We start from the raw sequence: 378,544 nt of genomic DNA, 5'->3' as shown, positions 1-378,544 counted from the left end.
AAAAAATAGTAGTGCGAACCAATGCCTTGGCCTGCACTACTAATCTTAGTATGTTTTCTTTTTTCAACTGTTCAATTGCTATAGGATAAGCTGGGTTCTTATCGACCGTTATCACACGTGGCTTTGAAACATGAAAAGACCGCAAAGCTTTCTTGAAAAAGCGCTTTGCAGCCTTATGATTTTTTGTTTTGCTTAGGCAAAAATCGATTGTGTTTCCGTTCGAATCAACAGCACGATACAGGTACATCCATTGACCTGTTACTTTGATATATGTTTCATCGACTCTCCAAGAGTCATTTATTTGTTTGAGGTAACGTCGGATCCGTTTGTCCAATTCAAGACCATACTGATGAACCCAACGCATAATCGTTGTATGAGAAATGGATAAACCCCGTTCCTCCATTATTTCCACCAAATCACGAAAACTTAGGTTGTACCGTAGGTACCATCTTACCGTTAATAAGATAATATCAGACTGATAGTGCTTACATTTGAACCGATTTTTCTTTTCCATACCGATCACACACCTTTTTAGAGTAATAGTATCAGTATGTCCGAATTTTAGAGATTACTTGTAATTACATTGAAGTTTTTGCACCAGAACCAGAAAATGAATATGATAAAGTAACGAATACGATTATCATTAAACATGAAAATATAGTACATTAAAAAGAGTAAAGTATTTTATTAAGTAGGTGAGAAAATGATAGATACGGCAGATGCTTCAATAAGTAATCATATGTATACAGAAGAAGAACAACAAAAAGTATATAAACGAACGTTAATCATCGTAAGTATTTCACAAATGTTTGGCGGGGCGGGGTTAGCTGCTGGAATTACAGTGGGGGCACTTCTTGCGCAGCAAATGCTTGGAACAGATGCATATGCAGGATTACCGGCCGCTATGTTTACATTGGGATCTGCGGTAGCGGCTTTCTTTGTTGGGAAGTTATCGCAAAAATATGGTCGCCGAATAGGGCTTGCAACAGGGTTTATAGTAGGGGGACTAGGGGCTATTGGAGTTGTATTGGCTGCGTTAACAAATAGTATTATTCTATTACTAGTCTCTTTACTCATATATGGTGCAGGTACAGCGACGAATCTACAAGCTCGTTATGCTGGTACAGATTTAGCGAATAAGAAGCAACGAGCAACTGCTATTAGTATTACGATGGTTATGACGACTTTTGGTGCGGTAGCTGGTCCAAATTTAGTAGGCGTAATGGGAGATTTTGCCCATTCAATTGGAATTCCTAACCTTGCTGGTCCGTTCATATTATCAGCAGCGGCATTTATACTTGCGGGTCTTGTACTTTTTGTTATGCTTCGTCCAGATCCATTAATTATTGCTAACATAATAGAAACATATAAACAAGAACATACATATAAAGGGCAACCAGTAACAGAAGAAATAATAGAAAATAAACGTGGTGTTACTGTTGGAGCAATCGTAATGATACTTACTCAAATAGTGATGGTTGCGATTATGACGATGACTCCAGTTCACATGGGACACCACGGTCATGGATTAAGTGCAGTAGGTCTCGTGATTGGTTTTCATGTAGGTGCAATGTACCTTCCATCACTTGTTACAGGAATGTTAATTGATAAAATTGGCCGTACTAAGATGAGTATAGCTGGTGGGGTGATTTTACTTGCAGCGGGTGTCATAGCTGCGATAGCACCGAGTGATTCTTTACTATTATTAATTGTTGCTCTTTCTTTACTTGGATTAGGATGGAATCTCGGATTGATTAGTGGTACAGCACAAATCGTTGACTCCACAACTCCTTCTACACGTGCTAAAACACAAGGGAAAATAGATGTTTTTATTGCGTTAGCCGGAGCTTCAGGTGGAGCGATGTCAGGAATGGTAGTAGCTAATTCAAGTTATGCGGCATTATCATTAGCGGGAGGCGCTGTAGCCTTATTACTTATTCCTGTTGTGATGTGGTCTCGGTTAGGTAAAAAAAATTCATGAAATTAAAAAGAGGTTCTAGTTATTTCCTAGAACCTCTTTTTAATTCGTTTAACTTAAATCCCACTCCACAATAAGCCCTAAATGCGTAAGTCCACCGCCAAATCCGTATAGCAAAAGTGTGTCTCCGTTATTTAATCTTCCTTCTTTTCTAGCTAAATCTAAAGCGAGTGGAATAGAGACGGAAGATGTATTCCCCATATCTTCCACACTCGTTAATGTTTTTTGAATAGATATTTTTGATTTTTCGCAAATAGATTCAATCATTCTTAAGTTAGCACTATGTGGTATGAACCAGTCTATATCATCTATTTGCAAATTTGCAGTATGTAATAGTTCTTTTATGCCATATGGTACTGTTCGTACAGCCCATTTATATACTTCTCTTCCATTTTGAACGATTTTTTCACTTGTTTGTAGTGGTGTGCCATTCATAGTAGTAGATAAATTTGTTCTGTATAGATGAATGCCACCGTCACCGTTTGTTCCCATGTGAGCAGCGATAAAGCTTGGTTTGTTTTCATCTCTTTCTAATAAAATAGCTCCAGCGCCATCACCGAACAAAATACAGGTCGTTCTATCGGTGTAATCAGTAACTTTAGATAATGTCTCTGTCGCTATGACGAGTACTTTTTGATGTAATCCAGAAGTGATTAAGCTATTACCGACATGCAGTCCGTATGTGAAACCAGCGCAAGTTGCATTTAAATCAAAAGCTAGTGTATGAGGTATGTTGAAGTATTGTTGTATTTGGCAAGCAACACTAGGGAAAACATAGTCAGCAGTAGTTGTAGCGACGATGATACAGTCAATATCTTCTAAGTTTTTCTTATATGTTGTACACAAATTTTCGATTGCTTTAATGGCTAAGTGTGAGGAGTATTCGTCTTCGTTAGCAATTCTTCTTTCTTTCATGCCTGTTCTTTGTACAATCCATTCATCATTCGTATGGACCATCTTTTCTAAATCGTTATTAGACAATACTTGATCTGGAACATAAGTACCAATTGCGGTAATACGAGATTTAGAATTCATAGGGACATCTCCTAATTTTTATTTTATAACCTGATACTAATATCAGGTTATAAAAATGTCAATAAAGACTTTTATCGTATGGAAACGATAATGTTTAATTTACTCTGGAGGAATTTGGCGAGTAGCGTAAAAATAATATACGAGAAGCTTTTGAAATTGATAATGAAGGGAGTGGGGCTCCTTGAAAAGAATTTTGCGCATGTTGCCTGTTGTCATTATTTGTAGCTTTATTCTTATTGTTTTTCCAGATAAATCTTATGCTTGTGACTGTATTAAAAAATCTCCAGAGGATGCATTTCAAAAAAATGATGTGGTGTTTGAGGGGAAAGTAATTGAGGTTGGAAGGAAAGAAGGGATTGGAACTGAAGTTCTATTTGAAGTGAAGAATATTTGGAAAGGGACAAGTTCTTCGCAAATTATTATGTATACAAGTGTTAGTAGCTGTGAATTTCCTTTTGCAGAGGGAGGAGAGTACCTAGTCTTTTCTTCTTACAGAGGAGAAGAAAAGTTAGAGACATCTATCTGCAGTGGAACGAAGAGATTAGATGAGGCAGAGATTCAGAAAAATGCTTTAAGTCATATTGCAAAAGAGTCTGTTCCGACGAAGAAAGTGTATTTAAAAGATGAAATGGTAAGCGGTTTAAGTTGGTGGCAAGTGACTATCATTTCTATAGGTGTGTTATTAATAATTGCTGTTGTTATTTTCATTGTGAGAAGAACTCGCAAAAAATGACGATTAAAGTAAAAATATAAAGATTTTCTTTCGGTTTCTATAGGTGGTTTAATCTTGTGAAAGCGAATTACTTATGCTACACTTTATTTAACTTAAAATGAACGGAGGGGCTTCCTTTGATCTTAATCAGATTACGTCTCAATACTTTGTGCCGATAATTGAATAGCGCTCAAAGGCTCTGTCTGTGTACAGAGTGAACGGGATTGGTCTGCCTATTTTAAAGGAACCCTTTATTAAGCTTATATGTGAAAAAGAGGGAGGGACGAATACGCCCTCTTTTTGTTTTGCCTTTATAAATAGAATGGGATAGTATAGGTGAACACTTGTTGGATACGTATACTATCTTGGGACTTTTTGACCATGTATAGGACGAAAGCACTGCTTTCTTCTATTTCTTTGGTGAACCCTTATCCGTTTACGAAAACACAGGCAGTGACCTGTGTTTTTTATTTTGCGTAATCGAAATGGAGGAATAAATATATGGAAGAATTATTACAAAGAGCAATATTAGTTGGAGTAAATTTAGGTAAGGAAGCTGATTTTGCATATTCGATGGAAGAGTTAGCAAATCTTACGGAAGCTTGTGATGTGGAAGTAATCGGTCAAGTGATGCAAAATTTACAACGAGTAAATCCGTCACATTATATTGGAAAAGGGAAGATTGAAGAAGTAGCAGCGTATGTGAAAGAAGCAGATGCAAATATGGTCATCTTTAATGACGAATTATCTCCTTCACAAATTCGAAATTTAGAAGAGGATTTAGATTGTAAAGTAATTGATCGTACCATTTTAATTTTAGATATCTTTGCGCAACGTGCGAAAACGAAAGAAGCGCAGTTGCAAGTAGAAGTGGCCCATCTTCAGTACATGATGCCTCGTTTAATCGGTCTTCGTGAATCATTAGGAAGACAAAGCGGGGGAGTTGGCACGAAAAATAAAGGTGTCGGTGAGAAGAAGTTGGAATTAGATCGTCGTAAAATTGAAGAACAAATTGCGGCTCTAAATAAAGAATTAGAAGCACTTGTTGCACAGCGTCAAACGCAGCGTAAACAACGTAAGAAAAATGAAGTTCCGGTTGTGTCATTAGTAGGATATACGAACGCAGGTAAATCAACGATAATGAATGCGATGCTTGAAATTTTTAATGGTACTGTAGAGAAACAAGTATTTGAAAAGGATATGTTATTTGCGACGTTAGAGACATCTGTACGAAATATTGATTTGCCGGATAATAAATCATTTTTATTAACGGATACTGTTGGATTTGTAAGTAAATTACCACATCATCTTGTGAAAGCATTCCGTTCAACGCTAGAGGAAGTGGCGGAAGCAGATTTACTTATTCACGTCGTAGATTACTCAAATCCTAATTATGAGCAATTAATTGATATTACAAATGAAACGTTAAAGAAAATTGGCGTGGAAAATATCCCGACGATTTATGCATACAACAAATCAGATTTGGTAGATGTTGAAATTCCGAAAGTGCAAGAAGATCGCGTTTATCTATCTGCGAAGAAACATGTTGGAATTGAAGAGCTTGTAGAAGTAGTTCGTTCACACATTTATAAAGAGTATACGAAGTGTGAAATGTTAATTCCGTATGATCAAGGACAGGTAGTTTCGTATTTCAACAATCATGCACACGTTTTATCTACGAGTTATGAAAACGAAGGTACGAAAATGGCACTAGAATGTAAGACGAGTGATTATGAGAAATATAAGCGTTTTTCTATTTAATAAAAAAAGGCAATCCTAATATGTTTTAGGATCGTCTTTTTCTTCATAGTTGCAAGCCTTCCTTTCATCCTGCCTTAGTATAAAAGAAAATACAAAGAGCTCATATAAATAAATCCGACAAAGCACATAGAAAAAATATATTTTTTTAGAAGTTGAATTTCTGGAAAAAGAAATGAAACCAGTATAGAATAGAAATGTTTCAAAACTCAGAATTTATTCTGATTAAAGTCTAAATTTATTACACTAACTGTAATAAATATATATTTTGTACAGGAAGGAGAAATACACATATGCAGGCAGTTTCACAAAAAAATACAGTAGAAACACCGACGATATATCGAATATTATTTGCGATTAGTTTCGGACATTTTTTAAATGATTCGATGCAAGCGGTTGTGCCCGCGTTGTTTCCTATTTTGGAAAAAACGATGAATTTATCCTACATGCAAGTAGGGTGGATAGCGTTCGCGTTAAATATGACGTCATCGATTATGCAGCCGGTTTTTGGGATGTATTCAGATAAGAAGCCGTCACCATTTTTATTACCGCTCGGTATGTTTTCAAGTATGCTTGGGATGATTGGACTCGCATTTGCACCGAACTTTATAGTTGTTATTATTTCTGTTTTATTTATTGGATTAGGTTCCGCGGTCTTTCATCCGGAGGGCGCTCGTGTTGCTTACATGGCAGCCGGTGCAAAAAGAGGTTTAGCACAAGCGATTTATCAAGTGGGAGGAAATACAGGGAATTCTCTAGCACCTATTTTTACAGCATTAATTTTCGTTCCGCTCGGTCAAATTGGTTCTTTAGGTTTTACAGCCTTTGCAGCAGTAGGAATTGTATTACTAATTTTCGTATCAAATTGGTATAAAAATGAATTAGCCACTGGTGCTGTAAGAAGGAAAAAGAGGGCTGCACTTGAGGCTGAAAATGCGATTGTAAGTACGCACATTAAATTTGTTATTATACTTCTTGTTTTTCTAACATTCGTACGTTCTTGGTACGGTGCTGGTATCGGGAATTTCTATCAATTTTATTTAATAGAGCATTACGGTTTATCTATAAAAAATGCACAGTATTTCGTCTTCGCTTTTATGATTGCTGGTGTATTAGGTACTTTCTTTGGTGGTCCGCTAGCGGATCGATTCGGTAAGAAAAAGATTATTGTCTTTTCGATGCTCGGTTCAGCGCCGCTTGCACTATTGTTACCTCACGTTTCTCTTATGTGGGTTGTACCGTTATTTTTATGCATTGGATTTATTAGCTCTAGTAGTTTTAGTGTAATCGTTGTATATGCACAAGAACTTGTTCCAGGGAAAGTTGGAATGGTGTCAGGATTAATTGTCGGTCTTGCGTTTGGCCTTGGAGCATTAGGTGCTGTAGTCCTTGGGAAATTAGCTGATATGTATAGTCTTCAATTTATTATGCTATTATGTAGTTGTTTACCATTAATTGGACTGACTTCATTGTTACTGCCAAATGATAAGAAAACGATAGAATAGGAGATGTGCTATGAAAGTATGTGAAAACGTTACAGAATTAATAGGAGATACACCTGTCGTTCGATTATCTAAATTTATTCCAGAAGGCGCGGCGGATGTGTATGTAAAACTGGAAATGTTTAATCCGTCACGCAGTGTGAAAGATCGTGCTGCTTATAATTTAATTCATATTGCCGAGGAACACGGCCTCATTAAGCCGGGTGATACAATTATTGAACCGACGAGTGGCAATACAGGAATTGGTTTAGCGATGAATGCAGCAGCTAAAGGATATAAAGCTATTTTAATTATGCCAGACAATATGTCCAAAGAGCGTATTAATTTATTGAAAGCATACGGAGCAGAAGTAGTTTTAACACCAGCGGAACAAAGAATGCCAGGAGCAATTGCGAAGGCGATAGAGTTACAAAAAGAAATCCCAAATAGTTTTATTCCGCAGCAATTTGAAAACCCAGCAAATCCGAATATTCATCGTTATACGACTGCACTTGAAATTTATGAACAAATGGATGGAGAGCTTGATGCATTTGTAGCAACTGCAGGAACAGGCGGAACAATTACAGGGACCGGTGAAACGTTAAAAGAGAAACTACCAAACTTATATATTGCAGTAGTAGAACCGAAAGGATCCCCAGTGTTATCTGGCGGTGTTCCAGGCCCTCATAAACTAGTCGGAACAAGCCCAGGGTTTATTCCCAAAAACTTAAATACAGAAGTGTATAACGAAATTATTCAAATTGCGGATGAAGAAGCATTAACTACAATGAGAAACTTAGCAAGACAAGAAGGCTTATTAGTAGGACCATCTTCAGGAGCTTCTGTGTACGCTGCAATTATGATTGCAAAACGCTTAGGCGCTGGTAAAAAAGTTTTATGTATTGCACCTGATACAGGGGAGCGTTATTTGAGTATGGGATTATTTGAATGAAAATGATAGAAACCCCTTAATGGTGAAATAGAGCTATTAAGGGGTTTGTTGTAGGTTATTAAGAGAGGGGAAGCACAATGAAACTATTAAAACCAATAAATGAATATAGTGAACAAATTATGGAATATCGGGAGGTATTTTTACATACTGATGAACAACCACACGGTAGTAGTTCTCTACAAAATTTTGCTTCTCTTGATAAATGGTTTGCAAAAGTGAGTATACAAGAAGTAGGAGAAAACTTACCATCTAATCGAGTGCCGTCTAGTCAGTTTTTAAGTATTGAAAAAGGAGAACTTATTGGTTTTGTGAATATTAGACATCGATTAAATCCAGAATTATTACTGGAAAGCGGTCATATCGGTTATAGTGTCCATCCGAATAAACGTCGCCTAGGTTACGCGACAAAACAATTGAAACTTGCATTAAGTGAAGCGCAAAAGTTAGGGCTGAAGAAGGTGTTAATAACTTGTGATAAAGCTAATATTGGTTCGGCTAAAACGATTCAAAAGGTTGGCGGTGTGCTAGAAAATGAAGTAGTTTCTTCTAATTCTGGCGAAATTGTTCAGCGTTATTGGGTAGAAATATGATTTAGTGGAAATTTGAAAAGGTAATATAATGTTTAATATCGAAATAGATAAATGAAAAGTAAGGGGAGTACTGCAGTTTTAGGGGGAAATGCAATGGTATTAAAAGAGAAAGCGATAGAGATGTCGGAGATTTATAGGCAAAACCAGAAAGTCGAAGCTATTATTTTAGCAGGCTCTGTAGCGAGAAAATTAGAAGATGAGCATTCGGATATCGAATTACATATTTTATGGTCAACACCACCAGAGGATGAAGATCGTCTAGGTCCGATTAACAATATTGGTGGAACAATTTTGTCATATCATCCATACGAGGAAGAAGAATGGTCGGAAACGTATTTGACGAAAGAAGGAATTAAACTAGAGATTAGTAATTTTTTAACAGTGACAGTAGAAAGGGTTATTTCAGAAGTTATGGAGCAGTATGATATAAATTATGAGAAACAATGTATTGTATCATCGGTTCATGATGGTGTGAGTTTGTATGGGGAAGTGAAAGTACATGCTCTAAAAGATAGAGTTGAAGCATTGCCAGAAGAACTGGCGAAAAGGATGATTTTAGAAAACCTTTGGTTAAGCAATCGTTGGCATAATCGAGAGGCGCTTTTAAAACGGAAAGATTGGCTTATGCTATATGATGTTATTTGTGAAGTGCAAAGGGATTTATTCGGTGTTTTATTCGGTTTGAATAGAATGTACGTGCACCATCCTGCATTTAAATGGATGGCTTATAATGTAGAGCGCATGACTATCAAACCTGAAAATCTATATGAGCGTATGGCGGATACGCTGATAGGGGAACCAGAGTATAGTGTACAGGAGTTAGAAGTGTTGATCGAAGAGGTATTACATTTAGTAGAACAATATGCTCCAGGACTAAATATTGCTGAACAACAAAAGCTCATTCAATATGCGAAGTAAAAAAACAAGAGATGTAACAACGAGTTACATCTCTTGTTTTTTTATTTAACTAACTTTCCTAATACAGGTAAACGTTGAATACGATTACCGAGAATATGCGAAGCAAGTCCACTCGTTAATACGAATAAAAGATAAACAAGTCCTCCTGCTGATGCGCATATAAATACAATAATCAGTGATTCTACATAAGATTGGCCAGGAATAATCCAGCTTATAAATGCTCTTAATACGATCACAACCGCAGACATTGCTGTGGAGTAAATCGTAATAAGAAATACTGTTTTTGCTGTTTCGCCAATTTTAAATTTCGCAAACTTAACGATGCAGTACAACATAATAATATTTGAAACGAGATATCCAAGAATTGTTCCAAGTACAGCACCATGTCCACCGAATAAATGTAAGAGCGGTGTGTTCACCACAATTTTAACGAGAATACCGGCTGAGAATGCAATCATTGTTTTTCTTTGATAATCAATTCCTTGTAATATAGCGGCTGAAACTGTGAAAATTGCACTTAATACAGCAGAAGGTGCAAATGAAATTAAATATTGTGATCCACCAAGTGCAATTTCAGGATTTACATAAACCATGCGGAATGCATCGTAAGCGATACTAGCAAGACCGAATGCGGCTGGGATAGTGAAGAATAACAACACTTGAAATATCTTTGAAATTTGTCCTTGTAATTCATCTAGCTTCCCGCTTGTAAATGATTTCGTTATAGCCGGAATAATTGTTAATGAGAATCCAGTTGCAAGTGAAGCCGGAATCATAATTAACTTTTGGGCATAGTTCGTTATATAAGCGAAAACTGCATTCGCGGTTTCTAAAGGTTCTCCCATCGCTCTAAGGACATCAGCTACGGTATATTGATCTACTAACGTATAGAGCGGGATTGCAATGCCTACAAATACAATTGGAATTGCATAACGTAGTAACTCCATATAAATACTTCTTAACGGAATGTTTGATGATCTCGTTTTCAGCTCACCTTCAGGAGGTTTTAATCCATTATATTTTTTCCAGTACATCATTAAAATAGAGACGCTTGCAAGTGCCCCGATAACAGCGCCAAACGTAGCAACTGCAACAGAAGAGGCGACTGAACCCCCTAATAGTTTTGAAACGATAAAACTACCAACTAAAATGAAAACGACACGTGCGATTTGTTCTACGACTTGAGAAACAGCACTTGGTTTCATATGTTGAAAACCTTGGAAATAACCACGTGTAACACTCATAGCTGGTACGATAATAAGTGCGAAACTTAATGCTCGCATCGTAAGTGTTACGTCAGCGATAAATTGTGGATCTGGCGTTTTTGAGCGAATAATAAATTGTGATATGTACGGTGCCCCAATAAATAAAGTTAAAAACCCTAAAAAGCCCATAAACAACATTAATTTTACGCTAGAGTTGTATAATTTTTTGCTTGTACTATAATCACCGAGCGCATTATGTTTTGCAACAAATTTTGAGACGGCAATAGGAATACCAGCTGTTGAAAAGCTTAATAAAATACCGTACCAAGAGTATGCGTATCCATATAAAGCGACCCCTTGCGTTCCAACTAATAATTGAAAGGGGAAAAAGTATATAAAACCTAAAATTCGTGAAATCATTGTTGCACCACTTAATAAAGCGGTACCTTTTAAAACTTTTGAAGTAGACAAAATTCTTTCCTCCTACTTGTGCTGTCTTGCATTTATCCCGCTATTTGCGGGCAGTAAAACTCCCACCTCAAAATGCGACTGGAGCAAAGAAGTTAGGTGGGAGATCAACTGCCGGTAAACGCCCGATTGGTGAGGGCTAATAATCAGTGAGGGATGAACAAAACCCCACTGATTAAAGTTTCACTTTATCGTATACTACTATAAACCTGCTAGAGAAGTTAATACAGTATAAACCATAAATGTTCTAATACTATTCATACAAAAGTCATATTTTGAATTTTTAAATAGAATGTAATGCATAAAATTTCAAAATATAAGTTGACACTATTTTTAATGTATGATAAAAATGATAGTAATCAATTCGGAAAATAATATTTGGGCAATGAAAGGGTATAGTAGTGAATATCTCCCTATTTCAGAGAGCTGATGGTTGGTGTGAATCAGTATATAGATTATTCATGAAGTTCGTCCTGGAGCATCTTTCATAAATCTCACATTATGAGGAAATGAAAGACGGTAGTTTATACCGTTATCAAATAAAGTGGTGAAGATTGTTTCACAACTAGGGTGGTACCGCGATATTTATCGTCCCTACGTATTTACGTAGGGACGTTTTTTATTTAGGTCTTAACTTTGGTGTGGCTTCATAACTAGGGTGGTACCGCGATATTTTATCGTCCCTACGTATTTACGTAGGGACGTTTTTTATTTAGGTCCTAACTTTGTTGTATCTTCATAACTAGGGTGGTACCGCGATATTTTTGTCGTCCCTACGTATTTACGTAGGGACGTTTTTTATTTGAGAGGAAGTGGTTGGATTAGAACGGGCTAGTAATAGAACAATATGAACATAGAGCGAATTATAATGAAAAGAAAAAGAAAAAGAAAAAGAAAAAGAAAAAGAGAGGAGATAAAAAGATGAATTCACAGCAATGGACATCGAAATTAGGTTTCGTATTAGCTGCAGCAGGTTCAGCAATTGGTCTTGGGGCGATTTGGAAATTCCCGTATATGGCCGGCATCGGAGGAGGCGGAGCATTCTTCCTTATTTTCATCGGTTTCACATTATTAATTGGTTTACCGTTATTATTAGCTGAATTCGTTATTGGAAGAAGTACACAAAAAGAGGCTGTTGATGCGTATAGAGAGATTGCTCCTAAAACGTTATGGCCGTGGTTAGGTAAATTAGGGATTGTAACTTGTTTCATATTACTTTCTTTCTACAGTGTTGTAGGGGGTTGGATTATATTATACTTATGGAATGCAATTACAGGTAGATTATGGGAAGGAAATGGAGCATACGAAGCTACGTTTGGTGAAATCATTTCCAATCCGTATTTAGCAGTTGGATCACAGCTATTATTCATCCTTATTACTATTTTTATCGTAAGTAAAGGTGTACAAAATGGTGTTGAAAAAGTAAATAAATATTTCATGCCAGCACTATTCGTTTTATTCTTTGTATTAATTGTTCGTGCACTTACGTTAGACGGTGCTGGAGAAGGAATTCGATTCTTCTTACAACCTGATTTCTCAAACGTAACATCAGAAATCATTTTATATGCAATGGGGCAATCGTTCTTCTCGCTATCCGTCGGTGTAGCCGTTATGGTAACGTATAGCTCATATTTACCGAAAGAAGAAAGTTTACCGCGTTCAGCATTTTCTATCGTAGCTTTAACGCTTGTTATTACATTACTTGCAGGGCTTGCAATTTTCCCAGTTGTGTTCGCATTTGGAATGGAACCATCTCAAGGACCGGGACTATTATTTATCGTATTGCCAGCTATTTTCAGTAAAATGGCGTTCGGAAAATTATTCTTCATCGTTTTCTTATTACTATTCTTCTTTGCTACTGTTACATCAGCAATTTCGATGTTAGAAATTAGTGTTGCGTCCTTAACAACAAAAGGTAAAAGTAAAGGGAAACGTGAAAAAATGGCTTTAATTGTTGGGTTGTTAATCTTTGTTGTTGGGGTTCCATCAGCATTATCATTCGGTTTGTTAAGCGATGTGAAGCCATTTGGAAAAACAATTTTTGATTTAGCAGACTATGCGGTTAGTAACATACTAATGCCGCTTGGTGTTTTATTAGTTTCCATCTTTGTTCCGTTGAAAATGAAGAAAGATGTATTAATGAAAGAGCTTGGTGTAAGTAAAAATAAAGGCTATAAACTATTCGTATTATGGTTATTCTTACTTCGCTATATTGCACCAATTGCGATTATTATCGTATTCCTAAATGTATTAGGAATCATTTAATTTAAAGCGTTAGTCTATCGTTTTAACGAAAAGACTAGCGCTTTTTTAAAAAAGATTATGAAGATGCAAGGCGAGAAAAATTAGCATATAATAAAATACAAAAGGTATATTAGGAGGTATTGATATGGCGATTACAATTCAATTGCCAGACACTGCAGCGTCTCATGCAAAGCCAAGTATGGAAATGGCGATCTTTGCGTGAGGTAGACAAGTAATATACAATCAATCGCCAAAATGAGCTCGTATCATTTTTTATATTTGGCTTTGCACCTTATTGAAATGAACCATAAAAAATAAGGGGCGAGCAGAAATGAAATACGTAAAGGCTAAGGCCGTTTTACCAGAAAGTTTAATTGCTGAAATTCAAAAGTATATACAAGGTGAAACAATTTACATTCCAAAACAAGAAACAAAACATTATAAATGGGGTACACGATCTGGCGGAAGAAAACAACTGGATGAAAGAAATAAAGCAATTAAAGACGCTTTTAAAAATGGAATTGCAATTCATCAACTTGCAGAAGAATATTTTCTGTCTGGAGAAACGATTAAGAAAATCGTGTATTCTAAATAAGGAAGCCGCCTCTAATTGGAAACTTAGAGGCGTTTTTGTTATGTAAAGTTCTTTTGTAAATCGTCTTTTACATACCGTGAAATATAATTATTGTGTACAATAAAACTAGATCAACAATTTGTATGGAGTGATAAAGATGGAAGCTTTTATTAGAAGTGATCAATATAATTTTATAAAGTCACAAGCTTATATTTTAGCAAATGGACATGCGACGGCAAATGATAGAGGAGTAATTCAAGCGTTAAAGTCACTTGCAATTGAAAAGATAATACATGTATTTGAGAATTTAACGGATGAACAGAATGAGTTAATTGATACAGTATTAACAGTTCAAAATAGAGAAGATGCAGAATCGTTTTTAATGAAAATAAATCCGTATGTCATTCCGTTTCAGGAAGTTACAGCACAAACGTTAAAAAAACTATTCCCTAAAGCAAAAAAATTAAAACTGCCTGATATGGAAGAACTGGACATGAAAGAATTATCTTATTTAAGTTGGATTGACAAAGGATCAAGTAGGAAATTTATTGTAGCGAAAAACGATAAAAATAAGTTTGTTGGTCTGCAAGGAACATTTCAAAGTTTAAATAAAAAAAGCATTTGTTCATTATGTCATGGGCATGAAGAAGTAGGAATGTTTTTAGTTGAAATTAAAGGTGATGTACCAGGAACTTTCGTTAGAAAGGGAAACTATATTTGCAAAGATGGTGTATCTTGTAATCATAATATGAAATCGCTTGATAAACTACAGGATTTTATCGAGAGATTAAAGAAATAAAATGGAAGACCTCTAGTACTTAAACTGGAGGTTTTTATTTTTTTAAGAAGTAATAATAGGCTTCTTTTGTAGCTGTAGATTTATAAAAAAAGTCAGGTCATTTATAATGAAATTTGATAAAAACATCTATTTGGATACAGTTACTTATATGCAAGGAGGTAAAACATGAATTACATTTCACCGAAAGATGAGTTGTTAAAGGTGCAACGATGGCCTAAAGATACGATAGCGGCGGGGCGTGGTCATACTGTTGGTCTTAAATCGGATGGCACAGCGGTAGCAGTGGGGAATGTTCATATGGCGACGAACACAGGTAATGCTCATACAATAGGTCTTACCGCTGACAGTACTGTGGTAGCAGTGGGGTGGAATAAGCATGACCAATGCGATGTAAACGATTGGCGCGATATTGTAGCGATAGCGGCGGGGTGGCGTCGTACCATTGGTCTTAAATCGGATGGCACGGTGGTAGCAGTGGGACGAAATAAAGAAGGTGAATGCAATATAAGCGGTTGGCATGATATTGTAGCGGTGGCAGCGGGTGATTGGCATACAATTGGTCTTAAATTGGATGGAACTGTGACGAATGTGGGTAATAATCGATATGGCCAATGCAATGTAAGTAGCTGGCGTGATATTGTGGCGATAGCGGCGGGATATCTTCATACAGTTGGTCTTAAATCTGACGGTATGGTGACGGCTGTGGGTAATAATAAACATGACCAATGTGATGTAAGCGATTGGCGCGATATTGTGGCGATAGCGGCAGGGAGTAATCATACAATTGGTCTTAAATCAGACGGCATGGTGACGGCTGTGGGTAATAATAAACATGGTCAATGTGATGTAAGTGATTGGCGCGATATTGTAGCGATAGCGGCGGGTTGTACCCATACAGTCGGTCTTAAATCAGACGGCACGGTGGTAGCGGTGGGTGATAACGAATATGGCCAATGCGATGTAGACAGCTGGCATGGTATCCGACTGCCCGATCCAAACATTTTGTCAATCTAAATATTTGTTGATGGGGAATAGGAATGTTTAATTTTTAATAAATCGCTGATAATATTATTTTACTCAAAGATAAAAACGCATCGCACTTTGAAAAGAAAGCACGATGCGTTTTTATTATTTTTTTTGCCAATTTTCTTTTATGAAATCTTCACGGCCAGATTCTTTTTGCTCGGTAGCATATTTCTCAGGATTCTTTTTATAGAAATGTTGGTGGTATTCCTCTGCTTCATAAAAAGGTGCAGCTGAGCGAATTTCAGTCACAATAGGACCTTTAAACATACCGCTTTCTGCTAGAGTTTGCTTCGATTTTTCTGCAAGCTCTTTTTGTGTTTCATTATGATAAAAAATTGCTGTGCGGTAAGAGGGACCACGGTCAAAAAATTGTCCGCCGTCATCAGTTGGATCAATTTGTGGCCAATATAAATCTAGTAATTTTTGATAAGGAAAAATAGAAGGATCGAATGTAATTTGTACAACTTCTAAATGTCCAGATGTTCCAGTCTTTACTTGTTCGTATGTTGGGTTTTCTACATGACCACCTGCATAGCCGGAAAGTATTTTATGAATACCAGGAAGTTCATCAAATGGTTTTACCATGCACCAAAAACAACCGCCTGCGAAGGTTGCGAGTTCGTATGTTTTTTCAGACATTGCTGTAACCCTCCTAAATATATATGTTTTATACAGTATTATATAAATTGTTTTATTGCGCAATAAAAAAGATTTGAAAATATATGTTTTTTATAAACAAGATCCTCCGCTCACATCAATCAATTGTCCAGTAACCCAGCGACTATCAGGAGAAGCGAGAAATGCAGCAGTGTCGGCAATGTCTTCTACTTCACCTAATCGATTGAAAGCTGAAATGTTAGTAGCGTACTGTTTCATCATTGGATCACTCAAGAGTTCCACATTCATATCTGTTTTAATGAAGCCTGGAAGTATAGCATTTACAGTAATACCTCGTGCGCCAAGTTGTTTTGCTAGAGTGAAAGTCATCGTGTTAATTGCACCTTTCGTCATACTATATGCAACGAAATCAGGCAAAGAAATGCGGGTGGCAGCTGATGAAATATTAATAATTCGGCTATTATCACGTAAACGTGGTAGTGCTTGTTGAATGATAAAGAATGGTGCTTTTGCATTTACTGAAACCATTCTATCAAAAAATTGTTCAGTCGTTTCTTCAATAAAAGCACCAGGACCGATTCCAGCGTTGTTTATTAAAATATCAAATTGTGTTCCACCAGTTCTTTTTTGTAATTCGTTATCTAAAGAAATATACAGGTTGTCTACACCGTGTAAAGATTCAAGATTTGCACCGATAGAAAAAGCTAATCCGCCATTTGATTGAATTTCATGAACAGTTTCTTCAGCATCTTCTTTTCGATTTCCATAATGAACAGCAACTAATGCACCGTCGTTTGCTAACCGTTTTGCGATAGCACGTCCAATTCCTCGGCTTGCTCCTGTAACTAATGCTATTTTTCCTTTTAACATAGTTTTCTCATCTCCTCATAAATTTTATATGTTTTTAAGTTGTTTTTCTTTATGTAGTAATGCGAACATACTTAAGTAATATATGAGTATGTGTAAGAGGTTCATTCCGATTTTGTTTTGAGAAAAAATAAATAGATTTCTAGTGAATAGAATGAATTTTAATTTTTTTCTAAAAACATGTTGACAATGAAAAGAACCGCGTCCTATAATACGTGTAACAAATAAAAGTTAATTAAGAATTTTCTAACTTTATATGTTGTATATGCAAAGAAGAGGAAAGTAGATGATTATGGTCGTTTCAGAGAGCTACTCCTAGGCTGCGAGAGTAGTAGCAATCGAATCATTGAAGATCACCTCGGAGCATCGCTTGCGAAAGGGAAACTGAGTAGAGGGCGGCGGCATCGTCTCCGGTAAAAGGACGGAGGTCTGATTGGACCTATGAAGCTTATATTTCGTGAGAAGTATAAGGAAGCTGAGTGGTAACGCGAAACTCTCGCCTCAGCAATCAAAGCTACTAATTTGTAGTAGTTGATTGCTGAGGCGAGAGTTTTTATTTTAAAAATAGAATAAAAGAATGCGAGGAAGAGGAGAGTAAATGATAAAGATTGTTTCAGAGAGCCGCCCAAAGGCTGTGAGGGTGGTAACAATTGAATCATTGAAAATCACCTCGGAGCACTGCTTTTGAAGTTAGTAAAAAGTAGCGGAGTTGTTTCCGATAGAAAAACAAAAGTCTAATTGGACTTGCAGAGCTTATATTTCGTGAGAAGTGTAAGGAAGCTGAGTGGTACCACGAGTCTCTCGTCTCAGCAATGGATTGCTACAAGTGTGTAAGTAATCGATTGTTGAGACGAGTATATTTTTAAGATCAGTATACTGAATATTCTGTTAAAAATACTCATCTCAGCAATCGATATAGAAATAGATTGCAAAAACAGAGATAAAACAGAGGAGCGATGTGAGATGGGAAACCAGTACATTTATATGAATGGGGAATTTGTAGAGAAAGAAAAGGCAGTTGTTTCAGTATATGATCACGGTTTTTTATACGGAGACGGTGTATTTGAAGGGATTCGTAGTTACGGAGGAAATGTATTTTGTTTAAAAGAACATGTGAAACGATTATATGAATCGGCGAAATCTATTTTACTTACAATTCCAATGACGGTAGATGAAATGGAAGAAGCAGTTGTACAAACATTGCAAAAAAATGAATACACGGATGCCTACATTCGATTAATTGTTTCAAGAGGAAAAGGTGACTTAGGGCTCGATCCGAGAAGCTGTGTGAAACCGAGCGTAATTATCATTGCAGAACAATTAAAGTTATTCCCTCAGGAATTTTATGATAATGGACTAAGCGTTGTGTCTGTTGCATCAAGACGTAATACGCCAGACGCATTAGACCCACGCATTAAGTCAATGAACTATTTAAATAACGTGCTTGTAAAAATTGAAGCGGCACAAGCGGGAGTGCTAGAGGCTCTTATGTTAAATCAACAAGGATATGTTTGTGAAGGGTCTGGAGATAATGTTTTCATTGTGAAAGATGGAAAAGTGTTAACACCTCCTTCGTACTTAGGGGCGCTAGAAGGTATTACGAGAAATAGTGTGATTGAGTTATGTGAGCGTCTAAGTATTCTGTGTGAGGAAAGGCCATTTACTCGCCATGACGTATATGTAGCAGATGAAGTGTTTTTAACAGGGACTGCAGCGGAACTAATTCCTGTAGTGAAAGTAGATTCAAGAGAAATTGGAGATGGAAAACCAGGAGATGTAACAAAAAGATTAACCGAAGAATTTAAAAAATTAACGAGAGAAAGAGGAGTACGTGTTCCAGGATTGGTGGAAAGTTTAGCGTAAATAGGGAGAGGAGTTAATTAAAATGGAGGAACAGTATACAGCATGTGATGAACTGCAGAGTGAAGAAGCTACAGGTGCTGGACACGTTATTCAATGTTTGAAGAAATTAGGTGTAACGACCGTTTTCGGTTATCCAGGCGGAGCGATTTTACCAATATACGATGCGTTATACGAAAGTGGTTTAAAGCACGTGTTAACTCGTCATGAACAAGCTGCAATTCATGCAGCGGAAGGATATGCGAGAGCTTCTGGAAAGGTTGGGGTAGTCTTTGCTACCTCTGGCCCAGGGGCGACGAATTTAGTTACGGGTTTAGCAGATGCTTATATGGATTCGATTCCTTTAGTTGTCATTACAGGGCAAGTTGCAACGCCTTTAATTGGTAAAGACGGATTTCAAGAAGCGGATGTTGTCGGAATTACAGTACCTGTTACGAAGCATAATTACCAAGTTCGTGATGTAAATCATTTATCACGAACTGTGCAAGAAGCTTTTTACATCGCCAAAAGCGGGCGACCGGGACCGGTATTAATCGATATTCCAAAAGATGTTCAAAATGCAAATGTAACATGTTTCTTTAATGAAGAAGTGGAGATTCCAGGATATAAACCAGAACCTTTGTCAGACAGTTTGAAACTGAGGGAGGTAGCAAAATCAATTTCAAAAGCAAAACGCCCACTCCTTTATATCGGGGGAGGCGTCATTCATTCAGGCGGATCTGAAGAACTCATCAAGTTTGCGAGGGAGAATCGTATTCCAGTCGTTTCAACTTTAATGGGACTGGGTGCATATCCGCCGGGAGATCCGTTGTTTTTAGGAATGCTCGGTATGCATGGAACGTACGCTGCAAATATGGCAGTAACAGAATGTGACTTAGTACTGGCGTTAGGTGTTCGTTTCGATGATCGTGTAACAGGAAAATTAGAACTTTTTTCTCCCCATTCGAAAAAAGTACATATTGATATTGATCCTTCTGAGTTCCATAAAAATGTAACTGTAGAGCATCCGATTGTTGGTGATGTGAAAAAGGCGCTATATATGCTATTACATATGTCTATTTATTCACAAACAGATGAATGGCTTCAGAAAGTGAAGAAATGGCAAGAAGAATATCCACTTTCATATAAGCAAAAAGAATTTGAGTTAAAACCACAGCATGTTATCAACTTAGTAAGTGAATTAACGAATGGTGAAGCGATTGTCACGACAGAGGTAGGACAGCATCAAATGTGGGCTGCTCACTTTTATAAAGCGAGAAAACCACGGACTTTCCTAACATCAGGGGGATTAGGGACGATGGGATTTGGTTTTCCAGCAGCAATTGGTGCTCAGCTTGCAAAAGAAGAAGAACTTGTCATCTGTATTGCTGGTGATGCTTCTTTCCAAATGAACATTCAAGAGCTGCAAACAATTGCTGAAAATAATATTCCTGTCAAAGTATTCATCATAAACAACAAATTTTTAGGAATGGTAAGGCAATGGCAAGAAATGTTTTATGAAAACCGTTTGTCGGAATCGAGAATTGGGTCACCAGATTTTGTGAAAGTAGCAGAAGCTTATGGTGTAAAAGGGCTAAGAGCAACAAATTCGTTTGAGGCGAAAAAGGTAATGTTAGAAGCATTTTCTCATGAAGGTCCTGTCGTAGTTGACTTTTGTGTAGAAGAAGGTGAGAACGTCTTTCCGATGGTTCCGCCAAACAAAGGGAATAACGAAATGATTATGAAGAGGTGGGAAGAATGAGTCATACTTTTTCATTAGTTATTCATAACGATCCGAGCGTCTTATTACGTATAAGTGGAATTTTTGCTCGGCGTGGTTATTATATTTCTTCTTTAAGCTTAAACGAAAGAGATACAAGTGGTGTTTCTGAAGTTAAACTAACAGCAGTTTGTACTGAAAATGAAGCAACGTTACTTGTCAGTCAGTTGAAAAAATTAATCAATGTACTGCAAGTAAATAAATTATAAGGAGTGTATGGAATATGAAAACTTATTATGAGAAAGATGCAAATTTAGAGCTATTAAAAGGGAAAACAGTTGCGGTAGTCGGATATGGATCTCAAGGTCATGCACAAGCACAAAATTTACGAGATTCTGGTGTGGAAGTTGTAGTTGGTGTTCGCCCTGGTAAGTCATATGAAGTAGCAAAAGCTGATGGATTTGAAGTAATGTCTGTTTCAGAATCGGTTCGAACCGCACAAGTTGTACAAATGTTATTGCCGGATGAACAACAAGCGTATGTATATAAAACAGAAGTAGAAGAGAATCTTCGTGAAGGACAAATGTTACTTTTCTCACATGGTTTTAATATTCACTTCGGACAAATTAATCCGCCAAGTTACGTAGATGTAGCGATGGTCGCGCCGAAAAGTCCAGGTCATCTCGTTCGCCGTGTATTCCAAGAAGGAAATGGTGTCCCAGCATTAGTCGCAGTGCATCAAGATGCAACGGGAACAGCATTAAGTGTAGCACTAGCGTATGCTAAAGGTGTAGGTTGTACACGTGCAGGTGTAATTGAAACGACATTCCAAGAAGAAACAGAGACAGACTTATTCGGTGAGCAAGCAGTACTTTGCGGAGGAGTAACAGCACTTGTGAAAGCTGGTTTTGAAACGTTAACGGAAGGTGGATATCGTCCTGAAATTGCATACTTTGAATGTTTGCATGAATTAAAGTTAATTGTTGATTTAATGTACGAAGGCGGATTAACGAATATGCGTCATTCTATTTCAGATACGGCAGAGTTTGGAGATTATGTAACAGGATCGAGAATTGTTACAGATGAAACGAAGAAGGAAATGAAACGTGTTCTTACAGAAATTCAGCAAGGTGAATTTGCGAAGAAATGGATTTTAGAAAATCAAGCAGGGCGTCCAACGTATAATGCGATGAAAAAAGCAGAACAAAATCATCAGCTAGAAAAAGTAGGAGCAGAGATTCGTGAAATGATGAGCTGGATTCATGCACCGAAAGAATTAGTAAAGAAATAGATTAATAGAGTATAAGTGAAAAATATGTAAGAAGGGATTTGACAAGATGAGAAGTGACATGATTAAAAAAGGTTTTGATAAAGCTCCGCATCGTAGTTTATTAAAAGCAACTGGTTTAAAAGATGAAGATTTTGATAAACCATTCATAGCAATTTGTAATTCTTTTATTGAAATTATTCCAGGTCATAAGCACTTAAATGAGTTTGGGAAACTTGTTAAAGAAGCAGTACGTGCAGCAGGCATGGTTCCATTTGAATTTAATACAATTGGAGTAGATGACGGTATTGCGATGGGTCATATCGGTATGCGTTATTCGCTTCCGAGTCGTGAAATCATTGCAGATTCAGTAGAAACGGTTGTAAATGCACACTGGTTTGACGGAATGATTTGTATTCCAAACTGTGACAAAATTACACCAGGTATGATGATGGCTGCACTTCGAATAAACATTCCAACTGTTTTTGTTTCAGGTGGTCCGATGGCAGCTGGGAAAACATCTAAAGGGGAAGTTGTCGATTTAAGTTCTGTTTTTGAAGGGGTAGGAGCCTACCAATCTGGGAAAATTTCAGAAGAAGAATTAAAGGATATTGAAGATCATGGCTGTCCATCTTGTGGTTCTTGTTCCGGTATGTTTACAGCGAACTCTATGAACTGTTTATGTGAAGTGTTAGGTTTAGCTCTTCCTGGTAACGGGAGTATTTTAGCGATTGATCCAAGACGTGAGGAGCTAATTAAACAAGCAGCAGAAAAATTAAAAATTTTAATTGAGAGAGATATTAAACCACGCGACATTGTAACAGAAGAAGCAATTGATGATGCGTTTGCACTTGATATGGCGATGGGTGGATCAACGAATACAGTATTACACACGTTAGCACTCGCACAAGAGGCGGGATTAGATTACGATATGAATCGCATTGATGCAGTTTCAAGGCGTGTACCTCATTTATGTAAAGTAAGTCCAGCTTCTAATTGGCATATGGAAGATATTGATCGCGCAGGCGGGATTAGTGCAATTTTGAAAGAGATGAGCCGAAAAGAAGGGGTACTTCACCTTGATCGTGTAACTGCTACTGGGCAAACATTAAGAGAAAACATTGCTCATGCAGAGATTCAAGATAAGGAAGTTATTCATTCTCTAGAAAATCCTCATAGTGAAGAAGGAGGATTACGTATATTAAAAGGAAACCTTGCGAAAGACGGAGCGGTTATTAAAAGCGGAGCAACAGAAGTAAAACGATTTGAAGGACCTTGCGTTATTTTTAATTCACAAGATGAGGCGCTTGCCGGTATTATGCTTGGAAAAGTTAAGAAAGGAGATGTAGTTGTTATTCGTTATGAAGGGCCAAGAGGCGGACCTGGTATGCCGGAAATGTTAGCACCAACATCAGCAATTGCTGGTATGGGATTAGGAGCAGATGTTGCACTATTAACTGATGGTCGCTTCTCTGGTGCTTCACGTGGTATTTCAGTAGGGCATATTTCACCAGAAGCAGCTGCTGGCGGAACGATTGCACTTCTTGAACAAGGAGATATTGTATGTATTGATGTTGAGGAACGCTTGTTAGAAGTGAGAGTTAGTGATGAGGCATTAGAGAAGCGTAAAAAAGGATGGAAACGACCAGAACCAAAAGTGAAAACTGGGTGGCTTGGACGTTATGCACAAATGGTAACATCGGCGAATACAGGTGCAGTTCTGAAAATCCCGAATTTTGATTGAGCCAATATAAAAAGAGATAAGGATGATATAAAATGGTGCAAAATGTAAAGGAGAGAGTGAAAATTGAAGATATCTTAATGGCTCATAATTGCATGAAAGATATCGTTATTAAAACACCGTTACAACGAGATTCAGTTTTATCTGAGAAATATGAATGTGACGTATATGTTAAGCGAGAAGATTTACAAGTTATTCGTTCTTTCAAAATTCGTGGTGCGTATAATTTAATTCAAAGTTTACCGAAAGAAAAGTTACAAAATGGTGTTGTTTGTGCAAGTGCTGGTAATCATGCACAAGGAGTTGCTTATACGTGTAATTTATTGAAGATTCCGTCAAAAATTTTCATGCCAACAACGACACCTAAGCAAAAAGTATCACAAGTTGAATTTTTCGGTGGTGATTTCGCAGACATTGTATTAGTTGGTGATACATTTGATAGTTCTTTCCAAGAGGCGCAGCGCTATTGTGTGGAAAATAGGATGACATTTGTACATCCGTTTGATGATCCGTATGTCGTTGCTGGTCAAGGAACAGTCGCTGTTGAAATTATGCATGATATGGAGAAACCAGTTGATTATATATTTACAGCAATTGGCGGTGGTGGATTAGCATCTGGTATTGGTACATATGTAAAGGGGGTTAGTCCTACTACAAAGGTAATCGGTGTAGAACCGATGGGAGCTGCATCTATGAAAGAGGCTTTTCTTCAAAATGAGAATGTTGCATTAGAAAAGATTGATAGTTTTGTTGATGGTGCAGCTGTTAAGAAGGTAGGAAAGTTAACTTTTGAAACATGTAAAGATGTAATTGATGACATAGTTTTAGTACCAGAGGGAAAGGTTTGTACGACGATTTTAGAACTGTATAAGAAAAATGCAATTGTAGCAGAGCCAGCTGGTGCGCTTTCTATTGCGGCACTTGATCTATACAGAGATGAAATAAAGGGGAAAACAGTTGTATGCACGTTAAGTGGTGGAAATAATGATATTGATAGAATGCAAGAAATGAAAGAACGATCCCTTATTCATGAAGGATTAAAGCACTATTTCATCATTGAATTTCCGCAACGTTCAGGAGCACTACGAGAGTTTCTTGATAAAGGATTAGGACCGGAAGATGATATTACTCGCTTTGAGTATATTAAGAAACATAATAAAGAAAATGGTCCAGCTTTAGTGGGGGTAGAATTAAAGCATAAGGAAGACTATGAAGCTTTAATTACTCGTTTTCAAGAAAATAACATTCAATTCGTGGAGCTTAATAAAAATCCTGTGCTGTTTGATTTACTTATTTAATAAATAAAAAGAGTTAACATACAATTCTACTTGAAATAAAAAAGATAGATACAAGCGGAGGGAAATCCTGCTTGTTCTATCTTTTTTATTCTTTGAAAGTTAAACGAAATACGCTCCATATTCAAGAAGGATAAAGCTAGTTAACCAAAAAAGTATTGCAATAAGAATGATTACATACATTGTAAATTCAAAGGGAGTAAGTTTTCTCTCTCGCTTTATTTTTCTTAGAAGTCTAACAGAAAAAAATGAACATAAAAGCAGGATCGCTATAGATATTTTATACACGTTTTCTAACAGACTTATATTTTCTAATAAGTTTTTCAGCATATACATCACCTATCCCATAATGTATGTTACAGAGAAATGAATCTCGTGCTGTTTAGTTGCGTTTATTTATTATTTTCCCAGTATCATCAATTTCTACATCAGTTGAAACCGTTTGTAAATATTGCAGTGCTTTTTTCTTTTCTTCTTCATTTACAGGAGAAACTTGGTTGTTGCGAATGATGTAAGGATTGAATGACATTTGGACATCCTTACCTTTAAAGGTTAAAGTTAATACGCCTGTTTCGGCACTCTTTCCATTTACATAATTCGGGAATAAAAAGTTTCCTAACGAGTATGCGATAGGAACTTTATTGTAATACTCAAATCCTTGTAACCAATGCGGGTGACTTCCAACGATTGCATCAGCACCCGCCTCTACCATTTTCGGAACATATTGTTTCTGGTATTCTATTGGACGATTAGATTTTTCGACGCCCCAATGCATATAGACGATTACATAATCAGCATCTTTCTTTTGCTCTTGAATCGTTTTTGTTACAAGATCTAGGTCATATCCGTTTGCAACGCCGGGTTTATTGTCGCCAGCTACCCAATTAAAGTTGGGCATAAAGCGTACAAAGGAAAGAAATTTAAACTTTTTTCCTTTTACAGTTAGTTCACGAGCAGTATAAGCATCTTCAGCATTTTTTCCGGCTCCAGTGTAAGGTAGTTTTAATTTTTCGACGTGAGAAATGGTGTCTAGTAGTCCATCTTGCCCATAATCAAGCGTATGGTTATTGCCAATGTTCACGATGTCATATCCGGTGTTTTTAATGGCTTGTAGTGTGGATGGATCACTTTTAATCCAAAATTGTTGCCCAGGTACTTTTTTTTCTCTCGTTGTAAATGCTGACTCTAAATTAACAAAAGAAATATCAGCTTTCGCTATTTCTTCTTTTACGTGTTGGAATGGATAATCAGCCCCATTTTTTTCGATTACGGGACGTAATTGCCAATCGAACATTGTATCACCAGAGAAGGTGAGTGTGATTTCAGGGTCTTCGGTTTTCTTTTCGCTTTTTGAAGCTGTTTTACTAGATTTGTTTTGCATATCAGGTTTGTCTTTCGCTTTTGAAATAAAAGAGTAGTTGATTAATAAAACAATTGGTGTAATGAAAAAGGCTATTAACAGAAATCGTTTTAGTAAAGTTTTCATAAATACCTTCCCTTTTGAGTTTATCCCGCAATTAGATTAATAATGAATCTACTAAAGGCGATCGGTCTTTGTATAGTTACAAAAAATAGCGGGTTATGTAGTGAAAAACGTTTGTTAATATTCACAATATTACGTTAACATATAGGTAACCTGTAAATCAATGTATAAACCAAAATATAGAAATAAAGAATTCGAAGGGTGAAGAATGAGAAATGGTTATATTAGGAGCAGTTGTAAATGGGATTTGTATTATATTTGGTACTTTACTTGGTAAATTATTTAGTGCGATTCCAGAAAGTATGAAGGGAACAATTATGCATGCAATTGGTTTAGCGGTTACTGTACTTGGACTTCAAATGGCATTAAAAAGTGAAAATTTTCTTGTTGTCATACTAAGTTTAGTTATTGGTACGGTAATCGGAGAATGGCTACAATTAGAAGAAAGGTTAAAACTGTTAGGGGATTGGCTAGAAAATAAAGTTGGATCGAAAGGGAAAGGGAGTATATCAGAAGGCTTTGTAACAGCCACGCTTATTTTTGCAATTGGTGCGATGGGCATACTTGGTGCACTCGACAGTGGGATTCGCGGAAATCATGATATTTTATTTACAAAGGCGATTATCGATGGGTTTATTTCTATTATATTAACGACAACTTTAGGAATTGGTGTAGTATTCTCGGCGATTCCAGTTATTTTATATGAAGGAGGGATTGCGGTTTTTGCAACACAAATTAATAGTGTGGTCCCGAAAGAATTAATGAATCAATTTATAGTGGAAATGACAGCTACAGGTGGTATTATGATAGCCGCTATTGGATTGAACTTACTGGGTGTTATTAAAATCAAGGTGGCAAATTTACTGCCAGGTATATTGGTAGTTGGAATAATCGTTTCACTTATTTATGGTTACGGTTTAATAGTAAAGTAGTAGGGGATGGATATATATATGGAGGAATTTCAATATACAAAACGTGTTCATAACATATTGAAGATTGCAGCAGAAGAGGCGGAAAATAATATTATTCAACCAACTCATCTGTTTATCGGAATGAGTAAAGAAGGCACTGGAGTTTGTAGCGAGTTGTATATGTATTTGTTTCGTAACTTAGGTACGGATTTTTTAGAAAAACTTTCAATACGAAAACAATACGATTCACCGTATCAAGAGTATAAAAAAATAGGACAATATAAGGTATCTTATAAGGTGCTAGAAATTTTACAAATAGCGAAGAAACGTATGGAACGTTTCCAGCAAGTAATAATAAATGAAGGGCATGTTATATATGCACTATTTCGTGTAGATACGTTTATTGGAAATGCACAAATAAAAAAAGATATATTACGTATTATAGCTGAGCCAAGAGATTTAGCGGTCGATCTAAAATGTTTTGTTCCTACTTATAATCATTTAATTTGTACTGTTAGAAAGGCTAACCCTTCTGATTTTGAAAAATTAGCAAGTTTTATTAATGAGGAATTTGGTGAACGTTGGTTACATTCAATAGAGTATGGATTTCGTACATATAAAGAAAATTTACCTATTTATATAGCAGAAAAAGAAGAAGTGATAGTAGGTTTCGCTTGTTATGATGTAGTGAGAGGAAAGAAGGGATTGTTTGGTCCAATGGGCACAGCGAAACAAAATCGCGTGAAAGGTGTAGGTAAGGAATTGTTACATCGTTGTTTACATAGTATGAAGCAAGAAGGATATGAATACGCAATTATTGGACAAGCAGGCCCGATTGAGTTTTATGAGCGAAATTGTGATGCGCGTTTAATACCATTAGAGAATAAGTAACCAACTCCATATATGGGAGTTGGTTTTTTTATGGAAATAATGTAGAGATGTAGTGATTTTCACTAGAAAATAGCGGGTTTTTTAGTAAATCTTACAAATAAAGCAAATTACTAAACTTTTTACAAGAAAGGGTGTAGAATGGGTATCTAATGAAAGAAGGTGTGAAAATGGCCAACTGGAAACGAAATTTAATGATTTGTTGGCTAGGTTGTTTTACCACTGCAGCCGGTATGAGTTTAGTAATTCCTTTTTTATCTTTTTATATTGAGGAATTAGGGGTGACCGGCACTGCTAGTATTGCACAGTGGTCGGGACTTGCATTTGGTGTGACATTTTTAATGGGTGCGATCGTATCACCAATATGGGGCAAGCTTGGTGATATACATGGACGGAAATTGATGCTTATACGTGCTAGCCTTGGTATGGCGATAATTATGACGCTTATGGGGTTTGTGACAGATGTGTATCAATTAGTCGCACTTCGGTTTTTAATGGGATCGGTATCAGGTTTCCTTTCTACAGCGATGACATTTATTGCAGCAGAAACTCCGAAAGAGCATTCAGGTTGGGCAATTTCCACAATTTCAACTGGGGGCGTGAGCGGTTCTTTACTTGGCCCGTTACTTGGAGGATATTTGTCTGAGTTAATTGGAATGCGCCATGTTTTTCTTGTTACAGGAGCTTTTTTATTCCTTTCTTTTCTCATCGTTTTTTTCTTTCTACATGAAGAGAATCACTCCGCTCAAGCAAAAAAAGTACAACCGAAAAAAGTATGGACGATGGTTCCAGCAAAGCATTTAATTATTAGTTTATTTGTAACAACATTTATTATTCAACTTGCGAACATGTCAATTCAACCTATTATTACATTGTATGTAAAGAATTTAGAAGGCCCAGGAACAGCTCATATTGAAATGATTGCAGGCGCAGTCATGTCTGCGACAGGTTTAGCTATTATTATGGCAGCTCCTAAGTTAGGTAGATTATCAGATCGTATTGGACCTCAAAAAACGTTAGTTGTGGCGTTGTTTGCGGCAGGAATTATTTTTATTCCGCAAGCATTTGTAACCTCAGCTTGGCAACTATTAATTCTTCGCTTTTTATTAGGTATTGCACAAGCAGGACTATTACCTTCCGTACAAACTCTACTAAAACAACATACACCAACCCATGTAACGGGAAGAATATTTGGGTATAATCAATCGTTTCAGTTTTTAGGAAATATGATTGGACCAGTACTTGGTGGACAAATTGCAGCACATGCGGGCTTCCAATATGTTTACTTTTCTACTTCATCACTATTATTTATTGCGTGCATTTGGGTTTATTTTCACAATAAGAACGAAGAGGTATCAGAGAAACGACATTTGGAAGTTAGTTAACTAAGTGAATGAAAAAGAAAAAGGATGAAGCAACGATTGCTTCATCCTTTTCTTTAAAATTGAAGACAAAGATAGCTTAATGTACCAAGCTCGTAACTGCGGTGAATGACTTCACCGTTATTATCGCCACTTCCCATAGCGACAAATAAAGGAACAAAATGCTCTGCTCTTGGTACTGCTAATTGTGCATGAGGGGCATTTTTCTCCCAATTAAATAATGCATCTTTATCAGTAGTCTGCATATGTTTAATAATCCAATCATCAAATTCAATTGCCCATTGTTCAGGTGTAGTTTGATTCCATTTCAAAGCTCGTAAGTTATGAACGGTAACACCGCTCCCGATTACTAAAATATCTTCTTGTCCAAGTCCTTTTAGTGCTTCTCCAATTTCAAATTGTTCTTTTGCAGGAAGGAATGGATTGACTGATATTTGTACGACAGGAATATTGGCTTCTGGGTACATACGATGCAGGAGTGTCCATGAACCATGATCTAAACCTCTCGTCATATTATGATGGACTAGAATGCCTTTGTTTTTAAATTTTGTTTCTAGCATAGACGCAATGCTAGAAGAGCCTTTCGCACGATATTTGATTTCGTATAACTCAGGAGGAAAACCTCCAAAATCATAAATTGTTTCATATTCGTTATCTGAAGAGGAGATCGTTAATACTTCACTTTCCCAGTGAGCGGTAAAAATAACAATAGCTTTCGGTTTATATGTTTCTCCAAGTGTCTTTAAAAAGCGTGTATAGTCTGTATCTTGAATAGCAAGCATAGGTGATCCATGTGCTAAAAATAGTGAGGGCATCATGATTAAAACCTCCTGAAAATATATTAATTACTTTATGTAAGTAACTATATAATTTTAATTTAAATTCGTCAAGAGAATAGTTTAATATGTAAGCGGAAAAATAGATCATTTGTCATAATGAAAGCAATTGCATATAATACATAATAAGAATAATGAATGTTTATTCATTATAAAAAAAGATATACATAATAGATTTGGAGGCTGTCGGAATGAGCATACAGGAAAATTTCGTTACGGCATTGGATAAATCAGAAATTTACTTGCGTAAATGGTTACCAGAAGCAAATCCGCGGGGAATTGTTCAAATTGCACATGGTATGACAGAACATGCAGGTGTTTATACAGAATTTATTGATGCTTTATTAGAAGCAGGATATGGTGTTTATGCTCATGATCATAAAGGGCATGGAAAAACAGTGAAAAGGGAAGAAGACTATGGTCATTTTGAACCAAATGTAGGTTGGAATCAGGCTGTGTCTGATGTTATTTTTGTATCAGAAACGATAAGAAAAGAGCAGACATGCCCGTTATTTTTACTTGGACATAGTATGGGTTCTTTTTTATCTAGGCGTGCTGTACAACTGAAAGGTGAATTATATGATGGATTCCTTATTTCAGGAACTGGTGGAGATCCAGGGCTATTAGGAAGTATCGGTCATAAAGTAGCGACAATTGAGATGAAACTTCGCGGAAAGAAAACGAAAAGTCCGATGCTGAACTTCTTATCTTTCGGAAACTTCAACTCGCACTTTAAGCCAAATCGTACGAAATTTGATTGGTTATCTTCAGATATTAATCAAGTTGATAAATATATTGCGGATCCGTTATGTGGATTCATTTGTACGACTAGTTTTTACCGAGAATTGTTTCATGGAGTTCTAGAAGTAAATAAAATAGAAGAATATAAGAAGACACCAAAAAATCTTCCAATACATATATTCTCTGGTGATCGTGATCCTGTTGGGGATATGGGGAAAGGTGTAAAAGAAGTATACGAAAACTATAAAAAATGTGGTGTGAAAGATGTAACACTTCGTTTATATGAAAATGGTAGACATGAAATGTTCCATGAAGTGAATAGAGAAGATGTATTTCAAGATTTGATTTCATGGTTAGATGAGCATATTGTATAAGAAGAAACCTCACTTCATGCTGAAGTGAGGTTTTTTGAAAAATTGGAGGATTGATTATGAGCGAATTTGTAAATAAAGAATATGTAGAAATAGATTTTCAAGATGTCTGGATAAAAGAAGAGGAATTGAAAAATTGTACCTTCATAAAATGCCGTTTTAGAGGGATAGATGCATCAGAAGTTTTTACTAAAAATTGTAATTTCATAGAATGCGATTTTACTGGTTCTCTTTTTAATGCTTCTATCCATCAAGGAACTACATTTGCTAATTGTAGGTTTTTTGGTGCGAATTTATTTGTATCTAAGTTTGAAGAATGTAAAATGACTGGTTCTGATTTCGAAGAGGCGAATTTAGACGGAATAACAATTATATCAGGTGATTGGTCATATACGAATTTAAGGTTTGCGAACTTAAGCAAACAAATTTTAAAGGGTATTCGCTTAATTGAAGCTGACCTATGTGAATGTAATTTAGAAAAAGCAGATTTACGTGAAGCGGATTTAACGGGCGCACAATTAGGCAAGGTAAAACTTAGCGGCGCAGATTTAAGAGGAGCTGTAGTTGATAGAGTTGATTTTAAAGCTTTTGATTTAAAAAACGTGAAATTAGATATAGCGCAGGCGGTTGCAGTTGCGAGATGTTATGGGGCTAAGGTGAACTGAATTGTTTGTAAAACCGTTCTAATTGTTGAACGGTTTTACAAATCATAATAGTAGTATAATAGTGAATGAGGTGTTAATAATATGGAAGATAAAACATTAGGTATACTACTAGATGTTGTTGGGGAATTATTTTCAGATGAAATATCAATCGCCGTTTCGAATACGAAAGAATATATTTACTATCGGCCAAGTAAACGAATTGATTTAAAGATTAGCGCCGGTGATCCTATAAAGGAAGGGACGATTGCTCATAAAGCAATGGTAACGAAGCAAAAAGCCTCTGAGTTTATTAACCGGGATGTTTTTGGTATTCCTTATCATGGAATGGCCGTACCATTTTCAAATAATGGCAAGATTGAAGGTTGCGTGACGGCAATTTATCCAGCTTTAACGGATGGTAAGTCAGTCGTTACTTTAAAAACAACAGACGGCTGGGTTCCGGTTCCTTTTTCAAAGGTCATGTATTTAGAGGCTAAAGATAAAAAGACGTATGTGAATTCAGAAGAGTTAACAGGAACACATAAGTACTCGCTACAAGAATTTGAATACTTGCTGCCGAAAGATTCATTTATTAGATGCCACCGTTCATTTATTGTAAATGTTAATCATATTAAAGCGATTTATCCTGATACTCATTCTACTTTTTTGCTTTCGATGGATAACGGGGAGAGGGTACCAGTTAGTCAATCGTATGCTAGCTATTTTCGTAAGCTTTTAGGATTCTAGATTTTTCTGCTTTGGAACCTAGATTCGCTGTTTTATCTGAATTTTCGGCATTGTATACTAAAATCCCTATTTTGATAGTGTTAATGTGTAAAATAATTATAAATATTCATTAAGAGAGGGATTACATATGGAGAATAATTTGGATAGAATCAGGGATCAACGTTTAAAAGATCGGGTAGTTACACCTGAAGAAGCAGCTTCATGGATTGAAAGTGGAATGACTTTAGGATTAAGTGGATTTACACGTGCTGGGGATGTAAAAGCAGTCCCATTTGCGCTAGTGAACCAAGTTAAGAATGATAAATCTTTTAAAGTAAATGTTTATACTGGAGCTTCCTTAGGTTCGGATGTAGATAAATTATTTGCTGAGGCAGGAATTTTAGGGAAAAGGCTGCCTTTCCAAGCCGATACGACTATGCGAAAAGGAATTAATAACGGAGACTTTTTATTTGTGGATCAGCACTTGTCTCATACAGCAGAGTTACTCCGTGCTGACGTTATGGATATAGATTTCGCTATTTTGGAAGCGGTTGCGATTACCGAGGACGGAATGATTATTCCAACCACTTCAATTGGAAATTCCTTAGCATTTTCCCTAAATGCTAAGTCCATTATTATTGAAATGAATATGGCCCAATCCGCGCAATTAGAGGGGCTACATGATTTATATGAACCAGGTAAACAAGGAGAGAGACTTCCAATTCCGCTCGTAAAAACGGATGATCGAATTGGAACGATCGGTATTCCGATTGATGCTGAAAAAGTGAAGGGGATTGTGTTTACGAATCAACTGGATTCTCCATCGACAATTGTTCCTCCGGATGAAGAAACTGTTATTATGGCACAACATTTAATAGAGTTCCTTCGAGAAGAAGTAAAAGTAGGTCGGTTAACAAATCGTTTAGCGCCGTTACAATCGGGAATTGGTTCAGTGGCCAATGCAGTTCTTCATGGAATGTTAGATTCGGAGTTTGAAGATTTAGAAGTGTATTCTGAAGTTTTACAGGATGCGGTCTTTGATCTAATGGATGCTGGGAAAGTCAATTTTGCTTCCTGTTGCTCGATCACGCTTTCTGAAGAGAAAATGCAACAAGTATTTTCCGACTTTGAAAAATATCGTGACAAATTAATGATGCGCCCGCAAGAGATTTCTAATCACCCTGAAATCATTCGCCGCCTTGGATTGATCTCGATTAATACTGCTTTAGAATTAGATATATACGGAAATGTTAACTCTACTCACGTTTTAGGTACAAAAATGATGAACGGTATTGGTGGTTCTGGTGATTTTGCGAGAAATGCACGTTTAGCGATCTTTGTTACGAAATCGATTGCAAAAGGTGGTAACATTTCAAGTATCGTTCCTTTCGTTTCTCATGTAGACCATACTGAACACGATGTAGATGTTATCGTCACTGAACAGGGCTTTGCTGACCTAAGAGGACTAGCGCCAAGAGAAAGAGTGGAACTAATTATTGAGAATTGCGCACATCCAATGTATCGTGACCAGCTAAGAGCCTATTTCGAAGAAGCACAAACAAGAGGTGGGCAAACCCCTCATGTTTTAGAAAAAGCTTTTTCTTGGCATACGAATTATGCTAAAAATGGAACAATGCTTGAAGCAGTAGTAGAAACTATATAGGTGTGTATTATAAGAAGTGGTAATACAAGTGATTGAGTTTGAAGTTGAATGTAGTATGTTACAAATAAGAGGGTTAAAGTTAAAGAAAAAGAACGCCAATTTTTAGAAATGGCGTTCTTTTTCTTTAACTAAATTGTTACAAACCGTTCCCCGTAAAAGCCGATTGGTGAGGGCACATAATCAGTGGAGGATGAACAAAACCCCACTGGTTAAAGTTTCAATTTATAAAAGTTATCTCTAATCTATGAAAATAAAAGGTTTTTTGGAGTACTTTCCGAATCAATTTAGTAGTTTACATATCGAAGGTGAGGAGAAATAATCATGAAGATGAGAGAAGCGTTATTAAGTGAAGCGAATGAATTAAGTAAACTCGCACTACATTCAAAAGCAACTTGGAATTATAGTGAAGAATTTATCCTTGCTTGTAAGGAAGATTTAACAATTACGGAAGAGTACATAAAAAGTAATTATGTATATGTTTTAGAAAACGATAATATGAAGATTGGATTTTTCTCATTTTTACGTAATGACAATGCCCTCGATTTCCTATACTTGCATCCTCGTTACAAAGGGAAAGGGTACGGGAATATACTTTGGGAGTTTGTAATAGAAAAAGCACATGAACTAGGATTAACAAGTTTTACAATTGATAGTGATCCGAATGCAAAAGGATATTATTTAAAAATGGGAGCGAAGTTAATCGGAGAGACGCCATCAACGGTTTTTAAGGATCGACTATTACCGCTTTTGCAATATGATGTGTAAAACTATTAATGTCAGGGGAAGATGAGAGTGGATAATGTGAAGAAAAAACAAATATATGATATGTTAACAAAATCGTGGTCGATTGAAACAAGTTCAAAATGGACGAGCGAAAATCTGGCAAAGGGACAATGTGGTGTAACGGCTCTAGTTGTTCAAGACTTATACGGGGGAGAGATTAAAAAAACGAAAGTAGGAGAAGTATGGCACTTTTATAACCTTATAGATGGAAGGGTGTTTGATTTTACAGAGACACAATTTAATGAAGAAGTGAATTATATGGGTGTGAAATCTAATCGAGAAGAAGCACTTGCAGATACAAATAAAAAACAATATAGCATTTTGAAGGAAAAGATAATGAAAGAATTCAAATTATCTTTTGACTCTTAATCTTTAATAAGTTACTATAATGGTGGTAACTTATTAAAGGGAACTTCATAGAGTTGAAAGGGGAAATACTTTTGAAAACAACTTATGTAAACGCTACAATTGCAACGATGAATGAACAAAATGAAGTGATAGAAAATGGATATATCATTGTAGAAAATGATCAAATTATAGATATAAATAGCGGAGAATTCGCTAACGATTTTGCAGTAGATGAAGTAATTGACATGAAAGGAAAGTGGGTATTACCAGGGCTTGTAAATACACATACACACGTTGTAATGAGTCTCTTAAGAGGTATTGGCGATGATATGTTATTACAACCATGGCTTGAGACGAGAATTTGGCCACTTGAAAGTCAGTTTACTCCAGAGCTTGCGGTCGCTAGTACGGAATTAGGATTACTTGAAATGGTGAAAAGTGGTACAACATCATTCTCTGATATGTTTAATCCAATTGGAGTAGATCAAGATGCAATTATGGAAACGGTATCAAGGAGTGGAATGCGTGCTGCTGTTTCAAGAACTTTATTTAGCTTCGGAACGAAAGATGATGAAAAGAAAGCAATTGAAGAAGCTGAGAAATATGTGAAGCGTTACTATAACGAAAGTGGTATGTTAACTACGATGGTTGCACCGCATAGTCCATATACATGTTCCACAGAACTGTTAGAAGAATGCGCACGTATTGCAGTAGAAAATCAAACGATGGTTCATATTCATCTTTCTGAAACAGAGCGTGAAGTACGTGATATTGAAGCACAGTATGGGAAGCGTCCAGTAGAATATGCAGCAAGTTGCGGATTGTTTAAACGCCCAACAGTTATTGCGCACGGTGTAGTATTAAATGAAAATGAGCGTGCATTTTTAGCAGAACATGATGTTCGAGTAGCTCATAACCCGAATAGTAATTTAAAATTAGGTTCTGGTATAGCAAATGTAAAAGCGATGCTAGAAGCAGGAATGAAAGTAGGAATTGCAACAGATAGTGTAGCGTCTAACAACAATTTAGATATGTTTGAAGAAATGCGCATAGCGACTTTATTACAAAAAGGTATTCATCAAGATGCAACAGCATTACCAGTTGAAACAGCTCTTACACTTGCGACTAAAGGAGCTGCTGAAGTAATCGGGATGAAACAAACGGGCTCACTTGAGGTTGGTAAGTGTGCTGATTTTATTACGATTGACCCATCTAATAAGCCGCATTTACAACCGGCAGATGAAGTGTTGTCACATCTTGTGTATGCAGCTAGTGGAAAAGATATTAGCGATGTAATTATTAATGGTAAACGTGTCGTTTGGAATGGTGAATGTAAAACATTAGATGAAGAGCGTATTATATTCGAAGCAAGTCGTTATAAACGAGGTTTACAAAGATAGGTATTTATATATCAGTTGAGAAAGCTATCCTTTTTTAAAAGGATAGCTTTTTTTCTTGAACGAATAAATATTCAAAAGAATGTCGCATCTTTCTGTTAGTATTTCTGCTATAATATATAACGTTTTACAATATTATATTTTTAAGGAGAACAACTCATGAAGCGAAAAAAGAGCCATTTAATGGTAATGGCACTTGTTACAACTTTATTATTAACAGCTTGTAATAATAAAGCGAATAAAAGTGACACAGAGGCAAAAAAACAAGTATTAAATGTAACGGTATCAGAAGAAATTCCTTCTCTTGATACTGCGAAAACGATGGATGGTACGTCAGCGCACGTTATGCAAAACATATTTGAAGGGTTGTATGTATTAGATGATCAAGATCAGCCTATTCCAGCAGTAGCAAAATCGTTTGAAAGAAGTGAAGATGGTAAAAAATATACATTTGATTTGCGTAAAGATGCAAAATGGTCAAATGGAGACAGTGTAACAGCCAATGATTTTATGTTTGCGTGGAGACGGGCGGTAAGTCATGAAACGGCATCTCAATATGCATACATGCTCTTTTATTTAAAAAATGCGAAAGAAATAAATAAGGGAACAATGCCTCTTGATGAACTTGGGGTTAAAGTCATAAATGATTATAAGTTAGAAGTTGAACTAGAACAGCCAATTCCGTATTTTTTACAGTTGTTAGCGTTACCTATATACTTACCACAGCACGAATCATTTTTAAAAGAACAAGGAAAGAATTATGGATTGGAACCTAGTAATCTCATATATAACGGCCCATTTGTATTAGAAAAATGGAAGCATGAACAAGAATTTCAATTAAAGAAAAATGATACATATTGGGATAAAAAGAAAGTGAAATTAGAAGAAATAAACTTTCAAATTGTGAAGGATACAATGACAGCAGTAAATTTATATGAAGCTGGCGATTTGGATCGAGTACCAATTAATTCTCAATTTGTAGACAAGTATAAAGGGAATAAGCAATTGCATATGTCGAGCGATCCTGGAATTGCAATGCTCCGTTTTAATGAAAAAAATAATGCGTTAGCAAATAAGAAAGTACGTCAATCTATTTCATTGGCGTTAAATAAGAAGGATTTTGTTACTCACTTTATTAATAACGGGGCAAAATCAGCAAGTGGACTTGTACCAGTTGGTCATATAAATGAAGAGACTGGCAAAGATTTTAGAAAAGAAAACGGAGATATTTCTCCATATGATTTACAAAAAGCGAAAAAGATTTGGGAAGAAGCGAAAAAAGAACTTGGAGTAGAACAAATAAAACTCGAGTTTTTAACGTTTGAACAAGATAACGCAAAACGTATGGCGGAATATATAAAAGGTGACTTAGAGAAGAATTTGCATGGACTCGCGATACAAATTAAACAACAGCCATTTAAGCAAAAGTTACAATTAGAACAAACAGGTGATTACGATATATCTATGGTAAATTGGGGACCAGATTATAAAGATCCAATTAGTTATTTAGAGCTATTTACGACAAGTAATCCAAATAATAAAATGAATTATTCTAATCCTCATTACGATGAGCTAATAAAAAAAGCTAAAAATGATCTTATACTAGATCAAAAGAAAAGATGGGAAGCGTTGCGAGAAGCTGAGCAGGTCATATTAGAGGACGCTGCGGTAGCGCCGCTTTATCATATTGGTTCCGCTTATGTACAAAGGGATTATGTAAAAGGAATTGAAAAGCATCAATTTGGTGGCGTTTATACTTATAAGAATGCTTATATCGATAATAAGTAAAACTATTAATCAAAAAAGAAACCTTACTTTTAAAAGTGAGGTTTCTTTTTTTGGAATTATATCTATTAAACCGATTTTAATAAAGAATAAAAATTCGTATCATAGGGGATATCATCTTGATACATATAGTTTTTTAGAACTCCTTCTTTTTCAAAACCTAATTTTAATAGCACTTTATTTGAAGCCTCATTTTCAAGAAAGACAATTGCTCCGATACGTTTTAAATGAAGTGTGTGGAAACCGTATGATATAACTTCAGAAACCGCTTCAGTCGCATATCCATTTCCCCAGTGTTCAGGGAAAAAGGCATAACTTATATTTGCTCGTTTATGTTCGGAAGACCAATCATGAAAACCAATTGTTCCAATGAGACCTTTCTTGTCTTTTAATTCGATTCCCCATTTAATGCCGCTTCTTGCATTGTAACCCAACTTAAAATTATTAAGGATTTGCTTTACTTGATCCAAATTTTGCAATGGTTTTTGGCCATAATGGCGCAGGACATCGGTATTAGAAAAGCACTGTAATATACTCGGTGCATCTTCTTCGGTAAGTTCTCGTAAAATGAGCCGGTTGGTTTTTAATATAGGAAACATGCCTTCACTCCATTTCTTCTGAAACTAGAATGTGTTGTTATTATATAATTTAATCTGAAAATAAAGATTATTCAAGGTGTAATGATGATTTTGATTTATGTTAAAATTAATTGTGGAATATATTTCAAAAAGAGGTTTAGATATGGAGAAAAACTCAATTTTAATTGTAGATGATGATCGAGATATTATTCGATTCGTTAATGAAAATTTAAAACAAGAAGGTTTTACTGTCTTTAGTGCTGACAACGGAGAAGAGGCGTTAGAGGTATTGAATAATAATGATGTTCAACTTGCTATCCTTGATGTTATGATGCCTCAAATGGATGGGATTGAATTGTGTAGAAGGATAAGAGAGAAATATAGTTTACCAATTATGTTTTTAAGCGCGAAATCATCGGACATAGATAAAGTCGTTGGATTTAGTACTGGGGCAGATGATTATATTGTGAAGCCGTTCAGTACAATTGAATTTATAGCAAGAGTGAAAGCTCAATTAAGAAGGTATACATATTTCAATCAAAATGCTGTTCAAGTAATAAAAAAGGAAATAAACATTAGAGGTTTAGAAATAGATGAAGTGTCGAGAACAGTAATGTTATATGGAGAAACAATCAATCTTACGAAAACTGAATATGATATTTTATACTTAATGGCCGCTGCAATGAATCGTGTGTTTACTATTGAAGAAATATATGAAAGCGTTTGGAAAGAAAGGGCCTATGAAAGTAATAATACAGTAATGGTTCATATTGCAAGATTAAGAAATAAAATTGAAGAGAATCCAAAAGAGCCGAAGTTTATTCAAAATGTTTGGGGAGTCGGATATAAAATTGAAGATTAAATCATTACAAGGCATGAGAGCTAAGTTTTTTATCGCATTCATATGTAGCATTTTGTTAGCAACTGTAAGTATAATAGCGTTTCAAATTGCAATTGGAAATATATATAGTCATGTTACTGCGTTAGAGGAAAAATATTCATTTTTATATTTAATAGTTTTTTTAATTTTTACTACAATATACTTTGCATTCATGACAAAAACAACGATGAAAAGATTATCTGAAATTAACAAGAGTCTGAAGGAAATAAGTAATGGTAATTTTGAAATACATATACCTATTTCAAAAAATGACGAGATTGGTGAATTAGCAGCGAATGTTAATAGAATGGCCAAAAGTTTAAAAGAGTCTATAGAGAATGAAAAAAAATCGCAAGAAATGAAAAATGAAATGATTAGTAATATTTCTCATGACTTACGAACACCTGTAACATCCCTAATAGGTTACGCGGACCTGTTAGGAAATCAGCTGCATTCAAATAGAGAAGAATGTGAACAGTATGTAAGTATATTAAAGCGAAAAAGTTATGAATTGAAAAATCAAGTAGATGATTTATTAGAATATTGTCAAATAAATTATAGAGAGATCGAATTACATAAAAGTGTAGTAAATATGAAAGCGTTCATTGAACAAATCATGATTGATTTTGTACCACAACTAGATGATGCCGATATGAGCTTTTGTATTAAAGGTGATAAGGTGTTACATGTGGAAATGGATGTAGCGGTTATGGTGAGGCTATTCGAAAATGTAATTAGTAATAGTATTATGTATGGGAAAGACGGAAAGGAGCTTTTAATTCAAGTTTCTAAAAGAGATATGAATGTTGAAATAGAAATTAAAAATTTTGGACAATGCATTCCGAATGAGAACCTTCCTTACGTTTTTGAAAAGTTTTATCGTGGTGAAAAATCACGTAGCTCTCATACGGGTGGAAAAGGAATGGGGCTTGCAATTGCGAGAAGTATAGCGGAACTTCATAAAGGAGATATCACTGTACGTAGTAACGATAAAGAAACGGTTTTCACTATCGTTTTACCGCGGTATAAAGAAATGTAAGAAAGTCGTAAGTATTTCTTTCATATGTCGTAATTTTTACTTCGTATCATGGGGAACAAAGATAGGAGAGTAGGGATACAGCATGTGGAAGAGATTTTTATTAGCGATTATAGTTGCTTTTTTAATTATAAGTTGGAGTTTAGTTTATTTAGGTAATGGCGTTACATCAGTCTTTGTGTGGTGGATTATACAGGCTTTTAGTGTAATTTCAGTTTGTCTCTTAATAGGCTCAGCAGTAATGTTTGTTTGGAAAGGCATTTTTAGAAAGCGGATAGATGGAACGCTACTATTAATAGTTCTGTTTTCTACCATTGGAGCTTGGCCCGTGGGGTGGTTCGCTAACATTGGGAGAATTGCATACCCAGTAGATGTACAGTCTATGAGTCCTAAAGTAGTCGTTCGTTTTCCTTTGAATGAACGAGCATTGATAGGTTGGGGCGGCGATAAATTAGAAACGAACTATCACGTTATAAAACCAAATGAACGATGGGCATACGATATTCTCATTCCACCTGCTGAAGTGAAAAGTAGTAAGTTAGAGGATTATGGAATATATGGAGCGAAAGTAATGGCACCAGCTTCTGGGACAGTTGTATCAATTAAAAATGATGAAATAGATTTAGTTCCGGGATCGGATGATTTTCAATCGATGGCGGGAAATCATATTTATTTACGACTGGATGAAACAGGTACATTTTTGTTTCTTGCCCATTTAAAGAAAGGATCAATTAAAGTGAGGGAAGGCGAACATGTAAATGAAGGAGAATTTCTTGCCCAAGTCGGTAACTCAGGAAGTTCAAGTGAGCCGCATTTACATATTCATCATCAAAGGCAGGATCCATCTAAGGTGAGCATATTTCTTTCGGAAGGATTACCACTTTATTTTCGAACTGAAAAAGGTGCGATAATGCCAGAAAGAGGGACATACATAAGTGGTAAGTAGAAGGAAATCATTTCATCCAAAAAGGGTATTCCAAATTAAATTTGGAATACCCTTTTTTATTAACCTACAAATGTTTGATACAGTAAGAAAATATTTAAAGCGATAATAAGTGCAGCGATTAACCACGCGATAAATGTTGTAATGCGATGGTTGACGAGTGCGCCCATAATCTTCTTATTACTTGTAAACATAATAAGTGGTACTAATGCAAAGGCAATACCGAACGATAAGACAACTTGACTCATAACGAGAGCGTAAGTTGGATTTACACCTAAAGCGATAATAACGAGAGGCGGAATCATTGTTATAAATCGGCGTAAGTATAACGGAATATGCATTCGAATGAATCCTTGCATAATAATATCACCAGACATCGTACCAACAGAAGAACTAGATAAACCTGCTGATAAAAGTCCAATTCCAAATAATGCAGCCGATACAGGACCGACTAAATTACTGAACTGGTTAAAAGCAACATCAAGGTCTTCAACGTGCAAGCCGTTTTTAAAGAATAGTGCAGCTGCTACAATTAACATACTTGCATTAATTGCTCCAGCGATAACCATTGCAATAATAATATCGATGAATTCGAAGCGGAAAATCTTTTTCTTTTGTTCATCATTTGTTCCGACTACACGGCGCTGCGTTAAGGCCGAATGTAAATATATCGCGTGCGGCATTACTGTCGCACCTAAAATTCCAGCTGCTAAAAGGATGCTATCTACACCTTGGAATTTTGGAGTGAAAAGTCCTGAGAGTAGAGGGCTTAATTCCGGTTTTGCGTAAAAGACTTGGATACCAAAAGCGATAACAACGATAAAAATCATACCTGTTATGATAGCTTCTAATGGACGAAAGCCTCTGCGTTGAAATTCAAGAATAATAAATGATCCAACTGCTGTAATTAAAGCAGCTGGTAACATCGGAATTCCAAATAATAAATACAATCCAAGTGCTGCCCCGATAAATTCTGCTAAATCTGTAGCCATAATAACGAGTTCACCTTGAATCCATAAACCGATGGAAACTGGTTTGGGGAAGTTTTCGCGAGCTACTTCAGGAAGATTTCTCCCAGTAGCGATTCCTAATTTAGCTGATAAAGTTTGAATTAATACAGCCATTAAATTAGAAGCGAGTATTACCCAAAGCAATAAATACCCATATTGTGATCCAGCTGCGATATTTGTAGCAAAGTTCCCAGGATCAATATAAGCAACTGATGCGATAAAAGCAGGTCCTAAGAATGGTAACAGTCTTTTAAAGCCTTTTGTTTGTCCACTTAACGCTAAATGGGCTGATTGAACTGTTGTACTTTGAGAAGGGACTTGTTTATCTTTTGTTATATCTTTATTCATAGTAGTATTCCCCTTTGAAATCTTAACTTGATTAAAGTTTCACTTTATTCTTACTCATTATTTCAATACATTTAGATATATGATGTGGCAATTTCATTTGAACATAAAAGTTTCCTTAATGCAAATTATATGACTGTGTGCAATGAATGGTGTGACGATGCAAAAATATTTTGGGAGTTTATGGTTGATGAATAAGGGAGAAGATAATAAATTATAGGGCTATTTTTGAAATTTATGTGAACATACAGCTTATATTACAGCATATTAATTGATGGAAATGAAATTGTATGATATATAATATATTGGGATTACAACCTAACCGTAGTGTTTTGTTCTGTAATCTTGTTTTTATTTTTGTTAACTTGTAGAAAAAATTGTAAATAGAAGAAAATAGGCTAAGTACAATTTAGTATGTATTTTCTTATTATATATGTTTTGATATGAACGTTAACTTATACATGATTTTAAAATTTAGATAGGTGGTAGAAATACATTGGCAACTACAAAACCATATAGAGTATTACTGTATTACATGTACACAACAATTGAAAATCCAGAAGAATTTGCTGAACAGCATTTAGAATTTTGTAAATCACTTGAGTTAAAAGGAAGAATTCTTGTAGCGACAGAAGGAATTAACGGAACTTGTTCTGGAACTGTTGAGCAAACAGAAAAATACGTGGAAGCGATGAATAATGATCCACGTTTTGCTGGAATCGTGTTTAAAATTGATGAGGCGGATGAACATGCATTCAAGAAAATGCACGTACGTCCTCGTTCAGAGTTAGTTACACTTCGTCTAGAAGACGACATTAACCCGAAAGAGATTACTGGGAAGTATTTAGAACCAAAAGATTTTTATGAGGCAATGAAACAAGAAGATACAGTTATTATTGATGCACGAAATGATTATGAATTTGATTTAGGACACTTTAAAGGTGCAATTAAACCAGATATTGAATCATTCCGTGAATTACCAGATTGGATTAGAGAAAATAAAGAAACACTTGAAGGTAAAAAGATTTTAACGTACTGTACAGGGGGAATTCGTTGTGAGAAATTCTCAGGTTGGTTAGTTCGCGAAGGTTATGAAGATGTAAGCCAGCTTCATGGCGGAATTGTAACGTACGGAAAAGATCCAGAAGTACAAGGTGAACTTTGGGATGGTCAATGTTACGTATTTGATGAGCGTATCGCTGTACCAGTAAACCAAAAAGAGCACGTTATCGTTGGTAAAGATCATTTTACAGGTGAACCTTGTGAGCGCTATGTAAACTGTGCAAACCCTGAATGTAACAAGAAAATTTTATGTTCTGAAGAAAGTGAAGCAAAACATTTACGTGCATGTTCTCATGAATGTCGTGTACACCCACGTAATCGTTATATCGTGCAACACGAATTAACTGAAGAGCAAGTAGCTGCTACATTAGAAAAAATCGAAGCAGGTAAGTAAGCGGAATTAGTTTAACAAAAACGAGAAGAAGTTACTCCAAAGTTTATCTTAGAGTAACTTCTTTTTTGTCAATTTTTGTCGGTAAGTCGATATATTTAAAAAATCGCTGATATATTTTGAGTTGCGCCGATATATTCGGAAAATCGCTGATAAAAATTTCATTTACTGAAGCGCGCCATGAATTTGTAATTTGAAAATAATCGTCTTTAATTCTTATCTTCTTTTTCTTTAACGGCAGAAAGTACAGTTTGTTTTACCCATGCTTTTCGGTTTTTATGTTGCATCGCCCATTGATATAAACTGTGAGCACCTAAAATTAGAGATATACATATCCCACTAATAGATAAAAATAGGGCGAAATATTCAAGAGGAGTATAAGAAACTACATGCCCCTCACTTTTTTTTCCTATAAGATCAATTAGTGTAAATCCAAACATTTGGCCCACTACAGAGTAGAGAGTTAAAATTAATAATAAAAGGCTATCTTTTTTAGATGCAACATTTTCTTGATATTTAAACAAGCCATCAAGATTTTGTTTCGCATTCGTGAACAGTATTTCAATATTGAAAAGTTTTCTTAAACGAAAGAAAATATCTTCACTTTGTGACTGAGATACTAACTCTAAAGAAAAATAATTAGCTGTAAACGAATTAATAGAGTAAATTAACTTTTCTATCTCATTTGTATCTTGTTCAATATTTAGTTCAGCATAAGCGTTTGCCATTTTTAACAATACAATTTTATGGAATAAGTTTAATAATAAAGCGTAATAAAACTCCCCATACATTTGGCTAGCAAGTTTAGCTATTTTATTATCATCTTCGTTCGTAATACATGTGAAAATATGTTCTTCCATTATGAAATAACGATTAGGAGCCCACCTTTGATAGGCGTGCTGTTTCAAGTAATCATTTATATAAGGGAGATTGTTCGCACTTACATACGGTTTACCATCACTTGTTAATCCAGAAAGACTGGAAGTACGATAAACATCAATAACGTTAAGTTCCATATGTTGTTTTAGCGATAACAAAGTTTGCACGTACATTCTTTGGTCTTCAAAAAAAGGAAAAGTTTGAAAGTAAGAACTTCTTAATCTTTTCTTTTCAAAAAAATCTGTTAAACCGTTAAATAAATAACCGAAAATGAACTTTTCAACTTGGGAATATTTTTTCCCCGCACATGTTATGCAAATGCTTTCGTCCATTTCATCTCTCGTTTCAAGTACGCGGAATCGTGCAGCGAATTCTATTGCTTCTGATAATGTCATATTTGGAGAGATGTTAACTTCTGTTCGGATTGTTAGAAACCCAAGTTCATAAGGACAAAGTGTTACATCAATTGAGTGCACTGTGAATGGGACAGAGATAAGATTTGTTGTTAAATGGCCGTTTAAATTGAGATCTTTAGAATAGCGCTGTAATCCTTTTTGATGCTCAGAATGAGGGAAGAGAATTTTATTCGTAAATGAAAGATAGTATGCTTCCATATTTTGATGTGAAACATGAAACTCCCCGTAATATGTATTTTCATCTTCAAGATGATCGAGTCGAAAGGGCCGGAAATCATTTTTTTGTAAGAAAGGGAACATATTTTGTTCATATCCACTTTTGAACGAAAATGGGAAAATAAATTGAAAAATAGCTGTTGATACATATTTTTCTTCGATCGTTTGTATTGCCTCCATTTATATTGTTTCCTTTCAATGTAAGCTATAGAAACAACATGCCCTAATCTGCTAAAAAATAACCACGGGATTTTTATATAATTAAGAATGAAAATTCAGCTTATTTATTAGGTGACATGTATAATGTTATGTATACTAAAAGGAGTAGAATTGTGTTTTGAAAAGGGGGATGTATTATGCGTATTTTAGTATTAGGAGCTGGAGGCGTTGGAGGTTTTTTTGGTGGACGACTTGCCGAAAAGGGAGAAGATGTAACTTTTCTCGTACGTAGTAAACGGAAAGAACAATTAGAGGAAAAAGGTCTTGTTATCCGAAGTATTAACGGCGATTTTTCATTTCAACCGAAGCTAATAACGAAAGAAGATATTACCACTCCATTTGATGTGATTTTATTCTCAACAAAAGCGTATCACCTAAACGAGGCAATAACAGATTTGAAACCATTTGTAGGAGAGAATACAGTAATAATTCCAGTGTTAAATGGTATCGCTCATTTAACACTATTACAAAAGGAATTCGGCGTGGAAAAAGTAATTGGCGGTTTATGCTTTATCGAGACGACGTTAAACGATCAAGGAGAAATCGTACAAACTAGTGTTGCCAACAGACTTGTATTTGGGGAAATTAAGCCTCAAGATTCAGAGAGAATAAAGCTTATTTCTAAAATATTTGCAGATACAAAAGCTAGTTTTGTTTTAAGTGAAAATATTGTGCAAGATATGTGGCATAAATATTTATTTATCACCGTAATGTCAGGTGTGACAACATTAATGCGTGCGCCGATAGGACCGATTCGTGAGAGTGATGGAGGCCGAGAATTTATTAGGAACTTATTTGAAGAATCAGTGCAAATCATGAAATCTATGGGGGCTCCAGTTAAGGACAATATCGCCCAGGAACATATGAAAACGATTGATAAAATTTCGTATGATATGAAGTCATCTATGCAACGGGATATGGAAAAAGGTTCGCTCATTGAAGGGAAGCATTTACAAGGATACTTATTGAAATTAGCAGAGGAAATGTCTATAGATGTGCCTTTATTAAGTGTTGTGTATCAAAATTTAAAGGTATATGAAAAAATGATTTTTACTAAAGAAATGGTATGAAAAAGAGTAAAGGATAGCAAAATATAAATGTTGCTATCCTTTTTTTTGTTTCTTTTTGACAATTTATTCGTTTCTTTTCGGTTTATCTGTCGTATTTCGTTCTCTTTCACGTTTACCATATAGCTGATTAATTTCATTTGCTACTGCATCTAAATAGGAATCGGAAAAAATAGGCTTCTTTTCTTTAGACATACGGGTCTCCTTTGTGGATTTTTAGTATTCATTATGTATATTTTTCGGTGGATTATGCGCAATCGTTTTAATTTTTTTCTTTTTTAAAATTTTTGTTTACTTTTTAAAAATAAAGGAGTATTATAATCCACAGTTTCAATTTTCTAAATCGCTGAAGCCGCATGGTGCGGGGGACCCGTTCTTATGGATTAGTACATAATCCAATGGGGTGAATCCTTGAAAAAGGTAGGGCTACTCATAGGCCCGAATCCGACAGCTAACCTCGTAAGCGTTATATTGAGAAGGAAGGTGGAGCTTGTGCGACAAAAAAAATAATGTCTACAAGTCTATTTCATTATGGCTTGTAGACATTTTTTGTTTTCTGAAGAAATAGTTTATCCGCTGTAATTAGCAGAAAAATTCGTGCAAAATTATTGGAGAGTGGACAGCGTTGGTTTCATCTATCAAAAGGTTTTTAATTGGAAGGCCGTTAAAATCAACTGAGTTAGGAGAGCAAAAGCTTAATAAAACGAAGGCGCTAGCAATTTTATCTTCTGACGCATTGTCATCGGTTGCATACGGACCAGAGCAAATTTTAATTGCTTTAGCAGGTCTTGGAGCAGTAGCTTATTGGTATTCCATTCCGATTGCTATTGGGGTATTAGTATTATTGACAGCTCTTATTTTATCTTATCGACAAATTATTTTTGCTTACCCTCATGGCGGCGGGGCATATGTTGTATCAAAAGAGAATTTAGGGATGAATCCAGGCTTAATAGCAGGAGGATCTTTATTAGTTGATTACATTTTAACGGTTGCAGTAAGTGTGTCCGCAGGTACAGATGCGCTCACATCAGCTTTTCCTAGTTTACATGCACATAATGTAATCATTGCGATTATATTTGTCATATTGATTACCATCTTAAATTTAAGAGGCGTAACGGAATCAGCTTCCGTTTTAGCATATCCGGTTTATTTATTCGTTGTAGCATTATTTATATTAATTGGTGTAGGAATATATAATATTTTGACTGGTCACGTTTCACCTACGCTACATTCGCCAATTGGAACACCAGTTGCAGGAATTAGTTTATTTCTACTGTTAAGAGCGTTTGCATCAGGTAGCTCTGCATTAACGGGTGTTGAGGCGATATCTAACGCAATTCCAAACTTTAAAGATCCTGCACCTAACAATGCAGCGAAAACATTGCTTGCAATGGGTGCATTACTTGCAGTTTTATTTTCTGGAATTGTCTTTTTGGCTTATTATTACGGAATTAATCCAAGTAAGGAAGTAACAGTCGTTTCACAAATTGCTGAACAAACTTTTGGACGTAATTTCATGTACTATTTCATACAAGGTACAACAGCTTTAATATTAATTCTTGCGGCTAACACAGGTTATTCTGCATTTCCGCTATTAGCAGTTAATCTTGCAAAAGATAAGTTCATACCGAGAATGTTTACGATTAGAGGAGACCGCCTAGGTTATTCAAACGGTATTATTATACTTGGGATTTCTTCGATTATTTTAATTGTAGCTTTTCAGGGGAAAACAGAACACTTGATTCCGCTATATGCAGTAGGGGTATTTATTCCGTTTACACTTTCTCAAACTGGAATGGTACTAAAATGGCTTCGTGAAAAGCCTGAAGGATGGGCTTTAAGATTAACGGTTAATTTAATTGGTGCAGTCATTAGTTTTATCGTTATGAGCATGTTCTTTTTAACTAAGTTCGCACAAGTTTGGTCAATCCTTATTTTCTTACCTTTCATTATCTTCTTGTTCCATCGAATTAAGAAGCATTATGATGCAGTGGGCGATCAATTAAGTTTAAAAACTTGCGAACCACTTGTTCCGATTGAAGGGAATGTAATTGTCGTTCCTGTAGCTGGTATGACTCATGTAGTAGAAAATTCATTGAACTATGCTAAGGCTCTTTCTGCAGATCAAGTTATCGCTGTATATGTTGCTTTTGACAGAGAAGAGGAAAAGAAATTTGAAGAGAAATGGGAGAAGTGGCAACCTGAAGTAAGGCTTGTTACATTACATTCTCATTATAGAAGCATTATTCAGCCGCTTACAAAATTTATTGACACAGTGCAATATAAAGCGAGTGAATCAAATTACCGAGTTACGGTCGTTATACCACAGTTTATTCCGAAAAAAGGTTGGCATAACATTCTTCATAATCAGTCTAGTTTACTCATTCGTGCGTATTTACTCTATAAAAGAAATGTTGTTATTACGACAGTACCGTATCATTTGAAAAAGTAAGGGAATTTTTTAAGGATAACTTCACGAAAGTGAAGTTATCCTTTTTGTGTATATGCTATGCATAATTGCATATGGATCCGAAAAGTATATTAGTATAATTTTAATGATTATGAATATGTAGTGTTTCCTGTTGTGGTATATAGATAGTTTAATCGAGAAAGTGAATTGAATTTTATTTTGGGATAAGGACATGAGATCTTGAAAATAAAGGGAATTAAAATACTTCTTTACGTTATATAAATAGCTGTGTTTAAATGACCTTACAGTACAAAACTTACATGAAAACAAAACGAAATTTCATACTTTCATACGTTAATTAGTTTAAAATGAATAATATTTTCATGTAATATATTCACTGTGTGAATGTGGAAATCGCAATAAAATAGAAAATTTATACAGTTTTATTCATACTAAGCACATATGAAAAGTTATGAATTGTTTTATAACAATAAGTAAGTACTGTAGAAATAAAGTTTGAGAGAGGTGGTTCGTACATGACTCACGGTGAGAACGTTCTCTATTTTTAACCATCTCAAATCATTTGTAAGAAAATAGAATAATAAAATGCGATAGTAATAGTTGCTAATACATAGGAGGAGTTAAAGTGAAAAAGACTTTAATTACAGGGTTATTGGTTACAGCAGTATCTACGAGTTGCTTCGTTCCTGTAAGCGCTTACGCTAAAGAGGGGCAAACAGAAGTGAAAACAGTATATGCGCAAAATGTAATTGCTCCAAACACATTATCCAATTCAATTAGAATGTTAGGGTCACAGTCACCACTTATACAAGCATACGGATTAGTTATTTTGCAACAGCCAGACATTAAGGTAAACGCTATGAGTAGTTTAACGAATCATCAAAAATTTGCAAAAACGAATGTACGAGAGTGGATTGATGAATATAATCCGAAGCTAATCGACTTAAATCAAGAAATGATGAGATACAGCACAAGATTTAATAGTTATTATAGTAAGCTCTATGAACTAGCAGGAAAAGTAAATGAAGATGAACAGGCAAAAGCAGATTTTACAAACGCATATGGAAAATTACAATTGCAAGTCCAAAGCATTCAAGAGAGTATGGAGCAAGATTTATTAGAGTTAAATCGATTTAAAACGGTATTAGACAAAGATAGTAACAACTTATCAATTAAAGCTGATGAGGCAATAAAAACACTTCAAGGATCAAGTGGAGATATTGTGAAATTAAGAGAAGATATTAAAAGAATTCAAGGGGAAATTCAAGCTGAATTAACTACTATTTTGAATAGACCGCAAGAAATTATTAAAGGTTCTATTAATATCGGTAAACAAGTATTTACAATCACAAATCAAACTGCACAAACGAAAACAATCGACTTTGTTTCTATCGGTACTTTAAGTAATGAAATTGTAAATGCTGCAGATAGTCAAACGAGGGAAGCAGCTCTTCGTATTCAGCAAAAACAAAAAGAGTTATTACCGCTTATTCAGAAGTTATCACAAACTGAATTAGAGGCGACTCAAATTACATTTGTTGAAGATCAAGTAAGTAGCTTTACAGAACTAATTGATCGCCAAATTACAACTTTAGAAACGTTATTAACGGATTGGAAAGTTTTAAATAATAATATGATCCAAATTCAAACAAATATTGAAGAAGGCACGTATACAGACAGTAGTTTACTTCAAAAACATTTCAATCAACTTAAAAAAGTAAGTGATGAAATGAATAAGCAAACAAATCAATTTGAAGATTACGTTACAAACGTTGAAATACATTAAACAGAAAAATAATTAGCGATATAGGGAGAGAAGAAAAATGACAAAAAAACCTTATAAAGTAATGGCTCTATCAGCACTTATGGCAGTATTTGCAGCAGGGAATATTATGCCGGCCCATACGTATGCAGCTGAAAGTACAGTGAAACAAGCTCCAGTTCATGCTGTAGCAAAAGCTTATAATGACTACGAAGAATATTCATTAGGACCAGAAGGCCTGAAAGATGCAATGGAAAGAACAGGTTCAAACGCTTTAGTAATGGATCTGTACGCTTTAACAATTATTAAACAAGGTAATGTTAACTTTGGTAATGTATCGTCAGTTGATGCAGCTTTAAAAGGTAAAGTGATTCAGCATCAAGATACAGCTAGAGGGAATGCACAACAATGGCTAGATGTATTGAAGCCACAGCTTATTTCAACGAATCAAAATATTATTAATTACAATACGAAATTCCAAAACTATTATGATACTTTAGTTGCTGCGGTTGATGCAAAGGATAAAGCAACTCTTACGAAAGGTCTAACTAGATTATCAAGTAGTATTACTGAAAATAAAGCGCAAGTAGATAAGTTAGTAGAAGACTTAAAGAAATTTCGAAATAAAATGACGTCGGATACTCAAAATTTCAAGGGAGATGCAAATCAAATTACATCTATCTTGGCTAGTCAAGATGCTGGAATCCCGCTTCTGCAAAATCAAATTACAACGTATAATGAAGCAATTAGTAAATATAATGCAATTATTATCGGTTCATCTGTTGCGACAGCTTTAGGCCCAATTGCAATTATCGGTGGTGCAGTAGTTATTGCTACTGGTGCAGGAACGCCGCTAGGAATCGCATTAATTGCAGGTGGTACAGCAGCTGTAGGTGGTGGAACAGCTGGAATCGTATTAGCGAAGAAAGAGCTTGATAATGCACAGGCAGAAATTCAAAAGATAACAGGACAAGTTACAACTGCCCAATTAGAAGTGGCAGGACTAACGAACATTAAAACACAAACTGAGTATTTAACAAACACAATTGATACAGCAATTACAGCGTTGCAAAATATTTCAAACCAATGGTATACAATGGGATCGAAATATAATTCATTACTTCAAAATGTAGACTCTATTAGTCCAAACGACCTTGTTTTCATTAAGGAAGACTTGAATATAGCTAAAGATAGCTGGAAAAACATTAAAGACTATGCAGAAAAGATTTATGCTGAAGATATTAAAGTAGTAGATACGAAAAAAGCATAATAGTAATTAAACTGTTACAACATTATGTATAGATAATTGATTATTGTAAAATAGAGAGCTCCTGTTCAGTAGTGAGCAGGAGTTCTTTTACCTCTAACGTTTCATATCCTCATAAAAAGAATAGGTGATAAGTATGCGTAATAATTTCTATAAAAAATGCCTTTTAACGATAATGATTGCTGGAGTGGCAACGAGTAATGTGCTTCCTTTACATCCTTTTGCAGCGGAACAAAACGTAAAAACATTGCAAGAAAATGCGAAAAATTATTCTCTCGGACCAGCAGGGTTCCAAGATGTAATGGCGCAAACGACATCAAGTATATTTGCGATGGATTCATATGCAAAATTAATTCAAAATCAACAAGAGACTGATTTGAGTAAAATAAGTTCAATTAATGGTAATTTAAGAGGGAATATGATTCAGCATCAAAAAGATGCAAAAATTAATGCGGCATATTGGTTAAATAATATGAAGCCTCAAATTATGAAAACGGATCAAAATATTATTGATTACAACAATACTTTTCAAGCGTACTATAGTGACATGCTATTAGCGATTGATCAAAAAGATAGCGTAAAGTTAAAAGCGGATTTAGAAAAGTTGTATGCGGACATTTTAAAGAATCAAAATGAGGTAGATGTATTATTAGGGAATTTGAAAGCTTTTCGCGATAGAATGGCGAAAGACACAAATAGTTTTAAAGAGGATACAAATCAATTAACAGCGATTTTGGCAAGTACGAATGCTGGTATTCCAGCTCTAGAGCAACAAATAAATACATATAACGATTCGATCAAAAAGAGTAACGATATGGTGATTGCTGGTGGTGTACTTTGCGTAGCGCTAATAACATGTCTTGCTGGCGGACCGATGATTGCGATTGCGAAAAAAGATATTGCAAATGCAGAACGAGAAATAGCCAGTTTAAAGAATAGAATTTCAGGAGCACAAGCAGAAGTGGCAATTTTGACAGATGTGAAAAATAAAACGACTAATATGACAGAAACAATTGATGCAGCAATTACAGCACTGCAAAACATATCAAATCAGTGGTATACGGTAGGTGCGAAATATAACAATTTACTACAAAACGTAAAAGGAATCAGCCCTGAAGAATTTACCTTTATAAAAGAAGATTTAAATACAGCGAAAGATAGCTGGAAGGATGTAAAAGATTATACAGAAAAATTACATGAAGGCGTGGCGAAATAAACAGCGGAGTAGTTCCACTGTTTATTTTTTTTATCCCGTTTTTTGTGAGAGCCGATCTTGTAATTTTACCCATAAGTTTGCCGTGCATTTTATCAATGTAACTTTAGGATAATGTTTGGTCAAATTGATACTAATAACCTCGATAAACTCCTGATCACGCTTTTTATATTTAATATTTTAAGTAAAAAAGCTATACTATAGGCAAAACTAAAAATTGGAAAGGAAATACTAGAACATGGAAAATTATTTGTTATTTATTCTTACAGCAATCCTAATCATAATAATGCCTGGTCCCGGTTTTGCCTTAGTTACAAAAAACACTATCTCGCATGGTAAAAATGGTGGGATAAAGACCGTCTTAGGAACGGTATCTGGAATGATGATTCATACAATAATGGCTACACTAGGACTTTCTGCCATCCTAATGAAATTTGCGATGTTATTTACATTTATAAAATATGCTGGGGCTTTTTATTTAATTTACTTAGCTGTAAAGTCAATTAAAAGTGCCTTACATAAAAAAGAAGATATGTCAGGTTCAGTAGAAATGGACTCTAAGGATATTGGAGCGCTTAAAAGCTTTAGACAAGGATTTACTACGGCGATTTTAAATCCAAAAACTACTGTGTTTTTCCTTAGTTTTCTACCCCAATTTATTGTGAGTAATCAAAATCATTTCCTCCAATTTCTTTTATTAGGAGTCACATTTACGACTTTGACAGCAATATGGTATTTACTTTATATCTCACTCATACGTCAATTAAGAACTTTTTTAAGAAAAGAAAAAGTGAACCGTACAATAGAGGGTATTACTGGCGCAGTATTGTTAGTATTTGGAGTTAGGTTGTTTTTCCAAAAATAAATATGTATATGAAAAGAGAAATAATCAATGGTGGTTATTTCTCTTATTTACTTATTCTAAAACTGCCATTTTACAATTGACTTCACACCTTCATACTAATTTTATGCCCATATCTAATTTGAACTTTAAAAATGAGTTCCTTAATAACCTGACCGGTTTGCTTTGTAAGGAAAAAAATTACATTACGGGGGCGGGCTGATAATAAGTAAGGGATGGATAAAAAACCATTGATTAAAGTTTCACTGTATATACTAAGGGGAGTAGAAGTTTAGGCAGAGAAATTTAGGGAGTCGAAATTTCTTGCATAAAGCTGTATAATGCTTGTAACGAAAGGGAAATACAGGAAAGGGTTTGTAATGAGTTACTATGGATAAGGATAAACAACAATTAAGCGTTGAAGTTGCAAGATTATATTATCAATCAGATTATAGTCAGCAAGAAATTGCTAACAAATTAAATATCTCAAGACCGACAATCTCAAGATTATTAAAGTACGCGAAAGAAAAAGGATTTGTTCAAATTAGTATAGCTGATCCGTTTGCTGATTTAGATAACGTCGGGAACTTACTTAAAGAAAAGTACAACTTGTTAGAGGCGCATGTTGTATTTTCTCCAGTGCCAGAATATGCAACGATTACTGAGTATATTAGTAAATATGCAGCTGAGTATATGGAAAAGACAGTGAAAACTGGTGATATCGTTGGTGTAAGCTGGGGAATGACGATGTATGAAATCGCTAGGAAAATCGTACCGCAACATGTGAAAGGTGTAGAGGTTGTCCAGTTAAAAGGTGGCATTAGTCACTCAAGTGTAAATACATATGCGAATGAAACGATCGCGTTATTTGCAGATGCTTTTCAAACGACGCCAAGAAATCTACCTCTTCCAGTTATATTTGATAATGCGGTGACAAAAGAATTAGTGGAGCAGGATCGACATATTCATCACATTATTGAAATGGGAAAACAAGCGAATATTGCAATTTTTACTGTCGGAACAGTGCGTGATGAAGCGTTATTATTCCGATTAGGATATTTAGATAAGGATGAAACTAGCTTACTGAAAAAACAAGCAGTCGGTGACATTTGTTCACGTTTCTTTGACGGAGATGGAAATATTAGTAGTGAAGAAATTAATAAGCGTACAATTGGAATTGAGTTAGAAGAGTTAAAGTTAAAGAAACGTTCTATTTTAGTTGCAGGTGGTAATAGAAAAATAAAAGCAATTGACGGTGCGTTACGTGGCGGGTATGCAAATGTACTAATTATAGATCAGCATACAGCGAAAGAATTGTTACATTATCAAAAAGGTTAGAAATAAAAGGCTTTCTCAAAATATTAATTTTGAGAAAGCCTTTTATTTTTAGTATGAATAAATCAATGTGTAGTACCTTGTAAAGTACTTGTAAGGAACGCTCTTTGATTGATCTCCTTTTTCAAAAATTAGTGAGTTAGCCATAATATCTCTATCTACAAAACTCCATCCATCTTGCTCCATCATATCGATAAAAGGTTCCATTTTTCCGCGCTTTACTAAGTAGGGGTATTGATTATCTATCGGTTCTACTTCCACCATTTCTTTATCTTGAATAACCATCTTAGACATAGCTAAAGCAAATGGAACTGGGTTTCCTTCTTGGAAAATAACATCCCTTTTATAAAAAATAAATATGGATAGTGAGGTGCATACTAGCAATGTGAATATAAAGAATTTTGACTTAAACAAGTGGTTCACATCCTTTATTTACAAGCTTATACTACTTTCAATGTATTACAAGAAATTCCCTTCTGAAAAAGAATGAACAAAAGTTCAAAAGTGTATTTACATTTGTTCAACTAAGGGTTAGAATGAAGTTGTTAAAAGATATGAGGAGTGAAGATAATGAACATTGCAAAGTTAATTGACCATACAATTTTAAAACCAAATTCTACAAAAGAAGATGTTATGAAAGTAATCGAAGAGGCAAAGCAATACAAATTTGCTTCAGTTTGTATTAATCCTACATGGGTAAAGCTAGCTGCTGAAGAATTAGCTGGACATGATGTAGACGTTTGTACTGTAATCGGTTTCCCATTAGGAGCAAGCACTACTGAAACAAAAGCATTCGAAACAAAAGATGCTATCGCAAAAGGTGCAACTGAAGTTGATATGGTAATCAACGTAGGTGCTTTAAAAGATGGCGACAATGAGTTCGTTGAAAAAGATATTTATGAAGTAGTACAAGCAGCAAAAGGAAAAGCTCTTGTAAAAGTAATCATTGAAACTTGCCTTCTAACAGATGAAGAAAAAGTTCGTGCTTGTGAATTATCAGTAAAAGCTGGCGCTGATTTCGTAAAAACTTCAACTGGATTCTCAACTGGCGGAGCAACTGCAGAAGATATCGCATTAATGCGTAAAACAGTTGGACCAAACGTTGGCGTGAAAGCATCTGGCGGCGTTCGTACACGTGAAGATGCAGACAAAATGGTAGAGGCTGGAGCTTCTCGCGTTGGAGCAAGTGCTAGTGTTGCAATCGTATTAAATGATGCAAAAGGTGCTACAGATAATTACTAATTAATAAAGTGTGAAAAGCAATAGATACACGTTTAAAGTAAAGTGTATCTATTGCTTTAACAATTGAAAAGAATGTAAGCGGATACGAATGGGAGGAGACGGCTTATGAAATACTTAATCGGTGTTTTAGGCCTCGTATTGATTTTAGGTATCGCTTGGCTTGCTAGTAATGATAGAAAGAAAGTCAAATATCGCCCAATCATAACGATGGTTATATTACAATTCATTTTGGGGTTTTTATTATTAAATACAAGCGTAGGGAATATATTAATTAGTGGAATAGCAGATGGTTTTGGAGAATTATTAAAATATGCGGCTGATGGTGTGAATTTCGTATTTGGTGGATTAGTAAATCAAAAAGAGTTTTCATTCTTTTTAAGTGTATTAATGCCAATCGTATTTATATCAGCTTTAATAGGTATTTTGCAACACATTAAAGTATTACCTATTATTGTGAAATCTATCGGTCTAGTATTAAGTAAAGTAAATGGGATGGGGAAACTCGAATCATATAACGCGGTAGCTTCTGCGATTTTAGGACAATCTGAAGTGTTTATTTCAGTTAAGAAACAACTAGGATTATTGCCAGAGAAAAGAATGTATACATTATGTGCATCTGCAATGTCTACAGTATCTATGTCTATCGTTGGATCATATATGGTGTTATTAAAACCGCAATATGTTGTAACCGCTTTAGTGCTTAACTTATTCGGTGGCTTCATTATTGCTTCTATCATTAACCCGTATGAAGTTACTGAAGAAGAAGATATGTTAGAAGTACAAGAAGAAGAGAAAAAGACATTCTTTGAAGTATTAGGGGAATACATTATAGATGGATTTAAAGTTGCGATTACAGTAGCAGCTATGTTAATCGGTTTCGTTGCCCTTATCGCATTCATTAATGCAGTATTTAAAGGTGTAATCGGTATCTCATTCCAAGAAATTCTTGGTTATGTATTTGCACCATTTGCATTTATTATGGGTGTTCCATGGCATGAAGCAGTTAACGCAGGGAATATTATGGCGACAAAACTTGTATCAAATGAATTTGTTGCGATGACAGATTTAGCAAAAGGAAACTTTAATTTCTCAGATAGAACGACAGCGATTATATCTGTATTCTTAGTTTCATTTGCAAACTTCTCTTCAATTGGAATTATTGCTGGGGCAGTTAAGAGCTTAAATGAAAAACAAGGGAATGTAGTCGCAAGATTTGGTTTGAAATTACTTTTCGGTGCAACATTAGTAAGTTTCTTATCAGCAACAATCGTTGGCTTATTATTTTAACAGATTCATATAATATAAAAAGGAATGGTGATTGTAATGAGAATGGTAGATATTATTGCGAAAAAACGTGATGGAAAAGAATTAACAACTGAAGAAATTAATTTCTTTATTAACGGTTATACAGATGGAAGTATTCCTGACTATCAAGCGAGTGCACTTGCAATGGCAATTTTCTTTAAAGATATGACGGATCGTGAACGTGCAGATTTAACGATGGCAATGGTTGAGTCTGGAGAAACAATCGACTTATCAGCAATTGAAGGCATTAAAGTAGATAAGCATTCAACTGGCGGTGTTGGTGATACAACAACATTAGTATTAGGACCATTAGTCGCTGCTTTAGATGTACCAGTAGCAAAAATGTCTGGTCGTGGTTTAGGACATACGGGCGGGACAATTGATAAATTAGAAGCGGTAGAAGGATTCCACGTTGAAATTACGAAAGAACAGTTCATTGATATTGTAAACCGTGACAAAGTGGCTGTTATCGGACAAACAGGAAACTTAACACCTGCTGATAAAAAGATTTATGCATTACGTGATGTAACAGGAACAGTAAATTCAATTCCTCTAATTGCAAGTTCAATTATGAGTAAAAAAATTGCAGCTGGTGCTGATGCAATCGTACTTGATGTAAAAACAGGTGCTGGTGCATTTATGAAAACCGAAGAAGATGCAAAAGAATTAGCTCATGCAATGGTACGTATCGGAAATAATGTTGGACGTCAAACGATGGCAGTAATTTCAGATATGTCACAACCTCTTGGTTTTGCGATTGGTAACGCTCTAGAAGTGAAGGAAGCAATTGATACTTTAAAAGGCGAAGGTCCAGAAGATTTAACAGAATTAGTACTTGTATTAGGTAGCCAAATGGTTGTACTTGCGAAAAAAGCAAATACATTGGAAGAAGCTCGTGAAATGCTAATTGAAGTGATGAAAAATGGAAAAGCAACTGAGAAATTTAAAGAGTTCTTAAGCAACCAAGGCGGAGACAGCTCGATTGTAGACAATCCAGAAAAAATGCCACAAGCGAAGTATGTAATTGATGTACCTGCAAAAACTTCAGGTGTGATTTCAAACATTGTTGCAGATGAAATCGGTATCGCAGCTATGTTATTAGGTGCTGGCCGTGCAACAAAAGAAGATGAAATCGATTTAGCGGTAGGATTAATGTTACGTAAAAAAGTTGGCGATGCAGTAAAAGAAGGCGAGCCGTTCGTAACGATTTATGCAAATCGCGAAAATGTAGAAGATGTAAAAGCTAAAATTTATGAAAACATTTCTATCGCTGAAACAGCAGTGGCTCCTAAATTAGTTCATACAGTTATTACTGACTAATCATAATTACATTTACTTTGAGGAGGAAATAATATGGATAAGAAAAAATATATCGAAGAAGCAAATAAGATGTTGTCAAAAGCATATATTCCGTATTCTAAATTTCCTGTTGGTGCAGCATTAGTTACGAAAGAAGGTAAAATCTATACTGGTTGTAATATAGAAAACGCTTCTTACGGTTTATGTAACTGTGCAGAAAGAACAGCAATATTTAAAGCAGTATCAGAAGGTGAGCGCGACTTTAGTTACTTAGTCATTACAGGAGAAACTGACGGACCTATTTCACCATGTGGTGCTTGTAGACAAGTTATTGCTGAATTTTGTGATCCGAAAATGCCTGTATTACTAACGAATGTAAAAGGTGATGAAAAAGAAGTGACTGTGGAACAGTTACTGCCAGGTGCTTTCTCAATTGAAGATTTAAAATAAGTTAAAAGGCCATTCCACAATGAATAGTTGCGGAATGGTCTTTTTTATTTTCAAAAAATAAAACGCAAGACTAACAATGTAATACTCTGTTCATATTCCGTTCATAAACTTTTCGTAAAATGATTGCAGTGAATAAAGAAAGTGACAATATGAATTGTCGTTCTACAGCAGGAGGAATATAATGAAGAAATTATATAATGCAGCATTCATTTACTTAATTATTGGTTTATTATCAGGTGTATTTGCAAGAGAGTATACGAAAGCGCAAGGAATTAAAGGATCCACTATGTTGCAATTAGTGCATACACACGTATTAGTGCTCGGCTTCGTATTCTTTTTGATCGCTTTAGCTCTATTTAAAGTATTTAATGTCCGTGAAACAAAAAGTTTTCGTGCGTGGTTTGTTGTTTATAATGTAGGATTAATTTTTACTATTGCTACAATGGTATTTAGAGGTCTTCTACAAGTAAATGGAACTGACTTTAATGGTTTAAGCCATATGGCTGGATTAGGTCATGTCATTATAAGTGTTGGGCTCGTTTGGTTTATGATTTTGCTCAAAAAATCTTTTAAATAGATAGGAGTGGAGAGTATGAGTTTAGCACTTTTATCAAGTATAGTAGCGGTTTGTATGGCCGTTGGAGTTAGGTTTCTTCGCTTTAAGTCAGCGAAAAAACCGGTAACGAAAAAGAAAATTATATTACCGCCAATTTTTATGAGCACTGGTGCAATGATGTACTTCTTACCAGAGTTTCGATTAACGTCTTTAGAAATAGTAGAGGCAATTAGCGTAGGACTTATTTTCTCTATATTTCTTATTAAAACATCTAAGTTCGAAATAAGAGGCGAAGACATATATATGAAACCATCAAAAGCGTTCATATTTATTTTAGTTGGTTTATTAGCTGTTCGGGTAGCATTGAAATCATATTTAAGTCAGTCGATTGATTTAACCCAATTAAGTGGAATGTTTTTCTTACTCGCTTTTGCGATGATTGTATCGTGGAGAATTGCGATGTATCGCTCGTTTACTAAATTAGAAAAGACAATAAAAAGAGCTGGAATTTCTATATAGGAATTTCAGCTCTTTTTATGTTTTATACGATTGTTTTTTTAGCTTTGATTTCATTTGCTTAATTTTAAACGTATTTGAGCATCTTGTAATGCAACTGGTGTAACGTTAAGACCATTTTGATCAACGATTTTTGTGTTTAATAAAATGGAATCTAAGCTCCCGCGAAATGTTTTTGTATAGTTTTGACGCAACATTTGTTGTTCTTGTTTTTCATCAACTGTTAATCCAGATGTTCTTTCTTTTTTTGATAATTCGTTAATACGGAATAAAATGTTTTTCATTTGTTTTCACCTCTAGTTAGATTTAATTACATTAGTTACTTACTAATGTATAGTTATTTTAACCTATCTTTTAATAAGTGTCAATGCCTATAAACATTCCTTGTTTTGTAAGTGTATGGGGTGATAAAGAATGAAAAAACTACAAATACTTGAAATAGAAAAGATGTTAATATACAATACCTAAGTAGGGTATATAGGGTGTTATTTTACTTTATGAGAGTAATAAGCAAAAAGGAGTACGTAATAATGAATTCAGTAATTTCAAGGAAAGAAACAATCATATCATATAGCATTGCAATTCTATTTATATTAGCGATGGTTACAGCTGGTGTACTATTAGATGATCCAGAAGTAATTTTGCCGGAAATAGCTGCGATGGCAATAGCTTTATGGGCATATCGTGAGCCGGGATGGCTAAGACAACCAGAAAAAATCTTTATTGCGCCGTCAATAACAGCTGTTATTGGTTTTGCAGTGAATCAAATGGATATTTCCTATATAGGAAAAGTTAGCTTAACACTTATATTAATGATGTTGTTTTTACGTGTTATTCAATCCAATTTAGCACCATCTATTGCGACAGGTTTATTACCATTAGTAACAAATGCGACGGAATGGTCATTTGTTATCTCAGTCTTCGTTTTGACATTTATTTTAATGATTGGTGTTCTTATTTTTAAATTGAATAACGGTATTGAGAGAAAAGTTAAAATCCAATATAAATATATGGTTGTATTTCTATTTTTAAATTTTGTATGGATCAGTTTATGTTGGATAACTGGTTATGAACAATTAGCGGTTATTCCGCCAATTCTAGTCGTTGTGTATGAATCACTTCAAAAACCGATGTACAATGAAAAAATGGCATTTAAACAAATAGTAGTATTAACTATATCGGCGACTGTTGGAACTTTATTGTATTTTGCAATTGATTCATGGATTGTAGTCACTTTATTAAGTATGATATTGATGCTTATTTTATTAAAAATCGTTGGAGTACGTATTCCAGCAGCGTATGCATTCCCATTACTTCCGCTCGTATTTCCTGATGAAATGATAAAGATGTTACCAGTAGGTTCATTTGTTGCAGGGGTATTTTTATTTGGTGCAGTACTACTGTATAAAAAATGGGAGATGAAGCAGAAGGGGATGCAGAAGAGTTAAAAATAATTTGTAAAAAAGGTAAGTTCAAGTCACTTGAACTTACCTTTTTTATTTATACCCAATATAAGGATATATCATAAAGTCCAATTAAAATGAGTAGTACCCCTCTATATATGAGATTTTAAGTATATGGAATAAATGTCAAGAAATTGTGGAGTGGTATGCATAATTGCGAGTGAAAGAGCGCCTAGTATGAAAGTTTTATTTTCTATATGAGCACTATTAATTGACGAAAAATTATAACAATAATAGAATGAATTGTATTGGATAATTAATTTTAAAAGCATACATAGAATGCAAGGGGGATTATTATGAAATCAACATTTTTTGCTCAAAATAGAGAACGATTAGTAAACACATTACCGGATGAATCTATTACTATTTTATTTGCTGGGCAAGCACCTCATATGTCAGCCGATGCACATTATAAATTTGTGCCGAATCGAAATTTTTACTATTTAACGGGAATCGATGAGCCAAATGTTATTTTCATGTTGAAAAAGTTTGGAAATAGTGTGGAAGAAACTCTTTTCATTGAAAAATCAGATCCAGTAACGGAAAAATGGGACGGTAAAACAGTTTCTAAAGAAGATGCAGAACAAATTTCAGGCATAAAAAAAGTTGTATATATAGAAAGCTTTGAGAAGACAATGGTAAATACACTTTTCACAGAAAATGCGAAGCATCTGTATTTAGATTTAGAGCGTCGTGAGTGGAAGGGTACTGAGACGAAAACGTTAGCGTTTGCTAAACATGTAAGAGAACAGTATCCACACGTTTTAATTGGTAATGTATATCCGCATATTTGTGAATTACGAGTGTTTAAAACGGAAGAAGAAATTGAAATCATTAAAGAAGCGATTGCTGTAACTAAAGAGGGTATTTATAACGTGCTGAAGCATGCAAAAGCAGATGTGATGGAATATGAATTAGAAGCTCATTTTGATTTTACGCTTAAATCATCTGGAATTAAACATCATGCATTCAATACAATTTTGGCGAGTGGTAAAAATGCTACAGTCCTTCATTATGAAGATAATGATGCACAAATTCAAAATGGTGATTTAGTGCTGCTCGATTTAGGTGCTCAAAAAGATTACTACAACGCTGATATTAGTTACACATTCCCAGCTAGTGGAACATTCTCTAGTCGCCAAAAACAAATATATAATATAGTGTTAAAAGCATTGAAAGAAACAACTGAGCTTATTAAGCCAGGATTAAAGTTTACTGCATTAAATGAGCATACAAAAAAGGTACTGGCAGAAGAGTGTAAAGCAATTGGTTTAATTCAAGAAGATGAAGAGTTATCAAAATACTATTATCATGGCGTCAGCCATTTCCTTGGTTTAGATACTCACGATGTAGGAACATACAAAGATAGAGTGTTAGAAGAAGGTATGGTTATAACAATCGAACCTGGTCTTTATATTGAAGAAGAATCAATTGGAATTCGTATTGAGGATGATATCCTTGTAACAAAAGATGGGTATGAAAACTTGTCAAAAGATATCATTAGAACAGTTGAAGAGATTGAAGAGTTTATGAGTGAAAATAATGTGAATGTAAAAGAAGATGAAGTTGTTACGAAATAATTATTAGAAGAGGCGCTCAATTTTGGGCGTCTTTTTATTTGGTCCATTTTAAACCTCCATATTTTCTTGAAAATTGTCTTCTATAATAATCTTGAAAAAGAAAAAGGAGGGATTTTCATTGAAGAGATTTGTATTAACAGCAGTTACAGTCTCCGTAATATCTTTAATTGCTGCATGTTCTGCGACCACGAATACAACAAATGATCATAAAAATATGGACGATAAAAAAACAACACAGACTGAAACGGCTACAAAACCATTGAAAGTTGTAAAAGGGCCAGAAGTTACTTTAGTAGCGAAAGAAGAAAAGCAAAAGCTAAGTAACGGTGTTATTGTTCCAGTCTGGACATTTAATGGCTCATCCCCAGGTCCAGAAATTAGAGTGAAAAAAGGTGAAAAGGTTAAAGTGACATTAAAAAATGAATTATCTGCACCAGTATCTATTCATTGGCATGGGTATCCTGTCCCAAATAACATGGATGGAATTCCAGGTGTGACGCAAGATGCGGTTGAAGCAGGAAAAAGTTTCACCTATGAATTTGAAGCGAACGTATCAGGAACGTATTGGTATCATTCACATCAAGATTCTGTAAATCAACTAGATAGAGGCTTGTATGGTGCTCTTATTGTAGAGGATACAAATGAAAAGTATGATAAAGATTACACATTAATGTTAGATGAATGGGTAACAGATGAAGAAGAAATTAATAAGCAGTTAAAAGAAATGACAAAAGGGAAAACAGAAAAAGCAGACGGTAATAAATCTAAGGGTAATGAAAATACGAAAAAGAATGATGATATGAAAGGCATGGATCATTCCGGTATGGACATGAAGAGTGATAAAAAAGACTCTGGCAATATGGCAGGAATGGACCATGGAAAGATGAAGATGGAAGGTCATGATATGAGTATGTATGATTTATTCACAATCAATGGTAAAAGTGGGGATTTAGTAGAACCATTAAAAGTGAATAAAGGAGATAAAGTTCGTCTTCGACTCGTTAATGCTGGTTATCTATCACATGATATACATGTTCACGGTCATGATATAAAAGTAATTGCGACAGATGGTCAACCAATAAACGATCCAAAAGTTATAAAGGATCAAGTAATTTCAATCGCACCGGGTGAACGTTATGATATTGAATTTACTGCTAATAATACTGGGAAATGGTATGTGGAAGACCACTCAGCAAATAAAGGTGCCAAAGGAATGAAAGCTGTTATTGAATATGATGGCAGCAAAGAGATGAAAGATAAAGCAGATGAAAAAGAAAAATTATCGAAATTAGATATGACGAAATATGGTGCTAAAAAATTAGGTAGTTTCACGTTAGATCAGCAGTATACTGCCACATATAATATGGACTTGAATACGCAAATGAATGGAAATGAAATGGTATATACAATTAATGGAAAGGTATTTCCGGATATTGACCCAATTCCAGTGAAAAAGGGTGATTTAGTAAAAGTAAAATTGGTAAATCGTTCTAAAATGGACGATCACCCGATGCATTTACACGGTCATTTCTTCCAAGTGTTAAGTAAAGATGGAAAACCGATAGAAGGTTCCCCAATTGTGAAAGATACATTGAACTTAAAACCAGGAGAAGAATATGAAGTAGCCTTTGTAGCAGACAATCCGGGTGAATGGATGTTCCACTGTCATGATTTACACCATGCTTCAGCCGGGATGGTAACAGAAGTGAAATATACAGATTACAAATCTGATTATGTTCCAAACCCTAACATTCCTAATAAGCCAGAATAATATGAAGCAGTTATCCGATGGATAGCTGCTTATTCATTTTCGTTGCAAGTGTTAATGCATATGTTGATCGTGCCCGGATGAAGATGGGGGAGTATGATCGGGGAATGTCACGAACACGGCAACGATAATTACCACACTAATTGAAAGTAATAATAAAAAACGCCGTTGGATAAAAGTAGAAAAGGTTTCTGATAAAAGTTGAATTATACATGACATAGTTATTGTTATAGTAAGTAAAAGACTAATGAACAGTATACTGTGGGCTTGTTGAGCGTTTAACATTTCTGTAATCATTGCTCCCATCATACTTGCCATTAATCCAGAGAACATTCCTTCTAAAGCAGTAAATAGGTGAAACCGTAGACCGACTAAAAAACCGATACAACTACTAATCAAAATCGCAAGCAAAGTAGAATATAGTAATTCTCCTTTAAAGAGAATACCTAAATAAAAACCTATACTTAAACCGATACTCATACTAAAAGACATAATAAATACCATATACTCCATTAGGGTACCCTTACGTTTAGAAATATATGATGTGATAATAATCGAGATACAACAAAGTGTTAAGGCAGTTAACGTATAAGCGAACATCATGATACCTCCCTGTCCTATCATTCACTTCATCATATGTTCAAATGGAGAGTACTTATGCATATTTATATCTGCAAATTATCTGCACAATTTTAAAAAGGTAAGTTCAATATAATTTTCAAATAATGATGGTTATCTTAGTGGACGATGCTTCATAAAGAATTGTTGTATTTTTATTTTGAGAGAATATATGTAAGCAAGTAGTAGTGAATGGAAAAGATGTTCGATTTTTGAGCGTCTTTTTTGTCTATAAGCATGAGAAAGAAAGTGTTATATAATGAGTTTCTATTGTGAAGCCATAAAGAATAGGCGTATAATATTATAGGTCTCCCATTTGTGAGGCAAACCGCGAATGATAAATAAGATGGTTGTTTTATCATCGCTTCTAAACAGATAGACAATGAAAGTAACACTGGAATACAGATAGGGAGTTAGAAGATGAAATTAATTATTGCCGAGAAACCAGATCAAGGTTTGGCTCTTGTTTCACAGTTTAAATATCGCCGGAAAGATGGGTATTTAGAAGTAGAAGCAAATGAGTTATTTCCAAATGGAGCGTACTGTACATGGGCAATTGGTCATTTGACGCAGTTATGTAATCCAGAACATTATCACGCTGAGTGGAAGAAATGGTCACTTAATACATTGCCGATGATTCCAGAGCGTTTTCAATTTGAGGTAACAAAGTCAAAGTATAAGCAATTTAACGTTGTGAAACAGCTGTTACATAATCCACAGGTAACAGAAATTATTCACGCGGGCGATGCTGGGCGTGAAGGGGAACTGATTGTAAGAAATATTATTAATCTTTGCAACGTGCAAAAGCCAATGAAGCGTCTTTGGATTTCATCTTTAACGAAGCAAGCTATTTATCAAGGATTTAAAAACTTACTAGATGAAGCAGATACGATTAATACGTATTACGAAGCATATACAAGATCTTGCGCTGACTGGGTCGTTGGTATGAATGCATCGCGTGTCTTTAGTATTTTGCTAAAGAAAAAAGGAATGAATGATGTGTTTTCCGCTGGTCGTGTACAAACACCAACATTAGCACTCATCGTAAAGCGTGAGAAAGAAATTGAGAACTTTAAGTCAGAGCCGTTTTGGGAAGTTTTCGCAACCTTTAATATAGAAGGAAAGAAGTATGAGGGGAAATGGGAGAAAGATAATGAGTCCCGCTTAAATGATCCTGATTTGGCAAATAAAATTGCAGCGTTTTGTCAAAACAAACCGGCTGTAGTAAAAGAAATGAAAACGGAGCGTAAAGAGTTTCAGCCGCCGTTTTTATTTAATTTATCAGCACTGCAAGCAACGGCGAATAAAGCCTTTAAATTTTCACCGAAAAAGACGCTAGATATCACGCAAGCACTATATCAAAAAGGGATTGTCTCTTACCCTCGTTCGGATTCTAACTATGTTACACAAGGAGAGGCAGCGACGTTCCCTGATATTTTACAGAAGTTAAGTCAGTTTGATGAATATAAAGGTTTATTGCCAGCGCCAATTGAATCGATTATGAATAATAAGCGTTATGTGAATGAAAAGAAAGTTACAGATCACTACGCAATTATACCGACAGAGCAAGTGACAAATCCAAGCAAACTATCAGGTGATGAAAAGAAAATTTACGATATGATCGTAAGAAGACTTATTGCGGCGCATTATGAAGTAGCAATCTTTGACTACACAACGATTACAACTCTTGTAGACGAACGTGCTGCGTTCATTTCGAAAGGAAAACAGCAAATTCAAGAAGGGTGGCGTAAAGTCATTTTCCAAGACGATAAAGATGACGAAACGATTCTTCCAATTGTAGCTGAAGGTGAACAAGGAAAAGTTGTAAAGGTGAAAGTGAAAGAAGGAAAAACACAGCCACCGAAACGTTATACAGAAGGACAACTCATTACGTTAATGAAAACGGCCGGTAAGTATTTAGAGAATGAAGAGCTTGAGAAAGTATTGAAGAAAACAGAAGGTTTAGGTACTGAGGCCACTCGTGCTGGTATTATTACAATGCTGAAAGACCGTAAATATATAGATGTACAGAAAAACCAAGTGTACGCAACCGATAAAGGGAAAGTATTAATTACAGCAATCGGTGATAAAATACTGGCTTCACCAGAAATGACAGCAAAATGGGAGCAACGCCTTGCAGAAATTGGAGAAGGTACAGCTTCACCAGCGACATTTATGGAGCAAACGAAAAAGCTATCAGCTAAAATTATTGAAGACGCGGTAGAAATGTCGGAGAAATGGGATTTCACCGGATTACATGTTGAATCGATTGAGCGAAAAGGATCGAAATTTACAACAGGTAAAAAGGTCGGTAGCTGCAAAAAGTGTGATGGCGATGTGATTGATAAGTCAACGTTTTACGGTTGTTCTAACTACAATACAACACAATGTGACTTTACCATCTCGAAGAAGATTTTAAGCAAAGCTATTTCGCAAAAAAACATGACGAAACTATTAAAAGGTGAGAAGACCGATTTAATTAAAGGCTTTAAAAAAGGCGAGAAAACGTTTGATGCGAAGTTAGAGTGGAAAGATAATAAGATTAATTTTGTGTTTGAGAATTAAGTGGTTTTAACAAATGAAAAAGCTCTTTCCCGAGTAAAATGTGCTGTATTAGGTTTGAAAATATAGATAGAAAAGAAAAAGCATGACAATTTTATGTCATGCTTTTTTATTTTATAATTACAGAGTTTTGTATACTAGCACTAAAATTTATTTGAAATAATTGTTTGAAAAGATGGTATGAAATAGTGTTAAGTAGCAATAAAGTCTTTTAAAATATAAAAAAGTTGTTTAAAGATCCTTCTTTAACTAAACGGCAGGTTAGCTTTAATACAATGTTTGTTTTATCATTTAACCAAAGTGATAGAAGGTCAAAGAAAAGGCAGTAATAAAGAAGTGCCATTCCTAATGTGGACTGGCACTTGGTAAGGTGTAAAATTCATTATTTGATTTCGGCTGAGGAATTTGATTCATCTATTTTTCCTGTACTTTATTATGATTTCTTAGACAGCCTTTTCTGTTTTAAATACCCATTGTTGGAGAGGTGGTTGATAATACGGTATCATCCACCCTAAAATTTTGCCGATAAAATAGGCGGCAATTAGTGTGCCGATTCCGATTGAGCCTAATGATTGAATGAAAACTATACAGATTGCACCAGCCACACAAATGTTTATTAAATCGCTCAAAATTTTTGCTTTACCGAATTTTAAATTAAATTTTTCACTAATTGCATAAGTTAACGCATCATACGGCATTAATGGCAGTTTCGCTGTTGTATAGCCCATTAAACCGACCGCTATAACAAATAAACTAACAATCAAATATACACTTCGAGCAAGGAGAGTTTCAGGTGCAGGGAAAAGTTGTACAAGGAAGAGCGTTGCATCCATGAAAAAACCAAATAAAAACGAAATAATGAATTGACTCACAAATTCACTTAACTCCATTCGTTTACTTAATATCACTTGAATAATAATGTATAAAACATTTGCAAGCGCCATTGTCACACCAACCGATAAACCAATCGTTAGCGTACTTGCATATGCTAATGATGACACAGGCGATACACCAAATCCTGCTTGAATCGACATGCTAATGCCAATCGACATAAAAAATAACCCGAGCACGTATAAGATGATGCGCTTCAAGGTTCTGCTCCAATGATTCATAGTATCTCTCACTTTCTAGTTAATATTATCAATATAAAGACTATAGCTATAGAATTAAATATAACGCTAAATTCGACATATGAAAAATATATATATGATAAACTAATTATATCAAAAAACATATGATGGAGAGATACAATGGATTTCAGGCAATTATATTACTTTAAAGAAATTGTGAAACAAGGAAGCATTTCTAAGGCAGCAGAAGTGCTCCATATCGCGCAGCCCCCACTTAGCCAATTATTAAAAAAGCTTGAAACTGATCTTGGCACAACTTTAATTCATCGATATCGTCAAAAATGGGAGCTTACAGCAACAGGTGAAATACTATACCAATATGCCAATCAAATGTTAATGCAAATTCAAGATGTAAAGCAGCAAATTCAAGAAATTGAACAAGGTATAGGCGGAACAGTAAGTATCGGTGTATCGTCTACATGTTCGAATATGCTCATTGACTATGTTAGTACGTTTAGAACACAATACCCTAATGTCAAAATAAAAATAGTAACTGGAAATTCAGAAGAATTATTAAAAAGACTAGAACAAAGAGAAATTGATGTTGCCTTACTTTTACGATTGGGAAATAGTGAACAATATGAGATGAAAATATTAAAAAAACAACCAACCGCTGTGATTATTCCATCAAGTTGGGCAGCATCGTTTTCATCACAGCATGTGACGATTGAACAGATTGCCCAGTTTCCATTCATTATGCTAGGAGCAATGGAAGGACTCTCCTTCAATGAAGACCTTTTCAAAGTATTTGATGAACATCAAGTCAAGCCAAATATCATTATCGAGTGTAAAGATATAAGGATGGTTGTAGCACTTGTTAGTAGAGGACTAGGATTATCCGTTATTCCAAGAATGGATTACACATCATCATTTTTAGAACATACAACGCTTTTTGAATTGAAACAATTTGATTTTCAGTTAGAGCCTGTAATAGTAAAATTAAAAGACCAAAGAATTTCCAAAGTAGCATCTCAATTTTGGGAAATGGCTGATTAGGAGATATGAACAAAGCAAAAATAGCCCCCAATCAAGTAATAAAGACATCTTACGAAAAATTGAGCCGGGATAAAAAGTTCTTTACTAATTTGAAAAACGCAGTAATTACATTACTTATTAGTAAAGAGCTTTTTATATAAGGACATAAGTGGTTTCAACAAATGAAAAAGCTCTTTCCCGAGTAAAATGTTCTGTATTAGGTTTAAAAATATAGATATAAAAGAAAAAGCATGACAATTTTATGTCATGCTTTTTTATTTTATAATTACAGAGTTTTGTATACTAGCACTAAAATTTATTTGAAATAATTGTTTGGAAAGGTGTTATTAAATTGGACGTTTATATCATTTCTTTTATATAAAGGAAAAATAAGAAATTAGAAAATAAAAACAAGCAATGAAGAGAACAGCTGAAAGTAGCTTACACCGATGTTTATAAAAAGTTATAGAGCATTTCTTTGAATGAGGGATGCTTTTTGTTTTTGCTTGGAATAAAATTATACAACAAAAATATTATATAAAATAATAAAAATTTATTGTAAAACAATAAAATATATAATAAAATCAAAATCAGAATAAATAAGTGAGGTGCTTTTTATGGAAAAGGTAACAGCGTTGTTTTTAAAATTAGAGGAGGTATAACTATGGACATTAACAATTTAATTATTGAAAATATGGATAATCCTCATGAGTTGGAGAGAATGTATAGAAAAGACCCAAAAGCTTTTAAAAAGTCATTCTCACAAGCATGGGTCCAAAACCCTGATTCTCAGGTGCTAGGTGCTTGGTATGAAAGGTTGCATTTCAAGGAAACGACAAATAAAGAAAAAGTATCGTTGTTTCAAAAAGGTTTCTTATTCATGGGCATGTTAGCTATTCTAGCTGGGCTAAGCACTAGAATCATTTTCCACTTTGTCGAGCAGGAAGCAATTGCTCCAATTAACCTGGCTTTTGGTATAATTCCCTTTATCGCTGCCTATTTTGTTTACAATAATACTCCGGAAAAAAGTATTATTTATTTCCTTGCATCGTTATTCCTGATTTCCGGGTTGTATCTTAATATGTTGCCATTAAATTATAAAGACAGCAGTATCCTTGCTTATTTACATCTTCCTATATTGTTATGGGTCTTATTGGGACTTGCGTTTACGGGAAATGAATATTCAAAAGGCAGTACAAGATTAGCTTATATTAAATTTAATTTAGAATATTGTCTTCTCTACGCGAGCATGGCAGTGAGCGGAATGATACTAGCAGTATTCACTATGCGATTATTTAGCTTTGTTGACTTGGATATAGGAGAATTCTATTTTAGTAATGTTGTTTTATTTGGAGCTGCCGCTCTCGCTGTAGTGGCTGCATACTTAGTATCATTGAATCTTAAACTTGCTAAAAATATTACACCATACATATCTAAAATTTTTAGTCCTCTCGTCCTGATCACATTGTTGATCTATCTTATAACGGTTATATGGGTCGGGAAAAATCCGTTCTTGGACCGCAATTTCCTAATGGCCTTCAACGGAATACTCCTTGGTGTACTGGCTGTTACTATATTTTCTATCGTTGAGAGTGATTCAGACGAGAGAAAGAACATTTCAGATTATATAAACTTTGCCTTAATTGTTCTTGCGCTTATTATTGACACTGTCGCACTGTCAGCCATCGTATTCAGACTTTCTTCTTACGGGATTACACCTAATAGACTTGCTGTTTTAGGAGTAAACATACTGATCTGGGCAAATCTAATTTGGATTATGTTTTCCTATATGCGTTTTCTACAAAACAAATCAGGACCGACAGCTATCCAAGATGCCGTTACGAAGTATTTGCCAATCTACGGACTTTGGGCAGCTTTCGTTATATTTACTTTTCCTATAATGTTTAATTAGAAAGGCTTTGTTAATGTAACGACAAGCTAATTTTCTATAACGTATAAAATCCTTAGAGCCGATAAGCAGCGTTAATTCTATAATTTCTCGACAAAAAAAACGTCCCAAAGTAGGACGTTTTTTTATGTGTATTGCTGCTTTTTCTTGATAAGCAATAACACTTGTGAAACACAAGTCAGAACGGGCAACTCAATTAACGGCCCAATCACTAATGCAAGTGCAATAAGAGGCTCGTCTGGAAAAGCTGTTACAGCAATAGCGAGTGCAACAGGGGAGTTTCTCGCTAATGTTGTTAAGCTGAGGCTGACAGTGTCTTCATAGGATAAATGCATCATACGTCCTACAAACTGTCCTAGTATAAAGTTAATTATGAAGAACAGTAATACTGGTATAAGTAACAATAAAACAACAGTCATATTTTGTAATAAGTACTTACCTTGTGAGGCAAACATCGCTACTATTGCTAAACTTAAAAATACAATTTGGGAAGAGCTGAAAAATGGAATGAGTTTATTCTCAAGTGTTTCAACTTTTTTCATTTTATGCATAATGAATTTTGTAGCGTGCGCAAGTAAAAATGGTAAGACGATTACGATAACAATACTTTCTACTAAAACAGAAACCGCTACAGTTTTCATTACACCAGCAAATAAAAACAAATAAATTGGTAGCAATAATACTTGTAAAATTAAATTTACCGGTAGAATTGATGTAGATAATGCGACGTTACCTTTTGCGATCTCTGTGAAAATTAAATACCAGTCTGTACACGGAGTAACCATTAACATAATAAAGCCAACCCAAAGTGCTGGGTGATCTGAAAGAAATAATGCGCCTAATCCCCAAGCGAGAAAAGGTGTCCATATAAAGTTAATACCTAGGCTTGTTCCAGCGAATTTTAAGTTGCGGAATCCATTTTTTATATCCTTTAATGGAATGCTAAGGAATAATCCATAAAGCATTAAAAATAAGAAGGGGACAATAAATTTTTCCGAATACATATGTACCATATTAAATTGTCCTAATATAACCCCGAATATAACAGCTGCAAGAATGATAAAGGTTTGAATCTTTTCTAAAGTACTCATTAATTAATCCTCTCTATAGATGAATTTCCCTCTCTAGTTATATTATACAAGGTATTTTACTTATGTGTTTTTGAATTAATCATTTTGACTGAGGAAATATCTTTATTAAATGTTTTTAATTCGAGATTTTTTTCTTTTTGAAAAGTTACTTGACTAAAGTAAGTAGGTATATTACAATCACTTACATAAGGTAATTAAATAACAAAAAGTTTTAATTTACTTAGGTTAAGGTATCAATTGGAACTTTTTATTAGAATAAGAATTTTTATGATGATGAATAATGAATATGATAAGAAAGTTTAGGTGAAGAAAATGGGATTATTTAGCTCATTGTTTGGTAAAAAAGAAGAAAATACAAAAGTAGAGGGGAATAAAACAATGTCAAAAGTATTATTTGTAAAAGCAAACGATCGTCCAGCGGAGCAAGCAATTAGTTCAAAAATGTATGAAACATTTGTAAGTGCTTATAAGGAAGCAAATCCGAATACAGAAATTACGGAGTTAGATTTATTCGCATTAGATCTTCCGTATTACGGAAATATCGCTATTTCAGGTGGATATAAACGTAGTCAAGGAATGGAGATAACAGCTGAAGAAGAGAAGGCAGTTGCTACAGTAGATAAATATTTAAATCAATTTTTAGAGGCAGATAAAGTAGTATTTGCATTCCCATTATGGAACTTTACAGTACCAGCACCATTAATTACTTACATTTCATATCTTTCTCAAGCTGGAAAAACGTTTAAATATACAGCGAACGGTCCAGAAGGTTTAGCTGGTGATAAGAAAGTAGTTGTATTAGGTGCTCGCGGTTCAGATTACTCTTCAGAACAAATGGCTCCTATGGAAATGGCTGTTAATTATGTGACAAACGTACTTGGGTTCTGGGGCATTACAAATCCAGAGACAGTTGTAATTGAAGGGCACAATCAATATCCAGATCGCTCACAACAAATTGTTGAAGAAGGTTTAGAAAACGTTAAAAAAGTAGCTGCGAAATTTTAATTAATGATAGTAAATGGAAAAACCAACATGGATGACCGTGTTGGTTTTTTAGTCTATTTTTTGTGTGAAAAAATGTATATTTATAAAATAAATGAAAAGTTTGAAAATAGTATTGCAAAATATTATATATCAAACTATAATGAGTTCAAGAATAGTTGATACTTAAATTAAATATTCAGAAAATTCAATTAGTTAAAATTGGAAATGAGACAAAGAATTTTGAATGGGGGTTATATTATGGCGAATAAAGTACCGTTTTCGTTCATAGTAGTTATCGGATTAATGTTATTTGCACTATTTTTTGGAGCAGGGAATTTAATATTCCCAGCGATGCTTGGTCAATCGGCAGGAGAGAATGTATGGATTGCTAACGCTGGATTTTTAGTAACAGGAGTAGGTTTACCATTACTAGGTGTATTAGCATTTGGGATTTCAGGTAAAGAAGATTTACAGTCATTAGCAAGCCGAGTGCATCCAGTATTCGGAATTGTATTTACGACAGTTTTATACTTAGCAATCGGTCCATTATTCGCTATTCCGAGAACAGGAAGCGTTTCTTATGAAATTGGTATTAAGCCTTTCGTGCCAGAAGGATTAAGTTCTACAGCGCTAATTCTTTTTACAATTGTATTCTTTAGCATCACTTGTTTTTTTTCGCTAAATCCTGCGAAAATTGTCGATATTGTAGGAAAAATCTTGACGCCAATTAAATTAACGTTTATTGGAATTTTGGTAGTCTTTGCTTTTATTCATCCAATGGGAGAAATGCAAGCACCTGCAGAGGCTTATACATCACATGCGTTCTTTAAAGGGTTCCAGGAAGGATACTTAACAATGGATACGTTAGCATCATTCGTATTTGGTATTATCATTATCAATGCTATTAAAGAAAAGGGCGCAAAAACAAAAAAAGAAATTATGATTGTTTGTGCAAAAGCAACATTGATCGCTGCATCTATTTTAGCAATAATTTATTCAGCACTTTCATTTATGGGGGCTTCAAGTGTTGCAAAACTTGGTCACTTAGATAACGGTGGTGCAGTATTAGCAAAAGTTTCAAGCTATTATTTTGGTTCATATGGCGGAGTTATATTAGGTATAATGGTTATAGCAGCGTGTTTAACAACTAGTGTTGGACTTGTCTCAGCGTGTTCTTCATTTTTCCATAAGCTATTCCCAAGTATTTCATATAAAACGATTGCAATTATGTTATCAGTTTTCAGTGCAGTTGTTGCAAATGTAGGTTTAACACAATTAATCTCAATTTCAGTTCCTGTATTAACAGCGATTTATCCATTAGCAATCGTATTAATTTTCCTAACGTTCCTTCACCCATTGTTCAATGGAAGAGCTGAAGTGTATCAGGGAAGTTTATTAGTAACATTTATTGTAAGTATGTTTGATGGATTAAGTGCTGCTGGTGTGAAATTAGCAGTAGTGAACGATATTCTTACTAAGTTACTTCCAATGCATGCAGTTGGATTAGGCTGGGTATTACCAGCAGTAATTGGTGGATTAATTGGATACGGCATTAGCGTTGTAAAAATGAAAAATGGAGTTCAGCCAGCAGCTGGTGCGAATAAGAAAATAAGTTAAACAAAAAAAGTTATAGAATTTGATTCTATAACTTTTTTTGTTACTATTGATAAGAATAGAAAAAATAAAGTAGTAGGGGAAATAAGATGAAAAAAACAATTGACCATATCGGGATCGCAGTTCGTGATATAGATAGTACGATACATTTTTATGAAAAGGTTTTATCAGGAAATTTAATAGATCGATACGTAAGTGAAGCACCTGGTGTTGAAAGCGAAGTAGCTATTCTTGAAGTTGATGGTGATAGAATCGAATTACTTGCGCCAACGAATAATACAACTTCTCCAATAGCACGATTTATAAAGCAAAAAGGGAAAGGTGTCCATCATGTTGCGTATCGTGTAGACGATTTAGATGTAGCTTTAGAAGAATTAAAGGAACAAGGGATTCGAACGTTAGAACATACGCTTCGCATCAATAAGCATGGTAGACGATTAATTTACCTTAACCCAGCTGATACGGAAGGGACGATTATTGAATATTGTGATTATCCGGAAGTGAAATAAAGGAAGTGTATTTTTGTGAAAGGTGTTACGTACTAATGTAACGCCTTTTTATTTGTATACTTTTCAATATTTCGACGAAAGTATTTCGGAATGTTGAATATATATTATGAGAAGCTATCCACTATCCTGTAGGAGTGGGCATGATTTTTTTTAGTATTTGCGAGCAAATGGAGCCGACTATAGGGTAAGCAATCCTCATTTTGCACAGTAATATATGAAAGAAAAAGGGTGCTTTATAACCAACTATATATTTTATGCAATACATATAATATAAATTGTGAATTTCATGTATTGGAGAGTGGTTATCTGTGGAGATTTCAAATAGTGCTGAAAATTTTAACGTATTATTTGTTACATCTAGTGTTCCTGTCTATTTTCCGGTGCTAGAGGAATCTATATATAATAGTTTGAAAAAGGCAATTCGTAATGTAACGATGGTAACATACGAAAACTTGGTGAAAACGGCTTTAAAGATAAAACCGGCACTCATTATTGTATTTCATGGTTTTGAAGAAGGGATAATTAAGGGAATTCAAGATTTAAAACAATACAACTTTAAAACTGCACTCTGGCTTACAGATGACCCTTACTTTACAGATGTGACGAAAAACTTAGTGCTTGATTATGATTATGTGTTTACGCAAGATACAGGATGTATTGATTTTTATAAAGATTTAGGTTGTGATAATGTATATTATTTGCCTTTAGCAGCAGAACCTCCTGCATATACGCCGATACTTAGGGAAGAGGAATACATATTTGATATTAGTTTCATAGGGACTGCTTTTGATAATCGGCTCGCATTTATTGATTCAATTGCAGAGTACTTAGTGACTAAAAACACTCTAATTATAGGTTGTAATTGGGATAGACTAAAAAGTTATGAGTTATTGAAGGATAAAATTTTACTTTTACCATTTTTGGTTTACGAAAACAGTATAGGAAATTACAAAAAAAGTAAAATCAACATGAATATACATCGCTCGATAGAGGATTTAACATTTAATAGAAATAGAGTAAAAGTAAATGCTTGTTCTATTAATAATCGTACATTCGAAATAGCTAGTACAGGTTCTTTTCAAATGACGGATATTCGTTCAGATTTAGAAAAGTGTTATATTCCAGGGGTACAAATTGAGACATTTACCTCAGCGGTTGATTTTATAGAGAAAGCTGAAAGATATTTATCGAACCCGGCACAAAGAAAGAAAATTGCGATGGAAGGGCTGAAGAGAACGCTAATCGAACATACATATGATAAAAGGGTACAACAGCTGTTAAAAATAATTGAAATGAACCCTAAAAAAGAAAATGAAATTTAAAAATAGGGAAAGAATGTGTTGAAACACAACATATTTAAAGAACAAGGTATTTGAATGGAAGAGCATACACCTCGAATGAATAAGCATGGTAGAAGATTAATTTATCTTAACCTAGCGGATACAGAGGGCACGATCATTAATTATTGTGATTATCCGGAAGAGAAGTAAAGGAAGTGTATTATGGAGAAAGGGTGTTGCGTAATAACGTAATACCTTTTTTATTTATCCCGCTATTTGTTGGCAATAAGATTCCCGCTTCAAAAGTCGGAGAATGCGAGGGAGTTAGGTGGGAGATCGAATGCCCGTAAAAGTCCCACTGATTAAAGTTTCACTTTATGTATTTCACATTTTCTTCACAAATGATTCACGATAACTTTTCTTCTTAGGGAACTTACATAAATATATTTTATGCTATAATGATAATCAACTTTAAAAATATTAGTAATATCTATGAAGGTAGCTACTATTATATTGGAAGTATAGAGGTGAGGAATAAATAGAGAGTGATACTAAATAAATCCTTATACTTAATCAGGTTAATATTTTATCAAGAAATAAAACTTGGGAAGTAAAAAGTAATGAAAGTGTAGTGACGAAAAAGAAAGAAGTGAAATGATTGTGAAAGTAATACGAAGGTTAGGGGCATGGCTATTAATTACGTGCGTGTTTATTATATTCATACCAAAAAGCACATCCGCTCATGCGTACGTTGTGAAATCAAATCCTACTGAAAATGAAACGTTGAAGAAAGCACCATCTATTGTGAAAATTGAATTCGATGAGGACATACAAGTTTCAAGTTTTAATACATTGTTCGTAAGAGATACCTCAGGTCAAAGAGTAGATTTAAAAGATGCTCATATTGATACGAAAAACAAAAAATCATTAGAAGCTGGGTTAAAAGAGAATCTCAAAAATGGTCTTTACTCTATTCAGTGGAAAGCTATTTCAGCTGATGGACATCCAATTCAAGGAGTTATTCCATTCCGTATTGGACTAGCAGAAGCGGGAACAGATGATATAAAAGTAGAAGAGATGGGCTATGTTCCCCAAATCGATATGATTATGGAACGCGGAATTTTATATACAAGTTTTTCTCTATTTATCGGTGTTCTATTATTTAACCTTATCCTTTATAAAGGAAGTGCAAGTCAAGTTCAGTCGAGGAGTAAGAAAATAATATGGATATCATTATTTGGGATATTTATTAGTTTACTATTCAATCTACCATTGCAGGCGAAAATAAATGCTGATGTTTCGTGGTTAGAAGCATTCAATCCTATATTATTAAAAGAAACATTACAACTATCTGTTTTTCGTTATGTATGGATCACTCAAATGGCTCTTATTAGTATGCTGATGATTGTTACATATTTTGCAGTGAAGCGTGAGAAGCTTTCGTCGTTTAAAGTATGGAGCATTCCAATACTATTGTTTATTGGTTTACTTGTTATGAAAGCCTTCAATAGTCATGCATATGGATTAAAGTTTAAAGAAATTGCTGTCGTTATGGACTTTCTGCATTTATTCGCAGCTTCGTTATGGATGGGGGGGCTATCATCGATTGTTCTTCTGTTACGTAAAGAGGATGACAAGTGGACTATGTATTGGGATGCGATTAAGCGTTTTTCGCCATGGGCAACAGGTGCTGTCATTGTGATTTTATTAACGGGTCTTTTTAACAGTACATTTTTTATTCCCACGATCCATTCCCTATTTGATACGAAGTATGGATTGGCCTTATTAGCAAAAATACTTTTATTCGTGTGTATGGGGATATTGGGAATTATTCATTATGTGAAAGGGAGAATGCGAGCGCAGCAAAGGTTAGGAGCTACGGTGAAAGTAGAGTTTATCATTGGAATTATCGTTTTTGTAATCGTAGCGTTTATGACAAATGTACAAACGCCGCCGATGCCTCCTACGGGACCTTTTACAGAGAGTAAACAATTAGATAATGGATATGAACTTACTTTACATGTAAGTCCTAATAAGGTAGGACAGAATACATTTCATATTACTTTGAAGGATGAGAATGGACAGCCTGTTACTGATATGGAACAAATTGTATTGACGACTCAATCTTTAGATATGAATATGGGCAAAGGTTCATTTAAAGTTTCGGCAGTGTCACCGGGAGAATATGAAGCGGAAGGTATGTATATTAATATGACAGGAAACTGGAATATACAAGTTCACGGATTAACAAAATCTCTTGATAGTTTCGATACGGATTATAAATTTATTGTAGGTGGCAGATAAAAAAGACGTTATAAATGAAAAGGAGTTTATAGAAAATGAAACGTATAAAAAAATTAGGAACAACAATGATCGCAACAATAATTGCAATGGGGATTTTTTCGTTACCTGTTAGTGCTCACGTAACTGTGAAACCAGCAACTTCTGACGTTAGCTCTTGGGAGACTTATACAATAAAGGTACCTGTTGAAAAGAATATGGCAACAACAAAAGTCACACTGAAAATACCGTCTGGAGTCGAGTTTCAACAGTACGAGCCAGTGCCAGGGTGGAAAGTGGAAGAACAAAAAGATGCAGCTGGAAAAGTTAAAACTGTAATATGGGAAGCAACAGGAGAAGGGATTTTACCTGGTCAGTTCCAACGATTTACTTTCGTTGCTAAAAATCCAGATAAAGAGCAACAAATAGCTTGGAATGCATATCAACAATATAAAGATGGAGAAATTGTTGAATGGACAGGCGATGAGAAAGCTGAAAAGCCCCATTCACTTACTACGATTGCAAAAGGTACATCATTAACAGGAGAACATGGTGAAGTATCTAGTGTGGAAAAAAATGAAGGTACAAGTAATATGCAAACAATAGCAATTGTCTTATCAGTTTTAGCGATTGTATCTTCCGTAGGTACGTGTGTTTTTGTAGTACGTCGTAAAAAGTAGGTCTCATTGAAAGGTCTCATTGAAAGTAATGAGACCTTTGTTAATAAAATTTTGAGATTAAGCAGCTTCGAGGGGATTAGAGCTATAAATACAACATGGTTTATTAAGATAAGGAACTCAATTGACTGTCATTACTTCTTCTGGTAGGTTATCATGCTTAAGCCAGTTTTCAATTAAAGTATTAAATAGTTTGGGATTTTCTAAAGGGATTCCATGACCGATTTTAGGAATGATAATACCTGTGCAAGTAGGATTGCTTTCAAGGATTGCAGTCATCGAGTCTTTCATGATTCTTTTTTCGTTTTCTCCAACAGTCACTAATATATTGCTACTAGCATTCTCGAAACTTTTTGGTATTGTAAACGACATATTTTCTTCTAATATCCTCACAAATGTATTTTTACTTATTTGACAACTTTCATGATAATAGTTATCAAATTGTGTTTCATCTATGTACATTGATTTTGCTTGTATTTTGGAAAACGTCTTACTCTTTATAAGTGGATAGGTTAAGCCAAGGGATCTTATTAATGTTTTAGCGAAAGGAATTGGTTTAACTAATGCGCTATTTATCATAGCGTATTGAATTAAGTTTGGTTTCATGCTGAGCATTGCAATTAATACTTGAGCACCTAACGAAAAGCCGATTACTATAACAGTTTCGCCTTGTCCTTTTTCTTCAACTAATTCAATGATTTTTTCAGCACTAAAGTGTATTGAAAAATGATCCTTACTACTATTTTCCCCTTGCTCGGGTAAATCAGGAACAAGGCAGTGAAAGTTAGTGAAATGTTTAATTTGTTTGTCCCACATCCATCCACTGACTCCGCCCCCATGAATAAAAACCATAAGTGGAGAGCTTGAATCTCCAAATTCTTTATACTGTAAAACCATATAATTCCCCCTTATGATTAGAATTGTTAGTCCATCCATATGTATTAGAGATAATATTTTCTACTTTATTACCATCATACAATAAAAAAGAAAAATTTTCCTTTTTCTAAGATGTTAAGTGACTGTACTCATAAAATGGTAAAAAAGAAAGAGCCTACAAGTGGTAAACTCTTTCTCATATCTATTTATTTCACTTCAACTTGCTGCCTTACAGCAAGTGTTTTCGGCTTTATATTTACAAAACAAATACTCACCACAATAAATAAAAGTCCGATGAATAAGCTAATTGTAATGGCCTCATGTAAGAAAATAGAGCTTACAATGATAGCGATCAGTGGGATAAGGAACGTATAAGCCCCAACTTTACTTGCCTCACCAGCTCCTACAAGTGTAAAGTAAGCGAGCCATCCCATTGCAATAACAAAGAATGAGATGAATAGTAGTACACTTACAAATGGTATACTCCAAGCGATGTTAGACCAGCTTTCAAATTCTGAACCAAATCCGATTAAGCAAAGGCCGCCAATAATAAGCTGAAGTGTTACCATCCAAATGGCATTAACGCGGTGTCCAGTTTTCTTAATAAATACTGTGCCGAGTGCCCAGCCGATGGCACAGCCTAAAGCAAGTAGAACACCGATAATAGAAATATGTCCAGTTAAACTACTAGAGCTAATAACCCCTACACCAATAAATCCAAGAATAAGTCCGAAAATTTTCAAGCCATACATTGCCTCTTCAAGCCAAATCCATGAGAAAATGCCGAGTAAGACAGGTTGGAGAAATACGATTGCGGAGAAGAGTCCGGCGGGCATATACTGAAGTCCGACAGTTTGTAGTCCGTAAAACAAAATAATATTGAGTAAAGATGAAATAAAGTATAAATGCCAAGTTTCCTTTAAATTTAATTGTTTGTATCTCGGTAATGCGAAAGTAAGTAAGATAAATCCTCCTATTAATGTTCTAATCCCTGCAAAGAGTACGGGTGGTGTGTAATGCAGAGCGAATTTTGATAACGGCCAATTAATTCCCCACATAATAACGAGAAATGTAAGGATTATGGCCGTCTTAGTTCGAGAAAGCTGTGTCACTGTAATCCCTCCTTGTTGTATTCCATTTCACTATGATATGATATCGACTATGATAAATAAAATGAATCTTTTTTATAAGGAGTATAAGTGATTAGTTATGACCATTACACAACTTCAAGTTTTAATTAAAACGGTTGAATTAGGGAGTTTTACGAAGGCTGCCGGGATGTTAAATATGACACAGCCAGCTGTAAGTCATGCGATTTCAAGCATTGAGTCAGAGTTAGGCGTTACCATTCTTATACGCGATAAACGAAAAGGGCTAATCGTTACGGATGTTGGAAATAGAATTCTTGTACATATTAGAGAAATCTTAAACGGCGTTGAGAAGATTGAACAAGAAGTAGCGATGGAGAAAGGGCACGAAGTTGGGACGATTCGAATTGGGAGTTTTCCGAGTGCTTCTGCACATTTCTTACCCAAAATGATAAATCTTTTTAAGGAGAAGTATCCGAACTTAGAAGTCGTTCTTTGTGAAGGCACGATTAAAGAAGTTGAAGATTGGTTAGTATCGAGGGTTGTTGATATAGGAATTGTTATCTTGCCTAATAAAGATATGGAGATCGTGCCCTTAACGAAGGGGAAAATGGTTGTTGTCTTAAGAGAGGATCATCCTCTTTGTAAGAACGATTCTATTAAAATAGGTGATTTAGAGAATGAACCGATCATATTATGTAAGGGTGGGTACGAACCACCTATTATCGATATGTTTAAACAAGCGAACGTACCACTTCGGGCTGAATATATAATTTCCACAGTTACAACAGCTTTAAATATGATTCAAGAAGGATTAGGAATCGCAATTTTGGCTGAGTTATCTTTAACGAGTTTACCAAAGAATATACAAACGAGAGAATTGGAACCACAAGTATGGAGAGAAATTGCTTTAGCTGTTCCTTCATTAAAGGATTCTTCAATCGCTGTGCAGCTATTTATTGAAGAATTTCAAGGCTTGTTTGCAGAATAAGAAGAGGTGTCTCATATATTGTAATGGGGCACTTTTTTATTTGCTTTAAAAAATTTGTAAAAAGGATTGACTTATACTCTAGTTGTAACTATAATGATTACATCGAGGTGGTAATCACAATGAAAATTAGTAGCCGCTTTTCTATAGCTGTTCATATTTTATCTATTTTGAAAAACAATCCATCTTCAGTTTGTACTTCGGACTATATGGCCGAAAGTGTAAATACAAATCCGGTAGTAATTCGAAAAATAACGTCTTACTTGAAACAAGCTGAGTTTGTATACGTCAAACGCGGTCCGGGTGGCGCGGGATTATTAAAGGATTTACATGAAATCACATTATTAGATGTGTATCATGCAGTGAATGTAGTGGAAGAAGACAAACTATTTCACATTCATGAAAAACCGAATCCAGACTGTCCAATTGGGGCGAATATTCAAGCTGTTTTAGAGGTTATTTTAGTTCAGGCGCAATCTGCGATGGAAGAAGTGTTGAGAAATATTACGATGGGGCAGTTATTTGAATCTTTACAACAAAAAATGAATGCATAATATGATAATTGCAAGTCTCTAAAAGGGAATGCATATTTTTTTCTCAAAATTGTAACCGTTTCGGTTACATCTAAAAATAAAAAGAAGGTAAGGTGCAAATAATATGACTGTGAAAATGAAAGTATACTCAGATTTTATATGCCCGTTTTGCTTTTTAGCAAAAGGTCCATTAGATGAAGTAGCGAAAGAGAAAGATGTAGAAATCGAATGGATGCCATTTGAATTGCGTCCAAGCCCATATTCTAAAATAGATCCTTGGAACGAGCCAGATAAGTTAGGCTCATGGGATTCTTTCATTCTTCCTACTGCAAAAAAATTAGGGGTTGAAATGCGTCTGCCACGTGTTTCTCCGCATCCATATACACATTTAGCTTTTGAAGGGTGCCAATTTGCGAAAGAGCGTGGACTTGGAAATGAGTATCATCACCGAGTATTTACTGCGTTTTTCCAAGAAGAGCAAAACATTGAAGATATTGATGTATTAACGAAATTAGCGGTAGAAGTAGGGCTTCCTGAAGCAGAATTTAAAGATGCTTTAGTAACTCGTAAATATAAAGAAAAACATCAAGAAGCGATTCAACATGCATATGATGAAGCGAATATTATGGCGGTACCAACTGTAATGATTGGAGATGAAGTCATTCAAGGACTTGCTAGTAAAGAAACGCTAGAAAGAGTAATTGATAAAGAAATCGAAAAGGATAAAACAAATTCATTTGAAGGTATGCAATGTAAGGCGGATGGATATTGCTAATTCGTCTTGCATGAAAGACTCAAATTGATTTGTTTAAATAAAAATAATAAAACATATATTTGGAGGAATTAAAATGTCAGCAACTACAACAAACTTAAAAGAAGCAATCGTGAACCGTCGTTCAATTCGTAAAGTAACAAAAAACGCTACAATTACAAAGGAAAGAATTGAAGAAGTATTAAAAACAGCTTTACATGCACCAACTTCTTTCAATATGCAAAGTGGCCGTATGGTTGTATTAATGGATGGAGAGCATGAAAAGTTTTGGGATATCGTAAAAGAAACGCTTAGATCACGCGTACCAGCAGAAAACTTTGAAGCGACTGTAGAAAGACTAAAAGGTTTCCATGCAGGTGTAGGTACCGTTTTATTCTTTGAAGATCAAGCAACTGTAGAAAAAATGCAAGAAAATGCACCGTTATATAAAGATCAATTCCCATTCTGGTCTCATCAAGGTAATGCAATGTTACAACATACTGTATGGATGTTATTATCAGCTGAAGGAATTGGCGCATCATTACAACATTACAATCCAATCGTAGATGCTGAAGTGAAAGAAACATGGAATATTCCAGCGGAGTGGAGTTTAGTAGGACAAATGCCATTTGGTGAGCCAAATGAACAACCAGGGGAAAGAACATTCTTACCTACTGAAGATGTAGTGAAATTTTATTAAGAAATTTAATATATACAGAGTTAAATAAATGAAAGGAGAGTACATATATAGCTATATATGTACTCTCCTTTCGTATGTAATGTTTAAATGCGATTGTGGAAAAAGTTACTGCAAGAATAATTTCTTTCATATGAATCGAAGTTTTCCCTACAATTAAAAATCTATCATGTTTTTGAAATGACAGTAAACATCCCCGTCATGTTTGGTGAGTAATTTTTAAAATCAAATTTTTCATAGAACGATTCTTTACCTTGTGATGCAAATAAACCGACAAACGCCTTATCAGGGGCATTCTCATTTAAGTATGCAACCAAAAGGTGCATTATTTCTTTCCCAATACCATGTTTCTGATAATCCGGATGAACCACTATATCTTGAATATAGAAATAGATAGATCCATCACCAACAATTCTCCCCATGCCCACAATTTTTTCATTATCTTTGACCGTGATGCAGTGAATAGAATGCTTCAGTGAAGTATCCGCTACTTCAAAATTCATATAATTAGTCCATCCAACAGAATCACACAAATATTTGTACTCTTCCAATGTTGGAATGTTATGTTTAAACTCATATGTTTTCAAAATGCATCCTCCATGTCCTTAAATTCAATAAGTATATAAATTCGAGATATTTTTATCTATTCCTCTTACGCAACAGAACTCCTTTTAGTTATTGAATACTATATCATCTGTCTCGTCTATTTAATTTAGTCCAGCTTCCCTATTCGTATTGGTGTTAATTTATGTGCATTTAGGGAAGAAATATAAGAAATAATCTGGTGAGAAAGGAAGTGGGAACATGAATGATGAGAAAAAATATACAGTTGTCGGTACTGATGTTGATGAAGTGAAACGTTTAAATAAAAATTCAGGGTTAACATATAATCAGGTGAAGGAATTGTTAGCAAAGCAAATGCAAAAAAAAAGTAATTAGATTGAAATCTTTCATTTTTTCATTTAGCATTTTGATTGGAGAGAGTTAAGTAAAAGGTAACTCTCTTTTTTATATAAATGAGCAACTTTTAGAGTGGAGGAAGCAACATGAAAAAATGGGTAAAGATAACGTTGTCTATCGCTGGAGGTATTGTTCTATTGGTGTGTGCCGGAGGATATTACGTGTATAAAAATTATTTTCCAAAGGAACCTGAGCGTATTGTATATGATAAAGACAGAGTGTTAAAACCGATACATAATCAGCTTAAAGGGATCGACATAGATAATATAAAGATAAAAGAAAAAGAAGTTGTAAATGCGACTGTGGATGAGCTTCAAAAAATGGTTGATGATGGGAAATTATCATATGAAGAATTAACGAGTATTTATCTTTTTAGAATACAAGAACATGATCAAAATGGAATATCATTAAATGCTGTTACAGAGATTAATCCTAATGCAATGGAGGAAGCACGACAGTTAGATAAAGAGAGATTTTTAAATAAGAAATCGAACTTATACGGCATTCCTGTCATCGTAAAAGATAATGTACAAACAGCGAATGTTATGCCGACAAGTGCTGGAACTTATGTATTAAAAGATTGGATTGCAGATGAAGATGCGATGATTGTGAAGAAGTTGAAAGAAGAAGGGGCGTTTGTTTTAGGAAAAGCAAATATGTCTGAGTGGGCGAATTATTTATCTTTTACAATGCCAAGTGGATATAGTGGGAAGAAAGGACAAAATTTAAATCCATATGGCCCGATTACATTTGATACATCAGGATCGAGTTCAGGATCTGCTACAGTGGTTGCAGCTGATTTTGCACCGCTTGCAATCGGGACGGAAACGACGGGATCCATAGTAGCACCGGCAACGCAACAATCAGTAGTTGGGTTACGTCCGTCTTTAGGTATGGTTAGCAGAACAGGAATTATCCCGTTAGCTGAAACACTTGATACAGCAGGGCCAATGGCAAGAACGGTCAAAGATGCAGCAACGCTATTTAATTCAATGGTAGGTTATGATGGAAAAGATGCTATGATAGAAAAAATGAAAGATAGAGATAGAATGGATTATACGAAGGAGTTATCGATAGATGGATTAAAAGGGAAAAAGATAGGGATTCTTTTTTCTATAGAACAACAAGATGAAATTAGAAAAGCAGTAGCGAAAAAGATTAGAAAGGACCTTGAAGATGCAGGTGCAATATTGACTGATGATGTTCAGTTAAACAGCGAGGGTGTAGATAATCTGCAAACATTAGAATATGAGTTCAAGCATAATGTTAACGATTATCTTTCACGGCAAAAAAATGTGCCAGTAAAATCGTTAGAAGAGATTATAGCGTTTAATAAAAAGGATAGTAAACGACGAATAAAGTATGGACAAACATTAATTGAGGGTTCTGAGAAATCTGCTATAACGAAAGATGAGTTTGAAAAAATAGTTCAAACGAGTCAAGAAAATGCAAGAAAAGAGCTAGATAGGTATTTAGTAGAAAAAGGTTTGGATGCTCTTGTGATGATTAATAACGATGAAGTTCTTCTATCAGCTGTGGCTGGTTATCCAGAATTAGCAGTGCCGGCAGGATATGATTCTGATGGTCAGCCGGTAGGTGTAGTGTTTGTTGGGAAACAGTTTGGTGAAAAAGAACTTTTTAATATTGGATATGCGTATGAACAGCAATCTAAAAATAGACGTTCTCCTAAAATATAGAGTTGAAAAATAGTTTTTAGAAAAGTATTAGATGAAAAATCAGACATTAAAAAAGAAAAAAAGGATTCTTCCTAATTAGTAAGAAAGATTGTCTATAGAAGTTCATAAAATGTAATATATCCAATTTCCATCCATTGAAGGGGGAGGTTAATTTTTAATGAATGAAGTGAAAAATTTCTTTCGAAGTAGAGGGTTTCAACGGTTTCTCGTTTTAATAATATTAGTGCTTGTATTGTATGGATTAAAAAGTATGATTAATTTAATATTAATTACGTTTATTCTCACGTTTTTGATGGATCGATTTCAAAAGTTTATTTCAAAAAAATTAAAAGTAAATAGGAAAGTGGTTATTGCTGGTTTATATATTGTATTAGTGACGTTTATTGTAACTACACTATATAAATATTTGCCTGTACTAACGATACAAATTTCACAATTGATTTATCAATTTAAATTGTTTTTTCAAAACCCACCTGATAACGAGATAATTAAATATGCACTTTCGACAATTAATGGAATGGAAGTATCGAAATATATCGAACAAGGTGTAGATGTCATTTATCAATCGATAGCAAACATAGGAAAAGTCAGTTTACAAATACTACTTTCTCTTATTTTAAGTTTATTTTTCTTATTAGAAAAAGAACGCATTATAGCATTTACTTCGAAATTTAAAGATAGTAAGCTGAAAATTTTTTATGAGGAGATTGCATATTTCGGTGAAAGGTTTGCAAGGTCGTTCGGAAAAGTGATTGAAGCACAGTTTTTAATTGCGGTTGTAAATTGTGTGCTCACTGTAATTGCGCTTGTCATTTTAGGATTTCCACAGCTTCTTGTATTGGCTGTCATGGTCTTTCTACTCGGTTTGATTCCAGTTGCTGGTGTTATCATTTCCTTGTTTCCACTTTGTATCATTGCCTATAACGTCGGCGGGGTTGTGTATGTTGTTTACATACTAGTGTTCATTACAGTAATCCACGCTCTTGAAAGTTATTTATTAAATCCAAAATTTATGTCTGCAAAAACGAATTTACCTGTTTTTTATACATTTATGATTCTTATCTTTTCAGAGCATTTCCTCGGAATATGGGGGCTTATTATTGGGATTCCAATCTTTATCTTTTTATTAGATGTACTTGATGTAAATAATGATGAACCGATTAAAGATAATAAGTGATAGAAAATGACCGATGTTTTCTCTTGATGAAAACATCGGTCATTTATTATTTTTTCTTTGGAGGAGGTAGTTTAATGAAGGTATTTGCAATTAAAGCTATAATAACAGCAGCAAAAATAAAGACGGCGATTACACTAACTTCCATACCTGCCCATCCTCCTACAAGGAAGATACTTATCGGTATTGCTAACAAGCTTAAAATAATTAGAATCAATCCGAGATTCTTATCATATTTTTTAGTTGGAAATAGCGTTCTGATGATTAAGAAGAGGAAAAGTATTAAGGATGCTACAGCTAGCAAGAGGATTGTAATCGTCCAAGAATCATTCATGAAATCACCCCTTTTTATAGATAATATTACCGTTTAAATTGAGGGGGAACTATAAAAATATAAAAAAGCAATCCAATATAAATCGGATTGCTTTTTTGATTGGAAAATATGATTAAAGAACAGGAGCCATTGTTTCTTTCAATACTTGAACAGAGTGATCGAATTTTAATTCTTCCTCTTCACTTAGTTCAACTTCTAAAATTTCACGAACACCGCCGCGGTTTAAAACAGCAGGTACGCCGATATAAACATCTTGTTGGCCGTATTGACCTTCAAGATATGCTGATACAGTTAATACGCTGTTTTCATTGCTTAAGATTGCTTTCGTAACACGTAAAAGTGACATGCCGATGCCGTAGTATGTAGCACCTTTTCGTTCAATAATGTGATAAGCTGCATCACGAACGTTTACGAAAATATCATCTAAATCTTTTTGGTTATATGTGTTGTCTTTTTCAAGAAGCGTTTGTAGTTTTTGAATACCAATTGATACGTGACTCCACACCGGAAGTTCTGTATCACCGTGCTCTCCGATAATATAAGCGTGAATGTTATGAGGTCCAATATCGAAGTACTCACCTAACATATAGCGGAAACGAGCAGAATCAAGAGTTGTACCAGAACCGATTACGCGTTCTTTCGGTAATCCAGATTCTTTCCAAGTTACGTAAGTTAAAATATCTACAGGGTTTGTTGCGATTAAGAAGATACCGTCAAAGCCGCTATCCATAATGCTACGAACAATTTGCTTGAAAATTTTAGCGTTTTTCTCAACTAAATCTAAACGTGTTTCACCTGGCTTTTGTGGCAATCCAGCTGTAATTACAACAAGATCTGCGTCTTTACAATCTTCATAACTACCTTTCCAAACTTTTGTTGGAGCTGGTGCGAAAGGAACGGCATGGCTTAAGTCCATTGCTTCTCCTTCAGCTTTTGCTTCATTTACATCCACTAAAACAAATTCTTCAGCTACAGCTTGGTTAATCATGCAGTAAGCATAACTACACCCAACTGCTCCTGTTCCTACTAATACAACACGGTTAATACCTTTTTTCATTTCAAAATTCCTCGCTATTTCATAAATTTTATTATGTAAGATAATACGTCTTACTTCTATAATTTCATATCTATTTTATTACATTTTATAAAATATATTCAAGTATTTGAAAATGTATCCGCTCAATTACTTGAATGAAACATAGGAATCCTGTTAAACGAATATAATTCAGTAAAATCCTTCGTAAAAGGGGAATTGGCATGGGGAATCCATTATCGATGGAACAAATGCTTCAAATTGTTCATGAAGGGCTTGCCAAAACGAATAACCCCAAACCCAAACGGATTACAGTTGCCGGTGCAGGGATGTCTGGATTAGTTGCAGCAACTTTATTAAAAGAGGCTGGGCATGAGGTAACGATTATAGAAGCAAATAACAGAATAGGTGGCAGAGTGTATACGATTCGTGAACCATTTAGCGCAGGATTATATTTTAACGCAGGTCCTATGCGTATTCCGGATACTCATGATTTAACTTTAGCTTACATTCGTAAATTTAAACTACCGTTAAACCTTTTTATTAATAAAACTTCTTCAGATATAATTTATACGAATAACAAAAGAACGAGATTGGATGTGTTTGAAAAGGATCCAAGTGTACTTGGATATCCAGTTTTAGATAAAGAAAGAGGGAAAACGGCAGAAGGGTTAATGTTAGAGGTATTGGAACCGATACTTAATTATATTAAGAAAGATCCTAATAAAAACTGGATTATTGTTGAAAAAAAGTATAAAACATATTCGCTCGGTTCATTTTTAACCGAGTATTATTCAGATGGGGCAATAGATATGATCGGAGTACTTCTTGATATGGAAGCATACATGGGAATGTCTTTAATTGAAGTATTACGCGAAATGATCTTTTTCACTTCAACGACGAAATATTATGAGATAACAGGCGGGATGGACGCATTACCAAATTCATTTTTACCAGAGCTAAAGGATAATATTTTTATGTCGTATACAGTAGAAAAAATTATACAGGAAGATAATAAAGTGATGATGCAAGTAACACATGAACAAACGTTAAATTCATTTATAGTAACTGGTGACATCGCTATTGTCACAATTCCATTTTCAGCTTTGCGATTTGTAGAAGTTCAGCCATATCATTTATTCTCTTATTATAAAAGGCGGGCAATTCGTGAATTAAATTATATTGCTTCAACTAAAATTGCGATAGAGTTTAAAAGTAGATTTTGGGAAAGAGCAGGACAATATGGTGGTAAGTCAATTACAGATTTACCTATCCGCTTTACATATTATCCGAGCTATGGCATTCATACACCAGGGGCGGCTATCGTTTTAGTGAGTTATACGTGGGCAGATGAGGCGTTAACGTGGGATAGTCTCTCGAATAGAGAACGTATTCGTTATGCGTTGAAAAATTTAGCGCAAATATATGGAAATGTGGTTTATAGTGAGTATGTTGCGGGAGAATCTTTTAGCTGGAGTCAAAATCCGTATTCTTGCGGAGCATTTACAGCTTTTGAACCAGGGCAAGAGCTTGAATTGTTTCCATATATTACGCCGCCAGCGGGTAGAGTGCACTTTGCAGGAGAACATACGACATTAACACATGGATGGATGCAAGGAGCAATCGAGTCTGGAATTAGAGTTGCTCATGAAATGAATGGAAAATGAAACGATAATCTAGCAGTTTTGTTTACAAATAGGTATTCTTTTAATAAAATGATAAATATAAATCGTAATAATTACGCTTTGAATAAATTTGAAGTAGAGAAATGGATGGTCGGTCGAATGAGTAAAGTAGAAATTCATATATTAGGTGGTTTTTTAGGTAGCGGAAAATCAACATTGCTGCAAAATTTATTATTAGCAGAAAAGAAGAAAAATCGAAAAGTTGCAGTTTTAATGAATGAAATCGGTGAATACTCGGTAGATACAGATATTATTGGAAAAGAGAATGTGTTAAGGGAACTTCTGAAAGGATGTATTTGTTGTACGTTAAAAGAAGAGCTTGAAATTCAATTACATTCTTTATATCAACAAGAAAGACCAGATGTAATTTATATAGAAACAACAGGTGTCGCACATCCAATTGAAGTGTTAGATGCATGTGTATCACCAATTTTAGCTCCTTTCCTTGAAGTGAAATCTATAGTAGTCGTATTAGATGCAGTAAGATGGTTAAACCGAAGTATATTAAGTGCAAATGTACAACAGCTATTACATGAGCAAATGAAATATGGAAGTCATATTCTTATTAATAAATCAGATTTATTAACAGATTCGGATAAGAACAAAGTACTTGAAGACGTAAAAGCAATAAATAATCATGCGAAATTGTTTGAAACAAAGTATTGTAATATATCTTTAAAAGATATAGAAGAAGCTGAATTTGTGAGAGATGGAGAACAAGAGACACTTCATGTTAAACAGCATTTACATATACAAACGATGACGTATCAATTTATGAAATCGATTGATCAAGACAAATTATACGAATGGCTTTCAAATTTACCAGATAGCGTTTATCGTGTAAAAGGATTTGTGAAATTCCATGGAGATAAATACCCTCACTTATTCCAATATTCATTTGGCGTACCAACTTTACTGGAGCAAGACTTCGGTTTCCCGACAAACTTGGTAGTAATAGGGGAAGGGTTAGATAAGAAACAATTGGTTGAGGGGTTAGAGAAAGTAGAACTTAATTCTAATTAAGATTAAAGGACTAACTTCAAAATAAGTTAGTCCTTTTTTGTATGTAGAAAAATGCTTGCGGATTTTGTCTAATAAAAATAATTGAAAAATTCAGAAATATATTTATAATCAAATCTAAGAGGTGATTCAGGTGTCAGAAAAAATAATAATGGATGTAAAAAACCTAACAACAAAAGGGTTAGAAACGAGAGAGAAATTATTGTGTGCTGCAGAAGAGGTATTTGGTAATAAAGGATATTACGAAGCTTCTATCGTGAATATTACACAAGAAGCAACGGTAGCGCACGGAACTTTCTATAATTACTTTCCATCTAAAAAAGATATATTTGATGAATTGATTCGCAGATTGAACCGTGAGTTACGCTTAATTATTAAAGAAGAAATGAAGGGGATATCAAGTTATGAAGAGGCACAAAGAAGAGGTTTTCAGGCCTTTTTTCGATGGGTGAAAGATCGTCCTAATCTATATAACATTGTACAACAGGCGGTAGTTGTTGATGATAATTTATATAGATGGTATTATGCAAAGCTCGCAAATGGATTTTTAAAAAGTTTATCGGCTGGCATGGAAGCGGGAGAATTTAAACAACTTGATAAAGAAACAATTGCGTATTGTCTTATGTCAATTGGTCAATTTTTAGGAATGCGATGGGGCTATTGGGAAGAGAAAGATGTTCCGGAAGATGTATTTGAAGCAGCGATGTCATTAATATTTGAAGGATTGAGAAAGAGATAAGGGAGTGGGGAAAATATGCAAGGCATTGCTTATTGGATTGAAAAACGGGCCTATTTACATCCAGATCGCATTGCCATTATTACAGAAGAGGAGGAAATGACATATAAACAGTTACATGAGTATGTAAGTAAAGTAGCAGCATATTTAATTTACGACTTAAATGTGCAAAAAGGAGAGAGGATAGCTATTTTATCACAAAATAGCTTGGAATATATTGTGCTTTTATTTGCTATAGCAAAGGTAGAATGTATTGCTGTTCCACTGAATATACGGTTAACAGAAAATGAACTTATATTTCAGTTAAAAGATAGTGGAGCTACAGTTTTATTTGTAGAGGAAACATTTCAAAATATGGCACTGTCAATGCAGAATGTAACATATGTACAAAGAGTTATTTCGATTAAAAGTTTAAAAGAAATAGAAGATAGAAAAATTGACAACTTTGAAGAGATAAATGAAAGCGCATCCTTTATTATATGTTATACCTCGGGGACAACAGGACAACCGAAAGGAGCTGTACTTACACAAGAGAATATGTTTTGGAATGCGCTTAATAATACATTTGCGATTGACCTAACTGTTCATGACCGCTCCATTGTGTTATTGCCTTTATTTCATATTGGTGGGATTGGTTTATTCGCATTTCCAACTTTATTTGCAGGTGGAATAATCATTGTTCCGAGAAAATTTGAGCCAACCATAGCTCTTTCTATGATAGAAAAATATAAAGTGACTGTTGTAATGGGAGTACCTACAATTCACCAAGCATTAATTAATTGCGCAAAGTTTGAAACTACAAATTTACAATCAGTTCGCTGGTTTTATAACGGTGGTGCACCATGTCCAGAAGAGTTGATGAGAGAATTTATAGATAGAGGATTTTTATTTGGTCAAGGCTTTGGTATGACTGAAACATCACCAACCGTATTTATGCTTTCAGAAGAAGATGCAAGACGTAAAGTAGGCTCAATTGGAAAACCTGTTCTGTTTTGTGATTATGTACTTATTGATGAAAACAAAAATAAAGTTGAGATTGGTGAAGTTGGAGAGTTAATAATAAGAGGAGCAAATGTAATGAAAGGGTATTGGAATCGGCCAGATGCAACAGAAGAAACGATTCAAGATGGTTGGTTATATACGGGAGATTTAGCTAGAGTTGATGAAGATGGTTTTGTATACATTGTCGGTAGAAAAAAAGAAATGATAATTTCCGGTGGTGAAAATATTTATCCCCTTGAAGTAGAGCAAGTTATTAATAAACTATCAGAAGTATGTGAGGTAGCAGTAATTGGTACACAACATGTAAAGTGGGGAGAGATTCCAATCGCCTTTATTGTGAAAAAGAGTTGCAGTGTATTAAATGAAAAGGAAGTCATTGATCATTGTCGTTTATTTCTAGCCAAATATAAAGTTCCAAAAGAAATTGTGTTTCTAGAGGAATTACCTAAAAATGCAACTGGTAAAATTCAAAAAGCACAGTTGGCAAATCAACTGAAAAGTAGGTGAAAAGATGACGATGTATAGTTCCGGTCAACAGGCATCATGTAGTAAAACAATAACGGAAACAGATTTTGTACTATTTGCAGGTTTAAGTGGGGATTTTAATCCAATTCATATTGATCATGAGTATGCGAAACAAACTAGATTTAATCAAAGAATCGCACATGGTTTATTAACTTCTAGTTTATTATCACAATTGTTAGGCGTTCATTTACCAGGAAAGGGTTCCGTTTATATGGAACAAACTATTAAATTTACAGCGCCAGTTTTTATAGGAGATACGATTACAGCTACGGCAACAGTACAAGAATTTATGATAGAAAAGAGAGTTTTGAAATTGTTAACTGAGTGTCATAACCAAAAAGGAGATTTAGTGTTAACAGGTGTAGCGACTATGATGGTGCCAAAAGAAGGAGGAATTGTCTAATGAGAATTGGGATTGAAGCAACTGGTGTTTTCTTCCCAAAAGACGTAGAGACGGCCGCAGATTTATCTAAAAAAACAGGTATTCCTGAGAATATTATTATAGAAAAGTTTGGGTTATATGAAAAACATGTCGCAGACGAAATGATGCATGCATCAGATTTAGCTATTGCTGCTGCAAAGCCAATATTATTACAAGTAGATCCTCAATCTATTGATGTAGTCATTTATTTTGGTAGTCCACATAAAGATTACCACGTATGGTCTAGTGCCCCAAAAATTCAGCATGAACTTGGATTGAAAAATGCTTATGCTTTTGAAATTATGAATGTTAGTTCTTGCTTTCCCATTGCTCTTAAAGTCGCAAAAGATATGCTCTACTCTGATAACTCAATTGAAAATATATTATTAGTAGGTGGATGTAAAGAATCTCAAATTGTAGATTATGATAATCCACGCTCACGTTTTATGTTTAATTTTGCTGATGGCGGAAGTGCAGCTTTAGTAAAAAAGGGAGCTAGCAACGGTGAAATATTAGGCAGTGCGATTATAACGGATGGTTCATTTCATGACGATGTTCGTATTCCAGCTGGTGGATCGAAGCAGGTTGCGAGCTATGATACAGTTGAGAATCGACAACATTATATTGATGTAATAGATCCTATTAGTATGAAAGAACGTTTAGATCCAATTTCAACCCCTAATTTTGATAAGGTTATTCGGGAGGCGTTAAGAAAAAGTGGATTTACTCCTAAAGATATTAAAGTATTGTTACCACTGCATACAAAACGCTCTATGCTAATAGAATTGTTACAGGGGCTGGGCTTAGTAGAAGAGCAAGTTGTATATTTAGATCATTATGGGCATATGTCAGCACTTGACCCATGTATAGGTCTTCATTTTGCAAATGAGCAAGGGAAATTACAGCCTGGAGATATTGCAGTGGCTGTTAGTGCAGGTACTGGGTATACTTGGGCAGCTACTGTGATTAGATGGTAGTAAGCATGGATTTTATCAAAAAAATTATATGTTGTTTTTTCATTGTTACTGTGAGTCTAGGGATGTTTGCTTCTGTAGGAAGTGCCTCTGCTGTAAAATATGTGAAATCATGGGGGAGTGAGCTAGATACTTCTAAGTTATTAAGGACACCAGTGGCGATGGCAAGGGATGCAAAAGGATTTTTGTATGTTGTTGATATGGGGAATAATAGGGTTTTGAAAATAGATAAGAATGGAGAAGTTGTTGATGCTATAGGAACTTTAGGTGAAGGTCCGGGACAGTTCAATATGCCATTTGGTATTGCTGTTGATAAAGAAGGTAATATTTTAGTTGCGGATACAGCGAATTATCGTATTCAAAAATTTAATGAGGAGTTTCAATTTATTAAAAGTTGGGGCACAAAAGGTAAAGGAAGTGAGCAGTTCTCGTTTCCTAGGGAAATTGCAGTAGATAGCGATAACAATTACTATATTACGGATGAATACAATCATCGTATTCAAAAATATAGCCCGGATGGGCAGTATATTCAAACAATAGGGAGTTATGGAAAGGCGAATGGAGAAATGGCTTTACCACAAGGAATCGCGATAAATAAACAAGACGAGGTCTATATTGCAGACACATATAACAATCGTATTCAAGTGTTTGATAAAAAAGGGGAGTTTCAGCGAGTAATCGGAACAGGAATTGCAGGTTTAGGCCCATATCAATTCTACCATCCAAGAGGAATAAATTTTGACTCAACATCTGGATCGTTATATGTAGCAGATACATATAACAATCGGATAATGAAATTTACAAATAAAGATCAATTTTTATATACAGTAGGTAACTTTTTTCAGTTTGTTTATCCTAATCAAGTTCTTCCGGATGGTAAAGGGAATATCTATATAACGGATACGGGAAATAATCGTGTACTTTTATATAATGAGGTAGGCCTAACAGCGGTAATGAAGAAAACCATAGGTAATGAAAGGAATGGAAATACACAATATGCAGGACCTTATGATGTCGAAAGAGACACGAATGGAAATGTTTTTGTATCTGATTCTTTTAATCATCGAATTTTGAAATATGATATATCTGGGAAGATTGTTGCTAAGTGGGGAAGTTTATTTGGTACTGGTGGGCCACTTGGGTTCGGAAGTCTTCCAGGACAGTTTTTTGTTCCAAGACAGATTGCAACGGATCGTTACAATAATGTGTATGTATCTGATTCTGTAAATCATCGTATCCAAAAATTCACCAATTCAGGGATAGCGCTTGCTTCATATGGTTCATTTGGAGTATTACCAGGTTTTTTTCAATTTCCATCTGGAATAGCTATTGATAGTAAAGGAAACATATTTATAGCTGATTCAGAAAATCATCGTATTCAAAAATTTAATCCATTCTTTGTATATATGAAAGAATGGGGGAGAAAAGGAAGTGGAGAGGGAGAGTTTTTTCAACCTATGCAATTAGCAATTGATTCAAAAGATAATGTTTATGTTGTTGATCGGATTAATAATAGGGTTCAAAAATTTGATAATGAGGGTAATTTTCTTACAAAATGGGGTGCAAATCATGGAGCTGGAAACTTAGATCCACTAGAAAATTGGAGAGAGGGTCCAGGAGATCTTTTTTTGCCAATAGGAATTGAAATCGATATAAATAATACGGTATATGTCACAGATACTTCTAATAATCGTGTGAATATTTACAATGAAAATGGGGATTTTTTAGAGTCTTTTGGAAGTTTTAATGGTATGTCAGGGCAGTTTTTCTCACCACAAGGAATAGATGTGGATAGTCAAGGGAATATCATTATTACAGATGGTTTACTCCAAAGAATTCAATTTTTTAAGAAAGCTAATTAATATTGGAGACTCAAAATGCTTGTTAGAAAGGATAGAAGTTTAATAGTTTGGGAATGCGGTATAGGTAGGAATAAAATATTTATATGAAATTGTAAAGGTGTTTAATGGAAATCGGAGAAGATACATGTATACTAACAATCTCGTTTATATTATTCAAAGGAAAAGTCATAATTACGGATGGGTAACTTTGGCTTGTTTGATTCTATCAGAAAGTAAAATATGGGGAGGATCACAATGTCGATGAAAAAACGTAAATGGCTAAGAATGGTGGCTACTGGTTGTGTGTTAGGTTCGTTATTAATAACGGCAGCTTGTTCAGGAAAGAAAACAAGTACAGAGGATGAAAAGACGATTAAGGTAGGGGTTCTTGCTTCATTAACAGGTCCATTAGAATCATATGGAAAACAAACAGTGAACGGATTTGAATTAGGGTTAGACTATGCAACGGGTGGAACTGGGAAAGTGGAAGGGAAGAAGATTAAGTTTGTTGTAGAAGATACGGAAACGAAAGCCGATGTAGCGGTTAAGAAAGCTACGAAATTATTAGAAGAAGAGAAAGTCGATTTTTTAGTCGGATCGTCTAGTTCAAGTGATACATTAGCGGTTTTACCACTTGCTGAAGAATATGAAAAAATAATGGTTGTAGAACCAGCAGTCGCTGATAGTATTACCGGGAAGAACTGGAATAAATATATTTTTAGAACAGGTAGAAATTCATCTCAAGATGCAGTCGCTGGTGCTGCGGCAATTGCTAAAAAAGATGTAAAAATAGCAACGTTAGCACAAGATAATGCTTACGGCCGTGAGGGAATTGCGGCATTTAAAGCTGGAGCAAAGAAATTAGGTGCGAATATTGTAAACGAGCAATACGCGGATACGAATTCGACTGACTTCACTGCAAATATTCAAAATATCATTAGCTCAAAGCCGGATTATTTATTTATCGTTTGGGCAGGGGCAAATTCACCTTGGAAACAGTTAAAAGATATGAATGTGGAAGCGCAGGGTATTAAAATTTCTACCGGTGCACCAGATATACCGGCATTAAAAACGATGGATGCGTTAGTAGGAATGCAAGGTTTTTCTGTTTATTATCACACACTTCCGAAAAATAAGGTGAATGATTGGTTAGTTGAAGAACATAAAAAACGATTTAATGGTGCGGTGCCAGATTTATTTACAGCAGGAGGAATGTCAGCGGCAATTTCAATTGTAGAAGCTTTAAAGAAAACAAAAGGTGATACAGATGTAGATACATTGATTAAGAAAATGGAAGGAATGGAATTTGATACACCGAAAGGAAAGATGAAGTTTAGAGAAAAAGATCACCAAGCGATGCAGACACTTTATTCTATCACATTGAAAAAGCAAGATGGTGTTGATTATCCGGTGCCAGTATTAGAGCGAGAATTAACGATGAAAGAGACAGAACCCCAAGTTCAAAATAAATAGACTGAATTTTCTGTTGTTTACGTATAAAGAGGGAGTACACCCTCTTTATACGTATTTCTTTCATACTTAAAGCTTTAAAGGGAGGGATTTCGTGACACATTTGCTAGAAACGAAAAATCTTTGCGTATCTTTTGGCGAGCATCATGTTATTAAGGATGTGAATTTAACAGTACAAAAAGGAAAGCTCATTTCAATTATTGGACCAAATGGTGCAGGAAAGACAACGCTATTCAATTTACTAAGTGGACAAATTTCTCCAACAAAGGGTGAAGTATATTTTAAAGGACAAGAGATTACAAATTTATCAATTTCGGATCGTACTCGATTAGGAATTGGTCGTTCTTTTCAACTTACAAATATATTCCCAGAGTTAACGGTACTTGAAAATGTTCGTTTAAGTGTTCAATCATTTGTGCAAGATTACTATAGTTTTTTTCCGAGTTCGGCAAAATTTAAGCAACAAGTTGGAGAGGCGAGACGTTTCTTAAAAACAGTATTACTTCACGAGAAAGAACATGTATTAGCGAAAGATCTAGCGCATGGGGAAAAACGAAAGTTAGAGCTTGCGATGTTATTAGCTTTAAAAACGGATGTGTTACTACTTGATGAGCCGACGGCAGGTATATCAGTTGAGGAGGTACCGGCTATTTTACAAGTGATTGAAAATATTAAGAAACATCCAGAGAGTACAATTGTACTTATTGAACACAAAATGGATATGGTACTAGGTTTGTCAGACCATCTTATCGTTTTATTCCATGGAGAGTTATTGGCTGAAGGTTTGCCCGAAGAAATGATGAAAGATGAGCGTGTACAAAGTGCTTATTTAGGGGGATTATATAGTGGCACTATTACAAGTGAATAATATAGAGACGTATTTAGATCAGTTTCATATTTTACAAGGGGTATCTCTTACTGTTGAGAAAGGAACGATTACTGTACTGTTTGGAAGAAATGGGGCAGGGAAGACTACGACATTACGTTCGGTTATGGGATTTCACCATATCGCACATGGTGAAATTTATTATGATAGTACACAAGTAAATGGATTATCTACACATTTAATTTCAAGGAAAGGAATAGGGTATGTACCAGAAAATCAAGGTATTTTTCACGACCTGACAGTAGAAGAAACATTCGCTCTTGCTAGGGGGAAGGGAGAAGAAGCGGAAGAAAAAATAGACTGGATGCTTGAATTATTTCCAGATTTAAAGCAATTTTGGCACAAAAAAAGCGGACTCTTAAGCGGAGGGCAAAAGCAAATGCTAGCAATTTCAAGAGCATTTATTAATAGTGATGGTTTATTACTTATTGATGAGCCGAGTAAAGGCTTGTCGCCCATTATGATAGAAAAATTAATGATAGCCATTTTGAAAATGAAAGAGAAAACAACAGTTTTACTCGTTGAACAAAACTTTATGATGGCTAGTCAAATTGGTGATTACTTTTATATTATGGATAACGGAAGAATTGTTCATAACGGTTTTATGCATGAATTAAAAGAGGATAAGGAAATGTGTCACAAATATTTAGGAATCTCTTAACATGAATCCGGGGTGAGAAGGATGGATGTGTTAATCAATTTATTTGTAAATGGGATTTCAACAGGGATGCTCATTTTTTTATTAGCGTCAGGTCTTTCACTTATTTTCGGTTTAATGAGCGTTCTAAACTTCGCACATGGTGGGTTATTTGCATGGGGAGCTTTTACAGGTGTATGGATATTTAATACAACTGGAAGCTATTTACTCGCTTTAATTGGAGCAATTTCTATGGGGATGTTTCTTGGATTCATTTTAGAAAGATTCCTTATTAGACCGGTATATGGAAATCATGTTCGCCAGCTTCTTGTGACGCTTGGAGGAATGCTTGTACTTAGTGAATGTATTAAAGTATTTTGGGGGCCAAATCCAATTGGTGCTAAATTACCGTTATGGTTACAAGGTAGTTATACATTTGAAGGCGTTATATTAATTAAATATCGTCTATTCGTTATTTTAGTTGGGATACTAATTTACATCGCTTTACTATTGCTGCTGAAAAAAACAAAGATAGGACTTATGATTCGCGCTGGTGTAATGGATAAAGAGATGGTTCAAGCTCTCGGAATTAACGTAAAAGCGATATTCTCGTTTGTTTTTTTATTAGGAGCAGGGATGGCGGCGTTAGGTGGTTTTCTACTAGCACCATATTCAGGAGTTATTTTCGCTGAGATGGGTATGCAGTATGCAATTTTAGCCTTTATAGTAGTTATCATTGGAGGGTTAGGTAGCGTACAAGGTTCAGCGCTCGCTTCTTTAATTGTTGGATTAGCTGGTGCTTTTACAGCATATTTTATACCGGATTTATCACTTGCAATCAATATGTTAATGTTACTATTTTTCTTAATAGTGAAGCCAACGGGACTTGTTGGTGAAAAGGGGTGAAAAGGGGTGAAATGGTGAACAGCACATTAAATCGAATTAAAGTATACTTCGGAGTATTTATGCTCATTTGTTTAAGTGTATTTCCATTCGTAAATGATTCACGGAGCTTGTTAATTTTGTTCACTCAAATCTTCATCTTTGCTATTTTCGCTATGAGTTTTGATGTTCTCCTTGGATATACGGGTATTGTTTCATTCGGTCATTGTATGTTCTTTGGAATAGGGGCGTACGGTGTGGCACTCTTATTTGATCGGCAAGGGGTGTCTATAATGAACTTTTTTATAGGAATAGCAGCCGCAATTATTGTATCAGCCATCGTTAGTTATATAATCGGTTTGCTTTCTTTACGGCTGAAAAGTCATTTTTATGCAATGTTAACGCTCGCTATTTCCCAGCTGTTTTTTGTACTTGCTGAAAAATGGCGTTCACTGACTCACGGAGGAGATGGATTTACATTTCGTGTACCAGATATATTCCGTGATCGTTTTACATTTTATTATATAACATTTATATGTCTAATCAGTATTTTCATCTTGTTACGTCTTTTCACAAAATCTTCAATTGGGAAAGTGTTAAAGGCGATTTCACAAAATGAACAACGAGTTGAAGCACTTGGCTATAAAGTGCTTCATTATAAAATTATTGCTAGTGTTGTTGCAGGAGTAGTTGCAGCGATTAGCGGTGGTTTATTTGTTATCACTTTACGCTTTGTTAATACAACTGTATTTTCAATTGAAATGACATTAAATGCATTATTGATGACAATGATTGGGGGAGTTGGAACGTTAATCGGAGCTATTGCTGGAGCGGGGATTATTGAATCATTGAAATATTATTTATCAGAACTAGCTACAGAGTATCCGATTTTTGAAAGGTGGACGATTATTCTTGGTTTATTATACATTATCGTGCTTCTAGTTTTTCCGAAAGGGTTAGTTGGAACAGTTAAGAAGTTGAAGAATTTTAAAAGGGATAAGAAGGAGAAGAGCACAGGGGTGGAGCAGAACGTGTAAAATAAGTCTTCAAGATGAAAAGGGATGTCCTAGTAGTTAAACATATTAACTAGGTAACATCCCTTTTTATTTTATTAGGCCGTACGATAGTATATGAAGTTATATTAGCGATTCGAAAAGGGATATCTATTTACCCGTAAAATACGACAAGTGTAGCCTCTTTATTAATTAAATAGTTCACCTGGAATCACTTTATCTAAGTCTCGAGTTGTAAAGAAGTTAATAGGTAGTTTTTCAACCGCGACATTTTCAACTGGAACTAATTTATCATTTCTAATCGGTAAAAAAGCTATCCCATTTCCCTCAATAATAAACTCTTCAATAAGCGAATAAGAATCTAACTGTTGAAGTTGATGCTGAGATAGATTGTTTTCTTTTAGAAATTGTATTGTCATATTTCTAAAAGGGCACTTTTTATCGTTACTAACAAAGAAAAGTTCTTTTGAAAAGTCAATGTTACACTGTTCTTTCGCTTTTAATAAGCCTACAGAAATTGAAGTGGTGAATACTTTTTTAAACGCTGCGTCGGGATAATCCTCATAAGTTATGACCATATCAACTTTTTGTTGCTGTAGTAGTTTTTGTAAATGGCTACTACTTTCTATATATATTTGATAATTCCTGAAATTTTCTTTAATACGCATACTTAAATAATTAGTCAAAATAGATTGTGACGTCGCTATTACATAAGAAGAAGCACTTGTTTTAATTTCATCTTTCGCTTCTTCTAAAAGAGCTAATATTTTATTCGTGTAGTCTAATAAAATGTCACCAGAAGGTAACAGGGAGACACCTTTGTTATCTCTATGTAGTAAAGGTGTTTCTAATTCTTGTTCTAATTTTTTGATTCGCTCAGTTACATTTGGTTGTACATAGCCTAGCTCTTTAGCAGCTTTACTAATAGATCCTTCGTTAGCTACAGTTTTAAATATAATAAGATCATTTATTTCCATTCATTTCAGCCCCTTATACGGTATCATTATAAATGATATCAAACATAATTTATACCTATTTTACGTCAGCCAATCATCGGTTTATCATTATGTATATAAGATCGAAAGTGAGTGATAAACATGATTGGTATGCAATATAAGGTCATTTTACCAAAGGATTATGACATGGAGATTATTAAAAAAAGGGTAAAGGATAATGGGTTTAAAACTGATGGTTTTCAAGAACTAAATTTTAAGGCTTATTTAATTACTGAGACAGGTAAGGATGGGAATTTCTATAACTGTTATGCACCTTTATATATGTGGAATGGTCATGAAGGGATGAACAAATTTATATTCGAAGGGTATTACGATAATATTTTGCAATCGTTTGGATGGCAACAAATAAATATAGGTGTTCCATTAGTTGTTAATTTAAGTAATGATTTTAGAAAAAGTAGATATGCTGTTGAATATGCAGGGAGTATTTCTCAAAGTAAATCGCTGATTGGGACGCAATTAAATAAAGTAAATGAAAATGTGCAAAACATAGAAAAATGTTTAGGAAATGTAATAGTTTATAATCCGGATAAGTGGGGATATAGTCAATTCAGTTTTTATAAGGAAAAGCCTGAAATAGATGTAATGGACGATATTACTATTTATGAGATTTTACATATTTCATGAGGATATGTTGTTGAATGCTAAATTAAGAAAAAGGAATGAAAATGTATGCCTTTTGTGAACGTTTATTATCATGAAGATATAGTAAATAAAGAAGAGTTGAAAAAGATAGGTGAATGTATCCATCTTTCATTAATTGAACATTTTAACATCCCTGAAAATGATTATTTTCAAATATTTTTACCTTATCAACGAAATCAATTTTTGTATAATCCATATTATTTGTTGGAAAGAGGAGAAATGAGAACTGAGAATATGATTCATGTTTCTATTACATGTGGACCTGGAAGAACAGTACAACAGAAAAAAGGTTTGTATCAATCTATATCCTTTGAAGTTTCGGAATGTTCCAACGTAAAAGTTACTGACATTTTTATTACATTACATGAGACAGCTGCTGAAAACTGGTCATTTGGTCAAGGGATGGCACAATTGGTAAAAATGAAGGGAGCAAAATGATGAATGAACCAATTGAATTTTATATTCCAAAGAAAATGAGAGAAATAGCACCTGTATTTTCTCATTATAGTGAAGAGATATTATTTGAGGAAGTGTGGCGGGATGCCGCTTTAACATTAAGAGAAAGAAGCTTATGTACATTGTCGGCGCTAATCAGTCTTGGTAATACAGAACAATTATCATTTCATCTGAAGCTAGCTAAACAAAATGGGATAATGGAGAATGAATTAGTTGCATTAATAACACATATGGCTTTTTACGTTGGTTGGCCAAAAGCTGTGGCAGCTTTAAATATAGCAATGAATGAAATGGAAAGTTAAGAATAATGATTTTGGGAGGTATTTTTAACATATTTCTACTTGCATTACTATCACTTGAGTGGTAAAGTGATAGTGAGATCAACGCTAGGAAGTGATGAAACATGCGTGAAAATACGATAGGATCGTTAATATGGCTACGTTTAATACGATTTACGAACCAAAGTAATCAAATGTCAAATGAGTTTTTAAAACGTTTTGATTTAACAACAGCCCAATTTGATGTGCTTTTGCAAATACGGACTTATCAGCCATTAACACAAATGGAGTTAGCAGAAAAGGTTACCGTTACACAAGGCGGTATTTCTCGAATGTTAACACGTCTTGAAAAAGAAGGATATATTATACGAAAACAAGATTGGAAAACGAAAACAATTAGTCTTACAGGGCAAGGGGAAGCGGCTTTAGAAAGAGCATTGCCAGAGCAACTTGCATTTCAATCATCATTTTTTGATGATGTATTAAATGAAGAAGAGCAGAAAATACTATACGAGTTGATGTCAAAAGTTCATAAGCATAGTGAAAAAAAAGAATTACCGAATGAGTAATTTTTTTTACTTAATCAATTGACTAATCAAGTGATAAAGAGGAGGAAGTTTTATGTATACAATTCCAGGACATCACCACATTTCTATGGTGACTAAAAATGCGAAAACGAATAATAATTTTTATCGAGATGTTTTAGGATTACGCCGGGTGAAAAAGACAGTCAATCAAGATAATCCATTTATGTATCATTTGTTTTATGGTGATTTAACAGGGAGTGCCGGAACTGAATTATCATTTTTTGAAATGCCGAATGTAGGTAGAACAATCCGTGGTACAAATGCAATAACACAAATAGGCTTGCTCGTACCTTCAATAGAAAGTCTTACATTTTGGAAGAGACGTTTTGAGTCACTCCAGGTGGCGCATGGGGAAATTACAACTTACGCCGGAAGAGACGCACTGCACTTTGAAGATCCAGATGGTCTACGGTTAGTGCTGTTAAATAATAAAGATGAAGAGGTGCCTGAATATTGGACTGCATGGGATGAATCTTCTGTAGAGCAGAATCATCGTATTTTAGGCATGGGAACAGTTGAAATGACAGTGCGCAGTTTAAATAAATTATCAAAAACATTAACAGGTTTGTTTAGTTATAAAGAAGTATCTCGTTCAGACGATGAGGGGATTTATCAATCTATTGATGGTCAATCTTTTGGAGAAATTTTGGTGAAACAGCAAGATGGAGAGAGTGAAAGACCAGGAAAAGGAAGTATTCATCATTTAGCTATTCGTGTGAAAAATGATGAAGAACTGAGTTATTGGAATGAAGCGGTGAAAGATAAAGGGTTCCAATCAACAGGGATTATCGATCGCTTTTATTTTAAAAGTTTATATTTCCGTGAGTCAAATGGCATTTTATTTGAGATTGCGACGGATGGCCCAGGATTTACAGTAGATTCAACAGTTGAAGAATTAGGAAAAGAGCTGGATTTACCACCATTTTTAGAAGAGAGAAGAAAAGAGATTGAAGAGAAATTAATACCGCTTTATTAAAAGGGAGAGAGCAACTATGGAAAAATACCGTATTGATACAAGTAAGGGAATTGAATTTGGATTATATTCAATTGGAGATCATATTTTAAATCCGCATGATGGTTGGAAAATAAGTGCAGAAAAAAGAATTCATGAACTAATTGAAACAGCTAAGTTAGCAGATGAAGCTGGAATTGATGTGTTTGCTGTCGGTGAAAGTCATCAAGCGCATTTTACAACGCAAGCTCATACAGTTATTTTAGGAGCTATTGCACAAGCTACGAAAAACATTAAAATCGCGAGTTCCGCAACAGTATTAAGCACGTCAGATCCGGTTCGTGTATATGAGGATTTTGCCACAATTGATTTAATTTCTAGTGGTCGTGCTGAAATCGTTGCTGGTCGTGGATCTCGTATTGGGGGATATAGTTTACTTGGTTACGATGTAAATTATTATGAAGAACTATTTGAAGAGAAGATGGATCTTTTATTAAAAATAAATAAAGAAGAAAGTGTAACATGGAAAGGGCAGTTTAGAACGCCACTTGAACATGCGGCAATTATACCGAGAGCTAAAAATAACAATATGCCAATTTGGCGTGCTGTTGGAGGGCCACCTGCTAGTGCAATTAAGGCAGGACGCGCAGGTGTACCAATGATGCTTACGACACTTGGTGGCCCAGCTGTTAATTTTAAAGTTTCGGTTGATGCATATCGTGAAGCAGCTGAGCAAAGTGGTTTTGATCCAGCAACCTTACCAATTGCGACAACAAGTTTATTTTATACAGCAGAAAATTCACAAGATGCACTTAGTGAATATTATCCTCATATTAATGCTGGTATGCTTGCGCTACGCGGTGGTGGGTATCCAAAACAACAATTTACTAACGCAGTAGATCACCGTGATGCGTTAATGATTGGTAGCCCGCAACAAATTATTGAAAAAATGCTTTATCAATATGAATTATTTGGACAGCAACGTTTTATGGCACAGATTGATTTTGGCGGTGTACCATTTGATAAGATTGAGAAAAACATTGAATTAATTGCTACTGAAATTATGCCGGCTGTTAGAAAATATACAACGAAATAAATAAAAAAGTACCGGGAATATAATCTATTCTCGGTACTTTTTTATTTAGTCAGTTTGAAAAATGACAAAAAAACGAATTTTATGTCTAGAGAAAGGGGAGTTTTTTTCTATTTGTGAATAACAATATTGTTGATTTGAATTTTGGAAATACATTTTTCTCTTGACAAAAATCTAACGTGTTTTCAGGTTTGATTCGAGGACATTTTTCAAGAGGAAAGTCAAGCGTATGAAGAGAAAAACATAATAATAATTGATATAAGAGTGTGTTGTATGTTTGAAAAGTACGTTTTTAAAATGTGAAAAATCTAATTCAAAAAAATTACAAAAGACATATTTCAGACAAAATCCTGTCAATAATACGTCAAAAATCACCTGAATTTATTATGTAAGTATATTATACAATTCGATTAACGAATAAAACACTACTGAAATAGTGAAAAGGTAAATCGTATGAAGAAAGTTCTTTTGTAATTATCTAAAAAACTGACAATCTATATTTTCAGAAAGTACATAAACGAATTTATCTTTTTGTATTTCCAAATGATTGAATTGTTCGTTATGAAGTGAATTCATACAATTCAATCGATATTACGATATAAAAAAATATGAAGGAAGTGACTTTAGCATGGAAACGCTCGAATTGGCACGAATACAATTTGCATCAACAACGATTTTTCATTACTTTTTCGTTCCGCTGTCTATAGGCTTAGCTTTTATCATTGCGTTAATGCAAACGTTGTATGTGGTAAAGGGACAAGAAATTTATAAGAAGATGACAAAGTTTTGGACACAAATATTCCTTGTTAACTTCGCAGTAGGTGTAGTAACAGGTATTTTACAAGAATTTCAGTTTGGTATGAACTGGTCAACGTATTCACGTTTTGTTGGTGATGTTTTCGGACCATCACTTGCAATTGAAGGTTTATTAGCATTTTTCATTGAGTCTACATTCCTAGGTTTATGGGTATTCGGTGAGGATAAACTTCCGAAGCGAGTTCACCTTTTATGTATTTGGCTCCTCTCAATAGGAACAATGTTATCAGCATTTTGGATTTTAACTGCAAGTGCATTTATGCATGCCCCAGTAGGATATGAAATGGCAGCAGATGGACGTGCGCAAATGAATGATTTTTGGGCGATTATTCAAAATCCACAATTATGGGTACAATTCCCGCATACAATTACAGCGGCAATTGCAACTGGTGCATTCTTTATTGCAGGTGTAAGTGCATGGAAAATATCAAAAGGTCAAGAAACTGCGGTGTTTAAAAAATCGTTCCGAGTTTCTATCGTTGTTGGAACAATTACAACTGCATTGGTATTATTTTTCGGTCATGCACAAGCACAAAATTTAATTAAGTCACATCCGATGAAAATGGCAGCAGCTGAAGCATTATGGAATACGAGTGAGGATCCAGCGCCATTTACAGTATTTGCAAAAATTGATACAGAGAAGAAAGAAAATTCGTTTGAAATTCAAATCCCTTATATGCTAAGTCTATTGTCATATGATAAATTTAGCGGTCAAGTTGAAGGGATGAATCAAATTCAAAAACAATATGAAGAAAAATATGGACCTGGAGATTATATTCCGCCAGTACATACTATGTTCTGGAGTTTTAGAGCGATGGTAATGAGTGGAACATTCATGCTTCTTTTAGGAATGTACGGCTGGTTCTTATCAAGAAAAGATCGCTTAACTGAAAACCCTTGGTATTTAAAAATAATGGTATATGCAATTGCACTACCGTTTATCGGTAATACAGTAGGATGGATCATGACTGAAATGGGACGTCAGCCTTGGGTTGTCTTCGGTGTTATGAAAACAGAAGATGCTGTATCTCCAAACGTTTCATTTGGAGAAGTATTATTCTCTCTTGTCTCATTCACATCACTATATTTAATTGTTGGAGGAATTACTGTTTACTTATTCGTTCGTATCATTAAAGGACATGCGAATAAGAAAACGAAAAAGGATTATCAAAGCCATGATCCATTTGATAAGGAGGAAGAGTATGTTATCTCTTAATGAGTTGTGGTTTCTAATTATCTCAACCTTATTCGTTGGCTTCTTTGTACTTGAAGGTTTCGATTTTGGTGTAGGAATCGTTTCAAGGTTTTTAGGGAAAAACGATTTGGAAAAACGTATATATTTAAATACAATTGGGCCGTTTTGGCACGCAAATGAAGTATGGCTTGTTTGTGCTGGTGGCGCTATGTTTGCGGCATTCCCGCACTGGTATGCAACTTTATTTAGTGGGTTTTATATTCCATTTGTGTTTATGCTTCTTGCATTAATTATAAGAGGTGTTTCCTTTAAATTCCGTGCGAAAATAGAAAATCATAAATGGAAGAGTTTCTGGGATTGGGGCATGTTTATTGGAAGTTTGCTACCTCCTATACTTTGGGGAGTTGCAATCGCAAACTTTATGACAGGTGTACCAATTGATGGAAGTAAAAATATGGTAGGCGGATTTATGAAATTACTTCACCCATTTGCGTTACTTGGGGGAGTTATGTTTCTTCTTCTATGTATTGTTCATGGTTTGCAATTCCTTACTATACGTACAACAGGAAAATTACGAGAACGCGCACGTATTGCCGCGACAAAGATTGCACCTTTTGCATTAATAACACTTCTTGTTTTTGCAGCTGTAGGGTTATGGAAAACAGATATTTTCACCGCACATGGTTCAGAGTGGCTAATGGTTCCAATTGGAGCTTTTGTAGCGCTATTTGTTTCTACTTTATTAAATAAAAGAAGAAGAGATGGTTGGGCTTTCTTTATGACGAGTTTAACAATCATTTTGTTAAGTGCAAGTGTGTTCATCGGTATGTTCCCGCGTGTCATGATTAGCTCATTAGGAGCGGTAAATGATTTGACAATTTATAATGCGGCATCAGGACCTTATGCATTAAAACTGATGAGCTATTTTTCTCTTGCGATTTTACCGTTTGTTATCGGTAGTCAAATATGGAGTTTCTATGTATTTAGACAACCTGTTAAGTCAGACAAAGATTTGGAGTACTAATGAAAAGAAAAAGAGGACTTCCGTCGTATCCTGGTAGCCGAGTTTTATATGTAACTTTAAGTCTTATTAGCATTCTAGAGGCGTGTAGTATCATTGCGCAGACAGTGTTTTTAGCACGAGCAATCACATTTTTATTTCATGGAGAAACAGTGCAAGCTGTGCTAAGTGAAACTGTTTATTTTGGGATCACGTTTGCAGCACGCCAAATGTTGGTGCGAACATCGCAAATATTGGTTGAGCGTTTCGCTGAAAAAACAGGATTTGCATTACGTAAACAGTTAATAGAAGCATATTTTACGTTAGGGCCGAGATTTGTCCAAACGAATGGGACTGGTCATCTGGTTACTTTATCGATAGAAGGTATTGAGAAATTTAAAACATATATTGAATTGACAATTCCTAAAATGATTAGAAGTAGTATCGTTCCAGGGCTAATTGTTCTATATGTTTTTACACTGGACATTGAGTCGGGAATCATTTTAGTTGTAACGATTCCAATTGTGATCATATTTATGATCCTTCTAGGATTAGCAGCGCAGAAAATGGCGGATAGCCAATATGAGACATATCGTGTACTTTCTAATCATTTTGTAGATACGTTAAAAGGATTAGAAACATTAAAGTATTTAGGGGAAAGTAAACAGCACGAAGGAAAGATTGAAAAAGTAAGTAAACGATATAGAAAAGCAACGATGCGTACTTTGCGAGTTGCTTTTCTTTCTTCTTTTGCATTAGATTTCTTTACGAGTTTATCAATTGCATTTGTAGCAGTTGGATTAGGGATACGGTTAATAGATGGGACAATTATACTGTTGCCAGCTCTTACGATTTTAATTTTAGCGCCGGAATATTTTCTGCCGATTAAGCAAGTTGGAGCGAATTATCATGCTACATTAGATGGACAACTTGCAATGGAGCAAATAGAAGAAATTCTACAGAAACAAAAAGAAATAGAAAAGAAAGATTCAAATGTAGATATAGTATGGAATTCTTCTAGTAGTTTGAAATTACAAGATGTAAAAGTAAATAATGATGAATCTGAAAAGGCTATATTAGAGGGAATTGATTTTACTTGGCAAGGTAACGGTGCTATAGGCATTATTGGTGAAAGTGGGGCAGGGAAATCAACGTTAATCGATGTGTTAGCAGGATTTCTACCTCCTTCGGGTGGGAAGATGTTAGTAAATGGTGTGGAAATTGGTGAATCTACTCGAGAAGATTGGCAAAAAAATATTGCTTATATTCCGCAGCAACCTTATATTTTTCCGCTTTCATTAAAAGATAATATTTGTTTCTATGAAACGAATACAATTGATGAAGAAGTTGAGAGAGTTATTAATGAAGTTGGTCTTCGTTCGCTCGTTGAATCATTACCACATGGGATGTACGAAAGAATTGGAGAAGGTGGACGTATGCTTAGTGGCGGACAAGAACAACGTGTCGCTATGGCACGTGCCCTTTTAAGTAAAAAGCCAATCATTTTATTAGATGAACCTACAGCACATCTTGATATTGAAACTGAATTTGAAATAAAGCAATCGATGTTACGTCTGTTTGAAGGTAAGTTAGTATTTCTTGCAACACATCGTCTACATTGGATGAAGCAAATGGATCATATTCTTATTTTTAATAAAGGGAAAATTATAGAAAGCGGAACATATGAAGAACTTTTAACGAATGAGACATTACATTTTCATAGCGAAGAGAGGGGAGCGCGATGAGTAACTGGATTAAGCCTTATATACAGCAAAATAAAGGTAGAATGACTTTGACTATTTTCCTTGGGCTTCTTGGAGTTAGTTCGGGTGCGATGTTACTTTTCATTTCAGGTTATTTAATTTCTAAATCTGCTCTCAGACCGGAAAATGTAATGGCTGTATATGTTCCTATTGTCGCAACGCGTGCATTTAGTATAGGACAAGCGGTCTTTCATTATTTAGAGCGTTTAGTTGGGCATGATGTTGTATTACGTATATTAGAAAAAATGAGAACGAAACTATATAGAATTGTAGAACCACAGGCGTTATTTTTCCGCTCACGCTTTCAAACTGGTGATGTACTAGGTGTATTGTCTGAGGATATTGAACATTTACAGAATCTATATTTACGTACAATATTCCCTAGTATATTAGCGTTAGTTGTATATAGCATTTTCGTAATTGTTATCGGTGCATTTGACTTAGTATTTGCACTTATCGCAGCTTGTATGTTAGCTGTTATTGTTTTTCTTCTCCCATTCGTATCACTACTTTTGATGAAACGACATCATGTTGCTTTGAAGCGAGGAAGAAATCGTTTGTATCAACAATTGACAGATGCTGTATTTGGGTTATCGGATTGGCAGGCGAGTGGTAGAAAAGATGAATTTATTAATGAGTATGTAGCGCAAAATGTCCAGTTGTTAAAGACAGAAAAGAGCGTGAAACGCTGGTACCATATTCGAGACAGTCTCATTCACTTAACAGTAGGTATTGTAGTCATTTCAATGATTATATGGACTGGAAATGCAGCGGCAAGTGAACAGATTGCACCTACAGTTATCGCAGCTTTCGTATTAATGACATTATCTGTGACAAATGCGCTTATCCCTATATCAGATGCTATCGATCGAATTCCATCTTATGTAGAATCTGCTCATCGGCTTAATGGCGTAGAAAGTGAGAGCGCTTTGGATGAGGGTAAGGAGTTACCTGTAAATAAAGAATACGTTGTATCAAAACATGTAGATATCGAACTGAGTAATGTGTCGTATAATTATCCGGATAGTAATGAACCTGTATTAAAAGATGTATCATTGCAAATAAAGGCAGGAAAGAAAATTGCTATTTTAGGTAGAAGTGGAACAGGGAAATCTACTTTACTAAAATTGTTAACTGGGGCACTACGTCCGGTGAATGGCCAAGTTATATTGAATGGTGAACAAGCTCGTACGAATTTTTTGTCAAAATATATTTCTGTATTAAACCAAAAACCACATTTATTCGATACGACAATTGGAAATAATGTGCGGATCGGTAAACCAGAGGCTAATGATGAAGAGATATGGAAAGCTTTAGAGAAAGCACAGCTAGCACCACACATTGCTTCTCTTCCTGATGGATTACAAACAAAAATGCATGAAATGGGAAAGAGGTTTTCTGGCGGAGAAAGGCAAAGGGTAGCATTTGCAAGAACTCTTATGCAAGAAACACCAATCATTGTACTTGATGAACCGACTATCGGTTTAGACCCTAAAACGGAATTAGCCTTAATAGAAACAATGTTTTCTGCAACAGAAGAAAAGACTGTTATTTGGATTACACATCATCTTGTAGGAATTGAACATGTAGATGAAGTTATTTTCCTTGATAGTGGCCAAATCGCTATGCAAGGTAGTCACGAACAGCTACTGAAAGAAAATGAGAAATATCGTAGGTTATATGAGCTTGATAAAGGCATATAGGAATGAAATGCAAAAAAACACAAATTCTTGGTAGTTCAAGGTTCGTGTTTTTTTGTATTTGTGGTGAAATCATATAAGCCGTATAAGCTATTTGATCATGAAATGGTTATATATTGTTAGAAAGGGTGTTTAAAATCTATCCTTTCAAGGCAATACTTGAGCCATAGTGAATGGATTGTTGGAAGGCGTGATTATATGTTTGAAGAGGATGGCATTGTTTTAATTTTGGAGCCTGCTGATGAGCGGAATCTGAGGAAATTTATTTTTACAGTACCGAAGTCAGTTTATGAAAAAAAAGAAATTTTATTACATTACGGAACACCTTTAGGCCAAGGATATACAGACATTATAGAAGATATTATTAGTGTACATATAGACATAGATATTATAACAGTAATAGGGCATGTGAGAGGATAAAGAGAAACTTTAATTAGTGAGAGAGTTATACGTACCTGGAAAACAGACGTACTGAAAAATAAGTATGTCTGTTTTTATATTTAAATGAAGATAGTTTCGAGGTACATGTTGAACAGGATAATAATGATTTTTCTAGAATGTATAAGAGGAAGATTAAAAAATAAGATATGATGTGATAAAGTGTATAAGAAGAAAATAAAGTGTTTATAAATGAATAAAAGTATGGAAATTATTTAGGAGGTAAAAATGAGGTTTACAAAAACAATGTTACTTTCAATTGTAGTTTCAATTGGTTTGATGGGATGTTCGCTAGTAGAGGAAGGGAAGAACTCCATAGATTACGCTCAAAAAGCGACAGACTATGTAAATGAAATAAGTGCATTTGCAAATGAAGCGCCAGCATTAGCTGAAAAGGCTGTTAAGGATGGGGAAGCCCGGAAAGAACTAGAAACGAAACTTACTGAAATCAAACAAGATATACCAGCTTTTAATGAATTAACACCACCAGATGTAGCGAAGGATCTTCACCAGCAAATCGTCGGTTATAATGAAAAGTTAAATACATTAATTGATACATCTATGACAAAGATAGAGGAAGGAAAAATGAATGTAGAGCAGTTTAAAAACTCTGAGCTTATGCAGACGATAGAACAAGTTGGTGATTTGAAAGATAAGGTTCAAAATTTAGGGCAATAACAAAAAGATCCGTTTATCATAAACGGATCTTTTTGTTATTGAATACAATAGATGATTACACCAATGACAATAATAATGTTGCCAATGATTTTTCGTTTCGTGATTTTCTCCCCTAGGAAGTACCAACTGAAAATTAAAATGATGATATAACTTAATGATTCTAATGCAGATGCTTGCTTTAATGCCAAGCCCTTTAAGGCGATCACATTTAATCCGGCATTAATTACAAATAAAAAGTAGCCGATGATAACATAAGGATTCACATATTCTTTTATTCTAGAATCGTATTGTTGTAAAGTAGCCTTTTTTAATAATATTTGTGAGTAATTGGCTAAAATTATCCCAAATATCAATAATAACATATAACTATTCATCTTTTGTCACCACCACAATTCCGACGATAATAATAGCTGCGCCAAGTATGTGATTCCACTGTATCGTATCTCCAAATAGGAATACTGACCAAAGCATTGACCACAGTATTATAATTCCACGGTGTGAATATGCTCTAGAAATTTCAAAGTTCTTAATGACTTGTTGCCATAGAATTGCATATCCGAATAAAAGTACAACAAGTCCGAAGTAAGCAATAAAAAATGAAATTGATGCAATAGGGAATTGAGATGCCCATTTCATGTAAACCATAATGATAGAATATATCAAGAAGGCCACATGTAAAAATACATAGTTTTTAATAGTTGGTTTCATATATTCACTCTCTTTTACATTTATATACACGCGTGTAAACTCGCTGTATATAATCAATAGATTCTTATTATATAGAAGGCATATTGAAATGATTTTTGTTTATTCCTTCACATTCCAAAATATATAGTATCATGTCTTCTAATGTAAAACAATAGGAGGCAATGCGTAGCTTTAGAGCTGAAAATAATAGAGCTAGTAGAGTTAGATTTTCCACTGTTCTATAATTTGTATCGTTTTATTTGTTGCATCCATCTCTATTTGAATACCTATTGGCAAAGTAATCATTGGATGAGTATGACAACAGTCAAAATCGGCTAGAAAAGGAAGTTTTTGATTTTGTAATACTTCTAATAATATTTCGTAAGGTTTTCTATTTGTACCACAATCATCAAATTGCTCATGTTTTCCAAGGATGATACCTGAAACTTTATCAAAAACGCCGTTAATTTTAAGTAATGAAAAACTTCTTTCGATAGTAGCTGCATCTTTTGAGCTATCTTCAATAAAGAGAATGTCACCATCTTGAATAAGTGGCATATAGGGGCTACCCCAAATACCTTGTATAGTATTTAAATTCCCACCAATAATACGTCCAGTAGCTTTCCCACCAATTACTGAAATCCAATTGTTCGGTCGAAGATCTTTTTCTTTCGTTTTTTCTTCCCAATTAATAAATTCATCTGACCAAAATAATGGCTGGTTTATGTTGTAAGGAAGGTGTTGATCAGTTAATAAAGTATCCGCAAAATATTTGTACGTGCAATCTACGAAAGGCTCAAATTCACCAAAAGAAGGAACAAGTGCTGGACCATAAAATGTAGGAATTCCTGTTTTTGCATAAATTCCTAGTAATAATGCTGTTGTGTCTGAATAGCCAATCATTAATTTAGGATTCTTTTGAAAAGTCTCATAATCAATATAAGGTAGTAATGAATTTGAATTCAGTCCCCCAATTGTCGACATGATACAAGAGACGTTAGGGTTTCTAATCAAGTCATTTAATTCATCAGCACGTTCTTTAATGCTCCCGGAGCGATAATAATCATATTGACCTGTTAGTGAACCTTCTAATATATGAAAACCTTTCTGTTCTAAGTATAATTTTGCTCGCTCAAATCTCTTTGGAGAAGTATAGGTTACTGGTGAAGAGGGAGAGTAGATGCCAATTGTATCGCCATATTTCAATGCTTTTGGAAGTATCATTTGTATAAATCCTTTCTATTATATAGTGTTTTTGTGGTTCGATGTTATTGAATATTCTTATATTTTGTTGTTTTTAGTGTAACACATATGAAAAAGAGAACGAGGTTGAAATTATAATTGCTGTAGATGAATAAATATACTTTTTACCTTGACGATATAAAGTAATTGTTGTTATGGTTAAACATGAGTGTATAAAAGGTTGCTAAAGGAGTTTTAGAATGAAGCGGTTAAAATGGGGAAGATTAACAATCCTATTAGTAGTAATTCTGGGTATATGTTGGTTCTTCTTCCAAGGAGTTCAAAAGAGTGAAATAAATGTAGATACTCAGCCTTTACAAGTGGCAGAGCTACCTAAAACAGGGCTATCTGAAAAAGTAGTTCCACCAAAATATATACCACCAGAAATTGATGCAAAAGCAGCTATTATTATCGATGCGAGTAATGGAGAAGTTATTTATCAAAATAATGAAAATGAAGCTGTTGCCCCTGCTAGTATGTCAAAAATGATGACAGCATATCTCGTTTTAGAGAGTATACATAATGGGAAAGTCCACTGGGAAGATCCAGTGAAAATAAGTGAAAAGTCGGCACAAACAGAGGGTGCAAAAATCCCGATGCAAGCAAATGATACATTAACTGTTAAGGACTTATATCATGCGTTAATGATTGAATCAGCTAATAATTCGGCTGTCGCTTTAGCGGAACATGTAGCTAAGACAGAAAAAAACTTCGTTCAACTTATGAATGAAAAAGCAAAGCAGTTAGAAATGTCAGATAAAGCTAAATTCGCAAATGCTTCCGGATTGCAGGAGCCCGACGGAAGTGAAACAAAAATGACAGCAGCTGACGTAGCGAAATTAGCGTATCATCTTATAAAAGACTATCCAGAGATATTAGAAGTGACTCACTTACGTCAAAGTCAGTTAGCATTTAATAATATTAATGTTACAAACACAAATGAGATGTTAAACAAAAATAATAAAGCTTTATATATAGAAGGAATAGACGGATTAAAAACAGGATTTACAGATAGCGCAGGGTATTGTTTTACAGGTACTGCAAAACAAGGCGATAATCGTATTATTACAGTTGTTATGGGGACAAAAAGTAAAACAAAACGTTTTACAGAAACAAATAAATTAATGTCCTATGCATTTCAATTACTTAATTAGGTGAAGAAAGAAGTAAATGAGATTGTTATAAAAATAAGACAGACAGTTTATTGAACCTTGATTTTGGTGACGATAAACTGTTTTTTTTCTTTGACGTATAGGAAGTAAAAACTTAAGTGATATCATTTGAGTTTGTTTTTGTTTGTTGATATTATTAAGTTAAGAACTTATTAATAATAAGTTCTTAACTTAATAATAAGTTCAAGGGGCATTATATGCTTCGTACATATGATACTGCCTCAAATGAAAAATTGGAGGGAATTGTAATGGCAAAAGATTTTTACTCAGCAATTGAAGACAGAAGATCTATTTACGCGATTAGTAAAGAGCAAGTAGTTTCTGATGAAAGAATTCAAGAAGTGATTTATCATGCTGTGAAACATACACCTTCGGCTTTTAATTCTCAAAGTGCAAGAGTTGTTGTATTACTAGGTGAACAACACGACAAATTATGGAATGTTACGAAAGAAACGTTACGAAAAATTGTGCCAGAAAATAATTTTGCACCTACTGAAGAGAAAATGAATGCATTTAAAAGTGGCTATGGGACAGTTTTGTATTTTGAAGATAGTAAAGTAGTAGAAAGTTTGCAAGAGAACTTTGCACTATATAAAGATAATTTTCCTACATGGTCTCAGCAATCTTCTGGAATGTTGCAATTTGCGATTTGGACAGCATTAGAGATTGAAGGTTTTGGTGCTACATTGCAGCATTATAATCCGTTGATTGATGAAGAAGTAAGGAAAGAATGGGATGTACCTGAAAACTGGAAGTTAACTGCGCAAATGCCATTTGGTAAACCGGTAGTTTCGGCAGGAGATAAAGAATATCAGCCATTAGAAACTCGTGTGAAAATTTACAAATAAAATAAAAAATAAAAGGTGAACAGAGATATAATCTGTTCACCTTTTATAAGTAGTAAGGATTTTTTTTGTAGGAATTTTTCATCTGATTTTTTAATTTGTTTTTACGTGTTTCAATAGTTGATACTTTTTGTAATGTTATAATTGAAACGAATTGAAAAAAAGCATAGTACAGTTCTATATTTTTATTTATAGGATCATCTATTATGTTTTTCATAAATATATCTCCTTTTTTCATCTCACTATTTGCGGGCAGTAAGGCTTCCATATCAAAATTCAATGATACGTATAGAATACCGACCTGTAAAAGTTCGATTGGTTTCAGTGTGGGGTGAATAAAATTTGTATGGATTAAAATCCTACTTTATATATGATAATATAAATATCCTGAAAATTCCATGGATAGTGAAAAATAGATAGTGGAATGTGTATTTTCGTCAAATTAGAACAGGATTTTTGGGGTTAAATCTTACAAATCGTCAAATCTTTTAAAAACGATGGATATATCAAAAAAAGTTTTTTGAAAATATTATACTATTGATAAAAAAGCATTTTTTGTCATGATAAGAGTATGCTTCATGGAAGGGACTTTACTAGAAAATACATTCTTTTCATTGTATTAGATTAATAGAATTTTTTAAAGTGGATAGCAAAAGAAAAATATATATTAAGATAATGAATGGAATGTCGAATTTTCAATGAAATACATAAGAAATTTGAAAAAAGCATTGCAAAAACACACTGTTTAATGATAAAGTTCACATGAAGTTCACACTAAATTCACTTCAATCGTTTAAAATAAATGATGTGTGAAAAATAAAACTCTTGCTAAAAAATGGAACTGGATGAATATTTTACTTTGATAATATTGTAAAGTACTAAGTTTATAGTTTTCTCAAGAGGATAGTAGGGAAAGGAAGTAAAGACAACTTATGAAAAAAGTAATCGCAGGTTTAGCAGCAGCATCTGTAGTAGGTGTAGCAGTTCCTGGAATGGATTCTGCTCATGCACAAGTTTCAAATGATGCGCTAAAAGAAATTAATGGACAAACTCAAACTCAAACGACTGTAACTGAAACAAAAACGGTAGAAACAACTTCTGAATTAAAATACACAGTAACAGCTGATGTATTAAATGTACGTTCAGGTGCTGGTACAGGACATGACGTTATTTCTAAAGTGAAATCAGGTCAAGTACTTCAAGTAATTGGACAAGAAAATGGTTGGTTCAAAGTTAGTGTAAACGGTCAAACAGGTTATGTAAGTGGGGACTTCGTAACAACTGGTGGCAACAAAGGAACTACTACTACTGTTCAGCAAGGAACAGGCACTTACACAGTAAACGTTTCTTCATTAAACGTACGTACAGGCCCAAGTGCATCTCATACTGTTTTAGGTTCTGTAAATAAAGGAAAAACAGTTCAAGTTGTAGGTGAAGTTCAAGATTGGTTTAAAATTAACTTCAATGGTGGAACTGGATACGTAAGCAAAGACTTCGTAACAAAAGGTGGTTCAGCTGTGTCTAACGAAACTCAGCAACCAACTACAAACAACAACAATACTACTACAGTTCAAACTGGTGGATCATATGTTGTTAACACAGGTGCTTTAAAAGTACGTACAGGTCCAGCTACATATAACCCTGTAATTGGTGGGGTAACAAATGGTACAGTATTAAACGTTACTGGCGCTGAAAATGGTTGGTATAAAATTAACCATAATGGCCGCACTGGTTACGTAAGTGCAGACTTTGTTAAGTTTGTAAAAGGCGGAGTGAACAATGTAGTTACTGGTGGTAACCAAGGTACGAACCAAGGTACGAACCAAGGTACGAACCAAGTACAAAAACCAACAGCACCAACAGGTGGAGATACATCTTCAATCGCTGGATTCGCTAGATCTTTAAATGGTTCACCATACAGAACTGCTGGTACAACACCTGCTGGTTTTGACTGCAGTGGATTCATTCACTACGTATTAAATCAAACTGGTCATAAAGGCGCTCGTCAAACAGTTGCTGGATACTGGAGCTCTAAAACAAAGACTAACAGTCCACAACCAGGTGATTTAGTATACTTCCAAAATACTTATAAATCAGGTCCTTCTCACATGGGCGTTTACTTAGGTAATGGACAGTTCATCAGTGCAGAAACTGACGCAACTGGCGTACGCATTAGCTCTGTAAGCAACTCTTACTGGAGTAAGCACCTATTAGGTTACACAAAAGCATACTAAGAAAAAGTATTTTATATACTTTTCGTATAGAGAAAAGGCTTTCCAGGGAAACTTGGGAAGCCTTTTTCATAGTTGGATAAACTAACAGTATAGTAGTATTTATCCTGCTATTTGCGGGATAATAATCAGCGGGGGATGGACAAATCCCCGCTGATTAAAGTTTCACTTTATGTCAATTTTCCATGCAAAAACTTAGCATATAAATCATGAAAATAGTTTGGACGGAATAAGTTTGCTGCATGACCTGCTAATGGAATTTCTTTATATAAAACGTTCGGAAGAATGGACTTCAAATCAAAGAGACAAGATTTATAGAGATGATCATGTTCTCCCATCACCCATAATATAGGATGGGGAAGTGCTTTTAATTTAGATTTTAAGTCGAATTCTAAGCGGTGTCGTAATGACTCAGCAATAATGGACGAGTGTAATTGTAATCCGAAACGGTAATAAATATTTCGTGAAATAACAGCGAATGGATTTGCCCTTAGTATTCCACTTGGAAAAATAGTACTAGCATACTGAGAAAGCCAAGATGAATATTCATCACCACGTTTTTCCCAAAAATTCTGAAAAACATTATATAAACGGGAAGGGTTATTATAATGTCCACCAATATGACAAATACTCAATACTTTTTCTGGATGCATTTGTGCAAATGTCGTAGAGATATAACAGCCATAGCTTAGAGCACAAATATGAGCCTTTTTAATTCCCTCTTTTTCATACAAGTTCAATAATTGATCTACGAGGCGCTGTATTGAAAAGTCGATAGCTTCTCCTTTATCGTCGCCGTGACCTAATAAATCATAAGTTATAATGTTGTAGGAGGCAGAAAATCGTTTATGCTCTTTTTTGAAGGCGCGGCGATTTCCAACTAATCCATGAATAAAAATGATTGTTTCCTTTTCGGAATGTTTATTTGTTTGCAAAAAGGATACTCCTTTCAATGCTGGAGATTTATATAGTGTTTTAAATTAGCTAATTGATAAAATTAGTTATATATTTTCTATGCGTAGTCTATAATTTACATAGAATAATAATAAGTACCAGGTAATAATATCAGATATTTATACTTGTTGTAAAGATGAGTTTATATGTATATTTTGTAAAATTAGAAAAAAGTGTGTTTACATTCAGTTTACATTTATAGCGTATTCTAGTTTTAGAAAGAATAGTTTTGTTTATAACGAGGAGATGAACGACAATGGAAGTTAGGAATACAGAAAAGAAAAAAGGGAATTGGAGGCAGTTTTTACGTCTCATTCAAGATACAAATCCACCGAAAGGCATTCTTATTTTTGCATTAATAATGAGCTTACTTTCTACTGGAGCGAGTTTGTTTATTCCAATGCTGACAAAAGGTTTAGTTGATAATTTTTCACTTTCTTCAATTAGTACGGGACAAATTGTTGGATTAATTGCATTCTTTATTATTCAAACAATTGCTGCAGGATTGTCAATTTATTTACTGAATTATATTGGACAAAAAATTGTAGCTGGACTTAGAGAACGATTGTGGAAAAAGGTACTTATTTTACCAGTGTCTTATTATGATCAAAACAGAACGGGAGATACAATTAGTCGTATGACAAATGATACAGGTGTTGTTAAAACATTAATTTCTGAGCATTTGTCAAACTTATTAACAGGCGGTATCTCAATTATTGGGTCATTAATTGTATTATTTGTTTTAGACTGGAAAATGACAATTTTACTTTTAACGGTTATTCCATTATCGGTATTAATTTTAGTTCCACTTGGACGGAAAATGTATAAGATTTCAAAAGCACTTCAAGATGAAACGGCTTCTTTTACTAGTGTATTAACACAAGTACTATCAGAAATTCGTTTAGTAAAATCTTCAAATACGGAAAAAAAAGAATATGAAACAGGTAATACAGGTATCCAAAAATTATTGCAATTTGGTTTGAAAGAAGGAAAAGTGCAAGCATTAATTTCACCTGTTATGTCGTTTGTTTTAATGGCATTGCTTGTTATTATCGTAGGGTATGGTGGAATGCGAGTTTCTAGTGGTGCATTAACAACAGGTGAACTTGTAGCATTTATTTTGTATTTAGTTCAAATTATTATGCCGATGAGTCAGTTATCTATGTTCTTTACTCAGTTTCAAAAAGCAATTGGTGCAACCGAAAGAATTAATACGATTTTAGAATATGAAGTAGAAGATCATGAAACAGGTATGAATGTTACAAATGCGAAGCAGTCGATCGTTATTGAAAATGTACATTTTGAGTATAACGAAGAAGAGAAAGTGTTGGAAAATATCGATTTCACGATTGAATCTGGAAAAGTAACGGCGATTGTAGGACCAAGTGGTAGCGGAAAAACAACTTTATTCTCGCTGTTAGAACGTTTTTATGAGCCAACTAGTGGTTTCATAAAATTAGGGAAAGAACCAATTACAGCATATTCATTACAATCATGGCGACGTCAAATTGGTTATGTTTCACAAGATAGTCCGTTAATTGATGGAACGATTCGTGATAATATTTGTTACGGTGTTGAGGGTGAAGTGACGGATGAAGAAATTGAAAAAGTAGCAGCGATGGCGTATGTTGATGCGTTTATTCATGATTTACCAAGTGGATACGCAACAGAAGTTGGAGAGCGTGGTGTGAAGCTTTCTGGAGGGCAAAGACAACGAATTGCGATTGCTCGAGCGTTACTACGAAATCCGCAAATCCTTATGTTAGATGAAGCGACTTCAAGTCTTGATAGTAAATCGGAATCGGTTGTTCAGAAGGCGTTAAATAACTTAATGAAAGGTAGAACAACTTTAGTTATTGCGCATAGACTTTCTACTGTTGTAGATGCAGATAAAATTATCTTTATTGAAAAAGGGAATCTTACAGGAAGTGGCTCACATGATGAGTTATTACGGACACATGACATGTACCGTGAATTTGCAATGCAACAATTGAAAATTAAAGAAGGAGCATTATAGAATGAAAACAATCAGTGAAGGGGCACTTCACTGATTGTTGATTTTAGAGTGCCAAAAAGTATGTTAAGCAGAAAGGATATGATTCCTTGATACCCAAAATTTTAATTGTAGATGATGATCCGCACATTAGAGAACTTGTCTCTGTATTTTTGGAACGAGAAGGTTTTCAAACATATGAGGCCGTTGATGGATTAGATGCTCTTCGAAAAATAGAAGAAGTGAAAGTCGATATGGCGATTCTTGATATTATGATGCCAAATATGGATGGGTTTGATTTATGTTATGAATTAAGAAAATACTATGATATCCCAATTCTTATGCTGACTGCTAAAGGTGAAACATCTCAAAAAGTAAAAGGATTTCACCTCGGAACAGATGATTATCTTGTAAAACCATTTGATCCTTTAGAATTAGTTGTGAGAGTGAAGGCATTATTGAAACGTTACCAAATTACAGTATCGCAATCTATTCAAGTTGGGAATGTACTGTTAAATCGTAAAACATTTGAAGTTAACGCCGGAGAACAAACGGTGACGCTGCCGCTAAAAGAATTTGAGTTGCTCTTTACATTAGGATCTAAAGCGGGAAGAACTTGTTCAAGAGAGCAATTAATAGAAGACGTATGGGGATATGATTTTGAAGGGAATGAACGCACGCTAGACGTTCATATTAATCGGTTGCGTGAAAAGTTTCAAGAAGAGCTATCGAAGTTTAGTATAAGGACGATAAGGGGCTTAGGGTATCGCTTAGAGGTAAGTAAATGAGAAAAAGAGAAAGAATGAGTAAGATGAAGATGTTAAAAGTAATAGGGGCGATAGTAGCGCTCTTTGCTTTTCTTACTATAATTTGGTCGATAGCCTTTTTTGTATCGTCTAGTCTAATGAAAGCTTTTGAAATAAACGTATCGCCTTTTATTAGTTTTCTAATTAGTGATATGGTCGGCTTTGTTTTTATCGTTCTTATTTGGACATTAATCGGGATTTTAATGAGACCGAAGCGAGAGGCGATGATTTGGACGATCATTGAACCGATACAAAAAATTGCAAAAGGGGACTTCTCTGTAAAAATACGGAATGAAGAAAAGTATGATGGCGAAATTGGTGTGCTTGTAAAAAGTATTAACGATATGACGGATGAACTTAATGCAATGGAGAAAATGAGACAAGAATTTGTATCGAATGTTTCTCATGAAATACAGTCGCCATTAACATCTATTAAGGGATTTGCTCGAGCGCTACAAGATGATAATCTACCAGTTGAAAAAAGAAAACATTATCTTACTATTATTGAAACTGAAACAACGCGATTATCTAAATTGAGTCAAAATTTATTGAAGCTAACACTTTTAGAGTCAGAGGAGTATTCACCAGAAAGAGCCACTTATCGATTAGATCAACAGTTGAAACAAATTGTGTTAAATAGTGAGCCTCTTTGGGATGAAAAAGGACTTGAGTTAGATCTCGATATGGATAAAGTGTGTGTTACTGCAGACAAAGAAAGTATGAGCCAAGTATGGATTAATTTAATTCATAACAGTATTAAATTCACACCAAATGGTGGCACGATTACAATTCATTTAAAAGAACATAAGGAATTCTTGGAAGTAAGTATTCATGATACGGGAATTGGTATATCCGAAGAACAGAAACAACATATTTTTGAACGTTTTTATAAAGCGGATTCTTCACGAAACCGTGCTTATGGAGGAAGTGGATTAGGTCTAGCAATTGTAAAAAAAGTACTCGACCTTCATCAAGGAAAAATAAAAGTTGAGAGTGTAGAAGGAAATGGTACAGAATTTATTGTGCGTATTCCAAATCATGAAGAAAAATAGTGTTAGAAGGAGGCCTTCTAACACTATTTTTCTTTAAAAATGCATTTACCATTACTATAGTTACCTATAAGTAACCTACGCACATAAAAGTGCATCATTGCCTTTTTACATAAACATAGATACACTTTTAATATAATAAACAACTGAGAAGATTAAGGAGTGTTACACTTGGCAGAATTATTACAAGGAAAAAATGCTTTAATTACAGGAGCAGGTAGAGGGATTGGTCGCGCTGTAGCGATCGCATTAGCGAAAGAAGGCGTAAATGTTGGTCTTTTAGCTCGTTCAGAAGAAAACTTAAAAGCAGTTGCGAAAGAAGTAGAAGCAGAAGGCGTAAAAGCTGTTATTGCGACTGCTGACGTATCTTCATATGAAGAGGTAACTACTGCAATTGAAACATTAAAAAACGGTTTAGGATCTATCGATATTTTAATTAATAACGCTGGTATTTCTAAATTCGGTAAGTTTTTAGAATTAGACGTTGCTGATTGGGAAAAAATCATTCAAGTAAACTTAATGGGTGTATACTATGCAACTCGTGCAGCTTTACCAAGTATGATTGAACAACAATCTGGTGATATTATTAATATTTCATCTACAGCAGGACAAAAAGGTGCACCTGTAACAAGTGCATATAGTGCTTCTAAATTTGGTGTTCTTGGCTTAACAGAATCATTAGCAATGGAAGTTCGTAAACATAATATCCGTGTAACAGCTTTAACTCCAAGTACAGTAGCAACTGACATGGCTGTAGACTTAGGATTAACTGATGGAAACCCTGATAAAGTAATGCAAGCGGAAGATATTGCAGAGTTTATCGTAGCGCAGCTGAAATTAAATAAACGTACATTTATTAAATCAGCAGGACTTTGGTCTACTAATCCGTAAGGGCTGAATTTATAAACAAAAGAAGGGATATCTATTCTGTAATGGAGTGGGTGTCCCTTCTTTCTTTTTGTTTATAGGACAGAATTTTTGGTATAATCAAATATAAATGGTAGAAAAGCATTGGAAAATTGAAGGAGATGGTATTTACATGAGTACGATTGAGAAATGGACGGCTGTTGATCAATATATGAGTGATGTATTAATACCAAAAGATTCTACATTAGAAGAAGTTCTTCAAGCAAATGCTTCAGCTAATTTGCCGGCACATGATGTATCGCCAACTCAAGGGAAGTTTTTACAACTATTAGTACAAATCCAAGGAGCTCGTAACATTTTAGAAATTGGCACTCTAGGCGGATATAGTACAATATGGCTTGCAAGAGCATTGCCATCTGGAGGGCGAATTGTTACATTAGAAGCAAGTGAAAAGCATGCTGAAATTGCACGGAGCAATATTGAGCGTGCCAATTTGAATGATAGAATTGAAATACGATTAGGATTAGCGTTAGATTCTTTAAAACAAATAGAAAATGAGAAGTATGAACCATTTGATTTTATTTTCATAGATGCGGATAAACAAAATAACCCTGCTTATTTTGAATGGGCACTGAAACTATCACGCCCTGGTACTGTAATTATTGGGGATAACGTAGTACGTGAAGGAGAAGTTATTGACAATACTAGCAGCGATCCTCGTGTACAAGGGATACGTCGTTTCTATGAGATAATAGCTGCTGAGCCACGTGTAAGTGCTACAGCGCTTCAAACTGTCGGAAGTAAAGGATACGATGGATTTGTAATGGCAGTCGTTAAAGAATGATGTAAGGAGATAAGTGGAATGAAAAAGATGTTTGAACAATTATAACGTGTATCGTGTACAACGCAGTTAGCTCGTGGCCCTCCGATATACATAACGCTATATGTTATATTAAAAAATTGGAGGTTGTGAGTAGATGAGAACGGAAAAAGAAATGCTAGACTTAATTATAAATACAGCAAAAGAGGATGAAAGAATTCGAGCTGTCATCATGAATGGGTCACGTGTGAATCCAAATGTGAAAAAAGATTGTTTTCAAGACTATGATATTATTTATGTTGTAAAAGATATACAATCTTTTACGTGTAATCATAGTTGGATTAATAGATTTGGAGAAATAATGATTGTGCAAATGCCGGAAGAAATGTCGTTAGTTCCAGCGGATGAAGACGGGAAATTTCCGTATTTAATGCAGTTTATGGATGGAAACCGGATTGATTTAATGCTAGTTCCAGTGGATTTAATAAATAAATTTATTGGACAGGATAGTTTAAGTAAATTGCTACTTGATAAAGATAATTGTATTGGCGAGTTTGCACCAGCAAACGATAATGATTACACGATAAAAAAGCCTACAGAAAAAGAGTTTTTGGATTGCTGTAATGAATTTTGGTGGTGCAGTACAAATGTAGGAAAAGGATTGTGGCGCGAGGAACTTTCTTATGCGAAAGGGATGCTTGAAGGCCCTGTACGAGATATGTTGGTTGTAATGCTAGAGTGGCATATCGGTATGAAAACAGAGTTTACAGTTAATGCTGGGAAGTTTGGAAAGTATTTCGAACAATATGTTGAAAAAGATGTCTGGGAGCAGTTTAAAAGGACATTTTCAAATGCAGAATATGAAAACATTTGGGATTCATTTTTCGTAATGGGTGATTTATTTAGGAAAGTTGCGAACGAAATTGCTAACACTTATGAATATCAATATCCGCAAGATGCCGATGACAAAGTGTCGAGTTATTTAAAGCATGTAAGAAAATTACCGAAAGATAGTAAAGTAATTTATTAAGTATATAAATCAATAAGACTGTCCTAATTACGGACAGTCTTATTTTTGTTCATGAATAAGAATTTCTCTAACAAAGTGCAGCTGAATCACATATGAAATTTTAGGGAGGTTTTTATCATGTATTATTTTTATTCACCAGAAATGTTCGTTCCATTTCCTTTGGGGCTAGAACGCAATATTTCGTATGCTTATATGCCATATCATTCATTTTATTATGGAGACTATGTAAATGCGATGCCATACGCATTACATGTTCCTCAAAATTATGAAGCCGAAATGAAAGAAGAGGATCGAGGGTCATGGACACCATTTTCGTGGGCCGAAAAATATGCGTATGCATTTTCAGGACCATACAATAAAGCAGAAGTGGCTCTTACATTTGATGATGGACCAGATTTAGTATTTACGCCAAAAATTTTAGATAAGTTAAAACAACATAATGTAAAAGCTACTTTTTTCCTGCTTGGTGAAAATGCAGAAAGGTATCCAAATGTAGTAAAGCGTATCGCTAATGAAGGGCATGTAATTGGTAATCATACGTATAGTCATCCGAATTTAGCGAAAGTAAATGAGGCTGAGTACCATAATCAAATTATAAAAACGGAAGAAATATTAAATCGTTTAGCTGGTTATGCACCGAAGTTTATACGTCCGCCGTACGGTGAAATACTTGAAAATCAATTGAAGTGGGCGACAGAACAAAATTTTATGATTGTACAGTGGAGTGTTGATACGGTTGATTGGAAAGGTGTAAGTGCTGATACAATTACAAATAATGTGTTAGGGAATTCATTTCCAGGTAGTGTTATACTTCAACATTCAACTCCAGGTGGACATTTACAAGGATCAGTAGAGGCGCTAGACAAAATCATTCCACAGTTAAAAACGAAAGGAGCACGTTTTGTAACACTTCCAAGTATGTTCCAGACATCGAAAGAAAGGAAATAAATGCGTTATCAATTGGGAAATACAGGGTTTTATCGTATAATGAAAGTGTAAGTTAGGAGGTGGATATGATTGATGTATGCACTAGTAAACATAGGAATAAGCATATTGATTGGTATTATATTTATACTTGCCGCACTTATTCTTCAAAAAAATCCACCAACGGATATTAACGCAGCATACGGTTACCGTACGAAACGATCAATGAAAAATAAGGAATTATGGGATGCGGGTAACAAGTATAGTGCAGAAGTGATGAATCAAAATGGATTTATTATGATGTTAATTGGAAGTGTTATTAGTATATTGTTTAGATATCCCCATACAACAGCAGTGATTATGGCTGTCATGCTATTGTTAATTATACGTTTAATCATACGAGTGGAGAAAAGCTTAAAGAAACTTGAGAAATAATGGAAAAAATATGACTCCCGAGTATTATTAGCTGGGAGTCATATTTTATTTACAAACTATTATTTTTTAGCAATTCTTTGCCTTGTTCTACAACAAATTCATAGTATTCAAGATCATACGGATAAATATCTTCAAATGCTATTGTTATCGGTTTACTGTTTAGAGCAGAAATAGTCGTTATAGATGAAATATCCCTTTTTAATAGTTGTAGAAAAGAAGTTGCATGTACTTTCATCACATCGTCTACTTCTTCACCTGGTGCAAATGGAAGTGGCTTTATTACATTGTGAAAATACATATGACAAAACTCACGATCAGTAAGGTTTGAAATTTCATAATTTATTTTATAGATTCCTTTGTATGTTAAATCAGCCGTTTGGAAGGAAAGACCCAATTCTTCCTCAATTTCACGTAGACCGCCAATTTGTACATCTTCATCATGCATAATATGTCCGGCGGATGTAATATCCCATATACCTGGAGCTTCTTTTTTATTTTTAGAGCGTAATTGGAAATATAAGAACATATCCTCAGCATCTTTTTCTACAAACCAGCAATGAAATGTTTCGTGCCAATCACCGTCACGATGCACGTCATCACGTAATTTCTTTCCAAGTGTATTTCTTTCAGGATCAAATATTGTTAACCACTCTGTCATTTTAATTCCCCTTTCTGCAAATTTTATTATACAATATTTGTATTGAATTTTGGGAAAATAAAGAAAAAGGAGTGATTATTAGTGAAGATAGAGAGTAAGAAAATAAAATCAATAATTTCAACTGAGGAAGAATTACGACAAATATTAGGGCAACCAAGTGAGCGAGCTTTGAAAAAAGTTATTTCATCACTAGATCACCATTGCGTAGATTTTCTGTCTAAATCTCCTTTTCTAGTATTATCTACTGCAAATAAATTAGGAGAGTGTGATGCTTCGCCGAGAGGAGACGCACCTGGATTTGTATATGTATTAAATAATAATAAAATTATCATTCCAGAAAGGCCGGGCAATCGTCGTATAGATTCAATTTTAAATATTATTTCAAATCCAAATGTAGGGTTAATCTTTTTTATTCCTGGTCTTGGGGAAACACTCCGAATAAACGGTACAGCATATATTACAAACGATGAAGAAATTTTGAAAGAAATGCAGGCGAATGGACGTAATCCGTTACTTGGAATTGTTGTTGAGATAGAGGAGTGCTATATCCATTGTGCAAAAGCTTTTATACGTTCAAAAATGTGGGATCCAGAATCGTGGTTAAATAAAAAAGAGCTACCTTCAGCAGCGAAGATGTTATTAGAGCATGCGAAAGTGAATGCTTCAGAAGAGGATGTTGCGCGTTCTTTAGAAGAAAGTTATACGAAAAGATTGTATTAAAAATATTTTATAAATATAGTTTTAGGAAGTAGGAGGCTTCTCGTTTTAGAATGAATTATTTATATATGAACTGCTGATTTACAAGTTAGAAATTTAAAATATAGGTAATAAGAGAAGTCTTTGTAAAATGTTATTGTGAAATATAATAAAAAAGTATCTTTAAAATAGTGAGTGAAAATAGGCTTGCTTTTTAAAATTTTCATAACTATAATAAATTAACAAATAGACATGAACGAAAAAGTAACGATAAGGACATGAGATGATTTTTACGGTTTACAGAGAGGGAAGCCAAGGCTGTGAGTTTCCTAACACGAAAAATGATCTTACCACCTTTGAACTTCAATAGTGAACGAGTAATCTAGTAATTATTGACGGTATCAGCCGTTATCTGAGCTTGAGCAATCTAGAAGAAAGTAAGTCTAGGTTGGAACAAGGGTGGAACCACGAAAACACATTCGTCCCTTTCCTAGGGATGAGTGTGTTTTTTTATAGTTTTTAAGATTGAAAATTTAAAATAATTTAAAAATAGTATTGATTTTGTTTTTTATGCGAGTATAATGAGTTAACAAATAAACATGAGCGAAAATGTAACGATAAGGACATGAGAACATTTTTACGGTTTACAGAGAGGGAAGCCAAAGGCTGTGAGCTTCCTAACACGAGAAATGATCTTACCACCTTTGAACTTCAATAGTGAACGAGTAATCTAGTAATTATTGACGGTATCAGCCGTTATCTGAACTTGAGCAATCTAGAAGAAAGTAAGTCTAGGTTGGAACAAGGGTGGAACCACGAAAACACATTCGTCCCTTTCCTAGGGATGAGTGTGTTTTTTTTATCCCGCATTAACGGTCAGTAAGACTCCCATCTCAAAATTTGGCGGATGCGAGGGAGTAAGACGGGAGATCAACTGTCCGTAAAAGCCCGATTGGTTCAGCTAATAATCAGTGAGGAATGGACAAAATCCCCACTGATTAAAGTTTCACTTTATTACTTTGAAAGGAGGTGCGGTAACATGAAACGATTAGTACGTACGGAAATAACCATCACCTGCATGAAAAAATGGCAGAGCAAGGTGATTGATAGAGATAAAAAATAAAATTTTAGGAGGAGATTAGAAGATGAATAACGTTATTAATGTTGGGGTATTAGGGTTAGGTACTGTCGGAAGTGGTGTTGTCCATATTTTGAAAGAACATTATAAAAAAATTGCACTTGATACAGGGTATGAAGTGAAGGTAAAGACAGTCGTTGTACGTGATTTGGAAAAGGAACGTGATGTTTGCATTGATGGAATCGTAGTAACAAGTAATGTCGATGAAGTTCTAAATGATTCAAATATTGATATTGTAGTAGAGGTAATGGGCGGAATTGAAGAAGCGAAAGAGCATATTGTTAAGGCTTTACAAAGTAAGAAACATGTCGTAACAGCAAATAAAGATTTAATGGCTGTATATGGTGCGGAGCTTCTGCAACTGGCAAATAAAAATGAATGTGACCTATGTTACGAAGCGAGTGTAGCCGGTGGGATTCCAATATTAAGAGGATTATCAGACGGGCTAGCTTCAGATCAAATTGAAAAAATAATGGGAATCGTAAATGGAACAACAAATTATATGTTAACAAAGATGAGTCAAAATGGATGGTCGTATGAAGAGGCTTTACAGGAAGCGCAAAAATTAGGGTTTGCAGAATCAGATCCGACAGCGGATGTAGATGGACTAGACGCTGCGAGAAAGGTAGCAATTCTTGCAAACTTAGGTTTTTCGATGAATGTTTCTTTAGATGATGTTCAAGTTAGAGGTATTCGAAAGGTTGAAAAAGAAGATTTAGAGATGGCCGAAAAATTAGGATTTACAATGAAATTAATTGGTAAAGCTGAAAAACAAGGATCATCCATTCACTTAAGTGTAGAACCGACTTTATTACCACGTCATCATCCGCTATCGAATGTGAATAATGAATTTAATGCGGTGTATGTTCACGGTCAAGCAGTAGGAGAAGTGATGTTTTACGGACCTGGAGCTGGGAAGTTACCAACTGGTTCTGCTGTAGTAAGTGATATTATTTCAATCGTTAAAAATATGAATCAAGTTCCGAAAAATAAAAGTGTGTTAAAAGAACCAGAACCGTACGAATTACAAGGAGATGAAGAAGTAGTTTCGAAATATTTCTTACGTATTTCATTACGAGATGAGCCTGGGATGTTGCAAAAAATAACAGAATGTTTCGTTAGTTATTCTGTAAGTTTAAAAGAGGTTATCCAATTACCTTTGAATCGTGAACTTGCAGAAGTCGTTGTTGTGACACATCACACTTCAAAATATCAATTCGAACGAGTTTTAGGAGCGATAGAAGCTGTCGCAAGTGAAATAAACAGCTACTACATTATTGAGGAGGAAAAACAATATGTATAAAGGACTATTAAAACAGTACGCTTCTTATTTACCGGTGAATGAAAACACACCTGATGTTAGCTTAATGGAAGGGAACACACCTCTTATTCCATTATTAAATATATCAAAACAATTAGGGATTCAGTTATACGGAAAATATGAAGGAGCGAATCCAACAGGTTCTTTTAAAGACCGTGGTATGGTAATGGCAGTTGCAAAGGCGAAAGAAGAAGGTTCAGAGGCTATCATTTGTGCATCTACAGGTAATACATCAGCATCAGCTGCCGCATACGCGGCACGCCTCGGAATGAAATGTATTATCGTAATCCCAGAAGGAAAGATTGCGCATGGGAAATTAGCGCAAGCGGTCGCCTATGGAGCTGAAATCATTTCAATAGAAGGGAATTTTGATGATGCACTTAAAGCTGTAAGACATATTGCTGCAGAAGAGCCGATTACATTAGTAAACTCAGTGAATCCGTACCGAATTGAAGGGCAAAAAACAGCAGCATTTGAAATTTGTGACCAGTTGCAAAGTGCACCAGATGTTCTAGCTATCCCTGTTGGGAATGCAGGGAATATTACAGCATATTGGAAGGGATTCTGTGAATACGAGAAAGAAAAAGGTTATAAGAAACCAAGAATTCACGGCTTTGAAGCGGAAGGAGCGGCGGCAATTGTAAAAGGACATGTAATTGAAGAACCTGAAACAATTGCAACAGCGATTCGCATCGGTAATCCAGCAAGTTGGTCGTATGCAGTAGAGGCAGCCGAACAGTCTCATGGTGAAATAGATATGGTGTCAGATGAGGAAATATTACATGCGTATAGATTATTAGCAAAAACGGAAGGGGTTTTCGCTGAGCCAGGATCAAATGCTTCATTAGCGGGCGTAATTAAACATGTTCAATCTGGAAAAATCAAAAAGGGAGAAACAGTTGTTGCAGTATTAACTGGAAACGGTTTGAAAGATCCTGATATTGCTATTTCTTCTAATAAATTAGACATTACAAGTGTTTCAAATGATATAGAGCAAATTAAAGATCATATTAAAGGGGTGATTATGTCGTGATACCATTGAGAGTACGTGTCCCTGCTAGTACAGCGAATGTCGGGCCTGGATTTGATTCTGTTGGAATAGCTTTGTCATTATATTTAGAAGTGAGTGTAAAGGGAGAAGCTGATAAGTGGCAAGTGATACATTCTTTTGACGATTCAATTCCAAAAGACGATAAAAATTTAATTGTTAGCACGGCATGTAAAGTATGTCCTTCTTTATCACCCCATATAATAGAAGTTACTAGTAATATTCCGCTGACAAGAGGGCTAGGAAGTAGCGCATCAGCGATTGTAGCAGGAATAGAGCTTGCGAATCAACTTGGAAATTTATATTTAACAACTGATCAAAAGGTTCAAATTGCTACAAATTTTGAGGGACATCCAGATAATGTTGCTGCTTCTATTTTAGGTGGAACTGTAATCGGAGCGCTGGATGGAAAGAATGTTTCGGTTGTAAGGATTGAAAGTAAGGAATTAGGCGTAATTTCTCTTATTCCAAATGAAGAGCTAAATACGGAGGAAAGTCGATCTGTATTACCAGAGATGTTTCCGTTTCATGAAGCGGTTAAGGCTAGTGCGATAAGTAACGTATTAGTAGCTGCATTATGTCAAAAGAAGTGGGAAGTTGTAGGTGAAATGATGGAACGAGATCATTTCCACGAGCCATATCGTTTAGAACTTGTACCGTTATTACCATCAATTCGTAAATGTGCAAAAGAATTCGGAGCATATGGCACAGCGCTTAGTGGTGCGGGACCATCCATTTTTATTTTAACTCCGTACGAGAAGCGTAAAGAAATAGCTGACCAATTAGCGAGAGTATTTGCAGCTATGAAAGTATGTGAGCTTGAAATTGATCATAAAGGGATTACTGTAAATAAGGAAGAACATATTGGATTATAAAGAAAGCTAGCATCGCTAGCTTTCTTTACGTTATGGAGAATCTATTTTAAAGGGGATTTTTCGGAATGAACATTAATTTTAGAGGTGATTATATGAGTTCAAAAGAGTCACCAGAAGAAAAAAGAGAACGCATGAGACAAGGTGAATTGAAAAATAATCCTACCGGTTCTTTGAATGATGGACTCAACAGGGCGGAATTAGGTAGCCCCGCTGATATGACAGGTGGTATGAATTGGAAAGGTACAGGGATATTAATTTTAGTGCTAGTTTTAGGATATATTATATATAGTTACTTTTTCAGTTAAGGAAAGCTTGATGGAATTTAGATTTGCTTGATCTAATTATTAGTGAGAATAAAAAAACAAGGATTAAAGTCCCACTGTATTACATATTTTCTTTAAACAGATTATAGTTATACGTAAATTTTTTTTGCTCATAATAGAGCTAGCATAATGCTAGCTCTATTATTTTTTTGCCATATTCCTGTAACAAACCTCCTGTATATTCATTGGTGGAGGTGCAGAAGATGAAAAAAATGATAGCGATATGTCTTCTTACAACATTGTCATTTTCGACTTTAGTCGGGTGTGATGTAAAAGGTAATGATGCTTTACAAGAGTCTAAAATAAAGAAAGCGACGTATAAAGATTTTACTTACGATGTAAATCCTGAGACTTTTACGTTAACTGTAGAACATGATGGTGTAAAAGAACAGGCATCACAACCGTTACCAAAAATGAAGGTATCGAATTTGAAAAAAGACAAGGATCATACATCATGGGAATATCCGGATCAAAAAGTAAAAGTAAATTTAGAAAAGAAAAAAGACCACTTAAATATTGAAGTGGAATCGACTGGTGCAGAAAGTTTTACATGGCCAAAAGTGCAAGCTGAAAATTATACACTTCCGTTATGGGAAGGTAAGCAAATTCCGAGTAATGATGAGAATTGGAAGAAGTTTTTAAAGGATGATGAATATTCATTTGCTGAATCATTTTCTATGAAGTTTTTTGCATTAAATGGTTCTAAATATTCGATCGTATATATTGCGAACAATATGTTTAATAATGAATTGAAATTTCATTCAGATCCGAAAATAGGGTTTGATTTTACACATGAATTCCCGAGTATAAATAAAAATAAAACATATGGATTTCAATTATATGTGACAAATAATGATGCAGTAAGTATTGCTAAACTGTATAAGGATAATATTGCTCGAAAAGGTGAATTTAAAACATTACAAGAAAAGGCAAGAAAAAATAAAGAAATCGAAAAACTTTACGGGGCAGCTCATTTTTACTTTTGGAATCAAAATGGTTTATCAGAAAGTAACGTGAATTGGCCGAAGCTAAGAGAGCAAATAAATAGCCCGGTGTTTAGCCATATAAAAGAGCTTATTCAAAAGAATAGTTCAGAGCCTGGGGAATTGAATGTATTTGAGCAGGTGAGTAAACAAGACTTTATCGATAAGTACCAAAAAAATGTTATTTTACGCTATACAAACGAAGTATTATCTATGAAGGAATTGTATAAAGAGGATGTTTTCCCGAAAGTTAATCAGGAAGCTAGTGTGTTATTAAAGAAAGGTGTAGATCACTTATCGAAGACAGAGCTGTATAGCTTAAATAAACATTTATTAAAGTCAGTACTCGGTGATGCAGTTGAAGAAGTAAGTAAATGGGGTAAAGCAGATGGAACGGATATAATAAAGGAAATGAAAAAAGTAGGGATAGACAAAGCGTGGATTGGTCTACCGAACTGGGAACAAGGATTTATGCAGCCTAATTTCGTTACAGAAGCTAAGGAAATGGGATATTTAGTTGGTCCGTATGATTCTTACCATTCTATTCACGAAAAAGGTGATAAAAATTGGAACACAGCTTCCTTTAATGACCCATCGTTATATGAAGAAGCCACTGTAACGAAGAAAAATGATGAGAAAGTGCAAGGGTTTTTAGGGAGAGGCCGAAAATTAAATCCGACATTATCACTTCCTAGTGTAAAAGAACGAATGAACGATATATTACAAAATGGCCCGAAATATAATTCATGGTTTATTGATTGTGACGCGACGGGCGAAATTTATGATGACTATTCGGCAAAACATTTAACGACACAAGAACAAGATTTACAAGCACGATTAAAACGAATGGATTATATTGCACAAGAAAAAGGTATGGTAGTTGGCTCTGAGGGCGGAAATGATTTTGCAAGTAGTACGATTGCATTTGCTCATGGAATTGAAACACCAGTTATTAAGTGGGACGATGAAGATATGAGAAAAAATAAAACAAGCCCGTATTATGTCGGTGGATATTGGTCACCAAATCAAAATGTTCCAGAAAAATATGCAAAACAAGTACCGTTAAAAGAAGAATATAAGCAAGTATATTTAAATCCAGTATATTCGGTGCCATTATATAAACTAGTATACAATGATTCGGTTATTACAACGCACCACTGGGAATGGGGAAGTTTGAAGGTAAAGGACGAGGTTGGAAATCGTATGTTATATGAGTTATTGTATAATGTTCCTCCGTTGTACCATTTAGATGAAGTAGAGTGGAATAAGCATAAAAAAGAAATTACAGAGCATCTGAAAGTTTGGAATGATGTTCATGAAAAGGCAGTAAAAGAAGAAATGACGAACTTTGCGTATTTGTCAGAAGATAAGTTAGTACAATCTGCTTCTTATGGAAAAGAGATTAAAATTATTGTGAATTTCTCTAATGATGATGTGGAAATAGAAAAAACGAAAATAAAAGCAAAATCAGCTTTAATTTATAATAATGGAAAGCAAATGATATACACACCAAATGAAAAATAATAAAGTGGAATTTTAATCAGTGGGGGATTTATCCCTCACTGATTATTAGTCATCACCAATCAAAATTTCACGGCACAAACTTGACTCTTTTATTCCTGCTAAATTATGAGGTGAAAGTCTTACTACCTGCAAATAACAGAATGATAAATCTGTAAATTCGAACGTTTTGAAGTGTTAAATTTTTGAAGTTGATAAATAGTGACTTGCCAAAAATAAGCACGAGAGTATAATGTGAAATGGAATACATATTGGATTCATGATGTAACCTTACAAAAATGTAAGGTGATTGAAAGGAAATTCAATATGAAGATTACTAGACATACATTATACTAGGAAAAGAGAAAGAGAGGAGAATGAACATGAGCTCTGAATTAGAACAAGATACGAGAAGCAGTAAAAAACGTTCTAAAAGAAAATCAATAAAATGGTTCATTTTAATTCCATTTTTCCTACTTATTTTTGGAGGAGTAGGATATGGATCGTTTATATATAACAAAGCAAAAGCTGTTGTAAGTGATGCATATGCAAAAATTGATAAGTCATCAAAAAGGGACAAAGAAGTGGAACCTTTAAAGGATAACATCTCGATTTTAATCATGGGTGTCGATGGAAGCGAAATGAGAAAAAGCCAATATGGTGAAGCGGTTCGAACAGATGCACTTTTATTAGCGACAATTAATAAAGATGATAAGTCAGTTAAATTAGTAAGTATTCCGCGTGATTCACGCGTTTATATTCCATCTAGAAAAAAATTAGATAAAATTACACACGCACACGTATTTGGTGGTGTTGAAAGTACACGAGATACAGTGGAAAGATTTTTAAATGTACCAGTTGATTATTATGTGAAGTTTAACTTTGAGTCATTTGTACAAATTGTAGATTCAATTGGTGGTATTGATATTGATGTACCTGTTACTTTCACTGAACAAGATAGTAAAGACCAAGCAGGTATGATTCATTTAGAAAAAGGTTACCAACATTTAAATGGTGAACAAGCACTTGCACTTGCGAGAACGCGTAAAATTGACAGTGATACAATGCGTGGTCAAAGACAACAACTTGTAATTGAAGCAATTGCGAAAAAAGCAATGTCTGTTCAATCTATTAGTAAAATGGGCTCTTTACTTGATGCAGTTGATAAAAATATGAAAACAAACTTAACGTTTGATGATATGCTTGCTATTACGAAAAATATGGCAGGCTCTGATTTGCAAATGGAAAAGATGCAAATAGAAGGAACAGATAAACGTATTGGTGGTATTTATTATTACATTCCAAATGAAAAGAATGTAAAAGATATTTCGAATAAGTTAAATGCGCATTTAGGTGTTACACCAAAACCAAATCGAAATGAATAAGTATAAAAAAAGGTTGGCCTCAGCCAATCTTTTTTTATGGAAATGGACTGCTTCATTTATTTTTAGTAGAAGGGCTACTAGTTTTTTCACGTCTACAGTTAAATCATTTTAATTTATATAAACAAAAGGTGCAATTGTACGATATACTAGAGGAAAGAATTTGGTAATTAACTCCTAAAATAGAGGAAATAAATTCATCTCATTGCAAGTTGAAAGCGAATTGATGGAAGATCAAACAGGTTAAAACAAATCTTCTTGAAAGTTGTACATAGTGCAATCAAGAATTGGTATGAAAAGAATAAAGAGCTTGTTGAGGCAGGAACAACAATTTTGATAAAACTCCCATTATAATTCATATTTTAGATTGTTTATATAGTGTAATAAAATAAATAGATGTATAATTATATTGGGTGATTTATATATAAGATTAATAGGGAGAGGAATTCGATAGAATGGAAAAGGCTTTTAAAATTAAACGAGTTGCAGTTGTTTCAGTAGCGATTGCAATAGTAGCTATTGGGTATTTCATGTTTCAATCTATTACTTCACCAGCAAAAGCTGTTGCGAAGCAAGAAAATATAGTGCAGCTTGCAAGTGAACAACAGAAAGTTGAAATGAATAAAACGGCGCCAAGTCGTTTTAACGGAATGGAAAGAAAAGTTGCTTATCTTACATTTGATGATGGGCCAGGAAAATATACGGCTGAATTATTAAATATGTTAAAACAGCATGATGCGAAGGCGACATTCTTTTTAATTGGTGCGAATGTAAAACAGTTTCCTGATTTAGTAAAACGTGAAAATGCAGAAGGACATTATGTTGGAATGCATAGTATGACACACAATTTTGCGAAGTTATATAAAAATGGCGAATATGTTAATGAAATGAAAGAAGATCAAAGCTTAATCGCAAATATTATTGGAAAATCACCTCAATTAACACGTCCACCATACGGGTCGAAGCCTGGTTTAAATGAAGACCTTCGAAATAAAGTAGTAGAGGGTGGTCTTAAAGTCTGGGACTGGACAATTGACTCTTTAGACTGGAAATACAATAAAGTACCAGTGGATGCAGCGGCAGCGCAAATCGCTCAAAATGTATTAGCTGGTGCAACAAAACCGCAAGAAGTCATTTTAATGCATGACATTCACCCGCAATCAGTTGCTGCTGTGCCAGCAATTTTAAAGGGTCTAAAAGAAAAAGGTTATGAGTTTGAAGCATATCATGAAGAGAATCACTTCCCCGTGAACCTCTGGCATGATAACCGTATGTAATGGAGGAATTGAAGTTGAAATATGGAAAAGTAGCAGTAGTTGGAGCATTATCAGTAGGATTATTATCAGGTTGTTTCGGTGAAAAGCCAGAAGAAAATTTATTTACGGCTTTTGAAGCAGCATCTACACAAGAAAAATCTTTAGCAGATGACACAAAAAAATTAGAGAAGTTAGAAAAGCAAGGACAAGAACTTTATTCTCAAATTTTACAAGAAGGTAAAGAGCATAATGAAGCAGTTTCAAAGAAAATAGAGCAAGCTACTGCAAATGTAGACGAGCGTGAAAAAGTATTGAAAAACGAGAAGGAACAGTTAGAAAAAGCGCAGAAAGAAACGACACCCGTTCAAAAAAATATTGAAAAACTCGAAGATAAAAAATTACAAAAACAAGCAAAAACAGTAGAAGAATCGTATAAAAATCGTTATGATGCCTTCCAAAAGATGAATGAGAATTACACGAAGGCGTTAGCGACTGAAAAAGAACTGTATGAAAAATTAAAAGTAAAAGAAACGAAGTTAAAAGAAATTGGTGAAAAAGTTAAAACTGTTAATGAGTTAAATGTGGAAGCGCAAAAGGCGAAAGAACAATTTAATAAACATACAAAAGAGTATAATGATAATAAGTTAGCATTTTATAAAGATGCACAAATTAAAATTAAAGAACAAAAATAAAGAAGTATCTTAATCACGATAAAAAATCTATAGAAAAAGCCGAAAAAACATTATAATAAAAAATGTTTTTTCGGCTTTTGTCGTTAAATGAATAGAAAAGACTGGAATTGATATCATAAAAGAGTTATAGTGAAATATTCGAAGGGAAACATTGTAAAGTAAGGAGAAGAATTTATGTCATATGAATTTTTATTCAAATTAGGTTTAGCACTCTTTTTAGGATTATTCATCGGAATAGATAGGCAGCTAAAGAATAAACCGCTTGGTGTGAAAACAAGTATGGTTATTTCCGTAGCGAGTTGTTTAATTACAATGGTTTCAATTGAATCAGTGAATGTTTATTCTGTACCGGGTCATACAAACATGGACCCAATGCGTCTCGCTGCTCAAATTGTTAGTGGGATCGGTTTTCTTGGAGCAGGGGTAATTTTACGAAGAAATAATGACGTTATTTCAGGATTAACGACAGCTTCTATGGTATGGGCCGCTTCAGCACTAGGTATTGCGATTGGTGCAGGGTTTTATATACAAGCGACGGTTGCTATGATTTTAATTATATTAGCGATTAACGTACTTCCGCAAATTGTGAAAATTGCAGGCCCTTATTCATTAAGACAAAAGGACTTATCTATAAAAATTACCGTAAACAAACATCGAGAGTTAGACGGGATTTTTAAGCAAATTAAAAATTTAAATATGCAAGTGAAACGAGTGAAAATTAAAGATATTGATAATGGGGCATCTCAGCAATTGGAAATGGTCATTTTAGCTCCAGAAGATTTATATACAACTGAATTATATAGTTCTTTAAAAGAAATCGATCATGTTGTTTCAGTAGAAGTTGAAAGTAGATAAAAAGAGTGATGAAAATTCACTCTTTTTTTAATGCATACAAAACATTTTGCTATAATTATTTTCTAAGGGGGATGAGTATGGTGGAGATACATATTAGAAAGGCAATGAAATCTGATATTGCGGCAATAGCGAAAGTGCATGTGGATAGTTGGAAAACAACGTATACTGGGATATTCGCTAACGAAATTTTAGAAAATTTAACATTTGAACAAAGAAAAAAGCAATGGGAAAACATTTTTCAAAAAGAAGACAATCTACAATATAGATTTGTAGCAGAGACGTTAACTGGGGAAATTATCGGATTTATCGATGGGGGAGTTGAAAGAACAGGTACATATAATTGTGATGGGGAATTATATGCAATATACATTTTACAAAAATATCAAGGAATGAAGATAGGACAAAGATTATTTCAAGCATTGCTATCGGAATGTAAAAAAGATAATATGCAATCTCTGTTAGTTTGGGTTGTTGCTAATAATCCTTCTAAAAAGTTTTATGAAAAATATAATCCGGAAAAAATTGACACGAAACTTTTAGAAAGACTAAATGTAGAAGAAATAGCATATGCTTGGCGAGATATGGATTGTTTATACAAATCACTATCAAATTAGAATACGATAATATTATTATGTAAACTTAATCTGCGAGAATGAAAAAATACATCAATTATTATATTGGTGTATTTTTTTGTTGCCGGATTAAATGTTTTGAAAAGGTGAAAAGTTTAGCTAGATAAAAAAATTCTGAAATATTTCTTGAAATGATTATCATTATTAATTAGAATCATAGTTGATAATAAAATTCAACTGTCAGAAGTTTTACAAAAAAATGATAGTGTTCGTCTAAAAGAGGAGGAGCAGTATGCAGCATGCGAAACAAATCGCGGAACATGCAACAATACAAAGCTTTTTAAACTGTTATTTAAGAGAAACAGGGAGTGGAGAATGGATTACAGAGGATGAAAGAATAGAAAGTATCTTCAGTAATACGTTGAATAGAAATATAGTCCCCACATATTTATGTTGTCGGCTATCGGCACAGAAGGTTACTTTGTATGGAGAAGTTATATATAAATCATCAACAGATCGCCATTTGTTTGGAGAACAGTTTTATTATCAAATCGGAGAAACTAAAACTGTTATAAAAGCAGATTACGTTACAGTTATTACATTTTTAATAAAAGAGATGTCTATCAACTATGGAGAAGGAACTAACCCTGCTGAACTTATGCTTCGAGTTATTCGTAGTTGTCAAAATATTGAGGAATTTACAAAAAAAAGAGCAGAAGATACATCTGCATTATATGGTTTCCATACAACTTTTATTGAGGCGGAGCAATCTTTATTATTTGGACATTTAACTCATCCTACACCAAAGAGTAGACAAGGTATATTGGATTGGAAAAGTTCCATGTATTCTCCTGAATTAAAAGGGGAGTGCCAACTTCACTATTTTCGGGCACATAAAAGTATAGTAAGTGAAAAGTCATTGTTACAAGATTCTACAACGGCGATGATAAAAAAGGAATTAAAGAACGATGAAAAGGTAGGTCAAGAATTTATTGAAGAGTACTGTCAAGAAGATGAATATTCATTAATTCCAATCCATCCGCTACAAGCAGAATGGCTATTACATCAACCTTATGTACAAGAGTGGATAAATCAAGGAGTACTTGAGTATATGGGTCCCGTAGGTAAGTATTATATGGCAACATCATCACTTAGGACGCTATATCATCCTCATTCGAAATATATGCTTAAGTTTTCATTTCCGGTGAAAGTAACAAATTCAATGCGCATTAATAAGTTGAAGGAACTTGAGAGTGGCCTTGAAGGGAAGGAAATGTTAAATACGTCGATTGGTGAAGTACTAGAAAAGTATCCAGGTTTTGATTTTATTTGTGATCCAGCCTTTATTACCTTAAATTATGGAGCAAAAGAGTCTGGATTTGAAGTGATTATTCGAGAGAATCCTTTTTATAGTAAACATGCAAATGACGTTACTTTAATTGCAGGACTAGTTCAAGATGCTATACCGGGAGAACGTACTCGTTTATCGAATATTATTCATCACTTAGCGGATTTAGAAGGTAGAAGCTGTGAAGAAGTAAGTTTAGAGTGGTTTAGACGATATATGAATATCTCTTTAAAGCCGATGGTATGGATGTATTTACGTTATGGCGTTGCATTAGAAGCGCATCAACAAAATAGTGTTGTTCAATTGAAAGATGGTTATCCAGTTAAGTTTTACTTCCGTGATAATCAAGGTTTTTATTTCTGCAATTCAATGAAGTCAGTGCTAGATAATGAACTAGCGGGTATTGGCGAACGTACTGGGAATTTATATGACGATTACATTGTAGATGAAAGATTTCGTTACTATTTAATTTTTAATCATATGTTTGGACTAATTAACGGTTTTGGTACAGCAGGATTAATAAAGGAGGAAATTCTTCTTTCGGAATTAAGGTCTGTACTTGAAGCGTTCCGTCCATATAACCGCGAACCTTCTACATTTTTAAGTGAATTGTTGGAAGAAAATAAATTGGCATGTAAAGCAAATTTGCTAACGAGATTTTTCGATGTTGATGAACTGACAAATCCTTTAGAGCAAGCAATTTATGTACAAGTAGATAATCCACTCGTTAGAGAAGTGGCTGTTCGTTCATAAGTAGTGCTAAAATTTCACGTAATACAAATAATGGAATTTGATATTCCGTATTATAGCGGAGGGATTTATGAAAGAAGAAGTTTATCACATGAAAATATTGAAGGCACTCCAATCAAAAGAGTACATTTCAGTAAGAAGAAGAGTATTCCGGCAATTAGTAGAATCGTTAATTTATGAAGAAATCATTACGCCGATTCGTATACAAAAGGGAGAGCAAATACTTTTTATTATACAAGGTCTTGATGAAAAGGATCAAAATGTAATGTACCAATGCTATGGGCAAGAACGTATGACATTTGGGCGTATTTGTTTACATGACTCATTAATAATGAGAGTTCAAGATGAGGAAGAAGAAATACAATCAGTTTCACAATTTTTACAGGAGATTTTTCGGATTGTTCAAGTGGATCGAACGAAATTGGATTCTTTTATTCAAGAATTAGAACAAACAATCTTTAAAGATACGATTGCACAATATGAGAGAAGTTGTGAAGAAGACTATCTTGCGAAATCTTATGATGAGCTTGAAAGTCATTTAATAGATGGACACCCGTATCATCCTAGTTATAAAGCACGCATCGGGTTTCAATATCGTGATAATTTTCAATATGGATTTGAATTTATGCAACCAATGAAAATTATATGGATTGCAGTTCATGAGAAATATACGACTGTAGGATATGAAAGTGAAGAGAGTTATAACTGTACCTTTAAAGAAGAAATTGGTGAAAAGAAAATCGAAGAGTATATGGATCGTATTCGAACAATGGACTGTGATTCGAAGAAGTACATGTTTATACCTGTTCATCCTTGGCAGTGGGAGAACTTTATTATTCCGAATTATACTGACCATATACAGGATAAATATATTATTTATTTAGGGAAATCAGAAGATGATTATTGCGCGCAGCAGTCGATGCGGACATTAAGAAATGTTACGAATCGAGAGAAACCATATGTAAAGTTATCAATGAATTTACTCAATACTTCAACTATCCGTACATTAAAACCACATTCGGTTGTGAGTGCACCTGCTATATCGAATTGGTTAAAAGATATAGTAAATCATGACCCTTATTTAAGGGATGAATCGCGTTTAATTTTGTTAAATGAATTTTCGAGTGTTACGTACGATGCGAATAAAAAAGCTACGTATGGCTCATTAGGATGTATTTGGCGCGAAAGCGTTCACAAATATTTAGATAAGAAAGAAGAGGCAATCCCATTTAACGGTTTATATGCCAAGGGAAAAAATGGGACACCAACTATTGATTTGTGGTTAAAGAGATATGGAGTAGAAAGCTGGTTACAATTGCTTATTCAAAAAGCAATTATCCCAGTTGTACACCTCGTTGTAGAGCATGGAGTCGCATTAGAATCACATGGACAAAACATGATTTTAGTTCATGAAGAGGGAATACCAGTCCGTATTGCACTAAAAGATTTTCATGAAGGACTGGAGTTTTATCGTCCATTTTTGAAAGAACTCGAAAAATGTCCTGACTTTACTAAAATGCATAAAACATATGCGAATGGTCAAATGAATGATTTCTTTGAAATGGACCGTATTGAATGTTTACAAGAAATGGTTTTAGATGCGCTTTTCCTATTCAATCTAGGTGAACTGGCTTTCGTGCTGGCAGATGAGTATCAGTTGAAAGAGGAACAATTTTGGATCATTCTTGTTGAAGAAATAGAAGATCATTTTGAAAGATTTTCGCATTTGAAAGAACGTTTTGAAGCATTACAATTATATGCACCTACATTTCATGCAGAGCAATTAACGAAGCGTCGTTTATATATGGATGTGGAATCGCTTGTTCATGAAGTTCCAAATCCATTGTATAGAGCAAAGCAACTTACAATACAAAAATCAGTTGTTACAGGGGGAAATCATGCTAATCGTTAATAAACAAGAATTTAACAAATATGATTTTGAATTGAGATTACAAGGTTACGAGGGAGTGGAACAATTTCAAGAAGCAGAAGGAAATAGATTTGCACTTTGTCTGAAAGATCCATTCGATATTATTACGCTTGTGTTTTTCCTAAAAGAAAAAAGAGCATCTGTACTACTTATTCATGAAGATACGCCAAAGGATACAGCTATTGAAATGGCAAAGCGCGCAAAGTGTACTGCACTTTTATACGGAGAAAGTAACGACTTTACAAAATTAGAAGTTCCAAATCTATTACAAGAAGAACCGTCTTTATTGCAGTATAGTTCAGGTACAACAGGAGAGCCAAAACTGATTCGTAGAGCATGGACGGAAATTGAAACAGAAATTGCCGCTTACAATGAAGCTTTAAAATGTGAAGAAGACGAAGTGCCAATTGTAATGGCTCCAGTTTCACATTCATACGGATTAATTTGTGGCACGTTATCAGCAATTACGAGAGGTAGTAAGCCTATAATCATTACAAATAAAAACCCTAAATTCGCATTAAATATAGTTCGTAATACCGAAAAACATATCATATACGCAGTACCACTTATGTTACATATTATGGGGAGTTTTCCACAAGGGACTTTTCAGTTTCATAAAATTATGACATCAGGATCACCTTTGCCAGAAACGCTATTTTATAAGTTAAAGGGCATGACGAAATACATGATGCAGCAGTACGGCTGTTCTGAAGCTGGTTGCATTAGTATATGTCATGCTATGGAAACACATTTGGATTTAGGAAAACCACTTCCTCATGTAAGTATTAACATAGGTTCAAATGAAGATGAACCTGAAGAAATCGTAGTGAAAATTGCTGAAAAGGAGATTTATACAAAAGATTTAGGTTATAGATCTGAGCAAGGCCTTCATTTCATGGGGCGAATAGATGATGTTATTAATGTGTCCGGTCTAAAGGTATTTCCTATAGAAGTGGAAGAAACGATGCTTCGATTAGAAGGTATTCAGGAGGCAATTGTATACCGGGGCAAGCATCCTGTGATGGGAGAAATAGTAAAAGCGAAAGTAGTCTCTCGTATTGAACCAGTACAAATAAGAGAATGGTGCATACAGCATTTACCGTCTTATAAAGTGCCACATGAAATTGAAAATGTAGCAGAGATTCCGAAAAATAAAACAGGGAAAGTAAGTCGGAAGTTATTAGAGATGGGAGAGATAACAACATGAGTCGTGAAATGTTAAAAGAAGCAGTTTTAAGTATTATGAGAGAAAAAATGGAACTGAAAAATGTAACACATTTAGAAGAAACGATGCGTTTAAATCAAGATTTATATATAGATTCGGTAATGATGTTACAGCTTATTGTATACATTGAAATGGAATTAAAGTTATGTGTTCCAGAAGATGAGATAGATCCAAAGGCGTTTCTTACAGTAGGATCTTTGCTTGACTTTATGGAAGAGTTAAAGCCGTTACAAGCAGTAAATATGAATAATTAAATTTAAGAAAGTGGATGAGAGTATGACTTCAATTAAAGTTCACTGTTTAGTGAGTTGTTTTTGTGAAATTATAAAAAGGCGTAGTGATATAGATTTCCGTCCATTTTATTTCGGATTATGGGATGGAGACTTTGATATAACAGAAGGCGGGATTATTTCTTATCATTCCGAAAACATTAACCATGACAATTACTTGCTTTGGTATGAAAAATTGTATGGGATAAAAGTGAACGAATGGTACGATCATTCAAAAGATAAAAGTAGCAATGTAGAAACATTTTTAGAATTAGTAGAAAATAAGCCGGAAAATCGTTACGTAATTGTAATGGTTGATATGTCTTTATTGCCTGAGAGAGAAAATAAGTTTCATCAAAAACCGTTTCCGCATTACTTAATGATATCGAAGACAGAGAAAGAAGACGAATGGTTCATGCTTGATCCTGATTTTCGCTGGGAAGGGAATATGGAAAGAGAAAAAGTGCTCCATTCTGTTAAAGACAACCCATTTGGTGGAGGCTATTTCATTGATATAGAAGGAATTCAGGAGCCAACACAAGAGATGGTAGAAAGTTATTTCATGGAAACATTCAAAAAAAATGATAATGAACTAACAATGGAATTAAAAAAATTAATAATAAAAATGGTAAATGAAGAGGGTGGGTATTCACTTTCCGGGCTCGTAACGGCAGTAAAGCAAATACCCGTATTGGCAATACGTAAATATAGCTATGAACATGCCTTTGCATACTTCCGTGAAACTTTACAATATTCGGAGCAAGAATTTGATTATTGGTGTGATCGAGTGGAAGACATTGTACAAGGATTTACAAATGTACAGTACCGTGCTATTAAAATGGCAATGACAAATAATAAAGATATGTTATTACCAATTGTTGAAAAACTTGATGAAATGAATACAATTGAACTGCAAATCAAGGATGAACTAGAGAAACAGTTTCTGTTATGGAAAGAAATTACAGCAAATCAGTCTTTCTTAACTAATACAAGTTCATTGAATTTAAGATAAGGGAGTTCAAACCAATGAAATATTCGCTATGTACAATTTCATTTCGCCATCAACTAATTTCATTTACTGATATTGTTCAATTTGCATATGAAAACGGTTTTGAAGGAATTGAGTTGTGGGGGACCCATGCACAAAATTTATATATACAAGAGCGTGAAACGACAGAACGAGAAATAGATTATTTAAAGGATAAAAATTTAGAAGTTACGATGATAAGTGATTACTTGGACATATCATTATTAGCGGATTTTCAAAAAACGATGGAAAAATGTGAACAGCTGGTAACACTAGCTAATTGGTTTAATACAAATAAAATTCGTACGTTTGCCGGGCAAAAAGGTAGTGAGGATTTCTCGGAACAAGAGAGAAAAGAGTATGTGAAGCGAATTCGCATGATTTGTGATCTATTTGCTCCGCATAATATGTATATACTATTAGAAACACATCCAAATACGTTAACGGATACTTTGCCGTCTACTTTGAAATTGTTAGAAGAAGTAAATCATCCATATTTAAAAATAAACCTTGATTTTCTTCATATATGGGAGTCTGGTGCAGACCCTGTAGATAGTTTTCATCGATTAAAGCCGTGGATACAACATTACCATTTTAAGAATATATCATCAGCGGAGTATTTACACGTGTTTGAACCAAATAATGTATATGCCGCTGCTGGAAGTCGTATAGGAATGGTTCCATTATTTGAAGGTATTGTAAACTATGATGAAATCATCCGGGAAGTGAGAGATACTGATCATTTTGCTTCGCTTGAATGGTTTGGGCATAATGCGAAAGATATATTGAAAGAAGAAATGAAAGCATTAACGAATAGAAAATTAGAAGTAGTAAGTTCATAAGGTGAAATGATGAAAGAGTCTCGTTTAGGAGACTTTTTTTTATTTTATCAATAACCAAAAATTACCATGTATTTAATTTCGGATTTGATACAGTTTAATATATATAAGGAGGTGATCGGTAATGGCTAGAAATCGTAACGCTAATCAATTAGCATCACATGGAGCACAAGCAGCTCTAGATCAAATGAAATATGAAATTGCACAAGAGTTTGGTGTACAGCTTGGAGCTGATACTTCTTCACGTGCAAACGGTTCTGTAGGCGGTGAAATTACAAAACGCCTTGTAGCGATGGCAGAACAACAGCTTGGTGGCGGATATACTCGCTAAATGTAGAAGGTTATAGGAGAAAGGAAGGATTCTTCCTTTCTTTTTTATTTTCAATTAATTGGTATGGATATATTGTGAACAGGATTCAAAGAATAGGAGTAATGCTATATTTTACCCAATTTCTTTTGTTGTAAATGGAAAGTAGTAAAGATGAAATAGCCCTGGTGGAATGTAAACATAATTTCCAGCAGGGCTATTATATGGTAAGAAATATATGATGAAAGGTTCCGAAATCAACATGTTAAAAAAAGAAAACTGTTGTTTAATTGCACTTGCATCAGTTCCACTTGTTATGACGCTAGGTAATTCAATGCTTATTCCAATCCTGCCAACCATTGAAAAGAAATTACATATTTCATCTTTCCAAGTATCCATGATAATTACAATTTATTCTATCATTGCAATTATACTTATACCGATTGCTGGTTATTTATCAGATAGATGGGGACGAAAGATGGTAATGGTTCCAAGTTTATTAATTGCAGCTATTGGAGGAGCGATAACGGGATGGGTATCATGGAAAGTTGATAACCCTTACGTTTGGATTCTTATCGGAAGAGCAATTCAAGGGATAGGTGCTGCTGGTGCTATGCCAGTTGTCATACCATGTGTCGGTGATTTATACAAAGATGAAAAACAGGTTAGTGCAGGTTTAGGAATCATTGAGACGTCAAATACATTTGGAAAAGTATTGAGTCCCATATTAGGATCAGCTCTTGCAGCTATTGTATGGTTCTTACCATTTTGGGCGATTCCAGTTTTATGTGTAATATCGATTGTTTTACTACTGGTACTAGTAAAGGCGAAGAAACAAGAAGAAGAAGTCCCACCACTTAAAGAATTTATTCAATCTATTATCTCTACGTTTCGAGAAAAGGGAAGATGGTTAATTGCCATTTTTATACTAGGTGCAATTATTATGCTTATTTTATTCGGAATACTTTTTTATCTGTCAACTATACTGGAGTCGAAGTACGATATTCATGGTATATGGAAAGGGTGTGTACTCGCTATTCCTTTACTTGTACTATCACTTAGCTCATATATGGCTGGTAAAAAAATTGGAGATAAACAAGATATTATGAAAAAGTGTATCTATATTGGATTTTTACTGGCTGCTGCATCTGTCTTCTTACCTTTATTTCTAAAAGGAATCTATTTGCTACTTCTTTGTCTCGTTATTATGGGTGGAGGAATTGGTATGGTGTTACCATGTCTAGATGCTCTTATTACACAAGGGATTGAAAAAGAGCAGAGGGGGACAGTTACGTCATTTTATAGTTCAATGCGATTTATCGGTGTAGCAGCTGGACCACCCCTGTATTCTTTTTTTATGAAAGGGGCAGACCATGAAGTGTTTTATTTAACGAGCATCTTCGCTGCTATTGGTGCTGTCATAGCAATTATTTGGATTAAACCAGCAAAAGATAAAATGATGTTAAAACAGAAACCGGAACCAACTTCATAATGCGAAAGAGAATTGCATGCCAATTACATAACATGCAATTCTCTTTAATTAGTTAGGAAAAACAACTTGTTTTAACATATAAAGTGCGACTCCCCATATGATTAGCCCTGAAATTTTATTTAATACTATAATCGTTTTTCCTGTCGAGTCAAATCCTTTTAGAAATTTTCCAGCAAAAGCTAAACTAATAAACCAGATCCAAGAAACTATAATTGTTGCAAAAGTGAAAGCCCATTTCTCACTTCCTATGTACTGTATAGAGTTTGTTCCGATTACACCAATTGTGTCTAAAATTGCGTGTGGATTTAGTAATGAAACTGATGCGGCGAAAATAATTTGATTTTTTAAAGGCATGCTTTTTTCTTGTTTTACATCATTTGAAGGATCGCTTCTCCAAATAACCCAGCCCATATACATAAGAAAGAAAAATCCAATCATATACAAGGTGGTTGTTAACCAAGAGAAAGTTAAGAGGACAAGAGAGACACCTTGTACAGCAATTAATATTAATAATGTATCACATATAGATGCAGTCAAGACTACAGGAGCAGCTCGCCAAATATTTGGTTGACTAGCGCCTTGGTTAAAGACGAAAACATTTTGGACACCTAATGGAATGATAAGACCAAATGCAAGGATGATACCGTGAATAATTGCTTCACTCATCAGATTACCTCCTACTTAATTTGATTAATTATGATAGTGTATATTGTATAGAAGAAATGAAAATTTGTATCCATCCATATGGTTGGATAGGTTACCAACCATAAAATATGTGAGGTGAGATAATGGAAAGGCTCGTTTGGAAACCTAATATGTCTTCGTCTATTCCTTTATATAAACAAATAGAATCTTATATAAAAGAAAGGATTGTTAATGGGGAATGGACAGTTGGAACGAAATTACCTTCACAAAGAGCTTTGGCGCATGCGTTTGAAGTGAACCGAAGTACAATTGTAATGGCTTTCGATGAGTTAATAGCAAAAGGGTACATTGAGGGGAATGGACGGAAGGGAACAATTGTTATAAAAAATAGTGAGAATACTTCAACATATGCCCCGCCTCCAAACTGGCAGTCTTACGTAGAAACAGGACTTCATTATCCGAATCTTCCTGCTGTACAAGAGATTAATCAAGCTGAATTTACTCCCAATGTAATTCGATTAGGAACAGGTGAACTTTCACCGAGTCTCTTGCCTGAGAAAAAGATGAAGGATATTATTAATAAAATTTTACAATCAAATGTTCCACTCGGGTATGAGGAACCGAAAGGAAATCTCCATTTAAGAGAAAAAATTGCGGAATATTTAAAAGGGCATGGGGTATATGTATCTCCTGACTCTATTTTAATTGTTTCAGGGGCAATTCAAGCATTGCAGCTTATTTCTATGGGGCTTCTTCCGAAAGGAGCGTCAATTTTATTAGAAAAACCATCATATTTATATTCGCTTAATGTATTTCAATCAGCAGGAATGCGCTTGATTGGAATACCAATGGATGAGAATGGTATAAATACTTCATACATTACAAAATATAAGAAACAATTTAACGCATCTATTTTATATACAATCCCATCTTTTCATAATCCGACCAATTTTAGTATGAACGCTAAGAAGAGGGAAGAAGTGATGGAGATATGTAATGAAATTGGATTACCTATTATTGAGGACGCGGTATATCAAGATTTATGGTTCGATGCACCAGTTTCAAAGCCTTTAAAGGCATATGATAAAAATGGTATCGTGCTACATATTGGAAGTATGTCCAAAGTCATTAGTCCTGGTTTAAGAATTGGGTGGGTTGTTGGATCAGAATCCGTTATTCAAAGATTAGCAGATATAAAAATGCAAACTGATTATGGTTCAAGTTCTATATCCCAGCAGATTGCAGCGGAGTGGTTTGAAAATGGATTGTATGATGAACATTTACAGTTTGTAAGAAGTGAATTGAAAAAACGTAGAGATTTTATGATAAGTATGTTAGAAAATTATTGTAGTGGCATTGCAACTTGGCATGAGCCAGTAGGAAGCTTTTACATTTGGCTACATATAAATCTACCAATTTCGAATCGTAGTTTATTTGAAAAAGCTTTACAAGAAAAGGTGTTGTTAAACCCAGGCACTTTGTATGATAGAAGTGCTAACCAATTTTTACGTCTTTCTTATTCCTATGCAACTGTAGAAGAAATTGAAGTTGGAATAAAAAAGGTTGCGCAATTAATTAAAGGGTAAAAGGAGAAAAACATGAAACAATATGTGATTTGCCAAATTATCGATGGGGATAAATATTTAGCTGCTTATGCAGAGACAAAACAGGATGCAGTTGAAAAAGCAGAACTGTTAGGATTAAGAACCGGAAACCGTTACATAGTAATTACCGCGGAAGAAGCTGAAGGGTTAACTTATCCTTAAGCAATGTGTGTGGTATGTAGGAGATAAATAAGCCTAGTAATATATGAAATTACTAGGCTTATTTACTATTAAAGCGTCAAGTCTTCTCGTATGAAAATAAAAGTATTATGAGTCAAGTTGACGGAAAAATCGATTTGTTTTTCGATCCTGATTTCCGTCTCTATATTCATCAACATATTGTCTGAAGTTCCAAGATTGTAAAAACTTATTTGCGGAGTTATAACCAGAATTGTACAGCCATTCTTTTTCTTCTTTCGTTAACTCAAAATTTGTACTTGTAATTGTCCCTGTAGGAATTGTAATTGTTCTTGCTTTTGATTCTTTATCTAAATGCCGTAAATCATGAGCTTGCATCATTGTTTTAAATAGTCCTTTGAACATGGAAATAGGTTCTTTATAATGGGCAGGATCAGCTTGAATTTCATCTTTTACAAAATGAAATCCAAAAGTCGGCCAGCGAGGAGAGGTAGGGGAGTCGAAAATCCAAATTGGGTAATTACTTAAAATCCCGCCATCAACCATATAACAAGGCTGCTTCCATTTTGGTGTTCTCCATTTTACTGGCTCAAAGAAGAAAGGGATTGTACTACTCATTCTTACAGCTTTAGCAATAGAGAAGCGATAATTTAAAAATCCATAGTTCGGTAAATCATCGGGGAAGACAACCATTTTACCGTTGCTTATATCAGAAGCTATAATTTTGAGTTTGTTTAAATCAGGTAGATCTGTAAATAAGTGAACGCCCTTTTTTCGCAGTAATTCTTCAAGCCATTCTTCTATAAATACATTGGAATAAATACCTAGAGTAGACCATGCACTTATTCCTTTACCGATAAACGGGATTCTATCAAGAAAAGTTTTCTTCATAAATTTATTATAATCAATATCGGTTATTATTGTTTTTAATTCGGAACAAGAATATCCAGCTGCTAAAAGCGCTGCGATAATTGAACCAGCTGATGTTCCAGCTACGCGCTCCCATTCATATCCTTTTTCGGCTAACGCGCAAATTGCCCCCACATGCGCAATTCCGCGTACACCGCCTCCCTCGAAAACACCATCAATCTTCATTAAACATACTTCCTTTCAGATGGGAAATTTGAAAATGGCAAAAAAGCACGTATTGTACGCGCTTTTTTACAATAGTTTTTAAGTTTACTAGCAGTCGAATCCGCCGCCCCAACAGCTAGCTCCAATGATGATTAGAAGGATAAATAAAACGATTAATAAAGCGAAACCTCCATAACCACAACCGCCACCACAACTACCGCCGTAACCGTAACCACCGCCGTAACCACCGCCGTAACCGCCGCAACTATATCCGTAACCCATGTGGAATTCCTCCTTAAATTAAAAATAAAAATGAACGAGGGGAAAATGTACTGGAAGAAATAAAGAACTATCGTGTTTGTAGGAACAATGTATACTATGCTTTTTTAAACTTGTTCGCGTACGAGGGATAAGCCCGTTTTTTGGAGGGCTTGTTGAATTTACAATGAATGAAGTATAATCTTTGTGCTATGATACAAATAAGTATGTAAATGTAAGGAGAATTTATGGAACAGAAAATTGAAATATTAATTGATAAATATGAACTAACACATTTGAAACAGGAACTTATTAATACTGTATTTCCTTGTGTAAAAGTTGTGCCAAAACAACAGGGAATAATTGCGATAGGCAGTTCGAAAATGGGCGGAGTTCCTGATTTGCCAAATACATTTGAATATCCAACATACAAAGAGAATCCGTTACGTTTTATCGCACAATTTAATTTAAGTGATTTACAAAACGTTGGTATGGATCACAATCTTCCTAAGACAGGGATGTTATATTTCTTTAGTATTGAAAATTACTTTGAAGAAGATGTGGATCCAACCGAAGCTGGACGTGTAATTTATTATGATATCCCTGTAGAGCAATTACGTAGAGCAGATGAAATACAAGCGAAATATAACCAGTGTGCAATTACTTTTGAACTGACGTATAAATTACCGGAGCTTTTCATTGAAGATGAGGCGGATTCAGATCGTTTCTTGCAATTACTTGAAGAGCTAATCCCAGACAACTATGATAATCATCAAATGTTTGGAGAACCATTCTCTGTACAAGATGAGGTATTGTACGAGACTGGACAATATATGGGGATAGATCCACAGCATATGACGCTCTTATTCCAAATTGATTCAGATACTAAAAATTGTAATATGATGTGGGGAGATTTAGGGATGCTTTATTTCTGTATTGGAAATGAAGACTTGAAAAATCGCCATTTTGAAAATACATGCTGTGTGTTGCAAACTTGCTAAAAAAAGGGTTGTTCTTTTTCTAAAAGAACAACCCTTTTAAAAATGTTAAATATGCATAATCTCATATGACCTATTTTGAAAAGTATTGTATACTCTGAAACTATACGATACTTTTTTGTATAGTTATAGAATGTAAGGAGTGACAAGATGGGAAAGACAAGTAAGTATGTGACAGCTGCCGCACTTTGTTCAACTATAGTAATGGGAGGCTTACAGGCGTCAGCTGTATCTTATGCGGCTACGAATCCGACTACAGTGACAACACAATCAGATGCAAAGTTGTTAAATGATTTCAGAAAAGAATTAAAAAAACAGATTGATAATAGAGAAGAAAATATTACAATCACATATAAAACAAAAGATAGAAATGCTAGAAATATTATGGACCAATTGTATGGCGAGTTTAATAAAATTGTAGATGCTGATGAGTATGTAAAATATAATGTAGCGTCTACTAAATATTCTATAAAAGGGATGCCAGGGAATTATACATTTACATTACAAGTGAAGTATCGTGAATCAAAAGAGCAAACACAGTATGTAAAGTCTCAGGTGAAAGCAATTGTAAATTCTATCATTAAACAAGGCATGGATGAACATGAAAAAGTGAAAGCTATTCATGATTATGTTGTGAAAGAAGTATCATATGATACTTCTTATCAAGCATATACAGCGTATGAAGCGTTAGCGAATCGTTCTGCCGTTTGCCAAGGATATACATTGTTAACATATCAATTACTAAAAGAAGCAGGTATTCAAAATCATATTGTAACAGGTACAGGGAATGGACAAGCTCACGCATGGAATTTAGTGAACATTGATAACAAGTGGTACCACCTTGATACTACATTCGATGATCCAGTCCCTGATAAAGCTGGGCGCGTAACATATTCATATTTTAATATGTCTGATGAACAATTAAGCAAAGACCACGAATGGGATCGTAGTAAATACCCAGCGGCAACTACAAGTTACTTTGGTGAATTAACAAACAAAATAAAATCCGGTAGTTCAAAAACTGCTGTATATGAACAAATGTTAAAAGAAACAAATTTAAAGTATTTATCTGCACAATACGGAGCGGAAAATTACAATGAGTTTAAGAAAAAATTACAGCAACAATTTGCTTCCAAGCCAGAAAAAGTAGAAGTACGATATAAGCAGTCCATGGATGGAACGATGCAAGATATAAAGAAAGTACTAGATGAAATAACTTGGCCAAAAGGTGCAAAGCGTGTATCTTATCAAGTTGCGCCATATAGTGCAATGGCAGGTTATTCATTAGCGACAATTACATTTACGTATTAATGAAAAAGAGCATCTTTAAAAGGTGCTCTTTTTACGTTTGAGTATAATTCTAGTGACTATTTAGAATTATGTGATAAAATAATTGAAAATAGAGGATGTGATAGCTGAATGAATTTGTTCGAAAATAATATATTTGCATTGATATATTTTTGTCTAGTAATCGGACTTATCGTTTTGTTTTTTGTATCATTTACTCTGTTCATTAAAAGATTATTGCAAAACAACACTATGAAAAAACAACATGTGATTAATATGAATCAGAAGTTAGATCGGATTATTGAATTGCTTGAAAAAGATAAAAAAGAATAATGGAAGATGGATAAAAAGGAGAAGCAGATGGCGAATTATATAAAGGAATTACGTGAAAAAATAGGGCATGATTATGTTATTTTGAATTTTGCAGGAGGTTGTGTATTTAATGAATTTGGTGAAGTGCTTCTGCAAAAAAGAGGAGACTTTAATGCTTGGGGATTTCCAGGCGGTGCAATGGAAATCGGGGAATCTGCGGCAGAAACTGCGATTCGAGAAATAAAAGAAGAAACAGGATATGATGTGAAAATTGATGAGCTCATTGGTGTGTATACGAAATATTTTCAAGCATATCCGAATGGAGATCAGGCACAGGCAATTGTAATATTCTTTAAGTTTTCAATCGTTGGAGGGAATACAAAAATAGACGGTGATGAAACGTTAGATTTGCAGTTTTTCCCTTTAGACAAAATGCCGCCATTGTTTAATAAACAACATGAAGATTGCTTGCAGGATTTATTAGAGAAAAGAGTAGGGGTATATCGTTAACGTATAAAAAAGAAGCTAAATGAGATTAGCTTCTTTTTTATGTTCTATTTCCACCAATCATCAAACATTGACGCTGGTACTTGTCTTTTATGTTCACTCACTTTGTAACGCTTCTCGATCTTTTCAGCAACGTCAGCTGGAACGGATTTACCTTCTAAATAGTCATCTAATTGATCGTAAGTAATGCCTAGCTCTGTTTCATCAGCTTGACCTGGTTTTTCATCTAATAAATCAGCTGTTGGCATTTTTAAGTAAAGTCGCTCGTCTGCACCTAATTCTTGTAATAAATCACGTCCTTGGCGTTTCGTTAATCCCGTTAATGGTAATAAATCTGCACCGCCATCTCCGAATTTTGTGAAGAAACCTGTTACAGCTTCAGCAGCATGATCAGTTCCGATAACGAGTAGCCCTTGTTGTCCGCCGATTGCGTATTGTGTAACCATACGGATACGCGCTTTAACGTTCCCTTTATTGAAATCTGTTAATGATTCGCCTAATAAGTTTTCGTATTGATTTGAGAAAGAATCAACTGTTGAAGCGATATCAAAAGCAACAGACTGATCAGCTTGAATAAATTGTAATGCTAATTGTGCATCATCTTCATCTTTTTGTACTTTGTATGGAAGACGTACGGAGATAAACGTTGCGTTACCACCTTCATTACGAACTTCTTCGACTGCAAGCTGTGCTAAACGTCCTGCCAGTGTAGAGTCTTGTCCGCCGCTAATTCCAAGTACAAATCCTTTTGCACCTGTAGTTTTTAAATAATCTTTTAAGAAATCAATTCGTTTACGAATTTCTACTTTCGGATCAATTACAGGCTGAACATGTAATGCTTTCATAATTTGTTCTTGTAATGTCATTATGTTTTCCTCCTATTCATATTAAAGCGGTAAATAAGTTTATATGTATATTGGTACATACTTCTATCCTTTATTATTTCGCAAAACTAACGAATATACAATAGGATGCGTGTATGAATGTAGTCATTATAATGAAACTGTTTTATATAAGCAATTGTTTAAAACCTTTCAATAATGTAAGGTTTTTGTCATTTGAATCGATGGAAGGTATTTCCGAACTTTACTAATATAAAAGTATAGTTAGTAGAAGGGCGGAGAAGTAGTATGAACATTAGAGAACTCGCATTTCGAAATGTAACGCGAAATAGACGAACATACTCAGCTTATTTTTTGAGTAGTGCATTTGCAATTATGGCCTTTTTTGTGTATTCATTTTTTGCGTTTCATCCGGCATTAAGTGCTGGAGAATTAGGACGGTACGTATTCGTAAGTATGTCTTTTGCGCAGTCTATTATTTACTTATTTACATTCTTCTTTATTTTATATTCAATGGGAATGTTTTTAAAAACGAGAAAGCGTGAACTAGGAATTTTAATGATGCTAGGTATGACGAAATATCAATTAAAGCGTCTTATCTTCTTTGAAAATATAATGATTGGAATAGGGGCAATAATTTTTGGGATTCTTTCAGGTATGTTGTTTTCAGGGATATTAATATTTGTAGCTCCGATGATATTAAAACTAGATATCTCTTTATCCTATTACATACCGATGAAAGCGATTGTTGTGACGAGTATTATGTTTTTCGTATTATTTATGATCATTTCATTGTTTAGTGCAGGAATGGTTCGTAAAAATAAAATTATGAAATTGTTTAGAGGATCAGCAGAGGCGAAGCCAGAACCGAAGGCATCTATAATTTCTTCTATATTAGCAGTAGTATTGCTTAGCGCTGGTTATGCAGGAGCTCTTATGTCACATGGTGCAATGGTATTTATAATGATGATTCCTGTTACAACGGTAGTCATTATTGGTACGTATTTGCTGTACAAGCAGTTGAGCGTCTTTATTATTCGATTATGTAAAAAAAGCAAACGTTTCTATTGGACACAGACAAATATTATTACTTTGTCAGATTTAGCATACCGTATGAGAGATAATGCAAGGATGTTCTTTATTGTAACAATTATTTCAACAGTAGCATTTTCAGCAATAGGTACATTGGTTGGATTTGCTTCGATGACGAAAGAAATTATGGACAGACCAATTGCGTTTCACTATCAGTCTAAGCAAGGTAATAGCAATGAGTCACAGCATCTGAAAATCATTGACGAAGGATTAAAGAAACATAATATAGCAGCTTCAAAAATAAATATTTCATCGAAGAAAACGGAGGAGCAGTCGTTAAGAAGCGCCATTTTTATAAAAGAATCAGATTATAAAGAATATGCAAAGTTAACAGGAGAACCATTTAATACTGTATCAAATAAAGAGGCTTTATTTTTGTCAGTCGAAATACCCGGACCACCGATGAAAGAAAGAAAAGAAATTACTTTACCAAATATGAATGAACCTTTAAATGTGAAAAAAGTCAATACTTCTTCATTAAGTAAAATACTAAGAGGTAATGTGTATGTAATCTCTAAAAATCAATATGATTCATTACAAGATGGATTTAAAGAAGAAAAAGATTATATGTATAAAACACAATCCACGAAAGATGAAATTGAGGTTGGTAAAGAGCTTACGAATCAGATTAAGCCTTATGAAGAACATTCAACGTTTAGTGCAGAAGAGTACGATCAAAATCAAAGTCTACAAATCGCAGGACCCATTTTATTTGTAGGTTTCTTTATTGGTATTGTATTTTTCGTTTGTGCAGGAAGCTTCCTTTACTTCCGTTTATTTTCAGATTTGGAGGACGATACTCGTTTATTTGAAATGATTCGAAAAGTTGGATTGACGAGAGGGGAATTATCGAAAGTAGTCACAATCCGCTTAGCGCTTTTATTCTTCGTTCCAGTTGGAGTTGCAACATTACATGGGGCAGTAGCATTAACTGCGTTAGGACAAATGTTTGAGTACTCACTGTTTAAAGAAAATACAATTGTATTAAGTATTTTCGTAGGTATTCAAGTTGTATACTTCTTAATTATACGATCGCGTTATTTAAAACAATTGAAAGAAAGATTGAATATTCGTTAAATGTGTTTTTTTAACTTTTGTACTATATTTTCTAAAAAGAGTAAGGCATTACCAAATATATAGTGATAAAATGAAAATAGCGAGGTGAAAAAAATAATAGAGAGTAAGGGGGGAGTAACATGAAAGCAACAGGAATTATTCGAAAAGTAGATGAATTGGGACGGATAGTTATTCCTAAAGAATTACGGGATGTATTAGGAATACAAATCAAATCACCACTTGAAATTTTTGTAGAAGAAGACAAAGTCATTTTACAAAAATATCAACCATACAATGCTTGTCAAATAACAGGTGATGTTTCAGATCAAAATATTTCATTAGCAAATGGAAACATTACTGTTAGTATAGAAGGCGCAAAACATGTAATAAAAGAAATTGAGCAGTTTTTGAACAAGAGTAAGATTTAGCCTTAATTTATCCCGCTATTTGTGGGCAGTAAAACTCCCACCTCAAAACTCGGCTGAAGCAAAGAAGTTAGGTGGGAGATCAATTGCCCGTAAACGCCCGATTGGTGAGGGCTAATAATCAGTGGGGGATGAACACCACCCACTGATTATAGTTTCACTTTATATTATTCTATTGAAAAACTGAAAAAGAAAAGGACCATTAATGGTCCTTTTCTTTTGTTTATTGAGAAACATTTGAGAGGAAGGGAAATGGAACGAATAAAACGAATGTTAAATCTAAACGCATTCAATAGTGGTCTGAAATGAAAATAATATATTTTCAGGAGGGATTACGATGAATAGTAGTACAGCGAATAAACAAAAAGGCATTAAATTAATTCCGTTTACTGTAAATAAAGTGGTTGAACAAGTAAATGAAATTCCACAAGGTGTACAATTGATTCATGCTCCGCAAGTATGGGAAAAGAGCGCGAAAGGAAAAGACATTGTCGTTGCTGTTTTAGATACAGGTTGTGATGTAAATCATGTAGATTTAAAAGATCGTATTATTGGTGGGAGAAATTTCACAAAAGATTATGAAGGAAATCCCAATATTTATCTTGATAATAATGGGCATGGTACTCATGTATCGGGGACAATTGCAGCGACTGAAAATGGTGTTGGTGTTTTAGGAGTCGCACCACTTGCTAAAATGTTAGTGTTAAAGGTTTTAGCGGGAGATGGTTCTGGGAGTTATGAGCAAATTATTGAGGCCATTCATTATGCAGTAAATTGGAGAGGGCCTAATAAAGAAAGAGTTAGAGTCATTTCAATGTCACTTGGTGGTCCGCAAGATGTACCAGAGTTACATGAAGCTATTCAAAATGCGGTAAAACAAGACGTACTTGTCGTGTGCGCTGCAGGAAATGATGGAGATTGTAACGATGATACGGAAGAATTAGATTTTCCAGGTGCTTATTCTGAAGTAATTGAAGTAGGTGCTGTTAATTTAGAGCGGAAAATTTCATGCTTTAGTAATTCAAATCAAGAAATTGATTTAGTAGCGCCGGGTGATGAAATACTGTCTACCTATCCAGAGGGGAAATATGCGGTATTAAGTGGTACTTCAATGGCGACGCCGCATGTCGCTGGGGCGCTAGCACTTCTCATAAAGCAGTGTGAGAGAGAGTATGGTAGAAAATTATCAGAGCCGGAAATATATGCGCAACTTATAAAAAGGACTGTACCTTTAGGGTATGAACGTACATCTGAAGGGAATGGATTAATAGATTTATTAAAAGAATAGTAATTACTAAAAAACATCTCATATTCATATGAGATGTTTTTTAGTACGGTTCTGTTGCATGTATTACGACGTCTAATAAACCGGGGAATCTAGCATTTAAGTCATCTTCACGAATTGAAATGAAACGTTGTGTTCCCTCAAGTCGTGTAAACATAACACCAGATTCACGTAAAACTTTGAAATGGTGAGATAAAGTTGATTTCGCAATTGGAATGTTTAACGCACCACAAGATTGTTCATTTTTCTCTAGTAGCATAGTTACAATTTGTAAACGAATTTGATCGCTAAGTGCATATAAGACAGAAGAGAATTGAATTTCTTCTCGATTTGGATGATAGAGAGTACGCATTTTTTCACCTGCTTGTATAAGTTAATATATTTGCACTATAACATATAAAGTGGTATATTTCTATTGTTCGAATATAATCGAACAATAGAAATATAGGGGATAAAAAATGAAGTATACAAAATTGCAAAAGGCAGGACTAAATATTTCGAAGTTGGGGTTAGGAACAAACGCTGTTGGGGGACATAATTTATATGCTGATGTGAATGAGGAAGAAGGAAAAAGATTAATAGAAGAAGCAATTCAGCAAGGGATTACATTTTTTGATACAGCAGATTCATACGGTTTCGGTAGATCAGAGGAATTGGTAGGAGAAGTATTAAAAGGAAAACGCCACGAGTTTGTACTTGCTACAAAAGGTGGAATTCAGCCGTTATTAAATGGAGAGGTTCATATTAATAATGAACGAAGCTATTTAAGAAATGCTGTGGAAAATAGCTTAAGAAGATTACAAACTGATTATATTGATTTATATTATTTACATTTTACAAATCCTGAAACAAGTTACATAGATTCAATTGGAGAGCTTACTCGCCTAAAAGAAGAAGGGAAAATTCGTTCAATTGGAATATCTAACGTAAATGTAGAGCAACTAAAAGAAGCGAATCAGCACGGACATATAGATGTTGTACAATCACCGTATAATATGTTGCATCGTGCTGCTGGGGAAGAACTTTTGCCATATTGTATAGAATCAGGTATTTCATTTATTCCGTACGGGCCTCTTGCCTTTGGGATACTAGGCGGAAAATATACAGAAGATTTCAAATTGAACGAAGGAGATTGGCGTCAAAGTGTAAATCTATTTGAAGAAAATACATATAAGAGTAACTTTAAGAAAGTTGAGAAGTTAAAAGGCTTAGCTAAAGAAAAGAATCTCGAAGTATCGCATTTAGCTTTAGCGTGGTTATTAAACAAAAAAGGAATTGATACTGTTATTCCTGGTGGGAAACGAGCAGAGCAAATAAGAGAAAGTGTAAGAACGGTGGAAGTTTCATTGAATGAGAAGGTTATGAAAGAGATTGAATCTATATTAGAAGATTAGTTGAAAAGAGGGATAGGGCCCTCTTTTTATATAAAAGGAGAAGGTTTAAATGAAAAGAGTGCTAGCTGTATTCTTTACGATAATGTTTATGATTGGTACAGATACTTTCTTAATTTCACCACTTTTGCCGACATTACAACAGGTGTATCATGTATCAACTGAATTATCAGGATGGATGGTGAGTTCATATGCTTTAGGATACGCTGGATTTGCGCTTATCGCTGGTCCTATATCAGATGGCTTAAACAGAAAAAAAGTGATGGTATTAGGAATGAGTTTTTTTGCATTAAGTACATTTTTGTGTGGAATGGCACCGAGTTTTTTATGGATGCTAACATTTAGATTTTTAGCAGGTGTAAGTGCAGCTTTTGTATCTCCACAAGTGTGGGCATCTATTCCGCTCCTTATAGAGAAGAAGCAAATTGTAAAAGCAATTGGAATTGCAACAGCAGGGTTATCAATCTCTCAAATTTTAGGGCTACCAGTAGGGTCGTATTTAGCAATGATACACTATACTACACCATTCTTCATCATTGGTATATTATCAGCACTACTTGTCATTCTTATTTATGTAGTATTACCAGAAATACAACCGGTTCATATAGGTGGAAGTAAAACAAACATCTTAAAGCGCTATAAACAATTACTTACAGATTCAAAGGTTTCACTTTCTTATTTTGCATATTTTGTTTTTCAAACTGGTAATTTTGCTGCATTTTCATTTTTTGGTGTATGGCTTTCCATTCAATTTGGCTTACAAGTCCATGAAATAGGAACAGCTATGCTCGTATTAGGATTGGGAAATTTAACCGGTAACATTTTTGGGCCGAGAATCGTAAATAAAATTGGTTATAACCTTTCTTTCTATGGTGGAATTCTATTTACAGCTGTGCTATATGTCATACTTCCTCATTTAAAGAACATTATGTTTGTAGAGTTATTTTTCTTTGTTTTATTTTTTGTGACAGGAATTTTGTTTGTATTGATGATGGGGTGCTTACAAAATATGTCTAGTATAGCAAGAGGAACAGGAGCCGCTCTTGCTAATGCTTCTATGTATATTGGCCAAATGATTGGAGCGGCAATAGCAGGAATGTTATTTGCAGCATCTCACAATTTTATACTTGTAGGTAGTTTTACTGCGTTACTATATATAGGAGCTTTATTTTTGTTTAGAAAAAGTGAAAAGCTTAATGAAGATAGTGAAACAGGAATTGCATCATAAAGCCTTTAAAAATAAATCGGAGAAATCCAAAAAAATAAAAAATCCCTAAAGAGATAGGGATTTATATATCGGCATATAGTTCCTTGGAAAAGGATATACTTAGTTTAACATATAGGAATACTTATATTTGTGAAATAGATGTGAAAGTAATGTGAAAAATGCCGTAATAAAAAGCACTGTTTTAGCTAAAACAGTGCTTTTCTCTTTGATTGAACAGTTGCTGCATTTTCATCATGTATGCCTGCATCATTAATAATTCGTTGTTTTGCTTTATTTAATAGATGGTTTACTGCTTCACCAAAATAGTTAGCTTCGCTTTTTGTGCGGGCTTCTCGTAAACATTTATAGTTTTCTAGCAGTTTCTCTTTTTCGGTGTTTGTTAAGAAATCTTCTATTTTCTTTTTTGTCATACGAAACACCCTTTCTTCTGACAAACGACGCAATAGAAAATATTTATTTTTTATTATAACAATAATTTTTAGAGAAAGTATAGACTAACGTCGTAATAGTTTGTCAATTTCTTGGATTTTCTCATCAGCTTTCCCAATTTGCGTATTTTTAGCCTGTTCACCACCAAGAGCTTGGTGAAGTAAAAACGTTTGACCGGAAATAGCGGTCACAATGGAGACTTTTATAATTTCTTTTATTAAGGTGACATCGAATAAAACGAGTCCAAGAAGTGCGGCGAGGCTACCTGTAAAAATATCAGTTAAAAATCCAAAATGAAAAAAAGTTTTTAAACGGCGTGGAAGCAATAACTTGCCTTGGTTATTGATCAGATGGGAAACGAAGCCAGTAATGCCACCAACGAGAACAGCGGTTAGCCATTGATACATTTCCATCGAATCCACTCCTTTTAGTGAATAAGATTCGATAATTTGATATTGATTCCTTTTAATATTTCATATAAGCATATTGAGAAAGTTTGTTTAGGTTTATTCCGTATTCAATTTAATTATAACAGAAAAATCTGATATATTTCAGTCTATTATATGAAGCGGTTATTCCTTAATATGAATGTAGAAAGGGGTGCGTGATATGAATATAGATTATCGAATAAGAAGTGTAGATGGTTATACAAAAAATATAGGGGAATTAGTAAGCATGCTGGAACATACGAGGGCTGTAACATTACAGGAAATAAACGATCTATCAGTTGAGCAATTAGATTTAATTATGCCGAGTGGAGGGAATTCCATCGGAGCGTTACTAAAGCATATAGCGGCTATAGAAAAAGCCCATCAGCTTATTTCATTTCAAAATCGTGACTTTACAAAAGAAGAATTAGAAATATGGGAAGATGCACTGTATTTAGGGGAAGCAGGGAAATCTATTCGTGGCTATGACATACTGTATTATGTACAACTTTTGCAAAAATTGAGAGAAGAAACACTAAAGTGTTTGAGTGAACAGGATGACGAATGGCTAATGTCAGAAAGAAAGTGGCCTAATGGCGTAGCGTATAATCAGCGCTACCTTTGGTTTCATGTGCTAGAAGATGAAATTAGTCATCGCGGACAAATTAAAATGCTAAAAAATAAGTTATTTGAAAATTACGTTAAATAAGGTAGCTTTTTAATGGGATATTCCATATAATGAGAGTAATTAAAATTAGAACGGGGTGATGTATTATGGCGAAATTAACTTATATGAATAATAAACCAAATACAAAGGTGGACGGAAAGGGCGATACTCTATAAGTGAGCGCACAATCCTTCCACTAAGTTCAAACTAGGGAGGATATCAATTTGGATCAAAATATTTTAGAATCTTTCGGATGGGATTCTTTTTTTGAAGAACAAGCTGTAGAGAACTATGAAGTAGGGCGTATTTTACTTGAGCATAAGCATATATATCGGATTATTTGTAATGATGGTGAATATGTAGCGGAACTGTCTGGGAAGTTTCGTCATGAAGCGCTAACGAAGGGAGATTATCCGGCAGTTGGGGATTGGGTGTATATAAAGAAAATAGAAAATGAGAAAAAGGCAATTATTCACCGTATTTTTCCGAGAAGAAGTTCTTTTTCAAGACAAGAAGCTGGTAACAGAACTGAAGAACAAATTATCGCAACAAATGTAGATTATCTATTTTTAGTGAATGCACTTAACCATGATTTCAACGTAAGAAGGATGGAACGTTATTTGCTGGTGGCTTATGAGAGCGGTGCAATGCCTGTTATTGTTTTAACGAAGAGTAGTTTATGTGAAGATGTGGAACAGAAAATTGCAGAAACTGAAGCGGTAGCAATCGGTGTTCCTATATTTGTTGTTGATAGCTTAGTGTACGTCGGAATAGAATCATTGCAACAATTTGTCTCACCAGGAAAAACAGTTGCTTTAGTTGGATCTTCAGGTGCAGGAAAATCTACTTTGTTAAATGCATTAATAGGAACAGATGTAGCAAAAACCGGAGATATACGTGAAGAAGATAGTAAAGGAAGACATACGACAACTCACCGTGAATTGTTCCAATTACCGAGTGGCGGTTTAGTAATTGATACTCCTGGTATGAGGGAACTTCAGCTTTGGGAAGGAAGCGCGGCAATTCAAACTACATTTTCTGATATTGAAGATCTTGCAAATACTTGCCGCTTTCGAGATTGTAAACATGAGAATGAACCAGGATGCGCAGTGCATAAAGCAATTGATAACGGGCTAATGACGATAAATCGTTTGCAAAGCTATAAAAAGTTGCAAAGAGAATTGGCGTATTTTATGAGAAAACAAGATGCTATTCTCGCAAGAGCTGAGCGTGATAAGTGGAAGAAGATTTCTAAACAGCATAAAAAAATGTAAAAAACCAAAGGACTATTCCTTTGGTTTTTTGTATTTGTAAATTTTATAATAATATTATTCATATATATAGACAAAGGGGGAATATTTGTTTAAACTTTACAAGGTGTTTATCAAAAACGAATTGTAAAAATAGAGGATAGGGAATGGGATATATTCATAATTGGTTATTTATCTTTAAAACTTAATATTTAAATGTAGGAGGTTTATAATGAGTAAACTGTTAAGGTGGTTTCGAGATATAAAAGTAGCAAAAAAGCTATTAATTTCATTTTTGATAATTTTAATTGCAGCTGTCTCTATTATTGGAGGAATGTCTTATCAAACGGCTAAAAAGAATTTTGAATCACAAATTACGAGTAGTGCTCACGATAATATAAAAATATTAGATAATTTAATCAATCAAATGATTGAGGCGAAATTTAACGAAGTAAATAACTTTGCACGAGTGATTCATAGTGATATGTATCAAGGAGATAATCAAGATGAATTAAGAAAGGTATTATCTCAATATATTAATTTAAATAAAGATATTGAACAAGTATATGTTGCCGGCAATGATAAGAAGTTTGTGCAAGAACCAAATATACAAATGGCAGCAGATTATGATCCAACAACTCGTTCTTGGTATAAAGATGCAGTGAGTAAACAAGGTGGAATCGTGGTCACTGAACCGTATAAGGCGAAAGGAAATGGACATATTGTCGTAACGATTGCGAAACAAACAGAAGATAAAAATGGTGTTGTTGCGGTAGATTTAAGTTTAGAGAATTTATTGAAAACAACAAAGTTAATCAATATTGGTAAAAAAGGATATACTTTCATTTTAGATGGAAAACAAAAAATAATTGCGCATCCTCAAGAAAAACCAGGAGATAAAGCAGCTGATTCTTGGGCAAAGAGAATTTACGAAGATAATCAAGGCACTTTTTCATACACGTATGATGGTAGTGAAAAGAAAATGGTATTTGCTACAAACTTAAAAACAGGTTGGAAAATCGGTGGAACGATGTACTCAAATGAAGTAATTGAAGCTGCTCAGCCTGTATTTTATAATATGTTAATTGTTATGCTTATTTCATTAGTTGTAGGAGGGGCACTTATTTATTTCGTAACTCTTTCTATTACAAAACCTTTAAAGAGATTAGTTGCCACTTCTAAAGAAATAAGTGAAGGAGATTTAACGCAAACAATTGAAATTAATTCAAACGATGAAATCGGTCAACTTGCAAAAGGTTTTAATGAAATGACAGATTCACTAAGAACGTTAATTGGAAGAATTAATACTTCAGCAGGGCATGTTGCAGCTGCATCTGAAGAGTTAACAGCAAGTGTGAGACAAGCGAGTGAAGCGACTGAACAAATTACATCAGCAATGGATGAAATATCAAGTGGTGCAACGACGCAAACAGCAAGCGTAGAAAATGGTGCTATGTTACTGTTTGATGTAACAGAAGGGATTCAGCATGTAGCAAATAGCTCATCATCTATTAATACTGCTTCTGCTCACACTCGCGAAAAAGCAGAAGATGGTGGAAAGCTAGTTGGAAAAACAGTAAATCAAATGCAATCTATTGCGGAATCTGTTTCACAGTCAGATGCTGTTATTCAGTTGTTGAATAACAAATCAAAGCAAATTGGTGATATTTTAGAAGTTATTCAAAATATTGCAGATCAGACAAATCTTCTAGCTTTAAATGCAGCAATTGAGGCTGCAAGAGCTGGTGAGCATGGAAGAGGCTTTGCAATTGTTGCTGATGAAGTACGAAAATTAGCAGAACAATCTAGTGTATCATCAAGTGAAATTAGTAAATTAATTTGTGAAATACAAGATGATATGAGTAAGACAGTAAAATCTATGAATAATGTAAATGAAGAAGTGCAATCTGGACTTGTTATTGCAAATGAAACGAAACAAAATTTCACTGAAATTTTACAATCTACAAATGAAATTGCTGACCAAATTAAAACGATGGTTGAAACGGCTAATGGGATGTCAAAAGGTGCAAATGAAGTATCTATTTCGGTTGGTCAAATTGCTATGACGGCACAAAATAATGCGACGAGTACACAAAGTGTTGCAGCGTCAGCTGAGGAGCAGCTAGCTTCCATGGAGGAAATTGGTTCTGCAGCTGGTACACTATCTCAAATGGCTGAAGAGTTACAAGTATTAATTGAAAGATTTAAAGTATAAAAAGGGGAGGCTGTCTCAAAATAGCATTAGTGCTATTAGAGACAGTCTTTTAGCTGATAAACGGATTAGAGGTTCAATGCATTTAATGTTTGTCGAAAAATAGAGGAATTTGTTAAGCGGGTGTATAATTAATATAATATATACTACGTTTAAAGGAGATCAGTATGGGAGTGTATTGGGGAACGAAAAGATATTCTTGGCTTAGCTATGTCTCGTTTTGGTTAAGCATTTTATTCTTTGTTGCTTTTTTAATTGAAGTGTTTGTATTTAAAACACTTTCAAATAGCTCATTACAAATCGTTAAATACTTTTATTTTATATTTGTTCCATTAAATATCATTCTTAGTTTAAGGTTATTATTTAAGAATAATGAAAAGAAAATATTACCGATTTTTAGTTTAATTGTATCACTATTATTTGCAAGTTTAATTATAGTGTTAGCATTAGCAGCTACAGGAAAAATCTTATGAGGAGAGTGATATAAATTACTCTTCTTTTTTGTGGTTTTTCAAGATTTATAAGTAGTGTGTAGGAAATAAGGAAAGTGATAAGTTATCAGTAAGGGAACATACTAGTGAATAGAGAGTGAACTGAAAATACTATATGTTTTGTATGTGTTTATAAAGCAAATGAATGCGGTAAGATTTGTGATATATGGTACAATAAACATGGATAGTGATAGAGATAAAGGGTATATAAAATACTCATCGTTTTTTAGTAAGAGAGGGGTTATCTTATGCTATACGAGGATTTGATGACAGTATTCCAAGCTGCTCCGATAGAATTAGATAGAGGCGGCTGGAAATATATAATCCAGGAACAAAATGATAATTATGAAATTGTTGATGAAATGTTAAAAAAGCAAATGAATGTTGAATTGTATTTTAATGAGTATGATGAGGTGAAAATCACTTTATATAAAGATGGAAGCCCTATTACTACTATGCAAAGAATTGCTATTTCAAAAGTTGAGTTGGATGAAGAGGAAGACGGCATTCAATTCGTATTGGAACGCATGCCAAGTCGAATGATTCGTTTGCAATTAAAGCCATATCTTGCAGTAGAAATGGGGCCGTACTGGGAAGTATGTGAAGACTGCGAATGAAGATGAAAAACATCCGTATACACGGATGTTTTTTTATGTTTTTTGAAGTTGTTTAAAGGCAATAATCGGTAGTAAAATGATGCTCACCCAACCGATAATAGGGTATAGAATATGAAGTAATTCGCTATATCCAATGAAACTAAAGCAATAACTAATTAGTAATATGAAGTAAATAATGTTATTACTTTTCCATCCGGTAATGGATTGCATTTGTTTTGTCATTCCGAATATATTCCCAACTAATGTTGTGAATACTTCACCAAAAATGATAAGAACAAAGAAAAAATGGAAAGTTGCATTAAACCTTCTTACAACTTCAGCCATTGGGATGTTATATTGATAAAATTGTTCAACTGATAATATTGCTAAATGGCTACATAATAAAATAAAGCAAAGCCCCGCGCCGCCTAAAATACCACCCCATAAAATAGCTTTTCGATCTTTTACTTCACTGGCCAATGGGACGAGAACACTTTGGGCGAGAGACAGATTTAATGCAACATATGTAATAGGGCTAGTAATCCATTTCATATTCCAACTTTCTGTAGGAACGGTGTCAATAATAGGAGTTGTACCATGAATAAAGGTTGTAATAGCAAGTCCGATAATGAAAATCATCATAATAGGTACGACAAGTGTATTCACTTCAAAAACACCTTGTAATCCTCGGCTCCCAATAATGAGGCAGGCGATGACTGTGATGAAAATACCAAGTTGTCTCGGGAGACGAAGTTGTTCTTCAAATACTGCCCCGGCTCCTGATAACATAACGCTAGTTACGCCAAATAATACGAGTAATAATAAAGTATTTACGACATTTCCAAATACATCCCCAAATAAATATTTATTAAATTCTTGCGCTGAAAATGCCCCGATTTGTGATGAAAGTAACATCATTTTTGTACCGAGCCAAATAAAAAAAAATCCACTTATACATATGCCAATGGTTCCGTACAATCCGTTAACTGTAAAAAATTCAACAATTTCTCGCCCCGTAGCAAATCCAGCTCCAACGACCGTTCCGATATAAGTAGCAGCGACTTTCTTTGCTACTTGCCATTGTTGATTGTCCATGTTATCCCTCTTTCTTCTATGATGAGCTTGACTTACTATTATGCATATGTGTGAGCTTGGACAATTAGACATATGAAGTAGTTGAAAGGATACATGAATTATATGATATTAGGGAAATATTAAGGTTGTTAAAACTTTGTTACATATAAGCTGTTCATTCAAAAGAATAGGGAATGTATGGTAAAATGAAGTTAGGTCATTAAAAGATAGTAACATGATAAGAGGAGTGGATTGTATGAGTACGAAAACGAATGTTGTTGAAGTATTAAACAAGCAGGTAGCAAACTGGAATGTATTATATGTCAAACTGCATAATTATCATTGGTATGTGACAGGACCGCACTTCTTTACATTACATGAGAAATTTGAAGAGTTTTATAATGAAGCGGGAACATACATTGATGAATTAGCAGAGCGTATTTTAGCGTTAGAAGGAAAACCGTTAGCGACAATGAAAGAGTATTTAGCAACTTCAACTGTAGTCGAAGGGACAAGCAAAGAGTCTGCAGAAGAAATGGTGCAAATTTTAGTAAACGATTTTTCTGCACTTATTCAAGAATTAAAAGAAGGTATGGAAGTAGCTGATGAAGCTGGTGATGAAACATCGGCTGATATGCTATTAGCAATTCATACGACATTAGAACAACATGTATGGATGTTAAGTGCATTCTTAAAATAAACATAAATGGATTAAAGAAAAACTCTATTGAAAAATTCTTTCAATAGAGTTTTTTATAATTTTTCAGTTTTCTTTTATGCTATAATATAGTAAAAAGGAGGAGATGCGATGTTTCGCTTTTTCAGAACTGGAAAAGAAGAGCGGGAAATTACGAAAGACGAATTAGAGCAAGCAATGGCTAAGTTTCTAGAAACAAATGCTAATATCGTTTATACAGTCTTAGTAAATGATGATTACACAGTAAATTATGATTTGTTAAAGCCCTATTTACCTGCATTTCCAACAAATTGTTTTCTGATAACGAAGGAAACGCTGGAGGTATTTGAGCATACAGAAGAAAATTTAAACCTAGTTAAAGAAATTGATATCGTACAAAAGGCCGTAGATCAATATGTAACAGAAAAAGAAATGTTCCCAATTGTTGAAGATAGCGAAGATCAGCTCATATGCGGAGTGAAACTAGGACCATATTTAAATCGTATATTAAAAAGAGACTTATATATTTCAGAAAAGCATTATTTAGTTTCAAGTAAACCAGATAAGAAAAAAAAGAATAGTGGATAGATGTTATGAGAACAACAATAATATATTGTTGTCTTTTTTTGTTGTTAAAACATTGATTTTTCAGTCTATTTAATTTTATACTACAACTAGTGGATAGGAAGGAGTGGTGTATTATGCGTATACATATATTAATTATTAAATATCATTCTGAGAATCAGGTATTGTTAAGTTGAATTGTAGAATTTACTTATACCGTGACCCTAGAATGCTAGGAGTGTTGGAGAAACAATTATTATAAAAGGTTACGGGGGAATTTCTATATGAAAAATAGTATGACTTATATTAAGTTATTAAATGAAACGTTACATTGTTATGCAAATAAAGGAAGTTTTGAAGCGTATTCTTATATAATGAATAATGCTAAAGATGTAATGGGTAATGAAGCGCAAATATATAATTTTAAATATGCATTAGCAAGTGCAGCAGGACTTGAAGAAGAAGCGTTGCATTTAATGAAGAAAGCAATTATAGAAAATGGATTTTGGTACGGAAGTGAGTATTTAATTTCCGATGATGATTTAAAACCACTACATAAATTTGAAGAGTTTCATAGAATGGTTCAATTATGTAAAGAAAGAGAAGAATTAGCAAAGAAATCGGAACAAGCAGACGTGAAATATAAATACAGCAAACAAACTGAAAATCTACTAATAACACTGCATGGGGATCAAGAAAATATACAAATAATAGAACCATATTGGAACTCTGTAATGGAACAAGGTTTTATGCTAGCATTGCCTCAATCTTCCCAAATTCAATTTTCAGATGGATATGTTTGGGATAATATCGAAAGAGGAAGAGAAGAGTTAAAAGGACATTACAATAAGATTAAAGTGAATAAAACATTTGGGAATATTATTATTGGTGGCTTTTCTGCTGGGGCAAGAGTAGCGTTACATTCCATGTTACAAGGTGAAATAGAAGTGAACGGTTTTATTTTTGTGGCACCGTGGCTCCCGGAAATGGAAGAATGGGAAGAAATGATTGGAATATTGCATGATAAAAGCATAAAAGGATATATAATATGTGGGGATCAAGATGAAGATTGTTTTGAAGGTACACAGCAATTTGTAAAGTTATTAAAGGATAAAAATATAGAACATAATTATAAAGTTGTGCCTAACTTAAATCATGATTATCCTCATAATTTTGATGAGTTATTAAAAGAAGCTATTGAATATATAGGAAGCAAAAACAATTGATTAGTAGTAAGAAAAGGAGATGCATCATATGTGATGCATCTCCTTTTCGTTATTATAAATTAAAAGCATCTGCCAATAGGCGATAAGAGTTTAATTTATGTTCAAATTGATGAGTAATCGTGACAATCATAAATTCGTCAGTATTATACGCTTTGCTTAAGTTTAATATTTTTTCTTTCACAGAAGACGGATCACCGACAATCATACGTTGACGATTTTCTTTTATGCGGAATAGATCATAAGCACTATACGAATAATTTTGAGCAGTTTCAATAGAAGGAGTACCAGTAGTCCGTTTTCCTTGTTCTAGTAATAAGATTGATAAATCTAAACTAGAAGCAATTTTTTCCGCCTCTTCATTCGTTTCTCCGCAAATAACAAAAATAGAGACGATTGATTTTGGTTTATCTCCTAAATAAGAAGGTTGGAACTGTTCCTGATAAGCCTTCATTACTTCAGGGCCACCGTATCCGTTAATGAACTGTGCAAATGCAAAAGAAGCGCCTTGCTTTGCGGCAATCATTGCACTTTCTCCGCTAGAACCGAGCATCCACATTTCAGGAGATGTTGGGATAACTGGAGTAGCCTTTAAGTTTGCATAATGATGGTTTTCTGGTACTTGATCATGTAAGTACATAGCAACATCTGCAATTTGTTCTGGATATTGATCAAGTGAGACCATTTTACCTTCTTGAAGTGCGCGAGTTGCTATCGGCATACCACCAGGCGCTCTCCCGACACCAAGGTCGATGCGGCCCCTATAAAGTGCTTCTAAAACGCGGAAATTCTCGGCAACTTTATATGGACTATAATGTGGCAGCATAACACCACCAGAACCAACTCTAATACGGTCAGTTTTCGCGGCAATATGTGAAATGAGTATTTCTGGACTTGAACCAGCTAAGCTAATTGAATTATGGTGCTCGGATACCCAAAAACGTGTGAATCCGAGTTTCTCAACTTCTTGTGCAAGCGTAACTGTATGCGAAATAGCCTGGGCTGCTGTGCTACCATCTGAAATAGGTGATTGGTCTAATACACTTAATTTGATCATAGAATATACCTCTCAATCTTAATGTACATCCTATTATATATTTACTTACGAAAAATGCGTAATGAAATGCTCAAAAGGAAAAGTGAATAATTTTTTATCCGCTTTTAATGAGAAAACCCTCGTTCATAATGATTCATTTCGACTAAGTTTAATATATATTCGTAGTTATCAATTTCTAAATGTATTTGCTTGCGTTCTTCTTCAGTTAGTTTAACGCTAGTGAGTTTTTTACATAAATGCTGTTTTTTTAATTCTAAATGTTTTTTTGTAGCCTGATAATCGTAAGTACGTTTCATGTGTATCCATCCTTTCCATACAGTTACTATCTGTATGTTTATCATATGAAGCATGTGGAAGGGGGAGAGCTGCACCTTATGTATTTTTAGTGAATTTTCAAATTGTGGTGGTGTTATGTTTAAGTGAATTTATGAATAAAATGCACTAAACCACTAATTTGTATTTCATGAAGTAAGGGGTGGGATTGTGCAGAAAGATATAATGTTTAACAATGAGATGGATGAAACGTTAAAAGTTATAAATAAGGGATTGAAGAAGACGACACGTCCGAAACAAATCATTGTAGTAGGAGCTGGTATGGCTGGATTAGTTTCGGCATCTTTATTAAAAGCAGCAGGGCATGAAGTGAAGGTTTTTGAAGCGAACAACCGTGTAGGTGGCCGCATAGAGACAGTTAGGATGGAAGATACCGGATTATATTTAGATGTTGGAGCAATGAGAATTCCGTATTCGCATACATTAACGATGGCATATATAAGAAAGTTTGGGCTACAGGTGAGCCCTTTTATTAATAGGAATGAGACAGATATTATCTACGTAAATGGTCGGAAAACGACATTAAAACAATACGAAAAAGATCCAAGTATTTTAAGATATCCTGTGGAAATGAATGAAGTTGGGAAAACGTCTGAGGAACTATTAATGTTAGCGGTACAGCCCATTATAAATTTTATAAAAAAGAACCCAGAGAAAAATTGGGATATTGTAGTAAAGGATTTTGGGAGATATTCTACAGGTCAATTTTTAAAATATCATCCTTATCAATATAATACGTATTTTTCGCCAGTAACGATTGAGATGATAGGTGTTCTATTAGATTTAGAAGGTTTTTTAGAAAGGTCATTCGTTGAGACGTTACGTTTTTTATATATTATGCAAGAGGAGAGCGGATTTTGCGAAATAATAGGTGGGAATGATAGATTACCAAAGTCTTTTTTACCACAATTAGAAGAAAATATTATATATAATCAAAAATTAATGAAGCTTCATCAACAAGCCAATAGTGTAACAGCCTATTACCGGAACGAGGAAACTTTTGAATATAGTAGTATTACAGGGGATTTAGTTATTGTTACAATTCCTTTTTCAACAATGCGATTTGTAGAAGTAGATCCATTTGATTCGATATCTCATGCGAAGTGGAAAACAATTCGCGAATTGCGTTATATGCCAGCTACAAAAATAGGAATTCAATTTAAAAGTCGTTTTTGGGAGGAACAAGGGCAATTAGGTGGGAGAATTATAACAGATCTTCCTATACGTTATGCGTATTATCCAAGCCATGGAATCGGAGAGAAAGGGCCTGCTATGATGTTAGGAAGCTATACATGGTCTTATGATGCGTTGTTATGGGATGGGTTATCAAAGGGGGATCGTATCTATTACACACTACAAAATTTAGCAACAATATTAGGTGGTCAAGTATATGATGAGTTCATGTCTGGAATATCAAAGAGTTGGACATTAGATCCATATGCGCTTGGAGGGTTTGCACTATTTCAAGCTGGCCAAGAATCAGAATTACAGCCAGTCATTGTAAAACCTGAGGGGAGAATATATTTTGCTGGTGATCATACAACGCTGTATCACGGATGGATTCAAGGTGCGATTGAATCTGGAGTTCGTGTAGCGATGGAAGTGAATGATTAAAAAGTTTAAAATTCAGAAATTTCTTTACTGTATAACTTGAGATGGATATTATTATATATAAAAGAATTATAGGGAGTGTTTACAGTGAATCCGTTATTATTCGATTTTCCTTCTGAATTTTATACTGACAGGCTGTTTATTCGAATGCCAAAACCAGGTGATGGTAAAGTTGTATATGACGCAATTCAAGCTTCAATACAAGAATTAAAACCTTGGATGGTCTTTGCACAAAAAGAGCAAACAGAGGAAGAAATAGAAGAGAGTATTAGAAAATCGCATATTCAATTTTTGCAGCGTGAAGATTTGAGATTACTAGTTTTTTCGAACGAAACAGGTGAATTTATTGCATCTGCCGGATTACATCGTATTAATTGGGATATACCTCAATTTGAAATCGGGTATTGGATTGATTCAAGGTTTAGTGGAAAGGGCTATATGGTAGAGGCTGCAAAAGGTATAACAGATTATGCTTTCACTGAATTGAAAGCAAACCGCGTAGAAATCCGTTGTGATTCTCTAAATAAGAAGAGTAGAGCGATACCAGAGAAATTAGGCTTTAAATTAGAGGGTACTTTAGAAAGCGCGAGTGTTGCGGTAGATGAAAATGGATTAAGAGATATGTGTGTATTTGCAATGACGAGAAATACATATGAAAAAGAAGAGCTGTAAAGAAACAGCTCTTCTTTTTGTTTATTATGGTACAGGATGACCGTTAGAGCTTTCGAAAATTGTAAACCATTGTTGGCGGTCTAAATTAACTTTTGTTGCCATTGCAGCCGTTTTTACTCGATCTAATTTGCCAGAGCCAACAATTGGCATCATTTTAGCTGGATGAGCAAGTAACCATGCATACATAACAGTATCGATGCTATCAACGCCTAGCTCAGTAGCAACTTTTTGTAAAGTTTCACGTACACGTATGGCACGTTCTGATTGACCAGTAAAGATTTCACCACCAGCAAGAGGTGACCAAATCATTGGATTAATTCGTTTTTCTTGGCATAAATCAATCGTACCTTTTTCAAAATGCTCCATTTGCATCGCAGATACTTCAATTTGATTTGTAATGAGCGGGAAATCTAAATACGAACTTAACATATTAAATTGTGAAGGTAAAAAGTTAGATACACCGAAGTGGCGAACTTTGCCTTCTTGCTTTAAGCGTGAGAACGCTTCTGCCACTTCAGTTGGATTCATAAATGGATCTGGGCGATGGATGAGCAATACATCAATATAATCTGTATGTAAGTTTTGTAATGAATCTTCCGCGCTTTTTATTATATGTTCAGCACTCGTATTGTAGTGAGCAACATATCGCTCTGGAAATTTAGGTGATGGGGGAGCGATTCCACATTTAGTGATGATTTGCATATTTTCGCGTACGGAAGGCTTTAATTGTAACGCTTCTCCAAACAATCCTTCACACGTATACCCACCATAAATATCAGCGTGATCGAAAGTAGTAATCCCCAAATCCATACAGTCTTCAATAAAAGAAAGTAACTCTTGCTTTGTCATATTCCATTCTGCTAAACGCCAGAACCCTTGAATAATACGAGAAAATTCTAGTGTTTCGGCCATTTGAACTCGTTCCATTATAAGTACCCCCTTGATGAATGATAATATTTTTGAAAAGGCTTTCTTGCTACATATTATTATATAGTTACCCGGTTGTACATACAATAAATATGTTTTGCTACAAAAACGTTTTTCTCTATATGCTATAATGTAGAAACATATAGCTATAAGGAGATGTAAGGAATGATTCCAGTAACAATACTAACTGGTTTTCTTGGATCAGGGAAAACGACATTATTAAATCGAATTTTATCAGAGGATCACGGCAAGAAATTAGCAGTGATTGTAAATGAAATAGGGCAAATTGGTATCGATAATCAATTAATTATGAACGTTGAAGAAGAAATTATGGAAATGACAAACGGTTGTTTATGCTGTACTGTGCGTGAAGATTTACTTGTTGCTTTAAAACAATTACTGGATGTGAAAGCAGAAGGGAAAATGGACTTTGATGGATTAGTAATTGAAACAACAGGTCTTGCAAATCCAGGTCCGATTATTCAAACTTTCTTTTTAGATCCAGTTATTCAATCTGCATACCAAATTAACGGTGTTGTAACAGTTGTAGATAGCTATCATATACATAAACATTTTGAAAAGGGACTAGAAGCAAAAGAACAAATTGCCTTTGCTGATGTTGTGTTAGTTAATAAATTAGATTTAATTGAAGAAAATGAGAAAGAAAATCTCTTGCATGAACTTCAAGGAATTAACCCGACTGCAAAGTTAATCGAGGCGACTAACTGTGAGGTAGATATTCCATCGTTATTACAAATTCAAACGTTTAAAACGAAAGATACGCTGCAAATTTACCCTCATACAGAACATAACCATCTAGAAGGTGTAAAATCGTTTGTACTACGTGAAGAACGTCCGTTAGATTTACAAAAATTGAATGAGTGGATGTCAGCTGTTGTTCAAGAACTAGGGGAGCATTTATATCGCTACAAAGGAATTTTATCTATTGATGGAGTAGATAAACGTATTGTTTTCCAAGGTGTGCATACGTTATTTGCTGCTTCGTACGATAGAGAGTGGCAAGAGGGCGAAGAGCGAGTAAGCGAAGTAGTTTTCATCGGAAGAGATATTAATAAAGAATGGTTCCAAGAACATTTTGAAGAATGTGTGAAATAAGTCTGCGTATATTGCAGGCTTTTTTTTGTTTACTAAAATTGGAATTTGCATTAAAATAATCTGAAAATACTAAATATTTAGTGTTTTGTTAGGGGTAGGGGGGAGAAAAGGTGCGTTTAATGATTCTTGGATTGCTTACTAAAAGGGAGTCGCTATCTGGTTATGAAATACAGCAGGCGCTAAATATGGTGCAAAGTAATAGATGGGCGGAAGTTTTCCCAGCTTCTATTTATCACGCATTAAAAAAAATGGAAAATGAAAATTTCATTCAAGTTAAAGCAATTGAAATGACCGGAAAACGGTCGAAAACGATATATTGTATTACAGACAAGGGAAGTCAAGAATTTAAAAGGTTATTAAAGGAGTCGTTTCAAAAAACTTCAGTTATGTTTCCAAAACATCTATATACAGCGTTAACATTTCTGTCAGAAGAAGAGAGTATGAGAGAGGAGGTTTTAGAAGCTTTAGAAGAGCAGAAAAGTGAAATACGATCTACTTATGAAGAGATGAGGGAAGGAGAAAGACTAAAAGATAACGCGCCAGCGTATGTGAAACTAATTTTCGAAAATATGTATGAACAATGTGAGATGCAACTTCGATTTATTCATAGGTTAGAGAAACTATTAAAAAAATAAAAATGTGGTGGGAAGAATATGAAAATCGATCATCTTGTTATAAATGTAAATAAAGAAATACAAGAAAATAAGGAAACGATTAAAAATGTACATTCTATCGGGCTTCCATATGTTCCGAAATGGGGAAAGGGAACGAAAGGGTTTAAAGTATCTAACATATGGATTGGAAAAGAATATTTAGAATTAGTAAGAATAAAAACAAAAGATGGGGGTGGTTGGGTACAAGAGTGGGTTCAGAAATATTGTGATGGCCATAGGGGACTTATCGGACTGGCAATTGATGTTGAAAATATAGATAAAGTGTATGGAAAAATGATAGAAGGTGGAATTGGAATTACAAAACCAGAACCATTACAATACAAGTGGTTTTTTAATTTATTTAAGAAAACTATGCCGTGGAAAAATGCATACATACAGCCGATGAAGGGGATGCCGTTTCAATTCTTTCTACAACAAATGGACGATCAAAAGAGCAGAGAATATATGGAGAAATATATGTATCCAAATAGTTTGGAGCAGGGAATTACAGGAATAAATACGGTGAAATTATATGGAGAAATAACAAATGAAGATAGAGACATTATTAGTTGTCTATTTTCAGATGTTACAAATGAAGAAGAAATAGTAATACGTTTAAACAATCAAATGATTTATCTAATTCAATCGGATGAGCATTTTACGGAGATAATACTAGATTGCAAAAGCGAAGCACATAGGGAGAAGAAATTAAATATAGAAAATGTGATATTAATAAATAAATAATAAAAAGCCTGTTTTCACAGGCTTGTATTTTCATCTATAAGTAATTCCATTACAACACCTACAACTGGACCTTCGTCATCAATATCCCCATTTAAACGGAAGCCAAATGACTCATATAGTCCCATTGCGTGTTTGTTGTCAGGATGTAAACTTAAATAAATTATTTTACATTCAAATTTTTGTTGCAAGAATTGAATTAGTAAGCGAAGGAAACGTTTTGCGTATCCTTTTTCTTGAAATTGTTGGTCAATCATAAAACGATCTAACCATACGCTTTCATGTTTTTGGGAATACCATCCATACATTGCGTATCCAACGAGTGTTTCTTTGTCATATAAGCCTACTGACGTTCCGTTTTCTTCATATAATGATTCTGCTAAGGAAAACGCATTACTTTCAATAAATTGCTGCTGGTCTTTTGTTACGCTTAAGGCAGCTACTGAACGCCAATTTGCTGCTGTTACTTCACAAATGTGAAGATTCATAGTTCCAACTCACCTTCTAAATTAGTATAGCTTACAAGCTAATATGGATAATTCTACTTGTTATTTCGATCAAGTCAAGGATAAATACATAAAAAGGCAGCTGAATGACATATTCAGCTGCCTAGAAAATATAGTTGATTAGCTTGTTGCTTCTTTTAAAGTATTTACGTTTTCTTCCATTAATGTGAAGTAATCTTTATTGTTCTTTGCATCATCCTCAGAAATAGTAGCAAGGTGATTTAAGCGTAAAATTTTTGTACCTGTTTCTTTTTGAATAACTGATGCTACTTTTGGAGTAGAGAATGTTTCAAATAAAATATATTGTAGACCGTGCTCTTTTACTGTTTTTGTAATGTCAGCAAGCTGTTTTTGAGATGGTTCATCAGATGCTGAAATTCCAGCGATTGGAATTTGTTTCAAACCGTATCGTTGTTCCCAGTAGCCGTAAGCTGCGTGTGAAACTAATATTTCTTTCGTTTTTGCATTTGCAACAACTGCTTTAAATTGATCATCTAAATCAGTAAATTTTGTTTGTAGTGCCGCGAAGTTTTTTTCGAACTCTTTTTTATGTTCAGGCTGTAATTCTACAAGTGCATTTTTAATTTTTTCTGCTTGTTTCATCGCAAGAGTAGGATCTATCCAAACGTGTGGGTCTTTATCGTGATGATGTTCATCTTCTTTATGAACGTCTCCATGATCGTGCTGCTCTTCTTCAGATGAAGCACGAAGTTCGATATCTTTAGATGCATTTACAATTTTTACGTTTTCTTTTTTTAATGATTTTTCCATTTTTTCGGCAAATGGTTCTAATTCTGCGCCGTTATAAACAAATAAATCGGCTTTCGCCACTTGTACAGTCTGTTTTTGACTTGGTTCAAATGTATGAGAATCCGCACCAGGTGGGTAAATTGTTTCTACATTTACATAATCACCACCGATTTTTTTTGTAAAGTCAGCGAGTGGGAAAATGGTTGTATAAACAGAAAGTTTCCCATCTTTTTTCGCCGCACCTTCTTTGTTGTTAGAACATCCAGCAAAGATGAGTGTGAAAATAAGTATAAATGAAAATAGAGCTAATTTTTTAGGCATATAATTCTCCTCTTTTCTTTTTTACAATTATATTTTCTCCAAATATAAGAAGAAAATATCGTTTTAACACAAAACGGAATAATTACGTTTTAGGTTGCGAACCTAGTATAATACATCTTTATGAAAGTTGCAATAAATAATAATCATTACGATTTGTTTTTGTTATAAATTTGTCAAAAAGAAAGGTATTAATTTTTATGATTGGTGCATATGTGACAATGTTACTTTCATATATTGGGAGGGAGCAGAAAAAAGGGGATGAGCGCTTGGGTTACTTCATGGAAGCTATCTTATTAATACTTGCGGTTGTTTTGCCATTATCTTTTGTTTTAATTTTTTTAAGAAGACTAATAAGTAATTTAGGGGATGCTACAACAATTACAAAATTGCCAGCGGAAGAAAAAGAAGAGAAAAAAGAGTAAGTAAAGCACTATGCGTACGCATAGTGCTTTACTTATGGTAAAATGGGAGAACGGAAACTCCTGTTAGCGACGATTAGCTATAGGAGAGAATAGTAAATAAAGAGGTATACACATATATGAATAAGCGAACAGCGTTAGTACTTGGCGCAAGTGGGCTAGTTGGACAAGAAATAACACGACTATTACTTGACTCAGATTACTACGATTCGGTTACTATTTTTGTAAGAGAACCATTACAATTACAGCATGAGAAATTGCAACAGAAACAGGTGGATTTTTCAGTATTAGAGGAATACAAAGAATTTTTTGCAGTAGATGATGTTTTTAGTTGCTTAGGAACAACGATAAAAAAAGCGAAGTCGAAGTCGAATTTTAAAAAAGTAGATTATGAATATACATTACGAGCTGCCTGCTTAGCTGAAAAACAAGGCGTGCAAAATTTTCTTGTTATTTCATCAATGGGAGCAAAACCTAAATCATTTTTCTTTTACTCGCAAGTGAAGGGGAAAATGGAAGAGGAGCTGAAAAAGCTAGTTATTGGTGGCATACATATTTTCAGGCCGTCATTATTAGTTGGAAATCGACAAGAATATCGTTTTGGGGAAAGAATGGCTGAGAAATTATCTCGTATTCTTCCGTTTATATTTAAAGGGGCTTTTAAAAAGTATAAACCAATTTCAGCTAAAGATGTGGCGAAAGGAATGTATATAACAGCGCTACGTGAAGAATCTGGTATTCATATTTATAGTTCAAACGATATTATAGAAATAAAATAAGTAAAACCGAGAAGAATAATTTCTCGGTTTTATTTATTAGTTTTAATTTTCCCGGGTGCTCGTCGGTACTGATATGGTTCTTTTAATTCAAAGCCAAGTTCATTGGCAGCTATTCTTGGGAAGTATGGATTACGAAGTAACTCGCGTCCGATAAAAATTAAATCTGCTTCGTTATTATTTAAAATTTGCTCTGCTTGTGATCCGGTTGTAATTAATCCTACCGCACCAGTCGCGATGTCAACATGCTCCTTAATATGTTTAGCATATTGTACTTGGTAACCAGGATACACATCAATATGTGCGGGTACAACAGCACCAGAACTACAATCGATTAAATCTACCCCTTGTTCTTTCATCCATCCTGTATACTGCACATAATCTTGAACCGTTAACCCGTCAGGATGATAATCATTTGCTGAAATACGAACAAATAACGGTCCGTTCCAAACTTCATTTACAGCATCGATGATTTCGCGTAAGAAACGATAGCGGTTTTCAGGTGAGCCCCCGTATTCATCAGTCCGCTTATTGGAAAGCGGAGAAAGAAATTCATTAATAAGATAACCGTGAGCACCATGTAATTCAATAACGTCAACCCCCGCTCGTTTAGAGCGTAAAGCTGCTTTTTGAAAAGCAGAAACAGTTTCTTTAATTTGCTTTTTATTCATTTCTACTGGTATTTTCATTCTATCGTTAAACGGAATTGCTGAGGGAGCGAAAGCATCTGTTTCTAATTCAGCCTTTCTTCCGGCGTGAGCGAGTTGAATGGCTGCTTTTGCACCGTTATTATGTATAAATGTTGTCGTTTTATGTAAGCCTTCAATTAGAGTATCATCCCAAATGCCTAAGTCTTTGTTAGAAATTCGTCCTTCAGGTAACACAGCTGTTGCTTCAATCATAACTAAATCTACTTGGCCAGCAGCCCTGGTTCCATAATGGACGAGATGAAAATTAGTTACTTGGCCATCCTCATTTTCTGATGAATACATGCACATAGGTGACATAATGATACGGTTTTTTAGCGTAACGTCCTTAATTGTATAAGGTGAAAAGAGTTGAAACTCCATCAAATATCCCCCTTGATTGAATTTTCTTACATTGTATCATCCTCTTTTTTGTTTCCCTAATAAAACGCTTATACGAAAAATTTCGTCTATTCGTGTTACAATAAATAATATGTAATGAATTGGAGGATGACATATGTACCAGGCTTATTATGATAGTGAATTAGGTTTGTTAGAAATTACAGCGAACGAAGAAGGAATTACGTCTGTTATATTTGTTGAAGATAGAAAAGAAGAACATAAAAATGAACTTGTTGAACAATGTATAAATGAATTAGATGAATACTTTGAAGGAAAAAGAAAAGAGTTTACAGTTCCATTGTCTGCTGAAGGAACACCATTCCAAAAGAATGTATGGGATGCACTTTACACTGTTCCGTATGGCGTAAGTGCTTCATATTTAGATATTGCGGAGAAGGTTGGGAATACGAAAGCTGTACGAGCGATAGGAGGGGCAAATAGCCGGAATCCAATTTCAATTATCGTTCCATGCCATCGTGTAATAGGAAAGAGTGGAAAACTTGTTGGGTATGCGGGTGGTTTATGGAGGAAAGAGTGGTTATTGAAACATGAAGGTATTTTAAATAAATCGTAAGAAACAACCTTTGGAACGAGGGAGTTAGCTCGGCTGTCCTAAGACAAATCCGTTAGCTATCAAAAGTAACGATGAACCGAGAAGCCCCCACTTCGGGGTAAGCTCGCAAGAGATACTAAGTGGTGGGTAGTTCACAATGAAGTATGGATGGAAAGAGGGATTGTTTTGAAATGTATAAATTGTGGGCGACCTTGTATTAATGATCAGCTGAATTGTGCAAATTGTCAACGAAACCTGCATAATGAACAAGGTGAAGAAAGCTCGCTAATAGACAAAGAATTAGAAGTATATGTAGGGAGACAATATCCATATTACAAAAGAAAATGGGAGCTTGAGAATAAGCGAATTGCTAGGTGGAGCTGGAATGGTCTGGCTGCTATTTTTAATGTAGGTTGGCTTGGATATCGTAAGTATTACGTACCTGCTGCTTTATTTATACTGTTATTAGTAGCATGTGATGCATTTTCTTATTATATGGGGTTCAACGTAGCGTTGCCAATCATTAATATGGTGCCTCTTACGTTTTTATTACTCATTTTCATTCTATTTGGGATGGGGATTTTTGCAAATGGATTATATTATCAATTTGCAGAAAGGCGTATATATCGAATAAAAGCACGGGGAATTAAAGATGAATCGGTTGAAAATTATCTCATCCGTGATAGTGGTGGAACGAGTAAAATGGGAGCAACAATCGTTACTATTTTAGCAGTTGCTAGTATTTTTTTCAGTCATTTCTTTTTTCCGACTGATCGAGATATTATACAAAAAGTACGTACAAGTTCGCTTTATGAATATCCGTTCTTTTCGATTGGTGAATCGTTTGAAAGCTATTTTCAAAATTCAGGGTGGATATATTATCGTGGTTCGGAAGGTATGGAATTAGTAGAATTTCAAGGATACAGCCCAGGGATGCCAAGACAAAAAGTTACAATTCAATTTATTGTTGATTATAAATTGAGTGAAATTGAGCCATATTCCCTTACGATTAATGGTGAATCTAAAAATGAAGAAGAGTTTTTGAAGATGATGGAAGAAATATTCAAGGTTCAAAATCCGTTTGAAATAGAGGATGGATTGCAAGTAAATGCTATTCAACAAAGCGGAGGGAAAGCAATTTCTGACCGCTTTTTTTCTTTTTATGAAAATAAACATTTAAAATAATCAGAATTTTTTGTATAATAAAATATATTATACAAGTTTTAACTTATACATATAGATTGGGGGAAGGAAGAATGAAGAGAAAGGTAACAACGATTGCTGCAGTTGCATTATCGGCTAGTGTATTGGTTGCAGGTTGCGGAAATGGGGAGAAGGCATCTACAACGAAGAAAGAAGCAGGTAAGGGAGTAGCGGATAAGCAAGTATTAAACTTACTAGAAACAGCTGAAATTCCTTCAATGGATACATCTAAATCAACAGATTCTGTATCTTTCCGTGTATTTGTAAATGCAATGGAAGGATTATATCGTCTAGATAAAGATAATAAACCAACTCCAGGTATGGCCAAAGACGTGAAGATTAGTGAAGATAAAAAGACATATACATTTGAATTACGTGATGCAAAATGGTCAAATGGTGATCCAGTTCGAGCACAAGATTTTGTATATGCATGGCAACGTACATTAGATAAAGCAATAGCAGCAGAATATGCATTTATTTTATTTGATGTGAAAAATGCACAGAAAGTAAATAAAGGAGAAGTACCGTCGGATCAATTAGGTGTTAAAGCGAAGGATGATAAAACGTTGGTAGTAGAATTAGAGCAACCAGCACCTTATTTCCTTGAGCTTACTTCGTTCCCTACATTCTTCCCATTAAATGAAAAGTATGTAAAAGGACAAGGGGATAAATACGGATTAGAAGCAGATAAATTATTGTACAATGGACCATTTACAATGAGTGAATGGAAACATGAACAAAGTTACCAGTTAAAGAAAAACCCAAATTATTGGGATAAAGATGCTGTAAAATTACAAGAAATTAATGTGGGTATAGTAAAAGAGACAAGTACTGGGGTAAATTTATATGATAGTGATCAAGCAGATCGTGTCATTTTAAGTTCTGAGTTTGTAGACAAATATAAAAAGAATAAACCAGATGAATTTAAAACGAAGCTAGACCCACGTATGTATTTCCTACGTTTTAATCAAAAAAATGCAACGTTTAAAAATCAAAAGGTTCGTGAGGCGATTGATTTAGCGTACGATAAAAAAGGAATTGCGGATGTAATTTTGAATGATGGATCATTGCCAGCGTATTTCTTAGTACCTGAAAAGTTTACGACAGGACCAGATGGAAAAGACTTCCGTACTGTAAATAAAAATTTCCGTGACAGTAAAGATAATGCTGCGAAAGCAAAAAAACTGTGGGAAGAAGCGAAGAAAGAACTTGGTCAAGATACAATTACAGTAGAATTACTAAATGATGATAACGGTAGTCGTAAAAAAGTGGGCGACTTTATTAAAGAAGAATTAGAGAAAAACTTACCTGGTATTAAAGTGAATTTGAAGCAACAACCATATAAGCAGAAGTTAGATTTAGAAAAGAAATTTGAATATGAATTCTCATTATCTGCATGGAGTCCAGATTATCCAGACCCAATGACATATATTGATATGTTCGTTACTGGAAGCTCATTTAATGAAATGGATTATTCAAATCCGAAGTACGATGATTTAGTAGCAAAATCAAAAGGAGAACTACTAAAAGATGACGCAGCACGCTGGAAAGCACTTGCAGAAGCTGAAAAAATCTTAATTGGTCAAGATGCTGCAATCTCACCTACGTATCAGCAAAGTACGGCTTATTTAGAGAAGACATATGTAAAAGGTATCGCTAACCATACGTTTGGTGGAGACTTCAGTTATAAATGGGCATATATTACAAAGAAATAGTATAATAAAAGATGAGTGAATTTTCGCTCATCTTTTATTTGTATAGGAGGAATTAGAGTTGTTAAAGGGAATCAATCATCTTTGTTTTTCAGTGTCCAATTTAGAAAACTCTATTACATTTTACGAGAAAGTATTGGAAGGAGAATTATTAGTCAAGGGGAGAAAACTTGCATATTTTAATATATGTGGAGTATGGATAGCGCTTAATGAAGAAACACATATTCCAAGAAAGGAGATTCATCAATCTTATACGCACCTCGCATTTTCTGTTGAACAAGAAGACTTTGAACGCTTACTGCAGCGATTAGAAGAAAATAAAGTTCATATTTTACAAGGAAGAGAGCGTGATGTGAGAGATTGTGAGTCTATATATTTTGTTGATCCTGATGGTCATAAATTTGAGTTTCATTCAGGGACGTTACAAGACCGTCTAAATTATTATAGAGATGAGAAACCTCATATGATATTTTACTAAGGGGGGAAGAAGTTGCATGCGCTTGTAATTGGTGGAACAGGAATGTTAAAGAAAGTTTCTATGTGGCTTTGTGATCAAGGATTTCGTGTGTCTGTTATTGGACGAGATGAAGTGAAATTAGAAAATGTTAAACAAGCTAGTTCCGCACCAAAAAATATTACATGTCTTCCTTTAGATTATCATAATAATGAAGATGTAAAGCTAGCTATTAAAAGTACAATTCAGAGAAATGGCCCAATTACATTAGTTGTTGCATGGATACACTCAAGTGCGAAGGATGCGTTATCACTCATTTGTAATGAGGTTGAATTGTCATCGGAAAAGTATAGTTTATTTCATATATTAGGTAGTAGTGCATCGCGTACGAAGTCACAAAAAATAGGTGGGACATTATGTAGTTATTATAGAATTATATTAGGGTTTATTTTAGAAGATACATATGCAAGATGGCTTACTCATGAAGAGATTGCTGACGGAGTTATAAAAGGAATTGAAAGTAAATGCACAGAATGGATTGTAGGGAGAGTAGAGCCGTGGGAATCGCGGCCGAAATGGTAAGGGGGCATGAAATGAAGACAACGGTATATGTAACAAGGCACGGTGAGACAGAATGGAATGTAGCAGGGCGGATGCAAGGACGGAAAAATTCAGCATTAACAGAGAATGGTATGATACAAGCGAAACAATTAGGGGAGCGTATGAAGGATTTACCACTCCATGCCATATATAGTAGTCCAAGCGAAAGAACGCTTCATACTGCCGAATTGATTAAAGGGGAACGCGATCTTCCAATTATAGAAGATGAACGTTTCTATGAAATAAACATGGGGATATGGGAAGGGCAAACAATTGCTGACTTGGAAATGCAATATCCAGAAGAAGTACATTTATTTTGGAATGAACCACATCTTTTTCAGTCAACATCAGGGGAAAACTTTGCGGCCGTTCATAAAAGAGTAATTGAAGGGATACACTTTCTTTTAGAAAAGCATAAAGGAGAAAATATTTTAATAGTTACTCATGCTGCAGCAGCGAAATTACTCGTAGGGCATTTTGCAGGTGTTGAAATTGAACATGTATGGGGAGAGCCATTTATGCATAGCGCGAGTCTTAGTGTGATTGAATTTGATGAAGATCTTGGTAAAGTAAAACAATTTGCAGATATAAGCCATTTTCAGTAAACGTAAAAAAGGCCGCAATGCGGCCTTTTTTGGTGGGTATAAAAAACTAGCAATTACGTTTTTTATACCAGAAGTGATCGAATTTCTTATTTTTGCAAGATGGGAACTTATGTCCGTCTCTGCAATCATTCCATTTGTGCCCGTCATCGTGACAGTCTTTACCATGATCACAATCATCATCGCAAGAGCTACCGTGTCCGTGAGGGAAGAATTCGCATTTTTTACAGAAACTTCGTTTTGTCCAGAAAAATTTCTTTTCAAAGCGTATGCATTTTGTAACGAAAGTACAATGCTTTCTGCGAGTACGTTTTGTAACTAAAACGCATTCTTTTCTACGCGTCACTTTTGTAACGAACGTCCATTTTTGAACGCGCACACGAGTGCATTTCGTAACAAACGTCCATTTTTTAACATGAGTACATTTTGTAACGAAAGTACAATGTTTTACGCGAGTACATCTTGTTCTTGGACATTTACGCCCTGTTGTACATTTACGCCCTGTTGTACATTTACACCCTGTTGTACATTTATGATGAGAGAATTTATCATCATCGCACTCAAAAGTACTTGGATCTTGGTGTAAGAAATCCTCCATACCAGCACTTTTGATTTCTTCAACAGCTTTTCTAATATCACGTTTCATAGAAATCCTCCTTATCGAGTGTTAAATTGAAAAGGTATTCTTTTTCCTTAACATGATATGAGATTCGACTTCTTTCTGAACAGGACAAGAGTGTAATTTTATATAAATAGATGATAGCGGATGTATGGACAAGACAAGGCGCATACATTGAATGAAGAGAACTGAGAAGGGATGAGAAAACATGCTGCCTTCATATGATTTTTTTGTTCATCCAATGTACTTAGTGGAATTGAAAAAGGACATTTGGTCAGATAGTCCAGTGCCAGCAAAATTAACTTATGGAAAAAAGAAGTATGACATTGATATCGTATACCGAGGGGCTCATATTCGCGAATTTGAGAAAAAGTCTTATCATGTTATGTTTTATAAACCGAAAAAATTTCAAGGCGCGAAAGAGTTTCATTTGAATTCTGAGTTTATGGATCCGTCTCTCATACGAAATAAATTATCTTTAGATTTTTTTCATGATATTGGTGTACTTTCGCCAAAATCACAACATGTATTTATAAAAATTAATGGTCAAATTCAAGGTGTGTATTTACAGTTAGAATCAGTTGATGAAAACTTTTTGAAAAATAGAGGGTTACCGAGTGGTTCTATTTATTATGCGATAGATGATGATGCGAATTTTTCGTTAATGAGTGAGCGAGATAAAGATGTTAAGACAGAGCTCTTTGCGGGTTATGAATTTAAATATTCGAATAAAAATAGTGAAGAACAACTGAGTGAATTTGTATTTCAAGCGAATACTTTGTCGAGGGAAGATTATGAAAAAGAAATCGGGAAGTTTCTACATGTAGATAAATATTTACGATGGTTAGCTGGAGTTATTTTTACGCAAAACTTTGATGGTTTCGTTCATAACTATGCACTATATCATAACGATGAGACAAATTTATTTGAAGTGATACCGTGGGATTATGATGCGACTTGGGGGCGAGATGTACAAGGGAGACCACTTAATCATGAATATATTCGTATTCAAGGTTATAATACGTTAAGTGCAAGATTGTTAGATATACCTGTATTTAGAAAACAATACCGAAGTATTTTGGAAGAAATATTAGAAGAACAATTTACCGTTTCGTTTATGATGCCGAAAGTAGAAGGTTTGTGTGAATCGATTCGTCCATATTTACTACAAGATCCATATATGAAAGAAAAATTAGAAACATTTGATCAAGAAGCTGATATGATTGATGAATATATAAATAAAAGAAGGAAGTATATACAAGACCACTTACATGAATTGGATTAATTTTGAAAGAGATTGGAACATTATCAATCTCTTTTTTTGTATAATAAAGATGTATCAATTTAATTGACGTAATATTTACTTAATAAAGAATGGAGATGTGGAAACATGACGGTCAAGTGGATTGATTGGGTAAAACAAATACAATCTATAGCTCAAGCGGGTTTAACGTATTCTAAGGATGTATATGATATAGAGCGTTTTCAACAATTACGGGACATTTCAGTTTCAATGATGTCACATTATACAAAGACAGATTGGGAAGTAGTAGAGAATTTATTTGCAAGTGAGACAGGCTATCAAACACCTAAAGTTGATATACGGGCAGTTATTTTTCAAAATGAAAAACTATTATTTGTGAAAGAAAAAAGTGATAGGAAATGGGCATTGCCAGGTGGATGGGCTGATGTTGGTTATACGCCAACAGAAGTAGCAGCAAAAGAAGTTTTAGAGGAGACGGGCTATGAAGTGGATGATTTTAAGCTACTCGCTATATTTGATAAAGAAAAACATCAACCATCGCCTTCAGCAACACATGTATATAAAATTTTTATTGGCTGTAAGATTATTGGTGGCGAAAAGAAAACTAGTATTGAAACAGAAGATGTGGAGTTTTTTGATGAGAATGAATTGCCTAATTTATCAATTGCTAGAAATACAGAAGAGCAAATTAAAGAAATGTTTGCCTACATGAAAGACCCGCAGAAAGAAAAAATAATAGATTAATACTGCTAGAATTGTACATATTGTTAAAATGAAGATATTGGCAGATGCCAATCTTTATGTGATAATGGGATGGTATGTGAAGAAAAAGGAGATAGAAAAGAAAATGTTAGCAAGCATAATAGATCAGTTATTGCAATTCTTTGCAAGTCTAGGATACTTTGGAGTAGCGCTAGCTTTAATGATTGAAATTATCCCGAGTGAAATTGTACTTTCGTATGCTGGATTTTTAGTAGCGGATGGTAAAATTAGTTTTGTCGGTGCAGTTATCGCCGGAACTATTGGTGGTACTTTAGCCCAAATCTTTTTATACTGGCTTGGATATTACGGAGGGCGTCCGGTTGTAGAGAAATATGGGAAATATCTACTTATTAATAAACACCATTTAGACATAGCGGAAGGTTGGTTTAAGCGTTACGGAGCAGGAGTAATCTTTTCTGCACGCTTTATCCCAGTAGTACGTCATGCAATCTCTATTCCAGCAGGATTAGCTAAAATGCCGTTAAAACTATTTACACTATATACAGTAGTTGCGATTATCCCATGGTCAATACTATTTATATACTTAGGTGAAAAGCTTGGTGGAAATTGGCGACACATTAAAGAGTATGCATCTGATTACACACATTACATAATTATAGGAGCTGTTCTCTTTGTTGCTCTATACTTCGGTTTAAAGTATTTAAAAAAGAAAAAAGCAGCGCGTTAAAGTCAATGATTTTTCATTGGCTTTTTTAATTGTTTGGGTTCTAAAAAAAAGGAGTTGTCCATAATGTGTAATAATAAGGCGTAGCGGGGGAATGTGATGAAAGGATCACCGTTTTTACGTGGAACGATATTTTTAACGATGGCAACGATGATATCTAAAATGTTAGGGTTTATATATGTTATACCATTTACAGCAATGGTGGGTACGAGTGGGTACGTATTATATACGTATGCATACCGTCCTTATACAATTATGCTTAGTATTGCAACGATGGGATTACCACTTGCCGTTTCAAAAATGGTTTCAAAATATGATCAACTCAATGATTATCACACTGTTAAGAGAGTGCTAAAGAGTGGTATCGTTTTTATGGTCATTATGGGCGTTATTTCTTGTTTAGCATTATATATGTTAGCACCACATTTAGCTAAACTTGTGATTGATGGAAATGATCAGTCGGGGAATAGTGTGGTAGCTGTCACGCACAATATTCAAATTGTAAGTTTTGCGTTAATACTCGTTCCTGTAATGAGCTTGTTACGTGGTTTCTTTCAAGGTTTTCAATCTATGGGACCTTCTGCGCTCAGTGTAGTTGTAGAGCAATTTTTTCGGGTCTTAACTATTTTGATAGGAAGCTTTGTCGTTTTATATGTTATAAAAGCTTCTGTTTCGTTGGCAGTTGGTATTTCAACGTTTGGAGCATTTATGGGAGCACTAGGTGGATTAAGTGTTTTAAGTGCGTATTATATGAGAAGGAGAAAACATTTAAAGAAAAAAGAGATTGCCAGTATACCACAAACGACGAAAACTTTTTTTTCGTTGTATAGAGAACTGTTTACATATTCTATTCCTTTCGTTGTAGTTGGATTAGCGATTCCGTTATATCAGACGATTGATACATTTACAATTAATAAACTACTTATACAAATAGGGTATATGCAAGGAGAAGCGGAGAAGATTAATGCGATAATTGGTCTTGTCCAGATGGTTGTACTTATCCCGGTTTCCGTTGCGACTGCTTTTAGTATGTCTCTCGTACCTGAGATGACAAAAGCCTATACAGCAGGGAATGTGAAGTTACTGTACAAACATTTTACGAGGACAAATTTATTAGTGGTAGGAATTACCGTACCGGCGGCGATTGGAATGATGATTTTAGCAAAACCAGTGTATACTCTTTTATTTGGTGCTGGAAATGATCCGGAGATGGGCAGTATTATTTTGCAGTACTATGCTCCTGCTTGTATACTATTCTCACTATTTACAGTAACCGCTGCCATGTTACAAGGAATTAATCAACAACAGAAAACAGTGCTAGGATTAGTAATCGGAATAACTGTGAAGATAGTTTTAAATATTGTATTGCTACCGTATTTTGATTATGTAAGTTTTATCATTTCAACATACGCTGGCTATACGATTTCGGTCGGCTTTAACTTGTGGATGCTTTCTAAATATGTTATAAAGGCAACATAAGCTTTTTTAAAGGCAGAGAACACTCTGTCTTTTTCTATGTTTACAAGATTTTTCTTAAAAAAACGTTTTCAAAATAATTTTTCTATTGAAATTTAATCGTTTGTTTCATATGCTGAAAATAGCGGTTCAAAAACTGTTGTTTAAGTGAGGTAGATTCCCACATGTAAAAAGAATCGGGGTGATAGTATGTTAAATATTTATTTAACAGACCGAAACGGAAAACTACAAGAGATTGAGGAAATGCAAAAGGGCTGCTGGATTAATGTACTTCATCCAACAGAAGAAGAAATTCAGTATCTAGTACAAACTTTAAATGTAGACTTAGATTTCATTAAAGATCCTTTGGATGATGAAGAACGTTCTCGTATTGAAAAGGAAGACAATAATACTTTAATTATCGTGGATATTCCGACAGTCAGACATGATGAAGAAGGAAATTCAATTTATGACACGATTCCAATAGGTATGATTGTAATGCCAGATTGTTTTGTTACTATTTGCTTAGAAGAAAATCCAATTTTTGAACGCTTTATTAATCAACGTATTAAAGAATTTTATACGTTTAAAAAGACGCGCTTCGCACTTCAGCTCTTATATACAATTTCTACTTATTATTTAAGATACTTAAAGCAAATTAATCGAAAAACAATCGATTTAGAGCACCAATTAAATAAGTCGATGAAAAATAAAGAAATTTTCACATTGCTCGGCCTTGAAAAAAGTTTAGTTTATTTTACAACATCATTAAAGGCAAATAAAATTGTAATTCAAAAATTAATGCGAAACAGTACATTTTTGAAAATGTATGAAGACGATCAAGATTTACTAGAAGATGTATTAATTGAAAATAAGCAGGCTATTGAAATGGCGGAAATATATAGTCACATTTTAAGTGGAATGATGAATACATTTAGTTCGGTTATTTCTAACAATTTAAATAGTGTTATGAAACTGTTGACTTCTATTACAATCATTTTATCATTACCAACGATGGTTTCTAGTTTCTTTGGAATGAACGTAAAGGTTCCGTTTGAAGGGGAAGCACATGGTTTTGTAATTGTACTTATAATATGTGTAACATTATCTTTCACTTTAGCATTTGTTTTTTGGAAGAAACGTTACTTTTAATGATAGGAAAGCTGCGCTAGCATAGTTATAAAACTGTGCTAGCGCAGCTTTTTTTGCTATGAAATCTCAATTTTGGAACAGAATATAACTTGTGAAATGTAATGTGTATGAAGGTTATGAATTCCATATAACTCTTGTTCAAATAATGAAATGGGGTTAAAATTACATATTGTTAATGAAAAGTTGGAGGAAATACATCATGGAATTTTTTCAATTACCGAAAGCATTCCTGCAAATGAATACAATCTTTATCTCAATATTAATCGAAGCACTTCCTTTTGTGCTAATTGGTGTATTTATTTCAGGATTCATTCAAATGTTTGTGACAGAAGATATGGTGGCAAAATGGATGCCTAAAAACCGATTTCTGTCTGTTTTATTAGCTACTTTTTTAGGTATGATGTTTCCTGGATGTGAATGTGGAATTGTTCCGATTGTAAGACGATTAATCGGAAAAGGGGTTCCACCGTATGCAGGAATTGCATTTATGTTAACTGGACCGATTATTAATCCAGTTGTATTATTTGCAACATATGTTGCTTTTGGAAGTAGTATGCACATGGTATGGTATCGTTCTATTGTAGCGATTATCGTAGCAATTATCGTTGGAATTATATTATCATTTATGTTTAAAGAACATCAATTAAGAGATGATCACTTCCCAGAAGTGAATCATAAGCGTCCGTTACGTACAAAAATGTGGGATGTATGTACACATGCTGTTGAGGAATTTTTCTCAATGGGAAAATACTTAGTGTTAGGAGCGTTAATTGCTGCTGCAGTTCAAACGTTTGTACAAACTTCAACATTGCTTGCTATTGGACAAGGTCCGTTTTCTTCATCAGCTGTAATGATGGGACTTGCTTTCATTTTATCACTTTGTTCAGAGGCGGATGCATTTATTGCTTCTTCGTTCCAAAGTACATTTTCAACAGCGTCACTTGTCGCGTTCCTCGTATATGGACCGATGGTGGATATTAAAAATATGTTTATGATGCTTGCGACATTTAAAACAAAATTTGTAATTGTTGTGACGGTTACAGTTACACTTGTTGTTTATGCAAGCTCACTACTCATTTATGCGATGGGGTGGTAGGTTATGTTTCGAGCATATATATTATTAGGTTTTACAATTTTAATTGGACAGCTTCATATTTCCGGTAATATTACGAAGTATATAAATATGAAGTACGCCTATTTATCAAAAACTGCAGCTATTATTTTAGGTTTCTTAACGATTGTACAAATTATTATCGTTTTCCAAAAAGAACATCAAAAAGAAAAAGAGAAACATGATTGTAGTTGTGATCATAGTCATTGCGGGCATGATCATTCGAAAGATGAGAATACATGGTGGAAAAAAGTGTTTTCTTACACGTTATTCTGTTTTCCAATCATTACAGGATTGTTTTTCCCAATTGCAACATTAGATTCCGATATTGTTAAGGCGAAGGGATTCCATTTTCCAGTAGCGCAAGCAGAAAGTAAAGATCCATTTATGACAAGGCAATTTCTAAGACCTGACACGAGCATTTATTACGGGAAAGAAGGATACCGTGGTGTAATGGAAAAAGGGAAGAAAGAGTTTGTTACGAAAGATAATATCACTTTAAAAGATGAAGATTTCTTAAAGGGTATGGAGACAATTTATAATTATCCTGGTGAATTTACTGGTAAAACCCTGTCTTATAAAGGATTTGTTTTTCGAGATGACTCTTCTAAAAAGGAACAATATTTCTTGTTCCGTTTCGGCATTATACATTGTGTTGCCGATTCGGGTGTATATGGTATGTTAGTTAAAAAACCAGAAGGTGTAGAGTGGAAAAATGATGATTGGATTCAGATAGAGGGAGAAATTTCAACTGAATTTTATCAGCCGTTTCATGCGAATATTCCAGTGTTAGAAGTAACGAAATGGAATAAAGTTGAACAGCCGAAAGAACAATATGTATTTAGAGGAGCCGATTGATAAAATCGGTTCTTTTTTGTGGACTAAAAGTTCTAAAAATTGTTAATATTAAACGTGTAGTTCATGAGGTGTAGTGTATATTGGGATATTAGAGATAAATAATTAAAGGGGTGATAACAATGACTGAAGTAAAGGGTAAAACAGCTAATGAATCAAGAGTGTTTAAAACGAGTCGAGTATTTCCAACGGATTTAAATGATCATAACACGCTATTTGGTGGAAAGATATTGGCGGAGATGGATATGGTTGCTTCAATTTCAGCAACGAGACACTCGAGAATGGAATGTGTCACAGCGTCTATGGATTGGGTAGATTTCTTACATCCAGTACGTTCTTCAGATTGTGTTAGTTATGAATCTTTCGTAATTTGGACGGGAAGAACTTCTATGGAGATATTTGTGAAAGTAGTAGCAGAAGATTTAATTTCAGGTAAAAAACGTGTAGCAGCAACTTCATTCGTTACTTTTGTTGCGCTTAGTAAGGAGAATAATCCAGTTCCTGTACCGCGTGTTATCCCTGAGACAGAAGAGGAGAAAGAATTGCATCGAATTGCTGTGTCACGTGCAGAACAGCGCCATATTCGTAAGGCAGAGAGTAAGAAGGTAGCTACACTGCTAACTTTTTGATGTGAAATACTTTCCTAGTGGTACTATTTTGTAATAGGTTAGGAGATTTTTGAAATGAAAAGCGGACACCTAAAAATAGGTGTCCGCTTTTATAGTTTTTTCATCCCCATATCGTACTACAATAACTGCTTAGCAGAAGCAAGCAGCACCGACGATAATTAAGAGGATAAATAATACGACTAGTAGCGCAAATCCATTACCATGTGCGAAGCCCATTGTTATTTCCTCCTTTTATTTTAAGATACAACATACAATATGCAGATGAGCTCCTGTTTGATATGGACGTATATCATGCAATGACATATTTTTTGTATGATAATGTTTTAAAAAAGGAAAGATATAGGAATAACAGTAGTTAGAGAAAGGAACGTATCCATGAAGCACTTTTTAATTGTAATAATTTGTTTTATAGGTGTATTCATATGGATGAACGTTGATGTGGAAATGGGGAAGAAAATGGCTAGTGGATATGAATTAGAAAAAATCCGATCAGGGGATTTTCAAGTATATACGAACGGTGATGAGTTATATAGAAGCTTATTTGAGGATATAAATCGTGCAGAAAAGAATGTATATATTCATTTTTATATTGTAGGTAAAGATGAGGTAAGTAAAGAATTCTTACAGTTATTAGAGAAAAAAGCATCTAGCGGAGTAGATGTGAAATTGTCAGTAGACCGCATTGGCGGATATAAGCTTAAGAAAAAGATAATTAATCAATTAAAAGAAAAAGGCGTGAAGTTTACATTTAGTAAAAAACCTAAATTAAAAAACTTATTTTATTCTTTGCATCAACGTAATCATAGACGCATTGTTACTATAGATGGGAAAGTTTCGTACATTGGTGGCTTCAATATCGGAAAGGAATATCTTGGACAGGATCCTAAATTTGGTCCGTGGCGTGATTATCATGTACGCATCGAAGGGAATGGAGCTACTGATATGGAACGGAAGTTTGCGGAAGATTGGCAAGAAGATACGGGAGAAAAGTTTCCTATACATCAAGAGTTACCTGTACAAGGAAATGTAAAATATCAATACGTATTTTCGAATGGAAAAGGTTTATGGAAGGAGTATGGAGCGTTTTTAAAGAAGGCAAAACATTCTTTAATTATCGCTACACCATATTTTGTACCGAGTAAAGAAATGGTGAAGGGGCTGAAAGATGCATTAAATCGTGGTGTCCATGTAAAAATCCTCGTCCCATTTAAAAGTGATGCAGTATTGCTAAAACAGGCTGCCTATCCTTATCTGAAAGACATGTTAGATGCTGGAGCGGAGATTTATCAATATCGAAATGGATTTTTTCATGGGAAGGTAACAATCATCGATGAGGAAATGGTTGATATTGGTACAGCAAATTTTGATAATAGAAGTTTTTACTTAAATAGCGAATCTAACTGTTTCATATATGATAAGACAGTCGTTGCTGACGTCTGGAGTCGATTAAAAGAAGACTTTCATAAATCAAAACGATTTTCTGAAGAAGATTTTGAGAAAATTAGTAGATGGGATTGGTTTCTAGCAAGAATATCAAATGTTATCGCATCATATTTATAGTATAGAGATGAAATAGGAAGGGAGGCGCTTTAATGGATTGTATGAAAGAATTGATGACATATAGTTACACACTTATATATAAAGTTGGAGAATACACGAGCAAGGTTCGAGATGAAGAATTAAAAGATATTTTGCAGCATCATTTGCCGTATATGTTACAAGCATATAATGAACAAGTGAATTTTCAAGAAGGAGAAAATATACAACATATAACTTGTAAACAAATGTGGCCGGAATTTACTGAAATGGATAGGGAAACAGATAATGAGTATACAGGGGATACTGGGATTGCTATTTGTTATATTACACATTTGAAACGATTAGCATTAAAGTTTGCTCAAGTGGCAGTAGAAGTTGCGAACCCGGAGTTTCGTTCTTTTCTGGAAAATTGTTTTGTGAAAATGAATCGTTATGCTTATAGTGTTTGGCAATATGTTGTGAAGAAGGAATATAAGATTAAACATGTATATGAAAGTGAAAAATTTGCGTGAAAAGCTAAGGTGGAATGAAAGGCGCCTTAGTTTTTTTATGTCTAATTAGAATGGGAGGATTAAGGATTGGCTGTGTTATCCGAAAATTTACAAAAGTTTACTGTATCTTTACTATTTTTAAATCTTCCCTTTAAAAAAAAAGAGTAATATGGGATTGTACATATTCTATCAAAGGGAGGAAACGCAAATGAACAAATGGGTTAAGTCATTAACTGCTATGGCACTTGCAAGTTCTTTATTAATGGTAGGTTGTAGTAAAGATGGGGATAAAAAGAAAGAGGATGACACAACTTCGCAGCAAGATGAAAAGAAAGATAAAGAAACAAGCGGAACAGACAAGTCTTCTGATTCGAAAGAAAAGAAATAAATAATAGAGCTTCCTCACATAAACGAGGAAGCTTTTTTGTTGTATATTTGTATGTATTAGGGAAAAATAGAGAGAAAGAATTGAAGAGGGGATAATATATGAAAGTATGCATATTAGGAGCGACAGGTAGAGTAGGATCACAAATTATGAAATTGGCATTACAAGATTCATATGAAGTAACGGTATTAGTTCGTGATTTGAGTAAAGTGGAAATAGAGCATGAAAGGTTGCAAGTTATTAAGGGAAATGTATTAAGCGGAGATGATATAAAGGAAGCGATTAAAGGATGTGATATTGTAATTAGTGCTCTTGGAACTGATCGGAATGGGACGTTAGAGAAGAGTGTACCGATTATTATAAAGCAAATGGAAGAAGAGGGCATAAAGAAAATTGTTACAATAGGAACTGCTGGTATTTTACAAGCACGAACAAACCCAAGTATATATCGTTTCCAATCAAAAGAATCGAAAAGAAAAATGACAACAGCTGCGGAAGATCATTTAGCTGCTTATGAAGCGCTGAATAATAGTAAACTATGTTGGACTGTTGTTTGTCCGACGCATTTAATAGATGGTGATGTAACCGGTGTATATCGAACTGAACAAGATATGTTGCCAACAGATGGATCGAAAATCACAGTTGGTGATACAGCTCATTTTACATGGAGTTTACGTAATAAAAGCTTATACGAGAAAAGTCGAGTAGGTATTTCATATTAAAAAACCATCCCAAAATAGGGATGGCTAAAAAATGATATAGCATACAAAGATGATAATCATAATGATTTGGAGAATTGCTTTCGCTACTGTACTACTTAAAAAACCGACTACAGTTGCAATTCCGACTAAAAGGGCGTCTTTTGGCGCCTTTTTATGCATTAGTTCCGTAATAAATACAGATAAGAACGGTATGATAATAAGCCCGAATGGTGGGAAGAAGAACGATCCAACAATGATAGAAACCATACCAACACGTTCGCCCGATTTTGTACTACCGTATTTTTTTAGGAAGTATCCATTTGCAATAAAGTCAGCAACGAAAATGAAGAGTGTAAAAATGACTTGAATAATCCAAAAAGATGTCGTTAACTCTCCGCCATTTATTCCAAAATGATAAATGAAATAGCCAGCCCATACGGCAAGGATGCCAGGGATAATGGGGTATATAAAGGCAAGAAATGAAACAATGAAACAAGCAATGATACAAATTGTTAGTAAAACAGTCACTTTATAACTCCTTTGTAGTATCTAATTTATGTACAGCAATCTTTTTAATTTGATGCCCATCAAGTTCTAATGCTTTAAATTGAAAACCATCATATTCAACTGAATAGCCAGCTTCAATATTTAAATCAATTGCTTGAGAGAGAAGCCAACCACCAATTGTATCTAAGTCACTTTCATCGATATGTAGGCCAAACATATCATTTACTTCAGAAATGAGTACTTTCCCATCTAAAACAGTAAGCTTAGGAGTACGCTTTTCAATCATCGGTGATTCGTCTGCGTCAAATTCATCTTGAATTTCGCCGATAATTTCTTCAAGAATATCCTCCATCGTTAAAAGGCCAGCAGTTCCACCGTATTCATCCATAACAATCGCCATTTGTACGCGGTTCTTTTGGAGGTGTATTAACGTTTTACGAATGGGAACTGTTTCAAATACAGTTAAAACAGGATGTATGTAGGCATCAAGTGGTTTGTAAATGCCTTTTGTTTGATTATGAAAAATCTCTTTCGTATTTATCATTCCGATAATATCATCTTTATCCTTTTCAATAATAGGATAACGTGTATACTTTTCAGTTGCAACGATTTTCATATTTTCTTCTAACGTATTTTCAGTAGATAAACAAACCATTTCAGTTCTAGGTACCATAATTTCTTTAGCAACACGATCATCAAATTCAAAAATATTATTTACATATTTATATTCGGTTTGATTAATTTCGCCGCTTTTATAGCTTTCACCTAAAATGAGTCGTAGTTCTTCTTCGGAATGGGCAAGTTCATTTTCTTTCGCAGGCTCTAAACCGAGTAATTTTGTGAAAAATATAGCTGCACTATTGAGAAGCCAAATGAACGGATACATAATTTTATCAAATAAAATAAGCGGTTTTGCAAATTTTAATGTGATTGCTTCAGCTTTTTGGATTGCGAAAGACTTAGGAACTAACTCGCCTAATACAACATGGAAAAAAGTAATCACACTAAAAGCAATAATAAAGGATAACGTGTTAGCCATTGTTCCAGTAATATTGATTTTTTCAAATAGTGGTCGCAGTAAATGTTCCACAGTTGGTTCACCAAGCCAACCAAGTCCTAAAGAGGTGATAGTAATGCCAAGCTGACAAGCGGATAAATAAACGTCTAAGTTAGATAAAACGCTTCTTGCAGCTAATGCTTGTTTATTACCTTCATTAGCAAGCTGGTCAATTCGACTTTTTCGTACTTTTACGACAGCGAATTCTGAAGCAACGAAAAAACCAGAAATAAGGATAAGTATAAAGATGAGAAAAATATTTAATATGTCCAAGTGTGTTCTTTATTCCTAATTTGGAATAAAGATGTCACCTCCTGTAATTATGTTATACTTTTATAATAAATCCAAATGAAAAGATTAGTCAAAGAAAATGGGTAAATAATGGTAGGTTTCTATAGTAGTTTTTTTAATTTGCTGTTATTTTGTCCTCTATATAATAGGAATAACCGTCTACTTTTAATTTAAGTAGACGGTTATTCTATGTTATGGTTTCGAAATACTTCTAGTTAAAGTATACGTGTTTTGTTTAGAGTGGTTTGTTGTCCATAAAGCTTGGAGAAACGATAAGATGCTATATGGAATATAAAGTAGTAATAAACCAATTGTGACAACTATAGGTGCATTTCTACCAAATTGGACGATAAATTGTAATAGTCCGTTTGTATGAAAAATACATTCCATAAAAACGAATGAAAGAATAATGGAACTCAAAATAGATTTATGATTGGAAGTAAGCGCAATAAATAACGTATCAACAAGGAAAGATGAATTTTTTATTTCGTATTCATTAGTAGTATTTAAGAACGGTAGCCATTTTTTAATTGCTTGCATAACGATTATCATAGAAGTGCTACATACGATGATAAAAGAAGAGAAGAAAGGAAACTTTATGAATTTAGATATGTAGAGAAGTGATAATAGGACTGAACATTGTAATATCACAGTGCCAAAAGAATACGGTATCCAGCGAAATAAAGAACTACACTTTTTTAATGAGTTGGGTGCTTTTAAAAATAGATGGCCAATTCCTAGACTTATAAAGAAACCGATTACAAGAGTGAATGTGAAACGAACGATTGATAAAAAATATATTTCCCATATGTAGGGGAACAGTGGTGACGAATGGTTAGAGGTATGTAGTATATTTTGTGTATGTACAAGCTGACTTGCTGAGAAAAGGATAGGCTCATGCATCCAATCAATTGTTGGAATTGAAATGGAAGAAGGCTGTGCTAAATTATGAAAAATGCTTACAAATCCAGTTAAGTAGGAGTAATTATGTGTAATGAATAATGCTGGAAGGGGACTTATGACAAAAATAATCAAAACACCGGCTATAAATTTACATATATGTGAGCGCAATAAGGACATACAATCACCTACTCTTAGAATATTCAGAAAATTCTTATTCTTATTTTAGCTTTTTTCAGAGGAAGTTACAATATATTTTTCTTTACGTATTGGTATATGGATAGTTTTAAATTATTTTTAGAAATTTATTTTATGTGTGGGATATAAAGCAGGAGAGGGTATATAACAGCATCCATACAAAAAACGTGAACAGTTTAGCATTTTCGCGTTTTTTGTATGGGATGAATGAAAAGAAATGTAGGTAAATGTCGAAAGGATTAAATTGATTTTTCAAATTGGAAAGTGATACCATAAAGTTAAACAGTGTTTAAATCATTGTTTAATCGATAAATTCTAGAGGGGGAGATAAGTTGGGGGGAAATGAAAACATATCAACGAAAGAAAAGATTTTAAATACAACCTTGGAGTTAATTAAAAACGAAGGTTTTGAAAGGGTAACGATAAGGAAAATTGCATCATTGTCAGATGTAAATATTGCGCTTGTAAATTACCATTTTGGTTCAAAAGAAAAGTTGATTAGTGAGGCGATTAAAGTTTTGTTAATTAGCTTCCAAGGCACTTTTTCTATTTTAGATGATATTACAGTACCAGCGAAAGAAAGATTAAAAATATTTTTATTTGATTATGTACTAGTAATCCGGCAATATCCTGAGTTAGTCAGGAAGATTATTGCAATGGGAACTACGGTATTTACATCTCAATACGAATATGGAGATTTTTTGAAGAGGCTAGGTTTTAGTAAAGTGAAGAATATTTTGAGCGAAATAACAAATGAAGCGGATCAGGAAATTTTAATGATGATGACAGTGCAAATATTTGGATCCATTTTTCTTCCAGCATTAATGATGCCAATTCTTGAATCAGGGGCAGATATAAGAGTACTGCCTATAGAAAAACAGATTGATTTCCTATTTGAACGCTATTTTTATAAAAATTGAGATAGTGGGTGATAGCGATGGTTAGTTTCTTTAGAAAGCATTGGTATGATATAGGGTTAGTTGTGGCTATTGTTGTCGTTGTTTGTTTAGTCGCGAATTTGGGAGAAATAAGTGAAATAAAAGTACTGTTAGCGTTAAGTTTTGTAGCCATTTTAGTGCATCAATTTGAAGAGTATCGTTGGCCAGGTTATTTCGCTGGTCTGTTCAATGTAGTTATATTTAAAAGTGATATACCAGATCGCTATCCATTAAATACGCAATCTGCTATGGTAATAAATATTTTGATTGCGTATGTTTTTTATTTACTTCCGGTTTTCTTTCAAAATATAATATGGCTTGGGATGGCACCTATTTTAATGGGGTTTTTTCAATTCATATGGCATGGTATTTTTGCGAATATAAAAGCTAAAACAATATACAATCCGGGATTAGGTGCGGTTGTATTACTACATGTTCCGATTGGTTATGCATATATGAGATATGTTCTTTTACACAATCTAGCTACAAATTTGGATTGGATATTAGGGCTGATCTATTTTCTAGTAGCAACCTATTTTTTAATTATAAAAGGAAATATGTTAATGAAAAGTAAGGAGACAAATCATTGTTTTTCTAAAAAGCAATTAGGTCCGTACAATGATGCAGTAAAGTAATCCAGAATTCAGAAGGGATTTTTGATGCTGAAGAGAGTACAAGTGAATGATTCATGAATAAATTATGACGGAAAAATGAATAATTTTCAGAAAAATAAAATAATATATTTATTTTTTTCTGAAAATATAATATAGTTATGGCACAGAAAGTATTTTAACATAAGGAGGCTGTTTATGAGGATTAAAGGAAATTATGTGCCGAAAAGGGAAGTGTTATTTTGCTCAAGTTCAATTACGATAGGGGAAGCACTGGAGCATTTAAATAAAACTGGGTATCGTTGTGTACCAGTTTTAGATGAAAAAAAAGAGAAATACTTAGGGAATATATATAAAGTAGATATTTTAGAATATAAAGGTTCACTTGAAGAGAGTGTAGTACAAATATTAAATGATAAAGAAGGATATGTGAGAGAAGATTCTTCGTTCTTTAAAGTATTTTTTACAATAAAAAAATTACCTTATTTATCAGTAGTTGATGAAAAAGGAGTTTTCCTGGGGATTTTAACGCATAAAAAAGTTTTTGAGTTATTAGAAGATGCATGGGGAGTCCATTCTAGTAAATATTCTGTCATGATTGGAACACAAGATTATAATGGGGCCATTCAAAAATTATCGACAGTGCTAAAGAAATACACTGGTATTCAAAGCTTAATGACTTTTGATAATGATGCTTTATTAGTACGTAGAATAATGTTTACATTGGGAGAAGAGTTTGAAGATAGTGAATTAGAAACATTGCTAAAGGATTTAGAAGATCATGGATTTAGAGTTGTGTATGTTGAAGAGATGAATAATCCACGTGAAGTTGAAACGATAGACTAACAAGTAAAAGCCATCTTATTTTTTGATGGCTTTTACTTTCTTTCGTATAAAAATATTCAAATATAATAAAATGTAAAAATCGTAAATTTCTAAAAAAATTTGTGTAATAAAATAAATAAAGGAGGTATGTGTGGATAATTTTGATTTTCAAAAAATTCTATTTGAAAATATGTTTTTATTTTTCAGCCAAATATGTTACTATATGTGTGATAAAAACAAAGAGGTCTGACAACTAAACTCCACGTTATAACACTCTAATGACTTGAATATTCAAAAAAATCAAAAATTAATAATTAGAGTAAGAATAAGGGGAATGGAGAAATTATGGAGAAAGACATTGCTTTGTAAGGGGCATATTTTATCATCTTGAGCAGAGAGGAGGATGCATAGCATATTGTGAAAAGAGAGATAAACAATGAAAAAGTGCTATGCAAATGAAAAGCATGAAGGGACGTTTAAGGCCAGGTGATACGGTAGCGATTGGTTTAATGTTATTTGCACTATTTTTAGGGGCAGGAAATTTAATTTTCCCGCCAGTTTTAGGTCAACAAGCAGGAGAAAATGTTTGGATTGCTACAATTGGATTCCTTGTAACGGGAGTCGGATTACCCCTATTAGCTGTAACAGCTGTCGCGTTTGTAGAGGGGGACTTGAAAGCGCTATCTTCTAGAGTTCACCCTATATTTGCGTTTATTTTCCCATTGATTAGTTATTTAGCGATTGGACCATTTTTCGCGATTCCGCGTACTGGAGCTGTTTCATTTGAAATGGGTATGAAGCCATTTCTATCAGAGACAATGGTTTCTGAGTGGTACATGCTATTTCTTTTCACTATAGTTTTCTTCGGAATAACGTGGTATTTATCATTAAATCCATCTAAATTAGTGGATTGGTTCGGGAAATTTCTTACACCATTGTTAGTATTGATTGTTGCTGTTATTGTCGGAAAGGCAATTATTGATCCGATTGGAGAACCAGCTGCGCCGCTAGCGGCATACAAAGAAAATGCTTTCTTTGGTGGATTTATTCAAGGATATTTAACGATGGATGCAATTAGCGCACTCGTATTTGGAATTGTCGTTGTACAAGTTATCCGCTCTAAAGGAATAAAAGAGAGTAGTCAAGTTGCAAAAATAACAATTGTATCAGGTATTATTGCTGTACTTGGTTTAACGTTAATCTATTTATCACTTGCTTATCTTGGTTCAACAAGTACATCACTTGGGATCTCAGAGAATGGTGGACTTATTTTAACGAATGTTGTAAATGAGTTATATGGAACAAGTGGTAAAATTTTATTAGGACTTATTATTATACTCGCTTGTTTAACAACTTCTGTTGGATTAACATCTGCTTGTGCGGGCTTCTTTACAAACGTATTCCCAAAACTTTCGCATAAAACGATTGTAACAATGGTATGTGTGTTTAGTTTAATTGTATCTAACTTAGGTTTAACACAATTAATCGCAGTCACTTTACCTGTGTTAATGATTATTTATCCAGTTGCAATTGTATTAATCGTACTTTCATATTTCCATAAATGGATTGGAAAGCGAAATACAATTTATATTGGTGCAATATTAGGTGCATTGTCAATTAGTTTATTTAATGGCTTAGAAAGTGCGAATATTAAAATTGACGCAATTTCTAATGTTCTACAAATGTTACCATTATATAAAGAAGGAATAGGATGGTTAATCCCATCATGTATTGGCGGGATTCTCGGGTTCTTCTTCTATAAATCAAATGAATTAAGTGAATTACAAAAGAAAGGTGCTTAGGCGCCTTTCTTTTTTTAAAAGGGGATTTTTGTATTTTGTCTAAGTAATAATTGGGAGGAATGATAAAATGGCTAGTTTTGAAGATTTTTTGACTTTGGATTTACGAATTGGAACTGTAACACATGCAGAGGAATTTAAAGAAGCGAGAGTGCCAGCGATTAAACTAGAAATTGATTTTGGGGAGCTTGGGGTCAAGCAGTCAAGTGCTCAAATTACGAAGAGATATAATCCAGAAGACTTAATCGGTCAGCAAATTGTTGCTGTTGTAAATTTTCCGCCAAAGCGTGTAGCTGGATTTAAATCGGAAGTGCTTGTATTAGGTGGAGTTCCTGAAGCTGGTGATGTTGTGTTGCTTCAGCCTAATATGGAATTGCCAAATGGAACGAAAATTAGTTAGTGTGAAGGTAGGGGTAAACATGGATATCGGACGAGAATATTTACAATGTGCTATTTCGAATTTCAAGGCAACACAAAAACAAGGAGAACGTGTACTTTCTCAATTATCTTATGAACAAATAATGTGGTCTTCTCATAAAGAGACGAATAGTATTGCGATTATCATTAAGCATTTACATGGTAATATGCGTTCAAGATGGACGGATTTTTTAACGTCTGATGGTGAAAAAGCAGATCGTAATCGAGATGTTGAATTTGAGGGAGGCTACAATTCAAAACAAGAAGCTCTTACTGTGTGGCAAGAAGGATGGGATTATGTTTTTGAAGCTTTGGATAATTTAACGCCAGAGAATGTTCTGCAGAAAGTATACATTCGCGGAGAAGAGCACACTGTCATGCAAGCAATCGAAAGGCAAATTTCTCATTATGCTTTACATATTGGACAAATCATTTACATTGGTAAAATGTTAAAAGAAAATGAATGGGAGTGTTTAAGCATTCCTAGAGGTAAATCTACTAGTTATTTACAGAAAAAACGTTCAACGTAATAATAGGAAAGAAACCGATATAAGATAGGAAGTAAAAAAATAAGCCAAACGATAGATGGCTCCGTGAACATTAAAATGCTGCCAGCAATAAGCCCATGTATAATAAGAAAGAAACCAAAGAGTGTATTTATAGGAATAAAACGTGAGACAAATAATTGCTGATTTTTGAAACAAGTGTTGTGAAATAAATAAAAGCGGAAATGCCATGTAGAGGTAATAAGATCTTTCCTTCTCGTTATTCTTTTTTTACATTTATGACAGATGAACGGTGGTTGCATTTCATTACGCTCCATTTTTTATATTTGTAATAATGTAAGACAAAAGTAAGTATAAAGTGTATGTTCCTATATACGCTCCTGCAATAAGGAAAAATGGATTCAGTAAAATTCCATGAATGCTTGTCATGAAAACTAAATTTTGTATTAAAACATCATATATATTAATAGAAATAATTGTCCCGAGTACATACAGTGCTAAGTATGCGGAAATATGTAGCACAATACGAATTTTAGGATGTAAAGCAAACAAATAAAAAATAAATGATAAGACGATTGGTAATGTTCCTATTAGTAGCTTCAATTCATTTCACCTCATTAACAATATAGCCGGAATTTAAGCGGTCTATTCTCTAGAGCTTGTACATAACTTGAAATAGAGAGGGTGATAGTATGAATCGAGGCTTTTTTTACGTGAAATTAACAAGTGTACGCAAGTTAATTATATTTATTATTACTACGGTATTAGCGACTTTCTTTCTTATTAGTGTAATGGTAACTTCCATGAAAGAGACAAAGTCAACGTATTTATATAATTGGTTAAATGAGTTATCAATGAATGGTTACATGTACGTTATTGGGAAGGAGAATCATTATTTTACACAGGAGTACCGGAATTTGAATCAAGACTTTTCTATTTCTTCATTCCTCTTTTCGATGGCTACGAATATTCGTTTTGATGATGTACGTAGTTTTGTCGGGAAAGAACTTCCGGGATTTGGGAAATATGATACAGAAATCGTTATAGCAGGTGAAGGAACAAATTACTCCAACTTACCGATAGAATCGAGTGTTCCTCTTGAAGAAGTAGTGAAGGAACGGACTGGAGAAGCTGGACAAGTTCCTAAGCCTGATCCGAATAAAGAGAAGAAACAACCATCTCAAACGACGGGAAAAAGACAAGTTGCATTCATTTATCATACACATAGTTGGGAATCTTATTTGCCGTTACTGAACTTAACGAATGACCCAGATCCGAATAAAGCAACGAGTTCTGTAACGAATATTTCAATAGTTGGAGATCGTTTTCGGGAACAACTGGAAAGTGAAGGTATAGGTGCTACTAACGATAAGACTGATGTCGGCCAAAAGTTAATAAGTAAAGGATTAAACAGTAATAGTTCTTATAAACTGTCACGAGAAATTGTACAAGAAGCGATGGCCGGTAATAAAGAACTCCAATATTTTTTCGATTTGCACCGTGATAGTGCACGGAAAAATGTCACGACAAAAACAATTGGAGATAAATCATATGCAAAGCTTGCTTTTGTAATTGGGAAAGGAAATAAAAATTATGAAAAGAACTTACAATTAGCAACAGCTCTTCATGAGGAAATTAATAAGAAATATCCAGGAGTGAGCCGTGGTGTTATTCAAAAAGGCTTCCAAACAGGAAATGGAGTCTATAATCAAGACTTATCAGGACAGGCGATTTTAATTGAAGTTGGTGGCGTAGATAATACAGATGAAGAATTGAATCGATCGATTGATGCTCTTGCTAAGGCATTTGGAGAATATTTTTGGCAAGCTGAAAAAGTGAATGGATAAAGTGGGAATTTAATTAGCCGGAGTGTTCATCCAACTGATTATTAGCCCTCATCAATCAGGATACTCGTTAATATGGGGAAAACGTAAGCAAGAAGCTTACGTTTTTGTTTGTTTGTTCATAATCTATAGGTAGAAATAAATGTCACATTATAGACAAAATTCCCTATTATTATATTGATATCGAAATTTGTCTATTTATAGTAAGAAATTTAAAAAGGAATTTTCGGAATAGTGGAGAAAATCTTTTTACAAGGAAAACTTTTAACTAACAGAATGGGTAGGGGATCAAGGTGATACGAGAGGTTAGAGTAGAAGATGCAGCATCATTTTTACAATTAAGTAAGCAGTTAGACGAAGAAACGAAATTTATGTTATACGAACCAGGGGAAAGAAAAACGACAGTAGAGCAACAAGAAAAGATGGTCCACCGTTTTATAGAAAATGAATATGCAACAATATTTGTAGCAGTTAAAGATGATAGAGTAGTTGGATTTATTTTAGCCAATGGTAATGATGTTCAAAGAAAGAGACATGTGGCAGGCATTGTAATTGGTATTTTGCAAGAGTATAGTGGCCGAGGTATTGGAACGAGTCTGTTTAAAGAAGTAGAGAAGTGGGCAAGATTACATGATGTATGGCGTTTAGAATTAACGGTAATGGCCCACAATACAAGAGCTCAGGCACTATATAGCAAAATTGGATTTGAACAAGAAGGTGTCAAAAAATCTGCTCTTATCATCGATGGAAAAGGTGTCGATGAGTATGAAATGGCCAAATTATTAAAATAAGAGGTCGTTATATGAAAAAAAGATGGGCACTACTTGGTATCGTAGCGATGATACTGATCATTGGAGTAGCAGGAATAAATTATAAGATGTACAAGGATCAAGAGGCGAAGGAAGTAAATGTAAATAATATATTTCCGAAAGCTAAAGAAACGATTGCTAATATGGATGGGGATATCGCAGTCATTAGTAATCCAAATTCGATGCTTGTACTTGTGAATAAAAATAGGCGTTTACCAGATGGGTATAGACCGCCAGATTTAGTTGTTCCGAAAGTACGTTACTCTAGTGAAGGTGATCAAGAGAAGAAAAAGATGAGGAAAGAGGCAGCGGCGGCACTTGAGGAAATGTTTCAGCAAGCCAATAAGGAGCGGATTTTCCTTTTTGCAGTCTCTGGATTTAGATCTTTTGATCGACAAAAAGCATTAAATACGATGTATAAAAGACAAGATGGAGAAGCAAAGACAGCGATGTCTAGTGCAGTCCCTGGTACGAGTGAACATCAAACAGGACTAGCTATGGATATTACATCTCAATCTGCTAAATTTCAGCTAGAAACTGTTTTTGGGGAGACGAAAGAAGGAAAGTGGCTTTCTGAAAATGCCCATAAATTTGGTTTTGTTATTAGATATACGAAAGAGAAAGAAGGGATTACCGGTTATCGTTATGAACCGTGGCATGTACGGTATGTTGGGAATCCGCAAGCTACATATTTATATGAAAACCAACTGACGATTGAAGAAGTAACGCAGTAATGAATTGAGGGGAGTGGGCTAAGATGACGATGTTATATAAGAAAAAGGTACATGCATATATTACGAGAGAAAAAGAAGGGGTTATGCAACTACTCGTTTTTAAACATCGTGATATACGAGAGGCTGGTATCCAAGTGCCAGGCGGGACAGTAGATGAAGGCGAAACGTTAGAGGCAGCAATTTTACGTGAAGTACAAGAAGAGTCAGGACTACGCCATTTTTGTATCGAGCGCTTCCTTTCTGATTACATTATTTATATGAAAGAAAAAAAGGAATATCAAAAACGTCATTTTTTCCATATTTCATTATTAACAGATGTGAAAGATACGTGGGAACATATAGTAAGTGCTGGTGAGGAAGACAAAGGTTTAGTATTTTGTTATGAGTGGGTTGATATTAACAAATGCCCTGAATTAGCAGGTAAACAAGGCGAGTTTTTACATTTGTTAGAAGAGGTATATGTAAAATAATAAAAAGGGTCTGAGGCGATATTGTATTCGTTTCAGACTCTTTTTATTTCTCTGGAAATTAAAGGTTTTTAAACTGGCGAGTTGAATTCCTGTATAGGGATAGTAGTTGTTAATACGAGGAGCGGAGAAAATGAAAAAGTAATAGACATACGTCATATATAAAAGGACTTATAAAAGGAGAATGAAAATGGAAATTCAGTTCAATACCCTACTGCAAAAAGAATTAACAATTCATGATATTCAAAAGGAAATGGAAGCTGGGAAGTTAACTTCAAAAGAACTAGTCATGTATTACCTTCATAGAATCGCAAAGTATGACCAAGATGGACCGAAAATCAATTCTATTTTAGAAATCAATCCAGATGCTATCTTTATTGCAGAAGCGTTAGATTATGAAAGAAAGACAAAAGGTGTAAGAGGTCCATTACATGGTATACCTGTTTTACTTAAGGATAATATTGAAACGAATGACTCGATGCATACAAGTGCTGGTACGATTGCCCTAGAACAAAATATAAGTAGTGAAGATGCATTTCTCGTTACAAAACTTCGAGAAGCAGGATCAATTATAATAGGTAAAACAAATATGACAGAACTAGCAAATGCAATGTCTTTTGAAATGTGGGCTGGATATAGCGCTAGAGGTGGTCAAACAATTAATCCTTACGGTACAGGAAAGGATGATATGTTCGTTGGTGGCTCAAGTACAGGGTCTGCTATAGCAGTTGCCGCTAACTTTACTGTATTATCCGTTGGAACAGAGACAGATGCTTCTATTTTGAGCCCAGCTGTTCAAAACTCGGTTGTAGGTATTAAGCCGACTGTTGGGTTAATTAGTCGTAGTGGAATTATTCCTTTCACTTATTCACAAGATACAGCTGGGCCATTTGCTAGAACAGTAACAGATGCTGCTATTTTACTAGGGAGTCTAACTGGGGTGGATGAGAAGGATGTAGCCACTCATAAAAGTGAAGGCATGGCATATCAAGATTATACATCTTATCTTGATGCTAACGGTTTAAAGGGGGCGAAGATTGGTGTATTTAGCAATGCGCCAAAAGATTATTATGAATCTGGAGAATACGATGAAAAATTGTTTAAGGAAACGATTCAAGTTTTACGTAGTAAGGGAGCGACAATAGTAGAAGATATTGATATTCCATCTTTTCATAGAGAATGGAGCTGGGGAGTTCCGCTTTATGAACTGAAGCATAGCTTAGATAACTATCTTTCTAAATTACCTTCTACTATTCCAGTACATTCTATTTCGGAGTTAATGGAGTTTAATAAAAACATAGCAGAAAGAGCTTTGAAATATGGACAAACTAAGTTAGAAAGAAAAAAAGATTTTCCTAATACGTTAAGAAATCCTGAATATTTAAAGGCAAGATTAGAAGATATATACTTTTCGCAGAAACAAGGTATTGATTTTGCATTGGAAAAATATAATCTTGATGCGATACTGTTCCCTTCTTATATAGGATCTACTATATGTGCGAAAGCAGGTTATCCGTCTATAGCAATGCCTGCGGGATATATGGATAATGGGAGGCCTTTTGGAATTACTCTTGCAAGTGCTGCTTTTAGTGAAGGGGCATTAATTAAACTAGCATATGCTTTTGAACAAGCGACAAAACATAGGAAGATTCCCAACTTGTCATGAATAGAATAAAACAAAAAGGACAGGAATTCCTGTCCTTTTTGTTTTATTGATTAAAGTGAAATATCTTTCTGCTCCGTCTTCTGATATTTTAATAAGTTAAAGGATAAACAAGCAGAACATAAAATAAGAAAAGCGGCGATAATATAAATAGTACGAACGCCGAACATATCAGTAATAATTCCAACGCTAAGCATAGAAAGACCAGAAGCTGTCGAGAGAAGTGCACCATGAGCTGTATACATCTTCGCTAATAAAGAAGGAGTGACGCTTGATTGTAAAACCGTCGTTTGAGAAATATCTCTAATTTGATAACATGGTCCCATTAGAACACAAAGAAATAGAGCAATAAATCCGCTACTTGTCATACCATATAAAAATGTAAGAATACTAAACATAAGAGAGCCTATCGCCATGGAGCGTATTAAATTTTTTTGAATATATGTACTCATTTTCCACGCTAATATCCCGCCAATTAATGTGCCGACGTAATAACTTGTGTTAATATATCCCCACCAATCTTCGCCTTTATGAAGAACAGTCGTTACATATGCCATCGTAATAGCACCGATCCATATCGTCCCTGCGAAAGTTTCAATTAAGTCCATAATTGTAACGATGCGCAGAGATGGGTGTTGAAATAACAGTTTCCATCCTTCTAATAATGCAGTAGTTTTCGAAGAAGTGGGTTCTGCTACTCGTTCAGCTTGTATAGATTGTAATGAAAGGTGTAATGTAATACATCCGAAAATCATCAATATGTTATTAATCATGAGTGTCGAAGTAACGCCAATGAGAAGAACAATTATGCTTGTAAATGAGTATGCAGCGGCTTGTATAATTTGTGTTGAAAAGGAAAAGACACTATTTACTTTTACTAATTTTTCTTGTGGTGTTAAGCGCGGGATAACTGCGTATAGTAGAGGAGCGCTCCAGCCACTACATAATGAAATGAAAATAACAAAAGTTAAAAGAGCAGAAATGTTTGTTGATAGTATAGGAAATAATATCATTAACAATATTAAAAGAGCTGTTTTAATCCATTGTAGAGTATATAGCAATGAATAAGATGGAAACCGATTCATTATAAGTGGTGCAGAGGTGTTCGCGATAAGATTTGTGATAACTTGTAATAATGGAAAAAGAGCAGTAATTGTAGCTGATCTAGTTGTAATATAGATGTGAGTTGTAATAATCATTATGTATACAATGTCAGCGAGAGTAATGCATATTTTGGAGCCCAAATAGTAAGTTAGTGAACGTTTAGGCAATAAGAATACCACCTTTCAAATCAATACTGCTTTTAATTTTAATTTTAATCATTATAATCTGTAAGTTATATTTTTGAAAGAATTAAATTTTTTGTCATTTTTTGAAAGGGATTTTCGTGTATAATGAAGAATATATTAATATAGCATTTTATTAATGCTTGTTGTAACAGCGAATACATATAATAGCTTGTAGCAAACACCCCCTCTATGAGAAAGGGCGGATAAACCATTCTTTTCTTCATATACATATAGAAAATGAGAAAGAAAGTGAGGGTTGCATATGGCTGGATGGGTGATTTGGTTTATAATAGCGGGTATTTTATTTATTGCAGAAATGTTGTCGATTACGTTTTACATGCTTTGGCTTGGAATTGGAGCTGTTGTCGGAGGTCTTATTGCTTTGTTTGCTCCTGATGCACTATTTTTACAAGTTGTTGTTGGGGCGATTGTAAGTTTAACATTGACTTTCTTTACGAAAAGAATTTCTAAAAACTTTCGAGAAGCAAAAGGTTTTACTGATACAGTAGATAAACTTGTTGGTAAAAAGGGAATTGTTATGCAAACGATTACAAGTGAAGTGAACGGTATTGTGAAAGTGGATGGAGATACTTGGACAGCTATTTCGGATACTCCTATTGATGCTGGAGAAAAAATCGTTGTTATACAGAGGCATAGTACTATTTTACAAGTGAAAAGGGAGAGTGAATAAATATGGCAGTAGCATTAACGTTAACGATTATTTTCGCATTGATTGTCGTTGTATTTATTGCATTGACAATTAAAATTATTTCTCAGCAAAAAGTTGGGGTCGTTGAAAGATTTGGTAAATTTCAACGGATTATGCACCCTGGATTAAATATTCTAATCCCAATTGTAGACCGCGTTCGTGTATATCACGATTTACGTATTCAACAAACGAATGTACCACCACAAAAGGTAATAACGAAAGATAATGTACAAGTAGAAATTGATACAATTATTTTCTATCAAATTGTTGAACCAGAGCTTGCGACATATGGTATTTCAAACTATGAATATGGTGTTCGTAATATTACATCTGCAACAATGCGTCAAATTATTGGTAAAATGGAGCTTGATGAAACATTATCAGGTCGTGAAAAAATTTCAACAGAAATTCGTTTAGCACTTGATGAAGCGACAGAAAAATGGGGCGTTCGTATTGAGCGTGTCGAAATAGTCGATATTAATCCACCAAAAGATGTGCAAGTATCAATGGAAAAACAAATGAAAGCAGAACGTAATAAACGTGCGATCATTTTAGAAGCTGAAGCAGCGAAACAAGATAAAGTCCTTCGTGCTGAAGGGGAAAAACAAAGTAAAATTTTAATGGCTGAAGGGGATAAAGAAGCGCGTATTCGTGAAGCGGAAGGTATACGAGAAGCGAAAGAATTAGAAGCGCAAGGGGAAGCGAGAGCGATTGAGGAAATTGCAAAAGCAGAACAAAACCGAATTGAATTACTTCGCGCAGCAGATTTAGATGAGCGCGTACTTGCTTATAAATCATTTGAATCATTGATTGAGGTTGCAAAAGGCCCAGCAAATAAAGTATTTATTCCATCTAATGCAATTGAAACACTTGGTACTCTTGGGGCAATTGGGGAAATCTTTAAAGAGAAACAAACGAAGAAATTACCTTCGTCAGATACAGAAAAAGAACAATAAGAGTGAGGAAGAGAAATGGGATGCCATTTCTCTTTTTTTTGCGTATATTACGAAAGGCTTGTACATATCCATGTATAAAGAAGGTGATACAGTGAAAAAGTATGCAACCCGTATACATGGGAAGAAACTAATCTCGTTACTCTTTCTATATGCACTAGTCATAATTATTATTGCGTCGATTTTGACGTCGCTTTTACATACAATGAAATCGAATTACGCGAATCAATGGTTTGGAAAAGTATCGATGCAAGGTTTTGTTCAAATGATAGAAAGTGAGAATCGCTATTACGGATTTGATTATTTTAAGCAGAATAAAAGGGAGTCATTTGGAAATTTAATGTTCTCGATGGCGACGGATTTGAAAATTAAAGATTTAAGAACGTTTGTCGGTAAAGAAGTGCCTGGTATGTCAAAGTATTACTCTAACATTATCGTAGCTGGGGAAGGGACAAACTTTACGAATATCCCAAATGAATCTAGTGTACCGATTGAAGAAGTAACGAAAGAGCGAGAAGTAGCAAAAGATAAAGTTACAGAAGCTGAAAAGAATAATCCGGTTCAGAAAAAGAACGGAGCGAAAAAAGGTGAAAGTGCAGTATATATTTATCATACACATAGCTGGGAATCTTTCTTTCCGTTATTACCAGGGGCTACCGATCCATCAAGTCCAGATGTAAATGTGTCCTTACTAGGGAAACGTATGAAAGAACAACTTGAAGGACAAGGAATTCCGGTAGTTCATGATAAAACGAATATGGGGGATTTATTAGCGAGTAAAAAATGGAAATGGCCGCAATCATATAAAGCGTCTCATGAATATGTAAAAGAAACATTAGCACAAAATAATAAAATTGCGTTTCCGATTGATATACACCGTGATGATCAGCGGAAGAAGGTAACAACAAAAGTAATTAACGGGAAATCGTATGCAAGATTATATTTTATAATTGGGATGGAAAATGAAGGGCGTGCTGAAAATGAAAAAATTGCAAGAGCAATCAATAGTTATTTAGATGAAAACTATTACGGATTAAGTAGAGGGATTTTTCCGAAGTATAAAAAAGATGGAAATGGTGTTTATAATCAAGATTTATCTAAAAACGCAATGTTAATTGAAGTTGGTGGTGTTGATAATACATTGGATGAATTATATAACACGATTGATGTATTAACAGAAGCATTGAGTAAGTATTATTGGAACGATGCAGAGAAAGTAAATGGGTGAGGAACGGGAGACCGTTCTTTTTTGTTATGGAAAGGTAAGAATGTGATATAATGGAATCTTGTGAATATTAAATGAGGGAGCAGGGGAAATATGCAAATAATATTAATACGCCACGGTGAATCAGAAGCTGATATTTTAAATGTACATGAAGGGCGAGCTGACTTTGAATTAACAGAAAAGGGAAGACAGCAAGTGCAAAGGCTTGTACAGAAAGTGAAAGCAGATTTCCCGCCAGATTTCATTTGGGCAAGCACATTAAAACGTGCTCGCGAAACTGGTGAAACATTAGCAGAAGGAATTGGGTGCCCAATTCAACTAGAAGAGGAATTAATGGAGTTCAATAATGGAGTGCAAGCAGGTTTATCATTTGAAGAGGCGAAAAAATATCCAGAGCCAAAGTTTCTTCATGATCGTTTTGAAAACGGGGAATCATTTATTGAATTTAGAATGAGAATAGAAGGAATCTTTTCTAAAATCGTGACAGAGAATACATATGACCGAATTGCAATTGTTGCACATGGTGGTGTAATGAATAGTATATTACGTGCATTTTTCAAAATGCCAATCTCAATGGACTATTACTTTAAAATAGGAGATACGGGAATAAGCTTAATTGAAATTGATGGTGAACAAAAAACGGTACATTTCATTAATGATACGAATCATTTGGACGGGATGTAAAGACCTATGTACAAAGTAGTGTTTTTTGATGTTGATGGTACTCTTTTAAGTGAGATTGACAGAAGTATGCACGAAAGTACAAAAGAAGCGATACAAAGATTAATAGATAAAGGAATACAAGTAGTTGTTACAACAGGGAGACCATATAGCTTATGCTCACAATTTGAGGGACTAGGCATAAATACGTTTATTTCTGCAAATGGTGCACATATAAAATGTGCTGATGAAGTTATACATAAATCGGTACTTTCAAGAGGAATTGTTCATGATATTTCAAATTTCGCTGAATTACATGGTCACAGTGTTTCTTATTTTACAGAGGAATTTGTAATGAATGGTATTGCCTCAAAAGACGAACGTGTAATACGAGCATTAAATGAAACGTTAAATTTAGAGCGGTATCCTGACAAAGTTAGAAACTTATCAGAAGAGATTTATTGTGTATGTCTGTATGCTGATGAAACAGAAGCTCAAAAATTCTTTGAAAGATATCCAGCACTTAAGTTTGAACGTTTTCATGGTTACGTTATGAATGTGTTGGAAGATAGTAAAGTATCGAAGCTAACTGCAATTCAAAAGGTATTGGAACATCTGAAAATTTGTAAATCAGAAGCAATTGCTTTTGGTGACGGTGGAAATGATATTGAGATGTTACAGTATGTAGGACTAGGAATTGCGATGGAGAATGGTGGAGAAGAGTTAAAAACAAGAGCTGATTTCGTTACAAAGAAGGCGAGTGAAGGTGGTATTTTATTTGCCTTAAAGAAGTTTAATGTCGTCTAACATACCTTTATTGAAATAAAGGTATGTTAGGATCTTTAATGTGCTCACATAATAAAATATGAATTTGCCCGCGATGATGATAAAAATGTGCAACGATTTCAAGTAACCATTCGAATCGAGAGTAAGAAATACCCCAATAAGCAGTCATAATTTCCGCTAATTCTTCATTGGAATAGGATAAAAAAGTTTTAGAAAGTAAATCGTACCCTTGTATCATCGTTTGCTGTATTTGAGTAATTGTTTCTGGTGTTTGTTCTATATAAAAGGTATGTAAGTCTTTTTTCGTAATACCCTTTAATATGAGTAAATCAGCATGGAAAATAAGGGAAAGATGTGTGCACATTTCAAATAATGACCGCTTTGATTCAATCGGCTTTATTTTCAGATCACTTTCAGTATACTGGCTCAGTATTTGAATGGAAGTATCGATAGCAATTTTAACTTGATTCAATGCAGATGGAACAAACATTGTAATTATTCTCACCTCCGTATATAATAGTTTCTTAAGGGTATTATATCATACTCAAAATTCCGAAAATTCTAGTAGTTTGACTAGCATAGTGAAAAGTATTATATTGTAAAAGGTCATATGAAACGTGAAATAGAATGGAATGTAATTATTGAGTTAGGAGTTAGACCAATGAGCTTGAAATATGGAAGAGATACAATTGTTGAAGTTGACTTAAATGCTGTAAAACATAATGTAAAAGAATTTAAAAAACGTGTGAATGATGAAAATATTGCGATGATGGCTGCTGTAAAAGCGAATGGGTATGGTCATGGGGCAGTTGAAGTTGCGAAATCGGCTATTGAAGCAGGAATAAACCAACTTGCAGTTGCATTTGTAGATGAAGCAATTGAATTAAGAGAAGCTGGAATTACTGTACCTATTTTAATTTTAGGATATACACCAGTAGCAGCTGTAGAAGATGTAATTCAATACGACGTTATGATGACTGTTTATAGAGTAGAAGATTTACAAGGTATAGATGAAGTTGCAAACCATCTTCAAAAGAAAGTGCGAATTCATGTGAAAATTGATACAGGAATGAGCCGTATTGGTTTACAGGAAGAAGAAGTTAAACCGTTTTTTGAAGAGTTAAAACGTATGCGATATGTAGAAGTAGTAGGGATGTTTACACATTACTCTACCGCTGATGAAATAGATAAAACTTATACAAATATGCAAACAAGTTTGTTTGAGAAAGCTGTAAATACAGCGGGAGAATTAGGAATTCATTTTCCATATATTCATAGTTCAAACAGTGCAGGATCAATGGAACTTAGTAACACATTTCAAAATATGGTTCGTGTCGGTATTGGAATTTACGGTATGTATCCTTCAAGAGAAGTGGATCATACAGTTGCTTCCTTACAGCCAGCGTTGTCTTTAAAATCAAAAGTAGCTCATGTTAAACATGCGAAGAAAAATCGTGGTGTTAGCTATGGGAATACTTATGTAACAACGGGCGAAGAATGGATTGCAACTGTACCGATTGGTTATGCTGATGGTTATAATCGTCAGCTATCTAATAAAGGGCATGCACTAATAAACGGAGTACGAGTACCTGTAATTGGCCGTGTTTGTATGGATCAGCTTATGCTAGATGTTACAAATGCAATGCCAGTACAAGTAGGAGACGAAGTTGTATTCTACGGCAAACAAGGTGAAGAAGAGATTGCGGTGGAAGAAATAGCAGATATGTTAGGTACAATTAATTATGAAGTTACATGCATGTTGGATAGAAGAATTCCACGTGTTTATAAAAAAAATGATGAAACGACTGCGGTTGTAAATATATTAAGAAAAAAATAAGAAAAAACTGAATCGATATGATTCAGTTTTTTTATTTTTGACAAATGAAAAATGTTCTATTTATACCGTGTAGTTGTATATTGTTACATCCTACAGATTTTAAAGAGGTAATAATTTCGTCTCTAAAATAACATGCTTCCTCGATAGAAAAGTCACTCCTATTCCAACAATCTATAATAATCATACTTTGTCATAATTTCAAAACCACATTGTGTATATAGTTTTAAAGCATTGTTATTTTTCGTTTCGACGTCTAGTTCAATTGTTGAAACTCCTTCTGTAATAAGTGTACGTACCATATAACTAAGAATATCTTTACCATATCCTTTACCTTGATAAGAAGGATGAACGGCGAATCCTGATAGTGTAGTAGATTGCTCTTGCTCAGTAACTGTAATCGTTCCTATCACTTTTTCATCGATAAGAGCACTGTAAACTTGATGGGAAGATGAATTCATCATCTTTTGTAACCATGTGGATGTATTTGCTGCCGAATCTCCAAAAGCTTCACTAGCGATTTCTATAAGATCAGGAAGTAATTCAGAAGATGCAACGGTAAGATTAATATTATTTTTCAATGTTTTTTGTGCTTCGTTTGTTTTGAACTTCATACCGTATTCACTGTATAAATAAGGAAAGTTCATTTGTTTTGCAAATGATTTCCCCGAAATAGAGTCACCATTAATTATAAGAAGGGCTTCATCTGCCTCTCTTTTTTGTATTTCTTTCATTGCGGTTTGTAAAAGAGTAGTGCCTATATGTTGTTTCCTATAGTTCGGATGAACAAACCCTATTAACTCCAGTTTTGTTGGTCTCTCAAAGTCATACATACTTAATGCACCGATTAATTGAGTATCATCATAAAATAGAAAATCATTTACCACTTCTATATTACGGGCAGTTAAAAAGTTTATATGTAAATCTGACGAGTAATCAATTTGATCGTGTTGTCCGCAAATATGAGATAAATCTTTCATTTGCTGAATTTCGTTTTCTGTTAAAGATTTCTTTTGTTCAATATTCATTTCATAATCCCTCTCATTCGTATTTAAAAATAGGATGGATGAACTTAGCCACTTGTCTAACTCCACACTGCCCTGAACAGATAATAACCGGTACAAATATCGATAGGGATGTCTACATTCTTCAAGACGAGGAATGGGCATAATGGTTTCGTAACCTTGTTTAAAAGCATGAGCCTCTTTTTCTGTAAATACATATTCTAATCCAATAAAATCAAACTCTCGAGGAGCAACCGCATAAGCTTCTGTATCTACTAAACCAGTAATAGATTGACCATCTGATAAAAACTGAGTAGGATCCATATCAATTAAAACAAGTGTAGATTCCTTCGGTGACGGCAAGGAAGAGAGCTGTGACTCAAAAGTATGGAATGCGTTTTGGATGCTCGCGTTATCGGAATAGAACTTATTTACAAGATCTTTACTGACTTTTAATATGTGAGACTTAAATTCTTCTAGTGGAATGTGGAAAGTATTTGATGGGTTTCCTATAAACTCTGCTTGAAACGAATGAATTTCTGCTAGTCCTTTTCCAAGGCTGAATAAAATAGAATCAGGTTGTTCGATAAATGATTGCAGCGTATTTCCGGTTAGTTTTCCGACGATTACATACTCTCGCTCATTTAAAACATGTTTTTGCAAAATAGTCGGGATGGGTAAGGTAGTATGCTTTTTCAATAATGCGTGTATTGTTTCTAAATGATGTACATGCCTTGGATCAATTCCAAAAAGATTTTTACATCCCCACCAAAAATCATTGTTGGGCTCTTCAGTCATTTTTGAGGAACGAACAATAACTTCTTCAGCTTCTGTTTTAACAAGAAACACGTCGCTTGCATGGTCTACATAGCCTGGGTGTAAAGTTTGAACAGATAAAATAGGTGAAGTGAATAGTTGTTGTAGCATGAAAGGTCCCGTTATTCTGTAAATTCTATAAATTCATTATATAACAAAATATGTACCAAGTGGATAATGATGGGGACAACATAGAACTTAAATAAATTTATGGTGAGAAATCAGTGTGAAAATTATATTTTTCTAGTTTTGTATGAATTATCAAAATAATGTTTCTGACGATAAATCTGTAAAAATTCCTGAATATAAATCCCGTATTTTTCAATAAATGAAAGGTTAAGCCTATTTTTATAAGAGTTATAATGTAGGTTATGAAAAATATTTCTCAATAATAAAATGAAGAGAAATATATGAAGAAGTAGAATAGATTACTTAATAGTTTTAAATTAATTAATATGATTAACTATTAATTATATTAGATAGGAGAGAATATTATGGCAAATGTACTCGTAATAAATTTCCCTGGAGAAGGTCATATAAATCCGACTTTAGCTATTGTAAGTGAGTTAATTCGGCGAGGGGAGACAGTTGTTTCGTATTGTATTGAAGATTATAGAAAGAAGATTGAAGAAACAGGTGCAGAATTCCGAGTGTTTGAGAATTTCCTCTCTCAAATTAATATTATGGAGCGAGTAAATGAAGGTGGGAGTCCTTTGACGATGCTGTCTCATATGATTGAAGCATCAGAGCGTATTGTTACTCAAATTGTAGAAGAAACAAAAGGGGAAAAGTATGATTACTTGATATACGATAATCATTTTCCAGTAGGACGTATTATAGCCAATTTTTTAAAATTACCTAGCGTTTCTTCTTGTACAACGTTTGCTTTTAATCAGTACATTACTTTTAACGATGAACATGAATCAAGAAAAGTAGATGAAACGAATCCATTGTATCAATCTTGTTTAGCAGGAATGGAAAAATGGAATAGACAGTATGGAATGAAATGTAATAGTATGTATGATATTATGAACCATCCTGGTGATATTACTATTGTATATACTTCAAAGGAATATCAGCCGCGTTCAGATGTATTCGATGAATCGTATAAGTTTGTCGGCCCATCAATTGCTACGCGTAAAGAAGTAGGGCGCTTTCCTATGGAAGATTTAAAAGATAAAAAATTGATTTTCATTTCTATGGGAACAGTTTTTAATGAACAACCTGAGCTATATGAAAAATGTTTTGAAGCGTTTAAAGATGTAGAAGCGACAGTCATATTAGTTGTTGGTAAGAAGATAAATATAAGTCAATTTAAAAACATTCCGAATAACTTTAAGTTGTTTAATTATGTGCCGCAATTAGAAGTATTACAGCTTGCTGATGTATTCGTGACACACGGTGGTATGAATAGTTCAAGTGAAGCACTATATTACGGTGTCCCATTAGTTGTAATTCCGGTAACAGGAGATCAGCCTTTAGTTGCGAAGCGAGTGAGTGAAGTAGGAGCTGGAATAAGGCTTAATCGTAAAGAATTAACTTCTGAATCGTTACGTGAAGCTGTAGAGAAAGTAACGTATGATGTAACGTTTAAGGAAAATAGTCGTAAAGTTGGAGAGTCACTTCGAAATGCTGGTGGGTATAATAGGGCAGTTGATGAAATATTAAAAATGAAAATGAATTCATACTTAAAACTTAAATAAATGTTTGGAGCACACTTACTGTAATATGTAAGTGTGTTTTTATAAATAAATTACATAAAAAATCACTGTAAAGGTGAAACTTTTGTGTATATAAACTCATATCTTTGAATTAGTAGTAAAATTACGTTAAAATAATACTAAGAAAATACATAAGTTTTGGGGGTAATGAATGAAAAAATTATTTGAATACGTATTATTAACAATTGGCTCCATTATTGTAGCGGGTTCACTAGAGCTTATTTTAGCACCTAATGGATTAGTAGATGGTGGGGTAACGGCCATTGCTATTATGGCAAATAAAGTTGCTGGATTACCGCTTTACGGAGTGTTTTTAGGACTTAACATCCCGATTTTACTATTTACTGCAAAGGTAATGGGAAAGAAGTTTTTCATCCGTACATCCTATGCAAATGTTGTTACAACACTCGGATTGATTTATTTAAAACCATTTCCAGCAATTACGACTTCGGAATTATTAATTGTACTTTACGGAGGAGTTCTATTTGGAGTTGGTGTTGGGATCGTTGTAAAAATGGGCGGAGCAATTGATGGATCAGAAATGTTAGCTGTTTGGATGAACAAGCATTTTAAAGTACCAATTAGTACATTTTTACTTGCTGTAAATGCGGTTATTTTTGTATTTGTTGCTATTTTATTTTCAATTGAGCAAGCGATGTTCTCATTAGCAATTTTCTATATTGTTACGAAAATGATTGATTTCATATTAGATGGTATTAATCAAGGAAAGAGCGTTATGATTATTTCTGGGAAAAATAAAGAAATAGGCGATTTGCTTATGAAAGAATTGCAATTATCCGTTACGTATCTACATGGAGAAGGTGGTTTTTTAGGAGAGCACAAGAAAATCATTTATTGTATTACAAACCGTTTCATTTATCCAAAAATGAAAGATCTCGTTCTCTCTGTAGATCCAACCGCTATAATTGAAGCTTCCTATTCAACAGAAACAACTGGTGTTAAGCGTCCAGGAAGGACTGCTCGATCAGGAGACGTATCAGAAAAATAGTGTGTAAAATAACTCCACATAAGTATAACTTATGTGGAGTTATTTTACTAAAGGAACCAGGCTTCCTTTAGTAATTTGACTACAATTTCGATACTATCTTCGGGAATGCTGCCGAAACCGAGTAGTACATATGACGCCTCCCTTAAATTATGTACAGAATCATATGTAGAGAGTGGGTATAATTTGATTTGTTGTTTTGCAGCAGTATGAATCAGTTCTTGTTCGTTCATACCATTATGAACATGAAGTACGATATGCAGTCCAGACTGTTCGCCAAGTATTTGAACACGAGATCCCATTTCATTTTTGATAGATTTAACTAGTAATGTGTGCTTTCTTTTATATAACGTACGACTACGGTTCAAATGGCGCTCCCAATCACCATTGTGAATAAAGGTTGCAAAAGCGAGTTGCTGTATTGTGGAAACAGTTTGTTTAAACTTACCTTCCAGCTCTGTATAGATTTTTAATAGGTGAGTTGGTAAAACGATATACCCCATTCGCAAAGAAGGTAAGAAGGATTTCGAGAAAGTTCCCATATAAATAACGCGTTCATTTGAATCTAGTCCTTGTAAAGAGGGAATAGGTTTTCCTACATAACGAAATTCTCCGTCATAATCATCTTCAATAATATATCCTCCGCAATCATTGGCCCATTTTAATAATTCGAGCCTTCTAGATAATGGCATAATCATTCCAAGAGGAAATTGGTGTGATGGAGTGACGTATGCTACATTGGAACGTGATTCAAGTAAAGTTGAAATACGAATCCCTTTATCGTCTAATGAAATAGGGTGAACAGGAAGACCAGAACTTTGAATCATGGCAGTTATACGGTGAAATCCAGGGTTTTCGATTCCGTATTCTTTTTTTGAACCAAGCAGTTGAAGTAGTAGCCAAAGAAGAGGCTGCGTACCGGCTCCGATAATAATTTGATCAGGTGAAGAATGTACCCCGCGTGCATGGTATAAATATTTTGAAATATGCTCTCGTAGAACGAACTCACCTTGAGGATCTTCTTTAGCAAATAATTCATTTTCATACTGGAATAAAGTTTCTTGTAATGCTCTTTTCCAGTTTGTAATTGGAAAAGCTTTTTGATCAATAAGACCTTGGCTACAATCATAGTCATATTGTTCATTTTTAATATTGTTAGCGCTGTTTGACGCAACGTGTTGTTTATTTTGAATGACATCAATATCAACTTCCACAACAAAAATCCCGCGTTTCGGTTTACTTTCTACATAACCTTCAGCTAGTAATTGTTGATAAGCAGATTCAACAGTAATACGACTAACATTAAGTTGTATCGCTAAATTTCTATGAGAAGGAAGGCGTGTACCGGCAGGTAGTAATCCCTGAGAAATTTCTCGTTTCATATATTCGTAAATTTGTAAGTAAATTGGTGTTTTACTTTCTAATTGTAATGGGATAGTAAGATCCATTTTAAGAATTCTCCTTTAAAAACTGGCCATATAAAAAATAATCGAACTGTCACTTAAGTTAAGGGCAGTTACTTTTTATAATGATGATATAACATTTAGAAAATTTAATAAATAGCAAGGGGAGAATTATAATGAATATTAGAGAAGTAGTAACAGAAGCTGATTTACATGATGTATTCCCTGTATTACAGCAATTACGAACAAAAATTTCAAGAGAAGAAGCAAGTTCTTTATTTCAAAAAATGAAAGAAGAAAATTATAAACTACTTTCGTTACAGAATGAAGATGATGAAGTTGTTTGTCTTGCTGGTGTAGCAATTTGTACGAACTTTTATAATGAGAAACATGTTTTCGTATATGACCTTGTAACTGCGGAAGCTCACAGATCGAAAGGATATGGTAAAGTTCTTCTGTCATATGTAGAAAAATGGGGGAGAGAAAAAGGGTGCAGTTCTATCGTTCTTACATCAGCGTTTCCAAGAGTTGATGCCCATCGTTTTTATGAAAGAGAAGGCTATGATAAGGTAAGTTATTCTTTTTATAAAGAGTTATAATATTAAGTAGGTTCCGTGTGTAAAAATATATGGAACCTATTTTCTTTTACAGATTTGAGCTAGGAACAGGTCTAGTAATATAATTTGTCGAATATTAGAAATTAACAAGGCGATATTGTATTTAGAGAATGTTAGGAGCGTTTATACTTGGAAAAAATAAAGAAATTATCTATACCAAATGATGTAAGAGTCATCATTATTTCTGATATTCATGGAGAATTAGATCTTTTTAAGGAACTACTACATAAAGTTAATTTTAAAGATGATGATTATTTAATTATAAATGGCGACCTTTGTGAGAAGGGGAACGATAGCATCGGCGTAGTAAACTACGTCATGGATTTAGTAGTTAGCAAGCCAAATGTTTATGTAGTTGAAGGGAATTGTGAAGTTGTAGTTGAAGCGCTTGTAAATGAAAATCCTGCGCTAATAAATTATTTATGTACGCGAAAAAATACAATTTTTAATGAATGGCTAGGGAAATTGAACATTACAGTTAATGAAGAAAGTGATATTCGTGAAGTGAAAAACATATTGATGAGCCATTTTTCAAAAGAAATAAAGTGGCTAACAGAATTGCCGACAGCGATTGAAACAGAAGATTATATCGTTGTACATGCTGGTCTTGAAGATAGAGAGAATTGGAGACAAACAGACAGGAAAAATGCAATTGCAATGCCAGAGTTTTTTAATAAGTCACATAGAGCGGATAAGTACGTAATTGTTGGACATTGGCCTGTTGTGAACTATTCCGAAGAGGCGCCGTCTAACAATCCAGTTATTGATAAGGAGAAAAAAATTATTGCGATTGATGGTGGTAATGCGATTAAAGAAGCAGGGCAATTAAACGCATTTATTATACAGAGGACAACTTTAGGTGATACGTTTTCTTATACATATGTAGATCATTTTCCACAGTATGAGGTATTGGCCGATTTTAATGCGAATCCAGTAATGCAGGGCGGGGTTACATATCCGCATTATTACATAAAGCCTGTGGAGAGAATGAAAGGTTTTACCGTATGTAAACAACTAGGAACAAATGAATTACTTCATGTGAAAAACGAGTATATAAAGCAACTTGAATCAGGTGAGTATACAGTGAAAACGGATATTTCTTGTGCGCAAATCAGTATTAGAAAAGGGGATACAGTTTCTTTAATTGATGATAGCTGCATGGGATATGATTTAATTAAAAAAGATGGTGTAGAAGGCTGGATTGAGAAAGGAATTCTACTTGAGGTAGAAAAGAAGGGGAATACAATATTTAGCTAAAATAGGAGGGGTATAACCTCCTATTTTTTATTAACTATGCTACGAGTTCGTACTTCATCTAATTTTTTCCGAAGTTCCGTTTCTAGATTAAACTCGAAAAAATTGGCTAATTTACATAAATAATTCGTATTTTATAACAAAATTATACAATATAGAGTAGAGTTTTGTTTTGATTTTTCTGAAAAAATATTATAATTGTATATGAAATAAAGAGGAATGTAGGAGGAAATTATGCAAAACGTTATATTAAAGGGGAACAAAGTTACAATTCGTACAATAGAAGAATCAGATATAAAAACATTCTGGAATCTCGTATTTAAAGAAGAGAATCCAGAATGGAAGAAATGGGATGCGCCATATTTCCCTTTCTCAATGCAAGAATACCCATCTTATAAAGAGAAGATGCAAGCTCGTTTAAAAGAAGAACCACTGTCAAATTTAATTATAGAAAATAACGGCCAAATTATAGGGACAGTCGGATTTTATTGGGAGCATAAACCGACGCGTTGGTTAGAAATGGGAATCGTAATTTATGACCCAGCATACTGGAATGGTGGATATGGTACAGAAGCATTAACATTATATAGGGACTTACTATTTGAAAATATGGAGATTGGTAGAGTAGGGCTTACAACTTGGTCTGGCAATGAAAGAATGATGAAAGTAGCAGAAAAAATAGGAATGAGCTTAGAAGGAAGAATGCGAAAATGCCGATATTATAACGGGACATACTATGATTCTATTCGAATGGGAATGATTCGTGAAGAATGGGAAGCGCTACGTGTAACAAAGGGGTGAGGAAGCATGTACGCTATCATTGCTACATTTGATTGTGTGTTTACTAATAAAGTTAGAGAATTGCAAAATGAATTAACGAATATAATTGAAACAAATGAACTAGCCGGAGTAGAACCACATATAACATTGGCTGATTATAAGGAGTTAGATGTTAATTTATATACGAAGAGATTAGAGGAGTTTGTAGCTTTTCAAGAGAACATCTCCACTGTAACTTTTCCTTCTGTTGGAACTTTTCCTACTAACGGAACTATCTTTCTAGCACCGACCATTACCGATGAATTATTAAGACTTCATCATTCTTATCATGATTATTTCAAAACTTTTCATGATAATTCGAATTCATATTACGTGCCAGGAAAATGGGTTCCGCATTGCACGATTTCTAATGGGTTAAATTCAAATCAATTTTTAAGTGTAATGGAATATATATATGGAAAATTTGATGTTACAATAGCTTCGATTGAGAAGTTAAAATTAATTAAGGTAAATTATGAAAATGGTTTTGCCATTTCTTCTAGTATATTAGCAGAATATAATTTAATGAGAATGGAGACATCGAGATGACATATGTAATTAGAGAAATGAAGCAAGAAGATATTCATGCTGTACAAAACGTAGCAAAAATAGCTTGGCATGATACTTACGAAGGAATTATTCCGAGAGAGATTCAAGATAGTTTTTTAGAGGAAGCATATTCTGATGAAAAAATGAAATATCGTCTTAAAAATACACATTTATTCGTTGCAGAAGAAGAGGGAGAAGTAATTGGATTTGCGAATTTTTCACCTGTTAGACTGCAAAATGAAGCAGAATTAGGTGCGATTTATTTGTTACCAGATCAGCAAGGAAAAGGGATAGGAAGTGCTTTATTACAAAAAGGAATTTCAGCATTAAACGGAATTCGAAAAATGTACATTCATGTAGAAGCAGCAAACGAAAAAGGAAAGCGCTTTTATGAAGCGAAGGGTTTTGCCGAATTAGAGCAATTTGAAGAAGATTTTGAAGGACATTTGATGCAGACAATAAGGATGGTTTTATACATATAGGGAGGAGCAGGAATAAAAATATTTGACTTTAGCGAAAAAATGGGAAAGCACATATCAGTATTTCAATCTAATTTCATAATGTCGAAAATATTAAACTATCAAGGGAATATACATATCGGCGCTATGCATTTACAAGAGAATGGAATTATCGGATATCATGAAGCAGTTGTGTCGCAGCTGCTTCTTATTGTGGATGGTGAAGGATATGTATGCGGGGCAGATAAAGAAAAAGTGAAGGTAGAAGCTGGACAAGCTGTGTTTTGGGAGAAGGGTGAGTTACATGAAACAAGTACGGAAAAAGGATTGATGGCAATTGTAATTGAGTCAGACGGTCTTGAAAATGGTATTTCAATGATGATTAGAGGGCAGGAGTGAGAAAGGAATGATTACAAAAGCGAATGAGAAAGAAACGGAAAAAATATTACATTATGCAGCTCAATCACTTTTCGAAGGAACGAGAGGGAATTGTCAACTAAGTACGGAAAAAGCGATTGAAATTACAAAACCTTTAGTAGAAAAAGGGGCATATTATATAGTTACAAAGGAAGAAAATAAAGTAGTGGGATGGATACTAATAGGAGAAAATGTGGACTATTTCTCTCGTAAAAAACTCGGCTTTATTTATGAATTGTATGTTTTTTCAGAGTATCGCGGGAGAGGATTATCACGAAAACTAATGAAAGCTGGGATTAAGGAACTACAAGAAAAGTATTCAGAAATTCGCTTGAATGTATTTAGAGGGAACTTTGCAAAAGAAATGTACGAAGATTTTGGCTTCGTTGAAAGACAAGTAATCATGACGTTGAAGTGAGAAAACGATTTTAAGTGGGCGAAGAAACAAGAAAAAGAAAATCAGTATGTAATTTGTAAAGGTTATATTCTGAATTTTGGGCAAAAAAAGTTTTCTTTTTATTATTAAATAGAGGTAGAAACGCTTAGCAGTCCTTTAAAAAAAACAGTAAATTTATATTATATAATATAATGTTATTATATTAAAAGAGAAATTTTGGAAAAATATCATATTTTTATTTAGAAATTTTTAAATTATTGATATAATCAATTTGTAGAATTGATTTTGGGTTAATTTTACTATTTTAAAATTTTAAGGGGGATTTAATAATGGCAGGACAAATTCGTATGTCACCAGAGGAGCTTAAATCAAAAGCGACTCGATATGGACAAGGTGCAAATCAAATTGAGGACATTTTACGTCAGTTACAAAACTTACAAAATGAATTAAGAGGAGAATGGGAAGGTCGTGCTTTCGAAGGTTTTGATCAACAGTTCAATCAATTAAAACCAAAAGTACAAAACTTCGCAGAGCTATTACAAGAAATTAATATGCAGCTTAATAAAACTGCAGAGGCTGTTGCTAGACACGACGAAGATCTTTCTCGTAATTTCGGTCTACAATAAAAACGGGCAAAAGAAATATATAATTTAGCCATGCAACTTTTGTTGTATGGCTAAATTGCTTTAAAACTAGAGTAAGATAAGGAGTCCTTAACTTAATAGACTCGCAGCCGCAGGAGTGATAAGTAGTGAAAAAGTTTAAGTGGAGCATCTTGTTGTTTATTATTTTAGCTCTTGTGCTATCAACAGGAGTCTCCTATTTAGCATTAAATCAAAATGTTAAGAAAGCTAATGAGAATAGCACGCCAAAAATGACAGTTGCATTAGTAAATGAAGATCAAGGAACTGTATTTGAAGGGAATAAAATAGCGTTTGGAGATCAATTTGTTAAAAATGTAAATAAAAATACGAAACAAGAATGGTACGTAGTTAGTCGCGGAGTAGCAGAAAATGGTTTGAAAAATAATAATTACAATATGATGATTGTAATACCTAATGATTTTTCTAGGAAAGCTGTTGCGATTGATTCAGAACTACCAGAGAAATTAACGTTAAACTACAAAGTAAATGCAACTGGGAATAAAGATTTGAAAGCTGAGGCTGAAAATACGGCGTCTACAATTTTAGAGGATTTCAATAAGCAAATCATCGACGTTTATTTTGCAAGTATTATCGGTAAGTTGCAAGGTGCACAAGATAATATAGGCAAAATAATTGAAAAAGGAAACGTTCAAACAACTATGTACAAAAAAGATGTACATAGTCCGTTGGCAAATTATACAAATCAATTTAAAACGGTACAAGACTATACAGGAATTTCTGTTAATAGTTTTAAAGGATTTCAGGATGTCTTAAAAGGGTTTGGTCAAACATTAGATGAAGGAAATAAATCTAATAATACTTATTTGGAAGGTTTTAATAACTTTCAAAAAATGCAATCTGATAATAATTTGTTAGCTAATAATTTTTCGAGTCAATTTAATCAATCTATGAGTGAGATGGGTGCAGGTGATGCTTTAAAGCAGTTAAGCTCACTGGAATCGGCAAATAAAATTATTGCAAATCAATTTATGCTTTCAGAGAAAGAACCAAATATTTTAGCTGATGCTTCAGCAATGCAAAAATATTTAACAGATGTAAAAAAACAAGTATCAGAATATGATACAGAACTTGCAGGAAAGTTAGAGAGTGACATTCAAGCAACGATAAATAAACGATTACAGAAGTCTCTTTCAAATGATGGACAACAAGAAGTATTTATAAATACGTTAATGAAACAACCAGATGTTCGAATCAAGCAACAAATCGAGAATGTAATTACAAAATTACCTAGTTTAAATATGGAAGAAATAGTTCAAAGTGATTTGCCAGATGAAACGAAATTACAACTGAAAAATGTAATTCAATTTACAAATAAATATAATAAAGAAAATAACTTTAATTATGATCCTGTAAATAAAATCTCTTTAGGAAATTCAATTAAAGAAGTAAAGAATAGTCTTTCTAAGGATGGAATTACATTTAGTGATACAGCGAACGTAATTAAAATGGAATCTTCACAAACCTTGAAGATAAATATTCCAGAAGAATTTGAACTATATGGAAATACAGGGGCTTTACATATTGATGATGTGGATCGTACAAGTGACTTTCTTCAAAGCGAAGCAGGAGAAATTACAATACCTCCTCGTAATGAAGGGGATATAAAGATTAATCTGCATGTGAAGTTAAAAAATCCAAACATCAATATAGATGTTTTCTCTCCTGTAATGTGGGACTGGAAATTGAGTGGGAATCATAAAAAAGAAACTAGTTCTGAAAAAGAAGAACCTAATAAAGAAGATAAAGGAACACAAACTGAAAACAGCAAGGTGGAAAATGTGGTTCATAAATCACAGTATGGCATTATACCGTTAGTACACAATGCTAAAAAACCTATTATCAAAAAAATGGAAAATACAACAGGGAATAACGGAGGAAGCCAAGAAGGTGGATCTGGAATAGGTAACGGAGGAAACCAAGAAGGTGGAACTGGGACAGGTAACGGAGGAAACCCAAACCCTGGAACAGGTAATGGAGGAAACCCAAACCCTGGAACAGGTAATGGAGGAAATCCAGATCCTGGAACAGGTAATGGAGGAAACCCAAACCCTGGAACAGGTAATGGAGGAAACCCAAACCCTGGAACAGGTAATGGAGGAAACCCAGACCCTGGAACAGGTAATGGAGGAAACCCAGACCCTGGAACAGGTAATGGAGGAAACCCAGACCCTGGAACAGGTAATGGAGGAAACCCAAACCCCGGAACAGGTAATGAAGGAAATCCAGACCCTGGAACAGGTAACGGAGGAAACCAAAATCAAGGTGGTAACTCAACGACTATTGAAAGTACGACGAATCAAGTTGTACATCAAAAATCAGAAGAATTAACAAAAAATATATCTAGTGTATTAATAAAAGAAGCAGTAGATACAGTTGAAAGTTATCAAGGTTTAATTAGTCTGTACGAAATGTATTATGGGATTGATTTAAGAACGAAAGATGTAGGTCCTAAGCTAGAAGAGGGAAGTTTAGATGCAATTGCAACTGAACAATCTTTGTACTACGTATTAAATAAACAAAGCTTAATTGATTTAATTTCAAATCTTGTTTCATCAAGTATTACGACAGAAGTAAAGCAAGATATGACAGGTTTAAAACAAAAAATAGATTCTTATCAACAATTCATTACTAGTGCGGATCAAAATTCAATGCTACTAGCGGAGAAATTAAATGTAACGACGCAGCAAGCAACTAGTATGAATGAAAATTTAGGAGAGTATTTAAAAGGTTTAGCGAAATGGCGTGAGAGTAGCTTAAAGCTAGTTGAAGAACAGCAAGTGCTAACAACAAATAATACTGGTGAGCAAACAGCTGTTTTATCGTTAGATTCTGGTATTAAATCATTAATGATGCAAAGTCAGTCATTGGTCGAGAGTTCGAAGCATAGTTTAACAACATCAGACGATGTATATAAAACATTTGATCAAATTAATGGACAAGCAAAAGAAATTCAAGACAGTGGAACGACAATTGTTTCAAAGGCTGATTCATTATTAAATGACTTTACAAAGAAAATGGACGATGATAAATCATTCTCCAAAAACTTTACTAAAATTTTGGCTAATAGCCGAATTGGTGATCGCCAAAATGAAATGTTATATCAATTTTTATCTAGTCCAGTTCAGAAACAAAATGATGGAGTCATTGTAGCTGGTAATGCTTTTACACCATATTTAATCGTATTAACTTGTTTTATTGTTGCGTTATTTACAGCATACGCAATTGCGAATCAAGAAAAGAAACGAACGCAATCAGATCATTTTGAAGAGAAGTTCTCATTAATTGATATGAATGTACCAACTACAGTAGTGGCATTCGGTATATCAATTGTGGAAGGAATTAGTATAGGTATCATTTCTGGACGTCTTTTACAGTTCGGTCAAGATCAAAGTTTATTATGGATTGCGTTTATCACAATCATTATGATGGCGTTTGTATTGGTCTCAACATACTTATTACGACAAATAAAAATGGTAGGGATGTTTATTCTATTAGTATTTTTAAGTATGTACCTATTTTTAACTGAAGCAGTTGGAAGTAAAGTAGATCAAATGTCGTCTGTTGGAAAGGTACGTCAGTTCTCACCACTTCAGTATATAGAAAGTTTTCTAAATGATTTTATTAGCGGTAAAGATACTGGAAAAGTTATTTTCATCGTGTTGTTTGTAATTGCCATTATCGGATTAGTTAGTAATCTATTTGTATGGCATAAGAAATGGGAGGAAAAAGAAGTAAATGATCAAACAATGGAGCATAGTGGCTAAGTTATCATTTCTCTCTATCCTTTTACTGTTTGTCGCGCTACCGATAAGGAGCGCGGCTGACAGTTATCTTGGTGATGATGGGAAGATTAAGTTTAAAGTGGATCGACTTGAAGAAAGCGACCAAGAAAAAAATAAAAAGGAACATAAGGAAACGGAATTAGATAAAGCATCGATTGAGTTATTTAATAAAGAAATAGAAGAAGAAATTCAGAAAAAGAAAAAGAAAGAACAAAAAGATATGGAAGCTTTACGAGATTCTCTTTTTATAAAACAAAAAGAAATAAATAGTGTTAAAGATACGAAAAATAGTTTGTTTAGCAGTGAATACGTTGTCAGAAAAAGTGCAGATGAAGTAGCGAGTAATGAAACAATGAATGAAAAGCCAATTAGTACAACAATAATAATATTATTTGGTGGTGGCATTGTACTTATTTGCATCGGTATTTATACAGTTCTTCGCAAAAGTTGGAGGTAAAGTAATGGCAATACAAACACATATTAATGTAACGGTAGATTTTAGTAAATGGAATGGAAATACATATGATTTACGTATTCCGAATCATCAATCTATTAAATATTTGTTGAAAAATTTATTAGATACGCTAAAGATTGATAATCATGAAGGTTCACATTTTGTAATTAAAGTAAAGAATAAGTCAATTGTTTTAACAGATAATGATCGTTTAATCGATCACCAAATAACAGATGGAGATATTTTACAAGTTTTATAAAGAATATTTTTACTTTTAGTTATTTGAAAATAAGTTATTACGGGTTATAAAGAAAAGGAGAAGAGGATAAAAATGACGGAAAAAACAATTCAAATTGATGCAATGAACTATCAATTTCAAATAGAAAAGGAAAATTGGAAATTGGAGATGACAAAATCTCAAACACGTATAAAAGACTTCCGTCAATTTGATGTAATTACGGGCGCATCATCTGAGTTTGTACCATTAATGATAGAAGAAATGGATGATATGTTTACTTTTATATTTCAAGTGGATAAAAAATTATATAAGTGGGACGATCTTAGCCGTTTTGGAAGAAATGAGAAATTAAGACTGCTTCGAAATGTTGCGCAGTTTCGTAAATATTTAAATAAACGAATCACGTTCTTTTTACATCCGGACAATATAGTTTTTAATGCTAATTTAATGCCAAGTATTATACATAGAGGAATTCGAGATATTGTTCCACCAACCCCGTTGTTAGAAGAGCAATTTTTAACACAATATAAGTGTCTAATTATCGCTTTATTCTCCCAAAAGCACAATTTTGATGATTTGTATGCTGGGTTACTAAAAGATGCAAAAGAAACAACATTTGAACAGACGGTTGCTCAAATGGAAAGCTTAGATGCATTACTGCAATTTCTTGATGACAGCTTTGAGAAGGAACAAACAAAAACAGAAAAAAATATGCAGTTAGTACCTAAAAAAAGCTATAAATCGTTTAAATACTTAGCTTTTTCCTTCATAGCGGCGACTGTGATTTTAGCTGCTCCTTTAATATATTTCACTTTTATAAAATTTCCTTATCAAAATAAATTATTAGAAGCAAATGCGAATTTCATAGCAACTGATTATGACAAAGTAATTACTCAATTAAATGAAGAGGAATTTGAATCATTACCGGTTGCGTCTAAATATGAGTTAGCATTTGCATACATTACAGCTGAAAAACTAGGTGAAAATCAAAAGAAAGCAATTATGAAAAATATTAGTTTGAAAAGTGATGAAAAGTATTTACTTTATTGGATGTATAACGGAAAAGGTGATTTTGATAAATCATTAGATTTAGCTAAGACACTTGATGATCCGCAGCTTATTATGTACGGCCTTGTTAAACAAATTGAATCGCTGAAAAATAATCCGGACTTGTCAGGAGAAGAGCGTGATCAAAAGTTAAAAACATATGAGCAACAATTAGATGAGTATAAAAAGAAATATGGTAATTCATCAAGCGATAAAGACTTGTCGGACACAGAGAAAAAAGAGTAAGCAAGCACTTGATGAGACAGTTGAAAAGGAGCAGTGAACACGGATGGAGCAACTATTAGTATTGACTTATGGAGACAAAATATATAAGTGCACATTACATCCAAATGAGCAATCAATAGTGTCGATTGGAAAAGAGTGGACAAATGATATTACGAATCCAAGTTTAGAACAAGAAGTAGAGTTAAAGTGGAATAATGAAGTGAACGCTTGGATGGTACAAAATCAATTAATAGAGTTCAATAAGGAATTTGAGATTGGAAAAACTAAAGATGTGAGCTTGAAAATCTTTATATCTATTATTGGTACAACTAAAGTGTTTGATATCGGTACGAAACATTCTCTTACAATTAGTCAAAATAGTTATGATGATATTTCTATTACCGGGACAAATGCGGATTTAATGCTATCTCGTGAAACGTTGTACGATTCTTTTAGAGTAAACGTATATGAAGGGGATGTATTTCATAATTATACGAAGCTAAAAGATAGCGCTATGTTAGAAGCAGGAGATCAATTATATTTTGATGGTGTTTTAGTAGAGATAGGCAGTGAAGATATTCAAGTATTGTCTTCAGAAGAGAACGTTAAATCTACGTTACCTATTTTAGTAGAATCCGAAACGAATTATCAAAGTGGTTATCCAGACTATCATCGTTCACCACGTATTATTTACCGTGAACCAGAAGAGAAAATGACAATTGCAAAACCTTCAAGTATGCCGTCAAAACCGACTGAGCATTTGGCGAGAATTATTGCACCATCTCTTGTCATGATTGTCGTAACAGTATTACTTGCTATCTTTATGAAATATGGAATGTTTATTATTGCATCGATTGCGATGACATTAGTAACGATTATTGTTTCTGTCACATCTTATATAAAAAATTTAAAGCAATATAAAATTGACATTGTTGAACGTGATAAAAGTTATAGAGCGTATATAAAACAAAAAACGAAAGATTTACATGCAGAAAGTGAAAAGCAGCGTCATGCATTACAATTTCATAATCCAAATGTTGAAGTAATACGTAATATGGCTGTGCAAGTAAATCCACGTATATATGAAAAAACAATGCTACATCATGATTTCTTAACATTTAGCGTTGGGACAGGACAAGCTAATACGAGTTTTGAAATCCAATTTAATGAAGAAGAATTTAGTCAAACGAAAGATGAATTAATTGATATAGCACGTGAACTAAGACAGCGTTATCTTTCTTTGGAAGATGTACCTGTTGTAACAGACTTGATAAATGGACCGGTTGGCTATATTGGACAACGCTCTTTAGTGTTAGAACAATTACAATTATTAGTTGTGCAAACCGCGTTATTCCATAGTTATTATGACTTGCAGTTTATTACTATTTTTCCTGAAGAAGAAAAAGAAAAATGGGATTGGATGCGCTGGCTACCTCATGGAAGTGTTCGAGATATAAATGTACGTGGATTTGTATACCATGATCGTAGTCGTGATCAAGTGTTAAATAGTTTGTATCAAATATTGAAAGAACGAAAATTAAAACTAGATGAAAAAAGTTCAACTAATGAAAAAATGTACTTTGCACCGCACTATGTCGTTCTCATTACAGATGAAAAACTAATACTAGACCATGTTGTTATGGAATTCTTTAATGATGATCCGAGTCAATTAGGTGTATCACTTGTATTTGTACAAGATGTTATGCAAAGTTTACCGGAGCACGTGAAAACGGTAATTGATATAAGAGATGCAAAACAAGGGAACATCATCTTAGAACAAGGAGAGCTTGTTAACCGTCAATTTAAATTGAATCATGTACCGAAAGGGTTCAATTTAGAAGATGTCTCACGTGCATTGGCACCGTTAAACCATTTGCAAAACTTAAAAAATAGTATCCCAGAAAGTGTCACATTTTTAGAAATGTACGGTGTTGAGAAAGTAAAAGAACTGAATATCACAAGTCGCTGGGAGAAAAATGCAGCACATAAATCTCTAGCTGTACCACTTGGATTACGTGGTAAAGAAGATATCGTAAACTTAAACTTACACGAAAAAGCACACGGACCACACGGGTTAATAGCGGGTACAACAGGTTCAGGTAAGTCGGAAATTATACAATCGTATATTTTATCTCTAGCAGTCAATTTCCATCCTTACGAAGTAGCCTTTCTACTCATTGACTATAAAGGCGGCGGTATGGCGAATTTATTCAAAAACTTACCGCATTTATTAGGAACAATTACGAACTTAGATGGAGCACAAAGTATGAGAGCGCTCGCATCAATTAAAGCTGAATTACAAAAAAGACAACGATTATTTGGCGAAAATGATGTAAACCATATTAATCAGTATCAAAAACTGTATAAAGAAGGCTTAGTAAGTGAACCGATGCCACATCTATTTTTAATTAGTGATGAATTTGCGGAACTGAAGTCAGAACAACCAGAATTTATGAAAGAGTTAGTTTCAACAGCGCGTATCGGTCGTTCACTTGGAATTCATTTAATATTAGCTACGCAAAAACCGAGTGGTGTTGTAGATGATCAAATTTGGAGTAACTCGAAATTCAAACTAGCATTAAAAGTTCAAAATACGTCAGATAGTAATGGAATTTTAAAAACACCAGATGCTGCTGAAATTACATTACCAGGACGTGCTTACTTACAAGTTGGGAATAATGAAATTTATGAACTATTCCAATCAGCTTGGAGCGGAGCAGACTATGTAGAAAACAAAGAGGATAAAGAACATTTAGACGCAACAATCTATGCAATAAATGATCTAGGACAATATGAAATATTAAGTGAAGACTTAAGTGGACTTGGTAGCAGTAAAGAAGTAATAAGCGTACCATCTGAACTGGATGCTGTTATTGACTACATTCACGATTACGCAGAAATAAATGAAATTGAAGCGTTAGCTAGACCTTGGTTACCGCCACTTCCAGAAAGCGTATATTTACAAGACTTACACGCTATTCAGTTCAAAGAAGCATGGACGAAAGAAAAGAAACCATTAAAAGCAACAGTTGGTCTACTAGATCAGCCTGAATTACAATCACAAACACCATTAACATTAGATATTAGTAAAGACGGACACGTAGCGGTCTTCTCAAGCCCAGGTTATGGAAAATCAACATTCTTACAATCAGTCATTATGGATGTAGCTCGTCAGCATAGTCCGGAGCATTTGCATGTGTATTTATTAGACTTCGGAACAAATGGTTTAATGCCATTAAAATCTTTACCGCATGTGGCAGACATCATTACATTAGACCAAGTTGAAAAATGCGAGAAGTTTCTTCGTCGCATAGAAGACCTATTAAAAGATAGAAAGCAATTGCTAAGTAAATATGGCGTCGCGAGTCTTGAAATGTATGAGAGAGCTAGTAAAGAAGTATTACCAACAATATTAATTACGTTAGATAGCTATGATTCTGTTAGAGAAGCTGGATTTGTAGAAGACTTTGAACGCATTATTGCACAAATTGTACGTGAAGGGGCAGCAGTAGGAATTCATTTAATGCTTACGGCTACACGTCAAAATGCATTGAGAGTACAAGTAAATACAAATATTAAACTACAAATTGCTCTATATATGATAGATGAGGCAGAATCTAGAGCTATTGTAGGAAGAACAGAGTTGAAAATTGAAGAATTAGCAGGACGTGGTTTAGTTAAAATTGACGAACCAACAATCTTCCAAACAGCTTTACCGACAAAGGGAGAAGATGTACTTACTCGAATTGAAAATATACAAGCTGAAGGAAAAGAGATGGATTCCTTCTGGGATGGAGAAAGACCGAAGGCAATCCCTATGGTACCTGAAGTTCTGGAATACAAAGAATTTATTGCATGGCCAGAAACAAGGAAAATTATTGAAGTAGGCAAACTAACATTTGGTGTAGAAACAGAAAGCGTTACACCTCTCGAATTAGATTTAACGGAAGCGTCTAATATTGTTGTAGGGGGAATTAAGAAAGATGAAGTTGAAAATGTAGTTCATCAATTCCTTCAACAGTTAGCAGACAGTGGTCACTTTGACCTAGGTTTAATTGATACAAGAACACGCAATTTCTCAAACTATAGAGAGAGCGCTGCTTTATATGTAGCTGAAAAAACAGGAATCGAGAAAACGATTAAACAAGTTACAAATGCTTATAAATCGAGAGAAGCGGCGTTTAAAGAGGAGCAAGAAGCATCAAGTGAAACAGTGAACCCGGCAGAATTTATTAAGAAATTTAAGCCGATTGTAATCGTAATTGCAGATGTAAATGATATTTTAAGTAATTTAGAAGATAGCGATATATACAGTTTGGCGGAATTAATAACAAATGGTGCATTTATGGGCATCCACTTCGTAATTGGCTGTGATGTTGATTCAATTGACAGTCGATACGACTTAGTTTCAAAAACAATAAAAACGCAATCTCATGTTATTTTACTTAGAAAATCATCAGGCCAAATGGTCTTCGATGTATCTAATAAAGATTTAAGTAGTACAAAATTAAATCCATTTGAAGGGTATTTTGTTGAAAATCGTTTTGCCACTAGAATTAAAGTGCCAACTATTTAAGGGGGGATTTGCATGGGGATAGAGGAATTAAATAGTCAAAAATCTGGTTTGTTAAGTAGTATAAGTCATCAACAAGGGCAATTGGCTGAATTACAAATGAAACTAAGAAGGCTAATAACTGCTAAAGGGAAATTTGTAAATAATCTTGAAGCAATTAAACAAAATCAAGAGCAGTTTAAGTCTTTAGAAATAAACGAGAGTAGTTGGAAGGGGCAAAGAGCAACTACTTTTAAAGAAATGTATGAACAACAAGTCATTTCTAATTTAGGGAGGTTTATCGGAGAACTAGGGAGAGTGCAAGAAGACATCGATCAAGCTATACGACGGCTTGAAAGAGAAATCGCTGCATGTGAGTCTAGTATTCTTTCTCTAAGTAGAAGTGTTTCAATAGTTGACGCTAGTATTCAAGTAGAAGTACAGAAGGCGGGGAAATGATAAATGGGGGAAATTAAATTAAATAAAGGGGTATTTGATGCGAAAGTAAGTGAATTGAAAAGTGGTGCTAGTGATTTAGGTAAGACTAAATTTAATGGTATGCAGTTACATCGTACGAATTTAAGTAAACTAAAAAAATATTGTGAAGCGATTGAAAAACTTTCACAGAAAGTTCAGCGATATGAGAAATTGTTAGAAAATGATATAAGTAGAGTGCAAGAAATTGGAGCAAAAATAGTAGAGAAAGATGCAAAACTTGGGCAAGAACTAAAAGTTGGTATACAGCAGCACTAGAAAAACATTCTACGTAAAAATGAAATAAGGGGAGAGAAACGTGGATAAAAATATTGAATTACAAGAAGTAAACGAATTACAAAAAAAATTTCAAACAAGTGCTGACGAACTAAATCAATATTTTGAAACTTTATTAGGGAAAATAGATGATTTGAACCAACTTAATTCTTTTCAAGGGAAAGCAGCAGATGGAATAAAGGGGTATTTTTCTAGAGTACATGGTACTACGATTGCTGGATTTCAAATTGCAGCGGAAGAGTTGAAAAATGAATTTCAAAAAGCAATAGAAACTTTTAATAGTACAGTTGATAGTGATAGTGATACAAAGATTTATGGGAACTATTTAGATAATGTAAAGAAAAAAATTAATGGTTACAGCAATGAATTTGATCGATCTAATGAAGAAGCAAAACAAACTATAGCAACTATAGCGGACATTGTCCCAACTCAGTATCCATCATCTTCAGGGATTTCTGAAGGGGTCCAAAAAAGTCAAAAGGAAGTTAGTGATACGCTAGAAAAATTAGAAACGTATAATAGTCAGCAAAATGAACTTCAACATTTTAATGAAACATTAAGTTCATTAGACAAGGGAATGAAAGAAATACAAGCAGCCAATGGAGATTTTTCTAGTAAGATAGTCGGAAAAATTATGGCTGGTGGATGGAATGGAAACTTAATAAATGGTATTTCGGATAGCATGACGACGTTTGATATTCGACAAAAGGGTGGTAAATTTGTGGTGGCCGCTTTTGCTCGTATGTATTATGCCAAAAAGAACTATGATTTAAGTGTTTTATTTGATTCTAATGGTCGAAAAGGAAAAGGGAAGTTTACACTATCAACACGTCAAAAAGAAGATTTAGTGGAAGTGTATAAACTACTTAAGATGGATAGTAGTGATGATAGTATATTTCGTTATATAAAAAATGGACTTAAATTGGATGGGGTAGAAAATTCGAGAATTACGAATGAACAAGTAAGAAAAGCAAGAAAAGGGATTTATAAATTGCCAGAATTTCAAGATTTTCAAAAGTTCCAACAGGATTGGAGTAAAAAAGGGCTACCTACTGCAATTAAAGAAAGGGGATGGAGTTCGTTTAAAACAGAGTATGTAAAAGGGTTAAAAGATTTACATCCTGGGCAATGGAAAGAAGCATTCAAAGAACTTGGAAAAACAGGTAAGGTTTTAAAAGGAACAGCTATATTTGGAGCGGTTGTGTCAGTTGGAAATAACATCGCAGAAGCTCAAAAAGATGGGTGGCAACTCCATGATATAGCAGATATAACGACAGACTCAGCAGTTGATGTTGGGGCAAACGCCGGAGCAGCTGCAACTGGGGCTGTAGCGGGGTCATTTTTCCTTCCGCCTATTGGAACAGTTGTAGGAGCTGGTGTTGCAGTGGGTGCTGTATATTTAATGAATAAAAAATTTAGCCAGCTCGGAGGGGATAGTATAATTGATGTTACTAAAAAAGGGGTCAAAAAATTAACAAAAAAACTTGGGGATCTATTTTGGTAATTAGGCTACAAGAAAGGTGCAGATAGATTATGTGGAATATAAAAGAGGAAGACTTAGATGGATTTCGAATGACATGTAGAAGGCGTTTAAGTCCTGAGGGTGCAACAGGGTTTATGCTAGGAACGATAATTTTTGATTCATTAGTGATGTTTTTTATTATTTTAGCATTAACTAAAACAGGGTGGGATTTCTATTCAAAACCTTTTGAGAAAGTAATTGTTAGTATGGAGCTTGTATTGTACAGCCTTCAACTAATTTTTTTAATACTATATTTATTTCCAAAAGCTCGTTTTAAATTTCAAAAACTACAGGCGCTTGTCGTATTATTATACGCATTTCAACTTGGTACTATAGGATGGACGGTTTTTATTCTTCCAGGGATGAGCGATTATTCAATTAATTCTAATACACTTATTTTTGTAAGTTTATTATTGTTAGGAGCAGTTGTTTTTCATATTGTCACAACAATTGATACATTTAAACAGGCAAGTAAAGGTGCGTTTAGTATGGATGAAAGAGCTACTTCATTTTTCAGTGAAACAAAATTGAATGTGCTCAAAGGAACTGTAATTTATGTGTTAAGTCTACTTATTTTAATTTATGTAAATAGTTCTTACTCATTAGATACAATGTTTGGCTATTTAATATTTACAGTGATTATGTATGCAGTAGCTATTGGTGCAGCTGAATTCCAATTGTTGGTGTACTGTAGATTTAAATTTAAATCATTTAATATGACATGGGAAGAGAATGAGAGAGAACGACAGAAATTTAGAAAATATAATAAAAAAAACAAATCGAAAAGTAGATAATAAAAGAAATGAATTTTTGCTATAGCATAAATTGTTAATTTATGTGTATTAAATGAGAAATTGCACATTTCTATTCGAAATAGAAAGAAATAAAGATAAGGGGAGTAGATGTTGTGAAAGTTCAATATAAAGCATTATCACTATTAAATTTAATTAGTATTACTCAAGTCGTCAAAAAAGAAGATTGGTTACTACCTGCTATTGCGCTGAGAAATCAAGTTATTCGTAATGGGATTTATGCAGTAGGACCGGTTCTCTTTAAATATAAACCACTTGAAAATGAACCAGCATATGGTGAATATACATATTGTGTTCCGGTAAATGAACGTGTGGAACTGGGGGAAGATTCTGCATATGAATACATTGATGGTTTAATAATTGAAGATGCTTTAAGTGTGCGTTTTACGGATGAAGATGGTGATATTGAAGATGTGTATAATTTAATACACGAGGTGGCAAATCAAAACCATATTAAATTAGATAGTAGTTTTTATCATGTATGCTTAGATGTATACGGTGATACATGGTTAGATATTTATGCTCCTATTATAGAAGTGGGTGAAACCGTAAAATGATTATAGAAGGGCAAAGTATTGCATATGCAAATGTTGTTTCAAAAGAATACTATATTCATTATACTTATATGAAAGATTCGATTGATGATTTTATGCTAGAAATAGAAAAAGCGAACTTAACAGCAAAAGGTCCACTATTTTATACATTGAAAAATGTTCCTTCAGATGAAAATATGTATATTGAATTATTTATGCCGATATATGAGGATAAAGTTCCACCATTAGAAACAATGAAATTTAGAAGCTATTACTATGTAGATGACATGCTTGTGAAACGATTGACAGGAGAGTATGAAACATTAACCGAGTATGCATATGCTGAGATGCTTCAGTATATGGAAGATAATGAACTTGATATGATTTCACCTATTTATCATATTTTTAGTGGTGATGAAGAACTACAGTATGTTGAAATAAAAATTGCAGTGGATACACAATAATAATTTAGTGTACTTTTAGTAATAGAGATATGAAAAGTAAAAGCTTGATTTTAGTTCCGTTTTATAGAAGAAGATAAAGGTATTCTTGAATTAAGAGTTCTAATTGTTGTTTTTAGTAGGAAGGGGTCTACATATGTGGTTATTTTCAAAAGAAAAAACTGTGTATTTTCAACAAGAGTGTGAGGATAAAACAGGGGAATTAATTAAGCAACAAATATTGGAGAAAGTATCAGTAGATGATTGCATAATAGCTGCTGAAATGATTGATGTATTGTTTATATACCCTGAAATTGCAGAAGAACTTGCAAGAATTTTATATATGAGTAATAAAGAATTATTCCGAACGGTTGCTATGTTTGTTGGTACATTTGAAATTTTTGTACAAGTCTCAAACACAACAAAAGTTATTATCCAATGTATTCCGGTAGATGAAGAAATGGAAGAAGAAGTGTTTTCGGATATGAAAGTGATTGGTTTTAAATATAAGAAAAAATCCACTGATGAAGAGATAGAAGAAATAGCAGAGTGGATGCTGGAATATAAAAAGATGTGTAAAAAAATAGCAGAGCACTATGAAACAGCTCAAAAAGAATCATTATTATAATGTAAGAATATCTGAGATTAATAAAACCTTCTCTTCTCGTTAGAATGAGGAGGTTTTTTATTCTAAGATCTATATGTAATTGATTAAATATTTCGACATGAGATTTTTCATTTGGAACAATCTGTATTGGTAGTAGTTACGTTCTGCAGTTCGCTTTGTTCTTATTTTGAAAGGGAAAATTTATTCAAAAGTCAATTTGTAAAAAGGAGAAGGTGTTATTTTGAATAAGGATCGGAATGTTTCGGAAACAGAGAAAAGTTTTTTTGAAAGGACAATAGTATCTATCTATAAAGCGTTAGAATTTATAATGAAATATACAATGATTCTAATAATAATAATGTCAATATTTGTGATAATTGCTGCTGTTTATTTTAAAATATATGAGGGTATAGGGGCGGGTGTATTCCTCTTAATCTCGTCATTATTTGCATATTTGGTATTTTTTAAGAAAAGTAAAAATGCCTAAATTAATAGCGAAAATAAAATTTCAAAGATTAACAACTATAATACGTTATTTGAAGAGGGAAAGTTTTGAATATGGCATGAATGTATAACAGCAAGAAAACCTTCTCTTTTCGTTAAAATGAGAAGGTTTTTATTTTTAATCTATATGGTTTAAGTGAATGTGGTTAAAGGTGGGGCACTTGAATGTGGAAAGTAAAAGAAGAAGATTTAGATCAATTTAGGGTGACATGTAAAAGTCGATTAAGCCCTGAGGGTGCTTTAGGTTTTATGATAGGAACAATAGTGTACGTTTCAGTTATGATGTTTTTTCTTATTGGTAATTTAGTAACGTTTGGTTGGGACTACTATACTACTTTATTCGAAAAAACAATTGTTAAAATTGAACTTGTGCTATATAGCTTGCAAATAATTTTTTTAATTCTATATTCATTTCCAAAAGATCGATTTAAATTTCAAAAGTTTCAAACGATTGTCGTATTATTATATGCATTTCAATTAGGTACGATATTATTCACGGCTTTAATTCTTCCTGGAATTTCGGATTATATAATCGACGGAATTACATTAGTATATGTAGGTTTCTTATTTATAGGAGCAGTGATTGTTCATATTGTGACAACGATTGATATGTTTAAACAGGCAAGTGAAGGTGCATATAGAATGAATGAAAGATCTGCTTCCTTTTTTAGTAAAACAAAAGAAACTATGATGAAAGTGGCTTCAATATACACATTAATCCTACTTATTTTGATTTATTTTCATAATGATTATGCGATTGCTACTTTGATTGGATATGTAATAGGTACTGTTTTACTGTACACAGTAGCCGTTGGTGCAGCAGAATTCCAGCTATTGGTGTACTGTAGATTCAAATTTAAATCATTTAATATGACTTGGGAAGAAAATGAGAGAATGCGTGGGAGAACTCGAAAACAAAATAAAAAATTCAAAACGAAAAGTAAATAAGGGTGAAATAGAATTTAAGTGTATGAGAATTATTTAAACTATATAGAAGGTGAAAAAGCTGGATGTGGAATATAAAAGAAGAAGATTTAAATGAATTTGAAAGTACTTGCAAGAATCGCTTAAGTCCCGATTGGGCTACAGGGTTTGTGTTTGGAACGCTGTTTTTTATTTCATTAATAATGTTTTTTCTTATTGGAGGGTTAATAAGGTTTGGTTGGAGTTATTACCAGACTCTCTTTGATAAAATAATTGTTAGCCTTGAGTTAGTGCTTTATAGTCTTCAAGTAATTTTTTTAATTATTTATCTGTTTCCTAAGATGCCATTTAAATTTCAGAAACTACAAACACTCGTGGTACTATTATATGCGTTTCAGCTAGGTACTATAACATTTACAATGTTGATAATCCCTGGAATATCAAATTATTCAATTGATCAAATTACATTAATGTATGTTGGGTTATTATTTTTAGGTGCAGTCATTTTACATATTTTAGCGACTATTGATACTTTTAGACAGGCAAGTAAAGGGGCATTTAATAAGGGAGAAGAATCCTCTTCATTTTTTAGTAAAACAAAGAGGATTGCAATAAAGTTTGCTGTAATTTATGTGTTAACTCTTCTCATTTTAATTTATGTGCATAATGATTATACACTAAATATTTTAGGATTGTATGCGGGAGGAACTCTAATAATGTACGCGGTAGCCATAGGTGCAGCTGAGTTCCAATTATTAGCCTATTGTAGATTTGAATTTCCATCATTTTATATTTCGTGGGAGGAACATGAAAGAGAACGTCAGAAAAGAGTAAAGCTTTATGAAGAGAGGGAAAAAAGCAAGCCAAAGAAATAAAATAAGTTTTGGTTTCTGGAAATTCGAATAGAATATATAAGCAATAAAGGATTGTATATAAATCGATGCTATTAAAAATTAAAGTATCTTCAATATAATCTGTATGAGTAAATAAATACCGGTAAGTAAAGGTGAACTATATTACTATCAAAATGGGAATGTAATGAACCTAAAAATGCCTAGAGAAATCAACGGGGTGTCAGTATGAAGTTAAAGAAGAAAGCTAAGATGATGATAGTTTTGTCGATAGTAGCAAGTTTATTAAGTGGATGTGGTTTTGGGGAGACGAAGATAGAGTATGAGAGATTAGTAAAGGCGTTGGATGAAGGGGATATGAAGACAGTTATGTCTGCGAGTGATGATGGGTATGCTTATGTGACCCAAAGAGGTATTTATAGTACGTTTGAGCAAAAAGAAGATGGAGAGCACAGTAAAACAATTCGTCAAACTACGGAAGGTGTATATAATACAAAAGATAAAAGTTTATATGGAGAGGCGATACAAACAGTTGCGACTGATATAGAAAAAGACAAGGGAAAAAGGACAAATGAAAATTATAAAAAAGAAACTATTTATAGTACTCATGTTAAGTATGAAAATGGACAGGTGAAAAGTCCGGATTCAAATCTAGATGTTTCATACGTGAACTTAATTGTAGATCGTTTAAATGGGATAGGGAAACTAAAGATGAAGCCCGAGGATGATATAAAAAAGTTTGATCAGCCTAATTCAGTGGGATATCGAATAACTGAATCTGAATTTAAAAATATTATTAATAATAAATTAAAGATACAATACGATGAATTTGATGGAGCAACAATTGTATTGCACCTGGATGCCCCAAAAAATCCAAAACAAATTTTGCAAATGAGGATAGATATAGACTTTAAAGAAAAGAATGAGGATGGAAAAGTAGTAGAAAATATGTTCCAAATAATAACGTATTTTAATAGAAAACAGGATAATAACCAAGATGCGAGACAGGAATATTTAAAATATAAGGTGCAGTACAACAAAAGAGATGGTTAAGAGTGGCGATGAAAATAAAAGATGTGAAATTAGTGACTAAGAAAATTGCATCTTTATTTTGGTAATATACTATAGTTCGGGGAAAGGTAGAGTTAACAAATGTGGAACATAAAAGAAGAAGATTTAGATGAATTTAAAATAACATGTAGACATCGTTTAAGCCCAGAAGGAGCTATGTTGTTTATGTTTGGTGGAATGCTTTATAGTTCGTTATTGATGCTTTTTATTTTTGGAGCATTAATTAGATTTGGCTGGGATTACTATCCGACTCTTTTTGACACAGTAATAGTCAGAATGGAATTGTTGTTATATAGCCTACAAGTAATCTTTTTTATTATATATCTGATCCCTAAGGTACGTTTTAAATTTCAAAAGCTCCAGACATTGGTGATATTATTATATGCGTTTCAGTTAGGTACTATAGGTCTTACGGCATTTGTTCTTCCAGGGATGAGTAATTATTCTATTAATTTTATTACGCTTATTTATGTAGGTTACTAGTATTAGGAGCAATACTTGTTCATGGTGTAACAACAGTTGATACTTTTAAACAAGCAAGTAAAGGTGCATTTAGTATGGGAGAAAGATCTACTTCATTTTTTAATAAGGCAAAGAAAAATGTAATGTTTGGTGTGGCAATTTATGTACTAATTCTTCTTGTTTTAATTTATATACAAAATAATTACTCATTGAGCATAATGTTTGGTTACTTTATATTTACGTTCATCATGTACGCGATAGCCATAGGCGCAGCTGAGTTCCAATTATTAGCCTATTGTAGATTTAAATTTCCATCATTTTATATTTCATGGGAAGAACATGAAAGAGAACGCCAGGAATTCTTAAAGCGTTATAAAGAGAGAGAGGAAAAGAAAGCGAAAGAAATAAAATAAGTTTTGGATTCTGAAAATTCGAATAGAAAATATAAGCAATTAGGGCTTGTATATAAATCGATGCTATTAAAAATTAAAGTATCTTCAATATAATCTGTATGAGTAAAAAAACACCAGTAAGTAAAGGTGAAGTGTACTACTATCAAAATGGGAATATAATGAACCAGTAACCAACGGGGTGTCAGTATGAAGTTAAAGAAAAAAGTTAAGATGATGATAGTCATGTCAATAGCAGCAAATTTATTAAGTGGATGTGATTTTGGGGAGACGAAGATAGAGCATGAGAGACTAGTAAAGGCGTTGGATGAAGGGGATATGAAGGCTGTTATGTCTGCGAGTGATGATGGGTATGCTTATGTGAAAGAGAGAAGCATATATGGGATTTTTGAGGGAAAAGAAGACGGTACTCATAGTAAAACAATCTATCAAACAACAGAGGGGATTTATAATACGATTGAGAAAAAATTATTTGGAGAAACAACGGAGGAAATAGCTACAAATATTAAAAATGAAAAAGAAAAGGCGGATATTAGTAATTACAAAGAAGAAGAAATTTATCATACTAATATTATGTATGAAGGTGGGGAAGTGAAGACGGTAAAAACAGCATTTGATGTGTCCGCTGTTAAATTAATTATGGATCGCTTACAGGGAATAAAAGATTTAAAACCGTCAGAAGATACAAAAGGATTCGATGAACCGAATATTGTTAGTTATAGTCTAACAGAATCTCAGTTTCAACAAGTACTAAACGATAAATTAAAGTTAGAATATGATGAATTTATTGGTAGCTCAATTGGATTGCACTTTAATGCTATAAAAGATTCAAAGAAAGGATCTATGGGACTATTAGAAATAAGAATAGCTGTAAGTGTAAAGAAAGAAAATGTTTTAAAACAACAGCAAATATTTGTAAGCTTTAATGATAAAAAAAGTAATAATAAAATAAAAGAAGACTATTTGAACTATCAAAGACATTTTAATTATGTAGGTGATTAATGTGACCAAAAGATTAATTAATAAAATAATTATTATGATAGTAATGATTCTATTAGGTGCGTGTAGTTTTGGTGAAAAAAAGATAGATTATGAGCCGTTTGTCAAAGCTTTGGATGAAGGGGATATGAGAAAGGTTATGTCTGCGAGTGATGATGGATATGCGTATGTGAAAGAACGAGTTGTTGATTTTACTATAGAAACAAATGGTGATGAAAACCATTATAATACGCTGTATCAAACTACTGAAGGTATATATAATTTGAAAGAAAAATTGTTATATGGAATAACGTCTCAAAGAATAACAAGTAAAACAAAAGATGAAAAGGATAGACATAAGAATAATAATTATAAAGAAGAAGAAAAATATAATATAAACTTGCTGTATCAAAACGGAAAAGGTCAAGGATCTGATTCAAATTTGGATGTTACTCCTGTGAAATTGATATTTAATAGATTACAAGGTGTAGGGGATTTAAAACTGAAAGCAGGAGGTAACAGAAAAAAAATTAATGAACCAAATTCAGTTGGATTTACTTTAACAGAAGCGCAATTTCAAGAAATAATTAATGATAAATTAAAATTGCAATATGATAAATTTGAAAATGCATCAATTGTACTTAACTTTAACGATTCAATAGACAATGAAAAACACCCAATGCAAATAACAGAATTAACAATTTCAATTGACTATAAGAGGCAAAATGATGAAGGTAAAATGTTAACACATAGTCAGCAAATATATGTGTATTTTAGTAGTGAAAAAGATAATAATCAAGAAGCTACGAAAGAGTATGTAAATTATAAAAAGAAATATGAAAATAATAAATGATTAAGTAAGTGAATGAAAGACCGAAAGTTGAGGAGGTTTTAGGTGATGCAATTACTTCTAATTGTATCATGATGGAATATTTAGAGAGATTAGTGTGGTGAATGTTTAATAATTATTTCTAGTTGTATTGGAGAGAATTAGAGCATAAAAATGCAGCCCCAATTGCTAGACTATATGTAACAATTGGGACGTTTATCTATCCAAATTTAGTTTGAATACATAACATTTTTTAGTTAGAGTCATGGCTCCGCAAGTAGTTTCTTCATCTTCATAATAACGGTGTGAAATTTTTTTGTAATTTGCTTTTATTGCTAAGTGACAACTATTTCTGTATATAGAGTAGCCCTTATTATCGGTACATCGTCCACATTCCAATATCTTTAAACCCTAGTCGTTTATAAATTCGTCCAGCAGCTGGATTGTTATAAAATAAACAAAGTGTTCGGCCTTCTTTCGTAAAGTCTTGAATCATTTTTTGTAATATGAGTGAAGCAAATCCATTTCCGCGGTAATCCGGGTGTGTACATACACCAACTACCATTGCGGATAATGAATTTTCAGCGGAAGTTGAGGAGGATGCGATGATTGCGCCGTCTTTTTCAATATAATATGTACGTCCTGTATTTGTTTCGATAGCTTGCCTTAACATTTTTTCTGATTCATTAGCAGCCGGGAATTCAGCGATGTCACTTCGTAATTTCATAATTCGTTCTATATCATCGAGTGAGGCAAGTTTAATTGTTTCATGAATTGGTGTGCTAGGTAAGTTGCTGTCATTTAGACATTCGCAAAAATACATTTCATTTTTGGCGCCTAGTTGTACACTTGGAGCAGTTTCAAATCTTTCTACAATAGTTGACTTGCCAGAGAGTTTAAGCGGCTTATATGCGGCAAGAAGTGCCTCATAGTCAGTAACCACAAACTCTTCTTTACTATACGGTATAAATGTATCGTGAAAGCGGAGTAAAATCGATTTTAATGTTCCGTTCTTTTCGAATGTTCCCCATAGTTCTTGAAAGTCTGTATCATAACCGAAAGCTTCAATATCACCAATAATAAATAAATTCATTGCTGCTTCTTCTTTTAGAAAAGAAAGTACTTGTTCATGATCATTTTGAGTTAATTTTTTGAGCACAGTAAATCGACCTCTTTTTTATTTTTTCTAAATATTACAACTTTTTATTTTTGAAATCAATATAAAATTTTATGTTTAGTTCACAAAGTTTCGGAAAAACTAGGAAAGATATGACAAAGGAGGTTATGAACGGTGGATCATCCAATTCAAGGATTAATGAGAGCAGCAATGGAAAATTTGAAGGAAATGGTCGATGTAAATACGATTGTTGGGGAGCCTGTTCAAACGGCTGACGGTGGTGTAGTGTTAACAGTTTCTAAAGTGGCGTTCGGTTTTGGAGCAGGAGGATCTGACTTCCAGACGAATGATGGACAAAGAGCGAACGGTAACCCTGCATTTGGTGGCGGTAGCGCGGGTGGTGTTTCTATTACACCAGTAGCATTTCTAGTCGTGAATAAAGACGGGATAAATATTCTTCATCTACAAAATGCGACACATTTAGCAGAAAAAATAATTGAATTAGCTCCGCAAACAATTGATAAAATTCAATCGATGTTCCAAAAAGAAGAAAAGAAAGAGGGAAATAATCACCCTCAAAACCCAGATGATATCCTTTAAAAACGCCTGCTCATAAGCAGGCGTTTTTTCTTGTAATCAGTATGTAATAAAACACATGAAATTGTAAATAGTTTTTGAAGTTTTTTCTATGTTTCTAAAATTTTTCATGTTAAAATATGCTATAGAATTGAAACATATAAAACGAAGGTGGCTAGGTGCTTTGTCTGGAGGATCTGACCAAGTAAACAATATGATATATATTAATGGTAATCGTCGGGGTCATTGTTTTATTACATCTGGAATTACGTTTAAAGAGTTTGCAAGTAACATCCCTTCACCGCTTCATCAAGTATTGCTTTTAAAGCATAATTTTGAGTGGACAGATTTTCATTATCATACTTTATTTGAATATGTTGAGGAAGAAAACATACATAAACTCATTCAAGCAGAGATTGATGAATTTGATGAATTTTGTTGGGTAGATTTCGATGATGCAAGCGATTTAGATGAGTTAGAGCCAAAAGAAATTGCAGAATTATTATATTTGGCTCACAAAAAAGAACCACTTGGAAGAACGTTCTTCCCATTGTTGAAGAATAGATTCGTTTATTTTTCACATGATGACGGTTGGTACAACAAAGTGTATTACCGTAGAATCGGTGATTTTGTAGGAATGCTGAGTAAAGTGATTCCATATAAACTCGGTTCGTTTGGAAAGAAACGTTTTACTTTCTTCCAAAAATCAAAAATTTTCCCAGCAATTTCAAAGGAAGTTATCCTTGGGCTTATGCCGTTAATGGAAGATGGGTTATACATTGATTTAGCGGGGAAAATTGAGTCGAGAAGAGGTCTTGAAATTCCGGTATATGTAGTAGGATCATTCGAAAGTACGGATGAGGTACTAGATAATATCGATGAATTGAAAGCGGAAGCAACAGAAACGGGTTGGCTCATTTTTGATAAGAAAGAACAAGAGTGGCAATGGGTTGTAGACTAAGAAAACTTGGCGCATGAAGTCAAGTTTTCTTGTCTTTTGAAAGGAGAACAAATGAAGAAATATTATACAATTGTGGGTATTGTAAGTATTATTCTCGTGGCAATATTACTTATAACTTGTCCGAAAGAATCAGATTTTAAATTGTATTTAGAGGATAAGTATGCATTAAAATGTGATGAGAGTAGCTTTGAATGCACGCAAAATGTAGATGAAAAAAAAGAGAAATTACAGTTTGAAAGTATTGATGCACGAAATGGTGTTTTCTTTATGACTGTAAAGCAAACGTATAAAACAGAAGCGGGTGTTATGAAAGAATATAGCGGAGTAGGTATATTCGGTACATTTCTTTTTGTTTCAGAGAAGACTTTCTAGTAATAGAAGGTCTTTTTTTTATGCTTATGTTCATATAGATGAAGTAAGACAAGCATAGGAGGGGTATTGATGAAGAAGGGATGTATCGTTTGTGGTGGTGAGGAGTTTTTTTCTTCAACATTATATGCACGTACGAAACAAGATTGGGCATATGCGCCAAACATGTACCGATTTGAAAAGGTGTTTATTGAGCATAGAGATGAAGAAAATTATCCGGTTTTTCAAGAAATTACAGCGAAGCATTGTTGTGGATGCGGTCATATCATGTTGTATCATGAATGAACACACCAAGTATAACTTGGTGTGTTTTTTTTAAAATGCTGATAAAGCAAGCGGATATAGTAAAGTGAATAAAACAGAAAAACTGCCAAAACCAATTGCGGTATATCCAAGTGTTCTTGCCCCAAAATTGACAGCTAACAAGCCAACTAAAATAGCAAGGGAGCCGAGTGTAACAGGATAAAAAGCAATGGAGAATAACGAAAGAAATAATGCGACATAGCCTATCATTGCACCGGTGTTTGTACCTTCTATTTCATTTGCAATTTCTTTGCGCTCATGTCTAATCGGAATACCAGCTGGAGATATTTCAGCTGCATACTCTTCGTTTTTTTCACCACTTTTAAAATGATGATTTCTCTTTCTTCGCATGTACATCCCTCTCTTTCAATTGGGTGTATCTATAGTATCTTTCATAAGAAGCAGAACATGAGTATGAGTTAAACCCAAGTAAAGCAAAAATTGGAGAAAATAGATTCCGTTGTATCCTGTTTATCCCGCTATTTGCCGTGCAGTAAGACCCCCACCTCAAAATTCGGCTGGAGCAAAGAAGTTAGATGGGAGTCGGGCTGCCCGTAAAAGCCCGATTGGTTCAAATAATAATCAGTGGCGGACGAACAAACACCCCCACTGATTAAAGTTTCACTTTATCTCCTTATGAAGATAAACAGGGATTTTGGAACATGATGTAGAATGAAATGAATGATAATACGTGAAGGTAGGGGAATGTATGGCGAAGTTTAATTGGCATGAATCGGCAGAGAAAAAATGGGATAACAATGCAGAGTTTTGGAATCAAAATAGTCAAGAAATGTGGGATAGCGGGAGCAGGAGTACAATCATTCCATTTTTTGAGCAGTACGTGGAAAAGGAAGTACAAGTGTTAGATGTTGGCTGTGGTGATGGGTATGGTACATATAAATTAAGTCTTACTGGGTACAAAGCGGTTGGGGTGGACTTATCGGAAGTTATGATTCAAAAGGGTAAGGAGCGCGGAGAAGGCCCAAACTTATCTTTTATAAAAGGTGATCTTTCTTCATTACCATTTGAAAATGAGAAATTTGAAGCAATTATGGCAATTAATTCTTTAGAATGGACCGAGGAGCCGTTGCGAGCATTAAATGAAATAAAGCGTGTTTTAAAGAAAGATGGATACGCATGTATTGCAATTTTAGGACCGACAGCAAAACCGAGAGAGAACAGTTATTCGCGCCTATATGGCAAAGACGTTGTTTGCAATACGATGATGCCTTGGGAATTTGAACAGTTAGCAAAAGAACAAGGATTTGAAGTTGTAGATGGTACCGGCGTATATAAGCGCGGAGTAAATGAGAAGATGTTAGGTCAGCTACCTACAGAGTTACAACAAGCGTTAACATTTTTATGGGTATTTATGTTAAAAAACGTATGACAAAATTGAAGGGTTTTAGGAGGTAAATAAGTGCAGAAAATACAAAAAACTGATACAATATCATCAGAATCAATTAAAGGGGGACTAGGGTACATGACAACTACTACAACAGTTAAATCTGATATTGAAATCGCACAAGAAGCAAGTATGAAGAAGATTCAAGAAATTGCAGCTGATTTAAATATTTTAGAAGAAGAACTAGAGCCATACGGACACTATAAAGGCAAGTTATCTCTTGATATTTTTAAGCGTTTACAAGATGAGAAAGACGGTAAAGTTGTTTTAGTAACAGCAATTAACCCAACTCCAGCAGGAGAAGGTAAATCAACAGTAACAGTTGGTTTAGGTCAAGCTTTTAATAAAATTGGTAAGAAAACAGTAATTGCACTTCGCGAACCATCTCTTGGACCAACAATGGGATTAAAAGGCGGAGCAGCAGGTGGCGGTTATTCTCAAGTAGTACCAATGGAAGATATTAACCTTCACTTTACTGGAGATATTCATGCGATTACAACTGCCAATAACGCATTAGCGGCGTTCATTGATAATCATATCCAACAAGGAAACACACTTGGAATTGATACGCGTAAAATCGTTTGGAAACGCTGTGTTGACTTAAATGATCGTGCCCTTCGTAATGTAGTAATTGGCCTTGGTGGACCGGTTCAAGGCGTACCGCGTGAAGACGGTTTTGATATTACAGTAGCATCTGAAATTATGGCCGTATTCTGCCTTGCAACAGATATTCAAGATTTAAAAGCTCGTCTATCTCGCATTGTTGTCGCTTATAATTTTTCAAATCAACCTGTAACAGTTAAAGATTTAGGCGTAGAAGGTGCGTTAACGCTTCTATTAAAAGATGCATTAAAACCGAACTTAGTACAAACATTAGAAAATACACCAGCTATCATTCATGGCGGACCATTTGCGAATATCGCTCACGGTTGTAACAGTGTTATCGCTACGACAATGGCAGCAAAATTAGGTGATTATGTTATTACAGAAGCTGGATTCGGTGCAGATTTAGGTGCCGAGAAGTTTTTAGATATTAAAGCACGTGCAGCTGGTATTAAACCAGAAGCGGTAGTTATTGTTGCGACTATTCGTGCGCTTAAAATGCACGGTGGTGTGGCGAGAGATCAATTAAAAGAAGAAAATGTAGATGCGTTAGCAAAAGGTATGGAGAACTTACAGAAGCATGTTGAAACAATTCAAAGCTTCGGTGTTCCTTTCGTAATTGCCATTAACAAATTCATTACTGATACAGATGCAGAAGTTGCATACTTACAAGAATGGTGCAATGAGCGTGGCTATGCAGTATCCTTAACAGAAGTTTGGGAGAAAGGTGGCCAAGGCGGAGTTGACCTTGCTGAGAAAGTGTTAAAAGAAATTGAAAAAGGTGAAAACAACTACGCACCACTTTATGAATTAGAATTACCATTAGAAGAAAAAATTCGTACAATTGCTCAAAAAGTGTACGGCGCAAAAGATATTGAATTTGCTCCGAAAGCACGTAAGCAATTAGCTCAATATGAAGGAGAAGGTTGGAGTAACCTACCGATTTGTATGGCGAAAACACAATACTCTCTTTCAGATGATGCAACAAAATTAGGTCGCCCATCTGACTTTATCGTTACAATTCGTGAATTAAAACCATCTATCGGTGCAGGGTTTATCGTTGCGTTAACAGGAACAATGTTAACAATGCCAGGCCTTCCTAAACAACCAGCAGCACTACAAATGGATGTAAATGAAGATGGAAAAGCAGTAGGTTTATTCTAAAAGGTTGTAATTCATCTCGTTTATCTGTAAACTATATATACATCAAGTGGCGCCTTTCCATCGAAAGGCGCCTGTTTTTTGGAGGAAATTATGTTTGATCCAACTGCTTTTGAAAATTTAAAGGTAATTGTGGAAGGAGCTGTCTATGATTTCGATTTACACGGTGATATTCTCGTAACGGATCGAAAAGATGTGATGGACCTTGCTTCATTAAGTCGTATGTATAGTATTTCATTTCAACTAACAGAAACATTTAAAACGATGGTAGAGGCGACATTTTCACTATCTGTTGATGCAAAGAATTTATCAGGTGAAATATTAGAAGTACCTCAGTTTATACCAGGTTGTGAAATGAAGCTGGAATTCTCGTTCGAAATGGAGCAACCAGAGATAGGATGCGAAGAAATTGAAACTTTATTGCATTCTATATGGGGAAAAGAGCGAATGATTACGCAAAAAATTTCATACGAATATAATAAGCAAGCGATTTCATATCATAATAAGGTAGAGGTTCTATTTCAAAAATCGATTACAGAAGACCATGTTGATGATTTAATAGCTGTTATTTCACACATGATAGAAACGGTGCGAACAATACAACATTTTCTTCAAAAATAGAGATAAAGGAGAAAAACAAATGATAAAAGATATGCAACCATTTTTACAACAAGCTTGGGAGAAGGCTGGTTTTAAAGAATTTACTGAAATTCAAAAACAAGCGATTCCAACTATTTTAGAAGGACAAGACGTTATTGCTGAATCTCCAACTGGAACAGGAAAAACATTAGCGTACTTATTACCACTTTTACATAAAATTAATCCTGAAGTTAAACAACCGCAAGTTGTAATTTTAGCGCCAACTCGTGAACTTGTTATGCAAATTCATGAAGAGGTTCAAAAGTTTACAGCGGGAACTGATATTTCAGGTGCGTCTTTAATTGGTGGTGCGGATATTAAGCGCCAAGTTGAAAAATTAAAGAAACATCCGAGAGTTATTGTCGGTTCACCAGGACGTATTTTAGAATTGATTCGTATGAAAAAATTAAAGATGCATGAAGTGAAAACGATTGTATTTGATGAGTTTGATCAAATTGTAAAACAAAAGATGATGGGTGCTGTACTTGATGTAATTAAATCAACGATGCGCGATCGTCAATTAGTATTCTGCTCGGCGACAATAACAAAAGCTGCAGAAGATGCGGCACGTGATTTGACAGTTGAACCACAATTAGTACGTGTAACACGTTCAGAGGCACAGAGCCTAGTTGAACATACGTATATCGTTTGTGAGCGTCGTGAAAAAAATGATTATATTAGAAGAGTTATGCATATGGGAAATGTAAAAGCAGTTGCCTTCTTAAATGATCCATTCCGTTTAGATGAAATTACTCAAAAACTGAAGTTCCGTAAAATGAAAGCAGCAGCACTTCATGCAGAGGCAAGCAAACAAGAGCGTGAAGTAACGATGCGCGCGTTCCGTAGCGGGAAATTAGAAATATTACTTGCTACTGATATTGCAGCACGTGGATTAGATATCGATGATTTAACACACGTAATCCACTTAGAGTTACCAGACACAGTAGACCAATATATTCATCGCTCAGGACGTACTGGACGTATGGGCAAAGAAGGAACAGTTGTTTCTCTTGTAACAGAACAAGAAGAGCGTAAATTACTTCAATTTGCGAAAAAATTAGGTATCGTGTTTACGAAACAAGAAATGTTCAAAGGAACATTTGTAGAATCGAAACCACCGGCACCAAAGAAAAAGAAACCAGCTTTTACTGGTAAGAAAAAGCCTAGATAAATAATGAGAAAGACGTAACTATGCCTACTGGTAAAGTGTTTAACTTTGCTGATAGTGAAGGGAATTACTTTGCAGTAATGGAAAAAAATAAATAATTATGTAGTTATGTGAAAATCCCCCTCGTAAATAATGAGGGGGATTAAATATTTGAAGTCAATTTTTTATTAACGAGTTGTTCTATAAAAAATGTTCCTTTTTCAATTGCAGTCTCAATATAACCAACGATTTGATCAAATGAAAATACTTGTAAGTTTTCGTGCAAGTGTTGCTCAGGATATAGCATATCTTCAAAAATATATTGCCGAAAAGCTAAAACATTCTCTCTAGAAACCTCCTCTATATTCACAATGTTAGCCTCTTGATTAAGTAGGGTGAAGAGCTGCTGTTCTTTATCGTAATGATGCAACAATTGTGCGTTCAATAATTTAAAATCGTTATAGTACATAGGTGCGATAGTTTCGTCGTTTTCTATTCTGTTTTTAAGCCAAGGTAGAAAAAAGCCGCTTAGCCAATTATCATCGGCAATGAGGTGGGTATAATAACCTAAAATATAAGGGGAATCCAGATGATCTTCGTATTTATGAATAAAGGAATCATAATCTATTCTTCTCGTATAGTTCTTCGTTGTACCAGCGTAAAAATGTGAAGTTCCTTTTTCTTTTTTTGAATGAACAGCATCAGGAGCTACACCACCAAGTAAGAAAGAAGTTTTATCTTGAATAGAAAGTTTCTCAGCAATACCGCTCGCGATAATGATATGCATAATTCGTGATCCCATGAATAACACCTCTATTTCATGTATTCATTTTAGGGAGCTGTCTGAACGTGTAGTATTACTTTCCCTGTACTTTGTCTACTTTCGACCCATTCATGTGCTTTCCCTGCATCTTGAAGGGGAAAAGATTTCGTAGCTTTAATTTGTAAACTTCCATCGCGTAAATAATGGAAAACTTGATTCGCAGTTTCTTGAAGCAATTCAGGACGTTTTTTCCGTGTAGTGCCAAAGCTGAAACCGAGTATAGAACGGCAACTTGCGTGTAAATCTTTCGTTTGAAAACTACCAACTTCTCCGCTAGCATTGCCGAAATGGACGAGGCGACCGTAATAAGCAAGGCAGTCTAAACTTCTTTCGGACACAGTACCAGAAATAGAATCTAAAACAATATTAACGCCTTCTCCGTTTGTAAGCTGATCTACCCTCTCTACAAAATCTTCATCTTGATGACAAATAACATAATCAGCGCCAGCATCTAAAGCAATTTTTCTTTTCGCTTCACTTCCAACAGTACCGATAACTTTTTTAGCCCCTAATAGTTTTGCAAGTTGAATCGCTGTAGTACCAATTCCTCCAGCAGCTGCATGAATTAGAACAGATTCACCTTGTTGAAGTCTTGCAACATTTGCAAGTAAATTGTAGCTTGTAAAAGATACGATAGGGCAGGCAGCTGCAGCTTGAAAATCGACTTCATCAGGTAAAACGAAAGTAAGATTTTCGTTTGCGACAACGTATTCTGCGTAAGATCCGTTTTGAGGGAAAGCGATGACACGTTGTCCAGAATGAATATTTTTCACTTGAGAACCTACGTGTTCTACAATACCAGCTACATCTATACCTGGAATAAAAGGTAATGCTTTGTTTCCTTTTTTGCCATAGCGTGATTTAATATCGGCGAAATTAACACTAGTAGCGACAACACGAATTAACACTTGATTGTCTGAAATAGCCGGCATATCCACATCTGTATATTTCATTACTTCAGGACCACCGAACGACGTTACAACGATAGCTTTCATATACATCCTCCTAAATTTGACTATATATATTATTTTAAATCTTCATTAGGAATTGGAAAATTATATAATTGTTATGCAAGGTTATAAGTGAAGCTTATGAAGTCATTGCATCATTATATTAACTTATTTGAAAAAACTTTGAAAGAAATCGAACGAAATATCGTTTTCTTGCCAATATATAGTGTAGGAAAAAGGAGGGATGGTACATGAAGGGTGAAACAGTGTATTCAGATTTAATCCAATTAACTTTATCAGGCAATAAAGAAGCATATAGCGAATTGTATGATAAAACGATTCAAGAAGTATATAAGACAGCACATTTTTTAATAGAAGACAAAACGGATGTAGATGATATCGTTCAGGAAATATACATACAGCTATATGAATCGCTTCGTAAATATGATAGTGAGAAGCCATTTAGACCTTGGCTAATTGGACTTGCGATTAAACAAATTCATTCTTATAGAAGAAAGAGGTGGATGCGACTGCGAATTGTAAAAAAAGCAGAAGAGCAAAGAAAACCAGTACAAATTGATTTTTCTAGCGATGTTGTAAGTAAAATATCAAATCAAAAATTAATAGAACTCATTCATAAGTTACCGTATAAATTGAAACAAGTTATTATCTTAAGATACTTACACGATTACTCTCAAGAAGAAGTAGCACAAATATTACATATTCCAATCGGTACAGTGAAGTCTAGAATTCATGCGGCATTAAAGAAACTACGCCAAAAAGAACAAGTAGAAGAAATCTTTTTAGGAGAGGTAGGGAATGTGAAATGAGCTTAGATTGTAAAGTTAGAGAATCTATACAAGAAGAAGCGAAGGGGATTGTTGCCCCGCCGGAGTTAAAAGAAAAAGTAATTGTTCAGATTAAAATGAAGCGAGGGGGGAACAAAAGGAAGAAGCGTCTTATTGCAGGAGTGCTTGCAGCCGCATTTTTAATCCCAACGACTGGTTTTGCTTACCAATCTATTATGGCGGATGGTATATACGGTTCGTTTGAGAACTTAAAAAAACATGCCGGAGCGATGACATTAGAAGCGTATATGCGTTTTAATGCAAAGTTATCAGAAGCGAAAGACGAAATGGGTGCGAAGGAATATGAAGAGTTTACAAAAGAACTAAAGAAATTAACGAATGCAAAGCTTGAGTACGGGGATTCGAACGGTAATATTGATTATGATCAATTATCACAAGCTAAAAAAGAGGAAATGAAAAAGGTAGAAATGGAACTTCAGCCGTATTTTGATAAATTAAATGGCCATAAATCTAGTAAAGAAGTATTAACTTCAGAAGAGTATGAACAATATATGGAAGCGTTAATGTCATATCAAACTGTATTAGTAAAAGCGAAATCGAGTGGTGGGATAACAGTAGAAGAAGTACCTGAAGCTTATAAAGAAAGATTTATTAAAGCAGAACAGTTTATGGAGTATGTAGATGAAAAGGTGAGCTTTTCTTATTGAAACGTAAATATATTAACCACCTATTCCTTTTGCTAGCAATAAGAAATATACAAATATTAGTATGACTCCATTTAATGTCGTACCAACTATTTTAAATAGCCAATTCTTTGATGCGATCGCAAAAATAATACCGAGTAATGAAAGAATACTTAGAAGCACAATAATTAATGTTAAATTTGAATTAGGTCCTCTTAAAATAAAGAAAGAACATATACTTGTGATAAACGTTAAAAACGAGAAAGTCCCTAATTTCATAATAAGTCTCCCTTGTTTGAAATGTATTTTGATTTAGTGCGCGACTTTCTTTAGTTTAACATAAATTTCCTATTACCAATTAAATATATGAACAATAAAAAACGAGTATAAAATCTATGCGATTTCATACTCGTTTTGTTATTACTTAAATTTCCTTACCACATGTATAGCAACTCTTACAAGGAGTATTGCACTTATAAATAACCCAGCATAACCAACGGCACTTAAAAATTGAACATTAGGTTCTTTTGCATACAAGTCAGGGGCAGAATTACCTTGACTTGCTTAATAAATTGAAAGTGAGAAATCACTTAGTTATATTCCTTACTATTCTCCTTGTCTTTTTGTATAAAACAATCTAAAAGCGAGTAACCAGCTATTAAACTAATAATGGTAATGAAAGTTGTATTCACAAGAATAATATTAGTTAAATAAGGTAGGTATTTACCAACTGGTGAAAAGAGTAGAGCTGGAGAAAAGGCAATGAATAGTGTTGGCAACGTAATAGCGATAAACTTATCCGGCTGAAAGTTCCAGTTTTGTTTACTCGTTTCGCGATTAATTGATTGTAGGAATCGTAATAAAATGCCGACCAAAAGAGGGAAGAGTGTAAAGTAGAATAATCTTGGATAGACGTTAAAGTTCACTTGCGCGTCTGTATCTAAATAAAATTGAATTTTAACACCTACAACTAATAATAAGATGATAAATAATGTAAAGCAGAGGTATAGTATCACTTTTTGCATTCCATTCCACCATCCTTTATTAAAAAATATATTCAAGGAGCGAAGATATATACGATAATGGCGTTGTATATATCTTCGTTTTCTATTAGTTAATTGTGGATTTTGTTTGCTTCGTTAAGTAATCAATAATTCCCATCGCGCTAATTTCTAAATCAAGATGTAAAATGTTATAAACAGAATGATTGGATGGAACATTTAGCTTTGTAAGATGAGTGGAGACTTTCTCTAGTAGTAAAGATTGTAATGCCTTAGTAGCCTCATCAAAATCAGTATGTTTTTGAAAAATTTCATTTCCAGTATTAACGAAAATAGGTAACCAATGTTCAAGTTGGTTATATACTTCTGTAACATTGGATGATGCGCCGTAATGACCGAAATAAATAGTATCTACATTCATACTTTGAATATGATTTTTAGAAGCAATCATCGCATCTGGCTGGAATTGTGAAGGAGACGTTGATGGTAGATATAGTTCTACACCAAGGTCTGCGAGTTCTCTATAATAAATTCCTATTGTATCACCAGTAAAAATGCCGTTTGTTAATGAATCGTGAATGCTAATATGGTGCTTCGCATGTCCCGGTGTATCATAAAATGTGAGTGTACGGTCTTCTGCAATTTTTAATGTATCACCATTTTGTACAATATGAACACGTTCTTCTTCAATTGGAAGAATTGGATCAAAAAGTTTATCAAAATCTTCTTTGTACACAGCTTTTGCGCCAAGAATTAGTTTTGTTGGATCAATCAGATGACGAGCCCCGCGCGGATGCACAAATAGAGTAGCATTTGGGCACTTTTCCATCATTAACCCTGCTGCGCCTGCGTGATCTAAATGAACATGTGTAACGATAATGTTTTTTACATCATTTAAATTAATATGTAATTGCTGTAAGCCGTCTAAAATATAGGGAAGAGAAGGGGCCGCACAAGTTTCAATTAAAGTAATATCGTCACCTAATAAAACGTATGTACCTGTGCGTTCATCATGTTGTAAGTCATAATCATCAATAAGATATAGATGAGAAGATAGTTGTTCTACTTTTTTCATACTTACCACTCCTTATATACGGTATGTATCTATTATACGCTAAAAACAGAAAAAGACAGAAAACGAAAGCTCGTCTTCTGCCCTTTTGTAATGTAGTTATTTCGTTTGTTCTTTATTGATAGACATAACGAACAGTCCAACAATGCCACCAACGATCGGAAGTATAATTTCTCCTGCTAAATTAAAGTAGGAGCTTAAAAATAAACCATTTACATCGATTACCCAGCCAATAACATACAATAACATCATATATAGTACGAAATAAAACTCGCGATTTGAAATCGTTTCATGTTGTGCAGTTTTCATAATGAACACCATCCTTTTCTATTATAATGGAAATATAAACTGTCACATTTTGTTCACAAATTAATTGTAAAACTTTCCATCATAAAAGTCTAGTATATTGTGTCGAACTTTCGAACGAAAATAAAGCGCTATCATTACGGTATGTGAATACGTAATAAGAGCTGTATATTTACGAATGTAGTATAGTATAAACATAGAATGATAGTGAAGAGAGGGGTATGAACAATGACAGTTTATGATTTTTCAGCTAAAACAATAACAGGAGAAGAAAAATCGTTAAAAGATTACGAAGGAAAAGCACTTCTTATTGTAAATGTAGCTAGTAAATGTGGATTTACACCACAATATAAAGGGTTACAGGAAGTATATGATAAATATAAAGACCAAGGACTAGAAATACTCGGTTTCCCTTGTAATCAATTTGGGGGACAAGAACCAGGCACAGAAGCTGATATTACTAGTTTTTGTGAATTGAACTACGGTGTGAACTTCCCAATGTTTGCAAAGATTGATGTAAAAGGTGACAAGGCTCATCCACTTTATACATACATGACAGAACAAGCACCAGGTTTACTCGGTATGAAAGCAGTGAAATGGAACTTTACTAAGTTTCTAATTGGAAAAGACGGGAAAATAGTAGGGCGTTTTGCGCCGCAGACGAAGCCGGTGGATTTAGAGGTTGAGATTGAGAAGGTGCTTGGGGAATAATTAGGAGTTAGCTATCTATTATGTTTACTAAAAAACACCTCAAAGAACAAAGTAGCTCTTTGAGGTGTTTTCTTTAAACTCACATTATCAAGATTAAATCACTCTATCGTAGTCGTTTGATTTAGGCAGAGAAGCTGCTTTTTTCATAAGCACTTCCCATAAGTGTACGGATGTCTTCCATTCGGCTGCGGCCTGTTCCTTTTGATACATAGCGTTCTCATAACTGAAAGTAAGTTGTTGCATATCGGCCGAATTGTAAAGTGTATCGATGTGGAGAGCGTATTCTCGGAATGTTTGACTTTCACCCCGTGGTATGCCGATTCTCGCAAATTGTTTTAAAAGTGCACCGTAAGCTTTTTGATAAACAGCATCATCTTTTCGGTATTTATAGAAAAGAATAATAAAAAATGTAATCCATTTCATTCTAGTGGTGAAGAGAATGTATCCGATGATACTAATCGGTATCGTAGAGAGGAATACGTACCACCAAGAAAAATCATTTTTGGAATTTGTGATCTTTTTAGTAGAGGCTTCTTCTGTATTTTCTATTAAACTTTTGAGCTTTGCTTCATTGTTCCGTTGGTGTATTGGCTCGTTATTAGAATTATTTACTTCGTTATTTTGTGAAGTAGAAGCAGGAGTATTATTTGTAAAATTATAGGGATTGGTAAATCCTTTTGTTGGTTCGAATGGAATCCATCCGTATCCTGGGAAATATACTTCGACCCAAGAGTGTGCGTTATTGTTCGCGATTGTATAAACATTCTCACCTTCTGCAGAGGCAAGTGTATTCTCAAGAGTTCCTTCTGTAAATCCTTTTACCCAGCGAGCAGGAATCCCGGCAGAACGAAGTAACACGATCATAGATGTCGAAAAATTATTACAGTAACCGCTTTTTGTATCGAAAAGGAATTGATCTACATAGTCTTGGCTTTTGGCAGGGTATAAGACATTCATTGTTTCGTATACAAAAGAATTGTCTGTGAAGTAATTTTCAATAGCTAATACTTTATCATATCGGTTGTCTTTATCATTTGTAAGATTGACAGCCAAGTCTTTTACTCGCTGCGGTAATGATTCGGGAAGTTGTGTGTACTTTGTCATGAAATAAGGACTTGTTTCATGACCTTCATTCGTTTTTACAGATTTCAAATTTTCTATGGAAAACTCCGGAATCTCATATGTTACTTTATACGAATTTAAAGTAGTAGAAGAGTCTCCGTGCATCGTATAGATTTTTTCTGAAAATGGGTCAACGCTGTATGATACATCAGTAGAAGCATCAACAGATACTAATCCTGCTGGATAGGTAAGGTGAGGATAACTTTTTTGCATGGTGATTGTTGCTTCGGTTGTCTCCGTTTTTGTATTTTGTTCGTACCAACTCACGACGTCGTTTTTATTTTTAAAAGAAACCTTTTTCGGGTTTTCAGAAACCTCCCAGCCTTTTCCTGTATAAAAATCTTTTGTTTCTACTCTCCAATATTGTTTGTTTTGCGTTTGTGCTGTAAAAACAATTGTATTATCCGCCTTAAAAGGACCACCTAATTGCGAGTCATCTAGACCATATCCAATTTTAGAAACTTCTTGTTCTTTACTTGCTTCAGATGTGTTGAATTTTAAAAAATCCATTGGGTTTGGCCATTGAGGGCCAAATTTTGGAGCAAAGTATGCGATGGTTGCTGACAATACAATAAATATTGTAAGAGGTCTAAGTAATTTTGAGATTACTCTAGCATAATTTTGTAAGTGTTCAATCTCTTTTATTCGTTCTATTTGAAGAAGACTAAGCATAAAAAAGCCTATGACAACAGTACGAATAATAGCGTAGTTTGCATTGTATAAATGTAAGTTATGAAAAGTTGTGATATAAATAATAGTCAATACAAGAAATAACAACCCACGTTTTTTATGAATAACCCAAAAAGAGCTGAAAGAACTCAAAAACCAAAATGATAGAAAAAATAATAATGTTGGAAAAACTGGAGAAATATCTAGCAAATTCCCTTGAAATAACAGGGAGGAATTTCGAGAAATATCAGAAAAAAATTTCGTTAGCCAAGATGGATTTATAAAAGCATTTTTATAATACAGGAAATGAATGATGAATAAAATCGTGACGATCTTTATTGGAATCTGCCACCTTGTTTGAAAAAAAGAGAGAGTGAAGCAAATTCCTATAAATATTACAAAAATATCTAATCTACCTACGTTTGTAATACCTATAAGGGGCCTTAGCCATTCTAGTAAAAGTAGAAATGCGCATGCATGCATGAAAAATCTAGTCATATCCAATTGTTTTTTTGCCTGTAATGTTATCATTTGTTCACCTCAAAAAACACGTTTGTATACTGGTTTCCATAAACCACATTTACAAATATTTGTCGTTTTTGTAGAGTTTCTAGAATACTGAGTTCTCGATGTGAGAGCTGGTTTGCTTTTTCTTTCACGACAAACACCATTAATTTTCTGTTTTTTATAGCAGCAAAGTTAGCCGCCTTTTGAATATCGGGAGAAAGATCGCTTGTCACGAGTATAATCGTTACGGGCTCATAAATTTTTCTTAATTCCATTTCTACACTCCCGGAGAGCGGGAATACACTGTCTGCTTGTACTTTTGCTAAATGAAAAAAGATTTGTTGCAACTGACTATCCCCATTGTTTAAAGGGAAAATAGTTTGTTCTTTTCCGACAGACACGAATGATGCTGGTGAATTTTGCTTCAAGACAGCCCTCACAATAGAGGCAGTAAACGTTACGACTGATTCGAATAGAGGGGACTCAGTTCTGTCCATAAATATCATAATATTATGGCTGCGCTGTTGTTCAAATTCTTTCGTCATAATGTTGTTTGTTCGTGCAGTTGCTTTCCAATCAATCCATGAAAAGCGATCACCAGGCTTATATTCTCTGACACCGACAGAGATTGTAGAGTCCTTTACTAAATTTATATTTGCTGAAAGCGCTCCTTGTTCGAAATGATTTTCCAATTGTCGATACGTTATATCTACATACTGGGGATAGACTAAAAATGTATCTGGAACTGAAAAAGTTACTTCTTTCTCCATCATACCGAATAGATCACCAGTTTTGACACGTACGCTTGAAAAAGTGTGCTCTCCTCTAGGGATTGTGTCAATAACATATTGAAACGAAATATTCCGTTTGAATCCTGGAAAGAGTATTACCTTATTCACCTTCGTTTGTATACAACTTGTAAATTGTGATGGTAGTTCATCTTCTATAACTAAATAAAGTAAGGGAAAAGGAAATTTTCTTTTTATTGTAATAGCGCTTAAAAGTTGTTCTCCGGCTACATATTCGTTTTTGTTTGTTATTCGTTTTACTTCAGCGTCTCGTAAAGCGTAGAAGGGAAATAGTAGTGAATAAAGACCAATAGGAATCGTACTGTAAAACAAAAACCAACTTACAAATCCTCCTTGAAGCATAGCGTACACAAATGTTAAGACTAGGCATAAAGGTATTAGCAATAACTTCGTAACGTGATATAGCGCCCGTAGTAGTCGTTTCATCAAAGGTTTTTCGTCCTTTGAGTCGGCACGGTAGTTCGTGCAACGATTTTGGCGATAACTTGTTCGCCTGTTATTCCTTCAAATCTTGCTTCCATTTTTAGAATGAGTCTGTGAGCTAAAACGTAAGGAGCTAAAAATTTAACATCGTCTGGAATAACATAATTTCTGCCATGGATGAATGCATAAGCTTGTGAAGCTTTCATTAAAGCGATTGAGCCGCGTGGACTTGCACCTAGCTGTATAGAACTATAAGAACGCGTCTGAGTAACAAGTTTTACAATGTAATGCTTGATTGCTTTGTCCATGCTTACTTCCCGTACGCTTTGTTGTAAATAAAGTAATTCTTTTATTGTAGTAATAGCTTGTAAATGAGAGAGTGGATTTGTTTTTTCCATCCGGTTTAAAATTTCAAATTCTTCTTCTGGTGTAGGATATCCCATTCTTAGCTTCAACAAGAAACGATCGAGCTGAGCTTCTGGTAAAGGATATGTTCCCTCATACTCGACCGGATTTTGTGTAGCCATTACAAAGAAAGGTTTTGGTAACGATCTTGTAATGCCATCTATTGTGATAGTGCCTTCTTCCATACTTTCAAGTAAGGCAGATTGTGTCTTTGGAGATGTACGATTAATTTCATCAGCAAGTACAAAATTCCCCATAATCGGTCCAGGCTTGAACTCAAATTGGAGTTCTTTTGGATTATAAATAGAAACACCTGTTACATCTGACGGCAGTAAATCAGGTGTGAATTGAATACGCTTGTAATCAGCATCAATTGATTTAGAAAGAGCACGTACTAGCATTGTTTTCCCAACGCCAGGAACATCTTCTAATAGTACATGACCTTCAGCTAAGAGAGCTGTCAAAGCTAAGAGCGTTTCTTGTCGTTTTCCGACCATTAATTTTTCAATATTGGTGATTATTTTTTCTACTATGGGATGTAATGAATCAAGCTGGGGCATCGTAATCCTCCTAATTTTATTATCTTTTCTAATTCATTTTTATGTTAAAGAAAAGGAGTTCCTTCATTTTAATGCAGTATAATAGTAATCTAAGAGGTAAGTAGGAATGGTTTATATAAGTTCATATTGAGAACTTATATAAATAGGAAAAACTTAAATGTTAAAAAATCATGGTGATATACTTTATAATTTCTATGTCCCCAAAGGGAATCCTACTCGTAATTTTATGAATATTCAGATTATATATGCGGATAACATCTAGTATAATTGTTTCCGTAATTAAGGGCAATACAGTAAATAATGATTTGTAGTTTTATCCCTCTATTTGCGGGCTCATTAAAGTTTCACTTTATATAAAATATGTCTTGATAATAGTATCGTTGCAGAAAAGTAAATTCCTTATAGCATTATTGAAGTAGTATCAAAACTCTTTCTAATATATTTATATAAAAACGTAGGAATTTCTCTTGCGTTTTTTCTTATGCAAAAAAAGGTGAATCCTCCAAATACTATTCTCCTAATAAGCCCACCGCTGACCGAAATCTTCACAACAAAACAAAGTAATCTTTACTTATAAATGTTTCCCCTTAAACCGATTTCCAAATGAATTTATGACAATCTCTTGAACTGTGCGAAATGTCACATCTGTATTTTACAACCTCTTTTATAGTAAGGGTATGTAAGAGAGACGTACTAAGGGAGTGAACAGTATGAAGAAGAAACCTTCAGCACTAATGAGACGTTTAAAATATTTTTCACCAATAGATCGTTATAACGATAATCATACACAAGAAACATATGAAGATCGTGAATGGGAAAATGTGTACAGAAAGCGTTGGCAGCATGATAAAGTAATCCGTTCTACACATGGCGTGAACTGTACTGGTTCTTGTAGCTGGAACATTTATGTGAAAGATGGAATTGTAACATGGGAAGGGCAGGAGCTTAACTATCCGACTACAGGTCCTGATATGCCTGATTTTGAACCAAGAGGATGTCCGCGTGGAGCGAGCTTTTCTTGGTACATTTATAGTCCGCTTCGTGTGAAATATCCATATGTACGTGGTGTGCTTTGGGAAATGTGGCAAGAAGAACTACAAAATAACGAGTCACCATTAGATGCTTGGAAAAGCATTGTGGAAAACCCTGAAAAGGCACGTAAGTATAAGCAGGCGCGTGGTAAAGGGGGATTCATTCGTGCGAATTGGGATGAAGTATTACAACTTGTTTCAGCTTCTTTACTTTATACAGTAATTAAATACGGTCCAGACCGCAATGTTGGTTTTTCGCCAATTCCAGCTATGTCGATGTTAAGTCACGCTGCAGGTAGCCGTTTCATGCAACTTATGGGTGGACCGATGCTTAGCTTTTATGATTGGTATGCTGATTTGCCACCAGCTTCTCCGCAAATTTGGGGTGATCAAACTGATGTACCAGAAAGTAGTGACTGGTATAACTCTGGTTACATTATGACATGGGGCTCAAACGTACCGATGACGAGAACGCCAGATGCTCACTTTTTAGCAGAGGTTCGATATAAAGGAACGAAAGTCGTTTCTGTAAGTCCTGACTTTGCCGAGTCTACAAAGTTTGCAGATGATTGGATTAGTGTGAAACAAGGTACAGATGGTGCACTTGCGATGGCAATGGGGCATGTGATCTTACAAGAATTTTACGTAGATAATCAAGTGGAATACTTCACAAAGTATGCGAAGCAATATACTGATTTTCCTTTCTTTGTCACATTGAAACAAAAAGGAGATCAATTCGTCGCTGATCGTTTCTTAAATGCTACTGATATTGGACGTGAAACAAAGTTAGGAGAATGGAAGCCTGTTCTTTGGAACGATAACACGAAAGATTTTGCAACACCTCACGGCACAATGGGATCACGTTGGGATAACGAGAAGAAATGGAACTTGCGTTTAGAAGATGAACAGACAGGTGAAACAATTGATCCACGTCTTTCTTTACTTGGAATGGAAGATAGTGTTGAAACAGTGCAAATTCCGTACTTCTCTGATGATGGAAATACAATATTAGAACGTACAATTCCAGTGAAAAAAGTTATGACAGAAGAAGGCGAAGTGTTCGTTACAACTGTATATGACTTAACGTTAGCAAATTACGGTGTGAACCGAGGTCTTGGTGGGCAAGAACCGAAAGATTTCAATGATGATGTACCGTTTACACCTGCATGGCAAGAGAAAATGACTGGAGTAAAACGAGAGCTTATTATTCAAATTGCTCGTGAGTTCGCGCAAAATGCAGTTGATACGAATGGCCGCTCGATGATTATTATGGGAGCTGGTATTAACCATTGGTTTAACTCTGATACGATTTATCGCGCAGTTTTAAATCTTGTTCTTCTCGTTGGGGCACAAGGTGTAAACGGCGGCGGTTGGGCACATTATGTTGGTCAAGAAAAATTACGACCAGCAGAAGGATGGCAAACAATCGCGATGGCGAAAGATTGGCAGGGGCCACCGAAATTACAAAACGGTACATCTTTCTTCTATTTCGTAACAGATCAATGGCGCTATGAAGATACACCTGTTGGACATTTAGCATCACCAGTTGAGGGCAACTCTCGTTATCAACATCACGGTGATTACAATGTATTAGCAGCACGACTTGGCTGGTTACCTTCTTATCCAACATTCGAGAAGAATGGAATTGAATTATATAAAGAAGCTGTTGCTGCTGGTGCAACAACACAAGAAGAAATCGGAAAATACGTTGCACAAAAACTAAAAGAAAAAGAACTGAAATTTGCAATTGAAGATCCAGATAATAAAAACAACTTCCCGCGTAACTTATTCGTATGGCGTGCAAACTTAATTTCAAGTTCTGGTAAAGGGCACGAATATTTCTTAAAACATTTATTAGGTACAACAAACGGATTAATGAATGATGATAGTGATTCATTACGACCAGAAGAAATTAAATGGCATGAAGATGCACCTGAAGGGAAGTTAGATTTACTCATTAATTTAGATTTCCGTATGGCTGGAACGGCGCTTTATTCTGATATCGTCTTACCTGCTTCAACTTGGTATGAAAAACACGATTTGAGCAGTACAGATATGCATCCATTTGTACATCCATTTAATCCAGCAATCGGTTCACCGTGGGAAGCACGCTCTGACTGGGATATTTTCACCTCTCTTTCTAAAGCTGTGTCAGATTTAGCGAAGAAAATCGATCTTGAACCAATGAAAGAAGTCGTTGCAACACCACTTCTTCACGATACACCGCAAGAATTAGCGCAACCACTTGGCAAGATTAAAGACTGGAGCAAAGGTGAGTGTGAACCGATCCCAGGTAAAACAATGCCGCAAATTCATGTTGTCGAAAGGGATTATAAAACGATTTATGACAAGATGACAGCGCTTGGACCAAATACCGGAAAACAACCGATTGGTACGAAAGGGATTTCTTGGTCGGCAGAAAAAGAATATGAGCAATTAAAGAGTCGATTAGGAGTTGTTCGAACGGATTCTATTGCGAAGGGGTGCCCAGACATAAAAGAAGCAATTAATGCTGCTGAGGCGGTATTAACACTTTCTTCTACAACAAACGGTCATATGGCGGTAAAAGCATGGGAAGCGCTTGAAAAACAAACCGATTTAAAACTACGTGACTTAGCAGAAGAACGTGAAGAAGAATGCTTCACATTTGAACAAATTACAGCGCAGCCTAAAACAGTAATTACTTCTCCGGCCTTTACTGGTTCTGAAAAAGGTGGACGCCGTTACTCACCATTTACAACAAATGTTGAACGTCTCATCCCTTGGAGAACGATAACTGGTCGACAATCTTTCTACTTAGATCACGACATGATGAAAGAATTTGGCGAAACGATGGCAACATTTAAACCAATACTGCAACATAAACCATTCCGTAAATCACGCCCTGAAGTAGAAGGGAAAGAAATTACACTAAACTATTTAACACCGCATAATAAGTGGTCGATTCATAGTATGTACTTCGATTCATTGCCAATGTTAACGCTGTTTAGAGGTGGTCCAACTGTTTGGATGAATAAAGATGATGCGAATGAAGCTGGTGTTGCTGATAATGATTGGATTGAATGCTTTAACCGTAACGGCGTAGTCGTAGCACGTGCTGTTGTAACGCACCGTATACCGAGGGGGATGGCATTTATGCACCATGCGCAAGATCGTCACATTAACGTGCCTGGTACGAAATTAACAAGCACCCGCGGGGGAACACATAATAGTCCAACCCGTATTCACGTTAAACCAACACACATGATTGGTGGATATGGCCAATTAAGCTATGGATTTAACTATTATGGTCCGACTGGGAACCAGCGTGACTTAAACGTTGTAATCCGTAAACTGAAGGAGGTAGATTGGCTTGAAGATTAAAGCGCAAGTCGGAATGGTAATGAACTTAGATAAATGCATCGGCTGCCACACTTGTAGCGTAACATGCAAAAACACCTGGACGAATCGTCCAGGTGCTGAATATATGTACTTCAATAACGTAGAAACGAAACCTGGAATTGGTTATCCGAAACAATGGGAAAATCAGGAGAAATACAAAGGCGGCTGGGAATTGAAAAATGGTGAAATTCAGCTGAAATCCGGTTCGAAAATGAAGCGTCTTATGAATATTTTTCACAATCCAGATCAACCAACAATTGATGATTACTTTGAACCTTGGAATTATGATTATGAAACATTAACAAATAGCCCGCAGCGTAAGCATCAACCAGTTGCTCGTCCGAAATCAGCAATTACGGGTGAATTTATCGACAAAATTGAATGGGGTCCAAACTGGGAAGATGATTTAGCAGGCGGACATATAACAGGGTTACAAGATCCGAACGTCAAGAAAATGGAAGAAGGAATTAAAACGGATTTTGAAAATGTCTTTATGATGTATTTACCACGTATTTGCGAACATTGTATGAATCCATCTTGTGTTTCTTCTTGTCCATCGGGTGCGATGTATAAACGTGAAGAAGATGGGATTGTTCTTGTGGATCAAAATGCATGTCGTGCATGGAGATTTTGTGTATCGTCTTGTCCGTATAAAAAAGTATATTTTAACTGGCAAACAAATAAAGCTGAAAAATGTACAATGTGTTTCCCTCGTATTGAAGCTGGTATGCCAACAATTTGTTCTGAAACATGTGTAGGACGTATCCGATATATTGGGGTAATGCTATATGACGCTGACAAAGTAAAAGAAGCGGCTTCTGTTGAAAATGAAAAAGATTTATATGAATCTCAGCTTACTGTTTTCCTAGATCCAAATGATCCAGAAGTAGCAGCTGAAGCGAAAAAACAAGGCATTCCTGAAGAATGGATTAAAGCGGCACAACAGTCGCCAATCTATAAAATGATTATCGATTGGAAAATCGCTCTACCTCTTCATCCAGAGTATCGTACAATGCCAATGGTTTGGTATATCCCACCGCTTAGCCCAATTATGAACATGGTGGAGGGGAAAGGTAGTAACTGGCAAGCAGAAGAGATTTTCCCTGCTATTGATAATATGCGTATTCCAATTCAATATTTAGCGAATTTACTCACTGCAGGAGATGAATCACATATTCGTCTTACATTGAAAAAATTGGCTGTCATGCGAACGCATATGAGAGCGTTGCAAATTAATAAAGAACCAAATGAAGCTGTATTAAAAGAACTAGGTTTAACGAAACAGGATGTAGAAGATATGTATCGTCTTCTTGCTATTGCGAAATATAAAGATCGCTTTGTTATCCCGACGTCTCACCGCGAACAAGTTGCAGATTTATATAGCGAACAAGGAAGTTGTGGTTTATCTTTCGCAGGTGGGCCAGGCTCTTGTACGACAATTTCTTAAATAAAGGGGGCAGAAAATCATGAAACAGAGTTTACAAACTGCTTTTTCTTGTTCTTCTTTTCTTCTCTCCTATCCAGAACTTGGGTGGGGAGAAGCTTTAACTGAATTACAAGAAGAGATTGAAGCGATTGAACAGGAAGACGTTAAAGCAGCACTTACAGCATTTATAAAACAAGCGCTGGATAAAACGAATGATCAATTAATTGATTTTTACGTATATACATTCGATTTTGGTAAAAAGACAAATATGTATTTAACTTATATGAACACGGGTGAACAAAGAGAAAGAGGTATTGAATTACTAGAGTTAAAACAGCATTATAAAAAATCTGGTTTTGAAGTAACAGATAAAGAACTCCCTGATTATTTACCACTTTTACTTGAGTTTTTTGCAAATGCAAATGAGCAAGATAGTGAACCAATTATGAGTAAATACAAGGAGAACATACAAGCATTACACGTTCAGTTAAAAGAAGCAGGTAGTATGTATGAACCAATTCTCGCCGCTGTTCTACTCGCTATCAATACATGGGGTGTACAGACAAATTAGAAAGGAGAGTTGTCAAAATGATGGATCAATTTCTATGGGTATTGTTTCCCTATATCATTTTTGCAATCTTTATCGGTGGACATATTTTCAGATACAACTATGATCAATTTGGCTGGACATCAAAATCTAGCGAGCTATTAGAGAAGAAAATGCTCCGGATCGGAAGTCTATTATTCCACTTTGGGATAATGTTCGTAATTGGCGGTCATGTTATGGGGATTTTAATTCCAGAGTCCGTATACCGTTCAATAGGTATTTCTGAGCATATGTATCATGTAGTAGCAATTAGTTTCGGGCTTCCGGCAGGTGTTGCTTCTATCATCGGTTTAATTATATTAACGTACCGCCGTGTAACAGTAAAACGCATCATTGCAACGAGTACAAAGGGAGATTATATTGCGCTTATTTTATTATTAATCGTAATGCTAGCGGGACTTTCTTCAACCTTTTTAAATATCGACTCAAAGGGGTTTGATTATCGTACAACAATCGGTCCGTGGTTCCGAAGTCTCTTTATTTTCCAACCGAAAGTTGAATATATGATGGAAGTACCAGTATGGTTTAAAATTCATATAATTGCAGGTATGGGTCTATTCGCAGTATGGCCATTTACTAGACTTGTCCATGTATTTAGTGCCCCAATTAAATACTTAAGCCGTAGTTATGTGATTTACAGAAGACGTATTCCTAATGAATTGAAAAAATAATGCCCCTGTAAACGGATAAGAGCTAGCGGCTAAAATGAAGCGAGGCCTAATATGGAAGGTCTCGTCTTTGTTTATATAGAGGGGTGACCGTCCGTGTACGTGAAAATTAATAAGTAGCTTAATATGAAAAAAAGAGTAGCATCTAAATACGATGCTACTCTATGCTACAAACAGAGGCAGAACAATCTTCACAAGCAATTTCATATTTTAAAAATTGTAAATCATGGATTGTAATCTTTCCTTTATGAATAGAAATCGTACCTTTTTTTTTCAAATCATTTAACATTCGATTTACACTTTCACGCGAAGTTGCACAAAAGTTTGCAAGTTCTTGATTCGTTAATGGTAAATCGATGAGAATCCCATTTTCTTTTAACACACCATAACTATTTGTCATTCGAATGAGAGTAGAATACAAGGCACCTTTTTTGCCATGCAATACTAAATCTCGGAACTTCGTTTGCATTCTTCTTAAATGTTCACTAATCCATTTCATAAATTCAAATACAAGTGCGGGCTTTTGGAGTAATTCTCTTTCTAAGGCTTCACGCTTTATAACGCCTACTTCAACATCTTCAAGGCATTTTGAATTTAATAAATACTTCGCATCGTCCGTGAACAATGTTAATTCTCCAATAATGTCATATGCCGAACAAATACGGAGTGTCAACTCTTGCCCATCAGCACTTAGTTTACTAATTTGTACTTTTCCGGAGTGGATGATATAGAGTTCGGTTGCCTCCATACCTTCTTGAAAAATAAAACTTCCTTTTTTAATTTGCATTTTATATTCAACAGATGCAAGTAATTCCTTTAAATCTTGAGATAATTTCATACTGTTTGTCACAGCAATCACCTTTCTTCTTATAAGCAATACATTTCCTATTTTGAGTGTAAGTATGCTGAAAATGCAAGAGCTATTTCAAAATTGTTGTAAAATTTCAATGACCGTAAGGAGTAGGGACTGAAGATGTGAACAAAATGCGAACAGATTTGTGAAGAATTTTTGAATGGGGAAAGTAATGTGAGAAAAGTCACATTGAATATGTAGCTTCTTTTTTATAATGAAGGCAAATAAAAAATTTGAAAGCTTACTAATGATTGCAGTAGAAAAGAAGGGATATATATGCACGAGAAGATGAAAGATTCTTTAGAGCGGCCACTTCAAGATTTACGTATTTCAGTTATTGACCGTTGTAATTTTAGGTGCACGTACTGTATGCCAGCTGAAGTGTTCGGACCTGATTATGCTTTTTTACAGGAAGAGTTTTTATTAACGTTCGATGAAATAGAAAGGTTAGCGAGATTATTTATAAGTATGGGTGTTAATAAAATTAGACTTACTGGCGGTGAACCTTTATTGCGTAAAGATTTACCGAAGTTAATTGCAAGGCTTGCAAAGCTAGAAGGCTTAAAGGATATTGGACTCACAACAAACGGTATTCATTTAGCAAAACAGGCAAGGGCATTAAAAGAAGCGGGATTAAAACGTGTAAACATTAGTTTAGATGCGATAGAAGATCATGTCTTCCGAAAAATTAATGGACGAAATGTAAGTACAAAACCTGTATTGAAAGGAATTGAAGCAGCAAAGGCAGCTGGATTAGAAGTAAAAGTAAATATGGTCGTAAAAAAAGGGATGAATGATAGTCAAATTCTTCTTATGGCTCGTTATTTTAAAGAACAAGAAATTCAGCTTCGTTTTATCGAATTTATGGATGTGGGCAGTACGAACGGATGGAACTTTGAACAAGTTATTACGAAGGAACAATTAATAGAGAAAATTAATCGTGTATATCCGATTGAGCCTGTTAAACCTCGTTACTTTGGAGAAGTTGCGAAATTGTATCGATATGTAGGGAGCGATGCAGAAGTTGGATTTATTACTTCTGTTTCTGAATCTTTTTGTTCCTCTTGTACGAGAGCTCGTATATCGGCAGACGGTAAGTTTTTTACGTGCTTATTTGGAACGAAAGGAACTGATTTGCGAACGCTTCTTCGAGAAAATATTTCTGATGCATCACTATTAAAAATTCTCCAACATACATGGGAGTGCAGAACAGATCGGTATTCGGATGAAAGAACGGCTGAAAGTACAAATAAACGTCCAAAAGTTGAAATGTCTTATATTGGTGGATAGCGAAAGGAGGATTCCCTATGCAAGAGCGATATTCAAGGCAAGTATTGTTTTCTGGAATTGGTGAAATGGGACAAAGAAAAATAAGAAAAAAACATGTGCTCCTAATCGGTGCGGGTGCACTAGGAGCTGCAAATGCGGAAGCGCTCGTTAGGATGGGGATTGGGAAGTTGACAATTGCTGACCGTGACTACGTCGAATGGAGTAATTTACAGCGGCAACAGTTATATATAGAAGAAGATGCACAGCAGTGTAAACCAAAAGCAATTGCAGCGGCAGAACATTTAAGAAAGATTAATTCTGAAGTAGAAATTGTACCAATTGTAACGGATGTCACAATGCAAGAAATAGAAGAGTTAACAAAAGAAGTGGATCTTATATTGGATGCGACTGACAATTTCGATACGCGCCTACTTATAAATGACATGTCGCAAAAAGAAAATATACCTTGGATATACGGTGGATGCATTGGAAGTTACGGTGTAACGTATACAATTCTTCCGGGGGAAACACCATGCTTTCGCTGTCTAATGGATCATCCTATGGGCGGTGCAACATGTGATACAACAGGAATCATTCAGCCGGCTGTACAAATGGTCGTTGCTCACCAAGTGACAGAAGCGATGAAAATATTGGTGGACGATTATAAGGCGTTGCGAGGAACAATGTTATCATTTGATATTTGGAACAATCAATGTATCTCATTAAAAGTAAACAGGCAGAAAAAAAGTACATGTCCATCTTGTGGGAAATCACGAACGTATCCAAGCTTAACATTTGAAGCACAAATAAAAATAGAAGTGCTATGCGGAAGGAATACGGTTCAAATCCGTCCAGGGATAAAGCGAGTTCTTAATTTAGAAGAAATTCAAAAGCGCTTACAAAAAAGCAGGAGTGTCAAAGAAACTCCATATTTACTATCGTTTCTAGTAGATGAATATCGTGTTGTTTTATTTACAGACGGCAGAGCGTTTATTCATGGGACTAATGATATGAAAATGGCAAAACGATTATACGCAAAATATATAGGATGAACAGAAAGAGAGTTTATCCTTATCAAAACGAGGCGAAAAAAGAATGCTAGAAAAACGTAAACCAATTCCAGTAGCAGAAGCAGTTGCACGCATAATGGAGTATGCTCATCAAGGTGAAATAGAAAAGGTTTCTCTTATAGACAGCTACGGTAGAATGCTTGGAGAAGATGTTATTGCAGATCATGATGTCCCGCATTTCGATCGCTCTCCGTACGACGGATTTGCGATTCGAGCGGAAGATACAAAAAAAGCAAATAGCAGTAACCCGATTCAGTTTGAAGTGATTGGTGAGATCGGGGCAGGTTCTGTTTTTAGAGAAGAGGTGAAAGCATTTCAAGCTGTACGTATTATGACAGGAGCTGCAATTCCAGCAGGATGTAATGCGGTTGTTATGTTAGAGCTAACGGAAGGATTTGAAGAAAAAGAAAAGACTTATATGAAATTAAAACGCTCTTTCGCTGCTGGTGATAACATTTCTTTTAAAGGAGAAGATGTAAAACAAAATGCCATACTTGTGAAAAAAGGGACTTCTATTAAACCTGGAGTAGCAGCGCTTCTTGCTACGTTTGGTTATAGTTCCGTACATGTTGTAAAACAGCCGGTTATTGGAATTGTAGCGACAGGAAGTGAACTTTTAGAAGTACATGAACAGCTTAAACCGGGGAAGATTCGAAATAGTAATTCCTATATGATTGCTGCTCAAATTGAGCGAGCAGGTGGAATTGTACGCTATTATGGACAATTTGCTGACGATTTAGAGACGTGTTATGAGACCGTAAAAAGAGCAATAAAAGAAGTCGATATTTTAATTACAACTGGTGGCGTTTCGGTAGGAGACTATGACTATTTACCTGCTATTTATGAGAGATTACGAGCTAATGTACTTTTCAACAAAATAGCGATGCGACCAGGAAGTGTGACAACTGTAGCTGAGCTAGAAGGAAAACTATTATTTGGTCTATCTGGTAATCCTTCAGCTTGTTATGTCGGATGTGAATTATATGTTCGGCCAGTCATTGGAACATATTTGCATAGAAAAGATCCGCACGTATATCGAGCAGAAGCAATTTTACAGAAAGACTTTCCAAAAGTAAACCCATTTACTCGTTTTGTAAGAGGGAGAGTAGAAATTGTAGATGGCCAATTGCAAGCTACACCAGTTGGTTTAGATAAATCTAGTGCAATTTCTTCACTTGCAGAGGCGAATGCATTTATCGTTCTGCCGGGAGGAACGAGAGGATTTGAAGCAGGAATAATTGTTTCGGTATTATTATTGGAATCGAACATAGGAAGTGAGTGGCCGTGGAAAGAACCACTTCGATCATACAAGTAATAGAAAAATAGATTGCTAACTTATACAAAGGTAAGAGGTGCAAAATGACACATACGTATTATGAAGTAATTGATACACCTATTTCAATTGAAGAAGTTACAAACAAAGTAATTCGGTGTGAGTGTGGTGCGGTTACTACTTTCATTGGTACCGTCAGAGAATTTACGAAAGGACGTCGTACGCTATATTTAGAGTATGTAGCATATAAAACAATGGCGGAAAAACAGCTTGAGAAAATTGGTAATGAAGTAGAAGAGAAGTGGCCTGGGACATATGTAGCAATTACACATCGCATTGGTACATTGGAAATTTCTGATTTTGCTGTTGTTGTCGCCGTTTCAACACCACACCGGAAAGCAGCCTATGAGGCGAACGAATATATTATGGAGCGTATAAAACAAATTGTTCCGATTTGGAAGAAAGAGTTTTGGGAAGATGGTGAGTCATGGATAGGTGATCAGTTAGAGAAAATAGCATATGCAAATGGTGAGCCTGAAAGGGGGATGAGAACATGATTGAAGTACTATTATTTGCACATTTGCAAGAAGAAGCAAGTAAGCCGGCCTTGTACATAGATTGTGAAAATATTACGGTTGCTGAAGTAAAGGAAGTTCTCATTAAGAAATACAGCGTAGCGATTTCAAACGAGATAATGGTCGCCGTAAATGAAGAGTATGCAAATGAGGATGACATTATTCAAACTGGCGATGTAGTAGCAATGATTCCGCCAGTAAGTGGTGGTTGATTCTTTTCAGCCTAATCATGTTAGGACGTGATTAGGCTGGAGAGAATGAATATAACTATGCATACATAGGAGGGAACAGGATGAAAAGTCCTAATTTTCAATTAAGTTTACAAACTTCTAATCTAGTTATCGGTTTTATGGTATGGGTTATCTTATCATCATTAATGCCATATATTAAAGCGGATATTCCATTAACTGCGGGACAAATTTCTATGGTCACAGCAGTACCGGTTATTTTAGGTTCTATTCTTCGCATTCCAATTGGTTATTGGACAAATCGTTACGGAGCAAGGAAATTGTTCTTTATTAGTTTTATACTTTTATTATTCCCTGTCTTTTACATTAGTGTTGCCAATTCTATGATGGATTTAATTATTGGTGGATTATTTGTAGGGATTGGTGGTGCTGTATTCTCTGTAGGAGTAACTTCTCTACCGAAATACTTCCCGAAAGAGAGTCACGGTTTTGTAAATGGTATTTACGGTGTGGGTAACGCTGGAACAGCAATTACTTCATTTTTAGCACCTGTAATTGCGACATCAGTTGGCTGGAGAACAACAGTACAGTGTTATTTAGTTTTACTTGCAGCATTTGCACTTATGAACTTTTTATTAGGCGATCGTAAGGAAAAAAAGGTGAATACACCATTAATGGAACAAATAAAAGGTGTATATAAAAATGAAAAACTTTGGTTTCTATGTATCTTTTACTTTTTAACATTTGGATCATTTGTTGCATTTACAGTATATTTACCAAACTTTTTAGTATCTCACTTCGGATTAGAGAAAGTAGATGCAGGCATGCGGACAGCTGGATTCATCGTATTAGCAACAATGATGCGCCCGATTGGTGGTTGGCTCGGTGATAAATTTAATCCATTTAAAATATTAATCTTCGTATTTATCGGCTTAACACTATCTGGTATTGTTTTATCATTCATGCCTAGTATGAACGTGTATACATTTGGTTGCTTACTAGTCGCATTCTGTGCAGGTATTGGAAATGGTACAATCTTTAAGCTTGTTCCAATGTACTTCTCTGAGCAAGCAGGGATTGTAAATGGGGTTGTGTCAGCTTTAGGTGGATTAGGAGGGTTCTTCCCACCATTAATTTTAACGTTACTATTCCAACTAACAGGTCATTATGCAATTGGATTTATGGCGTTATCAGAAGTCGCTCTTGCTTGTTTAATCATTACAGTATGGATGTATAGCCAAGAGAAGCTGTTAGTGATGTTAAAGAATCATTAATAAAGAAAAAGAACCCTCCTAAAGTAATCTAGGAGGGTTCTTTTAGTAATAGGCTTCGATATGTTTTTTATTGCTAACTTAACAAACACTTGTATTCTAAAATAATGTGGTTTAAAAATGAAAAACAGAAGTTTTGTGGAATTTTATGTTAAAATATAGATATCAGATGTTATTCAATTAAAGGGTTAGTTAAAGAAAGTTTAAATCTCTTCCGAAGATAGAACTAATTTTTAGCATACAAATACTTAATTGGATCGGGGTGTTTAGATGAAAAAATTATATAAGTCCACTCAAGATAAACAAGTATCAGGTGTATTAGGTGGCTTAAGCGATAAATATGGAATTGATGTTAGTATCCTTCGAATAGTAACTGCATTATCAGCCTTTTTTACTAGTGGATTTACGGTGTTACTTTATATAATAGCTGCAATTGTTTTGCCTACAGATAAAGATATTAAGAGATAAATCTATGAACTTAAATCTAATTCCACAATCGAGAACTTTAAAGGAACGATTAGATAAAGGCACTCCGCCTCTTACATGTCTAGGGTACTTGAAAAGGACTTCCATTGACGTTAGTCATAGAGATAGGAGTGTCAATTATTTGTTTAATAATAAAAAGAACAAACGTCTCTAAAAAACGTTTGTCCGAAGTAAATTCATAGTTAGATAAGAGCTAGATTACGATTTATGTGTACAAGAAAGCCTTTTTATAAGTTTAGGAAGGACAGAAGTTAATTCTTGCTTCATCCGCTTCGTAAACGATGGATCCTTACCGGAAGTTGAAATCGTTACAATATATTCATCATTTCGGATGACACCAGGTGTGTGAAAGGATGATGCTGCGCCATCACTTACAACGTTAACCCATTGGAAATCATGTGCGGCTTGTTTGACCATCATATTGACATCATGTTGATTTGTAGCTGCATAAATAAGGTGAGCATCTTTAATATCATCATTACTAAAAGTTTTTTGCTTCCAAGTAATATAAGGAAGTTCCTTCATTTCCTCGCAAATCTCTGGGCTGATAACGGTGACAAAAGCGCCTGTATCTTTTAATCCAGACGCTTTCCGATATGCGATTTTACCACCACCAACTATAACAACTACTTTTTTATCTAAATTAAACATAAGAGGGCACATGTTATACATACACACATTCCTCCATTCGTTCTAATAATGTTAACTTCATATATGTATCAAACTGAAGACAGTTGCAAGTCGTAACGTGATCATATTTTTTTGTATGCAACTTAATTTTTTGAAGCAACAATCCAGTAAAGAGAAGATACGGCATGACATATACATGGGACGCAGTCGATGTTATAGTCTTGAGCTCAGCGGTAAAAGAGGGAGTTCCTTTCGTTAAAAAGGAACAACATACTGGCATACCGAGTTTTTGTTCGACAACTGCTCCGATGTGTTGTAACTCATGTATCGGCTGTGGATCACTACTACCTCGTCCTACGAGTAAAACGCTACTACCTTGCTTTGGCATAGTTTCACGTATTCTTTTCACTACAAGTTCCACCATATTTGGATGCGTACTAAAAGGTGGTGCAACTGAAAATGTTATATGTGGATATTTCTTTTGTAGTTGCTCTATTTCAAAAGGAATATCACGTTTATAGTGAGCTGCCGCAAATAATAAAACAGGTACAATCATTATTTCAGTTGCCCCCTGTATTATTGCTTCTGTAACCGCATCCTGAATGGTAGGAGTTGTTAGTTCAAGAAAAGCTATTTTTTGAATTCTTTCGTTACGTTCTTTCATAACAGATTGAATAAAGTGAATGAATTGTTCTTTACCTTCTTGTAGTCGGCTACCGTGTCCAACATATACAATTCCTTTCATCGTACCACCATGTCTTTCTTCATAATAATATTTTGTAATTGATGATCGATGTTATGAAACCCGACTTTATTTGCATAGTGTAAAGTTGGAACGTCGGTATACGAGAATGGAAGAGTAAGAATATCGATAAAGCCAAGTCGTTTTATTTCTGATAAAAATGTATCAATTGAGGCACGCCCTTCAAACACAATGCTATCCCATGAGAATTCAGAAAGCATACGAGAATGGACTTCATCGAAACGATGATCAATTGTATACTCATGAGTCATCATATAGGAGCCAGCACCAATTTTCTCTTGAATAAAAGCAATCCGATTAATATTTCTGCCTAAATAAACAGTAGTATCGGAAGAGAACTCTGCTTGTTTACTTAGTAGCCCATATTGCATCAGTTTTTCTTGAGTGGCAACGTTCATATACTGCAGTTTTGCTTGTAAGGAACGAATATCTTTCTGGTGTTTACTACATGATCGCATCAAGATTTCTACACTTTCATCTGAACAAAATACAAGGCGATCAACGTTAAAAATTTCATTGATTTGTTCAGATGTTAATGTGTATTCTTCCCTTTTGAAAGTTGGAATTTGATATGTTTCTGCACCGCATTCTTGTAACTTTTGCTTCATGAAACTGGTTTTATTTGTTGCGGATGCAAATAAAACTTTTTTACCATGCAATGGTTTACGTTCTTTCCAAGCGATTTGATCCCGTAAGGAAACGACATCACCAACAATTGTCATGGAAGGGTTAGAAATATTTTCGTTTTTGACGATAGGAACAATGGTTGAAAGTGTTCCTGTGACAACGCGTTGCTTTCCAGTTGTACCCCACTCAATGACTGCTACGGGTGTATTTTCTTGTTTTCCTGCTTGTAGTAAGTTTTCACAAATTGTAGGTAAGTTTTTTATACCCATGTAGTAGGCAATTGTGTCGCTATTGTGGGATGAGTTATATTTTCCATGATCGGTTAAAGGACCTTTCGAATGTCCAGTTAGTAAAGTTACACTATTACTATAGTCACGGTGGGTGAGGGGGATACCTGCATAACTACTAGCGGCGATGCTAGCTGTAATACCTGGCACAATCTCGTATGGAATGTCCGCTGCTGCTAAAGTTTCTGCTTCTTCACCAACACGGCCAAAAATAGATGGATCTCCGCCCTTTAAGCGGACAACGATTTTTCCTTCTTTCGCAAATTGAAGGAGGTGGGCGTTAATCATTTCTTGACGCATAGTATGATTCTTTGGCATTTTACCGCAATAAATAAGTTCACAAGTTGGCTTTGTATAGCTAAGAAAGTTAGGGTTCAATAAGCGGTCATATAAGACAATATCTGCACGTTTTAAGCAATTTATCGCTTTCTTTGTAATAAGCCCTTCATCACCTGGTCCTGCACCAACTAAATATACATATCCGTTCATAATCGCACCTCATCATTTTTTATTTAAAAGGAAGCCAGAGGAGGCTTCCTTTCGTAAATTACATGTTTATATAAATGTCACCATCAATAACTTCTACTTCGTACGTTTGGATACAGCCGTCATCAGGTTTTTGGACTTCACCTGTTAGTAATGAAATTTTCCAATCATGTAGTGGGCAAAAGACGAATTCCCCAGATACAATTCCTTCCGCTAACGGTCCATTTTTATGAGGGCACCGATTTTCTACAGCTCGAATATCACCATTTGAAAGGCGGAATAGGGCGATAGACATACCTTTCATTTGTACCTCTTTACCGATTTGAATAGGAAGGTCTTCCGCACGCATAACTTTTATTTTTTCTTTCGTTTGTATCATATAGATCACAGCTCCTTATTTCACAGTTTCTACTTCATACATCGCTTTTAAAGACTTCGTTTCTAGTGCTTGTCCCCAAGCTTCCGTATATGTGCTACGAGCTGTTTGGAAACGTTCATTTAGCGTAGTAACCATACTTGCATCTTGTAGTATTTCTTTTATGTGATCGAAGCCTAAACGTTCTGTCCAGTAGGCAGTACGCTCTCCGTAAATACCAGTTTCACGATAATACTGCATGTAAGCTGTAGCGATGCGAAGAACATCGTCTTCAGTAGGGACGATCATTACAAAATCAGCTTCACGTACTTCCGTACCACCATTTCCGCCGATATATAGTTGATATCCATTTTCGACACAAACAACGCCAAAATCTTTCGTCAGTACTTCCGCACAGTTACGTGGACAACCCGTTACACCCATCTTCATTTTATGAGGTGTATCTACCATTTCTAATGATTGTTCAAGTAGCATACCAAGTCCTAATGAATCTTTCGTACCGAATCGGCAGAAGCGAGAACCAACACATGATTTTACATTACGAAGTGATTTTGAGTACGCATATCCAGAAGTCATATTTAAGTCAGCCCATACGTTAGGTAAATCTTGTTTCTTAACACCATATAAGCCGATTCGGCTCGCACCTGTAATTTTTACGAGAGGAACGTCATATTTTTTTGCGACTTCAGCAATTTTCATTAAATCATCTGCGGTTGTAACGCCTCCGTACATACGTGGAATAACAGAAAATGTACCATCATGCTGGATGTTACCATTCATTCTTTCATTAACGTAACGGGATGATTTATCATCTGCATATTCTTCCGGAATCGCCATACGTAAATAGTAATTTAAAGCAGGACGACATTTTGAACAGCCGTCTTCATGGGCAAAACCAAGAACATTTCGTACTTCTTTTGGCGATTTTAAACCTTTCTCGTGAATGGCCGCTACGACTTCATCACGTGATAAAGTTGTACATCCACACATACCGGTAGATTGTGCTGAGGCATCAAAAGCATCTCCAAGTGTATGAGATAAAATTTGTTCAACAAGAGGACGACATTTACCACAAGATCCTGCGGCTTTCGTACATCCTTTTACTTCATCAAAAGTTGTTAAGTCTTGTTCTAAAATGGCATGAACAATTGCACCTTTTGTAACACCGTTACAACCGCACACAGTGTCATCGGCACTCATTGTAGCAACGTTAAGTTCACTTTCCTCACCAGCTTTGTGAAGAAGGGAAGCGGCTGTATATTCTTGTATATCTTCTTCTTTCTTTAACATGCTAAAGAGGCGTGTACCATCAGCAGTATCACCATATAAAACGATACCGACGACTTTATTGTCACGAATTAATACTTTTTTATAGGAACGTTTACATTCATCAAAGATTGAAATTGCTTTCGTTTGATCATCTTCATAAATTTGACCAGCAGAGAATAAATCACAACCTGCAACTTTTAATTGCGTACCGACGATGCTGCCCGCATATCCATTAGTTTGTAAATTCGTTATATGTTTTGCTAATATTACGCCTTGTTCATAAAGAGGGGCAACAAGTCCATATGCGATACCGCCATGTTCCGCACATTCTCCAACAGCATAAATGGATTCATCATTTGTTTGCATATAGTCGTTGACTACAATGCCGCGATTTACAAGTAAACTAGCATCTTTTGCTAAATGGGTATTCGGGCGTATTCCAACAGCCATCACGATTAAATCACAATTTACAATTTCACCATCTTCAAACTGAATACCCTCAACATGATTTGTACCAAGTATCTTTACAGTTTTCTTTTCCATTAGAAACTTCATGCCTTGCGCTTCTAAATCTTCACGCAATAGGGAAGCTGCTTTCGTATCTAGTTGTTGCTCCATTAAGCTAGGCATTAAATGAACAACATGTACGTCCATTCCTAAGTCAATAAGACCTCTTGCGGCTTCTAAACCGAGTAATCCACCACCAATGACAACGGCCTTTTTCTTTTCTTTAGCGGTATCCATCATAAATTGTGTATCTTCAATTGTTCGAAATCCTGTTACACCAGGAAGGGTGGAACCTTCAACTGGTAAAATAAAAGCACTAGAACCTGTTGCGATAATGAGTTTGTCGTATGTAAGAGTACGATTTTTTTCTGTGACAATGACCTTTTCCTCGCGGTTAATACTTTGAACTCTCTCGTTTGTATATAAAGTTATTTCGTTTTCTTCGTACCAACTATGTTCGTTCATAATGATATCTTGCATATTTGTTTTGCCTTGTAGAACATGAGAGAGCATAATGCGATTGTAGTTTGGATGTGGTTCATCTCCAAAAATAGTAATCTCATATGAATCACTATCATGTTTTAATATTTCTTCCATACAGCGTATGCCAGCCATACCATTTCCGATCATAACTAAACGTTTTTTCATTTTCGTTTCCCCTTTTTATGTGAAATATTGAACAAAGGATTATATTTCTATTATAGAAAATTAAAAAAGAGGGAGATGTGATATTTATCACATTTTTATAATGGTTCACAAATTGTTAAAATTCGGATTTATGTGAAGGGAGAAGCGAAAGGGAATATGGTTATAGGGTAGAGGGGAAGCATGAATATTTTTCACGCAATGAAAAAGCAGGACATGAGCATTTATACTCATGTCCTGCACTTTATTTATGCTCTTGAAATTGCACGTGGAAATAAAATATTATTTTCTAAATGAATGTGCTCAAATAAATCAGACTCTAGCGCTTCAAGACGTTGGTAAACAAGTCGATAAGTGCCGCAAGCGCCTTCTGGTGGAGTAAAATCATTTGTCACCTTACGAAGTTCTTTAATAATATTGCCAGCGTGGTTATGTTCATTCTCCAACTCGTCTACTACTTTACGTAACTTTGCATAGTTTTCATCAGTTGGATTTTGTTCGAATTCTAAAATTAACGGGAAATCTTCCGTTTCTTCTTTAATTAAATGTTGTTCTAATTCCATTTTAAGTTCATGAAATAGCTTATGAATTTGAGCTAAATGAGGCTGATTTGCCCCATGAACACGTAATACCTTCGTTACATATGGACTTAGCTGTGGCAACTCTTCATTTAAATAGCGATGATGCTTATTAATTACATAATCAATCAATTCGCGATAAGAAGCATTTTTCCAATCAATTTCAGATTCATTTAATAGTTTCGTATTATGATAAAGCGTATTTAACTCTGTAATTACTTCAGAAGCTGATAAATTTCTTTCATTAATTGCATCAATAAGTGGTCTATTACCACCACAGCAAAAATCTATTCTATATGACTTAAAAAGGTCGCTAGCTTTCGGGAATTGCGTAACAATCTCACCAACAATTGAAGTTTCAGTAAATGTATGTTCCATATGAATGCCTCCATAAAGTTTAAATGTAATATCTAAATTAAGAATAGCGATAAATGAAAAATAATGAGGTGATTGAAATCACTTTTTATGTGTCATTTTTGAGAATAAAAAAATGAGTTTTATAAAAGGAAGAGGAGGGGGATTTGTCGTAATAGTTTCTCATAATAAAAAAGAAGCTTACTAGAAGCTTCTTTTTTACTACTATTTTTCACATGCAATTCCATCGCCATCACGATCAAGTTTAGAGCTATAGCCAGGTTGATCCCTATATAAAGGAGCTTTCCCAGCAGCTCTAACTGCATCACAATTTTTGTAATATGCGTTACTTGTATTTCCTGAAGCAGGTTTTGTTTGAGTTTGCTGTGCTTTTTGTTGTTCCTGTTGTACGCGAGCCTGCTCATCAGCTTGACGTTGTTGCTCTTCTTGCTGTTTCCGAGCTTGCTCAGCAGCTTGGCGTTGTTGTTCTTCTTGTTGTTTACGAGCCTGCTCATCAGCTTGACGCTGTTGCTCTTCTTGTTGTTTACGGGCTTGTTCTTCAGCTTGGCGTTTCTCATCCTCTTGCTTACGAGCTAGTTCCTCAGCTTGGCGTTTCTCCTCTTCTTGCTTACGAGCTAGTTCCTCAGTTTGGCGTTTCTCATCCTCTTGCTTACGAGCTAGTTCTTCAGCTTGGCGTTTCTCATCTTCTTGCTTACGAGTTTTTTCGTCCGCCTCTTTCTTTTCTAATTCCTTTTTCTTTTCGTCATCTTTTTTCTCTTCACTATTAGAAGCGACTTGTTTATTCGTTGCTGTCGTTTTTGCAGAAGAAGGACTTGAAATACCTGATAGCGCAACAAAAATGACAAATAAAATAGCTGTGATAATAAATTGTTTTTTTGCTACACCTGTCTTTTTAATTACGGATAAGATTGCTAGAACAAGGAAAAAAATAAATAAAATCAAACTTAAAGTAGCAAAGAAATCGATGACTGGGTGTTCAGATTTTGTAGTGCCCATTCCTATTAAGAGAAATGAAATCATAAAAAGAATAACAGTAGGACGACCATACTGTTTTGCTTTTCCATTTTTCTTAAAGAATGAAATGATACATAAAATTAAAAGAATGATAGCAATAAAAAATAAAGCTGCACCAATATTACTCAAAACTGCCATTTTAATACCTCCATTTGTAAGATTTTCTCTATAGATTATATAGGAATTTATTGGATATTACACGTTTTATATTAATTTAGAAAATTAATATTTTAATAGACATATAAACATTTATTTTATATATAAGGAAAAATAGATGTATTTACTATTACTTTTTGAAAGAGATTTCATAAATTATAGTATATCGATTGAAAGGAGGAGATTTGTATGGAATTTCAATTATTAGTGAATTGCGTGTTACAAGAAGGGAATGCTTACTTTTTAGTAACAAAAGTAGATGATGTTATTACGTTGAAAGTGCCAATTACAGCAGGAGTAGCAGGTTTATTCTTAGCTTTAGGTGTACCAAGATGTTCTTAATTTAGCTTTTGATAGTAAAAGGATGAGGGACAAGCCTTACCCTTTTACTATTACATAATTTTTTTATGTAAACTAAATGAGTTTTTTAATATTATTTTTGCCATAGCACGTTTAAAACGGACATGCATATACTATAATGTTTCATTGGCCTTTGATGATGAACGATAGTTTTAAAAAGTGTATCGAAAGTAGAAGTGATATTCTTTTCAATAATGAAAATAAAAGAGGTGCTAGTATATATGAAAAGACGAACGTATGATATTCCAGTCGTATTACGAAGAGAATGGTTTTTAATAGAATTAGCGCATTTAACAAAAAAATATGGGATTGAAATAGCAACTAGTAAAATAGAAGATGCACCATTTCTAAGAGATCAAGTTACAGAATTCAAAATAGGAGCGGGTTTGCAATACGATAAATATGATGATGAGTATATCATCGAGTTTTAAACAAAGAAGCTGCGTATAAAAGGTTATTAAAGAGACCTTTTATACGCAGTTTTTTTGTAAAGAGAAAGCTTTATTGAGAAATATTCAAAACGCTTATTGTAAAAAGGAATGAAGAAATGTTGAGAGAATAACGTTTGATAAGAAAGGAATGCGGCTATTAATTTCTTATTATATTGTAACGTAAAAGTAATTGATTAAATGGAATTTAAAACAATTGGTGTTCAACGGAATGGTAGCGTTTTCTTTCAGGAGAAAAAGGGGGATGTTAATGGGAATTATGAAAAGGAGTATCGCATTATTTATTGTACTTTGTTTTATGAGTCCGCTGGTTTTTAGTGCAAATGTACACGCGGAGGTTGTAACAGAGCTTAAGACTGGCTTTCCAAATCAAGAAGTATTTACTCCTGGAGAATGGTTTTTAGGCCAGAAGCCTGCTAATTATGATGAGAATAAACCACCAATTCTCTTTGTACAAGGAAGAAATGGTAATGCGGATAGTTGGTATGGAAAGACAGTATATCATGAGATGAATGATATGTACGATTATGCTTTGAAAGCAGGCTATCAAACTGTATTTATTCAATTATATGATGCCGCGGGGAAAGGATCAGCTAGCCAATGGGACAATGGAAAATTGTTAGCACAAAAGCTTGAAGAGATTTATAATCATTTTGGCAAAAAAGTAAATATTGTAGCTCACAGTAAAGGTGGTATTGATACACAAGCTGCGTTAGTTGGATATGGAGCGAATCGATTTGTTGGAAATGTTATTACGCTTGCCACTCCGCATTACGGATCCAATTTAGCAGATTTATCATATAGTTGGTGGGCAGGATGGCTTGCCTCTATATTAGGACAAAAAGATGATGGGACATATTCATTACAAATAGGTGAAATGGCAAAGTTTCGTTCTACAATAGATAATAATCCTGCAGCTAAATTAAACCGTTACTATACGGCTACTGGGACAAGCTGGGGACCTGTTTTTTCAGCATTATCTATGGGCGGGTTGTATTTGTCATCATACGGTTCTAATGATGGGTTAGTGAATGAATGGAGTGCTAAGTTACCATATGGAACACATTTATTTACAGATTCACGGTTTGATCATGATAATATCCGAAAAGGTTCAGCTGTTTTCGCACGAATTGAACCATATTTACGGACAGTAAATGTACCAGTACCAGCTTTATTAGCCCCGAGTAATAGTTCAGAGGATAAGGTAGAACAATTAAACACAACTTCTAATCAATCTATTTTAGGAGGAGAGTTGTCACAAAATGAGTGGGTAGGGCAAACTATCGCAGTTGATAAAAAGGCAGAAGGGGTAATTTCTGTTTTAACAGCTTCTTCGGATGTAGAAATACAACTAATATCTCCAAAAGGAAAAGTTTATACAAATAAAGATAGTGCTGTATCTACTGGTGAAGGTGAATCTTTCTTTAAAGGAGCGACTATAAGAACATTTAAATTTGATAAAATGGAAGAAGGAGAATGGCAAGTTAAAATGATGGCGAAGCAGCAGAAAGATGCATATTTAATCGTGACCGATTACAAAAAAGATGCTCCGTTTGTCCTTCAAATGCCGGCAAAGGTTAAAGTAAATAAAGCAGAGTATAAACTCAAAAAATCACCTGTAGCTCCAGAAATGAAAGGCGATCTTTCAGTAACAGTACGAGTAATTAATAAAGATGGAAAATTAGTTTCTGAATCAAATGAATCGAAAAACATTAATACAACTACATTTACAGGTGCTTTGAAAAATATAGAACAGCCGGGTGTATATAACGTTACAATTGATATAAAAGGAATGAATAAGGAAGGACAACCTTATAATCGTACGATAGTTAAATCGGTTTATGTGGAGAAGTAGGAAAGAATGAATCGGTTTTAATAAAAAAAGTGCCGAATTCTTGTGGCAGAAGGATTTCGGCACTTTTTCATGTTTATTAGATGAATAGAAAAGTGAAATGGGAGTTTATGTTGTATAAGAGGACGATAGGAATCAAAAAAACGTTATGCAATAAAAAAAGATACTAAATTAGTATCTGAATGTGAGGGAATAGTATTAACTTAGTTTTGTAACTGTTAATTCAACTGAATTTATACCATTATCACAAGTTACAATACTTTGATGATTGAAACCACTATTATTTCTAAGTTGAAGAGTTGAATTAGCAGGCACCGTAACAATAGTTTCGCCAACTAGTTGAAGGCATTCGTTATTTGATGAAGTATTCATTTGAAAAGCGAAATCACCTTGACTATTAGCAAGTGGATTATTATTTAAAAATATAGTTATGACTGGAATATGGGGAAATACAGGATTTAACGTAGTGTTAATACTTGAAATGAAAGAAATTCTATAATCACCAGCTTTACTAAATTGTATAGTAGTCGGATTTAATAAGGAAACTCCTCCTGCTAAAGGGCCAACGTGATTAAACGGAAAAGAACCGCCAAAAGGAACAGTTATAAACTCAGTTTGCCAAAAAGTGCCGTAAGCAGGCTTAGATGATTTATGTGAATGGTCGCATGAACATTTTTTATACGAACTGGAAGATTGATGGCACGAACATTTTTTATATGAACTAGAAGAAGAGTGGCATGAAGATCTTTTATACGAACTTGAAGAATGATAGTATGAACCCAATATATTACCTCCTATTATTAATAAATGTATAACACATAGTAGTTTATGCAATCGAAAAGCAATTGGCGTGTATACTTGTCCATATATAAGGTAATAGATTTAGGATAAAAAACTGGCATAATATAAAGTACTCTAATGAGGGGATATAGTTTTCAAAAAAATGGAGTTAGAATATTCTATGTGATAAATTTTGGAAAAGAAAAAGGATGAATATTTAGCAGATAACTCTATCCAAGGTTTTAAAATGTTGAAGTATTTAAACTTTAAGATAGTATATCGCCAAAGTAAAGAAGAGAAGTATTTAAAGGACAGCATTTTAGTGAAACAGAGAAATGGATAAAGCGATGATTAAGTTTTTAACTTAGTCGTCGCTTTTTATTTATGTAGTTGTGCAGGAAGAAGGCAAAAAATATCGAATGAATGTAATTATACAGAATTGTTTGTATTTATTTTGAATAGTAGTTAAAGATACGTTAGTTATATTTCAAACAGTAAGAAAAGAGAGATTAAATAATAGAGGGAGCAACGTACATGGAAAATATATTAAAGGTATCCTCAAAATCAAGTCCGAATTCAGTGGCAGGTGCAATAGCCGGTGTACTAAGAGCAAGTGGCAAAGTAGAAATCCAAGTGATTGGAGCTGGTTCTTTAAATCAAGCGATTAAAGCAATTGCGATTGCAAGAGGTTTTGTAGCTCCAAGTGGCATTGACTTGGTGCTTGTTCCAGCGTTTCAAGAGGTTACTATCGATAATCAAGAAAGAACAGCAATCAAATTAATTGTAGGTCCTAGAAGGAGAAGGTCTTAATAGTGAGCATTAATATAAGGGGATTTGAAAAGGTCAATAGACTCCAAAAAGTTAGACACGTTATTTCATTTGACAGTTCCTTAGGCGTGGATACAGTATTGGACCGGATTTATGACTTTTAATTCCTCTTTATATTTAGCGGGTTTTTCTAGAAACTTAAAAATGCCAAATCCTTTGTGACATAAGGGATTTGGCATTTTTGAGGTTTTTATGTTTTTTAAAATCAACAATTCTAAAACTGCTCATTCTTCTCCCAAGATTCTACAATATAATGAGCAATCGTTGGGTTGAATCCTTTACCAACTAAGAACATAATCGCAGCAACTTCTGTTAAAGCATGTTTGTGTGATGTATGTTTCGCTTCATTCAAGCCGTAATCTACCCAAGGTTTTACGAAATCAAGTACAGGTTTCTTTAAAGGTAAAAACTGTGTACCGACAACTTGTTGGATTTGTTGTTGCGTTGGTTCTGTAATAGGTCCAGGTGGTAAAATTTGTGGTTGTGTAATATCTAAAGTCGGCCCAGGTGGTAAAATTTGTGGTTGCGTCGGATCAATTGTTGGTGGTTTAGGTGGTGAGACACGTGCGTCGTAGTTGGGTTGATACATTTGTTGTTGGTATTGTGGTTGTTGTGGCTGAGTTGGATATGGATTTTGTTGTTCTTGATTTTGCGGTGCTGTATATGGATTTTGAGGATATTGTTGTTCTTGATTTTGCGGTGCTGTATATGGATTTTGCTGATATTGTTGTTCTTGATTTTGTGGTGATGCATATGGATTTTGAGGATATTCATAATTTGGACGTGTGTCATAAGGGTTTTGAGGATATTCAGTTTCTTGATTTTGCGGTGTTGCGTATGGATTTTGTTCGTATTGTGGCTCTTGATGTTGTGTCTCTTGCTCCTCATATTGTTCAGCATATCTTTGTTCCTGATGTTGAGGATAAAGAGGTTGTTGTGGGTAAGGCGGTTGGTTATTATAGAACATTTTTATTCCTCCTTCATAATGATGCCTACCACCTAGTGTATGGGCGGACAAGAAAATATGTGATGAAAAAATGCGGGCGTGTTACAATAAGTAACTGGGTGAAGATAAAATGATAAAACAAGAAAAAATACAAAAAACAATAACTTTCGTAAAGCATATTTTAGAAAAAGATGCGAGTGGGCATGATTGGTATCATATTGAACGCGTACATAAATTGGCGATTTCTTTATCCGAGCAAGAAGGGGGAGATCGTTTTATAATTGAAATGGCAGCATTACTTCACGATGTAGCAGATGAGAAGTTAAATGAGAGTGAAGAAGCAGGAATGAAAAAAGTTTCTGATTGGTTAGAAGAGTTACGTGTTGAAGAAGAGGAAAGTAGGCATGTTCTTCGTATCATCGCCAATATGTCTTATAAGGGCGGTCATGGTGGCACAGTTGAGTCACTTGAAGGTAGAATTGTTCAAGATGCGGATCGTTTAGATGCTCTTGGTGCAATTGGAATAGCTCGAACGTTTGCATACGGAGGAGCGAAAGGGAGATTAATGTATGATCCAACTATCCCTCCTCGAGAAGTGATGACGAAAGATGAATATAGAAAAAATAATGATCCATCTTTAAATCATTTTTATGAAAAGCTTTTAAAACTAAAAGATTTAATGAACACGAACGCAGCAAAACAAGAGGCTGAAGTTCGTCATCGTTATATGGAACAGTTTATTGAACAATTTATGAAAGAGTGGAATGCACAAATATGAAAATGTTAACTGTGGAGAACTTATCGAAATCATACGGAGAAAAACCGTTATTTGATGGATTATCATGTAGTATTACAGAAGGACAACGTGTCGGAATTATCGGTGTAAACGGTACTGGTAAATCAACGTTATTAAAAATTATTGCAGGATTAGAAACTCCTGATACAGGTGATATGACGCATTCACGCGGATATACAATTAGTTATTTATCACAGCAACCAGAGTTTGATGAAAAACTAACAGTATTAGAGCAAGTGTTCCATGGTGATACACCTTTAATTCGTCTTCTTCGTGATTATGAACAATCGTTATTAAATATCGAAAAAGATCCAAGTAATGAAAAAGTACAGGAACAATTATTTGCAGTGCAGCAACGTATGGATGCGATGAGTGCATGGGAAGCAAATGCGAATGCAAAATCGTTATTAACGAAATTAGGAATTACTGATTTTACAGCAACTGTTGGAAACCTATCTGGTGGACAAAAAAAGCGTATTGCAATGGCGCAATGTTTTATTGAAACACCTGATTTATTAATTTTGGATGAGCCTACGAACCATCTTGACCATGAGACAGTTGAATGGTTAGAAGAATATTTAGCAAGATATACAGGTGCGGTATTACTTGTAACCCATGATCGTTATTTCTTAGATCGTGTGACAAACCGTATTTTTGAATTAGATAACGGTAAACTGTATAGCTACGAAGGAAACTACAGTACATTTTTAGAAGCGAAAGCACTTCGTGAAGAGCAAGAATCGGCACAAGAATCAAAACGCCAAAATTTATATCGTCGTGAACTTGCTTGGATTCGCCGTGGTGCAAAAGCCCGTTCTACGAAACAAAAGGCGCGCATTCAGCGTTTTGATGAGCTGAAGGGACAAGAAGGACCAGCAGCGAAGCAATCAGTTGATATTGCACTAAGTGGAAGTCGTTTAGGAAAGAAAGTACTTGAATTAAAAGATGTAACGAAAAAATTTGGTGATAAAACAGTATTACATAACTTTAATCATATTGTGAAGCCTGGTGATCGTATCGGAATCATCGGAGCAAATGGAAGCGGAAAATCATCACTATTAAATATGCTTGCAGGAAAATTCTCTCCTGATAGTGGTGAAATTGAAGTAGGACAAACTGTAAAAGTTGCCTATTATACGCAAGAAAATGAAGAGATGAATTTAAACCAGCGTATGATTGAATACATTAAAGAAATTGCGGAAGTTATTCATACGACAGACGGAAAAGTAATTGGCGCATCTCAAATGCTAGAACGTTTCTTATTCCTACCGCATTCACATGGAACAACGCTTGGTAAACTATCTGGTGGCGAAAGAAGACGGTTATATTTATTGCGTATTTTAATGGGAGAACCAAACGTACTATTACTTGATGAGCCTACGAATGATTTAGACACACAAACATTAACAGTGCTAGAAGATTATTTAGAAGATTTCCCAGGTGTCGTTTTAACTGTATCGCATGACCGTTACTTCTTAGATAAAGTAGTAGATGAATTGTTCATCTTTACTGGCGAAGGCGAAGTGCGTGAATTCCTAGGTAGTTATACAGAGTATTTAGAAATGGAAAAAACGAGAGAACTCATTGAGAAAGCAGAAGTTCAAAAGGAGAAAAAAGTAGTAGAAGAGGCTCCGAAACAACAACGTAAACGTAAACTTTCTTACAATGAGCAGCGTGAATGGGAAACAATTGAAGATACAATTGCACAACTAGAAGAGAAACTTGAATCAATTGGAGAAGAACTTACGAATGTTGGATCTGACTTCACAAAGGCCCAAGAATTATCTGAAGCAGGGCAGAAGATAGAAGAAGAGCTAGAAAAAACGATGGAACGATGGAGTGAACTATCCGACATCGTTGAAGGATTAAAATAAAAACAAGCTGCATATATTGAAAAGTAAAGAGAAAAACTTTACACTATTGGTAGAACCTATTTTAGGAGGGAAAAAATGAGAACATCTAATCCAATGTTGAAAAAAGAGGCATTCCGTAAAGAGGGAGCAAATACTTCTGCGATGACTATTGGCGGAACAGTAGGCAAAACGTTTATCATGCTTATCTTGCTGCTTGCAACGTCTGTCTATTCATACATACAGATGACGCAAGGTACGATGAAGATGCCAGTATTAATTGGCGCTTTAGTTATTGCGGCAATCGTCGCATTTGCGTCTATATTCTTCCCGCGCATTTCACCTATCGGTGCGCCAATCTATGCAACGGTAGAAGGGGTTGTATTAGGGAGTATTTCAGCGATTTATACAATGAAATTTGGCGATACTATCGTTTTAAACGCTGTCTTACTAACAGTTTCAATTCTATTTGCAATGCTAGTGTTGTATGCAACACGCGTAGTAAAAGTAACTGATAAATTCCGCACAGGTGTAATCGCAGCGACAATGGGAATTATGGTTATGTATTTAATTGTATTCTTACTAAACATGTTCGGTGTTACAGTTCCATATATTCACCAGGGCGGTACAATCGGTATTATCATTAGTGCAGTTATTATTGTAGTTGCTGCATTAAATCTATTACTAGATTTCGATTTAATCGAAAGTGGCGCACGTAGTCAAGCTCCAAAATATATGGAGTGGTACAGTGCAATGGGTCTAATGATGACGCTAGTATGGTTATACTTAGAAATTCTTCGTTTCGTTTCTTACTTTACGAAAAATGACTAATAAAAAAATCCTGCATGAAATGTGCAGGTTTTTTTGTTTTTAAAAATAAATTGAAAATATGGATGTTGGCGACTTAAATTGAAGGGGGATGGAATATGATGAAAGAGAAAAAAGGGATTATGAAAAAACTATTTTCTAAAAGTTTTTTCATAGAACTAGATAACGCTTTAACATATCCGTCAGCAGAAGTCATTCGTTCAGCTATTGAAGGACATGCGACAGAATGTAATGAACAATTGAAATTTGAGAGTAAAGTTAAACCGATTACTTTCTACTTAGAAAATGTAATGTACCGCGCTGAAATAAAGATGGCCCGCGGAGGATATTACATATCTTGCAGTGAAGTATAATATTTTTGGAAACCTTACATGTTTAAACTATGTAGGGTTTCTTTTTTTGATTTGTAAGATATAAAGTAATAATTTTTGCTTACAAACATATCATTTTGCGCTTTTTACCCTTCCAACATTTTTCTTTACAATGAAGAAAAATATGTGAGGTGGTATAACTTATGATGAATCGAGTTGTATTAATCGGTAGATTGACAAAGGAGCCAGAATTATACTACACAAAACAAGGTGTCGCTTATGCACGAATATGTGTTGCGGTGAATAGAGGTTTTCGAAATAGTTTAGGTGAGCAACAAGTAGATTTTATTAATTGTGTTGTATGGAGAAGGTCGGCTGAAAATGTAACAGAATATTGTACGAAAGGCTCACTTGTTGGGATTACAGGGCGTATTCATACGAGTAATTACGATGATGAACAAGGAAAGAGAGTATATAGAACTGAAGTTCTGATTGAGAGCATTACATTTCTGGAGAGAAGGAGGGAGGGGGCATCGCAATAAGATGTAAAGAGTATTAAAAGTTAAGAGGGCTTTGTAGCATAGCCCTCTATTATTTTTGATTGATACCTTCCCAAACAACATCTAACTGTTGATTGAGTATATTTTTCGGATTTGTTTCATTAGAATTTAATAGGGATTGGGACATGAGTGTATAAAAATAAGTACTCATAATAGTAGAAGTGATAATATTTATATCCCATTGACTGTTTAATTTTCCTGTTTCTTTCGCTGCTGTAATAATTGAAGACAAACTTTCTTGTAGCTGTTGTATACTTTTTAATTCATTTTCTACTAAGTAGTTAGATTTAATAATTTCAAAAACAGCATGCTTCATTAATTCTCCATGTCCAGTAAAGCGATCTAGTAAGTCTCCTAAAACAAGTTTGATTCGTTCTTTTGGATGTTCCACATTTTCATACGTTTTTAAACTTTCATTCCATAGTTCAATTTGAGAATCACCTAAAAATAATAATATGTTTTCTTTTTTCGGAAAGTAGTTGAAGAAAGTTCCTTTTGCAATCCCGCATGCAGTAGTAATATCTTGAACCGTTACATTTTCGTACCCACGTTCTTGAAAGAGCTGTACTGCTTTTTGGAATATAAGTTCTTTTAATTCTTTTTTTCTCGTTTCTCTAAGCATATAATCGACTCCTAATACAAACAATTATATCTGTTTATTAGAGTATCTCAAATGAAATCTTATTTCATGCCTCCTAATTTTACTGTTTAATACAATTGAAAGAAGGATAGAGAGAATTCCGTTCATACTTTTCGTTGGAGTTTGTCATAAATGAAAACTGTATAGTTCATGTGCTTGCCTATTAGAAATCCATTTCGGAATATGTTTCATTGCTTGGTTTCTTAGTATAGTTAAAGGTTTACTTTCTATTTGCGCCATTTTTCCAACTTTCCACGCAGTGTTTGAGATTTTTTCAATTCTTTCTCGTCTTTTTTGTTCGTATTCTATAAATGCTTGGCGATAGTGGGCATTATTTTTGATGCATTCAGCAAGAATAATAGCATCTTCAATTGCCTGACAAGCTCCTTGGCCTAAATTAGGTGTAAGTGCATGGGCAGCATCCCCAATAAAGACGATGCGTTTGTCAAAAAACTGTTTCATTGGAATAATGTCTACAATATCACGATGAATCATATCAACGTCAGAGGCGTTATTTAAAATAGATGGGATGGGGTTATGGTAAGTTTTGAAATGATTATACAAATCTGCTGTTGTGTAATCCTTGTATTTGGGATCTCTAGCTTTAGCGTTTATGAGCGCATACCAGTATACTTCGTTGTTTGGGAGAGGGACGATACCAAATCTACCGTTTGTTTCCCAAGTTTCAATAAAATCGTTTGTTAAAGATAGACTATGAGCTGGAGTTACGCCGCGCCAACACGTATAACCGGCATAACGATAACCGTCACTTTGTGTTACTTGTTTTCGAACGACAGAATGAATACCATCTGCAGCAATGAGTATATTGCCGAGTGCTTCACTACCATCTTGAAATAATATTTTTAAGGCGTTTTCTTCATTTTGTTCTATTTTTACGCACTCTTTTCCCCATTCAACAGTACCTTCTTGTAGTTCGGAAAGTAGCAATTGATGTAAATCTTTTCTATGAATGGAGTACATTTTTGGATAACAAGCTGGAATGGTCAATTTACTAAATATAGTTCCTTTTTCGGATACAAGGTTAAAACCGTCACTTTCGTTGCCAAATTTTTTTATTTGCTCAGAAATTCCATATGGTTCAAGTGCTTGCATCGCATTTGGGGCAATGATAATACCTGCACCAGCAACAGTAGTTTCAATATTTTTGTCATATACTTTTACATCTAAGCCTATTTTTTGTAAGGAAATTGCTGCGCAAAGACCAGCAATACCACCACCTATAATCATGACATTATTCATTTGTTATCCCTCCACAATTAAGTGACTCAACTCATAAAATGACCATGGTCATTTTATGAGTTGAGATTAATACCTTTTTTTGTTATTGTCAATTAGACTTTTAACTATAGTTCCGGAACGATTAGGTGAAAATAGAAATAATTGAAATTCTAAAAATGTAGAAGAGGAATTAGTAAAATTAAGCATCCGAGTAGGAGTATAGAGGGGTAACATGTTACAATACAGCTAAGAACACGCAATAAAGGAGAGTTTTTTACGTGAAGATTAAAGCAATTGAACCGACGCCAAGTCCAAATACAATGAAAGTTATTTTGAATGAAGTATTACCATCAGGAGCGCGTAATAATTATACAAATGAAAATAAAGAACAAGCACCAATGCAAGTGCAAGAAATTTTGAAAATTGAAGGCATTAAAGGTGTATATCATGTAGCCGACTTTTTAGCAGTGGAGCGAAATGCGAAGTATGACTGGAAAGTTTTATTACAACAAGTTCGTGCTGTTTTCGGCGAAGAGGTAGTAGAAGAAAGTGAAGAACAACAACTTTCTCATTTTGGAGAAGTGAAAGTGTTTGTTCAAATGTTCTTTACAATTCCGATGCAAGTGAAGTTAACAGATGGAACCTCAGAAGAGCGTGTTGGCTTACCAGATCGTTTTAAAGAATCAATTATGAAAGTGCAAATGTCTGCACCTAACGTTGTGAAAGAGCGCAAATGGGTAGAACAAAGTACACGTTACGGTAATTTTGAAGAAATTGGGAAAGAAGTAGTAGAAGAAATTGTTGCTGCTTATTCAGAAGAACGTGTAAATGAAACGGTTAAAGAATTATTAAATCAAGCAGGTGCTGTTGAAGTAACGATTCAAAAGCGTGAGCCATATAAAGTAACAGAAGAGATGATGAAAGATTCTGACTGGAAAAACCGTTTTGCAGCTTTAGAACAAATGGATCCAACGGAAGAAGATATGATGGTATTGAAAATGGCATTAGATGATGAGAAAGTATCTATCCGCCGTTTAGCAACAGCTTATTTAGGTATGGTAAAAGGTGATGGAGTATTGCCGTTATTATATAAAGCGTTATTAGATCGTTCAGTAAGTGTTCGTCGTACAGCAGGAGATTGTTTATCAGATGTAGGTGATCCAGCAGCGATGTTCGTTATGATTAAATCTCTGAAAGATTCAAGTAAATTAGTACGCTGGCGTGCAGCAATGTTCTTATTTGAACTTGGTGATGAAAGTGCAATTCCGGCACTAAAAGCAGCAGAAGATGATCCGGAGTTTGAAGTGGCGATGCAAGCACGTTTAGCTTTAGAACGTATTGAAGGCGGCGAAGAAGCAAAAGGATCAGTATGGAAGCAAATGACGGAGTCTCGTAAAGGGGAATAGTTTATGATTGTTTTCTATGATAGTTGGTGCCCGATGTGTACGGCGGTTGCAGAACGTACGAAAAGATTAGATAAAAAGGGTAAGATGAAATTTGTTTCATTTCGAGAGGAAGATGTAGTTGAGAAGTATGAACTTTCTCAAGAATTACAAAGTAAGATGGAGCAAAGATTGTATATTTTGAAAAATAATAAGTGGTATGACGGAATTCATAGCATTAACGTATTAGCAAAGGCCGTTCCATCTTATTGGTTTGCAGTACCTTTTATAAAACTATCTATCGTACTTGGATTTGGAAGTAAAGTATACGATTATATTGCCAACAATAGAAAACTTGTCCCAGTTGGACACTGTCGTGAAGGGGTTTGTGAAATCCCTACAAAAAAATGAGATCATCGTTATCTTTCTTTTGCACCTATTAATAGAGCGTGATATGATAAATTTGGAATGAAAGTTGAAGGAGAGATACAAGATGTCAAATGCATATGAAGAATACATGCGTCAAATGGTAATTCCAATGCGCCAAGAGTTAGTGCGTTCTGGATTTGAAGAGTTAACTACAGAAGAAGCTGTAACAGAATTTATGGAGAATGCATCAGGTACAACTTTAGTAGTTGTAAACTCTGTTTGTGGTTGTGCAGCTGGTTTAGCACGCCCATCAGCAGGTCAAGCGGTTGTACGTGCTGAAAAACAACCTGATCATCTTGTAACTGTATTTGCAGGTCAAGATAAAGATGCTACTGTGAAAATGCGTGAATACTTCGGAGAAATTCCTCCATCTTCACCATCTATGGCATTACTAAAAGGAAAAGAAGTTGTTCACTTCATTCACCGTCATGAAATTGAAGGCGCAACAATGGACGAAATTATTACAAACTTAGAACAAGCTTTTGAAAAGAATTGCTAAAGAAGGGGGAGAGTAAATCTCCCTCTTTTCTTTATATAGAGGTGAAAAAATGATAGTAACAACAGCAGGAAGAACGAACAAAGAAATGACAGATTATGCAAGCAAGGTAGCAGCAGAATTAAATCGTTCTTTCGTTAAACGTAATGACATACCAGTACATAAACTACATGAGCAATATGAACAAGATGTACTTGTTGTAGGAAAAAATCGATTAGCTATTTATCCGAGAGGAACGGAAGAGTCGTTTTTCTTTCATCCAAACTCAGCGATGTTTCGTGTGAAAAGATTAATGCGCGGAGAACACGATCCGTTTGTACAAGCCACGCAATTAGAGAGCGGAATGACAGTATTAGATTGTACGCTCGGTATGGCATCAGATAGTATTGTAGCTAGTTATATTGTTGGTGAAAGCGGAAAAGTAACGGGACTTGAAGGCAATGAGTATATGGCTTATATTATGGAAAATGGTTTGAAAACATGGTCTTCATCTGTTTCTGAAATTGATGAGGCAATGCAACGAATCGATGTGAAGCAAACGGAGCATTACGCATTTTTAACACAATGTGAAGATAATAGTTATGATGTCGTTTACCTTGATCCGATGTTTGAAGAAACGGTCATAGAATCAGATGGAATAAAAGGATTAAAACACTTCGCTTTGTATCATGATATTACTGATGAAACAATTGCGGAAGCGAAGCGTGTGGCGAGAAAGCGTGTCGTTCTGAAAGATCATTTTCGTAGTTCTAGATTTGAAAAACATAATTTTCACGTATACAAAAGAAAAAGTGCTAAGTTTCACTTTGGTGTAATTGACCCTTGCTAATTGTTTGAAAAGATGTATAATAAGCAATAATTAATTAAATATACTATCTGTGATGAAGAGAGTAGTCTTTTTCAGAAGGAAAGCGAGCTGGGGATGGTGTGAGCCTAGCGCGGAAGAAAAAGATGAAACGCACTTCGGAGATGCTTCTTGAATGAATAGTAGAGTAAGCCGAGGCCCCCTGTCCTCGTTATAAACGGGAAAGTGGTTCGAAATGAACAACAAGGGTGGTACCACGGGTTAAAACTCGTCTCTTTTTTAGAGACGAGTTTTTTGTGTTTTAAAAAATAAGGAGGTTATAGTATGAATTATAAAACGCAGTTTGCGAAAAGTTTATCGAATATTTTTACGAATGAATTAACGCAAAATCAAATTTTAGATTTAATCGAAACACCAAAACAAGATGAATTCGGAGATGCAGCGTTCCCATGCTTTTCACTAGCGAAGCAATATAAAAAATCACCAGCTATTATAGCGAAGGAATTGGCGGAGAAATTAAATGATCCGTTCTTTACGAAAGTAGAGGCTGTTGGTCCTTATGTAAATGTATTTTTTAATCGTGAAACAGTAAGTGATGAAGTATTAAAAATAATTTTAGCGGAGAAAGAAGAGTACGGTCAAAATCACTTTGGATGTGAAAAAACGGTAGTTATCGATTATTCCTCTCCTAATATCGCGAAACCTTTTTCAATGGGGCATTTACGTTCTACAATGATTGGTAATTCGCTGAAATATATCGCCGAAAAATGTGGCTATGAAGTTGTCGGAATCAATTATATTGGCGATTGGGGCACGCAGTTTGGGAAGTTAATTACTGCATATAAAAAATGGGGAAATGAAGCATTAGTTAAAGAGGATCCAATTCGTGAGTTATTTAAGTTATATGTTCAGTTTCATGAAGAAGCAAAAGAGAACAAAGAACTAGAAGAAGAAGGACGCTCATGGTTTAAAAAACTGGAAGAAGGAAATGAAGAAGCAGTCGAACTTTGGAATTGGTTCCGTCATGAGTCTTTAAAAGAATTTTCTCGTATTTATGAACTTCTCGGTGTGGAATTTACAAACTTTCAAGGAGAAGCTTTCTATAACGATAAAATGGAAGACTTTATTGGGATTTTAGAAGAGCACGATTTACTTGAAGAATCAGAAGGCGCATTAGTCGTTAATTTAGAAAAAGAAGGTATGCCGCCTTGCTTAATTAGAAAATCAGATGGTGCTACCATTTACGCAACGCGTGATTTAACAGCGGCATTGTATCGTCAAAACACATACGAATTTGATAAAGCGCTATATGTAGTTGGCCCAGAACAAAGCTTACATTTCAATCAATTTTTCACTGTATTAAAAAAGCTAGGCTATACTTGGGTTGATGGTATGGAACATGTACCGTTCGGGTTCATATTAAAAGATGGTAAGAAAATGTCGACACGTAAGGGCAGAATTATTTTATTAGAAGAAGTGTTAGAAGAAGCTGTTGCGCTTGCGGAACGAAATATTGAAGAGAAAAATCCGAATTTAAAACAAAAAGAAGAAGTGGCAAAACAAGTCGGTGTTGGAGCAGTTATCTTCCACGATTTAAAAAATGAGCGTATGCATAATATCGAATTCTCATTAGAAAATATGTTGAAATTTGAAGGGGAAACAGGACCATATGTACAGTACACACATGCGCGTGCTTGTTCAATTTTAAGAAAAGAAAGTGTAGAATTTGAAACTTGTACGTTTGCATTAAAAGATGATTATAGCTGGAGTGTCGTAAAATTACTTAATAAATTCCCGCAAGTAATTGAGGCGGCCTTCAACAAAAATGAGCCATCTATTATTTCAAAATACGTATTAGATGTAGCACAAGCGTTCAATAAATATTATGGAAATGTTCGTATATTAGAAGAGAACGAAGAGAAAGAGAGTAGACTCGCATTAGCTTACGCTGTGACGGTTGTATTAAAAGAGGGATTACGTTTACTTGGGGTGGAGGCACCTGAGGAGATGTAAAATGAAAATTTTGTGCTTATGCGCCGAGAGAAATATTCACATTACTTTACTAATAAACTACAAATCAAATTAAAGCGTAATATAGAGTAACAAAAAGACAAAACAGGCGATTGTTAGCCTGTCTTGTCTTTTTGTATTTTCTTAAATAAACTCTTATCTATAAAGAGTTATACGCTGCGAAGTGTAAGAACTCTATAATTATGTTGCGAAATCAATTAAAATATTTGTAGAGAGGATGGTCCGTATTGATTCGAGCTTTCATTTTACATATTCCTTGTCATAGACTACCGGAAAGAAGTTTTCTTAAACTACAAAAATACATACCTTTATGTGCGCGTTGTACAGGCATGTTTATCGGTATTTTAATGTTTCCAATTTATTTTTATATGACACCTTCGTTTCTGCCTGCAATAATACTATCATTTTCCGCTCAAATTCCGTTACTTATTGATGGATTCACCCAAAAATGGAAATGGAGAAGCAGCACAAATTTACTAAGAGTAACGACTGGTTTATTAAGCGGTAATGGTATGGGGCTATTTATTGCCTCTAGCATTATATGGATAACATCTAAAAGCATATATTAACGGAAGGAGAACTTTACATGTTTTGGATCTACTTAGTTTTAATTCTTATTTCAGGAGGAAGCGGGATTAGTTTTCTCATTTATGAAAGAAATATAGAAGCAATAATTGCTTTTGTTATTTGTACAATATTTATTGTGTTACTCTATTTTCACCTAAAAAGAAATGACGAACATAGAAACTGTGATTGCAGTACATTAGCTTGTACCGATTATACTGATTGTAATTGTTAAATTATGTGAGTGGAAAAGTTAGTGTATCATTTAAGGTATACTAGCTTTTTTTATTAGAAGTGTAGGAATGTGACTATTAAATGGAGAACTTTAGTTTTGTATATAAAAGGAGGTGCTGGACCTGAAAGAGTATGATTGGAATAATAAGCTAGCGTATTTAAGAAATACGAGAGATTTATATTACAATGACGATTATTTAAGTTTTTTAGTAAATACAGTTTGGAAGATTTCTGAACCGGTACATATTGTTGATTACGGTTGTGGGTATGGTTATTTAGGCTTAGTTTTGTTGCCATTGCTTCCAAAGGGATCAAAGTATACAGGCATTGATAGCGGGGAAGCATTAATAGCTGAAGCGAGAGAGTTGTTTCATTCGCTTCCATATGAATCAGAATTTATTGAAGGAGATGCTACAGAAATTGAATTGGAAAATAAATATGATATAGCTGTCAGTCATGCTTTCTTATTACATATGAGTTCCCCAAAAACGATGCTAGAGAAGATGATACATTCAATTAAACCAGGTGGTAAAATAATCTGTTTTGAACCACATTGGATGTCAAATATGTCTTCATACGTATTAGATGGAGAGAATCAATCGGAAATTATCCAGATAGGTATTTTGCAGAAATTATTTGAAAGGGACACACAGAGAAACGGTAAAGATGGAAATATCGGTATGAAAATACCTATGTATTTAAGTGAATTAGGTGTTAAAAATATTGAATGTAGAGTAAGTGATAAAGTGAATTTTTTAGACTCTAATTTAAATCAAAATGATAAGCAAGGATTATATAATTCTCTAAAAGAAGAGGGGATTGCAGGCAATCCGGGTGATAAACAGCAATTTATAGAACGTTTAATGAGTCGGGGATTAACATTTGCTGAAGCGCTTGCTCAATATGAAGCAGAACTACGATTTTTTGAAGTGTTTCATATACATGCATTTTTAGTATATGCTCCGAATATGAAAATTACATTTGGTGAAATAAAATGTTAAATTGTAGTGATGTAATTCGAATTGCTACTTTCAATATATGGAATCACGAGAGTTTTTGGTTTGAGAGATTAGAAGCCATTTGTGAGGAGGTTCGCAATATTTCCCCGCATATTCTTGCTCTACAGGAAGTTAGAAGTTGTGTTACTTATGGACACAAGAAAAATGTTGCGCAGTATATAGCAGATCAAACTGGATATCCGGTTTGTGTATTTAAAGAGTATCCAGATTCTCCAGATGAAGGGCTAGCTTTTTTAAGTAAAGTTCCTATCTTAGCTGAAGAAGCTATTTGGGAAACAGATATAGAGGAATCGAATTATTGTGCCATTCGAATCATGTTAAAATATAAAGAGTATAAGATCGGGATAACGAATGTTCATTTAAATTGGAAATCTAGTAAGGTAAGACAAGAGCAATTGGATACGGTGAATAATTGGATTAAAAACAGAGTTAGTGGCTACGAATTATTATGTGGTGATTTTAATGATGAACCACATTCAGGGGTGCATCAATACTTAATAAGTAATCAATGGATAGACGTGGCTCAGCTTAAAGAAAATCAAGATAACATTCTTGCTCAGCCAACTTTAGATTATGGAAAGAATACAAATTTAATAGGGGATGAAAAGCAAGAAGAACGATATGATTGGATTTTGATACAAGAGAAGGATTCGTTTGAATCTCTAAATATAGAAAATGTATCTGTATTTGGAGATTTAGCATTAACTTCATCACACGTATTTCCAAGTGATCATTACGGTGTTTTTATGGATTTAAAATTTGATAAGTGAAATAAAAGATAGGATGATTGTCATTTTTTTCGGTAAATCGATATATCTTATCAAATCGTTGATCTATTGTAAGTTACAATATATATTCAGGAAATCGTTAATATAATTTCATCCACTGAATGAAGCCTCAAAAAAGAAGATAAAACTCATCTTTGAATAATACATATTATTTCATCAAATTAAACAAAATAACGAGAAAAAGTATCGTTTTTAAGATATTTAGTTATAAACTTGAATAATATTAAATAATATCGTTCATTATATGAGGTTTTAGTTGAATGCATACTATATGATGTGTAAAATCTAAGCAAGTAGGTTAGAATACTGCTTGCAAATGGCAGTATAAATAATAATTTGAGGTGAATGCATGCTAGATTTTAAGCAATTAGAGATTTGTTTGAAAGAAAAGAGATTCGTAGATGGATTACATGAGATAAATAATGAAATTGCGCATATAAAAGAAACGAATAAGTTATCATACGTGAAGAAATGGCTTTCTAACGTCTCGTCAGCTAAGGAGTTTGATACATTAATTCGTCTCGCTGATGAGGGTTTGATGCATCAATATAGCTCCTTTTTAATTCGTTATACATATAAAAAGTTCCCAAATATGAGAACGCTCTCTTTATATTGTGATGAATTAATTGATGAACGTAAAATTCTTGATGCTGAACAATTATTAAAAGATTCTTTGGAAAAGGTAAATGAAGAGGAAACTGATGCGGATGTTTTAACGAAAGCATATTTTACGTTAGTTAGATGTTTGTTAGATATGAAGCGAAATGAAGAGGCCTATGCCTATATGCAAAAGGCGGAAAAGTATAGTACACGTGCAGTTTTTGATAAATGGGGTTACTTATATATACAGACTGGTGAGTGGGAGAAGGCAGAGGAACAACTTTTATCCGGTCAGCAGCATAAAGATTGTGAAGAGTTAGCTACGTACTTATTGGCGCAATTATATGCATATAAAGGTGAACAGCAGCGAGCGTTACAACTCATTAATGATGCGATTGCAAAGTTTCCTCAAGTACCATATTTCTATTTTGAAAAAGTAAAATATTTATTAGATTTAGAGCGCTATGAAGAAATGTTAGCGGTAATAGATAAAATTAATCATATGCTTCCGCATCATGCATATACAACTTATTTTATACATTTACGTGCAGAAGCATTTTATAAAATGAATAATATTCACGATTTGCAAGCGCTATTGAAAAGTGAAAAGAGTTTGAAAAATTCTCTATATCATCATATAGAAAAAAATCCTGATGGAAAAAAGGTTCGTTTACCGATAGTTCCGGTTGTACAAAAGGATAACTATTGCGTTCCGACAAGTTTGGAAATGATGTTAGGGGTATGGGGAGAAAAACGTACGCAAGATGAAATTGCACAACATATTTTTGATGTAACAGGTTCTAAGTTTTCAGATACAGTTACATATATAGAAGAGCAAGGTTACGAATATCGTTATTTTCAAGGGAATGAGGAAAATTATAAGAGATTACTCAATCAAGGTATTCCCGTTTTATTAAGTATAGATATTGAGCACGCTTCCCATGTACAAGTGCTTTCTGGTTATGACGATGTACTGCAAGCTTTTTATATTCAAGATCCGAATTTCTTGGAACCGATTCTTGTGGAATATGATAAGTTGCAAGAAAAATATCGTTATACAGATTGTTTAGCTATTACGTTTATACCGAAAGATAGAATAGAACAACTTTCATTTTTAAATGTGGAAGAACACACTTATTATAAAACAATCTTTTCTCTTACAGATCATTTAGGTGAGCAAGATAAAGAGGGAATTGAAAAGTTAGTACTATTTTTAAAAGAAACAAGTGAAAATCCAAACACTTGGTTATATACGATTAAACATTTAGATGCTGAAGTAGATAAAGATTTTATTCAGTTTTGTATAGAAAAATTAATGAAAAAGTTTCCGAGCTCTGACTTTGTGAAATTGCATAGTGCACAGTGTTTTATTCGTCTGCAGGATATGGAAAAAGCAGGACAGATGCTTCAAAGTGTGGAGAAGAAAAGCAATCAAGCGTTGTATCATTTTATAAATGGACGTTTCTTTTTTGAGCAAGATAATTATGCAGAATCGATTGCTAGTTTTCGTTCATCATTACAATTGGATGCAGATCAACCAGTTGCGTGGAGTTTCTTAGCATTATCATACATGTATATGGATCAATCCGAAAAGGGGCTAGAGTATTCTCTAACAGCTATAGAACGTAGTCCAGAAAGGTTTACACTTGTAAATCACGGTTTAATTTTAATAGATTTAGAACGATATGAAGAAGCATATGGATTCTTTAATGATTTATTAAAAGAATATAAATATGAAGCGCACATATGGTATGAACGTGCAAGATGTGCTCAGTATTTAGGGAAAGTCTATTTGGCGGTAAAAGGACTTAAAGTGGCGATTCAATTAGATAAAACAGCAGCCTATTTATATACGAAGCTTTCGGAAATCTATGAATCGGATTTGGATGATGAGAAAAATACGAAGGAAATTCTATTACAAGGAATTCAAAATTGTGAAGATCAGGCGTCTTTATATGTTCGTTTAGGAGATTTTTATTTTCAAAATGATGAACTTGAAGAAGCGGAAACTATATATAAGCGTTCTTTAGAAGAAAATAATGAAGATGTATATTCTCATTTCGGTTTAATTCAAGTTTATATGGCAAAGGAACAATATAAGGATGCAAAAAACTATATTGTCAGTATTAATAAGCAATTTGAAGACAATCAAGATTTCCTTATGAATGCTGGTATGGTGCTATGGGATGCTGAAATGGCATTAGGCGAGGATGAAAAAGAGTTAAAACTTGCACTTTCTAAATTAGAGAACGGTATACGAAGCGTATACGCTAATATAGCGAGCGTGTTGGATGAGTATGTAAATCGAATAAAAGACACAGCTTTTGTGCAACGAGGCATAGCGTTTTTAAGAACGTTAGAAAAAGAGAAAACGGAAGTAATTGAATACGGTTGTTACGCTGGTATTTTATATGAATCTATTGGACAGTATGATCAGGCGATAAAACGGTATAATGATGCACTTAAGAAAAAACAGGATTCATTGCCGTATTTTCGAATCGGTGAAACATTCATGGCGTTAGGGCAATTTCAAGAAGCGAAGCATGCGTATGAAACATGTTTAGAAATGGATAAGAATTTCACAGGTGTACATGTGCAACTAGCAGAAATATATGAAAAAGAAGAAAATAGTTCTAAAGAACAAAGTCATATGGTCCAGGCAATGAAAGAAGAGCCCTTGCATATTAATATGGGATATTTGGCACAGCTTTCAGTAGATTTGAATCTTCATGAAGAATTGCTAGTTGAACTAGAACAATTAGCAGAAGAGGTACCCGAAATATGGCGTTTAGATGCAATTGCATATGTATATGGTGCGATGAATGAGGTAAATAAAGAAAAAGAATATATCGAATGCGCAATGAAAATAGATGAAGCGCATGTGGAAGTACTATATCATTATGCGAAATTGCTAGTTAAAAAGCAGAGTGTAGAAGCAATCGAAGTTGCGCTGAAAGTAATGCATAAAGATTTGGAAAGTGAACGTATTTTTGGTGTGTACGTAAAAGCAATGGAGCAACATAAAAAATTATCCCAAATACGAGACGTACTTCATACGTTAAAGGTGAAAAAAGCAGAAAGAAGTACAGCGTTTATGTATGCAGCTACTGCGGTTGCCGAAAGATTAGTAGAAAGACAGCAAAATGAGCAACCGAAAAAATCTATATTTACAAGAGCATTTTATCGCATGAAAAATCGTGCGAAGGAAATTTCAATGATTACAGTTATTATCGATTTATTTGAAATCTCCTTAAATTTAAATCCGAAAAATAGTATGGCAGCGCAGCGTTTCGCAATATTTTATGAGAATGCGGCGATGAATAAAGAAGCTATAGAGGTTTTACAAACATCGTTAGAAAATAAGTGGGATTATGATGTAGCGAAGCAACTTGTAAATCTTTTCATTGAGTGTGAAGAAGAAGATATGTTACGAGATGCTTTTGAATTAACGAAACAAATGGTTCGCGAGCTACCGGATGATTATGATACACTTCTTCTACAAGCGAATGTATTATGTAAGCTAGGCGAAGAAAGAAAAGCCGAAAAAATTTACTTGCAATTAATTGAGAAAACACCATTTGTAAGTAGAGGATTCCTTTCTTTAGCAGAAATATATCAAAGTCAAGAGAGAATTGAGGACTCGATTCAGTTATTAGAAGACGCTTCTGTACATCATCCAAATGAAACAGCAATTCTTCTTGCTTTAGCATCTTCGTATCATAGAGCTGGGCAAACGACAAAGGCAGAAAAAATAACAAGTGAAATATTAGCAATTGATGCTACTGACTTGCTAGCAAGATACGATCATGCTTGTTATTTAACATTATTAAACAGAAATGAAGAGGCAAGAGATGAACTTGAAATTGTGCTTCGTGAAGATGAAACAGGATTTTTCGCTGAACTTGCAGAGGAAGATGAAGATTTAGCAGGATTGCGAGAATTTGAAAAGTAATTGTATAAGAATAGAGAAAAAGGGTATAAATAAAAATATATTTCGAATTAGTTGACAATTAATTGTTTAATGGCATAAAATAACTTTTAATAAAGTATACAAATCTGAAGACGAGAAAGAGTAAAATAGTGAGCTGTTCTCCAGAGAGCCGGTGTATTGCTGAAAGCCGGTGTGCAGACGTTATTTGAAAATCATCTCCGAGGAGCCGTGGCTGAATAAAGTAAGCTCGGACGGATGTCTACCGTTACAAAGAACGCGTATGTTAGTACGTTGCTAAGTGCTATTAGTGAAAAGCTAATAGAATTAGGGTGGTAACGCGGGTAAACCCGTCCCTACTTCATAGGGACGGGTTTTTTGTGTGCTTTTTAGAACATTCAAAGGAGTGATTGTACATGAAAAAAGTAGATGTAAAAGAGTCAGCTGTAGAGAGAGAAAAACGTATTCGTAAGCAGTGGAATGAACAAAGTATTTTCGAGCAATCAATTCAGAATCGAGAAGGTGCACAATCTTTTGTGTTTTATGAAGGGCCACCGACAGCGAACGGATTACCACACGTCGGCCATGCACTTGGGCGGGCGATTAAAGATTTAGTAGCAAGATATAAAACGATGGCTGGATATAAAGTGTTAAGAAAAGCTGGCTGGGATACACATGGATTACCTGTAGAATTAGGCGTCGAAAAACAACTTGGTATTTCAGGTAAGCATGAGATTGAAGAGTACGGCATTGAGCCATTTATTCAAAAGTGTAAAGAGAGTGTATTCACGTATGAGAAGCAGTGGCGTGAATTTACGGAGAGCATTGGATATTGGGTAGATATGGATGATCCGTATGTTACTCTAGAGAATCCATATATCGAAAGTGTATGGAATATTTTAGGGACGATTCATGAAAAAGGCTTGTTATATAAAGGGCATAGAGTTTCGCCGTACTGCCCAAGCTGTCAAACATCTCTTAGTTCACATGAAGTTGCACAAGGATATAAAACAGTGAAAGATTTAAGCGCGACAGTTAAGTTTAAAGTGAAAAATAGTGAAAATGAATATTTCCTTGGATGGACGACAACGCCGTGGACACTTCCAGCGAATGTTGCACTTGCTGTACATCCAAATATGGAATACGTTAAAGCGAAACAAGAAGGGTATGTATACATTGTTGCGAAAGAGCGTGTACAAGAAGTACTAAAAGAAAACTATGAAGTATTATCCGTTCATAAAGGCGAAGAATTAGTAAACACATCTTATACAGCACCGTTTCCGATGAAGGAAGTTACAAATGGGTACCACGTAATTGCAGCAGATTTTGTAACTGCAGATAGTGGTACAGGACTCGTTCATATCGCTCCAGCATATGGGGAGGACGATTATAGAGTCGTTCAAAGTGAAGGATTGTCGTTCTTACATGTTGTAGATGAGAAAGGTGAGTATACGGATGCAGTACCATTTCTTAAAGGTAAGTTTGTAAAAGAATGTGACGTTGATATCGTTCGTTATTTAGCTAAAGAAGGTTTGCTATATCATAAAGAAAAATATGAACATAGCTATCCGCATTGCTGGCGCTGTGATTCACCATTACTTTATTATGCAGGAGAAAGCTGGTTAATCCGAACAACTGAGATTAAAGAAATATTTTTACGAAATAATGATTCTGTTAAGTGGTATCCAGACCATATGAAGCATGGACGGTTTGGTAAGTTTTTAGAAAACATGGTGGACTGGAATATTAGCCGGAATAGATATTGGGGAACACCGTTAAACGTATGGGAATGTGAAAGCTGCGATCATCAATTCGCACCGAAAAGCATTGCCGAATTAAGAAAGCATAGTACGAAAGAAACACCTGAAGATTTAGAATTGCATAAGCCGTATGTAGATGAAGTGCAAGTTTGCTGCGAAAAATGCGGAAGTACAATGAATCGTACACCAGAAGTAATCGATGTTTGGTTTGATAGTGGTTCCATGCCGTTTGCACAATATCATTATCCATTTGAAAATAAAGAGTTATTTGAAGAACAGTTTCCAGCAGATGTTATTGCAGAAGGCATTGATCAAACACGCGGATGGTTTTATAGTTTATTAGCAGTATCAGCACTATATACAGGAAAAGTACCTTATAAACGAGTGTTATCACTAGGGCATGTTCTAGACGAGGAAGGACAGAAAATGTCTAAAAGTAAAGGAAATGCACTAGATCCAGTTGATTTAGTAAATCAGTTTGGTGCAGATGCTTTAAGATGGGCTCTACTTGTTGACAGTGCTCCGTGGAATGCGAAGCGTTTTTCTGAAAGAACAGTACTGGAAGCAAAATCTAAATTTGTAGATACGTTAGTCAACGTATATAGCTTCTACGTTTTATATGCAAATTTAGATGAGTATAATCCGAATGAAACCTATGATGTAAAGCGAACGAAATTGGATGAATGGGTATTATCAAGATTGCATAGCACAACGAAAAAGGTGAGAACAGCACTTGATGATTATCAATTTACGAATGCAGCTCGTGAAATCGCGGCGCTTGTAGATGAAGTGAGTAACTGGTACGTAAGACGATCACGTAATCGTTTCTGGGAGTCTGGTATGAATGCTGAAAAAGCAGCTGCGTATGAGACACTTCATGAAGTACTTGTGACAATTAGTAAATTAATTGCACCATTTACACCGTTTGTAGCTGAGGATATTCATCTGAATTTAGAAGGAAGAAGCGTTCATTTAGCAGATTATCCGGTTGTAAACGAATCACTTATCCAGCCTGAGTTAGAAGCAGAAATGGATGCTGTTTTACAAGTTGTTGAACTTGGAAGAAGTAATCGTAATCAACATTCATTAAAAGTAAAACAGCCGTTAGCAGAACTTGTATTACTAGCGCATAATGAAAATGATATGGATTGGGAATCTTATCGTGATATCATCATGGATGAGCTAAATGTAAAAGCGTTCCATGTTGAACTCGATGAAACGAAATACACGTCCTATCAATTAAAGCTGAATTTTAAAACAGCTGGGCCGAAGTTTGGTAAAAGTGTGAATGCAGTAAATGGTTGGTTAAAACAATTATCAAAAGAAGAAGTACAACACTTTGTATCTACAGAAAGAGCAGTTTACGAAGTAGCACCAGGAGAAGAAGTAGTTGTAACAGCTGAAGATGTATTAGTAGAGAAAGTTGCGAAATCAGGATTTTCAAATACGACTAACGGTCAATATACGGTAATGTTAGATACGAATGTAACGGAAGAATTGTTACAAGAAGGAGTAGCACGTGAATTTATTCGTGCAGTTCAAGAATATCGTAAGCAGTTGAATTTACCAGTTAATTTACGAGTGGATGTAATTCTTGATACAGAAGAAGAACTACAGCAAACGTTAACGAATCATAAAGATTTATTAGAAGAAAACTTACTCGTCAAGCAATTTGCGTTTGGTCACTTAACGAATGAGGACGATGAACTTTCTTTAGGTGAGACAAAAGTTCGCATCAAACTGAGCCCAGCAAATTAAATGAGAAGGAAGTTGGAATCGTTCATTCCAACTTCCTTTTTGTATGAAGAGAAATTATCCGGCTAATTTTCTCATAATCCATTCGATAGGAGCTCTAGAAAATTTCTTTCTCCAAAACACGCTAAATAAAACACTGAAAATGAATTATCACGATGAAAATAAAGAGTAATATATTTCTACAGTATTTTTCTCGTTTCACACATAAATATTGAGAAAATTTCACTTACCCAAAATGTAAAGGTAATAGAATTGTTTGTATAGAATTACTCGTAGATTCACTTTATTTCGTTACTTGTGGACAGGAATAGCCTTATAGGAATGGGGTAAAGTTTTCAATTTATTAGGGGGAGTGGTTCTATGTTAAACAAAAAAATGGTGGCAATGGCAATGACTGTGCCATTAGTAATGGGGACAATTTCTACTGTTTCAGCACTGGAAAAACAACAGCAAGTAAAGTTAGAAGCTTATTCACCACAGAAAAAAGCAATTGAATATTTAAAGGGACATGCTACGGAATATGGATTGAAGGCAGACCTTTCAGACTTGCAATATATTTCTACAACAGAAACATCAGTAGCTTCATATGTTAGATTCCAACAAGTGGTCAATGGTGCGCCTGTATTTTCAAAACAAATTACAGTTACTCTTAACGGAGAGGGAAAAGGATTACTTGCGATTTCAGATTATCAGCCTGTTACAGGTGTGAAGGAAGTTACGAAAAAAATTAGTGAAAAAGATGCAGAACAAAAATCGATGGCGTATGTTGGAGGAGAAAGTGAGCAAAACTTATGGGCTCCTACAGAAAAAGAATTCGGATATATTGTTGAAGAGGGAGTCGCTATTCCTGTATATAAAGTGGTAGTCCATTCTAATAATCCATTCGGTGCATGGGAAACATTCATTGATGCGGAAAATGGAAAGTTAATTAAAAAAGTTGATATAAACCGAAAAGCAGAAGGAACAGGAAAAGTATTTTTACCTAACCCTGTCGTATCTAGTGGAAGTTTAGCAGGGTTAAAAGATAATAATGATGCAGATTCAACAGCATTAACGAATCAATTGAAAACTGTTACGTTAAAAGGTTTAGATGGTACAGGATTTTTAATTGGTGAGTATGTTACGATTTCTTCAAAAGCGAAGACGAAATCTACAAACTTACAATTTAACTATACACGTGCAAATGATAGTTTTGAAGATGTTATGTCATATTATCATATTGATACATTACAGCGTTACATTCAAGGATTAGGTTTTCAAAATATTAATAAACGTTCGATTAAAGTGAATGTAAATGGTACAACTGACGATAATTCATTCTATTCTCCATCAACGAAAGCTTTAACTTTCGGTACTGGCGGAGTAGATGATGCAGAAGATGCTGGCATTATTGCGCATGAATATGGTCATTCTATTCAAGATAATCAAGTGCCAGGATTCGGAAGTTCACCAGAAGGTGGAGCGATGGGAGAAGGATTTGGAGACTTCTTAGGTGCTACTTATGAAGATGCAGTATCGACAACAGGATACGGGAAAGCATGTATTGGAGAATGGGATGCGACTGCTTATTCTAGTTCAGATCCGACGTGCTTACGCCGATTAGATACGAATAAAGTATACCCGAAAGATATAACGAATGAAGTGCATAATGATGGGGAAATTTGGGCTCAAGGTCAATACGAAATGGCGCAATCTTTTGGACGTGATGTAGCAACAAAAATTATTTTACAATCACATTGGTCATTAACGCCAAATGCGAAATTCCGTGATGGAGCGAAAGCGATTAAGCAAGCAGATGCTCTTTTATACGGCGGGCAACATGCTGCTGAAATCGATCGTATTTGGGCAGCGAGAGGAATTAGTACGAATTAATTAAAAACGTCGTGGCATTTATAAGCCACGACGTTTTTAATTTGCTTAAGAACTGGTACTAGAAAATTTATTGGTAGCGGTAATAATGTACATATACCGATAAGTTCACTTTACTGCTTCTTTAAAAACAAAATGCTCTTTAAATTTTCTAGATTCAACTTTTTGACCGTTTCTCATAGAGCGGAAAGGATGTTCTTGCCACGTAATGATCACGTCAACCTTATCCGATTTTGTAGAAACTGGAAAATTAGCGTGTTCAAATCCAGTTTTTCCGCCCGCTAGACGACTTTCTTTTAGGGAAAAGAGTTCATATTTTGTTTTCGTATTTGGTTCATTCCGAAAAACTTCAACTTGTACATTATACACTTCACTTTTTCCAAGATTTTTTACAGAGAAATGATATGTTTGAAATACACCTTTTTTGGGTTGTAACAATTTTTCACTCGTTCTTTTTACTTCATCAATATTTACTTGCCATTGATCAGAATTTTGAGAGATTGGTAAAGATTTTGGTGAATAGGCATATGCTTCATTAACTACAACTAAGCATAATAGTAGGAGAAAGAAACTAATTGTTTTTTTCATATGTACACCTCCGATAAAACTTTAATAATAATATGCGTGGGAAACTTGTGTTTTATGTAATAAAATGGAAAAAAGTTCAATTGAAAGAATTTGATAAGGATAAAATATTTCTAAGCTGTCAAATGATAATTGTATAGAGTTCAATGTTCATGTTACATATCTTTAGAAGGGGTCTGTTTAGTGAAAAATCGCAATATTTTTCTAAAAGGGCTTGCGTTTTATAAAATAAAGAGATAGAATACTCTGTAAATATAAAAAGTGATGATTAGGAAAAGTACATGATGCAAGGGTCTACAGAGAGCAATCGGTTGCTGGGAAGATTGCGATACCGCATGATGGAAAGACACCTGTGAGTGTTGCTTTGAACGTGATAATTAGTAAAAGCAAACGGTACCTACCGTTATCAGGGCTAAGATGGTCATTATGACAATTTGGGTGGTACCGCGGAAAAATCCGTCCCTATTTATAGGGGCGGATTTTTGTATTCTTTGAAAGGAGGTGAGTGACCGTGGATGATGACGATGACAACAATAACGTAAATAAAAATAAAATTAATGGAGGGAAATATAATGGATCAAATAATGAAGCGTTCACTCACACGAGAATGTACGGAACATGGCGGGAAGGTTGTATTACTACAAGGATGGGTAAAAAAGATTCGTCATCTAGGGAATGTTAGTTTTTTATTATTAAGGGACCGAACGGGAGTTATTCAATGTGTATTAGAAAACGAGTTAGCCGGATACAAAGTTGATGTTGAAAGTGTGGTCCAAATAATTGGAGAAATAGTAGAGACACCGAAAACAGAATTAGGTGTTGAAGTACTTGCACATGAAGTGGAAGTACTAAATGGAGCAGAATCACTCCCATTTGAAATAAATAAAAAAAAGTTACAAGTTGGCCTAGATCAATTATTGAATGAGCGAGTATTATCGTTAAGGCATGAGCGAATCGCGGCGATATTTAAAGTGAAATCTATACTCGTTCAGAGCTTTAGTGAATTCCTAATAGAGAACGATTTCACACGTATATTTACTCCGAAAATTGTCTCGCAAGGGGCAGAAGGAGGAGCGAATGTTTTTAAGCTTCCATATTTCCAAAAAGAAGCGTATTTAGCTCAATCACCACAGTTTTATAAACAAATGATGGTAGCGGGAGGACTCGAACGTGTTTTTGAAATTGCTCCTGTGTACCGGGCTGAACATCATAACTCTTCAAGACATTTAAATGAATATATATCGTTAGATGTAGAACTTGGATTTATTCATGATTTTCATGAAGTAATGCAATTAGAAACAGATATTTTACGATACATGTTTCAACAAGTAGGAGAAAAATGTGAAAAAGAACTACAACTATTACAAATAACAGTACCTGTCATTACAGAAATTCCTAAAATCACATTGGCAGAAGCGCAAGAAATTTTGAAAATGAAGTATCGGAAAGAATCTCCTGAAGGGGATTTAGATACAGAAGGTGAAAAGTTACTAGGGAAATATGTGAAGGAAACATATAAAAGTGAATTTGTCTTTATTACACATTATCCGAAAGAATCGCGACCGATGTATACAATACCGAATAAGGAGAATGAAGCCGTAACGGATTCATTTGACCTATTATATAAAGGATTAGAAATAACGTCAGGTGCACAGCGTATTCACAATCATGAAATGTTACTCGCATCTTTTAAAGAAAAAGGATTACATCCAGAGAAATTTCAATCGTATGTAGATACATTCCGCTACGGATGTCCACCGCATGGTGGCTTTGGAATTGGATTAGAACGAGTTGTGTATAAGCTTTTAGAATTATCAAATGTTAGAGAAGCGAGTGCTTTTCCGAGAGATTGTACACGTCTTATACCATAAAAAAGCATCTTCGCGATTATCGCGAAGATGCTTTTTTACTGTTCTTTCATTTTTACATTGAAAGTTTATAAAAATCATTTTCGACAAAAAATTAACATAGCCCTTGACAGTTATAAATATAACCGATATACTTCATATTAATTTCAAAAGAAAATATATTCTAAATATTAAAATGCATTGAATAGGAGTAGTAAGGTCATGTATTTGTACAGAGAGCTATGGGGTGGTGCGACATAGTCAAATGACATCCTGAACTCGCCTAGGAGCAGTAAGGTGGAACGGAATCACATTCTTAGTAAATCTTAACGGTTAACCTTCGATATTAGGTTTGTAATCAAACGATTACTACTAAGGTGGATTCATAATGGAATCAATAAGGGTGGTACCGCGTTAAGTAAATGGCTTAGCGTCTCTTTATATAGAGACGTTGGGCCATTTTTTTATTTTATAGAAAAAGAAATGGAGGTTTTATTCAGATTGATTAATAACATTTATTTATTAATATAAGTTGATTTTAACAGGAGGAAAATAGGATGAAACAGACGGAGCAATGGACTTCGAAATTAGGTTTTATAATGGCAGCAGCAGGATCAGCAATTGGACTTGGCGCAATATGGAAGTTTCCTTATATCGCTGGAAAGAGCGGGGGAGGGGCATTCTTTTTAATCTTTATATTATTTACTGTATTAATTGGACTACCGCTACTTATAGCTGAATTTATGATTGGACGCAGTACACAGAAACAAGCAGTTGGAGCATTTAAAAGTATCGCACCAAATACAGGATGGCACTGGATTGGCCGTCTTGGCGTTGGAACTTGTTTTATATTGCTATCATTTTATAGTGTTGTAGGTGGCTGGGTTTTAATATATTTTTTCAGGGGAGTAACAGGACAGCTTATTACTCCGGGACAAAATTATAGTGCATTATTCACAGAGACAATTGGAAATCCGACTTGGGCCATTATCGGTCATTTTGCATTTATGTTCATTACGATATGGGTTGTATCAAAAGGTGTACAAAATGGAATTGAAAAAGCAAGTAAATATATGCTACCAGCATTGTTCGTTTTATTTGTCGCTCTTATTATTCGTTCATTAACACTGGATAATGCGATGCAAGGCGTGAAGTTTTTCTTACAACCAGATTTCTCGAAGATTACTTCAGAAAGTATTTTATTCGCAATGGGCCAATCATTCTTTGCGATTAGTATAGGGATTTCGATTATGGTTACGTATAGCTCGTATTTGAATAAAAAAGAAAGTTTACCAAAATCAGCAATAACAATTGTTGGATTGAATTTATTCGTCTCTTTATTTGCAGGTCTTGCCATTTTTCCAGCAGTATTTTCGTTAGGCATGGAGCCGACAGAAGGGCCAGGCTTACTATTTATCGTATTGCCATCTGTATTTAGCCAAATTCCATTCGGAGGATTGTTCTTAACTGTATTTCTTGCTCTATTTACATTTGCCACATTAACCTCGGCATTTTCTCTACTAGAGACGGTTGTTTCAGCATTAGCAAATGGTGAACAAGAAAGAAGAGCTAAACTATCATGGATCATCGGGTTCTGCATTTTCCTAGCAGGTATACCATCTGCCTTATCATTTGGAGTATGGAGTGATATTACGATTTTTGGGAAGAATATTTTTGATGCAGTAGACTTCTTATCTAGTAATATATTAATGCCGCTGGGAGCATTATTTATTAGTATTTTCGTATCATTCAAGATGGAAAAGAAAGTGTTAGAAGCTGAATTTTTTGTAGGTGGAAATTATGGAAAGATAGTATTTACTATCTGGGCATTTTTACTTCGATTTGTAGCACCACTTGCAATAGTTATCGTATTTTTAAATGTAATAGGGATTATTTAAGTTTAAATGTTATAATATTCAGTAAAAAAAAGAAGGTGATGATAATAAAAACAAATTTGATTGAAGTTGGGAAATATATGAACATTAGAGGGAAAAAGCTATACGTTGAAACACATGGAAGTCCTAAAAATAAACCAGTATTATTTTTACACGGTGGCCCAGGTGAAAGCTGTTATGATTTTTCATTTTATCAAGCAGTACGATTAAAAGATTCCTTATATGTCATTATGATAGATCAAAGAGGAGTTTGTCGATCAGAAGGAATTACTGAGGAAGAACCTTTTGGATTAAATGATTTAGTTGAAGACTGTGAGGAAATAAGAAAACTATTACAAATTGAGAAATGGTCTGTAATCGGGCACTCTTTCGGTGGATATTTAGCGTTGTTATATGCGTCGATGTATCCAAATTCAATAGAGAAAATAATATTTGAAGGTCCGACTTTCGATTTTGCATTAACAAGTAGGGCTCTATTACAAAAGACAGGAACGTTATTAAAAAAGTATGGAAAAGAAGCGGCAGCAGAAGACTGCTTTGCTTATTCATCTAATAATGCTAGTTCAGAAGAGTTGTTAGAAGCTTATATAAGATTAAGTGCTGAATTAGAAGAAAAAAGAATGGAGATTTACAATTATAAAAAAGATGAGACAGACGATAGTTTATATAGTGATGAAGAGTGGGAAGTATTTTCAAATCGCTCCAAAATCCATTTTGATAGATTAAAATCAGAGGGAGCATGTCATACGTCATTATTATCTAAAATAAAAGATATACAAAATCCAATGTTATTAATTGTAGGAAAATACGATGTAGTAACGTGTGAAAAACAAATTGAAATATTTAATAATGATGCTTCAAATGGGAAGTATATTGTATTCGGAGAAAGTGGTCATTCACCGCATTATGAGGAAGCAGAGAGATTCGCAGAAACAATCATGCATTTTTTGAAATAAAAAAGAAGGGTGCTTCTAATAATGAGAAGCACTCTTTTTAAATTTCGGGATAAGTGATTGTAATGTTAGGCCATTTGCTTTGCCATTTCTTTTGATTAACTCTTTTGTTGTACATATGTATTCGTTCTTTCGTTTCCAGAAAATGAGGTGTAGGTTTCACTTGTAATGAAAGTACATCTTCAATTCCACATGGAGCTGTTAATATGAGATTGTTTTGCTCGTCAAGCGTAACTCCTAAAGCGGTTGCTGTTTCAGGAAATTTAGAAATAGCATCAACAGAAGAAGAGTATGGTGGCATTCCATTCACTACATGCATGCGAGTTTGATTTTTTACTGACCAAGGGATAGAGGCATCCATATTCGCCAGCTTCTGTTTTAATGATTGTTCGTACGCCTCATCTTTATGTAATGGATCATAATAAATGACATCGACATCTGGCGTAGCCGTTCTTACTTCGTAGTTATGTAAAGTATCCCAAATTTTAGAACGGACAAACCCAGCACAAATCCACCAATCAGGTAGCTCTAGTGATTTTGCCATTTTTAATACATACATCATCCATTCGTCGTTTTCTATAAAACGAATTATATCTTGCTCTGTTTTTATCTTCATTGATATATTCACCTTTCTAGTAAATTAATGCATCAGTTCAATAATCCATAAAATCCAGTAAGCACCTGGTACAAATAGTAGTTGTGCCAATAATGTGCCGAAAAGTCTAGATATCATTAGCCAACCATACATTTTACTCATTGCCTCAGCACCCTTTTCAGATTGTAAAGCACGTTCTGTTAAAAGGGCAATGCGTGGATCGAGTAGCACTGTTAATAAAATAGTGGCGAAACCATTCACAAGGCCAGAAGCTGTACTTGCATTTGTTGCATAAGTCGGATTTAAAAAAGAAGCATATAGTGCGGAAAGAACACCAGCTGTATAAATGGCAGTGGCAAACATATTAATAAGCATAATTCGCTTCGGAATTCCGCCAATACGCATTCGATGAATCATCTCAAGCTTTGGAAAGCGTACATATTTTTTTGTGTACTTTAATTTTTGAATGTTATTTGTTTTCATCATTCGAATGAATGAACCATCCGTTTCAAAGTTTTGAATAACGTATCCAAATAGCTTTGTCAAAGTTGGGTAGAGTATAATCGCGAGCAATGTACCGACAGAAGCCGATAATAGAACGAGCCGTATAATATGCTCTAAATCAATAGAAGAATCTAGTTTTGCTTCATCGACAATACCACCAATTAAAAAAGCTTGTAGTAAGTTAGATGTTCTTGAAATAAGTAGTACCATTCCTACGATGGATAAGGCAACGACAATCTTTTTTAAACGAACACCAGCTAATCGAATACTATAAGAGCTAGTTTCAACCGCGTGGATAACAATTGTGAAAGCCATTATAAAAATTAATGTAATTGACATTTGATTCACCAGTTTCTATTAAATTGAGTATAACTTTTTCACTTTATCATATCTTTTGTGATTTTGTAACTGAAAGTATAAGGATAAGAAAAAGTAATTTTCTGAAAAGTTAAATGGTGATAGTATAGTAAAGGGCTAAGTAGGAGCATGGCTTTAATGGGGTACATATAAAATCAGTGGGGGAATTAAATATGTATAAAACATTTCTATTTGATTTAGATGGAACATTAACGGATCCGAAAGAAGGGATTATAAATTCTGTTCTATACGCGTTAGAAAAAATCGGGATTGAAGAAGTAAATATAAGCGAGTTAGATTCATTTATCGGCCCACCAATACAACAATCTTTTGTAGATAGATATAATATGAACGAAATAGAAGTAGAACGAGCAGTGTTTTACTTTCGGGAGTATTTAAAGCAAAGTGGTTTATTAGAGAATAAAGTATACGATGGAATTACAACCCTATTGCAAGAATTAAAGGATGCTGATAATCGTTTGTTTGTAGCAACATCAAAACCTACTGTATTTGCGAAACAAGTAATAGAGCACTTTCAGTTAACATCTTTTTTTGAGGAGATTGTTGGGAGTAATTTAGATGGGACAAGAATAAAAAAGAAAGAAATAATTGCTCATATTTTACAAACAAATGAAGAACTCAAAAAAGAAGAAATGGTGATGATTGGTGATAGAAAGCATGACGTAATCGGTGCGAACAGTAACGGAATTGCTTCAATAGGTGTATTGTATGGATATGGTAATGAGAATGAATTGAGTGATGCTGGGGCGATTCATATAGTGAAAGATGTCGAAGAGTTACAAAGCTTTTGTATAGAGAATAGTACGATAAAACTATAGAAATAGAACCTAGAAATCCCTTTATAACATATGGCGATGAAATCGTTTTTGTTTAAAGGGATTTTACATATGTAATCGAATACTATAATTAGACAATTTTAGCATGAAAAATTTGTAATAAAGTAAAACTTTAATTAGTGGAAGTTTTGTCCATCCGGCACTGAGTAACAGCCCTGACCAATCGGGCTGTTACGAGCAGTTGATATCCCGCCTAGCTTCTGCACATTTGCTGAATTTTAAGGTGGGAGTCTTACTGCCCGCAAATAGCGGGATAAAAAGAGGAGGAATGTCATGAAATAAAAGGGTTCGAAATACGAGTAAAAGTTCGTCATAAAAAGATTGAATTTTCAGTTTAAAAGGAGGGTTATAATTGGAGCTAGTTATTATTTTATTAGCACTTAGTTTACTCATGTTTGTAGCATATAAAGGATTTTCTGTAATATTATTCGCACCGATTTTTGCATTATTTGCGGTATTTTTGACAGAGCCTAGTTTTGTATTACCTTTCTTTTCAAATATTTTTATGGAGAAAATGGTAGGATTTATCAAATTATATTTCCCAGTGTTTTTACTTGGAGCAATATTTGGGAAAGTAGTAGAAATGTCAGGAATCGCTGATTCCATCGCAAAGACGATTGTAGAGTTAGTTGGAGAAAAACGTACAATTTTAGCAATCGTTTTAATGGGAGCTATTTTAACGTATAGCGGTGTTAGTGTGTATGTAGTGGTGTTCGCTATATTTCCTTTTGCGGCTAAGTTGTTTCGACAAGCGGATATTCCAAAACGTTTAATCCCTGGCACAATCGTTCTTGGAGCAGCGACATTTACAATGGATGCGCTTCCTGGATCACCACAAATTCAAAATGTAATACCTACAACTTTTTTTAAAACTGATATTTATGCAGCACCGATACTTGGTATTTTAGGAGCAATTTTTGTTTTAACGTTAGGTTTACTTTATTTAGAGAGTAAGCGTAAGAAGGCAAAAGCAGCAGGAGAAGGGTATTTTGGTTTTAACGATGGGAATTCTGAAATGGCAGCATCTTTGCAATTAGAACAAAAAGATATGCCGATATTAAGCAGTATTGAAATTACAAGAGTACAGCAAGTAATTGCGTTTGTACCACTTATTTTAGTAGGTGTAATGAATAAAGTTTTCACAATCATGATACCAAAGTGGTATCCAGATGGCTTTGATTTCTCAGCTATTGGTATGAAAGCATTTGGAAAGGTTGAATTAAGTGCGGTAGTTGGGATTTGGTCTGTAGAATTGGCACTTATTATAGGGATTTTATCAACGCTTTTATTATATTGGAAACGAGTAGTAACTGGATTTCAAGCTGGATTGAATACAAGTATTGGTGGAGCGCTACTTGCAACAATGAATACAGGAGCTGAATTTGGATTTGGTGGTGTTATTGCCGCACTTCCTGGCTTTGCGATAATGAGAGATAGCATCTCTGCAACTTTCACGAATCCATTAGTAAATGGGGCAGTAACGACGAATATTTTAGCTGGAATTACAGGTTCAGCATCAGGCGGAATGGGAATTGTGTTAAGTGCGATGGGTGATAAATTTATTGCTGCAGCAACGCAATATAACATTCCATTAGAAGTTATGCACCGCATTGTATCAATGGCATCAGGCGGAATGGATACATTACCACATAATGGGGCAATTATTACTATTCTAACGGTAACAGGATTAACACATAAACAGTCATATAAGGATATATTTGCTATTACAATTTTGAAAACGATTGCTGTATTTGCAGTCATCGCATTCTATACTTTAACAGGGATCTATTAATACTAGTTAATATACGAAAAGAAAATATTTATTAGATTGATATTTTACATAATAAAATATTTATTGTAACTACTCAGTCACTCTATGAAAAACAGGCAGAAAAGTTTTTTAGTTGGCCAAGAGAGGACCTGGATATTTATAGGAGCGGTCAGGGCCTTTCCTGCCACGCGCAAAGTTTTAAAACAAAGAAAGGTAGTAAGGTGTAGGCCCATTTTTATCTTCATGGCAGCAATCTATATGCTGAAAAATGAAAACAACTTTCTATAGTTAATAAGGGGGCTTATTTTAACTGGAATAATAGACTTTATCAAACTTCTGAATGAAATGCATGGCTGAGTAGTTGCAAATATTTATTATAGATAGAAGGGGTGGAGTACTTGCAAGAAGTTGCTGAGTTTCGTATGCCGAAGTCTGTATTATATGGGAGAAATTCGTTTGAAAAACTAGGGGATCAATCAAGAAAGTTAGGGAAAAGGGCTTTTATTGTAAGTGATACAATTATGGAGAGTTTGGGTTATGTTGAAAGATGTGTGGATCACTTAAATGCGAAAGGGATTACTGTTATTACGTACAATGAAGTAAACACTGAGCCTACAAATTTACACATATTGGAAGCGTTATCTATTTGTAAAGAAGGAAAATGCGATTTTATCATAGGTATTGGAGGAGGAAGCTGTATTGATGCTGCGAAAGCAGTAGCAGTGTTATATACAAATGGTGGAGAAATTGAAGATTACGTCCAAAAGGATATAGAAATAGAATCCAATCCACTACCGCTAATCGCAATCCCTACGACTTCTGGTACTGGATCGGAAGTAACAAGTGTAGCAGTAATTACAAATAAAAAAACAGATGTGAAAATGATGATAAAACATCCAAGCTTTATCCCTCATGTTGCTATAATAGACCCGATTTTTACAAGTTCGGTACCACCTCATATTACTGCAGCAACGGGAGTAGATGCAGTATGCCATGCAATTGAAGCTTATATTTCTAAAGTTTCACAACCTCTTACAGATGTTCTTGCTCTTTCAGCTATTGAAAGCATTATGAAATATTTACGTATCGCATATGAAGATGGAGATAATATGGAAGCAAGGGAAGCAATGATGATTGCTTCATTACAAGCTGGGATTGCTTTTTCAAATGCATCTGTTACATTAGTGCATGGTATGTCCCGTCCAGTGGGAGCATTATTCCATGTACCACATGGAATATCGAATGCAATACTATTACCTACAGTTTTAGAGTTTACAAAAATGAGTGCAATAAAAAGGTTAGCAGAAGTAGGACGTAGCTTAAACAAAGATTTGTATTCTCATTCTGATGAAGAAGTAGCGAACTACACGATTGCTGAAATTAAGAAACTTTGTTTTGATCTTCGTATTCCTAATTTAAGAGAATACGGAATTGACGAAGTTGAATTTGAAAATGCTATTTCTAAAATGGCGAAAGATGCAATTGCAAGTGGTAGCCCAGGAAATAATCCACGAGTTCCTTCTTATGATGAAATCAAACAGTTGTATCGGGAGTGTTTTAATTATCAATATGAAGATTCTATAAAAACATCAGGGGTTTAATTTCAGAATATTATAATAAAATTTCCTTGGAAATAGTTAAAACAAGACTTTATATTATAAATTTAAAGTCTTGTTTTATTGTGTATAATATACATAATAAAATATTGTTATTAGTTTTATAAAAATAGTTTAGGTAGGTGTTTTACTATGAAAACGATAGGTCTTATAGGTGGTATGAGTTGGGAATCAACTTCAGAATATTATCGAATTTTAAATGAAGAAATAAAAAGTAGATTAGGTGGATTACATTCAGCAAAATGTCTGATTAATAGTGTGAATTTTGAAGAGATTGAACGATTCCAGTCTAGCGGAGATTGGGATGGAGCAGGAGAAGTATTAGGGAATACGGCGTATTCATTGCAGAAAGGAGGAGCAGACTTTATAATCATTTGCACAAATACAATGCATAAAGTAGTTGAGAAAATAAAGGAGAATATTAACATTCCAGTATTACATATCGCGGATGCAACTGCAAAAGAAATAAATAGAAAAGGTATTCAATCGGTTGGTCTGCTTGGAACAAAATATACGATGGAGCAAGATTTCTATAAATCACGTATAGAAGAGAATGATATAAAAGTAATAGTACCATTAGGAAAAGATAGAGAAAAAATAAATGAAGTAATATACAAAGAATTATGTTTAGGAAAGATAACATCTCAATCTAGAGAGTATTATAAAAGAGTTATAGAAGAGTTAGTGCAAAAAGGGGCGCAAGGAATAATATTAGGGTGTACAGAAATAGGGTTATTAATAAAACAGGAAGACATATCAGTTCCAATATTTGATACAACGCATATACACGCGATTGAAGCAGTCAATTTCGCTTTACATAATAGATTGTAATTATATTATGTAAACTTAACTCGTTTGTCTGGAAAACATTCAGAAAATATTTTATAATGTAAGTGGTTACATTTAAGGGGGAATGCGGATGTTTTCAGTTCAGCCAATCGCATTTGTACATAATGAAAGAAAGGAAATAAAAGATGATGAGTGGGGAGAAGTAAGATCCTATATTACTTTAACTGATATGTATACAGAGGAAAGTATACAAGGGATTGAAGATTTTTCTCATATTGAAGTTGTCTTTTATTTTCATAAAGTAACTGATGAACAAATTCAATATTTTGCTAGACATCCTAGAAATAATAATGATTATCCTAAAGTAGGCATTTTTGCACAGCGCGGGAAAAATCGTCCGAATCGCATAGGAGCTACAATTGTAAAGGTGATCAAAAGAGAAGGCAAATCAATTATTGTCGAGGGGTTAGATGCTATTGATGGCACCCCTATATTGGATATAAAGCCGATAATGAAAGAGTTTATGCCGAAAGAAGAAATTCTACAGCCTAAATGGGTAACGGATATTATGAAACAATATTGGAAGGGGAATAAAACAAAATGAGAATATATGAGGCAACAATTGCAGATTTAGATGGACTAGCATCTGTTTTTAATAACTATCGCGTATTTTATCGACAAGATTCCGATATTGAAGGAGCAAAAGTATTTTTACGAAATCGAATCGAGAGAAAAGAATCCATTATTTTCGTGGCAGTTGAAGATGGAGAATATATCGGGTTCACGCAACTATATCCATCATTTTCTTCTATTTCGATGAAAGAGTTATGGATTTTAAATGATCTGTTTGTACAAAAGGCGAAGCGCGGAGCCGGAACAGGTAAAAAATTGTTAGAAGCTGCAAAAGAATTTGCATTAGAAAATGGTGCAAAAGGTGTAAAATTACAAACAGAGATTGATAATTTATCAGCACAGCGATTATATGCTGAAAATGGATATTTAAGAGATAATCGTTATTTCCATTATGAATTAACTTTTTGAAATATATATAGTTAAATGAGACGTTTTCAAAGTGAAGACGTCTCATTTAATTTTTTTATCGATGATTTAAAATCCAATTTGTAGCATCTTCAAAGTTTTTTGCGATGTAATTTGGTTCAATATGTGCCCATTTATCTCGGAACGTATGTAAAGCATCATATCCAGCACCAGTTTGAACTAATATAGTCGTTGTATTTACTTTTGCCCCAGCAACAATATCTGTCCAGCGATCACCGATTACAGCGCATTTTGTTAAATCAAGCCCATGTTTTTCCGCTGCTTGCAAGAGCATACCTGTGCTCGGTTTGCGGCATTCACATCCGCCACCATGTTTATGAGGACATAGATAAATATCATCAAAACCAAACCTTTTTAATTCTTGCACAAAATCATTCGCAGTTGCTTTTCCATCCGCGATACCTGGTTGATTCGTAAAAGAGAATAGTTTAATATTTTGAGCTTTTAACTTTTGTAAAGATTCCTTTGTAAAAGGAAATAACGTGAAAGAACCTGGATAATGTATTGTAGTATCACCGCCAATTGTTCCGTCACGATCAATGAATATTGCTTCAATGTTTTTCATAGTTATAGTCCTTTCTTTGTACCAGTAGTTTAAAAATGTTTTACAAATCGATACCCATTCACTTCATAGCCCAATTTTTCATAGAAGGGGTGTGCTTCTTTTCGGTTCATTCCACTAACAAGCCAAGTACCAATACAGTTATGCTCTTTTGCTAATTGTTCTGCGTAGTCCATTAACACTTGTCCAATACCTTTACGACGTATTGTAGAATCAACACTAATAATTGAAATCTCTCCATAACGAGTTACATCTTCTAAATTTTCACGTATACGAAATCCTAGTAATCCAAAAATAGTATTCTCTTCCTCATAAACATATAAAAAATCAAAAGGGCTCATTTTTACGAATTGTAAACGATTATTCATATCTTCATTAGAGATAGAGGATCCTTTTAATTCTTTTGTAAGAGAACAAAGTGAATCTATATCATCTATAGTCGCTTCACGAATTTGAACTGACATATGATCAACCCCATTTACTTTAAAATCTTCAAACATTAAATATTCTGTTAAAGTATGTTTTTTCCTGCTACCGAAACAAATATTTTAGAAATGATATAATACTATATTAGGAGGGATATGTTATCATTTTCCTTGATTGTATTGTAAATGGAAAGAAGGGGAATGTATGCTAGAAGTGAATATCCGCTCAGCCGGATATGAAATTGGTGAAAAGACAGTTCATGATATTGCATTTGCAATTGAAAAAGGAGAGTTAGTGGCTCTTATTGGTGCAAATGGTGCAGGAAAGAGTACGACAATTAAATCGATACTCGGTTTGCTTGTCAATATGGATGGTGAAATTTCGTTTGGTGAAAAGAAAAATCCATATGCCTATGTACCGGAGCAGCCCACTTATTATGATTATTTAACTTTATGGGAGCATATTGAATTGTTAATGGCTGCTCGTGGAAATAAAGTAGGAAATTGGGAGGACAAAGCAAGGGAATTATTACATACGTTTCGAATGGAAAAACATATACACGAATACATATCAAAGTTTTCAAAAGGTATGAAACAAAAATCGATGCTTATATTAGCATTTTTAACAGAGCCAGATTTTTATATTATTGATGAGCCTTTTATTGGTTTAGATCCAGTAGCTACGAAAGAATTCTTGAACTACTTATATAAAGAAAAAGAGCGAGGAGCCGGAATTTTACTTTGTACGCACGTACTGGATACAGCTGAAAGAATTTGTGAAAGATTTTTACTCATTTCGCAAGGTACGTTAGTAGCAGATGGGCATTTAGAGGCGATCCAATCGTTAGCAGAAATGCCAGGAAGTACACTGTTAGATTGTTTCGATGCAATTGTAAGGCGGGAACAACATGATTAAACAACAGTTTAATAAAAGGTTACGTCATGAATTGCAAAGAAAATGGAAAGCGATTCGTTCTGTAACAGATTGGACAGTCGCATTATATATTATTATTCCAGCACTTATATTTGCGGGGATCTATTATCGTTCACTATGGATGAAAGAATTATCGATGGAAGAGACCATTTATTTTGGGTTAGGTTTACTCGCGTTTTATTTTGTCACATTTTCAAGAGGAGTTCGCTCATTTTTTGAACAAGCAGATAGTTTATTTTTAATTTCGTACCCAAATCATATGCGAAAATTAATGAAGCTTGGCATGATATATACGTTAATTCGGATTGCAATAACGAACGCAATTGTAGTATTCATTATGCTGCCTATACTGATGAAAAGTACGGGAGCGACAATTATACAAATCGTACTGTTCTGGATGTTCTTTACTGTTTTTCGATTTATGCTATCGTTGTTGACGAGATTCATAAATGTACGTGTGGGGAAACGATGGGTTTTATTGATTATAAAAGATGTTATATTTTCTTTAAGTTTAGTCTATTTTGGAATGAGTGTATTTTTCATTTTTAAAAATCCATTGTATTTCATATTATTTACCGGCCTAGTAGCTGTACTTACTGTAGTCTTAGTAAAAGAAAAGATGAATTATAAAAATTTCTTTTTTAAAGAAGTTGAGAAAGAAAAAGAAGAAAGTATGCGCTGGACTGTAGGGATTATGCAAGTTGGTGGTCATGCTGCGAAGCCGAGTAGTTCGAATAAAAAACCGTGGATGTTCCCTCGGTCTAAAAAGATATTAGGAAAAAATTCTGATTCGCGTATTGTAGAAGCTTTTTTAAAAGAATTTTTGCGTACAAGTAGTGCTTTAATGTTTTATGTTCAAATTGTATGTATAAGCACTGTAAGTATTATCGTGACTCCGCAGTGGATAACAGCTATTATTCTTGTATTTGCTATAGTTGCTATTTCTCGCTATGCGCGTGATTATTGGAATGAATTTACGAAGAAAATGTTTCTACATTTATATTGTGATGAAGGAGAATTACTATTATTAAGGTGGAAGGCGGATCGTTATTTGCTCCTTCCAGTCGTATTTATGTACGGAACAGTCATTCTCTCACAGTTTTATTTATTGCCAGCAATAATTATTGGGGTTATTTTTATAGTATTCATTGGTTGGATTGTATTTTTACCATAGAAAAAGAGCCGGAAATGGCTCTTTTTCTAGTCTGTAACACACTGGTAAATAAAATATACTAAAAGGAGTATGCTTGCGGCTGAGTACACGACATCTAAAGTCATCTGATTGCCCCCTCATTGTTGTTGTATTTATAGTGTATGAAATCTTACAATTTCATATTCAAGTGAAAAATATGTGAACGTTAACAAAATTGTAAAGTGCAAAAATTACAATCATTTTGTATAATAGAAGAAACAACCGTTATATAAAATATAATGAGTGAAAGGGGAGGGAACATAAATGCCAAATTGGTTTAGAAAAACCTTAGTCGCATTAATTACCGTATTTACGTTTGGTTTAGTGACGCCTCCTTCCATATTACTTGATAATGCCAAAGCTGCGGACAAGCCTACGAGCACAGCTGGGCAACAAAATTTGGAGAGTACGTCCTATACATATGAAGAAACAAATGATAGGTTAACCACCGATACTTTTGTTAACTATGCGATGCAAGAAGCAGAGAAGCAATCTATGCAAAAATTCGGCTCTAAAATTGGGCCTGTAATTGAAGATGAATTTAAAGATGTTGTATTACCTAAAATTGAAGAGGCAATTGCGGAACTTGCAAATGATGTGCCAGAAGAATCGTTACAATCATTAGCGATTTCTCAAAAACCAGCTGGTGGAAATAATGAAAAGATTTTTCATGTTTATGACACAAAATCAGGAAATGACTTACTGCGATTTCATGTGAGGAGAGATCATCCACCGCAAGATGGATATTATTTTAATTTCCACTATCATCGTTTTGATGATGGATATTCAGGACACCATGAGTTAGGAAATATTTATTGGAATACGAATGTACCGCCGAAATGGTTGTCTTAAAAAGAACGAGAGAAATCTTGTTCTTTTTTTCTTTATGAAAGGATACGACATTTATGTTGTTGAATAACATATGTTTAGGAAAAAAGAAAAAAGGGAGTATGGGGATGCAAAAATATATCGTTTTTGACTTTGATGGCACATTAGTAGATTCACAAAATATATTTGTACCAATTTATAATCAACTTGCTGAAAAGCATGGATATAAGACAGTTAGTGAGGAAGAAATTGAGCCTTTACGAAAATTGACTATTTTTGAAAGATGTAAAAAACTCGATGTACCACTTTATAAACTTCCTATATTGGCGTTAGAGTTTTATAAATTATATCAACCTGCCATAAAAGATCTCGTTTTATTCCATGGGATGAAGGATGTATTAGATGAATTACATAAAAAAGGCTACGGGATTGCGGTTATATCTTCGAACTCAGAAGAGCATATTAGGGCATTTTTACATAGTAATGGCATAGAAAATATTCAAGAAGTGTATTGTTCTAAAAATTTGTTTGGTAAAGATAAAATGATTAAAAGATTTTTAAAGTCGAAAAAGCTAACAGAACAAGATATGTTGTATGTCGGTGATGAACAACGTGATATTGCAGCTTGTAAAAAAGCTGGTGTGAATGTCATTTGGGTTTCGTGGGGGTATGACGTAATTGAGACAGTAAAAGGAGACGCGCCAGATTATATGGTTAATACGCCAGGGGAAATTGTGCAAGTAGTACAGGCGGCACATTCTTAATATAAATAAACTTTGAGCAGGTATTCATCATATTGAATTTTGGGTAGCAAAGTTTCTTACTGGCAATAAGGTGAAGGTTATACGTGGTCCAATTGAAATGAATCATTATTCGGATGTTACTATACAATAGACTTTTATAACCCGAAGGGCTTTATTGTAGAGGTTGCGTATACACCGAATACAGAAATGTAAGGAGAATAGACATGAAGATAATTACAACGTGGAAAAACAATATACAAATAGTAAAAGATGCTGCAAATATTGAAGAAATCTCTAAAGGTTTCTCACCTGATAAAAAATATATTATTACGACTAGTGATGATAAAAAATATTTATTACGGACAGGTGATATAAAAGAGTATGATAGGAAAAAAATAGAGTTTCAAATTTTAAATGAAATGGTAAAACGTAACGTGCAGGCTCAAAGACCAATTGAACTCGGTATATTGGAGGAAGAAGATTTATGTTATAGTATTTTTTCATATTTAGAAGGAGAAGATGCTAAGAAGCTATTGACTACATATATGCCAAGAGAACAATATGATATTGGTATAGCAGCAGGAAAAGACTTAGCAAAAATGCATACACATGAAGCTCCTAAGGATATACTCCCATGGTATGAAAGAGCAATGAAAAAACATCGAAAATATGTAGAGGCATATAAAACATGCGGAATACAAATTAAAAATGATGATAAAATCATAAAGTTTATAGATGAAAATGAAAAATATTTAAAGAACCGCCCAAATCGATTTCAACACGATGATTTTCATTTAGAAAATATAATTGTACGTGATGCGAAATATGTAGGTGTTGTTGATTTTAATGGCTACGACTGGGGCGACCCACTTCATGATTTCGTAAAAATAGCACTATTTGCAAGGGACATTAGTATTCCATATTCAATCGGACAAATAGAAGGATACTTTAATGGGAGAATACCAGAGGAGTTCTGGAAATTATATGCGGTGTACGTTGGCATGACAGTTTTCTCATCAGTTGTCTGGTCCTTACGAGCAGCACCGCATATGTTAGATGATACGTTAGAACGTCTTACTATAGTTTTAGAGGATCATAAAAACTTTGAATTATCAAAGCCAATCTGGTTTGATAGTGAAATGATGAATAAAAAATAAGGATAGCAGGTGGGAAATCTCACACCTGCTATTTGTAAATAACTCATGAGACGGTCTCTTTACATACTATATATGTAGTTTTTTATGAAGGAATGAAAACCTTGACGTCTACTTTATAATATAAAAAGGGGGTGGACTATTGAAAATCAGGCAAGGCAAATATGAAGAAATAAAATTACGCGATAGAATTCCAGGAATGGTTGAATATATAGAGGACACAATGTTACCTACTGGTTTTCACTATTATATTCCTCCTCACTGGCATAGAAGTATTGAAATTAGTCTAGTCGTATTTGGAGAAGTTTTCTTGTATGTGAATGGGCAAAAAAAGAAAGTATCCGCTGGCGAATTTATTTTTGTGAATAGTGGAGATGTTCATGAATTCGAAAAAGTTGAAAATACAAGTTGTGCAGTAATGATGTTAATTATTTCTTATGAGTTTCTTAAAGAGGTAAATGGAGATTTTGATAAATATAGATTTAATATAAAAGAATTAGTTGTTCAGAAAACTAACCTCCAGCAAATATTTTATGAATTAAAGGAGTTAGTCACAAATTCTGATGATTTAAGTTACATAAAAATTAATAGTTTAATTTATGAAATTGTTTATATTCTATTGCGATATTGCAAAGATGGAGAGAGTATAGACAATAATTATCAACTTGGAAATAAACAGAAAGAAATGATTACGTATATTTATAAACATTATGATGAAGAACTTAAACTGAAAGATGTAGCTAAACATTTTTTTGTAAGTGAAGAACATTTTTCCCGTATGTTCAAAAAATCGTTCGGATCAAATTTCACCACTTTTTTAACGAGATACAGGCTCTATAAAGCTTATGAAGATATTATTAATAGTACAAATTCTATACAAAATATAGCAGTAAAACACGGATTTCCAAATGTAAAATCATTTATTTCACAGTTTAAAGAAAAATACGGATATACACCATTACAGTATAGGAAAAATATCATATCAAAAAATGACAATAATCGAATCAAATATGAACAACAATAAAAATACGTTCCATGGTACATTTTGTACATGGAACGTATTTTTATTTAGTAAACGGGAAGTTATATAATCCTGAATAATGAAAGCGTTTGAATTTAGAGGGGAGAAATATTAGATGACTAGAAAATATGACTTAGACTTATTAGAAAAAATGCAAGAAAAACAAGAAACCATCAATGTACAGGGGGCGAAAGTTTTAGTAAAAAACATACCAGATTGTGATGAAAAAGGAGCGATGGATCCACGTCTTTACAAGGACACGAAGGTTCAAATGAATGTAATGAGGTTTATGCCTAAAAATATGATGAAAATGGACGCTTCTGAAAAATCAGTAAGGAATATGCGAAAACAATTTAATGGAATTAAGAGTGTTCCAATTGTCACTAAAGACGTTAATATTACGCATAAAACAGTGAAAGCGGAAGATGGATATGATATTCCGATAAGAATTTATAACAGTGTTTCTAAACAAGAGAATGCGCCAGTTTTATACTTTATTCATGGTGGTGGATTTATGGCAGGATCACCAGATGTAGTAGAAGAACTTGTGAAATTGATAGTAGAAAAAACAGATATACTAGCCGTTTCTGTGGATTATCGATTAGCTCCGGAAAATCCTTTTCCAACTGGGCATACAGATTGCTACACTACTTTAAAGTGGATTTATGAAAATGCTGATACATTAGGCGGGGATAAGAATAATATCTTTGTGGCAGGTGATAGTGCAGGAGGGAACTTAACACAGTATTGTACAACTAAAGATATGGAAGATGGTAGGAAGTACGTGAAGGGACAGTTGCTTTTGTATCCTACACTTAATATGTGTGACTATGAAGATGAATTTTATTCTTGGAGTATAGATAAATATGAAATTGCTCCTAAGTATAAAAAAGGATTAGAAAAAATGCTTAATATAATGCATTCAATGGTTGGAGGTATGTCAGAAGTACTTGGTACGAAAGAAATTCATTCTAAGTATTTAAGTCCATATGTTGATGTATCCCCGGACTATCCAAGTACATTTATTACGGTAGGAGAGCATGATTTTTTAATGATAGAATGTTTAGCGTATGCAGCTAAATTGACTAAAAAAGGAGTGGATACTGAAACAGTCCTTTATCGTGGTTTAGGGCACGCTTATGGAGATAATGTAGGTGTCTATCCTCAAAGTGAAGATTTAGCAATTGAGATGGGGAATTTTATATTAAAGCATAGTGGAAAGTAGGAGAAATGATGGGAAACAGAAAAGTGATATTAATTTCCAGCTTCGCTATTTTACTATGTATCTTTGCATTTACAGACTTACAAATATCCAATAGTTTATATGAACCAACTAATAAGATACTAGTACCAATGAGTCGTATTGTGGTAGGAGCCCATTTTGCTTCAGATGTTACAGTTGGAGTCGCTATTTCAGTTACTGTTTTTATGTGTTTGAAAAAATTTATATGGAAAGATAAGAAAAATAAACGCACAAATAATAATGATGTTCTTCCACATTCATTGAATCGGTAATAAGAAAGTCTTTTCCTTTGAGGGAATATAATAATTAATGCATGGCTTGTTCATTAAGCTGTTTTGTTGAACTACTCACCACTTAACATTCTCACGGACTGTTTGAAGTGGGAGTTTCCTAAGTACAGAAACCTAACGGTTTCTAATTCATTAGGCTATCCCCGTAGTTCCTACGGTTAAGAGACGAATTGCTTCATTTCTAAGATTGAGTGCTGCATTTCGATCTCTATCGTGATGTGCGCCACAAGAAGGGCAATCCCACTCACGAATGGTTAGATTTTTAACGTCTTTGTTTTTGTATTCACAATTGGAGCATAATTGACTAGAAGCAAATGTTTTAGATACTATAACAACTTGTTTGCCATACCATTTTGCTTTATATTCCAACATAGTCCGAAATTGTGACCAAGATACTTCACTAATCGCTTTGCAAGCTTTCTATTTTTGAGCATGTTACTGACTTGTAAGTCTTCCATACCGATAACATCGTGGTTTTTGATGATTTCAGTAGAAAGTTTATGTAAGTAATCAGCTCTTGCATTTGCAATATGTTCATGGATTCGTGCAACGTTCACACGTTGTTTATTCCAGTTCGAAGAACCTTTTGTTCTTCTAGAAAGGATACGTTGTGCTTTCGCTAACTTCTCTTCTAATGTACGGAAGAATTTAGGGTTCTTGTATGTTGTGCCATCAGAAAGAATGGCAAAATCTTTTAATCCAACATCAATTCCACAAGTGGAATCAGTTTTAGGCATTTCTTGTACGCTTGTTTGAACAAAGATAGATACAAAGTATTTACCACTTGGGTTACGACGAATCGTTGCATGCAAGATACGCCCTTCTACTTCACGACTTTTAGCAAAGCGAACAAGGCCAAGTTTCGGTAATTTTATTGTGTTGCCTACAATTCCAATATTTCCGTTTGTTTGCTTAGTTGTGTAGGATTGAACTGTATTCTTTTTAGACTTGAATCGAGGCATATCATTCTGTTTCTTGAAAAAACGTGAAAAAGCATCTGCGAGGTTTTTTAATGTGGATTGAAGAGCGATACTATCTACTTCTTTTAACCAAATCGTATCCTGTTGCTTCTTTAATTGAGTAAGCTTGGCAGAGCAAGAAAAGTAGGTTAACCCTTTTCTTGCTTCTTTATACGTATCATTCCAAAGAGCAAGGAAATAGTTAAATACAAAGCGACTGCAACCGATTGTTTTAGCAATTAATATTTCTTGTTTCTTATTCGGGTAGATACGAAATTTATATGCTTTATTTACTAACATAGGTTGCACCTCACTTTTTCATCGTATATCTACAGTATACAAAAAAACGTAGGCTTACGCCTACTGACATTCCTCTCCCACCTAAAATTGGTGTTTCACACCTTCACATTTTTGAGGAAGGAGTCTTCTGTCAGAAAACGATAAATAATTTAGCATTTGGGTTATCCTCATTTCATTTATTAAATTCAATAATAGGATTGGTTGCAAGGTGAATTTCTAATTCCGAAATAATAGAGGGAAGAGTAATCTTCCCTCTATTTAATTTGTTATTTAATTTTCGTAAATGTAAGAGGCTGAGTACTTAAAGTTGCAGGTACGTGTAATTGAAGAGTCGGGAATTCACCATTTACATTCATATCATAAGCGAATAAAAGCCCCATTTTCATTTGGAACAAACTAATTGATGCTGAGAAGATGTCGTAATGATGATGTTTAAGCTGAAATTCCATATCCATAAATTGTACATGTAGGAAATCATCTTGTTTGTATACTTTCAGTGTTCCATAAGCGGGATGCTCAAAAGTTCCAGTGTAGTCATCTAATGCATGAGAAGAGGTAGTCCCTTTTATTGGTTCGGGAAGTGATGTAGTTGCCTCTTTCATCATTTCTTTCATTTTTTCACTATCTTCTACAGCACGTTCATGCCAGTCGATATATTCTAGTCCGAGAAGTTCATCGTAAATATGCTTTGTAATATAAGTAGGAAGTAAAGTTTGTCCAGAATTTGTTAGTACGATAATACCGATATTTTCGTTTGGCATAAATGACGCAAGTGCAGAAAACCCATCAATATTACCGCCGTGATGAATCATTTTATAACCGCGGTAAGCACTAATAAACCAACCGAGTCCATAGCTATTTAATGGTGATTCACTCGTTGATAACATTGGCTGATCCGGGATTGGAGTGTGTGGTGTATACATGTCTTGGAGTAGTTCAGTAGAAATCAAATCATGATTTTCTATTTTTCCTTCGTTTAAATGAAGCAAAACCCATTTTACCATATCTTCAATGGTAGAATTAATACATCCAGCCGCTCCAACTGTATCGATATTTCGGAATGGAATTTCTTTTATTTCACCGTCATTTTCAATATAAGGTAAAGCATAATCATCTGTATTTTGTGAGTCTGTAACAGAGAAGTTTGTATGCCTCATATTTAAAGGCTCTAAAATATGTTCTGTAACGTATTGCTCCCATGTTTGATTCGTAATATTTTCCACAATATAACTAATTGTCGCATACATTAAGTTGTTATAAAGAAATGCTGTGCGGAACGGAGCATCAAGTGATAAATGTTTTATTTTTTCTACTATATCTTTTCGAGTTAAAGAAGAACTGTACCAAAGAGCATCGTGACGACTTACCCCAGTACGATGGGAAGCCAAATCTCGTCCTGTAACTTGTGAGCTAGCAAGTAGTTCAGATAAAGAGAAGTTAGGTATATAAGTCTGGACAGGAGTATCCCAAGTAAACTTTTTTTGCTGTGCTAATAAACTCAATGAAAGTGTGCCAAAAGCTTTCGTTGAGGAACCAATTGCGAACCGAGTACTCGGTGTAACAGCCTCTTTTGTCTCTATATTACGATAGCCGAAACCTTCCGAAATAATAACTTCACCGTCTTTTATAACAGCTACAGCAGCGCCAGGAACGTGTAAATCTTTCATCATCTCTTGAACCTTATGTTGTAACGTACTTAAAACAGGAGTTTTGATTTTAGACATGCTTCCAACCTCCAAATATAAATTTTATGTTCCGCACTATACTTTCTGTAATAGAAAAGTGAAAACCTTTTTTAATATTGAAAGTTAATAATTTTGTAAGAAATATTGAAAGAATTTTTATTAATTTGGATTATTAAATTCGCTGTTTTTCATGTTATGATAAATCTCATATACGATTGAAAGAAGGTTTTTCTACATATGAAACATGTTGAATATGAATACTTAAATTTATGCCGTCATGTAATGGAGCACGGTACGAAGAAAGAAGATCGTACAGGGACAGGTACTGTATCTGTATTTGGATATCAAATGCGTTTCGATTTAAGTAAAGGATTTCCTCTATTAACGACAAAGAGAGTGCCATTTCGCCTAGTAGCAAGTGAGCTGCTTTGGTTTATGAAAGGTGATACAAATATTCGCTATTTATTGCAACATAATAATAATATTTGGAATGAATGGGCGTTTAAGAGCTGGGTAGAAAGCGATGAGTATACTGGCCCTGATATGACAGATTTCGGTCTTCGCTCACAACAAGATGAGGAATTTAAGAAGCAATACGATGAGCAAATGGAATTGTTTAAAAAGAACGTTTTAGAAGACGATGAATTCTCAACGAAATTTGGATATTTAGGAGACGTATACGGAAAGCAATGGCGTGCTTGGAAAACGACAGCTGGTGAGACACTTGATCAATTAAAAGATGTAATTGAAATGATTAAGAAAACACCAGATTCACGCCGGCTAATTGTTTCTGCTTGGAATCCTGAAGATGTACCAAGTATGGCTTTACCGCCTTGTCATACGCTATTCCAGTTTTATGTAGCAGATGGAAAGCTTTCTTGTCAGTTATATCAGAGAAGCGGTGACATATTCCTTGGCATTCCATTTAACATTGCAAGCTATTCACTTTTAACACATTTAATTGCACATGAATGTGGTCTTGAAGTAGGAGAATTTGTTCATACAATTGGAGATGCACACATTTATACAAATCATTTTGAACAAGTAGAAAAGCAATTGGCACGTGAACCACGTCCATTCCCGAAACTTACATTAAATCCAGATGTAAAATCTGTGTTTGATTTTGAAATGGAAGATTTAACGATTGAAGGATATGATCCGCACCCAGCAATTAAAGCACCGGTTGCAGTGTAATTGTAGAGGAGATGACAAGATGATTGTTTCATTTATGGTCGCAATGGACGAGAATAGAGTAATTGGTAAAGATAATAACTTACCTTGGCGTTTACCGAGTGAATTACAGTATGTAAAGAAAACGACGATGGGTCACCCACTTATTATGGGGAGAAAGAACTATGAAGCAATTGGTAGACCATTGCCTGGAAGACGTAATATTATTGTAACTCGTAATGAAGGGTATCATGTAGAAGGCTGCGAAGTAGCTCATACTGTAGAGGAAGTGTTTGAACTATGTAAAAATGAAGAAGAGATTTTTATTTTTGGCGGAGCGCAAATTTATGATCTCTTTTTACCTTATGTAGACAAGTTATATATAACAAAAATCCACCACGCATTTGAAGGGGACACATTCTTCCCAGAAATGGATATGACAAATTGGAAAGAGATTTTTGTAGAAAAAGGTTTAACGGATGAAAAAAATCCGTATACGTATTATTACCATGTATACGAGAAACAACAATAATAATAAAAATTGATGTGAGTATTCGCATCAATTTTTTTATTTGTATTTATAAATGTAAGTTTATAGATGATATTCAATAGTGCTATAATGAAAGGTAGCATGTGAAAAATGCTAAAATTTTCAAAAGTATTCATATAGAAAGAGGAGGAGAATCGGTTGAGAAAAATATGGGGGATTCTTTTTCTTTGCTTTGCATTAATGCTAGTCGGATGCGGTAAAGAAGAAAAACCACAAGAAGCGTTTGATACATATGCAAAAGCATGGAATAAGAAAAAATTTGCTGATATGTATGATCAATTATCAGAAAATGCAAAAAAGAATATTTCTAAAAAAGATTTCACAGAGAAATATGAAAAAATTTATGCAGGTATAGAAGTGAAAAACTTAAAAGTAGAGACTGGCGAAGTAAAAGAGGATAAGAAAGAGAACGGCCCTGTTCCTTTTAAAGTAAGTATGGATACAGTTGGTGGTAATATCTCTTTTGGCCATGAAGCAAAAATGGTGAAAGAAAAAGATGGAGATAAAGAATCTTGGAAAATAGATTGGACTCCTGATTTTATTTTCCCTGGCATGACAAAAGATAGTAAAGTGCGTATGCAAACGACGCAACCAAAACGTGGTGAAGTTTACGATCGTAATGGAAAAGGTCTTGCGACGAATGGGAAAGCTTCTGAGATCGGAATCGTTCCAGAAAAATTAGACGCTACTGCTCCGCAAACGAAAGAAACAGTAGCGAAGTTGTTAAATATGTCTGTAGAAGAAATCGATCAAAAACTAGCTGCTAAATGGGTAAAACCAGGGTATCTCGTACCAATTGGAATTTTACCTGATGGGGCAACGCAAAATACGTACATCGATTTACCAGGTGTTTCAACAAAACCAGTAAATGTTCGTACATATCCGTTAGGAGAAGCGGCAGCGCATTTAACTGGTTATATCGGAAAAGTAAATGCTGAAGATTTAAAGACGCTTCAAAAGAAAGGCTATCAAGCAGATGATCCAGTTGGTAAAGCTGGATTAGAGCAAGTATTGGAAGAACAGCTACGCGGGAAAAAAGGTGGCCGTGTCTTCATGGAAGATGCACAAGGAAAAGAAATTAAAAATTTAGCGAAAACAGATGCTGTTGATGGAGAAAATGTAACTTTAACTATCGATAGTGTTGTTCAAGAAAAAACGTATAATGAAATGAAGGGAGAAGCTGGTTCAAGTGCGGCAATTAATCCGAAAAGTGGAGAAACAATTGCTCTTGTAAGTAGTCCAGCTTATAATCCTAATTTAATTGCACGAGGAACATCAAAAGCACAACGCGAGGCTTGGAATAATGACCCGAAAAAACCGATGACGAATCGATTTACACAATTATCGGTACCAGGTTCTGTATTTAAGCCAATTACAGGTGCAATTGGTCTTGAAACAAAAACAATCGATCCAAAAGAAGAATTGAAAATTGAAGGACTGAAATGGACGAAAGATTCTTCTTGGGGCAATTATTACGTAACACGTGTAAAAGATGCAAATCCGATTGATTTTGATAAGGCAATGAAATACTCGGATAATATTTATTTCGCACAAGAAGCTTTGAAAATTGGAAAAGATAAATTTATGGCTGAGGCGAAAAAATTCGGATTTGATGAGAAATTACCAATTGAATACGGATTCCCAGCTTCTAAAATCGCAAATGATGGCATAAAAAATGATATTCAAATGGCAGATACAGGATATGGACAAGGACAAGTCTTAATGACTCCTCTTCATTTAGCTTTAACGTATGCACCGATTGTAAATGATGGAAAGATTCCATCGCCATATCTTATTAAAACAGATAAACAACCAAAAGCTTGGAAAGAGAATGTGATTTCTAAAGAAAATCAAGATATATTGAAAACGGCTTTAACGAAAGTAATTAACGATCCAGATGGTACGGGGAAAATTGCGAAAATTGATGGTATGACCCTTGCTGGTAAAACAGGAACAGCAGAATTAAAAGTATCAAAAGAGGCAGAAGGAAAAGAACTAGGTTGGTTCGCTGCGTTTGATTTAAATTCACCTGATATGGTCATTACAATGATGATTGAAGATGTAAAAGGTAGAGGTGGAAGTAATATTCCGGCTGAAAAAGTGAAACATGTTTTTCAAAAGTAGTAATTGAAGAAGACTATCTCCATGAAATATGGAGATAGTTTTTTATTTGATTAAAACCTTAATATTTGTATACAAAAACTAACTGAAATAATATAACTTATTAACTTACGAAAAAAAAGTAGCTATTTTTATTGACAGTCATTAAAACTTTTTGTATTATACTTACATAAGGTAAGTTATTTACTATAAAATAATAAGTCTCGAGTTAAAGATAAATTAGAAAAAGGGAGATAATACAATGACAAAAGTACTATTTATTACAGCAAATCCAAATTCAGCAGAAGGTTCTTTCGGTATGGCAGTAGGGGAAGCTTTCATCGAAGCATATAAAAACGAACATCCACAAGACGAAGTTGTAACAATTGATTTATTCAATACAACTGTACCAGCAATCGATGCAGACGTATTCGCTGCTTGGGGTAAATTTGCAGCAGGCGAAGGATTCGAAGCTTTAAGTGAAAATCAGCAACAAAAAGTTGCAGCAATGAACAATAACTTAGAAACATTTATGCATGCAGATCGTTATGTATTCGTGACTCCAATGTGGAACTTCAGCTACCCAGCAGTAGTGAAAGCATACTTAGATAACTTATCAATCGCAGGTAAAACATTCAAATATACTGAAAATGGTCCAGTTGGCTTACTAGAAGGAAAAAAAGCACTTCATATTCAAGCTACAGGCGGCGTTTACTCTGAAGGAGCATACGCATCTATGGACTTCGGTCGCAATCATTTAAATGCAGTATTAGGATTCATGGGTGTATCAGACACTGAATATATTGCAGTTGAAGGAATGAATGCAAATCCTGAAAAAGCACAAGACATTAAAGAAGCAGCAATTGCAAGTGCACGCGAATTAGCAAAACGTTTCTAATATAGAAAACTTCAAAATGTCCAAACACTTGTTGTTTGGACATTTTTTCTTCTTTTTCCTTCGTTTGTCTAGTATAATGAAGGTCGGAATGATAATAGGTGGGGGTTCTGTATGATTCAAACGTTTTTTAAAATCTTTTATTTAATTTTAATCGTAATTGCGATTACACCAAGGTTGTGGCGTATAAAAAGAAAAGCAAATGCGATGTCACCGCAAGAAAAAGATAGTGTTGTGTATAAAACAACAAACTGGTTTGGTAAGAAAATGGTGCGTGTAACAGGATCGACTGTAGAAGTAAAGGGACTTGAAAATGTTCCGAAAGACAAGCCAGTGCTAGTTGTAAGTAATCATCAAAGTAATATGGATATTCCTGTGTTACTAGGTTACTTAAATAAGCCAATTGGATTCGTTTCAAAAGCGGAAATTAAAAAGTTTCCGGTTGTGCCAACATGGATGGAACTAATGAATTGTGTGTTTATGGACCGCAGCGATCGTCGTCAATCTCTTAAGGCAATTAAAGATGGAATTGAACTGTTAAAGAGCGGGCATTCTATCGTGATTTTTCCAGAGGGAACGAGAAGTAAGGGTGGCGAAATTGGTGAGTTTAAAGCAGGGAGTTTTCACCTTGCTGTAAAATCTGGCGTATCTATATTACCAGTAACTTTAGATGGTACATATAAGATGTTTGAGGCTAATGGAAATCGTATGAAACCAGCTCATGCAACATTAACAATTTCTAAGCCAATTACACCTGAAGAATATGCAAGTATGGATGCTAAAGAGTTAACCCAGCATACAAAAGATATTATTGCATCTCAATTACATAAGTAATAAAAAAAGTTTCAGCTTAAACAAGCTGAAACTTTTTTTATGCTGCGGGTAAGACATAAAACAGTACGCAGAAAAACATCATTGTACTACCGCCTAGTACGAAGAGATGCCAAATGGCATGATTGAACGGAAGCTTTTCCCAAAGGAAGAATATAGCTCCGACAGAATACAAAATGCCGCCTATTAATAGTAGTGAGAAGCCGTGACCGGTTAAATTTTCATAAAGGGGTTTAATGGCAACGATGATGAGCCAACCCATAATGATATAACATAATGTTGATGTTTTAATAAAGCGACGAACAAAGAAGATTTTGAAAATAATGCCACCAATCGCAAGGGTCCAAATAATTGCGAGTAAAGTCCAACCGAGCGGGCCACGCAGTGTAATGAGTAGAAATGGTGTATACGTGCCGGCAATTAATAAATATATGGCGGAGTGATCTAAAATGGTAAATAACTTTTCTACTTTTGGATGATGGATACTATGTAGCAGTGTAGAAAATAAGTATAGCAAGAACATGCTTACGCCATAAACGGTAAAGCCAACAACAGCAGATGCTGTGCCATGTTTGGAAGCATGAATAATTAATATGATTAAGGCAGGGATGCTTAAAATGGCACCGATACCATGGGTAATTGCATTCGCAATTTCTTCTTTTACAAATTGGGTCATTCTTTTAATTTTTTGCGTCATAATGTTAATCCCTTTCACTGTATTGAGATAAGTTATATTTTCCTTAACCATATCATATACAAAAGGAATAGAAAATGATATTCAATTGATTATATTTTCGAATTTTTTTGACAAAAGACAACGGATACATTGACGTTTACGAAATTTTTTGACAAAATGAACTTATGGAATAGTAGGACAAGGAATCTACTTATGAAGGGGATGGGGAAATGTTTTCAAATATTGGCTTTCCAGGGTTAATTTTAATTTTAGTAGCAGTGTTAATTTTATTTGGCCCAAAAAAGTTACCGGAAATTGGGAAAGCTTTAGGGGAAACGTTAAAAGAATTTAAAAAATCAACAAAAGAATTGACTGATGAGGCATTTCAAGAGAAAGAAAAAAATAAATAAATAAAAGAATATGCTGAAGTTTTTCTCGGAATGGATAAATAAAGTGTGGTGAACGAGATGGAAGATCGGGAAATGAGCGTAGTAGAACATATTGTTGAGCTTCGCAAACGAGTAATATATACAGTATTATCCTTTGTATTATTTTTAATTATTGGATTTGCTTTTACGAAGGATATTTATTTTTGGCTTGTAAAAGATTTACCAATGAAATTAACTGTTCTCGGTCCAAGTGATGTGTTGTGGATTTTTTTCTCGATTGCTACAGTATTTGCTATCGTTTGTACAATTCCTTTTGCTGCGATACAAATTTGGTTATTTGTAAAACCAGGTTTACATCCCAATGAACAAAAAATGACATTAATGTATATACCGGTATTGTCTATATTATTTATAGCAGGCCTATCTTTCGGTTATTTTATCGTCATGCCATTTTTATTTCATTTCCTAACTACAATTGGTAATGAGATGTTTAATACGATGTTTACAACGGAAAAATATTTTCATTTCGTATTAAATTTAACAGTTCCGTTTGCTGTTATATTTGAATTACCTGTAGTTGTTATGTTTTTAACGAGTATAGGTCTTCTAACGGCAGAATTTCTTCAGAAAATAAGAAGATATGCTTATGTCGTGTTGATTATAATTGCATCATGTATATCACCGCCAGATTTTTTATCACATAGTTTAGTAGCGGTACCGCTTATTTGTATTTATGAAATCAGTATCGCTTTATCAAAGATAGTTAGTAAACGAAAACAGAAAAGAGAAGAAGAAATACAGTCGAAAAGTGCCTCGTTATAAAGGCACTTTTTAATTTATTTGTTATACTCTAGCTATAATTGTATACAATATATAGAAGGGAAAAATTATAGAATCTCCAAAATTTAGACAAACTTTTCATTTTTATAAGTTTATACTGAAGTTATCAAGCTATATATGGATAATAAGACTCCCGTCTCAAAGGATATATAGGACAGGGTTCGAATTAGGTGGATATAAATGAAGTATTAACTTCTAAATGGGGCAGCTTAAGGATATTTTAGTATTCATAGGAAACCTACACTAAAAAACGTGTTAAAGAATAAAGTGGAGGAAGTTCAAAAATCCAACGAAAAAGAGGATTGATATTGTGATTACGAAAAGTTTTTATTTCACTCATGCAACAGGGAATTGTATTAAAATATTTGAAATCCCTGTCCTACAAACACAGCATCCATTAGCGTTTCTAATTCAGTCTCGTCTTCAATTGTTTATTGCGAAAATTCAAAAACATAAAAACCCAAGATTCTCGTACTCTTTCCGTGAATATTTACAAAGTTGTTTGAAGTGGAATGATTATTCAAATGTATATAAGACAAATACTCTTGAAAAGAATGCATAATACACAGCAGGGACAGAGTTAGATAAGCTCTGTCTTTTTTATTTTAGGTATAAAAATATAATTAATTTAGTGAAATTCATTCGAAATTGTTGAAAGCATCGGGAATGCTAGTATAATAACAGGGAGAGCGTATTGGAAAGGGAAGAATATAATATGCAAAAAATTAAAATTGTAACAGATTCAACGGCAGATTTATCAAAAGATATAATTGAGAAGTATGATATTCATGTTTTACCATTATCTATTTCTGTAAATGGACAAACATACTTAGATCGCGTTGATTTACAACCAGATGAATTTATTGAAGAAATGGCGAAATCAGAAGAATTACCAAAAACATCACAACCAGCTATGGGTACATTTGTAGAAATGTATGAAAAGTTAGGGGAAGATGGAAGTGAAGTACTTTCCATTCATATGACAGGTGGAATGAGTGGCACAGTTGCAACAGCAAATAGCGCTGCATCAATGGCAGATACGAAAGTAACAGTTGTTGACTCTCAATTCATTAGCCATGCGTTAGCATATCAAGTAATTGAGGCTGCTAAAATGGCAAGAGAAGGAAGCTCATTAGAAGCTATTTTAAAACGTATTGATGAAGTGAGAAAAAATACTCGTTTATACGTAATCGTAGATACATTAGAAAACTTAGTAAAAGGTGGACGCATCGGTAAAGGTAAGGCACTTATTGGTTCTTTACTTAATATTAAACCAATTGCAAGTTTAGAAGGCGGCGTATATAATCCGGTAACGAAAGTACGTAGCCAAGGGCAGATTGTAAAAACGTTGGCTAAACTATTCGAGGAAGATACTGCTGGAAAAGTGGTGAAAGCTGTTGCGATTCCACATGCTAAAGCAATTCCTTTAGCAGAAAGTGTAAAAGCTGCTGTTGAAAAAGTGAATGGATTCACTCAATCAGAGATTTTCTATACAACACCAGTTATCAGTACTCATACAGGACCAGGAGCAATTGGTTTTATGTATTTAGCAGAGTAATAAAAAAGCTACTTGAAATGAATTTTCAAGTAGCTTTTTTATTATTTCAGGACAGAAAATAAGAAATGAGAAGGGCAATACAGGCGCTACCGCTAATTATATAGCGAGTCTGTAAATAATCTTTCATGGAAAACACCCTTTTCAATTTTTTAAAGTATATGATAAATTACTCGCAAAAATTAGTACTATTATACATGAGAAGTTTCTGTGATTTTTACTGGTTCTTTAACTGGGACAATAGGGCTATACGTGAAAGTTTGACCTAAAAAGAGAACATGTAGTTGTTCCCACGGTAGCATTCGTAAATTCCAGTTATTTCGTAGTCGTGTTACTGCTTCCCTTGGTGTTTCATCTGCTAAAGCAAAAGTACCGTAGTGCATGGGAATGAAATGTGTAGCTTTTATATCTAGATACGCTTGCACAGCTTCTTCTGGTGAAACGTGAGACACTTTCATAAACCATTCTGGTTCATAGGCACCAATTGGCATAAGTGCAATATCGATTGAAAAACGTTTGCCGATCTCTTTAAATCCTTGGAAATAACCACTATCACCACAAAAATAAATGGTTTCTGAAGAAGTCATATTATCAATGATCCATCCTCCCCAGTGAGAGGTGTTCATATCAAATAATGTTCTTCTCGTCCAGTGCTGGGCAGGTACGAAGTGAAAAGAGACTTCATCAATTATTGTACTTTCCCACCAGTTGTATTCTTCTACATTGGTGAATTTTTTACGAGTAAATAATTTTTTTAGCCCAATAGGAACAAGGTATAAGGTATCATCATTTAGTTGACGAAGAGATGAAAAGTCTAAATGATCGTAATGACCGTGTGAAATAAGAACGATATCGATTTTAGGTAGTTCTTTTATAGTGAGCCCTGGCTCAGTAAGTCGTGGAACTAACTTTAATTTATTAGCCCATACTGGATCTGTTAAAATATTTAAGCCGTTCGTTTGAATGAGAAAAGTTGAATGACCAATCCATGTGACAGTCGTTTTTTCAAAGTTATTTAGTAGAAATTTACTTTGTTTAACAGGTGATTGTTCTACTAGAAAAGAAAAGTCTTTTTTGTTTTGCTTTCTCTCTTTACGCCAACGTAAGAAGGAGCGAATTGATTTTTTTGTACTTGCATTATCCATATTTTCATAGCGCTTTGCCATGAACATCACCTCATTTAAAATCGTTGTAGTTGTATTGTACCGAAATGTTGTTAAGGAATACAGTGTTTAACATGGATTAATGTTTAAGTAATTGTAAAAAAATAGGGGGATTTATTTACAAATTTAACAATGAACTTCGTTTCGCAAATAATGGTTAGAGAAATAATAGTAGTAAAATATATTTTGTCTAGTAATTCGCTTGAAATAAAGAAGTAACATACGTAAATTCGTACGATTTCGTGAACAAATGATGTAAACAATTTTCTCATAGTGTTTACTTTTGTTATGATATACATAACTTACATAAATTAAGGATAGAGAAAAGAGGTTTAATAATGAAGCGTTATCAAAAGTTAATTGGTCTTATGGTTGTATTTTGTCTCTTTGTACTTGCAGGTTGTAGCAGTTCAGGGGCAAAACTCCGTAAACCGTTAAACTGGGATTTAGAAACTTTCCAATTTACAAATCAAGAAGGAAAGCCGTTTGGTACAAAAGATTTAAAAGGGAAAGTTTGGGTAGCAGATTTCATGTTTACAAACTGTCAAACAGTTTGTCCGCCAATGACTGCTAATATGGCGAAATTACAGAAAATGGCTAAGGAAGAGAAATTAGACGTTCAGTTTGTTTCGTTTAGTGTAGACCCTGAACTTGATAAACCAGAAAATTTGAAAGCATTCATTCAAAAGTTTACAGAGGATACAAGTAATTGGAACTTGTTAACAGGTTATTCACTGGAGGATATTACAAAGTTTTCAAAAGATAACTTCCAATCGCTTGTAGATAAACCAGAGAATGGGCAAGTAATACACGGTACATCATTTTTCTTAGTCGATCAAAATGGAAAAGTAATGAAAAAATATAGCGGCATTAGCAATACGCCATACGAAGATATTATACGTGATATGAAGCGATTAGCTGATTAAAAAGAAGGGTGCTTAGCACCCTTCTTTTATTAGTATTCAGTCTATGGATAATATGTCATGCTGTTGTGGTAATTTCGGTGCGCGAATTTCTAATACACCGTTTTGATAAGAAGCTTTCGTTGCTTTTTTATTAATTAAATATGGTAACTTAATAATTCTTGACGCTTCTGAAATGGAACGTTCTCGGCGATAATAGTTATGAGATGTCTGTTCTTCTTCCGTCTCTTCAAGTATATCTTCTTTTACAGAGACTTTTAAGTATTCGCTTTGTATTTCAATTTGAATTTGTTCTTTTTGTATACCTGGTAGTTCGGCTGTAACGACGAGTTCGTCACCAACTTCGTATAAATCTACTGGGAATGTTAATAAACGGTTTCCCTTTTGGAAAAAATGATTTAAATCAGCAATTACGCCACGGAGAGGTGTTTGTTCGAAAAAATCATCAATTTGTTTTAAATAATTACGAACCGGTGGGCGAGAAGAATCTTTTTTTTCTTCACTCATGGTATTACCTCCTAGAAATCAATTTGCAATATCATATGACAAAAGCGGAGAAAGGTGAGTGCCTAGTTTTCATGTTTTCATAAAAAAATGTTAAAAATGTGAAATGGAGTGAGTTTTTTATAGTTTTTGGTCGCCATATTCAGTTGATTATGCTAGTATAAATAGGGTTGATATAGTAGTATTGAGACAGAATGAAAACTGAAAGAGGGTAAGAAGTATGTGTGGTTTTGTAGGATGTTTATGTGAAAACCCTAGAGAGTTTTCAGAAACAGAAAAACATCAATTTGAAAATATGAACACGATGATTTTCCACCGCGGTCCAGATGACGAAGGATATTTTCGTGATGAACATGTACAATTTGGCTTCCGCCGTTTAAGTATCATTGACTTAGAGGCAGGACATCAGCCGTTAACTTATGAAAATGATCGATATGTAATTATTTTTAATGGTGAAATTTACAATTATGTAGAACTACGTGAAATGTTACTTGAAAAAGGTGCAACTTTTGCTACACAATCTGATACAGAAGTTATCATTGCATTGTATGCACATATGAAAGAAAAATGTGTAGACTACCTTCGTGGTATGTTCGCATTTATGATTTGGGATCGTGAAGAAAAGACACTTTTCGGTGCACGTGACCACTTCGGTATTAAGCCTTTATACATCGCACAACAAGGTGATACTACATTCTTCGCATCTGAGAAGAAAAGTATTATGCATGTAATGGAAGACAAAGGGGTAAACCCAAAGTCACTACAACACTACTTTACGTACCAATATGGTCCAGAGCCAGAAACATTAACAATTGATGTTAACAAAATTGAGCCTGGTCATTACTTCGTAAAAGAAATCGGTAAAGAGATGGAAATCCATCGCTACTGGAATCCTTATTTCAACGCTTCAAGCGCAACGAAAGAGGAGCATATCCAAGCAATTCGTGATGTATTATACGATTCTGTAAAAGTACATATGCGTAGTGATGTACCAGTAGGTTCTTTCTTATCTGGTGGTATCGATTCATCTATTATTGCTTCTATCGCAAGAGAAATGAATCCAAATCTATTAACATTCTCTATTGGTTTCGAACAACGTGGTTTCAGTGAAGTTGATGTTGCGAAAGAAACTGCTGAGAAATTAGGAGTTAAAAACCATAACGTATTCATTACAGCGCAAGAATTTATGGATGAGTTCCCAAAAATCATTTGGCATATGGATGATCCTTTAGCGGATCCAGCAGCTGTACCATTGTATTTCGTTGCGAAAGAAGCGCGTAAACATGTAACGGTTGTTCTTTCTGGTGAAGGTGCAGACGAGCTATTTGGTGGATATAACATTTATCGTGAGCCAAACTCGTTAAAAATGTTCTCTTACATTCCTAGCCCAGGAAAGAGTGTTCTAAAGGCATTAAGTGGTGCTCTTAAAGAAGGGTTTAAAGGAAAAAGCTTCTTAGAGCGTGGATGTACGCCAATCGAAGAGCGTTACTATGGAAATGCGAAAATCTTCCGTGAAGAAGAGAAAGCTGAATTAATGAAGTATTACGATGAAAGTGTTAACTATATGGATATCACGAAACCATTGTATAACGAAATTAAAGATTATGATGATGTAAGTAAAATGCAGTACATTGATATGTTCACATGGTTACGCGGCGATATTTTATTAAAAGCTGATAAAATGACGATGGCAAATTCATTAGAACTTCGTGTACCGTTCTTAGATAAAGAAGTATTTGACGTTGCATCTAAAATTCCGACAGAATTTAAAATTGCAAACGGAACAACGAAAGCTATATTACGTGAAGCTGCTCGTGGAATTGTTCCGGATCACGTGTTAGATCGTAAAAAGCTTGGATTCCCAGTACCAATTCGTCACTGGTTAAAAGATGAAATGCACGATTGGGCTGTAAATATTATTAAAGAAAGCAAAACTGAGCATTTAATCGACAAACAGTATGTATTAAACTTACTGGAAGCACATTGTGCAGATAAAGGCGATTATAGCCGTAAAATTTGGACTGTACTTGCGTTTATGGTATGGCATCAAATTTATGTTGAGCATAAATACGATACGAATAAGTTCCACGAAGAAACAAAGCGTGCGTATAGCTTAGTTTAATAAAAAACCTTAAGGTCGCATTCGATCTTAAGGTTTTTTTCATAAATTGCATTTATTATTGATACAATAATAGTAAAAGGATGGACAACATATGATTACGTTTGAGAAAGTAAATACAGAAAATGAAAGCGCTGTAAAAGAAATGTTTCACTCACACAGCTTAGATGAGAAAAAGGTTCAGTATTGTGTAAAAGTTGATGATACATATATTGGCGTAATAGATTATAGCGTTCAAGAAGAGAGTGCTATTTTGTCACAGTTAATTATTCATTTTGATTATCAAGGTTATGGATACGGGACAAATACGTATTTTACATTTGAAGAAATGATGAAACAGAGAAATGTGAAAGAAATAAAAGTATTGCAAGAGATGTTTACTGAACAAGCTAAATCTTTCATAGAGGGATCTGGTTTTATTGAGGGAAATGGAATATATGTAAAGAAAATATAGTGAATATTGATTAGGTGATGATATGAATATAAGGTAGGTGGACGTATGACGATAACTTCTGGTCTTGTATTAGTTGGAGGTTGTTTTATAGTAGCAGAACTATGCCAGACTTTTATTCGGAAAAGAATGTATAAGAAGAGAAGACCATATGAATTACAATATATTCCCGTATTTTTAATTTTGTTTTGTATGCTATTTGTATTGCAAAACATAACGTATTTCCCACCTCTTTTGAACATTTTTTTGAAGTTTGGGTTGCTATATAGCGGCGGGGGGATATTTCTTTTATTTCTTTTATTTTGCATACGTTACATCCATTATCAATCGTATATATTCATTTTAAATTGGCTAAAGCAAAGCGATAGAAACCGCCTTACATAAGGGGGTTTTTTTATTTGTACTTGTAACGGAACTTGTACAATTAACATAAAATAGGACGAGTAGAAATGAAAGCTTATTACAATAAAGAAAGGAATGAAAAAGATATATGAAACTTGTTATAGACGCAGGGCATGGTGGATATGATTCTGGTGCTGTTGGTAATGGGTTAGTGGAAAAAGAGTTAACACTTCAAATTGCTAGACGTGTGCGAGATATTTTATCTGCAAATTATCCAATCAATATTAAAATGACACGTGATAGTGATGTGTTTATCTCTTTATCAGAACGTGCTAATATTGCTAATTCATTTGGTGCAGATTATTTTATCTCATTTCACATTAATAGTGGCGGTGGAACTGGATTTGAAAGTTATATTTACAACGCGCTATCTAATAATAGTTCTGCATATGAAAAGCAACAAAAGATGCATGCAGCAGTCAATCCTGTATTAACAAAATACGGTCTTCGTGACCGAGGAGCCAAAAAAGCAAATTATGCGGTACTAAGAGAGACTGCAATGGATGCAATTTTAACAGAGACTGCCTTTATTGATACAACGTTTGATGCTAATTTATTGAAAAATCCACAATTTATCGAAGATCTAAGCCAAGCGTATGCAAACGGAATAGCAGCTATTTTTGGAGTAGCTCCAAATCCGAATCCTCCAAATCCACAACCTCCAAATCCACAACCTCCAAACCCACAGCCAACACCACAAACGAAGGGGATTGCCTATATACTTGGGAAAAATGTGAATTTAAGAAGTGGCCCATCAACGTCTTCTTCAGTTATTCGTCAACTAAACGCCCCAGAATCGTATGTCGTATATCAGGAAAGTAACGGATGGTTAGACTTAGGAAATGGACAATGGGTGTATAATGACCCTTCGTACATTAATTTTGTAAAGACGAGCAATAGCGATGGAAGCGCAATTGGTGTTGCATATATACAAGGAACAAATGTGAATTTAAGAAGTGGTCCATCAACATCTTCTTCAGTTATTCGTAAATTAAATAATCCGGAATCTTATTTAGTATATATTAATCAAAACGGTTGGTTGAACCTTGGTGGAAATCAGTGGGTGTATAATGATCCATCATATATTAAATATAATCAATATTAGGAAATAAATTTATGATGTAATATGAATGCGTATTTATGTATAACGTAGATACGCATTTTAAGAACGTTTATTGTTTTCATACTTATATACTTTATTTTAAAAATAAACATTTGAATAGCGGATAGAATCTAAAATGTATGTAATATACATTAACCTTTGATTGTTAATGATAATCAATTTCATCTAGGAGGACATATGGTACATAGTAAAAAAATATTTATGTTATGCATTATGATACTTATGGTAATAATCGCAGGGTGTAGCAAAGAAGAGAAAAAAGGAAATGATCCATCAGCTAAAGCAAAAGATTCGTATACTGTAAAGCATGCAATGGGTGAAACAACAGTAAATGGTACACCTAAAAAAGTAGTTGTTTTAACAAATGAGGGTGCGGAGGCACTTTTAGCTGTTGGAGTAACGCCAGTTGGAACTACAAAACCACGTGCTGGTGATGAATGGTATCCTCATTTAGCGAAAGATTTAAAAGATACGAAAGTTGTAGGAACTGAGCGTGATATTAATTTAGAGGCAGTTATGAAGCTTAAGCCGGATTTAATTATCGGGAATAAAATGCGTCATGAAAAAATATATGAGCAATTGAACGAAATAGCGCCAACTGTATACGCTGAAACATTGCGCGGGGATTGGAAGGAAAACTTTACATTCTATACAAAAGCTGTAAATAAAGAAAAAGAAGGGCAAAAGGCTCTTGAAGATTATAAAAAACGTATTGAAGGAATGAAAGAGAAGTTAGGAGATAAATTGAATTCTAAAGTTTCTATTATTCGCTTCGTACCAGGTGACGTTCGTATTTATCAGAAAAACTCATTCTCAGGTGCTGTTTTAAATGATATTGGATTTAAGCGACCACCACTACAAGATAAAGATGAATTTGCGATAAAAGGAATTACAAAAGAGCAAATTCCGAATATGGATGGGGACTACATATTCTACTTCACATCTGATAAAGATGCAGATAAGAATAACGAAGGAACCACGTTAGCAAAAGAATGGACAGAAGACCCACTCTTTAAGCAGCTGCAGGCTTCTAAAGACAATAAAGTATTCCAAGTGGATGAAGTAATTTGGAATACAGCAGGCGGTATTAAAGCTGCAAACTTAATGTTAGATGATATTGAAAAATATTTTCTGAAATAAATGAATGGTTGAGTGCATCACTTTAAATAGGTGATGTACTTTTTTTGTTTAGTTAAATACAGAAAATTCCTTCTTTTAAGTGTGGATAAGTTGTACAATAAAATCAATTATGGAATAAAGGAGTGGGAAGGAATGAAAGCTACTCATAAAGATTGGATTTTATTTAACGGAAGAATTGTGAATACGAAGGAAGAACAGCCGATGGTCCCATTAGAGGAGAGGGGCTTTCAATTTGGTGATGGTATATATGAGGTGTTTAGGTTATACGATGGGAAGCCTCATTTATTAGACTTACATTTGGAACGCTTTTTTAAATCTATGAGGGAAATAAATATTGTTCCGCCGTTTACAAAGGAAGAGTTAGTTGAAGAACTTCATCAAATGATTGAAAGAAATCAATTTCAAGAGGATGGGAATGTGTATCTTCAAATATCACGTGGAGCTCAAGCTCGAAATCATGTGTATGAAAAAGATTTACAGCCAACATATTTTGCGAATATTGTTTTGTTTCCAAGACCTACCGCTACTATGGAACAAGGAATAAAGGTTACTGTAGAAGAGGATATACGCTGGAAGTTCTGTCATATAAAATCTTTAAACCTTCTACCTAATATCATGATTAAAAATAAAATAAACGAGCAAGGGTATCAAGAAGCGATATTAGTACGAGATGGAGTTGTAACAGAAGGATGTCATTCGAATTTCTTTATGGTGAAAAATAATAAATTAATTACACATCCGGCCGATAATTTCATTCTACACGGCATTACTCGTCACTACGTTATTACATTAGCGAAAGCTTTACATATTGAAGTGGAAGAGCGTGAATTCTCATTGCAAGAAGTATACGAGGCTGACGAATGTTTCTTTACAGCGACACCACTTGAAATATTCCCAGTTGTTCAAATTGGTGATGAGAAGTTTGGAAGCGGCGAAAGAGGACCAATTACGAAAAAACTACAAGCTGCATATGAAGAAAGTATTAATTTGTTTAAAGTGACAAATTAATAATGAGGGAAAAAGCTGGTATTCCCCCAGCTTTTTTTCATGATATAATTCAACCATAGGACAAGTTTTGAAAACGCTGTAAAAAGGGGATTTAATATATGAATTATGAAGATTTTAAAGAAGTAATTCACGGTAGACGAAGTGTTAGAAAGTTTACAGAACAAGAAGTATCCACTAGTGATATAAAAGAAATTATTGATTGTGCTCGTTATGCACCGAGTGATACGAACTCACAAACGTGGGAGTTCTTGGTCATTATGAACCGAGAGAAAATTAAAGAAATTGAACAAATGACATGGGATGCATTACATAAACTTGCGGCAAAAGCAGCAGAAAATGGAGAAGAGAAAGCAGGGAAATTACTTACACGTTCTTTCGGTCCATATGCGACAGCTTTCTCTGAGGCGCCAGTATTAATCGTATGTTTGGCAACACCATATGAATCAAAGTTTCGTGAAAAGATATTTGATCCAATTGCCTTCGTTCCTGATTCAGTATGGGAAGAGGAAGGAATTAAGAGTAGCTGTTTAGCAGCACAAAACTTAATGTTGGCTGCACATGCGAGAGGACTGGGTACTTGTCCAATGACAGGACCTGTATTATTAGCTCAAGATGAACTGCGACAATATTTACAAATTGAGCCTCAAAAACAAATTAATATGGTAATTTCACTCGGGTTTCCGAAAGATAAGCCGAAGAAACTTTCTCGAAAAGAAGTTGATGAGATTACAACATTTATTTTCTAAATGTTATGTAGAAAAGACATTGAAATGACAATGTCTTTTTATTTTGAATGGATATTTTTTTAGTAAATTGGGCTAAAATGATGAATAGATTGGAATTACTATTTATTTCTTTAAAAAAATTAATGTTCTTAAAATGAAAGTATGGTACAGTAATCGTGAGCAAGCTAATATTTGTTCATGAAAGTGTTAAAAACTAGTTTTAAAATCAAGAAGTTATTTTTGTATAATAAATTATAATGAAATAACAGGGGGAATGAATTTTGAAGAAATTCATAATCGCTGGATTGTCTGTATTGTTATTAGTAGGCTGTGGTACTCCAAAGGAAAAAGAGGATGCACAGTCAAACCAGGAAGAACAAGTTGTAAATGCAAGTGATGAGAATATGGTCGTATTTCCTGAAGGAGCAGTGCCAATCGGAGAAGGGAAAGTAAAAGTAACTACTCCAGATGGTACTTCTGAAAATGGCAATATACCAACTGTATTCATAAAAAAGGATACTTTAATTCAGCAAGTCGAATTAGAACTTTCCAATTTTCAAAACGATAAAGAAACATTTGTATTTGTAGATCAAATATTTGCAGATAAACATCAAGTAACTAGTACAACACAGACAACAGTACAATTAAAAGAAAAGACGCTTGAGACAGGTAGTCATACGATTACCGCAGCTCAGTTTGAAAACAATGACCCGAAAGGAAAAGTCATTAGCTTTAATCAAGCAACGTTTGAAACAAAGCCTGCGTCTTAATTATGGATAAAAAGTACATTACTTAAAGTGGTAGTGTACTTTTTAATTTGGATAGGATTAGGTTGTTGAGAATAATTTGTTTCACTTTCTAGTACGAATGAATAGGAAGAACTTATTCTTTACTATCATGTAAGAGGAAGGGATTGAAAGTTTGAAACGAGTTATTCGTATTTTCTTATTTATTATAATGTTTTCGGTCATTTGGTTTACTTTACAAGAGGCGGTTGAAGTTACGCTCAATTATCACATTCATGACTTGTTAATTGGAGCTGTATGCTTTGTCATTGTGTATCGGTTTTATCCCGCTATTTGCGGGCGGTAAGGCCCCTACCCACATGTGAGGAAGTTAGGTGGGAGATCAATTTGTCCGTAAAAGCCCGATTGGTGAAGGATAATACCCCCCTATGATTAAAGTTTCGCTTTATGATAAACTCGGATTAAGGTAAGTATTGAGTTGGAAATGTAGGGATTTCATTTGAAATGTCGAATAGTACATACGATGTCGTAATAACAAATTTTCTATTGTTTACTGTGAAACAGAAGAAGGAGAGATAGTAGTAATGAAACGAGCTCTTATTAATATCGACTATACATATGATTTTGTAGCTGAAAAAGGTGCTTTAACTTGCGGGAAGCCAGGTCAAGAAATTGAGCAAGAACTTGTGCATATAACGAAGCAGTATATTGAAGGTGGAGATTATGTAGTGTTTGCGATTGATAAACATGAAGACAATGATGTATATCATCCAGAAGCGAAATTGTTTCCACCTCATAATATAGCAGATACAAATGGAAGAGACTTATTCGGTGAATTACAAGAAGTATACGAAAAATATAAAAATGCTGAAAATGTATATTACATGGACAAAACACGTTACAGTGCTTTTGCAGGAACGGATTTAGAAATGAAGCTAAGAGAAAGAGGAATAGAGGAAGTGCATCTTGTAGGTGTATGTACAGATATTTGCGTCCTTCATACAGCAGTAGATGCTTATAACAAAGGGTTTCAAATTGTCGTTTATGAAAAAGCAGTAGCATCTTTTAATGCGCAAGGGCATGAATATGCACTTGGACATTTTAAATCTTGTTTAAATGCAGAAGTGAAGTGAAAAAAAGAGGCCTTCAAAAGGTCTCTTTTTCACATTTGAATAGAGACGACTTGCTGTTGAATTAACTTTTTAATGAACGGGCTAATCTTTTTTTGTAGCCCATTTAAATCAAAAAATTGTACATGTAATGATTCAGCTTCGTCTGCTTTTAACAAACCACCTGTAATGTCTTTGCAAAGGTATGCGATTGTAATAGGATAAAATTCATCTCCATTTGGTAATTGTACAAAAAACTCTTTACCTGAAAATACACTTACTAACTGAAGTGTACCAATTTCAATACCTGTTTCTTCAAGCACTTCTCGTCTCCCAGCTTCTTCTGTGGATTCACCAAGTTCCACAAAGCCTCCAGGAACTCCCCAAATGCCATTTCGTCTTTGTTGTAGTAATATTTGACCGTGTTCATTGAAAACAGCTACAGCAACTCCTGCTAGATTGAGTGGTCTTGATCCAACAACTTTTCTTAGTTCTTCAATATATCCCATTGTTAGTAACCTCCGCGAGTAAAAATATATTCAAATGAACTATTCGGTGTCATATGAATATTTTCCTTGTAATGAAGTGAGTATTGCGGATTTAAAAAAAAGGCGTTTATCCCGCTATTTGTGGGCAGTAAAACTTCTACCTCAAAATTCGGCTGGAGCAAAGAAGTTAGGTGGAAGCCCTGCTGCCCGTAAATGCCCGATTGGTGAGGGCTAATAATCAGTGGGAGATGAACAAAAACCCCACTGATTAAAGTTTCATTTTATAAAAAATTCTATTGTAATCTCCCTTTAGGGTATTAAAAAGGGTATATTTATAGTGAATAGAAAAGGACATCTGAAGTTGAAAGATTGATGAAATGGTTATATTGTTGAAGATGAACAATGAATACAAATACATAGTTAAGAAAGTACGATTTAAGATCAGGATAAAAGATGTTTCGAAAACAAGTGTTGAGATGATAAATGTGTATTTAAAATAGAGTAGCTCTGCATGAAATTTTCATTAGTAAGGAAGTGGATGGATGAGTTTATTAACGTATACTGAAGAGTTTTTTAATTATGTAAGGGAATTTTTACTTTTAAGATTTTTACTATTTGCTTTAGTTCTTATCATTATTTCTTTTGTCATAAACCGCATTATTGATTGGTTTTTTAAAAAATCAAGCTTTTTTGATGAAGAGGTAGAGCAGACGATTCAAAGTGTTATTCGATCTATTTTTAGATATATCATTATCATCAGTCTAATCATATATTTAATTAGTCAATTTGTAGATATAAAAAGTATTATTGCAGGTGCAGGGATAGCGGGAGTTGTCATCGGTTTTGCTGCACAACAGATGCTAAAAGATGTCATATTAGGCTTCGCAAGATTAGCGGACAAAGAGTTTCGTGTTGGCGATTTTGTAACTTTTAATGGAACAAATTCAGGAACTATTGAGGAAATTAGTATTCGTTTTATGCAAATTCGTGAATGGTCAGGGAAGCTCCTTACCATACCACATGGAGAGATTAGAACGATACAGAATTTTAATAAAGGGTGGATGCGAGTTATTGAACGCATCACGGTAAATTATCAGGAAGATCCTACAAGAGTTAAGGAATTGTTAGAAGAAGTATGTGTTATTTGTAATGAAAAATTGGACCAAAATCTTTATAGAGTAGATGATGAAGCTGTTGAACCATTTAAATATGTTGGAGTTACAGACTTAAATCCTAACCTTAAATATGTTGGATATGAATTTTGTATTACAGGTTTGATTAAACCTGAAGATTATTTTGAAACTTCCAGACAAGTAAGATTTGAATTAATGTCTATGTTCCATAAAAATCAAGTGCAAATGCCAGCAGCGAATATGTTCGTTAACACTGAAAGTTTACAGAATATCCATGTGGGACAATCTTTATCAGACAGTTAATGAAAACTAGCTAATTTCTGTTTTGGTTTAGAATTTAGATTTGCAAATCGGCAGATTTGAATGTACTGTATGGGATATCTCCGAAAAAAGAGCTGAAGGAATTCGGTTCTTTTTTGTTTGTAGTATTTTGAAATTTCTTAATGTTATAATGGTAGTTGGTGATGAGAATGAGCATAGATGAAAAAGAGATGCATCGTTTAGAGGCATTAAAAGAAATTGCTGAGTTACTAAATGAAGCAACAAACTTACAGGAAATGTTAGGAAAAGTGTTACATACATTATTACAAGTTATGAATTTACAAACAGGGTGGATATTCTTTATTGATGAAAGTGGAAAGCATCGTATGCTTGTAGACCAAAACTTACCCCCAGCCCTTACGTGGCAGGAAAAGAAGCCGATGTGTGAAGGAGATTGTTGGTGTGTAGAACGTTTTGTGAATGGAAGATTGGAAAAAGCGACAAATATTATTGAATGTAAACGAATAGAGGATGCGATTGAATGTAATTGGGGCGAGACAGAAGATGTTACACATCATGCGACAATCCCGCTAAGATCTGGATCAGAGAAATTTGGTCTATTAAATGTTGCCTCGCCCCATAAAACACATTTTTCTGAGGAAGAGTTAGCGTTATTAGAAGCGATTGCATTTCAAATTGGAACGACAATACAACGTATTGAATTAGTTGAGAAAGAACGGAAATATGTAGTTGTAGCTGAAAGAAATCGATTGGCTCGTGATTTACATGATTCCGTTAAACAATTGTTATTTTCAATTATGCTAACAGCGAAAGGGACTCTAAATATGACGAAGGATAGAGACTTGCAAGAGATGTTAAGTTATATTGGAGAATTATCACAGGAAGCATTACAAGAGATGACACTTTTGATTTGGCAATTAAGGCCTGAAGGATTAGAGAAAGGTTTAGCAGAAGCGATACAAAATTACGGAAAACTGTTAGGGATTCAAGTGGAAGTTCGAATTGATGGAATGGTTTTAATTGAAGATGAAATAGAAGAAGTTTTATGGCGTATAAGCCAAGAGGCATTACATAATTGTAAAAAGCATGCTTCGTGTGAAAAAGTATGTGTTCATTTAAGGATTGAAGATAATAAGCTGCACTTTTACATAGAAGATAACGGAATAGGATTTATACAGGATCAAGTAAGAGAGTCCGCACTTGGCTTGAAAAGTATGAAAGAACGAATTGAATTAATG

377 protein-coding genes, 9 pseudogenes, 1 riboswitch and 8 other annotated features (1 of these 395 running past the window's edge) are annotated in these 378,544 nt (G+C 34.5%); of the genes and pseudogenes, 295 read left to right on the top strand and 91 right to left on the bottom strand.

All coding sequences use genetic code 11. The features are described from left to right. Nucleotides 1-514 (bottom strand): IS6 family transposase (locus MR155_RS06705; RefSeq protein ID WP_242308903.1); only part of this gene is annotated, 514 nt, incomplete at its 3' end. A 189-nt stretch (nucleotides 515-703) separates the two neighbouring features. On the opposite strand from MR155_RS06705, the gene MR155_RS06700 reads away from it, so the two are divergent. Then, nucleotides 704-1,981: an MFS transporter gene (locus MR155_RS06700; RefSeq protein WP_242308900.1), complete on the top strand. Its 1,278-nt coding sequence runs from the start codon at nucleotides 704-706 to the stop codon at nucleotides 1,979-1,981. Between the two features lie 48 nt (nucleotides 1,982-2,029). Here the strand turns inward: MR155_RS06700 and MR155_RS06695 are convergent, their stop codons facing one another. Beyond that, entirely contained in the window at nucleotides 2,030-3,013 is a 984-nt protein-coding gene (locus tag MR155_RS06695) for a ketoacyl-ACP synthase III (RefSeq protein WP_242308890.1), read from the bottom strand. 181 nt (nucleotides 3,014-3,194) lie between these two features. Between MR155_RS06695 and MR155_RS06690 the strand changes: the two genes are divergently transcribed. From MR155_RS06690 to MR155_RS06665, 6 genes are all read left to right on the top strand, one after another. Continuing rightward, nucleotides 3,195-3,746, top strand: coding sequence for a cobalamin biosynthesis protein CbiN (locus MR155_RS06690; protein ID WP_242308887.1), 552 nt, complete (start codon nucleotides 3,195-3,197; stop codon nucleotides 3,744-3,746). Between the two features lie 480 nt (nucleotides 3,747-4,226). Further along, nucleotides 4,227-5,486, top strand: coding sequence for a GTPase HflX (gene hflX, locus MR155_RS06685; protein WP_219301981.1), 1,260 nt, complete (start codon nucleotides 4,227-4,229; stop codon nucleotides 5,484-5,486). 290 nt (nucleotides 5,487-5,776) lie between these two features. After that, complete coding sequence (locus MR155_RS06680; protein ID WP_002168666.1) at nucleotides 5,777-6,988, top strand: MFS transporter; 1,212 nt, start codon at nucleotides 5,777-5,779, stop codon at nucleotides 6,986-6,988. A gap of 10 nt (nucleotides 6,989-6,998) precedes the next feature. Continuing rightward, nucleotides 6,999-7,916, top strand: a complete 918-nt coding sequence (gene cysK / locus MR155_RS06675) for a cysteine synthase A (protein ID WP_242308885.1) — start codon at nucleotides 6,999-7,001, stop codon at nucleotides 7,914-7,916. Between the two features lie 77 nt (nucleotides 7,917-7,993). Continuing rightward, nucleotides 7,994-8,506, top strand: coding sequence for a GNAT family N-acetyltransferase (locus MR155_RS06670; protein WP_242308883.1), 513 nt, complete (start codon nucleotides 7,994-7,996; stop codon nucleotides 8,504-8,506). A gap of 93 nt (nucleotides 8,507-8,599) precedes the next feature. Further along, a complete protein-coding gene (locus MR155_RS06665; protein ID WP_242308881.1) occupies nucleotides 8,600-9,424 on the top strand; it encodes a DUF4037 domain-containing protein in 825 nt (274 codons plus the stop codon). Nucleotides 9,425-9,465: 41 nt separating this feature from the next. On the opposite strand, the gene MR155_RS06660 is transcribed toward MR155_RS06665, so the two are convergent. Then, entirely contained in the window at nucleotides 9,466-11,100 is a 1,635-nt protein-coding gene (locus MR155_RS06660) for a putative polysaccharide biosynthesis protein (RefSeq protein ID WP_242308879.1), read from the bottom strand. A 373-nt stretch (nucleotides 11,101-11,473) separates the two neighbouring features. Then, nucleotides 11,474-11,696: a binding site (T-box leader), on the top strand. A 322-nt stretch (nucleotides 11,697-12,018) separates the two neighbouring features. On the opposite strand from MR155_RS06660, the gene MR155_RS06655 reads away from it, so the two are divergent. The 4 genes from MR155_RS06655 to MR155_RS06640 all read left to right on the top strand — a co-directional run bounded on the left by MR155_RS06655 (nucleotide 12,019) and on the right by MR155_RS06640 (nucleotide 15,728). Next, nucleotides 12,019-13,362, top strand: a complete 1,344-nt coding sequence (locus MR155_RS06655; RefSeq protein ID WP_242308877.1) for a sodium-dependent transporter — start codon at nucleotides 12,019-12,021, stop codon at nucleotides 13,360-13,362. A 310-nt stretch (nucleotides 13,363-13,672) separates the two neighbouring features. Then, a complete protein-coding gene (locus tag MR155_RS06650) occupies nucleotides 13,673-13,936 on the top strand; it encodes a CD3324 family protein (protein WP_242308875.1) in 264 nt (87 codons plus the stop codon). 136 nt (nucleotides 13,937-14,072) lie between these two features. Further along, a complete protein-coding gene (locus MR155_RS06645; protein ID WP_242308873.1) occupies nucleotides 14,073-14,714 on the top strand; it encodes a FusB/FusC family EF-G-binding protein in 642 nt (213 codons plus the stop codon). A 165-nt stretch (nucleotides 14,715-14,879) separates the two neighbouring features. Then, complete coding sequence (locus MR155_RS06640; protein ID WP_242308871.1) at nucleotides 14,880-15,728, top strand: RCC1 domain-containing protein; 849 nt, start codon at nucleotides 14,880-14,882, stop codon at nucleotides 15,726-15,728. Nucleotides 15,729-15,842: 114 nt separating this feature from the next. Here the strand turns inward: MR155_RS06640 and msrA are convergent, their stop codons facing one another. Then, the gene (msrA, locus tag MR155_RS06635) at nucleotides 15,843-16,379 is read right to left on the bottom strand and encodes a peptide-methionine (S)-S-oxide reductase MsrA (protein WP_242308869.1); all 537 of its coding nucleotides are present in this window, start codon (nucleotides 16,377-16,379) and stop codon (nucleotides 15,843-15,845) included. Nucleotides 16,380-16,469: 90 nt separating this feature from the next. Further along, a complete protein-coding gene (locus MR155_RS06630; protein ID WP_242308857.1) occupies nucleotides 16,470-17,228 on the bottom strand; it encodes an SDR family oxidoreductase in 759 nt (252 codons plus the stop codon). 570 nt (nucleotides 17,229-17,798) lie between these two features. Continuing rightward, nucleotides 17,799-18,037 (top strand) — a binding site (T-box leader). 151 nt (nucleotides 18,038-18,188) lie between these two features. On the opposite strand from MR155_RS06630, the gene ilvE reads away from it, so the two are divergent. Genes ilvE through ilvA form a run of 6 tightly spaced genes read left to right on the top strand, consistent with a single transcriptional unit; the run spans nucleotide 18,189 to nucleotide 25,090 of the window. Next, nucleotides 18,189-19,088: a branched-chain-amino-acid transaminase gene (gene ilvE / locus MR155_RS06625; protein ID WP_242308846.1), complete on the top strand. Its 900-nt coding sequence runs from the start codon at nucleotides 18,189-18,191 to the stop codon at nucleotides 19,086-19,088. 22 nt (nucleotides 19,089-19,110) lie between these two features. Further along, nucleotides 19,111-20,826, top strand: coding sequence for an acetolactate synthase large subunit (ilvB, locus tag MR155_RS06620; protein ID WP_242308844.1), 1,716 nt, complete (start codon nucleotides 19,111-19,113; stop codon nucleotides 20,824-20,826). Then, the gene (locus MR155_RS06615) at nucleotides 20,823-21,053 is read left to right on the top strand and encodes an ACT domain-containing protein (protein ID WP_002126787.1); all 231 of its coding nucleotides are present in this window, start codon (nucleotides 20,823-20,825) and stop codon (nucleotides 21,051-21,053) included. Before ilvB ends, MR155_RS06615 begins: the two co-directional genes overlap by 4 nt. A 14-nt stretch (nucleotides 21,054-21,067) precedes the next feature. Continuing rightward, complete coding sequence (ilvC, locus tag MR155_RS06610; protein WP_242308842.1) at nucleotides 21,068-22,075, top strand: ketol-acid reductoisomerase; 1,008 nt, start codon at nucleotides 21,068-21,070, stop codon at nucleotides 22,073-22,075. A 46-nt stretch (nucleotides 22,076-22,121) separates the two neighbouring features. After that, nucleotides 22,122-23,795 (top strand): dihydroxy-acid dehydratase, encoded by a 1,674-nt coding sequence (ilvD, locus tag MR155_RS06605; RefSeq protein WP_242308840.1) that lies wholly within the window; start codon nucleotides 22,122-22,124, stop codon nucleotides 23,793-23,795. 32 nt (nucleotides 23,796-23,827) lie between these two features. Then, nucleotides 23,828-25,090: a threonine ammonia-lyase IlvA gene (gene ilvA / locus MR155_RS06600; protein WP_002012149.1), complete on the top strand. Its 1,263-nt coding sequence runs from the start codon at nucleotides 23,828-23,830 to the stop codon at nucleotides 25,088-25,090. Between the two features lie 99 nt (nucleotides 25,091-25,189). Here ilvA and MR155_RS06595 read toward each other — a convergent pair whose 3' ends face one another. Then, entirely contained in the window at nucleotides 25,190-25,417 is a 228-nt protein-coding gene (locus MR155_RS06595) for a hypothetical protein (RefSeq protein WP_242308838.1), read from the bottom strand. 52 nt (nucleotides 25,418-25,469) lie between these two features. Beyond that, complete coding sequence (locus MR155_RS06590; RefSeq protein ID WP_050000213.1) at nucleotides 25,470-26,573, bottom strand: CapA family protein; 1,104 nt, start codon at nucleotides 26,571-26,573, stop codon at nucleotides 25,470-25,472. A 212-nt stretch (nucleotides 26,574-26,785) separates the two neighbouring features. Here MR155_RS06590 and MR155_RS06585 point away from each other — a divergent pair, with 212 nt between their 5' ends. The 3 genes from MR155_RS06585 (at nucleotide 26,786) to MR155_RS06575 (ending at nucleotide 29,754) form a co-directional block, all read left to right on the top strand. Continuing rightward, a complete protein-coding gene (locus MR155_RS06585) occupies nucleotides 26,786-27,502 on the top strand; it encodes a DUF554 domain-containing protein (protein ID WP_242308836.1) in 717 nt (238 codons plus the stop codon). Between the two features lie 18 nt (nucleotides 27,503-27,520). Continuing rightward, complete coding sequence (locus tag MR155_RS06580; RefSeq protein WP_242308834.1) at nucleotides 27,521-28,372, top strand: GNAT family N-acetyltransferase; 852 nt, start codon at nucleotides 27,521-27,523, stop codon at nucleotides 28,370-28,372. 167 nt (nucleotides 28,373-28,539) lie between these two features. After that, nucleotides 28,540-29,754, top strand: coding sequence for a multidrug efflux MFS transporter (locus tag MR155_RS06575; protein ID WP_242308832.1), 1,215 nt, complete (start codon nucleotides 28,540-28,542; stop codon nucleotides 29,752-29,754). Nucleotides 29,755-29,807: 53 nt separating this feature from the next. On the opposite strand, the gene MR155_RS06570 is transcribed toward MR155_RS06575, so the two are convergent. After that, nucleotides 29,808-30,569: a DODA-type extradiol aromatic ring-opening family dioxygenase gene (locus MR155_RS06570; RefSeq protein WP_088039189.1), complete on the bottom strand. Its 762-nt coding sequence runs from the start codon at nucleotides 30,567-30,569 to the stop codon at nucleotides 29,808-29,810. Between the two features lie 209 nt (nucleotides 30,570-30,778). Between MR155_RS06570 and MR155_RS06565 the strand changes: the two genes are divergently transcribed. The 8 genes from MR155_RS06565 (at nucleotide 30,779) to MR155_RS06530 (ending at nucleotide 39,048) form a co-directional block, all read left to right on the top strand. After that, nucleotides 30,779-31,702, top strand: a complete 924-nt coding sequence (locus MR155_RS06565) for an alpha/beta fold hydrolase (protein WP_242308822.1) — start codon at nucleotides 30,779-30,781, stop codon at nucleotides 31,700-31,702. Between the two features lie 56 nt (nucleotides 31,703-31,758). Continuing rightward, entirely contained in the window at nucleotides 31,759-32,364 is a 606-nt protein-coding gene (locus MR155_RS06560; RefSeq protein ID WP_088039191.1) for a pentapeptide repeat-containing protein, read from the top strand. A gap of 81 nt (nucleotides 32,365-32,445) precedes the next feature. After that, complete coding sequence (locus tag MR155_RS06555; protein ID WP_000389700.1) at nucleotides 32,446-33,090, top strand: LytTR family DNA-binding domain-containing protein; 645 nt, start codon at nucleotides 32,446-32,448, stop codon at nucleotides 33,088-33,090. 127 nt (nucleotides 33,091-33,217) lie between these two features. Then, nucleotides 33,218-34,732, top strand: coding sequence for an acetyl-CoA hydrolase/transferase family protein (locus MR155_RS06550; protein ID WP_242308812.1), 1,515 nt, complete (start codon nucleotides 33,218-33,220; stop codon nucleotides 34,730-34,732). A 321-nt stretch (nucleotides 34,733-35,053) separates the two neighbouring features. Continuing rightward, complete coding sequence (locus MR155_RS06545; protein WP_242308810.1) at nucleotides 35,054-35,497, top strand: GNAT family N-acetyltransferase; 444 nt, start codon at nucleotides 35,054-35,056, stop codon at nucleotides 35,495-35,497. 27 nt (nucleotides 35,498-35,524) lie between these two features. Beyond that, nucleotides 35,525-35,884, top strand: coding sequence for a YunG family protein (locus tag MR155_RS06540; protein WP_242308808.1), 360 nt, complete (start codon nucleotides 35,525-35,527; stop codon nucleotides 35,882-35,884). Between the two features lie 53 nt (nucleotides 35,885-35,937). Beyond that, nucleotides 35,938-37,263 (top strand): bifunctional S-methyl-5'-thioadenosine deaminase/S-adenosylhomocysteine deaminase, encoded by a 1,326-nt coding sequence (locus MR155_RS06535; RefSeq protein WP_242308806.1) that lies wholly within the window; start codon nucleotides 35,938-35,940, stop codon nucleotides 37,261-37,263. Between the two features lie 156 nt (nucleotides 37,264-37,419). Continuing rightward, a complete protein-coding gene (locus MR155_RS06530) occupies nucleotides 37,420-39,048 on the top strand; it encodes a peptide ABC transporter substrate-binding protein (RefSeq protein ID WP_242308804.1) in 1,629 nt (542 codons plus the stop codon). Between the two features lie 65 nt (nucleotides 39,049-39,113). Here MR155_RS06530 and MR155_RS06525 read toward each other — a convergent pair whose 3' ends face one another. Then, nucleotides 39,114-39,644 (bottom strand): GNAT family N-acetyltransferase, encoded by a 531-nt coding sequence (locus tag MR155_RS06525; protein ID WP_088039196.1) that lies wholly within the window; start codon nucleotides 39,642-39,644, stop codon nucleotides 39,114-39,116. A 142-nt stretch (nucleotides 39,645-39,786) separates the two neighbouring features. On the opposite strand from MR155_RS06525, the gene MR155_RS06520 reads away from it, so the two are divergent. From MR155_RS06520 to MR155_RS06510, 3 genes are all read left to right on the top strand, one after another. Then, entirely contained in the window at nucleotides 39,787-40,485 is a 699-nt protein-coding gene (locus MR155_RS06520; protein ID WP_016104516.1) for a response regulator transcription factor, read from the top strand. After that, nucleotides 40,475-41,542 (top strand): sensor histidine kinase, encoded by a 1,068-nt coding sequence (locus MR155_RS06515; protein ID WP_242308802.1) that lies wholly within the window; start codon nucleotides 40,475-40,477, stop codon nucleotides 41,540-41,542. Before MR155_RS06520 ends, MR155_RS06515 begins: the two co-directional genes overlap by 11 nt. A gap of 82 nt (nucleotides 41,543-41,624) precedes the next feature. Further along, a complete protein-coding gene (locus tag MR155_RS06510) occupies nucleotides 41,625-42,485 on the top strand; it encodes a M23 family metallopeptidase (protein WP_113938124.1) in 861 nt (286 codons plus the stop codon). A gap of 59 nt (nucleotides 42,486-42,544) precedes the next feature. Here MR155_RS06510 and MR155_RS06505 read toward each other — a convergent pair whose 3' ends face one another. After that, nucleotides 42,545-43,840 (bottom strand): Nramp family divalent metal transporter, encoded by a 1,296-nt coding sequence (locus MR155_RS06505; RefSeq protein ID WP_113938125.1) that lies wholly within the window; start codon nucleotides 43,838-43,840, stop codon nucleotides 42,545-42,547. A gap of 493 nt (nucleotides 43,841-44,333) precedes the next feature. On the opposite strand from MR155_RS06505, the gene trhO reads away from it, so the two are divergent. Continuing rightward, nucleotides 44,334-45,293, top strand: a complete 960-nt coding sequence (gene trhO / locus MR155_RS06500; RefSeq protein ID WP_002086277.1) for an oxygen-dependent tRNA uridine(34) hydroxylase TrhO — start codon at nucleotides 44,334-44,336, stop codon at nucleotides 45,291-45,293. Nucleotides 45,294-45,499: 206 nt separating this feature from the next. Here the strand turns inward: trhO and MR155_RS06495 are convergent, their stop codons facing one another. Further along, nucleotides 45,500-46,981, bottom strand: coding sequence for a hypothetical protein (locus MR155_RS06495; protein WP_113938126.1), 1,482 nt, complete (start codon nucleotides 46,979-46,981; stop codon nucleotides 45,500-45,502). A 176-nt stretch (nucleotides 46,982-47,157) separates the two neighbouring features. Between MR155_RS06495 and panE the strand changes: the two genes are divergently transcribed. After that, nucleotides 47,158-48,090 carry a 2-dehydropantoate 2-reductase gene (gene panE, locus MR155_RS06490; protein WP_113938127.1) on the top strand — a complete coding sequence of 311 codons (933 nt, stop codon included), beginning with the start codon at nucleotides 47,158-47,160 and terminating at the stop codon, nucleotides 48,088-48,090. A gap of 63 nt (nucleotides 48,091-48,153) precedes the next feature. Here panE and MR155_RS31760 read toward each other — a convergent pair whose 3' ends face one another. Next, complete coding sequence (locus MR155_RS31760; RefSeq protein WP_257475393.1) at nucleotides 48,154-48,282, bottom strand: hypothetical protein; 129 nt, start codon at nucleotides 48,280-48,282, stop codon at nucleotides 48,154-48,156. Nucleotides 48,283-48,421: 139 nt separating this feature from the next. After that, nucleotides 48,422-48,568, top strand: a riboswitch (cyclic di-AMP (ydaO/yuaA leader). A gap of 144 nt (nucleotides 48,569-48,712) precedes the next feature. Here MR155_RS31760 and MR155_RS06485 point away from each other — a divergent pair. From MR155_RS06485 to MR155_RS06460, 6 genes are all read left to right on the top strand, one after another. Continuing rightward, complete coding sequence (locus MR155_RS06485; RefSeq protein WP_016103145.1) at nucleotides 48,713-50,539, top strand: APC family permease; 1,827 nt, start codon at nucleotides 48,713-48,715, stop codon at nucleotides 50,537-50,539. Between the two features lie 604 nt (nucleotides 50,540-51,143). Further along, entirely contained in the window at nucleotides 51,144-52,304 is a 1,161-nt protein-coding gene (nheA, locus tag MR155_RS06480) for a non-hemolytic enterotoxin NHE subunit A (RefSeq protein WP_242308793.1), read from the top strand. 37 nt (nucleotides 52,305-52,341) lie between these two features. Continuing rightward, the gene (gene nheB / locus MR155_RS06475) at nucleotides 52,342-53,550 is read left to right on the top strand and encodes a non-hemolytic enterotoxin NHE subunit B (RefSeq protein ID WP_016092835.1); all 1,209 of its coding nucleotides are present in this window, start codon (nucleotides 52,342-52,344) and stop codon (nucleotides 53,548-53,550) included. 133 nt (nucleotides 53,551-53,683) lie between these two features. After that, a complete protein-coding gene (gene nheC / locus MR155_RS06470) occupies nucleotides 53,684-54,763 on the top strand; it encodes a non-hemolytic enterotoxin subunit C (protein WP_219302001.1) in 1,080 nt (359 codons plus the stop codon). Between the two features lie 235 nt (nucleotides 54,764-54,998). Continuing rightward, complete coding sequence (locus MR155_RS06465) at nucleotides 54,999-55,625, top strand: LysE family translocator (RefSeq protein WP_242308781.1); 627 nt, start codon at nucleotides 54,999-55,001, stop codon at nucleotides 55,623-55,625. 366 nt (nucleotides 55,626-55,991) lie between these two features. Then, nucleotides 55,992-56,939 carry a sugar-binding transcriptional regulator gene (locus tag MR155_RS06460; RefSeq protein ID WP_002086262.1) on the top strand — a complete coding sequence of 316 codons (948 nt, stop codon included), beginning with the start codon at nucleotides 55,992-55,994 and terminating at the stop codon, nucleotides 56,937-56,939. Nucleotides 56,940-56,987: 48 nt separating this feature from the next. On the opposite strand, the gene MR155_RS06455 is transcribed toward MR155_RS06460, so the two are convergent. After that, entirely contained in the window at nucleotides 56,988-57,350 is a 363-nt protein-coding gene (locus MR155_RS06455) for a hypothetical protein (RefSeq protein ID WP_002086260.1), read from the bottom strand. 156 nt (nucleotides 57,351-57,506) lie between these two features. On the opposite strand from MR155_RS06455, the gene deoC reads away from it, so the two are divergent. From deoC to MR155_RS06425, 6 genes are all read left to right on the top strand, one after another. Continuing rightward, nucleotides 57,507-58,178, top strand: a complete 672-nt coding sequence (deoC, locus tag MR155_RS06450) for a deoxyribose-phosphate aldolase (RefSeq protein ID WP_002012110.1) — start codon at nucleotides 57,507-57,509, stop codon at nucleotides 58,176-58,178. Nucleotides 58,179-58,283: 105 nt separating this feature from the next. After that, complete coding sequence (locus MR155_RS06445; RefSeq protein WP_000876193.1) at nucleotides 58,284-59,465, top strand: NupC/NupG family nucleoside CNT transporter; 1,182 nt, start codon at nucleotides 58,284-58,286, stop codon at nucleotides 59,463-59,465. 36 nt (nucleotides 59,466-59,501) lie between these two features. Then, nucleotides 59,502-60,803, top strand: a complete 1,302-nt coding sequence (locus MR155_RS06440; RefSeq protein WP_002165965.1) for a pyrimidine-nucleoside phosphorylase — start codon at nucleotides 59,502-59,504, stop codon at nucleotides 60,801-60,803. A gap of 33 nt (nucleotides 60,804-60,836) precedes the next feature. Further along, nucleotides 60,837-61,232 (top strand): cytidine deaminase, encoded by a 396-nt coding sequence (locus MR155_RS06435; RefSeq protein ID WP_000358532.1) that lies wholly within the window; start codon nucleotides 60,837-60,839, stop codon nucleotides 61,230-61,232. Nucleotides 61,233-61,413: 181 nt separating this feature from the next. Further along, on the top strand, nucleotides 61,414-61,809 hold the full coding sequence (locus MR155_RS06430; RefSeq protein ID WP_002086252.1) for a DUF2871 domain-containing protein: 396 nt from the start codon (nucleotides 61,414-61,416) through the stop codon (nucleotides 61,807-61,809). A 15-nt stretch (nucleotides 61,810-61,824) separates the two neighbouring features. Next, nucleotides 61,825-62,307: a CcdC family protein gene (locus tag MR155_RS06425; RefSeq protein ID WP_242308779.1), complete on the top strand. Its 483-nt coding sequence runs from the start codon at nucleotides 61,825-61,827 to the stop codon at nucleotides 62,305-62,307. Nucleotides 62,308-62,357: 50 nt separating this feature from the next. On the opposite strand, the gene MR155_RS06420 is transcribed toward MR155_RS06425, so the two are convergent. Continuing rightward, nucleotides 62,358-62,588 carry a DUF896 domain-containing protein gene (locus tag MR155_RS06420; protein ID WP_002035023.1) on the bottom strand — a complete coding sequence of 77 codons (231 nt, stop codon included), beginning with the start codon at nucleotides 62,586-62,588 and terminating at the stop codon, nucleotides 62,358-62,360. A 246-nt stretch (nucleotides 62,589-62,834) separates the two neighbouring features. On the opposite strand from MR155_RS06420, the gene MR155_RS06415 reads away from it, so the two are divergent. The 3 genes from MR155_RS06415 to MR155_RS06405 all read left to right on the top strand — a co-directional run bounded on the left by MR155_RS06415 (nucleotide 62,835) and on the right by MR155_RS06405 (nucleotide 67,118). Beyond that, nucleotides 62,835-63,752 (top strand): hypothetical protein, encoded by a 918-nt coding sequence (locus MR155_RS06415; RefSeq protein ID WP_242308777.1) that lies wholly within the window; start codon nucleotides 62,835-62,837, stop codon nucleotides 63,750-63,752. Between the two features lie 311 nt (nucleotides 63,753-64,063). After that, a complete protein-coding gene (locus MR155_RS06410; protein WP_242308775.1) occupies nucleotides 64,064-65,347 on the top strand; it encodes an aminopeptidase P family protein in 1,284 nt (427 codons plus the stop codon). A gap of 118 nt (nucleotides 65,348-65,465) precedes the next feature. Then, nucleotides 65,466-67,118, top strand: a complete 1,653-nt coding sequence (locus MR155_RS06405; protein WP_242308773.1) for a multicopper oxidase family protein — start codon at nucleotides 65,466-65,468, stop codon at nucleotides 67,116-67,118. Nucleotides 67,119-67,169: 51 nt separating this feature from the next. Here the strand turns inward: MR155_RS06405 and MR155_RS06400 are convergent, their stop codons facing one another. Further along, the gene (locus tag MR155_RS06400; RefSeq protein WP_219302005.1) at nucleotides 67,170-67,715 is read right to left on the bottom strand and encodes a hypothetical protein; all 546 of its coding nucleotides are present in this window, start codon (nucleotides 67,713-67,715) and stop codon (nucleotides 67,170-67,172) included. A gap of 438 nt (nucleotides 67,716-68,153) precedes the next feature. Between MR155_RS06400 and topB the strand changes: the two genes are divergently transcribed. Next, entirely contained in the window at nucleotides 68,154-70,298 is a 2,145-nt protein-coding gene (gene topB, locus MR155_RS06395; RefSeq protein ID WP_113938145.1) for a DNA topoisomerase III, read from the top strand. 440 nt (nucleotides 70,299-70,738) lie between these two features. Here topB and MR155_RS06390 read toward each other — a convergent pair whose 3' ends face one another. After that, nucleotides 70,739-71,407 carry a YczE/YyaS/YitT family protein gene (locus MR155_RS06390; RefSeq protein WP_242308771.1) on the bottom strand — a complete coding sequence of 223 codons (669 nt, stop codon included), beginning with the start codon at nucleotides 71,405-71,407 and terminating at the stop codon, nucleotides 70,739-70,741. A gap of 138 nt (nucleotides 71,408-71,545) precedes the next feature. Here MR155_RS06390 and MR155_RS06385 point away from each other — a divergent pair, with 138 nt between their 5' ends. Both MR155_RS06385 and MR155_RS06380 read left to right on the top strand, forming a co-directional pair. Further along, nucleotides 71,546-72,421 (top strand): LysR family transcriptional regulator, encoded by an 876-nt coding sequence (locus MR155_RS06385; RefSeq protein WP_002086234.1) that lies wholly within the window; start codon nucleotides 71,546-71,548, stop codon nucleotides 72,419-72,421. 643 nt (nucleotides 72,422-73,064) lie between these two features. Next, nucleotides 73,065-74,312, top strand: coding sequence for a DUF4153 domain-containing protein (locus MR155_RS06380; RefSeq protein ID WP_242308769.1), 1,248 nt, complete (start codon nucleotides 73,065-73,067; stop codon nucleotides 74,310-74,312). Nucleotides 74,313-74,434: 122 nt separating this feature from the next. Here MR155_RS06380 and MR155_RS06375 read toward each other — a convergent pair whose 3' ends face one another. Continuing rightward, the gene (locus tag MR155_RS06375; RefSeq protein WP_242308768.1) at nucleotides 74,435-75,400 is read right to left on the bottom strand and encodes an arsenic resistance protein; all 966 of its coding nucleotides are present in this window, start codon (nucleotides 75,398-75,400) and stop codon (nucleotides 74,435-74,437) included. 312 nt (nucleotides 75,401-75,712) lie between these two features. On the opposite strand from MR155_RS06375, the gene MR155_RS06370 reads away from it, so the two are divergent. From MR155_RS06370 to MR155_RS06340, 7 genes and pseudogenes are all read left to right on the top strand, one after another. Then, nucleotides 75,713-76,405 (top strand): FMN-dependent NADH-azoreductase, encoded by a 693-nt coding sequence (locus MR155_RS06370; protein ID WP_000522520.1) that lies wholly within the window; start codon nucleotides 75,713-75,715, stop codon nucleotides 76,403-76,405. Between the two features lie 237 nt (nucleotides 76,406-76,642). Then, nucleotides 76,643-78,001, top strand: a complete 1,359-nt coding sequence (gene brnQ / locus MR155_RS06365) for a branched-chain amino acid transport system II carrier protein (RefSeq protein ID WP_242308767.1) — start codon at nucleotides 76,643-76,645, stop codon at nucleotides 77,999-78,001. Between the two features lie 86 nt (nucleotides 78,002-78,087). Next, nucleotides 78,088-78,507, top strand: coding sequence for a VOC family protein (locus tag MR155_RS06360; protein ID WP_242308765.1), 420 nt, complete (start codon nucleotides 78,088-78,090; stop codon nucleotides 78,505-78,507). Nucleotides 78,508-78,815: 308 nt separating this feature from the next. Continuing rightward, nucleotides 78,816-79,829 carry a CgeB family protein gene (locus MR155_RS06355; protein WP_088039213.1) on the top strand — a complete coding sequence of 338 codons (1,014 nt, stop codon included), beginning with the start codon at nucleotides 78,816-78,818 and terminating at the stop codon, nucleotides 79,827-79,829. A gap of 60 nt (nucleotides 79,830-79,889) precedes the next feature. After that, nucleotides 79,890-79,997 (top strand): annotated as a pseudogene (locus tag MR155_RS06350) (glyoxalase); the annotation flags it as partial. Between the two features lie 444 nt (nucleotides 79,998-80,441). Beyond that, nucleotides 80,442-82,091: a copper resistance CopC/CopD family protein gene (locus MR155_RS06345; RefSeq protein ID WP_242308748.1), complete on the top strand. Its 1,650-nt coding sequence runs from the start codon at nucleotides 80,442-80,444 to the stop codon at nucleotides 82,089-82,091. 35 nt (nucleotides 82,092-82,126) lie between these two features. Next, the gene (locus tag MR155_RS06340) at nucleotides 82,127-82,747 is read left to right on the top strand and encodes a YcnI family copper-binding membrane protein (RefSeq protein ID WP_002126863.1); all 621 of its coding nucleotides are present in this window, start codon (nucleotides 82,127-82,129) and stop codon (nucleotides 82,745-82,747) included. 117 nt (nucleotides 82,748-82,864) lie between these two features. Here MR155_RS06340 and MR155_RS06335 read toward each other — a convergent pair whose 3' ends face one another. Both MR155_RS06335 and MR155_RS06330 read right to left on the bottom strand, forming a co-directional pair. Further along, nucleotides 82,865-83,641 carry an alpha/beta fold hydrolase gene (locus MR155_RS06335; protein WP_242308747.1) on the bottom strand — a complete coding sequence of 259 codons (777 nt, stop codon included), beginning with the start codon at nucleotides 83,639-83,641 and terminating at the stop codon, nucleotides 82,865-82,867. A gap of 185 nt (nucleotides 83,642-83,826) precedes the next feature. Beyond that, entirely contained in the window at nucleotides 83,827-84,732 is a 906-nt protein-coding gene (locus MR155_RS06330; protein ID WP_242308738.1) for a DMT family transporter, read from the bottom strand. Between the two features lie 97 nt (nucleotides 84,733-84,829). Here MR155_RS06330 and MR155_RS06325 point away from each other — a divergent pair, with 97 nt between their 5' ends. From MR155_RS06325 to MR155_RS06310, 4 genes are all read left to right on the top strand, one after another. Further along, nucleotides 84,830-85,699, top strand: a complete 870-nt coding sequence (locus MR155_RS06325; protein ID WP_242308729.1) for a LysR family transcriptional regulator — start codon at nucleotides 84,830-84,832, stop codon at nucleotides 85,697-85,699. Between the two features lie 119 nt (nucleotides 85,700-85,818). Next, the gene (locus MR155_RS06320; RefSeq protein ID WP_002012300.1) at nucleotides 85,819-86,250 is read left to right on the top strand and encodes an Rrf2 family transcriptional regulator; all 432 of its coding nucleotides are present in this window, start codon (nucleotides 85,819-85,821) and stop codon (nucleotides 86,248-86,250) included. 103 nt (nucleotides 86,251-86,353) lie between these two features. Continuing rightward, the gene (locus tag MR155_RS06315) at nucleotides 86,354-87,004 is read left to right on the top strand and encodes a DsbA family oxidoreductase (RefSeq protein WP_002012302.1); all 651 of its coding nucleotides are present in this window, start codon (nucleotides 86,354-86,356) and stop codon (nucleotides 87,002-87,004) included. Between the two features lie 73 nt (nucleotides 87,005-87,077). Beyond that, the gene (locus MR155_RS06310) at nucleotides 87,078-87,680 is read left to right on the top strand and encodes a nitroreductase family protein (RefSeq protein WP_002012304.1); all 603 of its coding nucleotides are present in this window, start codon (nucleotides 87,078-87,080) and stop codon (nucleotides 87,678-87,680) included. Nucleotides 87,681-87,844: 164 nt separating this feature from the next. On the opposite strand, the gene MR155_RS06305 is transcribed toward MR155_RS06310, so the two are convergent. Further along, nucleotides 87,845-88,264: a GNAT family N-acetyltransferase gene (locus MR155_RS06305; RefSeq protein ID WP_002031303.1), complete on the bottom strand. Its 420-nt coding sequence runs from the start codon at nucleotides 88,262-88,264 to the stop codon at nucleotides 87,845-87,847. A gap of 217 nt (nucleotides 88,265-88,481) precedes the next feature. Here MR155_RS06305 and MR155_RS31755 point away from each other — a divergent pair, with 217 nt between their 5' ends. The 3 genes from MR155_RS31755 (at nucleotide 88,482) to MR155_RS06295 (ending at nucleotide 91,511) form a co-directional block, all read left to right on the top strand. Then, on the top strand, nucleotides 88,482-88,616 hold the full coding sequence (locus MR155_RS31755; protein ID WP_002012306.1) for a hypothetical protein: 135 nt from the start codon (nucleotides 88,482-88,484) through the stop codon (nucleotides 88,614-88,616). A gap of 107 nt (nucleotides 88,617-88,723) precedes the next feature. Beyond that, the gene (locus MR155_RS06300; protein WP_002141334.1) at nucleotides 88,724-90,334 is read left to right on the top strand and encodes an amidase family protein; all 1,611 of its coding nucleotides are present in this window, start codon (nucleotides 88,724-88,726) and stop codon (nucleotides 90,332-90,334) included. Nucleotides 90,335-90,491: 157 nt separating this feature from the next. Continuing rightward, nucleotides 90,492-91,511, top strand: coding sequence for an AI-2E family transporter (locus tag MR155_RS06295; protein ID WP_002031308.1), 1,020 nt, complete (start codon nucleotides 90,492-90,494; stop codon nucleotides 91,509-91,511). A 46-nt stretch (nucleotides 91,512-91,557) separates the two neighbouring features. Here the strand turns inward: MR155_RS06295 and MR155_RS06290 are convergent, their stop codons facing one another. Together MR155_RS06290 and MR155_RS06285 are read right to left on the bottom strand one after the other, a co-directional pair. After that, complete coding sequence (locus tag MR155_RS06290) at nucleotides 91,558-91,842, bottom strand: YesK-like family protein (RefSeq protein WP_242308719.1); 285 nt, start codon at nucleotides 91,840-91,842, stop codon at nucleotides 91,558-91,560. 112 nt (nucleotides 91,843-91,954) lie between these two features. After that, on the bottom strand, nucleotides 91,955-92,899 hold the full coding sequence (locus MR155_RS06285) for an L-lactate dehydrogenase (protein ID WP_002012312.1): 945 nt from the start codon (nucleotides 92,897-92,899) through the stop codon (nucleotides 91,955-91,957). Between the two features lie 200 nt (nucleotides 92,900-93,099). On the opposite strand from MR155_RS06285, the gene MR155_RS06280 reads away from it, so the two are divergent. The 12 genes from MR155_RS06280 (at nucleotide 93,100) to MR155_RS06225 (ending at nucleotide 105,991) form a co-directional block, all read left to right on the top strand. Further along, complete coding sequence (locus MR155_RS06280; protein WP_242308716.1) at nucleotides 93,100-94,542, top strand: flavin monoamine oxidase family protein; 1,443 nt, start codon at nucleotides 93,100-93,102, stop codon at nucleotides 94,540-94,542. Nucleotides 94,543-94,659: 117 nt separating this feature from the next. Continuing rightward, nucleotides 94,660-95,583: a CobW family GTP-binding protein gene (locus tag MR155_RS06275; RefSeq protein WP_242308939.1), complete on the top strand. Its 924-nt coding sequence runs from the start codon at nucleotides 94,660-94,662 to the stop codon at nucleotides 95,581-95,583. A 130-nt stretch (nucleotides 95,584-95,713) separates the two neighbouring features. Continuing rightward, nucleotides 95,714-96,319, top strand: coding sequence for a TetR/AcrR family transcriptional regulator (locus MR155_RS06270; protein WP_001290796.1), 606 nt, complete (start codon nucleotides 95,714-95,716; stop codon nucleotides 96,317-96,319). 15 nt (nucleotides 96,320-96,334) lie between these two features. Then, nucleotides 96,335-97,825: an o-succinylbenzoate--CoA ligase gene (locus tag MR155_RS06265; protein WP_242308714.1), complete on the top strand. Its 1,491-nt coding sequence runs from the start codon at nucleotides 96,335-96,337 to the stop codon at nucleotides 97,823-97,825. 4 nt (nucleotides 97,826-97,829) lie between these two features. Next, nucleotides 97,830-98,246, top strand: coding sequence for a MaoC family dehydratase (locus MR155_RS06260; RefSeq protein WP_002064880.1), 417 nt, complete (start codon nucleotides 97,830-97,832; stop codon nucleotides 98,244-98,246). Further along, a complete protein-coding gene (locus MR155_RS06255; protein ID WP_242308712.1) occupies nucleotides 98,246-99,241 on the top strand; it encodes a 3-oxoacyl-ACP synthase in 996 nt (331 codons plus the stop codon). The genes MR155_RS06260 and MR155_RS06255 overlap by 1 nt, the downstream gene beginning before the upstream one ends. Before the next feature lie 62 nt (nucleotides 99,242-99,303). Next, complete coding sequence (locus MR155_RS06250) at nucleotides 99,304-101,100, top strand: 6-bladed beta-propeller (protein ID WP_219303708.1); 1,797 nt, start codon at nucleotides 99,304-99,306, stop codon at nucleotides 101,098-101,100. Nucleotides 101,101-101,334: 234 nt separating this feature from the next. Then, nucleotides 101,335-102,552, top strand: coding sequence for a substrate-binding domain-containing protein (locus MR155_RS06245; RefSeq protein ID WP_078178798.1), 1,218 nt, complete (start codon nucleotides 101,335-101,337; stop codon nucleotides 102,550-102,552). A gap of 91 nt (nucleotides 102,553-102,643) precedes the next feature. Continuing rightward, complete coding sequence (locus MR155_RS06240) at nucleotides 102,644-103,417, top strand: ABC transporter ATP-binding protein (protein WP_000149306.1); 774 nt, start codon at nucleotides 102,644-102,646, stop codon at nucleotides 103,415-103,417. Next, nucleotides 103,395-104,096 carry a branched-chain amino acid ABC transporter ATP-binding protein gene (locus tag MR155_RS06235; RefSeq protein ID WP_001196706.1) on the top strand — a complete coding sequence of 234 codons (702 nt, stop codon included), beginning with the start codon at nucleotides 103,395-103,397 and terminating at the stop codon, nucleotides 104,094-104,096. Before MR155_RS06240 ends, MR155_RS06235 begins: the two co-directional genes overlap by 23 nt. 21 nt (nucleotides 104,097-104,117) lie before the next feature. Then, a complete protein-coding gene (locus tag MR155_RS06230) occupies nucleotides 104,118-104,978 on the top strand; it encodes a branched-chain amino acid ABC transporter permease (protein WP_219302024.1) in 861 nt (286 codons plus the stop codon). Between the two features lie 59 nt (nucleotides 104,979-105,037). Beyond that, nucleotides 105,038-105,991, top strand: coding sequence for a branched-chain amino acid ABC transporter permease (locus MR155_RS06225; RefSeq protein WP_219303709.1), 954 nt, complete (start codon nucleotides 105,038-105,040; stop codon nucleotides 105,989-105,991). A 164-nt stretch (nucleotides 105,992-106,155) separates the two neighbouring features. Here MR155_RS06225 and MR155_RS06220 read toward each other — a convergent pair whose 3' ends face one another. Then, entirely contained in the window at nucleotides 106,156-106,944 is a 789-nt protein-coding gene (locus MR155_RS06220; protein ID WP_242308711.1) for a LysR family transcriptional regulator, read from the bottom strand. Nucleotides 106,945-107,064: 120 nt separating this feature from the next. Between MR155_RS06220 and MR155_RS06215 the strand changes: the two genes are divergently transcribed. The 12 genes from MR155_RS06215 (at nucleotide 107,065) to MR155_RS06160 (ending at nucleotide 118,584) form a co-directional block, all read left to right on the top strand. After that, the gene (locus tag MR155_RS06215) at nucleotides 107,065-107,610 is read left to right on the top strand and encodes a DUF4865 family protein (protein WP_219302026.1); all 546 of its coding nucleotides are present in this window, start codon (nucleotides 107,065-107,067) and stop codon (nucleotides 107,608-107,610) included. Between the two features lie 45 nt (nucleotides 107,611-107,655). Continuing rightward, nucleotides 107,656-108,066 carry a tautomerase family protein gene (locus MR155_RS06210; protein ID WP_144512433.1) on the top strand — a complete coding sequence of 137 codons (411 nt, stop codon included), beginning with the start codon at nucleotides 107,656-107,658 and terminating at the stop codon, nucleotides 108,064-108,066. After that, nucleotides 108,063-108,386, top strand: a complete 324-nt coding sequence (locus MR155_RS06205) for a carboxymuconolactone decarboxylase family protein (protein WP_235661805.1) — start codon at nucleotides 108,063-108,065, stop codon at nucleotides 108,384-108,386. Before MR155_RS06210 ends, MR155_RS06205 begins: the two co-directional genes overlap by 4 nt. Nucleotides 108,387-108,487: 101 nt before the next feature. Next, nucleotides 108,488-108,931 (top strand): MarR family winged helix-turn-helix transcriptional regulator, encoded by a 444-nt coding sequence (locus MR155_RS06200; RefSeq protein ID WP_113938227.1) that lies wholly within the window; start codon nucleotides 108,488-108,490, stop codon nucleotides 108,929-108,931. Between the two features lie 52 nt (nucleotides 108,932-108,983). After that, entirely contained in the window at nucleotides 108,984-109,925 is a 942-nt protein-coding gene (locus MR155_RS06195) for a ring-cleaving dioxygenase (RefSeq protein ID WP_002126899.1), read from the top strand. A 16-nt stretch (nucleotides 109,926-109,941) separates the two neighbouring features. Then, complete coding sequence (locus MR155_RS06190) at nucleotides 109,942-110,997, top strand: LLM class flavin-dependent oxidoreductase (RefSeq protein WP_242308709.1); 1,056 nt, start codon at nucleotides 109,942-109,944, stop codon at nucleotides 110,995-110,997. Nucleotides 110,998-111,622: 625 nt separating this feature from the next. After that, nucleotides 111,623-113,026, top strand: coding sequence for a cytochrome ubiquinol oxidase subunit I (cydA, locus tag MR155_RS06185; protein WP_002031333.1), 1,404 nt, complete (start codon nucleotides 111,623-111,625; stop codon nucleotides 113,024-113,026). After that, on the top strand, nucleotides 113,013-114,029 hold the full coding sequence (gene cydB, locus MR155_RS06180; protein WP_002141342.1) for a cytochrome d ubiquinol oxidase subunit II: 1,017 nt from the start codon (nucleotides 113,013-113,015) through the stop codon (nucleotides 114,027-114,029). The genes cydA and cydB overlap by 14 nt, the downstream gene beginning before the upstream one ends. Beyond that, nucleotides 114,029-115,750, top strand: a complete 1,722-nt coding sequence (gene cydD / locus MR155_RS06175) for a thiol reductant ABC exporter subunit CydD (protein ID WP_242308694.1) — start codon at nucleotides 114,029-114,031, stop codon at nucleotides 115,748-115,750. The genes cydB and cydD overlap by 1 nt, the downstream gene beginning before the upstream one ends. Further along, nucleotides 115,747-117,471 carry a thiol reductant ABC exporter subunit CydC gene (cydC, locus tag MR155_RS06170; RefSeq protein ID WP_242308692.1) on the top strand — a complete coding sequence of 575 codons (1,725 nt, stop codon included), beginning with the start codon at nucleotides 115,747-115,749 and terminating at the stop codon, nucleotides 117,469-117,471. The genes cydD and cydC overlap by 4 nt, the downstream gene beginning before the upstream one ends. A 195-nt stretch (nucleotides 117,472-117,666) precedes the next feature. Next, nucleotides 117,667-117,888: a hypothetical protein gene (locus tag MR155_RS06165; protein ID WP_063217781.1), complete on the top strand. Its 222-nt coding sequence runs from the start codon at nucleotides 117,667-117,669 to the stop codon at nucleotides 117,886-117,888. 246 nt (nucleotides 117,889-118,134) lie between these two features. Beyond that, complete coding sequence (locus tag MR155_RS06160) at nucleotides 118,135-118,584, top strand: DUF6376 family protein (RefSeq protein ID WP_219302031.1); 450 nt, start codon at nucleotides 118,135-118,137, stop codon at nucleotides 118,582-118,584. Between the two features lie 35 nt (nucleotides 118,585-118,619). On the opposite strand, the gene MR155_RS06155 is transcribed toward MR155_RS06160, so the two are convergent. From MR155_RS06155 to MR155_RS06145, 3 genes are all read right to left on the bottom strand, one after another. After that, entirely contained in the window at nucleotides 118,620-118,958 is a 339-nt protein-coding gene (locus tag MR155_RS06155) for an EamA family transporter (protein WP_002165951.1), read from the bottom strand. Beyond that, on the bottom strand, nucleotides 118,951-119,292 hold the full coding sequence (locus MR155_RS06150) for an EamA family transporter (RefSeq protein ID WP_002086172.1): 342 nt from the start codon (nucleotides 119,290-119,292) through the stop codon (nucleotides 118,951-118,953). The genes MR155_RS06155 and MR155_RS06150 overlap by 8 nt, the downstream gene beginning before the upstream one ends. A 201-nt stretch (nucleotides 119,293-119,493) precedes the next feature. Continuing rightward, on the bottom strand, nucleotides 119,494-120,495 hold the full coding sequence (locus tag MR155_RS06145; protein WP_219302032.1) for a S66 family peptidase: 1,002 nt from the start codon (nucleotides 120,493-120,495) through the stop codon (nucleotides 119,494-119,496). 218 nt (nucleotides 120,496-120,713) lie between these two features. Between MR155_RS06145 and MR155_RS06140 the strand changes: the two genes are divergently transcribed. Together MR155_RS06140 and MR155_RS06135 are read left to right on the top strand one after the other, a co-directional pair. Further along, the gene (locus MR155_RS06140) at nucleotides 120,714-121,667 is read left to right on the top strand and encodes a D-alanyl-D-alanine carboxypeptidase family protein (protein ID WP_242308690.1); all 954 of its coding nucleotides are present in this window, start codon (nucleotides 120,714-120,716) and stop codon (nucleotides 121,665-121,667) included. Between the two features lie 266 nt (nucleotides 121,668-121,933). Then, the gene (locus MR155_RS06135) at nucleotides 121,934-122,533 is read left to right on the top strand and encodes a nitroreductase family protein (protein WP_113938303.1); all 600 of its coding nucleotides are present in this window, start codon (nucleotides 121,934-121,936) and stop codon (nucleotides 122,531-122,533) included. Nucleotides 122,534-122,576: 43 nt separating this feature from the next. Here the strand turns inward: MR155_RS06135 and MR155_RS06130 are convergent, their stop codons facing one another. Further along, a complete protein-coding gene (locus MR155_RS06130) occupies nucleotides 122,577-122,747 on the bottom strand; it encodes a hypothetical protein (protein ID WP_002086168.1) in 171 nt (56 codons plus the stop codon). A gap of 715 nt (nucleotides 122,748-123,462) precedes the next feature. Between MR155_RS06130 and entFM the strand changes: the two genes are divergently transcribed. Further along, entirely contained in the window at nucleotides 123,463-124,764 is a 1,302-nt protein-coding gene (entFM, locus tag MR155_RS06125) for an enterotoxin EntFM (protein ID WP_242308688.1), read from the top strand. Between the two features lie 167 nt (nucleotides 124,765-124,931). On the opposite strand, the gene MR155_RS06120 is transcribed toward entFM, so the two are convergent. Next, nucleotides 124,932-125,696, bottom strand: coding sequence for an alpha/beta fold hydrolase (locus tag MR155_RS06120; protein ID WP_002135756.1), 765 nt, complete (start codon nucleotides 125,694-125,696; stop codon nucleotides 124,932-124,934). A 275-nt stretch (nucleotides 125,697-125,971) separates the two neighbouring features. On the opposite strand from MR155_RS06120, the gene MR155_RS06115 reads away from it, so the two are divergent. From MR155_RS06115 to MR155_RS06080, 8 genes are all read left to right on the top strand, one after another. Continuing rightward, nucleotides 125,972-127,732: an ABC transporter ATP-binding protein gene (locus MR155_RS06115; RefSeq protein ID WP_113938236.1), complete on the top strand. Its 1,761-nt coding sequence runs from the start codon at nucleotides 125,972-125,974 to the stop codon at nucleotides 127,730-127,732. An 86-nt stretch (nucleotides 127,733-127,818) separates the two neighbouring features. After that, complete coding sequence (gene hitR / locus MR155_RS06110; protein ID WP_085310518.1) at nucleotides 127,819-128,496, top strand: envelope stress response regulator transcription factor HitR; 678 nt, start codon at nucleotides 127,819-127,821, stop codon at nucleotides 128,494-128,496. After that, entirely contained in the window at nucleotides 128,493-129,566 is a 1,074-nt protein-coding gene (gene hitS, locus MR155_RS06105) for an envelope stress sensor histidine kinase HitS (protein ID WP_002135757.1), read from the top strand. The genes hitR and hitS overlap by 4 nt, the downstream gene beginning before the upstream one ends. 168 nt (nucleotides 129,567-129,734) lie before the next feature. Beyond that, complete coding sequence (locus tag MR155_RS06100; protein ID WP_000818985.1) at nucleotides 129,735-130,454, top strand: 3-ketoacyl-ACP reductase; 720 nt, start codon at nucleotides 129,735-129,737, stop codon at nucleotides 130,452-130,454. Nucleotides 130,455-130,602: 148 nt separating this feature from the next. After that, entirely contained in the window at nucleotides 130,603-131,274 is a 672-nt protein-coding gene (locus tag MR155_RS06095) for an O-methyltransferase (RefSeq protein ID WP_219302037.1), read from the top strand. 133 nt (nucleotides 131,275-131,407) lie between these two features. Beyond that, nucleotides 131,408-132,280, top strand: coding sequence for an aminoglycoside 6-adenylyltransferase (locus MR155_RS06090; protein ID WP_219302038.1), 873 nt, complete (start codon nucleotides 131,408-131,410; stop codon nucleotides 132,278-132,280). A 117-nt stretch (nucleotides 132,281-132,397) separates the two neighbouring features. Next, nucleotides 132,398-133,228, top strand: a complete 831-nt coding sequence (locus tag MR155_RS06085; RefSeq protein WP_016094238.1) for a peptidoglycan-N-acetylglucosamine deacetylase — start codon at nucleotides 132,398-132,400, stop codon at nucleotides 133,226-133,228. 72 nt (nucleotides 133,229-133,300) lie between these two features. Next, the gene (locus tag MR155_RS06080) at nucleotides 133,301-133,639 is read left to right on the top strand and encodes an SdpI family protein (RefSeq protein ID WP_242308932.1); all 339 of its coding nucleotides are present in this window, start codon (nucleotides 133,301-133,303) and stop codon (nucleotides 133,637-133,639) included. Between the two features lie 49 nt (nucleotides 133,640-133,688). On the opposite strand, the gene MR155_RS06075 is transcribed toward MR155_RS06080, so the two are convergent. Then, complete coding sequence (locus MR155_RS06075; RefSeq protein ID WP_242308686.1) at nucleotides 133,689-134,297, bottom strand: NUDIX hydrolase; 609 nt, start codon at nucleotides 134,295-134,297, stop codon at nucleotides 133,689-133,691. A gap of 81 nt (nucleotides 134,298-134,378) precedes the next feature. On the opposite strand from MR155_RS06075, the gene MR155_RS06070 reads away from it, so the two are divergent. From MR155_RS06070 to MR155_RS05975, 20 genes and pseudogenes are all read left to right on the top strand, one after another. After that, the gene (locus MR155_RS06070; RefSeq protein ID WP_219302041.1) at nucleotides 134,379-135,017 is read left to right on the top strand and encodes a pyridoxamine 5'-phosphate oxidase family protein; all 639 of its coding nucleotides are present in this window, start codon (nucleotides 134,379-134,381) and stop codon (nucleotides 135,015-135,017) included. A 234-nt stretch (nucleotides 135,018-135,251) separates the two neighbouring features. Continuing rightward, nucleotides 135,252-135,483 (top strand) — a binding site (T-box leader). A gap of 115 nt (nucleotides 135,484-135,598) precedes the next feature. Further along, nucleotides 135,599-135,831, top strand: a binding site (T-box leader). A 307-nt stretch (nucleotides 135,832-136,138) separates the two neighbouring features. After that, nucleotides 136,139-137,434 (top strand): homoserine dehydrogenase, encoded by a 1,296-nt coding sequence (locus MR155_RS06065; protein ID WP_219302043.1) that lies wholly within the window; start codon nucleotides 136,139-136,141, stop codon nucleotides 137,432-137,434. Beyond that, nucleotides 137,427-138,485, top strand: coding sequence for a threonine synthase (thrC, locus tag MR155_RS06060; protein WP_242308684.1), 1,059 nt, complete (start codon nucleotides 137,427-137,429; stop codon nucleotides 138,483-138,485). Before MR155_RS06065 ends, thrC begins: the two co-directional genes overlap by 8 nt. Then, nucleotides 138,482-139,375 carry a homoserine kinase gene (thrB, locus tag MR155_RS06055; protein ID WP_242308681.1) on the top strand — a complete coding sequence of 298 codons (894 nt, stop codon included), beginning with the start codon at nucleotides 138,482-138,484 and terminating at the stop codon, nucleotides 139,373-139,375. Before thrC ends, thrB begins: the two co-directional genes overlap by 4 nt. Before the next feature lie 92 nt (nucleotides 139,376-139,467). Further along, a complete protein-coding gene (locus tag MR155_RS06050; protein ID WP_242308679.1) occupies nucleotides 139,468-139,680 on the top strand; it encodes a DUF6366 family protein in 213 nt (70 codons plus the stop codon). 221 nt (nucleotides 139,681-139,901) lie between these two features. Continuing rightward, a complete protein-coding gene (locus tag MR155_RS06045) occupies nucleotides 139,902-142,205 on the top strand; it encodes a glycoside hydrolase (protein WP_242308676.1) in 2,304 nt (767 codons plus the stop codon). Between the two features lie 359 nt (nucleotides 142,206-142,564). Beyond that, nucleotides 142,565-143,566, top strand: coding sequence for an LCP family protein (locus MR155_RS06040; RefSeq protein ID WP_113938245.1), 1,002 nt, complete (start codon nucleotides 142,565-142,567; stop codon nucleotides 143,564-143,566). A 62-nt stretch (nucleotides 143,567-143,628) separates the two neighbouring features. Beyond that, a pseudogene (locus MR155_RS06035) lies at nucleotides 143,629-143,884 on the top strand (sensor histidine kinase); the annotation flags it as partial. 134 nt (nucleotides 143,885-144,018) lie between these two features. Then, the gene (locus MR155_RS06030) at nucleotides 144,019-144,840 is read left to right on the top strand and encodes a peptidoglycan-N-acetylglucosamine deacetylase (RefSeq protein ID WP_088039235.1); all 822 of its coding nucleotides are present in this window, start codon (nucleotides 144,019-144,021) and stop codon (nucleotides 144,838-144,840) included. A gap of 14 nt (nucleotides 144,841-144,854) precedes the next feature. Continuing rightward, nucleotides 144,855-145,511, top strand: coding sequence for a YkyA family protein (locus MR155_RS06025; RefSeq protein WP_002135778.1), 657 nt, complete (start codon nucleotides 144,855-144,857; stop codon nucleotides 145,509-145,511). Between the two features lie 174 nt (nucleotides 145,512-145,685). After that, nucleotides 145,686-146,366 (top strand): MgtC/SapB family protein, encoded by a 681-nt coding sequence (locus tag MR155_RS06020; protein WP_002012374.1) that lies wholly within the window; start codon nucleotides 145,686-145,688, stop codon nucleotides 146,364-146,366. 77 nt (nucleotides 146,367-146,443) lie between these two features. Beyond that, nucleotides 146,444-146,980 carry a GNAT family N-acetyltransferase gene (locus MR155_RS06015; protein ID WP_113938248.1) on the top strand — a complete coding sequence of 179 codons (537 nt, stop codon included), beginning with the start codon at nucleotides 146,444-146,446 and terminating at the stop codon, nucleotides 146,978-146,980. A gap of 250 nt (nucleotides 146,981-147,230) precedes the next feature. Beyond that, entirely contained in the window at nucleotides 147,231-149,039 is a 1,809-nt protein-coding gene (locus MR155_RS06010) for an IucA/IucC family protein (RefSeq protein ID WP_242308675.1), read from the top strand. 67 nt (nucleotides 149,040-149,106) lie between these two features. Continuing rightward, entirely contained in the window at nucleotides 149,107-150,948 is a 1,842-nt protein-coding gene (locus MR155_RS06005; protein WP_242308673.1) for an IucA/IucC family protein, read from the top strand. Further along, nucleotides 150,935-152,173: an AMP-binding protein gene (locus MR155_RS06000; protein ID WP_242308671.1), complete on the top strand. Its 1,239-nt coding sequence runs from the start codon at nucleotides 150,935-150,937 to the stop codon at nucleotides 152,171-152,173. The genes MR155_RS06005 and MR155_RS06000 overlap by 14 nt, the downstream gene beginning before the upstream one ends. Further along, complete coding sequence (gene asbD / locus MR155_RS05995; RefSeq protein ID WP_242308669.1) at nucleotides 152,170-152,445, top strand: petrobactin biosynthesis protein AsbD; 276 nt, start codon at nucleotides 152,170-152,172, stop codon at nucleotides 152,443-152,445. Before MR155_RS06000 ends, asbD begins: the two co-directional genes overlap by 4 nt. Before the next feature lie 22 nt (nucleotides 152,446-152,467). Next, nucleotides 152,468-153,472 carry a DUF6005 family protein gene (locus tag MR155_RS05990; RefSeq protein WP_242308666.1) on the top strand — a complete coding sequence of 335 codons (1,005 nt, stop codon included), beginning with the start codon at nucleotides 152,468-152,470 and terminating at the stop codon, nucleotides 153,470-153,472. Between the two features lie 14 nt (nucleotides 153,473-153,486). Next, complete coding sequence (locus MR155_RS05985; RefSeq protein ID WP_113938254.1) at nucleotides 153,487-154,329, top strand: sugar phosphate isomerase/epimerase family protein; 843 nt, start codon at nucleotides 153,487-153,489, stop codon at nucleotides 154,327-154,329. 121 nt (nucleotides 154,330-154,450) lie between these two features. Next, nucleotides 154,451-154,657 carry an alpha/beta-type small acid-soluble spore protein gene (locus MR155_RS05980; protein ID WP_000113539.1) on the top strand — a complete coding sequence of 69 codons (207 nt, stop codon included), beginning with the start codon at nucleotides 154,451-154,453 and terminating at the stop codon, nucleotides 154,655-154,657. A gap of 217 nt (nucleotides 154,658-154,874) precedes the next feature. Beyond that, nucleotides 154,875-156,125: a bacillibactin exporter BcbE gene (locus MR155_RS05975; protein ID WP_080220952.1), complete on the top strand. Its 1,251-nt coding sequence runs from the start codon at nucleotides 154,875-154,877 to the stop codon at nucleotides 156,123-156,125. A 48-nt stretch (nucleotides 156,126-156,173) separates the two neighbouring features. Here MR155_RS05975 and MR155_RS05970 read toward each other — a convergent pair whose 3' ends face one another. Beyond that, the gene (locus tag MR155_RS05970; protein ID WP_002031419.1) at nucleotides 156,174-156,791 is read right to left on the bottom strand and encodes a LysE/ArgO family amino acid transporter; all 618 of its coding nucleotides are present in this window, start codon (nucleotides 156,789-156,791) and stop codon (nucleotides 156,174-156,176) included. A 122-nt stretch (nucleotides 156,792-156,913) separates the two neighbouring features. On the opposite strand from MR155_RS05970, the gene MR155_RS05965 reads away from it, so the two are divergent. Next, nucleotides 156,914-158,356 carry an aminotransferase-like domain-containing protein gene (locus tag MR155_RS05965; RefSeq protein ID WP_242308664.1) on the top strand — a complete coding sequence of 481 codons (1,443 nt, stop codon included), beginning with the start codon at nucleotides 156,914-156,916 and terminating at the stop codon, nucleotides 158,354-158,356. 12 nt (nucleotides 158,357-158,368) lie between these two features. Further along, nucleotides 158,369-158,536, top strand: a complete 168-nt coding sequence (locus tag MR155_RS05960) for a DUF3933 family protein (protein ID WP_002012388.1) — start codon at nucleotides 158,369-158,371, stop codon at nucleotides 158,534-158,536. Nucleotides 158,537-158,641: 105 nt separating this feature from the next. Here the strand turns inward: MR155_RS05960 and MR155_RS05955 are convergent, their stop codons facing one another. Beyond that, complete coding sequence (locus MR155_RS05955) at nucleotides 158,642-159,607, bottom strand: patatin-like phospholipase family protein (protein ID WP_113938257.1); 966 nt, start codon at nucleotides 159,605-159,607, stop codon at nucleotides 158,642-158,644. Nucleotides 159,608-159,694: 87 nt separating this feature from the next. Then, entirely contained in the window at nucleotides 159,695-159,868 is a 174-nt protein-coding gene (locus tag MR155_RS05950) for a YjcZ family sporulation protein (RefSeq protein WP_242308662.1), read from the bottom strand. Nucleotides 159,869-160,092: 224 nt separating this feature from the next. Between MR155_RS05950 and MR155_RS05945 the strand changes: the two genes are divergently transcribed. From MR155_RS05945 to MR155_RS05930, 4 genes are all read left to right on the top strand, one after another. Further along, nucleotides 160,093-160,845, top strand: coding sequence for a YwqG family protein (locus tag MR155_RS05945; protein ID WP_219302055.1), 753 nt, complete (start codon nucleotides 160,093-160,095; stop codon nucleotides 160,843-160,845). A 147-nt stretch (nucleotides 160,846-160,992) separates the two neighbouring features. Further along, nucleotides 160,993-162,153, top strand: a complete 1,161-nt coding sequence (locus tag MR155_RS05940; protein WP_219302056.1) for a transglutaminase domain-containing protein — start codon at nucleotides 160,993-160,995, stop codon at nucleotides 162,151-162,153. Nucleotides 162,154-162,261: 108 nt separating this feature from the next. Further along, complete coding sequence (locus MR155_RS05935) at nucleotides 162,262-162,462, top strand: DUF4083 domain-containing protein (RefSeq protein WP_002141377.1); 201 nt, start codon at nucleotides 162,262-162,264, stop codon at nucleotides 162,460-162,462. Between the two features lie 27 nt (nucleotides 162,463-162,489). Further along, on the top strand, nucleotides 162,490-162,951 hold the full coding sequence (locus tag MR155_RS05930; RefSeq protein ID WP_002141378.1) for an NUDIX hydrolase: 462 nt from the start codon (nucleotides 162,490-162,492) through the stop codon (nucleotides 162,949-162,951). Nucleotides 162,952-162,995: 44 nt separating this feature from the next. Here MR155_RS05930 and nadE read toward each other — a convergent pair whose 3' ends face one another. Further along, nucleotides 162,996-163,814 (bottom strand): ammonia-dependent NAD(+) synthetase, encoded by an 819-nt coding sequence (gene nadE, locus MR155_RS05925; RefSeq protein ID WP_219302057.1) that lies wholly within the window; start codon nucleotides 163,812-163,814, stop codon nucleotides 162,996-162,998. Nucleotides 163,815-164,078: 264 nt separating this feature from the next. On the opposite strand from nadE, the gene MR155_RS05920 reads away from it, so the two are divergent. From MR155_RS05920 to MR155_RS05910, 3 genes are all read left to right on the top strand, one after another. Continuing rightward, nucleotides 164,079-165,959, top strand: a complete 1,881-nt coding sequence (locus MR155_RS05920) for an ABC transporter permease (protein ID WP_113938262.1) — start codon at nucleotides 164,079-164,081, stop codon at nucleotides 165,957-165,959. Nucleotides 165,960-166,078: 119 nt separating this feature from the next. Continuing rightward, nucleotides 166,079-166,366, top strand: a complete 288-nt coding sequence (locus MR155_RS05915; protein WP_002012401.1) for an AbrB/MazE/SpoVT family DNA-binding domain-containing protein — start codon at nucleotides 166,079-166,081, stop codon at nucleotides 166,364-166,366. Nucleotides 166,367-166,700: 334 nt separating this feature from the next. After that, complete coding sequence (locus tag MR155_RS05910) at nucleotides 166,701-167,651, top strand: serine protease (RefSeq protein WP_242308651.1); 951 nt, start codon at nucleotides 166,701-166,703, stop codon at nucleotides 167,649-167,651. Nucleotides 167,652-167,691: 40 nt separating this feature from the next. Here MR155_RS05910 and MR155_RS05905 read toward each other — a convergent pair whose 3' ends face one another. Then, nucleotides 167,692-168,000: an ArsR/SmtB family transcription factor gene (locus MR155_RS05905; RefSeq protein WP_016102179.1), complete on the bottom strand. Its 309-nt coding sequence runs from the start codon at nucleotides 167,998-168,000 to the stop codon at nucleotides 167,692-167,694. A gap of 106 nt (nucleotides 168,001-168,106) precedes the next feature. Here MR155_RS05905 and MR155_RS05900 point away from each other — a divergent pair, with 106 nt between their 5' ends. Together MR155_RS05900 and MR155_RS05895 are read left to right on the top strand one after the other, a co-directional pair. Continuing rightward, nucleotides 168,107-169,042 carry an aldo/keto reductase gene (locus MR155_RS05900; RefSeq protein ID WP_242308650.1) on the top strand — a complete coding sequence of 312 codons (936 nt, stop codon included), beginning with the start codon at nucleotides 168,107-168,109 and terminating at the stop codon, nucleotides 169,040-169,042. A 49-nt stretch (nucleotides 169,043-169,091) separates the two neighbouring features. Next, a complete protein-coding gene (locus MR155_RS05895; RefSeq protein WP_098168049.1) occupies nucleotides 169,092-170,267 on the top strand; it encodes an MFS transporter in 1,176 nt (391 codons plus the stop codon). A 185-nt stretch (nucleotides 170,268-170,452) separates the two neighbouring features. Here the strand turns inward: MR155_RS05895 and MR155_RS05890 are convergent, their stop codons facing one another. After that, the gene (locus MR155_RS05890) at nucleotides 170,453-170,677 is read right to left on the bottom strand and encodes a hypothetical protein (RefSeq protein WP_002064959.1); all 225 of its coding nucleotides are present in this window, start codon (nucleotides 170,675-170,677) and stop codon (nucleotides 170,453-170,455) included. 84 nt (nucleotides 170,678-170,761) lie between these two features. Continuing rightward, complete coding sequence (locus tag MR155_RS05885) at nucleotides 170,762-171,109, bottom strand: DUF4257 domain-containing protein (protein ID WP_000426320.1); 348 nt, start codon at nucleotides 171,107-171,109, stop codon at nucleotides 170,762-170,764. Nucleotides 171,110-171,305: 196 nt separating this feature from the next. On the opposite strand from MR155_RS05885, the gene MR155_RS05880 reads away from it, so the two are divergent. The 5 genes from MR155_RS05880 to MR155_RS05860 all read left to right on the top strand — a co-directional run bounded on the left by MR155_RS05880 (nucleotide 171,306) and on the right by MR155_RS05860 (nucleotide 176,361). After that, nucleotides 171,306-171,833 carry a DinB family protein gene (locus MR155_RS05880; RefSeq protein WP_242308648.1) on the top strand — a complete coding sequence of 176 codons (528 nt, stop codon included), beginning with the start codon at nucleotides 171,306-171,308 and terminating at the stop codon, nucleotides 171,831-171,833. Nucleotides 171,834-172,015: 182 nt separating this feature from the next. Continuing rightward, nucleotides 172,016-173,065: a ribosome small subunit-dependent GTPase A gene (rsgA, locus tag MR155_RS05875; RefSeq protein ID WP_044444234.1), complete on the top strand. Its 1,050-nt coding sequence runs from the start codon at nucleotides 172,016-172,018 to the stop codon at nucleotides 173,063-173,065. 208 nt (nucleotides 173,066-173,273) lie between these two features. Next, on the top strand, nucleotides 173,274-175,256 hold the full coding sequence (locus tag MR155_RS05870) for a methyl-accepting chemotaxis protein (RefSeq protein WP_002086101.1): 1,983 nt from the start codon (nucleotides 173,274-173,276) through the stop codon (nucleotides 175,254-175,256). 164 nt (nucleotides 175,257-175,420) lie between these two features. Then, nucleotides 175,421-175,726: a hypothetical protein gene (locus tag MR155_RS05865; RefSeq protein WP_113938269.1), complete on the top strand. Its 306-nt coding sequence runs from the start codon at nucleotides 175,421-175,423 to the stop codon at nucleotides 175,724-175,726. 266 nt (nucleotides 175,727-175,992) lie between these two features. Next, on the top strand, nucleotides 175,993-176,361 hold the full coding sequence (locus MR155_RS05860; protein ID WP_002135811.1) for a DUF3979 family protein: 369 nt from the start codon (nucleotides 175,993-175,995) through the stop codon (nucleotides 176,359-176,361). Nucleotides 176,362-176,394: 33 nt separating this feature from the next. Here the strand turns inward: MR155_RS05860 and MR155_RS05855 are convergent, their stop codons facing one another. Beyond that, on the bottom strand, nucleotides 176,395-177,435 hold the full coding sequence (locus MR155_RS05855) for a YkvI family membrane protein (RefSeq protein WP_002031445.1): 1,041 nt from the start codon (nucleotides 177,433-177,435) through the stop codon (nucleotides 176,395-176,397). A 235-nt stretch (nucleotides 177,436-177,670) separates the two neighbouring features. On the opposite strand from MR155_RS05855, the gene MR155_RS05850 reads away from it, so the two are divergent. From MR155_RS05850 to MR155_RS05840, 3 genes are all read left to right on the top strand, one after another. After that, the gene (locus MR155_RS05850; protein ID WP_002135813.1) at nucleotides 177,671-178,114 is read left to right on the top strand and encodes a Dps family protein; all 444 of its coding nucleotides are present in this window, start codon (nucleotides 177,671-177,673) and stop codon (nucleotides 178,112-178,114) included. A 108-nt stretch (nucleotides 178,115-178,222) separates the two neighbouring features. Further along, nucleotides 178,223-178,678, top strand: coding sequence for a DUF3939 domain-containing protein (locus tag MR155_RS05845; RefSeq protein ID WP_002135815.1), 456 nt, complete (start codon nucleotides 178,223-178,225; stop codon nucleotides 178,676-178,678). Nucleotides 178,679-178,938: 260 nt separating this feature from the next. Continuing rightward, nucleotides 178,939-179,880 carry an alpha/beta hydrolase gene (locus MR155_RS05840; protein WP_219302064.1) on the top strand — a complete coding sequence of 314 codons (942 nt, stop codon included), beginning with the start codon at nucleotides 178,939-178,941 and terminating at the stop codon, nucleotides 179,878-179,880. 52 nt (nucleotides 179,881-179,932) lie between these two features. Here MR155_RS05840 and MR155_RS05835 read toward each other — a convergent pair whose 3' ends face one another. Together MR155_RS05835 and MR155_RS05830 are read right to left on the bottom strand one after the other, a co-directional pair. Next, nucleotides 179,933-180,934: an LLM class flavin-dependent oxidoreductase gene (locus MR155_RS05835; protein WP_219302065.1), complete on the bottom strand. Its 1,002-nt coding sequence runs from the start codon at nucleotides 180,932-180,934 to the stop codon at nucleotides 179,933-179,935. Nucleotides 180,935-181,038: 104 nt separating this feature from the next. Further along, nucleotides 181,039-181,230: a DUF3896 family protein gene (locus MR155_RS05830; RefSeq protein ID WP_242308930.1), complete on the bottom strand. Its 192-nt coding sequence runs from the start codon at nucleotides 181,228-181,230 to the stop codon at nucleotides 181,039-181,041. A gap of 187 nt (nucleotides 181,231-181,417) precedes the next feature. Here MR155_RS05830 and MR155_RS05825 point away from each other — a divergent pair, with 187 nt between their 5' ends. Continuing rightward, nucleotides 181,418-182,881 (top strand): flavin monoamine oxidase family protein, encoded by a 1,464-nt coding sequence (locus MR155_RS05825; RefSeq protein WP_219302067.1) that lies wholly within the window; start codon nucleotides 181,418-181,420, stop codon nucleotides 182,879-182,881. Nucleotides 182,882-182,965: 84 nt separating this feature from the next. Beyond that, on the top strand, nucleotides 182,966-183,550 hold the full coding sequence (locus tag MR155_RS05820) for a GNAT family N-acetyltransferase (RefSeq protein ID WP_242308645.1): 585 nt from the start codon (nucleotides 182,966-182,968) through the stop codon (nucleotides 183,548-183,550). Between the two features lie 24 nt (nucleotides 183,551-183,574). Here the strand turns inward: MR155_RS05820 and MR155_RS05815 are convergent, their stop codons facing one another. Beyond that, nucleotides 183,575-184,477, bottom strand: coding sequence for an aldo/keto reductase (locus MR155_RS05815; protein WP_242308643.1), 903 nt, complete (start codon nucleotides 184,475-184,477; stop codon nucleotides 183,575-183,577). 165 nt (nucleotides 184,478-184,642) lie between these two features. On the opposite strand from MR155_RS05815, the gene MR155_RS05810 reads away from it, so the two are divergent. The 3 genes from MR155_RS05810 to MR155_RS05800 all read left to right on the top strand — a co-directional run bounded on the left by MR155_RS05810 (nucleotide 184,643) and on the right by MR155_RS05800 (nucleotide 186,990). Continuing rightward, a complete protein-coding gene (locus MR155_RS05810; RefSeq protein WP_002086082.1) occupies nucleotides 184,643-185,593 on the top strand; it encodes a CobW family GTP-binding protein in 951 nt (316 codons plus the stop codon). Between the two features lie 110 nt (nucleotides 185,594-185,703). Then, a complete protein-coding gene (locus MR155_RS05805; protein WP_242308641.1) occupies nucleotides 185,704-186,228 on the top strand; it encodes a PadR family transcriptional regulator in 525 nt (174 codons plus the stop codon). An 18-nt stretch (nucleotides 186,229-186,246) separates the two neighbouring features. Then, nucleotides 186,247-186,990 carry a VOC family protein gene (locus tag MR155_RS05800; protein ID WP_242308639.1) on the top strand — a complete coding sequence of 248 codons (744 nt, stop codon included), beginning with the start codon at nucleotides 186,247-186,249 and terminating at the stop codon, nucleotides 186,988-186,990. A 14-nt stretch (nucleotides 186,991-187,004) separates the two neighbouring features. Here the strand turns inward: MR155_RS05800 and MR155_RS05795 are convergent, their stop codons facing one another. Beyond that, nucleotides 187,005-187,475, bottom strand: a complete 471-nt coding sequence (locus MR155_RS05795; RefSeq protein WP_242308637.1) for a GNAT family N-acetyltransferase — start codon at nucleotides 187,473-187,475, stop codon at nucleotides 187,005-187,007. Nucleotides 187,476-187,613: 138 nt separating this feature from the next. Continuing rightward, a complete protein-coding gene (locus MR155_RS05790; RefSeq protein ID WP_113938277.1) occupies nucleotides 187,614-188,564 on the bottom strand; it encodes a metal ABC transporter substrate-binding protein in 951 nt (316 codons plus the stop codon). Between the two features lie 197 nt (nucleotides 188,565-188,761). Here MR155_RS05790 and MR155_RS05785 point away from each other — a divergent pair, with 197 nt between their 5' ends. Continuing rightward, nucleotides 188,762-188,986 carry a hypothetical protein gene (locus MR155_RS05785; protein WP_002012427.1) on the top strand — a complete coding sequence of 75 codons (225 nt, stop codon included), beginning with the start codon at nucleotides 188,762-188,764 and terminating at the stop codon, nucleotides 188,984-188,986. A gap of 116 nt (nucleotides 188,987-189,102) precedes the next feature. Then, the gene (locus tag MR155_RS05780) at nucleotides 189,103-189,762 is read left to right on the top strand and encodes an oxidoreductase (RefSeq protein ID WP_002031464.1); all 660 of its coding nucleotides are present in this window, start codon (nucleotides 189,103-189,105) and stop codon (nucleotides 189,760-189,762) included. Between the two features lie 29 nt (nucleotides 189,763-189,791). Here MR155_RS05780 and namA read toward each other — a convergent pair whose 3' ends face one another. Then, nucleotides 189,792-190,829 (bottom strand): NADPH dehydrogenase NamA, encoded by a 1,038-nt coding sequence (gene namA / locus MR155_RS05775; RefSeq protein ID WP_242308635.1) that lies wholly within the window; start codon nucleotides 190,827-190,829, stop codon nucleotides 189,792-189,794. Nucleotides 190,830-190,962: 133 nt separating this feature from the next. Here namA and MR155_RS05770 point away from each other — a divergent pair, with 133 nt between their 5' ends. The 6 genes from MR155_RS05770 (at nucleotide 190,963) to MR155_RS05745 (ending at nucleotide 195,974) form a co-directional block, all read left to right on the top strand. Next, the gene (locus MR155_RS05770; RefSeq protein ID WP_002086069.1) at nucleotides 190,963-191,421 is read left to right on the top strand and encodes a methylated-DNA--[protein]-cysteine S-methyltransferase; all 459 of its coding nucleotides are present in this window, start codon (nucleotides 190,963-190,965) and stop codon (nucleotides 191,419-191,421) included. A gap of 165 nt (nucleotides 191,422-191,586) precedes the next feature. Further along, nucleotides 191,587-192,585: a DUF2628 domain-containing protein gene (locus tag MR155_RS05765; RefSeq protein WP_242308633.1), complete on the top strand. Its 999-nt coding sequence runs from the start codon at nucleotides 191,587-191,589 to the stop codon at nucleotides 192,583-192,585. 71 nt (nucleotides 192,586-192,656) lie between these two features. Continuing rightward, on the top strand, nucleotides 192,657-194,318 hold the full coding sequence (locus tag MR155_RS05760) for a peptide ABC transporter substrate-binding protein (protein WP_012260774.1): 1,662 nt from the start codon (nucleotides 192,657-192,659) through the stop codon (nucleotides 194,316-194,318). A 58-nt stretch (nucleotides 194,319-194,376) separates the two neighbouring features. Next, complete coding sequence (fosB, locus tag MR155_RS05755; protein ID WP_219302072.1) at nucleotides 194,377-194,793, top strand: FosBx1 family fosfomycin resistance bacillithiol transferase; 417 nt, start codon at nucleotides 194,377-194,379, stop codon at nucleotides 194,791-194,793. Between the two features lie 12 nt (nucleotides 194,794-194,805). Continuing rightward, nucleotides 194,806-195,351, top strand: a complete 546-nt coding sequence (locus tag MR155_RS05750; protein ID WP_219302073.1) for a short-chain dehydrogenase — start codon at nucleotides 194,806-194,808, stop codon at nucleotides 195,349-195,351. An 11-nt stretch (nucleotides 195,352-195,362) separates the two neighbouring features. Continuing rightward, nucleotides 195,363-195,974: a phosphoserine phosphatase 1 gene (locus MR155_RS05745; RefSeq protein WP_242308631.1), complete on the top strand. Its 612-nt coding sequence runs from the start codon at nucleotides 195,363-195,365 to the stop codon at nucleotides 195,972-195,974. A 46-nt stretch (nucleotides 195,975-196,020) separates the two neighbouring features. On the opposite strand, the gene exsB is transcribed toward MR155_RS05745, so the two are convergent. Then, entirely contained in the window at nucleotides 196,021-196,617 is a 597-nt protein-coding gene (exsB, locus tag MR155_RS05740) for an exosporium protein ExsB (RefSeq protein WP_002193076.1), read from the bottom strand. Nucleotides 196,618-196,798: 181 nt separating this feature from the next. Here exsB and cotH point away from each other — a divergent pair, with 181 nt between their 5' ends. The 8 genes from cotH (at nucleotide 196,799) to MR155_RS05700 (ending at nucleotide 204,503) form a co-directional block, all read left to right on the top strand. Next, nucleotides 196,799-197,875 (top strand): spore coat protein CotH, encoded by a 1,077-nt coding sequence (cotH, locus tag MR155_RS05735; protein WP_000937998.1) that lies wholly within the window; start codon nucleotides 196,799-196,801, stop codon nucleotides 197,873-197,875. A 105-nt stretch (nucleotides 197,876-197,980) separates the two neighbouring features. Continuing rightward, on the top strand, nucleotides 197,981-198,598 hold the full coding sequence (locus tag MR155_RS05730; protein ID WP_113938285.1) for an NUDIX hydrolase N-terminal domain-containing protein: 618 nt from the start codon (nucleotides 197,981-197,983) through the stop codon (nucleotides 198,596-198,598). A 103-nt stretch (nucleotides 198,599-198,701) separates the two neighbouring features. Then, nucleotides 198,702-199,304, top strand: coding sequence for an undecaprenyl phosphate transporter UptA (gene uptA, locus MR155_RS05725; RefSeq protein WP_000881203.1), 603 nt, complete (start codon nucleotides 198,702-198,704; stop codon nucleotides 199,302-199,304). 96 nt (nucleotides 199,305-199,400) lie between these two features. Then, nucleotides 199,401-200,780, top strand: coding sequence for a putative polysaccharide biosynthesis protein (locus MR155_RS05720; RefSeq protein ID WP_242308622.1), 1,380 nt, complete (start codon nucleotides 199,401-199,403; stop codon nucleotides 200,778-200,780). 186 nt (nucleotides 200,781-200,966) lie between these two features. Next, entirely contained in the window at nucleotides 200,967-201,908 is a 942-nt protein-coding gene (locus MR155_RS05715; protein ID WP_000932386.1) for a magnesium transporter CorA family protein, read from the top strand. Between the two features lie 199 nt (nucleotides 201,909-202,107). Beyond that, nucleotides 202,108-203,004, top strand: a complete 897-nt coding sequence (locus MR155_RS05710) for a permease (RefSeq protein WP_219302075.1) — start codon at nucleotides 202,108-202,110, stop codon at nucleotides 203,002-203,004. A 3-nt stretch (nucleotides 203,005-203,007) separates the two neighbouring features. Continuing rightward, complete coding sequence (locus MR155_RS05705; protein WP_002012447.1) at nucleotides 203,008-203,877, top strand: TIGR03943 family putative permease subunit; 870 nt, start codon at nucleotides 203,008-203,010, stop codon at nucleotides 203,875-203,877. A 119-nt stretch (nucleotides 203,878-203,996) separates the two neighbouring features. Then, the gene (locus MR155_RS05700; protein ID WP_113938288.1) at nucleotides 203,997-204,503 is read left to right on the top strand and encodes an acyl-CoA thioesterase; all 507 of its coding nucleotides are present in this window, start codon (nucleotides 203,997-203,999) and stop codon (nucleotides 204,501-204,503) included. Nucleotides 204,504-204,632: 129 nt separating this feature from the next. On the opposite strand, the gene MR155_RS05695 is transcribed toward MR155_RS05700, so the two are convergent. Continuing rightward, nucleotides 204,633-204,719, bottom strand: a complete 87-nt coding sequence (locus tag MR155_RS05695) for a YjcZ family sporulation protein (protein WP_000505094.1) — start codon at nucleotides 204,717-204,719, stop codon at nucleotides 204,633-204,635. A 159-nt stretch (nucleotides 204,720-204,878) separates the two neighbouring features. Between MR155_RS05695 and cls the strand changes: the two genes are divergently transcribed. The 4 genes from cls (at nucleotide 204,879) to MR155_RS05675 (ending at nucleotide 207,640) form a co-directional block, all read left to right on the top strand. Then, a complete protein-coding gene (gene cls, locus MR155_RS05690) occupies nucleotides 204,879-206,063 on the top strand; it encodes a cardiolipin synthase (protein WP_113938289.1) in 1,185 nt (394 codons plus the stop codon). Between the two features lie 32 nt (nucleotides 206,064-206,095). Then, on the top strand, nucleotides 206,096-206,554 hold the full coding sequence (locus MR155_RS05685) for a spore coat protein (protein ID WP_113938290.1): 459 nt from the start codon (nucleotides 206,096-206,098) through the stop codon (nucleotides 206,552-206,554). A 187-nt stretch (nucleotides 206,555-206,741) separates the two neighbouring features. Next, nucleotides 206,742-206,921, top strand: coding sequence for a hypothetical protein (locus MR155_RS05680; protein ID WP_002065008.1), 180 nt, complete (start codon nucleotides 206,742-206,744; stop codon nucleotides 206,919-206,921). Between the two features lie 98 nt (nucleotides 206,922-207,019). After that, entirely contained in the window at nucleotides 207,020-207,640 is a 621-nt protein-coding gene (locus MR155_RS05675) for an NAD(P)-dependent oxidoreductase (RefSeq protein ID WP_219302077.1), read from the top strand. A gap of 24 nt (nucleotides 207,641-207,664) precedes the next feature. Here the strand turns inward: MR155_RS05675 and MR155_RS05670 are convergent, their stop codons facing one another. The 3 genes from MR155_RS05670 to MR155_RS05660 form a co-directional block, all read right to left on the bottom strand. Next, nucleotides 207,665-208,147, bottom strand: a complete 483-nt coding sequence (locus tag MR155_RS05670) for a DUF456 domain-containing protein (RefSeq protein WP_000217328.1) — start codon at nucleotides 208,145-208,147, stop codon at nucleotides 207,665-207,667. 1 nt (nucleotide 208,148) lies between these two features. After that, entirely contained in the window at nucleotides 208,149-209,456 is a 1,308-nt protein-coding gene (locus MR155_RS05665) for a hemolysin family protein (RefSeq protein WP_113938292.1), read from the bottom strand. 210 nt (nucleotides 209,457-209,666) lie between these two features. Further along, nucleotides 209,667-210,554, bottom strand: a complete 888-nt coding sequence (locus MR155_RS05660) for a hypothetical protein (protein WP_113938293.1) — start codon at nucleotides 210,552-210,554, stop codon at nucleotides 209,667-209,669. 350 nt (nucleotides 210,555-210,904) lie between these two features. Here MR155_RS05660 and MR155_RS05655 point away from each other — a divergent pair, with 350 nt between their 5' ends. The 6 genes from MR155_RS05655 to MR155_RS05630 all read left to right on the top strand — a co-directional run bounded on the left by MR155_RS05655 (nucleotide 210,905) and on the right by MR155_RS05630 (nucleotide 215,692). Further along, nucleotides 210,905-211,492 carry a TetR/AcrR family transcriptional regulator gene (locus tag MR155_RS05655; protein WP_002012456.1) on the top strand — a complete coding sequence of 196 codons (588 nt, stop codon included), beginning with the start codon at nucleotides 210,905-210,907 and terminating at the stop codon, nucleotides 211,490-211,492. Between the two features lie 8 nt (nucleotides 211,493-211,500). Then, a complete protein-coding gene (locus MR155_RS05650) occupies nucleotides 211,501-212,145 on the top strand; it encodes an HXXEE domain-containing protein (protein WP_113938294.1) in 645 nt (214 codons plus the stop codon). Nucleotides 212,146-212,319: 174 nt separating this feature from the next. Next, nucleotides 212,320-212,967: a cyclic di-AMP binding protein CbpA gene (gene cbpA / locus MR155_RS05645; RefSeq protein ID WP_002012458.1), complete on the top strand. Its 648-nt coding sequence runs from the start codon at nucleotides 212,320-212,322 to the stop codon at nucleotides 212,965-212,967. Between the two features lie 443 nt (nucleotides 212,968-213,410). Beyond that, entirely contained in the window at nucleotides 213,411-214,748 is a 1,338-nt protein-coding gene (brnQ4, locus tag MR155_RS05640; RefSeq protein WP_396027162.1) for a branched-chain amino acid transport system II carrier protein BrnQ4, read from the top strand. A gap of 67 nt (nucleotides 214,749-214,815) precedes the next feature. Further along, entirely contained in the window at nucleotides 214,816-215,145 is a 330-nt protein-coding gene (csaA, locus tag MR155_RS05635) for a chaperone CsaA (protein ID WP_113938296.1), read from the top strand. Continuing rightward, on the top strand, nucleotides 215,126-215,692 hold the full coding sequence (locus MR155_RS05630) for a DUF1572 domain-containing protein (protein ID WP_113938297.1): 567 nt from the start codon (nucleotides 215,126-215,128) through the stop codon (nucleotides 215,690-215,692). Before csaA ends, MR155_RS05630 begins: the two co-directional genes overlap by 20 nt. Here the strand turns inward: MR155_RS05630 and MR155_RS05625 are convergent. Then, a complete protein-coding gene (locus MR155_RS05625) occupies nucleotides 215,665-215,970 on the bottom strand; it encodes a permease (RefSeq protein ID WP_113938298.1) in 306 nt (101 codons plus the stop codon). The genes MR155_RS05630 and MR155_RS05625 overlap by 28 nt on opposite strands. A 4-nt stretch (nucleotides 215,971-215,974) precedes the next feature. Further along, nucleotides 215,975-216,271, bottom strand: a complete 297-nt coding sequence (locus MR155_RS05620; RefSeq protein ID WP_002012463.1) for a hypothetical protein — start codon at nucleotides 216,269-216,271, stop codon at nucleotides 215,975-215,977. Nucleotides 216,272-216,360: 89 nt separating this feature from the next. Between MR155_RS05620 and spoIIP (MR155_RS05615) the strand changes: the two genes are divergently transcribed. The 5 genes from spoIIP (MR155_RS05615) (at nucleotide 216,361) to MR155_RS05595 (ending at nucleotide 221,188) form a co-directional block, all read left to right on the top strand. Next, a complete protein-coding gene (gene spoIIP / locus MR155_RS05615; protein WP_219302080.1) occupies nucleotides 216,361-217,515 on the top strand; it encodes a stage II sporulation protein SpoIIP in 1,155 nt (384 codons plus the stop codon). A gap of 290 nt (nucleotides 217,516-217,805) precedes the next feature. Continuing rightward, nucleotides 217,806-218,303, top strand: coding sequence for a GNAT family N-acetyltransferase (locus MR155_RS05610; protein WP_242308611.1), 498 nt, complete (start codon nucleotides 217,806-217,808; stop codon nucleotides 218,301-218,303). Between the two features lie 11 nt (nucleotides 218,304-218,314). Continuing rightward, nucleotides 218,315-219,055, top strand: a complete 741-nt coding sequence (locus tag MR155_RS05605) for a M15 family metallopeptidase (protein ID WP_219302082.1) — start codon at nucleotides 218,315-218,317, stop codon at nucleotides 219,053-219,055. A gap of 23 nt (nucleotides 219,056-219,078) precedes the next feature. Further along, a complete protein-coding gene (locus tag MR155_RS05600; protein ID WP_002127013.1) occupies nucleotides 219,079-219,525 on the top strand; it encodes an NUDIX hydrolase in 447 nt (148 codons plus the stop codon). A gap of 187 nt (nucleotides 219,526-219,712) precedes the next feature. Continuing rightward, nucleotides 219,713-221,188, top strand: a complete 1,476-nt coding sequence (locus tag MR155_RS05595; protein ID WP_201067013.1) for an amidase family protein — start codon at nucleotides 219,713-219,715, stop codon at nucleotides 221,186-221,188. Between the two features lie 50 nt (nucleotides 221,189-221,238). Here MR155_RS05595 and MR155_RS05590 read toward each other — a convergent pair whose 3' ends face one another. Further along, nucleotides 221,239-222,456 (bottom strand): MFS transporter, encoded by a 1,218-nt coding sequence (locus MR155_RS05590; protein ID WP_219302083.1) that lies wholly within the window; start codon nucleotides 222,454-222,456, stop codon nucleotides 221,239-221,241. Nucleotides 222,457-222,736: 280 nt separating this feature from the next. Here MR155_RS05590 and MR155_RS05585 point away from each other — a divergent pair, with 280 nt between their 5' ends. The 5 genes from MR155_RS05585 (at nucleotide 222,737) to MR155_RS05565 (ending at nucleotide 226,828) form a co-directional block, all read left to right on the top strand. After that, nucleotides 222,737-223,165: an NfeD family protein gene (locus MR155_RS05585; RefSeq protein ID WP_219302084.1), complete on the top strand. Its 429-nt coding sequence runs from the start codon at nucleotides 222,737-222,739 to the stop codon at nucleotides 223,163-223,165. Nucleotides 223,166-223,167: 2 nt separating this feature from the next. Then, nucleotides 223,168-224,139 carry an SPFH domain-containing protein gene (locus tag MR155_RS05580; protein WP_002012471.1) on the top strand — a complete coding sequence of 324 codons (972 nt, stop codon included), beginning with the start codon at nucleotides 223,168-223,170 and terminating at the stop codon, nucleotides 224,137-224,139. Nucleotides 224,140-224,230: 91 nt separating this feature from the next. Then, nucleotides 224,231-225,364 (top strand): stage II sporulation protein P, encoded by a 1,134-nt coding sequence (gene spoIIP, locus MR155_RS05575; RefSeq protein ID WP_307896995.1) that lies wholly within the window; start codon nucleotides 224,231-224,233, stop codon nucleotides 225,362-225,364. A 90-nt stretch (nucleotides 225,365-225,454) separates the two neighbouring features. Continuing rightward, nucleotides 225,455-226,045: a histidine phosphatase family protein gene (locus MR155_RS05570; protein ID WP_113938535.1), complete on the top strand. Its 591-nt coding sequence runs from the start codon at nucleotides 225,455-225,457 to the stop codon at nucleotides 226,043-226,045. A gap of 6 nt (nucleotides 226,046-226,051) precedes the next feature. Further along, nucleotides 226,052-226,828 carry a Cof-type HAD-IIB family hydrolase gene (locus tag MR155_RS05565; protein ID WP_242308609.1) on the top strand — a complete coding sequence of 259 codons (777 nt, stop codon included), beginning with the start codon at nucleotides 226,052-226,054 and terminating at the stop codon, nucleotides 226,826-226,828. A gap of 7 nt (nucleotides 226,829-226,835) precedes the next feature. Here the strand turns inward: MR155_RS05565 and MR155_RS05560 are convergent, their stop codons facing one another. Further along, on the bottom strand, nucleotides 226,836-227,297 hold the full coding sequence (locus MR155_RS05560; protein ID WP_242308599.1) for a DinB family protein: 462 nt from the start codon (nucleotides 227,295-227,297) through the stop codon (nucleotides 226,836-226,838). Nucleotides 227,298-227,468: 171 nt separating this feature from the next. Here MR155_RS05560 and alr point away from each other — a divergent pair, with 171 nt between their 5' ends. Beyond that, nucleotides 227,469-228,644 carry an alanine racemase gene (gene alr / locus MR155_RS05555; protein ID WP_219302088.1) on the top strand — a complete coding sequence of 392 codons (1,176 nt, stop codon included), beginning with the start codon at nucleotides 227,469-227,471 and terminating at the stop codon, nucleotides 228,642-228,644. A gap of 31 nt (nucleotides 228,645-228,675) precedes the next feature. On the opposite strand, the pseudogene MR155_RS32215 reads toward alr, so the two are convergent. The 3 genes and pseudogenes from MR155_RS32215 to MR155_RS05545 form a co-directional block, all read right to left on the bottom strand. After that, a pseudogene (locus MR155_RS32215) lies at nucleotides 228,676-228,810 on the bottom strand (class I SAM-dependent methyltransferase); the annotation flags it as partial. After that, on the bottom strand, nucleotides 228,803-229,669 hold the full coding sequence (locus tag MR155_RS05550) for a GNAT family N-acetyltransferase (RefSeq protein ID WP_113938539.1): 867 nt from the start codon (nucleotides 229,667-229,669) through the stop codon (nucleotides 228,803-228,805). The pseudogene MR155_RS32215 and the gene MR155_RS05550, both read right to left, overlap by 8 nt. Nucleotides 229,670-229,692: 23 nt before the next feature. Next, nucleotides 229,693-230,572 (bottom strand): annotated as a pseudogene (locus MR155_RS05545) (phosphotransferase). 383 nt (nucleotides 230,573-230,955) lie between these two features. On the opposite strand from MR155_RS05545, the gene MR155_RS05540 reads away from it, so the two are divergent. Next, nucleotides 230,956-232,164: a macrolide family glycosyltransferase gene (locus MR155_RS05540; RefSeq protein ID WP_219302089.1), complete on the top strand. Its 1,209-nt coding sequence runs from the start codon at nucleotides 230,956-230,958 to the stop codon at nucleotides 232,162-232,164. Between the two features lie 169 nt (nucleotides 232,165-232,333). Further along, complete coding sequence (locus tag MR155_RS05535) at nucleotides 232,334-233,191, top strand: YitT family protein (protein WP_060749812.1); 858 nt, start codon at nucleotides 232,334-232,336, stop codon at nucleotides 233,189-233,191. Between the two features lie 47 nt (nucleotides 233,192-233,238). Here the strand turns inward: MR155_RS05535 and pdxR are convergent, their stop codons facing one another. Next, the gene (gene pdxR / locus MR155_RS05530) at nucleotides 233,239-234,636 is read right to left on the bottom strand and encodes a MocR-like pyridoxine biosynthesis transcription factor PdxR (RefSeq protein ID WP_219302090.1); all 1,398 of its coding nucleotides are present in this window, start codon (nucleotides 234,634-234,636) and stop codon (nucleotides 233,239-233,241) included. Nucleotides 234,637-234,767: 131 nt separating this feature from the next. Here pdxR and MR155_RS05525 point away from each other — a divergent pair, with 131 nt between their 5' ends. The 27 genes and pseudogenes from MR155_RS05525 to MR155_RS05395 all read left to right on the top strand — a co-directional run bounded on the left by MR155_RS05525 (nucleotide 234,768) and on the right by MR155_RS05395 (nucleotide 260,803). Next, entirely contained in the window at nucleotides 234,768-235,190 is a 423-nt protein-coding gene (locus MR155_RS05525; protein WP_113938543.1) for a GNAT family N-acetyltransferase, read from the top strand. Nucleotides 235,191-235,337: 147 nt separating this feature from the next. After that, on the top strand, nucleotides 235,338-236,465 hold the full coding sequence (locus tag MR155_RS05520) for a metallophosphoesterase (RefSeq protein ID WP_242308597.1): 1,128 nt from the start codon (nucleotides 235,338-235,340) through the stop codon (nucleotides 236,463-236,465). Nucleotides 236,466-236,696: 231 nt separating this feature from the next. Then, a complete protein-coding gene (locus tag MR155_RS05515; RefSeq protein ID WP_242308595.1) occupies nucleotides 236,697-237,263 on the top strand; it encodes a GNAT family N-acetyltransferase in 567 nt (188 codons plus the stop codon). Between the two features lie 6 nt (nucleotides 237,264-237,269). Beyond that, nucleotides 237,270-237,830: a 2'-5' RNA ligase family protein gene (locus tag MR155_RS05510; RefSeq protein ID WP_113938546.1), complete on the top strand. Its 561-nt coding sequence runs from the start codon at nucleotides 237,270-237,272 to the stop codon at nucleotides 237,828-237,830. Beyond that, the gene (locus tag MR155_RS05505) at nucleotides 237,827-238,312 is read left to right on the top strand and encodes a GNAT family N-acetyltransferase (RefSeq protein ID WP_201051972.1); all 486 of its coding nucleotides are present in this window, start codon (nucleotides 237,827-237,829) and stop codon (nucleotides 238,310-238,312) included. The genes MR155_RS05510 and MR155_RS05505 overlap by 4 nt, the downstream gene beginning before the upstream one ends. A gap of 12 nt (nucleotides 238,313-238,324) precedes the next feature. Continuing rightward, the gene (locus MR155_RS05500) at nucleotides 238,325-238,687 is read left to right on the top strand and encodes a cupin domain-containing protein (protein WP_242308928.1); all 363 of its coding nucleotides are present in this window, start codon (nucleotides 238,325-238,327) and stop codon (nucleotides 238,685-238,687) included. Nucleotides 238,688-238,694: 7 nt separating this feature from the next. After that, on the top strand, nucleotides 238,695-239,123 hold the full coding sequence (locus tag MR155_RS05495) for a GNAT family N-acetyltransferase (protein ID WP_219302094.1): 429 nt from the start codon (nucleotides 238,695-238,697) through the stop codon (nucleotides 239,121-239,123). A 308-nt stretch (nucleotides 239,124-239,431) separates the two neighbouring features. After that, nucleotides 239,432-239,728: a WXG100 family type VII secretion target gene (locus MR155_RS05490; protein WP_000918598.1), complete on the top strand. Its 297-nt coding sequence runs from the start codon at nucleotides 239,432-239,434 to the stop codon at nucleotides 239,726-239,728. A gap of 125 nt (nucleotides 239,729-239,853) precedes the next feature. After that, a complete protein-coding gene (esaA, locus tag MR155_RS05485) occupies nucleotides 239,854-243,531 on the top strand; it encodes a type VII secretion protein EsaA (RefSeq protein ID WP_242308594.1) in 3,678 nt (1,225 codons plus the stop codon). Beyond that, the gene (essA, locus tag MR155_RS05480) at nucleotides 243,503-244,006 is read left to right on the top strand and encodes a type VII secretion protein EssA (protein WP_016102148.1); all 504 of its coding nucleotides are present in this window, start codon (nucleotides 243,503-243,505) and stop codon (nucleotides 244,004-244,006) included. Before esaA ends, essA begins: the two co-directional genes overlap by 29 nt. A gap of 4 nt (nucleotides 244,007-244,010) precedes the next feature. Continuing rightward, on the top strand, nucleotides 244,011-244,262 hold the full coding sequence (locus tag MR155_RS05475; RefSeq protein ID WP_001007571.1) for an EsaB/YukD family protein: 252 nt from the start codon (nucleotides 244,011-244,013) through the stop codon (nucleotides 244,260-244,262). Between the two features lie 72 nt (nucleotides 244,263-244,334). Beyond that, nucleotides 244,335-245,534, top strand: coding sequence for a type VII secretion protein EssB (gene essB / locus MR155_RS05470; RefSeq protein ID WP_242308591.1), 1,200 nt, complete (start codon nucleotides 244,335-244,337; stop codon nucleotides 245,532-245,534). A 43-nt stretch (nucleotides 245,535-245,577) separates the two neighbouring features. Further along, nucleotides 245,578-250,089, top strand: coding sequence for a type VII secretion protein EssC (essC, locus tag MR155_RS05465; RefSeq protein WP_242308580.1), 4,512 nt, complete (start codon nucleotides 245,578-245,580; stop codon nucleotides 250,087-250,089). Nucleotides 250,090-250,101: 12 nt separating this feature from the next. Further along, complete coding sequence (locus MR155_RS05460) at nucleotides 250,102-250,524, top strand: YwqH-like family protein (RefSeq protein ID WP_219302099.1); 423 nt, start codon at nucleotides 250,102-250,104, stop codon at nucleotides 250,522-250,524. Between the two features lie 3 nt (nucleotides 250,525-250,527). Then, nucleotides 250,528-250,818, top strand: coding sequence for a TIGR04197 family type VII secretion effector (locus MR155_RS05455; RefSeq protein WP_219302100.1), 291 nt, complete (start codon nucleotides 250,528-250,530; stop codon nucleotides 250,816-250,818). 40 nt (nucleotides 250,819-250,858) lie between these two features. Next, nucleotides 250,859-252,340: a T7SS effector LXG polymorphic toxin gene (locus MR155_RS05450; protein ID WP_242308569.1), complete on the top strand. Its 1,482-nt coding sequence runs from the start codon at nucleotides 250,859-250,861 to the stop codon at nucleotides 252,338-252,340. Between the two features lie 29 nt (nucleotides 252,341-252,369). Then, complete coding sequence (locus MR155_RS05445; RefSeq protein WP_219302102.1) at nucleotides 252,370-253,152, top strand: hypothetical protein; 783 nt, start codon at nucleotides 252,370-252,372, stop codon at nucleotides 253,150-253,152. Between the two features lie 113 nt (nucleotides 253,153-253,265). Then, a complete protein-coding gene (locus tag MR155_RS05440) occupies nucleotides 253,266-253,727 on the top strand; it encodes a DUF5085 family protein (RefSeq protein WP_002127051.1) in 462 nt (153 codons plus the stop codon). Beyond that, entirely contained in the window at nucleotides 253,724-254,167 is a 444-nt protein-coding gene (locus tag MR155_RS05435) for a DUF5085 family protein (RefSeq protein ID WP_033730227.1), read from the top strand. The genes MR155_RS05440 and MR155_RS05435 overlap by 4 nt, the downstream gene beginning before the upstream one ends. A 133-nt stretch (nucleotides 254,168-254,300) precedes the next feature. Then, nucleotides 254,301-254,771 (top strand): hypothetical protein, encoded by a 471-nt coding sequence (locus MR155_RS05430; RefSeq protein WP_219302103.1) that lies wholly within the window; start codon nucleotides 254,301-254,303, stop codon nucleotides 254,769-254,771. Nucleotides 254,772-254,991: 220 nt separating this feature from the next. Next, complete coding sequence (locus tag MR155_RS05425; protein WP_002186029.1) at nucleotides 254,992-255,237, top strand: hypothetical protein; 246 nt, start codon at nucleotides 254,992-254,994, stop codon at nucleotides 255,235-255,237. 182 nt (nucleotides 255,238-255,419) lie between these two features. Further along, entirely contained in the window at nucleotides 255,420-256,202 is a 783-nt protein-coding gene (locus MR155_RS05420; RefSeq protein WP_219302104.1) for a hypothetical protein, read from the top strand. 62 nt (nucleotides 256,203-256,264) lie between these two features. Continuing rightward, nucleotides 256,265-257,053 (top strand): hypothetical protein, encoded by a 789-nt coding sequence (locus MR155_RS05415; RefSeq protein WP_201033687.1) that lies wholly within the window; start codon nucleotides 256,265-256,267, stop codon nucleotides 257,051-257,053. A gap of 204 nt (nucleotides 257,054-257,257) precedes the next feature. Then, nucleotides 257,258-258,082, top strand: coding sequence for a DUF3952 domain-containing protein (locus MR155_RS05410; protein ID WP_201033688.1), 825 nt, complete (start codon nucleotides 257,258-257,260; stop codon nucleotides 258,080-258,082). Nucleotides 258,083-258,181: 99 nt separating this feature from the next. Beyond that, a pseudogene (locus MR155_RS05405) lies at nucleotides 258,182-258,975 on the top strand (hypothetical protein). A gap of 186 nt (nucleotides 258,976-259,161) precedes the next feature. Next, nucleotides 259,162-259,974 (top strand): DUF3952 domain-containing protein, encoded by an 813-nt coding sequence (locus MR155_RS05400; protein ID WP_131246660.1) that lies wholly within the window; start codon nucleotides 259,162-259,164, stop codon nucleotides 259,972-259,974. Nucleotide 259,975: 1 nt separating this feature from the next. Beyond that, complete coding sequence (locus tag MR155_RS05395) at nucleotides 259,976-260,803, top strand: DUF3952 domain-containing protein (protein ID WP_131246659.1); 828 nt, start codon at nucleotides 259,976-259,978, stop codon at nucleotides 260,801-260,803. 349 nt (nucleotides 260,804-261,152) lie between these two features. On the opposite strand, the gene MR155_RS05390 is transcribed toward MR155_RS05395, so the two are convergent. After that, a complete protein-coding gene (locus MR155_RS05390; RefSeq protein ID WP_219302107.1) occupies nucleotides 261,153-261,938 on the bottom strand; it encodes a GNAT family N-acetyltransferase in 786 nt (261 codons plus the stop codon). Between the two features lie 132 nt (nucleotides 261,939-262,070). On the opposite strand from MR155_RS05390, the gene ytfJ reads away from it, so the two are divergent. The 4 genes from ytfJ (at nucleotide 262,071) to MR155_RS05370 (ending at nucleotide 264,087) form a co-directional block, all read left to right on the top strand. After that, complete coding sequence (ytfJ, locus tag MR155_RS05385; RefSeq protein WP_113938551.1) at nucleotides 262,071-262,496, top strand: GerW family sporulation protein; 426 nt, start codon at nucleotides 262,071-262,073, stop codon at nucleotides 262,494-262,496. 160 nt (nucleotides 262,497-262,656) lie between these two features. Continuing rightward, entirely contained in the window at nucleotides 262,657-263,433 is a 777-nt protein-coding gene (locus tag MR155_RS05380) for a hypothetical protein (RefSeq protein WP_002085994.1), read from the top strand. Nucleotides 263,434-263,484: 51 nt separating this feature from the next. Then, entirely contained in the window at nucleotides 263,485-263,805 is a 321-nt protein-coding gene (locus MR155_RS05375) for a hypothetical protein (RefSeq protein WP_002165916.1), read from the top strand. Nucleotides 263,806-263,874: 69 nt separating this feature from the next. Further along, nucleotides 263,875-264,087, top strand: coding sequence for a hypothetical protein (locus tag MR155_RS05370; protein WP_002012518.1), 213 nt, complete (start codon nucleotides 263,875-263,877; stop codon nucleotides 264,085-264,087). 30 nt (nucleotides 264,088-264,117) lie between these two features. Here MR155_RS05370 and MR155_RS05365 read toward each other — a convergent pair whose 3' ends face one another. Beyond that, nucleotides 264,118-264,456: a hypothetical protein gene (locus MR155_RS05365; protein ID WP_001253195.1), complete on the bottom strand. Its 339-nt coding sequence runs from the start codon at nucleotides 264,454-264,456 to the stop codon at nucleotides 264,118-264,120. Between the two features lie 358 nt (nucleotides 264,457-264,814). Here MR155_RS05365 and MR155_RS05360 point away from each other — a divergent pair, with 358 nt between their 5' ends. The 5 genes and pseudogenes from MR155_RS05360 to MR155_RS05340 form a co-directional block, all read left to right on the top strand. Continuing rightward, complete coding sequence (locus MR155_RS05360; RefSeq protein ID WP_219302108.1) at nucleotides 264,815-265,495, top strand: class I SAM-dependent methyltransferase; 681 nt, start codon at nucleotides 264,815-264,817, stop codon at nucleotides 265,493-265,495. 93 nt (nucleotides 265,496-265,588) lie between these two features. After that, nucleotides 265,589-267,277: a formate--tetrahydrofolate ligase gene (locus MR155_RS05355; protein WP_277958626.1), complete on the top strand. Its 1,689-nt coding sequence runs from the start codon at nucleotides 265,589-265,591 to the stop codon at nucleotides 267,275-267,277. 90 nt (nucleotides 267,278-267,367) lie between these two features. Continuing rightward, a complete protein-coding gene (locus tag MR155_RS05350) occupies nucleotides 267,368-267,895 on the top strand; it encodes a hypothetical protein (protein WP_002065080.1) in 528 nt (175 codons plus the stop codon). A 19-nt stretch (nucleotides 267,896-267,914) separates the two neighbouring features. Next, nucleotides 267,915-269,084 (top strand): DEAD/DEAH box helicase, encoded by a 1,170-nt coding sequence (locus tag MR155_RS05345; RefSeq protein ID WP_002012513.1) that lies wholly within the window; start codon nucleotides 267,915-267,917, stop codon nucleotides 269,082-269,084. Between the two features lie 14 nt (nucleotides 269,085-269,098). Next, a pseudogene (locus MR155_RS05340) lies at nucleotides 269,099-269,179 on the top strand (VOC family protein); the annotation flags it as partial. A 44-nt stretch (nucleotides 269,180-269,223) separates the two neighbouring features. Here MR155_RS05340 and MR155_RS05335 read toward each other — a convergent pair. Then, nucleotides 269,224-269,862 carry a zinc dependent phospholipase C family protein gene (locus tag MR155_RS05335; RefSeq protein ID WP_242308566.1) on the bottom strand — a complete coding sequence of 213 codons (639 nt, stop codon included), beginning with the start codon at nucleotides 269,860-269,862 and terminating at the stop codon, nucleotides 269,224-269,226. 29 nt (nucleotides 269,863-269,891) lie between these two features. Beyond that, nucleotides 269,892-270,878 carry a quinone oxidoreductase family protein gene (locus MR155_RS05330; protein ID WP_242308564.1) on the bottom strand — a complete coding sequence of 329 codons (987 nt, stop codon included), beginning with the start codon at nucleotides 270,876-270,878 and terminating at the stop codon, nucleotides 269,892-269,894. A 206-nt stretch (nucleotides 270,879-271,084) separates the two neighbouring features. Between MR155_RS05330 and MR155_RS05325 the strand changes: the two genes are divergently transcribed. Beyond that, nucleotides 271,085-271,663, top strand: a complete 579-nt coding sequence (locus MR155_RS05325; RefSeq protein ID WP_242308561.1) for a sigma-70 family RNA polymerase sigma factor — start codon at nucleotides 271,085-271,087, stop codon at nucleotides 271,661-271,663. Further along, nucleotides 271,660-272,349 carry a DUF3600 domain-containing protein gene (locus MR155_RS05320; protein ID WP_242308553.1) on the top strand — a complete coding sequence of 230 codons (690 nt, stop codon included), beginning with the start codon at nucleotides 271,660-271,662 and terminating at the stop codon, nucleotides 272,347-272,349. Before MR155_RS05325 ends, MR155_RS05320 begins: the two co-directional genes overlap by 4 nt. A 12-nt stretch (nucleotides 272,350-272,361) precedes the next feature. On the opposite strand, the gene MR155_RS05315 is transcribed toward MR155_RS05320, so the two are convergent. From MR155_RS05315 to MR155_RS05300, 4 genes are all read right to left on the bottom strand, one after another. Next, nucleotides 272,362-272,604, bottom strand: coding sequence for a hypothetical protein (locus MR155_RS05315; protein WP_002135917.1), 243 nt, complete (start codon nucleotides 272,602-272,604; stop codon nucleotides 272,362-272,364). A gap of 311 nt (nucleotides 272,605-272,915) precedes the next feature. Continuing rightward, nucleotides 272,916-273,350 carry a hypothetical protein gene (locus MR155_RS05310; RefSeq protein ID WP_113710163.1) on the bottom strand — a complete coding sequence of 145 codons (435 nt, stop codon included), beginning with the start codon at nucleotides 273,348-273,350 and terminating at the stop codon, nucleotides 272,916-272,918. Between the two features lie 85 nt (nucleotides 273,351-273,435). Continuing rightward, nucleotides 273,436-274,401: an MBL fold metallo-hydrolase gene (locus MR155_RS05305; protein WP_242308551.1), complete on the bottom strand. Its 966-nt coding sequence runs from the start codon at nucleotides 274,399-274,401 to the stop codon at nucleotides 273,436-273,438. Nucleotides 274,402-274,497: 96 nt separating this feature from the next. Beyond that, nucleotides 274,498-274,707, bottom strand: coding sequence for a DUF3925 family protein (locus MR155_RS05300; RefSeq protein WP_242308549.1), 210 nt, complete (start codon nucleotides 274,705-274,707; stop codon nucleotides 274,498-274,500). Between the two features lie 225 nt (nucleotides 274,708-274,932). Between MR155_RS05300 and bsaA the strand changes: the two genes are divergently transcribed. After that, nucleotides 274,933-275,415 carry a glutathione peroxidase gene (bsaA, locus tag MR155_RS05295; protein WP_002065095.1) on the top strand — a complete coding sequence of 161 codons (483 nt, stop codon included), beginning with the start codon at nucleotides 274,933-274,935 and terminating at the stop codon, nucleotides 275,413-275,415. 93 nt (nucleotides 275,416-275,508) lie between these two features. Here bsaA and MR155_RS05290 read toward each other — a convergent pair whose 3' ends face one another. From MR155_RS05290 to MR155_RS05280, 3 genes are read right to left on the bottom strand one after another with little or no spacing between them, the layout of a single operon-like run. After that, nucleotides 275,509-277,737: a transglutaminase TgpA family protein gene (locus MR155_RS05290; RefSeq protein ID WP_242308546.1), complete on the bottom strand. Its 2,229-nt coding sequence runs from the start codon at nucleotides 277,735-277,737 to the stop codon at nucleotides 275,509-275,511. Further along, on the bottom strand, nucleotides 277,734-278,948 hold the full coding sequence (locus MR155_RS05285) for a DUF58 domain-containing protein (RefSeq protein WP_242308544.1): 1,215 nt from the start codon (nucleotides 278,946-278,948) through the stop codon (nucleotides 277,734-277,736). The genes MR155_RS05290 and MR155_RS05285 overlap by 4 nt, the downstream gene beginning before the upstream one ends. Further along, a complete protein-coding gene (locus tag MR155_RS05280; RefSeq protein ID WP_113938586.1) occupies nucleotides 278,948-279,910 on the bottom strand; it encodes an AAA family ATPase in 963 nt (320 codons plus the stop codon). Before MR155_RS05280 ends, MR155_RS05285 begins: the two co-directional genes overlap by 1 nt. Before the next feature lie 710 nt (nucleotides 279,911-280,620). Here MR155_RS05280 and MR155_RS05275 point away from each other — a divergent pair. From MR155_RS05275 to narI, 4 genes are read left to right on the top strand one after another with little or no spacing between them, the layout of a single operon-like run. Continuing rightward, the gene (locus MR155_RS05275; RefSeq protein ID WP_242308542.1) at nucleotides 280,621-284,304 is read left to right on the top strand and encodes a nitrate reductase subunit alpha; all 3,684 of its coding nucleotides are present in this window, start codon (nucleotides 280,621-280,623) and stop codon (nucleotides 284,302-284,304) included. Then, nucleotides 284,294-285,769, top strand: coding sequence for a nitrate reductase subunit beta (gene narH / locus MR155_RS05270; RefSeq protein WP_061675506.1), 1,476 nt, complete (start codon nucleotides 284,294-284,296; stop codon nucleotides 285,767-285,769). The genes MR155_RS05275 and narH overlap by 11 nt, the downstream gene beginning before the upstream one ends. Nucleotides 285,770-285,788: 19 nt before the next feature. After that, complete coding sequence (gene narJ, locus MR155_RS05265) at nucleotides 285,789-286,319, top strand: nitrate reductase molybdenum cofactor assembly chaperone (protein WP_242308530.1); 531 nt, start codon at nucleotides 285,789-285,791, stop codon at nucleotides 286,317-286,319. Nucleotides 286,320-286,336: 17 nt separating this feature from the next. After that, nucleotides 286,337-287,026: a respiratory nitrate reductase subunit gamma gene (narI, locus tag MR155_RS05260; RefSeq protein WP_113938590.1), complete on the top strand. Its 690-nt coding sequence runs from the start codon at nucleotides 286,337-286,339 to the stop codon at nucleotides 287,024-287,026. Nucleotides 287,027-287,180: 154 nt separating this feature from the next. Here the strand turns inward: narI and MR155_RS05255 are convergent, their stop codons facing one another. Continuing rightward, nucleotides 287,181-287,873 (bottom strand): Crp/Fnr family transcriptional regulator, encoded by a 693-nt coding sequence (locus MR155_RS05255; RefSeq protein ID WP_219302123.1) that lies wholly within the window; start codon nucleotides 287,871-287,873, stop codon nucleotides 287,181-287,183. A 279-nt stretch (nucleotides 287,874-288,152) separates the two neighbouring features. On the opposite strand from MR155_RS05255, the gene moaA reads away from it, so the two are divergent. The 7 genes from moaA (at nucleotide 288,153) to MR155_RS05220 (ending at nucleotide 293,990) form a co-directional block, all read left to right on the top strand. Continuing rightward, a complete protein-coding gene (gene moaA, locus MR155_RS05250; RefSeq protein ID WP_002168528.1) occupies nucleotides 288,153-289,166 on the top strand; it encodes a GTP 3',8-cyclase MoaA in 1,014 nt (337 codons plus the stop codon). Between the two features lie 17 nt (nucleotides 289,167-289,183). Continuing rightward, a complete protein-coding gene (locus MR155_RS05245) occupies nucleotides 289,184-290,197 on the top strand; it encodes a molybdopterin-synthase adenylyltransferase MoeB (RefSeq protein WP_219302125.1) in 1,014 nt (337 codons plus the stop codon). A 43-nt stretch (nucleotides 290,198-290,240) separates the two neighbouring features. Further along, the gene (locus tag MR155_RS05240) at nucleotides 290,241-291,530 is read left to right on the top strand and encodes a molybdopterin molybdotransferase MoeA (RefSeq protein ID WP_219302126.1); all 1,290 of its coding nucleotides are present in this window, start codon (nucleotides 290,241-290,243) and stop codon (nucleotides 291,528-291,530) included. A gap of 44 nt (nucleotides 291,531-291,574) precedes the next feature. Continuing rightward, nucleotides 291,575-292,045, top strand: a complete 471-nt coding sequence (locus MR155_RS05235; RefSeq protein ID WP_219302127.1) for a molybdenum cofactor biosynthesis protein MoaE — start codon at nucleotides 291,575-291,577, stop codon at nucleotides 292,043-292,045. Continuing rightward, nucleotides 292,042-292,275, top strand: a complete 234-nt coding sequence (gene moaD / locus MR155_RS05230) for a molybdopterin converting factor subunit 1 (RefSeq protein WP_219302128.1) — start codon at nucleotides 292,042-292,044, stop codon at nucleotides 292,273-292,275. Before MR155_RS05235 ends, moaD begins: the two co-directional genes overlap by 4 nt. A gap of 80 nt (nucleotides 292,276-292,355) precedes the next feature. Continuing rightward, nucleotides 292,356-293,525: a nitrate transporter NarK gene (gene narK, locus MR155_RS05225; protein WP_002031603.1), complete on the top strand. Its 1,170-nt coding sequence runs from the start codon at nucleotides 292,356-292,358 to the stop codon at nucleotides 293,523-293,525. A gap of 267 nt (nucleotides 293,526-293,792) precedes the next feature. Continuing rightward, nucleotides 293,793-293,990 carry a PspC domain-containing protein gene (locus MR155_RS05220; RefSeq protein WP_000737853.1) on the top strand — a complete coding sequence of 66 codons (198 nt, stop codon included), beginning with the start codon at nucleotides 293,793-293,795 and terminating at the stop codon, nucleotides 293,988-293,990. A 216-nt stretch (nucleotides 293,991-294,206) separates the two neighbouring features. Here the strand turns inward: MR155_RS05220 and MR155_RS05215 are convergent, their stop codons facing one another. The 7 genes from MR155_RS05215 to MR155_RS05185 all read right to left on the bottom strand — a co-directional run bounded on the left by MR155_RS05215 (nucleotide 294,207) and on the right by MR155_RS05185 (nucleotide 301,703). Then, nucleotides 294,207-294,680, bottom strand: a complete 474-nt coding sequence (locus MR155_RS05215; protein ID WP_219302129.1) for a precorrin-2 dehydrogenase — start codon at nucleotides 294,678-294,680, stop codon at nucleotides 294,207-294,209. Then, a complete protein-coding gene (locus MR155_RS05210; RefSeq protein ID WP_219302130.1) occupies nucleotides 294,673-295,383 on the bottom strand; it encodes a sirohydrochlorin chelatase in 711 nt (236 codons plus the stop codon). Before MR155_RS05210 ends, MR155_RS05215 begins: the two co-directional genes overlap by 8 nt. Then, nucleotides 295,380-296,804, bottom strand: a complete 1,425-nt coding sequence (locus MR155_RS05205) for a uroporphyrin-III C-methyltransferase (RefSeq protein WP_219302131.1) — start codon at nucleotides 296,802-296,804, stop codon at nucleotides 295,380-295,382. The genes MR155_RS05210 and MR155_RS05205 overlap by 4 nt, the downstream gene beginning before the upstream one ends. Nucleotides 296,805-296,862: 58 nt before the next feature. Continuing rightward, nucleotides 296,863-297,180, bottom strand: coding sequence for a nitrite reductase small subunit NirD (gene nirD / locus MR155_RS05200; RefSeq protein WP_061689857.1), 318 nt, complete (start codon nucleotides 297,178-297,180; stop codon nucleotides 296,863-296,865). Between the two features lie 15 nt (nucleotides 297,181-297,195). After that, nucleotides 297,196-299,601 carry an NADPH-nitrite reductase large subunit gene (gene nirB, locus MR155_RS05195; protein WP_219302132.1) on the bottom strand — a complete coding sequence of 802 codons (2,406 nt, stop codon included), beginning with the start codon at nucleotides 299,599-299,601 and terminating at the stop codon, nucleotides 297,196-297,198. Nucleotides 299,602-299,846: 245 nt separating this feature from the next. Beyond that, nucleotides 299,847-300,554, bottom strand: coding sequence for an iron-sulfur cluster repair di-iron protein (ric, locus tag MR155_RS05190; RefSeq protein WP_242308522.1), 708 nt, complete (start codon nucleotides 300,552-300,554; stop codon nucleotides 299,847-299,849). A gap of 201 nt (nucleotides 300,555-300,755) precedes the next feature. Then, complete coding sequence (locus tag MR155_RS05185; protein ID WP_242308511.1) at nucleotides 300,756-301,703, bottom strand: excalibur calcium-binding domain-containing protein; 948 nt, start codon at nucleotides 301,701-301,703, stop codon at nucleotides 300,756-300,758. Between the two features lie 207 nt (nucleotides 301,704-301,910). Here MR155_RS05185 and exsG point away from each other — a divergent pair, with 207 nt between their 5' ends. From exsG to MR155_RS05170, 3 genes are all read left to right on the top strand, one after another. Continuing rightward, nucleotides 301,911-302,063: an exosporium protein ExsG gene (gene exsG / locus MR155_RS05180; protein ID WP_000395676.1), complete on the top strand. Its 153-nt coding sequence runs from the start codon at nucleotides 301,911-301,913 to the stop codon at nucleotides 302,061-302,063. Between the two features lie 239 nt (nucleotides 302,064-302,302). Further along, nucleotides 302,303-302,512, top strand: a complete 210-nt coding sequence (locus MR155_RS05175) for a hypothetical protein (RefSeq protein WP_002085943.1) — start codon at nucleotides 302,303-302,305, stop codon at nucleotides 302,510-302,512. A 262-nt stretch (nucleotides 302,513-302,774) separates the two neighbouring features. Continuing rightward, the gene (locus tag MR155_RS05170) at nucleotides 302,775-304,385 is read left to right on the top strand and encodes a lipase family alpha/beta hydrolase (protein WP_374108387.1); all 1,611 of its coding nucleotides are present in this window, start codon (nucleotides 302,775-302,777) and stop codon (nucleotides 304,383-304,385) included. Nucleotides 304,386-304,580: 195 nt separating this feature from the next. Here the strand turns inward: MR155_RS05170 and MR155_RS05165 are convergent, their stop codons facing one another. Further along, nucleotides 304,581-305,165 (bottom strand): hypothetical protein, encoded by a 585-nt coding sequence (locus tag MR155_RS05165; protein WP_002127124.1) that lies wholly within the window; start codon nucleotides 305,163-305,165, stop codon nucleotides 304,581-304,583. A gap of 531 nt (nucleotides 305,166-305,696) precedes the next feature. Between MR155_RS05165 and MR155_RS05160 the strand changes: the two genes are divergently transcribed. Then, nucleotides 305,697-305,972, top strand: coding sequence for a stage V sporulation protein S (locus tag MR155_RS05160; RefSeq protein WP_002035358.1), 276 nt, complete (start codon nucleotides 305,697-305,699; stop codon nucleotides 305,970-305,972). Nucleotides 305,973-306,204: 232 nt separating this feature from the next. Here MR155_RS05160 and MR155_RS05155 read toward each other — a convergent pair whose 3' ends face one another. Next, nucleotides 306,205-306,957, bottom strand: coding sequence for a hypothetical protein (locus tag MR155_RS05155; protein ID WP_242308509.1), 753 nt, complete (start codon nucleotides 306,955-306,957; stop codon nucleotides 306,205-306,207). A gap of 109 nt (nucleotides 306,958-307,066) precedes the next feature. Here MR155_RS05155 and MR155_RS05150 point away from each other — a divergent pair, with 109 nt between their 5' ends. The 5 genes from MR155_RS05150 (at nucleotide 307,067) to MR155_RS05130 (ending at nucleotide 311,263) form a co-directional block, all read left to right on the top strand. After that, entirely contained in the window at nucleotides 307,067-307,714 is a 648-nt protein-coding gene (locus MR155_RS05150) for an HD domain-containing protein (protein WP_219302137.1), read from the top strand. Next, nucleotides 307,711-309,606 (top strand): ABC-F family ATP-binding cassette domain-containing protein, encoded by a 1,896-nt coding sequence (locus tag MR155_RS05145; RefSeq protein ID WP_002127139.1) that lies wholly within the window; start codon nucleotides 307,711-307,713, stop codon nucleotides 309,604-309,606. Before MR155_RS05150 ends, MR155_RS05145 begins: the two co-directional genes overlap by 4 nt. A 75-nt stretch (nucleotides 309,607-309,681) precedes the next feature. After that, on the top strand, nucleotides 309,682-310,413 hold the full coding sequence (locus tag MR155_RS05140; protein WP_113937752.1) for a Bax inhibitor-1/YccA family protein: 732 nt from the start codon (nucleotides 309,682-309,684) through the stop codon (nucleotides 310,411-310,413). Nucleotides 310,414-310,508: 95 nt separating this feature from the next. Beyond that, nucleotides 310,509-310,763 carry a DUF4318 domain-containing protein gene (locus MR155_RS05135; RefSeq protein WP_061688393.1) on the top strand — a complete coding sequence of 85 codons (255 nt, stop codon included), beginning with the start codon at nucleotides 310,509-310,511 and terminating at the stop codon, nucleotides 310,761-310,763. A 161-nt stretch (nucleotides 310,764-310,924) separates the two neighbouring features. Next, a complete protein-coding gene (locus MR155_RS05130; RefSeq protein ID WP_002141572.1) occupies nucleotides 310,925-311,263 on the top strand; it encodes a single-stranded DNA-binding protein in 339 nt (112 codons plus the stop codon). Nucleotides 311,264-311,312: 49 nt separating this feature from the next. On the opposite strand, the gene MR155_RS05125 is transcribed toward MR155_RS05130, so the two are convergent. Both MR155_RS05125 and MR155_RS05120 read right to left on the bottom strand, forming a co-directional pair. Further along, nucleotides 311,313-311,903 (bottom strand): TetR/AcrR family transcriptional regulator, encoded by a 591-nt coding sequence (locus tag MR155_RS05125; protein ID WP_242308499.1) that lies wholly within the window; start codon nucleotides 311,901-311,903, stop codon nucleotides 311,313-311,315. A 144-nt stretch (nucleotides 311,904-312,047) separates the two neighbouring features. Then, the gene (locus MR155_RS05120; RefSeq protein ID WP_219302139.1) at nucleotides 312,048-313,181 is read right to left on the bottom strand and encodes an FAD-dependent oxidoreductase; all 1,134 of its coding nucleotides are present in this window, start codon (nucleotides 313,179-313,181) and stop codon (nucleotides 312,048-312,050) included. A gap of 257 nt (nucleotides 313,182-313,438) precedes the next feature. Between MR155_RS05120 and MR155_RS05115 the strand changes: the two genes are divergently transcribed. From MR155_RS05115 to ileS, 11 genes are all read left to right on the top strand, one after another. Further along, complete coding sequence (locus MR155_RS05115; protein ID WP_242308497.1) at nucleotides 313,439-314,566, top strand: conserved virulence factor C family protein; 1,128 nt, start codon at nucleotides 313,439-313,441, stop codon at nucleotides 314,564-314,566. Between the two features lie 3 nt (nucleotides 314,567-314,569). Beyond that, complete coding sequence (locus MR155_RS05110; RefSeq protein ID WP_219302141.1) at nucleotides 314,570-314,953, top strand: thiol-disulfide oxidoreductase DCC family protein; 384 nt, start codon at nucleotides 314,570-314,572, stop codon at nucleotides 314,951-314,953. An 82-nt stretch (nucleotides 314,954-315,035) separates the two neighbouring features. Further along, nucleotides 315,036-315,470, top strand: a complete 435-nt coding sequence (locus MR155_RS05105) for a BrxA/BrxB family bacilliredoxin (protein ID WP_002012568.1) — start codon at nucleotides 315,036-315,038, stop codon at nucleotides 315,468-315,470. A gap of 49 nt (nucleotides 315,471-315,519) precedes the next feature. After that, the gene (locus MR155_RS05100) at nucleotides 315,520-316,296 is read left to right on the top strand and encodes a class I SAM-dependent methyltransferase (protein ID WP_219302143.1); all 777 of its coding nucleotides are present in this window, start codon (nucleotides 315,520-315,522) and stop codon (nucleotides 316,294-316,296) included. A 40-nt stretch (nucleotides 316,297-316,336) separates the two neighbouring features. Beyond that, nucleotides 316,337-316,551 (top strand) — a binding site (T-box leader). A 45-nt stretch (nucleotides 316,552-316,596) separates the two neighbouring features. After that, a complete protein-coding gene (argS, locus tag MR155_RS05095; RefSeq protein ID WP_219302144.1) occupies nucleotides 316,597-318,285 on the top strand; it encodes an arginine--tRNA ligase in 1,689 nt (562 codons plus the stop codon). A gap of 245 nt (nucleotides 318,286-318,530) precedes the next feature. After that, nucleotides 318,531-318,872 carry a DUF2085 domain-containing protein gene (locus tag MR155_RS05090; protein ID WP_002141578.1) on the top strand — a complete coding sequence of 114 codons (342 nt, stop codon included), beginning with the start codon at nucleotides 318,531-318,533 and terminating at the stop codon, nucleotides 318,870-318,872. A gap of 17 nt (nucleotides 318,873-318,889) precedes the next feature. After that, nucleotides 318,890-319,102, top strand: a complete 213-nt coding sequence (locus tag MR155_RS05085) for a hypothetical protein (RefSeq protein WP_033709025.1) — start codon at nucleotides 318,890-318,892, stop codon at nucleotides 319,100-319,102. 115 nt (nucleotides 319,103-319,217) lie between these two features. Next, nucleotides 319,218-320,102: a class I SAM-dependent methyltransferase gene (locus MR155_RS05080; protein WP_242308926.1), complete on the top strand. Its 885-nt coding sequence runs from the start codon at nucleotides 319,218-319,220 to the stop codon at nucleotides 320,100-320,102. After that, nucleotides 320,096-320,890 carry an endonuclease/exonuclease/phosphatase family protein gene (locus MR155_RS05075; RefSeq protein ID WP_242308494.1) on the top strand — a complete coding sequence of 265 codons (795 nt, stop codon included), beginning with the start codon at nucleotides 320,096-320,098 and terminating at the stop codon, nucleotides 320,888-320,890. Before MR155_RS05080 ends, MR155_RS05075 begins: the two co-directional genes overlap by 7 nt. Nucleotides 320,891-321,257: 367 nt before the next feature. Beyond that, a complete protein-coding gene (locus MR155_RS05070) occupies nucleotides 321,258-325,460 on the top strand; it encodes a bacteriocin-processing peptidase family protein (protein WP_242308493.1) in 4,203 nt (1,400 codons plus the stop codon). A 98-nt stretch (nucleotides 325,461-325,558) separates the two neighbouring features. Next, nucleotides 325,559-325,797 (top strand) — a binding site (T-box leader). 55 nt (nucleotides 325,798-325,852) lie between these two features. Then, a complete protein-coding gene (ileS, locus tag MR155_RS05065) occupies nucleotides 325,853-328,954 on the top strand; it encodes an isoleucine--tRNA ligase (RefSeq protein ID WP_242308490.1) in 3,102 nt (1,033 codons plus the stop codon). Nucleotides 328,955-329,008: 54 nt separating this feature from the next. On the opposite strand, the pseudogene MR155_RS05060 reads toward ileS, so the two are convergent. Next, a pseudogene (locus MR155_RS05060) lies at nucleotides 329,009-329,098 on the bottom strand (DUF418 domain-containing protein); the annotation flags it as partial. A gap of 213 nt (nucleotides 329,099-329,311) precedes the next feature. Between MR155_RS05060 and MR155_RS05055 the strand changes: the two are divergent. Further along, nucleotides 329,312-330,823 carry a M36 family metallopeptidase gene (locus tag MR155_RS05055; protein WP_113937761.1) on the top strand — a complete coding sequence of 504 codons (1,512 nt, stop codon included), beginning with the start codon at nucleotides 329,312-329,314 and terminating at the stop codon, nucleotides 330,821-330,823. A 105-nt stretch (nucleotides 330,824-330,928) separates the two neighbouring features. On the opposite strand, the gene MR155_RS05050 is transcribed toward MR155_RS05055, so the two are convergent. Further along, on the bottom strand, nucleotides 330,929-331,408 hold the full coding sequence (locus MR155_RS05050) for a hypothetical protein (protein WP_113937762.1): 480 nt from the start codon (nucleotides 331,406-331,408) through the stop codon (nucleotides 330,929-330,931). 252 nt (nucleotides 331,409-331,660) lie between these two features. Then, nucleotides 331,661-331,872 (top strand) — a binding site (T-box leader). A 105-nt stretch (nucleotides 331,873-331,977) separates the two neighbouring features. On the opposite strand from MR155_RS05050, the gene aspS reads away from it, so the two are divergent. From aspS to MR155_RS05035, 3 genes are all read left to right on the top strand, one after another. After that, nucleotides 331,978-333,276 carry an aspartate--tRNA(Asn) ligase gene (aspS, locus tag MR155_RS05045; protein WP_219302149.1) on the top strand — a complete coding sequence of 433 codons (1,299 nt, stop codon included), beginning with the start codon at nucleotides 331,978-331,980 and terminating at the stop codon, nucleotides 333,274-333,276. Between the two features lie 168 nt (nucleotides 333,277-333,444). Further along, nucleotides 333,445-333,693: a binding site (T-box leader), on the top strand. Nucleotides 333,694-333,809: 116 nt separating this feature from the next. Further along, on the top strand, nucleotides 333,810-335,150 hold the full coding sequence (locus tag MR155_RS05040) for a sodium-dependent transporter (RefSeq protein ID WP_113937764.1): 1,341 nt from the start codon (nucleotides 333,810-333,812) through the stop codon (nucleotides 335,148-335,150). Between the two features lie 38 nt (nucleotides 335,151-335,188). Then, nucleotides 335,189-336,103: an alpha/beta fold hydrolase gene (locus tag MR155_RS05035; RefSeq protein WP_219302150.1), complete on the top strand. Its 915-nt coding sequence runs from the start codon at nucleotides 335,189-335,191 to the stop codon at nucleotides 336,101-336,103. A gap of 37 nt (nucleotides 336,104-336,140) precedes the next feature. Here the strand turns inward: MR155_RS05035 and MR155_RS05030 are convergent, their stop codons facing one another. Together MR155_RS05030 and MR155_RS05025 are read right to left on the bottom strand one after the other, a co-directional pair. Continuing rightward, nucleotides 336,141-336,716 (bottom strand): nucleotidyltransferase family protein, encoded by a 576-nt coding sequence (locus MR155_RS05030; RefSeq protein WP_113937766.1) that lies wholly within the window; start codon nucleotides 336,714-336,716, stop codon nucleotides 336,141-336,143. Between the two features lie 24 nt (nucleotides 336,717-336,740). Next, entirely contained in the window at nucleotides 336,741-337,538 is a 798-nt protein-coding gene (locus tag MR155_RS05025) for a lipid II flippase Amj family protein (RefSeq protein ID WP_061673890.1), read from the bottom strand. A gap of 191 nt (nucleotides 337,539-337,729) precedes the next feature. Here MR155_RS05025 and MR155_RS05020 point away from each other — a divergent pair, with 191 nt between their 5' ends. From MR155_RS05020 to MR155_RS04995, 6 genes are all read left to right on the top strand, one after another. Continuing rightward, a complete protein-coding gene (locus tag MR155_RS05020; protein ID WP_219302151.1) occupies nucleotides 337,730-338,395 on the top strand; it encodes an HAD family hydrolase in 666 nt (221 codons plus the stop codon). 370 nt (nucleotides 338,396-338,765) lie between these two features. Then, a complete protein-coding gene (locus tag MR155_RS05015; protein WP_113937769.1) occupies nucleotides 338,766-340,205 on the top strand; it encodes a GntP family permease in 1,440 nt (479 codons plus the stop codon). 377 nt (nucleotides 340,206-340,582) lie between these two features. Next, on the top strand, nucleotides 340,583-341,785 hold the full coding sequence (locus tag MR155_RS05010; RefSeq protein WP_242308488.1) for an iron-containing alcohol dehydrogenase: 1,203 nt from the start codon (nucleotides 340,583-340,585) through the stop codon (nucleotides 341,783-341,785). A 147-nt stretch (nucleotides 341,786-341,932) separates the two neighbouring features. Then, the gene (locus MR155_RS05005; protein WP_219302153.1) at nucleotides 341,933-342,631 is read left to right on the top strand and encodes an aspartate/glutamate racemase family protein; all 699 of its coding nucleotides are present in this window, start codon (nucleotides 341,933-341,935) and stop codon (nucleotides 342,629-342,631) included. Between the two features lie 88 nt (nucleotides 342,632-342,719). Further along, complete coding sequence (locus tag MR155_RS05000; RefSeq protein ID WP_002085895.1) at nucleotides 342,720-343,193, top strand: SAM-dependent methyltransferase; 474 nt, start codon at nucleotides 342,720-342,722, stop codon at nucleotides 343,191-343,193. Then, nucleotides 343,190-343,630: a GNAT family N-acetyltransferase gene (locus MR155_RS04995; RefSeq protein WP_002085894.1), complete on the top strand. Its 441-nt coding sequence runs from the start codon at nucleotides 343,190-343,192 to the stop codon at nucleotides 343,628-343,630. Before MR155_RS05000 ends, MR155_RS04995 begins: the two co-directional genes overlap by 4 nt. 55 nt (nucleotides 343,631-343,685) lie before the next feature. On the opposite strand, the gene MR155_RS04990 is transcribed toward MR155_RS04995, so the two are convergent. After that, nucleotides 343,686-344,213 (bottom strand): HAD-IIIA family hydrolase, encoded by a 528-nt coding sequence (locus tag MR155_RS04990; RefSeq protein WP_242308480.1) that lies wholly within the window; start codon nucleotides 344,211-344,213, stop codon nucleotides 343,686-343,688. A gap of 29 nt (nucleotides 344,214-344,242) precedes the next feature. Next, nucleotides 344,243-344,674 (bottom strand): GNAT family N-acetyltransferase, encoded by a 432-nt coding sequence (locus MR155_RS04985; RefSeq protein ID WP_201033108.1) that lies wholly within the window; start codon nucleotides 344,672-344,674, stop codon nucleotides 344,243-344,245. Between the two features lie 166 nt (nucleotides 344,675-344,840). On the opposite strand from MR155_RS04985, the gene MR155_RS04980 reads away from it, so the two are divergent. The 9 genes and pseudogenes from MR155_RS04980 (at nucleotide 344,841) to MR155_RS04945 (ending at nucleotide 352,022) form a co-directional block, all read left to right on the top strand. Beyond that, on the top strand, nucleotides 344,841-345,551 hold the full coding sequence (locus MR155_RS04980; RefSeq protein WP_219302155.1) for an ABC transporter ATP-binding protein: 711 nt from the start codon (nucleotides 344,841-344,843) through the stop codon (nucleotides 345,549-345,551). After that, on the top strand, nucleotides 345,544-346,743 hold the full coding sequence (locus tag MR155_RS04975) for an ABC transporter permease (RefSeq protein WP_002189481.1): 1,200 nt from the start codon (nucleotides 345,544-345,546) through the stop codon (nucleotides 346,741-346,743). The genes MR155_RS04980 and MR155_RS04975 overlap by 8 nt, the downstream gene beginning before the upstream one ends. 282 nt (nucleotides 346,744-347,025) lie before the next feature. Then, nucleotides 347,026-347,613, top strand: a complete 588-nt coding sequence (locus tag MR155_RS04970; RefSeq protein ID WP_002012605.1) for a YpjP family protein — start codon at nucleotides 347,026-347,028, stop codon at nucleotides 347,611-347,613. Nucleotides 347,614-347,717: 104 nt separating this feature from the next. After that, nucleotides 347,718-348,353 (top strand): HAD family hydrolase, encoded by a 636-nt coding sequence (locus MR155_RS04965; protein ID WP_181150751.1) that lies wholly within the window; start codon nucleotides 347,718-347,720, stop codon nucleotides 348,351-348,353. Nucleotides 348,354-348,396: 43 nt separating this feature from the next. Next, nucleotides 348,397-348,545, top strand: a pseudogene (locus tag MR155_RS32425) (VOC family protein); the annotation flags it as partial. An 11-nt stretch (nucleotides 348,546-348,556) separates the two neighbouring features. After that, the gene (locus MR155_RS04960) at nucleotides 348,557-349,489 is read left to right on the top strand and encodes an aminoglycoside phosphotransferase family protein (RefSeq protein ID WP_242308478.1); all 933 of its coding nucleotides are present in this window, start codon (nucleotides 348,557-348,559) and stop codon (nucleotides 349,487-349,489) included. A gap of 139 nt (nucleotides 349,490-349,628) precedes the next feature. Then, nucleotides 349,629-350,510, top strand: a complete 882-nt coding sequence (locus MR155_RS04955) for an AraC family transcriptional regulator (RefSeq protein ID WP_242308476.1) — start codon at nucleotides 349,629-349,631, stop codon at nucleotides 350,508-350,510. 112 nt (nucleotides 350,511-350,622) lie between these two features. After that, on the top strand, nucleotides 350,623-351,732 hold the full coding sequence (locus tag MR155_RS04950) for an alpha/beta hydrolase (protein WP_242308474.1): 1,110 nt from the start codon (nucleotides 350,623-350,625) through the stop codon (nucleotides 351,730-351,732). A gap of 8 nt (nucleotides 351,733-351,740) precedes the next feature. Further along, a complete protein-coding gene (locus MR155_RS04945) occupies nucleotides 351,741-352,022 on the top strand; it encodes a phosphatase PAP2 family protein (protein WP_002085886.1) in 282 nt (93 codons plus the stop codon). Nucleotides 352,023-352,172: 150 nt separating this feature from the next. Here MR155_RS04945 and tnpB read toward each other — a convergent pair. Further along, nucleotides 352,173-353,299: pseudogene (tnpB, locus tag MR155_RS04940) on the bottom strand (IS200/IS605 family element RNA-guided endonuclease TnpB). Nucleotides 353,300-353,565: 266 nt separating this feature from the next. Then, nucleotides 353,566-355,023 (bottom strand): serine hydrolase, encoded by a 1,458-nt coding sequence (locus MR155_RS04935; RefSeq protein WP_242308471.1) that lies wholly within the window; start codon nucleotides 355,021-355,023, stop codon nucleotides 353,566-353,568. A gap of 198 nt (nucleotides 355,024-355,221) precedes the next feature. On the opposite strand from MR155_RS04935, the gene MR155_RS04930 reads away from it, so the two are divergent. The 5 genes from MR155_RS04930 (at nucleotide 355,222) to MR155_RS04910 (ending at nucleotide 360,533) form a co-directional block, all read left to right on the top strand. Continuing rightward, on the top strand, nucleotides 355,222-356,178 hold the full coding sequence (locus MR155_RS04930; protein WP_113937776.1) for a thymidylate synthase: 957 nt from the start codon (nucleotides 355,222-355,224) through the stop codon (nucleotides 356,176-356,178). 19 nt (nucleotides 356,179-356,197) lie between these two features. Then, nucleotides 356,198-356,686, top strand: a complete 489-nt coding sequence (locus MR155_RS04925) for a dihydrofolate reductase (protein WP_000637202.1) — start codon at nucleotides 356,198-356,200, stop codon at nucleotides 356,684-356,686. 156 nt (nucleotides 356,687-356,842) lie between these two features. Beyond that, complete coding sequence (pbpC, locus tag MR155_RS04920; RefSeq protein WP_219302162.1) at nucleotides 356,843-358,828, top strand: penicillin-binding protein 3; 1,986 nt, start codon at nucleotides 356,843-356,845, stop codon at nucleotides 358,826-358,828. Between the two features lie 238 nt (nucleotides 358,829-359,066). Further along, entirely contained in the window at nucleotides 359,067-359,702 is a 636-nt protein-coding gene (locus MR155_RS04915) for an FMN-dependent NADH-azoreductase (RefSeq protein WP_012260865.1), read from the top strand. A gap of 111 nt (nucleotides 359,703-359,813) precedes the next feature. Then, a complete protein-coding gene (locus MR155_RS04910) occupies nucleotides 359,814-360,533 on the top strand; it encodes a lysophospholipid acyltransferase family protein (protein WP_002141628.1) in 720 nt (239 codons plus the stop codon). A 37-nt stretch (nucleotides 360,534-360,570) separates the two neighbouring features. Here MR155_RS04910 and trhA read toward each other — a convergent pair whose 3' ends face one another. Beyond that, complete coding sequence (gene trhA / locus MR155_RS04905; protein WP_002085872.1) at nucleotides 360,571-361,227, bottom strand: PAQR family membrane homeostasis protein TrhA; 657 nt, start codon at nucleotides 361,225-361,227, stop codon at nucleotides 360,571-360,573. A 209-nt stretch (nucleotides 361,228-361,436) separates the two neighbouring features. Between trhA and MR155_RS04900 the strand changes: the two genes are divergently transcribed. The 4 genes from MR155_RS04900 to MR155_RS04885 all read left to right on the top strand — a co-directional run bounded on the left by MR155_RS04900 (nucleotide 361,437) and on the right by MR155_RS04885 (nucleotide 363,993). Then, the gene (locus MR155_RS04900; RefSeq protein WP_002012719.1) at nucleotides 361,437-361,616 is read left to right on the top strand and encodes a twin-arginine translocase TatA/TatE family subunit; all 180 of its coding nucleotides are present in this window, start codon (nucleotides 361,437-361,439) and stop codon (nucleotides 361,614-361,616) included. A 57-nt stretch (nucleotides 361,617-361,673) separates the two neighbouring features. Continuing rightward, complete coding sequence (gene tatC, locus MR155_RS04895; RefSeq protein WP_219302163.1) at nucleotides 361,674-362,417, top strand: twin-arginine translocase subunit TatC; 744 nt, start codon at nucleotides 361,674-361,676, stop codon at nucleotides 362,415-362,417. Between the two features lie 328 nt (nucleotides 362,418-362,745). Further along, on the top strand, nucleotides 362,746-362,997 hold the full coding sequence (locus MR155_RS04890; protein ID WP_002012715.1) for a DUF2535 family protein: 252 nt from the start codon (nucleotides 362,746-362,748) through the stop codon (nucleotides 362,995-362,997). A gap of 153 nt (nucleotides 362,998-363,150) precedes the next feature. Continuing rightward, entirely contained in the window at nucleotides 363,151-363,993 is an 843-nt protein-coding gene (locus tag MR155_RS04885; RefSeq protein WP_033708355.1) for a DegV family protein, read from the top strand. A gap of 188 nt (nucleotides 363,994-364,181) precedes the next feature. On the opposite strand, the gene MR155_RS04880 is transcribed toward MR155_RS04885, so the two are convergent. Beyond that, on the bottom strand, nucleotides 364,182-365,156 hold the full coding sequence (locus MR155_RS04880; RefSeq protein WP_242308468.1) for an MBL fold metallo-hydrolase: 975 nt from the start codon (nucleotides 365,154-365,156) through the stop codon (nucleotides 364,182-364,184). Between the two features lie 335 nt (nucleotides 365,157-365,491). Here MR155_RS04880 and MR155_RS04875 point away from each other — a divergent pair, with 335 nt between their 5' ends. Continuing rightward, entirely contained in the window at nucleotides 365,492-366,079 is a 588-nt protein-coding gene (locus MR155_RS04875) for an SCO family protein (RefSeq protein WP_002141632.1), read from the top strand. Between the two features lie 36 nt (nucleotides 366,080-366,115). On the opposite strand, the gene MR155_RS04870 is transcribed toward MR155_RS04875, so the two are convergent. Beyond that, the gene (locus tag MR155_RS04870) at nucleotides 366,116-366,583 is read right to left on the bottom strand and encodes an Hsp20/alpha crystallin family protein (protein WP_002012708.1); all 468 of its coding nucleotides are present in this window, start codon (nucleotides 366,581-366,583) and stop codon (nucleotides 366,116-366,118) included. Nucleotides 366,584-366,800: 217 nt separating this feature from the next. Here MR155_RS04870 and asnB point away from each other — a divergent pair, with 217 nt between their 5' ends. The 10 genes from asnB (at nucleotide 366,801) to MR155_RS04820 (ending at nucleotide 375,427) form a co-directional block, all read left to right on the top strand. Then, nucleotides 366,801-368,702, top strand: coding sequence for an asparagine synthase (glutamine-hydrolyzing) (asnB, locus tag MR155_RS04865; protein WP_242308466.1), 1,902 nt, complete (start codon nucleotides 366,801-366,803; stop codon nucleotides 368,700-368,702). Between the two features lie 91 nt (nucleotides 368,703-368,793). Next, a complete protein-coding gene (locus tag MR155_RS04860; RefSeq protein WP_002085863.1) occupies nucleotides 368,794-369,153 on the top strand; it encodes a GNAT family N-acetyltransferase in 360 nt (119 codons plus the stop codon). A gap of 45 nt (nucleotides 369,154-369,198) precedes the next feature. Beyond that, nucleotides 369,199-369,534: a hypothetical protein gene (locus MR155_RS04855; RefSeq protein ID WP_012260872.1), complete on the top strand. Its 336-nt coding sequence runs from the start codon at nucleotides 369,199-369,201 to the stop codon at nucleotides 369,532-369,534. A 106-nt stretch (nucleotides 369,535-369,640) separates the two neighbouring features. Next, nucleotides 369,641-370,657 carry an N-acetylmuramoyl-L-alanine amidase gene (locus MR155_RS04850; RefSeq protein WP_242308464.1) on the top strand — a complete coding sequence of 339 codons (1,017 nt, stop codon included), beginning with the start codon at nucleotides 369,641-369,643 and terminating at the stop codon, nucleotides 370,655-370,657. A gap of 195 nt (nucleotides 370,658-370,852) precedes the next feature. Next, nucleotides 370,853-371,815, top strand: coding sequence for an ABC transporter substrate-binding protein (locus MR155_RS04845; protein WP_242308461.1), 963 nt, complete (start codon nucleotides 370,853-370,855; stop codon nucleotides 371,813-371,815). Between the two features lie 132 nt (nucleotides 371,816-371,947). Further along, nucleotides 371,948-372,823, top strand: a complete 876-nt coding sequence (gene dat, locus MR155_RS04840; RefSeq protein ID WP_219302168.1) for a D-amino-acid transaminase — start codon at nucleotides 371,948-371,950, stop codon at nucleotides 372,821-372,823. 98 nt (nucleotides 372,824-372,921) lie between these two features. Beyond that, nucleotides 372,922-373,569: a nitroreductase family protein gene (locus tag MR155_RS04835; RefSeq protein WP_002012699.1), complete on the top strand. Its 648-nt coding sequence runs from the start codon at nucleotides 372,922-372,924 to the stop codon at nucleotides 373,567-373,569. A gap of 260 nt (nucleotides 373,570-373,829) precedes the next feature. Continuing rightward, nucleotides 373,830-374,318, top strand: a complete 489-nt coding sequence (locus tag MR155_RS04830) for a putative periplasmic lipoprotein (RefSeq protein WP_016092680.1) — start codon at nucleotides 373,830-373,832, stop codon at nucleotides 374,316-374,318. Nucleotides 374,319-374,469: 151 nt separating this feature from the next. Further along, a complete protein-coding gene (locus tag MR155_RS04825) occupies nucleotides 374,470-374,640 on the top strand; it encodes a hypothetical protein (RefSeq protein WP_277958620.1) in 171 nt (56 codons plus the stop codon). Nucleotides 374,641-374,878: 238 nt separating this feature from the next. Then, nucleotides 374,879-375,427: a cysteine hydrolase family protein gene (locus MR155_RS04820; RefSeq protein WP_242308452.1), complete on the top strand. Its 549-nt coding sequence runs from the start codon at nucleotides 374,879-374,881 to the stop codon at nucleotides 375,425-375,427. A 29-nt stretch (nucleotides 375,428-375,456) separates the two neighbouring features. Here MR155_RS04820 and MR155_RS04815 read toward each other — a convergent pair whose 3' ends face one another. Further along, complete coding sequence (locus MR155_RS04815) at nucleotides 375,457-375,912, bottom strand: NUDIX hydrolase (RefSeq protein ID WP_242308450.1); 456 nt, start codon at nucleotides 375,910-375,912, stop codon at nucleotides 375,457-375,459. Nucleotides 375,913-375,946: 34 nt separating this feature from the next. Between MR155_RS04815 and MR155_RS04810 the strand changes: the two genes are divergently transcribed. From MR155_RS04810 to MR155_RS04800, 3 genes are all read left to right on the top strand, one after another. Beyond that, the gene (locus MR155_RS04810) at nucleotides 375,947-376,126 is read left to right on the top strand and encodes a hypothetical protein (RefSeq protein WP_242308941.1); all 180 of its coding nucleotides are present in this window, start codon (nucleotides 375,947-375,949) and stop codon (nucleotides 376,124-376,126) included. A gap of 307 nt (nucleotides 376,127-376,433) precedes the next feature. Beyond that, on the top strand, nucleotides 376,434-377,327 hold the full coding sequence (locus tag MR155_RS04805) for a mechanosensitive ion channel family protein (protein ID WP_219302171.1): 894 nt from the start codon (nucleotides 376,434-376,436) through the stop codon (nucleotides 377,325-377,327). A 167-nt stretch (nucleotides 377,328-377,494) separates the two neighbouring features. Beyond that, nucleotides 377,495-378,544, top strand: partial view of a GAF domain-containing sensor histidine kinase gene (locus MR155_RS04800; protein WP_472927174.1) — the 5' portion only. 69 nt of this gene lie beyond the right edge of the window; only the first 1,050 of its 1,119 coding nucleotides appear in the window; it begins with the start codon at nucleotides 377,495-377,497; the stop codon falls past the right edge of the window.

It is taken from the genome of Bacillus cereus group sp. BfR-BA-01331, assembly GCF_022663915.1.
Taxonomy (GTDB): Bacteria; Bacillota; Bacilli; order Bacillales; family Bacillaceae_G; genus Bacillus_A; species Bacillus_A mycoides.
This window is presented reverse-complemented; position numbering and strand designations above follow the sequence as displayed.

Bases quoted from the DNA above. Each gene is read 5' to 3' on its own strand.
- MR155_RS06700 (WP_242308900.1), top strand. From the start codon at position 704: ATGATAGATACGGCAGATGCTTCAATAAGTAATCATATGTATACAGAA.
- MR155_RS06695 (WP_242308890.1), bottom strand. From the start codon at position 3,013: ATGAATTCTAAATCTCGTATTACCGCAATTGGTACTTATGTTCCAGAT.
- hflX (WP_219301981.1), top strand. From the start codon at position 4,227: ATGGAAGAATTATTACAAAGAGCAATATTAGTTGGAGTAAATTTAGGT.
- MR155_RS06680 (WP_002168666.1), top strand. From the start codon at position 5,777: ATGCAGGCAGTTTCACAAAAAAATACAGTAGAAACACCGACGATATAT.
- cysK (WP_242308885.1), top strand. From the start codon at position 6,999: ATGAAAGTATGTGAAAACGTTACAGAATTAATAGGAGATACACCTGTC.
- MR155_RS06670 (WP_242308883.1), top strand. From the start codon at position 7,994: ATGAAACTATTAAAACCAATAAATGAATATAGTGAACAAATTATGGAA.
- MR155_RS06665 (WP_242308881.1), top strand. From the start codon at position 8,600: ATGGTATTAAAAGAGAAAGCGATAGAGATGTCGGAGATTTATAGGCAA.
- MR155_RS06655 (WP_242308877.1), top strand. From the start codon at position 12,019: ATGAATTCACAGCAATGGACATCGAAATTAGGTTTCGTATTAGCTGCA.
- MR155_RS06650 (WP_242308875.1), top strand. From the start codon at position 13,673: ATGAAATACGTAAAGGCTAAGGCCGTTTTACCAGAAAGTTTAATTGCT.
- MR155_RS06645 (WP_242308873.1), top strand. From the start codon at position 14,073: ATGGAAGCTTTTATTAGAAGTGATCAATATAATTTTATAAAGTCACAA.
- MR155_RS06640 (WP_242308871.1), top strand. From the start codon at position 14,880: ATGAATTACATTTCACCGAAAGATGAGTTGTTAAAGGTGCAACGATGG.
- msrA (WP_242308869.1), bottom strand. From the start codon at position 16,379: ATGTCTGAAAAAACATACGAACTCGCAACCTTCGCAGGCGGTTGTTTT.
- MR155_RS06630 (WP_242308857.1), bottom strand. From the start codon at position 17,228: ATGTTAAAAGGAAAAATAGCATTAGTTACAGGAGCAAGCCGAGGAATT.
- ilvE (WP_242308846.1), top strand. From the start codon at position 18,189: ATGGGAAACCAGTACATTTATATGAATGGGGAATTTGTAGAGAAAGAA.
- ilvB (WP_242308844.1), top strand. From the start codon at position 19,111: ATGGAGGAACAGTATACAGCATGTGATGAACTGCAGAGTGAAGAAGCT.
- MR155_RS06615 (WP_002126787.1), top strand. From the start codon at position 20,823: ATGAGTCATACTTTTTCATTAGTTATTCATAACGATCCGAGCGTCTTA.
- ilvC (WP_242308842.1), top strand. From the start codon at position 21,068: ATGAAAACTTATTATGAGAAAGATGCAAATTTAGAGCTATTAAAAGGG.
- ilvD (WP_242308840.1), top strand. From the start codon at position 22,122: ATGAGAAGTGACATGATTAAAAAAGGTTTTGATAAAGCTCCGCATCGT.
- ilvA (WP_002012149.1), top strand. From the start codon at position 23,828: ATGGTGCAAAATGTAAAGGAGAGAGTGAAAATTGAAGATATCTTAATG.
- MR155_RS06595 (WP_242308838.1), bottom strand. From the start codon at position 25,417: ATGCTGAAAAACTTATTAGAAAATATAAGTCTGTTAGAAAACGTGTAT.
- MR155_RS06590 (WP_050000213.1), bottom strand. From the start codon at position 26,573: ATGAAAACTTTACTAAAACGATTTCTGTTAATAGCCTTTTTCATTACA.
- MR155_RS06585 (WP_242308836.1), top strand. From the start codon at position 26,786: ATGGTTATATTAGGAGCAGTTGTAAATGGGATTTGTATTATATTTGGT.
- MR155_RS06580 (WP_242308834.1), top strand. From the start codon at position 27,521: ATGGAGGAATTTCAATATACAAAACGTGTTCATAACATATTGAAGATT.
- MR155_RS06575 (WP_242308832.1), top strand. From the start codon at position 28,540: ATGGCCAACTGGAAACGAAATTTAATGATTTGTTGGCTAGGTTGTTTT.
- MR155_RS06570 (WP_088039189.1), bottom strand. From the start codon at position 30,569: ATGATGCCCTCACTATTTTTAGCACATGGATCACCTATGCTTGCTATT.
- MR155_RS06565 (WP_242308822.1), top strand. From the start codon at position 30,779: ATGAGCATACAGGAAAATTTCGTTACGGCATTGGATAAATCAGAAATT.
- MR155_RS06560 (WP_088039191.1), top strand. From the start codon at position 31,759: ATGAGCGAATTTGTAAATAAAGAATATGTAGAAATAGATTTTCAAGAT.
- MR155_RS06555 (WP_000389700.1), top strand. From the start codon at position 32,446: ATGGAAGATAAAACATTAGGTATACTACTAGATGTTGTTGGGGAATTA.
- MR155_RS06550 (WP_242308812.1), top strand. From the start codon at position 33,218: ATGGAGAATAATTTGGATAGAATCAGGGATCAACGTTTAAAAGATCGG.
- MR155_RS06545 (WP_242308810.1), top strand. From the start codon at position 35,054: ATGAAGATGAGAGAAGCGTTATTAAGTGAAGCGAATGAATTAAGTAAA.
- MR155_RS06530 (WP_242308804.1), top strand. From the start codon at position 37,420: ATGAAGCGAAAAAAGAGCCATTTAATGGTAATGGCACTTGTTACAACT.
- MR155_RS06525 (WP_088039196.1), bottom strand. From the start codon at position 39,644: ATGTTTCCTATATTAAAAACCAACCGGCTCATTTTACGAGAACTTACC.
- MR155_RS06520 (WP_016104516.1), top strand. From the start codon at position 39,787: ATGGAGAAAAACTCAATTTTAATTGTAGATGATGATCGAGATATTATT.
- MR155_RS06510 (WP_113938124.1), top strand. From the start codon at position 41,625: ATGTGGAAGAGATTTTTATTAGCGATTATAGTTGCTTTTTTAATTATA.
- MR155_RS06505 (WP_113938125.1), bottom strand. From the start codon at position 43,840: ATGAATAAAGATATAACAAAAGATAAACAAGTCCCTTCTCAAAGTACA.
- MR155_RS06495 (WP_113938126.1), bottom strand. From the start codon at position 46,981: ATGGAGGCAATACAAACGATCGAAGAAAAATATGTATCAACAGCTATT.
- panE (WP_113938127.1), top strand. From the start codon at position 47,158: ATGCGTATTTTAGTATTAGGAGCTGGAGGCGTTGGAGGTTTTTTTGGT.
- MR155_RS31760 (WP_257475393.1), bottom strand. From the start codon at position 48,282: ATGTCTAAAGAAAAGAAGCCTATTTTTTCCGATTCCTATTTAGATGCA.
- nheB (WP_016092835.1), top strand. From the start codon at position 52,342: ATGACAAAAAAACCTTATAAAGTAATGGCTCTATCAGCACTTATGGCA.
- nheC (WP_219302001.1), top strand. From the start codon at position 53,684: ATGCGTAATAATTTCTATAAAAAATGCCTTTTAACGATAATGATTGCT.
- MR155_RS06465 (WP_242308781.1), top strand. From the start codon at position 54,999: ATGGAAAATTATTTGTTATTTATTCTTACAGCAATCCTAATCATAATA.
- MR155_RS06460 (WP_002086262.1), top strand. From the start codon at position 55,992: ATGGATAAGGATAAACAACAATTAAGCGTTGAAGTTGCAAGATTATAT.
- deoC (WP_002012110.1), top strand. From the start codon at position 57,507: ATGAACATTGCAAAGTTAATTGACCATACAATTTTAAAACCAAATTCT.
- MR155_RS06445 (WP_000876193.1), top strand. From the start codon at position 58,284: ATGAAATACTTAATCGGTGTTTTAGGCCTCGTATTGATTTTAGGTATC.
- MR155_RS06440 (WP_002165965.1), top strand. From the start codon at position 59,502: ATGAGAATGGTAGATATTATTGCGAAAAAACGTGATGGAAAAGAATTA.
- MR155_RS06435 (WP_000358532.1), top strand. From the start codon at position 60,837: ATGGATAAGAAAAAATATATCGAAGAAGCAAATAAGATGTTGTCAAAA.
- MR155_RS06430 (WP_002086252.1), top strand. From the start codon at position 61,414: ATGAAGAAATTATATAATGCAGCATTCATTTACTTAATTATTGGTTTA.
- MR155_RS06425 (WP_242308779.1), top strand. From the start codon at position 61,825: ATGAGTTTAGCACTTTTATCAAGTATAGTAGCGGTTTGTATGGCCGTT.
- MR155_RS06420 (WP_002035023.1), bottom strand. From the start codon at position 62,588: ATGAAAAACATTTTATTCCGTATTAACGAATTATCAAAAAAAGAAAGA.
- MR155_RS06415 (WP_242308777.1), top strand. From the start codon at position 62,835: ATGAATTCAGTAATTTCAAGGAAAGAAACAATCATATCATATAGCATT.
- MR155_RS06410 (WP_242308775.1), top strand. From the start codon at position 64,064: ATGAAATCAACATTTTTTGCTCAAAATAGAGAACGATTAGTAAACACA.
- MR155_RS06400 (WP_219302005.1), bottom strand. From the start codon at position 67,715: ATGTTCGCTTATACGTTAACTGCCTTAACACTTTGTTGTATCTCGATT.
- topB (WP_113938145.1), top strand. From the start codon at position 68,154: ATGAAATTAATTATTGCCGAGAAACCAGATCAAGGTTTGGCTCTTGTT.
- MR155_RS06390 (WP_242308771.1), bottom strand. From the start codon at position 71,407: ATGAATCATTGGAGCAGAACCTTGAAGCGCATCATCTTATACGTGCTC.
- MR155_RS06385 (WP_002086234.1), top strand. From the start codon at position 71,546: ATGGATTTCAGGCAATTATATTACTTTAAAGAAATTGTGAAACAAGGA.
- MR155_RS06380 (WP_242308769.1), top strand. From the start codon at position 73,065: ATGGACATTAACAATTTAATTATTGAAAATATGGATAATCCTCATGAG.
- MR155_RS06375 (WP_242308768.1), bottom strand. From the start codon at position 75,400: ATGAGTACTTTAGAAAAGATTCAAACCTTTATCATTCTTGCAGCTGTT.
- MR155_RS06370 (WP_000522520.1), top strand. From the start codon at position 75,713: ATGGGATTATTTAGCTCATTGTTTGGTAAAAAAGAAGAAAATACAAAA.
- brnQ (WP_242308767.1), top strand. From the start codon at position 76,643: ATGGCGAATAAAGTACCGTTTTCGTTCATAGTAGTTATCGGATTAATG.
- MR155_RS06360 (WP_242308765.1), top strand. From the start codon at position 78,088: ATGAAAAAAACAATTGACCATATCGGGATCGCAGTTCGTGATATAGAT.
- MR155_RS06345 (WP_242308748.1), top strand. From the start codon at position 80,442: ATGATTGTGAAAGTAATACGAAGGTTAGGGGCATGGCTATTAATTACG.
- MR155_RS06340 (WP_002126863.1), top strand. From the start codon at position 82,127: ATGAAACGTATAAAAAAATTAGGAACAACAATGATCGCAACAATAATT.
- MR155_RS06335 (WP_242308747.1), bottom strand. From the start codon at position 83,641: ATGGTTTTACAGTATAAAGAATTTGGAGATTCAAGCTCTCCACTTATG.
- MR155_RS06325 (WP_242308729.1), top strand. From the start codon at position 84,830: ATGACCATTACACAACTTCAAGTTTTAATTAAAACGGTTGAATTAGGG.
- MR155_RS06320 (WP_002012300.1), top strand. From the start codon at position 85,819: ATGAAAATTAGTAGCCGCTTTTCTATAGCTGTTCATATTTTATCTATT.
- MR155_RS06315 (WP_002012302.1), top strand. From the start codon at position 86,354: ATGACTGTGAAAATGAAAGTATACTCAGATTTTATATGCCCGTTTTGC.
- MR155_RS06310 (WP_002012304.1), top strand. From the start codon at position 87,078: ATGTCAGCAACTACAACAAACTTAAAAGAAGCAATCGTGAACCGTCGT.
- MR155_RS31755 (WP_002012306.1), top strand. From the start codon at position 88,482: ATGAATGATGAGAAAAAATATACAGTTGTCGGTACTGATGTTGATGAA.
- MR155_RS06300 (WP_002141334.1), top strand. From the start codon at position 88,724: ATGAAAAAATGGGTAAAGATAACGTTGTCTATCGCTGGAGGTATTGTT.
- MR155_RS06295 (WP_002031308.1), top strand. From the start codon at position 90,492: ATGAATGAAGTGAAAAATTTCTTTCGAAGTAGAGGGTTTCAACGGTTT.
- MR155_RS06290 (WP_242308719.1), bottom strand. From the start codon at position 91,842: ATGAATGATTCTTGGACGATTACAATCCTCTTGCTAGCTGTAGCATCC.
- MR155_RS06285 (WP_002012312.1), bottom strand. From the start codon at position 92,899: ATGAAAAAAGGTATTAACCGTGTTGTATTAGTAGGAACAGGAGCAGTT.
- MR155_RS06280 (WP_242308716.1), top strand. From the start codon at position 93,100: ATGGGGAATCCATTATCGATGGAACAAATGCTTCAAATTGTTCATGAA.
- MR155_RS06275 (WP_242308939.1), top strand. From the start codon at position 94,660: ATGAGTAAAGTAGAAATTCATATATTAGGTGGTTTTTTAGGTAGCGGA.
- MR155_RS06265 (WP_242308714.1), top strand. From the start codon at position 96,335: ATGCAAGGCATTGCTTATTGGATTGAAAAACGGGCCTATTTACATCCA.
- MR155_RS06260 (WP_002064880.1), top strand. From the start codon at position 97,830: ATGACGATGTATAGTTCCGGTCAACAGGCATCATGTAGTAAAACAATA.
- MR155_RS06255 (WP_242308712.1), top strand. From the start codon at position 98,246: ATGAGAATTGGGATTGAAGCAACTGGTGTTTTCTTCCCAAAAGACGTA.
- MR155_RS06250 (WP_219303708.1), top strand. From the start codon at position 99,304: ATGTTTGCTTCTGTAGGAAGTGCCTCTGCTGTAAAATATGTGAAATCA.
- MR155_RS06245 (WP_078178798.1), top strand. From the start codon at position 101,335: ATGTCGATGAAAAAACGTAAATGGCTAAGAATGGTGGCTACTGGTTGT.
- MR155_RS06230 (WP_219302024.1), top strand. From the start codon at position 104,118: ATGGATGTGTTAATCAATTTATTTGTAAATGGGATTTCAACAGGGATG.
- MR155_RS06225 (WP_219303709.1), top strand. From the start codon at position 105,038: ATGCTCATTTGTTTAAGTGTATTTCCATTCGTAAATGATTCACGGAGC.
- MR155_RS06220 (WP_242308711.1), bottom strand. From the start codon at position 106,944: ATGGAAATAAATGATCTTATTATATTTAAAACTGTAGCTAACGAAGGA.
- MR155_RS06215 (WP_219302026.1), top strand. From the start codon at position 107,065: ATGATTGGTATGCAATATAAGGTCATTTTACCAAAGGATTATGACATG.
- MR155_RS06210 (WP_144512433.1), top strand. From the start codon at position 107,656: ATGCCTTTTGTGAACGTTTATTATCATGAAGATATAGTAAATAAAGAA.
- MR155_RS06205 (WP_235661805.1), top strand. From the start codon at position 108,063: ATGATGAATGAACCAATTGAATTTTATATTCCAAAGAAAATGAGAGAA.
- MR155_RS06200 (WP_113938227.1), top strand. From the start codon at position 108,488: ATGCGTGAAAATACGATAGGATCGTTAATATGGCTACGTTTAATACGA.
- MR155_RS06195 (WP_002126899.1), top strand. From the start codon at position 108,984: ATGTATACAATTCCAGGACATCACCACATTTCTATGGTGACTAAAAAT.
- MR155_RS06190 (WP_242308709.1), top strand. From the start codon at position 109,942: ATGGAAAAATACCGTATTGATACAAGTAAGGGAATTGAATTTGGATTA.
- cydA (WP_002031333.1), top strand. From the start codon at position 111,623: ATGGAAACGCTCGAATTGGCACGAATACAATTTGCATCAACAACGATT.
- cydB (WP_002141342.1), top strand. From the start codon at position 113,013: ATGTTATCTCTTAATGAGTTGTGGTTTCTAATTATCTCAACCTTATTC.
- cydD (WP_242308694.1), top strand. From the start codon at position 114,029: ATGAAAAGAAAAAGAGGACTTCCGTCGTATCCTGGTAGCCGAGTTTTA.
- cydC (WP_242308692.1), top strand. From the start codon at position 115,747: ATGAGTAACTGGATTAAGCCTTATATACAGCAAAATAAAGGTAGAATG.
- MR155_RS06165 (WP_063217781.1), top strand. From the start codon at position 117,667: ATGTTTGAAGAGGATGGCATTGTTTTAATTTTGGAGCCTGCTGATGAG.
- MR155_RS06160 (WP_219302031.1), top strand. From the start codon at position 118,135: ATGAGGTTTACAAAAACAATGTTACTTTCAATTGTAGTTTCAATTGGT.
- MR155_RS06155 (WP_002165951.1), bottom strand. From the start codon at position 118,958: ATGAATAGTTATATGTTATTATTGATATTTGGGATAATTTTAGCCAAT.
- MR155_RS06150 (WP_002086172.1), bottom strand. From the start codon at position 119,292: ATGAAACCAACTATTAAAAACTATGTATTTTTACATGTGGCCTTCTTG.
- MR155_RS06145 (WP_219302032.1), bottom strand. From the start codon at position 120,495: ATGATACTTCCAAAAGCATTGAAATATGGCGATACAATTGGCATCTAC.
- MR155_RS06140 (WP_242308690.1), top strand. From the start codon at position 120,714: ATGAAGCGGTTAAAATGGGGAAGATTAACAATCCTATTAGTAGTAATT.
- MR155_RS06135 (WP_113938303.1), top strand. From the start codon at position 121,934: ATGGCAAAAGATTTTTACTCAGCAATTGAAGACAGAAGATCTATTTAC.
- MR155_RS06130 (WP_002086168.1), bottom strand. From the start codon at position 122,747: ATGAAAAACATAATAGATGATCCTATAAATAAAAATATAGAACTGTAC.
- entFM (WP_242308688.1), top strand. From the start codon at position 123,463: ATGAAAAAAGTAATCGCAGGTTTAGCAGCAGCATCTGTAGTAGGTGTA.
- MR155_RS06115 (WP_113938236.1), top strand. From the start codon at position 125,972: ATGGAAGTTAGGAATACAGAAAAGAAAAAAGGGAATTGGAGGCAGTTT.
- hitS (WP_002135757.1), top strand. From the start codon at position 128,493: ATGAGAAAAAGAGAAAGAATGAGTAAGATGAAGATGTTAAAAGTAATA.
- MR155_RS06095 (WP_219302037.1), top strand. From the start codon at position 130,603: ATGAGTACGATTGAGAAATGGACGGCTGTTGATCAATATATGAGTGAT.
- MR155_RS06090 (WP_219302038.1), top strand. From the start codon at position 131,408: ATGAGAACGGAAAAAGAAATGCTAGACTTAATTATAAATACAGCAAAA.
- MR155_RS06085 (WP_016094238.1), top strand. From the start codon at position 132,398: ATGTATTATTTTTATTCACCAGAAATGTTCGTTCCATTTCCTTTGGGG.
- MR155_RS06080 (WP_242308932.1), top strand. From the start codon at position 133,301: ATGTATGCACTAGTAAACATAGGAATAAGCATATTGATTGGTATTATA.
- MR155_RS06075 (WP_242308686.1), bottom strand. From the start codon at position 134,297: ATGACAGAGTGGTTAACAATATTTGATCCTGAAAGAAATACACTTGGA.
- MR155_RS06065 (WP_219302043.1), top strand. From the start codon at position 136,139: ATGAATAACGTTATTAATGTTGGGGTATTAGGGTTAGGTACTGTCGGA.
- thrC (WP_242308684.1), top strand. From the start codon at position 137,427: ATGTATAAAGGACTATTAAAACAGTACGCTTCTTATTTACCGGTGAAT.
- MR155_RS06050 (WP_242308679.1), top strand. From the start codon at position 139,468: ATGAGTTCAAAAGAGTCACCAGAAGAAAAAAGAGAACGCATGAGACAA.
- MR155_RS06045 (WP_242308676.1), top strand. From the start codon at position 139,902: ATGAAAAAAATGATAGCGATATGTCTTCTTACAACATTGTCATTTTCG.
- MR155_RS06040 (WP_113938245.1), top strand. From the start codon at position 142,565: ATGAGCTCTGAATTAGAACAAGATACGAGAAGCAGTAAAAAACGTTCT.
- MR155_RS06030 (WP_088039235.1), top strand. From the start codon at position 144,019: ATGGAAAAGGCTTTTAAAATTAAACGAGTTGCAGTTGTTTCAGTAGCG.
- MR155_RS06020 (WP_002012374.1), top strand. From the start codon at position 145,686: ATGTCATATGAATTTTTATTCAAATTAGGTTTAGCACTCTTTTTAGGA.
- MR155_RS06015 (WP_113938248.1), top strand. From the start codon at position 146,444: ATGGTGGAGATACATATTAGAAAGGCAATGAAATCTGATATTGCGGCA.
- MR155_RS06010 (WP_242308675.1), top strand. From the start codon at position 147,231: ATGCAGCATGCGAAACAAATCGCGGAACATGCAACAATACAAAGCTTT.
- MR155_RS06005 (WP_242308673.1), top strand. From the start codon at position 149,107: ATGAAAGAAGAAGTTTATCACATGAAAATATTGAAGGCACTCCAATCA.
- MR155_RS06000 (WP_242308671.1), top strand. From the start codon at position 150,935: ATGCTAATCGTTAATAAACAAGAATTTAACAAATATGATTTTGAATTG.
- asbD (WP_242308669.1), top strand. From the start codon at position 152,170: ATGAGTCGTGAAATGTTAAAAGAAGCAGTTTTAAGTATTATGAGAGAA.
- MR155_RS05990 (WP_242308666.1), top strand. From the start codon at position 152,468: ATGACTTCAATTAAAGTTCACTGTTTAGTGAGTTGTTTTTGTGAAATT.
- MR155_RS05985 (WP_113938254.1), top strand. From the start codon at position 153,487: ATGAAATATTCGCTATGTACAATTTCATTTCGCCATCAACTAATTTCA.
- MR155_RS05980 (WP_000113539.1), top strand. From the start codon at position 154,451: ATGGCTAGAAATCGTAACGCTAATCAATTAGCATCACATGGAGCACAA.
- MR155_RS05975 (WP_080220952.1), top strand. From the start codon at position 154,875: ATGAAAGGTTCCGAAATCAACATGTTAAAAAAAGAAAACTGTTGTTTA.
- MR155_RS05970 (WP_002031419.1), bottom strand. From the start codon at position 156,791: ATGAGTGAAGCAATTATTCACGGTATCATCCTTGCATTTGGTCTTATC.
- MR155_RS05965 (WP_242308664.1), top strand. From the start codon at position 156,914: ATGGAAAGGCTCGTTTGGAAACCTAATATGTCTTCGTCTATTCCTTTA.
- MR155_RS05960 (WP_002012388.1), top strand. From the start codon at position 158,369: ATGAAACAATATGTGATTTGCCAAATTATCGATGGGGATAAATATTTA.
- MR155_RS05955 (WP_113938257.1), bottom strand. From the start codon at position 159,607: ATGAAGATTGATGGTGTTTTCGAGGGAGGCGGTGTACGCGGAATTGCG.
- MR155_RS05950 (WP_242308662.1), bottom strand. From the start codon at position 159,868: ATGGGTTACGGATATAGTTGCGGCGGTTACGGCGGTGGTTACGGCGGT.
- MR155_RS05945 (WP_219302055.1), top strand. From the start codon at position 160,093: ATGGAACAGAAAATTGAAATATTAATTGATAAATATGAACTAACACAT.
- MR155_RS05940 (WP_219302056.1), top strand. From the start codon at position 160,993: ATGGGAAAGACAAGTAAGTATGTGACAGCTGCCGCACTTTGTTCAACT.
- MR155_RS05935 (WP_002141377.1), top strand. From the start codon at position 162,262: ATGAATTTGTTCGAAAATAATATATTTGCATTGATATATTTTTGTCTA.
- MR155_RS05930 (WP_002141378.1), top strand. From the start codon at position 162,490: ATGGCGAATTATATAAAGGAATTACGTGAAAAAATAGGGCATGATTAT.
- nadE (WP_219302057.1), bottom strand. From the start codon at position 163,814: ATGACATTACAAGAACAAATTATGAAAGCATTACATGTTCAGCCTGTA.
- MR155_RS05920 (WP_113938262.1), top strand. From the start codon at position 164,079: ATGAACATTAGAGAACTCGCATTTCGAAATGTAACGCGAAATAGACGA.
- MR155_RS05915 (WP_002012401.1), top strand. From the start codon at position 166,079: ATGAAAGCAACAGGAATTATTCGAAAAGTAGATGAATTGGGACGGATA.
- MR155_RS05910 (WP_242308651.1), top strand. From the start codon at position 166,701: ATGAATAGTAGTACAGCGAATAAACAAAAAGGCATTAAATTAATTCCG.
- MR155_RS05905 (WP_016102179.1), bottom strand. From the start codon at position 168,000: ATGCGTACTCTCTATCATCCAAATCGAGAAGAAATTCAATTCTCTTCT.
- MR155_RS05900 (WP_242308650.1), top strand. From the start codon at position 168,107: ATGAAGTATACAAAATTGCAAAAGGCAGGACTAAATATTTCGAAGTTG.
- MR155_RS05895 (WP_098168049.1), top strand. From the start codon at position 169,092: ATGAAAAGAGTGCTAGCTGTATTCTTTACGATAATGTTTATGATTGGT.
- MR155_RS05890 (WP_002064959.1), bottom strand. From the start codon at position 170,677: ATGACAAAAAAGAAAATAGAAGATTTCTTAACAAACACCGAAAAAGAG.
- MR155_RS05885 (WP_000426320.1), bottom strand. From the start codon at position 171,109: ATGGAAATGTATCAATGGCTAACCGCTGTTCTCGTTGGTGGCATTACT.
- MR155_RS05880 (WP_242308648.1), top strand. From the start codon at position 171,306: ATGAATATAGATTATCGAATAAGAAGTGTAGATGGTTATACAAAAAAT.
- MR155_RS05870 (WP_002086101.1), top strand. From the start codon at position 173,274: ATGAGTAAACTGTTAAGGTGGTTTCGAGATATAAAAGTAGCAAAAAAG.
- MR155_RS05865 (WP_113938269.1), top strand. From the start codon at position 175,421: ATGGGAGTGTATTGGGGAACGAAAAGATATTCTTGGCTTAGCTATGTC.
- MR155_RS05860 (WP_002135811.1), top strand. From the start codon at position 175,993: ATGCTATACGAGGATTTGATGACAGTATTCCAAGCTGCTCCGATAGAA.
- MR155_RS05855 (WP_002031445.1), bottom strand. From the start codon at position 177,435: ATGGACAATCAACAATGGCAAGTAGCAAAGAAAGTCGCTGCTACTTAT.
- MR155_RS05850 (WP_002135813.1), top strand. From the start codon at position 177,671: ATGAGTACGAAAACGAATGTTGTTGAAGTATTAAACAAGCAGGTAGCA.
- MR155_RS05845 (WP_002135815.1), top strand. From the start codon at position 178,223: ATGTTTCGCTTTTTCAGAACTGGAAAAGAAGAGCGGGAAATTACGAAA.
- MR155_RS05840 (WP_219302064.1), top strand. From the start codon at position 178,939: ATGAAAAATAGTATGACTTATATTAAGTTATTAAATGAAACGTTACAT.
- MR155_RS05835 (WP_219302065.1), bottom strand. From the start codon at position 180,934: ATGATCAAATTAAGTGTATTAGACCAATCACCTATTTCAGATGGTAGC.
- MR155_RS05830 (WP_242308930.1), bottom strand. From the start codon at position 181,230: ATGAAACGTACTTACGATTATCAGGCTACAAAAAAACATTTAGAATTA.
- MR155_RS05815 (WP_242308643.1), bottom strand. From the start codon at position 184,477: ATGGAACGAGTTCAAATGGCCGAAACACTAGAATTTTCTCGTATTATT.
- MR155_RS05810 (WP_002086082.1), top strand. From the start codon at position 184,643: ATGATTCCAGTAACAATACTAACTGGTTTTCTTGGATCAGGGAAAACG.
- MR155_RS05800 (WP_242308639.1), top strand. From the start codon at position 186,247: ATGAAAATCGATCATCTTGTTATAAATGTAAATAAAGAAATACAAGAA.
- MR155_RS05795 (WP_242308637.1), bottom strand. From the start codon at position 187,475: ATGAATCTTCACATTTGTGAAGTAACAGCAGCAAATTGGCGTTCAGTA.
- MR155_RS05790 (WP_113938277.1), bottom strand. From the start codon at position 188,564: ATGCCTAAAAAATTAGCTCTATTTTCATTTATACTTATTTTCACACTC.
- MR155_RS05785 (WP_002012427.1), top strand. From the start codon at position 188,762: ATGATTGGTGCATATGTGACAATGTTACTTTCATATATTGGGAGGGAG.
- MR155_RS05780 (WP_002031464.1), top strand. From the start codon at position 189,103: ATGAATAAGCGAACAGCGTTAGTACTTGGCGCAAGTGGGCTAGTTGGA.
- namA (WP_242308635.1), bottom strand. From the start codon at position 190,829: ATGGAGTTTCAACTCTTTTCACCTTATACAATTAAGGACGTTACGCTA.
- MR155_RS05770 (WP_002086069.1), top strand. From the start codon at position 190,963: ATGTACCAGGCTTATTATGATAGTGAATTAGGTTTGTTAGAAATTACA.
- MR155_RS05760 (WP_012260774.1), top strand. From the start codon at position 192,657: ATGAAGAGAAAGGTAACAACGATTGCTGCAGTTGCATTATCGGCTAGT.
- MR155_RS05745 (WP_242308631.1), top strand. From the start codon at position 195,363: ATGAAGACAACGGTATATGTAACAAGGCACGGTGAGACAGAATGGAAT.
- exsB (WP_002193076.1), bottom strand. From the start codon at position 196,617: ATGAAACGTGATATTAGAAAAGCTGTTGAAGAAATCAAAAGTGCTGGT.
- cotH (WP_000937998.1), top strand. From the start codon at position 196,799: ATGCTGCCTTCATATGATTTTTTTGTTCATCCAATGTACTTAGTGGAA.
- MR155_RS05730 (WP_113938285.1), top strand. From the start codon at position 197,981: ATGACGGTCAAGTGGATTGATTGGGTAAAACAAATACAATCTATAGCT.
- uptA (WP_000881203.1), top strand. From the start codon at position 198,702: ATGTTAGCAAGCATAATAGATCAGTTATTGCAATTCTTTGCAAGTCTA.
- MR155_RS05720 (WP_242308622.1), top strand. From the start codon at position 199,401: ATGAAAGGATCACCGTTTTTACGTGGAACGATATTTTTAACGATGGCA.
- MR155_RS05715 (WP_000932386.1), top strand. From the start codon at position 200,967: ATGTTAAATATTTATTTAACAGACCGAAACGGAAAACTACAAGAGATT.
- MR155_RS05710 (WP_219302075.1), top strand. From the start codon at position 202,108: ATGGAATTTTTTCAATTACCGAAAGCATTCCTGCAAATGAATACAATC.
- MR155_RS05705 (WP_002012447.1), top strand. From the start codon at position 203,008: ATGTTTCGAGCATATATATTATTAGGTTTTACAATTTTAATTGGACAG.
- MR155_RS05700 (WP_113938288.1), top strand. From the start codon at position 203,997: ATGACTGAAGTAAAGGGTAAAACAGCTAATGAATCAAGAGTGTTTAAA.
- MR155_RS05695 (WP_000505094.1), bottom strand. From the start codon at position 204,719: ATGGGCTTCGCACATGGTAATGGATTTGCGCTACTAGTCGTATTATTT.
- cls (WP_113938289.1), top strand. From the start codon at position 204,879: ATGAAGCACTTTTTAATTGTAATAATTTGTTTTATAGGTGTATTCATA.
- MR155_RS05685 (WP_113938290.1), top strand. From the start codon at position 206,096: ATGGATTGTATGAAAGAATTGATGACATATAGTTACACACTTATATAT.
- MR155_RS05680 (WP_002065008.1), top strand. From the start codon at position 206,742: ATGAACAAATGGGTTAAGTCATTAACTGCTATGGCACTTGCAAGTTCT.
- MR155_RS05675 (WP_219302077.1), top strand. From the start codon at position 207,020: ATGAAAGTATGCATATTAGGAGCGACAGGTAGAGTAGGATCACAAATT.
- MR155_RS05660 (WP_113938293.1), bottom strand. From the start codon at position 210,554: ATGTCCTTATTGCGCTCACATATATGTAAATTTATAGCCGGTGTTTTG.
- cbpA (WP_002012458.1), top strand. From the start codon at position 212,320: ATGAGGATTAAAGGAAATTATGTGCCGAAAAGGGAAGTGTTATTTTGC.
- brnQ4 (WP_396027162.1), top strand. From the start codon at position 213,411: ATGAAGGGACGTTTAAGGCCAGGTGATACGGTAGCGATTGGTTTAATG.
- csaA (WP_113938296.1), top strand. From the start codon at position 214,816: ATGGCTAGTTTTGAAGATTTTTTGACTTTGGATTTACGAATTGGAACT.
- MR155_RS05630 (WP_113938297.1), top strand. From the start codon at position 215,126: ATGGAACGAAAATTAGTTAGTGTGAAGGTAGGGGTAAACATGGATATC.
- MR155_RS05625 (WP_113938298.1), bottom strand. From the start codon at position 215,970: ATGCAACCACCGTTCATCTGTCATAAATGTAAAAAAAGAATAACGAGA.
- spoIIP (WP_219302080.1), top strand. From the start codon at position 216,361: ATGAATCGAGGCTTTTTTTACGTGAAATTAACAAGTGTACGCAAGTTA.
- MR155_RS05605 (WP_219302082.1), top strand. From the start codon at position 218,315: ATGAAAAAAAGATGGGCACTACTTGGTATCGTAGCGATGATACTGATC.
- MR155_RS05600 (WP_002127013.1), top strand. From the start codon at position 219,079: ATGACGATGTTATATAAGAAAAAGGTACATGCATATATTACGAGAGAA.
- MR155_RS05595 (WP_201067013.1), top strand. From the start codon at position 219,713: ATGGAAATTCAGTTCAATACCCTACTGCAAAAAGAATTAACAATTCAT.
- MR155_RS05585 (WP_219302084.1), top strand. From the start codon at position 222,737: ATGGCTGGATGGGTGATTTGGTTTATAATAGCGGGTATTTTATTTATT.
- MR155_RS05580 (WP_002012471.1), top strand. From the start codon at position 223,168: ATGGCAGTAGCATTAACGTTAACGATTATTTTCGCATTGATTGTCGTT.
- MR155_RS05570 (WP_113938535.1), top strand. From the start codon at position 225,455: ATGCAAATAATATTAATACGCCACGGTGAATCAGAAGCTGATATTTTA.
- MR155_RS05565 (WP_242308609.1), top strand. From the start codon at position 226,052: ATGTACAAAGTAGTGTTTTTTGATGTTGATGGTACTCTTTTAAGTGAG.
- MR155_RS05560 (WP_242308599.1), bottom strand. From the start codon at position 227,297: ATGTTTGTTCCATCTGCATTGAATCAAGTTAAAATTGCTATCGATACT.
- alr (WP_219302088.1), top strand. From the start codon at position 227,469: ATGAGCTTGAAATATGGAAGAGATACAATTGTTGAAGTTGACTTAAAT.
- MR155_RS05550 (WP_113938539.1), bottom strand. From the start codon at position 229,669: ATGAATATTGAACAAAAGAAATCTTTAACAGAAAACGAAATTCAGCAA.
- MR155_RS05540 (WP_219302089.1), top strand. From the start codon at position 230,956: ATGGCAAATGTACTCGTAATAAATTTCCCTGGAGAAGGTCATATAAAT.
- MR155_RS05535 (WP_060749812.1), top strand. From the start codon at position 232,334: ATGAAAAAATTATTTGAATACGTATTATTAACAATTGGCTCCATTATT.
- pdxR (WP_219302090.1), bottom strand. From the start codon at position 234,636: ATGGATCTTACTATCCCATTACAATTAGAAAGTAAAACACCAATTTAC.
- MR155_RS05525 (WP_113938543.1), top strand. From the start codon at position 234,768: ATGAATATTAGAGAAGTAGTAACAGAAGCTGATTTACATGATGTATTC.
- MR155_RS05515 (WP_242308595.1), top strand. From the start codon at position 236,697: ATGCAAAACGTTATATTAAAGGGGAACAAAGTTACAATTCGTACAATA.
- MR155_RS05510 (WP_113938546.1), top strand. From the start codon at position 237,270: ATGTACGCTATCATTGCTACATTTGATTGTGTGTTTACTAATAAAGTT.
- MR155_RS05505 (WP_201051972.1), top strand. From the start codon at position 237,827: ATGACATATGTAATTAGAGAAATGAAGCAAGAAGATATTCATGCTGTA.
- MR155_RS05495 (WP_219302094.1), top strand. From the start codon at position 238,695: ATGATTACAAAAGCGAATGAGAAAGAAACGGAAAAAATATTACATTAT.
- MR155_RS05490 (WP_000918598.1), top strand. From the start codon at position 239,432: ATGGCAGGACAAATTCGTATGTCACCAGAGGAGCTTAAATCAAAAGCG.
- essA (WP_016102148.1), top strand. From the start codon at position 243,503: ATGATCAAACAATGGAGCATAGTGGCTAAGTTATCATTTCTCTCTATC.
- MR155_RS05475 (WP_001007571.1), top strand. From the start codon at position 244,011: ATGGCAATACAAACACATATTAATGTAACGGTAGATTTTAGTAAATGG.
- essB (WP_242308591.1), top strand. From the start codon at position 244,335: ATGACGGAAAAAACAATTCAAATTGATGCAATGAACTATCAATTTCAA.
- essC (WP_242308580.1), top strand. From the start codon at position 245,578: ATGGAGCAACTATTAGTATTGACTTATGGAGACAAAATATATAAGTGC.
- MR155_RS05460 (WP_219302099.1), top strand. From the start codon at position 250,102: ATGGGGATAGAGGAATTAAATAGTCAAAAATCTGGTTTGTTAAGTAGT.
- MR155_RS05455 (WP_219302100.1), top strand. From the start codon at position 250,528: ATGGGGGAAATTAAATTAAATAAAGGGGTATTTGATGCGAAAGTAAGT.
- MR155_RS05445 (WP_219302102.1), top strand. From the start codon at position 252,370: ATGTGGAATATAAAAGAGGAAGACTTAGATGGATTTCGAATGACATGT.
- MR155_RS05435 (WP_033730227.1), top strand. From the start codon at position 253,724: ATGATTATAGAAGGGCAAAGTATTGCATATGCAAATGTTGTTTCAAAA.
- MR155_RS05430 (WP_219302103.1), top strand. From the start codon at position 254,301: ATGTGGTTATTTTCAAAAGAAAAAACTGTGTATTTTCAACAAGAGTGT.
- MR155_RS05420 (WP_219302104.1), top strand. From the start codon at position 255,420: ATGTGGAAAGTAAAAGAAGAAGATTTAGATCAATTTAGGGTGACATGT.
- MR155_RS05415 (WP_201033687.1), top strand. From the start codon at position 256,265: ATGTGGAATATAAAAGAAGAAGATTTAAATGAATTTGAAAGTACTTGC.
- MR155_RS05410 (WP_201033688.1), top strand. From the start codon at position 257,258: ATGAAGTTAAAGAAGAAAGCTAAGATGATGATAGTTTTGTCGATAGTA.
- MR155_RS05400 (WP_131246660.1), top strand. From the start codon at position 259,162: ATGAAGTTAAAGAAAAAAGTTAAGATGATGATAGTCATGTCAATAGCA.
- MR155_RS05375 (WP_002165916.1), top strand. From the start codon at position 263,485: ATGAAGAAATATTATACAATTGTGGGTATTGTAAGTATTATTCTCGTG.
- MR155_RS05370 (WP_002012518.1), top strand. From the start codon at position 263,875: ATGAAGAAGGGATGTATCGTTTGTGGTGGTGAGGAGTTTTTTTCTTCA.
- MR155_RS05365 (WP_001253195.1), bottom strand. From the start codon at position 264,456: ATGCGAAGAAAGAGAAATCATCATTTTAAAAGTGGTGAAAAAAACGAA.
- MR155_RS05360 (WP_219302108.1), top strand. From the start codon at position 264,815: ATGGCGAAGTTTAATTGGCATGAATCGGCAGAGAAAAAATGGGATAAC.
- MR155_RS05355 (WP_277958626.1), top strand. From the start codon at position 265,589: ATGACAACTACTACAACAGTTAAATCTGATATTGAAATCGCACAAGAA.
- MR155_RS05350 (WP_002065080.1), top strand. From the start codon at position 267,368: ATGTTTGATCCAACTGCTTTTGAAAATTTAAAGGTAATTGTGGAAGGA.
- MR155_RS05345 (WP_002012513.1), top strand. From the start codon at position 267,915: ATGATAAAAGATATGCAACCATTTTTACAACAAGCTTGGGAGAAGGCT.
- MR155_RS05335 (WP_242308566.1), bottom strand. From the start codon at position 269,862: ATGGGATCACGAATTATGCATATCATTATCGCGAGCGGTATTGCTGAG.
- MR155_RS05330 (WP_242308564.1), bottom strand. From the start codon at position 270,878: ATGAAAGCTATCGTTGTAACGTCGTTCGGTGGTCCTGAAGTAATGAAA.
- MR155_RS05325 (WP_242308561.1), top strand. From the start codon at position 271,085: ATGAAGGGTGAAACAGTGTATTCAGATTTAATCCAATTAACTTTATCA.
- MR155_RS05320 (WP_242308553.1), top strand. From the start codon at position 271,660: ATGAGCTTAGATTGTAAAGTTAGAGAATCTATACAAGAAGAAGCGAAG.
- MR155_RS05315 (WP_002135917.1), bottom strand. From the start codon at position 272,604: ATGAAATTAGGGACTTTCTCGTTTTTAACGTTTATCACAAGTATATGT.
- MR155_RS05310 (WP_113710163.1), bottom strand. From the start codon at position 273,350: ATGCAAAAAGTGATACTATACCTCTGCTTTACATTATTTATCATCTTA.
- MR155_RS05305 (WP_242308551.1), bottom strand. From the start codon at position 274,401: ATGAAAAAAGTAGAACAACTATCTTCTCATCTATATCTTATTGATGAT.
- MR155_RS05300 (WP_242308549.1), bottom strand. From the start codon at position 274,707: ATGAAAACTGCACAACATGAAACGATTTCAAATCGCGAGTTTTATTTC.
- bsaA (WP_002065095.1), top strand. From the start codon at position 274,933: ATGACAGTTTATGATTTTTCAGCTAAAACAATAACAGGAGAAGAAAAA.
- MR155_RS05290 (WP_242308546.1), bottom strand. From the start codon at position 277,737: ATGATAACATTACAGGCAAAAAAACAATTGGATATGACTAGATTTTTC.
- MR155_RS05285 (WP_242308544.1), bottom strand. From the start codon at position 278,948: ATGAAACGACTACTACGGGCGCTATATCACGTTACGAAGTTATTGCTA.
- MR155_RS05280 (WP_113938586.1), bottom strand. From the start codon at position 279,910: ATGCCCCAGCTTGATTCATTACATCCCATAGTAGAAAAAATAATCACC.
- MR155_RS05275 (WP_242308542.1), top strand. From the start codon at position 280,621: ATGAAGAAGAAACCTTCAGCACTAATGAGACGTTTAAAATATTTTTCA.
- narJ (WP_242308530.1), top strand. From the start codon at position 285,789: ATGAAACAGAGTTTACAAACTGCTTTTTCTTGTTCTTCTTTTCTTCTC.
- narI (WP_113938590.1), top strand. From the start codon at position 286,337: ATGATGGATCAATTTCTATGGGTATTGTTTCCCTATATCATTTTTGCA.
- moaA (WP_002168528.1), top strand. From the start codon at position 288,153: ATGCACGAGAAGATGAAAGATTCTTTAGAGCGGCCACTTCAAGATTTA.
- MR155_RS05245 (WP_219302125.1), top strand. From the start codon at position 289,184: ATGCAAGAGCGATATTCAAGGCAAGTATTGTTTTCTGGAATTGGTGAA.
- MR155_RS05240 (WP_219302126.1), top strand. From the start codon at position 290,241: ATGCTAGAAAAACGTAAACCAATTCCAGTAGCAGAAGCAGTTGCACGC.
- MR155_RS05235 (WP_219302127.1), top strand. From the start codon at position 291,575: ATGACACATACGTATTATGAAGTAATTGATACACCTATTTCAATTGAA.
- moaD (WP_219302128.1), top strand. From the start codon at position 292,042: ATGATTGAAGTACTATTATTTGCACATTTGCAAGAAGAAGCAAGTAAG.
- narK (WP_002031603.1), top strand. From the start codon at position 292,356: ATGAAAAGTCCTAATTTTCAATTAAGTTTACAAACTTCTAATCTAGTT.
- MR155_RS05220 (WP_000737853.1), top strand. From the start codon at position 293,793: ATGAAAAAATTATATAAGTCCACTCAAGATAAACAAGTATCAGGTGTA.
- MR155_RS05215 (WP_219302129.1), bottom strand. From the start codon at position 294,680: ATGTATAACATGTGCCCTCTTATGTTTAATTTAGATAAAAAAGTAGTT.
- MR155_RS05210 (WP_219302130.1), bottom strand. From the start codon at position 295,383: ATGAAAGGAATTGTATATGTTGGACACGGTAGCCGACTACAAGAAGGT.
- MR155_RS05205 (WP_219302131.1), bottom strand. From the start codon at position 296,804: ATGAACGGATATGTATATTTAGTTGGTGCAGGACCAGGTGATGAAGGG.
- nirD (WP_061689857.1), bottom strand. From the start codon at position 297,180: ATGATACAAACGAAAGAAAAAATAAAAGTTATGCGTGCGGAAGACCTT.
- nirB (WP_219302132.1), bottom strand. From the start codon at position 299,601: ATGAAAAAACGTTTAGTTATGATCGGAAATGGTATGGCTGGCATACGC.
- ric (WP_242308522.1), bottom strand. From the start codon at position 300,554: ATGGAACATACATTTACTGAAACTTCAATTGTTGGTGAGATTGTTACG.
- MR155_RS05185 (WP_242308511.1), bottom strand. From the start codon at position 301,703: ATGGCAGTTTTGAGTAATATTGGTGCAGCTTTATTTTTTATTGCTATC.
- exsG (WP_000395676.1), top strand. From the start codon at position 301,911: ATGGAATTTCAATTATTAGTGAATTGCGTGTTACAAGAAGGGAATGCT.
- MR155_RS05175 (WP_002085943.1), top strand. From the start codon at position 302,303: ATGAAAAGACGAACGTATGATATTCCAGTCGTATTACGAAGAGAATGG.
- MR155_RS05170 (WP_374108387.1), top strand. From the start codon at position 302,775: ATGTTAATGGGAATTATGAAAAGGAGTATCGCATTATTTATTGTACTT.
- MR155_RS05160 (WP_002035358.1), top strand. From the start codon at position 305,697: ATGGAAAATATATTAAAGGTATCCTCAAAATCAAGTCCGAATTCAGTG.
- MR155_RS05155 (WP_242308509.1), bottom strand. From the start codon at position 306,957: ATGTTCTATAATAACCAACCGCCTTACCCACAACAACCTCTTTATCCT.
- MR155_RS05150 (WP_219302137.1), top strand. From the start codon at position 307,067: ATGATAAAACAAGAAAAAATACAAAAAACAATAACTTTCGTAAAGCAT.
- MR155_RS05145 (WP_002127139.1), top strand. From the start codon at position 307,711: ATGAAAATGTTAACTGTGGAGAACTTATCGAAATCATACGGAGAAAAA.
- MR155_RS05140 (WP_113937752.1), top strand. From the start codon at position 309,682: ATGAGAACATCTAATCCAATGTTGAAAAAAGAGGCATTCCGTAAAGAG.
- MR155_RS05135 (WP_061688393.1), top strand. From the start codon at position 310,509: ATGATGAAAGAGAAAAAAGGGATTATGAAAAAACTATTTTCTAAAAGT.
- MR155_RS05130 (WP_002141572.1), top strand. From the start codon at position 310,925: ATGATGAATCGAGTTGTATTAATCGGTAGATTGACAAAGGAGCCAGAA.
- MR155_RS05125 (WP_242308499.1), bottom strand. From the start codon at position 311,903: ATGCTTAGAGAAACGAGAAAAAAAGAATTAAAAGAACTTATATTCCAA.
- MR155_RS05120 (WP_219302139.1), bottom strand. From the start codon at position 313,181: ATGAATAATGTCATGATTATAGGTGGTGGTATTGCTGGTCTTTGCGCA.
- MR155_RS05110 (WP_219302141.1), top strand. From the start codon at position 314,570: ATGATTGTTTTCTATGATAGTTGGTGCCCGATGTGTACGGCGGTTGCA.
- MR155_RS05105 (WP_002012568.1), top strand. From the start codon at position 315,036: ATGTCAAATGCATATGAAGAATACATGCGTCAAATGGTAATTCCAATG.
- MR155_RS05100 (WP_219302143.1), top strand. From the start codon at position 315,520: ATGATAGTAACAACAGCAGGAAGAACGAACAAAGAAATGACAGATTAT.
- argS (WP_219302144.1), top strand. From the start codon at position 316,597: ATGAATTATAAAACGCAGTTTGCGAAAAGTTTATCGAATATTTTTACG.
- MR155_RS05085 (WP_033709025.1), top strand. From the start codon at position 318,890: ATGTTTTGGATCTACTTAGTTTTAATTCTTATTTCAGGAGGAAGCGGG.
- MR155_RS05075 (WP_242308494.1), top strand. From the start codon at position 320,096: ATGTTAAATTGTAGTGATGTAATTCGAATTGCTACTTTCAATATATGG.
- MR155_RS05070 (WP_242308493.1), top strand. From the start codon at position 321,258: ATGCTAGATTTTAAGCAATTAGAGATTTGTTTGAAAGAAAAGAGATTC.
- ileS (WP_242308490.1), top strand. From the start codon at position 325,853: ATGAAAAAAGTAGATGTAAAAGAGTCAGCTGTAGAGAGAGAAAAACGT.
- MR155_RS05055 (WP_113937761.1), top strand. From the start codon at position 329,312: ATGTTAAACAAAAAAATGGTGGCAATGGCAATGACTGTGCCATTAGTA.
- MR155_RS05050 (WP_113937762.1), bottom strand. From the start codon at position 331,408: ATGAAAAAAACAATTAGTTTCTTTCTCCTACTATTATGCTTAGTTGTA.
- aspS (WP_219302149.1), top strand. From the start codon at position 331,978: ATGGATCAAATAATGAAGCGTTCACTCACACGAGAATGTACGGAACAT.
- MR155_RS05040 (WP_113937764.1), top strand. From the start codon at position 333,810: ATGAAACAGACGGAGCAATGGACTTCGAAATTAGGTTTTATAATGGCA.
- MR155_RS05035 (WP_219302150.1), top strand. From the start codon at position 335,189: ATGATAATAAAAACAAATTTGATTGAAGTTGGGAAATATATGAACATT.
- MR155_RS05030 (WP_113937766.1), bottom strand. From the start codon at position 336,716: ATGAAGATAAAAACAGAGCAAGATATAATTCGTTTTATAGAAAACGAC.
- MR155_RS05025 (WP_061673890.1), bottom strand. From the start codon at position 337,538: ATGTCAATTACATTAATTTTTATAATGGCTTTCACAATTGTTATCCAC.
- MR155_RS05020 (WP_219302151.1), top strand. From the start codon at position 337,730: ATGTATAAAACATTTCTATTTGATTTAGATGGAACATTAACGGATCCG.
- MR155_RS05005 (WP_219302153.1), top strand. From the start codon at position 341,933: ATGAAAACGATAGGTCTTATAGGTGGTATGAGTTGGGAATCAACTTCA.
- MR155_RS05000 (WP_002085895.1), top strand. From the start codon at position 342,720: ATGTTTTCAGTTCAGCCAATCGCATTTGTACATAATGAAAGAAAGGAA.
- MR155_RS04995 (WP_002085894.1), top strand. From the start codon at position 343,190: ATGAGAATATATGAGGCAACAATTGCAGATTTAGATGGACTAGCATCT.
- MR155_RS04990 (WP_242308480.1), bottom strand. From the start codon at position 344,213: ATGAAAAACATTGAAGCAATATTCATTGATCGTGACGGAACAATTGGC.
- MR155_RS04985 (WP_201033108.1), bottom strand. From the start codon at position 344,674: ATGTCAGTTCAAATTCGTGAAGCGACTATAGATGATATAGATTCACTT.
- MR155_RS04980 (WP_219302155.1), top strand. From the start codon at position 344,841: ATGCTAGAAGTGAATATCCGCTCAGCCGGATATGAAATTGGTGAAAAG.
- MR155_RS04975 (WP_002189481.1), top strand. From the start codon at position 345,544: ATGATTAAACAACAGTTTAATAAAAGGTTACGTCATGAATTGCAAAGA.
- MR155_RS04970 (WP_002012605.1), top strand. From the start codon at position 347,026: ATGCCAAATTGGTTTAGAAAAACCTTAGTCGCATTAATTACCGTATTT.
- MR155_RS04965 (WP_181150751.1), top strand. From the start codon at position 347,718: ATGCAAAAATATATCGTTTTTGACTTTGATGGCACATTAGTAGATTCA.
- MR155_RS04960 (WP_242308478.1), top strand. From the start codon at position 348,557: ATGAAGATAATTACAACGTGGAAAAACAATATACAAATAGTAAAAGAT.
- MR155_RS04950 (WP_242308474.1), top strand. From the start codon at position 350,623: ATGACTAGAAAATATGACTTAGACTTATTAGAAAAAATGCAAGAAAAA.
- MR155_RS04945 (WP_002085886.1), top strand. From the start codon at position 351,741: ATGGGAAACAGAAAAGTGATATTAATTTCCAGCTTCGCTATTTTACTA.
- MR155_RS04935 (WP_242308471.1), bottom strand. From the start codon at position 355,023: ATGTCTAAAATCAAAACTCCTGTTTTAAGTACGTTACAACATAAGGTT.
- MR155_RS04930 (WP_113937776.1), top strand. From the start codon at position 355,222: ATGAAACATGTTGAATATGAATACTTAAATTTATGCCGTCATGTAATG.
- MR155_RS04925 (WP_000637202.1), top strand. From the start codon at position 356,198: ATGATTGTTTCATTTATGGTCGCAATGGACGAGAATAGAGTAATTGGT.
- MR155_RS04915 (WP_012260865.1), top strand. From the start codon at position 359,067: ATGACAAAAGTACTATTTATTACAGCAAATCCAAATTCAGCAGAAGGT.
- MR155_RS04910 (WP_002141628.1), top strand. From the start codon at position 359,814: ATGATTCAAACGTTTTTTAAAATCTTTTATTTAATTTTAATCGTAATT.
- trhA (WP_002085872.1), bottom strand. From the start codon at position 361,227: ATGACGCAAAAAATTAAAAGAATGACCCAATTTGTAAAAGAAGAAATT.
- MR155_RS04900 (WP_002012719.1), top strand. From the start codon at position 361,437: ATGTTTTCAAATATTGGCTTTCCAGGGTTAATTTTAATTTTAGTAGCA.
- tatC (WP_219302163.1), top strand. From the start codon at position 361,674: ATGGAAGATCGGGAAATGAGCGTAGTAGAACATATTGTTGAGCTTCGC.
- MR155_RS04885 (WP_033708355.1), top strand. From the start codon at position 363,151: ATGCAAAAAATTAAAATTGTAACAGATTCAACGGCAGATTTATCAAAA.
- MR155_RS04880 (WP_242308468.1), bottom strand. From the start codon at position 365,156: ATGGCAAAGCGCTATGAAAATATGGATAATGCAAGTACAAAAAAATCA.
- MR155_RS04875 (WP_002141632.1), top strand. From the start codon at position 365,492: ATGAAGCGTTATCAAAAGTTAATTGGTCTTATGGTTGTATTTTGTCTC.
- MR155_RS04870 (WP_002012708.1), bottom strand. From the start codon at position 366,583: ATGAGTGAAGAAAAAAAAGATTCTTCTCGCCCACCGGTTCGTAATTAT.
- asnB (WP_242308466.1), top strand. From the start codon at position 366,801: ATGTGTGGTTTTGTAGGATGTTTATGTGAAAACCCTAGAGAGTTTTCA.
- MR155_RS04860 (WP_002085863.1), top strand. From the start codon at position 368,794: ATGATTACGTTTGAGAAAGTAAATACAGAAAATGAAAGCGCTGTAAAA.
- MR155_RS04855 (WP_012260872.1), top strand. From the start codon at position 369,199: ATGACGATAACTTCTGGTCTTGTATTAGTTGGAGGTTGTTTTATAGTA.
- MR155_RS04850 (WP_242308464.1), top strand. From the start codon at position 369,641: ATGAAACTTGTTATAGACGCAGGGCATGGTGGATATGATTCTGGTGCT.
- MR155_RS04845 (WP_242308461.1), top strand. From the start codon at position 370,853: ATGGTACATAGTAAAAAAATATTTATGTTATGCATTATGATACTTATG.
- dat (WP_219302168.1), top strand. From the start codon at position 371,948: ATGAAAGCTACTCATAAAGATTGGATTTTATTTAACGGAAGAATTGTG.
- MR155_RS04835 (WP_002012699.1), top strand. From the start codon at position 372,922: ATGAATTATGAAGATTTTAAAGAAGTAATTCACGGTAGACGAAGTGTT.
- MR155_RS04820 (WP_242308452.1), top strand. From the start codon at position 374,879: ATGAAACGAGCTCTTATTAATATCGACTATACATATGATTTTGTAGCT.
- MR155_RS04815 (WP_242308450.1), bottom strand. From the start codon at position 375,912: ATGGGATATATTGAAGAACTAAGAAAAGTTGTTGGATCAAGACCACTC.
- MR155_RS04810 (WP_242308941.1), top strand. From the start codon at position 375,947: ATGAACTATTCGGTGTCATATGAATATTTTCCTTGTAATGAAGTGAGT.
- MR155_RS04805 (WP_219302171.1), top strand. From the start codon at position 376,434: ATGAGTTTATTAACGTATACTGAAGAGTTTTTTAATTATGTAAGGGAA.